This is a genomic window from Streptomyces sp. P3 (assembly GCF_003032475.1).
In the GTDB taxonomy this organism is placed as follows: Bacteria; Actinomycetota; Actinomycetes; order Streptomycetales; family Streptomycetaceae; genus Streptomyces.
In genome coordinates this window covers 5,723,990-6,185,362 of sequence record NZ_CP028369.1, presented here as the reverse complement: position 1 = coordinate 6,185,362, position 461,373 = coordinate 5,723,990, and the positions used below count along the sequence as shown (strand labels likewise).

The following is a 461,373-nucleotide window of genomic DNA, read 5'->3' as shown; positions in this document are numbered from 1 at the left end:
TGACGGAATGCCGGTTGGCGCGCAGCTGCGCGAAGGACTCGTCCGCGGCCTGGACCGTGACCGCGCCAACCGCAGTGCCGCCCAGCACGACGACTGTCCACACCCCGAGCATGATCCAAGCCTCGATGACGTCGTCGCGCCGCCGCAGCGGGTTGCTCCGCAACCGCCACAGCAACCACCTCGTACGCTTTGCCTTGCGCATGGCACCCGCACCTCCTCGAAGTGACAACAGGACGGTGACACCTGGGAACCGGGCCCGGCAGGGGCCGACCAGACGGCATCACAGGGCCGGTCGGTGCCCACTCGGACACGTCGGTGGGCCGTTCAGCCCTCCTCCAGGGCAGTCGGCAGGGCGCGCCCAGCACGTCCGGCCCGTCCGGACCACGCCGAGGGACCACCGGCCCCTCCCCTTCGCCGCCAGGAAGGTCTCACCCTCGGTGGAAAGCACCATCTGCGCGGTCTTCGCGCGAGCACGGGACGGGCGAGGAGGAACCCCATGCGATCCGCCACTGTTGACGCCTCAACACTCAAACCCTGCCTCGCGGCCGCGGCCGCCGCGCCCTCGATCTTCAACACCCAGCCATGGCGCTTCCGCCTGGCTCCCGAGACCGTCACACTCGAGGTCCGCGCTGCTCCGGAGCGAGGTCTGCGGCATGTCGATCCCGCGGGCCGTGCCCTGCACCTGTCAGTGGGCGCGTCCGTGTTCAACCTCCGTGTCGCGGTGGGCCACTTCGGCTGGCGCCCGGTCACCCGCCTGCTGCCCGCACCGGAGGACCCTGAGCTCCTCGCCACCGTGCGCTTCACAGGGCCCGCCTCTCGGCCCGCCACCGAGCATCGTGCGGACCTGTACGAGGCGATCGGGCGCCGGCACAGCAGCCGGTTCGCCTTCTCGGGCAGGTCTCTGCCACCCCAGCTGCGCGCGGAACTCGCCGAGGCCGCCCGCGCCGAGGGTGCCTTGCTCACCTTCCCCGATACTGCCGAGACAGAGCGTTTGCTCCGGGTGACCGCCGAGGCCGAGCACCGCAACCGGACGGATCCGGACCGGGGAACCGAGAGCCGCCGCTGGATCCACCGCGACCGGGACGCACTCACCGACGTCGGACTCCCGCAGGCCGCCCTCGGCCCTCAGGACTCCCACGAGCGCCTGCCCATGCGCGACTTCACCGCGCAGCGGCACGCCGAACGGCTGACGGCCCAGCCGTTCGAGAAGGACCCGGTCATCGCGCTGCTGACCACCGAACACGACCGCCGGGCCGACTGGCTGCGGGCCGGGCAGGCTCTGCAACACCTCCTGCTGGTCGCCACGGTCCATGGCGTACGGGCCTCCCTGCTGCACCAGCCGATGGAGTGGCCGGACCTGCGCCATGCCCTGAGCCCGGCGCCGGGCCGCATCGGACACGCCCAGATACTGATCCGCCTGGGATACGGCCCCGACGGCCCCACCACCCCGCGCCGCGCCGCACACAGGCTGCTCGATACCGGACCGACAGCCGACATGGTGACTGAGGGTCACGGGTGATCGCACCCCGCGGCGAGACGGGCGAGTATCATGGACATGACCACGGGTCTTCGACACCGGTCGTCACGCCCCGGCCCGGTATCCACTCCCCCTCAAGCACCGCCGCTTCCCGCGCGCCTGGCGCCTCGTCGACAGCGGTGACACCTGCGACGGGTCCGGCCCCCTGCCGACCGGGGAATTTCTGCCGCGGTGCGCCTACGAGAAGCGCTGGCGGACGTCGGTGAGCGACGACAGAAGGGGTGGGCCCTGGGTGTTCCAGGCAGGTCGAGTGCGGCAGGACGGATGACCAACGAGGCCCCTGAGTAGCGTGGTTGAGACGTCAGACATCTCGATCAACTGCCCGAGGGCCTCGCTCGTTGCGCTTCCCGGACCGTCACCCGATCGGTGGCCCGCTCGAAGAAGCTCAACTGACGGATCGGCCGGTCGGCCGATGGCGGCCGATGCCGATCCGGGGTGGTGAGGTCACAGGGTGTGGGCGGTGGGGTGGTGTGGTTCGTACAGCGGGAGTTCGGCGCCGCTGGGGAGTCGGATCGCGGCCAGTCTGCCCCAGCGCTGTTCGCTGACCGGCCGGATGATCTCGACGCCCTGCGCACGGAACCCGCGGAGTTGGGAATCGAGGTCGTCGCACATCAAGAAGAACTCGTGCCGGGGCGGGCCGTCGGTCGGGTGGACGGCCACCTCGGCCGGGGGCAGCTTGAAGATGAGCCAGCCGCCGCCCGCGTCGACGCCGGGCAGGTCGAGGACGTCACGGATGAAAACACGGTCCGCCTCGGCGTCCTGGCTATAGAGGATGACATGCGCACCATTGATCATGGAACTGGCTCCTGCCCGTTGACGTGCCGGCCCTCGCGTCCGCCGACATCCTCGCGCTCCCGGATGCGAGATGCCTTCGACTGCACGCGACGACACGACGGTCGTCCCGCTTCCGGGCGCAGACCCCGCACTGCACCTGCGGCGACGGGCCGGGGAGGGCGACGCCACGGGCGTGCTCCCGGACTGCGGAATCCCCCGCACCGCACCGGTTGCGCCTCGGCCGTCGTCCCGCGAGGTCGAGAACCGGCAGGTGCAGCTCACTCCCGCGGCCCGACTCTGGAACCATCCCGGCCTTATTGACGTGCAGGTATGGGGAGCGCCTGGGACGCCATCCCGGATCGGGGCATGACTGCACAGGCCGACGGATGGATGGGTGTACGGACCACATGGATGCAATCCACGATGACGTGGTGGAGTTCGCCCTACTGCTGACGCGCCTGAAGGAGCGCACGGACCGCAGCTACTCGGCGCTGGCCCGCCGCCTCGGCATGAACGCCTCCACGCTGCACCGCTACTGCTCCGGAGAGGCGGTTCCCCTGGACTTCACCGGGGTCGAGCGGTTCGCCACGCTCTGCGGAGCCTCCCCCGACGAACGTGTGGAGTTGCACCGCCGGTGGATCCTGGCAGCCGCGGCACGGCAGCGATCACGACTTTCCGACGCCCGGCGGACACCGACACGCCGCGGCACCGCCGCCACGCCCGCTCCGGCCGCATCCGTGAGCCACGGAGACCAGGCGGACCAGGCGGACCAGGCGGACCAGGCGGACCAGACGGACCAGGGAGTCGAGCCGTACTCGCCGGCCGACCCGCGCCCGGGACTCGCCCCACCGGCCGACGCGCGCCCGGAGTCGCCCCGCCCTGCCGACCGGCGAGCCCTCGCCGTGCGCCCTCGGCGACGGTTCGCGCGTTCGACGGTGCTGGCGGCCTCGCTCGCCGTCGCGTTCGCCGTCCTCACGGCATCCGCCGGCGGGCCCCCCTTCGGCCGCGGTGAGCCGTCGGACTCCGCCCGCACCACGCCGACGTCCTCGGCGCCGGCCGCGCACAGCGGCGGCAGCCCGCAGAAGAACAAGGAGGGCGGGGTCGCGCCGCCGGCCCCTCTCACCTGGACGGCCGACTCCCAGCTCTGGCAGCTCGATTGCGACCATGACTACGTCATCGCCAAGCCGCCCGGTCAGGTCCCTCCGCCGCCGACTCCGGCCGACGCCTCGGTCTGGGCCACGTCCCAGCGGGCGGTGCACGGGCGCACCACCAATCTGCGGGTCTCGGTGCAGGGACGCGGCGCCGCAGCGGTGGTGCTGCAGGCTATGCATGTGCGCGTGGTCGGCCGCGTCACCCCGGCCGACCGCTCGGGCTCCGCCTATTCCATGTACGAGGGCTGCGGCGCCGTCCTCGTGCCCCGCTACTTCTCCGTGAACCTCGACGCGCGCCGGCCCTTGGTCCGTTCCATGCCCGGCAACGACCCGGACCGACCGGCTCCCGCGATCGACTTCCCCTACCGGGTGTCCCTACGGGAGCCGGAGGTCCTGCTGGTCGCCGCGCGCACCGAGGCCTGCACCTGCGACTGGTACCTCGAGCTCGACTGGTCCTCGCAGGGCCGAACCGGCACTATGCGCATCGACGACCACGGCCGCCCGTTCCGCACCACCAGCATCAAGGGGCTACCGCACTACTGGTACCGCGACCCCCGCGGCTGGGTCCCCATGACCTGACCACCCGCCAGGACAGGACGGTGAGCGCGGCTGACGAAGCGACAGGCCGCACAAGCCCCCGAGAGTCGCGCCGTTGACACAGAGCGCGACCGGGCCCGAAGGGATGCCGCACACAGCCCTCTCCTGACCCGACGGCAGGCGCGGTCACGCACGCGTGCCTGCCGCCGGGGCGGCGGAGCTAGCAGGTGGAGCGGCTGGAGATCTTTATCCCGTTGACGAGCACGGAGTTGACGAACACCGTCGAGGAGTTGGGCGAAAGGCAGATCGAGCCGCCGCCCTGGAGCCGCAGATACACCACGTCGTCATTGCGGGTGTTCATGACCCCGTAGTGCGGCCGGGGCGTGACCGCCTGATAGGCGCTGGTGACGTCCCGGTACTTCGACATCGGCGTGCCCGCGAGCAAGGCGTCGTTGTCCACGTAGAAGCAGACATACGGGTACGGGCAGCCGTGGGTGGGGGCTTCCGCGTGGGCTGCGGACGCGCCGGTCATGGCGATGGCCCCGACGGCCACGCTCACCCCCGCCAGGCCGACGGTCTTCCGGATTGCAGACTTCATTCAAATCCTCCGATTACTAAGGTCGTTGTTCGCATGTGTCCTTGCGTGTCCACGGCAAGGCAAGGCCAGGTGGGCGTTCTGGTGAGCCGCTGGGTGACGGCCCCGGTCGAGGTCCGTCACTTCGACATGATGAAATCCAGAGCGTAACCGGAAGCAGTCGTCCAGTAGGTGACGAGCTGGCCGTCGTCCGCGTACAGCGTCGGGGCCGGCATGGGGACGTCGATCGGCCGGCCCGCGGTGCTGCCGGGCTTGCGGCCCTGGAGGCCGAGGGTGATGCTCCTCGCCTCGTACTCGTCCCGGGCGCCACCGCTGACGAGCAGGGCGGCATAGGCCTCCTCACCCGGAGCGAGGGTCACGGGCGCCCCCGGGTTCGGGTCGCTCTCCTTGATGACGGGAACCGTGGTCCGGGCATCGGCGCCGAGCCGCACCAGCGGGTGACGGTAGAGGTTGCACTTCTTGTCGCCGGCGTTCTGGACGATCAGGAGGAGGTGCCTCGCCTCCTTGCTGTCCGCGGGCTCCTTGACGGCGGACACCCCGAGAACGTCCTGGGAGCAGGCGGCGACGGCGCCCTTTCCGCCGGTGCCGCCCGAGCCGTGCGCCACCGTGTCTTCGGCCTTGCCGCCGGCTGCCCGGGGCCCGGTGGCGGAGGCCTGCACCGACACACCGCATCCAAGAGCCAGGGCGAGACCCGCGGCCACGGCCACACGGCGGCCCCCGAAGGACTTCACGTTCATATGCATGCTCCTCTTCTGGTCGGTACGTGGTCGCACGTGCCCGCGGCGCGGCGCCGCGGATCACGGTGCGTGCCGGGCCGGCGTCTGCCCACCACCCCGTCCGGAGTCGGGGTGTCCTGGGGCAGTCGGGCTGTCCGCCGCTTCAGCCGGTGCGACGACCACAGCCTGGGATGACCTCCGGACCTGGGACAACAGCCGCCGCCGTTCCGCAACGGTGGGACGATCCCACCCCCGACGACCTGCGCGGACCGGGAAGCCTGGGATGCCGGTCCGGGATACGAAATGCGTCTGGATCCGAAGCCCTTGTGGATCCGCCACCGCCGGAGCCGGTGGCCGGACCGGCGGGCCCGACCGCACCCGCCGCCTCGGCAACCCCCGTCGCTCCCTGCCCCGGCCGTCACTCTCCGATGTGGCGCAGTGCCCAGCACGCCCACACGACGGTGACCACGTCCGTCACGGTGACCGACGCGCCGAGGGCGATCCCGAAGGCCGGCCGGGGACGAGGTGTTCCGCCCGGGCTCAGGTACTCGGGTGGGCGTGAGTAGGCCCGGTCAGGGCGAGGTCGTCCCCGGCCCACCCACCTGTGGCGAGCGAACCGTGTTGGTGCGGCCCGTCCGTTGGCGGGTGGTCGGGTGTTCAGCGCGTGGGAGTCAGTTCTGGTGCCTGCTGCGGCTGCTCCTCCACGTCCGCCTCGGATCCCCCGAACCATGCGACCGCGACCGCGCCTGCCACCGCCAGCACGAACCCGAGCATCGCCATCCAGGCGAGACCGGGCCGTGAGGCGTCGCCGAGCCACAGCACACCGATCGCGCCGGGCAGCACGGTCTCGCCGACGACCAGGGCCGCCGTGGCCCCGTTGACCGAACCGATCTGCAACGCGACGGTGTGCAGGTACATCCCCCCTACGCCGGCCGTCACGATCGCGTACAGGGCGGGATCCGTCAGCATGGCGGACGGATCGAAGGGGTCGACGCCGTTCAGGACACGGACGCCCACGCCGAGCGCGCCGAAACCGAGTCCCGACAGCAGGCCGGCGAGGATCGCAGCGCGGGGACCGACGAGGCGTACCGCGAGCGTGCCGCCCACCATCAGAGCAAGCGAGATCGCCAGAAGCCACCAGTGTGTGGCGATCGGGGTGCCGTGTCCGCTGCCCTCCTCCCCCGCCGCCGTCGCGAGCAGGACGAGCGCCGCGCAGACCACGCCGATGGACGTCCATTCGGCGCGAGTCAGCCGGACGCGGAGGAGCCGGACGCTCAGCAAGGCGGTGATGATCAGGTTGGCGCTGATCACGGTCTGCGAGAGAAACAGGGGAAGTAGCCGAGCAGCCAGTGCGCCGAGCGCGAAGCCCACGAAGTCCAGGACGGTGCCGACGACGAACTCCCAGGTCATCGCGGCCTTCGCGGTCGAGGACAGGCTGGGTCCCCCGTACTGGGTGCGGGCGGTGGTGGCCGCGTCGCTGCGCGCGGACCTGCGGGACCCGACGGCTTGCAGGACCGAGCCTGTGCCGTAACAGACGGACGCCGCAACGGCTGTCACCAAGCCGATCAACACGATTCGCTCCGTTCCTGACGGGCACCGACTCGGCGCCATCTCGGTTGACCAGACGGCATATGGGCACGGAGCGTTGCCTCGCCGTCGGCTTCGTCGCCCGCGAACGGACGGAGCGTGCCGCAGTCAGCCCCGACGGGAGGGAGCGCTCATGGTCCAGCCGCCGTTGCCATGGGTCGCGCTCGCCTCCCACCATGGCGCTGTTCACCGTGGGGCTCCGGTGACGCCGGGGTACGCGTGGCCGGATGGAGTGCTGGGCAGTGCGTCGAACGCGGGGCATCGGTGATCCGTGTCGGTCATGACCCGTCACCCCGGATAGGCGGGGGCGACCGCGGAGTTCATCAGACGGCGGGCCCTGCCGCTGCCGTCGGCGGGGACGGTCCACAGGTCCGATCCGTAGTCGCCGGGAAGGGCGTAGACGAGGGTGTCGCCGTCGGCCCACAGGGCCTGGTCGTCGATGTTGCGGCCCTCGGCGGTCGCGGTCTCCCGCATGGTGCGCAGGTTCAGGACGTACAGCCGCCAAGGGGCGTCGGGGGACGCTCCTTCGACGCGCTTCTTGTAGGCGATCCGGGTGCCGTCCGGCGAGAGCGACGGACATTCGACGTTGCGGTGCACGGTGGTGAGGGTGCGTGCGGTGACATCGCCTCGGACGAGGTAGGTCCGGCCTCCGGTCGCCAGCGTCGCGTAGAAGTGTCGGTCGTCGGCGAAGGTGACCCCCCAGATGTTGACGTCCGGCGCGTGGTGGGCGCGGCCGTCCCTGATGACGTCGTACGTCTCCAGGTTGTCGTCGATCTCCCAGGTGCGAGTGTCGACGATGGCCGTGCGGGTGGAGAAGTCGGTCCCGGCGTACGAGTCCCCGCTGACGAACACCGTCCAGGCGACGAGGTGACCGGAGGGCGACACCCGGGCCCGGGTCGGGATGCCGGCCGCCGGGAAGTGGTGCCGCTCGCGCAGGTGCTCGTCGAGCACCACCGCGCGGTAGGTGTCCTCCAGTGGGCCGTGCTCGGCCCGGAGGCAGATGCCGGTGCCGGCCGCCGCGTGGAAGCGCAGGCACTTCACCCCCGACACCGTGCGCGGGCCCTGGGGGTCGTCGGCGGCCACGGTGGCGATCTCGTCGCGGTGCGGCCCCCACGCCAGGTTGCGTACCAGCAGCCGTCGTTCGGACGTCGGCCGCAGCGAGACGGTGCCGGTGCGCACGGTCGGCCCGTCCGCCTGCTGCTCGTCCCGCATGCCCGACCGGTGGGCGGCGTGGAGTACCGCCCCGGTGCCGACCGCGCCGAGCAGGACGACGGCGACCAGCAGGATCACCAGGCGGGTTGTCCGGGTCATGCGGGCACCTCTTCAATGGTGGACGGCGCCTCGTCGGCGGCACGGAGGACGATCGAGGCCACGACGGCGCTGACGGCCAGAGCGGCGGCGGTGCCGGCAAACGCGGTCCGGCCGCCCCACAGGCTCCATGCCGCGCCGAAGGCGAGCGAGCAGACGAACCGGGCCAGCGCCTGTCCGGTGCCCACCAGCGCCTGTCCGGCGCCCTGCTGCTGTGCTGGTACGACCCCCGCGGTGGCGGCGGCGAGCACGCCGTCCGTGGCGGCGTAGAACGTGCCGTGCAGGACGAGGACGCCCACCACGACCGGGACGCCCTGCCACGGGGAGAGCACCAGGCCGTAGCCGAGCAGCAGGACGCCGTGGCCGGCCAGGAAGAGCCGGCGGCGGCTGACGCGGTCGGCGAGCGCGCCGAGCGGCACCGCGAGCAGCAGGAAGAAGGCGGCGGTGCCCAGGGGCAGCAGCGGGAACAGGTGGGCGGGCAGGTTCCCTTCGCGCTGGAGCAGCAGATAGAGGAAGGAGTCGCTGACGGTGGTCAGGCCGAGCAGGGTCGCGCACACCGTGAGCCGGCGCAGTTGCGGGCGGCGCAGCAGCCCGACGGCGTCCCGCAGCGTCGGCGGCCGGGCCGGCCCGGGCTGCCGTACGGCATCGGCGGGGGCCGGGATGCGGCGGGGCACGAAGAGCACCAGCACCAGGACGCCGGACATGGCGATGCAGCCGCTGACCGCGAACACCGCGTCGTATCCGTCGACGGTGGCCCGCAGCACGGCGAAGGCGACGAGCGGCCCGAGGAGCGCGCCGGTGGTGTCCATCGCCCGGTGCACGCCGAACGCCCGCCCCCGGTGCCCGGGTTCGGTGGCCAGCGAGATCATCGCGTCCCGAGGGGCGGTACGCAGGCCTTTGCCGGTGCGGTCGACCGCGAGCACGGCGCTGATCACGGGAAGGGTGTGGGCGAGCAGCAGCAGCGGCTTGCACACGGCCGACAGTCCGTAGCCGAGGCCCGCCACGACCTTGTGCCGTCGGCCGCCCCGGTCGGCGAGGTGGCCGCCGGCCAGCCGGACCAGGGCTCCGACGCCGTTGTTGATGCCGTCGAGCAGACCGAAACCGAGCGGCGACAGGCCGAGGCCCGCGACCACGTACAGCGGGAGCACCGCCGTGACCATCTCCGAGGAGATGTCGGTGACGAGGCTGACCGAGCCCAGGGCCAGCACGGTGGCGGGCACGGCGGCCGGCCGCCGCCCCGGACGGGTGTCCGGGGCGACGGCGGCCTTGGTGCCACCGGAATCCGTACTGCGGGAGTCCGCGAGGTACACGGGCGTCAGTTCCAGATGCCGGTGATGTCGGACGCCGACGCGGCGTTGCCCGCGTGCGTGGACAGACCGGCCAGGTCCTCCAGGGTGCGCAGCATGTTGTAGTGGTTGTAGGTGGTTGCGGTGGAGCTGCCGGCGGTGACGTGCTCGCCGTAGAAGACGGTGGGGATGCGGTTGCCGGACAGCTTGTTGTCCTCGTCGAAGGTGACGGCGAGGATGCTGTTGTGGGCCTTGGCCCAGGTGGTGTAGGCGCCCAGGTTGTTCTTGATCCAGGTGTCGCCCGTGGAGACCGAGCAGTCGTGCATGTCGCTGCACAGGTTCGGGACGACGAAGGAGACCTTGGGGAGGGTCGTGTAGTCGGTGGGGAACTGCCCCATGGTGAGCGCGGTGTTGGTCGGCACGTTGGAGAAGCCGAACCAGGGGTTGTGCTTCTGCGCGTAGTTGCCGCTGCTGCACGTCGTCGAACCCTGGCTGGGCAACGACTCGTTGTAGCTCTGCCACGTCTTGCCCGCGGCGATCAGCTCGGAGCCGAGGTTGGGGGCGGACATGGACCCGACGCTGACACAGCTGTCGTCGGTGCGGCCCTGGTTGGAGCCCGAGAAGAGCATGTAGTAGTTCGGCTCACTGGGGTGGGTGAGGCCGTAGGACTGGGTGAGGTTGGCGCCACCCGCCTTGAGGGTGTTGTTGATGTACGGGGCGCTGGAGCTGCCGATGACCTGCGAGTAGGCGTGGTTCTCCATGACCACGACCACCACGTGGTCGGGGGCCGGGAGAGCGGCGGCCTGCGCGGTGGTGGACGTGACGGTCCACAGTCCGATCGAGGCGGCGGTGAGGGCGACGGCTCCGGCGATTGCGGAGAGGCGACGTCGGTTGCGCTGGGGAGCCTTGACGGCGGCCATGACTGTCCTCCGGACAGAAGCGACGGACGTTCGAGGGGGGCGGCGCCGCAACACTAGGGGCCTACGACCGCCGCCGGGTGAAGGCCAGACGAACCCTGGACCCCGACAGGCAAAGACCACCCCAGGCCCAGGTCACACACAGGAAAAGTCCGACCGGGCACGTCCCGCCGGGTCCTGACCGGTGACCAGGAGGCCGGGGCCCGGCGATGTTGCACTGCCGGGGTGCGTGACTACGTGTTTTCACCGATGTCAGGGAGGTTCACGGCGGAGAGACTTGTTCGTGAGCCGCATGTCGGCGCACGCCGGATGCTGTCGGGCGGGTTCCCGATCGTGTCGGAGCTCGGTTCGGCCGGTTGTCGCCGCACCGGCCGGCGAGCAGCACGAGAGAGCGGTACAGGGAAGGCAACGTGAACCGTCAGCAGCACATGCAATTCCATGCCTCATGCGGGCACTTGATTGCGGCCCCGGCCGACCGCGCCGGGCAGAACGTCCGTTGTCCCCATTGCCACCAGGTGGTTCCGGCGCCGGCCGCCGATGTTCCGTACGCCTCGCCCGTGCTCACGCCCGGCCCTGTTCCGGCGCCGGCCAGGCCGGTGGAGCCGGCCGTGCTGACCGCCCTCTACGTGAGCGCCCTGGTCGTCGGTGTGCTCGGAGCCGTCTGCGTCTACCTGGTCATGTTCGACGAGCTCGACGAGTCCGAGCTGGTCACGATCACACCGCTGTGGTTCTTCCCGATCGTCTTCGGCCTGTACGGTTTCGTCTCCCAGCGGCTGTTGCGGCGTATCGCCGCGGGACACGCGGAGACCCTCAGCCAGGCCGCACGCCTGTCGATCGACGTGGCCGGTTACTGGGCCCTCCCGGCGATCTTCCCGTTCCTGGTGCTGAAATGGCGCAGCTCCCTGCTGGTGTCGCTGGCTGCGGCGGTCTTCTGGGCCGTACTGCTGTGGTTCTTCTTCACGGCGGTCTTCCCGACCCTCTGAGCGCGGTCACCGGGCGAAGGCGGCGACCTGACCAGGAGTGCTCACCGCTCGGACTCCTGTGGTGTGGGGAGGAGCAGGGGCAGCAGATGGCGGATGCGGATGTCGATCTCCGCTGCCGTGCGGACGAATGCGGGGCGGCCTACGGGGCCGGGGCCGGTGGTCGCTGCCGGGTCGGGGATGCTCCAGTGGACCCGGTGGACCAGCCGTGGCCGGTCGTCGACGAAGTCGGGGCAGACCTCGCGGACCTTGTCGCACAGGCTGATCACGTAGTCGAACCGACGGCCGAGGAGTCCGTCCAGGTGTCGCGGACGCTGCTCCGAGACGTCGACGCCGTACTGCTCGCGCAGGACGTGTGCGGCGTCGGCATGGACACGGGATTTGGGGTGGCTGCCGGCGCTGGTCACCTCGACCCGGCCGTGGGCGTGCCGGCGCAGCAGCGCCTCGGCGATGGGTGAGCGGGCGCTGTTGCCGGTGCAGGCGAACAGGACGGCGGGGCGTCTCGCCGCGCCCGCCTGAGCGGGCGGCGGCAGTGGTGGGGCGGGCGCGAGACCCAGCGCCGGGTGCAGGGCGCCACCGGCGCCGGCGAGCGCTTGGGCGCATCGCTCCAGGTCGAGGTGGTAGTAGGTGTCCCGGGCGTCGAAACTGCTGCGACGGGCGGTGACCAGCCCTGCGCCGCGCAGCAGCCGCAGATGGTAGGAGACCAGGTTCTGCGGCCGGCCGACCCTCAGCACCAGTTCGCGGACCCGGTAGTCGCTCACGGCCAGTTCTGCCAGCAGCTTCCACCGCACCGGGTGGGCGGCCAGCCGTACGAACGCCGGGGCGGCAGCGCCAGAGGGCCTCATGGAACGAGAAAATACATCAAACCATGTTGATGTACCTTGCTCTCCGGCAGTTGCGACCCTCCATGCCGGAAGACCGAGGCACGTCATGAACCAGCCCACCGGGCCCGCGTCACCTCAGCTCCAGCGGCGGCTCGGCGTCGCGGACGCCGTGCTCATCGGGCTGGGCTCGATGATCGGCGCGGGCATCTTCGCGGCGCTCGCCCCGGCCGCCCGCGCGGCAGGTTCCGGGCTGCTGGTCGCTCTGGCGGTGGCCGCGGCGGTGGCGTACTGCAACGCCACGTCCTCCGCCCGGCTGGCCGCCCGCTACCCGGCCTCCGGCGGCGCCTATGTCTACGGCCGCGAACGCCTCGGCGACTTCTGGGGCTATCTGGCCGGCTGGGCCTTCGTGATCGGCAAGACCGCCTCCTGTGCGGCGATGGCGCTGACCGTCGGTTCGTACGTGTGGCCCGACCACGCCCACGCGGTGGCGGTCGCCGCGGTGGTGGCGCTCACCGCCGTGAACTACGCCGGGATCCAGAAGTCCGCGTGGCTGACCCGGGCCGTCGTCGCCGTCGTGGTGGCGGTGCTGGCCGCGGTCGTGGTCGCCTGCCTCACCTCGTCGGCGGCGGGCGCGGGCCGGCTGGACGTCGACGCCGACGCCACCCTCACCGGCGTACTCCAGGCTGCGGGCCTGCTGTTCTTCGCCTTCGCCGGGTACGCCCGCATCGCCACGCTCGGCGAGGAGGTCCGCGATCCCGCGCGCACCATCCCCCGCGCCATCCCGCTCGCTCTCGGCATCACGCTGGTCGTCTACGCGGCCGTGGCGGTCGCGGTCCTGACCGTGCTCGGCCCCCGCGGGCTGGGTGAGGCGGCCGCTCCGCTCTCGGACGCGGTGCGAGCCGCCGGGGCGGAACGGCTGGCGCCCGTCGTCCGGGGCGGGGCGGCCGTCGCCGCGCTCGGCTCCCTGCTCGCCCTGATCCTGGGTGTCTCCCGCACCACCCTGGCGATGGCACGGGACCGTCACCTGCCCCATGTCCTGGCCGCCGTTCATCCCCGCTTCCAGGTGCCACACCGCGCCGAACTGCTGGTGGGCGCCGTCGTCGTGATTCTGGCCGCCACCGCCGACGTACGCGGCGCGATCGGCTTCTCCTCCTTCGGCGTCCTCGTCTACTACGCCGTGGCCAACGCCTCAGCCTGGACGCTCACCACGGACGAGAACCGTCCTGCGCGCATCGTCCCCGCGGCCGGCCTGGCAGGCTGCCTGCTGCTGGCCTTCACCCTGCCCGCCGCGTCCATCGCGTGGGGAAGCGCGGTCCTCGCCGCAGGCATCGCCGCCTACGTGACACGCCGGGCCATCACGGCGCGCCGGGCGTCATGAACCGCGCAGCGCGAGGGGCGGGTCTGTGAGACCCGGGAAGGAACTCGTCGACACCCTCGAGTGACACCTCGTCCGGCACCGTCGGCGGGACAGCCATCGTGAGCTGGGCCTCATAGGTTGCGCCGCGATCCCGGAGCCGGCGCCGGGCGCCGACGGTCTGCGGCGACTGCGACGTCGCCCACCACGTCCGGGCAACCGTGATCGGGGCCGCCCTCCCGGTGCGCCCAACAGTGCTCGTGGACTCCGCCCACCAGGCCGGCCGGACCTCGCGCCTTCGATACGCGACCGAGGCGGTGCCCCATCCGGGTGAGGCTTGCTTGACCGGCCGGGTCGTCGACCGCAGAGTCGGAATTGCGGCGCCGCAGCACCGCCACACCCTGCCGACCGGCCCGCCCGTCCACGGGCGCCTGGCGGCCCTGACATCCGGGAGCGGCTGATCCGATGGTCCTCGACCTGGTGGTGATCGGTACCGCCGTCACCCTGGGGCCTCTGCACAACAGCGCCTTCATCCTGCTGCTCTCCTCGCGGCGTGGCGTTCGCCTGGGGCTGGCGTTCCTGTTGTCGTGGCTGGCCAACCTGATCGTGGTGATCACCTGTGTGCTGCTGCTGACCGGCGGTCAGCCCCCGGCCCGTCACAGCGCGCCCTCGACCGCCGTACTCGGCGCGAAGGTCGCCCTCGGCCTGGCACTGGTCCTCTACGGGGAGCACCGGCGCCGCCGGCCGCCACGCCCGCACGGCCCACCACGCTGGACCGCCCGGATCGACAACGCGTCGCCGGCCACGGCAGCCGGCCTGGCTTGGCTGCTGCAGCCCTGGGCACTGGTCGCCGCCGGCGCCGCGACCACCGTCGACGCGGACCTCTCCACCCTGGCCGACTGGCTCGCGCTGACCGCCTATTGCCTGCTCGCCACCCTCAGCCTCATCGTCATGGAGCTGTACGCGGTCTGGGCTCCCACGGTCGCGAACGCCCGGCTGAACGCCCTGCGCACCTGGCTCGCGCAACACCAGGAACAGCTGATCGTCACACTCGCCCTGCTGACGGGCCTGTGGCTGACGGCCCGGAGCATCGCCGAACTGGTCGCCTGACCGGGACAGGCGATGCTCGCTGCGGGGCCGGCCGAGGAAGTCGCCACCCCGCGACGGCTCAGCGACACCGCCGGCGGTGTCCCTGCATCCGTCCCTGGTTCCCGCGAGAACCGTGAAAGACCCAGGCGGACCGGCCGCGTGTTCCTCGATTCGCCGGGCACGACGAGTATCGGAGGTTACTGACGAATCTGGCTGTGCGAACCTGCGGAACGGTTGAGCGTTCGGCGAGGCTGCCGAGCGGACCCGACCGCGGTCAAGGCCCGTCGGGGTGTGACACCGGCAGGAGTCCGTGATCGATCGGTCGGAGTTTCTGTAGCTGCCACGTGCCTCCAGGCGGCGGCCGAAGTACCACCGTCTGCCGGCGGCGAGGCGTTCGGCGACCGACCGTGCAGTTCAAGCCCGGCGACACCGCGCATCAGGTGGAACAACTCGACTGGATGCGGGCGCAGTTCCTCGCCAACCGTCCAGACGACCGCCCGGCGGCGCGTAAACCTACGGGCCGTGCCTCGGCGGCGTCGAAGTGGGCCGACCGCATCAGATGCCTGTGCAACGAGGCCGGCCGTGCCCTTCTCAGGTGTGGCGCGGGCGAGGCAGCAAGGCGAACGCGCTCTCCGCGATCGAGGTCAGGCGGGCGGGACTGTGGCCGAAGGCACCTACGACATCGGTCCCGCGGATGATGGTCAGCAGAAGGTAGGCGAGGTCGTCGGGATCCGCGTCGGGGTCGATGTCGCCGTTGCGCTGCGCCGCTCGCACGCACTCGGCCACCGCCGTCGCGACCACGGAGAAGCAGTCGTCGGCCAGGCGTTTCACCTCGGGGTCGGAGGCGCCGATCTCCAGGGCCATCTTGGCGGCGAAGCAGGCCGCCGCCGTCCGGTCAGAGGCGGGGGGTACGTCGGCGGCGAGTGGCACCCCGTGGACGGCGCGGAGCAAGTACCCGTGCAGTCGTTCCAGGGCGCCCTCGTCCGGTCCGGCGAGCGCCTTCCGCGGACCCTGCCCCAGCCGGGCGAAGTAGCCGGCCATCGCCTGCAGCAGCACGCCGTGCTTGCCGTCGAACGCGCCATAGAGGCTGCCGCGGCCCAGGCCGGTGGCGGCACTGATGTCGTCGACGCTCGTGCCGTTGTAGCCCGAGGCGCGGAACTGCCGCTCGGCGGCATGGAGGACGTGGTCGCGGTCAAAGCTTCGTGGTCTGGCCATACAAAGACGGTAAAGCCGACCCGCCCTTCTTGACAAGTCAGTACAGAACTGCCTAGGTTTCGGACTGTTCAGTAAACAACGTCCTGAGCTTGCCGGACAGGCTTGGTTCGGGCTTGCAGGACCGGTGCGGACCGTCTCGGCCTGAGCACAGGCGACCCCGTACAGCGCCCGACGAAGTCATGACCACAACCGAAGGAACCACCATGCAGACAGGTCCCCCCGTGGCCCTCGTGACGGGCGCCTCCTCCGGGATCGGGCGGGCGGCGGCGCTCGCCCTCGTGGGCGCCGGCTTCGCGGTGGTCGGCACCAGCCGCAACGCGGCGAACGCCGAGCCGCTCTCCGGGGTGACGTTCCTCGATCTCGACGTGGCCGGCGACGAGTCGGTCCGCTCCCTGGTCGGGGAGGTGATCGAGCGGTTCGGCCGGATAGACGTCCTGGTCAACAACGCAGGCGTGGGCGCGGTCGGCGCCGGCGAGGAGAGCTCGATCAGCCAGGCCAAGGAGGTCTTCGACATCAACGTCTTCGGCGTGATGCGGATGACCAACGCGGTGTTGCCCCACATGCGCGCCCAGGGCAGTGGCCGCGTGGTCAACGTCTCCTCGGTAGTCGGTCTGATCCCGGCCCCCTTCATGGCCGTCTACGCCGCCACCAAGCATGCGGTCGAGGGCTACTCCGAGTCCGTCGACCACGAGCTTCGCGAGCACGGCGTCCGGATGCTGCTGGTCGAGCCGGCCTACACGAGCACGGGTTTCGAGGCGAGCAGCATGGCACCCGACTCGCCCCTGCCGGTCTACGCCGCGCAGCGGGAGGTCTCCCGAGACGTGCTGGCCACGGCCGTGCGCAACGCCGACGACCCGGACGTCGTCGCGAAGGTGATCGTCGCGGTCGCCACCGATTCCAGGCCCAAGCTCAGGTACACCGCCGGCCCGATGGCCAGACGCGTCAGCATCCTGCGCCGGATCGTGCCCTCGCGCGCCTTCGACAGACAGATCCGCAACCTCAACCGACTGGCCGGCTGACCCCGCAGTACGGGGCGGCGCCCGAGGAGACGCACATGTCCGAACCAGAGACACCGAAGCCAGCATCAGCATCTCTCGTCCGACCGCTCCTGGACGCTGCACGGACCGTCATCATGACCGTGGACGACGATCCCGGGGTGTCCCGGGCCGTCGCCCGTGATCTGCGGCGGCGCTACGGCGGTTCGTACCGGATCGTGCGCGCGGAGTCCGGCGAGTCCGCGCTGGAGGCGCTGCGGGAGCTGAAGCTGCGCGGCGACCTGGTGGCGGTGATCCTGGCCGACTACCGGATGCCGCGGATGAACGGCATCGAGTTCCTCGAACAGGCCATGGACGTCTATCCGGGCGCCCGCCGCGTGCTGCTGACCGCCTACGCGGACTCGAACGCGGCGATCGACGCGATCAACGTCGTCGACCTCGACCACTACCTGCTCAAGCCGTGGGACCCGCCGGAGGAGAAGCTCTACCCGGTGCTCGACGACCTGCTGGACGCCTGGCGCGCCAGCGACTACCGGCCCGTGCCCGCCACGAAGGTCGTCGGACACCGCTGGTCGGCACGGTCCTCGCAGGTGCGCGAGTTCCTGGCCCGCAACCAGGTGCCGTACCGCTGGTACTCCACCGAGGAACCCGAGGGGCAGCGGCTGCTCGCGGCGGCCGGCGAGGACGGGCAGCGGCTTCCGGTGGTGGTCACGGCGGACGGTACGGCGCTCGTCGAGCCGGAGGTGCCCGAACTGGCCGCGCACGTGGGGCTGGCGACGACACCCACGTCCGACTTCTACGACCTGGTCGTCATCGGCGGCGGGCCGGCCGGGCTGGGCGCGGCCGTGTACGGGGCCTCGGAGGGGCTGCGCACGGTGCTCGTGGAGCGGTCGGCGACCGGCGGGCAGGCCGGGCAGAGTTCGCGGATCGAGAACTATCTGGGCTTCCCGGACGGGGTGTCCGGCGGCCAGCTCACCGACCGGGCGCGACGCCAGGCCACCAAGTTCGGCGCCGAGATCCTCTCCGCGCGGGAGGTGACCGGTCTGGAGAGCAGCGGGGCGGCCCGGCTCGTACGGTTCGCGGACGGGTCGCAGATCGCGGCGCACAGCGTGATCCTGGCGACCGGTGTGTCGTACCGGCAGCTGGAGGCGCCGGGTGCCGACGAGTTGTCGGGCCGCGGGGTGTTCTACGGGTCCGCGCTCACCGAGGCCGCCGCCTGCCAGGGCCACGACGTGTACATCGTCGGCGGCGCCAACTCGGCCGGGCAGGCGGCGATGTACCTGTCCAGGGGCGCCAAGTCGGTCACGCTGCTGGTGCGCGGAGCGGACCTCACCGCGTCGATGTCGCACTATCTCATCCAGCAGATCGCCGAGTCGCCGAACATCTCGGTGCGGGCCCGCACGGTCGTCGAGGCCACACACGGCGACGGCCACCTGGAACAGCTGACGCTGCGCGACACGACGAGCGGTCAGACCGAACTCGTCGACGCGCAGTGGCTGTTCGTGTTCATCGGCGCGGCCCCGCTCACCGACTGGCTGGAGGGCACGGTGTTGCGGGACGAGCGCGGGTTCATCCTCGCCGGGCCCGATCTGACCGCCGACGGGCGGCCACCGGCCAACTGGGAGCTGGACCGGCCGCCGTACCACCTGGAGACCAACATCCCCGGCGTGTTCGTCGCCGGGGACGCGCGCGCGGAGTCCGCGAAGCGGGTCGCGTCCGCCGTCGGAGAGGGAGCCATGGCCGTGATGCTCGTACACCGGTATCTGGAGCAGTCGTGAGCGGGCGGGTGATGCCGTGCAGAGCGGCGGAGATCAGTTCGCTGTTCCTGTTCGAGAAGCTGAGCTCCGAGCAGCTCGGCAGGCTGTGCGGCGAGGGACGGGTCGAACTGTTCGACCCCGGGCCGGTGTTCACCGAAGGTGACCCGGCGACCTGCTTCTACGTGATGATCGAGGGCGCGGTCGTCATGTCGCGCCGGGTGGGCGGCGACGACATCGAGGTGAGCCGCACGTCCCAGCCGGGGGTGTACGCGGGGGCCGTGATGGCGTACGTCGGGGACGGGAAACCGCAGCGGTACATGAACTCGCTGCGGGTGTCGGAGCCGACGCGGTTCTTCGTGCTGCCCGCCGAATCGTTCGCGAACTTCATGCACGAGTGGTTTCCGATGGCGATCCATCTCCTGGAGGGGCTCGTCCTCGGTTCGCAGACCTTTCAGCGTGCCGTCGGGCAGCGCGAACGGCTGCTGGCTCTGGGCTCGTTGTCCGCGGGCCTCACCCATGAGCTCAACAACCCGGCCGCGGCGGCCGTACGGGCCACCGCATCGCTCAGGGACCGGGTCGCGCACATGCGCAACAAGCTCGGCGTCATCGCCTCGGGCCCCTACCACGGCGACGCCCTGAAGGCCCTGGTCGACCTCCAGGAACGTACGGCCGAGCGGGTCCCCAAGGCGCCGCCACTGAGCCCGCTCGAAGCGTCCGACCGGGAGGACGAACTCGCCGACTGGCTGGACGACCACGGTGTCCCAAACGGCTGGCAGATCGCGCCGATCTTCGTGCAGGGCGGTCTCGACGTCGAGTGGCTGGAGCAGATCGCGGCGGCCGTCGACGAGCAGGAAATCCTGCAGAGTGCTATCGGGTGGCTCACCTACACGGTCGAGACCGAGCTGTTGATGTCCGAGATCGAGGACTCCACCGCCCGTATCTCGCACCTCGTCGACGCCGCCAAGCAGTACTCGCAGCTGGACCGCGCGCCCTATCAGGTCGCCGATGTCCACGAACTCCTCGACAGCACGCTGCTGATGCTGTCGGGCAAGATCGGTCCACAGGTCAAGGTCGTTAAGGAGTACGACCGTTCGGTGCCGAGGATTCCGGCCTACCCGGCCGAACTGAACCAGGTGTGGACCAACCTGATCGACAACGCGGTCTCCGCCATCAAGGGCGCGGGCGGCGAAGGGACGTTGACCGTACGCACCGCTCTGGTGCACGACCGGCTCCTGGTGGAGTTCCGCGACACGGGCCCGGGAGTGCCGGCCGAGATCCGCGACCGGATCTTCGACCCGTTCTTCACCACCAAGCCGGTGGGCGAGGGCACCGGGCTGGGGCTCGACATCTCCTGGCGGATCGTCGTCAACAAGCACCACGGTGACCTGAAAGTCGAGTCCGTACCCGGCGACACCCGCTTCCAGGTGCTGCTTCCCCTCACCGCCACCAACCCCGACACCGTCTCCGACCCGGCCCAGGAGCCCTCATGACCAAGGACACCGGCATCGACCCCAGCGTCCCGCCCAGCGGTGCCGGCTGCGTCGAGTGATTTTGACTCCTGGTTGGAGAATGCGCGGTTCTTCATACCGAGTGTCCAAACCCTGATCAACTTCACAGTCCAACGAAATGAGGGTGAATGCCATTATTGCATTCCCCTCACCTGAAAGGACAGAACCATGGAAGGCAACGGGCCTCCCGACGCGACGTACGCGAGAACCTGGAGCAACGGCCGCGGCGAGGTGCGGTTCTTCACCCGGGCCGACGGTTCGCGGCTGCGCTACTACACGGTGGGCACCGGCCCCGCCCTCGTGCTGATGCACACCGTGCGCGGCCAGCTCGACTACTTCCAGCGGGTGATTCCGCAGGCGTGGGACCACTTCACGGTCTACGCGCTGGATCTGCCCGGGATGGGATGGTCCGACATCGTCCCCGGCGCACAGTACGAGGAGCCGCAACTGCGGGCCGCAGTCGTCGAATTCGTCCGCGGACTGGACCTGAACGACGTCACCCTGTCGGGAGAATCGCTCGGGGGCGCCCTGTCCCTGTCGGCGTCGATCGACCTGAAGGACCGCGTCAGCAGGGTCGTGGCGTTCAACAGCTATGACTACCCCCAGGGCGGGGAGCGGGGAAACTGGATCGCCCGCGCCATCATCTCCAGCGTGCGGATGCCCGTGCTGGGCCCCGTCTTCGCCCCCCTCGAGCCGCGGCCCGTCTTTCGGGCAATTCTGCAGGGCGGCTACGTCGACAAGACCCGGCTGCCCGAGGACTTCATCACCGAGCTACTGAGGAGCGGCCGCCGCAAGGGCTACGACAAGGGATTCGACCGGGCCCGCGAGCGCTATCCGCGCGTGTCGGCACCCGTCACCCTCGTCTACAGCGAGAACGACTGGTCCCGGCCCGCCGAGCGAGACCGCGTGGCCGACGCGCTGACGGACGTCCACCGCATCACCGTGCCCCGCACCGGCCACTTCTCCGCCTTGGAGCGCCCCGACGAGATGGCGCGGATCCTGCTCGACGCGGCCTGACCCCAAGCGATCGGCACCCCCCGTACATCCCCGTCCAGACATTCGAGCTCCCCGACGAAGAAAGTTGTGACCGCCTTCAGGGTCGCCACGTCCTCACCCAGCCGACCGTTCCCCGACCGCAGTCGGCGGATCCCCTCGTTCTCCTCGGCGACCCCGGGCGCCTCGCCGCCGCCGGTCTCGGCCTGGGCGACCCAGCGCCACAACGACTTCCGCCTACCTTGACCTGCTTGGACACCGTCAGCACCGCCGCCGCGGTATCCGGTCGGGTACTCGGCACGGTGCTACAGCACCAGCCGGACGGCCCGGGCCCTCAGCTCGGGATCCATTTCTCCGGCACGACACGCATCCTTCCAACTCGGAAAGACGCGGCATCAAACCGGCCCCTACCTGGTCCACGCCGAGTCTCGATCAGAGCGTGACACTGCGGTCTTCTGCTGTTCCCTCGGCGAGGACTTCGCCGGCATCTACGGGCCCGAAACCATCGAGCGGTTCGGGCTGCTGCCCGGCGGCACACTCACGGAACGGGCGTCATGGCGGTGGGTGATGTACGTGAACGCCGCCTTCGCGGCCCCGCCCTGATCGGTGCCCTACTGCTGACCAAGCCCGTGATCGCCCAGAAGTCCAAACTGGATATTCCAGGCATCGTCCTGGCGATCGAGGGTCGGCCTGCCGTACTTGACAACTCAGTACAGAACCGCCTAGGTTTCTTACTGTTCAGTCCATAACGGTCCTGAGCTCACCGGACAGGCCGCGTACACGCCTGGCGCGATCGAGGGCAACCCATGCCTTTGCGCTCCTCCGCGCCGCCCGGCGTTGCGATGCCTTCCAGGCCGGCCCAAGCAGACCGGGGCCGGACTCTCCACAACGCCCACGACGGTCGCCGACCACTTCCTGGGCTTCCTGAACAGCTGCCCCCCTGCAACCACCCAGAACTCGAAGGGTCGACCGAACCATGACTGACAAGGAAAAGCAGGAGGCCATGGCTGTGGCGACTCCTCCGTACGCGAGCGATGCACTGGCCGAGGGGACCGTCGACGCGGTGGTGATCGGCGGGGGCGCCGCGGGGCTGAACGGTGCACTGATCCTCGCCCGCTCCCGCCGCTCCGTCGTCGTGATCGACGGCGGCTCCCCGCGCAACGCGCCCGCCGAGGCCGTGCACGGCCTCCTCGCCCTGGACGGCACCCCGCCGTCCGAGATTCTTCGACGGGGCCGGGAGCAGGTGCGCCAGTACGGCGGACGCGTCGTCCACGGCGAGGTGGTCTCGGCCGAGTCCGCCACCCCGTCGGCGGACGGGGACCTGCGGTTCACCGTCACCCTGGCCGACGGCCGCGGCATCACCGCCCGCCGCATCCTGGTGGCCACCGGCCTCACGGATGTGCTGCCACAGGTGCCCGGGCTCGCCGACCACTGGGGGCACAGTGTGGTGCACTGCCCGTACTGCCACGGCTGGGAGGTGCGCGATGAACCCATCGGCATCCTCGCCACCGGGCCGGCCTCCATCGGCCACGCGTATCTGTTCCGTCAGCTGACCGAGGACCTGACCTACTTCACCCACGGCACCGACCTGGACGAGGACAGCCGCGCCCGCTTCGCCGCCCGCGGCATCCGCGTCGTCGACACCCCGGTCACCGAGGTCGTCAACGACGAGGACGGCACCCTCGCCGGGCTGCGCCTGGCCGACGGCCAGGTCGTGGCCCGCCGCGTCCTGGCCGTCGGCCCGCGGATGCAGGCCCGCACCCAGGCCCTGGAAGGTCTGGGCCTGCCGGTGCAGGACCTGCCGGTGGGCCGCGGTTTCGCCTCCGGCACGGCCGGCGCCACCGAAGTCCCCGGGGTGTGGGTGGCCGGCAACGTCACCGATCCGGTCGCCCAGGTAGGGGCCTCCGCAGCGGCCGGCGCACTGGCCGGCGCCGACATCAACAGGATGCTGGCCATCGCGGACACCGACGCGGCCCTCCAGGGAATCGCCGAGGGAAGCAAAGCGGCCACACGATGATCTCGAAACCCTGATCCCAGCCCGCCGCCCGCTCGCCTCACCTTCATCGGTGAGGAAACCCATCAGTTTCCAGACGGCTTTCAGTCACCCAGCAAGCAAGGGAAGAAAATGAGTACCAGCATCGACCGCGGGGCGCCCGCCGCCGCAAAGAGAGACTCGGGCCTTCGCGGCTCACATGCCGTGCGCTGGTGGGTGCTGGTCGTCATAGGCGTGGCACAGCTCATGGTCATGCTCGACGCGACCGTCGTGAACATCGCGCTGCCCGAGGCGCAGCAGGACCTCGGCTTCAGCGACGGCAGTAGGCAGTGGGTCATCACGGGTTACGCGCTGGCGTTCGGCAGCCTGCTGCTGCTCGGCGGCCGACTCGGTGACCTGTTGGGCCGACGTACCCTCTTCGTGATCGGCTTGGCGGGTTTCGGGGCCGCGTCCGTCGTCGGCGGCGCGGCCGGCAGCTTCGAGATCCTCGTCGCGGGGCGCGTGGCCCAGGGCCTCTTCGCCGCACTGCTCGCACCCGCGGCACTCTCCCTGCTCAGCGTGACCTTCACCGAACCGTCCGAAAGGGCGAAGGCCTTCGGTATCTTCAGTGCGTTGGGTGGTGCGGGCGGCGCGATCGGGCTGCTGCTGGGCGGCATGCTCACCGAATGGGCGTCGTGGCGCTGGGTGATGTACGTGAACGTCGCCTTCGCGGCCCCCGCCCTGATCGGCGCCTTGCTGCTGCTGGCCAAGCCCGCGATCACCAAGAAGCCCAAACTCGATATTCCGGGCATCGTCGTGGTGAGCGCCGCGCTGTTCGCCGTCGTCTACGGGTTCGCGCACGTCGAGTCCACCAGCTGGACCGACCCGGTCGCCCTCGGCTCCATGATCGTCGGCGCGGTGCTGCTCGTGGTGTTCGTATGGCTGGAGTCCAGGGTCGCGCATCCGCTGCTGCCGCTGCGCCTCGTGCTGGACCGGACCCGCGGTGGTTCGTTCCTGGCGGTGTTCGTCCTGGGCATGGGGATGTTCTCGATCTTCCTGTTCCTGACCTACTACTTCGCGGCCAGCCTCGGCTACTCGCCGATCAAGACCGGTCTGGCGTTCCTGCCGATGGTCGCGGCCGTCGTCGCTTCGTCGACCACGATGCCTTCGCTGGTGCTGCCCAAGGTCGGCCCGAAGATCGTCGTCAGCGCCGGCTTCCTGGTCGCCGCAGCCGGTATGGCCCTGCTGACCCGGCTCGAGTTGGACAGCACCTACGCCACCCACATCATGCCCGGCATGATCCTGCTGGGTCTCGGCATCGGCGCGGTGATGACCACCGCGATCCAGGGGGCGACCTCGGGCATTCACCACGAGGACGCGGGTGTCGCCTCGGCGCTGGTCAACACCGGTCAGCAAATCGGCGGCTCCATCAGTACGGCACTGCTGACCACCGTTGCCTCGTCCGCCGCGACCGACTACCTGACTTCGCACAAGCCCAGCGCGCTGGCCGCGGCGCAGGCCGGGGTCGAGGGCTACACGGCCACCCTGGCGTGGGGCTCCGGGTTCTTCGTGGTCGGTGCGGTGATCGCCGCGTTCCTGATTCCGAATCGGGCCCTGGAGCCGTCCGAGGGCGAGCCCGTGATGGCCCACTGAGCCTGGATTTACCCTGGAGATGCCCTGCTACCTGCGATGACTGTTGTTCTCAGGACACGAATCAGCGCAGGAAAGCAGGGCATCTCCCGGATGGTGGACACGCCGCCACTGCCCGCCCGGCACTTCGGGAAGCAGCTGGGCCGGCAGGAGCTGTTGGTCCCGGAGCTCGCACGGCGGCTGGGGGGCGACCCCGACCGGCCGGAGGATCCCAGGCCGACCGCCCTGGTCGCGGCCGCCCTCGCCTGCGCGGATGCAGCTACGACGGGGTGGGTGGCCTGCGAGGGAACTGTCCCCATGGCCGTGCTGCTTGGCCGCGCAATGAGCGCCGTCGCTGAGTAGCCCCGCGCATGCCCTGCTCCGCCGTCAGTGCCGTGCCGGGCGCCCACGCCGCCCGGCGCACTGCCGGCGCCGGTCGGAGGGCCGAGGCCTGTTCGGCTCGCTGTCGGTACGGCGGCTTTTGCTCAGGCTGGCGGCGCTGTTGCGGCCGCGTCGGGAGGGCAGGCCGTAGGCGCCGCATTCTTCTCGCTGACGGCAACACTCCGGGCACTGGGGAGAGTTGGTCGTCGCGCGGTAGCAGGGTGTGGTCCTGCCGCAGGTCGAGCAGACCGCGGTGGGGAAGCGGGTGCAGATGAAGCAGACGCCCGCCATGGCGCCGGTCCGGCGGACCTCCTCCCGGCGGGCGAACCGTTGGTGGCCGCAGGTCCCGCAGATCCGCATCGTCCCCTTGACATACGTCAGCGGCTTCTGCCGGCCACGGCGTCCACACCGGGGCGGCACCACGCGGTCGGCTGCGGCCCGCAGGAGGGCGTCTGGTTCCTCCCGCCCCGTCGGCGTCACCGCACTCCGGTCAGCGTAGGCGGGGCCGTTGTTCGGACGCGTCGGCGGCATCCGTGGCACCCGTTGCGTCCGTGACGTCCGTGCCGTCCGTGACATCCGTGCCGTCCGTGACATCCGTGGCGCCTGTGATGTCCGTGTCGTCGGCACTCGGCTGCGGCGCGACCGTGAGGTGCGGCGCGGCGGGTTCGGGCAGGGAGCGGAAGATCAGCCAGCTCAGCAGGGGCATCAGGACGAGAGGCGCCAGGGCGGTCTGCAGGGACGTGGCGTCGGCGAGGCCGCCGATGACGGGACCGGCCAGGCCGCCGATGCTCACGGTCAGGCCGAGGGTGATCCCGCTGGCCGTGCCGACCCGCGAGGGCAGGTAGTCCTGACCGAGCGTCACCTGCAGCGAGAACGGCACGTACAGGCTCGCCGAAGTCAGCGCCAAGAACAGGTAGACGGCGGCACCCGGCAGCCACACCACGCCCGCGACGGCCGCGACGGCGATCAGGTACGACCGGCGCGAGACCGTCACCCGGTCCCGACGGCTCGCCAGAAATCCACCCAGCACCGAGCCGATCGCACTGCCGAGGTAGAGCACGGTCAGGGCCGCGGTGCCGGCCGCCGTACCGCCGCCCAGGCGCTGGCGGGCGTAGAGCGAGACGAAGGTGCTCAGGCCGACGAACGCGATCGAGCGGAAGACCACGGCCAGGGACAGCTTCACGAAGGAGGCGATGTCGTCGCTTCCGGCCGGACCCGTCGTACCCGGTCCGGGTGCCTTGTCGTGCTGCAGGGCGCGCACCACGGGCAGGCACAGCGCGGCGCCGACGAGGGCCGGCAGCACCAGCAGCGGCGTCCAGCGCAGTCCCCCGGCGGCCACCACGGCGGCGACCAGGAGCGGGGCCGACGCGAAGCCGATGTTGCCACCGGTGGAGAACCAGCCCATGGCCCGGTGACTGCCCCGGCCGGCGATACGGGCGACACGGGCGGACTCCGGGTGGTAGGCGGCCACACCGACCCCCGAGACAGCGACGAACACGAGCGTGAGCGTGTAGGAACCGCTCAGTCCGCTGAGCGCGACGCCGGCACCGCCGAGCAGCGTGCCGACCGGCAGCAGCCAGGGCATCGACCGACGGTCGGTGAGCGCGCCGAACACCGGCTGCGCCACCGAGGACAGCAACGAGGCGGCCAGCACGATGCCCGAGGCGACCGCGTAGGTGTAGGAACGCTCGGCGACGAAGAACGGCACCAGGGACGCCACGGCGCCCTGGTACACGTCGACGCAGGCGTGGCCGACGGACAGCAGAGTGATCGATGTATTCCTTCGCACCCCGCTATCGTCCGGACCCGCTCCCGTGTCGCGCTTCCGATAAACTGCCGGATGATGCCGCGAATCCGCCATGAACCGATCGCACCGACCCGCACCCAGCGGCTGGCCCCGGGCGGCGCGATCGAAGCCCATCGGCACGACGACCACCAGATCGTCTACGCCGGCCGGGGCGTGCTGGTCGTCACGACCGACGCGGGCTCCTGGGTCGCCCCCGGCACCCGCGCCATCTGGGTCCCGGCCGGCGTCGTCCATGCCCACCAGGCCCACGGCGAACTCGAACTGCATCTGATGGGGCTGCCCGCCACCGACAACCCACTCGGCCTCGACACACCGACCGTGCTGGCCGTCGGCCCGCTGCTGCGTGAACTGATCATCGCCTACACCCACGCATCCGACGACGACAGCCCCGAACGGGCCCGGCTGCGCGCGGTACTGATCGACCGGTTGCGGGTCTCCCCCCAGGAGCCGCTGCACCTGCCCACACCGGCCACCCCCCTGCTGCGCACGCTGTGCGACATCCTGCGGGCCGACCCGGCCGACTGCAGCACCCTCGCCGAACTGGGCAGCCGGGTCGGCGCAAGTGACCGCACGCTGTCCCGGCTGTTCCGCAGCGACCTCGGGATGACCTTCCCCCAGTGGCGCACCCAGTTGCGCCTTCAGCGCGCCCTGGTCCTGCTCGCCGAGAAGGAACCGGTGACCGTGGTGGCGCACCGGTGCGGCTGGTCCTCGGCCAGCGCCTTCATCGACGTCTTCCGGCGCACCTTCGGCCACACACCGGGCTCCCATCCGGCAGGCTGACCGACGAGTCGGCCCGCTCGCGGCAGGGCGGCAGGGCGGCAGGGCCCACTCTGCGGCTTGCGGGGGCTCGGGAGGCGGTCTACGAGGGAAGCGTCGGTCCGGTCGGTCCGGTCGGTCCGGCGGAGGCCTCGGTCCCGCCCGCGTGACAGGGGGAGGGCTGTGGTTCACCGGGAGCGTAGCGCCGCCACTCGGCGGTGGTCGGAGTGCCGAACCGGGCGCAGAGCTCCGCCGCGGCCACTCGGGGTAACGGCACGTACCGGACACGGGCGAGGGACTCCTCGTCCACTGTCGTGAAGAACGTTCCGTCGCGGGTGAACGCCAGGGTGACGACGTCCTCCTGATGTCCGGTCAGTGGCTCTCCCAGCTGCCGGCCGGTCGACGGGTCCCAGAGTCTGACGTTCCGGTCCGGATCGGCCAGGACGAGAACGTCGCCTTCCCGGTCGAAGCTCAGGGCGGTAGCTCCCTGACGGCCGTCCGAGCGAAGCCGGACGACGGCCTTGCGGGTACGAACGTCCCAGAGCTCCACGGCATCGGAGGTGCTGGCCACCGCGACGCGGGCGCCGTCCGGGCTGAACGCCACTGACTCGACGGCGTACCGGTAGCCGGTGGCGATCTCCCCCGTCCGCCCGCCCGTCACAGGATCCCAGAACGCCACGGACTTGTCCGCGCCTGCCGTGGCGAGGCGGCTGCCGTCCGGCGTGAACACCACCACGCTCACGAACGGCTCGTGCTTCGTGTGCAGTTCGTGGGTCGGCTCACCGGTCGTCGTGTTCCAGATCCGGACCGTCGCGTCGAAGCCTGCGACGGCCAGCAGCGTGCCGTCGGGGCTGAACGCCATCGTGGAGACGTACTCCCAGTCACCGGTCAGCGGGTTCGTGATCTCCTTCCCGGTGTACGGGTTCCAGAGCCGCACCGTGCCGTCGCCGCCGGCCGTGGCGACGATCCGCGCCTTCGGATCGGCCGCGACCGCGAGGACGTCGCGCGTGTGGCCGCGCAGCGGCACACCGACCGTGCCACCGGTCCTCGGGTCCCGCAGCTGTACCGAGTGAGGGGTTTCCGCGGACGCCACGAGCGTGGACACCGGGGTCATCGCCACCGACAGCAGCCGGCCGCCGCTGCCGTACGCCGGCATCGCGACCGGGCGACCCGTCGCCGGGTCCCACAGGCGCGCGGTCCCGTCGGCGCCCGCGCTGACCAGGACGCCGCCCTCGGGACTGAAGGAGGCGGACCACACCAACGCGTTGTGGTCGGTCATCGGCGACGCCACCGGCTTCCCCGTGGCCTGGTCCCACAGCCGTACGGTCCCGTCCTGTCCGGTGGAGGCCAGCACCTTGCCGTTGGGGTGGAAGGTCACGGAGAGCACCGCTTCCGTGTGTCCGCGCAGCGGTTCTCGGACCGGTGTACGGGTCCGCGGGTTCCACAACTGGATCGTCCCGTCACCGGCGGCCGCGGCCAGCAGACCGCCGTCCGGACGGAACGCCACACTCCTGACCGAGCCGACGTGTGCCCGCAGCGGCGCGCCCACCTGTTTCCCGGTCGCCGGGTCCCACAGCCGGACGGTGCCGTCCCAGCCGCCCGACGCCAGCAGCGCCCCGTCGGGACTGAACGCCACACCGTTGACCTGACTGGTGTGCCCGGTCAGCGGCGCGCCCACCTGTTTCCCGGTCGCCGGGTCCCACAGCCGGACGGTGCCGTCCCAGCTGCCCGACGCCAGCAGCGCCCCGTCTGGACTGAACGAAAGACCGTTGACCCGATCCGTGTGCCCGGTCAGCGGCGCGCCCACCTGCTTCCCGGTCGCCGGGTCCCACAGCCGGACGGCACCGTCCTCGTCCGCCGAGGCCAGCATCCTTCCATCGGGGCGGAAGGCGACGGCGACGGTCTTGCGCCCGCGCGCGGCTCCCGACCGGACGTACACCGACCGGCCGGTGACCGTGTCCCACAACCGTACGGTGCCGTCGTCGCCGGTGGTGGCGATGCGCGCACCGTCGGGACTGAACACGGCCGCGGTGAGCGCCCCGAGATGACCGACCAGAGTCGACTGCTGCTGGCTCAGCAGCGCCGTCATGGCGAGGCCCGCCTCTGTGGTGTGGGCGGTGGCCCACGCCGCCACGGCCAGCCGACGAGCCGTCACCGGCTGCGCCGTCGCGATGCTCCGGCTCTGGGCGGCCAGTTGGCGCGACAGGGCGACGGCCCGCTCCGCTCTCGCCTCGGCCGCGGTGTCGAGGGCGACGCCCGCCATCGCCGCGGCGGCGAGCGTGAGCAGGACCAGGCCGAGCGTGAAGGCCCGGCGGGCCCAGACGGCGCGTCGGGCGGCACGGCGGCTGGCCCGCAGGAAGTCGGCCGTGGCACGGGGCAACCGGTGCCCGGCCGACAGCGAGAGTCCGTCGGCCAGGTCGCTGCCGCGCAGCAGGTCGGCGTTGTCACCGCGATCCTGCCAGCGCCGTCGCTGATCCGCCGCCCGGTCCAGCCACTCCTGGAAGCGATGGTTGTGTTCGACCCAGCCCCGCAGGACGCCCCAGTCACGGATCAACGCGTCATGGACCAGCTCGGCGACGGGCTCGTCGTGTGCGGTCGCCCTGCGGGTCACGATCAGGCGGTGCTCGACCAGCACGGCGAGCACCTGATCCACGGCTCGGGCGCCCGCCTCGGCTCGGGCGCCCGCCTCCCCCGCGTCGGCCCGCCCGCCGATGACATCGCCCGCGTCGGGGGGAGTTGCGCCGTCGCCGGCCAGCTCGCGCAGCTCCGGCAGCGGCACCTGCCGGCGCAGGGCGGGGATGCCGCGCGTGGGGTCGGGAGGCCGGACGAGCGCGGTGAGGAGCCGCTGGGTGGTGTCGCGCACCGCGTCCGTGGCCGGCAGAGAGGCCATGGCGTTGCCGTACCAGGCGTTGATACTGCCGCTGAGCCCACCGATCCGTTCGTAGGCCTCGTGCGTCAGCACACCGTCGCGTGAGCGCTTCCAGAGCTCGCTCATCGCGACCTCGACCAGTGGGAGCACGGTCGTCGGTGTCGGTTGCCGGGCGCCGACCAGATGATCGATGCGCAGGACGTCGGCGATGATCCGCTCGGGGAGGCCTTCCTGACAACGGGCACCGACCTCCTCCGCCGGCTTGACGATGATGTCGTGGAGGTCCTCCGGGCTGAGCGTGGCCAAAACGTTCAGCAGCCCGGGGGTGACGGCCGCCAGCAGGTCCGGGGCCTCGGCGGCCAGCTGCGGGTAGAAGTCGTCACGCATGACGAGCAGGAGGGTGAGACCGGGCGTCCCGATCGCCGCGGTGAGCCGGTCGAGGCCGGTGCGCAGCGCCGTTTCGCCCGCCGTCGGCCCGCCCTCTCCCGTCGGCTCCGCTCCCGTCACCGACTCGCCGGCGTCGCCCGCTGACGGAGCCGGGGGCGTGAGAGGTGCCTCGAACTGGAGGATCTCCTCGAACTGGTCGACCACGAGTACGCGGCGCGTCACGTCGGCCGGGCGCGGATGTCCGACGGCCTCCAGTGCGTCCAGCAGAGCGGGTCCGGGCCGTACGGTGACGACCTCCCAGCGGTCGCTGCCGGGCAGGTCCGAGGCGGCGAGCGCGGCCACCACCCCCGCTTGGACCAGGGACGACTTGCCGGCTCCGGACGGGCCGAGAAGCAGCAGTGCGTCGGGGGCGGCCCACAGCCGGTCGAGAATCCCGTGAACCGCCTCGGTACGGCCGTGGAACCAGCCGGCATGCTCCGTCGTGAACGCCTGGAGCCCCCGGTACGGACAGACTTCGCCGACGGCCAGCTCGGGCCACACTTCACGCAGGCGACCCACGGGCGTGGCATACGCGATGTCCGTGCCCCTCAGATGCGGGTCCGGCCGGGTGATCCGCGTGACCATACCGATCACCGCCTCCACGGTGTCGTCCCAGACCGGCCCGCCGCTGAACCCCTGGGTCAGGTCGTTGGCACGGTTCACCTGCAGCAACGCCCCCGCCCCGGAGTGTGGCGAAAGGATCTCACCGGCGTGCCCGTGGCCGTAGTGGCCGCCGGCCACGGCCTGCGCCGGAAAGCCGAAGGACCGTACCCGGTGCCCCCGGCATCCGTGCGCCCCGGCGAGCGGCAGCGGGGACGTCCCCGGGGGCCTCGCGGCGAGACGGACGACCGCGACGTCCTCTCCGGTCAGTGCGCCGCGGCCCAGGTGGACGACTTCACCGATCGCCCCGGGGGCCCCTTCCGCCTGCGGGAACTCCACTCTCAGGGTCCCCTGCGCCCGGACGCCGGCGGCCTCGACCACATGCGCGCACGTCACCAGGATGTCGTCGGCGACCAGGAATCCCGCGCCTGCCACGGCGTTTCCCGGGCCCATCACCCGTGCCACGGACGCGGCCCAGGTCACCATTCGCCGTCACCACGGGGAAAGGCGCGCCGTGCCACCGGGGCGGTCAGGCCGGTGCGTCGTCCGGGGCGCCGCCCTCGGGCCGCTTCCACACCATCCTCACCTTCACGTTGGTCCCGACCGTGCTCTTGGTGATCACCACACCGGCTTCCGCGGCGAGATCGATCCCGAACTCCACCTCGAATTCCGAGGGATTGGCCCTGCTCAGCCTCTCGACGAGAATGCGCGCGGTTTCGGTCACCGGTTCGATGATCTCGCCCAGTCTCCTGGGCACGTCGTGGACCGCATCGTGAATCCTGCCCGCCATGACCGGCCCGTCGTCGACGTCCGAACTCTCCACCAGAATCACGCCACCGCCGTCGAGCGGTATACGAGCCAACACCGAAATCCGCCCCCTCACCCGCCGGTCATTCCGGCGGTTCATCACTCGGCTCATCGCTGCACTGCTCATTGCCCGCAGCGCACTGCGCACGGCTCACTGATGCAGCACGTACCAGGGCTTGGGAAAGAGAGCCCAGTGTCCGTTCACGTGAACAAGCCCGTTGAAGAACAGGCCACGCTCCGCCCCGGGCCGTGTGTATCTCCAGGTGTACACCGTCAGCCCGGAGTTGAACTCGTCCTTCACGTCCGCGTATCCACCGGGGAAGTTCGACCGCACGGCCGGCGTCCAGTCCCGAATCTCCTCGGTGGTCGCCTTCCACATCTTCAGCTCGGTCTGACCCTGCTGTGCCCACGGACCGGGCGGCACCGGAGAGCCTCCCCAGAACCGCGTGCGATAGAAACGCTCGGCCCGGCCTGCGAAATCGGGTCTGAAGACTGCCCGGTAGTCCGCACTGGTGGGCCGAAGCGACTCCACCAACGCGGAGTCGCCCTTCGTTCCCACCTTCTCCAGCAGTTCCCTGGCACCCGTGTCACCCGCCGGATAGCGTCCCGCGGAGGCGGCGGGTGCCGGCATTCCGGAACCTTCGCCGGACCCACCCCCGCCGTCCGCGGAAACACCGGAGCAGGAGGCCACGGCGGCAAGACAGAAAACCGCTCCCAGCACACGCCGTGAGCGCGGCGGAACGCACCTCGAGATTCCCAATATGATCACCCCCGACTGGAGGACTCAGATTGCCACAGGGAATGCGACCACAAGGCGGTTGACGAGAAATCCTCTCTTTGGCCAGGTAATGACCGATCCCATTCACAATGTGAGCGAGGAGAGCGCGGCGCGTCCGTCAGGTCCCCGTCGGGTGGTGCGGCCGGCGGATGGCGTCGATGATGCGGGTCGTGCTCGGCGCGGAACAGAGCGTCGAGGCGTGCCGCCGCCCTGGCAGACTGTCACCATGCCGGAGGAGGATCTCGAGACGGTGCAACGCGAGCTCGCCACGACTCGTGCGCAACGCGACGAACTGCGACGAGAACTCGGCGACCTGAGAGCCTGGCTGTGCATCAAGCTCGGCATCGGCCGGGACGATCCGAGCCGGGACGAGGTCACCTCACTCTGCGTCGCCACCGACGCCGAGATCCTCGGTGAGGTGCAGCGCCTCCAGGACGAGCTGGCGACCTTCACGTCGACGGAGGAAGCCGAGGAACGGCGTTGGTCGGGCATCGATGCCTTGATCATGGAAAACCGCAGGATTCACGCGATCCAGGCCATCCGCACCGAGTTCGGGACGAGCCTGCGCCTGGCCGTGGACCTGCTCAACGAGCGATACACCCGACTGCGACGCCGGCGCCCCGACCGCTTCAGCGAGAGCGCCGACACCTACTGGGACGGCTTCCACTCCTTCTGACGGCTCCCCGGGATCCAGGCTCGTACCTGGGCCGCGGGTCAGGGGAAGCGAGGCGCGCTGTCAGTGCGGTGGCTGCGAGGGGAGGGAATCGGGGGGCGGGGTGCCGCGTTCGGCCCTGGCCGCGTCGGCGAGGGCCGCGGCAGCTGCTTCCGCGGCCTGTGCCGCGTCGTCGGCGGCCTGGGCGGCCATGTCGTCCCCGGGCTTCTCGCGGGTGGCCGGCGACGGGGGCAGCACCTCGCTGAAGGCGCGGGACACACCCTGGAGCGCGGAGGTGATCTCGCTGGGGATCACCCAGAAGTTGTTGCCCGAACCTTGCGCGAGCTGGGGCAGCGTCTGCAGGTACTGGTAGGCGAGCAGCTTGGGGTCGGGGTCGTTGCGGTGCACGGCCTGGAACACCTCGTCGATGGCCCGGGACTGCCCTTCGGCCTGGAGGATCGCAGCGGTTCGGTTGCCCTCCGCGCGCAGGACTGCGGCCTGTTTGTCGCCTTCGGCGGTCAGTATCTGTGACTGGCGCTGCCCCTCGGCCCCGAGAATCGCGGCCCGCTTGTCCCGCTCGGCCCGCATCTGCTTCTGCATCGCGTCCTTGATGCTCTGCGGGGGGTCGATGGCCTTGATCTCCACCCGGTTGACCCTCAGTCCCCACTTCCCGGTGGCCTCGTCCAGCACGCCTCGGAGCTGGCTGTTGATGGTGTCCCGAGAGGTGAGCGTCTTTTCCAGGTCCATGGATCCCACGACGTTGCGCAGCGTGGTGACGGTGAGCTGCTCGACCGCCTGGAGGAAGTTCGCGATCTCGTAGAAGGCCGCTCGCGGATCCGTGACCTGAAAGTAGAGAACGGTGTCGATCTCGACGACCAGGTTGTCCTCGGTGATGACCGGTTGCGGCTTGAAGGAGACGACCTGTTCCCTCAGGTCGATCACTCCGTGCACGCGGTCGATGTACGGGATGACGAAGTTGAGGCCTGGATTCAGGGTCCGGAGGTAGCGGCCGAGTCGTTCGACGTTGCGGGCGCGCGCCTGGGGCACGATGCGCACCGCCCGCACCACGGTGAAGACCGCGAAGAGGGCGACGAGCAGGCCGGCAATCAAGAACGCCGAGGTTTCCATGGTTTCAGTCCCGGGGGTAGACGATCGCGGTGGCTCCGTTGATCTCTATGACGTCGACGGTTCTTCCGGCAGGGATCACCAGCGTTTCGTCGTAGGCGCGGGCCGTCCATTCGTCGCCGTCGATACGGACCCTGCCGCCCCGGTCCGACACGTCCGCGACCACGAAGGCAGCCTTGCCGATCAGGGCGTCCACGCCGAACCGTGCCGCCCCCGGCCGGAGCACGTGGCGCAGCGCGATGGGGCGTACGAACAACACCGTGGCCGCGGCGACGACGGTGAACACCACGAACTGCAGGGGCAGCGGCAGCCCGACCGCCGCGGAACCCGCCGTGACCAGCGCGGCCGCACTCAGCATCCCGAGCGCCGCGGTCAGCGTGAAGATCTCCACCACAGCCAGAACCGCTGCGATGATCAACCAGATCAGCCATGGATCCATGACGTGCCTCTTCTGACCGGTGTGGGCATGCAAGGGCCGGACTCTCACCATTGGACCCGAAACGGGACAGCCCAGATACCCCTGGGTACGCAATCCCTGCGATCCGTCGGAGGGGATCCGCCCGTGACGCGCCCGGATCGGCTGCTTCACGCCTCTTACATGGGTTCTACCCATCCAGGGAAGATCACTCCATTCGTGACCCCTTTTCGACAGGGACTCGGCCACGGTCAGCCGGTGGCCCGATTCCCTGTGTAGGCACCACGACGGGTGCCCCGTGGCTCGCCGGGCGTTGCACCGGGCCTCGCTCCGGACCGGGCGGGCCGGGGCGGCACGGGACGGGCGGTGGATCACACCGGCGGACTCTTCGATAACGTGAGGTCATGAGCCATCCGCACCCAGAACTCAAAGCCGCCCCGCCGTTGCCCGAAGGCGGGCTGAGGGTCACCGCCTTGGGCGGCTTGGGCGAAATCGGTCGCAACATGACCGTCTTCGAGCATGCCGGCAAGCTGTTGATCGTGGACTGCGGTGTGCTGTTCCCCGAGGAGAACCAGCCCGGGGTGGATGTGATCCTGCCCGACTTCACCTCGATCCGGGACCGCCTGGACGACATCGTGGGCATCGTGCTCACCCACGGCCACGAGGATCACATCGGCGGCGTGCCCTATCTGCTGCGGGAGCGGTCGGACATCCCGGTCGTCGGCTCGAAGCTCACCCTCGCGTTCCTGGAGGCCAAGCTCAAGGAGCACGGCATCCGCCCCCGCACGGTGCGCGTACGCGAGGGCGACCGGCGCCGCTTCGGCCCGTTCGACTGCGAGTTCGTCGCGGTCAACCACTCCATCCCGGACAGTCTCGCGGTCGCGATCCGCACCGGCGCCGGGATGGTGCTGCACACCGGCGACTTCAAGATGGACCAGTTCCCCCTGGACGACCGGATCACGGACCTGCGCGCCTTCGCCCGACTCGGCGAGGAGGGCGTGGACCTGTTCCTCACCGACTCCACCAACGCCGAGGTCCCCGGCTTCACCACCTCCGAACGCGAACTGAACCCCGCGATCGAGCAGGTCATGCGCACCGCGCCACGCCGAGTCATCGTCTCCAGCTTCGCCAGCCATGTGCACCGCATCCAGCAGATCCTGGACGCCGCCCACCAGCACGGCCGCAAGGTGGCCTTCGTGGGCCGTTCGATGGTCCGCAACATGGGCATCGCCCGCGACCTCGGCTACCTCAAGGTCCCGTCCGGGCTGGTCGTGAACGCCAAGGAGCTGGAGAAGCTGCCGGACCACCGGATCACCCTGGTGTGCACGGGCTCCCAGGGCGAACCGATGGCCGCGCTGTCGCGGATGGCCAACCGCGACCACGCGATCCGCATCGGCAAGGGCGACACCGTCCTGCTCGCCAGCTCCCTCATCCCCGGCAACGAGAACGCCATCTACCGGGTGATCAACGGTCTGACCCGATGGGGCGCCAACGTCGTCCACAAGGGCAACGCCAAGGTGCACGTGTCCGGTCACGCCAGCGCCGGGGAACTCGTCTACTGCTACAACATCGTCCGTCCCCGCAACGTCATGCCCGTCCACGGGGAGTTCCGCCACCTGCGGGCCAACGCCGACCTCGCCATCCGCACCGGCGTCGACCCGGACCGCGTCGTCATCGCGGAGGACGGCGTCGTCGTCGACCTCGTCGACGGCCGTGCCTCGATCACCGGCAAGGTGCCCGCCGGGAACGTCTACGTGGACGGTATGGAAGTCGGCGGCGCGACCGAGGCGTCCCTCAAGGACCGGGTCACGCTCGCCCAGGAGGGCGTCATCACGGTCGTCGCCATCGTCGACGCCGACACCGGTGCCCTCGCCGAGGCTCCCGACTTCCTGGCGCGCGGCTTCGTCCACGACGACGCCACCTTCGAGCCGGTCGTTCCCGTCATCGAGAAGACACTGGCCAACGCCGCACAGGAAGGCGTCGGCGACGCCCACCAGCTCGAACAGCTCATCGCCCGCGCCGTGGCCAACTGGGCCTTCCGCACGCACCGTCGCAGGCCGCTGATCATCCCCGTCATCATCGACGCCTGATCGCGCCCGCCGCCCCGGTTCCCCCCGCTCCCCGCCGGAGCGGGGCATCCGTCACCGTACCGGCCGCGGCGCCCCGCAGCCCGTGAACGCTCTCGGGCGGGTCTGCGCCGGTCCGGGCCGCCTCGCCAGAACGTCAGAACGTCACAATCCCGAAAGGTGAACGGATGGGCCTGCGCTTCGAGGAGATCGACTGGCAACCGACGCCCATCGGCGAGATCAGTCTGCGACGCCGTCGCCACCCGGTCTCGGGCGACGACGTGTACGAGGTGAAGCTCGGTGACGAGTTCCTGATGTCCAGTCTCTTCACCACCGGCGAGATCGCGCTCACGGAACTCGGACTGGCCGAGCTGCCGGACACCGACGGACCCGAACTTGACGTGGCGGTCGGTGGACTCGGGCTCGGCTACACCGCCAGGGCGGCCCTGGACGATCCCCGCGTGCGCTCGCTGACCGTGATCGAAGCGCTGCCCGCGGTCATCGACTGGCACCAGCGGCACCTGGTGCCCCTCGGATCCCGGCTCACCTCGGACGCCCGCTGCCGCCTGACACAAGGCGACTTCTTCGCGCTGGCCGCCGACCCCCGCGGCCTGGACCCCGAGGTCCCGGGCCGTCGCTTCGACGCCGTCCTGCTGGACGTCGACCACTCGCCGCGCCACGTGCTCCACCCACGCCATGCGGCCCTCTACCGTCCCGCGGGGCTCCGCGCCCTCGCCGCGCATCTGCGCCCCGGCGGGGTGTTCGCGCTGTGGTCGAACGATCCACCGGACGAGCAGTTCATGTCCGCGCTCTCGGAGGTCTTCGCCCGCACGGCGGCTCGGGTCGTCGACTTCGACAACGCCCGCCAGAACGGCACGTCGACCAACACGGTCTACGTGGCCGGCACGGCGCCCGGCACACCGCCTTCCGGCAAGGCCCCTTCCGCGTAGTCCGCCTCGGCACCAGCCGCCCTACCCGGGCAGGCATGACCGCCATGACGCCCGTCCGCCCACGCTCCGCAGGAGGAGCGCACCCGGATCCGGCTCGCCGAAATTAGTGACATGGACACGACAACGTCAAGGTGGACGGGGTGGCGTGGCGGAGCGACCACTCCCCCCTGGACAGATAGTCGTCGCGCAGATAGTCTATGGACACATCATCTTCGCAGGAGGAAACCATGTGGGAGTACGAACACGCCATCGAGACCGGCGCCACCCCCGACGCGATCTGGCAGCTCTGGGCCGACGTCGACAACTGGGGTGTCTGGAACGCCGAGATCGAGAAGATCGAGATGGACGGCCCGTTCGCGGCGGGCACCCGGATCACGATGACACCGCCCGGGGACGACCCGATCGTGCTCAGCATCGCCGAAACCAGGCAGGACGAACTGTTCGTCGACGAAGCCCGCTTCGGTGACCTGCTGTTCCGAACGACGCACCGGATCGACCCGATCGGCCACGACCGGGTCCGAGTGGTGTACCGCATGGAGATCACCGGCCCCGGGGCCGACGAGGCCGGCGCCCAGATCGGGCCGGGGATCACCGCCGACTGGCCCGACACCATGGCGTCGCTGGTCGAACTGGCGCTGCGCTGATGCCCCTGCGCCCCGAGGACAGCCCGGGACTGCTGCTCTGGCACGCCACACTGCGCTGGCAGCGCGACATCGCCGCAGCGCTGACCCCCCTCGAACTCACCCATGTCCAGTTCGTGTTGCTCGCCTGCACCTGGTGGCTCAACTCCCAGGGCGAACACCCCAACCAGCTGGCTCTGGCCCGACAGGCGGGCACCGACGTCAAGATGACCTCCCAGGTCCTTCGCACCCTGGAGCACAAGGGACTCATCGAGCGCGAGACCGACCCTGCCGACACGCGCGCCAAGCGACTGCGCGTCACCGACGTCGGCGCCGAGCTGGCCCCACGCGCGATCGCGGCCGTCGAGCTGGCCGACGCGCACTTCTTCGAGCCGGTGCCCGTCGAGGAGGCGGTGGCGCTCCTCCGCCGGCTGGCCCGTCCGCACCCCTGAAACCCCGGTGCCGAAACACCGCGGGGCGCCGGACCCGGGCCGGTCTCCGCAGACGGCGGCGTCCGTGCCGACCCGCCGCGCACAGCGTCCGGAGCTGCCCGGCCGCCGTCGGCCGGGGGCGACGTTCCCGGTACGCCGTCAACCTGCTGTCACCTGCTGCCGGGGCCCCGCCCCCAGCAGGGCCAGCACCCGTTCCCGGCTCTCCCCCGTCGGCGCACTCCCCGTGATCGCAGGCGAAGCCGATATTCCCTTGCGCGCGCTCGTCGCACAAGTCAACGTCATCTGACACCTCACGAAGGCGAAGAAGATGACCACGCAGACCCACCCCGTCGACCACGAGCTCATCCAGGCCGCAGCGCAGGTCGCCCGAACCCGCTGTCGGGGCGACAACCACACCGTGGCAGCCGCGGCCCGCGATCGTGACGGTCGGATCATCACCGCGGTGAACGCGTACCACTTCACCGGCGGCCCCTGCGCCGAGCTGGTCCTCATCGGCACGGCAGCCGGTCAGGGGACCTACGAGCTGGACACGATCGTCGCCGTGGGCGACCGCGAGCGCGGAGTGATCCCGCCGTGCGGCCGGTGCCGGCAGGTCCTCCTCGACTACTTCCCCGCTCTCAAGGTCATCGTCGGCGATGGCGACCGCGTCCGCACCGTCCTGGTCACCGACCTGCTGCCCCACACCTACGTCTGGGCCGACCACCAGCTCGACGCGGAGTGAACCGCCGGTTCCGTCGTCGGCCGCCGACCGTTGTGCTGTCGGCCGTGCGGAGGGCACACCGTAGGTGGGGTGGGCGGAGCGCCGGCAGCCGTACTGACGCTCGACGTGCGAGCGGGCGTCCACCGGGTCATCTTGGGGGGAGAGGCGGTATGCCGTCGCCGTCACCTCCCCGTCTGGAGGCACCATGCAGTACGACCCAACGGACGCCCAGAAGAAGGCCTTTGAGGAGAGCGAGGCCGATCCTCGCAGAGTCGGCGAGCACACGGGCCACGTCCGGGAAACCACCCGGGTGAGACTGACGGACAACGGGCTGGGTGGGCCCGACCCGAGTGAGCGCATCCGCTGCCTGTCCTGCCCGTGCCCCGACTTCCAGGCCGGCGGCCCGCTCGGGAGATGCAGACGCAGCAGCTGTCGCCACGCGATCAGCGAGCACGACCTGCCCACCTGAGCACCCGGTGGATCGAGCGGATCGACGTCACTGGGAGCGGCCGCCGCGAGAATGACGCCCGTCTCCCGATCCCCCGATCCACCGACCCTCCTGCGGACGGGCGCGAGGGTGTCCGCGGCTCGTCAGTGGCTCGCGCGACGTACGTGCAGGTGGCCCGGGTGGGGGAAGGAGGGTGGCGCCGCAGGCAGAACGCGGTGGAAGTCGAACCGGCTCTTCTGCGCGACCCGGCACGACGCCCGGTTGTCCACCTGGTGAAGGAGTTCCAGACGCTCCAGCCCGTCGGCTTCGAAGGCGTCGAAGGCCCAGCCGCAGAGTGCTTCGACAGCGCGGGAGGCCACTCCCTTCCCACGGGCGTGGGCAGCGGTCCAGTAGCCCACCTCGGCGGCCGGTTCACCGGGCGCGACGGCCTTGAGGACCACGCTTCCGAGCAACGACCCGCGGTGGCCTTCGGGTTGCTCCTCGAGGACGGCGAAGTTGAACCGGTCCCGCGCCGACCAGCTCTGCTGCTGGGACCGCACCCACCGCGTCCCGTCTGCTTCGTTCTCCACGATGTGGCTCGTCCACCGGCGCAGTTCGGCATCCCGGAACACCTCGACCAGCGGCGCTGCCTCCGCCAGGCTCCAGGGGCGAAGAACGAGAGCGGGAGCAGCCGGCGTCGCGGCGACCCGGAGAACGACAGGACTGATCACCGGCCGATCATATGCGGCAGCGCCCTCACCGGAGCCCGACCTGCTCCGCCCTGTCCTGCCGCTTCGGTTTCCGCTCCCGTGAGTCGGCCCCTTTGAGTGTCACAGTCGGCCGGCGGACGGCGTGAGCCTCGGCGCTCGTGGTGATCCCATGGTGTCGATCACACGCGAGGCCGGTTCAGCAGCCGGGAGAGCACGATGGCGCTCTCGGTCCGTTCGACGGGAGCGGTGGCGCGCACGCGTTGGATGGCCTGTTCCAGATGCGTGATGTCTCTGGCGAGCATGTGGACGACTGCGTCCGCGGCACCGGAGACGGTACAGGCTTCGACGACCTCGGGGATGCCCTCCAGGGCTTGGCACAGTTCGGCGGGGGTGGGATTGCCGGTGCAGTAGATCTCGACGAAAGCCTCGGTGTGCCAGGCCAACGCCTGAGGATCGATGAGAGCGGTGAAGCCGCGGATCGCGCCGGTTGCCACCAGCCGGTCGAGACGCCGCTTGGCGGCGGGCGCGGACAGCCCGGCCGCCCTGCCGATCTGGGCGTACGGGGCGCGTGCGTGGTGCAGCACGTAGCGGATGATCGCTTGATCGATGGCGTCCATGACCTCACTCCAGACGTCGGAGCCCGCGACTCAGCGCAAGAAATGGCCGTGGACCCGCTGACATTGCAAGAAAGCGACAGTAGGCAGCATTAAATGGCGATTGTTTGCGTTGTCCGCCGAACATAGTCTCCGGCTTGTCCTGATGTCACGTGCCGGGAGAAGTGTCGAGATGACAGCGAGTCTGAGCGATGTGGAAGCCTCGGCACTGGCCGCGGTGGACGAGGCGGCCATCGCCCGGTTGCTGCTGGAACTTCTCGCGGTCCCGAGCGTGACGGGTAGCGCCGCGGAGTCCGAGATCCAGCACGTCCTGGCCCGGCGTCTGGAGCGGATGGACCTCGATGTCGACCTGTGGTCCATGAACCTGCCCGAGCTGCGTGCCCATCCCCGGTTTCCCGGCAGCGAGGCCCCGCGCACGGAGGCGTGGGGCCTGGTGGGCGGCACGCGGCCCCGGGGCGACGGGCCGACCCTGGTCCTCCAGGGACACGTCGACGTCGTCCCTTCCGGGGACCTGGCGCGATGGGCGGGTGACCCCTTCCGCCCCCGGGTCGCCGGGGACGTGGTGTACGCACGAGGAGCGTGCGACATGAAGGCGGGGATGGTGGCGATACTCGCCGCCCTGGCCGCGATACGGGAGGCCGGCGCAAGGCTGCGCGGCCAGATGTCCGCGCACTTCGTGGTCAGCGAAGAGGACGGAGGACTCGGAGCGTTCGGCACCCTCGAGCGCGGCCACACCGGTGACGCCTGCATCATCACCGAACCGACCAGCGGTGCGCTCATGACGGCGAACGCCGGTGCCCTGACCTTTCGCATCCAGGTACCCGGCCGGGCCACCCACGGCAGCACCAGATACGTGGGAGTGAGCGCCATCGACGCATACCTGCCCATCCACCGCGCGCTCGCCGACCTGGAAGCCCGCCGCAACGCCGGCTGCGACCCGCTCATGTCCGAATACCCCATCCCCTACCCGCTGTCCGTCGGCACCGTCCATTCCGGCGACTGGGCCAGCAGCGTGCCCGACCTGCTGGTGGCCGAAGGAAGGCTGGGCGTCCGGCTGGGCGAGGATCCGGCCCGGGCACGCAGCGAACTGGAGGCGTGCGTGGCCGAGGCCTGCGCGGCCGACCCCTGGCTGCGCTCCCACCCGGCCACGGTGACGTGGCCCGGCGGACAGTTCGCCAGCGGACGGCTGCCCGCCGGGCATCCGCTCACGGCCCGGGTCGGCAACGCGCACGCCGACGTCACCGGCGGCCCGCGACCGGCTGAGCGAGGCGCCCCATACGGCAGTGACCTGCGACTGTACGCCGGGGCGGGCATCCCCACGCTGCAGTACGGCCCCGGCGACGTACGCCACGCACACGGCCCACAGGAACAGGTCCGCGTGAGCGAAGTCGTCACCGTCACCCGGGCACTGGTGCTCGCCGCACTGCGCACGGTCGGCACGAAGTAGTAGCCCCCGGCGGAGGCGCCGACAGTACGGCAGCGCGGCAGCGCCGAAGTGGCCGACCGCAGTGGTCAATGGCCGACTCAGGCGCTCAGTCACAAGATCACGCAGCCGGGAGCGTCAGCCGACTCTGTGAACCGAGTCGACGGCGCTGGGGGCCGGTGATCAGTGAAGACACGAGGGGACAGGGCCGTGCGGCCAAAATGTTGCGTCACAGCAACACCCGGCCCAGGCGGCATTGTGCATGCCATGGCAGAAGCCTGATCGTGTCAGCGCGCCGCGTTGTTGTGTTCCGGCACGGGTTCAGCCCGAGCTCGGGAGGCCGGCGAGCAGGGCCGCGGCAGCTCTGTCGAAAGGGGCGATGCTGCCGGCGGCGCGACACAGGATGTGGGCGCCTTCGAGTGTGACGATCATGAGTGTGGCCAGATCAGCGGCCTGGGACGAGCTCATTCCGGCGTGGGTGAGTTTTCCGGCGAGTTCGCCGCCCCATCCGGTGAATGCTTCGGCCGCGACAGCACGCAGGCCGCTCTGGTCGGCGATGGCCGCACCGCCGTCGACGGTGACCGCCGCGATGGCGCAGCCGCCGCCCCCGGCGGACGCCTGCACCACGGGGCGGACGCCGCCAAGGAACGCCTCCACGACGTCGCGTGGCGTGCGGGCCGGCAGTTCGTGCAGGTGGCCGCGGACGTCTTCGGCGTTGCGGCGGGCGGCTTCGAGTGCGAGTTGCTGTTTGCCGCCCGGGAAATGGTGATAGATCGCCCCGCGCGCGGCGCCGCTCTCGGCCAGGACGTCGGTGAAGGACATCGCGGCCAGGCCGTGGCGCTGCAGCAGCCCGATTGCTGCGCTGATCATGCGGGCCTTCGTGTCCGCGGCCATCGCGACCTCCTTGACTAGTACGACCATCCTAGTCCATGCTCCCCACTAGGACGCACGTACTAGTGGGGCGGACTGAACAGCCCCCAACCCGGAGGTTCGTGATGGGCAAGACATTTCTCTACACCGAGATCCAGACGGCAGTGCCGTTCGATCAGTTCGACTGGCGCCAGATCAATACCGCGCTGAAGACCGCGCCGGGCCTGATCCGCAAGACGTGGTTGTCCGGCATCGGAACGCACACCCTGGGCGGCTTCTACGAGTTCGACAGCGCCCAGAACGCCCTGGCCTTCGCCCAGGGCCCCTTCGCCGAGGAAGCCCGCCGGGCCGGAGCCCCGGCAACGACACGACTGTTCGACGGCGACATCGTCAAAGACGCCAGCATCGATCTGAACTCGCCCTACTACACCTGACACCGAAGGTTGCCGCCAAATCGGCTCTGAACACCGCCTCGCCCCACCACCGGGGCGAGGCGGCCTGAAGCGAAAGTCACCGCGATGAACATCACGCGGCACCCCGAGAACACCGTGAGCTGGATCGACCTCGGCACCCCCGCCATGGCAACGACGGTGGCCTTCTGCACCGCACTGTTCGGCTGGACCGTCGCCCAACCGGACTCGCCCAGCGGGCCCGACCGCTCGGTGTGACCGGAGTTCACCGAACCGCCAACGAAGACATGGTCGTGCGTGATCCCACCGGAGCCCTGCTCGGCCTTACCCAGCACGCCCGATAGCTGACGGTGGTGAGGCCGGGCAGGGTCGCGCGCACCGAGCGCTCTCGCTGGCGTCGTCAGCAAGCGGCCTCGATCGCAGGCCGCCGTCACCCCCTATCGCAAATGAGACATACAAGCCTAAGATGCTCGGAACCTCTGCCGGAGTCGCGGCGCTGTGGCGCGCCGCGACCATCGCTCGTCCTGCCCTCGGGCGGCTTTGAGAGGTGCACCATGACCCGCTCATGTTGCGAATACCCGGAACCGGACGACTGGCGCGATCGCGCCGCCTGTATCGGAGAGGATCCCGAGATCTTCTTTCCGCTGTCGGACGTCGCAGCTCCCGGCACGGAGGCGTCGCGGGCCCGCGCTGTCTGCCGCCGCTGCGCCGTGCTCCTCGCCTGCCGCGACTGGGCCCTCGAGCACGGCGAAGACGACGGGATCTGGGGCGCCACCACGGCTGCCCAGCGTCGTGCCATCCGAAGAGCGGCCATGGAGCCGGCGCCGCGAGCCAGACGCCACGGGGTCGGGGCGGGATGAGCCGAGGGGCCGGCGGGAGGGAACCGGCCGGCCGCCTGTGCGGCCGGCCCGGCGTCGCCGTTCGGTCAGGCGTAGGTCTCGAACTCGGCCACCTTCGGCGTGGCGCTCGACCCCGTGATCTCGAAGGTGACCTTCTTCAGCGAGGTGGCGGTGAAGGAGATCGCGCCCGCTCCGCTGCCCGAGGACAGCACCGCCCCGGTGTCGCCGTTGAGCACCCGCCAGGAACGGATGCCGCCTGCGGCTCCGGCGGCCTCCCGGAGGGTCACCTTGGAGATGGCGGTCGTCGTCCCCCACTTGATCGAGATGGATCCGGTGGAACCGGCCGGTGACCAGTACGTGCTCGTGTCGCCGTCGCGGACATTGCCGTAGCTGGTGCCGGACGCCTTGCTGGAGCCGTCGGCGGCGGCGCCGAGGCTCAGGTTGGCCCCGGTGGGTGCCGATGTCGCACTGGGAGTCGGCGTCGGCGTGGGATTCGGGGTGGGCGTCGCGGTCGGCGTCGTCGCGGCGCAGTTGCCGTCCGACACCTTGAGGCCGGTGTTCGCGCCCGCCGTCGCGGTCACGATCGACGGCACGCAGGACGCCGCGTCCAGACTGTAGGCGTAGGGAATGGCGACGGTCGTGTTCGACGTCGGGTTCGGTCCTGCGGGGTTGTTGTCCTCGCCCCGCGGCGTCCACGTCACGTTGTCGAAGACGTTCCCGCCGACCTGCCAGTATCCCGGCAGGTCGGTGTAGAAGGTGCCGAGGACGTCCTTGGAGTCCTTGAAGTAGTTGTTGTCGACCTTGGCCTTGCCGCCGGCGCGGGGATTGATGCCCGATTCGTTCAGCCTGACGTAGTAGTTGTTGTAGATGTGCGCGGTCGCGCCACGCAGCAGGGGTGTACGGGAGTCGATGTTCTCGTACCGATTGTGGTGGAAGGTGACCGGACCGTTGCCGAGGTCGCTGTCGCTGGAGCCGACGAGGCCTCCTCGACCGGAGTTGCGCAGGACGCTGTAGGACAGGGTCACGTACCGGGTGTCGTCCTTCATGTCGAACAGAGCGTCGTAACCGGCTGATTCGCCGCCGGAGGCGGTCAGCGTGGCGTGGTCGACCCAGACGTTGTGCACGTCGCTCTCCATGCCGATGGCATCGCCGCCGTTGGAGGTCGGCGAGCCGGACTTCTTCACGTTCTGGACGGTCACGTTCTGCACGATGATGTTGCTCGACTGGCGGAGGTGGATGCCGATCTGATCGAACACGGCTCCACCGCCGACGCCGACGAGGGTGACGTTGCTGATCCCCTTCAGCTCGATCACGCCGGCGGCGGTGTTGCAGCTGGCGCCCGACACCTTCGCGGTGTTGCCGACGGTGACGGTCCCCTCGACCTGGATGACGATCGGGGTGCTGCTGCTGGCCCGGCTGCACAGGGCCTGGTGGATCTGGGTGCCGGTGGTGGCCCTGACCGTCGCCCCTCCGGCGCCGCCGGTGGTGCCGCCGTTCTGGGTGGCGAACCCGGTCGCGCCGGCGCCTGCCGCCGACGCGGCGGGCAGCGACAGGACCATGCCGGTCGCCGCCGCCAGGGTCAGCGTGCCGAGCGCCGCGGAGAGTCGCAGAGCGACTGGCTTTCTCATTCTCGCCTCGTTTTCGTCGTCGAGTACCGGGGGTGGCGAGCACGTCGTGCCCGGCACCGGGGCCCGTCGAGTCCACACAAAAATGGCATGCTCATGACATTGCGCGCCACAGCAGGCCCCTGCCGGCTCGTGCGGATCTCTGCGCCCATCCCGCAAGGACGGTGGTGTCACCGAGGTACGGGCGGACCGTGCTGCTGCGGCACCGGCGGGCGGTGCCGCTGCCGTACCGGCCATGTGCCGCGGTGTCGGCCACGAGAACGCCGCGCGGGCGACTCCTCGGGGCGTGGGTTGACATACGGATGCCACGGCAGCCCGGGCTGGACGCCGCCGGAGGCAGGAACGACCGGGCAAACCGAACTGCGGAACTCCCGGCGATCCACGGTGCACGAGCCCGCCGCCACGGCCACGGCCACGGCGCGAGCGTGACGCATCTACGGTCCGGAGCACAGCCCGGAGTGCGCCCCGGTGTTCCGGCGCGGCGGCATCCCGGTGCGGTCAGCCCGGGTCAACCCCGCGCCGGATCGGTTGCGGCGCGCGGCATGCCCCACGGCTGGTGCCGCGGACCGCTTGCCCGGCAAGGTCAGGAGTACCGGGAAAGCGCTTTCTCCCCGTGAGGATAGGATGGCCGGTCGCGGGTGACAAGTATGTGAACGTCGATCGGTCGACAGGAAATCGCCACCGCTCGCAAGACTTGAGCCGTTCCCCAGATGACGTGACACGCACGAGGAAACAGGGCGCCCCGTCCTGCCAAGCCACCCGTATCTCACGTTCACATGCATGAACGGCGTGTCGATCCGTCGCGGCGGTGGGCGCGCCGGGGGCGTTCCCACAGCCTGGCCGAAGCGCGAGGGTGAGGTGCGGCTCAGGGGCGGCTCAGGCGCGTGTCGCCGGCACCCGTGGTGCAGCGTCCGTCCGAGGCCTGCCGTTCGTGGCCCGCGGCTCGGTGGCGACCGTCACCGTGGCAACGGCCGACCTGGCGGCCGACGACGATCTCGCCGTCTTGACCGCGGCGCCGGGGCACGGCCGTCACTCACACCGAGGACGCCGGGACCGGGCGCCACCCGATGTCAGGGGTGGCGCCCGGTCCGGTCGGGCTATTCGACCTTGGCCCAGTCGAGCGTGCGCTCCACCGCCTTCTTCCAGCCCGCGTACCCTTCCGCGCGCTGGTCCTCGGACCACTGGGGCTCCCAGCGCCTGGACTCCTGCCAGTGGGTGCGCAGTTCGTCGGTGTCGCGCCAGAACCCGGTGGCCAGGCCCGCCGCGTAGGCCGCGCCGAGCGCCGTGGTCTCGGCGACGACCGGACGGCTGACCGGCACTCCGAGGACATCGGCCTGGATCTGCATGCACAGGTCGTTGGCCGTGACGCCGCCGTCCACCTTCAGCACGTCCAGATGGACTCCGGAGTCCTGCTCCATGGCCTCGACGACGTCGCGGCTCTGGTAGCAGATGGACTCCAGGGTCGCCCGGGCCAGGTGACCGTTGTCGTTGTAACGGGCCAGACCGACGATCGCGCCGCGGGCGTCGGAGCGCCAGTACGGAGCGAACAGGCCGGAGAAGGCGGGAACGAAGTACATCCCGCCGTTGTCCTCCACGGTGCGTGCCAGGGCCTCGCTGTCCGCCGCGTCCTTGATGATCTTCATCTGGTCGCGCAGCCACTGCACCGCGGAGCCGGTGACGGCGATGGAGCCCTCCAGGGCGTACACCGCAGGGCTGTCGCCGAACTGGTATGCCACGGTCGTGAGCAGACCGTGCTGCGAACGCACCAGCTCCGTACCGGTGTTGAGGACCAGGAAGTTGCCCGTGCCGTAGGTGTTCTTGGCTTCGCCGGGCGCGTAGCAGACCTGTCCCACGGTGGCCGCCTGCTGGTCGCCGAGCACCCCGGCGATGGGGATGGCGGCGCGGAGCGGCCGGGAGGTGCGGGTCACGCCGAACGCCTCGCGGTGGGAGGACGGGTTGATGGTGGGCAGCATCCGCCGGGGGATGTCGAAGAAGCCCAGCAGTTCGTCGTCCCAGTCGAGGGTCTCCAGGTCCATCAGCATGGTGCGGCTGGCATTGGTCACGTCGGTGGCGTGGACGCCCCCGTCGGGGCCGCCGGTGAGGTTCCACAGGACCCAGGCGTCGGTGTTGCCGAAGAGGGCGTGGCCCGCTTCCGCCGCCTCGCGGACACCGTCGACGTTCTCCAGGATCCACTGGATCTTGCCGCCGGAGAAGTAGGTCGCCGGCGGCAGCCCCGCCTTGCGGCGGATCACGTCACCCCGGCCCGAGCGCTCCAGGGCAGCCGCGATGGAGTCGGTGCGGGTGTCCTGCCAGACGATGGCGTTGTAGTAGGGACGTCCGTTGCGCGGGTCCCACACCACGGTGGTCTCACGCTGGTTGGTGATGCCGATGGCGGCCAGGTCCTCGGGTGAGAGGTTGCCGTGCCGCAGCGCGTTCTGGATCACCGAGTTGGTGCGTTCCCAGATCTCCACCGGATCGTGCTCGACCCAACCCGAGCGCGGGAGGATCTGGGCGTGCTCCAACTGGTGCTTCGCCACCTCGTTGCCGGAGTGGTCGAAGATCATGAAACGGGTGCTGGTGGTGCCTTGGTCCACCGCGCCCACGAAGTCAGCCATGAGTTGCCGCCTCTGCTGTGGGGGTCATTCCTCGGGTGCCGGAACGCGGCCGGGAGGCTCCGGCTCCGCCGTCGGCAGGAACCGGCCGACGAGGCCCTTGTAGAGCCCGGCGCCGAGCAGGCCGCCGATCAGGGGGCCGATGATCGGCACCCAGAAGTAGAGGTTCCCGTACTGATCTCGCCATGCTGTGCCGTAGCCCGTGAAGAAGCTGGCCAGTCGGGGCCCGAAGTCACGTGCCGGGTTGATCGCGTACCCCGCGTTGGTGCCCCACGCCATGCCGATGGCCACGACGATCAGACCGACGATGAACGGGGCCAGGTTGGCACCCGGCGGGGTGTTCAGCAGGTCCGTGACGGCCAGGATCAGCAGGAGCAGGATGGCGGTGCCGATGATCTGGTCGCGGAACGCGCCCCACTCGTGGACCGGCAGGTTCGGGTTGCCGTTGGCGGGGAGCGTGGAGAACACGCCCTGCGTCTTGATGGTGTGTCCGGGGTCGGCCTTCGCCAGTGCCTCGGTGTAGTTCCACCGCACGATGAGGGCCGCCACGAAGGCTCCGGCGGTCTGGGCCAGCGCGTAGGGGGCGACCTTGCGCCACGGGAAGCCCTTGAACGTGGCCAGGGCGACCGTCACCGCGGGATTGAGGTGGGCGCCGCTCAGTCGCGCCGCGACGTAGACGCCGAGGGTGACGCCGAGGCCCCAGGCCCAGGCGATGCTGTCGTGGTTTCCGAGTCCCCCCGGCGGTGTCGTGAGCGCTCCGCCGGCGACCACCTGGGCCACCACGCCACAGCCGAAGAGGATCAGAATCATGGTGCCGACGAATTCGGCCGACAGTTCGCCGACCAATCCGTGCATTTTCAATCGCTCAGCCATGGAAGCCCGCTTCCCGCCGGCTCTGAGCCGGCACGTCGACTGCTCGAGCTCTCCCGCACAACAGCATAGGGCGATCATGGACTAAACGCACAAACTGGTCCCGGCGCGGAATCACGTGCAGCGCTGCGGTCGTCCCGACCGGATCCCGGGCTGTCGCGTCACCCCCGACCCGGTCCCGGAACCCCAGCGTGCCGGACGCCCCGCACATCCAGGACGTCCCGGACATGCAGGCCCCCTGACCGAGTGCTGCAATGGCTGGAAAGCACCGTCCCTCGGACCCGAGCGCGGGCGACCGACACCGTGGCGGAACACGGCCGGGGCCGGACCCACCGCTGAGGAGTGGCCATGCACCAGGACGTCGCGGACATGGGGCCCGTCGACTATCTGATCGTCGAGTTCCCCGAAAGCCGCATGACGGGCGAGGGCATGCCCCTGCTCGTCGAGCTGGTCGAGAACGGCGTCATCCGCATCCTCGACCTCGTCTTCATTCAGAAGGGCGCCGACGGATCGGTCGCCGTGCTGGAATTCAGGGAGCTCGGCGATCGGGCCGAACTGACGGTGTTCGAGGGAGCCTCTTCCGGCCTGCTCGACCAGGGCGACCTTGACGAGGCCGGCGCCGCGCTGGAGCCCGGGAACTCGGCGGCCGTCATCGTGTACGAGAACCTCTGGGCCGCTCCCCTGGCTCGTGCGCTACGGCGTGGTGGCGCCCAGATGGTGGCCGGAGGGCGCATCCCCGTGGACGCCCTGCTGGCGTCGCTGGACGCCACCGAGCCGGCGGCCCCGTGACCGCCCGCTGACACCGCGACCGCCCGCGCCCCCGCGGCGCGTCCTCACGACTTCGCACGGACCAGGGGAGATGAGTGACATGCCAGGACTTCTTCGCGGTGTGGCCCGCACCGCCGTGATCGCGGGAACGGCCACGGCCGTGTCCAACCGGGTCTCGAGGCGGCAGGCAGGCCGGTGGGCCGAGCAGGACAGCGCCCGCCAGGACGTCGGCCAGCAGGCCACCCCGCCCGCCCCCGCCGCCGCGCAGCCGCACGACGACGACATGACAGCCAAGATCGACCAGCTCAGGCAGCTCGCCGACCTCAAGGCTCAAGGGGTCCTCACCGAGGAGGAGTTCGCGGCACAGAAGCGTCGGCTTCTCGGCTGACCCGGTCGAGGGCCGTGGAAGACCGTGGGCCCGACCGGCGGGCACGGTGCCCGCGCTGCCGGTGGGCGACCGCCGGTGGCACGAGTGGGCCGACCGGGACCGGGCACCCGCCTTCCGGCGGGCGAACCTCCTCCCCCGGTCGGCCCAAGACCGCTCTCCACGACGCGCCTCCGAGCGACCGCGGTGTTTCGGTGAGTGTCTGAACCCGGGCCCTTGAGGTGAGCCCCGGAGACCCGGCCGCGCAGTGGAGGAGACAGTCATCGTGAGTCCGACCGAGGGTGCGCCCCGTGACGTGATCCCCGCCCACCTGCTCAGAGGCCAGAAGGCACTCGTCACCGGCGCGAACTCCGGGATCGGCCTGGCGACCGCGGTCGCGCTGGGCCGGGCCGGAGCCGACGTGGTCGTGAACTACGTGGCCGGCCAGGAGGAGGCCGACAAGGTGGCGGAGGAGATCAGGTCCTACGGGGTGCGGGCGGCGGCCTACCAGGCGGACGTCTCCGACGAGGACCAGGTCGTCGCCATGATGAACCGGATGGTCGAGGAGTTCGGCACGATCGACATCCTCGTGGCCAACGCCGGGATGCAGCGGGACGCCGCGTTCACCGAGATGACGCTCGCCCAGTGGCGGAAGGTCCTCGACGTCAACCTGACCGGGCAGTTCCTGTGTGCGCGGGAGGCGACGAAGGAGTTCCTGCGCCGCGGAGTAGTCCCCGAGGTGTCGCGTGCCGCCGGCAAGATCATCTGCATGAGCTCCGTGCACCAGGTCATCCCGTGGGCCGGGCACGTCAACTACGCGGCCTCCAAAGGCGGTGTGCAGATGATGATGGAGACCCTCGCCCAGGAGCTCGCACCGAAGAAGATCCGCGTGAACGCCGTCGCCCCGGGGGCCATCAGGACGCCCATCAACCGCAGCGCCTGGGACACCCCCGAGGCCCGTGAGGACCTTCTGCGGCTGATCCCCTACGACCGCGTCGGCGACCCCGAGGACATCGCCCACGCCGTCGTCGGCCTCGCCTCCGACCTCATGGACTACGTGGTGGGCACCACGCTCTTCGTGGACGGCGGAATGACCCTCTTCCCCGGCTTCGCGACCGGCGGCTGACACTCCACACGCGCGCGCGACGCCTCCCGAACGGAATCAGATGCACAGCACGCTGCAGGCACTGGCGGACGCCCCGGCGCAACTGCTCCCGGCCAGGTCTTTGATGGCCTTCACCCTCGCCTCCCACATCGTCCTCGTCCCGCTGGGCGTGGCGCTGCCGCTGATCACGCTCGTCCTGCACGGCTACGGCCTGCGCCGCGGGGACCGGACCGCGCTGCTGCTCGCCCGCCGGTGGTCGGCGGTGATGGCGGTCCAGTTCGCGATCGGGGTGGTCACCGGCACCGTGCTCTCCTTCGAGTTCGGCCTGCTGTGGCCGGGCCTGATGGGCAGGTGGGGCGACGTCTTCGGGATCGGGTTCGGCGTCGAGGCCTGGGCCTTCTTCCTGGAGGCCGTCCTCATCGCGATCTACCTCTACGGCTGGCGGCGGCTGCCCGCCCGGACCCACTTCCTGCTCGCCCTGCCGCTGCCGGCCGCGGCCCTGCTCGGCGCCTTCGGCATCCTGGCCGCCAACTCCTGGATGAACACCCCGCGCGGCTTCCGCCTCGACTCCGCGGGAGACCCGGTCGACGTGAAGATCTGGAAGGCGATCTTCACTCCTATGTTCGGCCCGCAGTACTGGCACTTCGTGGTGGCGATGCTCGTGACGGCCGGCTACGTCGTGGGCGGCGTCTACGCCGCGGGATGGCTCCGCGGCCGCCGGGACCGGTACCACCGCCTCGGCTTCGGCGTTCCCTTCACGGTCGCCGCGGCGCTCACGCCGGTCCAGTTCGTCCTGGGCGACTCGATCGCCCGGAAGGTCTTCCACGAGCAGCCGGTGAAGTTCGCCGCCATGGAGATCGTCTGGAAGACCGGCACCCACATGCCGGAGTACCTGTTCGGCCGCCTGCACCCGGACGGCAGCATCTCCGGCGGCATCAGAATCCCCCAGCTCGACTCCGTCCTCGCCGGCTTCAGCACCGACACCCGGGTCACCGGACTGACCTCCGTGCCCGCCGACGCGCGGCCGACGGCCACTCAGGCAACCATCGCCCACTGGGCCTTCGACATCATGGTCGGCATCGGCTCCCTGCTCGTGGCACTCTCCCTGTGGTACGCCCTGGTCTGGCTGCGCCGGCGCCGGCTGCCCGCCTCGGCGTGGTTCTACCGGTGCGCGGCGGTGGCGGGCGTCGCCTCCGTCGTCGCGGTCGAGAGTGGCTGGATCACCACCGAGGTGGGCCGCCAGCCGTGGATCGTCTACGAGAACATGCGCGTCGCCGAAGCCGTCACGTCGACCCGTTCCACCAGCCTGTGGATCATGTTCTCCCTGGTCGTCGTGGTGTACGTGTGCGTCTTCGCGTCCTTCCTCGCCGTCCTGCTGAAGATGCGCAACCGCTGGCGGCTCGCCGACGAGGAGGACCGGCGGGCCGGCGGAGCCGCCTCACCGCGACAGACGCCGGAGTCGGGCCTCCCGTACGGGCCGCGCCCCGCGGTGCCGACCGGCGCGCCGCCCCGGTCGGGCGACGCCGCCTCCCCGCCCACGGAGCCCCGGCCGTGACCGCGGACGTCGTCGCCGTCGTCCTGCTCCTCGCGGTGGCTGCCTACGCCTGCGCCGGCGGGACCGACTACGGGGCCGGGTTCTGGGACCTGCTCGCGGGCGGAGTGCGCCGCGGCAGGAGGCCGCGATGGCTGATCGACCATGCGATGGCTCCGGTGTGGGAGGTCAACAACGTGTGGCTGATCTTCGTCCTCGTCGTCATGTGGACGGGCTTCCCCGTCCTGTTCCAGCGTCTCTTCCAGTCGATGTGGCTGCCGCTGGCGCTGGCAGCCGTCGGCATCGTGCTGCGCGGCGCCGGCTTCGCGCTGCGCAAACCCGCGCAGCGGCTGGCCGGACGGCGCCTGTACGGCGCGGTGTTCGCCGTCTCCTCCCTCGTGACGCCGTTCTTCCTCGGCGTCGCGGCCGGCGGGGTGGCGTCGGGCCGGGTGACGGCGGAGGCCGACCCGTCCGCGCACGCCTGGGCCCATCCCACGCCGGTGCTGTTCGGTCTGCTGGCCGTGGCGACCACCGCGCTGCTCGGCGCGGTGTTCCTCGCCGCGGACGCCCGCCGCTTCGACGCGCCCGACCTGGCCGGCTACTTCCGGGGGCGGGCTCTCGCGGCCCTGGGGTGCGTCGCCGTCCTCGCCTTGAGCACCCTCGCGGTCACCCGTGACGACGCCCCGCACGTATGGCACGGGCTGACGCACGGGGTTGGACTGGTCTTCGTGGCGGCCGCGGCCGCGAGCAGCCTGGCCACCGTCTGGCTGCTGGTGCGCGGCGCCCCCGCGGTCGCCTGGTCGCGGGTCTCGGCGGTCGTCGTGGTGGCGTCCGCGGTCATCGCCTGGGGCATGGCGCAGCGCCCGTACCTCGTCCCGACGACCCTGACCGTCTCCGAGGGGGCGGGGGCGGACACCACGCTGCGCTGGCTCGGCCTGGTCACCCTCGTCGCCGTGGTGCTGGTCGTGCCCGCCGTCGCCCTGCTCTACCGGCTCGACACCCGTGGGGAGTTGGAAGGCCTCACCGACGCCGACCTGCGCCGCGGCGGCGCCGGGGACGAGGGCTGAGCCCCGCCGGGTGCCCGGCGCGACGCCGGGGAGGGGTGAGTGAGTGATCGCGGTGACGGTGCCGGGTACGAGCGGGGGTCACGTGCGGTTGAGCGCGGCGTCCAGGGTGATGGCCGCGTCGATGAGGGCGAGATGGGTGAACGCCTGTGGGAAGTTGCCCAGTTGGCGGCCCGTCGGGTCGATCTCCTCCGAGTACAGGCCCAGATGGTTCGCGTACCCCATCATCTTCTCGAACACGAGCCGCGCCTTCTCGGTGCGTCCCGCTCGCGCCAGCGCGTCGACGTACATGAAGGTGCACAGCGAGAACGTGCCCTCGGAGCCGCGCAGACCGTCGGGTGAGGCTTCGGGGTTGTAGCGGTAGACCAGGCTGTCGCTGACCAGTTCCTCTTCCACCGCATCGAGGGTCGTGGCCCACAAGGGGTCTTCGGGGGTGATGAACCCGACCGTCGCCATGCGCAGCAGCGAGGAGTCGAGCACGTCACTGCCGTAGTGCTGGACGAAGGCCCGGCGTCCCTCGTTCCACCCCTTGGCCATGACCTGTTCGTAGCAGTCGTCCCGTGCGCCGCGCCAGCGTTCGACGCCGGCCGGGCGGCCGTTGGACTCCGCGAGCCGCAGGGCGCGGTCGAAGGCCACCCAGGACATCACGCGTCCGTAGGTGAAGTCCTCGCGGCCGCCGCGGGTCTCCCACAGGCCTTCCTCCGCCTGGTCCCAGTGGTCGACCAGCCAGTCGAGGTCGGTGCGCAGCGCCTGCCATCCCCGGTGTCCCACCTGCAGACCGTGCCGGTGCGCGAAATGGATGCTGTCGAGCGCCTCTCCGTAGATGTCCAGCTGGAGTTGCGTGGCGGCGCCGTTGCCGATGCGCACCGGCGCGGAACCCGCATAGCCCTCCCAGTGGTCGAGCGTCGCTTCGGCCAGGTCGGAGGAGCCGTCCACCGCGTACATGATGTTCAGCGGGCCGGTGTCACCGTCCTTGCCGGCGTGTTCCCCGACCCGGTCGGCGAGCCACTGGATGAACGCCCGGGCCTCGTCGGTGAACCCCAGCCCGAGCAGGGCGTACACCGAGAACGAGGCGTCGCGGATCCAGGTGAAGCGGTAGTCCCAGTTGCGCTCGCCCCCGAGTTGCTCCGGGAGCGCTGCCGTCGGTGCGGCCACCACCGCGCCGGTCGGCGCGTAGGTCATCAGCTTCAGCGTGATCGCGGAGCGCTCCACGGTCTCGCGCCAGCGCCCCGTGTAGCGCGACTGGTGCAGCCAGGAGCGCCAGAACGCGACCGTCTCGTCGAAGAGCCGGCTGTACTCGGCGAGGCGCATCTCCCGGGGCGGTCCGCCGGCGGACCGTTCCAGGACCAGCCCCCGCTCCTGGCCCGCCTCCAGCGTCAGGCTGAAGTGCAGGGCGTCCCGCCGGTCGGCGAGCAGATCGAGCAGCCGCTCGTCGTCGGGCTCGCGGACGGGGTGCACGGTGAGCTCCGTGCCGTCCTCCGAGACGAACACCGCCCCGTGCTCGCTGAGGTGCAGCCAGTGGCCCTTGCGCCCGTAGTCGAACCGCGGCTCGACCTCGACGTCGAACGTCATCCTGCCGCGCACGCAGCGGACCATGCGCACGATCCGGTGACTCTCGGTGACCGTCGTACCGGTCACGGGCATGAAGTCGATCACCTCACCGGTACCCGCCTCGGTCATGAACCTGGTGACCAGGATCGCCGTGTCGGGGAGGTACAACTGCTTGGTCGCGTAGGCCCGGTGCTGGGGCCGGATCGTGCAGTGCCCGCCCTTGTCCTTGTCCAGCAGCGCGCCGAACACGCTGGGCGAGTCGAATCTGGGGACGCAGAACCAGTCGACGCTGCCGTCGGTGGTCACCAGTGCCGCGGTCTGCAGGTCACCGATGAGGCCGTGGTTCTCGATCAGCGGGTAGTCGTCCATCAGGGGCGCCTCTCGGTGCGCGATTCACCCGATTGCCCCCTTGCAACAGAGTAGGCCGAGCCTGGGGAATCGGCGCGCGGGTCGTCGGGCGGGCGCGCGGTCCCGCCTGAGCCGACGCCGCCGGACCGGCACGGCGGACCGGCGGCCACCGCCTCCGCGCTACCTGAGGTACGCCGCGAGCGGGAGGTTCTGCCGCCGTACGTCTCCGGCGACCAGTCCGGCGATCTGCTGCGCGCCGTAGGTTTCGAAATGGGTGTGGTCGTTGCAGAAGAACGCCCCCAGAGGACCTGATCCGTAGTCGCCGTTGTTGGGGCAGAAACGGAGACTGTTGTAGCGCGAGACGCTGAGCGTGTGCAGGTCGACGACCGGCGCTCCGGTCGCGGACGCGGCGGCGAGGACCTCGGGGACAAAGCCGCGGTTCTTGGTGGCCGTGCTGCCGGAGCAGGTGATGGCGGCGACCGGGGTGAGCAGCGCGGGGTGCGCGCCCCGGGCCAGGGCGGCCTGCGCCATCATGGTCGTCAACTGCTGGTACCGCGCCCGCCCGACGTGCCGTGGGCAGGCCGAGGAGGAGTCGTTGATGCCGAACTGGATGAACAGGTAGTCGCCGGACTTCATCCCGGTGCTCGCGTTCAGCATCGCCTGCCAGCGTGACGCGTACGTACCGGACGTGAGCCGGCACTCGCCGTCGGAGCCCTTGGCGCCGCTCACGTTCCCCTCGTACAGCCAGGTCTGGATGCTGCGTCCGCCGACCGCCTGGTTCTTCACGGTGACGCCGCCGGTGAACAGGGCGCCGAACCGACTGCCCCAGCCGACCGGACAGCGGGCGGCACTCGGATCGGCCATGGTGGAGTCACCCGCGAGCCACACGGTGACCGGGCCGGCCGCGGCTCGTTCGGCGGGGGCGAGGGAGGCGCCGGTGCAGCCGGCGGTGGCCCTGTCGACGGCCGAGGCGGTGTGGACGCCGAAGCCCGACAGGGCGACCACCAGTGCGGTTGTGACGAGTGTCCGAAGGTTCTTCATCGGGTTCCTCTCCGGGGACGGGCTTTCGCGCGCGTCGGTCAACGCAGGAACGCGGCCAGGGGCAGGCCCTGTTCGCGGATGCTCCGGAGCACCAGCGCCCCGATCCGGGTCGCGCCGTACTGCGAGAAGTGGGTGTTGTCCGTGACACCGTCGGTTGCCGAGCGGAGGAACAGCTGTGCGGAGGCGGACGGGCCGAGGGACTCGAGGAGCGTCCTGCTCCCTGCGGTCAGGTCGATCACCGGCACGTGCTGCGCCGTGCCGACCGCGCGCATCGTGGCGGGCAGGTCCACGCCGACGGCGTTGACGTGCATCGCCGTGGAAGTGAGCCGGTCACCGGTGAACAACCGACGGACCGGTGGTGTCACCAGGACGGGAACGCCGCCCTTGGCGCGGACCTGGGTGACCATGGAGGTGAGGTTGTTCCGGAAGGCGGACGCGGTGGTCTGCTTGTCGTTGTGGCCGAACTGGATGAAGACCGGGTCGTTCGTCCTGACCTTCGCCAGCAGTGCCGGGAAGAGCGCGGAGTTGCTCAGGAAGCTGCCCGAGGTCTCCCCCGAGTCGGCGTAGTTGGCGATCACCGCACCGGAACGCACCGCGCTCGGGATCATCTGGCCCCAGCCGGTGTAGGGGGCCGCCGGCTGGTCGCACACGGTCGAGTCGCCGGCCAGGTAGGCCACGGTCGGCTGCGCCGCGGGGCGCACCGAGACGGCCGACACCTGGGGGGCGGGCCCTGTGAACCGGATGTCCAGACCGGGCGTTCCGGTGCCTCCCTGGCCGGTCGGCTGGCCTTCCGGCTGCCGTACGTCGATCGTGAACGACTGCGTGGCGACGGCGCCGGCGGCCGTCCTCGTCGCCGGCAGCATCAGGCGGCGGGCCTCCGCCCACATCTCGGTCCGGCCGGCGGAGGAGCCGCCGCCGACGGAGACGGTCACGTCGTAGTCGCCCGGCGCCACCGCGTAGTGACAGGTGATCGGCGAGGTGCCGGAGCACCCGGCCGGGAGCGCCCGCGGTGCGGCGTCATCGGCGTGCGCCGGCCCGGAGCCGAGAAGTACGGTCAGGGTCAGCGCTCCCGCAACTGCCAGCCGGGTCTCCCGCCTTCCGCGGTCGCGCAGGGACGTGCTGATTGCCTTCATGGGGTTGCGTCCTCGGTCGTGAGTGGGGTGCGGGTCAGGGTCTGCGACCCGTCGCTCAGGCCTGGGTGAAGCCGTCCATGATGGCGGTGGGCCGCTGGGTGGCGGAGTCCCAGGCGCCCATGGCGTAGCCGGTGAACGGTGACATGCACTCCGGCTCCCAGTAGAAGATGCCCTGCCCGCCGTCGGCCTTCAGCGCCCTGATGTAGGCGACCAGCGCGGCCCCGGTGGCGGAGGCCCGGTCCGCCCGGCCGCCGAACTCGCTCTGCAGGAAAGGCTTCCCGTACGCGGCCGAGATCTTCTTCATGTTTGCCACGATCCCGGGCGCGAGGTCGGCGCTGCCGTAGGAGGAGAACACCGACATGTCCCACTTGCCGCCGCCCGCCGCGAAGCGGCTGAAGAACGTGGTCATCGAGTCGTACTTCTGCGGCTGGGCCAGGTGGATGCACACGATCGAGTTCGGCGACACCGCCTTCACCTGGGTGTACGCGGCGTTGAACAGTGCGGTCATCTGGGCCGGGTTGGAGACGCTGCCGACGGGACGGCAGATGCCGCTGTTGGTCTCGTTGCCGATCTGCACCCACGTGGGCAGCACGTCGTTGTTCTTCATGACGGTCATCGACTGGTTCACGTAGGAGCTCATCGCGCCGACCATCTGAGGGTGGCTCATGTTCTTCCAGGCGGCGGGCGGGTTCTGCACTCCGACGGAGTTCCAGGTGTCGCCGAACATGTAGTCGAGCATGATCGACATTCCGGCGGCCTTGATCCGCCTGGCGAAGGCGGCGACCTCGTTGATGCTGCAGTGTCCGTCGGTCGGACTGCTGGAGGGACTGACGAACGTGCGCAGCCGTACGGCGGTGATGCCGTACCCCTGGAGAACGGTCAGCAGATCCTGCTTCTGCCCGCTCGCGTTCTTCCAGGAGAGGCCGCGCGCTTCCATCTGCGGCGCCCAGCTGATGTCGACGCCCTTGACGAACCCCGCGGCGGCGGCGGCCGGCGTCTCGAGTTCGGCGAGCGCCGCGGCGGTGGCGATCGCCCCGGCGGTGGCGGTGGACGCCTTGAGCAGGGTCCTGCGGCTGATCCGTCCGGGTCCGGAGGTCTCGGTGGAGTGCACGGTGGGTCGGTGCATCGGTGACTCCTTCTCCCGCACGGGCCGACGCCCCGGTCGGGTCGGCCTGCGAGCGGAGTGATCGTGGGGGGGCGGCCCGCGGCAGGCCGTCGTGCGGATTTCTGGCGCGGCTCGTCGTGCGGATCGTCTGGCGCGGCTCGTCGGAAAGCGGGCGCGGAGGTCTCCGATCCGTCGGAGTGCCGGTGCGGAGAGCCGCCCGCCAGGGGGTGCCGTGCAGGGACGTACGCCTTGCGGGAACCCGGGGCCTCGGCGCTGCACCGGAGACGGAGCACGCGATGAGGTGACCGGCGTCGATCGGGCGTGAGCGGGTGGACTGGGAACGTTCCCACACCGTCGTACAACAGAAAGAGTCGCGACCGAGCGCCCGTCTGTCAATCGTTGCGGCCCACATCGCCCCGAACCCGCGGGGCGGATCGGTCAGCCGGGAAGGTGGCCGATTCCGGCGCTCATGCCGGCGATCGTGTGAGCCGTGATGCCGGGATGCGGGTCGTCGGCGAAGCGCGCCGCCACCGAACGGACATGCTCCTGCGCCGTGTGGGCGAGACCGTCGTACACCGCGACGCAGACCTCCCGAGCCCGGGACCGGGGCCAGTCGGCCGGCAGCAGATCGACGGGCAGCAGCGGGTCCAGCACCGGGAAGTGGCGGTAGGCGCCCATCACCTCGGTACGTGCGCGCACCGCGTCGGCCCCGGTGACGTCACCCGCACCGATACGGGGCAGCACGGCACTCCACCGCTCGACGAAGATCTCGTACTGCTCGGCGATGCCGGCCAGATCCCACGCCTCGACGGGATTGCGGTTGGCCTCCGTCTCGAGATCCACCTGACGGGCCCGGAACACGCTCATCGCCCCGAGCGCCAGATCGGCGAGTTCGCCGCGCCCCTTGGGAGTCAGGGGATGCGGCGAAGCCCAGACCGCGTCGTACAGGGGCGCGAATCCCCGCCAGCGCAGCGCGGTGCGCAGCGCGCGGCGTCGCGTGCTCTCCTGCTCCGGCACGGAGAAGGCGACGAGCGTCCACCGTCCGTCCCACGCGTCGGGCTGCGTGGTGAAGGTGGCGATCGAGGCACCGCCGCTCCACAGGTCCACCGCGGCGTCCCGGGTCAGTCGGTACGAGCTGCGGCGCCCCTGCCGGCTGCCCTCCAGCACCCCTCGACGCGCCAGCCTGCTGATCGTGGTGCGGGCCGCGCCGTCGGCGACGTCGAACTCCCCCAGCAACGCCACGATCGCCGCCGCCGGCAGCCGGGCACGGCCCGGAAACGTGTAGTCGGCGATCAGCGTGACCGTCAGAGCCGCCGGTGAGGCGCCCGTCTGCCAGCGGAGTGACCGCGTGGGTCCGGTGCCGTCGCCGGAGAAGATCTCCTCGAGCTGGGACAGGTTCGCCAAGTTCTGCTCCGACGCGTCGAATACGGCGCTCCCACTGCAATGACCCGTCCGTCGCCCGGCGGCCCATTGATCTGACATTCGGATGCCCGACCGGAGCACCGAACGATACATCCCGTGCCCGCCCGGCGCGCCGTCGCGGCCCTGTTCTCCTGCAGCCGCGCCGGGACGACGTGCGGCTCCGCGCGGGAAGCGCCGTCGCGGGCAGGGCGGCGGCGGGGCCGGGAGCCCCCGGCCGCGCAGCCGCCGGGACGGCGTGTCAGAGCGCGGCGAGCCGGCCGACCAGCAGTTCCACCCTTTGCTCGGTCTCGCCCGGCGGCAGCCGTCCCGCCCGGGTCAGGGTCGCGATGCCGTGCAGGGACGCCCAGAACACCTCGGTGAACAGTCCCGGGTGGACGCCGTTCCCGGCGACCTCGTCGAGGCACTCCAGCAGTGCGGCGAAAGCATCCTTGAGGGGTTCGGGGGTGTCCTCCCGCGCGTACGCCAGGCCGCCGTCGAGCTGGAACAGGGCGTCGTAGACCGCCGGGTTGCGTGCGGCGAAGTCGAGGTAGCCGCGGGCGAGGGCGGTGACCCGGGCGCGCGGGCCGTCCGCGGCGGCGGTCGCCGCCCGCAGCGCCACGGCCAGCTCCGTGGCGCCTTCGAGGGCGACGGCACCGATGATCTCGCGTTTGCCGCGGAAGTGGCTGTAGAGGACGGGCTGGCTGTACTCGATGCGCTCGGCGAGCCGGCGGGTGGTGACCGCGTCCCAGCCCTGCTGCTCGGCGAGTTCGCGGGCTGTCGCCACGATGAGGCGCTCGCGCGCCGCCCGTTCCCGCTCCTTGCGTTCCTGTACCGACATACACAGATCCTAGCATCGCTAGACAACCGAGCGGCAGCAGTACTAGCGTTGCCATGTCATCTAGCGCCGCTAGATTCCTGGAGGGATCATCATGCTCAACGCACTCGAAGTGTTCACCACCGTGGTCGTCGGCGTGATGGTGGGGGTGGAGTTCTCCGTCGCCTTCGTCATCAACCCGATCCTCAACGCGCTCCCCGAGGACAGCGCCCAGCTCGGCCACGCCCACGGGGGCCGGATGCTGGGCGCGGTCATGCCGGTCTGGTACATCGGCTCGCTCGTCCTCGTCGCGGTCTGGGCCGTCGCCGGACGGCATCACGCGGGCACCGGTCTCGTCGTCACCGCCGCCGGACTGCTGATCCTCAGCGTGGTCATGTCGATCCTGCTGCTCGTCCCGATCAACAACCGGAACAAGGCGTGGACCCCCGGGAACCGGCCCGCCGACTGGAAAGAACAGCTGAACCGCTGGAACCGCTTCCACTACGTCCGCGTCGCCGTCATCATCGCGGCCTTCGCCCTGCTCGTCGCCGCCCTCGCCTGATGCCGGAGTCGCCCGCCGGCCGGCGACCGAAAGACATCCGGGAACGCGGCCGCGGCTCACGTCCCACGACCGCGTTCCCGACGAAGACCCGCAAAGTGACCCGCAAAGTGACCCGCGACGCGACACCGGTCGTGGTCAACGGCCTGCCGACGGCGCGCGAGACCCGCAGGACCGCGGCCAGTTCGACGCCACCCGCCCCGCAGCCCGCCTGACGCCGCATCGGCCCGCGCCGGTATGCGCCTGTCCGTGCCCACCGGGAAGGCGAGGCGCACGATTTCCGTCCCGTGCGCGGGCGACCTGGTCCGCTCCCGTTGCTCCGGGACGGCGTCGCCCGGTCTCCTGCCCCGAATCGCCGCCCGGAAAAAGGACGAGGGCAAGGAACTCTCTCCTCACCCTTCTCAACGTATAGCGCACCGGGGGGCTTGCGGCAAGGCCCGGGTGATGCCGCAAAATCTTCGGCCAAGGCCACAACCTGCGGAAATGAGGGCACTTACGTGCGTGTGTTGTCGACGTACCGGGGACGCGATGACGTCGGACCAGCGGTGGGGACGGTGTGGCCGCCGAGGGCGTCCGCGCCGACGACGAGATCGGCCGGTGCGATGCGACGGGACACGGCTGTCGCAAAGGCACGGCGATGAACGGGCCGTACGTGTGGGATCTTCACGACGTCGACAACACGCAGGCCGCGGCCGTCGGCGGCAAGGGCGCGAACCTCGGCGAACTGTCGCGGATCGAGGGTGTCCGTGTACCGGCCGGGTTCTGTGTGACGACGGACGCCTTCCGGCGGATCATGGCACAGGCGCCGTCGATGGACGATCGACTGGATCGGCTGGCGCGTCTGGACCCGGAGGACGCGGAGGCGGTCCGCACGCTGAGTGCGGAGATCCGCCGGACCATCGAAGGGATCGCCGTTCCGGGCGAGTTGGCGGAAGCGATCGCCGGGGCGCTCGCCGGGCTGGGTGAGGGGACCGCCTGGGCCGTTCGCTCCAGCGCGACGGCGGAGGACCTTCCGACGGCGTCCTTCGCCGGCCAGCAGGACACGTATCTGAACGTCGTGGGACCGGCGGCGGTTCTCCGCCATGTCAGCCGGTGCTGGGCCTCGCTGTTCACCGAGCGCGCCGTGGTGTACCGCCGGCGCAACGGGATCGACCACCGCACGGTGCACATGGCCGTGGTCGTGCAGCAGATGGTCTTCCCCGAGGCGTCCGGCATCCTGTTCACGGCCGACCCCGTCACCGGCAACCGGAAGGTCGCCACCGTGGACGCCGGCTTCGGCCTCGGCGAGGCCCTCGTCTCCGGCCTGGTGAACCCGGACGTCCTCAGGGTGCGCGACGGCGAGGTCGTCGCGAGGACGATCGCCGCCAAACACCGGGCTCTGCACGCGCTGCCGGGCGGCGGTACGCGAGAGGTGGCCGTCGACCCGCAGCGGCAGGAGCAGCCGGCGCTGACGGATGCGCAGGCCGTGCGGCTCGTCGGGATAGGGCGGCGGATCGAAGCGCACTTCGGCTGCCCGCAGGACATCGAGTGGTGCCTCGTCGACGGCGACTTCCGGATCGTCCAGAGCCGGCCGATCACGACGCTGTTCCCGGTCCCCGTCCGCGAGGCCGGCGACCGGGAGAACCGCGTCTACGTCTCCGTCGGTCATGGGCAGATGATGACCGACCCCATGAAGCCCCTGGGGCTGTCCATGTGGCGGCGGACGGCCATGGTCCCGATGCACGAGGCAGGAGGGCGGCTGTTCGTCGACGTCACCCCGCGCCTGGCCTCGCCGGCGAGCCGCGCCGGCCTCCTGGACGTCATCGGGAGGGGCGATCCGCTGACCAGGGACGCGCTGGAGACCGTCCTCGAGCGCGACGACTTCGTGACGTCGCTGCCCGGCACTGCTCCCGGCGGGCCGCCGGTCGGCGGTGCGTTCGACCCGACCGAGACCGATCCGTCCGTCGTCGGCGAACTGATCGGCCGCAGCCAGGAGTCCGTCGCCGCCCTGGAGCGCGACCTCCGCACCAAGAGCGGACCGGCGCTGTTCGACTTGCTGTCGGCGGCCTTCGAGGAGCACAAGCGCGTCCTCAGCGATCCGTTGAACATCCGGGCGATCATGGTGGCGATGGAGGGCACCTGGTGGCTCAACGACAGGCTGCGGGAGTGGCTGGGCGAGAAGAACGCGGCCGACACGCTCACGCTCTCCGCCCCCGACAACGTCACGTCGGAGATGGGCCTCGCGCTGCTCGACGTCGCGGACGTGATCCGCCCGTATCCGGAGGTGGTGGCGTTCCTGCAGGGCGTCCGGGACGAGGACTTCCTCGACGGACTGGCCGGACTCGCGGGCGGGGCCGAGGCGCGCGACGCCATCGAGGCGTACCTCGACCGGTACGGCATGCGCTGCGTCGGCGAGATCGACATCACACGACCACGTTGGCGCGAGCGGCCCGACACGCTCGTGCCCGTGATCCTCGACAACGTCAGGAACATCGAGCCCGGCACCGCCGAGCGGCGCTTCGAGGAGGGCCGGCAGAAGGCGCGGAAGAAGGCGGCCGAGGTGGTGTCACGCCTGCGGGCCCTGCCGGACGGTGACCGCAAGGCCGACGAGACGCAGCGGATGATCGACCAGGTCCGAGCCTTCATCGGGTACCGGGAGTACCCCAAGTACGGCATCATCAGCCGCTACTTCCTCTACAAGCAGGCCCTGCTGAGGGAGGCCGAACGCCTCGTCCGGGCCGGTGTGCTCGCCGCGGTGGAGGACGTCTTCTACCTCACGTTCCAGGAGTTCCACGACGTCTCGCGCTCGAACCAGTTGGACGAACAGCTCATCCAGCGGCGCAAGGAAGCGTTCCGGTCGTACCACGCGCTGACGCCGCCCCGGGTCCTCACCTCGGACGGCGAGGCCCTCACCGGGGCGTACCGACGCGACGACGTGCCGGCCGGCGCTCTGGTCGGCCTCCCGGTCTCGGCCGGGATCGTCGAGGGAAGGGCCCGCGTCGTCCTGGACATGACGCAGGCCGATCTCGAGACGGGCGACATCCTGGTCACCACGTACACCGACCCCAGCTGGTCGCCGCTCTTCGTCGGGATCACGGGCCTCGTGACGGAGGTGGGCGGGCTGATGACGCACGGCGCGGTGATCGCCCGGGAGTACGGACTGCCGGCCGTCGTGGGCGTGGAACGGGCCACTCGGCTGATCCGGGACGGACAGCGGATCCGCGTGCACGCTACCGACGGGTACGTCGAGATCCTGCCCTGACCGATCGGGCGTCCCTGGTGGCCCCGCGCCCGGCGCTCGGCCGGATCCGCGGCCGGGGCGCGAGGCCGCGGGACCACCGGGGCGTGCCGTCGAGCGGGCTATGACACGCCGTCGAGCGGGCGGAGGAAGCGGCGTTGGTACCGCCTGATGCAGCGCGTACGGCGAGCCAGTTCGAAGGCCTGCTGGCACTCCGGGTCGGACACGCTGTCCGTGCGGTACTGCTCGTAGGCGGCGAGGCTGGGAAACGAGAAGAGGGCGTAGGCGATGTCGCTGTCGCCCTCGCTCGGCAGGAAGTAGCCGTGGTGCGTCCCGCCGAAGCGGTTGACCAGCCCGACCCAGCGGCGGCCGTATTCCTCGAAGTCCTCCAGCCTGTCGGCGTCGATCTCGTAGGTCAGATGAACGGTGATCATGACGCCATCATGCAGCGGAACACGACGTGGCCGAAAGACTGCGCGACGACACCTCGCGTGGCCCCGGCGAGGAATTCGGCTCGACAGGCGCCCCCGGACGGCGCAGGGTTCACCCCATGTCCGACTCTCCCCTTCTCCGGTCGCAGGCCGGCTACCGGAGCCGCCCGGCAACCACGGCCGACGTCCGGGAAATCCACCGCTTGGTCACCGCATGCGAACACCGACTGCACGATGGGGCCACGACCGACGCCGACGGCATCGCCGCCGATCTCGGTCAGCCGGGGCTGGATCTCCCGTACGACACGGTGCTCGTGCACGACGACGGCGGCCAGTTGGCCGGCTGGGCGTGGGTGCGGGGACGACGCTCCACGGTCGACGTCCACCCCGACCACCGAGGCCGGGGACTCGGCCGATCGCTGCTCGACTGGGCCGAGGCAAGGGCCCGCCGGAGAGGCGGCGACCGGCTTGCCCAGACCGTCTCGGACAGTGATCGGACGGCCGTCGCGCTGCTGCGGTCGAGCGGGTACTCCCCACTCGTCACGGAGTGGCTCCTGGAGATCGCGATGCCCGAGGAGCCGGTCGTGCCCGAGCCGCCCGAAGGAGTCGTGGTCCGGCCGTTCCGGCCAGGCGACGGGCACGCGGTGCACCGGCTCACCGAGGACGCGTTCGACGAGTGGCAGCAGCGGCGGCAGTCCTACCAGGAGTGGGCCCGGCACACCGTCGACCGCACGACCTTCGAACCGGCGGCGTCGCCGATCGCCTTCGCGGGCGACCGGATGGTCGGCGCGGTGCTGTCGTTGAACGGCCCGGGCAGGGACGAGGGGTATGTCGAGCGTGTCGCCGTACGGCACGACCACCGCAACCGGGGGATCGCGCGCATGCTGCTGCGGGAGGCGTTCCGCGCCTTCTACGTCCGCGGGATGCGGACCTGCACGCTGTGGACGCATTCGGACACCGGAGCGCTGTCGCTGTACGAGCGGATCGGCATGACGGTCCGGCGCAGTTCCACGGTCTACAGCAAGGATCTCGCCCCGGGGAGAGCGGGAGACGGAGTGGACGACTCTCCCTTCCCGCAAGCGCCTTCGGAGTGAGTCCGCCCGGTGACACGGGACAATGACCGGCGTGAACCCGTTACCCACGCTGTCCGCCACGGAGATCGGCACGGACCGCCTCCGGCTGCGCAAAGCGCACGACGGCGACGTCGACGCCCTCATCGACCTCCAGACCGATCCGCAGGTCCGGGCCCACCTCGGCGGACCTCGGCCGCGGAGCGCCGTCGAGCAGTACTTCGACGCGAACGGCGTCGGCGCCGTCGCCGCCAGGCCCGGCACCTATGTCGTCGCCGACAGGAGGACCGACCGCTGCGTGGGGACACTGGTGCTCGACCGCCGCTCCCCCGGCCTTCCCGGGCACGTCACCGAGGAAGGCGTGGAGTTGGAGCTGAGTTACCTTCTCCGACGCGGCAGTTGGGGCGCGGGGCTGGCATTCGAGGCCGCCACGGCCGCACTGCGCGTCGCGGCCGGTGAACTGCCCGACCAGCCGGTCCTGATCGTGACGCAGACGGCCAACGAGCGTTCGCTGCGGCTCTCCACCCGCCTCGGCTTCCAACGTGTCGGTACCTTCGAGGCGTATGACGCGGAGCAGACCCTCGCCGCCGCCCGCCTGCATGCGTTCAAGGCGCAGCCACCGGGCCGGGGGTAGGGCGTGCGCGGGCATCCGGTGCGTGCTCGGCACTCGTCCCCCGCCCGGCTTTACGACGACGGGCCCGGGGGCCGCCGATTCCGGGAGTACGCCGCAGGTGAAGTGGCGGATACTCGCGGGATGGACGAATCGACGGCCCTCTGGACCAACACCACCCACGACTGGGCCAGTACGGTGGATCTGGACCATCTCGCCCGGATTCGCCGAGAGCCGCAGACCTTCGCCCCCGGCGGACCGGCGCACCTCGTCCTCGAAGTCGTCGCGTACGCGGCCGACGAGGCGTCCCATCGCGCGGGGGGCCGGTGCCTCGTCACGCTGCACCGCGACGGCTCCGTGTCCGTGGCGGACGACGGGCGAGGCACCGACACCCGGGTCGACGCTCATGGTCGGACGGTGAAGAAGCCGGTGATGGCGTCGAAGGATCTGCGGTTCTTCGATCTCCCGGATGCGGAGCGGCTTCCGGACGGCCATCCGCGTCGCGGGATGTCCGTCGTGGCGGCGCTCAGTGAGTGGCTGGTGCACACCAACCGCCGTCACCACGGTGCCTGGACCCAACGTTACGAGCATGGTGTGCCCGTGAGTGACCTGAACCCGCTCGATGCCGACGGCACCACCGGGACGCTCGTCCGTTTCCTGCCGCTCATCTCACTGCGCACACAGGAGCCGCCGTCCGCGGACGATCTCACGCGGTGGTGCGCGCACTGGCCCGACCTGGCGGTACGCCTGAAGGACGAACGCGACCTGGCTCCATGATCCGGGCGCGGTCGGGCACTTCGCGCCCGGACTGACAAGGCACGCGGGATTCGCGGACGGCCCGCCGACGCACTGACGGCGCCGCCGGGCCGGGCCGTTACGTCTGTTCCACCTCGCGACGGTCGTTCGTCGTCGGCCGGTCGACCGGAGTCAGGCGGTTGACACGGTGAACGGCGGGGACGCAGAGGTTGAGTACGGTCGCAGCGGCGATCATCGCGGCGCATGCCAGCAGCACCGTCCGTCCGTCGAAGGAGTGGGCGGCAAGGGCGGTGACGAGGTAGCCGACCGGAATGGCCAGTCGCTCCCCGATACCGTTGAACGCGATCAGCCGGCCCTGTTCCGCCTGCGGCACATGCTGCTGGAACACGGTGGTCCACGCGACGACGGCGACGTCGAGTCCGATTCCGGCCAGCAGGGCGGCCCCCAGCACGACCGGCAGGGGCAGCCCCCAGGCCATGGCTGCCAGGGGGAGCACGAGCGCACCGCCGGCGGCGACCGCGACCATGAGCAGTCGGTACGGCTTCCAGCGCAGGCATACAACGGTTCCCGCCAGCAGTCCGGAGGCGAAGGCCGCCTGGATCAGGCCCCAGTCGCGCGCCCCCGCGTACTGCGACACGGCGACGAGGGGGCCGAGAAGCTGGAAACCCGCCAGCCACGCCGCGACGAGGACGGTGCCGGCGGCCGTGTAGGTCCACAACCAGGTACGCGACCAGAAGCTCGTCCAGCCGGCCCGCAGATCCGCCAGCGCGCTTCCGGATCTGGTGAGCGGGGCGTCCAGGCGCAGACCGAGCAACAGGACGGCCGCCGCGGCGAACGTGAACGCGTCCCAGGCCAGGGCCCAGGCCGCGCCGCTTGCGGCGACGACGAACCCTCCGACGACCGGAGCCAGTACCTTGACCGCGTTGGTCGGCAGTCTGAGCAGCGCGTTGGCCTGTTGCAGATGCTCCGCGGGCACGATCTGCGCTACGGCGCCCTGCGCGGCCGGCCCGGCGAACGAGGCCGCGGTGCCCGCCACGAAGCCGCACGCCGCGATCGAGGCCGTCGTCGCGTGTCCCGTGGCCACCGACAGGGCCAGCACGCCCTGGGCGCCCGCAGCCAGCAGGTTGCCGAGGAAGAGCAGCCGGCTTCGGGACAGACGGTCCGCGAAGACGCCCCCGGCCAGCAGGAAAACGATCATGGGGACGGTGTTGGTGGTGAGTACGAGGCCGAGGGAACCCGGTCCTCCGCCCTGCTCGATGACGGAGTAGGCGAGCGCGAGGGGCGCCATCGCGGAGCCGGTCGCCGAGATGAGCTGGGCCGAGAGGAACCGCCGGAAAGGCGCGATTCCCCACGGCGTGCTGATGGTTGTCGGTGACTCTTCGGCGGACTCCATGATCTCCCTCGTGTTGGGCGCAGCGAGCACCCTAGTCCAGCGTGCACGGGTCGAAGTCCCTTGCGGGCAACGCGGCATGACGCTCCGTCCGAAGGCTGTCGAGTCGCCTGTTACGGTGGGCCGATGGCATCGGTCAAGGAGTTCCAGGTCACCTTCGACTGCGCGGAACCCGAGCGTGTGGCCCGCTTTTGGTGCGAGGTGCTGGGGTACGTCCTGCCCGCGCCGCCGAAGGAGTTCGCCACGTGGGACGACTTCAAGCGCTCACTGCCGCCGGAGGAGCGGGGTGCGTGGTCCGTGTGCAAGGACCCCTCGGGTGTCGGCCCGCGGCTGTACTTCCAGCGTGTTCCCGAGGGCAAGGCCGTGAAGAACCGGGTGCATCTCGACGTGCGCGTCGGCACCGCACTCGTGGGTGAGGAGCGCGTGGCCAGGCTCGAGGCGGAATGCGCACGGCTGGTCGCGCTCGGCGCGGTACGCGTACGACTTCTGCCCGCCGACGAGGACAACGAGTCGTGCCTCCTCATGCAGGACGTCGAGGGCAACGAGTTCTGTCTCGACTGAGCCGCAGGTGCGCGGCTGCGGGGCCGGTGTCCGCGGGTGGGCCTGGACGGCCCTGTGCCCGGGAACGCGTCACTCCATCCGTGCCGAGGCCGTGCCCGCGCCGCTCCGGCGGTGGCGGAACCCGGCCCGGCACCGACACCACCGCGGCGTTGGCGGCGAAGGTGCGGTCGGGCCGTCTTGGCGGGCAGGGCTCCGGTGGGGGCACCTGTGAGCGTGTCAGCTCTCGAAGCCCTGGGCGCGCAGGATCTCGTCGATGCGGTCGCGGTGGGCCGTCTCCCACATGTCGAGGCTCTCGCCTGCCTCCTTGGTGAGCTTGGCGCGGGCCGCGGTGCGCGTGTCCTGCGTGCGGGCGGAGGGGACGACCACTATGCCTTCCTCGTCGGCGACGACGATGTCACCGGGGCGCACGGCGACTCCGGCGCAGCGCACCGGGGCGTTGAGCGGCTCGACCGCCTTCTTGCTGCCGGGGAAGGGGATCACCCCTCGGGCGAACACGGGGAAGCCCATCTCCCTGACCTCGGCCAGATCGCGGAGGAGCCCGTCGGCGACGAAGGCCGCCACACCCCGCCGCTGCGCGACGGCGCACACGTTGCCGCCGGCCAACGCGTAGTCCAGGTCGCCCGACTCGACGACGATGACGGCGCCGCTCTGCGCGCGGTGGATGGCCGCGTGCAGCATGAGGTTGTCGCCCGGCGGGCACCGCACGGTGAACGCCGGCCCCGCCACGCGGGGCACCGGCGACCACAGGGGACGGATGCCCGTGCCCATGACCTGCTCGCGGCCGAGGACGTCCGCAAGGGTCGTGGTCGGGATCTTCGCGAACGCGGCGGCCGCTTCGGTCGTGTCCATCATGTGTCTCCCCCTCGTGGTGAACGGGCCCGCGCTGTCCCGGGCCCGTTCGTTTCTACACGACGGGTGCCTCGTCCGTGCGGACGGGGCACCCGGGAGCTCCCTCTTCAGACCTGTTCCAAGGCCCTGTTCGGCTGCGGTGGCGACGAGGGGCGAAGTCCTCTGCTCAGTCGACCAGCCTGCCCGACAGCCCGCCCGCGGGCTGGGCCGGACAGGGCACGGGGAGGCGGCCGGTTCCGCGTGTGACGTCCGGTCCGCCGGGCGCCGTGCCCCCTCACCCGACCACCGTCGGCCGCACGCACGGCGGAGATCCGGGGGCGGCCGTTTCGAGGGTGGCGATCCCGTTCGCGGCTCGGAGAAAGCGGGTACTCGGAGTCGGCACCCTCATCGGACACGGGCGGGGCGATCGCCATGACACACGACACGACCGGCGGCCTCGGCGCGACGGGTCGCCTCGCCGGCGGCCCGAGCATGTCGGCGGACCGTACAGCGGGCGTGCGCGTCGCCGTCGTCGACGCCCGACTGCCCGACGGGGAGGAGCACCCTGCCCCGGCCGGGGCAGGGTGACGCGGCAGCCGCGCCCCTCCTCCTTCGTCACCCGTCAGAAGGCCTCGTTCGTCTCTCGTCAGAAGTCCCGCCGCTCGTGGCGTGGCAGCCGACCGCTCCCCGAGGGGGAAGCCATGATCATCCTGGGTGTCATTCTGCTCGTCATCGGTCTCGTCGCCGGCATCGCCTTCCTGTGGACCATCGGAGTCATCCTGGTGGCCGTGGGAGCGGTGCTGTGGGTTCTCGGCGCGATGGGACACGCGGTCGCCGGGCGGCGTCACTACTGGTGACCCGGGACCTCGGGAACGCGCCGCTTCAGGCGGCTCCCCTCGGTCCGCCGCGCACGAGAAGAGGCCCGCCGCGGGCATCACCGCGGGCCGGGTCTCTCCTCGGCCGGTCTGCGCCGATTGCCGTGCCAGTCCAGTATCAGCACCGTGGCATCGTCCCTGAGACTGCCGTGACAGGCCTCGAGCACCGCGGCGGTCAGGCTTCGGACGGCTTCCCGCGGGTGCAGGCCGCGGGTCTGGTGAACGATCGAGGCCAGGTCGGCGGCCGCGGCGCCGCGCTCCTGCATGCCGTCGGTGAGCAGAACCAATCGGTCCCCGGGAAGCAGGTGCAGTTCCTGGAGACGGTAGGGGGTGGGCGCCGCCACACCGAACGGCAGGTTGACGGCGAGTTTCAGCTCTTCGACGGTGCCGTCGCGCAACCGCAGCGGCCGGGGATGGCCGGCGTTGACCAGCTCGCACAATCCGGTGTCGAGCTCGACGCACAGCAGTTGTCCGGTGGCCAGACCGCGGCTGTGGCTCAGCAGGGCCTGATGCGCGTGGTCGGCCTGGTTCAGCGCGTCACAGCCGCTGCGGCGCGCCTGTCGCAGCGCCCCGACCAGCAAGGTGGCCAGCAGAGCCGAGTTCGTGTCGTGCCCCATGGCGTCGGTGATGGACAGGTGGAGCTTGTCGCGGTCGAGCGTGTAGTCGTAGGTGTCGCCGCCGATGTCGTCGGCCGGAACCAGCCCTGCGGCGAGGGTGAACTGTTCCGCCTCGCAGCACGGGGCGGAGGGCAGCAGCTGGTGCTGGATCTCCGCGGCCAGGCTCGTCTCGGTGGTGCGCCGGCCCAGGTGGTAGAGATCGGTGAAGCGGCGGTCCGTGACGATGATGTAGGCCAGCGCGTGTGCCGCGTCGCGGACCTGCCGGAGGACGGTGTCGTCGACGGACTGCAGGGTCACCTCCAGGACGCCGATGCAGTCGCCGCGGTTGGTGACCGGCGTGATGACACGCCGTCCGTCCTGCCCGTCCGGTTCCACATGCTGACGTTGGCTCCGCAGAACACTGTCGTAGACGCTGCCCAGCAGGTCCGTCGGCTCGTCGTGGTCCGCGAGGTCTGCGCCGGCCGCGGCGAGGCGCACCAACCGCTGACCGACCAGGTCGACGAACAGGAAGGACACACGCTCCGCCCCGAACCGCTTCTGCAGGTCGTGCGCCACGACATAGACTGATTCACCGGGCGGCGCCGCCTCCGCAGCGGCCAGCAATTCGCCCAGTTCAAGATCTCCACCCTCCACAACAACCTCCCATCGGCTGCCGCTTCTTCTTCCCCGGATCTCCGCAACGTCACGTGATGCGCCTGTTTCCGCCTGGTCAGGACGGCGGGCCGGGACGGTTCGGCAGCCCCCGTGCCACGAATCCTGGCAGGATGGCGGGCATGGAACGTGTGCTGGGCATCGGTGGATATTTCCTGCGGGCCGCGGATCCCGCGGCCTTGGGCGCGTGGTACCGCGAGTGTCTGGGTCTGGACGCCGACGACCACGGTCTGTGGCGTCAGGAGACCGGTCCGACGGTGTTCGCGACGTTCGAGTCCGGGACCGACTACTTCGGGTCCCGCGCCCAGCAGTCCATGCTGAATTTCCGGGTTCGCGACCTCGACGCGATGCTCGCGCAACTGCGCGCCCGGGGTGCGGACGTGGCCGAGGAGACGCAGGACATGGAGGGGGTCGGCCGGTTCGGCTGGGTGGTCGACCCCGAGGGCAATCGCGTCGAGCTGTGGCAGCCCGCCTGACCGGGCTGCGACGCGCGGCGAGACGCCTGAGCAGGGTTCCGCCATGACCGACGACAGCGACCGCGCACGTGCCGTCCAAGCGGCCGTGGACGCCGAACTACGACTGCTCGATCCCGAGGTGCGGGCTTCTTCGGCCCTCGTGTCGGAGCTGCTGGATCCGCAGTTCACCGAGTTCGGCGCTTCGGGACGCCGGTGGGACGCGCACTCCGTTCTCTCGGTCACCAGTGGCGCGACGGTGTCGCCGGAGTACGCGGTGGAGGTCGGCGAGATGGCCGGAGTCGTTCTTGCTCCCGGTGTCGTTCATCTGGCGTACTTCTCCGACAACCAGGGGCGGCGGGCCTGGCGGAGCTCCCTGTGGCGCCTCACCGAGACCGGCTGGCGCATGTACTTCCACCAGGCGACGCCCGTCCCGTCCGAGTCCGGGCAGCACCGCGCCGCGGGCCGGGACAGGTGGGCGGCTGGGGGTACCGGCTCGGCGCGTTGGACGCCGGCGTGCTCGTGCGCGGCGCAGAGCGCCTGGTCGTACGGCTTTCGAAGGGCGGGGAGTCGCCGTGAGCGTGGACGACGCCGAACACGACGCCGCACAGGTGAACTCCTTGCACGCCGGGCAGACCGCCTGAGCGGCCTGCGTCGTCCGCACGAACCTCGGTCGGCCCGGGCTCCCGGCTGCACGCAGGGGTGCGACGCACGCGCCGGGGCGAACGGCCGCGGAGCCCCCGGCGAGCCGTCCCGCCGGGAGCTCCGCGCCGGTCAGGCGGTGCTGAGCATGCCCTCACGCAGGCGGGTCAGGAGACGGGAGATCAGCCGGGAGACGTGCATCTGGGAGACGCCGAGGCGTTCGCCGATCTGGGCCTGGGTGAGTTCCTCGACGAACCGCCAGTGGATGATCCTGCGGTCGCGTTCGTCGAGTTCGGCGATCATCGGTGCGAGCGCGTGGAAGTCCTCGATCAGCCCCAGGGCGGCGTCCTCGTCACCGATGAAGTCCGCCAGCGCCGCCTCACCGTCCTCGCTGCCGTTGATGGCCGCGTCCAGGGAGGCCGACGTGTAGCCGTTGGAGGCCAGTTGGGCCTCGACCACCTCGTTCTCCGGCAGGCTCATCAGCTCGGCGAGCTCCTTGGTGGTGGGCGTACGACCGAGGCGGCTGCGCAGTTCCTCCTTGGCGCGGGCGAGCTGGACACGCGCCTCCTGCAGCCGGCGGGGCACATGCACGGCCCAGGTGGTGTCCCGGAAGAACCGCTTGATCTCCCCCACGATGTACGGCACCGCGAACGAGGTGAACTCGACCTCACGGGTCAGCTCGAACCGGTCGATCGCCTTGATCAGACCGATCATGCCGACCTGGACGATGTCCTCCATCTCCTCCGGCCCCCGACTGCGGAACCGGCCGGCCGCGAACCGCACCAGCGACATGTTCATCTCGATCAGCGTGTTCCGCGCGTACTGGTACTCCGGCGTACCCTCCTCCAGCACCGCGAGCTGGTCGAAGAACAGCTTCGACAACTTCCGCGCGTCCCTCGGCGCGACCTTGGAAGGGTCTGCGATCTCCGGTACGTCCACCGTCTGTCCAGCGGTCTGCACGGTCGTCGTCGCCGGCATGTGCCCTCCCCATCGATCGAGTATCAGGTCGCCGGTCCGTCGTCCGGCACTCACGCGTGTACCCCCGACCTCGACCGGCATTCCTGGAACTTCCGTCAGCTGCCGCCCGGCTCCCCGTGACTTCGTACGACTTCCTTCACCTTGGCGACCGCGAAACCCCAGCCCTGTTCGACCGTCGGCTTGGCGGGCACGGCGATCTCGTCGGGGTTGGTGAGGACGTCCAGCAGGACCGGTCCCGGACTGTGGAAGGCTCGCCGCACGGCGCTGTCCAGGTCGGCCGGGTCGGTCACCCGGACGCCGGTGATGCCCATGGCTTCCGCCACGGCGGCGAAGTCCGGGTTGTCGAGCACCGTGCCGAACTCGGGGAGGCCTGCCTGTTCCTGTTCGAGTTTCACCATGCCCAGCCGGCGGTTGTCGAAGACGACGAGTTTGACGGGAAGGCGATACGTCTTCAGGGTCATCAGATCGCCGAGCAGCATGCTGAGTCCGCCGTCGCCGCAGAACGCCACCACCTGGCGTGCACGGTCCAGGCACTGGGCGCCGAGCGCCTGGGGCATGGCGTTGGCCATCGAGCCGAGGTTGTAGGAGCCGATGAGGCGTCGCCCGCCGCGCATCTCGACGAAGCGCGAAAGCCACACCGTGGCCATGCCGGTGTCGGAGGTGAAGACGGCGTCGTCGGCTGCGATCCGGTCGACCGCGGCGGCCAGCGCCTCGGGGCGGATGTCGTGGGCACGGTTGTCCAGTGCGGACCGGACGCGTCCGATGACACCCTTGTCGTGGGACGGGTCGGCGAGCCGGGCCTGTCCCGTGCGCCACTGGTCGAAGCGCTCGCGTGCCTTCTCCAGATGGGAGCGCCCGCGTGCTCCGTCCGGCCCGGCGGTGAGGTGGTCCAGGAGGTCGCGCACGCCGGCGCCGGTGTCCCCCACGAGTCCGACGTCGACCGGTACGCGGCGTCCGATGTGCGTGGCCTCGGTGTCGATCTGGATGACGGTCCGGTCCTCGGGATACCAGTCCCGGTAGGGGAAGTCCGTGCCGAGCAGCAGGAGGGTGTCCGCGTCCTGGAGGGCCGCTGCGGCGGCGGGGTTGCCGATCAGTCCCGTCTGGCCGACCTGGAAGGGGTTGTCGTCGCCCTCGAAGCCCGCCTTGGCCTTCAGGGTGAGCACCATCGGCGCGGCCAGCCGGTCGGCGAGGGTGAGGACGTCATCGCGGGCGGCCCGGGCGCCCTCACCGACGAGGAGGGTGACTCGTTCGGAGCGGTCGAGGAGTTCGGCGGCACGGCGCACGGCCGCCGCGTCGGGCCGGCTCAGCGGAGCGTTCAGGGAGAAACGGGCCGGCCGGTCGGAGGGCAGTTGCTGCTCGCCCAGGTCGCCCGGCACGGTGAGGACGGCGACGCCCTTGCGGCCGAGTGCGTGGCGCACCGCCGTCTCCAGCATCCGGGGAAGCTGCTCGGGGGAGGTGATGGTCGCGCGGAAGACCGCGACGTCGCTGAAGAGGGCGTCGTTGTCGACTTCCTGGAAGTAGTCGCTGCCGAGTTCGGCGAGCGGCACCTGGCCGGCGATCGCCAGGACCGGCGCGTGGCTCTTCGCCGCGTCGTACAGCCCGTTGAGGAGGTGGACGGAGCCGGGTCCGACCGTACCCATGCACACGCCGAGCGTGCCGGTGAGCTGCGACTGGGCGCTCGCGGCGAACGCCGCCGCCTCCTCGTGGCGGCAGCCTACCCACTCGACGCCGTCAGTGGTGCGGATGGCGTCGGTGAGGGGGTTGAGGGCGTCTCCCACGACGCCGAACACCTGGCGCACGCCGAGTTCGCTCAGCGCGTCGACGATGACACGGGCAACGGTACGGGGCATGGGGGTCTCCGATTCAGACGGTGAAGCGGTCGGGGTCGGCGGCCTGCCAGTCGGCCGCCCAGGAGGCGGGCGGTTCGTCGAGGAGCTGCCCGGGCGCCAGCCACTCGTGCAACTCCTCGTAGGAGCGCTCGGTGCGGGGGTCGACGCGCCGACGCAGCATGTGGGGGCGCAGTTGCGCGGGATCGGTGACACCCATGGACGCCATGATCTGCAGCGCTCCGGCCACGGTCGCCTCCTGGAAGCGCCGTACGCGCGCCGTCTTGTCGGGGACGTCGAGGGCACGGGCACGGCGGGGGTCCTGGGTGGTGACGCCGGTGGGACAGGTGTTGGTGTGGCAGCGCTGGGCCTGGATGCAGCCGACGGCGAACATCATCGCTCGGGCGGCGTTGCCGTAGTCGGCGCCCTGCACCAGGCGTTTGACCAGGTCGGCGCCGGTGGCGATCTTGCCGCCGGCGCCGATCCGCACGTGGTCGCGCAGACCCGCGCCGACGAGGGCGTTGTGCACGGTGAGCAGGCCTTCGGTGAGCGGTGTGCCCAGGTGGTCCGCGAACTCCAGCGGCGCCGCGCCGGTCCCGCCCTCGGCGCCGTCCACCACGATGAAGTCGGGCGCCGTGCCCTCCTCCAGCATGGCCTTGCACACCGCCAGGAACTGCCGGCGCGAGCCCACGCACAGCTTGAAGCCGGCCGGCTTGCCGCCGGACAACTCGCGCATGCGGGCGATGAAGCGCACGAGTTCGCGGGGCGTGGAGAACACCCGGTGGTACGGCGGCGAGACCACGGTCCGCCCTTCGGGCACGTCCCGGACCCGGGCGATCTCGGCGTTCACCTTGGCTCCCGGCAGGACTCCGCCGATGCCGGGCTTCGCGCCCTGCGACAGCTTCAGGGAGACGCACTTGACGTGGTCGTGCGCCGCTTTGTCGGCGAACTCGCCGGCGTCGAAATCGCCCTTCTCGGTTCGGCAGCCGAAGTAGCCGGTGCCGATCTCCCAGACGAGGTCGCCTCCCGGGCGGAGGTGGTGCTCGGAGAGTCCGCCCTCGCCGGTGTCGTGGGCGAAGCCCCCGGCCGCGGCGCCCCCGTTGAGTGCGAGGACCGCGTTCGCGGACAGCGAGCCGAAGCTCATCGCCGAGACGTTCAGCAGTGCCATGTCGTAGGGGCGGCCGCAGTGCGGACCGCCGACCCGCACGCGCGGCGGGGTCTTGGGCACCGGGCACGGAGCCATCGACGGGACCAGGAACTCGTGACCGGGCTGGTACACGTCCCGTTCGGTGCCGAACGGCTCCTCCGCGTCGGTGCCCTTGGCGCGCTCGTAGACGATGCTGCGCACGTCCCGGTCGAAGGGGCGCCCGTCGTAGTTCCGCTCGATGAAGTACTGCTGCAACTCCGGGCGGATGCGCTCCAGGAGGAAGCGGGCGTGGCCGAGGACGGGGTAGTTGCGCAGTACCGAGTGCCGGCGCTGCAGCAGGTCCCAGGCTCCCAGCGCACCCACCAGGGTGAGCGGAAGCGCCGCGAACCACCAGGAGGGCGAGACCCCGACCGCCGCGGCCACGGCCCCGAGGGCGGTCAGCAGGGTCAGAACGACGATTCCCACGCGTATCACACCAGGCGCATTGCCCGGATGTCGCGCGTCATGCTCGACATCCGCACACCGGACGGTGTCCGTGCGGCCGGGACTGGCGGGGAACGGGGGCCGGACATGCGATCAGGTCCCGGAGCGGGAAGCGCTCCGGGACCTGACGGCCGTGCGAGGGTCAGGCGGGAGTGATGTTCTCCGCCTGCGGGCCCTTCTGGCCCTGGGTGATGTCGAAGGTGACCGCCTGGCCTTCCTGGAGCTCACGGAAGCCGGAGGCGTTGATGTTGGAGTAGTGGGCGAAGACGTCCGGTCCGCCGCCGTCCTGGGCGATGAAGCCGAAGCCCTTTTCGGCGTTGAACCACTTCACAGTTCCGCTGGCCATGCTGGTGCCTCCCAGTCAATGTCGGGCACCGCACCGCGCGGCCCCGGAGGTGATCGCCTTGGTCCGGCACTGCACAGCAAAACGCCCGCGCGCAGCGCGGGCAGGTACTGCCAACCACGACATCTGAGAGCGACGCTACACGGTGAGAGTGGCCGCCACCAGAGAGCAACAGCCATGATCCGTCGTCAAGTTCTGCGATTCTTCGACTCCGGACTCCTCGCCGGCCCGGCTCACGGGCCGCGGCGCCCGTGCGCTCACTGCGGTGTGTCCGCACCCGTGACGCATTCGGCGAGTGCCGCGGCGACGGCGGTGAGGTCGGTGCGGATCGTGCGCTCGCGCGGCAGCAGGTCCTGCTGTCTGCCGACGACCGATACGACGGCCCGGATGTGGGCGTTCCCGTCGCGCACGGGTACGGCGTACTCGGTGACGCCGTGTTCGAACTCACCGTGCGCCGCGACGACGCCCCGTCTGCGGTCGCGGTCGTTGGCGGCGGCGACCTCTTCGGCGGAGTGGGCCGCGTTCGGGCCGCCGACGCCGATCAGCTCGTAGTCGTCGAGCAGGGCGGTGATGTCCTCGGCGGTGTGGTCGAGGAGGAGGGCGCGGCCGGCGCCGGTGCACCAGCACGGGGTGACGAGAGCCGATCGGCCCTGCCATTCCTGGTACGCACCGGCGGCGGATTCGGCGCGCAGCAGCCGGACCTGGACGCCGTCGCGGACGGAGAGCCGGGCGCCGGCGCCGTGCTCGACGGCGAGTCGGCGCAGGAGGGGGCGGCTGCGGCGGAGCAGGCCGGGGTGCAGGGACGCGGCGGTGGCGAAGAAGGCGTCCGCGGCGCGCAGGGTCGAGTCGTCGAGGCGTGCGAGGAAGCCCTTGTCGCACAGATCCTGTGTGGTGCGTGAGGCCTTGCTGCGCTCGACGCCGACCTCGTCGGCGAGCCTGCTGACGCTGAAGCCGGTACGGCCGGACGCTTCGCGGTCCAGCACGGTGTTGACCATGCGCAGGGCCATCCGCAGCGAGGCGGCCGTTCCCGGGACCTGCTGTCGGGGTGCGGGGCCGTTCGTCGTCACCTTCGCACCCTACAACCGCTCTCAGCCTTCGTGGTGCAGCGCGAAGACCCTGGCCGGGAAGCCCGAACCGCCCTGCGGCTTGGGCCAGGTGGCGACGATCAGCGCGCCCGCCTCCGGCACCCGGTCGAGGTGGGCCATCAGCTCGATCTGCCACCGGTCCCGTTGCAGGACGTACCGCTCCAGGCCGAAGTCGCCGGCGGAGGTGGCCAGTCCGGGGTCGGTGTCGGTCTGCTCGTGCCCGATCGCGGTGACGCCGGCCTCCTCGAAGAGGTACGTCAGGACCTCGGCGGACCAGCCCGGGCAGTGGCTGACGCCTGCCTCGTCCTTGTTGGCCATGGCGGCCGGGTCCGGCCAGCGGCGGCCCCAGCCGGTGCGCAGCGCGACGAACGCCCCTTCCGGGACGCGGCCGTGACGGGCCTCCCAGGCGGCCACGTCGTCCAGGGTCGGTACGGCGTCCGGGTCCGTCGAGACGCGCTCGGTGATGTCGAGGACGACGAGCGGCAGGATCATCTCGTCGACGGGGATCTCGTCCAGGGTCCGCGCGCCGGCCACGAAGTGCACGGGCGGGTCGACGTGGGTGCCCCACTGTCCGACGATCGTGTACCGGTGCACGGTGAAGCCGTCACCGCGGGACATGTCGAAGGGCATCTCGCGCTGCTCGTCCGGGAAGGCGGGGAAGTGCGGCTGACCGGGGTGGAAGGCATGGGTGAGGTCGGTGCGGACCGTTTTGCCGATCAGTTCCCGGTGCAGGGCCCACAGCGGCGGTTCGACGGCGGCGTCCGTGTTCTGCGTCATGTGTGTCCGTCCTCTTGCTCGGCGATGTTCGACGGTCCGGCCGGCTCGACCGGCCCCCGCGGCTCGGCGGGTCCCACCGACCGGGTGACACCGCATGCCGGGGCGGTGACGATGGCGGTGGCGGTGACGGGTCAGGCGCGGGAGACGAGGTCCAGCGGGCGGAGAGCTCGATCACCGGGATCTCCCAGGGGTGGGCGTCGGTGAGGCGGGCGAGGACGCGCGCCAGGTCGTCGTCGGTCGTCGCGGCGTCGACGTAGGTGGTGACGGCGAGCGTCGGCGACAGGAAGCGGCCGCCGACCGAGCCGAGCGCGGGGCGGGCGCCGGGCCGGACGGTGAAACCCTCGGCGCCGAACGCCACCTCGAAGACGTCGCCATAGGCGCCGAAGTCCCCGAGTTCGGGCGAGGTCTCCAGGATCCGCAGCAGCGCCGCGAAGGACTCGTCGGCCCGCAGCGTCCCGAGGTCGCCCTCCGCGCAGGCGGTCAGAGTCTCCGTCGCGACCGGCCAGTACACCTTGATCGTCCGTACCGTCCGGCGTCGGACCGACGTCCGGGCGGCCTCCCGGTCCGGTCCGGCGCTGTGCGCGGTGATCGTCGTCGTGGCCACGAACGTCCTCCCTCGGCTTCTGCGGCGGCTGACACCAGGATAGTAGGCGTGCATTAATTGCATGACAAGATGCAAATATCGCACAGCATACGATCGGCTGGGGGCGGCGGTACAGTGCGGACCGAAGATCACGGGCAGGACAGCCCCGCGCGGGCATGCGTCGGCAGGGCGGAGGAGGAGCACGTGGACTCGAGCGTGACGAAGGGGCTGGACGCCCTGTCCGCGCTGGCCCGCGCCACGGCCGACGGACGGCGGCACGGCCCCGCCGTGACCGTCTCGGAGCTGGCCCGCCGGATGGACCGCGACCGCAGCCAGCTGTCGCGCATGCTCACCGCCATGACCGCGGAGGAGTTCGCCGTCCGCGACGACGTCTCGGGCGGCGTCGCACCGCATTGGCGGCTCTACGCGACGGCGCGCGACCTCACGGCCCGCCGCCTGCGCACGGACGGCCTCACCGCCCTGGAGGGCATGGCCGCCGAGACCGGCGAGAGCTGCTACCTCGGCGTCCTGGTCGGCGACACCACCGTCACCATCGCCGAGCGGGTGCCGCCCGGCAGCCGGCAGCTCGGCTCGTGGATCGGCCGCCCCTTCCCTGCCTATTGCAGCGACTGCGGCCAGGCCCTGCTGAGCGACGCCGACGACGAGGAGGTGGCCGCGGTCTTCGCCCGCACGGAGTTCGTCCGCCACGGCCCCAACACGCCGACCGGCCTGGACGACTTCCTGGGCAGGCTGGAGACGACGCGCAGACGCGGCTACTCCATCGTCGACGAGGAGGCCGAACCGCTCCTCTACTCCGTCGCCGCACCGGTCCGCGACTTCAGCGACGAGGTCGTCGCCGCCGTCCAGGTCGTCGGACCGCGACGACGCCTTCAGCCGAGGACCGACGAGTGCGCGACGGCGGCCCTGCGCTGGGCCGGCCACCTGGAGACGGCCCTGCGCGGGGCCTGAACGCACCCCCGCCGACGACGTACGTCCCGCACGTGGGCTCCCGCTCGCTCCCGCTCGACCAGGGAGCGCACGCCTGTGCCCGCCGCGTCCGCTGCAGGAGGTGCTCGCCGACGGCCGGCCGCTGACGCCGCAGGCCGGCATCGCCTCGATGAGCCGCTACGCGACCGAGTCCGCCACCGACCTCGCCCGAAGCCGACGGGACGGCACGGCCGGTCGCCCTCCTTTCGACCGGCGGGGCCGTGGCGCTCCCGCTCGCCGGCCCGGGCACAGGCCTCGCCGAGGTGGCGGATGCACCAGGTCGGGCTCGGGCGCCGACCGAGGGGTGCTCCGCATAGAGGTTCGCTGTTCGCAAGGACTGCCCGCCCCGGCGCGTGGGTGTGTGCCGGGGCGGGCGGGCCACTGTGGCTGCGGCGTGCTACTTGATGCCGATCTCGGCCAGTTGCAGGCGGAACCTGGTGCTCTCGTCGGAGGCGGCAGCGCCGAGTCTGGTTGCCGTCAGGCGCAGGTAGCGGCCGGTGGTGGAGGTGAGGGTGTAGGTCTGGGCGGCTCCACTCGGGTTGGCCTGGCCGGTGACGGTACGAGCCGTGGTGTAGGTGCTGGATCCGTCGGCCCGGGTCTGGATCGTGAAGTCCACGGGGAAGCCCGCGGTCCCTCCCCCGGCGGCCGGGGTGTCGGTGCGGGGGTGAAGGGTGACGGAGCCGATGGACCGGTCGGCGCCGAGGTCGACCTCGATCCATACGGGTGTGTCGCCGACGTCGGCGGAGGGGAAGTCGATGCTGGTGAAGCCCTTGGCGCCGGTGACGCTGGTGGTGGTGCCCTCCAGGATCCGGGTCTTGCCCCAGTCGCTGTTCTCCAGCGTGCAGTTGGCCGTGACCGTGGTCGCGGCGGTGGGGACGGTGAGTTCGGCGAGCTGCAGGCGGAACTTGGTGGATTCGTCGGAGGCGGCGGCTCCGAGCTTGGTGGCCTGCAGGCGGACATAACGGGCGGTGGCGGGCTTGAGACCGTACGTCTGCACCAGCCCCTGTGGGTTGGCCTGGCCGGTGACGGTACGAGCCGTGGTGTAGGTGCTGGATCCGTCGGCCCGGGTCTGGATCGTGAAGTCCACGGGGAAGCCCGCGGTCCCTCCCCCGGCGGCCGGGGTGTCGGTGCGGGGGAAGAGGCGTACGGCGTCGAGGTCGGTGTCGGCGCCGAGGTCGACCTCCACCCAGACGGGGTTCGCGCTGACGTCGGCGGAGGTGAACTCGTTGCTGGTGTATCCCCTGGCGCCGCTCACGCTGGTGAGCTTGCCGTCGGTGAGCCGGTTCATGCCCCAGTTACTGTTCTCCAGGCTGTTGTTGCTGGTGACCGGCCGGTTCAGGGCGAGGTTGTCGAGGCGGCCGGTGCCTGTGGCCGTGAACGTCCAACTGCCCGGCTGGGCCTTGAAGTACACATACGAGGAGTCCTTGCCGTCGTAGCTCAGACCGCTGACGCTGCCGGTGGAGGAGCCGCCGGTGAAGACGGTGGTGCCGTTGGCCTTGATGACGGGCTGGGAGCCGCCGTAGGTGGGCACGCCCACTCGGGCGGTCGTCCCGCTCGGCGAGGTGAGCGTGAGGGTCGCCTGGGTTCCGTCGCGGGTGATGCCGAAGCGGATGTCACCCTCGACGGTCGGCGTCACCGTATTGATCTTCGTGAGGGTGCCGGTCTGAGGGATCACCTCGTACGTCTCCCAGCCCGCCGTGGTGGGGCGCACACCCGCGGCGTAGGCGGACAGCGCGTACAGCGGGCCGCCGTTCCAGGCATGGTTGTCGGTGCCTTGCGACTTGACCCACACCTCCCACAGGGTGTGGCAGGCGGGGTCGGCGACCTGGGCGGCGAAGCGGTTGCGCATCCGCTCCTCGGCGACGGTGGCCGCACCCATCAGGTACAGCGCCTCCAGGACGTAGAACTCCATGTAGGGGCTGGCGTTGAGATGGGTGCGCAGCACGTTGGTGATCGCCGGGTAGTGGCTGGGGGCGGCCAGGCCCGCGACGACGGCGAGAGCGTTGCTCCGGTCGTCGGTGTCGCCGGTGTAGCCGGGCGAGCGGTACTCGTTCTTCGTGGAGTTCCACAGCAGCGTGTCGAAGTTGGCCTTGATGCCGGCGCGCTGGGCCTGCCATCCGGCGACGTCGCCGGTGTTGCCGCTGAGGGCCGCCAGCTTGGCGGCGGTGTCCAGGGCAAGGTAGTACCAGCAGTTGTTCAGGACGCGGGTGTCGATGTTGCTGCCCCAGTCCTGCCAGTCCCAGTCCCCGGCGCGGTGGGCCACCAGGCCGTCGCTGCCCAGGCCCCACAGGTCCAGGTACTTCTTCACCGCCGGGTAGGCGCCGGTGACCGTGCTCGTGTCGCCGGTGTAGAGGTGGAACGTCCAGAAGGACCACACCGAGGCGAGCATCTGGTTGGGCAGCTCGGAGGTCCAGATGGTCGAGGGCATCGGGGAGTAGAGCGCCCCGGTGTCCTTCTGCCAGGAGGCCAGCTGGGAGATGGCCTTCTTGCCGAGGGCGTGGGACCTGGCGTCGAAGGTGTAGAAGCCCTCCTTCAGCTGGTTGACCACGTCGCCCCACCACTGGGCGCGTTCACGGGTCGGGCAGTCCATGTAGTTGTCCCGCATGTTGACGTACATGGTGCGGGCGGCCTTGGTCCACACGGTGTCGAAGAAGGCGTCACTGCTGGTGAACGACCCGTCGAAGTCGGTGTCGTAGCCGGACTCCCGGTACTTGAGATCCACGATGGTCACGCCCGCCGGGATGGTGTACCGCACGGCCGTACCGCTCATCCATGACAGCGCCTCGAACTCCTGGACCCCGCCGGTGCAGACGTAGGTGGCGCGGACGTTGAAAATGGTCTTCTGGTCGATGCCGACCAGTCCCTTGCCGTCGTCGTAGTGGTCGGTCTGGACACCGATCACGGTGCCGGCCGGGGCGTCGACCTTCAGGTACGGCGTGACCTGGATGTTGGAGGGCAGGGTGGCCGAGATGGCGGTGGAGCCCTGACCGGCGCTCGGGAGCGAGGCGGCGTTGGTGTAGGACGTCAGGCCGGAGTAGCGGAACTGCGGGATCGGCCGCTCGACGAGGCCGTTCCATGGAGCGACGCCCACGGCGCCGAAGTCGGTGGGCGCGCTCCAGCCGCTGTCGTCGAAGCCGGAGGACTGCCAGTCGGCCATGGCGGCGGCGTTGCGGGCGTCGTAGTAGACGTTCGATTCCGGCAGCCGGAAGTTGACCTGGGTGCCGCTGGTGTTGTTCGAGTAGCCCGGGTGGACCTTGTGCTTCCAGTCGGTGTTGCTGACCAGCCGGGTGGTGGTGGAGCCGGTCGTGATCTCGGACTGGAACAGCAGGCCGCCCTTGCCGCTGCTGCTGTGCGAGAAGCCCTCCTTGCCGAAGTACCGCACCAGCAGTGCCACCGTGTTGGTGCCGTTGGTCAGGTACGGGGCAAGGTCGATCTCGTCGTAGTAGGTGTCGGTACGGTTCGGGCCGCGCTTGAGTCCGCCCTCGAAGACCACGAGTGTGCCGTTGACCCATAGCCAGTACTTGGAGTCGGCCGCGATCTGGGTGATGGCCGTCGAGGGCGCGGAGCCCAGGGTGAACGATCTGCGGAAAGCCACCCACTGGTTCGTCGTGCTGGACGGAGCCCAGATCCACTTCGCGGTCCACGAGACCGCCGCGGACGCCGTCGGCGCGAGCCCGGGCAGCATCACGGAACCCAGAGTGGGGGCCAGGGCCACAGCTATGGCCGAGCGCAGAATGTTGCGGCGCGTCACATCGTGCATCGCGGGCTCCTAGGAGATGTACGGAGAGCGGAGAGGGCGGCAGAGCGCGTCGGCAACCCGGGGGCGAGACGGAGCGGAATTGTTGCTTCCAGGATTTTGAAACGTTTCAATCCTGTGTTTGCAGGCGTGATCTTGGCCCCGGCGCAGGCGTCGTGTCAATGGCCGTGCAACAGGAACTTGCGGGAGCGGCCCGAGTGACGTCGGGAGGTCTGTGCAGTTCAAGGGGATGGAGCTCGGAGGGCTCCACGCGGCGAGCGGTCAGGTGCGGGGGTTCGGGTCACGGCCGAGCAGAGCGAGCAACCGTTCGCCCGGCGGGGCGTCGTCAGGGACGGCGATCCGTCGGCGGGCGGCACCGGCCCCGCGGCCCTCGTCGGGGACCAGGGAAGCGGCGCGCAGCGCGGCGGTGGTGAGTTCGTCGGCGGGCTCCCATGGGGCGCCGATCGTCACCGCGACGTCCCAGGCGTGCGCCACGTAGTCGAGCAGGTGGAAACCGATCGCTTTCCGTCCGGGGACAGCGAAGCCCTCGCCCACCTCCGGCAGCGCGAACCGCCGCTCCAGCACCTCGTCTTCAGCGAACGCCGCGGTGACCTCGCTCACTGACGCTGACGCCTCATACGCTCTGGCCGGGTCATCGCCGAGGTCGCCACCGCGCCACACGGCCCACGGCTCACCCGCACCGCGGGCGGAGGCGGCGAACCCCTCGTTCTGGCTGACCAGATGGCGAACCAGCCCGTACAGGATCAACACCGTCGGCGTCGCCTACGAACGGCTCGTCGCCGAGGGCTACGGGGAAGGAGGGGTCGGTTCCGGCACCTCTGTGCGTATGACGGGCCTGTCCGCGCGCGGGGCCTCGACTGCCACCGACACCACCGGCTCCGGGCTGCGTCCGCGCGCCCTGTGGGCGGGCCTGTCCACGCCGGCGAAGCGCAGCGCTGACGCGGACCGGGCCGACCCGGACGGTCCCGGGCGGCCCCGGACCGGAGGGGAGCTCTGCGCCTGTCGCGCGGTGGGTCAGGCGTCCGAGCGGGCGGGAAGCCGCCAGCCCGGGCGCGGGAAGTGGCAGGTGTAGCCGTCGGGGTAGCGCTCCAGGTAGTCCTGGTGCTCGGGCTCGGCCTCCCAGAAGGGCCCGACGGGCTCCACCTCGGTGACGACCTTGCCCGGCCACAGTCCGGAGGCGTCCACATCGGCGATGGTGTCCTCGGCGATCCGCTTCTGCTCGTCGTCCACGTAGTAGATCGCCGAGCGGTAGCTGAGCCCGATGTCGTTGCCCTGACGGTTCCTGGTGCTCGGGTCGTGGATCTGGAAGAAGAGCTCCAGCACGGTCCGGAAGTCGGTTTTTTCGGGGTCGAAGAGGATCTCGATGGCCTCCGCGTGGGTGCCGTGGTTGCGGTAGGTCGCGTGCGGCACATCACCCCCGGTGTAGCCGACCCGGGTCGCGGTCACGCCCGGGAGCCGACGGATCAAGTCCTGCATTCCCCAGAAGCATCCGCCCGCCAGCACGGCCCTCTGCGTCTGCGCTGCCATGTCGGTTCCCTCTCCTCTCCGCCTCGGCCGCTCGCGCTGCGCGCTCGCACACCGTCGGCGTCCCACCTTGGTGGATAGGACAGCACGTGAGAGGCCCGGATAATTCCACGCCCTCGCCATCCGCCCGCCGAGAAGGCCCCGCTCCCCGGCCGCTCCGCCGCTTCCCCAAGACACGGCAAAACCGTCGAGGAGATCGATGCTTTGACCTTGCCTTGAGTATCCGGTGATCATTCTGTGGCCGGCACCCGCCTAAGGTCACTCCGGGCTCGGCAACCTCGCGGCCCCGCCGACCAGGCCGTAGGCACCTCCGCGCTTCCCGCGCACCCGGTCCCGCTCCCCCACCCAGGTCCGGCGCACCATGCATGTCACTCTCGAGGATTTCGATGCGTCTCCCGTCCCATGCCGCCAAGGTGCTCGCCGTCGCGGCGCTCCCGCTGGTCCTGGCTGCCTGTTCCTCCGCCACGTCCGCGGACTCCGCAGACAGTCCGGCCGCGTCCACCACGCCGTCGAAAGCCGCCGACCCCAACGCCGGTCTGCTGACGGGGACACAGCTGAAGAAGGCGCTGGCGCCCGCCTCGTACTTCCCCGCCGGCTTCGCCGCCGACGTGAGTCTCGCCCGCGACACCGGCGACACCTACCAGGCGCCGGCCACGAAGAGCGCCGCCAAGCCGCACTGCGCCGACCTCGCGGCCACCAGCTGGATCAGCCTCACCGGCGTCGAGGGCGTGTCGTTCGCGCAGAACTCCTACATCAACAAGAACACGTCCGCCGAACTCGACCAGGAGATCGACGTCTACCGCGGCACCACGGGTGCGGACGTGCTCAAGGACCTGGCAGCCGTCGTCACCGCCTGCCCGAGCTACACGGACTCCGACACCCACAGCAAGGTGAAGGTCACCGGCGCCGCCACGGCCGGACTCGGGGACGAGGCGTACACCATCACCCTCACCAGCAGCGCCTGGGAGACCGGCACCACGTTGATCGCCTCCCGCTCCGGCACGGCCGTCGTCAGCGTGCTGTCCACGGACGGCGCGGACAACGGCGCCGCGAGCGCGAAGAAGCTCGCGCAACACGTGCTGGCCGCACTGAAGGCTTAGGACATGTCCCCGTGAACCGCCGCTCCGCTAGGGCCTGTGGCGGGCGGCGGTGGCGTCACCGGGTGGGTCGGCGAGGGCGATACGGGCCGTGATGCGCTTGCCGACCGGCTCCCGCTCGACGAAGAGGTCCGCGGTGACGGCCTTGACGATCTCCAGGCCGTGCTGGCCGATCCTGTCCGGGTCGGCGGGCCGGGCCATGGGAACGGTGGGGTCGTTGTCCCACACCGCGACGTCCACGCTGTCGGCGGTGAGACGCAGCTCCATCAGAACGGGGCCGGGGGCGTACTTGCGGGCGTTGGTGACCAGTTCGCTGACCACCAGCTGGATGATGTCCCTCACCCGGTCGGGTACGCGCAGACGATGGTCGACGCGGGCTCGGTCGAGGAACGCGAGGGCATGGTGGCGGGCGTCGGCGATGCAGCCGTCGGCACCGCCCATCGCGTAGGCGGTGCGCATGAGGTGCTGTCGCGGCCCGGTACAGCCGTCTCCGTCGGCATGCGATTCCACTCGTCTCGCCCTCACTCCCCCGTTCACGTGCGCCGGTACCCGCGATGCCGCTCGGCATGCCTGCCACAGGAGTGTCGTCCGACACACCGGGCCGAGGCGGCCTCGGCGGGCCCGGGCGGCGGAACGCGGTTCCCGGACGCGCGAGTGTGCGACGAGCCGGTCAACGGCATGGATCCGGAAGGCGTGCTCTGGGTACGACGGCTCTTCCGTCGTCTGGCCGCGGAGGGCCGCACGGTGTTTTCCTGTCCAGTCATCTGATGTCCGAGATGGAGAACACGGCCCACCCGGGCGGGCCGGCCTACCACTCGCTCGGTGTCTCCTGGCCGGCCGGGAACTCGTGCTCCCACGGTCGGGGTCCCACGCCGTCCTGCCAGTGCTGGAGTTCTCGGCCGTCCATGCAGACGATGCCGCACTGGTCGGCGTACTCGAGCGCGGGAGCGGTGAAGTCGCCGGTGGTGACGACGACGGCGACATCGGCCCCGTGAACGGTGTAACACGTGCCGCCGAACCGCTGCAGGTCCTGGGAACCGACTCGGTTGGTGTCGCGGTAGCGCTTGCACTGGATGACGACCAGGCGTCCGTCCGGCGTCCTCGCCACGACGTCCGCGCCCAGGTCACCGGCCCCGCCCACGACGTCGACGTCCCGGCAGCCGTCGCGTCGGCACAGGTCGGCTATCGCCTGTTCGAACTCGTCGGGGTCCAGGGCCTCGTAAGCGATCTCCTCGGTGTCGACGGCGACCTGGTCCACGAGGTCTGCGGGATCTACAGGGTCTACGGGATCGACGAGGAGGAGGGTCCGTTGGGTGCCGTCGCGACCGGCGGAGGGCTCGGCCGCACAGCCGGGCGCTGGTGCGGTGCCGGCCGACGGGGCGGGGGACGGGGCGTCGAGGACGTCGACCGCCGTCATCGTGGCCTCGTCCAGGGCTGCCGCGGCGCGGCGCGCGAGCCTCGCCGCCGATACCCTGCGCCCTCGACGGCAACCCGCCACGACGGCGCCGGCTGTCACCAGCGCGAGCGCGAGGGCCCAGGCGGGACGGCGTTCGGCAGCGGCCGCAGCCGTGCGGGCGACCGTGCCCGCCAGGGTCAGCAGCACGGCCAGAAGGACGAAGTACAGTGCCGTCGCCCGGAGTTCGAACCGGCGGGGATGGCGCACGGGACGCGGCGCACGTACGGGAACGGCCATGGTGATGCTTCCTCCCCGAGGACGTCAATGAAGATCGAGACCCGTCTTCCCAGGTACGGACGGTTTACGGATGCTCCTGCCGGGCGTCTGCCACACCTGCCTGCAGTGCCGTGATGCGGTGAGTGCGGTGAGTCCAGTGAAATCCGGTGCGTGCACATGCCGTCGTGGCCGGCCACGCGGTAATCCGTCTCGCCGAACCGCGTTCACTCGTAGGCTGCGACCATGCAGCAATCCGAGATCATGCAGCGCGTCGTCGGCATCCTCACCGAAGCGATCGAGATGCGGCGACAGGCCCGCGAGAACCCGGACGCCAAGGCGGCACTGACGGGCTCCGTCTCCGCGCTCCTCGCGGAGACCCTGCCCGAGATCAAGCTGCCCGCCGACGCCACCCCCCAGGAGACCACGGCCATCATCACGGAGACGCTGGGGCCGGCCATCGTCACTCTCTCCACCTGCTTCTCCTACGCCTTCGTGCACCTGGCCGAGGTCCACGACGAGGGGAACACCGACACCTCGACCGCCGACGTCCTGCGGTCGCTGTCCCTCCAGTTCGCACGGCGGAACGGCGCCTGAACCCGACGCCGTGCAGGCTGTACCCGGGGCGCATGTTCGGCGCCCCGGGCGTCCCCGTCCGGAGAGTCCTCTCGTGATCGAAGCGTCCGTCGCGGCCGTACCCGGGCTGCTCGTCACCTTCCTGGTGCTCGCCGCCGTCGTGGCGGTTCCCACCGCACTGGTGGCGAAGGCCCTCGGCAGGCCCTGGCCGCTGCGCACGGCGCTGGCAGTCCAACTGGCCGGCGTCCTGGCGGTGACACTGCTCCCCGGTGACGCCGGTCTCCAGGGGTGGCAGTGCGACACGGGAGCGCCCTCGCACCTGTTCACGTCGGCGGGGTACCTGCTGAACATCGCCCTTTTCGCACCGGCCGGATTCCTGGCCGTCCAGTTGTTCCGGCGGCCCGTCACGGTGGCTGCCGCGGGCGCCGTCCTGAGTGCGGCGATCGAACTGGCCCAGTCGGCCGCGCCGTTGGGCCGGTCGTGCAGCGTGACCGATCTCGCGGCGAACGCGACGGGGGCCGTGGCCGGCTCCCTGGCCGGGACGCTGTGGCTCTGGCTGCGACACACTCCCCCGCGCCGACCGCTGCGCGATCTCCTGGGAGGCGTCGCCCTCGCCGCGGTCGGCGCCACGGCGGTGACGGCGGTCTTCCACAGCCGTGTCACCGGAGTGGACGTCGTGGCCCTCGACGAACAGAGACGCGACCTCGTCGAGTCCTCCGTCGAGGCCAGCGAGTGGCTCACCGCCGCGGCCGAGGGCATCTACGGCAGCGGCACCGAGGTCACCGGGTCGGCCACGGAGAAGAACGGTGACCGGATGAAGATCACCGTGGACACGAACCGCGGCAGCGTCTCGGGCTGGTGGCCCGACAAGGAACTGGTCAGCGCCTCGTCGTCGAACCGGGGTGGTGGAGCCGGCTCCCTCAGCGAGGAGCAGGTCGCGGATGCGGCCGACACGTTCGCGCGTCGGTGGGTTCCGCAGTACGCCGCAGGACGCGAGCCCACGATCCGGTCCGTCCAGGACGGCCCCACCCGGACCTACCGGGTGACCTACCGGCCCCCTCCGACGGGTGGGACGACGCGCATGCGCCTCGCCCTCACCGTCGACGTCACCGCCGGTGACGGCCCCCGTACCGGCACCGGCACCAGCACCAGGGTCACCGGGTTCTCCGTCGGCAGGGCCGGCGAGCCCGTCCCGTCGGGCCGGCCCTGAGTCAGCAGGCGTCGTACTTCCAGGCGTCGCCCTCCAACGTCCACGGCTGCGCCTGCTGGTCGAACTTCGGCAGCCCCGTCACCTTGTAGCCGGCGCGCCCCGTCTTGCCGGACACCTCGGCCCGCACGTCGCTCACCGCATGGTCCTCGCCGTAGGCGGCCGAGGCCTTCTTCACCACCTCGGTGAACGCGCTCCTGGTGATCTTCTGCGCGCAGCGCGCGGACAGCATGCCGTACGCGGTGTCCGCGTCGCCGGCGAAATAGGACGCGGTGTAGACGGCCACGGCCGCCTTGAGGTCGTCGCCCTCGTGCTCCGCGGGAACGCTGATGGTGGGCTCGGCGACGGGCGTACCCGAGTCGCTCGCCGCCGGGGCGTCGTCGGACGAGGAGCAGGCGGTGAGTGCGGCGAGAAGCAGGGCCGCGGTGACGATGGTGGCGCGGATGCGCATGGTGTCCCCCCTGGACGTGAAGCTTGCGCAGGAATGGTGCCATGGCGGACACGGAGGAGGGCCCCGCCAGGAGGATTTCGCGGTGCCCTGTGACCAGGCTGCTGCCCGGATGTGACAGTCGGGCGGACATCGGCGGCCCTCAGGGCGCGGGTGTCCCGCCTCTGCGTGCGAAGAAGCTCTCGATCGCCTCCGTCGGCCGGCAGCAGCGGGCGAGGAGACGGCTGGTGATCACGAAGTAGTGCACGCCGACCAGGCCGCGTTCCTTGTCCAGGATCTGCGGGGCGCCGTCGCGGTGGACGTGACGGAGGTAGCGGCGCCGGATCGGCGCCCCGGCCAGGAGCAGCACCGGCGAGGAGAGCAGAAGGGCGGCCGCGACCAGGGCCCGCACGACGGTGAGCTTCACTCGGTCCTCATGGCGCATGTGCTCAGTGTGCTGACCCGTGCGTCGTCTGTCAGCCTGTTCGGCCCGGCCGCGACGGCGCCGGCTTCGTCCACGGGGCCGGCCGCTGCGGACGTAGGCTTCGTCCAGCACTGACATGACGGGGGCGGGGCACATGACGGCTGAGACAGCACCGAGGTGGGGGTCGGCCCTCGATTCGGTCGTGGTGTACGCCCAGGGCGCCGTCTGCCGCCGCCTGGCCCGCGGCACGGTGCCGCCGGGCGGCCGGGTCCGCGTGAGCGGTCTCCCGCGCGCGCTGGACGCCGGATCCCTGCGCGTCCGTGTCACCGGCGGCGAGGGGGCACGCGTCATCGAGGCACGTGTGGAGGTCGAGGCGGAGCCGCTCGGCGCCACCGTCCCCGACGCGTTGCACAGCGAGGTGGAGGCGCTGCGTGAGGAGTGCGCGGCGGTGCGGGCCCGCCACGACCGGCAGGTGCGACTGATCGACGAGGTCAGGGCTCTGCGGCCGGTGCCGCCCACCCGCAGGCGGGACGACCCGCACCGCCGCACCCCGGTGGACGCGTGGCTGGAACTCGCCGACTTCGTCGACGAACGGCTCACCGCACTGCACTCCCGTCTCGCCGAGCTGGAGCAGGCGCTGGGCCGGGCCGAACACGCCCTCGCGGTCGCCGCCGACCGGCTGGCACGAGCCTCCGCCGACGCACCGGCCGCCCATGTGCGGACCACGCTCTCCGCGCTGGTGACCTTCGACGGCGCCGGGGACGCGGAAGTGGAGCTGGAGTACGCGGTGCCGGGCGCGGTCTGGGCGCCGGCCTACCGGCTCACGCACCGTCAGGGCGAGAGCAGCGGACGTCTGGTGCTGCGCGCCGCCATCGCCCAGCGCACCGGCGAGGACTGGACGGGCGTCCGGCTCGCCCTGGCCACCGCCGACCTCGGGCGCCGTACCGACCTGCCCAGGCTCCGCTCGCTGCGCATCGGACGCCGCCAGCCGGACCCCACGCCGTCCGGCTGGCGCGAACCGCCGGCGGGTCTGGCCGACCTGTTCGCCGGGTACGACGCGGCCGGTCGCCACCCCGCCACGTCCCGCGCCGACAGGATGGGGGGCCGCCCCGTGCCCGTGGCGGCGGGGGCTCCCGCCCCTGCTCCCCTGCCACCGCCGATGCCGATGTCGATGGCACCGCAGGGTTACGACCAGCCGCTCGCCCCGGCGCCGCCGGGTTACGGCGCGCCGCCCCCGGCCCCGATGCCCGGCGGTGGCCACCCGCAGGCTTTCGGCGGCGGAGGGGAAGGTCCCGCACAGCCGGCCCCCTCCCGCCCGGCCGGCGGGAGCCGCTCTCCCGCTGCGCGGGCCGCCATGGCTCCCCCGGCCATGCCCGCGGCCCCCGGTCAGGCCGCGCCGCCTCGGCCTTCCGCACCCGCGGTCCCCGGTCACGTCGGCCCGCCGCGGCCGAGCGGATCCGAACTCGACTACACGGCTCTCGTCCTGTGCGGACCCGACGAACAGCACGCTCGCCGAGGTCGGCTGTTCCCCGACGTTCCCTTCGACCCGACGGCGGCCGAGTACCGTCGCCGCGCGGAGGGCGTGGCCGCGCTGCCGCTGCCCGCACACGCCGTGCGGCCCCGCGAGTCGGCGGGTTCCTTCGACCACCGTTTCGACGCCGTCGCCCGCGCGGACATCCCGTCCGACGGCACCTGGCACACCGTCACCGTCGGTGAGATCTCGGTCGGTCTGCGCACCGAGTACCTCTGTGTGCCGTCCGTGGAGCAGACCGTGTACGCGACGCTCGCACTCTCCAACGCCACCGGCCAGGCTCTGCTGGCGGGCCCCGTGGAGATCACCGCCGGCGACGACTTCCTGCTGACCGCGGCCCTGCCCACCCTCGCGCCGGGCGGTGTGTGCCGGGTGGGGCTGGGGCAGGCCGAGGGCGTCCGGGTGACCCGCCGCACGAATCTGCACGAGTCGACCTCGGGGCTGCGCAACACCACCACCGTGCTCGACCACCGCGTTCACGTGGAGTTGGCCAACCGGCTCGCCGAGCCCGTCACCGTGGAGGTCCGCGAACGGGTTCCGGTCTCCTCCGACCCGGACGTCCGGGTCGAGGAACGAGCCGACTGGAGCGCGCCGCAGACGGACACCGACGCCGAACACCACGCGCCCGGCACCCGCATCTGGCGGGTCGAGCTGCCCGCCGGCACCACCACCGCCCTCGACGGCGGCTACGAGATCCGCATCCCCTCCGCCAAGACCCTGGCCGGCGGCAACCGCAGGAGCTGACGCACCCATGTCCACGGCACCCGAGCCGATTCCCCTGCCCGTCACGGCCGTCACCTGCCTGGAGGACCGCGCCCACGTCGAGCGCAGCGCCGTCCTCGACCTCGAGGCCGGGGTCCAGCGGCTGCGTCTGGGCCCGGTGAGCGCGTTGGCCGTCGACCGCACGCTGCACGCCGAGCTCACCTCCGACGCCCCGGCGACCGTGCTCGACGCGCGGATCGTCCGGGTCTGGAGCCCGCGCGGCCCCCGGCCCACCGACGACGACACCGCGCTGCGGCACCGCGTGCACGCCCTCGAAGAGGAGTTGCTCGTCCTGGGCCGGCAGCGAGACCGGCTGCACACCCGCCTCGACACACTCGGCCGCCTTGCCGCCGACCTGCTGCGCGAGATCGGCGAGGGCGCCGGCCACGGAGAGGTCGAAGGGCCCCGCTGGAACCGCGAACTGGACCGTCTGGACGCCGAGCGGGACTCCTGCGGAGAGCAACTGCGCACCGTGGAGGCCCGGTTCGCCGCTCGTACCGCCGAACTCGCTTCGGCTCGGGGGGCGATGGACCTGGCCGAGGAAGAGCCGGCCGAGCTGACCGGCCACATCGAACTGACCGTGGAGGCCGCTGCCGCGGGGCCGGCCGAGCTGCGGCTGACCCACCTCACCGCCTGTGCGCTGTGGCGGCCCGTCTACCGGGCCGTGCTCGACGGAGACTGCCTCACGCTGGAGACCGACGCGATGGTCTGGCAGCGCACCGGCGAGGACTGGTCCGACGTGACGCTGACCCTGTCCACGGCCCGTTCGGCGCAGGCCGCCGCCCCGCCACGGCTGCGCGAGGACCGGCTCACCCTGCAGGACCGCTCTCCCGCGGAACGCCGCAGCGTGGACGTCGAACTGCGTGAGGAGGAGATCGCCGACCTCGGCCCGACTCCGGTGGCCGGGCTGCCGGGGGTGGACGACGGCGGCGAGACGCGGGTGCTGTACGCGCCCGCACCGGTCCGCGTCCCCGGGGACGGGCGCGCCCATCGCGTGCCGCTCTCCGCGTTCACCGCGATCCCGAGCGTCGAGCACGCCTGCGCGCCCGAGCTGTCCCCGCTGGTCACCCAGGTGGCCCGGTTCGACAACCTGTCCGGCCACGCCCTGCTCGCGGGCCCGGTGGACCTGGTGCGCCGCAGTGGGTACAGCGGCCGCGGCACAATGGACTTCACCGCTCCCGGAGCCCGCGCCGAACTCGCCTTCGGCAGCCTCGACGACCACCGCGTCGTCCGGCACACCGAAGAGGTCCGCGAAACCTCCGCCCTGACTCAGCGGAGCGTGCTGACCCGTACCGTCCGACTCCACCTGTCCCGCTTCTCCGCCCCTGACGCCCACGACGCCCACGACGCCCACGACGAGGAAGTGATCGTCGTGCGCGAACGGATGCCCGTCTCCGAGATCTCCGCGGTGCAGACGCGTCTGCGCGAAGACGCGTGCTCCCCCGCGCCCGACGCCGTCGACGCCGACGGCATCGTCCGGTGGAACCTCGCCCTCGCACCCGGTGGCCACCGCACGGTCACCCTCGTCTACGAGATGACGGCGAGCAGCAAGGTCAGCGGCCTGTAGCGGCCCGGGACCCTGGTGCCAGGCCGTCGGCGAGACCGTGCGGTTCGGCAACGTCCACCGGCTCTGCCGTTGCGGACCTTCTTCGAACTGCTGGAGCCCCCTGTGCCGGCCAAGGGGTTCGACCTCCGTTTCGACCTCCGTCGGGTCATCGCCGAGGTCGACGACGTGGTCCTCGGCGGGCGCACGGTCTGGGATGCCGGGAAGACGGGCCGGGAGATCGACACCGGCTTCTCCTGCACGCCACGGTCCGCGACGGGTCGATCACCCGCTACCACCTCTACGAGGACACCTACGCCGTCGCCCGGGCCTGTGTCGACGAATGATCGTCGGCGGCAGGCCGGCCGCAGAGCGTGGCCTTCGCGGCCTCATCCCACAACTTGAGCCCCACGCGGAGCAGTTCGCGCACGGCTCCGGTCTCCTCGTCCGTCCAGGCGCCGTCGCCGGCGGTCGGCTCGAGGGCTTCGCCCCCGAAGATCTTCTCGTAGGCGGCGTCCTGGAGCGGTCCCCGGGAGGGCAGGGGCGGGAAGACGTCCAGACTATGGGCGAGGTCGTCGAAGAAGTTCCAGGCCTCCAGCAGCAGTCCCGCCGAAACCCGCCCGTGTGCGGGGTGTGCCACCCACCGGCGTACGACGCCGAGGTCGAGCGTGTCCTCGTCCTCCCGGACGAGGTCCCAGCCGTTGCTGTCGCAGTGGTCCCGGAGGGTGTCGAGGTCGTCGAACACCAGGAGCCTTCCCCGGTCGTCGACCGCGAGCGCGTCGGGGTCGTCCCCCTCTCCGGGCAGCCAGATCAGGATCACCTCCCCTCTCCTGGTGGCGATGCGGTACGGATAGCAGTCGGCCATGCGGGATCTCCCGTGGTGCTCCGGTGTCGTGGCACGGCGGCCACGGGGATCATCCTGCCTGCTCATGTCGTCGGACGGTGACCGGATTCACGCAGGCCCGTGCCAGGAGACGGCGGAGGCGTCGGCGTCGTACGGCTTTGCGCGCGGGCTTCTTCAGGAACTCGAAGGTGTCGGCGGTCGAGAGCCACAGCGCGGCGGTCGACCTCGGTGACCGGCCGGCCCAGGCCCTCCTCCGCGACAACCGACACCCCCGTGCGTCGTGGTCACAGCTGCCACACCACCGGCAGCGAGGCGTCCGCGCCGTCCGCGGAGTAGTCGTGGGCGACGTCGAGCAGGCCGGCCATCCGCGCCTGCCACTCGATGTTGACGGGGAGCTTCTCGAGTTCGGCGATCATCGCCGGGTAGTCCGCGACGTCCAGCAGGTGGAACAGGTCGGTGCCGCTGCGCCAGATGGTCCACTCGCTCACGCCCGCGGCGCGGATGGCGGCGGTCAGCTCCTCGGGTACCTCGCGGTGTGCGGCCTCGTACTCCTCGACGCGGTCGGCGCGGACCTTGGTGTGCAGGGCGACCCTCATGACGGCTCCTTCGACGGCGTGGCTCCCCCGACCGGGGCGGAGTGCCCGGCAGGTGCGGTCCGCCCGCTCGGCGCAGCCGAGGGGACGGGGGCGTCCGGGTGGAGCAGGCCCTCGGCGCGCAGCTCGTCCCACAGGGCGTCCGGGATCGGGCGTCGCAGCTGGCGCACGGTGTCGTGCACCTCCTGCGGCGACCGCGCCCCGGTCAGGACGCTCGCGACCGCGGGATGACCGAACGGGAAGCGCAGCGCGGCGGCCCGCAGCGGCACGCCGTGGCGTTCACAGACCTCCAGCAGCCGCAGCGCCCGGTCGAGCACCGGCCGGGGAGCCGGTGCGTAGTCGTAGGTGGCACCGGGCCGGGGCGCGGTGAGCAGACCGGAGTTGAACACCCCGCCGACGACCACGGCACGGCCGCGGGCGGCCGCCTGCGGAAGCAGTTCGGCGAGCCCTTCCTGGTCGAGCAGCGTGTAACGGCCGGCCAGCAGGACCACGTCGATGTCGGTCTCGCGCACGAACCGGGCGGGCAGCGCCGACTGGTTCATCCCCACTCCGATCGCGCCGATCACGCCTTCGGCGCGCAGCCGCTCCAGTGCCGGGTACGCCTCGCGCAGCGCCTGCTCGGGGTGGGCGTCCGGGTCGTGCAGCAGGGCCACGTCGACGCGGTCGACGCCGAGACGTTCGAGGCTCGTCTCCAGGGAACGCAGCACCCCGTCGGCGCTGAAGTCCCAGACCCGGCGGTGGGTGTCCGGGACGGCGAAGCCGTGAGCGAGGTCGTCGCCGGCACCCGAGTGCGGGACGAGCAGCCGGCCCACTTTGGTGGAGAGGGTGTAGGCGTCCCGGGGGCGGTCGCGCAGGGCGGCGCCGAGCCGTCGTTCCGACAGGCCGAGCCCGTAGTGGGGCGCGGTGTCGAACGTGCGGATGCCGACGTCCCAGGCGGCGTCCACCGTGGCCCGGGCGGCGTCGTCGGAGACCGGCCGGTAGAGGTTTCCGAGGGCGGCGCAGCCCAGCGCCAGCTCCGAGACGGCCACCGCACCGGCGCCCAGCCCGGTGACCCTCACGACCGCCCCGCCGGGCGCAGCCGCAGCCCCTGCATGCCGCCGTCCACCGCCAGCGAGGTGCCGGTGACGGAGGCCGCGGCGGGACTCGCCAGGTAGACGATGGCCGCGGCGACCTCGTCCGCTGTGACCAGGCGTCCCATGGGCTGGCGGGCGTTGAGGGCGGCGCGTTCGCTCTCGGGGTCGTCCGCGGCGTCGAGGAGCCGGGAGACCCATGGCGTGTCGGCGGTGCCCGGGTTCACGCAGTTGACGCGGATGCCCTCGCGGACATGGTCGGCGGCCATGGCGAGAGTGAGCGAGAGAACCGCGCCTTTGCTGGCGCAGTACAGGGCGCGCTGCGGAAGGCCCGCGGTGGCGCCGATGGAGCAGGTGTTGACGACCGCCGCGTGAGCGGAGCGACGCAGATGCGGCAGGGCGGCGCGGGTGACGCGCACGATTCCGAGGACGTTGACGTCCAGGACCCGGTGCCAGTCGTCGTCCGGGTTGTCCTCGATGGTGCCCACCGCGCCGATCCCCGCGTTGTTCACCAGGATGTCCAGGCCGCCGAGCCGCTCGGCGGCCTGCTGCACGGCGGTGCGCACCGAGCCGTCGTTCGTGACGTCGGCCCGCAGGCCGATCAGCGGTTCGCCGACGCCGTCCGGGTCGAGATCGAGGACGGCGACCGCCGCACCTCGCGCCGCCAGCGTGCGGGCGGTCGCGAGGCCGATGCCGGACGCGCCTCCGGTGACGACCGCCCTGAGCCCTGCCAGATCGGTCATGCCGTTCCTCCCTGAGCAGCGCGGTCGGCGGTCCAGAAGGCGCCGTCCGGGTAGTGGTACGCGGCGATGGACTCCTCCCGCATGGTGGCGGAGAACCCGGGGGCGAGCGGTGCGCGGTAGTGGCCGTCGCGCATGACCACGGGCGTGGCGAAGTGCTCGTGGAGGTGGTCGACGAACTCGATGACGCGGTTCTCGGTCGTGCCGGACAGCGCCAGGTAGTCGAACATCGACAGGTGCTGCACCAGCTCGCACAGGCCCACCCCGCCGGCGTGCGGACAGACCGGGACCCCGAACTCGGCGGCGAGCAGCAGGATCGCGAGGTTCTCGTTGACGCCGCCGACCCTGGCCGCGTCGATCTGGAGGACGTCGATGGCGCCGGCCTGCAGGAGCTGTTTGAAGATGATGCGGTTCTGCACGTGCTCGCCGGTGGCGACCTTCACGGGTGCGACCGCCCGGCGCACGGCGGCGTGGCCGAGGACGTCGTCCGGGCTGGTGGGCTCCTCGATCCAGTACGGGTCGAACTCGGCGAGCGCGTCGGTCCATTCGATGGCCTCGTCCACGTTCCACCGCTGGTTGGCGTCGATGGCGATGCGGATCCCGTTGCCGACGGCGGCGCGGGCGGTGCGCAGGCGGCGGATGTCGTCGTCCAGGTCCGCGCCGACCTTCAGCTTGATCTGGGTGAAGCCGTCGGCGACGGCCTGCTTGGCCAGCCGGGTGAGCTTGTCGTCGGAGTAGCCGAGCCAGCCCGGGGAGGTGGTGTAGCCCGGGTAGCCGTTCTCGAGGAGGACCGCCTCACGTTCCGCGATGCCGGTGCGGCCCTCGCGCAGCAGTCTGAGGGCGTCCTCGGGGGTGAGGGCGTCCGCGATGTAGCGGAAGTCGACCTGGGAGACCAGCCATTCGGGGTCGGCGTGGGCGAGCAGCTGCCACAGCGGCTTGTCCTGGCGTTTGGCGGCGAGGTCCCACACGGCGTTGAGCACGGCGCCGATCGCCATGTGCATCACGCCCTTCTCCGGACCGAGCCAGCGCAGCTGGCTGTCGCCGATCAGGTCGCGGCTGAGCGAGCCCGGATCGGCGCACAGTTCCTGGACGGACCGCCCGACGACATGAGGTCTCAGCGCTCCGATCGCCGCGACCTGGACATCGTTGCCGCGCCCGATGGTGAAGGTGAAGCCATGGCCTTCGTGTCCGTCACCGGCATCGGTGCGCAGGACGACATAGGCGGCGGAGTAGTCGGGGTCCGGGTTCATCGCGTCGGAGCCGTCGAGTTCCCGCGAGGTGGGGAAGCGGACGTCGTAGGTGTCGACCGCGGTGATCCGGGCGGAGGTTGCAGTCAAGGCGGTGCCTTTCACGCTTGGGCGAAGGTCTGGCGCTGGCAGCCGAGACCGTCGACGGCGAGCTCGACGGTGTCGCCGGGGCGCAGGAAGGGAGTGCCGGGGAGCCCCAGGGCCACACCCGCGGGCGTACCGGTGTTGATCACGTCGCCCGGTTCCAGGACCATGTACCGGCTCAGGTAGGACACGAGGTGGTCGACCGCGAAGATCATGTCGCCGGTGTGGCCCTGCTGCCGTTTCACTCCGTTGACGCTCAGGTGCAGGGCGAGGTTCTGCGGGTCGCCGGCCTCGTCGGCGGTGACCAGCCAGGGGCCGAGCGGGTTGAAGGTCTCGCAGGACTTGCCGAGGTCCCACTGGGAGGAGTACTCGAGCTGGAACTCGCGCTCGGATACGTCGTGGCTGACCGCGTATCCCGCGATCACGGCCCGCGCGGCCCCGGGGCCGTCGAGGTAGCGGGCCCGTCGTCCGATGACGACCGCGAGTTCGACCTCCCAGTCGGTCCTGGTCGAGCCTCGCGGGATCAGCACCTCGTCGTACGGGCCGACGACCGTGCCGGGGTCCTTCATGAAGACCACCGGGCGCGGAGGGATCGCCGCGCCGGTCTCGGCGGCGTGGTCGCGGTAGTTGAGACCGACACAGACGATCTTGCCGGGGCGGGCGACGGGAGCGCCGACGCGCAGGCCGGCCGGGTCGAGCTCGGGCAGTTCTCCCGCCGCGACGGCCGCGCGGGCCCGGTCGACTCCGCCCGAGGCCAGGAAGGCGCCGTCGATGTCCGGCGTCACGGACGACAGGTCGAGCAGCCGGCCGTCGTCGGTGCGGACGGCGGGGCGCTCCTGTCCGGGGGCGCCGACTCGAAGCAGTTTCACCGGGGCAACTCCTCTGCCATGCGGGTTTCGTCTGAGGGCCGGCCGTGGGGCGGGCCGGTGGGGGTCGTCCGGGCCTGGGCCATTCCGCGGTACTCACTCGTCCGTCTCATCCGCGCACACAGTCATCGGATGTATGGCGGCAGAGTGACCATAGATGCGGAATCCGCGCCTGACAATGGATTCCTCGGATGTATTTCCGCACCCTTGTCGACACGGCACCTTTCGGTCCCTCTTTGCCATGGCCATGCCCTGAAGTGAGGGGCGCCACACGCCCCACCCTCCGATGAATCCCGTACCACGCCCGCGACCATCCGGCCCTACGAGGGGCGGGATGAGCCGACATGTCACTGATTGCCACGAAGAAGGCACCGACTCCCAGGTGGCCGGCTCCGCCCCGACCCCGCCCTCCCGGTGCCGCCGTTGCCGAATCGTGAGCCTGCGGCAACCCCTCATCCGACGCCCACGATTCCTTGAAATCCCAGTTCGACAGGGGTGAGGTCCGGCACTTCCGGGCGCCGGAGCGGCGCCTGGGCGGCTCCCCGCACGTTGTGCCGCAAATCGTCGACCGCGAACTCTTGTCAAGCTCGGCAACGCCGTCGTAACGTCCTGGTCGTCCGAGATACATCGGAGGAATGGTCCGCATCGTCCGGTGCGCCGTTCGGGCCGCACCCGTGTGGCCGCCCGTTGCCGTCACCTCGGTCACCGGCTGACCCTCGATTCCCTTCTCCTCGGGCACGATCCGCGCATTCGACAGCAAGATCGGCACCTGCCCGGCCGGCGCGTCCGCCCCTCCCGACAGGCGGGTACGCCCTCCCCTCCCACCGTCGCCCTGCGGCCCTGCGCCCCTGGCTTAGGAGAGAACACGGCCATGAAGCTCGCTCACACCCGCTCCACCGCCGCAGCCGTCACCGCCGTCGTCGCGGTCCTGGCACTCGCCACCGCGTGCAACCGCGAGAGCACGGGCTCGACGGCCTCGGGCGGCGACAAGCCCGCCGTCGGCATCGACCTGCCGCGCTCCGACTCCGACTTCTGGAACTCCTACGCGCAGTACCTCAAGAGCGACATCAAGACGGACGGCGTCAACGCCCTGCCCCTGAGCAACTCACAGAACGACGTCACCAAACTGGTCGCCAACGTCCAGGTGTTCCAGAACACCGGCGCCAAGGCCGTCGTCATGGCCCCCCAGGACACCGGCGCCGTCGCGTCGACCCTCGACACCCTCGCGTCGAAGAAGATCCCCGTGGTCAGTGTGGACACCAGACCCGACAAGGGCGACGTCTACATGGTCGTCCGCGCGGACAACCGCGCGTACGGCACCAAGGCCTGCGAGTTCCTCGGCAAGCAGCTGGGCGGCACGGGCAAGGTCGCCGAACTCCAGGGGGCCCTGGACTCGATCAACGGGCGCGACCGCTCCGAGGCGTTCGCGGACTGCATGAAGACGAAGTTCCCGAAGATCAAGGTGTTCGAGCTGCCCACCGACTGGAAGGGTGACGTGGCCTCCGCCAAGCTGCAGAGCCTGCTCGCCCAGCACCCCGACCTGAACGGCGTGTACATGCAGGCCGGCGGTGTCTTCCTGCAGCCGACCCTGGCCCTGCTGGAGCAGAAGGGCCTGCTCAAGCCCGCCGGCCAGAAGGGCCACATCTCCATCGTCTCCAACGACGGCATCCCGCAGGAGTTCGACGCGATCCGCAAGGGCCAGATCGACGCCACCGTCTCCCAGCCCGCGGACCTCTACGCCAAGTACGCGCTGTACTACGCCGAGGCCGCGGCCGAGGGCAAGACCTTCAAGCCGGGCGCCACCGACCACGACTCCACCATCATCAAGATCCCCAACGGCCTCGAGGACCAGCTGCCGGCGCCGCTGGTCACCAAGGAAAACGTGGACGACAAGACCCTGTGGGGCAACAACGTCGGCTGACGGCCGGCAGTCCCAGCACACCGCGCCGGGGGGGGACGGACCACGCCCGACGTCCGCCCCCCGCCGGCCCGGGTGCGCACCCGCCCCCAGCCCCCGTACACGAAGGACGGTATCCACCATGGCGGACACCGCGACCGCCCCTGCGGCCGGCCCCGGCACCCCGGCCCCGGTGGCCGAGGCGGCCGGCATCAGCAAACGATTCGGCGCGACCGTCGCGCTGCGCGACGCCCGTATCGCCGTCGCCCCGGGCGAGTCGCACGCCCTGGTCGGACGCAACGGCGCCGGCAAGTCGACGCTCGTGTCCGTCCTCACCGGTCTCCAGCAGCCCGACACCGGCAGTCTGCACTTCTCCGGCGAGCCCGCCCCCGCCGTCGGCGACATCGACGCCTGGCGCTCCCGGGTCGCCTGTGTCTACCAGCGTTCCACGATCATCGGTGAGCTGACCGTCGCGGAGAACCTCTTCCTGAACCGGCAGAGCGGTGGCGCGGTCCGGCCCATCCGCTGGAAGCGGCTGCGCCGACGTGCCGAGGAACTGCTCGGCGAGTACGGCGTGGCCGTCGACCCCACCGCGCGGGCCAGGGACCTCACCGTCGAACAGCGACAGTTCGTCGAGATCGCCCGGGCCCTGTCCTTCGGCGCGCGCTTCATCATCCTCGACGAGCCGACGGCCAAGCTCGACGCCCGCGGCATCGAGCGACTGTTCGACAAGCTCCGGGACCTCCGACGCCAGGGCGTCGCGTTCCTCTTCATCTCGCACCACCTGCAAGAGGTGTACGACCTCTGCGCCACGGTCACCGTCTACCGCGACGCGGCCCACATCCTCACCGCGCCCGTCGCGGAGCTCGGGCACCAGGCCCTGGTGGAGGCCATGACCGGCGAGTCGGCCGGTGCGGCGAACGCCGCGGGCCGGCCCCGGGTCGCACGGGCGAACGCCGCGGAAGTGCTGTCGCTCGACGCGCTGACGCTGCCCGGCGCCTGCGAGGACATCTCCCTGACGGTCCGTTCCGGCGAGGTCGTCGGACTCGCCGGGGCGACGGCCAGCGGAAACGTGCAGGTGGGTGAGGCGATCGCCGGACTGCACCGGGCCAGGACGGGCCGGATCTCGGTCCGCGGCAGGGCCGTGCGCACCGGCAGCGTGCCGTCCGCGCTCGCCGCCGGGGTCGGTTTCGTCCCCGAGGACCGCCACCTCCAGGGACTGGTCGGCAACCGCAGCGTGGCGGAGAACGCGACCCTGACCGTCACCGACCAGCTCGGCCCGTTCGGCACGGTGCTCCCCGCCCGGACCAGGGCGTTCGCCCGGAACATGATCCGCGACCTCGACATCAAGACCCCCGGGGCCGCCACCGCGGTCTCCGCCCTCTCCGGCGGCAACCAGCAGAAGGTCGTCGTCGCCCGAGCCCTGGCCACCGTCCCCGACCTGCTGGTGGCCATCCGGCCCACCAACGGCGTGGACGTCAGGTCCAAGGAGTTCCTGCTCGCCAGGATCCGACAGGTCGCGGACGACGACAGGGCCGCGCTGATCGTCTCCGACGAACTGGACGACCTCAAGGCCTGCGACCGGGTCGTCGTCATGTTCCACGGGCGGGTCGTCGCCGAGTTCGACCGCGGCTGGAAGGACGAGGACGTCGTCGCCGCCATCGAGGGCGTCTCCGGCGGCACGGCCCGGCCCATCGCGTCACCCCTGTCCGCCTCATCCGGCGCAGACGAGCACGGAAGGTAGTCATGTCCGCCACCACAGATCTCACCGAGCCCACCGCGAGCAAGGCCGGGCCGGCCGGCGGCGACACCGTCCGCCGCCGGGTCGACATCGGACGCTTCCGTGAGCTGTCCCTGGTCCCGGCCATCCTCGTCCTGGGACTCATCGGGTTCATCGTCTCGCCGGCCTTCCTCACCGCCGACAACCTGATCGGTGTGGCCCAGCAGTCCACCGAGCTGAGTCTGCTGGTGCTCGCCACGACGTTCATCCTGATCGCCGGACGGATGGACCTGTCGCTGGAGTCCACCATCGGCGTGGCCCCCGTCATCGCCGTCTGGCTCGTACTGCCCTCGAGCGGCGGCCGCTTCAACGGGCTCGGCCTCCTTCCCGAGTGGACGGCCGTCCCGCTCTGCCTGCTGGTCGGCGCGCTGATCGGGGCCGTCAACGGCTTCCTCATCCTCAAGCTGCGCCTCAACGGCTTCATCGTCACGCTCGGCGCCCTGACCATGCTCCGCGGTCTGCAGGTCGCCCTCTCCGAGGGCCAGTCCATCGTCGAGTTGCCCTCGTCCTTCACCTACCTGGGCAAGGCGTCCTGGCTGGGCATGCCCGCCGCCATCTGGGTGTGCGCGCTGCTCTTCGCCCTCGGGGGCAGTGCACTGGCCTGGCTCCGGCACGGCCGGGCGCTCTACGCGATCGGCGGCAACGCGGAGGCGGCCCGTACCGCGGGCATCCGCGTCGACCGCATCGTGTGGATCGTCCTCATCCTCGGCAGCGTCCTCGCCGCGTTCGCCGGCATCCTCTACAGCGGCCACTACGGCTCCATCTCCGCCACCCAGGGCAGCGGCTGGATCTTCCAGGTCTTCGCCGCGACCGTCATCGGCGGGGTCAGCCTCAACGGCGGCAAGGGCTCCGTGTTCGGCGCCCTCACCGGCGTCCTCACCCTGCAGTTGGTCGTGAACGTCATGACGCTGGCGGGCGTGCCTCCGCTGTGGAACCAGTTCCTCAACGGCGCCATCATCATCGTCGCCCTGATCATCTCCCGCTTCGCCTCCGGCGAGAAGCAGGAGTAACCGCCTCCCACCTGCGGCTCGGCCGGCGCCGTCCCAGGCCCGGCAGAGTCGCCGCACCACACACCCCCAGCACGGAGAGGCACGTTCGTGGCCCTGACGGACGACGCGATCGACAAGATCAAGGCGATGATCGTCGCCGGTGAGCTCGCGCCCGGTTCCCGGCTGCCCAAGGAGGAGATCCTCGCCGAACAGCTGGGGCTGTCCCGGAGTTCGCTGCGCGAGGCCGTCCGTGCGCTGGCCGCCATGCGCATCCTGATCACCCGCCAGGGCGACGGCACCTACGTCTCCAGCCTGGAGCCCCACCTGCTGCTGGAGACGCTCTCCTTCGCCGCCGACGTCTCCCAGGGCCGCGCGGCTCTGCAGCTGCTCCAGGTGCGGCGGCTGCTCGAACCGCAGGCGACGGGGCTGGCCGCCGCCCTGCTGACGTCGGAGGACCTCCGGGAACTGCGCGACATCCTCGACCGGTCCCGGACCGTCGCCACCGTGGAGGAGTTCGTCGCCCACGACACGGCCTTCCATCTCAAGATCGTCGAAGTCGTCGGCAACCCCGTGCTGTCGATGCTGCTGCAGGTCGTCTCCACCCGGACACAGCGCGTCCGCATCGTCCGCGGCAGCCGGACCCGTCATGCCCTGGACCACGCCCATCGGGACCACGAGCAGATCCTCGCCGCGCTCACGTCACGCGATGCCCTGCTCGCCGCCTCCGCCGCGACCGTCCACATCACCGCCGTCGAACAGTGGCTGGCCGCCAGCCTGACCGACGCCTCGGACGAACCGGCGGCGCCCGGCACCTCCGGCCCTTTCTCCGTCCCCGGGGGCGTCCGCTCCGCCTCTCCTGAGGCCCCTGCCCAGCCCGGCCCGGGCGGCGCCTTCGGTACGGCGGCACCGGCGGCCCGACCGGTCTCCGGCCGGCACCAGGGCGCGGGAGCCACGCCGACCCTCTGAGAGCCGCCCGGGCGACGCCATGTCCACGCGCGCGGCGCTCGCACGGGGGATCGGTGACGTCGCAGGACCATCAGGCGGGCAGGCCCCTCCCCCCGCGGGCGCGCCGCTACTTCGCGGACCCCCTGGCCGCTACTTCGCGGACTCCCTCGATTGCGCCCTCCTTCTTCCCCGCCCCTCGGTCTTCACGGCCGCCCTGCGGGTCCTCTCCGGCGGCCCGGCATGATCGACCCCGCCCTGCGCCCCCGCTTCTCGGCGGTCGGCGTCCCGGCCCTCGTCCTGTGGGGCGAGAGCGACCGCGTCGCGACGCCGGCCCACGGCGTGGCGTAGGCCGCGTCGTTCGCGAACGCCCGCTTCGAACCGGTCGCCGAGGCGGGCCGTCCGCCCCACCTCGAACAGCCCGCACGCACCTTCGTCGTCCTCGACGCCTCCGCCGCACGGACCGGCCGCCGCTGACGTACGTCCGCCGGGCCCTGCCGCAGGACGCGGCGCCCCGTGTCGCAGGAGCGTCCGGCGGGCCACGACGCGGGGACGAGGCAGGCAGGCGGGCGGGCGGCATGGACTCGGCGCGCCGGGCGCGGGACGCGACGCCGCATTCCGGCCACCCGGTTCGCGAATATGTCTACGCAGTCAGACGAGGGACGTCAAGCCGCGCGACCGATGCCACGCCCGCTTTTCCCGCAGGACGCCCGGCGAACCCGCCCCTCGGGTTTCGAGGGTGTCACGAATGTATTCCGGACACTTGACGGCTTCCGTCTGACTGCGTAGACATGGCAGCGCAGTCAGACGGAATCGGCCGGGCAGAGCCCCACCGGTGCCGCTGGAACCATCACGACGTCCGGGAGACACCATGACGCGAGGGGCAAGGCGGGGCGGAAGTTCCGGCGCACCGCGCAGTGTGGACGTGGCCCGGGTCGCGGGCGTCTCCCAGAAGACGGTGTCCCGGGTCTTCAACGACGAGCCGTACGTCTCCGCCGATGTGCGCCGACGCGTCCTCGAGGCCGCCGACGAACTCGGCTACCGACTGAACAACGCCGCCCGGGCGCTCGCCTCCGGACGGACGCGGTCGATCGGGGTCGTGACACTGGGAACCGCCCTGTACGGACCCGCCTCGCTGATCATGGGCGTGGAGCGCGCCGTACGGGACACGGGCTACGCCCTGCGTGTGGTCAACACCGTGGAGGGCGACCCCGCCGGCGTCGCCCCCGCCGTCGATTCACTCCTCGACCAGGGTGTGGACGGCATCGTCATCTCCGAGCCGATCGACGACGGGCGGGACGGAGATCTCTCGGCCCGCCTCGACGTGGACGTACCCGTCCTCGTCCTCGGCGCGCCGCCGTTCTCGGCGCCGAGGTCGCTGGTGGCCGGTGTCGGCGCCGACGTCATGGCGCGGACGGCCACCGAATTCCTGCTGGACCTGGGACATCTGACGGTCCATCACTTGGCTGGACCGCAGCGGTGGTTCGCGGCCCGCGACCGTGCCGAGGGCTGGCGCTCCGCGCTGGTCGGGAACGGCAGGGCGGTACCGCCGGTCATCGAAGGCGACTGGTCGGCGGCCTCCGGTTACGCGGCCGGCCGCCGGCTGGCTGCCGACGCCGGCGTCACCGCGGTGTTCACCGCCAACGACGACATGGCCATCGGCCTCATCCGGGCCCTGACCGAAGCCGGCCGACGCGTACCGAAGGACGTCAGCGTGGTCGGCTTCGACGACATCCCCGTCGCGGCCTACGTGACTCCTCCGCTCACCACGATCCGGCAGCCTTTCGACGTCGTGGCGCAGGAGGGGATCAAACGCCTCGTGCACATCATCGAGAACCCTCAGGCGGATCCCTTGCCGGCGAGCGAGCCGCCGGTCGACCTCGTCCTCCGTGCCTCCACCGCGCCGCCTCCCACCCGGCCACCCCGGGATCACGGTCACCGCGTCGCCCACCGTCCGAGCACGGGCGGGCCCGCCCCGCCCGCGAAGGCGACCGTCCCAGCCCAGGACTGACCGGGGCACGCAGCCCGGGCAACAGCCCCACCGCCGGGCGCACGAACGCGGGGCCCGGCCCGCGCGCCGGTCACGGCGCCTGCCGTCCCCGGCCCGACGCCCCCGTAGCCCGCGGAAACCCCGCGGCAGCAAGGGCGCCTGTGCCTTCCTCACCCGCGGCCGCCGAACTCCAGGCACGCCGCAGCACCTCTCCGTCCCTCCTCTCCCTCCCCCGGCCACCGGATTTCCGCCGCAGCGGCGGCAAGCCCGCCGGGTGAGGCCACCAGGACGTACCCCGGCCCGTCGCACCCGTGTCCCGGCCGCCACGTCCGATCCCTGTCTCTCCCTCGTCACCCCTTGTTCCGCATGCCCTTGTCCGGCGTGCCCTTCCTCAGCCATCGGCGGGAGTTCACCATGTACAGACTCCGCTCCACCCCCAGCCCGTCCCAGATGAGCCGCCGGCTCTTCCTCACCGCCGCGGGAGCGGTGTCACTGGGCGCCGCCCTCACCGCCTGCGGCGACAGCGGCGGCGGTTCCTCGGCCTCCGCGAAGCCGATCAGCCAGGCCGACATCGACAAGGCGATGAAGACGCCGACCGAGCTGACGTTCTGGACGTGGGTCCCGGACATCGCCAAGGAGGTCGCCCTCTTCGAGAAGAAGTACCCGGCGATCAAGGTCAAGGTCGTCAACGCCGGTCAGGGCACCCCGCAGTACACCAAGCTGCGCACCGCGCTGAAGGCCGGCAGCGGCGCCCCCGACATGGTCCAGATCGAGTACCAGGCGATCCCGACGTTCACGATCACCAACAGCCTGCTGGACCTGCGGCCCTACGGCGCCGCCGCGCTCAAGAACACGTTCGTCGACTGGACCTGGGGGCAGGTCAGCGGAACGAACGGCGAGGTGTGGGCGATCCCGCAGGACACCGGCCCGATGGGCATGCTCTACCGGCAGGACATCTTCGACAAGCACGGCATCGAAGTCCCCACCACCTGGGACGAGTTCGCCGCGGCGGCCCGCAAGCTCCACAAGGCCGACCCGGACGTCTACCTCACCAACCTCGCCGCCAGCCAGGTCGCCGCCTGGCACGGTCTGCTGTGGCAGGCGGGCGCCAAGCCGTACGTGACCTCCGGCAAGAGCGACATCACCATCAGCGTCGACGACGCCGTCTCGCAGAAGCTCGCCACGTACTGGGGCGGCCTGGCGAAGGAAGGGGTCATCGGCGTCGAACCCGACTTCACCGACTCCTGGTACTCCGCGCTCAACAAGGGCAAGTACGCCACCTGGATCACCGCGGCCTGGGGCCCCGTGTTCCTCTCCGGCTCCGCCAAGGCCACCGCGGGCAAGTGGCGAGCGGCCCCGCTCCCGCAGTGGGACGCCTCGAAGCCGAGCTCGGGCAACTGGGGCGGCTCGACCACCGCGGTCATCCGGTCCACCAAGAACCCCATCGCGGCCGCGCAGTTCGCACAGTTCCTCAACAGCGACCCGGCCAGCGCGAAGATGTTCGCCACCGAGCAGTTCTTCTTCCCCGCCACCAAGGCCCTGCTCACCGACGCCTCGTTCGTGGGCGACGCGCCGGCCTTCTACGGCGGCCAGAAGGTCAACAAGGTCTTCGCCGACATCAGCTCCACGGTCAGCTCCTCCTTCCAGTGGCCGCCGTTCCTCGACCAGGCGGCCACCGACTGGACCGAGACCGTCGGCAAGTCACTGGCCGACGGCTCCGACACCGCCCGCGCGCTCGGGACCTGGCAGTCGAGGCTCACGACGTACGCCAAGAAGCAGGGCTTCACCGTCAACTCCTGACGGCCCGTCGGGTCCCGCGCCACGGCGCGGGACCCGCCCCCGCTCCCCCACCAGCCACCCCTCCCCAGAAAGGGCCGATGATGACCGCCACAACCGCGGCCTCTCCCAAGGGCCGGCGCCGAGACGGGCCGACACGGCCCGGTCGCGGCGGCGCGAGCCGGCGACGGTCGGCAGGACCCCTGTTCGTCGCACCGTTCATGGTGCTCTTCCTCCTGCTCTTCCTCGCGCCGCTCGGCTACGCCGCCTACCTCAGCCTCTTCCAGGAGCGTCTGATCGGCGGCACGGCGTTCGTCGGCCTCGACAACTACACACAGGCCCTCACCGATCCGCAGTTCCTCCACGGCGTCGGCCGCGTGGCACTGTTCTTCGTGATCCAGGTGCCTCTCATGCTGCTGCTGGCGCTGCTGTTCGCGCTCGCCCTCGACAGCGGCCTTCTGCGCCTCGCCCGGGTGATCCGGCTGGGCATCTTCGTGCCGTACGCCGTGCCGAGCGTGGTGGCCTCGCTCATGTGGGGCTATCTGTACGGCCCGGACTTCGGCCCGTTCGCCCAGATCGCCCGGAAGGTGAGTCTGCCCGTCCCCGACTTCCTCAGCGACGGCTGGATGCTCGGCAGCCTGGCCAACATCGTGACCTGGGAGTTCGTCGGCTACAACATGATCATCCTGTACGCCGCGCTGCGCACGATCCCCACCGAGCTGTACGAGGCAGCGTCCATGGACGGCGCCGGCGCCTGGCGCATCGCCTGGTCGATCAAGATTCCCGCCCTGCGCCCGGCGCTCCTGCTCACCCTGCTGTTCTCCGTGATCGGCAGCTTCCAGCTGTTCAACGAGCCCAAGCTGCTCATGAACATCGCCCCGGACGTCATCACCAGTTCCTACACCGCCAACCTCTACGCGTACACGCTCGCCTTCACCGGCCAACAGGTCAACTACGCGGCCACGGTCTCCTTCCTCCTCGGCCTCGTCATCGTGATCGCCTCCTACGCCGTCCTGCTCACCGCGAACCGCAGGAGGACTCCGTGACCTCCCTCACCCCCGAAGCCACCGTCGCACCGGCCGCCGGGCCCACCGCCGGCACGAGCGGCCGCAAGCAGCGCCGGCCGTCGGCCCGCCGCCGCAGTACCCCGCTGACCATCGCGATGCTGGCCGCCCTCGCCTATTTCCTCCTTCCGCTGCTCTGGCTCCTGATCGCCTCGACCAAGAGCACGCAGGACCTGTTCAACAGCTTCGGCCTGTGGTTCTCGCACGCCCCGCAACTGCTGACCAACATCCAGGACACCTTCACCCAGGACGACGGCGTCTTCGTCCGCTGGCTGCTCAACACGGTCGTGTACGCGGGCGTCAGCGCCGTCGGCGCCGCACTCCTCGCCGCCGCCGGCGGTTACGGCTTCTCCAAGTTCCGCTTCCGCGGCGACCGCACCGCCTTCAACCTGGTTCTCGGGGCCGTCATGGTGCCGACCACCGCCCTGGCCATCCCGACCTACCTGCTCTTCGCGAAGGCGGGCCTGGTCAACACCCCGTGGGCGATCATCCTGCCCTCCCTCGTCAACCCGTTCGGCCTCTACCTGATGCGCGTCTACGCCGAGGACGCCGTCCCGGACAGCCTCCTGGAGGCCGCCCGCATCGATGGTGCCGGCGAGGCCCGGATCTTCTTCGGCATCGTCCTGCGGCTGCTGAGCCCCGGCCTGGTGACCGTCCTGCTGTTCACGCTGGTCGCGACCTGGAACAACTACTTCCTGCCGCTGATCATGCTGAACGACCCGGATCTGTACCCGGTCACCGTAGGCCTCTCCTCGTGGGCCGCCCAGGCCCAGAACGGCGGAGCGGGCGCCAGCAGCGACATGTTCGCGCTGGTCGTGACCGGTTCCCTCATCTCGATCGTCCCGCTCGTCGTGGCGTTCCTGATGCTGCAGCGGTACTGGCAGAGCGGACTGGCCTCCGGCGGCGTCAAGCAGTAACGCGCACCACCCGTACCTCTCCCCGTCTTCTCGGAGGTTTCCCCTCATGGCGGCTCTGCCTGCCCGTGTCCTCTTCGGCGCCGCGTACTACCACGAGTACACGCCCGCCTACGACCCTGAACTTCGGCCCGACGAACGGCTGAAGACCGACCTCGACCTGATGGTCGAGGCGAACTTCACCGTGATCCGGGTCGGCGAGTCGGTCTGGTCGACCTGGGAACCGGAGAACGGACGCTTCGACCTCGACTGGCTCCAGCCGGTCCTCGACGGCGCCCACGAACGCGGCATCTCCGTCGTCCTCGGCACGCCGACCTACGCCGCGCCGATGTGGCTGGCCCGCCAGTACCCGGAGATCGCCGGCGAGCGGCGCACCGGCGAGCGCATCGGGTTCGGCGCCCGCCAGGAGGTCGACTTCACCCACCCGGCGTTCCGCTTCCACGCCGAACGGGTCATCCGGAAGATCGCCGCCCGGTACGCCGACCACCCCGCGGTCATCGGCTGGCAGGTGGACAACGAGCCGGGGCTGCACCTCCTCCACAACCACGGCGTCTTCCAGCGCTTCGTCGACCACCTGCGCACCACGTACGGCGACGTGGAGACCCTCAACCGCGAGTGGGGCCTGGTCTACTGGTCGCACCGCCTCTCCACCTGGGCGGACCTGTGGACGCCCGACGGCAACGAGCAGCCCCAGTACGACGTCGCCTGGCGCGCGTTCCAGGCCCGCCAGGTCACCGAGTTCATCGGCTGGCAGGCCGACCTCGTCCGGGAGTACGCCCGGCCCGGGCAGTTCGTCACCACCTGCATCTCCTACACCCGTCAGGGGGTGGAGGACGACGAGATGAGCGACCGCCTCGACATCGCCTCCGGCAACCCGTACTACGACATGCAGGACGGCCTGCTGCTCCCCGATCCCACACCGGACACGCACGAGCAGGTCTGGAAGACCACCGGTGTGTGGGCGATGTACCAGACCGCCGACTGGATGTTCTCCTCCCGCCAGGCGCCGTTCCTGGTCACCGAGACCAACGCGAACTCCATCGGCTTCCCCTGGGACAACCGTCCCGGCTACGACGGTCAGTGGCGCCAGACCGCATGGGCGCACGTCGCCCGCGGCGCCCGGATGATCGAGTACTGGCAGTGGCAGACCCTGCGCTTCGGCGCGGAGACCTACTGGGGCGGCGTCCTCCCGCACAACGGACAACCGGGCCGTACGTATGCCGAAGTGGCCCGCCTGGGAGCCGAGTTCGACAAGGCCGGGCCGCTCGTCGCCGGCCTGGAGCCGGACAGCGACATCGCCATGGTCTACTCGATGCCGAGCAAGTGGCTGATGCAGAAGTACCCGCCGCTGTCGAAGTCGGACGGCACGCCGGACCCCGCCGCCTACCACCGTGTCTTCGACCCCTTCTACCGCGGCGTCTTCGAGGCGGGCCGTCAGGTGCGGATCGTCCACGCCCGGCAGCTGCACGACCCCAGCGGACAGCGGGAGGGAATGACCCCCGAGGACGCCGTGCGGCGCCATCCGGTGCTCGTCGCGCCCGCCCTGTACGTCGTCGACGACGCGACGATCGACTGGCTCGCGGCCTACGCCCACGCGGGCGGTCACCTCGTGCTCGGCCCGCGCACCGGCTATGCCGACCACGAGGCGCGTGCCCGCCTCGAAGCGGCCCCCGGACGCCTCACGGAGGCGGCGGGCGTCCGCTACGACGAGTTCAGCAACCTCCTGCACGACGTGCCGGTCCGCGGCGTACCCGGCGGCACGCTCGACGTGCCCGGCGACGCGACGGCGATCCACTGGGCGGAGAGTCTCACCGTCACCGACGCCGAGGTCCTGGCCTCGTACGAGCACCCGCACTTCGGACGCTGGCCGGCCGTCACCACCCGTCGGCACGGTGCGGGCCGGGTGACCTGCGTGGGCACGGTTCCCGGCCGCGGTCTCGCCCGTAGCCTGGCCGCCTGGCTGGCTCCGGCCCCGCGCAGCGGGTGGCAGGGGCTCCCCGTCTCCGTGACCGCGACGACCGGCGCCTCTCCCGACGGACGCCGCGTGCACATCGTGCACAACTGGAGCTGGGAACCCACGAGCGTCGACGTCCCGGGCGACCTGACCGACGTCCTCGACGACCGGCCCGTACCGGCCGGCGCCGCGCTGCGCCTGGGCCCGTGGGACGTGCGCGTGCTCGTCTGTGACACCGGCGCGGACGGCAACTGAACCGGCATCCCTTCCTGACCACCCAGAAGAAGGAACCATGCAGAGAACAAGCCTGGGAAAAGCACTGGGAACCTTCGCCGCCGCGTGCGCGCTGCTGGCCGTGCCCGCGTTCGCCGCGCAGGCGTACAACCCGACGGGCGGCACCCTCTACCAGCTCGGGAACGAGCCGTGCCTCAAGGGCCGTGGCAACTGCGCGGTCTACCCGAAGTCGGCGCAGCTGGCGAACGGACGTCTCGTCGCGTCCTTCGAGAAGTCCACCGTGGTGTCGGCGACGGGCAGCGCGGACGGGCAGACCCTCCCGGTCTACAAGAGTGACGACGACGGCACCTCGTGGCAGCCGCTGTCCGAGGTCAGGGCTCCGGCGTACCTCTCCAAGGACCCCCGCTACGCGAAGTACACGAGCAACTGGACCAACCCCTACCTCTACGTGCTCCCGCAGAAGGTCGGCGCCCTCAAGAAGGGCACGCTGCTGCTCGCCAGTGTCGTGTCGGGGGACGACTACTACTACAAGGAGCACAAGGCGGCCGACCCCGGCTGGACGCCGGACAACGACGGGGACCGCAAGGACCTGGCCATAGCCCTGTACTCCAGCACCGACGACGGCAGGACCTGGAAGGTCGTCAACGTCATCGCAACCGGCGGCTGGCAGGGCGGCAGCGCCGGCGCGGTCGGCCACAACGTCGCGGACGCCAACACGAAGAAGCAGGTCGATCCCCTCTGGGAGCCGTACCTGATGGTCTACCAGGGCAAACTCGTCTGCTACTACTCGGACGAGAACGACTACACGGGCTTCGACCCGGTGACCGGCGTCCCCACCCCCGACCCCGCCGACGACACCGCCGCGGACTCGCACGGCCAGATCCTCGTCCACCGGACCTGGAACGGGAGCAGCGGCGCCTGGAGCGCTCCCGTCGTCGACATCGCGGGCTCGGACCAGGACATGGGCGGCGGGAAGAAGGAGATCGGCGGCGGCCGACCGGGCATGACGAACGTCGTGCGCACGGCGGACGGACGGTGGCTGCTCACCTTCGAGTACTGGGGCGGCGGAGCCAACACGCGGTACGTCGTCGCGGACGACCCGCTGAAGTTCTTCCGCGGCTCCCCCACCGGCATGGCCGTCACCTCGCTGCCGGTCGTCGCCGGCTCCCGGCCTCTCGCGACCGGCGGCAGCCCGGTCGTCATCCGGCTTCCCGACGGACGTCTGGTCTACAACGCGGCGGGCAGCGGCGACGTGTGGGTCAACGACAGCGGGCGCAGCGACGGCGTGTGGACGGAGTACCAGACCACCTCGCCGGCCGGCTACAGCCGCAACCTGCAGTACGTCGACGGGACCGGCCGCGTCGCGATACTCAACAACCAGGGCACCTCGACGATCGCGCACGCCGAGGTCGACCTCGGCGGCTCGGCGGGCGCCTACTACCGGTTGGTCAACCGCCGGACCGGCCAGGTGATCGGCACCGGCAACAAGACCAACGACGCGAACCTCGGCAACGGGGACGTGCCCGACGTCGTCCTCGAGGACTTCGGCGCGGCGGCGATCACGGACACCCAGTACTGGCACGTGGTGACCGAACCCAAGGGCGGTGTCACCCTGCTCAACAGGTCGGGCGGCAGGGCGGCAGCCGTCTGGACGGGCAACGCGACGGCCGGTCAGAAGATCGGGCAGTGGGTGGACAACAGCGCCACCGGCGCATGGACCCTCGTCAGGACGAGCGACGGACACTACCGACTGCGGTCGGCGCAGAACCCGGGCCTCTATCTGACAGGAGCCTCCGCCGGATCCCCGCTGACCTTGCAGAACGCGACCACGGACGGCTCACAGGACTGGACGTTCAGCCGGTAGTTCGTCCCGTCCGCAGAACCTGACAGCAAGCGCGGTCGGGGCTCCGGCACCGTTCCGGAGCCCCGGCCGTCGCGCGACAGCCCCCTGGCGGTGGTCGTCCGGCGGGGTCACGCCGGTGCCGCGATGCCCCGGGCGTGGGCCGTTGCCGGCGGGAACCGTCAGGACGCGGTGCGGCCACCGGTGCCGGCGTATGTCGCGGGGGCGCAGCCGTTCGGGTCAGGACCTGCCGTAGCCGGCCGTGTTGTCGGCCCCGCACTCGCGGTGGGCGTCACCGCCGCGCTGCTGACATCATTCTCGACCCCGGCCTCGGCCACGACCCAGGCGACGTACTACGTCGCCCTCAACGGTGACGACGCCCATGCCGGGACGATCGCGGCGCCGTTCAGGACCCTGCAGCACGCCCGGGACGTCGTGCGCACGGTCGACAGCGACATGACCGGGGCCATCAACGTCAATCTCCGGGGCGGGACCTACCCGGTGAGCAGCACCATCAACTTCACCTCGGTCGACTCCGGCACGAACGGGCACAGCGTCGTGGACGCCGCCTACCCGGACGAGAAGCCGATCCTGGACGGAGGCGTTCAGGTGACCGGCTGGGCACAGCACAGCGGGAACATCTGGAAGGCCACCCTCAACCGCGACAACAAGCTCCGCGCCCTCTACGTCAACGGCAAGCGCGCCCAAATGGCCTCGAAGACGATCAACTCGGCGGGCTGTTACGGGACTTACACCGTCACGCAGAACCAGGCTCCCTGGGCCCAGGAGTCGGGCAACGAGCGCGACGGGGCCAAGTACGGCCTCTCCGACCTGCCCGCCGTCGTGTCCGACCAGGACGACGTCGAGATTGATCCGGCTCCGGTCGACCGCCCGGAGGCGGACGGCGGAACGAGACAGGGAAGCTGCGGGACGGGACCGCCGGCGCCGACCGGCACGGCACCGTCCCGCAGACGTGTCGCTCCCTGATCCACCGCTCCTCAGTCCCGGTCGGCGCTCCGGTTGATGCGGTCGACGATCCGCGCGGCGTCCTCCGGGTGCGCGTCCAGCCAGGTGCCGACATGATCCCGGACGGCCTCGCGGACGCAGGCACGCACCTCCGTGCCGCCCAGGAGAGTGCGCGTGGCACCGAGGAATTCGGGATGGTCCAGCTTCACCGACACGACGGCCGTGACGCCGTCCCAGATGCCGTCGGCTCCGACGTCGGCGGCGACCGCCGTCAGCAGCCCGCGAGCGCGCCCGTACGCCGTGACCGCGGTCGCCAGCCCGTCCCGGAAGCCGTCGAGATGCGCGCCGCCCTCGAAAGTGGGCCGGCTGTTGGCGAAGCCGCGCACCCGGTCCTCGCCGGAACCCTGCCACACCAGGGCCACCTCCATGGCCCCCGCCATCCGCGGGTCCTCCCGCTCGAAGGCGACGACGTCCGCGGCGACGGCCCCGCCGGTCTCCGCGTGGAGGGCGGCCACGAAGTCCCGTACCCCGTCCGGGAAGCAGAACCGCACTTTCCGCGCTCCTCCGTCCGGACGCCGGTCGGCCAGCGAGATCTCCAGGCCGCGGGAGAGGAAGGCCACCTGCCGCAGGCGCTCCGCCAGGACGGCGAACGAGCACCGGGTCGTCTCGAAGATCTCGGTGTCGGGCCAGAAGGCGATGGTCGTGCCGGTCGTGGTCGTGGATCCCACGGCGACGGGCGGAGTGAGGGCGACACCACGGGCGTACTCCTGGGCTCGGCGCACCCCCTCACACCGCACTTCGGCAGTGAGCCGGCTCGACAGGGCGTTGGCGACCATCAGGCCCACGTGGAAATACCCCACGTCCGCGACGTGGCGGCCGGCGGGCCCCGGCCCGGCCGGAAAACCGGTCAGTAGCGCTTCCAGGCCCGGGCCGTCGGCATCCGCGTCGCCCTCGAAGGGAACACCCGGCCCGTCGTCCGCCACGAGCACACCCCCGTCGGGAGTGAGGGTGACATCGACGCGGCCGCCGCCGGTGGCAAGGACCGCGTTCACGGCCCGGCCCACCACCTCGAACACCATCTGGTGCAGGCCGCGTTCGGCGGTCGAGCCCACGTACATGCCGGGCCGCTTCCGCACGGCCTCCACCCCCTCGAGCACCTTGATGCAGGCAGCGTCGTACCTCAGGTCTTTCCCACTCATCAGGGCCCCCTCCGCGACTGTCCGACAGACGTCCCCAGCCTACGAGATCTCCGGAGAAACACCAGGTCGGAGCCACTTTCACCAAGCCGCAGGCGGCCGGACGGAGCCCTGTCAGAAGGTGAGCGACCCGGACAGAGCGCAGCGCGCCCAAAACGTGTCCCGGAACCCGTGGAAGGCCCTCAGGACCCTTTCCCGATCCCGGCCGAGGGCACCGATTCCACCAGTGGCCGGCCGTCCAGCGGCAGAGAACCCGAAACGCCGGTCATGACTGCCAACGAGCAGCCGGGGCAGGCGACTTCACATCCGGACGACCCCGTCCGCCGCGTCCTGCGTCGCGCGAGAGGCCGTCCGCTCGCGACCCCGGACGGCCAGTGGCCGGAGTGCGTCGTTGAGGCGTCTGCCGTCCTCGGTCAGTGAGTACTCGACGCGGGGCGGCACCTCGTCGTGGGAGACGCGCTGAAAAGCGGCGGCGCGTGCCCGCCCGCGCCGCGTCCGGAGCTAAATCGGCTGTTCACCGGCCCTCCCTTCGCGTGACAATCAGGGATCAGCAAGGGGAGGAACACCATGAGCCAGGTCAACCTGACTCTTCACGAGCTGCTGCCACCGCAGGAGTTGGCGGCCGCGCTCGACGCGGGGCACGTCACGCGCAAGCCGCACCCGGAACTGCCGCTGTCCATCTACACGTACACGCGGGTGTGCCAGTACGAGCGGGTGTGGAACCGGGTGACGACCCGCTGTCGCGGTCTGGTCGCCGACGACGTCACCGGTGAGATCGTGGCGCTGCCGCTGCCCAAGTTCTTCAACGTGGGTGAGCACGAGGCCCGTCAGCCGTATGCGCCCGAGCTCCCGGACGAGCCGTTCGAGGTGTACGAGAAGGTCGACGGCAGTCTGGCGGTGGTCTTCCACTACGCCGGCCGGTGGCGGGTCGCGTCCAAGGGCTCGTTCATCAGCACCCAGGCGACGTGGGCACAGCGTCTGCTCGACGGGAAGGACACCTGCGGCCTGGTCCCCGGGGTGACCTACCTGGCCGAGATCCTCTACCCGCAGAACCGGATCGTCGTCGACTACGGCGAGCGCCGTGACCTGGTGCTGTTGGCCGCTTACGCCAAGGACGGCACGGAAGTCGCGCTGTCCGAGGCCGCGACGCACTGGGGTGACATAGGTTCGGTGGTCACCGTGTGGCCCGCCATGCCGCTCGACGAACTGCTGGCCCTGACCGAGGGCAACCGGCTCCCCGGCGGCCGGGCGGCCACCGGCACCGAGGCCGAGGGGTTCGTGCTGCGCTTCGCCTCCGGTGTACGGGCCAAGGCCAAGCTGACCGAGTACGTCCGGCTCCACAAGGTGCTCACCGGCGTGACCGAACGGGACGTCTGGCGTGGTCACGGCGTCCAGCGGTTCGCGGGGCTGCCCGCCAAGCAGGTGGCGCAGGCGCTCGGCTGTTCGGCCGAGGACGTCACCGCGTCCGGGGGCCGGCCGCTGGACGCGCTGCTGGAGCAGGTGCCCGACGAGTTCGACGCCTGGGTGCGCGGTGTCATCGCGGGAATCGAGAAGCAGGTGGCCGACCGCGAGCAGGCGATCGAGGAGGCGTTCCGGTCCCTCGCCCCGCTCGCCGGCGACCGGGGGGCCTTCGCCCGCGCGGTGAGCGCACTGCCCGACGCGGCGCTGCGCCCCGCGATGTTCCTGCGCCTGGACGGGCGCCCGACCGAGCTCGTGACGTACCGTTCCACCCGGCCGGAGGCATCCGACCCGTTCAAGACCGACGAGGAGAACTGACCGTGCCCGTAGTACACGTCATGACGGGGCTTCCGGCCTCGGGGAAGACGACCGCCGCGCGCCGGATGCAGGCGGAGACCGAGGGCCGGATGCGTCGCGTCAACCTCGACGATCTGCGGATGATGCTCGACGTCCCGGCGCCCGAGCGCGGCCGGTCGCACGCGCATGAGCAGACGGTGCTGGCGATCCAGGACGCGGCGGTGCGCGCGGCCGTCGACGGCGGTTTCGACGTCGTGGTGGACAACACGCACATGACGCCGCACATACCGAAGCGGCTGAAGGCGGCCGTGGCGGGACAGGCCACCTTCGTCGTGCACGACTTCACCGACGTGCCGGTGGAGGAGTGCATCCGGCGCGACGCCGAGCGGGAGCGGGCGGTCGGCGAGGAGATCATCCGCCTCCTCGCCCACAAGCACGGCGTGGCCAGGCGGGGCGGCTGGCGGCTCACCGCGGAGTGGCTCAACGACGAGCCGTCCGTCGAGCCGTACATCGCGGACCCGGCCCTCCCCTCGGCCGTCATGTGCGACATCGACGGCACGCTCGCCCTGCGGGGCGCGCGGGGTCCGTTCGACTTCACCCGCTGCGAGGAAGACCTGCTCAACGTGTCGGTGCGCGATGCGCTGCGCTCCTTCCGGGGCGCCGACGGCGATGTCGTCGTCCTGCTCTCGGGGCGCGGTGAGGAGCACCGTGAGCGGACGCAGGCGTGGCTGCGGACGCACGAGGTCCCGTACGACGAGCTGTGGATGCGGGCCGCGGGTGACGGCCGCCGCGACGACGTGGTGAAGGCGGAGCTGTTCAACCGGCACGTGCGTCACCGCTTCGCGGTGCGGATCTCGCTCGACGACCGGGATCGCGTCGTCGCGGTGTGGCGCCGGATGGGCCTGCCGACCTGGCAGGTCAACTACGGCAGCTTCTGACCGTCGGCGGGTGGTCGTCCGCAGCACCACCTGCGGCTCTGCGCGGCCCTCGCGTGCGCCGGGATGCACGGCGGCCTCCGTCGTGCACGGCGGCAACTGCTCCGCATGACCGCGGTGTTGTGCCTGGTGGCGTCCGCCTCGCACGGCGACCTCCGCGCCGGATCAGCCGCCCCCGTGTGTGTGGGGGGCGGCTGATCGACACGTCAGCGCCGGGCCGGGGATCGGGGGCCGCTGCGAGGAGTTCGTCGGGGCCGCGCCTTGTGGGCGTCAGGCGTACGGGGCGAAGGGGATCCCGGACGGCTTGGCCTTGTTGAGCGTGTCGTTGAACTTGGAGTCCTGGAGGGGGAGGTTGGCGTCCCCCCAGTCCGAGCCGTTCAGGGTGTTGCGCAGGTTGGGCGCCAGGTTGTCCCAGGTGAGCAGGTTCTCCTGGTGCCAGGCGCCGGTGTCGTTCTCGGCCGTCTCGCCCCACTGGGCGAAGCGGAAGGCGTGGGTGCTGGCGCCGTCCTTGTGGTAGACGGCCATGACGCGCTGGCCGCTCATCGGGACGTCGGCGATCGGATGGGTGCTGAACCCGCCGTGCCGGGAGGCTGACAGGTACGACGGCGTGTTCGCGCCCTGGACGACCCAGACGACCATGCACTCCCAGTCGTGGCGGTGGCCGATGCCGGGCGACGCCTCGTCCTTCTCGAAGTAGCTGGCGTAGATGATCCCGCACCAGCCGTTGTTGCACTTGGCCCGCGAGTAGGTGTTGGCATGGTCGAGGTGACCGCCGCGGCACTGGCCGGTGATGGAGCCGGTCGGCTTCAGGCCGCCGTTGAGGTTGCCGGCCGGGTCGATGGCGGCGGCCGGGTAGCAGGAGTCCGTGTCGTAGTCGTACACGGGCTCGAAGTACGTCTGGAACGCCGTGGCGTTCTCGGGCAGGTTCTGCAGCACGCCGGCGGAGGCGCTGCCCGACAGGGTGACGGTGAGCGCGAGGGCGCTGCCCGCGACGGTCGTGGTTCTGACGAGCCGGGAGGTCCTGCTGGTTCGAGGCATGGGGGATCCCATCGGCGGTTCGGTGGTTGCGGACATGACATCCGCGGTGTGCAGGAAGAGAGTGGCAAGCCGAAAGGGAGAGGGAAGGGCTTTCCCGGAAACTCGTGGGGGCCGTTCGACGAACTGATCAACGCCCACCGGACGTTCCGAGGCGGGTTGCCCGCCCGCGGTCGTGCCCGGTCGTCCTCGGCCGTCCTCGGCCGCTTGCGGTCTCGGTCGCCATCGCTGCCGCCGGGACCACGTCCGCGTCGCTGCGGCCGGGACCCGTCCGCGGGACCGCGCGCCTCGACCCGCGGATCGCGTCCTGGGATCCACCCAGGTGAACGGGCCCGCCCGATCCGCCGTATACGTCGAGGTGAACGCACGTGCCGGCCGCAGGGTCGCCGACGACGGACGACCGACCGCCCCACATCCGCTGCGGGTCATGGTCGGCGTGCGGTGCGCGCTGCGGCGCGCGGCCCGGATCTCCGGCGGCGACCACGACCACGCGCCCGGTCGTCGGAGGATGATGGGCGACCGTGCCGGCTGATCACGTGATGGGAGACCACCGACGCGCCGGAGCGGAGCGGGCCGGCCGCGCGGGGACCTGCGCGCGGGCCGCACTGTTCGCAGCGCTCGGCACCCTCGTCGCGGCCTTCGGCCACCACGCGATCGCCGAAGGCACGGTGCCCTGGCGGCTGGTGACCGTTTTGACCGTGGCGCAGTTCTCGGCGGTCTGGCCGCTCGCGCGACGCCGCTGCACCCCGGTCGCCACCGTCGCCGTCACGCTGGCGACGCAGGGCGTGCTGCACTTCGCGTTGTCCCGCGCGGACGGCGACGTGCCGATGGCCCGGACCCGGCATGCCTCGCACGCCGGGCACATGACCGCGGTCGGTGAGGGCCACTCCTGGCATCACGCCGGAGCGGCGATGACCGTGCTGCACACGACTGCCGCTCTGGTCGTGGCATGGCTGCTGCATCGGGCGGACAGCCGGATGAGGGCGGCGCTCGACACGCTCCGCACCCTCGCCGGGGCTGCCGCGGCGACGCTGGCCCCGGTGTGGCCGCGGGCCGTCACCGATCCCGACCGGCCGGATCCCCGGCTGCCCCGTCGACGGTCCGGCGTGTTCTTCGAAGCGACTTCACAGGCACGGGAGTTGGTACTGGAGCACGCGGTGGTGCGCAGGGGACCACCAGGGCTGGGACGCCTTCCGGTTCCCCACCGGCCCCGGGTCTCTACGGGGCCGCACCCACCCGTGTCACCAAGGAGTTCCCTGTGCCCCTCCCCACCCGTCCGCCGGCGTGTGCCGGCCGTCGTCTCGTCCTCGCCGGCGCCATCGCGCTGACGGCCACCCTCGCCCTGGCCGCCCCGGCCGCCGCGCACGCGGAGGTCGAGGCCGACAAGCCCCAGGCCCTGGCGGAGAACGTCACCCTGAGTTTCGTCTCCGAGGCCGAGTCCGCCTCAGCGGGCTTCACGAACCTGCGTGTCGTCCTGCCCGAGGGAATCGCCCCCGCAGACATCGCCCTCGACGAGGGTCCCAAGGGCTGGAAGCTGACCGCGGCCGCGGACGGCTACACCCTCGCGGGCCCGGCGCTGAAAACCGGTGTCGACGCCGAGTACAGGATCAGGGTCCGGCAGTTGCCGGACGTGAAGGAGCTCGTGTTCAAGACCGTCGAGACCTACAGCGACGGTGAGGTCTCCCGCTGGATCGAGCTGCCCACCGGCGGCAAGGAGCCCGAGCAGCCCGCGCCGGTCCTGAAACTCAAGGCCGCGGCCCCGGGCGCCAAGCCGGTCGCCGCGAGCCCGACGGCGACGCCGAGCCCGACTCCCAGTACGGCCGCCCCCACTTCCTCCACCACGGCCGGTGTGCCGGACGCCACGCCGACCGGCGACGCCGCGGCCGGCGACGAGGACGACGGCATGTCCACCAGCGCCCTCGTCGCGGTGATCGTGGCCGCCCTCCTCGTGGTGGGCGGCGGCGGGGCCTGGTGGCTGGTCAAGCGCGGCTCCTCCGGCTCCTCCGGTCCCACCGACTCCTCCGATCCCTCCGACTCCGCGGACTCTTCCCGCGCCTCCGGCTCCTCCGGCTCCTCCGGCTCCTCCAGCGAGAGCTGACGCTGCATCGTCGGCGGCGGGGTGGAGCGCTGACCGCCTCACCCCGCCGCCCGCTGCGTGATGCGTGCGAGGCGGCACGCGGCGCGGACGGCCACCGAGGTTCCCCTCGTGGTCGACGAGGCCGTCCCGTCATCCGCGGGCCCCTGTCCGTCAGGCCCTGTCCATCAGGCCCCGTCCGTCGGTATCTGCGCCGGCACCGCTAGCATCGCCGTGATGAACAGCCGGACCCAGCACAGACGTTGTGGCGCCTGGGCGACCTCACCCGTCGCGGCGCTCTGCGTCGCCGTGCTGGGGATGCTGCTCATCGCGGTGGCCATGTGCCCGGGCTCCACCACCCACACCCCCGCCGGCCCGCAGGCAGTCACCGCAGCCACCGCCGTGACCGCCGCGCGCCCTGTCACCGCCACGACCACCGAGCAGGCACCGGCGGACGGCCGGTCCGCCACGCACCACGCGATCACGTCGGCGCATCCGGGAGACTGCCACTCCGGCGACGGATGCTGCGCCCGCTCAGCGCACGGCGGGCCCGCCGTGGTCCCCGCGGCGCCCCAGCCGTTGCCGGTCGTCCTGCCGTGCTCGCCGGCTCCCGTCCGTCCGACGGTCACCGCCCACGCCTGCGGTCTGCCGCCTGCCCGGAGCGCCCCCGATCTCCACGTCCTCAAAGTGCAGCGGATCTAGACGGACGACGCCCGCGCCCCTCAGCGCACCGGCGTCCATTTCTGTCCATCCCTTCCCTGCACCCACCGCCGCACGGCGGAGACGAGGACGACCCAGTCATGAGCAAGACCAGCAAGAAGGCCGCCGCCGCATCCCGCAAGGACCGCATCGAGGAGATGCGCCGCACCGAGAGAGCCCGCGAGCGCCGCAACCGCATCCTCACCGTCACCCTCAGCAGCGTCGTCGTCGCCGCTCTCGTCGGCTGGGGCGCGTATGCCATCGACGACGCGAACGATCGGGAGGAGCAGAAGGCCGCCGCCGCGGAGAAGCCGGTGCCCGGTGAGAAGACCTGGGACACCAAGAAGCTCGGCCGCAACCACGTCGCCAACGCCGTCAGGTACCCGATGCAGCCTCCCGTGGGCGGCGACCACCACCAGGCGTGGATGACGTGCGACGGCACGGTCTACACCCGGGCCGTAGCGAACGAGAACGCCGTCCACTCACTCGAACACGGCGCCGTCTGGGTCACGTACAACGAGAAAGCCGCCGACGCCGACGTCAAGGCCCTTGCCGACAGGGTCGACAGGACGCCGTACACGCTCATGAGCCCCGACAAGAACCAGACCGGGACGATCACCCTGTCCGCCTGGGGCCGTCAACTCACCGTCGAGAAGGCCTCCGACGCCCGGGTCGAGCAGTTCCTCGTCAAGTACGTCCAGGGCGCGCAGACCCCCGAGCCCGGGGCCGCCTGCACCGGCGGGCTCACCGCCTCCTGACCGACCCTCTCGCCGAGTTCGCCACCGTGTCCGCGCTCCCCGGGCTCTCCGGGCAGCGCGGCGCGGGCGCAGTGCGGCAGTTGTCGCGTCACGGCCCGCGTGGCGGGCGGCCGTCCGGTCCGCGGCGAACTCCTTCGAAGCCGGCCAGCAGCACGAGGCAGTGGACAGCGCGCAGTCGCAACGTCATCGGAAGAGAACCCTGCACAGGCTCGGCCGTCCCGGACGGGTGCCCCCGTGCTCGCGGATCCTACCCTCGGCTCACCGCACAGGCCGGCTCACCGTACAGGTCCGCCGGGGCGGCCGGCGGACGAGCAGCCGCTCCTACCGTGCGGGAAGTCCTGACCCCCACCACGGGACCCGGTCGCCGACGTCGTTCGCGGCGAAGAAGTCCGTGACGGCGGCCCTCTCCGCGTCGTCGGGCCGTACGTTGACGCAGTCCGATCCCGCCCAGCCGCCCGACATCACCTTGGAGCAGGGGCTGCCCGGGCCCAGGTCGGGAAGCGACAGGATGTGTCCCAGCTCGTGGACGACGATGCGCGAGGGCTTGTACAACTGGGCGTCCCCCACCTCCAGGTACACCCAACCCCGTCCCGCGCCCTTGATGTTGACGTGGGACTGGACGCCCCTGGCCGTCTTGTACTCCATGACGCGCAGTGCCGCCGGAGTGTCCTGCTCGACGAACCTGATCGTCGGGACGGCCGTGTTCCAGATCGCGATTGCCTCGCGGGCCGCGTCGGTGTACGAGCCGGCGAGCAGCAGGTCGATCGGAATGACCTCCGGCGCCGGGTCGGCCGCGGCGGCCGGTGTGCTGACACCCAGCAGGGCACCGCAGGCCAGGGCTGCGGTCGGTAACAGGTTCCGTACTCGGGCCACAGAAGACGCCTCCATCGCATTGACGAAAATCAGTGCAGGCTAATGGCTTCGCCTGGCGCCATCAACGTCGCTTTCCGGCCCATTCCTCGAGTCACCGCCGTCGCGTCGCGGACGGCGTTCACAGCCGGCCGCCTGCACGGCGCGCCTGAACCGGGCAAGACAGGCCGACTCGACAGCGCTATCCGTGGCCGGCTCCGCCGGTGTCGGGTGCGTGCGCGGGCGCGCGGGTGTGGGCAGTGTGCAGCTACGGGCAGTGCACGGCTGCGGGTGCGCGGGCGCGGGCGGCAGGGATCCTGCCGCTCCGGCACCACTCTTCTGCCCCCTACCGGGTGGCTCCGCCCGACCGTGCCGGGCACGATGAAGCCGCGTGACCGAAAGGCGTGAACGGCAGGAAACCTTGACGAAGGGTCCGACCTGATGAACGACGGTGCGTCCGGCGTGAGGGCAAGACCGCTGCGGAGGCGCCTCGCTTCCACCGTCGCCGGTCTGCTGGTGACGGCGGCCGGTGCGACGACGTTGGTGTCGTGCGGCAGCGGCGACGGTGACGACGGTGGCGCTTCCTTCACTCCGCGCCCCTCCGCTCCTGACACTGCGTCCTTCTCCGGTGCCGCGCCGTCCGCACTCGGCTCGCTCGGCGCGTCCGTCAAGGAGTCAGCCCGCTCTGCCGCCTCCGCCGCCGCCTCCTCCGCCTCGGCGCGCGCCTCGGAGTTCGAGGCGTCGGTGTCCGCGGAGGTCGCGCGCGCGAACCAGGCCGCCGAGAAGAAACTGAAGAACCTCGAAGGCCGGGGCAACGCGACTGCGGACGTCTCCCTCACCGGAAAGCCGCGCGCCGAGGCGGGCGGCCTGCTCGCCGTCATCGTGAACATCGCCAACAGCACGGACGAGGCGGCGTCCTACGCCGTCCAGATCGATTTCCGCGACGCCGACGGCAAGGTCGTCGAAACGCGCTTCGTCGGCGCGGACGACCTCGCGCCAGGCGCCCGGGCCCATCCCCTCGCCATCAGCCGCAAGCCGCCCCAGCCGCCACTGACCGCCGAGGTCGCCAAGGCGCAGCGCTACTGAGCACCCCGGGCGCTCCGGCCCCGGCGCTCGCCGTTCGGCCCTTCTGCGCTCAATGCCGCGTGCTGCGCGTCGGCGCGCTCGGCGACGAGGGTGAGGACACGGCCGGCCGCGGCCAGATCCTCGGCGGGTATCCCGCCCCAGATCCGGGCCGTGAGGGGGGCGGTCTCCGACCCGATCACGGTGAGGAGGTCGCGCCCCTCGGCCGTGGGACGAAGGTGCGCACCGTCCACGACGAGCAGCTGGCCGGCCAGCAACTCGCCGAGAGCGGCCCGGATGTCGGCCGGATCGGCCTTGAGAGAGGCACAGACCTGGGCCACGAGATCGTCGGGGCTCCGCGGGGTGTCGGCGGTGACCGCCGCGCGCAGGACGATCTGCTGGAACGTGATGCCGTGGCGGGACAGGACGTGCTCCAGGACACCGCGCGCGGCGTAGTGGGCCAGCCCGAGAGCGCGGGCGTCGGCGACCGGGCCGGTGGCGCCGGATTCGGCGGTGGTCATGGTTGTTCTCCCCTGGATGCTGTCGTCGGTCGGTCGGGAACGGAGCGCCTCCACAGCAAAAGAGTACATGGCATCTATATCCATGGCTACTATCTGCCTCACTTCGCCGATCCGCCCGCGTCCTTCGTCCGCGTCCGGGGAGCGCCGAAGCGCGCCAGGCAGTGCCACACCTTCTTGACCGCCTGAGGATCGTGGCGGCCGTCGCGTGCCGCGTCTCCCACGATGCGCGGGTCGAGCACGCCGTCGACGGCGATCCGCGCGCCCAGGTCGACATACTCCTGACCGCGGTAGCCGGGGTGCCGCCGCAGTTCCTCGACCTGGAGACGGAATCCGGAGTGCCACTCGACGGGGCAGCCGAGGCGCATGGCCGCGGCCTCGACGGCCGTGCCCCGATAGCACGCGTCCAGGACCAGAGCCTCCACATCGCGGTCCAGCCGGACCGGTCCGTGCACCTGGGCCTCGATGTAGTCGTCGAGGTCGTCCTGACGGTCGGCCAGGGCGAGTGCGATCAGCTTCATTCGGGCGGAGACACCGAAGTCCGACGGTTCGAAGAAGCTGTCCGGATAGCAGAACGTGGTGCGCGTCGCCGTCCGGCCCGTCAGCCGGAAGTGCGCGGAGCCGAAGCGCGGCGCCCCGCCGACCGGCTTCCGGCGGAAGTTCAACGCCCCGTAGACGGGCCTGTCATGAGCAGGCGCCGCGTCGTACGCTCCGTCGAAGATCCGGCTCTCCCAGGCCCACCTGTCGCCGCCGGGGTGCGCGGTCAGCCCGCCGTTTCCGGTCCCCGTGACGAACTGCGAGCGGTACAGGCCGTCCTCGGCCAGCGCCTCCATCGTCAGCCTGTCGTGGAAGAGACGGTCGGGATGGAAGTTCAGCGTCACTCGTAGCGTCGGGTCCATCGGCGGGCCGGACGCCAGTGCGGCGACATGACACAGAGCCCGCTCCTGAGGGGTCTGCGAGACTTCGGAGATCATCCGCGCAGTGTCTCCTGGGCCGGTCCACGTGCGCACATGGATTCCGCCGCGGGGCAGGCGCCGCTCGCGAGGGGCCGCTCGCCACGCGCCGACACGGCACGCATTCCCTCCGGCGGACCGGAGGGGCCTCCTCCGGTGCCGTGGCACAGAAGTGCCCGATTCGCTGAACCAGCGCGCAGGCTGGGCTAGCCTCGTGTTCCACGGGGGCGAACTAGCGTTCATCGAAAGAAACTTCGGGGGAATTCTTGTCGGGACAGCGACCGGGACCTGCTGACGATGCGGCGGCCACGCTGCGGCAGACCGGTGCCTCACCACTGCGGCTCGGCGATCCCGGGCGCGTCGGCCCGTACACGCCGGTGGCACTGTTAGGCAGTGGCGGCATGGGACGGGTCTACCTGGCCCGCCCCAGGGACGAGAGTCCTGGACTGGTCGCGCTGAAGGTGATCAGGCCGGAGTACGCGGAGGACCCGAGCTTTCGGCGCCGGTTCGAACGGGAGGCGTCGGTGCACGCCCGGCTTCGGACGCGGTATACGCCGCGGCTGTGCGGTACCGGCTTCGAGGACGAACTTCTGTGGATGGCCACGGAGTACCTTCCCGGCTTCGACCTGGCGGAAGCCGTACGGGAGGACGGCACCCTGGAGACGGCCGCGGTCTGGCGTCTGGTGGGGGACCTGGGCCGGGCACTCGCCGGGCTCGCCGTCGAGGGGATCGTGCACCGGGACCTCAAGCCGTCCAACGTGCTGCTGTCCGTCCGGGGCGCGCACGTGATCGACTTCGGCATCTCCAAGGCCGCCGACGCGAGTGCGATCACCGGTACGGGCAACCGCGTGGGCACACCGGCCTACATGTCGCCGGAGCACCTGAGGGAGGGCCGCTCCGACACGGCTTCGGACGTGTTCTCGCTCGCCGGGACGCTGGCCTACGCGGTGACGGGCCGGGCCCCGTTCGGCGACGGCACCGGCGTCGACGTGATGCACCGGGTGGCGTTCGAGGAACCCCACCCCGAGGTGATCGGTGAGATCTCCGCGGCGGACCCGGAGCTCGGCGCGCTGCTGACCGCCTGTCTGGCCAAGGAGCCCGTGCAGCGGCCCACCCCGCAGCAGCTGATCGCCGCGGCCGAGAGCCACGCCGTGCCGTCCGCCGTGCCGTCCGACTGGCCGGAGCCGCTGAACGCCAAGGTGCAGGCCCGGCAGCGGGCGTACGAGACGCTGCTCCGCCTGCCGGTCGCCGGCACGCCCCGGCTCCGGTCGGCAGGTGACCCGCCCGCGGTCCTCGCCGCACGGACGCCCGAGCCCGTGCCGCCCGTCGTGTCCCCGCGGGCGGCCGAGAGCGAGCCGGCCGAGACACCGTCGGGGCGGTCGGGACGGGCACAGATCCCCGCCCGGAACCGGCGCAAGCCGCTGCTGATCGCCGCCGCGGCCCTCTCGACCTGTGCCGTGGGCGCTGCGGCCTTGATGCTCACCGGTCAGGACCCTCCCACCACCGCCGCTCCGGAACCCGGTGTCACGAGGGCCGTCGACGCCGGATCCGGTGACGTCTCCACGGTGCCGGTCTCCCCGAGCGCGAGCGTTCACGCCCGCCCCGACGTGGACGGCGCAGCCGTCGAGAACCGCGGCGGCTCGACCGGAACCACCGCCCCCGGCGTCGGGCCGTCGGCCTCCCCCGCCGGCCGGCCCGTCAACGCCTCCGCTCCCGGAACGGCACCGGACGGTTCCCCCTCCGCCACGCCACCCACCGCCGACCCGTCCGCCGTGACCGACACGGCGCCCTGGCTCTCCGAGTGCACGTACTACTCCGGCAAGGCACGCACCCGCCTCGGCGACACGGGCAAACGCGTGCAACAGGTTCAGTGCATGCTGTCCAAGCGCGGGTACAGCGAGGGAGGCACCGACGCGGACGGCGAGTTCGGGGACGGTACGCGGGCCGCGGTCCAGAGCTTCCAGAGCGACCGGGGGCTCAAGGCCAACGGCGTCGTGCGACCCGACACCTGGACCGCGCTGCGCACCACCGAGTGACGGAGCCCCGCCGAAGCGGCCGGGAGCAGCCAGGCCCGACGTCCGTCCGCCACGGCGGAGCGACTCGTCCTCATGTGGCGGGCGGCACACAGTGCGACGCGACCACGTACCACAGCCGGCCCTCTCCTCCGTGAACGGCGACACCAGCAGTCTCGCCGCCCGGGGTTCTCCCCGGCCGGGGTTCCCCCCGGCCGGGAGACCCTCAGGTGCGGCCCACAGGCCGCGACGCGGTGCGGTGCGCTGCGACGCGGTGCGCTGCGACGTTGGGGTGGTGGGGTGGTGGTCGGGATGTGGTGGGGCGGACGGGTGGACGGGTCTAGCCGGTCATCGCGTCGCGGACGAGCGCGGTGTCGACGAACTGCTCGAAGCGGACGATGAGTCCGCCGCGCACGACGAAGTGGTGCGCCACCCGGACGTCGATCGGCTTGCCGGTGGCGTTGTTGACGGCGGTGTAGCGGGCCAGGACGACCACGTTCTCGCCGTCGACGACGTAGGTGTCGTCGTGGGCGGTCCAGCCCGTCCAGTCCTTGCCGAGCTGTTCCATCACGTTGGCGGTGACGCCGTCGGGAGTGCGGTAGGTGCCGGCGAGGGGGAAGCCGGCCATCTCCGTCCACTCGACGTCCGGCGCGAGGGTGGCCCGAAGTGCTGTGAGGTCACCTGCCGCGGAGGCCAGGTACTGGCGTCGTACGACGTCGCCGGGGGCCGCGGAGGTCGCGAACTCGCTCATGTCAGCCCCACTTCATTTCGCCCTTGGCGACCTTCGCGCCGATCTGCGCGGCAATCAGCATCCCGTTGTCCGGGTAGCGCTTGACCAGCGCCTCGGTCAGGGCGGCGCCGTCGGCGGCCTTGCCGAGCTCCTCCTCGAAGGCGAGCAGGTAGTCGCGGGTCGCGGTGATGGCGGTCGCGTCCGCCGCCGCGCCGGGCAGGCGGTGACCGGGGACGACCAGTTCCGGGTTCAGGGCGGCCATCTCGCCGAGCAGGTCGATCCACGCGGCGCGGTCTTCGGGGGTGGGAGTGTCGGCGACCCAGACGTGCTCCTGCTGGAAGAGCAGGACGCCGCCGAGCAGGGCACGGTGCTCGGCCTGCCACAGGTAGTGGCGGTCCGGCAACGCGGCCGGGCCGCCCTTGAGTTCGAAGGTGTGGCCTTCCAGGGTGAGGTCCCCGGTGAGGGGCTCGAGGTCCACCAGGCGGGTGGGCAGGTTGGGGCCGAGCGCCGCCCACGCCTTGAGCTTGCCCTCGTAGGAGTGCTGGATGTGCTCGATGACGAGCGGGGTGGCGACGAACGTCGCGTCCGGGAAGGCGTCGGCAAGAACCTCTGCGCCGAAGTAGAAGTCGGGGTCGGCGTGGCTGACGAAGACGGTGGTCAACTGCTTGCCGGAGTCGAGGATCCCGGCGGCCAGGCGGTGCCCGTCGGCGCGGGTGAAGGCGGCGTCGACCAGCAGCGCCTCGGTCTCGCCTGTGACGAGGGTGGCGGTCTTGTTCTTGCTGCCGGCGGGGAAGTCCAGGTCGAGGATCTTGAAGTTGAGCGTGCTCATGGCGGTTCCTTCGGGGGGGGTGATCAGGGACGGGGCAGTCGTCGGGGAAGGGGAAGGGACGGCCGTCGAGGACGGGAGGACGGTCGAGGAGGGACGGTCAGGAGGGGCGGGCGGCGGAGAACGCCGCGAGGCGTCGCTCCACGTCGTCGGCGGTGGCTCGGCCTCGGGCCAGCGCGGTCGTGCGCTCCCCGTCGACGGCGAGGAGAGTGGGGAAGCCGTCGACGCCCAGCCCGGCGGCGCGTACGAAGTCCGTTTCGGCCGCCGTCCGCGTCCCGGGCGCTTCGAAGGCGGCGGCGGCATCCGCCGCATTCAGGCCTGCCTGCTCGGCGACCATGCGGTAGGTCTCCGGCTCGGAGAGGCTGAGGCCGTCGACGTAGAAGGCGTGCTGCAGCGCCATGGCCAGTTCCGCCGCCCGCGTGGGAGCGGCCTGCCGCAGGGCGGCGAGCCCTCGGGCGGCGGCCTCGGAGTCCATCACGAACGAGCCGTCGGCGATCAGCTTCTCGTACGCCTCACCGAACACGACACCGGTCAGCTCGGCGATCGTGGCGTTGGCGCCCTGGACGTACCCGAACTCACGGATCGGTACCCGGCGCGAACCGGTGAACAGGCCTCCGGAGACCACCTCGACGGCGAGCTCCGGATGCCGGGAGGCCACCTCGCGGAGCGTCGGGGAAAAGCCGTGCGACCAACCGCAGTAGGCGTCGAAAACGTAGATCAGCTTCATCGAGGACCTCGACAGAAAGGTGTGGCGCCCGCCTGGTGCGAGCGGTTCACCCGATCAACAATACCTGACTCGTCAGATATTCCGGGGATCACACGAGCATCTCGCCCCACCCTTCCGCCACCCACCCGCCCACTGGCCGCCACCCAGGACCTCACCAGGAGCTTCGGGTCAAACGGCCGCCGAACATACGCCCGTCCGGACGCCTGTCGAGAGGTTCACCCGACCGCCACCATGCGGCAAGCCACAGCCCGCCCCATGGACCAGACCACGCGGTCAAGTTTTGATCTCCCTCGACAGAGGCGACGACAGAAGCGGGTTACCAGCGGTAAGTTCCCGCTGCCCCTCCCCACTCACAGGAGTTCCACTTCATGCGCCGTCTTCTCACCTGCCTCACGGCCGCGGCCATCACCTGCGGCGGATTCGCCGCGACCGCGACCCCCGCCGCCGCTGCGGATCCGGCATCCGGCTCCTTCAGCACCCTCACCTATAACGTCGCGGGCCTGCCGGCGATCATCTCCAGCGCCTCCACGCCCCGCGACACCAGCACCACGGCCATCGGACAGCGCATCGCGCCCTACGACATCGTGCACGTCGAGGAGGACTTCAACTACCACTCCTACCTCTACGCAGCCGACACCGCGCACGCCTACCGCACCCCCACCAGCGGCGGCGCCGGCATCGGCAGCGGCCTCAACACTCTCTCCAAACTCCCCTACGACACCGACGACTTCGAGCGGGTGCGCTGGAACTCCTGCCAGGTCGACTCCGGTGACTGCCTGACCCCGAAGGGCTTCACCTTCGTACGCGAACGGCTCGCCGAGGGCGTCTACGTCGACTTCTACAACCTGCACACCAACGCCGGGACCAACGACGGCGACCTCGCCTCACGCGCCGACAACCTCGCCCAGCTGACGGCCTTCATCAAGACCCACTCCGCCGGCAACGCCGTCGTCGTCATGGGCGACACCAACACCCGCTACACCCGATCCGGCGACACCATCGCCGAGTTCGCCGCCGAAAACGGACTCACCGACGCCTGGGTGAAACTGGTCCGCGGCGGCACCCCGCCCGCCAAGGGCAGCGACGCCCTGGTCTGCGACCAGAGCGGCCCCACCGTGCCCAACACCTGCGAGGTCGTCGACAAGGTCCTCTACCGCGGCAGCGGACTGGTCACGCTCAACGCCACGTCCTACAACAACGAGCACACCAAGTTCCTCACCGGCGACGGACTCATGCTGTCCGACCACGACCCCGTCGCCGTCGGCTTCTCCTGGTCGCGCAACCCGGACTTCCAGCTCAGCGACCAGTTCGGCGGACCGCACGGCGACTACTACAACGACATCGACGCCGTACCGGCCGGCGCGAGCCCCGTCAGCCTCTCGCTGCGCAGCGGCTCCCGCGTCGACGGCGTCGCTCTCACCCTCGCGGGCGGCAAGGTGCTCGCCCACGGCGGCACTGGCGGCACGGTGTCGACCCTGACTCTGGGCAGCGGTGAGTACGTCACCTCCGCCCAGCTGTGCCAGGGCCGGAAGGACGGTCTCACGCGCGTCTTCTCCGCCAAGTTCATCACCAACCTCGGCCGCAGCCTGTCCGGCGGTACCACCACGTCCGACTGCGTGACGCGCACCGCGCCGTCGGGATGGCAGCTCGCCGGGTTCCACGGCCGCGCCGGGGGCGAGATCGACAAGCTCGGCTTCATCTACACCAAGCGCTGACCCGCTCCTGCGCACCGGACACGCGGCGGCGGCCTCAGGGCCGTCGCCGCCTGCCGTCTCGGCGGCCTCGGGGCCGTCGCCGCGCGCCACCCCGGCCCCGGCCCCGGAGCGGACCGGCTCACTGCCGGTGCTGGTGCGCCTGCCGGAAAGCGCCGGGCGTGACGCCGGTGTGGCGGGTGAAGAACTTGCCGAAGTCGGTGGGTTCGGGGAAGCCGAGGCGGCGGGCGATCCTCGCCACCGGTTCGTCGGTGTGGGCGAGCAGGCGTTGCGCCTCCAGCGCGACGCGGCCGTCGATGACCTGTTTGACGGGCTGTCCGGTGGCTGCGGTGCAGGCACGGGTGAGGGTCTTGACGGTGTAGCACCAGCGTCCGGGCCGTCCGCCCGGGCAGCCGCCCGCGCCGCATCGCCGCACTCCCCGCCGACGGCCTGCCCAACGGCTTCGCCCTCACCCAGCGAGGCGGCATGCTCTACGTGACCGACTCGGTGCACGGCGGCATCCGCCGCGTGCCCGCACGCGGCGTCCAGGCCACCGTCCGGGCCGCCGGCGAGGCACTCGAGCCCAGCACCCAGCCGGCCCTGGGAACGCTCCCGGCGTTCCCTGGGCCGGTGACGCGTCCCTGTGCGACGGGGAGAGCCGCTCCGCGCGGCGGCTTCGTTTCGAGCTGCCGGGGCAGTCGGGAATCGGATGCCGTCGAGCGGGCGTGCCGGCAGTGAGCTGAGGAGATCTGGGCATGGCAGCAGAACCGGAGCAGGAGGAGAGCCGCGCGAGGGGGCCCCTGGCCGCGCCTGCCACCGCGCCGGCCGGGGGACTCGACGCCATCGGGACCGGTGCCTACGTCGTCGACGAGCAGGGCCGCATCCTCGCCGTCAACGCACTCACCGAGGAGCTGCTGAAGCGGCCCGCCGCGGATCTGGTCGGCCACGACGCGCACGACCTGCTGCACCGGGACGCCCACGGCCAACCCCTGCCGCGAAGCCAGTGCAACATGCGCCAGGCGTTCCACGCCGGTCGCACCGAGCAGGCCCCGGAGGACTACTTCGCACGCGGGGACGGCTCCCTGCTGGCCATCTCGTGGCTGATAACCCCGTACGACTTCGCAGGCCACGAGAACACCACGCTCGTCCTCTTCCACGCCCCTCATCCCGGGGAGGCCGCCCGGCCCGAGCAGGCGCCCACGCTGCTGCCGGAGATCGAACGCCTCGCGCTGCTGGCCGCGACGACCACGCAGCTGACGTCCACCCTCGACGTCGAGGAGGCACTGCGCCGGCTGGTTTCCCTGGTGCTGCCGCGGCTGGCGGACTGGGCCGTCGTCGACCTCATCACCGAGCGCGACGAGGTGTGGCGCACCGTCGTCGTTGAGGCGGACGGCGGTGAGCTGGTGCGCCACGAGGAACTCCAGGGACCGATGCCACCGGTCCCCGAGGAGTCCCCGATGCCCCTGTCCCGGGCGCTGCGCGGGGTCGCAGCGACGCTGGCCGGCCCGCAGACCTACCAGGAGCCGCCGGATTCCGGCATCGCAGTCGAGCAGCGCCGTCTATTCGAGGCCACCGGCGTGCACTCCGTGGCCATCGCACCCATCCGCAGCACACGCGCGGTCCTCGGAGCGCTGACCCTGGGCCGCGCCAAGCAGCCCGGGGAATTCCACACCACGGATCTCCCACTGCTCGAGGACATCGCCCGCCGTACCGGCCTCGCCCTGGACAACGCGCGCCTCTACCAGCGCCAGCGCAAGGTCGCCGAGACCATGCAGAACCACCTGCTGCCCCAGATGCCGCGCGTGCCGGGCCTGCAGATGACGGTCCGCTACCTGCCCGCGCCCGACGCCTCGCAGGTGGGGGGCGACTGGTACGACGCCTTCTCCCTCTCCGACGGCGCCACCGCGCTGGCCGTCGGCGACGTCGTCGGTCACGACCTGGAGGCGGCGGCGGGCATGGCGCAGGTGCGCAACATGCTCCGCGCCTACGCGTGGGCTCTGCACGAGCCCCCCAGCCAGATCGTGGCCCGACTCGACGAGGCGGTCATGCACATCACCGACGTCGCGATGGCCACCCTGATCCTCGCCCGGGTCGAAGCTGCCGACGACGGTCACTGGCGACTGACCTGGACCAACGCCGGCCACCCGCCACCTCTGTTGATCAGCCACGACGGCCTGGCCGCATACCTCACGGGTGGACACGGCATCCTCCTGGGCACCGGCGTCAGCAGGCCCCGTGCCGATGCCGGCGCCCTGCTGCCGCCCGGGTCCACCCTGCTCCTCTACACCGACGGCCTGATCGAGGAACCCGGCCACACCCTCGACGAGGGCCTGCACCGGTTGCGCCGGCACGCCGCCGCCCTCGCCCACCGCCCTCTGGCCTCCTTCACCGACCTGCTGCTCCGCCGGGTCCGCCCCGCCGCGAACGACGACGACGTGGCCCTCCTCGCCCTGCGGGCCCCCACCCGGACATGACACGCCTCCGGCCGGGCGACCGCAGACGGGGTCGTGATGACGCGACCGCCGTCGCGCAGCAACGCAGGGCGCACCGGACGCTGCGGCGAGGGGCGCGCACGTTCCTTGCCGGGCGCCACTCCCGGGGCGGCAACTCGCCTTTGTGAGCGTGCCGTTAGTGTGCTCACGTGACAGCATTCACCCTCCTTGACGACAGCGCGCAATGGCAGTCCGACTTCGAGCGGCGGCGACACGCCTCGTACACGGCGTCCGGTCTCGGAGCCGCCGCGGCGGACCGCATGCTGGCGGACGCCGGCGCCGATGCCGGTGACTGGACCGTCGCCGGGATCACTGACGCCGGGATCCGGGTGGGGCACGTCGCCGTGGTCGTGACCGACGCCGGCAACACGCGCGTGGGCCGTATCTGCGATCTCCACGTCGACACGCCTCATGTGGGCAGGGGGCACGAACGGGTTGCCCGGGAATGGGCCGAGGAGTGGTGCGCGCGGCGCGGCGCGAGCAGGGTGGAGGTGCGGCTCACCGAGCCCGCCGGCGACCTGTTCGGCGGTTACCGCCTCCGCGGCCAGCTCCGGGCGCGGCGCGTCGACTCCCCGCCGACACCGCTGGACGGCGTCACCGCACGGCCGATGACACCGGCCGAATATCCCGGGTGGCTCGACGCCGAGAAATCCGCCTACGTCTCCGACATCGTCCGCGCGGGAGCCCTGAGCCCCGAGGAGGCCGTGCACAAGTCGGACGGTGACTTCGCCGAGCTGGTTCCCGAGGGCCTGGCGACGCCCGGTCACGCCTTCCTGGTGCTCGAGGCAGCCGGAGAGCGGATCGGCACCGGCTGGCTGAGGCACGGACACCTGCCGGGCGTCACCTACGGCTACTCGCTGCACGTCCAGGAGCGGCACCGCGGCAAGGGGTTCGGGCGGGCCGCGATGGCGGCAGGCGAACAAGCCGCCTTCGCGGCCGGTGACGGCGCGCTGATGTTCACCGTGTGGGGCGGCAACGACGTGGCCATGAGCCTGTACACGAGCGCCGGTTACCGCGTCGTGGAGGAAAGCCGCTCGATCGGCGTTCCGCGTCCCACGGCCTGAGGCGCGGCAGCGCTCCCCCGCCCCGCATCGGTGGCGCATTCCCCTGCGGCGACCTTGGGTCCGGTATTTCTGGGCAGACGGGACACCGACGACGGCTCGTTCGGTTGGCGCAAGGAGGGACAGTGGCGAAGGACTCATCGCTGAGGGCTGTGGGGTGGGCGCGCTCGCTGCCGCTGAACAGCGGGGCGAAGGCCGCCCGGGACTGGACGCGGGCGCACCTGGAGACGCTGGCCTGGTCGAGGACCGCGCCCGACCTGGTGGATTCCGTGGTGCTGGCCGTTTCCGAGCTGGTCACCAACGCCCATGTGCACGCCCACAGCGCGGCGCAGCTGATCCTCACCTGGGACGAGGAATGCCTGCACGTGACCGTGCACGACTCCTCCCCCCGGCTTCCCGAGCCGCGCGACCCCGGCACGGCGGCTCCCGGGGGGCGCGGTCTGCTGCTGGTCGACGCTCTCGCCGACGACTGGCTCGCCTATCACTGCCCCCGCGGCAAGAAGGTCACCGCCTGCTTTCAGCCGCCGCCTCAGCCGGCTCCGCGGTGAACGGCGTGGCGTGAGGCCCGGCGGAAACCCGGGAACGGGCCGTCATGCGGCGCACGGGCCCACGGCGCCTCATGAACGGGAGGTCAGCGGGTATCCGCATCACACGACCGCAACGACCCCTGCCGAATCGACGAGGACGACCCCCGGGAAGAGTTCTATGGCCACCCCCCTTGAAGCTCGGGCATCGCACGCACGCAAGCCCTGGACGCCCCTGCTGTTCAGCGCCGCCTGGGACACGACTGGTGCGTCCATCGCCGACGCCCGCGCGGCGGTGCGCACACTGCTGGCCCGGGCCGGTCACCACCCCGACCAGCGGCCGAGCCAGGACGCCCAACTCGTCGTCAGCGAACTGGTCACGAACGCACTGCGCCACGCGCCGGGACCGGGCGGCCTGGCGCTGGAAGTGACATCGGACGCCGCCGTGCTGCGCGTCACCGTGAGCGACAGCTCTCCCCGCCCGCCCGAACTGCGCGCCCACGACGCCGGCCGGATCGGCGGACACGGCCTGCGTCTGGTGACCCGGCTGTGCGACCAGTTGCAGACCGTCGCCCTGGAAACCGGCAAACGCGTCGTCGCCCACCTACGTCTGTACGCACCCGCCCGCTAGAGCCTGTTTCGGAGTGGGTCAGCGGTGACCGACCCCCGGCCTTCCCGTTGGCTGCGTGGTGCGAGCCTGGGTGTGGCCGTCAGGTCGTCGACGTTGGTCAATGGGGTGTCCACACCGACGCGGTCCCGATGGTCGATGCCGGGTCTCAGTTGTCACCGGGGCATTGCAGGAGCCTGGGACTCGAGGCTTCCGGTGTAGAGCATGGTCTTCAGCGTCAGTGGCTTGCAGTTGTGGTAGGCCTTGATGTCCTTGCCGGCGGCGCGGGTCATTCCGCGGGACTCGTAGAAGCCGTAGGAGGACTTGTCGTCGGTGTACAGCAGGTAGTCGTTGCGGCCGTGCTCGCGCAGGTAGCCGCAGAAACGTCAGCGCGTGGGGCGGCATCGAGATCGACCGCGCCGCCCCCGCCACAGGCGAGCGCGCCAGCACCACCGCGCCTCCGACCGCACACCATCGCCGACGACATCCTCGTCTGGATCAGCAGCCGCCGGCCCGTTCCGAAACAGGCCCTGGCCGACCCACTGTTCTCCGTGGTCTGCCGAGTGTTCGCGGTGGCCCCCAGCGGTTCAGCGCTCGGTGAGCATGCCGTCCCGCAGCCGGGCGAGGGTGCGCGTCAGCAGTCGGGAGACGTGCATCTGGGAGACGCCGAGACGTTCGCCGACCTCGGACTGGGTGAGCTCCTCCACGAACCGCATGTGGATGATCTGCCGGTCCCGTTCGTCGAGTCCGGCGATCAGCGGGGCCAGAGTGTGGAAGTCCTCGACCAGCTCCAGCGCCCGGTCCTCGGCTCCGATGAAGTCCTGCAGCGCCGCTTCGCCGTCCTCGTTGCCGCTGACGGCGGCGTCCAGGGAGGAGGAGTGGTAGCCGTTGGCGGCGAGGCGGGCCTCGCGCACCTCGTCCTCCCCGAGGCTCATCAGCTCGGCGAGCTCCTTGGTGGTGGGCGTACGGCCGAGGCGGCTGCGCAGTTCCTCCGTGGCGCGGGCGAGCTGGACACGCGCCTCCTGCAGCCGGCGGGGCACATGCACGGCCCAGGTGGTGTCCCGGAAGAACCGCTTGATCTCCCCCACGATGTACGGCACCGCGAACGAGGTGAACTCGACCTCACGGGTCAGCTCGAACCGGTCGATCGCCTTGATCAGACCGATCATGCCGACCTGGACGATGTCCTCCATCTCCTCCGGCCCCCGACTGCGGAACCGGCCGGCCGCGAACCGCACCAGCGACATGTTCATCTCGATCAGCGTGTTCCGCGCGTACTGGTACTCCGACGTACCCTCCTCCAGCACCGCGAGCTGGTCGAAGAAGACCCGGGACAGCTCGCGAGCGTCCCTGGGCGCCACCTGCGAGGGGCAGGCGATGTGCGGCAGTTCGTGCGCCTGCCCGTCCGTCGCCGTCGCGCTCCTGAGCGTCATGACCTGTCCCTCCCGCATCGTCGAAGCCCCCCGCGGCACCGGCCGAACGCGGTCGGCGCCGTCCCGCGAATACCCCTTTATTCTGCCTCCATGCCTGCGCTCTCACGAAATGTGGGGTGCCCTCGGGGATCAGCGCCGTGAACCATCAGGGCACCCCGACGAGTGGCAGGCGGCAAGCGGCAGGCGGCTGTGTCACAGGAAACGGCGGATGGGCACGACGGCCGCCTCTCGCGCCCTCTGCAGCACGGAGCGCCGCTTCCACCGCCCCTCCCGGATCAGCGTGGCGGCCCGCACGTCGTCGTCGAAGTGGCTGTCGAGGGTGCCGGTGAAGCTCTCGTCCAGCACGGCGAGCATGATCTCCTCGTCGTGATCCAGGGAGCGGCGGTTGAAGTTGGTGGAGCCGACCAGGGCGGCGACGCCGTCCACGGTGATGACCTTCGCGTGCATCATCGTCGGCTGGTACTGGTAGATCTTCACCCCGCAGGCGGTGAGCGCCTGGTAGTGGTGCTGGCCGGCCAGCTGGCAGACCCGCTTGTCGGTGTGCGGTCCGGGCAGCAGGATCTCCACCTCGACGCCCCGCCGGGCGGTGGCGCAGAGCAGGTCGACGAAGTACTCGTCGGGTGCGAAGTAGGCGGTGGCCAGGCGGAAGCGGTGCTCCGCCGACTCCAGCACGACCCGGATCAGCGTCTGCATGTCCTGCCAGCCGAAGCTGGCCGAGCCGCGCACCACCTGAACCACCGCTTCGCCCTGTGGACGGTGCTGGACGAACCGGTCGCGCTCGTCGAAGAGTTCCTCGTGGCATTCGGCCCAGTTCTGCGCGAAGGCGGCGGCTATGCCGTCCACGGCCGGCCCGCGGACCTCGACGTGGGTGTCACGCCATTCGTGTTCGTTGCGGGCGTCCCCGCACCATTCCTCGGCGATGCCGACCCCGCCGGTGAAGGCCGTCTGCTCGTCGACGACGAGGACCTTGCGGTGGCACCGGTGATTCTGCTTCAGCGGTGACAGGAGCAACGGTCTGCGGAACCAGGCCACTTGTACGCCGGCCTGCTCCATCTCCGCCAGCAGTTCCTTCTCGATCAGTCTGCTTCCGAAGCCGTCCAGCAGCAGTCGTACCCGCACACCGGCGCGGGCCCGGTCGGCCAGTGCCCGCGCGAAGTCCCGGGCGATGTCCCCCTTCCAGTACACGAACGTCATCATGTCCACCGTGTGCTCGGCGGACCGGATGCCCGCCAGCATCGCCGGGAAGATCTCGTCACCGTTGCGCAGGGCGGTGAGCGCGTTGCCCTCGGTCGCCGCGACGCCGATCAGCCGCTCCAGTCGACGGCGTATACGTGCGGCGCGCTCCTGCGGCGTCCCCCGGGCGGGGATGCCGGCACGGGGGGCAGCGGACTCGGGCCGTTCCTGCGTACTGGTCATGGGTCATCACCTTGCCGGCGCTCATGGGAGACGGAAGCCGCACTGCCCGGACCGGCTCGGGACGCGGCGAGCAGCAGGTACCCCCAAGTGCCCGCGGCACCCGTCGGTCGGGGCGAGTCGTCCCTCACTGCTGCGGCGCGTGGCCGGACGCCGAAAGGGGTAGCCGGTCCCCGGGGTGTGTGGCCTGCGGAGGCGGGAGAACCGGCATGACGACGAGAAGAGGCCGCGCGAGGAGCGGGCGTCCGGCACGCGGGCAGCCGTCGAGCCGATGAGCCGTATCCTCCGCGGAACCGGCACCGGAACCGGAACCCGCACCGGAGCCCGAACCACGACCGGAACCGGGCGGAGTCGTCGGCTGTGCTTCGACGGCTGGATCGCGGGCCTGGGCACGTCCCGCGGAACGCGCCTCGTGCTGGGGCACTGGCCGCGGTCGCCGTTCGGGGCGTTCAGCGACGTCATGATGGAGCGTCCCGGCGGAGAACGGCTGCTGTTCGCCCCCACCCGGGAGACGGCGGACTTCGTCAGCGGGACCTATGTCTTCGACACCGTGTGCGTCGTCCCGGTCGACGTGAGCGTCGACGGTGACACCTGGACCGTCGCGGCCGGCCCGCTCCGGCTGCGCTTCACCACCGGCCGGCGGGGGCTCCTGGGTCTCCTGGGTCTCCTGCTGCGCGTCGTGCCCGGCCCGCTCGCCCGTCGTCCGGCGTGGGCCACGCTGACGGACGTCCCCGCCCGCGTGCTGCTGCCGGGCGTGCGCACCCGTGGCAGTGCCGGCGGGGTCCGCAGGGAGTGGTACGGAGCCCGTGACCTGCGGCCGGTCCGCACGGTGTCGGCGACGTTCGAGGGAAGCGACCTCGGTGTCGTCTCCCCGGTCGATCCGCCCGTGCGGTTCGGGTTCGGCTCGGTGCCGCGCGCTCCCGCCCTCACCCGGGTCACGACCACCGTGCGACTCGGCCCGGGGGAACCCGGCCCGTCGTGCGAGGGCCCCGGCGGACCGCGGCACGAGACCGACCCCCCGGGGTGAGTGCCCGGCGAGGGGCGGGCGGGGCTCGGGCGCGGTGCGGCGGCGGAACGCACAACCGGGAGCTGCACGACGTCGGCCTCGGTGGCACCCGCGCGCCGAGGACCTCCTGAGGCGCCCGGACCTGCGGGAGACCGAACGCTCCGAGAACGGCGCCCTGAACGTCCGCCGCGGGGGCGCCACCAAGGCACCGGCCGTCTCACGCATCCGTGCGCTGGTGGCCGCCCGAGCGCCCTGGCTGCGCATCCGCCGCGCGACCTGAGCCGCGCCGCGCATTCCGAGCGCCGCGCCGCGCGTCGTGAGCCGGCCCGGCGGTGAACGCTGACGGGCCGGCGACCGTACCCACGGCTGACACCGTCGACGAGTCCGCCGCAGCGTTTCACCTAGGATGATCCCGATGACGACCCCGAAGCAGCGCCTCGCGCCGACGCCTGTACGGCGGTGGTATGCGCTGCTGGTGTTCGGTCTGCTGGCGGGTCTCCTGGCCATGCACGCCCTGGCGCCCGGGGGCGCCGTCCGCGAGCATGCCGCGCCGCAGCACACGCGGGCCGTCGTGGTCAGCGCGCACGAGCACTGCACCGCAGACCACGGAGGGTGCGACGGGGGGCACCTTCATCACGCCGATCCCACCTGCGCGGCGGCTTCGGTGAGCGGTGCGCCGACTCTCGCCCCTCTCGTTCCCGACCCGGTGGCCGTGCCCGTGCGCACCGACGCCCCACGCTCGTGCGCGACCCGGGGCCCGGGCGAGGCACGCGCGCCGCCCTCTCTGGCGGAACTGCAACTCCTGCGGATCTAGACAGCACGCACCACGTCGCCGGCACGGCGAACCTCCGTGCCGCGGCATGTCCGGATCCACTTTTTCGCACGACCCACAGGAGTTTCAGCATGCGCAGCACTCGTACCCTGACCCGTCGCGTCGCCGTCTCGGCCGCCTCCGCGGTCGCCGCACTCGTCCTCGCCGCCTGCGGGGGCGACGGCGACAGCAGCGGCAGCGACAGCGGCTCCACGGCCGCTGCCGGCTCCGCGTCGGCGTCGGCGTCGGCCGGCGCCGCGGCCGGCGCGCACAACGCGCAGGACGTGTCCTTCGCGCAGGGCATGATCCCGCACCACCGGCAGGCCCTGGAGATGGCGCGACTGGCCACCGGCCGGGCGTCTTCCGCCCAGGTCGAGGCCCTCGCCGCGCGTGTCGAGAAGGCGCAGGAACCGGAGATCAGGACGATGAGCGGCTGGCTGACGTCCTGGGGTGAGGACGTCCCCACCTCCTCCGGCAGCATGGCGGAGTCCATGCCCGGCATGGATCACTCGGGCTCCGGGATGCCCGGCATGATGGCCGCCTCGGACATGGCCGCCCTCAAGAAGGCGTCCGGCAAGGACTTCGACGCCATGTTCCTCACGATGATGGTCGACCATCACAAGGGTGCCGTGGACATGGCCACCGCCGAGAAGAAGAAGGGCGCGTACGCGCCCGCGACGTCCCTGGCCGACGACATCGTCGCCGCGCAGACCGCCGAGATCACCGACATGAACAAACTTCTCGGCAACGGCTGACCGTGAAGGAGGGGAGGGGGCGGTTGCGGTACGCCCCCTCCCTTCCCCCCGGTTCAGGCCGCCCGGGTGAGTTCGGCGCGGCCGAACAACAGGGCGTAGCCCGACGGGAGCCGGGCGAGGACACGGCCGAGCAACTCCTCGCCGGCGAGCTGGGCCACGACCCGCAGGACGGTGCCGGCGTCCCAGCGGGTGGTGGCCGCCGTGCCGCCGGTACGGGACGCCAGGTCCTCGACGAAGCCCCAGCCGGTGAGGCGTTCGGCGTCGGGAATCCCGGATGTGAAGGCGGCGGCCGCCTCGTGGGGCAGCGCGGCCGCGAGCGCCACGCGCTCGTCGCCCGTGAGTTGACGCCCGAGCGCGGCCAGTACGGCGCACGCGGACTCCTCGGCCTGGGCGCGGGTCGGATACGCGCCTTCGTACCGCACTCTTTCCAGCATCTGCTCGAACGTCATGCCCGCGGTGGACCGGCATGACTCCTGCAGGGAGATCATCGGTGCCGCGGATGCCTTTCTCGTCTGGGGTGATCGGGGTGCTCGGGCATCGGTGGCCGTCGGCTCGCCCGCCGGCCACCGATGCCGCCCGGCAGCGGAGGCTCAGCCGCTGATCTGCGGGTGCGAGGAGCCGCGGCCGATGGCGACCTTGCGGGGCTTGGCGCGCTCGGCGATGGGGATGCGCAGGGTCAGCACACCCGAGTCGTAGTCCGCCTCGATGCGCTCGGTGTCGAGGGTGTCCGCCAGTACGAGCTGGCGGGAGAAGACTCCCAGGGGGCGCTCGCTGAGTTCCATCTGCACGTCGTCCGCCTTGGCGACGGGCCGTCGCTCGGCCTTGACGGTCAGCATGTTCCGCTCGACGTCGATGTCGATCGCGTCCGGGGAGACACCGGGCAGGTCGAGGGCGATCACGTACTCCTCGCCCTCACGGTAGGCGTCCATCGGCATCGCCGACGGGCGCGACCACGTTCCCGTGGTGTTCAGGAGCTGCTGGGTGAGCCGGTCGAGCTCGCGGAACGGGTCGGTGCGCATCAACATCGGGAAACACCTCCAGTGTTCGGGTCAGGCACTTGCTGCCAATGCGGGGTGACCTGCCACCGTTGTAACATGTCATCTAAACGATGACAAGCAAGATGTCGTCCATACGATGACGACATCCTCGGAGGCGGCATGACCGACGATCACCACCACCCGCACACCGTCACGCCCGCGTCCTTCCTCGCGGCCGCGGCCCTCGACACGATCAACGAGGCGCTGCGCACGGCCGGGGCGCCGCCCGGGGACGGGCCGTCCGCGTCCGCCCGGCCCAGCTCGGAACAGGCGCTCGCCGCACTCCTGTTGCTCCGCGAAGTGCGCGACCGGCTCGCCGGATGGGAACCGGGCCTGATCGAGGAGGCCCGGGAGGCGGGCGCCAGCTGGGCGGACCTCGCGCACCCCCTCGGCGTCTCCAGTCGCCAGGCCGCCGAACGCCGCTACCTGCGCGTTCGCCCCGGCAACCCCGGCTCGACGGGCGAGCAACGCGTCCAGGCGACCCGCGACCGCCGCGCCGCCGACCGCACCGTCACCGCCTGGGCGCGGGCCAACGCCGCCGATCTGCGCCGGCTCGCCGGGCAGATCACCGCGCTCGGCGACCTGCCCGCCGCCGCGGGCACCCCCCTCGTCGAGCTCGCCGCCGCCCTCGCATCGGACGACGCGGCCGCCCTCGTCGATCCGCTGACCGGCGCGCGCTCGTATCTGGCTCCGGACCACCCCGAACTCGCCGCGCGCGTCGACGACGTGGCCCGCCACGCCGACCGGCTGCGCCGCAGCAGCGGCGACCAGCGCCGGGGGACTCGCACACCGCCGGGGCCCTGAGCGGACGGGCCGACGACACGCTCGCGGGCCCGGTGCCGCGAGGAACTGCGCCGTGCCGTTGCCCCTCCGGCCTCTCGCCTCCGATACCTCACCTCCGGAGCCTCCGGAGCCTCCGGCATGGTCGACGTGGAGCCCGGCGACCTCCGCCGACCGGCTCTCAACTCCCGGGACGTGCGACGTGGGCGTGGGGCGGACGGGGCTTGAAGAGGACCAGCACCTCGACGTCGTGACCGCCGCCCGGTGCCTGGGCCAGTGTGGGCAGCGCCGTCATCAGCGCCGCGTGACCTTGGGCGACGCCCTTCTGGCACGGGCCCCGACCGGCCGCCTCGGCGAGGTCCATCGCGGTCGCGGCGAAGACGTCCCGGTTCCCGAACAGGAAGAAGGTGCCGGCGTGGGTGGCGTGCCGCACCCGGCCGCTGAAGTCGGCCCGCCTCACGCGTTCCGCCCACCGTGCGGCGTCCCTGGCGGTTCGGCTTTCGTCGGTGTCGGCGGTCAGGGGCGTGCCGCGCACCAACTTGCGCCGCAGCGCGGGCCACTTGGCGGCGCGCAGACCGAGCGTGTGATGGACCAGGACGAGGTCGACCGGCGTGCCGAAACCCTCGTCGGGCTGAGGGGAGTCGCGCAGCGGCAGGTGGACGATCGTGTGCCGGGAGCAGGCGGCGAAGGAGAACAGCCCCGAGAGCCGGCTCAGCCCTTCCTGGTCGCCGAACAGGGCGCCGATGGGCTCGGGTGCGCTCAGCGAGATGCGGCGCGAAGGCTCCCACGGCTGGACGACACGGTGCTCGTGCGGACCCGTGCGGAGCCTGAACTGCCGCAGCCTCAGCCGCATACGACGTACCTCATGGCCTCAGGATCGCGGCCCGCACCGCTTGTCGGCAACGGGGATTACCCACTACGCACGCGCCGATCCGCCGTCCTCGCCTCGCCACCGCGCACTCCGAGCGACGGTCGGTCCCGCCCGACGGCCCCTCGGTCCCCCGCCCGAAGGCCCGCCGATCCGCCGATCCGACGGTCCGCTCGCCGGTCCGCCGCCGGCGCCGTCAGGCCAACGGATCGAGGAAGGTCAGCACGGAGGCGGTCTCCTCGATCAGCGGAGTGAGCGCGGCGTTGAAGGGGCCGCCGTACGGGGCGTTCAGATGGGCCCGGAAGGCGTCCTCGTCCCGGTACACCTCGAAGATCCAGAAGGCGCGCGGCTCGGCCGCCTTGGTGTAGACGTCGAAGGCGATGTTGCCCTCTTCCTCGCGCACCGCGAGGGCGTAGTCGCCGATCAGGCGGGCGACCTCGTCCTGCGCTCCTTCGCGGGCGGTGAACTCGGCGAGCAGGGTCTTCTTCACGGTCTCGTGTCCTTGTCCCTCATGGGCGGTGCGGTGCGGCGGGCTGCATGCGCCGGCCGTTCCACGGCGTCGCGACGTGTGTCATCGATGACATCGGGTGGCCCGATGATGAGCGCGGCCCGCCCCGCACGTCAACGGCTCGGCATGGTCCGCGCCCGGCCGGTAGGCCGGAACGCTCAGGCTCCGCCGGTGGGCGAAAGCTCCGGCAACTGCTCCAGCCACGGCGGATTGGGGCCGGCGACCGAGCAGGTCAGGGCGGCGACCCGAGCGCCGAACCGGCAGGCTTCCGCGACCTCGTCGAGACCGACACCGGTCAGCCGGCCGCCGAGGAGTCCGCGGGCGCCGAGATGGTGCAGAAGTCCGGCGGTGAAGGAGTCCCCGGCGCCGACGGTGTCGACCACCGGGGTGGTCACCGCGGGCACCCGCAGCCGTTCACCGTCGAGTGAGGCCAGCGCGCCGTCGGCGCCGAGCGTGATCACCACGAGCCGCACCCCCGCGGCATGCCAGGTGTCGCAGGCCTGCTCCGGCCCGGCGCCCGGCATCAGCAGCTCCAGGTCGTCCTCGCTCAGCCGCAGGATGTCTGCGAGGGAGCACCAGTGCGGCAGCCGGGCGCGGTAGACCTCGGGGCGCACGAGCAACGGCCGGACGTTGGGATCGATGCTGATGGTGGCGTGTGGAGCCGCTGCCGCCAGGAACTCCTCCACGACCGCTCCGCCGGGTTCGCGGACCAGCGCCAGCGACCCGGTGTGCACACACGCCGCCCCGGACAGGTCCACCGCCGCAAGTTCGCCGGGCGTCCACTGCCAGTCGGCCGTGTTCTGCGCGTGGAACGAGTAGGCGGCCTGACCGGCGGCGTCCAGCTCCGCGACCGCCAGCGTGCTGGGCTCGGCGGCGGAGACGGCGTACGACAGATCCACGCCGGACTCCTCCAGACGGGCCCGGAACAGACGGCCGAACACGTCGCCGGACAGCCGCGCGAGGAAGCGGGCGGGGGTGCCGAGCCGGGCCAGCGCCACTGCCGTGTTCGCGGGTCCGCCGCCCGGCAGCACCCGCAGAGCGAGTTCGGGCGAGGCGTTGACCGGTTCCGCGAAGGCGTCTGCGACGCACTCTCCCAGAACGGTGATCTGACGCGGGCTCATGGGCTGCTCTCTCTCGGGAAAGGCGGGGAAAGGCTCGGAATCGACTCGGAGAACGGTACGGAAATCGGGTCGTGACGGCGGTGGGCGGCTCGGGCGGGCGGGAGGTAGGGGCGACCCGGCGTCACCGCGACCGAGCGACTGCGCGGAGACGGCGGCTGGGGACGTTGCCGATTTGTGACGGGTGGAAGGCATTGACGTTGCCGGGATCCGGAGTCCATCATCCTCGCCAGGAAGTGTCAACGATGACATAAGTCAACGATGACACCCCCCGGGCGGCACGCTCTGATCCCTACCCGGTGCCACCCGCTATCCCACAGGAGTCGATCATGTCTCGCACCACTCGCCTGTCCTCCTCCCTCCTCAGAGTCGCCGCGGTCACGGGCGTCGCGGCCCTCACCCTGACGGCCTGCGGGTCCGGCTCCGGCTCGGGCTCCTCGAGCTCCGGCTCGGGCGAGGTCAAGGTCGGGCTGATCACCAAGACCGACACCAACCCCTTCTTCGTGAAGATGAAGGAGGGCGCGCAGAAGGCGGCCAAGGAGAACGGTGCCGAACTGTCCACCGCTGCGGGCAAGTTCGACGGGGACAACGCCGGACAGGTCACCGCCATCGAGAATATGGTCGCCGCCGGGGTCAAGGGCATCCTGATCACGCCGAGCGACTCCAAGGCGATCGTGCCCGCGATCGCGAAGGCCCGCGCCAAGGGTGTTCTGGTCATCGCCCTGGACACGCCGACCGATCCGCAGAGCGCGGTCGACGCCCTCTTCGCCACCGACAACCTGAAGGCCGGCCAGCTGATCGGCGAGTACGCCAAGGCCGCCATGAAGGGCAAGACCGCGAAGATAGCCGCCCTGGACCTGGCGCCGGGCGTCTCCGTGGGCGTCCAGCGGCACGACGGTTTCCTGAAGGGCTTCGGCGCCACCGACAAGGACGTCGTGTGCGCCCAGGACACCGGGGGCGACCAGGCCAAGGGCCAGACCGCGATGGAGAACTGCCTGCAGAAGTCCCCCGACATCAACGTCGTCTACACGATCAACGAACCGGCGGCGCTGGGCGCGTACACCGCGCTGAAGGCGAAGGGCCGGGAGAAGGACGTCCTGATCGTCTCCGTCGACGGCGGCTGCACCGGCACCCAGGCGGTCAAGGACGGCAAGATCGCCGCGACGTCGCAGCAGTACCCGCTGAAGATGGCGGCCGAGGGCGTCAAGGCCGTCGTGACGTACGCCAAGGACGGCAAGAAGGCGTCCGGTTACACCGACACCGGAGTCACGCTGATCAGCGACAAGGCACAGGACGGGGTCGCGTCGAAGGACACCGCCTACGGCCTGGAGAACTGCTGGGGCTGAGCCGCCCCGTAGGACCGTACGACACGTCACTCCCTTCAGCGGGGCGGCCGGCCCACCTCCCCGGACGACCGCCCCCCTTGTCCCGGCGGCGGGGGCTTCGCCCCCGTCCTCCGACAAGGACATCTGTCTTCCGACAAGGACTTCGCATGACAGCCACGACCACGCCGTACTCGGAGCTCAAAGCACCGACCACGGTCCGCAGACTGCTCACGGCGCCGACCACCGGACCCCTGGCAGCCCTCCTCCTGGCCTGCGCCTTCTTCTCCTTCTCGACCGACCAGTTCCTGACCGGCGGGAACTTCTCGCTGATCGTGCAGCAGGTCATGGTCGTCGGCACCCTCGCCATCGGGCAGACCCTGATCATCCTCACGGCGGGGATCGACCTGTCGTGCGGCGCGGTGATGGCCTTCGGCAGCATCGTGATCGCCAAGATGGCCGCCGAGGGCTCCGTCCCGCCGCTCGTCGCGATCGCGCTGGGCCTCGCCGTCTGCGGCGGCTTCGGGCTGCTCAACGGACTGCTCGTGCAGAAGATCCCGCTGCCGCCGTTCATCGTCACCCTCGGCATGCTCAACGTGGCGTTCGCGCTGACCCACATCTACTCCGAGGAGCAGACGGTCACCAGCCTGCCGGGCCCGCTGACCGCCCTCGGTGAGACCTTCCCGCTCGGTCACACGGACATCACCTACGGCTCCCTGGTCACCATCGCCCTGTTCCTGCTCCTCGCCTACGCGCTGAGCAGCACCGGCTGGGGCCGGCACGTGTACGCGCTGGGCAACAGCGCCGAGGCCGCCCGTCTGAACGGCATCCGCACCTCGCGCCTGACCATCGGCATCTACACCGTGGCCGGACTGCTGTACGGCATCGCCGCCCTGCTGCTCATCTCCCGCACCGGGGTGGGCGACCCGCAGGCCGGACAGACCGACAACCTCGACAGCATCACCGCCGTGGTCCTCGGCGGCACCAGCCTCTTCGGCGGACGCGGCTCGGTGCTCGGCACCTTCATCGGTGTCCTCATCGTCGGCGTGTTCCGCAACGGACTGCAGCTGATGGGCGTCGCCTCCATCTACCAGACCCTGATCACCGGCGTCCTGGTGATCCTCGCGGTGACCGTCGACCAGATCTCCCGGAAGAAGGCCCGATGAGCGCCACCTCCTCCCCCACGCCCGTGCTGCAGGCCCGCGGTCTGGTCAAGCGCTACGGCCAGGTCACCGCCATCGACGGCGCCGACTTCGACCTCCTGCCCGGCGAGGTCCTCGCCGTCATCGGCGACAACGGAGCCGGCAAGACCAGCCTGATCAAGGCCCTCACCGGCGCAGTCGTCCCGGACGCGGGCGAAGTCCGGCTGAACGGCAGCCCCATCACGTTCTCCGGTCCGCAGAGCGCCCAGGCCCACGGCATCGAGACGGTCTATCAGGACCTCGCCGTGGCCGCCTCCATGGACATCGCCTCCAACATGTTCCTCGGACGCGAACTGCGCCGCCCCGGCGTCCTCGGCAGCGCCCTGCGCATGCTGGACAAGAAGCGCATGCGCCAGGAGGCGGCCGAGCACATGGCCGATCTGAAGATCGGACTGCGCTCGCTCACCCAGGCCGTGGAGACCCTCTCCGGCGGACAGCGCCAGGCCGTGGCCGTCGCCCGCGCCGTCGCCTGGGCCCGCTCGGTCGTCGTCATGGACGAACCCACCGCCGCCCTCGGTGTGAAGGAGTCCGGCCAGGTCCTCGACCTGATCCGCCGCGTCCGCGACAAGGGCATGCCGGTCGTCCTCATCAGCCACAACATGCCGCACGTCTTCGAGATCGCCGACCGGATCCACGTCCACCGCCTCGGCCGGCGCGCCGCCCTGATCAAGCCCTCCGACTACTCCATGGCCGAGGTCGTCGCCATCATGACCGGCGCACTCACCGTCGACGAGGCCGGAGATACTGTCGTAGCGGATTCGGAGGCCGCCAAGGCCGCCGGTGTCCAGGCCACCTGACAGCACAACCCGCTCTCGCAGTTCCGGCCGAGGCCGCGGCCGGAACCGAGAGCCCTCAGGAGACTGTTTCCTCCATGGCAGCCAATCGCCGCCCCACCCTGGCCGACGTCGCGCGAGAAGTCGGCGTCAGCGCCAAGACGGTCTCCCGGGTCCTCAACGAGGACGGGCCCGCCTCCGCACAGACCAGGGAACAGGTACTGGCCGCGGTGGCCAGGCTCGGCTTCCAGCCGAACCTGATGGCCCGCAACATCCGCGTCGGAGGCCCGGACACCACCATCGGCCTGGTCATCCCCGACCTCGCCAACCCGTTCTTCGGAGCCGTGGCCCGCGCCATCGAGGACACCGTCCGCGACCGCGGACTGACCCTGCTCATGGGCTCCTCCGCGGACGACCCCGACCGCGAACGCGCCCTGACCGACAAGTTCCTGGCCCGCCGGGTCAGCATCCTGATGGTCGTTCCGTCGGTCGGCGCCGACCACTCCCACCTGAAGCCCCACCGCACGGCGGGCCTCCCCGTCATCTTCCTCGACCGTCCCGGCGTCGGGCTGGCCACGGACAGCATCGTCAGCTCCAACCGTGCCGGAGCCCACGACGGCGTCGCCCACCTCATCGCCCACGGACACCGGCGCATCGGCTTCGTCGGCGACCTCCCCGTCAAGCTCTACACGCGCCGCGAGCGTCTGGCCGGCTACCGCTCCGCACTGGCAGAGGCCGACATCGCCCACGACCGCTCGCTCGTCGCCAACGCCCATGACCAGCAGGGCGCCGAGGAGGCGACCGCCCGGCTCCTCGCTCTGGCCGACCCGCCCACCGCGCTGTTCGCCGGCAACAACATCATGGCACTGGGCATAGTGGCCGAACTCGCCCGCAGCAGACGCAAGGACGTCGCCGTGGTCGCCTTCGACGACGTGGCACTGGCCGAGGCCCTCGAACCGGCTCTGACGGTGGTCGCCCAGGACGCGGAGGAACTCGGCAGAGCGGCGGCCACCACCGCGCTGACCCGGCTCGACAGCGACCGCACCCGCGCCCACACCATCACCGTCCCCACCCGGCTCATCGTCCGCGGCTCGGGGGAGCAGCCCGCGCCACGAACGTAGGACCCGTCCCGGGCGGCGCGCGGGCCGCGGTGCAGGAGCCGCGCGGCGGCCACGGCCCCGCGAGGCGCGTGGCGGCCCGGGTCAGCTCCCGCGCGGCGCGTACATCAGGACGGCCATGCCGGCCAGGCAGACGAGAGCGCCGACGACGTCGTACCGGTCGGGTCGATAGCCGTCGGCGATCATGCCCCAGGCGATCGACCCGGCGACGAAGACGCCGCCGTAGGCGGCCAGTACACGGCCGAAGTGGGCGTCGTGCTGCAAGGTGGCGACGAACCCGTACAGGCCGAGCGCGACGACGCCCGCGCCGGCCCAGATCCAGCCCTTGTTCTCGCGCACCCCCTGCCACACCAGCCACGCCCCGCCGATCTCGAACAGGGCGGCGACGAGGAACAGGACCAGGGAACGCGCGACCGTCATGGGCGGCACTCTACGCAGCTCACCGTCGGGCTCCGGCTCCCCCTGCGCGATGCGGCCGAACCCCTGGTTTTGCGACGCCTCCGCCCGAGCAAGATCCAGAAGGTGTGTCCGGCTCGGCCAGGCCAGGAAGGAACGTCGTCGACCATCCCCCGCCCGCGCCCAGTTCGTCGACCACTCCCCCCGCGCCTCCAGGAGAAACCCATGGCTGTCATACCCTGCGCAGAGATCGACATGTTCGCGTCCTCGGCCCGGAGCATCCGCTACGAGCAGTACCGGCAGTTGCGGGAACTGGGCGGCGTCGTCCGGCTGCGCGAACCGGACGTCTACGCGCTCACGCGGTACGACGAGGTGAAGGCCGCGCTGGCCGACCACGACACGTTCCTCTCCGGCGAGGGCGTGGGCTTCGATCCCGACGTCAACCGGATCATGCGGGGCGTCACCCTGGTCAGCGATCCGCCGGAGCACGACGTGCTGCGCTCCGTCGTGGGGGCCGGACTGCGGCCGGGCTCCGTTCAGGGCCGCGGCGAGGAGATAGCCCGCAAGGCACAGGGCCTGGTCGCCGAGGTGGTCGCCCGGGGCGCGATCGACGGCGTCGCCGAACTCGCCCAGGCGATGCCCATGTTGGTCATACCCGACTACCTCGGGCTGCCCGACCGCAACCGTGAGCACCTCTACCAGTGGGGCCAGGTCGGCAACGACCTGCTGGGCCCGGTCACGGAACGCACCCCGCACAACATGGAGATGACGCAGCGTCTCTTCGCGTTCGCCCACGAGCTCGCGGCGAGCGGCGAACTCGCGCCCGGGAGTCCCGGGGCCGCCATGATCGAGGCCGCTGAGCAGGGTGTCATTCCCCACGAGAAGTGCCCGCTCCTCCTCGTCGACTTCATCGGCCCGTCGCTGGAGACCACGGCTGCCGCGATCGGCCATCTGCTCGTCGTCTTCGCCGAGCGCCCGGACCAGTGGGCGGCCCTTCGCGCCGAGCCCGGGCTCGTGGCCTCGACGATCAACGAACTCCTGCGGTTCGAGACTCCCGTGCGGGGCCTCACCCGTGTCGCCGCGCGCGACACGCAGCTCGGCGGGGTGACGATCCCGCAGGGCGCCCGGGTGTGGGCCCTGTTCGCCTCCGCGAACCGTGACGAGCGCAAGTGGGAGCGCGCGGACGAGTTCGACCTGCGCCGCAATCCGCGCGACCACCTCGCGTTCGGCTACGGCGCGCACGGCTGCGTCGGTCACGGCGTCGCCCGCCTGGAGCTGCACGCCCTGATCCACGCGCTGCTCGACTCCGTCGAGCGGATCGAACTCACCGGCGACCCGGTGATCGCGGAGAACACGATCCTGAACACCTACGCCGAGGTGCCCGTCCGGCTCGTCGCACGGAAGGCCCCCTGACCACCCCACGTCCACGGCGGGTGAGCGCCGCCGCACGCAGGGCGCGAGAAGGCGCCGGTTCCCGCGCCGCAGGGCTCAGCGCAGCGTGGGGACCGCTCCTGCGTCGACGTGCGCCACCTCCACGCCCGACAGGCCGGCGGCCCACCGGCCTGCGATGTCCGCCAGCCGCTCCGCGCCGGGTGGCGTGCGCCCGAGCCCGATGACGTAGCGGGCGCCCGTGGGTTCCCCGGCGGACACCGGCACCGGGGGCAACTGCCTCGGCCAGGCGTGCGCGTCCGCCACACCCGCCTCCTCCAGCGCCGTGAGCAGCGCGCGCAGCCGTCCGCGCACCCGCCCGTTCAGCTCGTCGAAGTCCCGCGTCCGCCGCCCTCGCACCGTCACCACGGCCCATGCCGCGTGCCGCCGGTGCAGGGGCGGCGGGGACAGCAGGGCGGGCCAGGGATCGGTGCCGGACCCGGCGGCGTCCTCCACCGTCTCCCAGGCCCGGTAGAGCTCCCGGCTCACCAGGTCCCGCCCGTGCGGGCCGACCTGCTCGGTGCAGGACCGCACGGGTGCGCCGGGCGTCAGCACGGTCAGGGCGTGGTGGGTCGGATGCGCCTGTGGTGTGTGGTGGTTCCGGTGGTGGTGCGTCTCGCCGGTCCCGAGCCCGTCCCCGGTGAGGCCGACCGGCTCGCGCCAGTCCCATGCCGCCCAGGTCCCGAAGAACCGTCGCAGCAGTTCGTCGGGGTCCGACACGTCGGGCGACCGGCAGACCGTGTGCGCCGCGAGCACCGCCCACGCCACGCCGGGCAGACCGCCGAACGGCGCCCCGTCCAGTCCGCGGGCCCGCGCCCACGCCTTGACGCCCCTCGCCAGCTCCACGAAATGCGGCAGGCCGTGTGCGCCCACGGCCGCCAGGACCGCCTCCGCGTCGGAGACCGAGCTCAACGCGACCGCCGCGGCCTCACCCAACTCGGCCCGCCGGTCCAGGGCTTCCGCCGCCGGCACCGCCCCCGTGGCGACGACCACCAGGTCCACGTCGAGCCCTTCGGCGTGGAACCGCAGTCCCGGCACGCGCGCTCCGACGACCTCGCGCATCCGAGTGGTCTCCGGCAGCGCGGCCGTCACCCGCTCCCGTACCGCGGCGAGTTCGACGGCGCCGGGCAGCGCCGTGACGATGTCCAGGTCGGCTCCGGCGAGGGCGCAGCCCATGCGCCGCGAGCCCGCGAGATGGACCACGCCCTCGCCGAGCGCGTCCGCGAGCCGCCGCACGACGTGCCCGGCCGCCGCTTCGTCGGCGTCCGGCCGGACCTTCGCGTCGGCCGGGGGCGAAACCCAGTCCTCCCGTCCGCGGTCGGGCCGGCCGAGGTCGGGCTCGGGAAGCCACCGCACCTCGCCGGTGCCGAGGGCGACCGTGGCGCGTGGCCGCATCGGTTCGTCGCCCCGCCGGGACAGCAGGACGAGTTCGCCGACGCGGGCGGTCGTCGGGGCGAGCCGGGCCGTGCAGTCGGCGGCGACGGCCTGCGGATCGCCGGTCCGGCCGAGGCTGAGGTGCGGGGTGAATCCGTCGTGGCGCCCACGGCAGCGGGGGAATCGCCGTACGAGCGCCTGCCACAGCTCCGCCCACGGCGTCGCGTCGTCCGCCGCCGGGTCCAGCCACACGGTGGCGTCGCGCCCGTGGGCGAAGGTGTGCACTCCCTCGAGCCGTGCCGTGAACGGCTCGACCTGTGCGGCGGCCGTGGCGAGCAGTGGGGCCGCCCGCTCGAAGTCGGCCTCGGGGACGAACCCGAAGAGCACGTTGACGTGCGGCGGCCAGCGCCGGATCTGCACGTCGTGGTCCCGGCGCACGTCCTGGAGCGCCGGCCACAGCTCGCCCGGCGGCACCCACGCCAGGGCAGTCCGGGGCGTCGGCGCGATGTCGAGGACGTCGACGGGAGTGCCGACGCCGCAGTGCAGGTCGGCGGCGATCCCGTAGTGGTCGGAGGGATACAGCCCCTGCGGGGTGGGCGTGGTGCCGAGCAGCGCGGCCCCGGTCACGCGCGGGCCGTCGGCGGGGCGGACCAGGACGCGGTCGAGCCGGGAGACGCGGCCCGACAGGGAGGAGACGGCGGCGAGCGGGTTGTTGTCCGGGTCGAAGGTGGGCGAGTCGTCGTGCGGGCCGTACGTCTCGGTCCAGGCGTCGAGCATGCCGAGCGTGCGAGCCGGGCCGGGGCCGCCGTCGTTGAAGTCGCCGACCAGGACCAGGCCGCCCGACACGCCCGCCGATCCCTCGGCGAGCCGGGTGAGTTCGGCGCCGCGCCGGGCCGGGCCGTCCTCCGAGTGGTCGCTCGTCAGATGGGTGGCGGCCACCGTCAGCGGTCCGGCCGCGGTGTCCACGACGACGGCGGCGACGGCCTTGTGGCGGCCGAGGGCGTGCAGGGCGGCCTCCCGCACCGGTAGCCGGCTGAGCAGCAGCAGACCGCAGTCGTCGACGTCCTTGCCGTAGGGGTCGGCGCCGACGGTGTAGTGGGCCCGTACCCAGCGCGCCTCCAGGAGCATGGTCAGCAGCCCCGCCTCGACCTCCTGCAGCGCGATGACGTCGGCGTCGGCACGCTCGAGCGCGTCCAGCAGCAGCGGGCGGCGCAGGGCGGTGTCGATGCGGTCGCTGTCGTAGCGGTCCCAGAGCGTGTTCCAGGTCAGCACCCGGATCCGGTCCCGGACCGGCTCCCCCTGGGTGTGCGCTGCGGGACGCCACCGCCCGGCGGGCGCGTCCCACGCGTGCGGCGTGCGCGCCGTGAAAAAGGGCGCACGCAGCCGACGTGCGTCGCGGACCCGGCCGGCGCCGGAGGCGTCGACGCGGTCCACTCCCGTGGCGCGGTCCCACACGACCTCGCCGTCCGCCTCGACGAACAGCACCCGGTGCCAGGGGATCTCGCCTCCCGGCACGAACGTCGCCAGCGGCACGCGCTCGGGCGCGGCGCCCCGCTGGTGGATGCCGAACACGAACCGCGCGGCGTCGAACCGCGCGTCCCAGCGCACCTGGTGGTAGATCTCCTCGCTGGTACGCATCACACGTCCTCCCCCTCCAGTGTGCCGTCGCGGTCCTGCACGGTCCCGTCCGCGCCCACGTACCAGGTGCGGTGCGCCTCGCCGGGATAGGGCGGCACGAACCGGCGCAGTTGCCCCGCCAGCACGTCCGACGGCACCGGATGCGCGCGGGTGGCGTTGCGCCGTCCCAGCTCGTCCTCGTCGGCGAGGACGACGACATGGGTGACCAGCGCGTCGCGTCGCCGCGCCACGCCATGGACCAGGGAACGCTGCCGTGGGTTGAGGGACGTCGCGTCCCACACGACCGTGCCGCCGGCCGCGAGCGCCCCGTCCAGCCGGTGCAGGCCGTCCCGCAGTACTTCCCCGTTGGCCTTCTGATCGGCCCGCGAGCCGCGCGCCGCACGCAGCGCGTCCAGCTCCACCCGCGCCGAAACGCCGTCGAGCCGCGCCGCGAAGGCGCTCTTGCCGCTGCCGGACGGGCCCACGAGGTGCACCAGCCGGGGGAAGTCCCCGCCACGCCACCGCCAGGTCGCCGCGACGGCCTCCTCGACGGTGCGGACCCGCCCCCGAGCGTAGGTCTCCCGGGTCTGCGCCCAGCAGCGGTCCGCGGCCTCGCCGCAGATCCCGCCTTGCGCCAGCGCCGCCCGCAGCCCGGACCTCAGGGGCGCGAGCGGAGCGTCGGCGAGCAGCCCCGCCTCCTCCGCGTGCAGCGCGGACCACTCCGCCTGCTCGCGCGCCGCCCTCTCGTCCCCCGCGACCGCCGCCGCGACGGTGTGCAGCACAGCCAGGTCGGCCGCGAACGACATCCGTACGAGCCCGGCCCGCCGCTCCGCGTCGGGGTAGGGCCGGTGCAGCGCGGCGTGCAGACCCACCAGGTCGGCGACGCGTCTCGCCAGCGGCACCCCCAGGGGTCCGGCGGCCCGGCGCATCAGCGTCGCCCGCGGAGTGCGGTGCAGCAGCGCGGCCAACACCCCCGCGAGACGTGCCTCCCCGCCGCGTCCCAGCGCGGCCAGCCGCGCGCCCGTCTCGGCGGCCGCCTCCGCGTTCGCGTGCGTAGGGGCGTGGGCGTTCGCGTGCGTAGGGGCGTGGGCGTTCGCGCCGTCGTCCCCCTCGCCGTGGGCCGTCCCCCCTCCCACGTACCCCGCCAGTGCCCTCGCGTCCGGGTCCGCCCCGGATCGCACGGCCCACAGCGCGGCGCGTGGACCGAGCCCGTTCTCCACGACGGCCGCGTGCATCCAGTGGGTGCCCGTGGTGACGTGTCCCGGCCGTACCCACTTGGCGATCCGTCCGGCGAAGTCGTCGCGCGCGAAGCCCTCGACGGTCCGTACGACGTACCCCTCCTGCCGCCCGGTCTCCACCCGCAGGCGGCGCAGCGCGCGTTCGTCGAACACGCCCCGCCACAGCACGGGCGGCGTCGGCACGCCGAGCGCCCGCAGGAACCGCACGGTGTCGTCCCAGCCCAGACACCGGTCGTGCTCGTCCCACACGGAGAACCCGTAGAAGTAACCGTCCAGTTCGTCGTACGGGATCGAGTGCCGCGCGTACATGTTCTCCCCGCACACCCGCCACCCCGTCGGAATCCGCGCTCCCACCCGCCCCTGGAGCGCCTTGACCCACGTTCTCGACGGATGGTGCGCCGAGTCCACGGACCGCGCGTGCAGCCCGTCCGCGTACAGCGTCGTGTTCTCCCCGTCGAGCTTCTCGGTGACGACGACCTCCCGCCCGGCGAGCCCGCTCAGCCCAACGGTCCGCACATCGTCTGCGGACATACCCGGTGACCAGGGCAAATGAGGGGTTCGGGGATAGGAGGCGCGCATGCGGGCCACTATAGGAGCGCCGGAACGCCGCCCTCCATCGGATTTGCCCGGCGCCCCGAGCCACGTGACGACCGTAGGCCCGTCGAAGGTCGTCCCTTCCGCCCTGCCTACGCCGACGACCCCCAGCTGTCTCCGCTCACCGAGCTGCGCCGGCCTCCTCGTCCGCCCGCCCGGGAAGGCCCTGCGGGCGGGCGGACCACGGCACACCGGTGGTCGCCCCGGCCGTCCCGTCAGCGGTGTTCACACGGCGAACAGGCGGGCCGCGTTGTCGTGGCAGACCGCCCGCAGCCAGTCGTCGCCCAGGCCCAGGCGTTCCAGGGAGTGCAGTTGGTGGAGGTACCGGTAGGGGATGCTGGGGAAGTCGGTCCCCAGCAGGATCCGGTCGCCGAGCGCGGCCAGCCGGGGCAGGGCCCGGCGGGGGAACGGGCTGAGCTCCTCGGTGAAGTCGGTGAACGTCATCGTCGTGTCGAGCCGCACCTCCTCGTACCGCTCCGCGAGGTCCAGGAAGTCCTCGTACTCGGGCATGCCCATGTGGGCGACGATCAGCCGCAGTCGGGGGTGCCTCGCCAGCACCCGCGCGATCGGCTCCGGTCCGGTGTGCTTGCCCTGCGCCGGTCCGGAGCCGCAGTGGATCACCACGGGGATCCCGGCCTCGGCCAGCAACTCCCAGGCCGGCCTGAGGAGTTCGTCCGCCGGGTCGTACGCCCCGACCTGTACGTGCGCCTTGAAGACGCGTGTCCCCGCCTCGACGGCCTCCCGGACGTAGGCCTCGACGCCCGGCTCCGGATAGAGCGTGGACGTGTGCAGGCAGTCGGGGGTGCGGCGGGCGAAGTCGGCCGCCCATCCGTTGAGCCACGGGGCCATGCCGGGCTTGTGGGGGTAGAGCATCGCGGTGAAGGCCCGCACGCCGAACTGCCGGAGCAGGGCCGTCCGTTCCGTCTCGTCCCGCCGGTAGATGATGGGCCACTCGAGCCCGCCCGTCAGAGGTCCGGCCCCGTCGAAGTAGTCCCACACCTTGCGCAGGACGCGCTCGGGCATGAAGTGCGTGTGCACGTCGACCAGTCCGGGAAGGCCGAGCCGTCCCCAGAAGCGGCGGATCTCGTCGGCCTCGCCGCCCGGCGGCACGTCACTCACAGCACCTCGATGATCGTTCATGTCACCCACGATCGACCCCGGTGAGGCAACCGGTCCACTCCTTCACGCCGGCGGCCCTTGAGACGTCCGTCACCTGCGGCTCATCCGGGGCGGCCACTCACACGGCGCGCTCCATGCACACCAGCCGGTCCCGCCCGTCCCACGACTCGGTGACGGCGAAGCCGAACCGCTCGTACAGGGCGACGGCCCCGGTCCGCCAGGCCCACACCGACAGCCGCAGGACGCCCACGCCGTGCTCGGCGGCATGCGCGAGCGCCGCGCGGAGCAGGCCGGACGCGACGCCCCGGCCCCGGGCCGCCGGGTCCGTCCAGAGTCTCTTGATCTCGGACCGCCCGTCGGCGGGGGCGGTCACCACCAGGCAGCCCACCGCGGTGTCCTCGATCAGCGCCACGAGCACGACGTCGGCGGCGAACACCGTCCGCGGGTCCGCTATCTCCCTTCGGTAGCGCTCCGGCAGCGCGTCCACATCGGCGACGGCCGCGCCCTTCTCCGCCTCCGTCCGCAGGTGGTAGGCGGCGAGCAGCGCGGCCGGCCCGTCGCCCGCGGCAGGCGCCGGACCGGGCCAGCGGACGACAGAAACCTCGCCTCGATCAGTCATGGGGCCAGCATCACACGACGGCGGACGGGCACTCCCCCGACCCCCACGACCCGCGCTCAAGCCCGTCCGCCGCCGGACCGCTCAGACGTCGTCCGCCGCGGAGGGGTGCACGTAGCCGCTGTCGGCAGGGCTCTCGTCGAAGGGGGTGAACCACGACCCGAACGCCAGCGGCGCGGCCCTCGGGCCGGCGGCGCTCCCTTCTCCGACGCCCAGGGCGTCGTCGTAGAGCCACTGGTCGTCCGTGCCCTCGTACACCCGGTCGGCGAACGTGTCGAGAGCGGCCGACACGTCGTCGTCCAGGAGCCCGTACAGCTCCAGCGTCGAGGTCGTCTCGTTCAGGAGCAGTCGCAGGGCGAGTCCCTCGGCCACGCAGCCGAGCCGCTGGAAGGAGCCGTCGGTGAAGCGGGTGGTCATGGCGATCACGGTCACCAGGAAGCGGCGTGCGAAGCGGGCGTCGTACTGGAGAGCGTAACGGTCGGGAAGGTGCTCGAGGTGCCACAACGGACCTTCGCATTCGGCGACGGCCACGTCCTCCCGGGTCAGGACCTGGAGGTCTTCGAACAGTTCGTCCACCAGGATGTCGGTCGCGTAGAGAAGGGCGCCGGCGGCGAGTGCGGCTGCTCCCCCCTCGCCCGCGCCGGTCGCCCCGAACGTCGCGGGAGAAAACGACCGCAGCGCTTCGGCCAGCCGGAGCATCTGCGTCCGGACGGCCGCGGTCTGCGTCGTCGCGTCGTCGCCGTTCGCCGGGCCTTCGCCCGACGGGCCGGCGGTGTGCCGGGCCTTTCGGGCGGCCAGGTCGTCGGGCGGGGCATCGGGGCCCTCCGCCGCGTCGAGGCTCTCCTTGGCGAGATCCTGGTGGAGTTCGACCTCGCACCGCTCGATCGTCCAGTCGGCCAGCAGCGCGGAGCGCTCCAGCAACTCGTCCACGAGCGCCTGCACGGTGTCCTCGGCGAACTCCAGGGCCGGAGCGTCCACGATCACTTTCAGCAGGGCGCCGCCGGGGTGGACGGCCACGATGGTGTCGAGCAGGGCGACTTCCACTCCCTCCGGCCCCTTGACGGACCGTACTGAGTCGAATCCGTCCTCGATGAGCGCCACGGCGCCGGCGCGTTGCAGCGGGTCCATCTCCGGAGTGCCCTCCGGGATGCAGGTGTCCACGGTCACTACGTACGTCACGGGCCCGAGCCTGTCAGAGAGCCGCGCCGCGCGGGGCACGGGCCGCCCCGAAGACCCGGGCCGCTGTCGGACGCCGGTCAGTAGCGGCTTCTGAACAGCGCCCGGTCGCCGCCGGACCGACCGGTCATGGCCGCCGCGGCGAGCCGGTCGGCGAAGCGCCAATAGGCCGCGTACTGCTCCTCGGACAGGTCGATGCGTGGGCTCGTCGTGCCCGGCGCGAGGGCTTCGGCGAGCACGTCGGTGTCGTCGTCGGGAGCGAGGGACAAAACCGCGACGGTGCGGTCCACCGTGCCCCGGTAGTCGCCCGGTGAGGCGATCCGGTGGACGTCGGTCGAACCGTCGGGATGCCTCGTCACCACCAGCGAGGGCATCGCCCTGGCCCCGGCGCGTATCGCACGTCGTACGCGTCCGAGGGCTCGCAGGTCGTCCTCGGCGACGGTGACGGCGTGGAGCGGGACGAGCGGTCTGCCGTCGGGGGCGCGCAGAGGGCTGCGGCGAGTGGGGTCCGCCCGGTCGTCGTGCAGGAGTGCGCGGTCGCGCAAGGACGGTGGGAGCGCGTGGTGGACGCGGGCCCAGGCGTCGATACCGGCCGGGGCGTCCAGCCCGGTCAGGTTCTCCAGTCCGGGCGGCCAGGCGGGCGCGATGTCCTCGCCCACGCCGTGCCTGCGGGAGGCCCACGCCGCGTGGTGGGGCGCGAGCAGCAGGTCGTGCGTCATGAAGAAGTCCCACAGCCACTCGGGGTCCTGCGGAATCAGACGGATCGTCGTGGCGCCGTCTTCGGACCGGGCGGGCGGGCGGAGTGCGGCGGGCATGGTGGTCCTCCCTGAGGACGGAGGGGACGGCGAGGACGACGACCCCCGCACGATATCGTCACTTCGACGATATTGCCACCACGGCCTGCACCGGACGCACATGCCATCCGCATCGGCCCTCGCGGCAGCTCATGCGAAGCGACAGGTGATTTTCTCCTGGCATCTGCGGCAGAATCATCAACGGCGCATGGAAACACCCATCGAGCCGGACGTAAAGGAAGTGCACCGTGACGACCCGTATCGAGCACCGGACCCGCCGGACCATGCGGGCGGCCGCCGTGGGCGCCGTGGCGCTGCTGGCCCTGAGCGCCTGCTCGTCGTCGGACGACTCCTCATCGACGACGGCGGATTCCACCGCGTCCGGCGCCGCCGCGGGCTCTTCCGGCACGCCGGGCCAGGTGTCCGGCGCGGTGACGGTGTTCGCCGCCGCCTCGCTCAAGGAGAGCTTCACGACGCTCGGCGCGAGGTTCGAGAAGGAGCATCCGGGCACGAAGGTCACGTTCAGTTTCGGCGGCAGCGACTCCCTCGCCGCCGGCATCACCGGCGGCGCCCCGGCCGACGTGTTCGCCTCGGCCAGTCCCAAGACGATGAAGATCGTGACGGACGCCGGGGACGCGTCCGGCACACCCACGGTGTTCGTCCGCAACCAGTTGGAGATCGCCACCCTGCCGGGCAACCCCGACAAGATCTCCTCGCTGGGGGACCTCACCCGGCCGGGCCTCAAGGTCGTACTGTGCGACAAGGAGGTGCCGTGCGGCGCCGCCGCGCAGAAGGCCCTCGCCGCCGGCGGACTGAAACTCACGCCCGTCTCCTACGAACAGGACGTCAAGGCCGCCCTGACCAAGGTCGAGCTGAAGGAGGCCGACGCCGCCGTCGTCTACAGGACGGACGTGCACGCGGCCGGTGACAAGGTCGAGGGCGTGCCGTTCCCCGAGTCCGCGAACGCCGTCAACGACTACCCGATCGTCCAGCTCAAGGACGCCGGGAACGTCGGCGCCGCCAAGGCGTTCATCGCGCTGGTGCGGTCCGCCGAGGGCCAGAAGGTCCTCACCGGGGCAGGGTTCCTCGCGCCGTGACCTCACCGGTCGGCAAGCACGACGCCCCAGCCGAGCGCGACGCCCCGTCCGTCGCACCCGGCGACCGGCCGCGCCGACGGGTCCGAAGGGGCACCGGCCGGGTCGCGCCGCTGCCGTTGCTGGCGCCCGCGCTGATCGGCGTGGCCTTCCTGGTGCTGCCGCTGGCCGCGCTGCTCGTCCGCGCTCCGTGGCGCAGCCTTCCCGCACTGCTGACCAGCGCCGAGGTGTGGCAGGCGCTCCAGCTGTCGCTGGTGTGCGCCACGGCGGCGACCGCGGTGAGCCTGGTCGTCGGCGTGCCGCTGGCCTGGCTGCTGGCCCGGGTCGACTTCCCCGGACGCGGCCTCCTGCGCGCCCTCGTCACCCTGCCGCTCGTCCTGCCGCCGGTCGTCGGCGGTGTGGCGCTGCTGATGGCGCTCGGCCGCAACGGCGTCGTCGGCAGGTGGCTGGACTCCTGGTTCGGGGTCACCCTCCCCTTCACCACCGCCGGCGTGGTGGTCGCCGAGGCGTTCGTCGCCCTGCCCTTCCTCGTCATCAGCGTGGAGGGCACCCTGCGGGCCGCCGATCCGCGCTACGAGGAGGCCGCCGCGACCCTCGGCGCCTCCCGCTTCACCGCCTTCCGCCGGGTGACGCTCCCGCTGATCGCGCCGGGCATCGCGGCCGGCGCGGTCCTGGCCTGGGCGCGGGCACTCGGCGAGTTCGGCGCCACGATCACCTTCGCGGGCAACTTCCCGGGCCGTACCCAGACCATGCCGCTGGCCGTCTATCTGGCCCTGCAGAGCGACCCGGAGGCCGCCATCGCCCTCAGTCTGGTGCTGCTTGCCGTCTCCGTCGCGGTGCTCGCGGGCCTGCGCGACCGCTGGACGGGGGCACGGTGACCGAGATCCGCGAGGCCACCCGCGAAGTGCGCGCCCAAGGCTCCGAGCAGGGCCTCGACGCCCATCTCGTCGTCGAGCGCGGCTCCTTCCGGCTCGACGTCACGCTGAGCGTCGCGCCCGGCGAGGTCGTCGCCCTGCTCGGTCCGAACGGCGCCGGAAAGACCACCGCCCTGCGCGCCCTGGCCGGCCTCACCCCGCTCACCGGCGGCCGGCTGCGGCTGGACGGTGAGGCGCTGGAGCGTACGCCGCCCGAGTCCCGCCCGGTCGGCGTCGTCTTCCAGGACTATCTGCTCTTCCCGCACCTCAACGCGCTGGACAACGTGGCCTTCGGACCGCGGTGCCAGGGAGCCACCAGGGCCCAGGCGCGGGCGCGGGCGGCCGTGTGGCTCGACCGCCTGGGTCTCGCGGACCACGCCGGCGTCAAGCCGCGCAGGCTGTCCGGCGGACAGGCGCAGCGGGTCGCCCTGGCCCGGGCGCTGGCCACCCGTCCCCGCCTGCTGCTCCTGGACGAGCCGCTGGCCGCGCTGGACGCCCGCACCCGACTGGAGGTGCGCACCCGACTGCGCCGCCATCTCGCCGAGTTCGAGGCCGTCGCCGTCCTGGTCACCCACGACCCGCTGGACGCCATGGTGCTGGCCGACCGTCTGGTCGTCGTCGAGGACGGCCGCGTCGTCCAGGAGGGCCTCCCCTCCCACATCGCCCGCCACCCACGTACGGACTACATCGCCCAACTGGTCGGCCTGAACCTCTTCCGGGGCGAGGCCGACGGGCATGTCGTCCGCCTCGACGCCGGACCGCGGATCACCACGACGGAGGCGCTGGCCGGCCCGGTCTTCGTGGCGTTCCCGCCGAGCGCGGTCACCCTGCACCGCGTCCGCCCCGCCGGCACCAGCGCCCGCAACCTCTGGCGCTGCGAGGTGGCGACCCTGGAGACCCACGGCGACCAGATCCGCGCCGCCCTCGCCGGAGAGCTGCCGCTCGCCGCGGACCTGACCACGGTCGCCGCCGCCGAACTCGATCTGCACCCCGGCGCCGAGGTGTGGGCGGCGGTGAAGGCGGCGCAGACCCACGCCTACCCCGTCTGACCGGGACGGGGTGCCCGGCGGGGTCGCGTCCGGCCACGGTGCACGCGAGCGCACCTCTTCCCCGAATGTTCCGGATATGGTGTTTTCGTATAATTCATGCCGATGGGGAGGTGCCGCGGTGGAAGCCCCTGACCGGGCGGGCGCGGCGCCCGAGCAGCCTCGGGGAGCTGTCGGGTACGCGGGCGTACTGCGGGAGCTGCTTCCGATCGCGCTGTGGCGGGAGGACGCTGACGGTCGCGTCGTGGAGTGGTCGCTGGCCGCCCAGGATCTGCTCGGGTACCGGCCGCAGGACGTCCTCGACCGGCCCGCGTCGGCCCTTCTGGTGCCCGAGGGCAACCGTGAGCTGGCCGACCAACTCACCCACCGCGTCCAGGGCGGGGAAACCGTGGTCGGCACGCTGTCGGTGCGCCACCGCGACGGGCACCAGGTCACCATGGAGATGTGGATCGTCCCGGCCGCGGATGCCCGGGGCCGGGCCGGAGCTCTGCTGATCGCCGTGGAGACCTCCCAGGTCCTGCGCATGCGCGATTCCCTCGCGGCCCTGGAAAGCCTCTTCAGCCAGTCGCCCATCGGCCTGGCCACCCTCGGCGTCGACCTGCGCTTCCTCCGGGTCAACGACGCCCTCGCCCGGATGAACGGCGCCTCCGCCGCCGAGCACCTCGGCAGGCGGCCGACCGAGGTCGTGCCCGGCGTCAACGCCGTGGCGCTGGAGGCGACCATGCGGGAGGTCCTGGAGCGGGGCACGGCCGTCGTCGACGTCCGCCGCACCGGGCGGACCCCCGCGGACCCCGACCGCGAACACACCTGGTCGTGCTCCTACGCCCCGCTGCTCGACGGCGGCGGCCGGACCCTGGGCGTGATCGCCTCCCTCATCGACATCACCGAGCGCCAGCAGGCGGAACGCGACGCCGAACGGGCCCGACACCGCTTCGCGCTGCTGGCGGAGGTCGGCACCCGCATCGGCACCACCCTGGACCTGCGGCAGACCTCCGAGGAGATCGTGCAGATGCTGGTGCCCCAGCTCGCCGACTCCGCCGACGTGCAGCTCCTCGAAGAGGTCCTGGCCCCCGACGAGTCCACCGCCCTCACCCGTGGCGTGGTCCGGCGGATGGCCGCTCGCTTCCCCGATCCCGCCGCCCCGACCGCGAAGCTCCGCCCGGGCATGACCTCCCGGATCGCGGCCGGCTCCCTCTACGAACGGGTCATCGCCGACGGCCGCGCCACCGACCTCTACCGGTCCGACGTTCCCGCACTGGTCACCGATCCCCGCGCCGACGAGCTGCGCGCCTACCTCATGAGCCTCGGGTCCGCGCGGCTGATCCCGCTGGTGGCCCGGGACAAGGTCCTCGGGGCGATCGTGGTGACGCGGCTGCGCAGCCGTGAGCCCTTCGACGACCAGGACTGCGTGCTCGTCGACGAGCTGGCGGCGCGCGCCGCTCTCAACATCGACAACGCGCTCATGTACACCCGGCAGCGGGCGGCGGCCCTGACCCTGCGGCGCAGTCTGACCAACAGCGCGCTGCCCGTCGTCCCCGGCCTCGAGCTCACGGGCCGGTACCGGCCGGCGAGCGAGCACGACGTCGGCGGCGACTGGTACGACGTCATCGCGCTGCCCGACGGCCGGACGGGGCTTGTCATCGGGGACGTCATGGGGCACGGCATCCATGCCGCGGCGGTGATGGGCCAGCTCCGCACGGCGGTGCGCACGCTCGCCCGGCACGACGTCGACCCGGCCCGCATGCTGCGCTCGCTGGACGCCGTCGTGGCCGACATGGGCGAGGACCAGATGGCCACCTGCGTCTACGCCGTCCACGACCCCGGCGCCGGCGGATGCCTCGTCGCCAGGGCCGGTCACCCCCCGCCGGCCGTGGTGACGGACGACGGCACGGTCGCCTTCCTCGAGGGCTCGCCCGGCACCCCGCTCGGAACCGGCGGGCAGCAGTTCGAGGCCGAAGAGGTTTCGCTGCCGTCCGGCACCCTGCTCGTCCTGTACACCGACGGCCTGATCGAAGCCCGGGACCGGGACCTCGACCAGGGGCTCGACCGGCTCGCCCGGGCACTGCGGCGCACCGGACGGCCCCTCCCCGCGCTCTGCGACGACGTCCTCGGGCAGATGCTCCCGCATCCCGCCGAGGACGACGTCGCGATACTGCTGGCGCGCCCGCTGTGACCGGCCGGGACCCGCCGGCCCCGGCGCCGCCCGTCATCTCTCCCCCGCCGCCGGCCGGCGGGGACATCCACGACGCGAAGCCGGGTACCCGCACCTGCGGAGGTTGCTCATGTTCGAAGCCAGCGACATCCGAGACTGGCGCGGTCACGACGTGGTCGATCCGGACGGCAGAAGGATCGGCGTCCTGGAGTCCGTCTATGTGGACACCGGCACCGACATGCCCAGTTTCGCCACGGTGACCGTCGGTCTTCCCACCCGTCGCCGCCTGGTGTTCGTCCCGCTCGCCGGGGCGACGGTCGGCCCCGGGCACCTCAAAGTGGCCTACGGCAGGAACGCGGTGAGGAAGGCCCCGTCGATCGACGTCGACGGCGAGCTGCTCGCACCGGACGAGCCGAAGGTCTTCGCCCACTACGAACTGGACTACCTGCCGGGCGCCGGCGGCGAACGCCGTCTCGCCCGTCGCTGAGGGGCGGGGCCGGCGAAGCCCACCGGAGACCGCCGGATCCCGCCATGGGGAGAAACGATGAGCCTGTTCCTGTTCCTGATCCTCGTGGCCCTGGTCCTGGGCATCATCGGATTCGCGGCCCACGGGTTGTTCTACCTGCTCGTCATCGGCGCGGTCGTGCTCCTCGCCGATCTCGCCTACGCCGCCGTCCGGTTCCGCCGCGGCGGACGAAGGCACCGCATCGTGCGCTGACCGCCTCGCCCCCGACCGCGGCGCTCCCTCCCGGAAGCCCGTGGGAGCGCGCCGCGGTCACGGCAGGCGACGTCCGACGCAGCCGCGCAGGGCGCGGAGAGGAACACCCGATGGGGAACACCTGATGAGGACCAGCCGTCTCGGACGCAGCGCGGTGGAGGTCACGGAGCTGGGCTTCGGCGGCGGACCGCTCGGCGGGCTCTTCGCCCCGCTCGACGACGAGAGCGCGGCCGCGACGCTGAGCGCCGCGTGGGAGTGCGGCATCCGCTACTTCGACACCTCCCCGCACTACGGCATCGGCCATTCCGAGCGCCGCACCGGTGACTTCCTCCGCGGGATGCCTCGCGACACCTTCACCCTCTCCACCAAGGTGGGCCGCCTCCTCGTCCCGCAGCGTCACGGGGGCCGCAGCGACGGGAGGTTCCGGGTGCCCGCGACACACCGCCGGGTGTGGGACTTCTCCCGGGACGGCGTGCTGCGCAGCCTGGACGACTCCCTCACCCGCATGGGCGTCGACCGGGTCGACGTGCTCCTTCTGCACGACGCCGAGGAGCACTTCGGCACGGCGCTGCGCGAAGGCTTCCCCGCCCTCGCGGAACTGCGCTCCCAGGGCGTGGTCGGGGCGATCGGCGCGGGCATGTACGACCCCGGGATGCTGGCCCGGCTGGTGCGGGAGACCGACGCCGACGTGGTGATGCTCTCCGGGCGGTACACGCTCCTCGATCACAGCGCCCTGGACGACCTGCTGCCGGCCTGCGTCGAGCGCGGGGTGTCGGTCCTCGCGGCCTCGGTCTTCAACTCCGGGCTGCTCGCCACGCCGCGGCCCGCGGACGGAGCGGCCTTCGACTACGCGCCCGCTCCGCCGGACGTCCTGCGGCGGGCGCGCGAACTCGCCGACGTCTGCGAGGCGCACGGCGTGCTGCTTCCCGCCGCGGCGATGGCGTTTGCGCTGCGGCATCCGGCGGTCGCGGGCATCGTGCTCGGCATGCGTTCCCCGGAGGAAGTGCGGCTCGACGCAACGGCGTTCGACGCCCGGATCCCCGACGGCCTCTGGTCCGACCTGCGCGAGGCGGGGCTCCTCGACGCACGGGCGCCGGTCGGCACGTGACGGGCAACCGGGCGGGCCGCCCGGCCGGCCGTGCGCGTCCAGGGTGCGCGGCGCGTCGGCGGTCAGTACGGTGGCGTCCTGGTGTTCGATCTCGGTACGGGTGAGAACGCGGGAGGCGTCGGCGTTGGGGTCACGGGCGGTGGAGGCGGCATGTCCGGCAAGAAGGCGGCGGCACTGCCGCGCAAGGCGTACGAGAAGGAACTGCTGCGGCTGCAGACGGAGTTGGTGAAGCTGCAGGAGTGGGTGCGGGCGTCGGGCACCCGGCTGGTGATCGTGTTCGAGGGCCGGGACGCGGCGGGCAAGGGCGGCACGATCAAGCGGGTCGCCGAGCACCTCAACCCGCGCGTGGCGCGCATCGCGGCACTCCCGAAGCCCACCGAACGCGAACGCACCCAGTGGTACTTCCAGCGATACGTGGAGCATCTGCCGGCGGCCGGGGAGATCGTGCTGTTCGACCGGTCCTGGTACAACCGTGCCGGCGTGGAGCACGTGATGGGCTTCTGCACGAAGGAGGAACACCAGCTCTTCCTCCGTCAGTGCCCGATCTTCGAACGCATGCTGGCCGAGGACGGCGTACTGCTGCGCAAGTACTGGTTCTCGGTGAGCGACACCGAGCAGCAGGAGCGTTTCCGGCGTCGGCTGGAGGACCCCCTGCGGCGGTGGAAGCTCTCCCCGATGGACCTGGAGTCGATCACCAACTGGGAGGCGTACTCCAGGGCCAAGGACGAGATGATGGTGCACACCGACATCACCGAGGCGCCCTGGTACGTCGTCGAGAGCGACGACAAGCGCCGTGCACGGCTGAACATGATCGCCCACCTGCTGTCGTCCTTGCCGTACCACGAGGTGCCGCCACCCGTGCTGGAGCTCCCCGAGCGGCCCGCCTCGACCGGCTACCAGCGCCCGCCGCGCGATCTCCGCACCTACGTCGCCGACCACGCGGCGAGCCTGGGATCGCGCGAGCGGTGAGAGGCGTCCTGCTCGGCACCGTCTTCGGGGGCCTGACCGCGGTGGTGTCCGTCGTGGCTGTCGGGAGGGCATGGGCCTCCTGCGACGTAGGTGTCAACGCCGGCGCCGACCTGGGGACCCTGCTCTTCCTCGCGCCGGTCGTCTGGCTGGCCGCCGCCGCTCCGTGGCCGGTCCTGCGCGGCACCCTCGGACGAACCCACCCGCGGGCGGCACTGGTCACCGGGTTGCTCTTCACCCTGTGGTTCACGTGGTTCCTCGTGACGTGGCTCGGCATGCCGGCCTCGTATCCCGATCCCGTGTGCCCGGGGAACGTCCCGCCCTGGTGGCCTGGCTTCCTCCCCACCTGACGGCACCGGGCGGGGAGGAAGCTAGGCGCGAGGCGCCGCGAGCAGGACGGCGAACAGGCTCCGCTCGCGGGTCCCGGCCGGTGTGAGCCAGGGACCGGCGACGTGGCCGGTCGCACCGGGCGGGAGGAGGTGCGCGTCGTCCGGGACAGGGGCCAGCAGCCTCTGCAGGCGGAGCGTCGTGCCGTTCGGTGCGGGCAGTTCGGTGCCGTCCCGGTCGTCGGCGGCGGAGGCGGTGGGGGGCGCGACGAGGGGCGCGACGCCGGTGTAGGAGCGGGTGACCTCCCGGTCGGGCGCGTCACTGGTGCTCTGCGCCTGCGCCTGCACCCGGCCCTCGATCAGCGCCAGCAGTTGGGCGACCAGCACCGGATCCTGACAGCCGTCGTAGACCCAGCGCCGGCCCAGCACCCCGTGCTCCATCGTGCCGACCAGGGCGTGTTCCGCCTCCACGAGAGGGGCTCCGCGGTAGGTGAGCGGGACCAGATAGGCGGCCGGGTGCGGGCCGGCGGTGTCGGTGACGACCATGAACTCGATCCCGACCTCGCCCTGCGGGTCGTCCAGCCGGAAGCCGCCGGCCTTGGCGGGCTCCGGCCGGCCCCCGCCGCCGACGTACCACGGCCGGGTGGGCAGCCAGGAAGTGAGCAGTTCCAGCTTGGTCGGCTTCAGGACGGTGTGGTGAATGACGGCCATGCCGAGGTTTCCCCTCCGTGAACGGATGCGACGCTCTCACCTTCCCATCCCCCCGGAGCTCAGTTCTTGACGGCCTCCGCGATCCGCAGCGCGGCTTGGCCGGGCGTGAGGTGAGTGGTGTCGACGACTTCCGCCTCCGCGTGCAGCCACGTGCGGGCCGCTTCGGCGTAGGGCTCCAGATACCTCAGGCGGAACGCGGAGGGTCCGAGGACGGTGTCCCCCTCGATGCGTCCGCGCAGGGTGTCCTGGTCCGCGTGGAGGACGAAGTGCCGCACCGGGATGGCGTGTCGCGCGAGGCCCGCGCCGATCTCGCGCCAGTACCCCTCGACCAGGACGGTCATGGGCATCACCAGGGTGCCGCCGGTGTAGTCGAGTACGTGGCGGGCGGTCTCGACGACGAGCGGGCGCCATGGCGGCCAGTGCTGGAAGTTGTCCGTGCCGGGCAGCCCCGGTGTGATGTCCATGAGCGTCTCGCCGACCTTCTCGGCGTCGAACACGCGGGAATCCGGCAGCAGTTGCTGAACGAGTGCGGCGGTTGTCGTCTTGCCGGCACCGTGGGTTCCGTTGAGCCATACGATCATGGGACACGAGCCTAGGCCGCTGCGACCGGCACGACGGGCCATTGCCGCGGAGCGTGGGCAGGGACACGGCCGGGGGCGGCCCGGGCGCGGTCGAGGGTGTCGACCGATGCCGAAGAGTCGAAGACCTGACCCGCGACCGTATCCGACCGCACGCGAGCCGACCTTCCGCAGGAGGCTCGCCCGCGCCCCCGGCGTGGCCGGCGCGGTCGGTGCGTCATCGCTCGCCGGACGCCGCTGTCACCGCCGCGGGATCCACTCCGGTCAGTTCCACGACGCGGTGGGGCGGCACACCCGCGGCCAGTGCACGTCCGATCAGACCGTCCCGGCCGTCGGTGCAGTCGCGGTAGGCGAGGAGATCCTCCTCCACCTGCGCGAGCGACGCCGGCGCCAGCCCGTGCCGCACCCGGCTCAGCTCCTCGTCGCTCAACGGCACCGGCAGCCGTTCCGCTCCCTTCGGGACGGCCCCCCGCTCCTCCGGCGGCAGCAGGCGCAGCCGCGGGGACGCCGCCGGGATTCCCTGCGCGTCCAGCCACGCCTGTACCGCGGGAGTGGCCATGCACGCGAGGTCGCCGACGGCGGACGGCGCGACGCCGAGCGCCGCGGACGCGTCGTCCAGCAGGAACAGGTAGGCCTCGTCGGTCATCCTCGACTCCTTCTCTGCGGGGAGGCGCCGGCCCCGTCGGGGCGGCCGGTCGACGTCCCTCTACCCCGCCGACGCGCGATTACCGTCGTCCGCCGTCGTCCGACCGGCCGGAGTGTCCGCGCGTGTCAGGATGCCGCGCCGACGTAGACCCGAGCGGAGCAGCCGAGTCACGCGCTGAGCCCACGCCCCGAGCCATGCGCCCAGGGCGATTTCCGATGCCGGACGCGGACTCGTCGGCACCCGCGGCCGCGGAAGCCCCCCGTCCCGCCGTGCACGCCTGCGGTCCGGTGCGGGACCCCGCGGCGAGGGACTCATGCCGCCGCCGCGGAGGCAAAGGAACCGCTCAGCGGGGCCGCCCGGCGGTGGCCGCCGGTTGGGGTTTTCCGTGCTGGGCACTCGGCCGGGGACCTGTCCTGGTGCTCCGGAGGTGTGGCGTGGCGGTACGGCATCGGCTGATCAAGGTGAGTCCGCGGACCGTGTGGGCCGTCCTCGCGGACGGCGGTCGGTATGCGGAGTGGGTGGTGGGGACGGCGTCCTCCGAACCGGTGCGGGGACAGTGGCCGCAGGTCGGCTCCGCGATCGGCTACGAGGTGCGGCTCGGCCCCTTCCGGCTCACCGACGAGACCGTCGTGCGGCATTGCGAGGAGGGCTCCGAGCTGGAGCTCGAGGCGCACGCGGGCGTGCTGGGATCGGCGCGCATCGCCATCGAGCTGCGCCCCTGGGGCGAGCACTGCCTGGTGATCGTGGACGAGCATCCGCTGCAGGGAGCGAGCGGGCGGCTTCACAACGTGGGTTTCGAGGGACTGATCCAGCTGCGCCACCGCGCGATGCTGGCCCGGCTCGCCCGGGTGTGCGAGGAGCAGGGCCGGTCCGAACGGCTGTCGGGGTCGCGGGGGCGCAGGGAGGCAGCGCACGGCGTCGGCGGCGGTCATGCCTGATGCGGTGGTGATCGGCGCCGGGCCCAACGGGCTGGTGGCGGCCAACCTGCTCGCCGACGAGGGCTGGAGCGTGGAGGTCCTGGAGGAGCAGCCGGAGCCGGGTGGAGCGGTGCGTCACGACCGGGAGGTCGACCCGGAGTTCGTGAACGACCTCTTCAGCTCGTTCTATCCGCTCGCCGCCGCGTCGCCCGTGCTGCGGCGGCTGCGTCTCGGCGATCACGGGCTGCGCTGGAGTCACGCACCCCGCGTGCTGGCCCATCCGCTCGCCGACGGCAGGTGCGCGGTACTCGCCCGGGACCTCGACGCCACCGCCGACTCCCTCGACGCCTTCCACCCCGGCGACGGGGACGCGTGGAGGCGCCTGCACAACGCGTGGGAGCGCCTCGGCCCGGACATTCTGGACGCCCTGTTCACCCCGTTCCCGCCGCTGCGCGCCACCGCCCGGCTCGCCGCGAGGCTCAGGGGGGCCGGCGGCCTGCGGATGGCCCGGACGCTGATCCTGCCGGTGCGCCGCATGGGGACAGAGGAGTTCGGGGGCGAGGGCGGCAGGCTGCTGCTGGCCGGGAACGCGCTGCACGCCGACCTGGCTCCGGAGGCCGCGGGGAGCGGCGGCTTCGGCTGGCTGATGTCCATGCTCGGGCAGAGCTTCGGCTTTCCCGTGCCGGTCGGCGGCGCCGGGGCGCTGACCGAAGCACTCGTGCGCCGGCTGCGATCGCGTGGCGGCGTCCTGCGCTGCGGACGGCGCGTGCGGCGCGTGATCGTGCGGGACGGGCGGGCCGTCGGCGTGCGCACCGCCGAGGGTGAGGCGGTGGCCGCCCGGCGCGCCGTCCTCGCGGACGTGTCGGCCTCGGCGCTGTACGGCGGGCTCGTCGAAGCCGAGCACCTGCCGTCCCAGGTGCTCGACGACCTCAGGCGCTTCGAGTGGGACTTCGCGACCTTCAAGGTGGACTGGGCGTGCGACGGTCCCGTGCCCTGGCGGGCCGCGTCGGCCGCGCAGGCCGGCACCGTCCATCTGGCGGACGGCGTGGACGAGCTCACCCGCTTCGCGGCCCAGATCGCCATGGGCCAGGCGCCCGACCGGCCGTTCGCCCTGTTCGGCCAGATGACCACGGCGGACGCGTCACGTTCGCCCCGGGGGACCGAGGCCGCCTGGGCGTACACCCATCTCCCGCAGGTCATCACGTCGGACGCGGGCGACGAGGGGCTGACGGGTTCCTGGAGCCCCCGGGAGCAGGAGATCATGGCCGACCGGATCGAACGCCAGGTCGAACGATTCGCTCCCGGATTCCGCTCCCTCGTCCGGGCCCGGCGCATCCTGGCCCCGCCCACGCTCCAGGCGCTGGACAGCAATCTGTACCGGGGCGCGATCAACGGCGGCACGGCGGCCATGCACCAGCAGCTCGTCTTCCGCCCCGTGCCCGGAACGGGCCGCCCGGAGACTCCCGTCAAGGGGCTCTACCTCGCTTCGGCCTCCGCGCACCCGGGCGGAGGCGTCCACGGGGCCCCGGGAGCCAACGCCGCCCGTGCCGCACTGCACCGGCAGCGGCTCTCGGGGCTCACCCGCGCCCAGCGTGTCCTCACCCGCCGGGACCGCACCGGACGGAAGACACCGCACGCGCCGTGACACCCCGAACCGCCCCCTTCCCCTCGGCCCGCGAGCCGCTTGGTACATGGAACGGACATCACCATGGACATCCCTGAGGACGGCACCGACCACACCCTTGCGCCCGACGGTCCCGACCGCGCCCACCGGCGCCCGGAAGGCGTCAGCGACGAGACCGTGGAAGCGCTCGGAGCGCTGTCCAAGGCGCTGGAGACCACCGAACGCGCACGAGGCCACCTCTACAGCTTCCACCAGCTGACGGGCACCGCGGACCTGCAGCTGGACCAGGCCGTCGACCTGCTGCGCAAGGCCGGCCACCCCGAATGGGCCGACACGGTGGACACGGAGATCCTGGGCCGCAACGTCATCCCGGGGCGCTGGACCTTCCAGATCGTCGAGGCGTACGACGCGACCTACCACCAGCCGTTCACGCGCCTCGCCCGGGAGGCCGTGAACCAGCTGGCTCAGGGCCGCGACCACTTGTACGAGGCCGAGATGAAGGAGGCGCGCCGCACCGCCGGTCACCCCGCCCACACGGCCCGCCCGGCCGACGGCGGCGACCGTCCGGGCTGAGGCCGGCCCGGCAGGGGCGACACGCGGCCGGAACGGAGCCCGGCCGCGTCCCTCTCCCCCGGCCCGAACCCCGGAAACCAGAAGGGAACCGCCGTGGACGACAGCCCTCTCAAGGACCGCACCGTCGTGATCACCGGAGCAGCACGCGGCGTGGGAGCGGCACTCGCGGCCGCGCTCGCCGGGCGGGGTGCGCGGCTGGCCCTGCTCGACCACGACGGGGCGGCGCTGCGGGCGACGGCCGCAGCGCTGCCGGGGACCACGCTGGCCCTGCGGGTGGACGTCACCGACAGCGAGGCCCTCCACGACGCCGCGGAAGCCGTCCGCGGGCGCCTGGGCCCGCCGTCGGCGGTCGTGGCCAACGCGGGCGTCGCCGAAGCCGGGCTCTTCGCCCGTACCGATGCCGGGACGTGGCGCCGCGTGATCGAGGTCAACCTCGTCGGCAGCGCTCAGACCGCCCGGGCCTTCCTGCCCGACCTGATGCGGACCGCCGGCTATCACCTGCAGATCGCCTCGCTGGCATCCTTCGGTGCCGCCCCGCTGATGAGCGCGTACTGCGCGTCGAAATCCGGCGTGGAGGCCTTCGCCCACGCCCTGCGGGCCGAGGTCGCGCACCGTGACGTGGCCGTGGGCCTCGCCTACCTCAGCTGGATCGACACGGACATGATCCGTGACGGCGACCGGTACGCCGCCCTGCGGGAGTTGCGGGCCCACATGCCGTTTCCCGCACGGCGTGTGCACCCCCCGGAGGCCGTCGCGGCCCGCCTGGTGCGCGCCGTGGAACAGCGGCGCACCGCTGTCTACATCCCCTCGTGGCTGCGTCTCGCCCAGGTGGGCCGGGCGGCGATCCCACCCCTCGTGCTGCGCGCGACGCGGCGGACCCTGCCCCGACTCGAGGCCGAGGAGCCGTTGCGCCCCACGGGCCTGCTGGGCGCCGGCGGCCACGCCGACAGGGCCGCCACCCGCATCGAATAGCGCAGCGCGCGGCCCGGGCAGCGCGGACTGCCCGCACGGCGCAGGCGGCCCGCCGCCGCGCGGGCGACCTCCGCAGGCACGGCTTCAACCGGCCGCCCGCGCTCCGCCCCTCCGGCGAACGCTCACCCGCGGACGGTCTCTGGTAGGAATGCCGGTGGGTGGGATCGGGGAGGGGGACCGGTGGCGATGCGTGCCCGCACCACGGGCCGGGGAGACGTCCGCAGCAGGAAGCCGGCCCGGGCCGCCCCGCATTCCGCGACGCTCTCCCTCTGCGTGGTCCTCACGGCCCTCGCCACGGGGTGCCGAACGGGCACGGCCGACGCGCCGAGCGCCGTGAGTTCGAGTGTCACCGTCCGCTACGAGCAACCGTCGGGTGCGGACAGGGGCGACGCGGCGTTCCTCCGCACCCGCAAGCTGCCCGAGGCGGCTGCTGCGGGCGTCGGCGCTCTCGTCGCACTGGATCCGCCGGTGGTGATGGTCCTCCGGTCCTGCGGCGGCGAAGGGTCCGCGTACGACCCCGGCGCTCGACGCATGGAGATCTGTTACGAGGAGATCTCCGAAACCCGTGATCTCTACCGGGCTGCCGGGCAACGGGCGTCCGACGACGTGCTGTCCGCCGTCATGCTGGAGACGCTGTTCCACGAGAGCGCGCACGCGGTGCTCGACGTTCTCGACCTCCCGCTGAGCGCTCGTGAGGAGGATCGCGCGGACCAGTTCGCCGCGCTCATGCTGCTCCGTGAGGGAGCCGAGGGGCAACGGCGGCTGCTTTCCGCCGCGCGGACCTGGCGGTTGTCCGCGATCATCTACGAGAACGCCGACGACGGCCGGCAGGACGACCACTCCACGGACGAGCAGCGCGCCGTCAACCACCTCTGCTACCTCTACGGGGCCGACCCCGCGCGGCACACGGACCTCGTCGGCCCGCGGTCGCTCCCCGCACGCCGTGCACGCGGCTGCGAACGGGAGTGGAAGCGCGTGCAGACCGCGTGGACGGACGCCCTGGGTGCCGAGACGGACCCCACATCCCACGCCGGGTCGTGACGCTCCGGTCGGGCTGATCCACACACTCCGCACCGCCCGCCCGGGCGGCGGGACGTGGGGGCGGCTGGGCGCGGGGCGGGCGGGGACGTGGGCGACCGGACCCGCCGACGGCAGGGCGCCGCTCCCCCGCCCGGCCCCGGGCCGTCGCCCTGATCGTGGTGCTACTCGCGTGCCAAGCTGGGTATGCGGGCAGTTGCAGGCAGGCGGGAGAATGGAGCGCGGCGTGGACTGGGGCCGGTTTGCGGAACAAATGGCGTCGATGGCGCGGGATCTCCTCGCGCAGGATTCGGTCGGCGCCACCCTCGAGCGGATCACCACATCGGCCACCGAGCTGGTGGCCGGTTGTGACGCCGCCGGCATCCTCGTGCTGCACGACTCGCAGGTGGAGTCGCTCGCTCCCACGGATCGCCTGGTCGTCGACAGCGACCGCCTGCAGGCGCGGCTCGGCGAGGGACCGTGCTTCGACGCCGCCCGCAGCGGCTCCGGAGAGCGGGTCTACCGCATCGCCGACCTCACGGTCGAGCATCAGCGCTGGCCGGCCTACGCCCCGCAGGCCCACGCACTCGGCCTGGGCAGCATGATGGGCTTCCTGCTCTTCACCGAGGACGAGGATCTCGGCGCGCTGAACCTCTACTCGCGCAAGCCCGGCGCGTTCGGCGAGGCCAGTGAGCTGGCCGGCTGGCTGCTCGCCTCGCATGCCGCGGTCGCCTTCTCGAGCGCCCGCACCCACGCCCAGATGGAGCAGGCCGTCGCCACCCGGCACGCCATCGGCGAGGCCATGGGCATCCTCATGGGAAGCCACCACCTCAACGAGGAGCAGGCCTTCGACGTGCTGCGCCGCTACTCGCAGGAGAACAACGTCAAGCTCCGCGAGGTCGCGCGCCTGGTCTGCGAGAAGGGCGGACTCTGACCCCGCGGGGGCGGCTCCCCCGGCACGCTGTCTGAACCGAAAGAGCCTGGGCCGGGCCAGCCCCATGGGAACGCCGCTGGACCCTGCCTGCACTCCAAGTCCCCTCTCGGGGCTCCCTCACACCCGATTTCCGGGCCGCCGCGCGGCGGCCCGCGCTCAGTTCCGCCGCCCGAGCCCGGGTGGCCGCGCCGACGTCGCGCCGCCTGTGCACCACCTTGGACACGGTGCTGACCGACACCCCCGCCTCGGCGGCGATGCCCGTCAGCAGCCCGTATCGGGTCTCCAGCCGACCGTTGCCCGCGTCTGTAAACCCGATGGCCGTTCGCTCGCCCAACCCCGGAGCGCGAAAAAGCGCGCCGCCTGCCTGACCGGGAACTCGCCGCACGGTGACGAGGGCCGACACGCGGGGCGAGAGCGGCGCGCTATCCCTCCGCGAGGTTCTTGACGTAGACGATCGCGTCGCCGTCGGCGAGATGGGCGGGGTCGAGGGGCGCGTAGCCGAACCAGGGGGACAGGCGTGGGGAGGGGCGCGGGTCGCCGAGCGCTGCGGCGAGGCGCGGGACGTCGATGACACAGCGGTCGTGCGGCAGGGCGTACAGGAGTCCTTCGACGGTGTCCGGTGTCGGGGCGTCCACTCCGCGGCCGTGGATCGTGCCGACCGCGGTGGCCAGGAAGGCGAACTCGTCGCCCAGGCGGGCGTGCACCAGCGCGCCGGCACTCCACCACCGCACCTCCCGTCCACCCATCCGCATCGAGCTCTCCTCCCGCTGGAGATGCGCGTTGTGTGCGTGCGCCAGGACCGGCCCTCGCTCGGCGAGGGCGAGCAGGTTGTCGGCCATCATCGCGCCCCGCAGGCCGACCAGACGGGTCATGCGGCCCGGTGAGGTGTCGGCCGTCCAGTGGTGGTAGCGCAGCAGACCGACGGCGGTGCGTCCGTACAGGCGGGCGCGGTCCTGCTCGTCGCGCGAGGTCGTGGCGGTCAGGTGCGGGGTCTGCGCGTCGAGCAGCGCCACCAGGTCGTCGGCGATCAGCCGCAGTTCGCCGGCTTCGCGCGACCGCCCGACGGACCGCGAGGGGTCCGTCATCGCGGCCGGGTCCGGCCACCGGTCGTCGGCCCCGAGGAGTCGGTCCAGCGTCTCCTCGGTGCAGGGCAGCAGGTCCCCGTCCACCCGGGCGGCGAGGTGGGCGTGCAACGCGGTGAGAGCCTGCCGGGGGCTCGCGCCGCCGGTGATCTCCAGCGGGCCGTCGAAGCCTGCGAAGCGCAGCCGGTCCGCGGCGGGCCGGCCCTCGTTGAAGGCGCGCATCCAGCGCACGAGTTCGCGGTTGGCCGCAGAGGCGCCGAATCCGTGGCTGAACCCGCGCTCCAAGACGTCGTCCAGGGTCCCGGCGCCGAAGGCGACATGATCGTCCACGACCAGGCCCGCCAGACAGTCGCTCTCCAACGCGATCGTGCGGTAGCCCTCCTCTTCGACGAGCTGCCGGAACAGCTCGTTGCGCACGTCGAGCAGGGTGTCCTCGCCATGGGTGGGTTCGCCCAGGGAGAGCAGCCGGGGCCGCCGTGCGAGCAGTTTCATGACGGCGGCCGCTTCGACGGCATGGGCGGTGTCCGTGAGGTCAGTTGCCATGCCTTCAACGCTATCGTTGAAGCTTCGGTGGAGACTTCTTCCGCCTTGTGCCCGGATAGCATGGAGGTCGTGGGACGAAACCTTCAAAGCAACGGACAGCTCAGGCCGATCGACCTGGCGCGCGGTCACGGCCTGTCCACGCAGGCCGTCAGGAACTACGAGGAGGCCGGCATCCTTCCGGCCGCCGACCGCACGGCCCACGGCTACCGCACCTACACGCCGTTGCACGCGCGGGCCCTGGCCGCGTTCCTGGCCCTCGTGCCCGGTCACGGCCACCCGACGGCGACGGCGATCATGCGGGCCGTGAACGCGGGCGCGCTCGACGAGGCCTTCCGCTGTGTCGACGAGAGCCACGCCCGGCTGCTGGAGGACCGAAGGACGCTCCAGGCCGTGGAACGCGCCCTGCGCGACCTGACGCCCGCCACGGCATCCGCACCCGGCACCACGCGCCCGCGGGCCGTCGGCCTGTTCATCGGGCCCCTGGCGAGAGGGCTCGGCATCCGGCCCGCGACCCTGCGCGCATGGGAGCGCGCCGGTCTGGTGCGCCCGCGCCGCGACCCGGTGACCGGATACCGGGTCTACGACGAGGCCGATGTGCGGGATGTGCGAATGGCGCACCACCTCAGGCGGGGCGGATACCTGTTGGAACAGATAGCCCCGTTGATCACCCAGGTGCGGGCGGCCGGCGGCCTGGAGCCGCTGGAGGGCGCGCTGGGCGACTGGCACCGTCGGCTGTCCGCGCGCGGGCGGGCCCTGCTGAGCGGGGCCGCCGAGTTGGAGGCGTATCTGCGCGAGCGCGGATGACCCCTCGGGAATCGGTACCTCGACGTGCCGGTCCCGGAGGGTACCGCCACGGGTCCGTCGCCGGTGGCGGGTCTCTCGTCGTAGACCCGGTTTCCGGTCACCGGGTCGCGGCGCGGGGGCTATCGGGGCGGTGTGCCGGTGGGGCGGTCGCCGGTGGCCGAGCGCGCGTCGGGGTGGAGCAGGAAGACCTGGTCGAGTCCGACGATCCGCAGGACGCGCAGCGTGTTGGCGGGCACGCCGGCCAGGGCGACGTCGGCCCCGGCGGCGGCCGCGTGGTTGCGGGCCGCGATCAGGGCGGTGATGCCACTGGAGTCGCAGAACTCCAGCCGCGCCAGGTCGAGGACCACGCACTGGCCGGGACGCAGGACGGTCCCGGCGACGAAGTCGCGCAGCTCGTGCGCGGTGGCGTAGTCGAGGTCGCCGACAACCTCGATCACGGGACCGGTGGCCGCGTCACGAGCGGCGATCTTCACTGTGTTCATCTCGGGTGATCCATTGCCGGTAGGGGTGCCGGACCAATGCCCGGGACACCGATGGCGAGCAGCGCGGTGTCGTCGTCGACTCCGTCGCCGAGGCCCTCCAGCAGCCCGGTCAGGGCCTTGACGATGCCGTGCGGTGACGCGCCGGCGTGCGCGGCGACGAAGTCGCGCAGGGCGTGATCGCCGTACAGGTCGGCGCGGTCGGGTCCGGTGCGCGCCTCGGTCAGACCGTCGGTGTACAGCAGGAGCGTGTCGCCGGGTCCGAGGGTGGTGGCGGCGGGCGTGAAGGTGGCCTGGGGCAGCACGCCGACCAGGAGCCCTCCGGGAGTGGGCAGGAAGTCGGTCTCCCCGTCGCCGCGGATGACGAGGGCGGGCGGATGGCCGCCGGACGCCAGGCTGACGGTGACGCGACCGGTGTCCGGGGCGCGGGTGAGGATGCCGAAGATCGCCGTGCAGTAGCGCGGGTCGCCGCCGGTGTAGCGCTCGTGCAGCACCGTGTTCAAGGTGGTGAGCGCGGTGACGGGGTCGGGGTCGTGCAGGGCCGCCGCGCGCAGGGTGTAGCGGGTCAGCGAGGTGACCGCGGCGGCTTTGGGGCCCTTGCCGCACACGTCGCCGAGGAAGAACGCCCAGCGGCTGCCGTCCAGGGCGAAGAGGTCGTAGAAGTCGCCGCCGAGCCGGTCCGGCGCCGCGGTGTGGTAGTACACGGCCGTCTCCACGCCCGGCACCTTCGGCAGGGTCGCGGGGAGCAGGGACTGCTGCAGCGCGGCCAGGGCCTCCTTGAGCCGGGCCCGGTCGGCCTCCGCCTGCCGGTGCGCCTGCTCGGCCTCCCGCTTGCGGCGCAGCAGTTCCTCTTCGTAGGAGCGGCGGTCGGAGGCGTCGAAGACGGTGGTGCGGATCAGCAGCGGCTCGCCCTCGCCGCCGTGCTTGACGACGGAGGAGACCAGGACCGGTATGCGTCCGCCGTCGGCCTTCTTCATCTCCAGGGCGATGCCGCTGATCTCGCCCTTCATCTGCAGCAGCGGCGCGAAGTGCGTCTCGTGGTACAGCTTGCCGCCCACGGCGAGCAGGTCGGTGAACCGCATGCGGCCCACCACCGCCCGGCGCTCCAGGCCGAGCCAGCCCAGCAGTGTCGTGTTGATCTTGGCGATGGTGCCGTCCATCAGCGTCGAGAGGTATCCGCAGGGCGCGGACTCGTACAGGTCCTCGGCGCTGTCCTCGAGCAGCGCGGTGAACGCGGCGTCGGTCGACGCGGCGTCCGCCCCGTAGGGCTCCGGTCCTTCTCCGGCGGGGCACATCACCTCAGGCCGCGCAGGAAGTCGAGGACGGCCGCGTTGGTGGCCTGCGGGGCGGACAGCTGCGGGCAGTGGCCGGTGGCGGGCAGCGTCACCAGGGTGGAGCCGGGGATCTCGGCGTGCACGTAGGCGCCGACCTCGCGCGGGGCGATGACGTCCTGGACGCATTCGAGGACCAGGGTCGGCACCGCCACGGTCTTGAGGTCGTCGCGGGAGTCGGACAGGAACGTGGTGCGGGCGAAGACGCGGGCGATGTCGGGGTCGGTGGCGCAGAAGCTGTGCGTCAGCTCCTCGCCCAGCTCCGGCCGCTCGGGGTTGCCCATGACGACCGGGGCCATGGCCGCGGACCAGCCCAGGTAGTTCGACTCCAGGGACGCCAGCAGTTCGTCGATGTCCTCGGCGCTGAACCCGCCGCGGTAGCCGTCGGTGTCGATGTAGCAGGGCGACGGGGCCACCATCACCAACGATCCGATCCGGTCCGGCGCGGCCCGCGCGGCGAGGACGCCGACCATCGCGCTGACCGAGTGGCCGACGAAGGCGGCGTCCCGCAGGTCCAGTTCCTCGCAGACGTCGACGACGTCCTGTGCGTAGCCCTGGAGGGTCGAGTACCGCTTCTCGTCCCAGGCGGTCAGGTCCGAGCGGCCCGAGCCGACGTAGTCGAACAGGACGACCCGGTGGTGCTCGGCGAGGGCGGGGACCGTCAGTCGCCACATGTTCTGGTCGCAGCCGAACCCGTGGGCCAGTACGACCACCGGTCCGTCCGGCCGACCGGTGATCACGACGTTGTTCCTGCGACGAATGTCCATACCAACCATCCTGCCATCACCGCCGTCGGCTCCCGCCCGGCACGGTCCGCGCCACCGGCGTGCGGCAGCGGGCCTCCCGCCCGGCGACAGCGGGGGCAGGCCCCGCCCGGGGAAAGCAAGGCAGGAAGCGGCGCTCGACCTCCCCAGGCATCGCGCCGCTTCCTGCCGACTCGCTTCGACTACCCCGCGTCCGCCGCTCTACGCACACCGGGTCCGGGGAACGTTCACACCCGCCGGGAGACGTTCACAGCAGGAGGTGGCGCTCCATCCAGTCGGCGGCGGCCCGGCGGAACAGCCGCCGGTTGTCCGCGCGCAGGAAGTCGTGGCCCTCGTCGCGCAGCGTGAGCAGTTCGGCGGCGAGACCCCGTTCGCGGGCGGCCCGTACGAACCGGCGCGACTCCTCCGGCGGCACGTTGGTGTCGTGTTCGCCGTGGACGGCCAGCACCGGGACGCGCAGCGCGTCGACGCGGGTCATCGGCGACAGGGAGCGCAGCAGCTCCCGGTCACGGTCGGGGTGACCGTACTTGTGCGCGGCGGACTCGGCGAGCCAGGGTTCCGTCGCCGCGAAGAAGGTCAGGAGGTCGGACATGCCGCAGACGGCCACTCCGGTGCGGAAAAGTTCGGGGTGCCACACCAGGGAGGCGAACGTCAGGTAGCCGCCGTAGGAGCGGCCCATGACGGCCAGCCGTGTCGGGTCGGCGAGCCCCGTCGTGACGACGTGGGCCGCGCAGTCGGCGACGTCGTCCAGGGCGGCGAAGCGGCCCGCCCCGAGGTCGGCGTCGACGAAGGAGCGGCCATGGCCGGAGGATCCGCGCACGTCCGGGGCGAAGACGTCCAGGCCGCGCCCGGTCAGTTCGTGGTAGAGCGGGTGGAGGACGGGGCGTTCCTGTTCCTCGGGGCCGCCGTGCAGATGGATCACGCAGGGCGCGGGCACGCTCGAGGGACGGCCCGGCGCACGGTAGTACCAGCCGCTCAGCGACAGCCCGTCGCGCGCCGTCAGCCGCAGCGGGACGGGGCGCACGGGCGGACGGCCCGGCGGGACGGCGTCCTCGTCCTTCGAGGACCAGGGGGTGCGCAACAGGGACACGCCTTCGTGGGCCCACCACACGCCGGGGCGGCGTTGCGAGCCCGACAGCGCGAGCAGCAGGCGGCCCGCTCCGGCCGCCGTGACACGGGTGACGACCTCGTGCGGCAGGGGGACGGGCCGTGCCGGGCCCGTGCGGTCGGGAGCCGGAGCTGCGGGTACACCCTGGAGGGCCGGGAAGGTCTCGACCAGTTCGAGTGCGCTCGCCCCCCGGCTGTTCCAGGCCAGGGCGGCGGTGCGGCCGTCGTGGGCCATCGCCAGCAGTTCGAGGTCGCAGCCCTCGCGTTCCGCGACGACCCACGTGTGGTGCGGCGCTTCGAGGAGGTCGTGGGAGGCGCCCTCGGGCCGGCCGTCCGCGTCGAGGACCACGGCGAGGAGCGCCGCGTACTCCCGGTCCGCGTTGCTGCGCAGCCACAGCGTCCGGGCGTCGGGTGAGAACCTGCCGATCCACGGGTCTCCGTCGGCGACCGGCAGGGCGAAGGTGGCCCTCGCGTCGTCCGTCCGCCGCACGACGGCCTCCCGCCGGCCTCGCGGTCCCCGGCGCAGCAGCACGAGGGAGCCGTCCCGGCTGAGGTCGCAGGCCCGCAGGGTGGCCGCGTGGGTCTCCGTGGTCAGCAGGGCGGGCGACGTCATACCGTCGGGGTCGAGCAGGTAGACCGACAGGCCGCCGTCGGGGCGCACGGTCGTCGCCGCAGCAGCGGTGTCCTCGAGCGGCGCGCCGCTCGTCGCCCCGGTCACCGTCCCCGTGGCGGCCGCCGGACCGTGCCACGTTCCGGCGTCGTAGGAGGAGGCGCCCAGGAGCGTGGCGTGTCCGCCGCGGTCGGCCCACCCGGCGGGCGGCGGGGAGCCGTCGAGCGGGCTGCCGGCCGGGCCGCGGTCCGCCGGCTTCCGGCCCCGGGGGTCGCCGGGGGCGCGGGCGGGCGGCGCGGTGACCGTGACGGCGAGGCAGGCGCCGTCGTGCGACCAGCAGCCCAGGTAGGCGGTGCTGCCCGGGTCGGCGCCGGCCAGTACGCGCCGGCCGGTGCCGTCGGGGCGCACGCACAGCACCCGGGAGTGCTCGCCGCCACCCGGCGCGGTGGTGTAGGCGATCCAGCGGCCGTCCGGTGACCAGGACACCTCGGTGACGGGATCCGGCGAGGAGTCCAGCAGCCGCACCTCCGCGCTGTTCACGGGCCCGGCCCAGAGCTGGGGCACCCCGCCGCGGTCGCAGATGAAGGCCACCTCGGCCCCGTCGGCGCCCGCGGAGGGGTACCAGCAGCCGTGCGCGCGCAGCCGGCTCACGGCCTCGCGCGGTCCGGCCGCCTCGGGCAGCAGCACCAGGGCCGGGGCGGCCGCGCACACCTCGCCGGACGCGTCCCCGTCCGCGGGGCGGGGGTCCGCGGGCGGGTCCGCGGGCGGGTCCGCGGGCGGAGCGCCCGCGTGCCATGCGGGCGCTCCGAACGTCGCGAGGCCGGCGTCGACCCGCCGCAGGGCGGGCGCCGGGCCTTGTGCGGCCCGCCCGCTCCGGTCGCCGTCGGTCACGTGATTCCGTGCGTCTGCAGCCATATCTCCAGCAAAGCTACCTGCCACAGGGCGTTCGCTCCGCGCCTGGTCCGGCACTCGTCGGGCGCCGCGAGGAGCTCGGCCACGTACGACTCCCGGAACAGCCCGCGTTCCGTCGCCTCGGGCGCCTTCAGCGCCTCCCGCACGCGCTGCAGGACGGGACCCGCCATATGGCGGACCGCGGGGACGGGGAAGTAGCCCTTGGGGCGGTCGACGACCTCGCGCGGCAGGAGCTTGCGGCCCGCCTCCTTCAGCACGCCCTTTCCGCCGTCGGCGAGTTTGAGCTCCGGCGGGCAGGCCGCGGCCAGCTCCACCAGCTCGTGGTCGAGGAACGGCACCCGGGCCTCGAGGCCCCAGGCCATCGTCATGTTGTCGACCCGCTTGACGGGGTCGTCGACCAGCATGACGTGGGTGTCGAGGCGCAGTGCCGCGTCCAGGGCGCTCTGCGCCCCCGGCACCGCCATGTGCGCGCGGACGAAGTCGCCCGAGACGTCGCGGTGCGGCAGCATGTGCGGCTGGAGAATCCGGGCGAGGTCGGCGTGCGGCCGGTCGAAGTACGTGTCGGCGTACCGCTCGGGCTCGTCCTCCCGGGCGGCCTCGGCCAGCTGCGGGTACCAGTGGTAGCCGGCGAACACCTCGTCGGCGCCCTGCCCGCTCTGCACGACCTTCACCTCCTTCGACACCTGCTCGGACAGCAGGTAGAAGGCGACCACGTCATGGCTGACCATGGGCTCGCTCATGGCCGCGATCGCGCCGTCCAGGGCCGTCGACACCCGGTCGGAGGGCACCAGCAGGCGGCGGTGGTCGGTGGCGAACTCCCGGGACACCAGGTCCGAGTAGCGGAACTCGTCGCCCTCCTCGCCGCCCTCCGACTCGAAGCCGACGCTGAACGTCATCAGGTCCCGCTGCCCCTCGTCGGCCAGCAGGGCGACGATGAGGCTGGAGTCGAGGCCGCCGGAGAGCAGCACGCCGACCTGGACGTCGGACACCATCCGGCGTCGTACGGCGGTGCGCAGCGCCTCCAGGACCGCGTCGCGCCATTCGTTCGCGCCCATGCCCGCGTAGTCGGGCCGGCGCGTGTAGGACGGCTGCCAGTAGCGGTGGTCGCGGTGCGTGCCGTCCGGCTCGACGACCCGCACGGTGGCCGGGGGAAGCTTGCGCACCCCGTTCAGGACCGTGCGGGGCGACGCCACCGTGGCGTGCCAGCTGAGGTACTGGTGGACGGCCGTCGGGTCGAGCGAGGTGTCCACGTCCCCGGCGGCGAGGAGGGCGGGCAGCGACGAGGCGAAGCGCAGCCGGCCGGGCGTCCGGGACAGGTAGAGGGGCTTGATGCCGAGCCGGTCGCGGGCCAGCACCACGCGGCCGGTGCGGTGTTCGACGAGGGCGAAGGCGAACATGCCGTGGAAGTGCTCGACGCAGGCGGTCCCCCACTGCCGGTAGGCCTTGAGCACCACCTCGGTGTCGGACGTCGACGTGAAACGGTGGCCGAGGCCGCGCAGTTCGTCGCGCAGTTCCCGGTAGTTGTACACGCAGCCGTTGAATACGCCGGTGAGCTCGCCGCGGGCGTCCGTCATCGGCTGGGCCCCGAGGTCCGACAGGTCGATGATCTTCAGCCGCCGGTGCCCCAGCGCCACCGCGCCTCGCGTCCAGAAGCCCTGGCCGTCGGGTCCGCGGGCGGCGAGCCGGTCGCTCATGCGCCCGACGGCCGCCGGATCGGGTCGCCGTCCGTCGAAGCGGATCTCTCCGCTCAGACCGCACATGGCGTACCACCTCCGTTCCGCTCGTCGGCGTCCGCGGACCGGTTCCGGAGAACCGGACCGCCCTCGCCGATCACGACCTCAGCCGTGCTGCTGGACATGACAAAACCTTTCTGAACGGATCGGATGCCCGAGGGGCGGAGCATGGGGAACCGTCGGGCACGCCCCGTGCGCTGCGAGGTGGCCGCTCCCGCGGCTGCCCGCACTGCCGCCGCCCACCGCCGGTGCGAGGCGACCGACGGTGCTGCCGGACCGGGGTACCCGGTGTCCATGGCGTTCACGAGCACGTCAGCGGCCGATGGCCTCCGGCAGTGCTCGGCGCAGGACGGAGGAGCGCGAGCCGCCCACGGCGGACGGCCCGGAGGGGCCGCGCAGTCCGCGGGCGCGTTCGCCGCGGGTCTCGGCTATGAGCATGTCGACGCAGGCCAGCAGGTCCTCGTCCTGTGCCGTACGGCGCATGCGGCGCGCCGCGCTGCCGTCGGCGAGCGCCGACCGGGCCAGCGAGCGGACGGTGTCCCAGTCGCCGTGTGCCTCGAGCGCGGGACGGAGTCGGACGAGCAGCTTGCGCAGGACCTGCGGCGCCGGCGCCTCGCGGTGCGTCTCGGGGTCCACGAGCGTCCCTTCGAGGCCGCAGCGGGCCGCGCGCCAGGTGGCGCCGCGCAGCCACTCGTGCCGTCCGGTGCAGACCGGCCCGTCCTGTGTGCGCAGCCGCTCGCGGGCCACCGTCACCAGGGCGCGGAAGAGGCCGGCGATGAGGACGACGGTCTCCGCGCGCGGGCAGGCGTCGCAGACGCGCAGTTCGAGCGTGCGCAGGTGGGAGGACGGGCGCACGTCGTAATAGACCATCCCCGGGTCGCTGATGATCCCGGCGCGGACGAAGTCGTCCACCGCGGCGTCGTACTCGGCCGCGTCGGCGAAGCATCCGGCGGGACCCGCGGTGGGCCAGCGCTGCCACACCAGAGTGCGCCAGCTCGCGTACCCCGTGTCGGCCCCCTGCCAGAACGGGGAGCTCGCGGAGAGCGCCAGGAGCACGGGCAGCCAGGGCGACACTGCGCACATGGCGCGTACGGCCGTGTCACGGTCGGGCACGTCCACGTGGACCTGGGCGCCGCAGATGAGCTGCTCGTCGGCGATCCTGCGGTATTCCTCGGCCATGTGCAGGTAGCGGGCGTCGGCGGTGGGGTGTGCGGAGGCGGCGGGCGCGAGGGGCGCGGTGCCCGCGGCCATCACCGCCAGCCCCGACGAGGCGGCAGCCTCGTCGAGTCGGCGTCTCGTCTCGGTGAGATCGGCGTAGAGGTCGTCCAGCGACGTGTGCACACCGCTGTTCGACTCGACCGTCGACTGATGCAGTTCGGTCGTGAAGGTCCGTTTGGGCAGGTGTTCCAGCACGGCCTGGGCGCGTGGCACCAGGAGCCCGCTCTCCACCTCCAGGACGTGGAACTCTTCCTCCACTCCGATACGCATACTCACGTTCACTCCTCGGGGTATGCCCGGACGCCCACGTGGAGGGCTGATCCTCCGGGTCGGTGCCGGCGGCTGGTCGCGGAGACCAAGTTCCCCACAGACCGGCACATAAGCCCAGTAGCGCACATCTGTTGCATATTATACTCAGATGAGCATAGTCTCGCAGGGCCGGGACTCCGCAGGCCGCCATGGCCGAACCGGTTCCGGCCCGCGCGTACCCCTTCCGCACTCTCGCGCCACGACGCAGCCGCACGCGCCGCGCTGCCGGGTACCCGAATTCACACGGGTCCACCGTCGGGGTTTCACCGGCTCATCACGACGGTGACACGGGCTCAGGGCGGCGGCGACTCGTGGCCACCGCGGCGCCGCTGTGCCGGGGCCCGGTCCGGCCTGACGATTACCTCGGCGCCGACCGGGGTGAAGCCGGCGGCGAGGAACGCCCGCATCGAGCGCGCGTTGCCCGGGGCGACGGCGGCGAAGACCGGTTCGCCCGCCTGCACCAGCGTGAGCGCGTCGCCGAGCAGCGACCTGCCGTGCCCACTGCGGCCGCCGTGGTCGGGTGTGTGCAGTTCGATGCTCAGTTCCGTCCGGCCGGCGAGTCCCGCCGCCAGGGTGACCAGCCCCCGCTCGTCGCCGAAGACCCGCACTCCGGCGCGCAGCCGGCGTGCGTACCGCACCCGCGGATGGCCGTCGGCCCCGGAGAGCGGTTGCAGTCGGGCGGCCCCGCCGAAACCGCGGCGGACCAGGACGGCGTCGACCGACCCGATCCAGCCCGTGGGTCCGGCGAGGGCGCGCAGGAAGTCCGGACCCATCGAGCCGCCGAACCCGTCGGGGCGCAGGGCGTGGATCTTCGGCGCGGCCAGCGCGGTTGCGAGGACGGCGTGACCGGTGAAGGCGACCGACGCCTCCAGCGCGCCGGGCGGTGTGGGCAGTGCGGGCAGCACCGTGACGGCGCCGTCGGCCGGCGGGAAACAGCCGTCGGCGGCGTCGAGGAAGTACGCGAGCAACGGATGCGGCGCCGCGGGCACCGACCCGGAGCCGGACTCAGAACCGGGTTCGGGTTCGGGTTCGGGAGCCGGGGGCGGGGCCGGCCTGCGGGTCGTCACGCGGAGCGCCTCTCTTCCGACGAGGGGGGTCCGGCGATTCGACCACGGTGGCGGCCGGCGACCGGCGGCCGGCTACGCCCTGGGCGCGTCCCGGTGCGCGGAGGGGGACGCGTCACGACCGCGGACGCGGCTGCCGTCGTGCAGCCCGGCGCGGCTCGGACGTCGTCCCCGGAGGGAGCGCCCGGTCGGTCGAGCATCAGATCGCCTGTCGTCCGCGGGAGTTGAGCGACCGGGACCCGGAACCGGCGCATGGAGCGGTGGCGGCCGGGGTGCACGGCCCTCCTGCCGCGAGGCCGGGCCGGGGTCCGTCGAGGGCCGGAACGGACGCCTCCGCCGGAGTGGCGCCGGGGCCCTGCTGAAGCGCCGGTGGCGCGCCGCCGGGCCGGCCCGCCGCCCGGTCCGGAGCCCGTCTTCGCGCCGTCGGCCGGCGTCGGCCGTCCTGCCTGGTCAGGCCCGGTCCGAGCCGCTTCGCGGAGTCGAGTCCCGGTGGAGCGGGGCACGTCACAGCCGTGGCGAGGGAAAGGTCACAGCGATGCCCTCTGCTGCTCCTTCGTGTCTTGGGCCTAGCATCCGAGCATGACGGTCCTGCCTGACGACGGGCTCCAGCTGGCCGGCGAGTTCCCTGACGCCACCCACGAGCAGTGGCAGCGCCTCATCGCAGGCGTGCTGCGCAAGTCGGGCAAGGATGTCGAGGGTGCTCAGGCCGAGGAAGCCCTGTCCACCGCCCTCGAGGACGGGTTGCGCACCCGCCCCCTCTACACCGCGCGCGACGCCGCGCCCGAGCACGGTCACCCCGGTTTCGCGCCCTTCGTGCGCGGCAGCCGGCCCGAAGGGAACGCCGTCGGCGGCTGGGACGTACGGCAGCGGCACACCGCCGACGACAACCGCGCCGTGCTCGCGGACCTGGAGAACGGCGTCACCTCCCTGTGGCTGGTGGCCGGCGAGGGCGGCATCCCGGTGCCGTCCCTCGGCCGGGTCCTGGACGGCGTGCTTCTCGACCTGGCGCCGGTCGTCCTCGACGCGGGGGACCAGGTCGAGCCCGCCGCACGGGAGTTGCTGCGGCTGTTCGAGGAGCGGGGCGTCGCGAAGGACGCGGCGCGCGGCAACCTCGGCGCCGATCCCCTGGGCCACGAGACCCGCACCGGACAACCGGTCGCGTTCGCCGCGTCCGCCGAACTGGCGCGGCTGTGCGCGCGGGAGTATCCGCGACTGCGGGCGCTGACCGTGGACGCGCTGCCCTACCACGAGGCCGGCGGTTCCGCCGCGCAGGAACTGGGCGCCTCGCTGGCCACCGGCGTCGGCTATCTGCGGGAGCTGACCGAGGCCGGGCTGAGCGTCGAACAGGCCTGCGGGCAACTGGAGTTCCGCTACGCGGCGACCGCCGACCAGTTCCTCACGATCGCCAAACTGCGGGCCGCCCGCCGGCTGTGGGCCCGGGTCGCCGAGGTGTCCGGGGCGCCCGGCGCCGGCGCGCAGATCCAGCACGTGGTGACCTCGCCGGTGATGATGTCGCGCCGCGACCCGTGGGTGAACATGCTGCGGACCACCATCGCCACGCTGGCCGCGGGGGCGGGCGGAGCGGACTCCGTCACCGTGCTGTCCTTCGACGACGCGCTCGGCCTGCCCGACGCGTTCGCGCGGCGCATCGCCCGCAACACGTCCACGATCCTCATCGAGGAGTCGCATCTGTCCCGGGTCATCGACCCGGCGGGCGGCTCCTGGTACGTGGAACGCCTGACGGACGAACTGGCCCACGCGGGCTGGGAGTTCTTCCAGGGGATCGAGCGCAGCGGCGGTCAGGCGGCCGCCCTGCGCTCGGGCCGCCTCGCGAAGGACCTCGCCGACACGTGGCAGGCGCGCAGCGGCCGGCTCGCCAAGCGGCGCGAACCCATCACCGGGGTCAGTGAGTTCCCGTTCCTCGCGGAGAAGCCGGTGGTGCGCGAGAGCGCGCCCGAACCGCGCTCCGGCGGTCTGCCGCGGGTGCGCCGCGACGAGGCGTACGAGGCGCTGCGGGCGCGTTCGGACGCCCACCTCGCGGCGACCGGCTCCCGGCCGCGGATCTATCTGGCGGCGCTCGGTCCGGCCGCCGCGCACACCGCCCGGCTGACCTTCGCCGCGAACCTGTTCCAGGCCGGCGGCGTCGAGCCCGTCACCGAGGGCTCGTTCGAGGACAGCGGCGCCACGGAGGTCTGCCTGTGCTCGAGTGACGCCCTGTACGAAGAGCAGGCGCAGACGGAGGCGGCCCGGCTGCGAGCCGCCGGCGCCTCGCACGTGTTCCTCGCCGGACGCCCTGGGCAGTACCCCGGGGTCGACGCGTACGTCTTCGCGGGCTGCGACGCCGTCGCCGTGCTGTCCGCCACCCTTGACCGCATGGGAGCTGTGTCCTGATGGCAATCCCCGACTTCTCCGGGATCGAACTGGGGACCCCGGCCGCCGACGCCGGCGCCGACGAGTGGCGCACGGCGGTGAAGAGGGCGGCGGGCGGGGACGACCTGCTGTGGGAGACCCCCGAGGGCATCAACGTCAAGCCGCTGTACACCGGTCAGGACCTGGAGGGTCTGGACTTCCTGGGCACCTATCCGGGTGCCGCGCCGTACCTGCGCGGCCCGTACCCGACGATGTACGTCAACCAGCCGTGGACGATCCGTCAGTACGCCGGCTTCTCCACCGCCGAGGAGTCCAACGCCTTCTACCGCCGCAACCTCGCGGCCGGCCAGAAGGGCCTCTCGGTCGCCTTCGACCTGCCGACGCACCGCGGGTACGACAGCGACCACCCGCGGGTGACCGGCGACGTCGGCATGGCCGGTGTGGCGATCGACTCGATCTACGACATGCGCCAGCTGTTCGACGGCATCCCGCTGGACAGGATGACCGTGTCGATGACGATGAACGGCGCGGTGCTGCCGGTGCTCGCGCTCTACATCGTCGCCGCCGAGGAACAGGGCGTGCCGGCCGAGAAGCTGGCCGGGACCATCCAGAACGACATCCTCAAGGAGTTCATGGTCCGCAACACCTACATCTATCCGCCGAAGCCGTCGATGCGGATCATCTCCGACATCTTCGCCTACACCTCGCAGCGGATGCCCCGCTACAACTCCATCTCCATCTCCGGCTACCACATCCAGGAAGCGGGCGCGACGGCCGACCTGGAGCTGGCGTACACGCTCGCGGACGGCGTGGAGTACATCCGGGCGGGGCGTGAAGCGGGCCTGGACGTCGACGCGTTCGCGCCGCGGCTGTCCTTCTTCTGGGCGATCGGCATGAACTTCTTCATGGAGGTCGCCAAGCTGCGGGCGGCGCGCCTGCTGTGGGCGAAGCTGGTCAAGCAGTTCGACCCGCAGAACAGCAAGTCGCTGTCGCTGCGCACCCATTCGCAGACCTCGGGCTGGTCGCTGACCGCGCAGGACGTCTTCAACAACGTGACGCGCACCTGCGTCGAGGCGATGGCGGCGACCCAGGGCCACACGCAGTCGCTGCACACCAACGCCCTCGACGAGGCGCTCGCGCTGCCGACCGACTTCTCCGCGCGCATCGCCCGCAACACACAGCTGCTGATCCAGCAGGAGTCCGGCACCACGCGGGTGATCGACCCGTGGGGCGGCAGCGCCTACGTGGAGCGGTTGACGTACGACCTCGCGCGGCGCGCCTGGCAGCACATCGAGGAGGTCGAGGCCGCGGGCGGCATGGCCAGGGCCATCGACGCCGGCATCCCCAAGCTGCGCATCGAGGAGGCAGCCGCCCGCACGCAGGCCCGCATCGACTCCGGGCGCCAGCCGGTGATCGGCGTCAACAAGTACCGCGTCGACAGCGACGAGCAGATCGACGTCCTCAAGGTCGACAACTCCTCCGTGCGCACCCAGCAGATCGAGAAGCTGCGCCGGCTGCGCGAGGAGCGGGACGACGACGCGTGCCGGGCCGCCCTGGACGCGCTGACCCGGGCCGCGGGCGGCGAGGGCAACCTGCTGGAGCTGGCCGTGCACGCGGCCCGCGCGAAGGCCACCGTCGGTGAGATCTCCGACGCCCTGGAGAAGGTGTACGGCCGGCACGCGAGCCAGATCCGTACGATCTCCGGCGTGTACCGCAACGAAGCAGGGGAGTCGCCCTCCGTGGACCGCACCCGCGGCCTCGTGTCCGCGTTCGAGGAGGCCGAGGGCCGGCGGCCGCGCATCCTGGTCGCCAAGATGGGCCAGGACGGACACGACCGCGGCCAGAAGGTGATCGCCACCGCCTTCGCCGACCTCGGCTTCGACGTCGACGTCGGCCCGCTGTTCCAGACCCCGGGCGAAGTGGCGCGTCAGGCCGTCGAGGCCGACGTGCACATCGTCGGGGTGTCGTCGTTGGCCGCCGGACACCTCACCCTGGTGCCGGCGCTGCGCGAGCAGCTCGCCGAGGAAGGACGCGAGGACATCATGATCGTCGTCGGCGGAGTCATCCCGCCGCAGGACGTGCCCACACTCCTGGAGATGGGCGCGGCCGCCGTCTTCCCGCCCGGCACGGTCATCCCGGACGCCGCGTACGACCTGGTGAAGCGGTTGTCGGACGACCTCGGGCACGGCCTCTGACGCCCATGGCCATCGACCTGGACACGTATGTGAAGGGTGTACTCGACGGGAAGCGCGCGATCGTCGCGCGCGCCATCACCCTCGTCGAGTCCACCCGGCCCCAGCACCGGGCGCTGGCGCAGGAGCTGCTGACCGAGCTGCTCCCGCACAGCGGCAGGGCGCGCAGGATCGGCGTCAGCGGAGTGCCCGGCGTGGGCAAGTCGACGTTCATCGACGCGTTCGGCACGCTGCTGACCTCGCGGGGCCACCGGGTGGCGGTGCTCGCCGTCGACCCGTCGTCCAGCCGCACCGGGGGCTCGATCCTGGGTGACAAGACCCGGATGGAACGTCTCGCGGTGGATCCGGCGGCGTTCATCCGCCCCTCCCCCACCGCGGGCACCCTCGGCGGGGTCGCCAAGGCGACGCGGGAGTCGATCGTGGTGATGGAGGCGGCCGGCTACGACGTGGTCCTCGTCGAGACGGTCGGCGTCGGCCAGTCCGAGACCGCGGTCGCGGGCATGGTCGACTCCTTCCTGCTGCTCACCCTCGCCCGCACCGGCGACCAGCTGCAGGGCATCAAGAAGGGCGTCCTGGAGCTGGCCGACGTCATCGCCGTCAACAAGGCGGACGGCCCGCACGAGCTCGACGCCCGCGCCGCCGCCCGCGAACTGGCGGGCGCGCTGCGGCTGATGCACGGCAAGGACGCCGCGTGGGCGCCGCCCGTGCTGAGCTGCAGCGCCCGGGAGTCGTCCGGGCTGGACACCGTCTGGGAGCGCCTGGAACAGCACCGCACGGTGCTCGACTCCACCGGGCGCCTGGCCGCCAAACGGCGCGACCAGCAGGTCGACTGGACCTGGACCATGGTCCGCGACGAACTCCTCGGCCGGCTGCACGCCGACCCGGCGGTGCGCACCCTCGCCCCGCTCCTCGAACAACAGGTCAGGGACGGCGGGCTGACGGCGACGCTGGCGGCCGAGCGCATCCTCGCGACGTTCGCGGAAGGGGGCGGCGGGGCGCGCGGCGGCTGAGTTCAGCCCCGGGCCTGCGGGCCGGCGTCGGCGGTGGCCCGGTAGCCCGCGACCGACGGCCAGCGAACCGTCAGGACGACGGACTCCTCCTCCGCGTACCAGGAATGGTCGACGCCCTTGCCCCACACGATGTAGTCGCCCTGCTCCGCCAGCACGACGCTGCGCCCGGGCAGCTCGACCCGGAAGCGCCCGCTGATGAGCACCAGCAGGGCGGTGCGCACTTCACCGCTCACCCACTGCACCCGCTCGTCGCCGGGCGGGTGGACGCCCCACTTGATCTCCACGTCCGCGCTGTGCCGGGGGTCGTCGGCGTCCTTGAAGTGGCCCAGCAGCCAGCCGTGGTCCAGCGCCGCGTCCTTGCCGGCGTTGCCCACGTACACGTTGTCGCTCATGCGTCCGCAACGTAGCAGCCGGGACCGCACCCCATCGAGTCGCCCCGGACCGCCCGGCGGCGGCCCGGGCACCGGCCCCGGCGGCGGACACGAGAGGGGCCGCCGCCCCTCCGGAAACCGGCACCGTCGCTCCCCGGAGGGCGGGTCGGCTTCCGTGAGGCCCGCGCAGCGCGCACCGGGTCGGGACTCGGCTGCGACGCCACCGGCTCCGCTCGGCAGCCGTCACCGCTTCACGGGTCGCGGCCGGCCGCGCCGCGCCGGCGGTCCCCGGTGGCAGGTCCGTGACGGTGGCAGGTCCGTGACGCGAGCCGGTCCGTGACGGAAGCCGGTCCGTGGTGCCGGCCCGCCCCCAGGTGGCGAGCGCCGCCTCAGAGGGCGGTGTCCCACCGCAGGAGCACCGCGGTGTCGGGGCGGGGCAGGCGGACGGTGAGGATCCCCGCGTCGGCGTCCCACCGGACGGTGGCGTCGGAGGTGCCCGGGTACAGCACCTCCGGTACCGGGCCGACGCCCCGCAGGTGCGGCAGGCACAGTGCGCGCCGCTCACCGCCGGGGCCCCGGCGCCACACCGTCAGGAACGTGGACTCGGGGCCACGCAGCCCGTGCGCGAGCCAGGCGTCCTCCCAGGCGGGCAGCCCGAGCGGCCAGAAGGGGTGGGCGCCGGCGATCCGGGGGCGGATGTCCTTGTACACCCCGATCGCCGAGCGCACGAGGGCGAACCGGTCGTCGTCCATATGGTCGAGGAACCCCGAGAGGTGGACCCGGCCGAGGAGTGCGCCGGTGAGGGTGAAGGCGATCTCGTCGAGGCTGTGCGCCGGCTGGGGGTAGGCCCAGACGGCCGCCTGCTCGGGCGCGACGGCGGTCGCGGCCGCGGCGGCGATCGGCGGATAGCGCAGGAAGTCCTGCTGGTCGCTGGTGGACTGCAGTTGCGTCACCGCCAGCTGCGCGTAGTCCATGCGCAGGCCGCCCGACCCGCAGTTCTCCAGGACGAGACGGGGGTGCCGGTCGAGCAGTGAGGCCATCCAGTCGAGGTGGGCGCGGTGGTGTCCGAGCAGTCCGGCGCCCGGGCTCTCGGGGCCCTCGCCGGTGCCGCTCTCCGTGCCGGGGCCGATGTTGATGTTGTAGTCGAGCTTGAGGTAGCCGACGCCCCAGTCGCCGACGAGCCGGTCGGCGACCCGGTCGAGATGGGCGCGGGCGGCCGGGTGGCGCAGGTCCAGCTGGTGCCGTCCGTGTTCGGTGACGCGCAGCCCGCCGCGCTGGAAGAACGCCTCGGGCGGCAGCGTCCGGGCCAGTGGGCTGCGCACGCCGACGACCTCGGGCTCCAGCCACAGCCCCGGCGTCATACCGCACTGCCGGATGGCGTCCAGGACCTGTTCGATGCCGCCGGGGAAGCGGTTCGGGGCGGCTTCCCAGGCGCCCACGGCGTCCCACCAGCCCTGGGCGTCGTCGTCGTACCAGCCCGCGTCGATGACGAAGACCTCCGCGCCGGCGGCGGCCGCGGACTCGATCAGGGGCAGCAGTTTCTCCGTGGTGGGGTCGCCCATGAGGGTGTTCATGTAGTCGTTGTAGATCACCGGGAGCGCGCGGTGGTCGGGGTGGTCGCGGCGGATGCCGCGGCGGTGGTCCGTGAGGATCCCGAAAGCGGCGTCCAGGCCGCCGCTCTCCGTGCGGACGAGGACGGCGGGCACGGTGTGGAACTCCTGGCCCGGCGCGAGGGTGTGCTGCCACTGGTGGTGGGCGTCGTCGGGGCCGAACAGCGCGACGTAGGCGGATCCTTCGCGCTCACCTGTCTCGAAGCGCCAGCCCGCGCTGGACTCGATCTGCCACAGCCACGCCCCGCCGTCCCGGTCGGTGAGGCCCGCGACGGGGAGGTGGCGGCCGGTGGACCAGCTGCCCTGCGAGTACCGCTCGAAGCAGCCGCGGCCGTCGTGGCCGTGGGCGGACCGGCTCAGCGCGACGGCCCGGTCGCGGTAGGGGGCCTGCCGCCAGCGGCATTCGGCGAGCCAGTCGTTGTCGGCCCAGTGCAGGGTGAGACCGTCGAGCGATCCGTCGGCGTCGGCGATACCGCCGAGGGTCAGCGTGGTCACGCTCTCCAGCCGGATCGGGGCCGCGCCCTCGTTGACCAGGCGCACCCGGGCCCGCAGGAAGCCGGTGCCGGGAACCGCTCCGCCGCCCGCCTCGAGGGTGACGTGGGCGGCGAGTCCGGTCACGGGGTCCGCCAGCCGGATCGTGGTGCGCTCCCGGCCGCCCTCGTGGACCGTCTCGTGGCCGCGATAGGCGAGGCGTTCGCCCACGGACGTCTCGATGAAACGTTCGCCCGACCACCGGCGTCCGTGGCCGGTGGCGGTCACCTCGACGAGGGGGACCAGGCAGGCCCGGTCCTGGTCGGGTCTGCCCAGTCGCACCGATCCCCCGGCGTCCACCACGGCGTGCAGTCCGAGTTCCGGGCGGGACCAGACACGGGACCTCTCGTCTGTCGCGACGGCAGTGGCCAAGGCAGTTTCCCCTTCCGGGACGGTTCGGTCCTGCGGTGCTTCTCGTAGGCGCTCTGAACTGGAGATTCGCGCTCGGGAGGCGGTGGGTCCGCCGCGCCGGCCGGGGTGACCGAGGAGTGAGTCCCTGGTCCCAAGTCTCTTGGCGCCCAAGTTGTGACCGCTCACAATCCTCGCAGGTCAGCGACCGGTCACACAAGCTTCGGCGGCCGGGGCGACCGCCCCCGGGCAGCGGGAGGCCGCCGGCATTCGCGACGTCGCCCGGCGGCGGACCTCCCCTCCCAGACCGTCACGAGGGTCGCCGACGGCCACCCGAGCGTGCGGAACGAGGCACGTCAGTCGGGCGGCCCCGCCACCCGGAGCCTCACGGTGGACGGCGACTCCGCCGGGACCGCGGACGTCTCCGGCAACGCCCGACCCTCGGGCGGGCGAGCACGTCGGCCACATCGGCGCGGGCGCCGCGAACGCCCTCACCTGCCAGGCGAAGGCCCCGGCGGCCGGGTGTCACGTGACGAACGCGCGCCGTGCGAGTTCGCGGGTTCCGGGAACCGCCACACCAGCGGCCTCTCCGGGGCGGCGGACCTTTACGCGAACGGCACCACGAACACGGTCGCGTTCAGCAAATCCTCCAGCCGGCCCGACTTCCGCGATCTGCCGGTCCCGGTCACCCGGAAGGCCGACATAAAAGCCGTCACCTTCGCAAACTCCACCAGGTGAGCGCCCGACATCGGCAAGGTGGCGGCCGCGCCGCCGACCGGCCGACTTCGCCCCGGCCGGGGTCTTCACGGGCCCCGGCCTTCCCCATCCTCCACACCACCGGTTACCTTTCCCCTATCCGCAATACCGAACGTTGATTGTCATACCGAACAGAAGGGCGGTCCGGTGGTGAACGCCGAGATCCTGGACGAGCGCGGGGAAGAGTCCCGTCCCGACACCTATGTCATCGGAGTCGACTACGGCACGCTGTCCGGGCGGGCCGTGGTGGTCCGGGTCTCCGACGGCGCCGAGCTGGCGTCGGCCGAGCACCCGTACACCCATGCCGTGCTCGACCGGGAGCTGCCGGACGGGACCGCGCTGCCGCCGGACTGGGCGCTGCAGGTGCCCTCCGACTACATCGACGTCCTGCGCATCGCCGTACCTGAGGCGCTGGCCCGCTCGGGGGTGCGCCCGGAGCAGGTCGTGGGAATCGGCACGGACTTCACCGCCTGCACGATGGTGCCGACGCTGGCCGACGGCACGCCGCTGTGCGAGCTGCCGGACCTCACCGGCCGTCCGCACGCCTACGTCAAGCTGTGGCGTCACCACGCGGCCCAGGCCCAGGCCGACCGCATCACGGCGCTGGCCGAGCAGCGCAAGGAGCCGTGGATCAAGCGCTACGGCGGCAAGATCTCCTCGGAGTGGGAGTTCGCCAAGGCGCTGCAGCTCCTCGAGGAGGACCCGGAGATCTACGCCCGGACCGAGCGCTGGGTGGAGGCCGCGGACTGGATCGTGTGGCGGCTGTCGGGGAACTACGTCCGCAACGCCTGCACCGCCGGCTACAAGGGCCAGCTGCAGGACGGCGTCTACCCGTCGCCGGAGTACCTCGCCGCGCTGAACCCCGACTTCGCCGACTTCGTGAGCACCAAGCTGGAGCACCCGATCGGGCAGCTCGGCGATCTGGCGGGCGGCCTGACGGCCGAGGCGGCGGCCTGGACGGGCCTGCCGGAAGGCATCGCCGTGTGCGTCGGCAACGTCGACGCCCATGTGACGGCGCCCGCCGCGACAGCGGTGGAGCCGGGCCGGATGGTGGCCATCATGGGCACCTCCACCTGCCACGTCATGAGCTCCGACCAGTGGGCCGAGGTGCCGGGCATGTGCGGCGTCGTCGACGGCGGCATCCTGCCGGGCCTGTGGGGCTACGAGGCCGGGCAGAGCGGCGTCGGCGACATCTTCGGCTGGTTCGTGCGCACCGGCTTCCCCGCCGCGTACGCCGAGGAGGCGGCCGCCCTCGGACGCGACGCGCACCAGCACCTCACCGCGCTCGCGGCCGAGCAGAAGATCGGCGAGCACGGGCTGATCGCGCTGGACTGGCAGAGCGGCAACCGCTCCGTCCTGGTCGACCACGACCTCAGCGGCGTGATCGTGGGCCTGACGCTGTCCACCCGCCCCGAGGACGTCTACCGGGCGCTGCTGGAGGCCACCGCCTTCGGCACCCGCACCATCATCGAGGCCTTCGAGAACTCCGGCGTGCCGGTGCGCGAGCTGATCATCGCGGGCGGTCTGACGAAGAACGAGCTGCTGATGCAGATCTACGCCGACGTCACCCGTCTGCCCCTCGGCGTCATCGACTCGGCCCAGGGACCGGCCCTCGGCGCCGCGATGCACGCGGCGGTCGCGGCCGGCTCGTACCCGGACATCAGGGCCGCCGCCCACGCCATGGGCAAGGCCCGCCCGGCGGTCTACCAGCCCGACCCCGAGCGGGCTGCGGCCTACGACCGCCTGTTCGCCGAGTACCGGCTGCTGCACGACTACTTCGGCCGCGGCGCCAACGAGGTCATGCACCGCCTGCGCCGTATCCGCGCCGAGGCATCCGCCTGAGAACGCCGTACCCCCGCGCGGTGAACGTCACCGCCATCTGCTCTGTGGTCATCATTCCCGAAAGGAAACGTCCGACATGGAAGCCAACGCCACGCCCTACCCCGACCACGAGGTCTGGTTTCTCACCGGCAGCCAGGGCCTGTACGGCGACGACGTGCTGCAGCAGGTGGCCGAGCAGTCCCGGAGCATCTCCGAGACGCTGGGTCACCCGGGCGAGATCCCGGTCAAAATCGTGTGGAAGCCGGTCCTGACCGACGCCGACGCGATCCGGCGGATGTGCCAGGAGGCCTCGGCCTCCGACACCTGCGTGGGCGTGATCGTGTGGATGCACACCTTCTCCCCCGCCAAGATGTGGATCGCCGGACTCAGCGCCCTCGACCGGCCGCTGCTGCACCTGCACACCCAGTACAACCTGTCGCTGCCCTGGCCCAGCATCGACATGGACTTCATGAACCTCAACCAGGCCGCCCACGGCGACCGCGAGTTCGGCCACATCGAGTCCCGCGTCGGCGTCGACCGCAAGATCGTCGCCGGTCACGCCACCGACCCCCGCGTCGTGCGCCGCGTCGCCGCCTGGGCCCGCGCCGCCGTCGGCCGCCACACGGCCCGCACCCTGCGCCTGGCCCGCTTCGGCGACAACATGCGCGACGTCGCCGTGACCGAGGGCGACAAGGTCGAGGCCCAGCTGCGTTTCGGGTTCTCCGTCAACACCTACGGCGTCAACGACCTCGTCGCCGTCGTCGACGCCGTGCCGGACAAGGACGTCGCCGAACTCGCCGCCGAGTACACCGACTCCTACGACGTCGCCGAGGCCCTGCGCCCCGGCGGCGACCAGCACGACTCCCTGCTGTACGCGGCCCGCATCGAGGCCGGTCTGCGCGTCTTCCTCACCGAGGGCGGCTTCACCGCCTTCACCACCAACTTCGAGGACCTCGGCGGCCTGCGGCAGCTGCCCGGCATCGCCGTCCAGCGCCTCATGGCCGACGGCTACGGCTTCGGCGGCGAGGGCGACTGGAAGACCTCGGCCCTGCTGCGCACGATGAAGGTCATGGGCGTCGGCAGCCCCGGCGGCACCAGCTTCATGGAGGACTACACCTACCACCTCGGCCCCGGCAAGCCGTGCGTCCTCGGCGCCCACATGCTCGAGGTCTGCCCCTCCATCGCCGCCGGCCGCCCCAGCGCCGAGATCCACCCCCTCTCCATCGGCGGCCGCGAGGACCCCGTCCGCCTGGTCTTCAACGCCGCCGAGGGCCCCGCCGTCGTCGTCGGTCTCTCCGACCTCGGCGACCGCTTCCGGCTGACCGCGAACGTCGTCGACGTCATCTCCCCGAGCGAGCCGCTGCGCCGTCTGCCGGTGGCCCGCGCCGTGTGGGAGCCCCGCCCCTCGCTGGCCGAGTCCGCGGAGAGCTGGCTGCTCGCCGGCGCCCCGCACCACACCGTGCTCAGCTCGGCCGTGAGCGTGGAGACGCTCACCGACTACGCCGCCATGACCGGCGTCGAGCTCCTCACCATCGACGAGAACACCCGCACCGAGCAGTTCGCCAAGGAAGTCCGCTGGAACGCGGCCTACCACCGTCTCGCCCAGGCGCTGTGAGGGCGGACACCATGGCTCTGATCCGTGTGCAAGGAGGAAGCCGATGACCGTACGAGTACGCGACGGTCTGCGGCAGGAGGTGCTGGACGCCAACCTGACCATCCCTCAGGTCGGCCTGGCGACGCTGACCTGGGGCAACGTCAGCGGCGTCGACCGCGAGGCGGGCGTCTTCGTCATCAAGCCCTCCGGGGTCCCCTACGAGGACCTCGGTCTCGACGACCTGGTGACCGTCCGCCTGTCGGACGGCACGGTCGTCGACGGGCACCTGCGGCCCTCCACCGACACCGAGACCCACCGCTGCCTCTACCTCGCCTTCCCCTCCATCGGCGGCGTCACCCACACCCACTCCACCCGCGCCGTAGCCTTCGCCCAGGCCCGCCGCGACATCCCCGTGCTCGGCACCACCCACGCCGACACCTTCAACGGCCCGATCCCGGTCACCCCGGACCTCACGGCCGAGCAGTGCGCGAAGGACTACGAGTACAACACCGGGCGGGTCATCGTGGACCTCCTGGAGGAGGACGACCAGCGGGCGGTCGAGGTGCCCGCCGCCCTGGTGGCCAACCACGGCCCGTTCACCTGGGGGCCGACCGCCCGCAAGTCGCTCGAGCACGCCATCATCTGCGAAGCCGTCGCCGACATCGCCCTGCACACCTTCGCGCTGTCCCCGACCGCACCGCCCCCGCCCCACCTCCTCAACCGCCACTACACCCGCAAGCACGGCCCCGACGCCTACTACGGCAACCCGGCGCCCACGCCTTCCTGACCGACTCCACGACCCGAGGGCTCAAGGGCTCAAGGACTCAAGGAGTCAGAACAACTGAACGACTCGTCGGCCGGCCGGACGGTCGGCCGACCGTCCGGTCACCGCGAGCCGGCCGGTCATCCCGCGCCTGCCGGGGTCGACCCGGTCGGCTCGGGTGTACCCCGGCCGACCGGTCGGCCGACGCGTTCCCTGATATACCTGTCGCACGGAGACCGACTCCGGTCATTCCCGTCACTTGACGCGCGGCATTGCGGCCGCTCACACTCACAGGATGAATGTGACCGGTCACACGACCCCCGACCACCCCTCGGGCGCCGGGCGGGAACAGCGCAAAGCCGCCAGCATTCGCGATGTCGCTCGGGCCGCAGGCGTGTCGTACCAGACCGTCTCCCGGGTGATCAACGGTCACCCGAACGTCCGCGAGGAGACGCGCCGCCGCGTCGAGGCGGCCGTCCAGAGTCTGGGATTCCGCCGCAACCCGACCGCGTTCGCCCTCGCCAGCGGCGTGACCCGGTCCCTCACCGTCCTGACCTCGAACACGACCCTCCACGGCTACGCGGCCACTTTGCAGGGCCTGGAGGAAGCGGCCCGCGCCGCGGGATACGCGCTGGGCGTGAAGGTGCTGACGCCCGAGGACGACCTCGACCGCACGATGTCCGCGGCAGCGGCCGAGGGCGGCGGGCTGCTGGTCATCGGCTTCGACCCGCTCGGCGCCGCCGCACTGGAACGGGCCCCGGCCGACGTGCCGTGCGCCGCCGTCGTCGAGGCCCCGCCGCCCGGCGGGACCCCTCCCCGTCCCGCCGTGTGGGCCGACGACCGCGAGGCCGCCCGGGCCGCCACCGCGTACCTGCTGGAACTCGGGCACCGGACCGTCCACTACCTCGCCATCCCGTCGTCCGTGGGCGCCCGGCGTCCCGAAGGCCCCCGCGCCCAGGGCTGGCGCGCCGCTCTGGAGGCGGCCGGCATCACCCCGCCCGACCCGCGCGGCGGCACGGGCTGGGGCGCGCAGGTCGGCTACGACGAGGGGCGCGGGCTCGCGGACGACCCGGAGATCACCGCGATCCTGTGCGGCAACGACGACCTGGCACTGGGCGTGCTGCGCGCCCTGCACCACGCCGGACGCGATGTGCCGGGCGACGTCAGCGTCATCGGCTTCGACGACGCCCCGCACTCGGCGTTCCTCACGCCCGCCCTCACCACCGTGCGGATGGATTTCCAGGGTCTGGGCCGCGACGCCTTCGCCCTGCTGCGCGGCCAGTTGGAGAGCGGCCACCGGTCTCCCGAGCCGACGTTCGCCGGCACCGACCTGATCGTCCGCGAGAGCTCCGGCCCCGTCGGCGGCTGACCCGCCGGGTGCGGCCGGGCATCGCGGAACCCGCGGTTCCGCGCTTGCACGGCACGGCACCGCGGGTGACGAGTTCGCCGAAGCCCGGCGTTCTGGGGTGATGGCGGGTACGAGCCGGGGTTAGATGGGGCTATGGATCGACGGCTCGGACGTCTGCGGTCCTGGCAGGGGCTACGGACCGTCGCCGGCCAGGTGTTCGTTCTCCAGGTCTTCGTCATTCTGGTGCTGGTGGCGGCCGCGGTGGCCGCCCTGCTGCTGCAGGCCCGGACAGACGCCGAGCGTGAGGCCCGTAACCGCACCCTCGCGGTGGCCTCCGCCGTCGCCTCCTCGCCCTCGGTGGTCCAGGCCCTGAGCGAGCCGAAGCCCACCGCGGTGCTGCAGCGCCAGGCCGAGCAGACGCGCGTGCGCTCCGGCGTGGACTTCGTCGTGGTGATGAGCGTCGAAGGCATCCGCTACACCCATCCCAACCCCGCGCGGATCGGCCAGCATTACATCGGCAGCATCACCAAGGCCCAGCACGGCGGAGTCGTCACCGAGACGACCACCGGGACGCTGGGCCGGTCGGTACGGACCGTCGTCGCCGTCAGGGACCCGGCCGGGAAGATCGTCGGGCTGGTCTCCGCGGGCATCACGGTCAAGCGGGTGAGTGTGGCGGCCGACCGGCAGGCGCCGCTCGTCCTGGCGGCGACGGCGCTGGTGCTCGCGGCGGCCACCGCGGGGAGTGCGCTGATCAGCCGGCGGCTGCGCCGCCAGACGCACGGGCTCGGTCCGGCGCAGATGACCCGGATGTACGAGCACCACGACGCCGTCCTGCACGCGGTGCGCGAAGGGGTCCTCATCATCGACCAGCAGGACCGGCTGGTCCTGGCCAACGACGAGGCGCGGCGGCTGCTGGAATTCGGCGCCGACGTGGAGGGGCGGCCCGTCAGCAGCCTCGGGCTGGAACCGAGCGCCGAACGGCTCCTGCTGTCGGGCACGACGTCCACCGACCGGGTGATCAAGGTCGGCACCCGCCTGCTGGCGGTCAGTCAGCGCCCCATGGAGCAGCTGCCCGGCCCCGGCGGCTCGGTCACCACCCTGCGGGACACGACGGAACTCAGTGCTCTGGTCGGGCGCGTGGAGGTCGTCCAGGAGCGGCTGAGCCTGCTGTACGAAGCCGGACTGCGCATCGGAACCACCCTGAACGTGACGCGCACCGCGGAGGAACTGGCCGAACTGGCCGTGCCCAGGTTCGCCGACTACGTCACCGTCGACCTGGCCGACGCCGTGCTGCGCGGAGAGGAACCGAACCTGGCGAACATCGCGGAGCTGCGTCGGGTCGCGCTGCACGGCGTGCGCACGGGCACACCGCTGTATCCGACCGGTCGACTCATCCACTTCGCCCCCTCGACGCCGCAGGCCACCGGGTTCGGTTCGGGGCGGATGGTGCTGGAGGCCGACATGGCGGCGTTCTCCGGCTGGCAGGCACAGGCCCCCGACCGCGCTCGCGCCCTGGTGGCCTCCGGCATCCACTCGATGATCGCGGCTCCCCTGCGGGCGCGCGGTGTGATCCTCGGTGTGGCGACCTTCTGGCGCTCGCGGGAACCCACGCCGTTCGACCAGGAGGACCTCTCGGTCGCGGAGGAGCTGGTGGCCCGTGCGGCGGTGAGCATCGACAACGCCCGCCGCTTCACCCGCGAGCACGCCACGGCCGTCACCCTGCAGCGGAGCCTGCTCCCGCAGGCGCTCCCCGAGCACAGCGCCGTCGAGGTGGCGCACCGCTACCTGCCGGCCGAGGCGGGCCTCGGCGGCGTCGGCGGTGACTGGTTCGACGTCATCCCACTGCCCGGGGCGCGGGTCGCCATCGTGGTGGGCGACGTCGTGGGACACGGTCTGCACGCCGCCGCCACCATGGGTCGACTGCGCACCGCCGTCCACAACTTCTCGACGCTCGATCTGCCTCCCGACGAACTGCTCTGGCATCTGGACGAACTCGTCACGCGTATCGACCAGGACCGTGACGACGACAACGCCGACACTCCGACGCTGACCGGCGCCACCTGCCTGTACGCGGTCTACGACCCGGTGTCCGGCCGGTGCTCCATGGCCCGCGCCGGTCACCTGGAGCCCCTTGTCGTCCACCCGGACGGCAGGGCCCGCCTGGCCGGCGTGCCGGCCGGACCGCCGCTGGGACTGGGCGGGCTGCCCTACGAGAAGGCGGAGATCCAACTACCCCCGAGCAGCAGCATCGTGCTGTACACCGACGGTCTGCTCGAGGAACGGCAGCGGGACATCGACGAGGGGATCGAACGGCTGCGCGGCGTCGTCGCACACGCCGGACGCACACCTGAACAGATGTGCCAGGCCGTGATGGACACCCTGTTGCCCACCGCCCCGCGCGACGACGTCGCCCTGCTCGTCGCCCGCACCCGGCTGCTCGACGGTGACCGGATGGCGGTCTGGCAGGTGGAGTCCGATCCCGCGGCCGTCTCCGGTGTGCGGGCCTGCGTCAGCGGCCTGCTGCACGACTGGGGACTGGACGAGGAGGCGTTCACCCTGGAACTCATCCTCAGCGAACTGGTCACCAACGCCATCCGGTACGCGACCGGGCCCATCACCGTGCGCGTGATCCGTGACCGCAGCCTGATCTGCGAAGTGTCCGACGGGAGCAGCGTCTCACCGCATCTGCGCCGCGCCGCCGGCATGGACGAGGGCGGCCGCGGGCTCTTCCTCGTGGCCCAGTTCGCCGACCGCTGGGGCACGCGTTACACACCCGAAGGCAAGGTCATCTGGACCGAGCAGCAACTGTCCGTGGGCCAGTGACGGTTCACTCGGTCTCCGCGGCTGCGGGCCGAACGGTCACGTGTGGTGGGTTCGCGGGGTGCGGGGTCGCGGGGTACCGGGCGGAGGGAGATTGTGCACATGCGCGACGCGGTCATGAGGGCGGTGAGTACTATTCGGCAAAACCACGGCACATCACTCCAAGGAGGGCCCTCGTGGCCGACAACCATGACGAGACGACCAGCCTCAGGCCGCTGTACGCCGCCCGGTTGGCTGACGACCTGAAGCACAACACCGAGGAGCAGGAGCGTCTCGGCAACGAAGTGACCGCGCTGCAGGAGAAGTTGGAGTCACTGCGCCACGACCACGCGCTGCTGGTCAACATGCAGCAGGCGCTCGGCGGGGCCGAGGCGGCGGCCGAGGCGGCTTCCACGAGCGCGCCCACGGCTTCCGTTCCCCGCCAGGCCGCGCCTGCCGCCGCGCAGGGCGGTGGGCAGAAGAAGGCGCGCTCCAGGAAGGCGGCGTCCCCCAAGGCCGTGTCAACGCCGAAGACCGCCGCGTCACCGGCGAAGCCCGCGTCGTCACCGAAGGCCGCGAAGTCACCGAAGGCCGTGTCGGCGCCCGCGCCCAAGGCCGACGCGGTGTCGAAGGCGGCCCCGGCGGCCAAGCAGGCGTCTGCCGCCAAGCAGGCGTCGAAGGCCGCCGACGGTCCGACGCTGCGTGAACTCGTCGTCGGTCACCTGACCGGCGAGGGTGCGCCCCGCTCGGCCCTCGAAGTCACCGAAGCGCTGACCGGCACCCACCCGGAACGCGGCGTCAAGATCACGGTGGTGCGCAGCACCCTGGAGGCCCTGGTGGCCAAGGGGCAGGTCCGTCGCAGCAAGCAGGGCAAGTCCGTCTTCTACTCGACGGAGTCCGTTCCCGCCGCCGCGGACGAGAAGCAGCCGGCGACCGTCTGACGCGTCCGGCTCACCGCCGCTCAGGCTGTCGACGGGGGCGGCAGCGGAGCGGGGCCGCGGCGGTGAACCTGCCGCCATGCGGAGCAGTCACCGGTGTGCCGCGGCTGCGCGCAGCAGGCTGGACGTCCTGCCCGGGCCGTGTGACAAAAGTCGAGCCCGGTCTGCCTGCCCTGGCGGACCGCATGGAGACGAGCATGAGCCGCAGGGCGGCGCTGACCGGCGGCCCCGACCCGGGCGAACGGTTCGTCACCGCCGTCTTCGCGGAGATCCGCGCCGACGACGGCGTCGTCCGGATCGTCAACTGCGGTCACCCGCCCCGCTGCTCATCGGGCCGAACGGGGTCCGCGAACTCGCCCGGGGGGCGGTCGGCTCCGCCGCTGAACCTCGGCATGCTCGTCGGCGATCCGTATCACGTCGAGGCCTACGCCTTCCGGCCCGGCGACCAACTCCCGCTGTACACGGACGGAGTCACCGAGACCCGCGAGCCCGACGGCTCGTTCCATCCCCGACACCGGCGACTGCGCTCCTGGGGGAAACCGCCGCCCGACGAGCTGCTGCGCCGGCCGCGCACCGACCTGCTGGCCCACAGCCACGACCGTCTGCAGGACGACATCGCGGCGCTCACCGCCTGTCTGCTCGCCGACGAGGAGTGTGCGCAGCGGGGCGGGGCGGCCCTCGACCGACTCTCGCGGACGACCGACTCTTACGGAGTCGTGACGTGACGGGCGCGGAGCAGGGTGTCGGCGGGTGCGCCGCCCTAACGTGGAGCCATGCGTGTACTGGTCACCGGCGGCGCCGGGTTCATCGGGTCCCATGTGGTCGAGGCGCTCCGGGCGCGCGGGCACGAAGCCGTCGTGTTCGACGTGCGGGCCGACCCCGCCGCGGACGTGCGCGACGAGCAGGCCGTGGCCCGCGCCCTGGCCGGGGTGGACGCGGTGTGCCATCAGGCCGCCATGGTCGGGCTGGGCGCCGGGTTCGCCGATGCCGTGGAGTACGTCTCCCGCAACGACCTGGGCACCGCCGTCCTGCTGACGGCCATGGCCGCGCAGGGCGTACGGCGGCTCGTGCTGGCCGGGTCGATGGTCGTCTACGGGGAGGGCCGGTACACGTGTGCGCGGCACGGCGTGGTGCGGCCGGGGCCCCGGGTCGTCGCCGACCTGGCGGCCGGGCGTTTCGAGCCGCGGTGTCCGGTGTGCGGCCGGGAGCCGTCCGCCGGGCTGGTCGGCGAGGACGCGGCGGCGGACCCGCGCAACGTGTACGCCACCACCAAGCTCGCCCAGGAGCATCTGGCCGCCGCCTGGGCGCGGTCGACGGGCGGGTCGGCGGTGTCGTTGCGCTACCACAACGTCTACGGCCCCGGGATGCCCAGGGACACCCCGTACGCCGGGGTCGCCTCCTTCTTCCGTTCGGCGCTCGCCCGGGGCGAGGCGCCGCGCGTGTTCGAGGACGGGCTGCAGCGACGGGACTTCGTGCACGTACGGGACGTGGCGGCGGCCAACGCGGCCGCGCTGGAGGCGGATCCGGCCGCCGGCGCGCTCACCGCGTACAACACCGGCAGCGGCGAGCCGCACACCGTCGCCGAGATGGCGAGGGCGTTGGCCGCCGCCCACGGCGGACCCGAGCCGGTGGTGACCGGCGAGTACCGGCTGGGGGACGTCCGGCACATCACGGCGGACTCGTCCCGGCTGCGGGCGGAGCTGGGCTGGAAGCCGCTGGTCGGCTTCACGGAAGGCATGCGGGAGTTCGCGTCGGCGGGGATGCGCGGCGCGTAGGACCGCACAGGGCCGGTGGTGCTGCCCGCGTCATGAAGCTGCCGTGGGCAGCACCACCTCGAAACGGCAGCCGCCGGGGATGTTGTGCACGGTGGCCCGGCCCCGGTGCGCCTCCACGATGCCTCGGACGATCGCCAGACCCAGTCCGGCTCCCGCCGGCGGCGTCCGGGCGTGGGTGCCGCGCCAGCCGGTGTCGAAGACGCGGGCGAGGTCCTCCTCGGGGATGCCGCCGCAGCTGTCCGACACGGACAGCACCACGCCGTCGGGCGAGCGTTCGGCGGCCACCATGACGGTGCCGTCGGCGGGCGTCCGGCGGATCGCGTTGACCAGCAGGTTGCCGAGTACCCGGCTCATCTCCTTGCCGTCCACCTCCACCGGCAGGGGCTCCACCCGGTCCCCCACCAGTCGCACCCCGTGCTCGTACGCCAGCGGATACGCCCCGGCGAGTGCGTCGCCGACCAGGTCGTAGACCGACATCCGGGCAGGCGACAGGGCCAGGGCGCCCGCGTGGATGCGGGAGAGTTCGAAGAGGTCGCCGACCATGCCGTTGAGACGTTCGACCTCGGTGCGGATCTGGCGCAGATAGCGGCCGGGGTCGACGGCGACGCCGTCCTCCAGCGCCTCGGACATCGCGCGCAGGCCCGCGAGCGGGGTGCGCAGGTCGTGCGAGATCCAGGCGACGAGTTCCCGCCGGGACGACTCCAGCGCCCGCTCCCGCTCCCGGGACTCGGCGAGTTTCGCGCTGGTGGTCTGCAACTCGCGGCTCAGCGCGGCGAGTTCGGCGGTGGCCGGTCCGTCGGGTGCGGTGAAGTCGCCGCCGTCGCCGAAGGAGCGGGCCGCGAGGGCGAGTTCGCGGCTGCGGGCGACCACCCAGCGGCCTAGCGCCAGCGCGGTGGCCAGCGAGACGACGGCCGCCATCGCGACCACCGTGGTGACCACGCTCAGATCGTGCGGGGACAGGAACATCGCCTGCGCCACGGCGAGGGTGCCCGCGAGCATGGCGGTCACCGCGACGGCCGCCACCACGGTGAGCGAGCCGGTCAGCGACCGGCGGCGCAGCAGCCACAGGGCGCCCGCGCCGAGCAGCCCGGCCGCGCCGGCGCCGAGCAGGGCGTACAGGGCGATGAGAAGGGTGTCGCGCACGGTCACTCCTCACCGGGGCCGGCGGGGGCCGCCGGATCGAAACGGTAACCGACGCCCCACACCGTCTGGATCAGACGGGGCCGGGCCGGATCGTCCTCGACCTTGTTGCGCAGCCGCCGGACGTGGACGGTGACGGTCGACAGGTCGCCGAAGTCCCAGCCCCACACCTCCCGCATCAGGTCCTCGCGGCTGAACGCCCTGCCGGGATGCCGCAGGAAGAACGCCAGGAGGTCGAACTCGCGCAGGGTGAGCGCCAGTTCGGCGCCGGCCCGGGTGGCGCGGCGGGCCGCCGGGTCGAGGGTGATTCCGGCCGCGCCGAGGGACCGGGCGCCCGCCCCGGGCCGGGTGCGGCGCAGCACGGACTCCACCCTGAGCACCAGTTCCCGGGGGCTGAACGGCTTGGTGACGTAGTCGTCCGCGCCGACCTCCAGGCCGAGGATACGGTCGTCCTCGTCGCCGCGGGCGGTGAGCATGATGACCGGGACGGGCCCCCGGCCGCGCAACCGCCGGCACACCTCGAGGCCGTCCATGCCGGGCAGCATCAGATCGAGGACCACCAGGTCGGGCCAGTGGGCGGCGGCGCCGGCGAGGGCGGACGGCCCGTCACCCGCCCGGTCCACCAGGTATCCGGCGCGGTCGAGGTAGCCCGCGACGACCTCGGCGACGGTCGGGTCGTCGTCGACGACGAGGACCCGGGCCCCGGTGGTCCGGGCCCCCGGGCTCGCGGGGGCGTCCGCGGCCTGCTCGTACGGCTGCTGTTCCATACGGCCAGCCTCGCACCGTCGGCCGCCCCGCGTCGCCCCGCGGCCCCCGTCCCGCGTCGACGTCCGTGTTTCGTAAGGAGCCACAGTCCGAAATGCCCGATTCCCGTTCGTAGGGTGAGAGACGTGATGACCCCTCCCCCGCTCGAGGACGTCGACGTCGTCCTCCCCTGTCTGAACGAGGCCGAGGCGCTCCCCTGGGTGCTCTCCCGCATTCCCTCCGGCTGGCGCGCGCTCGTCGTCGACAACGGTTCCTCCGACGGCTCGGCGGACATCGCCCGGCGACTCGGCGCCGTCGTCGTCGACGAGCCGCGCCGTGGCTTCGGCGCCGCCTGCCACGCCGGGCTGAGCGCCGCGACCGCCGGCACCGTGTGTTTCTGCGACTGCGACGCCTCGCTCGACCCGGCTCTGCTCGTTCCGTTCGTACGTGAGGTCCAGGGCGGCCGGGCCGACCTGGTGCTCGGGCGCAGACGCCCGCAGGGCCGCGGCGTCTGGCCCGTGCACGCCCGGGCCGGCAACATCGCGCTCGCCCGGATGCTGCGCCGCCGCACCGGCCTGTGTCTGCACGACCTCGGTCCGCTGCGCGCCGCCCGCCGTGAGGCGCTGCTCGGGCTCGGCCTGACCGACCGGCGCAGCGGTTATCCCCTGCAGATGGTCGTACGGGCCGCCGACGCGGGCTGGCGCGTGGCCGAGCACGACGTCCCGTATCTGCCGCGGTCCGGCGCGTCCAAGGTGACGGGCACCTGGCGCGGCACCTGGCAGGCGGTGCGCGACATGAGCCGCGTCCTGGCCGAACCCCCGACACCGGCGCCGACGCCCGCGGCGGGCCCGGCTCCCGCTCCGGCTCCCGTGCCCGCCGAGGAAGGCGTCCGCCGATGACCACTTTGCTCGTCGTCGCCAAGGAACCGCGTCCGGGCCGGGTGAAGACCCGCCTGACCCCGCCGTTCACACCCGCCGAGGCCGCCTCGCTCGCCGAGGCGGCCCTCGAGGACACCCTGCGCGCGGTCGCCGCGACACCCGCCCGGCGTCGGGTGCTCGTGCTGGACGGGGAGATCGGCCCGTGGCTGCCGCCCGGTTTCGACGTCGTGCCGCAGTGCGCGGGCGGTCTCGACGAGCGGCTCGCCGCGGCCTTCGCCGGATGCGACGGTCCCGCCCTGCTGATCGGGATGGACACCCCCCAGGTGACACCGGAGCTGCTCACCGTGGACTTCGACGGGTACGACGCCTGCTTCGGCCCCGCCGAGGACGGCGGCTTCTGGGCCCTCGGGCTGGCCCACCCCGACCCGGACCTGCTGCGCGGCGTGCCGATGTCGACGTCCGTCACCGGCGCGGTGCAGCGTGCCCGGCTCGTCGCCGCCGGACTGCGGGTACGCGACCTGCCGCGCCTGCGGGACGTGGACACGTCCGCCGACGCGGAGGCGGTCGCCGCCTGCGCCGCGCACGGCCGCTTCGCCACCGCCCTGACCCGGCTCCGCGCGGTCGGCAGCCGATGAGCACGACGCACGAGGTGATGACGAAAGGCGCGATGACGCACGAGGTGACGACGAACGACGCGGTGACGAACGAGGCGGTGACGCGCGAGGGCGCGGAACACGGCTGGTCCCGCGCCGACCCGTACGCCGACGCCCTCCGGGCCGGCCGCGGACCGCTCTTCCTGCGCCGTGGGGACGGCTGGCTGCTGCCCCTGGACGTGGAGCGCTGGTGCGGGCGCGCCGACGCCGTGGACCGGCAGGTACTGGACCGCTGCGAGGGCGCCGTGCTCGACGTCGGCTGCGGTCCCGGACGGCTGGTCGCCGAGCTCGCCTCCCGGGGCCGGACCGCTCTGGGCATCGACGTCAGCGAGGCCGCCGTCCGGCACACGGTCCGGCTCGGCGGCCCCGCGCTGCGGCGCTCGGTCTTCGAGCCGCTCCCCGGGGAAGGCCGCTGGGGCACCGCCCTGCTCGTCGACGGCAACCTCGGCATCGGCGGCGACGCGGCGGCCCTGCTCGAAAGGCTGGCGGGGACCCTGGTCCCCGGCGGTCTGCTGATCGCCGAGACGGCTCCCGTGGACGTCGACGAACGCATCGACGTCCGTCTCGTCGACGTCCGGGGCGGGGCCGGCGTCCCGTTCCCGTGGGCCCGGCTCGGTACCCGGGCACTGCTCCGGCGCACCGGCCCGACGGGCTGGCGGGCCGCCGATCAGTGGTCGGCGGGCGGCCGTTGCTTCGTCGCCCTGCGCAGCCCCGGCCGCCGGCGCAGCGCGAGCAGCAGCGCCGAGGCACCGAAGAGCGCGGCCGTGATCAGCAGCCAGCGGGCGAGGAACCCGTCCGCGGACATCCCGGTCGCCGACCGGTAACGCTCCTCCACGCGCCCGCTGATCAGCGGGAACCACACCAGCAGGAGCAGCCCGGACAGAACGGCCGGCACCCGCACGTACAGGGCCCACGCGCGGTGGCCGGCCGCCTCCAGCGACCTCACGGACGCACGGTCGGCCGTCGCGTACAGCGGCAACAGCACCAGGTCGTGGAGGAGTGCGGCGCCCACGAACCACAGGGCCACCGCGAACCAGTCGTCCGCCAGCAGCCGCACCCCCGCATAACCGGCCAGCGCGAACGAGCAGGCCAGAAGCAGCAGGGGGAACGGGCTGCCGGCGTGCGTCCCGGGCAGGGCGCCGGTCGCCTTCGCACCGGGCGGCCGGGCCGCCGTCGCGCCGTGCCGCCTCACAGGTCGCCTCACAGGTGTCTCCTCACCGGGGTGTTCACAGCTGGCCGTACCGCTCGTCCCGCCGGCGCCGTCACAGCTCGCCGAACGTCAGCCGGGCGACCCATTTGGTGTTCAGCACGCCGGGCGCGGCGGGCACGATGATCCGGGCCGGGAATCCGTGGTCGGGGGTCAGCGGCTCACCGTTGACGTCCAGGGCCAGCAGGGAGCGCGGATCGCGCACCTGGTTCGCGCGCAGCGCCGCCCGGCGGAAGGCCCCGCTCCGCTGGAGCGACTCGACCAGGACGTCGGGCGCCGCGTCCGCGTCGTGGCCGACCAGGGCGGCGAGATCACGCAGCCGCACGCCCCGCCACCACTGGTCGGAGGTGGACCAGCCCTCCACGCACGCGATGGGCAGCGCCGCGCTGTGCAGGGGGAGTTCGAGCAGCTGGGCCCGGCTCAGCCGGACGGTCCCGGCGGGCCCGGTGACGGTCAGCCGCCACGCGTCCGCGCTCGTCTCGGCCGCGACGATCCCCCGGGAGACGGCCGTCTTGTTGATCTGGAAGCCGCCGGGGCCGCTGCCCGGCTCCGCACCCCCGTGCGGCGCGAGGAAGGCAGTCCGCCGGGCGAGCCCGTCGAAGCTCCGCCCCGCCGACGTGACGAACAGCAGCAGGCAACCGCCTCCGACCAGCCAGAGCGCGCCCCGCCGCGTCACGGTGGGCTCCGCGGGACGCGGCGCGGTCAGCGAGACCTCCGCGCCGCGGGCGGCCTCCTCCCGGGCGGGCTCCGGCTCGTCCCGCAGTCGGCGCAGGTTGCGTACGGCGGCCGGCGCGCGCAGTACCGCGTGGGCGGTGAACGCGGCGAAGAACACCCACGCCCCGTAGAAGTGCAGCGGATAGAAGGAGCCGGGGAAGACGTAGTCGAGCTGGACGTTGAGCACGCCGGTGACGAATTCGAACAGCGCGCCGCCGACCAGCAGGAGCAGTGACAGGCGCTCCAGCGCGTGGGTGAGCGACCGCGCGGGCGGCAGCGCGAACAGCCGGGGGATCACCGACCACAGTTTCGCCAGCAGGACGGGGATCAGGGTGATCCCGAGGGTGACGTGGACGCCCTGGGTGAGCCGGTAGAGCCAGGGCGGGTCCGTCGGCCACGCGAAGAGGTAGAAGCCGAGCAGCCCCTTGTCCGGGGTCTTGTCGTTCACCGGCGAGAGATCCGGGTTGTAGGCGGCGTACGACAGCAGCCCCGTCACGAACAGCACGGTGATCCCGCCGAGCAGCACGACACCGAGGACGGAGGTGAACCACGGACCGCGCAGCGGGCTGCGCCAGAACCGGGGAGAGGTCGGCAGGCGGGGGGAGGCGGACAGGGACGGCAGGGTGGGCAACCGTGACATGCGCCGACCGTAGGCCGAGGCGGCCCGGCGACGGGGCCTTCGACACATGACGAAACGCTGACGTCCGCGGGCTAAGCGGCGTCGACGGGCCCGCGGCGGCCTAGCGTTCCCCTGTGAATCGTGATCATCTCCGTGACCTGGGTGCGACGGTGGCAGCTGCTCTGCTCGTCGCGGCCGCCGTGCTGGTCGGTACCGCGATCGAGCGGGACCACGGCACCCTGCGGGTGAACTGGCCCCCGCTGCTGGCCACCTGGCAGCCGCATGTCGGACCGGGCACCCCGGCGGCGATCGTCGTCGCGGTCGCCGTCGTCGCCTGCGGACCGGCCGTCGCGGCCCGGTTGCGGTGGCGGACGCTGCTCTGGTCGTCCTGGGGCACCGCCACGGCCTGGATCTTTGCCCTGGCGCTCGTCGACGGCTGGCAGCGCGGGGTCGCCGGCCGGCTCACGACCCGGCACGAGTACCTGCGGGTCATCGACCGCTTCCAGGACATCCCGGCCACCCTGCGGGACTTCACCCACCACATCCTGCTCCAGTCCCCCGACAACTGGCCCGCCCACGTGGCGGGCCATCCGCCCGCGGCGCCGCTCACCTTCGTCCTGCTCGACCGGGTGGGACTCGGCGGCGGAGGCTGGGCCGGGGTCTGGTGCATCACCGTGGGCGGGTCGGCGTGCGCGGCGGTCCTCGTCGCCGTGCGGACGCTCGTGGGCGAGGGCCACGCCCGCCGGGCGGCGCCGTTCCTGGTGCTGGCGCCGGCCGCGGTGTGGACGGGCACCTCCGCCGACGGCTACTTCACCGCGGTCGCCGCCTGGACGGTCGCCTTCCTCGCCCTCGCGGTCACCGGACACCGGCCGCGCCGGGCCGGCCTCGCCGCGGGGCTCCTCTTCGGGCTCACCTGCTATCTGTCGTACGGCCTCACCCTGTTCGCGGTGATCGGGGCCGCCGTCCTGCTGCTCGGCGGGCCGCAGCGACTGCGGCCGCTGCCGTACGTCGTCGCTGGAGCCGCCGTCGTCCCGCTCGCGTTCACCGTGGCGGGCTTCGACTGGTGGGAGGCGTACCGACTGCTGGTCGACCGCTACCACCAGGGCGCCGGCGGCGTCCGGCCCTACGGCTACTGGGTGTGGGCCAACCTCGCCTGCACGGTCCTGATCGTGGGTCCGGCCACGGTGGCCGCGCTGCGACGCGCCGGCGGCGCGTTCCCCCGCTCTCCCGCACGGCTCGCGGACGTGCGGGGCGCCTCCCCCGAATCCCGTCTCGCCCTGCTGGTCGCCGCCGTGTTCGCCGCGCTGCTGATCGCCGACCTGTCCGGGATGAGCAAGGCGGAGACCGAGCGGATCTGGCTGCCGTTCGCCCAGTGGCTGCTCGCCGCGTGCGCGCTGCTGCCCCGGCCCCGGCCGTGGCTCGCCGCACAGGTGGTGCTCGCGCTGCTCCTCAACCACCTGCTGCTGACGGGCTGGTGACACCGTGGCGCGGTTCCTGCTCCGCGGGCCGCCGGGCGGCCGGCGCCTGCCGGGGTGGCGGTGACCGCCCTTCCCCCGCCCTGTCACCGCGACGGGTCACCGCCCCGGCCGCCCGGAGGATCTCCGCCGTGAGGGAGACCCGTGCGCGCCCGCAGGGTGACCGCGCCGCACCGCGCGGCGCGGGCGTCACGCGCGTTCGGCGCGGACCACCACCAGTTCCTCGTGGTTCTCGCCGTCCTCCAGCAGGCCCTGCTGGAGGAGCCACCGGTGGCGGGAGCGCAGGACCGGGCCGTGCGGCACGGTGGCCCGGTCGGTGACCACGGCGCGCAGTCCGACGTCCGCCAGACGCCGCAGGGTGGCCTGGGTGTCGCACAGACTCGAGTGCACGAGCAGCAGGGCACCGCCGGGATTCAGGACGGCGGGCGCCTCGGAGCAGATCCGGTCGATGAACACGCGCCCGTCCCGGCCCGCGTCCCAGGCCCGCGCCAGGCCCCGGTGCGGCAGCGCCGTGGCGGGCGACGGCACGTAGGGCGGGTTGCTCACGACCAGGTCGTACGACCGCCCCGGCACGGCCGCGGTGAGGTCGCCCCGACGGCATCGGACCCGCTGGCCGGCGAGCAGCGCGTTGAACCTCGCGGTCAGCACCGCCAGCCGCGAGATGTCGACCGCCGTCACCCGGGCGCCCAGCCGTGCGGCCTGAACGGCGAGGGCCCCGGAGCCGGTGCCCAGGTCCAGCACCTCCGTGGCGGAGCCGATGTCCTCACGGGACAGGGCACGCGTCAGCAGCCGGGTGTCCCACTGGGGGGTGTACACACCCGGCGGGATACAGGCCCGGGCCGGCGCCTGTGGCGCCCATGCTTGCGCCGTCATCGCGTTCTCCGTTCGGCAGGGCGCTCCAGGTGCGGGGCGCGTCGTTCCGCCCCACTGAGTGCCCACTGGCCGCTGCCCCACACACGCCCCTCGCGCCCCTCACAGCCGACGCCGCCGGGTTCGCCGCGGTCGCCCGGAGCCGCGGGGCCCGGCGTCCCACGGGCGCGGGCAGGATCGGCGTCATGGGCTGACATCGACGTCACGGACAGGTGAGGACCTGTGGCGAGAGGTTCTTGATCAGGGTGTTGGTCCACCGCATCTGGCGCAGCGTCTGCGGGTGACACGAGGAGACGACGGCGAGCAGCTCGTCGTCCTTCGTGGCCTGTGCGGCCTGCGCCAGCATCTCCCAGTACAGGGAGTTCTCCGCGGCGCTCAGATGCAGTTCCCGCAGATCACGCAGGAGCAGCAGCCCGGGCTCGGGGCGGCGGCCCACCGCCTCGGCGGTCTTCTCCCGGAGCGTCGACAGCACACCGGTCGCACCGGTCGCGGGAGCCCCGGGCGATCCGTCGAGGTCGAGGCCGTGGGCGCGGGCGGCCTCGGCCAGGGAGGCGACATGGGCCCGGGACCAGGCGGCGAGGTCGCGGGCCACATGGTGGACCTCGTGCTCGGTGCGGTGGCGTTCGGCGACGGCGATCAGCTGACCGGCGAGGTGTCGCTCGCCGTGGTGCAGCGCGCGCAGGGTGAAAGCGATGCCGTTCACGGTGCCTCCTGCGCTCGGCGGTCCCGGGCAGGGACGGACGACTCGGTGACGAGGGCGGTCGGGCCGCCGACCGTGGCCGGCGCGGCGTCGGCGCGGGAGGGCGCCGACGCCGTGGTGGTCGGTGCGGGGGCGACGCGTCCGTCCCCGCGTTCCACGAGCCGCAGCGCCGCAGCGGCGGTCTTGAACAGCGGCTGCTTGGAGGCGGGGTCCCAGTCGGTGACGGTCGTCTCGTTGGCGGCGCGTCCCGGCATGCCGCCGCCCGGCCCGTGTCCGCCCTCGGTGTCCCAGTAGCCGTAGTGGAAAGGCAGGAAGAGCAGTCCGGGGCGGATGTCGGTCACGCGCAGCCGCCCCCGCACGGCGCCGCGGCGGGTGCCGACCTCGACCAGGTCGCCCTCGTGGAGCCCGAGGGCGGCGGCGTCGGACGCGGAGGCCTCCACCCACACGTCGGGGGCGGCGGCGTTCAGCTGGGGCGCCCGCGCGGTCTTGGTGCGGGTGTGGAAGTGGTAGAGGGTGCGGCCGGTGGTCAGCTGGAAGGGATGGTCCTCGTCGGGTGCCTCGTGCGGCGGCAGGTAGTCGGCCGCCCTGATCACGGCCTTGCCGTCCGGGTTGAGGGAGCGGTACTCGACGACGTCGTCGGCGGCGCCCGTCACCAGGTCCTTGCCGTAGCTCTCGCAGACGTCGGGATGCGCCCAGGCGACGCCGTCGGCGTAGAGGCGCGGCGTGCCGTCGGGGGCCTGTTCGTTGCACGGCCACTGGACGCCGCTCGCGCCGCGCAGTTTGGCGTAGGTGAGGCCGGTGTAGTCGCACGGCCGCCCCGCGCTGCAGCGTTTCCACGCCTCGAAGGCGGACTCCGGGTCGTGCCAGGTGATCAGCGGGCCGCCGTCCTTGTCGCGGAAGTCCATGCGGGCGGCGTAGTCGAGGAAGACGTCGAGGTCGGGCCTGGCCTCGCCGGGCGGTTCGACCGCCTTCTCCGACAGGTGCACGGTGCGGTCGGCGTTGGTGGCCGTGCCGGTCTTCTCGCCCCACGTCGCGGCGGGCAGCACCACGTCGGCCAGCCGGGCGGTCTCGGTGAGGAACAGGTCCTGCACCACCACGAACAGACGCTCCTGCTGCAGGATCGAGCGCACCCGGGCCAGCTCGGGCAGTGACACCGCCGGGTTGGTGCCGCTGATCCACAGCATGCGGATCGAGCCCTGCTCGGCGTACCGGAACATCTGCATCGCATGGGTGGGCGGGGTGTGGTGCGGGATGGTGGAGGGCTCGACGTTCCACACCCGGGCGAGGTCGGCGACGTGGTCGTCGTTCTGCCAGTTGCGAAAGCCCGGCAGGTCGCCGTCGGCGCCGCACTCGCGGGTGTTCTGCGCGGTGGGCTGCCCGTTCATCTGCAGCACGCCGGCGCCCGGCCGGCCGAGCATGCCGCGGACCAGGTGCAGGTTGTTGATCTGCACGGCGGCGGCGGTGGCCTGGTGGGACTGGTAGACGCCCTGCAGGACCGTGGACAGGAGCCGGTCGGCCGCGCCGAGGAGGTCGGCGGCCGCACGGATCGACGCGGCCGGCACGTCGCAGATCCGCGCCGCCCACTCGGGAGTGCACTCCTCGACCCGGGACGCCAGCTCCTCGAAGCCGACGGTGTGCGTACGGACGTAGTCGTGGTCGACGCGGCCGGCGCGGATGATCTCGTGCAGGAGCGCGTTCAGCAGCGCCACGTTGGTGCCGACGCGCGGGGCGAGGTGGACGGCCGCCCTGCGTGCCACCCGGGTGGGACGCGGGTCGACGCACACCAGGCGGGGCGGGTCACCGCCCTCCAGCCGGTCGAGGATGCGCATCCACTGCACGGGCTGCGTCTCGGCGATGTTGTGCCCGAACAGCGCGATCACGTCCGCGTGGTCGATGTCGTCGTAGCTGCCGGGCTGTCCGTCGCAGCCGAAGGACTCCTTCAGCGCCTCGCCGGCGGTGGCCGTGCACAGGCGGGTGTTGCCGTCCAGGTGGCTCGTGCCGATGCCGGCCCGGGCCAGCACCGCGAGGGTGTAGTACTCCTCCAGGTACAGCTGCCCCGAGGTGTAGAAGCCGATCGATCCGGGGCCGCGCCGAGTCAGCAGCTCGCGCGAGCGGGAGGTGACGCGCTCCATCGCGGTGTCCCAGTCGCACTCCACCAGACGTCCGTCCTCGCGGACCAACGGCCTGGTCAGGCGGCCGGAGGAGGAGTTCGCCTGCCAGCCGAAGGCGTCCTTCGGACCGAGGCGTCCGCGGTTGACGCGGTCGTCCACCCGGCCGCGCACCCCGGCCGTGCGCCCGTCGACGACGGCGATGTCCATGGCGTCGCCGTCGGAGTGCAGGATCGAGGCGGCCCGCACCCAGCGCTGCACCTGCTCCGGTGCGACGCCCGCCTCGAGGTGGGTGTCCACGCGGGCGGGCCAGGACGCGTGCCGGTCGTACGGGGTGCGGCTGCCCCACGGTCGGGCGATCCGGTCGACCGATGAGTCCATGCCAACCTCCAGACGCCGTGGTTCGGCGCGCTCACGCCGCCCGTCTCCCGGTACCCCTCGACTCGATCACGTAACGCCGACGCCGGCACGGCGACCGGGGCAGGCGGGCGGCGGTGGCCCCTGTTCCCGGCGTTGCGGCCGCTGCGGCGCTCCCGCGCCGATCGCTTGCGGACGTTTCCCGCCGAGCGGTGGGGAAACTCGGTGACGGATACGCACCAAAAGGCATGAACCTGTCCGGAACGTAACGGACCGGACGAAGAAGGAAGATGACGGGAAGATGACCGCCGTACCTGTGGAGACCGAGAAGACCCTCGCCGTACGCCGACCGGAGACGGGCTGGGCGACGGCACGCCGGCTGCGCGGGCAGCGCATCCGCACCTGTGTCCGCGCGACGATCGACGGCGACGTGGGCCGCAGCCGCCGGGGGAACGACTGGAACGTGGTGCGGGGTGTCGACTGACCACCCGTCACCGGCCCCCGGCTCCTCGCCCTCCCGGTCTGCCCGCCGCGTCCGCGCGGCGGGCAGGCGCCCTCCCGCACCGCCCGTGGTCGCCCCGGTCGACGCGCCCCCCGTCACCGGCCCGGTCACCGGTTCGCACGATGGGCCGGCCGGCCGAAGGCGCGGTGCCGCGGCCGCCTCACCGGGGAACGCTGCGGTGTACTGCCCAGGGAGGTGAGCGCATGGCCGCACGAGGGTACGGCGTCGCGCTGGCCGTGGTGCTGGCCGTCTGCGTGGTCAGCGGGTGCGGTGCGGTGGCGGAACGGCAGGACGACGTCCGGGACGCTGCGGCACGGTTCCAGTCGGCGCTGCGCGACGACGCCTACGACCGCGCCTGTGCGCTGCTCGCGCCGGAGACCGAGCAGGAGCTGGAACAGTCCGCCGCGCTTCCGTGCCCGAAGGCGCTGGGCCAGGAGTCGTTGCCGGCCGGCGGCGCGGTGCGGCACACGGACGTCTACGGCAACCAGGCGCGGGCCGTGCTCGCCTCGGACACCCTGTTCCTCTCCCGCTTCACCGGCGGCTGGAAGATCGTGGCCGCGGGGTGCGAGCCGCGACCGGGCCGGCCCTACCAGTGCACGGTCAAGGGCGGGTGAGCACATGCGCGTCATGTTCGTCCTGGTCGTCGCGATCATCGCGGTCGGCCTCGTCTATCTCGCGGTGTTGGGACTGATGCACCGATGACCGGCCGCACCTCCGGCGCCGGGCCCCGACAGCGCCGGGGCCTGCGGGGCTTCGTGCACGACAACGGGCTCGGGCTGTTCTTCCTCGGCGCGTTCCTGCTGAGCCTGATCGGCCAGGCGATCGCGGGGCACGCCGACTTCAACGACCAGATGGCCGTGGAGGGACTCCAGCAGGTCTCACTCGGCGCGTACGTCACCTCGTCCGACTTCGCCGTGGACGTCTCGGAGAACTGGCAGTCGGAGTACCTGCAGTTCTTCCTCTACGTCGGGGCCACGGTATGGCTCCTGCAACGCGGTTCGCCGGAGTCCAAGGAGCTGCACAAGGCCGGTGCCGAGTCGGACGAGGACCAGATGGTCGGCGCGTACGCCAAGGACGGCTCGCCGCGCTGGGCCAGGAGCCGCGGCTGGCGGCGCGCGCTGTACTCGCACTCCCTGCTGCTGGTCATGGGGACGATCTTCGTGCTGTCCTGGCTGGTCCAGTCGATCACCGGCATGGCCGCCTCCAACGAGCAGCGACTGCGGCAACTGCAGGCGCCCCTGAGCTGGTCGGACTACCTGGGCGCGGCGGAGTTCTGGAACCGCACCCTGCAGAACTGGCAGTCCGAGCTGCTCGCGGTCGCCTCCATGGCGGTGCTCTCCATCTACCTGCGGCAACGCGGCTCCCCGGAGTCGAAGCCGGTCGGAGCGGCCCACGACGCCACCGGTGTGGAGGGCTGAGCGAGCGGATCAGCGGACGTGCGGCTCGTCCTCCGGGTCCGGGCCGGTCGGGACCGCGGACGCGAGACGACGGTAGGCGGCCCGGGCATGGCCGATCCGGGCGGCCGCCGTGCCGACGAGGGTCGCGGCGCACAGACAGCTGAGCCAGAAGGTGTCACGGTGGCCGGTCCAGGTGAGGGTCCCGGCAGGCGGAACGGCGAAGCCGTTGAGGGTCAGCCAGCACAGCAGGGCCGTGCCGGGTGCCGCCGTGAAGCGGGCGCACAGTCCCAGCAGGCCGGCCAGCAGGGACAGCGCGGCCAGTGCGAGCCCGGGCCGGTCGGAGCCCACGAGCATGTTGTGCACCGTCACCAGCGTCAGCGCGCCGACGCAGGCGGTGGCCCACACCAGTGGAGTCGCGACGGGCTGGGGTACGGGCCTGGTGCCCTGTCTGAGGGACACCCACTCGATCATTCTCCACGCCTCCTTCCGGCCCCCGTGCCGAAGGGACGCCGGGCCGGGAGCGCCGGCCCCACGGCAGTGTGGTCCTGAACACGAAGTCTCCCACCCCGTCGCCGGGGCGCACGAGCCCGGCTTCGGTCACCCGCCGGGCACGGCCCGGTGCCGTGACCGCGAAGGCGAGCCGGTGAACTCTCCGGTCACGGCACTAGGGTGGACCGACAACGTTCGCAGCACGCTCGATCCGGACTGGGGGCAGTCGTGGGGGCTCCGCGCCTGAGCAGTACGCCGTTGCCGGGCATCGGCGTCCGCTATGACCTGACCACACGGGAGCAGCGTCGCGTCTCGGTGGTCGCGCACCGCGACGGAGCGCGGACGCTGAACGCCTACCAGGAGGACGATCCGGACGCCTGCGCGCTGTCGGTGCGGCTGACCTCCGGGGAGGCGGCGGCGCTCATCGACGCGATGACGCCGACGCACCACAGTCCCAGCCTGCTGTCGACCACCGAGCTGGGTCTGGTGGCGGAGCGCGTCGAGCTGACGGCCACATCGCACTGGAACGGGCGGCTGCTCGGGGAGACCCGCATGCGGACCGAGACCGGTGTCTCGATCGTGGCCGTGCTGCGCCGCGCCGAGGCCATCCCGTCGCCGACTCCCCGGTTCCGGCTGACCGGCGGGGACACCCTCATCGTGATCGGCACCCGGGAGGGCGTGGACGCGGCCGCCGCGATCCTCGAACGGGAGTGACCCCCCTGCCCTCCCGCGCGGCGCCCTCAGGCAGGCCCGTCGGTCGGATGCAGGCGTCTGGCCGGCCAGTCGAGCAGACGGGCGCCGATGACCGCGGTCTGCAGCGTGTACCGGTGGCCGGGGTCGGCCGGGTCGGCGCCGGTCAGTTGGTGGACGCGCTCCAGCCGGTAGGTGAGGGCACGCACACTCAGCGAGAGCTGCCGGGCGGCGGCCGCCGCCACGCAGCCGGAGTCGAAGTACGCCGTCAGGGTCGTGAGCAGCGGCTGCGCACCGCCGCGGGCCCGTTCGAGCGGCCCGAGGACGCTGTGGACGAGATCGACCAGGGCCTGCCTGTCCCGGGCGAGGACGGGGAAGACGAGCAGGTCGGCGGCGCGCAGCAGCGGCTCGTCCAGGCCCATGCGCTGGGCCACCTCGAGGGCGTTGAGCGCTTCCTGGTAGCTGTGGCCGATGCCGACCGGCCCCGGTCTGGGTCTGCCGACGGCGACCTGGACCTGCCCCACGGCTGCGGCGTGGGCCTGCTCGGCGAAGTGTGTGAGGACCTCGTCCTGGCCGCCCGGGGCGATGCACACCATCCGGCCGTGCTTGGTGGTGAACAGGATGCGGCGGTCCTCGAAGCGGCCGAACAGCTCGCCCGCCACCCGGCGCGGTACGGGGTCCGTCTCGTCGAACTCGGCGGGTCCCCCGGCCACCGCGACCGCGTGGGCGCGGGACAGGCGCAGGCCGAACCGCTCGGAGCGCGCGGCGAGTTGGCCCGGGTCCCCGCGCCCGTGCAGCAGGTCGTCGATGAACTCGCGGCGGGCGGCCTCCTCCTTGCGGATCACGAGGCGCTGCGCGCTCTCGTAGCCGTCGGCGAAGGCGTCCAGGGCCTGTTCGACGACGGTGAGGACACCGGCCGGGTCGGCCCCCCGCGGCCAGCCCTCCCGGCCGGCGGCGAGGTGGGCCCTTACGAGGCTGCGCCAGTCGTGTCCGCCTTCGGCGGCCCGGGCGCCGTGTGCCCGCCGGGACTGGATCTCCTCGCGGGTCAGACGGCGGCCGGTGGCGGCCGCGTCCGCGAGCATGCGCTGGAAGCCGTCCAGGAACTGCTCGGACGTGCTGCGGTCGGTCATGGCCTCCCCGTTCGGCTCGGACGCTCGCCCACGGATTATCTCCCCTTCCCGAAGGGGCGCCGACGTCCGGGCGTCGTAACCGCGCCGCGGCACGTTGTTCCTCAACGGCTCGCGGGCACGGCCCCGGCGCCTCCCGCGGTCCCGGCGGATTCCACGGCGTCGACCGCGCCCACGGCCTCGGCCGCCCCCGCCGGTGCCACGCGTACCGCGGTGAGACGGTTGGCGAGGGGCTCGGTCCAGCGGGCGGCGAGCGGCCCGAGGATGACCAGGATCAGCACGTACGCGGTCGCCAGCGGTCCGATGCGCGGTTCGACGCCGACCGCGAGCCCGGCGATGACGATGGAGAACTCACCGCGCGCGACCAGGGTTCCGCCCGCCCTCCACCGGCCCTTGACCGAGATCCGGGCGCGTCGTGCCGCCCAGTATCCGGTGGCGATCTTCGTCAGGGTGGTGACGGTGGCCAGAGCCAGGGCGGGGAAGAGGACGGGCGGGATGGCCGCGGGGTCGGTGTGCAGTCCGAAGAAGACGAAGAAGACCGCGGCGAACAGGTCCCGCAGCGGGGTGAGAAGACTGCTGGCGCCCTCGGCCACCTCGCCGGACAGGGCGATGCCGACCAGGAAGGCGCCGACGGCCGCGGAGACCTGGAGGCGCTGTGCGATGCCGGCGACCACCAGGGTCAGGCCGAGGACGACGAGCAGCAGCATCTCGGCGCTGTCGGAGGAGACCGCGCGGCTGATCAGCCGGCCGTGCCGCAACGCCACGTACAGGACCGCCCCCACGGTGCCCAGGGCGATCAGCAGGGTGAGCGCGCCGCCCGCGAGGCTCACGCCGGCGAGCAGGGCGGTGAGGATCGGCAGGTAGACGGCCATGGAGAGGTCCTCCATGACCAGGATGCCGAGGACGACCGGGGTTTCCCGGTTACCCAGCCGGCGCAGGTCTCCGAGGACCTTGGCGATCACGCCGGAGGAGGAGATCCAGGTGACGCCGGCCAGCGCCACCGCGGCCACCGGACCCCAGCCGAGCAGCAGGGCCGCGGCCGCGCCGGGCACGGCGTTGAGCACGAAGTCGACCGCGCCGGAGGGGTATTGGGTCTTCAGGCTGGTGACGAGTTCGGAGGCGCTGTACTCCAGGCCGAGCAGGAGCAGCAGGAGGATGACCCCTATCTCGGCGCCGGTGGCGATGAACTCCGCACTCGCCTCCAGGGGCAGCATGCCGCCCTGGCCGAAGGCGAGCCCGGCGAGCAGGTAGAGGGGTATGGGCGAGAAGCCCACCCGTCCCGCCAGGCGTCCCAGCAGGCCCAGGGCGAGGATGATCGCCCCGAGTTCGATGAGCAGGGCGGTGGTGTCGTGCACGGGCGTCTTCCTCCGTCGGTCGGGATCGGTGGTGGCGCGTCGGTCGAGGTCGGCGGGGTGCGTCTGTGCTTTCGCGGAGCCGGCGGTGTCGCCCCCGCGCGGGCGCCGGGGTGCGGGGGCGGGGCGGACCGCCGTACGTGTGTGGAACGCGGACTTTCCCGAGCGGCCGGTCGCTGCCCGGGGTACCGCACGGAGCAGGCGGGCTGACGCCGCGGGCGGCAGAGCCGTTCGTTCCCCGGACACCGACCGGGGCGGCCGACGAGCGGGACCGAGGCGCGGTCCGCCGGATCGGCCCGGGGCGTGCCGGCGGCAGCGGGGTCGCGTGCGCGGCAGTACCGGCCGCAGGGGCGGGGCTCCCACCGTGCGGGGGGGAGCTACGCGTCAGCGCTGCGGGGAGTCGCTCGGGCCGGTACCGCCGATATCCGGAACGCGGTCGCGGGCGGCGTTGTCGACGCGCACGGGGATGACTCGACCCATGGCACGCCCTCCCTCACGTCGGTGACCGGACCGCCGGCCGTCGCTCCACGGCTGAGCGCGTCGACGCCCGGCGAAACGTAAGTACTCGGTAAAGATTATCAGCGCAGGCGGGCTCTCCGTCTCACCGGAGAGGAAGGTGACGGCGGCCCCCTCGCGCCCGGTGCGCGTCGAGAAGCTGCACGCCGATGCCGGTGACGACCAGCCCCGCCGCGATCAGCAGTCCGTGCGACAGGAGGACGCCGCCGGTCAGCCCGGCCAGGCCCGCCGCCAGCGTCCAGCGGGCCCAGGTGCGGCGGTACTCGCGGGGCCGGGCGGGGCGTCCGGTGCGCGGCGCCCGGGCGAAGCGGGGGCCGTCATGCTCGAGGCGCGCCGCGAGCGCGACGAGAGGCTCTTCTTCGGACTGCGGCACGGGCGCTCCTCTCCTGGCAGCGGACACGAAGGCCCAACTGCCTTATGTCCGGGAGGGACAGGCGCACAAACGCCGTCGTCCACGCCTGTGAAGCCCACGCGCCGACGGCCACACCGCACTGGGAGGCCGGCCACCCGTCACCCGAGTCGACAACCCTGCGGGTCAATACACCTGGTCGCCCTGCTGTTCCACCGGTGTCTGCGGTCCCTTGGACGTCGAGGCGTGCCCGGGTGGGGCCGCCAGCCGGGGCAGGACGAAGGTCCACAGCTGCGTCACGCGTTCCACCGAGAGCACCTCGCGGTCCGCCGCCCCCATCACCTCGAAGCCCGCGGTCGCGGCAACGATCACGGTCGTCGCGACGTCGGCGGGGACGTCCCGCGCGAGCTCCCCGTCGCGCTGCGCCTGTACGACGAGCTCCTGCACCCACGCCTGCCACCAGCGCAGCAGCCGCGTACCGTCCTTGCGCGAGGGATCACCGCTGAGCCGGAACCCCGCCCGGATCACGGGGTCGGCGACCACCGCGAGCAGCAGTGCGCAGGCCGTGTGCACGAGGGACTGCAGCAGCGTGTCGGCCCGGCTGCGGCATCGTTCGGCGAGGCGCTGCGCGCCGTCCGCCGCCGCCCTCTCCACCTCCGCCGCCAGGTCGTGCTTGCTGGCGAAGTGGAAGTGCAGGGCGCCGTTGCTCACCCCCGCCCGTTCGCTGATGGCCGGAAGGGACGCCCCGGCGTACCCCTCGGCGGCGAACACCTCGGCCGCCGCCCGGACAAGGGCCCGGCGGGTGCGGACCGCCCGTGCCTGCTTGACCATCAGGTCTTCCTCCCCAGCCTGCGCGGACGGCGGAGAGCCGCGTCCCGCGTCCGGCGGAACGGGGAGAGCATCCCATCGCGACCGTGCCGAAGTAAACCGCGTGTGCGGTATCTTCGGTCCGTGCTCCCCGGCCCTCGGTCTTCGACGGCGCAGGCACGATGTCCGGTTCAGGCCTGGACGGGAACGAGCCGGACGGGAAGCGACCGGTAACTGTTCATCAGGAAACTGGGCAACGGCAGGAGTTCCTCCGGCGCACAGGCGAGTTCCATGCGGGGGAAGCGCTCGAAGAGCGCGGCGAAGGCGCTCTCCGCCTCCACTCCGGCCAACGGCGCCCCCAGGCAGCGGTGCGGCCCGTGGCCGAAGCCGAGGCCGTCACGGTCCTTGCGCAGCACGTCGAACCGCTCGGCGTGCGGCCCGTAGCGTTCCGGATCCCGGCCCCCCGCCGCGAAGTTGACGAGGATGGCCTCGCCCCTGCGGATCAGCACGCCGTCCAGATCGATGTCCTCGACGGCGAACCTCATGGGCGAGTAGGCCCCGGGGGTGTGCACCCGCATCGTCTCGGCAGCGACGTCCTGCCAGGTCGCCCGGCCGGCCCTGACGTGTTCCAGCTGCTCGGGCGACCGCAGCAGCGCGCCGACCGCGTTGGTGATCAGGGCGGCCGTGGTGTCCTGCCCTCCGGCGATCATGAGGAACAGGGTGCCCAGGAGTTCCTCCTCGGTGAGCCGGTCCTCCTGGTCACGTGCCTGGATCAGCAGCGACGTGAGGTCGTCGCCCGGCTCGGCCCGCTTGGCCTTCACCAGGTCCGACAGCCGGACGAAGGCCTCCAGCCGGGCCGCCTCGATCTCCCGGCCGCTGATCGTCGTGCCGAACACCGTGTGCAGGGCCGCGCACAGGGCGTCGGTGGCCTCGCCCTGTGGCACCCCGAACAGTTCGCAGATCACCCGCATCGGCAGCAGTTCCGCGAACGCGGCCCGCAGGTCCACCGGCTCCCTGGGCCGGCTCGCCGCGAGCCCGTCGACGAGCTCTGCCGCGATCTGTGCCACTCGTGTCCGCATCGCCTCCGAACGCCGCGCGGTGAACGCTCCCGCCACCAGCCTGCGCAGCCGGGTGTGCGAGTCGCCGTAGGCGAACAGCATGTTCTCGTTGATCACCCAGGGGTACAGCGGCCACTCCTCACTGATGCGCCCCTCGATCAGCTCCGGCCAGTGCCGGCGCGCGTCCTTCGACACCCGGGGATCGGTCAGCAGCCGCTCCACCTCGCGCTGACGCAGCACCGCCCACGCGACCACTCCCCCCGGCAACTCCACCCGCACGGCGGGGCCTTGGGCCCTGAGCATGGCTGCCTCGCCCGCGAGATCGCGCCCCGTCACGTCCAGGGCGTAGGGGCAGGCTGTCGTATCCATCGTCGAACTCCCGGGGTCGGTCCAGCAGGGTCGGCATGCGCACCGGTCGGGAGGCAGGGGGTCGCCCGCCTCTCAGCCGAGGACGCGGAACCACGCCCCCGGACAACCGTTGGTGCCCGACCCCTCCCCCTGTCGCCCCACCCTCAACCACCGACCCACACGCGCCCGACGACCCGCACGCGCCTCACGACCCGGACACCCCTGCCGACCCGCACGTGCCCGCCGACTCGCAGGCACCTGCCGCCTCACGCCGACCGCCGGAAACCACCCGTGCCCGGTCGCCGGTCCCACACGCCGCCGGACGGGCCGGGGCCGCCGGTCGCTCGGCGACCCGCGTGCGCCGTCGCACAGCCCCCTGCGGACGAGGCCGCGGCGGTCATCCGGCGGCCCGCGGCTGTCCCGTCGGCCAACTGGCCTTCACGGCCTCCTCGTACACCCTGGCGCCCCGGTCGGCGGCGGTGTCCAGCTGCAACAGCACGGCGGGCACCGCGACCCCGGCCAGCAGATGCCGCTGAAGGTCCGCCACCCGCTCCGGCAGGTCCGCGTGCCCCGTCATGATCTTGGACAGCACCTGGACCCCGGTGAACGCGCCCACGAACATCCGCGCGGCGGCGGCCACATCGACATGCGGCAGCAGCTCGCCGCGCTCCTTCGCCCGCCCCAGCAGGTCCGCGTTGTGCGCGATCCACCCGCTCATCGGCGCGCGCCGGTCCAGCCCGTCCGTCGGCGCCCCCTGGTCCACGGTCAGTCTGATGCTTCCCTGGACCAACGGATCGCCCACCGACAGCAGATGGGCCAGGACGAAGGCCTCGTCCAGCCCCTGCTGCAGCAGCAACTCCCTTGCGGGCACGGCCGGGACGGTCTCCAGCTGGCCGGCCAGCACGGCCTGCGCCAGCTCTTCCTTGGAGGAGAAGTGGAAGTAGAGCGCCCCCTTGGTCACGCCGGCCCGGGCGAGGATCTCCGCGATCGTCGCGGCCTCGTACCCCACCTCGGCGAACACCGCCGCGGCCGCGACGAGGACGGCCCGCCTCGTCCGGACGGCCCGTTCCTGCAGCGCCACGCCCCACCTCCGAGGTAGCTCCGGCGAATCCGGCTCGAAAATATACCGACAGGTCTGACTCCTGCCACCTCGCCGCTCACGTCCACCGACACCGCGGCCACCGGCCCATCGGAGGTTGGCCGCGGCGTGCGGCACCGCAACGCCCGGACCTCGGCGGTGAGTTCGCCATATCCGCTCCAGGCGCGCTCCTGCGGCCCGGGAACCCCTCAAAACACGCCACCGACGACCGGCCGGATTGCCGGTTTCCGACTTGATGAGAAAACCGGTAGGTCCGTATCTTTTGGCGGACGGCGCAACCAGACGTACCGGTGTGCGAATCCGCGACAACGGGGAGTGGTCATGGCCCTTCTGGCATTCCACGGCGCGGAGCGCCCCGCCGGACCGGACCGCAGCGGTCCCCGCCCCTTCGCGGACACGGCCGAGGGCGAGGCGCGGGACGACGCGGCGACCGTCCGCGAGCTGACCCGGCTGCTCTTCGACCAGGACGGCGAACGGGAACGCGTCCACGCCCCGTGGCGCCGCCTCATAGCCCGGGACGACTTCCGTCACCGGCCGGGTCTCACTCCCGAGGAGCGGGCCGCGCAGTCCTACACCTGGCTGCGTCTGGTCAACGACCTGCTGGCCGACCCCGCGTCGCTCGCGACCGACCCGGCCCTCCTCACGGCGCTGCACGAGTGGGCCGCCATCGTGGACGGCGGCGGCGGCCTCACCACCGTCGCCAGCATCCACTACAACCTCTTCCTCGGCAGCCTCCTCGACCACGACGCCGAGCCCTCGAGGGACCTGACCGAGTTCACCGCGCTGCGACGCACCGGAACGTTCCTGTGCACCGAGGTCGACCACGGCAACGACGCCTTCGCGCTGGAGACCACCGCCCGTCTCGACCCCGCGACGGGCGGGTTCCTCCTGCACACCCCCCACCCCGGCGCCGCCAAGTTCATGCCCAACACCAGCACGCTGGGCGGCCCCAAGAGCGCCGTCGTGGCGGCCCGCCTGCTCGTCGGCGACCGGGACCACGGCGTGTTCCTCTTCCTGACCCCGCTCACCGACCACGACGGACCGCTTCCCCACGTCACCGTCACACCCCTCCCGCTGCGTCCGAACGCCCCCGTCGACCACTGCCTCACCTCCTTCGACCACCTGCCCCTGCCGCGCCGGGCCCTTCTTCAGGGCGAGCACGGGCGACTGGGTCCCGACGGCGTCCTCACCAGCAGCCTCGGCAACCGCCGCAAACGCTTCCTCACCTCGATCTCCCGGGTCACCGTCGGCAAGCTGTGCATGAGCGCCGCGGCCGTCGGAGCCTCACGCGCGGCGCTCGCCATCGCCGTCCGCTACGGCGACCACCGGCACGTCAGCGGAGCCCGGCCCGGTCAGCGGCTGCCCATCAACACCCACCGCACCCACCACAGCCGACTGCTCCAGGGCGTCGCGACCACCTACGCGATGACGTTCCTGCACCGCTCGCTCACCGCGCGGTGGAGCAGCCCCGACGCCTCGGACCGTGCCGGTCTCGAACGCCTCGTCGCGCTCGCCAAGGCCTGGATCACCTGGGAGGCACGCACCATCGCGCTGGAGGCACGGGAGCGCTGCGGCGCGCAGGGACTTCTCCCCGCGAACCACCTCGCAGGCTTCTCCGAGTACATCGAGGGGACCATCACGGCGGAGGGCGACAACCTCCTCGTCACCACCAAGGCGGCCGCGGAACTGCTCCACCACCCGCCGTCCCCGCCCGTCCCGGACGCCGGGCCGCCCGTCCTCACCAATCCCCACCACCTGCGCAACCTGCTCGCCCGCACCGAGCACGCCTTCCACGAGCAGGCACACCGAGCCCTGCGCCAGGGCCCCTCGCACGACCCGCAGGCCCGCTGGAACACGGCATCCGCTCCCGCGCTGCAGAAGGCTCAGGCCCACATCAGGCTGCAGGCCGCGGACGCCCTCCTGGCCACCTCGGCCCGCACGGCCCATGAACCGGCCCGCCGCCTCCTCACCGAGGTCACCGCCCTCTACCTGCTCACCCACCTCACCCCGCACACCGGCCTGCTCCTCGCCGACGGCCACATCACCCCGCGCCACGTGCACGAGCTCCCGGCCGCCGTCGATGCCCTCACCCACAGCCTCCAGCCCCATCTCGCCTCCCTGACCCGGGCCTTCGACCACCCGCCCGAGTACCTGGACGCCCTGCCCCTCATACGGCAGCCCGGGCCGCCGCCGGGTGACGCGGACGGCGACACGTAGCGAGACCGGGGGCGGCGTCGGCGGACGGCCGTCAGGTGGCGGTGTAGCCGAGCTGGCGGCGCATGTACGGGGTCATGAGGGTCTTCGCCTTGGCCAGGACGGAGGTGCGGCCGCCGAGCACCGCGCTCTCGCCGCCCGGCACGGGCAGCAACGTCAGCCCGTCGGTCGGACCGAAGGGCACGATCAGCGGCGTGCGCTGGAGCGGCCGGTAGAGGCGCGGCTCCCTGCGATGCCTGCCGGGACTCTGCAGGTAGCCGCGGATGTTGTGGGCTGCGAGGTCGGCCTGGGCCAGCGCGGCGGGGGTGATCTTGAGTTCGGTCGCGTCGTTGACGTCGCCGACGGCGAACACGTCCGGCCACCCCTCGACCCGGAGCCGGCGGTCGACCCTGACGTGTCCGGCCGGGTTCAGCCAGTCGCCGAGCCCGGCCAGACGCAGCCACAGTGTGTTGGGCGTGGTGCCGGTCGCCCAGAAGGAGAGGTCGGCTTCGAGAACTCCGCCGTGCCCGTCGCGGTAGGTGCCGAAGTCGTTGCCGCGGGACATGAACGAGTCCAGCCGGACCTCGACGTCGTGGGACTCCAGCCAGGCCTGCGCCTTGCGGCCGGCCCGCTCGCTGCCCGTGGAGTGCAGCAGCGCGGGACCGGAGTGCGCGAGAGTGACCCGGGCGTCCGGCCGGGCCAGGCGTATCTCGGCGCTGAGCTCGACGCCGGAGGGACCGCCGCCCACCACGAGGACGTGGTCGGCGGCGGCGACGTCGCGCTGGTGACCGGCGAACGTCTTGAGGGTCTCCTCGGCGGTGGTCCCGGTGAAGCGGGCCGGTTCGGGGTAGTCGGCGCCGGTGGCGATCACCACCACGTCGTAGGGCAGCCGCTCGCCGGTGGCCAGGACGACGTGGCGTTCGGCGGTGTCGATGCGGACCGCCTTGCCGACGACCATCCGGCCGTCGCGCAGCAGCCGGTCGTACGGGATGAACGGGGTGACCGACCACTCCGGACGCACACCGGCGCGGAGGGAGGCGATACGGTGGAAGAACACGTCCTTGCGGTCGACCAGCGTGACCCGGGCCGTCGCGTCCAGCCGTTTCGCCAGGCGGACGCCCGCATAGCCGCCGCCGATCACCACTACGTCGCCGTCGCGCACGCGAGTCTCCTGAGCATGGGGGGATACGAGCGGCACGGCGTGGGGGCGGCCCGCCCGGACTGCCGACGAGCGTAGCGCTTGAAACCTAAAGTTCACGGCGGCAGTTGTGCACGTTCCGTGAAGCCGAGGGCACAGCGGATACGACCGTGGCTCGAGGGGCGGGCCACCCCTCGAGCCACGGTCGTGCGATCGGCCGGTCCGCCGTCGCGGACATACCCGCCCGTCAGTCCGTCAGTCCGTCAGTCCGTCAGCCGAACATGCCGGGCCGGTAGCCGCCGGCGGGCTGCCGGACGATGACGTTCAGACGGTTGTAGGCATTGATGAGCGCGATGAGCGCCACCAAGGCCGTGAGCTGCTCCTCGTCGTAGTGCTTCAGGGCGTTCGCCCAGACCTCGTCGGGCACGCCGCCCGCCGCGTCGGCGATGCGCGTGCCCTGCTCGGTCAGCTCCAGCGCGGCGCGCTCGGCGTCGCTGAACACCGTGGCCTCCCGCCACACCGCGACCAGGTGCAGGCGCTGATCGGACTCGCCCGCGTGCACGGCGTCCTTGGTGTGCATGTCGGTGCAGAATCCGCAGCCGTTGATCTGGCTGGCCCGCAGCATCACCAGTTGCTGGACCGTGCCGGGCAGCGTGGACCGCGCGACGGCCTTGCCCGCCGTGTTGAAGTGCTTCATCAGAGTGCCGGCGAACGGGGTGCCGAGCAGGTCGAGACGCGCTTCCATGATGATCTCCTTGCCGTGTCGGGGCTTACACGGCAATGACGGCTCGCGCCGCCGACGTGTGACGGACGGCGGCGGAGGCCGCATGTGACGTGCGTCTCCCCGGGTGCAGGCGGCTGTGCCGTCAGCGGCGCAGGTTCGCGGCGGTGGCGGCGGCGACGACGCGGTCCCGTTCGGCGGCCGTGAACCTCCCGTCGGCCCGCCAGGCGTCGGCCAGGGCGCGTACCGCGGCCAGAAAAGCGGCGGAGGTCGCGAAAGGCGCCTGCTGCCACAGGACGTCGAGGAAGGTCAGGCCGTCGCCGCGGGAGCGGTTCGGCACACCCGAGTCGGACCTGCCGAAGACGACGACCGGCTCCACGCGCCGGAAGTAGGCGTGGTAGCGGGCGTCGTCCGCCACATGGAACGGGGCCAGGGTCAGACCGTGTGTGGTGAAGTACTGCGGACGGCCCTCGGGACGGATCGCGTCGGCCAGGTCGCCGCGCAGGGTGAAGTCCTTGTAGAACGAGAACTGCCGGAAATCCGTCGCCTGGCTCCGCGCGACCAGCAGCACCGGCCCGTGGAAGAGGGACTGCACGGACGGGTCGTCCGACGCCCGCTCCACGCGCAGGCGGTAGGGCGCGGAGACGGTGACCCGGTCGCCGCGCCGCCAGTTCCTGCGCAGGGTGAGGTAACTGCCGGGGGAGGCCGACGCCTGCTGCTGGACCCCGTTCACGGCGACGGTGAAGCCGGCCGTGGCCCAGGACGGGACCCTGAGCTTCAGGTCGAGGCTGCCATCGCCCTCGCGGAACGTCAGCGTGCGGACGCCCTCCGCCGGGTAGGCGCTCGTCTGCTCCAGGACGAGCCCCCGCTCCGGCCACCGCAGGGTCGAGGCGAGGTACAGGTTGACGTACAGCGCGTCGCCGGCGGCCGAGCGGAAGTACACCGAGTCCTGGTACTTGGTGTGGTTCTCCATGCCCGTCCCGCCGCAGCAGGTACCGGTGTTGTCGTACTGGCGCACCGTCCCCGGGCCCATGCCGACGAAGTAGGTGACCTCCGGGCTGGTCGTGCTGCTCGCGTCCCGGCGGGAGGCCAGGATGTGGTTGGTCAGGCCGCGCTCGTAGTAGTCCATGTAGGCGGCGTCCGGCGCGTGGAAGAACAGCTGACGGCTCAGTTTGAGCATGTTGTACGTCGCGCAGGTCTCGGCGTTGTCGTCGCCGAGGGTGGCCGCGATCGCCCCCCGGGCCCGGAAGATCTCCCCCTTGCCGGCGCCTCCCTGGCTGTAGGTGCGCGGACCCACGACCATGCCCCAGAAGTTGCGGGCCGCGGCCGCGTACTCCTCCTCACCGGTGTGGTCGAAGAGCCGTACGTACCCGGTGAACTGGGGGATGTGCTGGTTGGCGTGCCGGCCGTCCAGGACGTCCCGGCCGTCGGCGCAGGCGTCCAGGAGCGCGGTGTTGTCGAAGCAGCGGGCGGCTGCGAGGTGCTCGGCCCGCCCGGTGAGCGCGTACAGGTCCGCCATCACCTCGTTCATCCCGCCGTACTCGCCTGCTATGTAGATCGACCACATGCGCTCCAACTGCGCCTTCGGCAGCCGGCCGAGGCGGCTGTGCACCCAGTCGCCCATCTTCGAGGCGATGGTCAGCGCCTGCGCGTTCCCGCCCAGGGTGTGCGCGTCGAGCAGCCCGCGCATGATCTTGTGGCAGGTGTAGTAGGGGGCCCAGATGGTGGGGTAGGTCGTGTAGCTCTCGAGCAGGATGAACTGGGTCTCCGGGTAGGCCGCCAGATAGCCGGGGTGACTCGGCTTCGGCGAGCCGTGGTCGGCCAGCGCCGTCTGGCACTCGCCCAGTGCGGTCACCAGGTGATCGAGCTTGGTCTTCAGCGCGCTCTCGCGGGTGTCGGCGTACGCCTGGGCGACGAGCGTGAGGAAGTGGCCGCCGTAGTGGCCGCGCAGATTGCCGTCGGAGGTCTCCCAGCCGCCCGGCGGCCGGGCGCCGCGGGTGTCGAGCCCGGCGTTGGCCCGGAAGACGGCGAGGATCCGGTCGGCGGGGTAGGACCTGGCGTAGCCGAGCATCAGGTCGCGCTTGCGACGGAAGACGCCGTCGCCGAGCGTCACCCGGTCCAGGGCGAAGGGCTGGACCGCCCAGGTCGGCGGGACGGGCGCGGCGACCGCAGCGGGAGCCGCAGGGACGGCGGACGCCCGGGACGCCGCTGTCGCCGTGGCCGGCTCGGCGGCGGCACGGGACGCCGCGGGCGTCGCGTGCAGCAGCGGCACTGCGGCCGCGGTCCCGGCGGCCAGTCTCAGCAGACCGCGGCGAGAGGGGGGTTGGGACATGGTCGGACTCCCATCGTGGGGGCGTGGGTGGTCGGGTCGGACAGTGGGGATGTCACGGTCGGAGGGATGTCGCCGAAGGCCGGGCGCGGCACGCCGGCGCGGGCGCCCGTTCCGTGCGCCCGGGTCCATGCGCCGGCCCGGCGCTTCCCGCGGCGCACGGCTGCGCCCGGCCGGTGCACGGCTATCTGCCGGGGGGTTCGGTCGGCGGTCGCGTCGTCGGCAGCCACACGCGCATCGTCGAGGGGCCGCGGTTCGCCCAGGAGTGATAGGGCACGAGGACGATGTCGGCACGCTCACCGTCCGGCACGGCGGCCTCGTCGAGCGGCGCGTACGGCCACCGTGTGTCGGCGTCCGGTACCGCCCGGCCGTCGCCCTCCGCGTCCACGCCTGCTGCTGCGTCCGTGTCGGCGGCTGCGCGTGTGTCTGTGTCTGCGGCGGAATCGGCCGGCTCGCCGGACCTTCCGCCCTGCGCCCCTGGTGGTGCGTCCGGGGCCGCGACCAGTGCGCCGGCCGCCACGACGGTGCCGTCCGGCCCGTCCTGCGGCGGGACGGAGGGGTTCACCCGGACGGCGTCCACCTCGTGGCCCGGCGGGAGGTCGACGGACTCGGCGCAGTAGACGAGCGGCCCGCGCTGCACGGCGGCGGTGCCGCGTACCGCGTCGATGCGGGGGTCGGGTGCGATCCAGCGCGGGGCCACGGGCAGCTCCAGCCGTATCTCGTCGCCGGGCCGGAAGCGCCGGGTGACGGCGGCCGTACCCGGCGTCACGGCACGGCGCACCCCGTCCGGGTCGACCAGTCGGGCGGCGTCGCCCGTCGCCCATGCCGGCACCCGCAGCGACAGGGTCCAGGGGTGCTCCGGCGAGCGGTCGATCCGTACGGTGACGCTGCCGTCGGACGGGTAGTCGGTGCGCACGTGCAGGGCGACGTCCCGGCCCTCGGAGAGGGAGGTGGCGAGCTCGGCGTCGGCGTACTGGTGCAGTTGCACCCCGTCGTCGTCGGCCGTCGCCAGATAGGCGGGCAGCAGGGCGAGGGTCCGCGCCACGTTGGTCGGACAGCACGACACCGCGAACCAGGGGGCGCGCAGGCCCGATTCGGCGCGCGGGCTCTGCGCGTCGGCGGCGGGTGTCGTGCCGCGGCGGCGCCGGTGCAGGGTGTTGGCGTAGAAGAAGGTCCTGCCGTCCTGTGACGGCGAGGTCGCCACCACGTTGAACAGGGTCCGCTCGGCGAGGTCGGCGTAGCGCGGTTCGCCGGTGGCCAGCAGCAGCCGCCAGTTGAGCATCACGGAGGCGACGGCCGCGCAGGTCTCCGAGTAGGCGCGGTCAGGGGGCAGGACGAAGTCGTCGCCGAAGGACTCGTCCCGGTGGTGGGAGCCCATGCCGCCGGTCAGGTAGGTGCGCCGGGCGACCGCGGCCTCCCACTGCCGGACGACCGAGTCGAGCAGGGCGTCGTCCCCGGTCTCCACCGCCACGTCGACGGCGCCGGCCGCGAGGTAGAGGGCACGTACGGCGTGGCCGCGCAGCGCGGTCGCCTCCCGGACGGGCACGTCGTCCTGGTAGTAGGCGCGGCCGAACTCGGGCTCGGCGAGGGTGTGCCGGCCGCGACGGTCGACGAAGAGCGCGGCCTGGTCGAGGTAGCGCTGTTCGCCGGTCGCCCGGGCCAGTTCCACCAGGGCCGTCTCGATCTCCGGGTGTCCGCAGACGCGTTCGATGCCGCCGGGGCCGAAGGCCGCGCACACGTGGTCGGCGGCGCGCCGGGCGATCTTCGCCAGCTCGCCCTCACCGCGGGCCCGGGTCTGGGCCACGCCGGCCTGGATCAGATGCCCGTAGCAGTACAGCTCGTGGCCCCACTCGAGGTCGCTGTACCGGGGCTGTTGACCGGGGCGGCCGAAGGCGGTGTTGAGGTAGCCGTCCGGTTCCTGGGCGGGTGCGATGGTGTCGGTGAGTGCGGCGATCTGCGCGTCGAGGGCGGCGCCGGAGCCGTGGGCGGCCTCCCAGGCCATGGCCTCGATCAGCTTGTAGACGTCGGAGTCGGCGAACTCGCGGCCACGCCGGTCCCGGTGGATCCGGCCTTCCACCGCGGCGCGGAAATTGCCGGTCCAGCCGACGCGTTCCATCCAGTCGCGGCAGTGGTCGATTGTCGCGGTCGCGTTGACCTGTCGGCGCCGGGCCCAGAAGCCCCCGGTGATCCTGACCTCGTCGAGACCCAGCGGTCGCAGCCGCCCCCGGCTCGGCGCCACCGGCAGGACGGCTGACCGCGTCGTGTTCTCCCTCACCAGTTCATGCCTTCGGTTCGTCCTCTCGGTTGCCCGTCAAGGGTGTCCAGGTGGTCGTCGGTCCGAATGGGTCCGGGTCGGTCGGGGTCGGTCGGGGTCGGTCGGCCGTCCGGGTCGGTCCCCGCGGTCCCGCCGGTCGGGGCCGGTCCGGCCTCCGCGGCGGTCCGGGCGGTCGGGCGGGCGCCTCAGCCCTTGAGCGCGCCCGACATGAAGCCCCGCACGTAGTGCCGTTGGAGCAGCAGGAAGAGGAGCAGGCAGGGCACGGCGAGGACCACCACCCCGGCCTCGGTGGCGCCGTAGTCGACGGCGCCCATGCTCTGCTGCCGCAGGTTCGCGACGGCGAGCGGCAGCGGGGCCTTCTGGCTGTCGGAAATGAGGATCAGCGGTGCGATGAAGTCGTTCCAGGCCGCGAGGAAGGCGAAGAGACCCACGGTGATCAGTCCCGGCCGCACCGCCGGGAGCAGGACCCGGCGCAGCGCGCCCGCGGTGCCGCAGCCGTCGACGAGGGCGGACTCCTCCAGTTCTCGCGGCACCGCTTCGAAGGAGATCCGCATCATGAAGGTGGCGAAAGGCAGTTGGAACATCGCCAGCACCAGGCTCAGTCCGAGCAGCGAGTTCTGCAGATGGAGCCTGCCGAGCAGCACGTAGAGCGGGATGAGCAGGGTGGCGTACGGGACCATGAGGATCGCCAGCGTCAGCAGGAACAGCAGGTTCTTGCCCGGGAACTCGAAGCGTGCGAAGGCGTAGCCGCCGAGCAGCGAGACCCCGAGCGTCAGGGCGACGGTGAGCACGGAGACGACGGCGCTGTTGCCGAGGTAGCGCCACAGTCCGGCGTCGTAGTCGAGCAGCGTGCGGTAGTTGCCGAGGCCGTAGCCGGACTCCTGCGCGGTGCCGGGCTGGGCGCTGACCGACGCCCAGGCGTTCCACACCAGCGGGAAGAGGAAGATGACGGCCAGTCCTGCGGAGACGACGTAGTGGGGCGTCCGGCCGAGGGCTCGGGTGAGCACCGTGGGGTCCCTTCTCCAGGAGGCGGGGGTCATGACTCGTCGGAGCGGCGCAGACCGCGGAACTGCAGGGCGTTCAGCAGGAGCAGCGCGCCCAGCACGAGGATGGACAGGGCGGCCGCGGTGCCGAGGTTCAGCCGCTGGAACGCCTCGCGGTAGATGAGCTGCACGACGGTGACGGTGCTGTTGTCGGGTCCGCCCTTGGTGAGGACGAAGAACTGGTCGAAGGCCAGCAGTGAGCCGGTGACGCAGAGCAGCAGGGACAGGGCGAGCGACGGACGCAGCAGCGGCAGGGTGATGGAACGGAAGATCTGGCCGCGGCTCGCGCCGTCCATCCGGGCGGCCTCGTACACCTCGTGCGGGATGCGCTGGAGACCCACGAGGAGGATCAGCATGTAGAAGCCGGCGAACTTCCAGACGACGAGGAAGACCGTCGACAGCAGCGCGGAGGTGGGGGTGCCGAGGAAGGACACCGGGTCGTCGACGAGGCCGAGGTGCTCGAGGATGCTGCTGAGCGGTCCGGTGGTGGGGCTGTACAGGCCCCAGAACAGCAGCGAGGCCGAGGCCAGGCCGACTGCGCCCGGCAGGAAGTAGACCGTGCGGAAGAAGCCGGCGCCGGGGCGGGACTCCTGGACGAGCAGGGCGAGCAGCAGGGCAAGACCCAGGAGGACGACGGTGACGACCGCCGTGTAGAGGAGGGTGAAGCGCACTGCGGGCCAGAACAGCGGGCTGTCCATGACGTCGGTGTAGTTCTCGGGGGCGTTGGCGCCCTGGTCCCCCGCGAGCAGCGGCCATTCGTCGAGGGACATCTGTCCGACGAGCACCAGGGGCAGCAGGAAGAAGACGGTGACGAAGACGGCCGTGGGGGCGGCGTAACCGAGCCCCTGGATCCTTCGGGAATGCCGGCGCGGGGCGGCGGGGCGGGGGCTGCGGGCTGGGCGCCGTGTCGGGGGCGGGTGCTCGGCGGTCGCCCGGTCGGGCGCCTTGACCTGCATGGCTCTCCTCTGCCGTGTGCGGTGGGAGGGGTCGTGCGGGAGCACGGCGTCCGGCCGCGTGTCCGTGCCGTGCATCCGTGCCGTGCGCCCGCGTCGTTCGTCCGTGCCGTGCGCCCGCGTCGTACCGCGTCGGGCGAGGTCGTGCGGATCAGTCGGCCAGGGAGGCGGTGACGGCCTTGTTGTCCTTGTCGAGCGACGCCCCGTCACCGAAGACCGCGTCGCGCATCATGGACAGCCAGGGCCCGTTGGGGTCGTTGAAGGTCTGTCCGAACTTCAGGGCGTACGGGGTGCGGCCGTCCGCGACCAACTGGTTGATGGCGACCAGACGGGGGTCGGCGGCGGAGTACTTGTTGGCGGCGAGGTCGGTGCGGGCCACGACGTCCTTGTGCGCGGCGACCACGTTCACCTGGGCCTCGTCTCCCAGTGACCAGGCGAGGAAGTTCCAGGCCTGGTCGACCTTCTTGCTGGTGGCCGAGACGCCGACGGCGTCGCCGCCGACGAAGGTGGACTTGCCGCCGTCGGGCCCGGGGATGGGTGCGACGCCGAGGTCGAGGTTCTTGGGCATCAGGCCCAGCGTGGTCGACGGCATGGGCATGACCCCGACCTTGCCCTTGGGGAAGACACCGGTCCAGGTGGCGCCGGTCTCGTCGCGCGCGCCGGGGGCCACGATGTCGTCCTTCACCCATCCGCGGTAGGTGTCGTAGACCTTCTTCGCGGTGGCGGAGTCGAGGTTCGCCCCGGTGCCCTCCTTGTTCAGCACATCCTCTCCCCCGGCCCAGATGGACGGCCACCAGGTGAAGACGCCGCAGCCGCCGCAGTTGCCGCCGAAGAAGGTGCCGTCGACTCCGCCGCCGAGCGCGTCCACGGCCCGGGCCTGGCGGTCCCAGTCGGCGAGGGTGGCGGGCGGCTTCTCCGGGTCGAGCCCGGCCTTGCGGTAGAGGTCCTTGTTGTAGAAGAGCACCGACAGGTCCAGCGTGTGCGGGACGACGTACTTCCTGCCCTCGTACGTGCCGGCCTTGATGTGTGACTGGGCCAGGCTCGCGGCGAACGGCAGGGCGTCGATGCGCTCGGTGAGGTCGGCGTAGAGCTTGCTGGTGGTGTAGTTCGGCACGAACACCACGTCGGAGGCGAAGAGGTCGGGGAGGTCGTGGGAGCCGGCCGCCGCACCCACCTTGGCCTGGTAGTCGTCGGTGGGGACGACGGTCAGCTCGATCTTGTTCTTGTGACTGGCGTTGTAGGCCTTGACCAGGGCCTCGCTCTGCGGCCGGGTCGCCGCCCGTGTCCACATGGTCAGCGTGGCGCCGTCGTCGACGCCCTTGGCGTCGGCACTCCGGTCGGACCCGCCGGCGGAGTCGCCGTCCCCCGATCCGCAGGCCGTGATCAGGCTCGCGGTGGCGAGGAACGCGACGACGCCGACGGTGAGTCTGCGGACGGGTCCACGTGGTCCGGTCGTGCTCCCCATGACGATCCCCCTAGTGTGGGCTCTTCGAACGGAAAGGAACCGAAAAGGCTTTCTGAAAACTAGGACCCGACTGACAGCCCGTCAATCCCCCTGCAGCAAGCGGTATTGCGGGCTCCACCGAAACCTGTGAAACCGTCCCGGCCGGGCCCCGGCCGAAACAACTCGCGTACGGTTTACTCACGCGCCGCGCGACAGGAGACCCTCATGACACCGGCCCCCGGCACCTCTCGTTCGCACCCCGCCACGCTCAGTGACGTCGCCCGGCTGGCCGGCGTGTCCATCGCCACCGCGTCCAAGGCGCTCAACGGCCGCAGCCAGGTGCGCGCCGAGACCCGGCAGCGGGTGATCGAGGCCGCCGAGCGGCTGGCCTTCCGGCCGAACCAGCTGGCCCGCGGACTGCTCGTGGGACGGTCGGGCACCGTGGGGCTGCTCACCAGCGACCTCGAGGGCCGTTTCAGCATCCCGATCCTGATGGGCGCGGAGGACGCGTTCGGGGCGGGCGAGGTCGCCGTGTTCCTGTGTGACGCCCGGGGCGACGCCATCCGTGAACAGCACCATGTCCGGGCGCTCCTGGGACGCCGCGTCGACGGACTCATCGTGGTGGGCAGCCGGACCGACCCCCGCCCGTCCCTGGGGCGCGAGCTGCCCGTGCCCGTGGTCTACGCCTACGCGCCGTCGGACGATCCGGCGGATCTGTCCATCGTCCCCGACAGCGTCGACGCCGGCCGGACCGCGGTGGAACACCTGCTGGCCTGCGGGCGCACCCGGATCGCGCACATCACCGGCGACCCCGGGTACGTCGCGGCGCGGGAGCGGGCCGAGGGCGCCGGGGCCGCGCTGGCCGACGCCGGTCTCGCGCCGGTCGGCGAACCACGGTTCGGCGCCTGGACGGAGGGCTGGGGGCGGGCGGCCACCGCGCTGCTGCTGGACCGGCATCCGGATCTCGACGCCGTGCTGTGCGGCAGCGACCAGATAGCCCGCGGCGTCATGGACGTCCTGCGGGAGCGCGGTCACCGGGTGCCGGAGGACGTGGCGGTGATGGGCTTCGACAACTGGCAGGTCCTGACCGCCTCTTCGCGCCCGCCGCTGACCAGCGTCGACATGAACCTGGAACAGGTGGGGCGGGCGGCCGCGCACGCCCTCTTCCTCGCGATCGGCGGCGCGCGGCGCTCGGGGATCGAGACGGTGCGCGGCCGGGTGGTCATCCGGGAGTCGACAGCGCCGCTGTCCTGAACCGCGCTCCCCGGGGCTCCGGTGCGGCCGGTGAACTCGTGCTCAAGCGCTTTCCCTTGACACGGCATCAGCTCGCTCCTACGTTGCGAAAACCTTTTAGGTGAGTTTCCTCGCACGTATGTCAGGCGCATGACACCCCGATACCGCCAACCGGAGAGGGAGCCCATGAAGCGCCTCCTCGTCGCCCTCGTGCTCATCCTGTGTTCCGTCTGTTCCGTCAGCCCGGCCTCCGCCGCGCAGACCATCGGGTTCCCCGTCTTCAGCGGGCCCGCGATCCCGGCACCGCCCGTCGCCTACACGCCCGGTGACATGATGCGCAGCATCTACGACGCCGAGAGTTCCGGCACCGATTTCTGGATGGACCGTCTGCTCGCCCGCTCCGGCGACGACCCGGCCGGACCCTGGCTGATGAGCCGGGGGCGTGCGCTCTTCATGAAGACCCACGACCCGGCGGTTCTCGGTTTCGGCGGCCATGTCGCCTACTGGGAGAGCATCAACGACAACAACGCCTACACCGTCGCGATCACCCCGGGTACCTTCACCGAGCAGGTCTCCCAGCGCCGGCAGGTTCCGAGCCACTGGAGGAGCGTCCACACCAGCGGCTCGATCGCGGTCACCCAGACCAAGTTCATCACCGAGAACAACGTCGCCGTCACCAACCTGTCGATCAAGAACAACGGCAGCAGCTCCACCACCTTGCAGCTGCGGGCGACGTCGCCGTACGCCACGTCGGGAAGCGGCAGCGAACTGACCGGCCAGGTGAACGCCTACAACAACCTCACCACCATCCGGCCGCGGCTCACCGGCGACGGTTTCAGCGTCTCCGGCGGCGGCCTGAACCGGTCCGTCACCGTCGGCGCCGGCGCCACGGTGACCACGAAGGTCGTGATGGGCTTCGTCACCGACGAGCTCCCCGACTCGCTCACCGAGTACAACGCGTACGCGGGCTACAGCGACGCCACCGCCTTCGCCACCCACGTCAAGGCCTACAACCTGTGGTGGGCGAAGAACGTGCCCTACATCGACGTGCCCGAGCCCGCGATCAAGAAGAACATCTACTACCGCTGGTGGCTGATGCGCTTCAACAACCTCGACGCCGACATCCCCGGGCAGACCTTCCAGTTCCCGACGTCGACCGAGGGCGTCCTCGGGTACAACAACGCGATCGCGCTGACCCAGCCCATGCACATCGACGACCTCAAGTACCTGCGCGACCCGTCCTACGCCTACGGGGACTGGCTCAGCGTCGGGCAGACCTCCAAGGGCGGCCGCTTCCTCGACAACCCCGGCGACCCGGAGAACTGGTCCAACAGCTACACCCAGTACATCGCCGAAGCAGCCTGGAAGAGCTACCAGATCCACGGCGGGCAGCCGGCCATCGCCGGCAACCTCGCCCGCTACGCCGAGGGCGACGTCAAGGGGCAGCTCGCCTACTACGACCACGACAACAACAAGCTGATCGAGTACGACTGGGGCGCGCTGACCGGCAACGACGCCGACGCGGTGTCCTTCCACTGGAAGCCGGGCAACATGGACCGAGCCGAGTCCGCCTACCAGTACAGCGGCGCGCTCGCCGCCGCGCAGGCCTACGAGGCGACCGGCAACACCGCCAAGGCCGCCGAGATGCGCACCCTCGCGACGCAGATCAAGGACGCCATCGTCAACGTCCTGTGGAACCCGAACCGGCAGCTCTTCGAGCACCGGCTGAAGTCGACCAACGAGTGGGTCCCCTGGAAGGAGATCAACAACTACTACCCGTTCTCGGTCGGCGCCGTCCCCAACACGGTGACGTACAAGCAGGCCCTGCGCCTCTACGACGACCCCGCGCAGTACCCGGTCTTCCCCTTCTACACCGCCAACCAGGCCGACAAGAAGGCAGCGGCGGACGCCGGCAACCCCGGCTCCAACAACTTCTCCACCATCAACTCCACCGTGCAGTTCCGGCTGTACTCCTCCGTGCTGCGCAACTACCCCAACTCGTGGATGAACGCCACGGACTACAAGAAGCTCCTCTACTGGAACACCTGGGCGCAGTACGTCGGCGGCAACACCCAGTGGCCCGACGCCAACGAGTTCTGGGCCGACTGGAACGGCAGCAACATCGACTACCGCTCATGGATCCACCACAACATCCTGGGCAGCAGCAACTGGACGGTGATCGAGGACGTCGCCGGGCTCCGGCCGCGCAACGACGCCAAGGTGGAGGTCTCCCCCATCAACATCGGCTGGAGCCACTTCACCGTCAACAACCTCCGCTACCGCAACGCCGACCTGTCGATCGTCTGGGACGACCCGGCCGACGGGGTGGTGCGCTATCCCGGCGTCCCGGAGGGTTACTCGATCTACGTCAACGGCACCCGGGCCGCCACCGTCAACTCACTCGTGCCCTTCACCTGGGACCCCGCCACCGGCGATGTCACCACGAGCGGCACGGTCACCCACCACACGGCCGTGTCCGGACTGCAGGCACCCCAGCAGGTGGTGCAGAACAGCCCCCGGATGGTCGACATGCTCGCCAAGGCCGGTGTCGACCTCACCGCCGACCTGACCAACCTCGCCACCGGGGCGACGACCAGCGCCTCGTACACCGGCTCCGGCAGCAGCACCTCCGGCGCGGTGGACGGCTATCCCACCAACGAGCCCTTCTGGGGAGCCGGCGGGTCCCCCAACGGCCAGGACTGGTACGAACTGAACTTCGGCACGGCGCGCACCCTGAACGAGATGCGCCTGTACTTCAAGGACAGCCGCCCGGCCTCGGGGACCTACCGGGCGCCGTCCGCCTACGCCGTCCAGTACCACAACGGCAGTGCGTGGGTGGACGTGCCTGGCCAGACCAAGAGCCCTTCGGCGCCACGGGCCAACTACAACCTGGTGCGCTTCCCCGCGGTCACCGCCCAGCGCGTGCGGATCCTGGCCACCAACGCCTCCGGCGCCAAGACCGGTCTCACCGAGGTCAAGGCGTACAACCGGGGCGGTGTCCAGCCGCCTCAGCCACCGGCCAACCTGGCCACGTCCGCGACGGCGACGGCGTCCTACACCTCCCCCTGGGAGAGCGTCGCCGCGGTCAACGACGGGATCGACCCGCCGTCGTCCAACGACACGGTCAACCCGCGCTGGGGCACCTGGCCGGAGACCGGGCAGCAGTGGGCCGAACTGACCTGGCCGTCCGCGAAGACCGTCAACAAGGCCGACGTGTACTTCTTCGACGACGACGAGGGCATCGACATGCCGGCCTCCTGGAAGCTCCAGTACTGGAACGGCAGCGCCTACGCCGACGTGCCCGGCGCGAGCGGCTACCCGCTGGCCAAGAACCAGTACGACACCGTCTCCTTCACCGCCGTGAGCACCACCCGGCTACGGGTGCTGCTCACCGGCAACGGCTCCAACTCCGTCGGCCTCCTCGAAGCAAAGGTGTACGGACCGTGACCCGTTCCAGATGCCTGTCCGCGCTTTTCGCGGCGCTCCTTGTGGCGGTCGCCTTCCTGGTGGCTCCGCCCACCGCCTCCGCCGCCGTCGCGTTCACCTCGACGGGGGTCAACCTCAACGGCGGCAACTGCCTCGACCTGCCCGGTGGTTCGACGACGGCGGGGGCCCAGCTACGGGCCTTCTCCTGCGCCTCGGGCGCCAACCAGAACTTCGGGTACACCCTGGTCTCCGGCACCGCCGACACCTACACGATCACCGGGCAGTCCGGCCAGTGCGTCGACGTCTACGGGGCGTCCACGGCGGACAACGCGGCGATCATCCAGTGGCCCTGCCACGGCGGGACCAACCAGCAGTGGCGGCTCGTGCCGGTGGCGGTGAGCGGAACCGACAAGACCTTCAATCTGGTCTCCGTGAGCTCGGGCAAGTGCGTGACGCCGGGCGGCGGTTCGTCGGCCTCCGACACCAACCTGGTGCAGCTGCCCTGCGCCACGGCGAACGGCCGGGTGTGGCGGCTGCCCGCCTTCGCCGGCGGCGGCACCGGGACCAAGACCTTCACCAACCCGCTGTCCCAGCACGGGCCCGACCCCTGGCTGACGTACTACAACGGTTACTACTATCTCGCGACCACGACCTGGAACTCGACCGTCACCATGCGCAAGGCCAGCACCCTCGCCGGCCTCGCCTCCGCCTCCGACCAGGTGATCTTCAACCTCACCCGGCCCAACGGCGCCGGCACCATGTGGGCTCCCGAGTTCCATCTGCTCGACGGTCCGAACGGCAAGCGGTGGTACTTCTACTACACCGCCGGACGGGAGCCCTACGACCTGGGCACCCAGCGGATCCACGTGCTGGAGAGCGCGGGCCTCGATCCGATGGGCCCCTACAGCTTCAAGGCCGACCTGCTCGACCCGACCCAGGACAACACCTGGGAGCTCGACCCGGGCATCCTCCAACTGGACGGCCGGCTCTACCTGCTGGGCACCTTCTACAACGGCTCGCAGCCCATGTTCATCCGGCCGCTGTCCAACCCGTGGACGGCGAGCGGCACCCGGCGCGTGCTCTCCACGCCGACCTACAGCTGGGAGACGGTGGGCGGCGCGGTCAACGAGGGCGCCGAGGTCCTCCAGCGGGGCGGGAAGACGTTCATCGTCTACTCGGCCAGTCACTGCTCCACGCCCGACTACAAGCTGGGCATGCTCACCTACAACGGCGGCGACCCGCTCAGTTCCTCCTCCTGGGTCAAGTCGCCTAACCCGGTCTTCCAGCGGTCCAACGCCAACGGCGTGTACGCCCCCGGGCACAACGGCTTCTTCAAGTCGCCGGACGGCACCGAGGACTGGATCGTCTACCACGCCAACAACTCGACGAGCGGCGGTTGCGACATGAACAGGAGCACCAGAGCGCAGAAGTTCACCTGGAACGCCGACGGCACGCCGAACTTCGGCACACCCGTGGCCCTCGGCACCACCCTGCCCGCACCCTCGGGGGAGTAGCCGGATGACCCGATCCCGATTCCTGCCCCTGTGGGCGCTGGTGCTCACGCTGATGTTCGGCGCGGTGACGGGAGCCGTGGCGATCGCGCCGCCCGTTCACGCCGCCACGGCGTTCAGCTCCACCGCGGTGAACCGCAGCGGCGGCAACTGCCTGGACGTGCCGGGCAGTTCCACCGCCGACGGCCTCCAGCTCATCCAGTGGACCTGCCACGGCGAGCCCAACCAGAACTTCACCTTCACCCCGGTCGGCGGGACCACCGACCAGTACACCGTCGGCACGACCGGCGGGCGGTGCGTGGACGTCAACGGGGCGTCCGGCGCCGACAACGCCACGATCGTCCAGCGGGCCTGCGGCACGGGCGCGAGCCAGAAGTTCCGTCTGGTGCCCGTGACCGTCAGCGGCACGACCAACGTCTTCGGCCTGCAGTCGGTGTCCTCCGGCAAGTGCGTCACCCCGGCGGGAGACTCCTCGGCCTCCGGCACCGGCCTCGTCCAACTGCCCTGCACCGGAACGGGGGCCCGGACCTGGCGGCTGGCCGGCTTCACCGGCAGCGGCGGCGGCTCGACCCCGCCACCCACGAAGACCGTCCGGGTGTACTGGCTGAAGCCGTCCGACGTTCCCTTCGACCAGCGGTATCCCGACGGCATCGCCAAGGTGATGCGCGAGGCGCAGCGCTACTACCAGCAGGAGCTCGGCAAGACCTTCAAGCTGAACACCACCGTCGTGGAGGTCGTCAACGGCGACCAGCCGCGCAGCTGGTACGAGAACACACCCAACGGCGGTGACCGCTACTGGTGGGCCGTCACCAACATGCAGAACGAACTCGCCAGGAAGTTCGGCCTGAACAACCCCGACAGCCGTTGGCTCAACGTGGGCGAGATCAGCGCCGAGGGAGAAGGCGCGGGCGGGGGCGCGAGCCCCGGCTGGGTCGTCCTGAGCGGGCATGACGCCGACGGCGCCGCCGGCACCAGCGGACAGTCGATGAACCGCTGGTACGGCGGGATGGTGCACGAGCTCGGGCACGCGTTCGGCCTGCCCGACTCGTCCTCGACCGACGGCACACCGATGTCCGCGTCCTTCTACGACTACCCGAACACCCACTTCAGCCAGAGCCAGAAGAACCAGATCCTGGGCGGCCCCTACGGGAGCTTCCTGTCCTGACCCGGCAGCCCCCAAGGGCCCGACGGACTTCGGCGGGGCGTCGCACCGACGCCCCGCCGACGCGTGTCTCACACGGTGCCGTCAGGCGCATCCGCCGACGCGCCGGGTGCTGAGCGCCACGTCGTCCATGCGGACGTCGTACGACGACGGCGTCGGGCCGGACTGGTACAGCTGCCAGCCCAGCTTGAGGGTGTCGAAGCGCGGGAAGACGAAGTCGTCCGCGCTGCCGCCGTGCTCCTTGGTGGAGACGGTCAGATCGGAGCGCTCCACGCCGTCCTGGTACACGGTGACGCGGTTGTCGGTGGCGTCGAGGTGGAACTCCACGCAGCTCCAGGTCCCGGCCGTGGCGGGGGCGGAGGTGCGCCACGCGGTCCAGTCGCCGGTGGGGCCGAGGTCGGAGCCGACGCCCCAGAAGTTCGCCTGCGAGGTGGGAACGTACTGGCCGCCCAACGGGCGTACCAGCGTGGGGGCGTCGGACCCGGACGCCTCGGCGACGGTCCAGTGCGCCCAGTCGGGCGCGATCGGGAACCGGTCGACACGCAGCCGCAGCCGGGCCCAGAGGCTGTTCCCGGCGGGCGCGAGGTCGGACAGGACGAGGAAGGCGCGTCCGTTGCCCTCCGTGTGCAGCCGCAGTTCGCGGCCGTGGCCGGTCGCGCTGGGCTCGACGGTCAGGGAACCGTCCTTGGCGTCGGTGGTCCAGCCGTGGCCCGCGGTGACCGGACCGAGCGGGAGTCGGTCGAAGTTCTCGCGGACGAAGGTCCTGCGGGAGAGGGTGCCGTCCGCCGCGCGTGTGGGGCTGAGCGCGGAGGCGGCGGGGCCGGCAGAGGCGGTGGGGGGTAGCGCGAGCAGTGCGCCCGATGCGGCCAGCAGGGCGGCCGCGATCTTCCTCATGCGTGTCATGAGCACAGTCTGCGACACCGGGCAGGGCGATCACAGAGGTCGCCCGGGTCACCGAGGTCACACCGCGCTCTCCCCCAACGCCAGTCCTTCCAGGGCCGGTTGGGCGACGTCGGCGTCGGTCGCGCCTGCCGTCGGCTTGCGGATCAGCAGCAGCGCCGCGTCGTCGTGCAGTCGTCCGCCGACGTGCGTCAGCAGTTCCTCGTGGATCGAGTCGAGCGTGCGCGCCGGCTCGTCGCAGAGGTGGCGGGACAGTCCTTCGGCGAGCGGGTAGAACTCCCGGTGGCGGTCGCGGGCCTCGATGACGCCGTCCGTGTAGAGCAGCAGTTGGTCCCCGTCGGCGAACGGCAGCACCTGGAGGTCGGGCCGCTGGTCGGTGAGGGCGCGCAGACCGAGGGGCGGCGCCGGGTGGGGGCTCTCGACGGCCACGACGTCCTCGGACGAACGCACCAGCAGCGGCGGCGCGTGTCCGCAGTTGACCACTTCCAGCTCCCCCGGCCGCGGGTGCCCGGCGACGACGGCGGTGACGAAGTCGTCGGCGCCGAGGTTGCGCGCCAGGCTTCGCTCGATCCTGTCGACGACGGCGAGGAGATCGGGCTCGTCGTAGGCGGCTTCGCGGAAGACGCCGACCACGAGGGCGGCGGTCCCCACGGCGGGCAGCCCCTTGCCCCGCACATCGCCGACGATCAGCCTGACGCCGTAGGGGGTGGGCACCAGCGCGTAGAGGTCTCCGCCGATCCTCGCCTCCGCGGCGGCCGCGCTGTAGCGGACGGCGACCTCGAAGGGGCCGACCGTGGCGGGGACCGGCTTCAGCAGCGCGTGCTGCGCAGCCTCCGCGACGGAGCGGACGTCGGCGAGTACCTGCTCCCGGCGTGAGCGCAGCGCGCCGGCGAGGGCGCTCGCCAGGGTGACGGCCAGCAGGGCGGCCAGCACGGCCGTCAGCTCCGTGCCGGGCGCCCCGTCCCGGGTGCCGAGGGTCGCGCCGAGCACGGCGGCCAGGAGTCCGACGCAGAGAACACCGCGCGGCCCGTTCGTGGTGGCGGCCAGCGCGGGGCCGGCCGCCAGCAGGGGCAGCCAGGTCATCCCCGCTCCGCCGACGAGATCGACGAGCACGACGACGAAGACGATCAGGACGGGCAGGAGGGGACCTGCCGGCCGGCTTCCGAACAGCCGCGTCGGGATGGGGTCGCCACCATGCTTCCGGGCCTGACTCATGCTGGTTATGCAGTCCTCACCGTGCCCCGCGGCACATCGCATATGTCCGTTTCCTCTAGGAAAAGGGAGGGCTGCCGTCACTCACAAGGCGCAGCTTTTCAGATAATGAACGATCAGGCGCCCAGAGAAAGAGTCCTGGTCACGCGGTTCGCGGTGGGGATCAGCCGGTCCCGTACCTGCTCGATCCGGGACAGCCGGTCGGCGGGCAGGGAGACGCCGAGCGAGCCGATGACGTCGCCGCTGTAGACGGGGACGGCGACGCAGACCGTGCCGAGGGCGTACTCCTCGAGGTCGGTGACGGCCGGGGCCACGGGCGAGTCGTCCAGTCGCCGGATCAGTTCCGGAGCGCTGGTGATGGTCCTCGGGGTGAGGTCGGCGAGCTGGTGGCGCGAGAGGTAGTCCTGCCGGGCGTCGTCGTTCATCTCCCGCAGGACGGACTTGCCGAGGGCGGTGGCGTGCCCCGCGTCCTCGAAACCGACCCACAGGTCCACACGGGGCGTCCGCGGACCGTCCACGATCTCGGCGACCCGGATCTCGCCCTCCTCGTAGAACGTGAGGTAGGCGGCGGTCGTCAGCTCGTCCCGCAGCGCGGCGAGCGTCGGACGGACCCGGCCGAGCAGCGCCTGGCCGCGGCCCGCGGTGTGCAGCGTACGCAGCCGGTCACCGAGGATGAACCCGCCGTCCTCGAGTTTTTGCAGGTAGCCGTCGTGAACCAGGGTTCGCAGCAGGTGGTAGGCGGTGGCCAGGGGCAGCCCGGCCTCCCGTGCCAGCTGTTTCGCCGGCGCGCCGTTGTCGTGCTCGCTCACCGCCTCCAGCAGACGGAATGCCCGCTGCACGGAGTTGATGAGCGTGGGGCCGTCCCGCGCACTCATAGGACCAGCGTGCGCCCGGCGGACCGGGCAGGCAAGACACGGGCCGCCGGCCCCCTGGTGACGCCGCCGTTCCCGTTCCCTTTCCCGTGGTGGCGGCGTCGGTTTCGACGCACGCGCCGGCCGTCGCCGTCACCCGGCGAACGCCGACGCCGGGAACTGCGCCGACTCGCTCAGTCCGGCCCAGACCGTCTTGCCGCGGCGGGCGTGGCGGGTGCCCCAGTGCTCCGCCAGCTGGGCGACCAGCAGCAGGCCACGTCCGCCCTCGTCGAAGACCCGGGCCCGGCGCAGGTGCGGGGTGGTGTGGCTGCCGTCGGAGACCTCGCACAGCAGCCCGCGGTCGTGGATGAGGCGCAGCCTGATCGGGGGCCGGCCGTAGCGGATGGCGTTGGTGGCCAGTTCGCTGACCACCAGCTCGGCGGTGAAGGCGAGGTCCGCAAGGCCCCACTCGCCCAGTTGCCGGGAGACGTACGAACGGGCCCGGGCGACGGCGGCCGGGTCCGCGTCCAGATCCCAGGTGGCGACCTGGCGTGCGCCGAGGGCGTGGGTGCGGGCGAGGAGGAGGGCGACGTCGTCGTCCGGACGGTCGGGCAGCATGGTTTCCAGGACGGTGTCGCAGATCGCCTCCAGGGAGGCCTCCGGGCGGGCGAGGGCGTGGCGCAGCCGTGTCAGGCCCGCGTCGACGTCGTGGTCGCGGGCCTCGATCAGGCCGTCGGTGAACAGGGCGATCAGGCTGCCCTCGGGCAGTTCCACCTCCATCGCCTCGAAGGGCAGGCCACCCAGGCCCAGCGGCGGCCCGGGCGGCAGTTCCAGCAGCTCGACCGTGCCGTCCCGGCTGGTCAGGGCCGGTGGGACGTGGCCGGCGCGGGCCAGGGTGCACCGGCGGGAGACGGGGTCGTAGACGGCGTACAGGCAGGTGGCCCCCGTCTCGCCGAGGTGTTCGTCCGGGTCGTCGGAGGCCTCGCCGGAGGGGCGCAGCACCACGTCGTCCAGGTGCGTGAGGAGTTCGTCGGGCGGCAGGTCGATGTCGGCGAGAGTGCGCACCGCGGTCCGCAGCCGGCCCATGGTGGCGGCGGCGTGGATGCCGTGGCCGACCACGTCGCCGACCACCAGGGCCACCCGGGCCCCGGACAGCGGGATGACGTCGTACCAGTCGCCGCCCACGCCGGCCTGACCGCCGGCCGGCAGATACCGGTGGGCGACCTCCACTGCCGACTGCCGGGGGGCGTGCCGCGGGAGCAGACTGCGCTGCAGGGTGAGCGCGGTGGCCCGGGCGTGCGTGTAGCGGCGGGCGTTGTCGACGGCGATCGCCGCCCGGGCGGCGATCTCCTGGGCGAGCAGCAGGTCATCGTCGTCGTAGAGGTCGGGGTTGCGGTGCCGGCAGAACTCGGCGACGCCCAGCGTGCTGCCGCGGGCGCGCAGCGGCACCACCAGGGTGGAGTGGATGCGGTGCCCGTCCAGGCTTTGGTGGCCGTGGTGCCGGGAGGGCCGTCCGGTGGCCAGGGCGCGTGCGGTCGGTGATCCGTCGACGCAGGTGGTCAGCTGCCGCGCGGCGACGGCGGGGGGCTGCGCTTCGCGTGCGGCCGCGGGCGCCCGCGCGACCCGGCGCACGGCGAGCCGGTCCTGACCCGGGGTGTCGTCGCCGTGCAGCGCGGAGTCCAGCAGGTCGACGGTGACGAGGTCCGCGAACCGCTCCGCGGCGAGGTCGGCGAGCTCCTGGGTGGTGCGGGCGACGTCCAGAGTGGTCCCGATGCGCACGCCCGCCTCGTTCACCATCTCCAGCCGCCACTGCCGTCGGCGGTCGCGCTCCTCCTGGAAGGCGCTGACCTCCTGTTCCGAGGTGCGGTCGATGTACCCGGTCGTCGACGCGACCACATACCGGGTCGCCCTGCTGACCAGGGGCGCGTCGGCGGTGAACCGCGGCAGCTCCGCGATCAGCCGGTCGAGGACGACGCCCTGCGCCAGCCGGAAGGCCCGCAGCATCGCGTCCAGGGTCATGCCGTACCGGGCCAGGCGTCGAGCGCGCTCCAGGGCGCCCGGCGGTGCCTCGATCAGCTCCGGCTCGACAGAGCGCGCCAGGCCGGACAGCCCGGTCACGATGTACTCGGCGACGTTCTTCGACACCGTGCGGCCCATCTCCGGGGTCTCCCAGAGCGCGGGAAGGTCCCGTCGCAGAGCCTTCTCCACGTCGGCGGTCACCTCGTCCGCCCGCGCGCCCAGCTCGCGCGCGACGCGGGACACGAGACGGTCGACCTGGTCGTCCACACTTCCGACGGTACGCCGGATGCGGGCGCGCGCCCCGCCGGGCGGGCGGGTGGCGACTCCGCCCCGCCGCGCGGCACGGTCCCACGGCGGGTCCGCGAACCGCCGAACCGGTGGGGTGGCCGCCGGCCGGTGCGCCCGCGGGGGCAGGATGGGGGGATGAGCGTAGTCAAGATCAACGTACTGACCGTCCCGGCGGAGCAGCGGGAGACCCTCGAGAAGCGCTTCGCCGCACGCGGACACGCCGTCGAGGGTTCCGACGGCTTCGAGTGGTTCGAGCTGCTCCGCCCGGTGGAGGGCACCGACACCTACCTCGTCTACACGCGCTGGCGTGACGAGGAGTCGTTCCGGGCGTGGGCCGAGGGCCCGATGCGGGCGGCGCACCGGGGCGGCGCGGAGGGCGAGCGTCCCAAGCCCGCCGCCTCGGCCTCCACCCTCTGGTCGTTCGAGGTCGTCCAGCAGGTGCCGCCCAAGGGCGCGTAACGCACCGCGCGACCGGGCGGACACGACGGCGCGCACGGGCGGCCGACTCCGGCCGCCGGCCTCGGCCCGCGCCCGCGCCATGGTGGACGGCTCTCCGTGTGGGCGTCGCGCCGGTGCGCCCGGCCCGGTCGCGACGTAAGCCCCCGCGGCCCCTCGCCCACCTAGCGGGTGCGGTCCCCGCCCGGCACGCTGCTACGCCCTGCGCGAGGGCACAGCGGCGGGTGCGGGTGCAGGTCCAGGTGCGAGAGGGTCATCGAGGCGGAGGTGGGGGAGCCGGTCGTCGGGTGCGGCCGGCTCCGGCGCGGACGCGCTCACCACGGGAGGGTGCGCAGATACGCGCTCACGCGCTCGCGGTCCCAGACGCCGTCGGCGACGACCACCCGGTAGCGGTAGGCGAAGGACTCGCCCGGCGGCAGTGCGAACTCCTCGAAGAACGCCCAGGAGAACGCGACCGTCGGGATCGGTTCGGAGCGTACGAACCAGTGCGACTCGTGGATGGCGCTCCGCCCGTCGAGGTTCTCGGGCGCATGCGCGAAGACGAGGGTGGAGTGGGCGTCGACGTCGTCGTGCTCGGCGGTGAAGGCGAGCCACGGCCCCTGGGCGCCCATCAGCTTGTCGGCGTCCGCGCCGGCGCCCGCCCCGGTGTCCGGGACGAACACGGCGCCGCCGGTGAAGTCGCGGGGGCCGCGCCACTGCAGACCGGTGTAGCCGGCCGGTTCGCGCCCGGCGGTGGTCGGGGAGCCGAAGACGAGCGGTGCGTCACGCATGTTGGTGAGCCGGATCGACCAGTCCAGCGCCCACGCTCCGGCCGCTTCGTCGACGGAGTGGACCGTGAGGCCCCGCTGCTCGCGCGCCCATTCCTCGCCGCCGTGCGTGACCCAGGTGAGCTGCTCGGTGACGGCGAGCCTGTCGTCGGTCACCGTGAACGCCGGGAAGCCGTCGTGCCGCATCGAACCGACGCGTTCGGGCAGCGCCAGGTAGCCCCGACCGTGGACGTAGGAGTTGCCGCCCCAGAAGTTCTGGCCGGAGAGGTGACTCGCCGTCATCTGCAGGCCTTTGTGCCAGCGGTGGTCACTGGGCCGGTAGCCGGTCACGGTGCGGCCGGCGAGGGTGCGCACCGGGTGCGCGTAGGGCTTGGGCGACTCGAACGCGTCGGGGTCGGGGCGGTAGACGTACCGGAGGATCTCCGTCCCGTCCGCCGCCGCGACCGCGATGTGCTCGCCGTACGCGTGACTGACTCGGATGCTCATGCGCGCTCCTCGGGGCCCTTGCAGTCGCCGTGTGGGTGACGGAGCGGAGAAAGCGCTTGCTCCCGTGAGGCGACCCTAAGGGCGCGGCGAATGTCAGGACAACCCCTGTGTCCGAATGCGACGAGAGCCTTCACGGAATCGTTCCCGCCCTCGCATGTTCCCGCGTCGGAGCCCGGGACGGTTCGCGGGGTCACCGTCCCGGGCGGTGGACGGGCCGGTACGGCGCGGTCACCGGCCCGCCGACCACCGGCGCGGCCCCCAGGGCCGGCCGGAGCCCGCTCACGCCGACCGCCGGCTCGATCCTCTTTGTCGACCGGATCCCGGTGACCCCGACCACCGGCTCGATTCCCTCCGTCGGCCGAGTACCATCGACGTCACCCTCGGGAAGGGAGGAGCTCGCGTTGTCTCTGACGGACAGGGCCATCGAGCAGATCCGTGAGCTCATCCGCACCGGCGCTCTGCCCCCGGGGTCGAAGCTCCCGCCGGAACCGGACCTGGCCGCCCAGCTCGGACTCTCCCGCAACCTGGCCCGCGAGGCGGTCAAGGCGCTGGCCGTGGCCCGGATCCTGGAGGTCCGGCGCGGCGACGGCACCTATGTGACCAGCCTGCAGCCCAGTCTGCTCCTGGAAGGGCTCGGCGGGGCGGTGGAGCTGCTGCAGGGCGACTCGGCCGCACTGCAGGACCTCATGGAGGTGCGACGGCTTCTCGAACCGATGGCCACCGCGCTGGCCGCGACCCGGATCTCCGACGACCAACTGGCCGAGGTCGAGCGGCACTTGGACGCCATGCGGGCGGCCCGCGACGACGTCGAACTGCTCAACGCGCATGACGCGGCGTTCCACCGCGCCGTCGTGGCCGCCACCGGCAACGAGTCACTGCTCGCCCTGCTCGAGGGCGTCTCCGGTCGCACGCTGCGCGCCCGCATCTGGCGCGGTCTGGTCGACGACCAGGCCGGGGGCCGCACCCTTGCCGAGCACGAGGCGATCTTCATGGCGCTGACCGCCCGCGACGCCGCCCTCAGCCAGGCCGCCGCCCTGATGCACGTGAGCACCACCGAGGGGTGGCTCAGAGAGCACCTGCGCACCGAGGGCGTCCCCGGTCCGGGCGGTACGGCCGCCTGAGGTCCCGGCTCAGCCGCCGGTCGGGGTGAGCACCACGAAGTCCGCGTTCGACGGGTCGAGACAGACGGCCAGCCGGCCGACGCCCGGCGCGTCCTGCGGGCCCATCTGCACACTGCCGCCGTTCCCGGTGACGGCGGCGACCGCGGCGTCGCAGTCGGCGACGGCGAAGACCGGGTGCCAGTAGGGCCGTCCGTCCGTCAGGGCGAGGTCCTGCGCACGCAACTGCATGACACCGCCCTGCATGCGCTCCTCGGGCAGGCCCTCCGGCGTGATGAGGGAGTACTCGCCACCCCCGCCCCCCGGCAGCTCCATCGGGCTGAAACGCCAGCCGAACACACTGCCGTAGAACTCCTTCGCCGCCGGGGCGTCGGTCGTGTACAGCTCGGTCCAGCACAGCGAGCCCGGCTCGTCCACGAGCTCGAAGCCGGCGTTCTTCCCCGGCTGCCAGACCGCGAACTGGCCGCCCAGCGGGTCGCTGTACTGCGCCATCCGGCCCCAGTCGCCGAGATCCCTGGTCGCCAGCCGCACGGTGCCTCCGGCACTCTCGACGGCCCGGGTCGTGGCGTCCGCGTCGGTGACCGTGTAGTAGATCATCCAGGCGGAGCGGGCCCCCTCCTCGGTCAGCCGGCCGAGCCCGGCGACGGTCTTGCCGTCCTTCTGGAACATCCCGCCCTCCGCGCCCTGTCCCTCCATGGGCTCGTACCGCCAGCCCAGCACGGCGCCGTAGAAGGCCGCGGCGGCCGGGACGTCGGGGGCGCCGAGGTCGAGCCAGCAGGGGGCCCCGGGGGTGGGGTCGGTGGTCATCACGGCGTTGCCCTTTCGCAGATCCGTCAACGTCCTCAGCCTGGCACCGGGCTCAGGTGCCCGCGCGTCGGCCGCCGCGCGCCGCGGGCCGAAAGAGTGGTGGTCCCGTCGGCCTCAGGTGACGGGCAGTCCGTAGACCCGGTCGAAGTGCAGGGCCACCAGGTGTCCGGCGCCGTCGCAGGAGAGCTGCCACCGGTTGACGCCGGTCTCCCGGCCGTCGGTGAAGTTCCACAGCAGACGCCCCGAGGCGGTGTCGATCGCGTAGAAGCCGTCCTTGTTCTCGAAGGCCGTCACGTACACGGCGTTTGCGCCCACCGCGACCGGGCTGTCCACGTCGAGGCGGGGAGTCTCGCAGAACCAGCGCCGGGAGCCGTTGCGCGCGTCGAACGCGTACACGCCGCAGGGGTCCGTGCCGGTGACGTAGACGGTGTTGCCGACGGCTCCGAGCGAGGCGTACATGCCCCGTTGCGCCTTCGCGTTCCACCGGAGCCTCCCGGTGCCCAGGTCGAGGGCGATGAGCTCGGAGCCGATCGCGAAGACGGTCTGCCCGAGCACGGCCACGCCCGGCCTGAGGTCGTATCCCACCGGGTGCCGCCAGCGCAGGCTGCCGCCGTCACGGGTGCCGCGGACGGCGACGTTGCGCAGTCCGTCGGCGTAGACGAAGTACTCGTCGGTGATGACGGGCTGCAGCGCGATGCCGACGTCCTGCGGATCGATCGGTATGACGAGGGCCTGACGCGCCTCGATGTCGACGCTGAACACGGAGTCGGTGGAGGTCGCCACGCCCTGCTCCCCCGGCCGGCGCTGCAGCTTGGCACCGAGCACCGAGACGCTGTGATCGTCGTAGCCGCCGAGCAACTGGTCGAAGCGGTAGTCCTCTCCGAAGTCGAGGGTGAACTGCTCCGCGCCGCCGATCACCGTCGCGCCCGTGCCCAGCGCGACCGCGGCGCCGTGGATCAGCAGGACGGGCCCGGGTGAGAGGCTGACGCCCTGGTACACCCAACGGGGCCGGGAGCCGTTCTCCACGTCCAGGCCGATCATGTCACCCGGGCGGGTCTTCAGCAGGGCTGTGCCGTCGTGGAAGACCGCCGGGGCCTGCAGCAGCGGTCCGCCCCGGTAGACCCACGCCGGCTCGGGGGCCCGGCCGAGCGGACGCGCCGTTTCCGTGTCCGGCGTTTTGCGGAGGGCCAGTGCCCCACCCGCGACCAGTGCCGCGCCGGCGGTCGCCGCCAGGACCGTGCGCCGGGCGACTCCGGTGCGCACCGGGGCCCGGTGGTGCGTCGGCGTGGCGGAACGTTTCGACGCCGATTGCGGCAACGGCGTCGAACCCGGCGCCTGCGACCGCACCTGCGCCGGCTCCGGCGCCTGTGCTCGCGCCCTGGGCCGGTCTTCGGCCTCGCCCTGCGACGGGGCTTCGGACAGGTCCGCGGCCGGGGCTTCGGATCGCTCTGCGGCCCGGACTGCGGCCTGGGCTCGGGCTTCTGCCCGAGAGCCGACCCGCGTGAGCGCCTGCGCCTGGGTCGGCGCCTGGGACTGGAATGGGGATCGGGCCCGGGCCGGCTCGTCCGGCGAGACGAACGACTCGGCTCCCGGCAGCACCGTGGAGAATTCCGCACCGCCGACCGCCCCGGCGCCCTCGCCGCGGCCCTTTCCGTTTCTGGTCTCGGTACTGTTTCCGTTCCGGTTTCCGCCCCTGCTGTCGTCTGCACCTTCGCCTGCGCACTCGCTCGCGGGAACGCCGTACGCCGACCGGTCGACGGCGGCGCGGGCCGCCCTCCGCCGGTAGGGCTCGACAGGCTCTGCGACGGGCTCGCCGTCCGGCGCAGGCGGCGCGAAGGCTCCGGGACGCGGGACCTCGTCCACCGCCAGGCGGTCCAGGTCCCGCACGGCCGCCCGGTGGGCGGTGACCATGGCAGCCACCGGCCGGGGCAACCAGCCCTGTGTCAGCACCTGTTCGGCACCGCCCGGGGCGCAGGCCGCGGAGAGCCGGTCGGGGTGGATCCGCAGGGCCGGGTCCTTGGCGTGACAGAGACTGATGATCTTGTCCAGTGGTTCGGGCACCAGGCTCAGGTCGGGCGACCCGTGGGCCACCTGGTAGAGCAGAGCCGCGCCCACCGCCCCGCCGAACGGCGAGCGGCCCGACGCGGCGAAGGCGAGCACCGAGCCGAGGCAGAAGACGTCGCCCTCCGGGCCCATCGGATCCCCGGTGGCCTGCTCCGGGCACATGTAGTCGAGCGAGCCGAACAGCGTGCCGGAACCGGTGAGTTCATAACCGTCGCGGGCGCGCACGATGCCGAAGTCGATGACCCGCGGGCCGTCCGCCGCGAGAAGCACGTTGGACGGTTTGAGGTCACGGTGCACAAGCCCTTCGGCGTGCACCGCCATCAGCGCCTCGGCGACACCCGCGCCCAGTGCGAGGACCGTCTCCACCGGCAGCGGCCCGTGCGCGGCGACCGCTTCGGCCAGGGTGGGGCCGGGTACGTGGTCGGTGGCGAGCCAGGGCGTCACGTCGTCCGGGGCGGCGTCCACGACGTGCGCCGTGTAGGCGCCGCCGACCGCCGCCGCGGCCGCCACCTCCCGCCGGAAGCGGATGCGGAAGTTGTCGTCGTCGGCCATCTCGGGACGGATCACCTTGACCGCGACGACGCGGCCGGCCGACGACCGGGCCAGATAGACCCGGCCCATGCCGCCGGCGCCGAGTCGGGCCACGAGCCGATAGGGCCCGAGCTGCTCGGGGTCTTCTGGGCGCAGTGGCTGCATGCCCTCGGCCGCCTGTTCTCGGTGGTGACGGGCGGAGATCCCGCCCACGCTGCGGGGGAAGGCCCGGTGGGGTCCGGACCACAGACTAGGCGCTGGAACGGCGGCCCGGAGCGCGTCCTCCCACGCGAATCAACGCACCTGAAAGTAAGTGCCCGGCCGTTCTCCGGTTCTCCCATGCCCATGTGACGCTCCGTCAGAGATCGGGTGACACGTGCTTTCCCTGCGGGAACAGTGCGTGATGAGCAACAGGTGCACGATGAAAGCACTTGTCGGGCCGGATACCTCCGATGTGCCGAAGGTCACCCCCGCCAGAGGCCCCGAAGCCTGTGGTAGCTTGCCGAGGCCAGTCGTACTCGTGCGCGCCCCGGGCGCGCAGGGGTCAGGGAATCCGGTGGAACTCCGGAGCTGACGCGCAGCGGTAAGGGCGACGGGCGGGGCTTTCGGCCACTGGAACGCGTGCGCGCTCCGGGAAGGCGCCTCGCCCGGATGACCCCGAGTCCGAAGACCTGCTGGCGGCCTCCGGTGTCGCAGACCGGCCGGAGGAGCGCACCGTACGACCGGGCTTCGCGCTTGAGCCCTCGACGCCGAAGGAATCTCCGTGCCGTTCGCACGTCCCGTCCGCTCTGCCGTCCTGTTCCTGGCGGGCGCGCTCCTGTCGACCGGCTGCGGCGGCTCCGCCGCCTCCTCTGCGTCCTCCGCCGGCAGCGAGGCGGCCGGCCGGCCGGTCACGCTCGACAACTGCGGACGGCGGGTGCGGATCGACACGCCCCCTCGGCGGGCGGTCTCCCTCAACCAGGGAACGACGGAGATCATGCTCTCCCTCGGGCTCGCCGACCGGTTGGCGGGCACCGCCACCTGGACCGACCCGCTGCCCAGGAGCCTCGAGAAGGCCGGCGCCGGGGTGACGCGGCTGGCCGACAACGCGCCTTCCTTCGAGAAGGTCCTGGACGTCGAACCCGACTTCGTGGCCGCCTCGTTCGCCTCCACGCTCGGCAAGGGCGGGGTGGCGACCCGCGACCGGTTCGAGAAGCTCGGGGTCCCGACCTATCTCTCCCCCTCCGACTGCGCGGGCAAGGACAACAGCGGCGGCGGCGACGGCGTCCGTACCGAGCCGCTGACCATGGACGCGGTCTACGGCGAAGTACGCGACCTGGCCCGCGTCTTCGGGGTCGTGAAGCGGGGCGAGACCCTGGTGGCCGCACTGAAGTCCCGGGTGAGCAGGGCCGCTTCCGGACTCGACGCCGAGAACGTCACCCTCCTGTACTGGTTCGCCGACTCCCGGTCCCCCTACCTGGCAGGCTGCTGCGGCGCCCCCGGTGCCATCACCCGCGAACTCGGCGCGAGGAACGTCTTCGACGACACCGAGGAGGAGTGGCCGCAGGTCAACTGGGAGTCGGTCGCCGACCGCGACCCGGACGTCCTCGTCATCGGCGATCTGAGCCGCAGGCAGCAGACGGCCGAGACCGCGGCCAAGAAGATCGCGTTCCTGGAGTCCGATCCGGTCACCAGGAACATGACCGCGGTGCGGAAGAAGCGGTACGTGCTGCTGTCCGGGCAGGCGCTGAACCCGACCGTGCGCACGGTCGAGGGTGTGGAGAAAGTGGCGTCGGCACTGCGCGCGTACGGTCTCGCGGGATGAGCGCCGCGCGCCCGGCGGCAGCCGCGCCCGCGGTGGCGGCCGTGGCGGCGCGAGGGCTGCGCCACGTACTGCTGTGGGCGGCCGGTCTCGCGCTGCTGTGCGCGTCCGTCGCCGTGGCCATCACCATCGGTCCGGCGGACATCGCGGTCGGGGACGTGTGGTCCACGGTGGCCGCCCGTCTCGGCTTCGGCGAAGCCGGGTTGACACCGTTGAGAGAGGGCATCGTGTGGAATCTGCGGCTGCCGCGGACCCTGCTCGCCGCGGTGTGCGGCGCGGGACTCGCCGTGTGCGGCGCGGTGATGCAGTCCCTGCTGCGCAACCCGCTCGCCGACCCGTTCGTCCTCGGGATCTCCTCCGGCGCCTCGACGGGCGCGGTCGTGGTGGTCGTGCTCGGGGCGGGCGGCGGAGTCCTGTCGGTGTCCGGGGGCGCCTTCCTGGGCGCGGCGGTGTCCTTCGCGCTGGTGCTGCTGCTCAGTCACACCCTGGGCGGCGCCACGGACCGCGTGGTGCTCGCCGGGGTGGCGGCGATGCAGCTGTTCTCGGCACTCACCTCGTTCGTCGTTATGACGACCGCCGACGCGGAGACCACCCGGGGGGTGCTGTTCTGGCTGCTCGGCTCGCTCAGCGGGGCCGACTGGGCGGACGTGGGCCCGGCTCTGGCGGTGCTGGTCGCGGTGCTGCTGGTGTGCGCGGGGTACGCGACGACGCTGGACGCCTTCGCGTTCGGCCAGGACGCGGCCGCCTCGCTGGGGGTGCACGTGGCCCGCACCCGGCTGGTCCTGCTGTGCGCCACCGCCCTGCTGACGGCCACTCTGGTCAGTTCGTCGGGGGCGATCGGCTTCGTCGGCCTCGTGCTCCCGCACGCGGCCCGCGCCCTGACCGGTCCCGGACACACCCGGCTGCTGCCGGCCACCGCTCTGGCGGGGGCCGTGTTCCTGGTGTGGGTGGACACCCTCGCCCGCACCGCCTTGGACCCGCAGGAGGTTCCGGTGGGCGTGGTGACCTCGCTGATCGGCGTGCCCGCGTTCGTCCTCGTCCTGTACCGGACCAGGAGCGCGAAATGACCGGGACCGCCGACGACGCCGGCCTGCGCGGCGACCGCCTCGCCTACGCGGCGGGCGGCTCGCCGATCCTGGACGGCGTCGGCCTCACGCTGCGCCCGGGGACCGTCACCGGCCTGCTCGGTCCGAACGGTTCCGGCAAGTCCACGCTGCTGCGTCTGCTCGCCGGCGTCCTCGCCCCCGCCTCGGGCGTCGTCACCCTCGACGGCCGTCCGCTGGCGCAGCTCGGGCGGCGGGCGGTGGCCCGACGGATCGCCGTCGTGGAGCAACAGGCCGACACGCAGGTCGCGTTGAGCGTCCTGGACGTCGTGCGTCTGGGCCGTGTCCCGCATCGCCGGGCCTGGGGCGCCGCGTCGGCCGAGGACGAGGCGGCGGTCCGTTCCGCGCTGGAGCGGACCGGTCTCGGCGACCGGGCCGGCCGTCTGTGGCACACCCTCTCCGGCGGGGAGCGCCAGCGTGTCCAGGTCGCCCGCGCGCTCGCCCAGCAGCCGCGGGAGCTGCTGCTGGACGAACCCACCAACCACCTCGACATCCAGCACCAGCTCGCGCTGCTGGACCTGATCACCGAGCTCGGAGTGACCACTGTCGTCGCGCTGCACGATCTGAACCTGGCGGCGATGTACTGCGACCGGGTCGTCGTCCTCAAACAGGGCCGGGCGGTGGCCGGCGGCACACCGCAGGACGTACTCACCGAGGCGCTGATCGCCGACGTCTACGGAGTGCGGGCCCGCCTCACCCGCGACGGCCCCGACGGCCGCCCGCACATACGCTTCCTGGGCGCCCTGCCCGCCGAGCGGAACTGGGAGCGTCAGGACGGCGGGCGCCAGGACCGGGCGCGGTGGAGCGGGAAGCCTGGGGACGAGGATCAGCGGCACGAGGGACGGCCGGGCGGCGTGCGGCCGTCGGCGGGCTGACCGTCCGTCGCGGGGGCGGGTGGCGCCGCCGTCCCCCCGCGACCACGTTCTGCGCGCCACGTCCTGGGCGCTCCGTGTCCTGCAGGCCCCACGTCCTCCGCGCGACCGCGGCGGGGGCGCTCCGCGCCGCCAGACCCGTACCTTCGTCGACCGCTTCAGAAGGAGCCGCCATATGACCATCCGGGTCGTTTTCGTCTCGCCCGCGACGAGTTCGTCGCTGCGGCAGGCCCGATTCGACGACGGGGCCCCGATCGACGCCGCCGGGGCGGCACTCGCCCGCGCCGCGGCCGGGACCCTGCCCGCAGCCTCGCGGGTCCTCGTCTCGCCCGGTGTGCGGTGCGGTGAGACGGCGGCGGCCCTCGGACTCGACGCGCCGGAGGTGAGGGAGTTGGCGGGGCTGGAGGTGGGCCGGTGGCGGGGCCTGACGCTCGGCGAGGTCGGTGCCGCCGAGCCGGAGGCGGTGGCCCGCTGGCTCGCGGATCCCACGTCGGCGCCGCACGGCGGCGAGTCCGTGCGGGATCTGTGCGAACGGGTGGCCCGCTGGCTGGAGACGGCTGCCGAAGGCGAGGGACGCATCCTGGCCGTCGTCGAACCGGAGATCGTACGGGCCGCGGTGGTGCATGTGCTGGGGGCGTCCGCCGCGGCCTTCTGGCGGCTGGACGTGCCGCCGCTGACGGCCACCACCGTCAGCGGGCGCGGCGGCCGCTGGAACCTGCGGCTGGGGCTCCCGCTGGATCGGGCGGAGACGGCCTGAGGCCGCGTCCGCCCGATCGTCGTCGGTCTCCGGGACCGCGAGTCCGCGACCTGGCTAGCGCGAGGCGGTCACCGCCGTTCCCGCGGGGATCGCGGCGGGCTTCGGGTTCAGCAGCCGTTCGGCCAGTTCCCCGAAGACGAGGCCGAAGCCCGCCCACATCGTGATCTGCAGGGCGAGCGAGGAGAGCCGGAACCGCCACAGCAGGGTCGCCGGGAAGTCCGCCGGCACCTCGTTGACGGCGGGCAGGAACGCGTAGGCCAGCCCGATCACGACGGTGAAGCCGAGGACGGCGACGACCGTCGCGTACCAGGCGCCCAGTCCCGGTGCGAGCCGTTTGCCCGCGATCACGGCGGCGAGTGCGAGGAGCACGCCGAGCACCATCATCAGGAAGTAGAGGGTGGTCCGCTTGGCGATGGTGTCGTGGTCACCGACCGCCGGCGGATTGGCCGGGTACTTGAGGAACGGGACGACGTACACGGTGAGCAGCGCCGCTCCCGAGAGCAGGAGCGCCGTGGCCCGGGGGGTGAAGGGGCCGACGCGGCCGAGCGCGAAGCAGTAGGCGAGGGCGGCGATGCCGCCGAAGGCGACCCCGTACACCAGCACGCCGGTGGCGAGGCCCGCGGTGGACTGGAGGCCGCGGGAGACGAGTTCGACCTCGTGCTCGTGGGCGGGCGCGTGGGACTCCTCGAAGCCGATCGCACCGTCGACGTTCGGCTCACCGAGGAAGTAGGCGACGACCAGGGCGAGCACGCCGGCCGCGAGGCCGGCGAGCATGCCGCGGACGAGCAGGTTTCTTACCGTTGCGGAGTTCATCGGGTGTGCGGCGTCCCTCGTCAGTGGCAGGGGAAGCCGAGAAGGTGGCGTGCGTCGTGCACCCACTCGTGGACTCCCTCGCCGGAGACGACGGAGGTGGCGCCCTGTTCGGCGCCGACGAAGTACAGCAGGACCAGCATCAGGACGCCGAAGAAGACCGCCCAGGGGGCGATGTCCTTCAGCGGCAGCTTTGCGGGGACCGCAGGGGTGGTGGGGGTCGGCTGGGCGACATGCTGCGCCATGGCAGGGCCTCCTCTGGGAGTTCGCGTCCCATCTCGGTGGTGCACAGGACGACGGCTCCGGGTCTGACTCTTGATGTGCCCCTCGAGGAGGGACGCATCGTTCACAGTGGCGCGACCGTGCCGGATTTTCACCGGCTTCCGTGCTGACGTCGTCGATATCAGAGCGACGGTACCGCGTGTCGCGCGCCCGGCCAATACCGCACCACCTGGCGTGACGTCGCTCTCCGCCGCCAAGTGGTGCGGATCACCGGCCGGATCGGGCGCCGATCGTCGGCCCGGGAGCGGTGGACGGCTGCCGTCGTGGCCGTCACGCCGACGGCCGGGCGCCGGCGTCCGGGTCGAGGAGATCGGCGACCAGAGCGGCGAACTCGTCGGGCGCGGCGAGGCGGACGCCGAGGGTCTCGGCCTTGGCGCGCTTGGATCCGGCGCCCTCCCCGGCCACCACGAGAGAGGTCCTCCCGGAGACGCTGGAGGAGGAGCGGCCGCCGGCCCGTTCGATGAGCTCGTTCATCTGATTGCGGCTCAGCTTCTCCAGCGCTCCGGTCATCGCGCCGGTGACGACCACGGTCATCCCGGCCAGCGGCCCGGGGCCGGCCGCCGCGTCGGCGCCTTCCGTGCTCTTCGCGCCTTCCGTGCCTTCGCCTTCCGTGCCTTCGCCTTCGTTTCCGTCGGCCGCCGCGGCTGTCCGGGGCAGGGGCGGGGTGGCACCCGGCTCGGTCATGTTCACCCCGGCCCCGACGAGTTTGTCGATGAGCGGGGCCAGTTCGGCGAGTTCGGCGACGATCGACGGGGCCTTCTCGGCACCGATGCCCTCGACCTGCCGGATGGCCTCGGCGTCGGCGGCCCGCAGGTGGTCCATGGTGGCGAAGTGCCGGGCGATGCGCCGCGACATCGAACGGCCGGTGCCGCGGACGCCTAGCGCGCACAGCACCCTGGACAGCGGCTGCGACCTGGCGGCGGCCAGCGCCGCCAGCAGGTTGTCCGTGCTGGTCTCCCCCATCCGCTCCAGGCCCAGCAACCGGTCCCGGGTCAGGGTGAAGAGGTCGGCGAGGTCCGCGACCAGTCCGGCGTCGACGAGCTGGACGACCCGGGTGTGGCCGAGTCCCTCGATGTCCAGCTGGTCGCGCCCTGCGGCGTAGGACAGGGAGGCGACGAGATGGCAGTTGCGGCCGTTCTCGCAGCGCCAGCGCTGCTCGCTGGTGTCGATGTCCGACCCGCACCGCGGACAGGTCTCGGGGAAGACGATGGGCTGTTCCTCGCCGGTGCGCAGATGGGCGACGGGGGCCTCGACGCGCGGGATGACGTCACCGGCCCGGTGGACCATCACCCGGTCGCCGAGGCGCAGATCGCGGCGGGTGATGTCGGACGGGTTGTGCAGGGTGGCGTAGGTGATGGTGGACCCCTCGATCTCCACCGGCTCCAGGACGGCACGCGGGGCGATGACGCCGGTGCGGCCCACGTTCCACTCCACCGCCAGCAGCCGTGTGATCTTCTCCACGGCCCGCAGTTTGAAGGCGATCGCCCAGCGCGGGGCGCGTGAACCGGATCCGGCGGCCGCCTGGTCGGCGGCCAGGTCGGCCTTGACGACGATCCCGTCGATCCCGAAGGGCAGCGCCGCGCGCAGCGCTGCCGTCTCCGCCACCCGGGCCAGGACCTCCTCGACGGTGGCCGCGGTGATGCCGGGCACGGCCGTGGTGGCCGTGGTGTTCACGCCGAGCGCGGCGGCCTCGGTCATGAGGTCGCTGTGCGCGCTCTCCCGCAGCCGCTCGGCGAGAGCCGGGTCGGAGTCGGCGAGGGGCAGCAGGCCGTAGCCGAAGAACGTCATCGGGACGGTGTAGGCGCGTTCCCTGGCGCGCAGCGTGCCCGCGGCGGCGTTGCGGGGGTTGGCGAACGGTGCTCCGCCGTGCGCGGTGCGCACCTCGTTGGCGTGCTCGAACTGGGCGTTCGTCATCAGGACTTCGCCGCGCACCTCCACCGTGACCGGCTCCGCCAGTTCGGCCGGCAGACCCTCCACGGTGCCGATCGCGTGCGAGACGTCCTCCCCGGCCGTCCCGTCGCCCCGGGTGACGAGCTGTGTCAGCCGGCCCTGCCGGTAGCGGGCCGCGATCGCCAGGCCGTCGAGCTTCGGCTCCACACTGAACCGGGTGACCTCGCGGCCGACGCGTCTGGTCAGCGAGACGGTCCACGCCGTGAACTCCTCGGGCGAGAACACGTTGTCCAGGCTCAGCATGGCCACCGTGTGCGGGACGTCGCCGACCACGGCCCCGCCGGCGACCTTCCCCGTCGGGGAGTCGGCGAGCGTCTGCTCCGGATGCTCGGCCTCCCAGGCCGCGATGGACCGCACCAGCCGGTCGTAGTCGTCGTCGTCCAGCCCCGACGTGCCGGACGCGTAGTACGCCGCCGACGCCTTCACCGCGTCCTCGACCGCCTGCGCGTAGGCGGCGGCGTCCCCGATCACTGCACCACGTGTTGTCATGCCGGTCATCCTGCCCGCCACCACTGACAACGCTCTGGAGCGCCGCTGGCGGGGGCTCCCCCGGGCGGCTCGGACGTGCTGCCGCCGACGGCCGGGCCCTTGGTGGTGATCTTCACAACTAGCCTTCTGGCCAGTGAATTTGACGCGTCATCATATAGTGAGCGAGGGTGCGCGGCGGCTCCCCCTCACCCCGTCGCACGGCCGGAGCCCCCACTGGAAAGGCACGACCCTGCGGAACGAACCGCACAGCGCCGCCCCCGCCCCGTCCGCGGCCCTGCCCTCCCCACGCCGGTCGGCGTTCTCGCCCGCCGCCGACGTCATCGGCACGGAACTCGACCTGCGGATGACCGCCGACCATCTCGTGCACGCGCTGACCCCCGGGTTCTGCGACGCGGCCTCCGTGTACCTGCTGGAGCGCTGGCGTCTCGAGGAGAACGCGCGCGTGCGCGCGGACGACCTCCGGGTCGAGGTGCGCCGGACGGCGCTGCGTGTCGGGCCGGGCGCGCATGCGGACTGGGAGGACGCGCTGCCGGTCGGCGAGGTGGTCGCCCACTCCCGCCGGACGCCCTATGCCCGCGCTCTCGCCGACGGACAGCCACGGGTGCTCGACGCGGTGGACCCGCACACCCGCGGACGGCTCGTCGGTCCGCGCGACGGCGACGCACGCGCCGGCGACCTGCAGCGCGTGACGTCCTTCCTGGTCGTCCCGCTGCGGCTGCGGGACAAGGCGATCGGCTTCGTCAACTGCACGAGGGGACCGGGCCGGCCGCCGTTCGGCACGGCCGACGTGGCCGCCGCGGAGGCGCTGGCCGCGCGGACCGCCGTCGCCCTGGACAACGCGCGCCGGTACGAGCGCGAGCGGCGCACCGCGCTGGCCATCCGCAACAGCCTGCCGTCCGGCGCCGCCGAGGAGTTCGGAGGCTGCCGCGCCGCCCACGGCTGTCTGCCGGCCGGGCACGGCAATCTCGTCGGCGGCGACTGGTCCGACATACTGAAGCGGCCCGGCGACCGGGTCAGTCTGATCGTCGGGGACGCGATGGGGCACGGGCCCGAGTCCGCCGTCGCGATGATTCAGCTCCGCACCGCCGTCCGGACCCTGGCGGCGCTGGACATACCCGCGGCCGACCTCGTCGGACGACTCGACGCCCTCGCCGGGGACTCCCCCGGCGTCTCCTTCGCCACCTGCATCTACGCCGAGTGGGACGCCCGCCGACGCACCTGCACCCTGGTGGGGGCGGGCCACCCTCCCCCGCTGCTGCGCGGTCCGCGGGGCCGGACCGCGCCCGTCGCGCTGGCCGGGGCGGGTCTGCCCCTGGGACTGGGCGCGGGCGACTACGAGGAGACCGTGCTGAGCGTGCCCGACCCCGCCCTGCTGGTCCTCTACAGCGACGGTCTGGTCGAGTCCCGCGACGCCGACATCGACCACGAGATCGCCCGCCTCGCGCGCACCGTGGACGCGGCCGCCGCCGAAGCCGTGGACGGCGACCCGCGGGACGCGCTGCCGTCCCTGTGCCGACGGCTCCTGCACGCCGCGTCCGGTACGGCCGGAGCCGACGACCGCACCCTGCTGCTCGCCGAACTGACGCCCGCGGACCGCTGACGCCGGCGGGCCGCTGACGCCCGGGCGGGGAGCGGACACCCCGCCCGGGGTGCCTGCGCTCAGTCCGCCAGGGTCGCCCACACCGCGTTGCCGCCGGTGAGTCTGGACCGGTCCACGCCCCAGTCCTGGGAGAGCTGCTCCACGAGGAGCAGCCCGCGGCCGCCCTCGTCGTCCGGGCCGGGTTCGCAGCGCGGCAGGCCGCGACCGGTGCGGTCGTGGTCGTGCACCTCCAGGCGCAGGCATCCCTCGGTGACGAGTCCGACCCCGCACAGGAACCGGGTGCCGAGGGTGTGCCGTACAGCGTTGGTGGCCAGTTCCGAGACGAGCAGGACGGCGTCCGCGCACAGCTCGCCCGGCAGCCGCCACGCGGTCAGCCACATGGTCATGGAGCGACGGGCGATCGACACGCTGGAGCGGTGCGCGGGGAGTTCGAGCCAGTGCGTCCGGTCCGGGCTCCAGGTGTCTAAGAACTGGGGAGAGGTCGCGTGGGGGGACACGGTGGTCGCCTTCCGTGGGGGGCGGGAGCAGCCAGAGGCCGGGGAAGGTGAGCAAGAGGCCCAGGAGGAGGGGGTGTTCCGGGCGGGCCCTGCGCCGGTGAACTCCCGAACGATCCGACTCACGCGGGGATGGCGGAGCTTGACGGGGGAACGCGCGGGTTCGGCGGCGTGGTTCACGCAAGTAACTATGCTCGTAAGGAAGTTCAAGCTGCAACCGACGGCCTGATAATTTCAACAAGCCGATATCCGCCCGGCCGCTCCGGCGTGCCGCTGCCGGACTCTCGGCGGTGTCTCTCCCCAGGAGGTAGGCGTGAGCGAAGGCCGTTCGGGCGCGGGCACCAGTGCGCCCACCGTGCTGCGCATGATCCTCGGCCGGCGCCTGCAGGAGCGGCGCCGGAACGCGGGCGTCTCGCTGGAGGACGCGGCCAGGGCGCTGCGGGTCAAACCGCTGACCGTACGACGCCTGGAGAAGGCTGAGGTCGGACTGCGGCCGCTCTACGTGGAGATCCTGCTGGAGACGTACGGGGCGGGCCGGCAGGAGATCGAGGAGTTCGTCGGTCTCGCCGAGCGGGCCAACGAGCCGGGCTGGTGGCACCCCTACCGCGACGTGCTGCCGAGCTGGTTCAGCGCCTACGTCAGCCTGGAGACCGCGGCCCGGACGCTGCGCGCCTACGAGCCCCACTACGTCACCGGGCTGCTGCAGACCGCGCGTTACGCGCGCGAAGTCCTGGGCGGTGGTTTTCCAGATGACCGGGACGACGATCTGCGGCGCCGCGTCGACCTGCGGCTGCGCCGCCAGAGCCTGCTGGAGAGAGCCGACGCGCCCACGCTGTGGGTGGTGCTGGAGGAGACCGTACTGCACCGGGTGGTGGGCGGGGCCGAGGTGATGCGGGAGCAGATCGACCGGCTGCTGGAGGTGTCGGAACTGGAGCATGTCAGCGTGGACGTCGTGCCGTTCGCGGCAGGCGCCCACGTCGGCGCCTGCGCCCCGTTCACCTACTTCCGGTTCGAGGAGCCGGAGCTGCCCGACATCGTCTACACCGAGATCCTCTCCGGCGCCGTCTATCTGGACCAGCGCTCCGACGTCGCGGCCCATCTGGAGGCGCACAACCGCATGTCCCTGCTGACCTCGGACAACGACAGCAGGGCACTCCTGAACCGGATGCGCAAGGAGTACTCATGACCGGTGTACAAGGCGTCGACGGCCGCGCCCACCACCACGTCTACAACGGGATGCCCGCCTCCGATCTCGGCGAGCACGGCTGGGAGTCGCCCTGGAGCGGCCCCAACGGCGGCCAGTGCGTGCAGACGAAGCAGCTGGCCGACGGGCGCGTGGCGATGCGGCAGTCGACCGATCCCGCAGGCCCGGCGCTGATCTACACCCCCGAGGAGATCGCCGCGTTCGTCGCGGGCGTCAAACGGGGCCTCGCCGACCATCTCACGGCCGGCTGAGACCCGGGCACGGACGGCGCAAGGCGTCCGCCCACCGGCGCGATCCGCCGGACACCCCCCACGCACACCACCGAAAGGCACAGGATGACCACCTCGAACGCCGCGCGGGACATCGACACCAGCAGGCCGCACTCCGCCCGGATGTACGACTACTACCTCGGCGGCAAGGACCACTTCGACGTGGACGAGCGGGCCGCGGAGACCGTGGCGTCGGTCTACCCGGGCATCTTCGTGTGCGCCCGGGAGAACCGCGCGTTCATGCACCGGGCGACCCGGGTCCTCGCGCGCGAGCACGGCATCCGCCAGTGGCTGGACATCGGCACCGGCATTCCCACCGAGCCCAACCTGCACCAGGTCGCCCAGTCCGTGGTCCCCGACGCTCGCGTCGTCTACGCCGACAACGACCCGCTCGTCCTCAAGTACGCGGAGCGGCTGATGCGCAGCACGCCCCAGGGCCGCACGGCCTACGTCCACGGTGACGTGAACGACCCCGGGGCGCTGCTCGACGCGCCCGCCCTGGCCGACGTGCTCGACCTGGACCGGCCGGTGGCCCTGTCCCTCAACGCGCTCATGCACTTCGTCACCGACGCGCAGGACCCGTACGGCATCGTGGGACGGCTGCTGGACGCCCTGCCGTCGGGCAGCGCGCTGGCCCTCAGCCACTGCACGCCCGACTTCGACCCGGGCACCTGGCAGAAGGTCACCGACATCTACACGAGCGCGGGCACGCCCGTGCAGTTCCGCTCGCGGCAGGACGTCACCCGCTTCTTCGACGGGCTCGACCTCCTCGACCCCGGTGTCACGGTCGGCCACCGCTGGCGTCCGGACGGCGCCGTCGAGGCCACGGACGCCACGGTCAGCCTCTGGACGGGCGTCGGCATCAAGCCGTGACCGGTCCGCCACACCGACACCGACACCGACCGTTCGACGGGAGTCGCACATGCACGGCACGGGCGCCATGGCTGACGTCGTCGCGGACGCGTACGCGCTGGGCTCCGGTGACTGGGCCATGGAACCGGTCGCCCGTGGCGCGCTCGGACAGATCTGGAAGCTGACGCGGACGCACACGACCGACGGCCCGGCGGGCGGCCCGCCGGGCGGGACGGCATGGGCGGTGAAGGAGCTGCTCTTCGACGGTGACGAAGAGCAGGTTCTGCGGGAGTCCGCGCTGCGCGACGCCGCGGAGAGGCTGGGCATCGCCTCTCCGCGGCTCTTCCCCGACCGTGCCGGCGCCTACCTCACCCGGCTCGGCGGTTCGCCCGACGGGCCCCGCGTGAAGCTGTACGAGTGGGTCGACGGAGCCCGGGCGGACTCCCGCGACCCGGAGATCCTCCACTGGTGCGGCCGGACGCTCGCCGCCCTGCACCGGGTGGGGGCGCGGGAGACCGGGACGCCCGATCCCTGGTACGAGCGCTGCCCTTCGCCCGAGGACTGGGCGAGGCTCCACTCGCGGGTGCGGCGGGCCGGTGTGCCCTGGGCCGACGCCCTGGGCCGGTTCGTCTCCTCGTCGGCCGGGGAGCTCGCCCGCCATGTCACTCCGTCCGTCGCCGACGGCGTTCCGGCCGCCGGTGAGGAGGTGGTGACGTCGCATCTCGACGTGCAGCCCCAGAACGTGCTGGTGGGGCCGCACGGGCCGGTTCTCCTCGACTGGGACAACGCCGGGCCGACGTCGGCGGGGCGTGAACTCGCGCAGGCCGTGTTCGTGTGGTCCGGCGGCAACCACTTCGACGCCGGGTCCGCCCGGCGGCTGGTGCGCGCGTACCGGGAAGCCGGGGGCCGCCCCGTCCTTGGGGGCCCGGACTCGTTCTCGATGCTCTTCGCGACGTCCCTGAACTACGTCCGCGTGCAGGCCGAGTCCGCGATCGATCCGGCGGTGACGCCCACGCAACGGGAGTTCGCGAGCGGTCAGGTCCTCGCCTCGCTGCGGGATCTGCCGGATCCGAACTCCGTCGCACGGCTGGCGGAGTGCCTGGAGTCCGTGTGGTGAGGGCAGTCGACCGGCACAGCACGCGGGACGCCGGTCAGCGGTCCGTCGGCGGCAGGCGGTCCAGGCCCGTGTCGCGCAGAATGCGCTCGACGGTGTCGCCGAGGGTGCTGTCCGCCCCGATGACGGCCTCGGCCCCGCCCGGCAGCAGATCCAGGGGGCGGTACCAGTCGCGCAGGTCCTCCTCGCCCACCTCGTGCGCGATCGGCTTGGTGGCGTGGCGCACCAGGGTCTCGGCGAACGGCACGTCGAGGTAGTAGGCGTGGGTGGGGCCGCGGTGGTCGGCGCGCAGCCGGGCGAGCATCGCGCCGTAGTGGTCGGCGTACAGGAGTCCCTCGAGGACGACGTGGTAGCCGGCGTCCAGGGCGTAGCGGGCGACGGCGTCGATCAGCCCGATGTTCGCCGCCCCCGGCCGGTCACGCTCGCGCAGCACGGCGCGGCGGAGGTTGTCCTGCCCCACGAGGGCCAGGCCTCGGCCGAACCGGTCGCGCAGGCCCGCCGCCACCGAGGACTTGCCCGAGGCGCTGTTGCCGCGCAGCACGACCAGCCGGGTCTCCCGGGTGCCTGTCTTCACGGCGGCCACGGTACCGGTCCAACGCCCCCGGCCGTCCGGGCGTCGGCCCGTGCGCCCCTCCGGTAGTTCGCCCGGTCGTCGGCCCGGTCGTCGACGACTTCCGGGCGCGCTTCCGCGCCACACCAGGCAATTGTGCCGAAAGGCTGCTGGAACCGAACGAAAATGTTAACTGGTGTCCGTAACATGGCCGTTGGGACGTAAGTTGTGGCTCGACCTGCTCACGCCACGGCTGAAAGACGGACGCCCCTCATGACCGACCATGTCACCACGCCCGGACCGGCGGCCCCTCAGAAGATCGACACGACGGTGCCGCACTCGGCCCGCATCTGGAACTACTGGCTGGGCGGGAAGGACAACTACCCCGTCGACGAGGAGGCCGGCGACGCGTACACCGCCGTCTTCCCCGGCATCGTGACCATCGCCCGCAGCAGTCGTGCCTTCCTGCGCCGCAACATCACGTTCCTCGTGGCAGAGGCCGGCATTCGCCAGTTCCTCGACGTGGGGACCGGCCTGCCGACCGCCGAGAACACCCACGAGGTCGCCCAGCGCCTCGCCGCCGAGACCCGGATCGTCTACGTCGACAACGATCCGCTGGTCCTCGCCCACGCCCGCGCCCTGCTCACCTCCACCCCGGAGGGCGCGACCGCCTACGTCGACGCCAACGTGCTGGAGCCCGAGCGCATCCTGGCCGCCGCCGCCGAGACGCTGGACCTCACCCGCCCCACGGCGCTCATCCTCAGCAACATCCTGGGCCACGTCGCCGACTACGACGAGGCCCGCTCCGTCGTCACCCGGCTGATGGCCGCACTGCCCTCCGGGAGCTACCTGTCCGTCAACGACGGGTCGCGGGGCGTGGACCCGGTCTTCGAGCAGGCCCAGGACGCCTACAACGAGAGCGGCGCGGTCCCGTACAACCTGCGTACGGTCGACGAGATCACCGCCTACTTCGACGGTCTGGAGCTGCTGGAGCCCGGGGTCGTCTCGGTCCCGCTGTGGCGTCCGGAGGCCGCCTCCCCGGCCCCGGCCGTGATCGGCGAGCACGGCGGCCTCGCCCGCAAGCCGTAGCCGACGGCCGGACGCCGCCCGCAGCGCCGCGCGGGCGAACGGACCTCGCCTCCGCCGTGACAGCCCGCCAGGGGCGTCGTGGCGGGGGCGACGTGCCGTCACCCCCCGCCGGAGCGCGAACGCGCCCCGGCGGCGGCCCGCTCACAACAGGCGTCGGATGTCACCGCGGACCCGGTAGAAGCCGCCGGCCGCCGAGTGCAGGGCGTCCACGACGTACCGCGCCCCGGGCTCGCGTATCTCGCGCGGGAACTGCACGTTCCACGAGGTGTCGTAGCCGTCGGAGACCACGTGCACGCGGACCCGGCCGCCTTCCCGGACGCACTCGACGACGACGGCGCCGACGGGGGCCTGGGCGACCGTCGCCACCGCGCTCACGGCGGTGGCCGGGGCGTAGGTCGGCAGCACCGCGGCGAGCTTCACGTCCCGCGCCACCGGCACGGTGCCCTGCTGCGCCGCGGAGACGGCCGTCTCGCTCGCGTCCACGCAGACCAGCGAGCCGTCCGTGGTCACCAGGTACAGCCGTTCGTCGTGGTATTGCATCGACAGGGCCGAGCCGCCGCCGGTGCCGAGCTTCCACAGGCGGGTGCCGTCCCGGTCGAAGCAGTAGACGGACGACGACGCGTCACCCGCGAACACGAACCGGCCGCCCGGCGAGGTGGCACAGGAGTACACCGCGCTGTCACAGCCGTACGTGGCCTCGATCGCGCCGGTCGCCTTCGACAGCCGCTGGACCACCCGGTGCGCGGTGCCCGCGTACACGGCGTCGTCCTCCTGCCAGCCGAAGAGGACGCCGCCACGGGTGGGGGTGTGCCAGAGTTCGCCGCCGCCGTCGGGCGCGTAGGCGGTGACGCCCCGGTGGTGGCCGTGGTAGACGCCGCGGTCGTCGGCGCGGACCATCCAGGCGTGCTCGCCCTGGCTGCGGCGGGCCCACTGGTGCTCGTCCTCGTGGTCGATGACGGTGAGCCTGCCGCCCCGGTCGGAGACGTTCAGCACGCCCTCGTGGATGTCCAGCCAGAAGATGTCGACGTCCGCGGTGATGTCGTACGCCGCGAACGGCAGCTTCGAGGACAGGTCGTACACCTTGCCGTCGTCGCATCCGGCGTAGATCCAGAAGTCGTCGGCGACCAGGCACTTCACGCCGTCCGGCAGGTTGAACCGGGCGAGGACACCGCCTTCGTGGTCGAGGGTGTAGACGTCGCCCCCCTGGTTGCCGACCCAGCAGTGGTCGTCGTCCACGTGGATGCCGAAGGCGGAGGAGCCGGTGCGGAACCGCCACAGCACCGGTGCCACCGCACGCGCCGTGGACGGCGCCGAAGCGACCTGACGGCGCGTGACCGCGCGGGGGGCGCGCTGCCCGGCGACGGCCGGCGCATAGCCCTTGCGGACCTTCTCCCCGACCTTCTTCGCGGCGGCGGCGCGCGCCTTCTCGACGGTGGGGAAGGCGGTCGTCTGCACCTGGCCCGTGGCGCCGATCCGCCCGTACCGCACCGTCACCACCGTGCCGTCGACGGTGACTTCGTAGAACTTGTGCGCGCCGCCGTCGTCCTGCGACAGCTCCAGATACGTCGTGGACAGCGTGCTGGACCCGGTAGACATGACACACCTCTCCCCAGGCGGGCCCGCGGCCGTTCCGGCGAGTCCCACACACCGAACCGTAGGCGCAGGCACTGACATCGCCGGTGACACGCACGTCCCGGTGGTGACCCGGCGCCTGCGGCGCCGTCAGTCCCCGGCGTCCTTCGGGGGGCGGCCGGGCGGGGCCTCGCCCGCGGTGAGGTGTTCCAGGACCTCGACCAGTTCCTGGCAGGCGCGTTCCACGGAGCGGCGGGTGTTGCGCTGCTCGGCGATCACCGCGGAGAGGAGCAGGGCGGTCAGGGCCATCGTGCCGTTGAAGGCCTGGAGTTTGATCATCACCTCGATCCGGGTCAGATCCTCGAAGGGTCCGACGGCGTCCGTCGCGGCGACGGTGGCCAGCACCGAGGTGAACAGGGCGCACAGCATGCTGCCGGCGAGCTGGAAGCGCAACGCCGCCCAGATCAGCAGCGGGTAGACCAGGAACAGCAGGCTCACGGAACTCCGGGTGGCCGGCGGGACCAGGACGCAGGCGCTGAGGGCCAGTCCCGTGGCCTCCTTCCAGCGCGACAGGTCCAGGGGCAGGCGCACCGCGGACAGCAGCAGCAGCACCGGGGTGACGAGCAGCACGCCCATCGCGTCGCCCACCCACCAGGCGAGCCACACGGGCCAGAAGCTGTGCGCGCCGAGGCGGTCGGTGAGCAGCAGCAGCCCTACGCCCACGGTCGCGCTCACCAGCATCGCGGTGAGCGCCCCCAGGAACACCAGTGCGAGGCCGTCGCGCAGTCGGGCCAGATCGGTGCGGAAGCCCACTCTGCGCAGCAGGAGGTACGCGCATACCGGGGCGGCGGTGTTGCCCAGCAGGTTGCCGATCACCACGGGGCGCAGCGAGGTCAGGGACATGATGACGAGCAAGGCCCCGAGGGCGATGCCCGGCGCGCAGCGGAGCCCGAAGAGCAGCAGACAGGCCACCGCGACGCCGGTGGGCGGCCAGATGGGGGTGAACACGGCGCCCTCGACGACGAGCTCCCGCATGAGGCCCAGCCGCCCCGCCGCGTAGTAGCAGAGGGCGACGGCCAGCGTCAGCACGACGAAGCCGGCCGGCCTGCGCAGAACCTCGAAACCCACCACAGCAGCCATCAGACACCGGCCCCGCGCTGTCGGCGAGGCGAGCGGCACCGCCTCCCTTCCTCCGGCTGAGTCCTGCCCGCCGTCCGGCCCTACGGCTGGACGCGGGGCACTTCCGGCGCCACCAGCCCGTCGTGTCCCACCACCAGCACCGCCGCGTCGTCCTCGTGGCCGACCCGCTCGGCGCCCTTGATCACCGCGGCGGCGAGCGCACCCGCCTCCATCTGCGCGACGGCGGCTATGCCCGCGAGCCGTACGACCTGGTCGAGGCCCTCCTCGACGCTCAGCGTCGGCCCTTCGACCACACCGTCCGTGAGCAGGACGAACACTCCGCCCTTGGTGAGCCGGTAGCGCGTGACGGGATAGTCCGAGCCCTCCTGGACACCCAGCGGCGGTCCGCCCTCGTCCTCGGCGACGCCGGACTTGCCGTCCGCGGTGGCCCACACGCACGGGATGTGGCCCGCCCTGGCGCTCTCGAGCACACCGGTGGCGGGATCGAGCCGCATGAACGTGCAGGTGGCGAAGAGTTCGCTGCCGAGGGAGAGGAGCAGGTCGTTGGTCCGCGCGAGCAGTTCGCCCGGCTCCCCGGTCACGGAGGCCAGGGCGCGCAGTCCGGCCCGGACCTGGCCCATGAAGGCGGTCGCCTCTATGTTGTGGCCCTGCACGTCGCCGATGGACAGGCCGACGCGCCCGTCCGGCATGGCGAAGGCGTCGTACCAGTCGCCGCCCACGTTGAGCCCGTGGCAGGCAGGCGCGTACTGCACGGCCAGCCGGAAACCGGGGCCGGACGGCAGGTCGCGGGGCAGCATGCCGCGCTGCAGGGCGAGGGCCAGCTCGACGCGGGAGCGCTGCTGCTCCGCGCGCTCACGCGCCTGGGCGGTCAGCGATCCGAGTCTGGCCAGCAGCTCGTCGCCGTCGTCCGTGGTGCGCTTGCGGGACATGATCACTCCGGCGGGACGGCAGCTCGTCGGGAGGACGCCCTTTTCGGGCAAACCTCACATTTTACCTTGAGAGGATCATAGCGGCCGTGCCCCCGGGCCCGACAGACACACCGCACAGGGGTGCGCCCGCGGAGCCCGGCAGCACCCGGCCGCCGCCGCGGAACACCGGCGGGAGCGGCGGCGGCAGCGCCGGACGCCGCCCCGCGCCCCCGCAGGCGCTCAGCCGCCCAGCGCCGCGTCGACCACGTCCCTGGCCTCGTCCTGGACCCGGCGCAGGTGGTCGGGGCCGAGGAAGGACTCGGCGTAGATCTTGTAGACGTCCTCGGTGCCCGACGGGCGGGCCGCGAACCAGGCGTTCTCGGTGGTCACCTTGATGCCCCCGATGGACGCGCCGTTGCCGGGCGCCTCGGTGAGCACGCCGGTGACCGCCTCGCCGGCCAGGGTGTCGGCCGTGACCTGCGCGGGCGACAGCCTCGCCAGCAGCGCCTTCTCCTCCCGGGTGGCCGGGGCGTCGATGCGGGCGTAGGCGGGAGCGCCGAAGCGGTCGGTGAGCGCGGCGTAGTGCTCGGAGGGGGTTCTCCCGGTGACCGCCGTGATCTCTGAGGCCAGCAGCGCGAGGATGATGCCGTCCTTGTCGGTCGTCCAGACGGACCCGTCGCGGCGCAGGAAGGAGGCGCCCGCGGACTCCTCGCCGCCGAAGCCGAGCGAGCCGTCCACCAGTCCGTCCACGAACCACTTGAAGCCGACGGGTACCTCGACCAGCCGGCGTCCGAGGTCGCCCGCGACGCGGTCGATCATGGAGGACGACACCAGCGTCTTGCCGACGCCCGCGCCCGCGGGCCACTGCTCGCGGTGCGCGTAGAGGTAGGCGATGGCCGCGGCCAGGTAGTGGTTGGGGTTCATCAGGCCAGCGTCGGGGGTGACGATGCCGTGCCGGTCGGCGTCGGCGTCGTTGCCCGTGGCGATGTCGAACCGGTCGCGCCGGCCGATCAGGGAGGCCATCGCGTACGGCGACGAGCAGTCCATGCGGATCTTGCCGTCCCAGTCCAGCGTCATGAACCGCCAGGTGGGGTCGGTCAGCGGGTTGACCACGGTCAGGTCGAGGCGGTGCTGCTCGGCGATCCTGCCCCAGTAGGCGACCGAGGCCCCGCCCAGCGGGTCGGCGCCGATGCGCACCCCGGCGGCGCGGATCGCGTCCAGGTCGAGGACGCCGGGCAGGTCGGCGACGTACGCGCCGAGGAAGTCGTACCGCTTGGTCGTGGGTGCGGCGAGAGCCCGTGCCTGGGGGACGCGCCGGACGTCCTTCAGGCCGGACGCGATGATCTCGTTGGCCCTGTCCTGGATCCAGGAGGTGGCGTCGGAGCCCGCGGGCCCGCCGCTCGGCGGGTTGTACTTGAAGCCGCCGTCGGCGGGCGGATTGTGCGAGGGGGTGACCACGACGCCGTCGGCGAGTGCGGCGGCGCGCCCGCGGTTGTGGGTCAGGATCGCGTGCGAGACGGCGGGCGTGGGCGTGTAGCCGTCGGCGCTGTCGATGAGCACGGTCACCCCGTTGGCAGCGAACACCTCGAGGGCGGTGACCCGGGCCGGCTCGGACAGTGCGTGGCTGTCGGCGCCGAGGAAGAGGGGTCCGTCGGTGCCCTGCGCGGCCCGGTACTCGCAGATGGCCTGGCTGGTGGCCGCGATGTGGTCCTCGTTGAACGCGGTGTTCAGCGACGATCCGCGGTGCCCGGAGGTGCCGAACGCCACGCGCTGCGCCGGGTCGTCCGGGTCGGGGTGCAGCGCGTAGTACGCGGTGACCAGCCGGGCGACGTCGACGAGATCCTCGGGGCCGGCCTTCCGGCCCGCTCGCTCGTGCTGCATGTGCCCGCTCCTCCACATCAGTTGACCATTGCCGTGCGGTCCCATCTTCCCTCGTGGGAGCGGCTGTCCGCGAGTACGGGCCGGCTTTTCGCGCGGGTCGCCGGCCGTGTGCTCAGCGCCGGCGGCCACGCACCGGCCAGCCGCTGCCGACGCCCGCGACGTGCAGGGCGAGCGCGGTCAGGCCGAGGAGCATGAGGTTGGTGGAGGTGAAGGTGTCGTTGGTGGAGATGTCCGCCGCGTTGATCAGGAAGGCGATGAAGAACAGCACTGCCGAGACGATGGCGACCACGGGGTCCGTCCTTTCGGGGTGGGGCTCCTTCCGAGGAGCCGCTGCTTTTTGCGCATGCCCCCGACGGGGCGGTGAACACCGCTGCTTCCGGGCGGTGTTCGGCGGCGGATCTGAGTAGCGGTACTCAGGCGCGGCCGGGCCGGACCCCTGACACTGAGGCTCCGACCGCCCTTACGGAGAGGCATCCTCGTGTTCAGCCGTGCTGTCATCGCCCTGACGCCGCTCTTCGGGCGGCTCACCGTCACCAGTGAGATCAAGCTGCGGCTGCCCGCGGGCAGCATCTTCGTGGCCAACCACGACTCCCTGGCCGACCCCGCCGTCGTCATGGCCGCCCTTCGGCGGTTCGAGCTGGACCCGGTGGTCATGGCGACCGCGGGGCTGTGGCGCATACCGCTGCTCGGCCGGGCGCTGACCCGGGAGGGACACATCCCGGTCCACCGCCGCACGACGCACGCGGCGCTGGCCCTCGACGCCGCCGCCGAGGCGCTGGCCGGCGGTCGGCACGTGCTGCTGTACGGCGAGGGCGGGCTGCCGCGCCGCAGGGACGCGGCGGCGACCGCGCCCGAACCGTTCCGCACCGGGCTGGCCCGCCTGGCGCAGGCGACCGGCGCGCTGGTGGTGCCGGTGGGCCATGCGGGCGCCCGGCGCATCACCTCCGGCTCGGCCGTGAAGCAGCTGGCGGGCACGTTGACCGCGCCGGTGCGGCGCCCGCACTGCCACGTCCACCTGGGCGCGCCGCTGCGGCTGCCCGCGGAGACGGAGCGCGGGACGACGGCCGCGCGGCTCGCGGTCACCACGGCCTGGCGTACGGCGGCCCGGGCCGTGGGCGAACACCCGAGGTGAGCGGTCGCTCCCGGAAGCCGGCCCGCCCCGAGTCGCCTTGCTCGCCGTGCCGTCGTCGAGCAGCCGGGCCTGGCGCGGGCGGCCCCGGGCGGCGCTCGACGAGGGCGCCCCGCGCCGACGCCGCCGCCCGGGACGGGGCGGCCTGCGCGGCCCGGCGTCAGTCCACCCCGGGCGGCGGGGCCGTGCTCTGCCTCAGGACGAGCCGTGTCGGCACCAGCGTGGTCCCGTGCTCGGCGCCGTCCGGGCGCATCTTGCGCAGCACGGCCCGGACACAGAGCCGGCCCACCTCGGCGAAGTCCTGGTACAGGGTGGTGAGCGGGGGCAGGAAGGAACTCGCCTCGGGAATGTCGTCGAAGCCGATGACGCTGACGTCCTCGGGCACCCGGCGGCCGCCTTCGTGCAGGGCCCGGAGCAGCCCCAGTGCCATCTGGTCGTTGGCCACGAAGACGGCCGTGCACTCCTCGTGGGCCGCGAGTTCGAGGCCTGCCCGGTAGCCGGACTCCGCCGACCAGTCGCCGCGGACGAGGGGCGGGGCCGGCCGGCCCGCCTCGGCGAGGGCGGCACGCCACGCGTCCGCGCGACGCTGGGCGGCGAACGAGTCCGCGGGTCCGCCCAGGTGCCAGACGGTGCGGTGGCCGAGGTCGAGGAGGTGCTGGACGGCGGTGCGGGTGCCGCCGGCCTGGTCGGTGTCGACGACGGTGTAGTGGTCGCCGGCGTCGGAGTCCACCACGACGACCTGGACGTGCGGCGGGAGTTTGACGGTCGCCGCGTCGAGCAGGTGCACCTCCATGATGACGATGACCGCGTCGACGGCCAGTTCCTCCAGCCGGGAGAACGCGCCGCGCACCTCGTCGGAGGTGGGGACGGCCACCGGGAGCAGCGTCACCGCGTAGCCCTCTTCCGCCGCCGAGGTGGCGATCGCCTCCAGGGTGCGCACATTGCCGGTGGTGGACAGCGTGAAGGTGATGACGCCGATCGTGCGGAACTCGCCGCGCTTGAGGGCCCGGGCGGCACTGTTGGGCCGGTAGCCGAGTTCCTTCATGGCTTCGAGCACCTGCCGACGGGTCTCCTCGTTCACCCCGGCGTAACCGTTGGAGACCCGGGACACCGTCTGCGAGGACACCCCCGCGAGCCGTGCGACGTCGGCCATGGAGGCCGTGGCCCGCGGCCGCCGCGACCCTCTCGCCGGTGTTCTTTCGGCCATGTCCACCCCGTGTGCCCACCTTTCCGTCGGCTCCGCTGTCACAGTCTCCCCGGAGGGCCCTTGACCTTCGTTATCGGGGCAGTGTAGACATGCCGCCATCAGATGTTTACGTAAACATAACAGCTTGTACAGCCCTCTTGCGTGGCTGATGTTTACGCAAACATCATGGTGGCGGTGGGGCGCCCGGAAATCTCCGCGCAACACCGCCGGTTCCAGGACTGGACGAGCGAGGAACTACATGACGACGCTGCAACCGCCGGTGGCCGCCGAGCCGCGGCCGGCACCGCCTCCGGCGAAACGGGACCGCCGCTCCTGGACCGGGTGGGGTTTCCTCGGCCCGTTCGTGGCCGTGTTCGCGCTGGTCTTCCTGGCCCCGATCGTGTATTCGATCTACCTCAGCCTCTTCCGGAACCAGCTCATCGGCGGAAACCAGTTCGTCGGCCTGGACAACTACACCCGGGCCCTGCAGGACGAAGCCTTCTGGGGCGCCGTCGGCCGGGTGGCGCTCTTCCTGGCGGTCCAGGTGCCGCTCATGCTCGGCATCGCCCTGCTGGTGGCGCTGGCACTGGACAGCGGCCGGCTCTACGGCAAGAGCTTCTTCCGCATCACGATCTTCCTGCCGTACGCCGTGCCCGCCGTGGTCGCCACCCTGATGTGGGGCTTCATGTACGGCACCAAGTACGGCCTGGTGGGCGACATCAACTCCGCGTTCGGTGTCACGCTGCCCGACCTGCTCTCCCCCGGTTGGGTGCTCGCCTCCATCGGCAACATCGTGACCTGGGAGTTCGTCGGGTACAACATGCTGATCTTCTACTCGGCACTGCGCGTCGTCCCGACCTCGTTGTATGAGGCGGCGGAGATCGACGGCGCGGGCCAGTGGCGGATCATCCGCTCGATCAAGCTGCCCGCGATCCGGGGAGCCATCGTCATCGCCACGATCTTCTCGATCATCGGCAGCTTCCAGCTCTTCAACGAGCCGAGCATCCTGCGCCCGCTGGCGCTGAACTCCATCACCACGGACTTCACGCCGAACTTCTACACGTACTCGCTGTCCTTCAACGGCCAGCAGCACAACTACTCCGCGACGGTGGCCATCATCATGGGCGTCATCACGATGATCGTCGCCTACGCCGTCCAGCTGCGCGGCATGCGCAAGGAAGCGTGACCCGATGAGCACCTCTGTCACCGCCTCCCCCGCGAAGAGCGCCGCGCCCCGACTGCGGACCCCCCGAAAGAAGCACACCCCCGGCAAGCCGAAGCGCAACGTGCTGCTGACGGTGCTGATGGCCCTGATGGTCCTCTACACCGTGGTGCCGCTGATCTGGCTGATCATCAACTCGACGAAGACCCAGGCCGGCCTGGCCGACTCCAACGGCCTCTGGTTCGCCCACGACTTCGCCCTGTGGGACAACGTCCGGGACACCTTCACCTACCACGACGGTATCTTCGGCCGCTGGCTGCTGAACACCCTGCTGTACGTGGGGCTCGGCGCGGGCGGCGCGACGCTGCTGGCCGTGCTCGGCGGGTACGCGCTGGCGAAGTTCCAGTTCCCCGGCAGGCGCGCCGTGTTCGCCGTGGTGATCGGCGCGGTGGCCGTGCCGGGTACGGCGCTGGCGGTGCCCACCTTCCTGATGTTCAGCAAGATGGGGCTGACCGACACCCCCTGGGCGGTCATCATCCCGTCGCTGGTGTCGCCGTTCGGCCTCTACCTGATGTGGGTGTTCGCCGCGGAGGCGATCCCGACCGAGCTGCTGGAGGCGGCCCGGATGGACGGGGCGAGCGAGGTGCGGACCTTCTTCCAGGTCGCGCTGCCGCTGCTGGCCCCCGGGATCGTGACCGTGCTGCTGTTCACCACGGTCGCCACCTGGAACAACTACTTCCTCCCCCTGATCATGCTGAAGGACCCGGACTGGTACCCGCTGACGCTGGGTCTGAGCGCCTGGAGCTCCCAGGCGCAGACCATCGGCGGTGACGTGATCTTCAACCTGGTGATCACGGGGTCCCTGCTGACGATCCTTCCGCTGATCGCCGCCTTCCTGTTCCTCCAGAAGTACTGGCAGTCCGGCCTCGCCGCCGGAAGCGTCAAGGAGTGACGTGGAAGACACCCCCAAGCCCCACATTTAGGCCTTACCAGCATCACCCCCACCCTCACCCGTCCCACCCACGAAGAAGTGGAAGCCCCATGCGCAGAACAACGAGCCGCATCCTGCGCGGCATCGCCCTCGTCTCCACCCTGGCCCTGGGCGTCACCGCCTGCGGCGGCTCGGACGGCGACTCCGACACCAAGGCGGTCTCGGCCGGCGACCTCCAGGCAGCCCTGGACAAGGGCGGCGACATCACGGTCTGGGCCTGGGAGCCCACCCTGAAGACCGTGGCCGCCGACTTCCAGAAGAAGTACCCGAAGGTCAAGGTCAACCTGGTCAGCGAGCGCTCCGGCGACAAGCACTACACCGCGCTGTCCAACGCGATCTCGGCCGGCAAGGGCGTCCCGGACGTCGCCCAGGTCGAGTACTTCGCCCTCGGCCAGTACTCCCTCACCAAGGGCCTGACCGACCTGGCCCCCTACGGCGCCGACAAGCTGGCGTCGAAGTACACGCCGGGCCCGTGGAACGCGGTCAGCGACGGCGACAAGGTCTACGGCCTGCCGATGGACTCGGGTCCGATGGCGCTGTTCTACAACAAGACGGTCTTCGACAAGTACAAGATCGCCGTCCCCACCACCTGGGACGAGTACCTGGACGCGGCCCGCAAGCTCCACAAGGCCGACCCGAAGGCCTACATCACCAGCGACCTCGGTGACGCGGGCCTCACCACCTCCCTGCTGTGGCAGGCCGGTTCGCGCCCCTACAAGGTCGACGGCACCAAGCTCGGCGTCAACTTCGACGACGCGGGCGCCAAGAAGTACGAGACGGTCTGGCAGCAGCTGATCAGCGAGAAGCTGCTCGCCCCGGTCAACGGCTGGACCGACGACTGGTACAAGGGCCTGGGCGACGGCACCATAGCCACCCTGGCCACCGGCGCCTGGATGCCCGCCAACTTCGCCACCGGCGTCCCGAACGCCAAGGGCCAGTGGCGCGCCGCGCCCATGCCGGCCTGGACCAAGGGCGACAAGGCGAGCGCGGAGAACGGCGGCAGCTCGCTGGCCGTCCCGACGCTGGCCAAGAACAAGGAACTCGCCTACGCCTTCACCGAGTACGCCAACTCCGGCGCCGGTGTCGCCACCCGCATCAGCGAGGGCGCCTTCCCCGCCACCAAGGCGGAGCTCGAGTCGCCCGCGTTCCAGAGCAAGAAGTTCGACTACTTCGACGGCCAGGAGGCGAACAAGATCTTCGCCGACTCCGCCGCGAACGTGGCGAGCGACTGGTCGTACCTCCCGTTCCAGCCGTACGCCAACTCGATCTTCAACGACACGGTCGGCAAGGCGTACGTCTCCGGGACCAAGCTGGCGGACGGCCTGAAGGCCTGGCAGGACGCCTCGGTCAAGTACGGCGAGGAGCAGGGCTTCACCATCCAGAAGTAGCGGGGAAGCAGTCGACCGCGCAGCGGTCGGCACGAGCACCAGCACAGCAGTAAACGCCGGGCGGCGCGGCACCCGGGCCGCGCCGCCCCCGTGCACCACCTTCGGAAGGACCGCCATGATCTCCACCCTCCAGTCCCGCATGCTGAGCGGGGCGGACGGTGACCCCGCTCCGCGTCTGGCCTACGGCGCCGACTACAACCCCGAGCAGTGGCCCAGGGACGTGTGGGAGCAGGACGTCCGGCTGATGCAGGAGGCCGGCGTCACCATCGTCTCCGTGGGGATCTTCTCCTGGGCCCGCATCCAGCCGGGCCCGGACACCTGGGACTTCGGCTGGCTCGACGAGGTCATGGACCTGCTGCACGCCGGCGGGATCGGCGTGGACCTGGCCACCGCCACCGCCTCCCCGCCCCCGTGGCTGACCACCGCGCACCCCGAGATCCTGCCGGTCACGGCGAACGGCGAGACCCTGTGGCCGGGGGCGCGCCAGCACTGGCGGCCCACCTCGCCCGTCTTCCGCGAGCACGCCCTGCGGCTGGTCCGGGAGATCGCCGGCCGCTACAAGGACCACCCGGCCCTCGTCGCCTGGCACGTCTCCAACGAGCTGGGCTGCCACAACGTCTACGACCACTCGGACGACGCCGCCCGCGCCTTCCGGGTCTGGCTGCGCGCCCGCTACGGCAGCCTCGACGCACTCAACCACGCCTGGGGAACGGCGTTCTGGTCGCAGCGCTACAGCGACTGGGAGCAGATCCTGCCGCCCCGGCTGGCCGCCTCGCACCCCAACCCGACCCAGCAGCTGGACTTCAAGCGGTTCTCCTCGGACGCCCTCAAGGACCACCTGGTCGCCGAGCGGGAGATCCTGCGGGAGATCACCCCCGCGATCCCGGTCACCACCAACTTCATGGTGATGGGCGGCACCAAGGGCATGAACTACGCGGACTGGGCGAGCGAGATCGACTTCGTCTCCAACGACCACTACGTGCACCCCGGCCCGCAGGACCGCGACGAGCTGTCGTTCTCCGCGAACCTCGTCAGCGGCATCGCGGGGGGCCGGCCGTGGTTCCTGATGGAGCACTCCACCAGCGCGGTCAACTGGCAGCCCGTCAACGTGGCCAAGCGGCCCGGCGACCTGGCCCGCGACTCGCTGCTGCACGTGGCGCACGGCGCGGACGCGGTGTGCTTCTTCCAGTGGCGGCAGTCCGCGGCGGGCGCCGAGAAGTACCACTCGGCGATGGTTCCGCACGCCGGCCCCGACAGCGACCTCTTCCGTGCGGTAGCCGACCTCGGCGCCCAGCTCAAGACCCTCGCCCCGGTGGCGGGTTCGGAGCGCGAACCGGCCTTGGTCGGCATCCTCTACGACTGGGAGTCGTGGTGGGCCGGCGAGCAGGACTCCCACCCCACCGCCCTGCTGGACTACCGGCAGGAGGCGCTCGACTGGTACTCGGCGCTGCTCGCCCTCGGCGTCCGCGCCGACCTCGTCACCACCCGCGCCGACCTCTCCCGGCACCAGGTGCTCGTCGCGCCCGTGCTGCACGTCGTCCCCGCCGAGCTCGCCAAGGAGCTCACCCGGTACGTCGAGCAGGGCGGCCACCTCGTCACCACGTACTTCTCCGGGATCGTCGACGAGAACGACCACGTGTGGCTCGGCGGCTACCCGGGCGCCCTGCGCGACCTGCTCGGCGTCCGCATCGAGGAGTTCGGCCCGCTGCTCGCCGGGGAGAGCGTGGAGCTCGACGACTCCACCTGGGGCACGCTGTGGACGGACCGGATCGACGTGACCGGCGACGACACCGAGGTGCTGGCGCGCTACCGCACCGGAGTGCACGCCGGCCGCCCCGCAGTCACCCGGCGGCCCACCGGGGCCGGCTCCGCCTCCTACGTCTCCACCCGGCTCGGCGTCGACGGCCTCCGCTCTCTGCTGCCCCGGCTGCTGGAGCCGGCCGGCGTCAGCAGTGAACTCCCCGCCGACGTGCGGGGCAAGGTGGAGCTGACCGTCCGCCGCGGCGCCGGGGAACGGTTCCTGTTCCTCGTCAACCGGACCGACGCGACGGTGCCGGTGGCCGGGCTGGAGGCAGACATCCTGATCGGCTCCAGGGGCACGGACGGCGCCCTGATGCTCGGTCCACGGGAGGTCGCCGTCCTGCGACAGCCCGCGCGCCAGGGCGCGTTTCGACAGTAGCGTCGTCTGCCGGGAGGGCAGACGGGACTTTCGAAGCACGCGCCGGCGGAAGCCGCACAGCACCTCGTCGTCACCGCACCCCCCACGACTCCCCGGCACGGCATGCGCCCGCGGCCGGGGGCCATCCCCTGCCGCCCGCGCGGCCGCAGGGGCCCACCACAGCGACCGCACCGCAGTTGGGAGCACAGATGGCACGCCGCAACCGCAGCAGACGGACCCTCGGGGCCGCCGCACTCACCGCCCTGGCCACCGGGGCCGCGCTTCTCAGCGTCCCCGTACAGGCACACGCCGAGGCCGCCGTCACCGTGACGCCGGACCCGTCGTACCGGCAGGAGAAGTTCGAGGGCTGGGGCACCAGCCTGGTCTGGTTCGCGAACGCCACCGGCGACTACCCGCCGGCGGTCCGCGAGAAGCTCGCCGAACTGCTCTTCGGCGACGACGGCCTCGCGCTGAACATCGCCCGCTACAACATCGGCGGCGGCAACGCGCCGGACGTGAAGGACTACCTGCGCGCGGGCGGCGCCGTCGAGGGCTGGTGGAAGGCGCCCGCGGGCACCACCCGCGAGGACACCGACTGGTGGAGCGCGGACGACCCGGCGGACTGGAACAAGAACGCCGACGCCACCCAGCGCTGGTGGGTCGACCGCATCAAGAAGGACATCACCCACTGGGAGACCTTCAGCAACTCCCCGCCGTGGTTCATGACGGAGAGCGGCTACGTCTCGGGCGGGTTCAACTCCAACACCGACCAGCTGAAGGCCGACTCGGTCGACGACTTCGCCGCCTACATCGCGGGCGCGACCAAGCGGCTGGAGAAGGCCGAGGGCATCAAGGTCGACACCGTCGACCCGTTCAACGAGCCCAACACCGGCTACTGGGGCACCCGGCTCGACGCCGGCGGCCAACCGGTCGGCGGCCGACAGGAGGGCGCCCACATCGGTCCCGCGCTCCAGCAGAAGGTGCTCGCCGCGCTGGCGCCCGCGCTGAAGAAGGCGAAGACCAAGGCGAAGATATCGGCGATGGACGAGACCAACCCGTCCATCTTCGCGACGAACTGGAACTCCTACTCGCAGGCCTCCAGGGATCTCGTGGACCAGATGAACGTCCACACCTACGGCACCGGCCAGCGCACCACCGTCCGCGACCTCGCCAAGGCCGCCGACAAGCCGCTGTGGATGAGCGAGGTGGAGGGCGACTGGGGCGACGGGCAGAGCTTCACCGACATGCGTCCGGGCCTCGGGCTCGCCCAGCAGATGGTGAACGACCTGCGTGAACTGGAGCCCAGCGCCTGGGTGTTCTGGCAGCCGGTCGAGGACTACGACAACATGAAGCCGGGCGGCGAGTCCGCCAAGGGCGGCAACTGGGGCGAGATCCAGCTCCCGTTCAGCTGCACGAAGTCGGACACCCTGAAGTCGTGCCCGATCTACACGAACACCAAGTTCGACACGGCCCGCAACTTCACGCACTTCATCAAGCCCGGCGACAAGCTCATCAAGGTGGACGACACCTCCAGCGCCGCCGCCGTGACGAAGGGCGGCAAGGGCGTCTCCCTCGTCCACGTCAACTCCACCACCGCGGCCCGCACGGTCACCATCGACCTGTCGAAGTTCCGCACCGTCAAGCGCAACGCCACCGTCACACCGACCGTGACCAGCGCCGACGGCAAGCTGAAGCAGCAGGCCCCGGTCAAGGTCGTCGACGGCAAGGCCACCTACACCGTCCCGGCACAGTCGGTGACCTCTTTCGCCGTCAAGGGCGTCTCGGGCGTCGCGAAGAACGCGGGCCTGTTCAGCAAGGGCCACTCCTACACGCTGACCGGCGTGCAGAGCGGCAAGGCGGTGACCGTCGCGGCCGACGGCAGGAGCCTGGTGATCGGCTCGGCCAACGGCAGCACCGCGCAGCGGTGGCAGCTCGACGCACGGCACGGCGAGAAGGGCGCACGCCAGCGGTACGTCTTCGCCAACCCGGCCGAGGGCAAGCGCCTCGCCGTCCGCGACAACGTGCCGGTGGTCGAGCCCGACACGGGCGAGCGGGACCCCGCCACCGAGTGGATCATGTCGACCACCGGTGACAGCACGTGGACCCTGGTCAACGTGGCGACCGGACGTCTCCTCGAGGTCGGCGGCCAGGCGACCAACGAGGGCGCGGCCGTCACCACCTGGCTGGCCAACTCCGGTTCCAACCAGCGCTGGAGGGTCACGGACGTGACGCCGTAACACCTGCGCATCCGCACACCCGTCAGTCCGTCGTCCCCGCCCGCGTCGCGATCCTCGTGACGCGGGCGGGGTGCTGTGCGGGGACCGGGTGCCGTGGCGGGGCCGGGTGCCGCGCGGGAGCGGCCGCCGGAATGCGCTCCAGGACGCCGCCGGCGAAGACGTCGTACAGCGGCAGCGTCTCCAGGTGGACGTAGCCGATGTGGCAGTCGCAGACGGCGAGCGGACACGCCCGCGGGCGCAGGGCGGCGCGATAGGAGCCGTCGTAGAGGTTGCCCAGTTCGGCGCGGACGAAGTGGCAGCGCCGCACGGTGCCCTCCCCGTCGACCGAGATCACCGACTCCCCCGTGCGGCAGGGCAGGCCGGCGCTGGTGTGCGGGTGGCGGCTGTACGGGAAGAGCGGGTCGAGCGAGGTCCAGTCGTCGGCCTCGGCGTCCGTGTAGGTGTGCCCCTCGGCCGCGTTGATCCACAGGTAGACGTGGGCGGGCAGGTCGGCGCGCAGCCGGCGGGCCGCTTCCCGGTGTCCGGGCAGACCGACCACGCCGACGCTGAAGCGGACACCCCGGTCGGCCAGGTCACGGCACTTGGCGAGGAAACGGTCGTAGGGCGTCTGGCCCGGGTGGTAGGTGCACCACAGCGCCAGGGTGTCCGTGTCGGCCTCGGCCAGCCAGTCGGTGCGGCAGCTGAGATTCGTCTGGATCGCGACCCGGCGGATGTGCGGCAGGCGGGAGAGGTCGGCGAGGGCGCGCCGGTACCAGGAACGGACCAGGCCCTCGCCCCAGGGGGTGAACAGGAGGGAGAGCCGGTCGTCGGTGCGCTCCGCCGCCCACGCGGCGAACCGCTCCAGGGCGGCGCGGTCGGCCCGCAGCTCGGCGGTGGAGTCCCGGCGCTTGGCGAACGGGCAGTAGGGGCAGTCGTAGTCGCAGGAGGCGAGCGGGCCCCGGTAGAGCAGGGTCAGATCCATGACGGCCGGGTCACTTCCGCTCGTAGGCGGCCATGGCGGTCCGCACGGCCGGGGAGAAGAGCTCGGGGCCGACGGCGTCGGAGTGGGCGAGGCCCTCGGGGGTGAGTCGCAGGGCGGTCGGATCGGCGTCGGTCAGCCAGCCCCGGTCGGCGAACCGCTCGAGCTCGGGGCCGAAGTCGTCGGCGGGGGCGCCGCCGAAGCGGTCCCGGTAGTCGTCCAGGCGCAGCCCGTCGGCCTGGAGGAGCGACTGCAGGAGGTACCGGCGACGCGCCTCCGCCGGGCTCATCCGGTGGCCGACCTGGGCGCGGGCGAAGCCGGCCGCGTCGCCGGCGACGTAGTCGTCGATGATGCCCCGGATCTGGTGCATGTCCACGGCGTAGTCGAAGGAGTAGTGCAGCCCCGACGTGTAGGAGCGGGCGCCGCAGCCGAGGCCGATCATGCCGTCGGTCTGGCAGGCGTAGTCGTCGGCACCCTGCGGCGGGGCGTCGGCGCGGCGGAACATGCGCATGGACTGCTGGGTGTAGCCGTGCGCGAGGAGGTGGTCGCGCCCCGCCCGGTACAGGGTCAGGCGCTGCTCGTCCCAGGCCGCATCAAAGCCGGCCCTCGGGCCGCCGGCCGGGTGGCGCCGGCCGAGACCGGTCAGCGGGCGCACGTAGAGGGGATAGAGGTAGAGCTCCTCTGGCCGCCAGGCGAGCGCCGCGTCCAGCGAGTGCAGCCAGCTCTGCTCGGTCTGGCCGTCGATGCCGTAGATCAGGTCGATGTTGAGGACCGGGATGCGGGCCTCGCGCACGCGCCCGAGCGCCGCCTCCACGTCGGCGCGGCGCTGCGGGCGTACGGCGGCCCGGGCCTCCCCGTCGACGAAGCTCTGCACGCCCAGGCTGAGCCGGGTGGCGCCGCGGTCGGCGAGGACGGCGAGCCGGTCGGCGGTGGCCGTCGCGGGCGAGGCCTCGACGGAGAGCGGGACGGCGCGCAGGTCGGCGCCCATGCGGTGCTCGGCGATGTCGCACAGGCGCTCCATCTCGGCGGCGGTGAGGAAGGTGGGCGTGCCGCCGCCGAAGGCGGCCGTGGCGAACCGGGCCCCCTCCCCCAGTGCGCCGCGCACGGCGGCGGCCTGCCGCTCCAGCGCGTCCAGATAGGCGCCCGTGAGGCCGTCGGGGGCGCCGATGCGGGTGAAGAGGTTGCAGAACCCGCAGCGGACCTCGCAGAACGGGATGTGCAGATAGAGGGAGAGGGCGTCCTTGGGTTCACTCGCCCAGAGCTCCGCGAGGAGGGGTCGGTCGGGAAGCGGCCGGTAGGCCGTCTTGTGCGGGTAGGCGTAGACGTAGTGCTGGTACGGGCTGGTGCGGGTGACCGGCTCGGTGGTGCTCATCGGGCGGTCTCCGTCGGACGGGCTGCGGGATCACGGGGTGCGGGGTCGAGGGGTACGGGGTCCGCGGGTGAGGGGTCGAGGAAGAAGTGGGCGTACGGCACCGTCCACACGGACTCGTGGCCCAGGCGGTGACCGGTGTAGCCGTCGTCGCCGTAGGCGGTGCCGTGGTCGGAGCAGACGATCGCGAAGCAGCGGCGTCTGCTGCTCGCGGCGGTGAACAGCCGCGGGATGTGCCGGTCCACGTACTCCAGCGCGGCGGCGTGCGTCTCACGGCTGTCGCCTGCCGCGCGGGTCGCACCGGGCAGGTGGAACCAGTTCGGCTGATGCAGCGCGGAGACGTTCACGAAGAGGAACAGCCTTTTTTCGGGCGGGAGTTCGCGGAGCGTCTGCTCGGCGCGGGCGATCTGGTTCTCGAAGGACTCCGGCGAGGTGACGCCGAACTCCGGTGCCCAGTGGGACTCGTGGAACAGACCGGGCAGTACCGAGCCCAGCGGACCCTGCTTGTTGAAGAAGCCCACGCCCCCCACGCAGACGGTGTGGTAGCCCGCCTTCGCGAGACCGGAGACCAGATCGGGCGTGTCGTAGACGAAAGTGCCGCCGGCGGTGGTCTCGCTGCCGGCGAAACTCGCCGCGAACAGGCGCGGATGCGGTCCCGGGGCTGCCGGAGTGGGCAGGAATCCGGCGAAGACGGCCTGGTGGGAGGCGTAGGTGAAGCTGCCCGGGGCGTGCCGGCGCTCCCAGCGGCCGTCCGGGAGGTGGCGCGCGAGGTGCGGGATACGGCCCGCCTCCGCCAGCTCGGCGGCCACGTCGTACCGCAGGGTGTCCAGGGTGACCAGGAGGATGTCGTGGCTGCCGACGACGTCGTTCATGTCGGGCTCAGGCATGCGGTGTTCCTGTTCCGTGCGGGAGGCGACCGCGCGACACGGCCGCCACCTGGGCCGCGTACGTGTCCCGGCCCTCCGCCCCGCCGCCGGGCAGACCGGTGAGCCCGGGCAACAGGTCGCCGAAGGCGTTGACCTCGCCGATCGCGGCCCTGCGCCAGCCGACGGCGGGCAGCAGGTCGACGCCGACGCACAGGGTGCGCGGGAAGCAGGCCGCGGCCTGCTCGCACACGCCGAGGACGTCTGCCCAGCGGGCGCCCGCGGCCTCGACGGCCTCGCGGGCGGTGTCCAGATCACCGCGGCGGCCCCCGAGGTGCAGGTTGGTCAGGGGCGAGCGGCTGGTGCGGACGACGGCGTGGGTGGCGCGGCCGGCCACCACCACGACCCGGAGGTCGGCGGCCCGGCCGCTCTGGGAGGCCTTCGGCAGCCATCGCTCCAGGTGCAGTCCGTCCGGGGCGAGCGCGTCGACGACGGCCGCGACGTCCCGCTCGCGTTCGTAGCGGCGCACCCGCAGGGAGTTGTACAGGCCGCCGCCGACGGTCAGTTCGACGGAGGTGGTGGCCCTGATCCGGCCGCCGCCGCCCGCTTCGACGGCGAGGACCCCCGACGCGGACGACCCGTGCGCCGGCTTCACGAAGAGCCGGGGCATCCGGTGCTCGCGCATCGCGGCGCGCACGTCGTCCCAGCCGCGCACCGGCAGGCCGTCCGGACCCGAGGTGGGCGAGGCGGGCACCGGGACGCCCGCAGCGCGCAGGACGCCGTGGCAGAGCCGTTTGTCGAACAGCACGGCCAGGTCGTCCGGGTCGGTGAGGCGGACGCCGCCGCGCAGGCTGCGCACGGCGGCGAGGAATCCGGCGTACCAGCGGGCCGAACCCTCGACCCGGGTGGGGTCCTGGGCGCCCCGCAGCATCCGGTCGACCTCGCGGTTCTCCCCCGGCGAGTCGATCCGGACGATCTCGTCGACGGCGAAGTCGGCCCCCCGGGCGCGCAGGACGTCCGCCCAGGGGACGACCCGCGGGGCGGGCAGCCCGGCCGTCCGCACGGCCTCCTCGAAGAGGGCGACCCGGCGGTTCTCGGGGTTGGCGACCACCGCGAGTCGCGGCACGGGATCACTCACCGGCGCAGGCGTGCGGTCCATGGTTTCGTCGCTCACTCCCCGACGGCGACGTAACGCCACACCGTGCCGTCGCCGTCCGCGTCCTCCTCGGCGTCGCCGCGGTCGAGGTCCACCTCGACGCCCGCGGCCTCCAGGGTCTGCCGGACGCGCTCCTGGAGCGGCTCGCCGAGGTAGTGGTGGTGCAGGTCCAGCTTCTTGAGATGGGTGAGCGGCTGTCCGCCGAGCAGGGCGGTCGCGCCCTCGTCCGTCAGCACGCCCATGGAGAGGTCCAGCACCTCCAGCCGGGCCACCACCGGGGCCGCCGCGACCGCGACGGCCACCGCGTCCTGCATCTCGCTGTTACGCAGGGCCAGGTGCCGCAGGCTGGGCAGCCGGGCGCCGGACAGGATCGGCTCGAGGTCGGCCGCCTCGCTGTCGCCGCCGTATTCGGGCGTGCCGAGCCACAGGTCCAGGTGCTCCAGCGCGGGCAGGTCGCTGCCGGCCACTCCGCGCACGACCTCGGCGGGCAGTCCGCCCGTCTCGATGACCAGCCGGCGCAGTGCGCCGTGACTCAGGGCGGGGAAACGCAGCCCGGACCCGCCGCGCACCCCGAACTCCTCCAGCGCCGGGAACGCCGTCAGGAGCGGGGTGACGTCGGTCTGGTTGATCCAGGAGATCTCGCACTCCTCCATCACCATGTCGCCGAAGAACAGCGCGCGCAGGGCCGGGAACCTGTCCCGGGCCGCGGTCAGCGCCTCGACGACGGGGGCCGGGTCGTCCTCGTAGGCCTCCTCCCACGCTCCGACGATCAGTGCCTTCACGCGCGTGGTGTCGACGGCCGCGCAGAAGCGGGCGAACGCGTCCGTCCACTTCTCGTCGGCGTCGTAGACGTCGCTGGTGACGCGCCAGGCCACGGCGTCCGGCTCGACCGGCCGCGGCTGGTGCTCGGCGCCGGGAAACGTGTAGGCGGGCAGCCCGTGGAGCGCCTTGAGGTGTTCACCGATGGTCATACGGCTGCTCCCGAGGGGAAATGGTGTGCGATCCGTGATGTGTCCGCAGTTCTACCAACAGCCACTGACATCGCCTCTCCCGGGGGCCGGGTTCGAGGCCGGTTCGGGGGCGCGGGGGTCCGGTGCCCGGGCCGCCACGCCACGCGGCCGCCCGCCCCGTTCCGCCTCTCCGACGGGCGCGCGGCAGACGGACGGGGGCGGACGGGCGCGCGGCAGACGGACGGACCCGCGAACGGTCCGGCGGCGGGCGTGCGTCCCGGCCGACGGCTCTGAGCTCCGCCCCGGCGGCACCGGTCTCGCGCGCGCCGCCCGCTCCTCAGCCGGCGGTGCGGGCGAGCACCTCGACGACCTGGGCGTGCACGGCGTCCCGGGCGCCGGCGGGCAACTCACCGAGCTCCGTGCCCTCCAGGGCGCGCAGCATCTCCTCTGCGCCGGTGCCGGGCTCGTACGGGGCGCTCCCGCTGAGCACGTCGTAGCCGTCGCGGACGGCCACCCGCAGGTGGGCACGGCCGTCGTCCCCGCGGTGCAGCGCGGCGGCGACGACCAGGGGCGGCGCGCCGCCCGCCTCGCCCTCCAGCTTGCGGTAGCCGCTGACCAGCGGTGTGCGCCAGCGCAGGGCGAGCAGCACGAGGCGTTTGGCCAGCAGTTCGGCCAGGTCGGTCTCGTAGACGCCGTCGGCGGTCAGGACCGTGGCCCGGGCGTCGAGTACGAGGGCGGCGGGAAGCAGACAACGCAGGGTGCTGCCGACGATGTTGCCGCCGACCGTGGCCGCCCGGCGTACGGCGCCCGTGCCCACTCCGCCGGCCGCCCGGTGCAGCACCTCGGGCACGGTCGCGTCGACGCGGTGCAGCAGGACGGCCCCGCCGAGTTCCTCGGGTCCGACCGCGTTGGCCTCGGGCAGCCTGCGCAGCGACACGGCCTGCTCGGGAAAGCCGTCCCGCTGCCATCCCGCCCACACCAGGGTGGCGCCGCCGACGGGCACCGCGCCCTCGGCGAGACACCGCTGTGCTTCGGATATGGAGGAGGGAAGACGCAACTGCACGACAACCGACCCGCCTTCCCGTGGAGTTCGTGGGGCGACCGCGCGTCGTCCCCGGCGTGATCAAATGGCAGAACGGATTCTGCCCGGACTCGCGGGGGCGCATGCAGGGCTCATGGCCGCACCTGCGCCTCGGGAAATCGTGTTGCGGCCCCGCTCCGGTCGCTTGGACCCTGGGAGGCATGTTCTCCCTCCTGCGCCCCGCCGCCCTCGCCGACGCTCCGGCGGTCGCCGGGCTCCTCAACGAGATCGACCTCGTCGAGATCGGCCGCCCCGAGACGGACGTGCACTCCGTCGAGGCGGACCTGAGGCATCCCGACGTCGATCTTCGACGCGACTCCTGGCTCGCCTTCGACGGGGACCGGCCGGTGGTCTACGGCCTGTTGTGGGACGAGTCGGGCGGCGAGCGGGTGGATATCGACCACTACGTCCTGCCCGACCGACAGGAGGAGGGTCTGCTCGTCCTGGCCGCGATGGAGGCACGGGCGCTGGAGAAGGCCCGGGAGAACGGCGCGGAGCGGGCCGTGGTGCACCTGAACCTCAACGCACGGCCCACGACGGACGTCTCGCTGCTGCGGGAGCGGGGGTGGTCCGCGGTACGGCGCCATCACGTGCTGCGCCGGGGCCTGGACCGGGCCGCCGACCGGCCACCACGGCTGCCCGACGGGGTGCGGCTGCGGCCCTGTGCCGAGGAGGCGGACCGGCGGCGCGTCCACGAGCTGTTCCAGGCCGCGTTCGCCGAGCACTTCGACTTCCAGCCGCGGCGCTACGAGCGGTGGCTGCACGACCTGGACGCCGCCGGGCTCGACTGGTCCCTCGTGTGGATCGCCGCCACCGACGACGCCGGGGACTGCGGGTTCCTGATGGCCCGTGACGACCGTGCGGCCATGGGGTGGATCCCGGCCCTCGGCGTCCTGCGCGAGGCCCGGGGGCGCGGTCTCGCCGGGCTGCTGCTGCGGCACGCGTTCGCGGCGTTCGCCGCCCGGGGGCGGGACACCGTGGGGCTGGGCGTGGACACCTCCAACGCGACCGGCGCGCCCGCACTGTACGCCCGCCACGGCATGACCCTGCACTACGCCGTGGACACCTGGGAGGTCGTCCTGCGGTGACCGCGAGGCCGCCGCACCGGACGGCGAGGCGGTACGCGGTCGCCGGTGGGTGAGCGCCGGCGACGGCCCCGTCAGCCGACGACCACGAGCAGGTCGCCGCCCTCCACCTGCTGGATGCGGTTGATGGCGAGCCTGCTCACCCGGCCTGCCTTCGGCGCGGTGATCGTGGCCTCCATCTTCATCGCCTCGATGGTGGCGACGGTCGCGCCCGCCTCCACCTCGTCGCCCTCGGCGACCGCCAGGGTGACCACGCCCGCGAACGGGGCGGCGACGTGCCCGGGGTCGGTGCGGTCGGCCTTCTCGGTCACGGGGACGTCGGAGGCCGCCGCCTTGTCGCGGACCTGGATGGGCCGCAGCTGGCCGTTCAGGGTGGACATGACGGTGCGCATACCGCGTTCGTCGGCCTCGCCGACGGCCTGCAGCTCGATCAGCAGACGCACGCCCGGCTCGAGGTCGACCGCGTACTCCTTGGCCTGGCGCAGACCGTAGAAGAAGTCCTTGCTGTCGAGGACGCTGGTGTCGCCGTAGGCCTGCCGGTGGGTCTCGAAATCACGCGTCGGGCCGGGGAAGAGCAGCCGGTTGAGGGTGGCGCGGCGGGTCTTCTCCAGGCCTTCGCGGTCCTCGGCGCTCAGCTCCTGGACCGGCTTGGCCTCGCCGCGGCCCTGCAGGGCCTTGCTGCGGAACGGCTCGGGCCAGCCGCCGGGCGGCGTGCCGAGCTCGCCCCGCAGGAAGCCGATGACGGAGTCGGGGATGTCGTACCGGTCGGGCGTGGCCTCGAAGTCCTGCGGGGAGACACCGGCACCGACCAGATGCAGGGCGAGGTCGCCGACGACCTTGGACGAGGGGGTGACCTTGACCAGGTGGCCGAGAATGCGGTCGGCGGCGGCGTACATCGCCTCGATGTCCTCGAAGCGGTCGCCGAGGCCGAGCGCGACGGCCTGGGTGCGCAGGTTGGAGAGCTGACCGCCGGGGATCTCGTGGTGGTAGACGCGCCCCGTCGGGGAGGCGAGGCCGGCCTCGAAGGGTGCGTAGATCCTGCGGACACCCTCCCAGTACGGCTCGAGGTCGCCGACGGCCTGGAGGTCGAGGCCGGTGGGCCGCTCGGAGTGGTCGGTCGCGGCGACGATCGCCGACAGCGAGGGCTGCGAGGTGGTGCCCGCCATGGAGGCGACGGCGCCGTCCACGGCGTCCGCGCCGGCCTGGATCGCGGCCAGGTAGGTGGCGAGCTGGCCGCCCGCGGTGTCGTGGGTGTGCAGGTGCACCGGCAGGTCGAACTCGCGGCGCAGCGCCGAGACGAGCTTGGCGGCGGCCGGGGCGCGCAGCAGGCCGGCCATGTCCTTGACGGCCAGGACATGGGCGCCGGCCTCGACGATCTGCTCGGCGAGACGGAGGTAGTAGTCGAGGGTGTACAGGCGCTCGTTCGGGTCGGACAGGTCCGAGGTGTAGCACAGGGCGACCTCGGCGACCGCCGTGCCCGTCTCCCGTACGGCGTCGATGGCGGGCCGCATCTGGCCGACGTCGTTGAGGGCGTCGAAGATGCGGAAGACGTCGATGCCGGTGGCGGCGGCCTCCTGCACGAACGCGTCGGTGACCTCCGTCGGGTACGGGGTGTAGCCGACGGTGTTGCGGCCGCGCAGCAGCATCTGGAGGCAGATGTTCGGGACGGCCTCGCGCAGGGCCGCCAGCCGCTCCCAGGGGTCCTCGGCGAGGAAGCGCAGCGCGACGTCGTAGGTGGCGCCGCCCCAGCACTCCAGGGAGAGCAGGTTCGGCAGGGTGCGGGCGACCAGCGGGGCGGAGGCGAGGAGGTCCTTGGTGCGCACCCGGGTGGCCAGCAGGGACTGGTGGGCGTCGCGGAAGGTGGTGTCGGTGACGCCGATGGTCGGCGACTCGCGCAGCCAGCGGGCGAAGCCCTCGGGGCCGAGGTGGACCAGCCGTTGGCGGGAGCCCGCGGGCGGCTCACCGTCGGGCGTCGCCGGCAGCTTGGCGACCGGGTCGATCAGGTCGGGCCGCTCACCGTGCGGCTTGTTCACGGTGACGTCGGCGAGGTAGGTCAGCAGTTTGGTGCCGCGGTCGGCCGAGTGGCGCGCGGTGAGCAGGTGTGGACGCTGTTCGATGAAGGACGTGGTGACGCGTCCGGCCTGGAAGTCGGCGTCGTCCAGGACGGCCTGCAGGAACGGGATGTTGGTGGCGACGCCGCGGATGCGGAACTCGGCGACGGCGCGCCGGGCGCGTCCGATCGCGGTCGGGAAGTCCCGTCCGCGGCAGGTGAGCTTGACCAGCATGGAGTCGAAGTGCGCGCTGATCTCGGTGCCCGCGTGGGTGGTGCCGCCGTCGAGGCGGATGCCGGAGCCGCCCGGCGAGCGGTAGGCGCTGATGCGGCCGGTGTCGGGGCGGAAGCCGTTGGCGGGATCCTCGGTGGTGATACGGCACTGCAGGGCCGCGCCGTGCAGGGTGACGGTCTCCTGTGACAGGCCGAGGTCGGCGAGGGTCTCGCCGGCGGCGATGCGCAGCTGGGCCTGGACCAGGTCGACGTCGGTGACCTCCTCGGTCACCGTGTGCTCGACCTGGATGCGGGGGTTCATCTCGATGAAGACGTGGTTGCCGGCGGGGTCGAGGAGGAACTCGACGGTGCCGGCGTTGCGGTAGCCGATCTGCCGGGCGAAGCGGACCGCGTCGGCGCAGATCCGGTCGCGCAGCTCCGGGGCGAGATTCGGCGCGGGGGCCATCTCGATGACCTTCTGGTGGCGGCGCTGGAGGGAGCAGTCGCGCTCGAAGAGGTGGATGACGTTGCCCTCGCCGTCGGCGAGGATCTGCACCTCGATGTGGCGGGGGTCGACGACGGCCTTCTCCAGGAAGACGGTGGGGTCGCCGAACGCGGAGGCCGCCTCGCGGGACGCCGCCTCGATGGACTCGCGCAGGGCGGCCGGGTTCTCCACCCGGCGCATGCCGCGTCCGCCGCCGCCGGCGACCGCCTTCACGAACACCGGGAAGCCGATCTCCTCGGCGGCCCGGACGAGTTCGTCGACGTCGTTGGAGGGTGCGGACGAGCCGAGCACGGGGACGCCCGCGGCGCGCGCCGCGGCCACCGCGCTCGCCTTGTTGCCGGTCAGCTCGAGGGTGCGGGCGTCGGGGCCCACGAAGGTGATGCCCGCCTCCTCGCAGGCGCGGGCGAGTTCGGGGTTCTCCGAGAGGAACCCGTAGCCCGGGTAGACGGCGTCGGCGCCTGCCCGGCGCGCTGCGCCGACGACCTCCTCCACGGAGAGGTAGGCGCGCACCGGGTGTCCCGGCTCGCCGATCTCGTACGCCTCGTCGGCTTTCAGCCGGTGCAGCGAGTTGCGGTCCTCGTGCGGGAAGACGGCGACCGTGCGTGCGCCCAGCTCGTAGCCGGCGCGGAATGCACGAATCGCGATCTCGCCGCGGTTGGCGACCAGCACCTTGCGGAACATCCTGGACCCCTTCAGCCGACGGTGACGGGACCCATCGTGGCGGTGGGTGACCTTGTTGGCCATGTGAGCCGGGCCACTCACCACATGTGTCGCTCGATTGGACCGTGTTTGCCCCGGGATGCCGCAGGGCCGGCTCAGGCGGCCGTGGCCATCGCGGCCCGCCGCGGCCACCACTGCGGCCCGGCCCTCCAGGCGGTCCGGGAACCGGCGGCCATGACACCGTCCCCACACCCCTGCACTTCCGCCGCCGGCTCGGCGTGCTCCGGCGGATCATCCCCGTCTCCCCGGCCGGGCCGCGCCGGTGGTAACACTCGGCGGGCGGCCGGAGTTGGCGCGTCGGCACCGCGCGCGAGGCCTTGGACGCCACCCAGATTGTTCGACCTGTCGGACATCGTTCGGCAAGTCTTGACGCGGCCATGCACACCGTTTGACACTCCAGCAACATCACGTCACACGTTTGAAACGGCGGTCCGCCCATGGCGCACAGACATAGACTCCGAGGACGGGCAGGGCGCGGGGCGGGACGACTGGCCGCACTGACCGCCGTGGCCCTGATCGCGGGCCTGGCCGTGGCCACGACTCCGGTCCAGGCGACGGAGGCCGCCGACGTCACCGAGGGCCTGGCCCTCTGGTACAAGTTCGACGGCGCCTCGGGCACCACGGTCGCCGACGCCTCCGGCCACGGACTGAACGGCACGGTCAACGGGACCGCCGACTGGTCCTCGTCCGGCCAGGGCCTCTCCTTCAACGGCACGGACACCTACGTCAAAGTGCCGAACGACGTGATGAAGGGCATGACGTCGATCAGCGTCGCGATGGACGTGAAGATGGACGCCGCGCAGGCCACCCCGTACTTCCTCTACGGTTTCGGCAACACCAGCGCGGGCAACGGCAACGGATACCTGTTCACCACGGGCAACTCCCTGCGCACCTCGATCGCGACCGGCAACTGGTCGACCGAGCAGAACACCAAGCCGGCCGACTCCCACAACCTGACCCGCGCGGTGTGGAAGCACCTCACCTACACGCAGTCGGGCACCACGGGCGTGCTGTACGAGGACGGCGTCGAGGTCGCCCGCAACACGTCGGTGACCATCACCCCCGGCGCGATCGGTTCGGGCACGACCACCGCCAACGCCATCGGCAAGTCCGTCTACTCGGGCGACCGGCTGTTCAAGGGCAGCATGCGCGACTTCCGCGTGTACAACCGCGCACTGGACGCCGGCGAGGTCGGGCAGCTCTCGCTGCCCGTGGCCACCCAGGGCGTCGCGGACGACAAGGCCGCCCTGACCCTGGGCGACACGAGCGCCGTCACCGCCGATCTGACCCTGCCGAAGACCGGCCCGGCCGGCGGCTCCACGATCACCTGGTCCAGCGACAACACCGACGTGGTGTCCGACGCGGGCAAGGTGACCCGGCCGGCCGCGGGCGAACCCGACGGCCACGCCACGCTCACCGCGACCCTGAAGAAGGGCTCCGTCTCCGCCACCCGGACCTTCGACGTCACGGTCCTGCCGGACCTCGACGACAAGGCCGCCACCGAGCAGGCCGCCAAGGCCCTCACCGTCCACAACCTGGACGACGTCCGCGGCAACCTCACCCTCCCCGCGACGGGCGCCTACGGCACCACCGTGACCTGGTCCTCCGCGAGCGAGGACGTCGTCTCCTCCGACGGTGTGGTCCACCGTCCCGCGCACGGCGCCGGCGCCACCACGGTCGACCTGACCGCGACCGTCGCCAAGGGGGACGCGAAGACGACCCGCACGTTCACCGCGAAGGTCCCCGAACTCCCCGAGAAGGAAGCCCTCAAGGGCTACATGTTCAGCTACTTCACCGGCGAGGGCACCGCGGACGGCGAACAGCTCTACGCGGCGCTCAGCAAGGGCAACGACCCGCTGAAGTGGCGTGAGCTGAACGACGGCAAGCCCGTCCTGACCTCCACGCTCGGCGAGAAGGGTCTGCGCGACCCGTTCATCATCCGCTCCCCCGAGGGCGACAAGTTCTACCAGATCGCCACCGACCTCAGGATCTACGGCAACGGCGACTGGGACCGCTCGCAGCGCAGCGGCAGCAAGTCCATCATGGTGTGGGAGTCCACCGACCTCGTCCACTGGACGAACCAGCGCCTCGTGAAGGTCTCCCCGGACAGCGCGGGCAACACCTGGGCGCCCGAGGCGTACTACGACTCCCAGCTCGGCCAGTACGTGGTGTTCTGGGCGTCGAAGCTGTACGACAACGCCTCGCACTCCGGCGACACCTACAACCGGATGATGTACGCCACCACCCGCGACTTCTACACCTTCAGCGAGCCCAAGGTCTGGATCGACCGCGGCTACTCGGTCATCGACTCCACGGTGATCCAGCACGACGGCACGTACTTCCGCCTGTCGAAGGACGAGCGCAACAACACCTCCTCCACGCCCAACAGCAAGTTCGTCTTCGAGGAGAAGAGCAACTCGCTGCTGAACCTCTCCTGGACCGCGGTCGCCGAGGGCATCGGCAAGGGCGCGATGAACGCGGCCGAGGGGCCGCTGGTGTTCAAGTCCAACACCGAGGAGAAGTGGTACGCCTTCCTCGACGAGTTCGGCGGCCGCGGCTACATCCCCTTCGAGACCACGGACCTCGCCGGCGGCGCCTGGACCCCGTCCACCGGCTACGACCTGCCGTCGAAGCCGCGCCACGGTACCGTCCTGCCGGTCACCCAGGCCGAGTACGACCGGCTGTTGCGCGCCTACCAGCCGGACCAGATCGTCACCGGCGTCGAGGACGTGTCGGTGAAGACGCGGATCGGTGAGGCCCCGGTTCTGCCGGCCACCGTGATCGCCGAGTACGCCGACGGCGCGAAGCGGCCCGTCACCGTCACCTGGGCGGACGTGGACGCGTCGCAGTACGCGCAGGCCGGCTCCTTCAAGGTGAAGGGCGACCTGCCGGGCGACGCGGCGATCGAGGTCCACGCCGACGTCACGGTCTCCGCCGAGGGCCCGGACGTCCCGGCCGACCTGCTCCTGCACTACGGCTTCGACGAGAGCGGCGGCAACATCGTCCGTGACTCCAGCGGCCACGGCTTCCACGGCACCTACGTCCGTACGCCCGCCTTCGGAACCGGCGTCGACGGCGGCTCGTTCAAGATGTCCGGCGGCTCCAGCACCTCCGACTCGCCGTACGTGAAGATCCCGGGCGGAGTGCTCAAGAACGTCGACAGCGTCACCGTCTCCACGTACGTCAAGTGGAAGGGCGGCGGCAACTTCCAGTGGCTGTTCGGGCTCGGCCCGGACAGCAACAAGTACCTCTTCGCCACCCCCTCCAACGGCGGCGGCAAGCTGTTCTCCGCGATCACCAAGGCCACCTGGTCCGGTGAGAAGCAGATGATCGGCGGCTCGCAGCTCACCCCGGGCGAGTGGAAGCACCTCACCGTCACCCTGGACGGAGCCACCCAGACGGCGGTCCTCTACGTGGACGGCGCCGAAGTCGCCCGCGTGAACGGTGTCACCGTCAAGCCGTCCGAGCTGTACGACGCGGCGAAGGACGCCTCGGGCTACATCGGCAAGTCCCTGTACTCCCCGGACCCGTACTTCGCGGGCGAGGTCGACGACTTCCGGATCTACAACCGGGCCCTGACGCCCGCCGAGGTCCTGGAGCTCGCCGGCAACACCACCGGCATCGCCGCGGCGACCCACCCGGCGCTCAAGGTCGACGCGCTGATCAACGACAAGAACAGCACGGTCGTCCTGCCGCTGGCCGAGGGCAGCGACGTCACCGCCCTGGCGCCGCAGTTCACCCTGGCGCACGGCGCGGGCATCAGCCCGGCCTCCGGCACGCTGCGCGACTTCAGCAAGCCGCAGACCTACGAGGTGACCGGCTCCGACGGCAAGAAGCGCACCTGGACAGTGTCCGCGCTCATCATGAAGAGCCCGGTCCTGCCGGGGCTGAACGCCGACCCGAACATCGTCCGCTTCGGCGACACCTTCTACCTCTACCCGACGACCGACGGCTTCGAGGGCTGGAGCGGCACGCAGTTCAAGGCCTACTCCTCCACCGACCTGGTGCACTGGACGGACCACGGCGTCATCCTGGACCTCGGTCCCGACGTGAGCTGGGCCGACAGCAGGGCCTGGGCGCCCACCATCGCCGAGAAGAACGGTAAGTACTACTTCTACTTCTGCGCCGACGCCAACATCGGCGTCGCCGTCTCCGACTCCCCCACCGGCCCCTTCAAGGACGCCCTCGGCAAGCCGCTGCTGAAGGCGGGCCAGTTCCCCGGCCAGATGATCGACCCGGCGGCCTTCACCGACGAAGACGGCCAGTCGTATCTGTACTTCGGCAACGGCCACGGGTACGTCGTCCCGCTGAACGACGACATGACCTCGATCGACACCGCGAAGGTCGAGGACATCACGCCGAGCGGCTACAACGAGGGCGCGTTCGTCGTCAAGCGCAAGGGCGTCTACTACTTCATGTGGTCGGAGAACGACACCCGGGACGAGAACTACCGGGTCGCCTACGCCACCGGAGACTCGCCCACCGGCCCCTGGACCAAGCAGGGCGTGATCCTGGAGAAGGACGCCGCACAGGGCATCCTCGGCACCGGCCACCACTCGGTCGTGAACGTGCCCGGCACCGACGACTGGTACATCGCCTACCACCGGTTCGCGATCCCCGGCGGCGACGGCATGCACCGCGAGACCACCGTCGACAAGCTGGAGTTCGACGCCGACGGGCTGATCAAGAAGGTCGTGCCCACGCTCACGAGCATCGACCCGGTCGGCGTCGTGCACGCCGGTCCGGACGCCAAGGGCGTGGAGGGCGACCGGATCGCCCTGAACGGCACGCTCTCCGGGGCGGGCAGCCCGAAGTGGACGGTCGAGCAGGGCGCGCCCTGCACGGTCGCCGAGCCGACGGCCACCCGCACGACGGTCACCTGCACCGACGACGGCACGTTCACCCTCACCCTGACCGCCGGACGCAGCACCGACACGGCCGTGGTCACCGTGACGAACGCGGCTCCCTCGATCACCTCCGCCACCGGCCCCAAGTCCCCGGTGTCGGTCGGCCGGCCGGCGGTCGTCACCGTCCGGTTCGCCGACGCGGGCTCCCGTGACACGCACACCTGCGTGATCGACTGGAAGGACGGCAGCAGGCCGGCGAAGGGCACCGTCACGGCGTCCGTCTGCCGGGCCGAGCACACCTACACCTCGGCCGGTCTGCGCCGCCCGGTGGTCACCGTCACCGACGACGACGGCGGCAAGGCCACCACGACCCTGCCCCAGCTGGTCGTGTACGACCGGGCCGCCGGCCCGGTGCTGGGCGCGGGCCTGTCCGCGTCCCGCGGCAAGCCGAAGTTCTCCCTGTCGGCCGGCTATCTGCCGGGAGCCTCGGCCCCGGCCGGCGTGGTCACCCTCGACCTGCGGTCGCCTCTCACCAAGTTCCGGTCCGCTCACCTCGACTGGCTCGTGGTGACCGGCAACCGGGCCGTCCTGGAAGGCTCCGGTACGGTCAACGGCAAGAGCGGCTACCGCTTCCGCGTCACCGTGACCGACGGCCCGGACACCTTCCACATCAGGATCTGGAAGACGTCGGACGGGAAGGTCGTCCACGACACCGGCATCATGACGAAGGTCGCCGGCGTCATCACGGTCGGACTGCGGCACCGCTAGGGATTCGGACTGCGGCACCGCTGGAGAAACGCCTGGCACGTCGTCGTGCCGGACGGTTAGGGTCATGGGCCCCCTGCCACCGCAGGGGGCCCATGCCTTTGCGGGGGGACCCCACATGCGCACGCCCGACAGCATCTGGTCCGAGGCCGACCTGCCGACCCGGCGGCTGGCCGGACTCGCGCTCAACCCGTCCACGCCGGTCGACGTGCTGCTGCGGCTGCTGGCGGACGGGCCGCTCGCGGTGCGGATGGTGCTGTGCCGGGACCGGACCCTGCCCGACGCCGTCGTGGACGCCGTCGTCGGGCATCCCGACGCCCACACGCGCAGCTTCCTCGCCCGCAACCCCCATGTCGGCCCCCGCACCCGGGCACGGCTGCTGACGGACCCGGACTGGATCGTCCGCGGTCACCTCGCCGAGGGGCCTCGGGTGACCGGTCCCGACGACGTCGCACCACTGCCCGACGACGCAGTCGTGCACATGATCACCACCTACGAGGACGAACTCCTCGGCGGCTCCTTCTACCGGCAGATATCCGCCGGGCTGCGACGGGCGATGGCCACGCATCCGGTGGCGAAGGTCCGTCTCTGGGGCACCGGCCCATGGAACTCTCTTGCCGCCGGGACGCGGGCCGCCCTGCTGGCCGACCCCGACGACGAGGTGCGGGAGAGAGCCGAGCGCAACGCGCGGGAGGAGGATCCGGCGTGGGTGGAGAGCGTCCTGCCTGCGCACTCCTGCCACGGACGCACCGACGCCCTGCTCCACCGCGCGCTCAGCAGAGCCGTGGTGGACAGTGTCCTCACCGCCCCGGCCGGCCCCCAGGACCGGAAGATGATCGCAAGGAACCCCGGTCTTCCGCCCGACGTCGTGGCCCTGCTGTCCGGCGACGCGGATGCCGAGGTCCGGAAGGAGATCGCGCACCGACGGGACCTCGGGCCGGCCGAACGCCGCGCCCTGGTCGCGGATCCCGACCCCGGGGTACGCCGGACGATCGCCCGGCACCCCGACCTCGGCCCCGGCGAACGCGCCGCCCTCGCCGCGGACCCCGATCCCCAGGTGCGCCTGTCCGTCTCCGTACACCCCGCCTGGAGCGAGCGGGAACGGTCCGCCGTCGACTACCAGGTCTCCCAGGACGGCGACTTCGGCCTCCACCACTGCTCCGCGACACCACGGGACGCGGCGGCCGTCCGCCGGGACGCGCTCTCCGGTCATCCGCTGCTGCGGCGGGAAGCCGCGAAGGAGCGTGCGCTGCCTTCGGACCTGGTGGCCCGGCTGGCCGCCGACGACGACCTCGGCGTCCGGGTGCTGCTGGCCCAGAACCACCCCCGTCCCCCGGCCGACCTGCTGCTGCGCTGCTTCCTCGAGTACACCGGATGCGAACGCGAGCGTCTCCTTACGCGGCCGGGCTTCCCGAGCGAGGGCCTCGCCGTCCACGCCGACGACGCGGACCCGGCCGTCCGCCGACTGGCCGCCCGCGATCCCCGGACCGCCGCGCACACCGTGGACCGGCTCACCCGGGACCCCGACCCCGCCGTACGGGCCGCCTTCGCCCGTCACCCGAACCTCCCCCCGCCCCGGCTGACGCAGCTCCTCGACGACGAGGAGCTGGTCCACCATGCCGCCGCCAACCCGGCGTTGGCCGCAGACTCGATCCGGCGCCTGGTGACGTCGTCCCTGCCTCTCAGGTGACGGCCAGCAACGCCTCCAGCGCGGCGGCGGTGGCCGGGTGGCGCCCGAGGAGGACCGCTCCGGACGGGACGGGCCCCCCGGTCTCCCACGCCCCGTCACAGCCCAGCAGATCCGCCAGGGCGTCACAGGTCGCCGGGTGGGCGGCCAGGAGCGGCACGCCGCCGCCTCCGGCCCCCTCGCCGGCCCGCGGCAGCAAGCCGGGCGGTTCCTGCGGCAGCCGCCACGGCGGCACCCAGGCGTCCAGCTCCGGCAGCCGGGCGGGGAAGACCCGGCCGGCCTCGCGGATCAGCAGCGGCGCCAGCTCGGCTCCCCCGGCGCGCAACGTGGTGATCAGCGTCGGCAGCCAGGGCAGCAGCACCCGGTCGGGGAGACGCGCGAACGCGTTCGACACGGCCTCGACGACGAAGTCGGCCAGGCCCGGCACCGGTTCCAGGGCGTGCACGAACCCGCTGAGGTAACGGGGGTAGGCGGGGACCACCAGCGGGTTGCCGAGCAGCTCGTCGCAGCGCGCCCGCAGTTGCGCCCTCGGCAGTGTGCCCAGGTGGGTCTGCGCCGCCCACAGCAGTGCGGTGCGCGCGGGCTCCGCCGGGTGGGACTGGGCGAGGGCCAGTTCCAGCTGCGCCCGGTCGCAGCCGAGGGACAGCGCGAGGCTCTCCATGCCGAACAGGAAGCCCAGCATGGCGGCGACCTGGCGGACGGTCGCGTCCTCGTCGGTGAACGCCGTCGGCAGCAGGGTGCAGTAGTGCGCGAAGCCCGTCTTGACGAACGACTCGATCCAGGGCGGCAGGACCGGCTCTGCGGTGCGGTAGTAGGCCAGCAGCCGGCGCACCCGGCGCAGCACCTCCGGCGCCCCGTCGACGGAGCGCTCGTGGGCCAGCACCTCCAGGGCGCGGGTGCCCAGCTCGTCGGCCAGACGGCGGCTGCGCAGGTAGAGCGTGGCGTCCTCGACGGCCTCGAGGACCTGGGCCGCGGTGGCCTGCGGGGCGTACGCGGCGCGGCGCAGCCGCTGTTCGAGGACCTGCTCGATGCTGACGCCCTCGTAGCCGAGTTCGATGAGGGCGCGCTGGTGGGTGCCCAGCGCCAGGTCCCAGGACTCCTGCAGGGAGCGCTCGCCGAGCCGTCGTTCGCCCATGATCGGGCGGGCGGCCCCCTGCGGCAGCAGCCGGCGCAGCATCCACAGCAGGTCGGAGCAGTGGGCCAGCTCCGGCCGCGAGGCGATGTCCAGCAGGGCGCGCTGCACTCCGCGCTGCTCGAGCCTGAGGGCGAGCGGGGCGAGCCGGTCGTGCACGTCGCGGGCGAGCGGTGGCAGCGCGTCGTAGCCGACCTGGCCGAGGCGGTCGCCGCCCATCATGATCTCGACGAGCCGGCCGACGTCCCGCCGGCCGGGCACGGCGTCCTTCTCGATGCAGGTGACCGCCGCGTCCTGGAAGTCGTACGGGGTGGGCTTGGCGCGGTCGCGCATCCCGGCGAGCAGGATGGACGTCTCGAAGACGGCGATGGCGTCGGCGGTGGAGGCGAGGTAGCCGTTGCGGCGGGCGGCCCGCACGATCTCCACCGACCAGCCGAGCAGTTCGGCCTCGTCGAGGGCGTCGAGGGCGGGCGGTCGCCGGAGGAAGCCGGTGAGCCGGTCGGCGGGCGGGGCCGCCGGCGCCGGGACGGCGGCGGGCAGGGCCTTCCTCGGCCTCGTGGTCTTCTTCGTGCCCGCCTGGCCGTCCAGGCGGTAGGGGCGGACGCCGGTGCGCCGGACGTTCTTCGCCCACTCCGCCGCGGCGATGGACACCGACCCGGCCGCCAGGCCGAACTGCGCCTCGATCGCCGCGTGGCTGGAGGGGATGAGGCCGTGCCGCCATCGGGTGCCGCTCGGCGGGCTGACGACGAAGCCGTCGCTGCCGTGCACGCCGAACTCCGCGACGCGGCTGGCCGCGTGGAAGGCGCCGCACACGTAGAGGCAGTCGGCGGGGTCGGCGCCGGTGGCGGCCAGGTGCTCGCGCATCCTCGTCCACATGTACCGTTCGCGGTCCTCGTCGACGCGCACCTTGCCGGGGTCGCCGGGGGCGAGGCGCCGGAAGAGGCTGCCGATGAGCAGCATCACCTGGCGGTAGGTGTCGTGGTCGCTGTCGCCGAGGGGCAGTTCCACGTACTGGTGCCACCACTCCGACCAGTGCCGCACCCGGCCGTGCCGCAGCAGGTGCTCCTCCAGTTCGGCGAAGCGCGGGCGCAGGTCGCCGATCTCCACGCCGACGGCGTCGCCGTGCAGGGCGGTCTGCTCCGGTGTCTCGGGCACGTCGGCGCCGCCCTCGGCCAGGGCGTCGGCGCCGGAGCCGGAGCCGGTCTCCCACTGGAAGACGTGGTCCGATGAGCGGTCGACGAGGACCAGTTCGACACCCGGCGTGTCGAGCGCGTAGGCGATGGCCTGGTACTCGGCCGAGGCCTCGGTGACCGGTGCGACCACCGACAGCGGCGACCAGTCGGCGGGGAACCCCTCGATCTCGGTGGCGAACGACTGCACCGCCACCGGCAGCCGGCAGTTGCGCAGCTCGGTGAGGAGCGGTGCCATGTCCTCGCACAGCTCGAGGTAGACGACCTTCGGCTGCTTCTCGCGCAGCCGGCGCGCCATGGCGATCGCCGAGGCCGGCGAGTGGTGACAGACCGGGAAGATCTCCAGCGGCTCGTGCACGGCGCGCTCGACGTCGTCGACGATGCCCCGCAGGATGCCCTCCAGGGCTCCGGGTCCGTCGGCGAACGCCGTGGCGGCCTCGTGCAGTTGACCGCGCAACGCGTCGAAGGCGCCGCTCATGACAGGGTCGCGATGGCGTCGCGGCCGCCCTCGAGGAACTCCGGCCAGGAGCCGCCCTGCTCCTTGCTGCGCGGTTCGACGACGCCGTGCAGGTACTTGTTGAGGATGGCGAGGTCCTCGGGTGCGCGCCGGGCCAGCGAACCGACGAGGGAGGAGGCGAGGGTGCGGGCGGTGAGGGCGCGCTCGCCGAAGAAGTTGCTGTGCAGGACGGCGTCCTCGAGGACGCCGATCTGTTCGGCGGTGGACAGGGCGGACTCCAGCTTCTCGTCGTCGCTGCCGGCGGCCGCCGAGGAGGCGCGCAGGTCGGCGAAGCTCTGCAGCAGCACGTCGAGCAGGGTCGGCGGGACGTCCAGCTCGATGCGGTGGCGGCGCAGCAGTTCCTCGGTGCGGAAGCGGACGATCTCCGCCTCGCTCTTCTTGTTGGTGACGACGGGGATGCGGACGAAGTTGAAGCGGCGCTTGAGCGCCGAGGAGAGGTCGTTGACGCCGCGGTCGCGGCTGTTGGCGGTGGCGATGACGGAGAAGCCCGGCTTGGCGAACACGATGTTGTCGCTGTCCCCGTCGCTGCCCAGCTCCGGGACGGAGATGTACTTCTCGGAGAGAATCGAGATCAGAGCGTCCTGGACGTCGCTGGTGGAGCGGGTGAGTTCCTCGAAGCGGCCGATGGCTCCGGTCTCCATGGCGGTCATGATCGGCGAGGGGATCATCGACTCCCTCGACTGGCCCTTGGCGATGACCATGGAGACGTTCCACGAGTACTTGATGTGGTCCTCGGTGGTGCCCGCGGTGCCCTGCACGACCAGGGTGGAGTTGCGGGAGATCGCGGCCGACAGCAGTTCGGCCAGCCAGCTCTTCCCGGTGCCCGGGTCGCCGATGAGCAGCAGGCCGCGGTCGGAGGCGAGGGTGACGATGGAGCGCTCGACGAAGCTGCGGTCGCCGAACCACTTCTGGGCGATCTCCCGGTCGAGGCCGTCGGCGCGCTCGGAGCCGAGGACGAACAGCCGGACCATCTTCGGCGAGAGCCGCCAGGAGAACGGCTTGGGGTTGTCGTCGATCGACTCCAGCCAGTCGAGTTCCTCGGCGTACTTGAGTTCGGCGGGGGCGCGCAGCAGGTCGGTCATCGAAGGGGCCTTTCGGAAGGAAGGGTGCGGATCAGGTGAGGAACGTCTTGAGTTCGTGGACGAGCTTGTCGATACGGCCGGAGATCACGGGTGTGCCGAGCGCCTTGAACCGCTCCCGGAACCAGGGGTTGACCTCCTGCCTGCCGAAGCTGGTGACCGAGCCGACGGGGATGAACTTGACGCCGGAGCGGTGGACTTCCTCGATGCCCTCGAACAAGGGCTGGGAGCGGTCGAACTCGTAGAAGTCCGAGATCCACACCATGACGGTGTTCTTGGGCTCGGCGATCTTCGGACGGGCCATGGCCATGGCGACCGGGCCGTCGTTGCCGCCGCCGAGCTTGGTGCGCAGCAGCACCTCGAACGGCTCGCGGACCCAGGGAGTGAGGTCGATCGCCCGGGTGTCGTACGCGATCAGGTGCACGTCGACCTTGGGCAGCCCGGCGAAGATCGACGCCAGGATGGTGCAGTTGACCATGGAGTCGAGCATCGAGCCCGACTGGTCCACGACCACGACGAGCCGCTGCGGCGTCGTTCTGCGGGCGGTGTGCCGGTAGTAGAGGCGGTCGACGTAGAGGCGTTCCTCTTCGGGGCTGTAGTTGGTGAGGTTCTTCCAGACGGTTCGGTCGAGGTCGAGGTTGCGGTACACGCGCTTGGGCGGCACCGAGCGGTCGATCGCGCCGGCCGTGGACTTCTCCACCTGGGTGCGCAGCACGTCGGCGACCTCGTCGACGAAACGGCGGATGAGCGCCTTGGCGTTCGCCAGAGCGACCCCGGAGAGGTTGTTCTTGTCCCGGAGCAGTTGCTCGATGAGTGACATGCTCGGGGTGAGCCGCGCGGCCAGGGCGGGGTCGGCGAGCACTTCGCGCAGGTGCATGCGGTGCACCAGGTCGGCTTCCACCTCGGCCAGTTCCGGGCCGATCCCGGGGACGAGGCCGCCCGCGCCGGCGGCCGGGCCCCGGCCGCCGCGCAGTTCGCCCGGGCGGCATCCGAGGGCGCGCTCCAGCCAGCCGGCGTCACTCTGCCAGCGGGACAGCTGCTCGGCGCTGACGGCTCCGGAGCCCGTCGCGAAGACGTTCAGCAGCACCTTGGACACGAGCGCGGCCCGCCGCACCTCGTCGGCACGGACGCGGCCGTCGCCGAGTGCTTCGGCTTCTGCTTCGGCTTCGGCTTCGGGAACCATCAAGCCGTCGAACTCCGACGCGAGTTCCGGGTGACGCTGCACGAGGGAGTCCACGGAGGACTGCGGGTCCAGCAGGGCGGCCGGCAGGCCGATGTCCTCGACGACGGCGAGGCTCGCGGACTCCAGGGCGATCTGCTCCTCGGAATCGAAGAGCCGGGCCAGCAGCCGCCAGTAGAGCACCTGTCGGCGGTTGTCGTCGGGGGTCGCGCAGACCTCGCGGCTCTCGGGGACCGCAGTGACCGGTTCCAGCATCTCGTCGCTCATTTCCGCAGCAGCCTTCCCGCCCGTTCACGCAGAACGGTCACGGCGTCGGTGGCGGCCTTCTCGGCCCGGGCGCCGGTCTTGTCGGCGGTGCCGCCGGCCCACCCGCCCGCGTGCAGGGCGACGGCCTTCCTGCGCACGGTGGTCTCGACGGCAAGCGGCTGAAGACGCAAGTCCCCGTCGTCCCAGCGGAGCAGGCCCACGCAGGCGCGGGAGCCGGCCACGGCCTCGGGGGTGAGCGGTCCCGCGGCCGGAATGCGGTCGGTGTCGACGGGAAGGTCGCGGCCTGCCACGGTGAAGACGAGGACGTCGCCCTCCTGCCGCCGGTCGTAGCCCTCCAGGAACACCGGCTCGGCGATACGCGCGGGATGGCGGTTCAAAGGCCCGGTGGGCGGTGCGGTGGCGGTCGGCAGGACGACTCGTGCGGTGGCGAGGGCGTCGGCCGGATCGCCCGGGCGGGCCCGGGCGTCGTCCCAGAGGAGGTCGCCCTCGTCGGAGAGGGGCATGGCGTCCAGTTCCATCGACCGGCCCTCGCCGAGGGCGGTGAGCAGCGAGAGGTGCGGCCGCAGCAGCTGCCAGACTCCGGCCGCGACGACGGTGTCCGGCTTCGGTGCCGAGACGCTCGCGCGGACCAGTCGCGGCGCGCCGCCGTCGGCCGGTTCGAAGACCGCGTGGACCTGGGCCTGCGCGGCGGTGGAGTGTTCGTGGAGATCGACGCCGAGCGGCAGGAGGCGGCCGGTGGCGGTGCCGGTCACGGGGGTGTCGGCCGCGCCGGGGACGGTGAGCAGCAGGGCGCGGGACCACAGGTCGGCCCAGCGGCGCTCCGGGACGCGTTCGAGGGCGGCGCCGGGGCAGGAGGCGGCGAGTTCGGCGGCGAATCCGTCGAGCAGTGTGGCCAGTCGGCGCAGTCCGGGGTCCGGCAGCATGGCCGAGACGATCGGGGCGGCTCCGCCGGCCAGTTCGTGGTCGAGGCCCTGCCAGCCGGTGCGGGCCAGATCCGCGAGCCAGGTGCGCGCCGCCGCCAGCAGGTTCACCGTGGTGCGCGGGCCGGCGGCCGCGGGCGCCGGCTCCTCGCGCAGGCGGCCGCTCAGCTCGTCGGCGCTCACGACGAGGGCGTCGTGCACGGCGCCGAGCAAGGCGGTGCGGGCCGCGGCGAGGGCGACGAGGTGGTCCTCGCTCGCGGAGCCCGCGGCGGCCTTCTCCGCCGCCTCCGCCACCCGGGCGGCCAGCGGGCTGCCGGCGACCGCGCGGGCGAGGTCGCCGAGTCCGCCGACCCGGTCGGGGCGGGGGCGCAGCAGACCGGCGGCGAGGGCGTGGTCGAAGGCGTCGACCGCGGCCAGCGCCTCGTCGAGTCCCTCGACGGGTGCGGCGGTACGGCCGGTTCGGGCCCCCTGCGCGGCGTGGGCGCCGTGCCCGGTCGCTGCCGGGGCGGCGTCCGCGCGGGTCGGCGGGAACCACTGCAGCTCCGGCAGCGGCACGGTGACGGGGGCGAGTTCGAGATAGGCCAGATGGCGCAGGAACCGGCTGAAGACGGCGGCGGCCGTCGCCTTGCCGTCCGCCTGGGGCGGGCGGGCGCCGGTCATCGCGACGGTGAGGGCGCCGGCGTCGGCCTCCGGGTCGACGGGCTCCACGCGCAGGTAGCGGGCGACGCGGTCGGGGCCGTACTGCAGCACGGCCTCGGTGATCAGGGCGCGGATGTGGTTGCAGAACGATCCGCGCGCGCCGCCGCAGGGGCGGTTGTTGTTCGTGCTGCACGCGAAGGCGTAGGTGCCGACGGCGACCGACGAGACGTACACCCGCTCGATGTCCGAGCCGCTGGAGACGACGCCCTGCAGGCGTCCGTCGGCCAGTTCGACGAAGGGGACCTTGGCGAGCTTGCGCGGCCGCGCGGGCGGCACCACCCGGGCCGTGCTCGCCCTCTCCCAGTTCTCCCGGTCCGAGAACACACCATCTCCTTTGCGGCACGCGGCTGCACACGCCGACTCGGCGCAGCACAAGGGGGGTCGTCGCACCCGAGCGGCACGACACCGACGAACTTAGCGGCGGCCACTGACAACGCCGTGCGCGACCGGAGGCGGGCCGCGGCCCGGATGCCGTCAGGCGCGGGCTCTGGGCGTCCCGCACCTTCCGGGACGTCGCGATCACACCCGGGGGTCCGCGCGGTGAAGGGGACCGGGCGCGACGACGCCGCGGCCGCAGGGGCGGGAACCTCGGGGGTCCGGCACCGGGGCTTCGGCCGGGGTCTGCGGGCCGTTCGCAGGCGGTTCCGCGCGCATGGCGCGGATCGCGCAGAACCTCAGGCCACCGGACGGCTCACGAAACGGGGCGGGTGCGGCCGTACTTCCATGTGCAGGCCACCAGCGTCAGCCCGGCGATCGTCGCCGCCGCGGCCACCGTCCCGCGCGAACCGCGGGCGAGCACCGAACCGGTGGAACGGGCGCTCAGCACCGAACCCGCGCTGAGCCAGGATCCGGCGGAGGCGACGGACAGGGCGGAGCCGACGGACCCCACGGACAGGAATCCGCCGACAGAGGCGACGGACAGGGAACTGCCCACCGAGCCGACGGAGAGGAAGGAGTTGACGGAGCCGATCGACAACGCCGAGTTCCTCGACCACAGCGAACACCAGGAGCCGTCGGCCCCGCGGCCCTTCGTCACCCGTCTCGTCATGAGCCGATCATACGGGCGTACCGGTCAGGACGGCGGCCGGTCGCGGTAGGCGACCCGCGCCAGGTCGTGGATCTCGCCGACGGTGCCCCACTCGTTGCCGCCCAGCCTCGAGAGGGGCCGCAGCCTGCGGATGTCGGGGCGGCCGTCGACGACGACGTCCTCGTGTACGGCGGCGTGCACGACCTCGCCGAGGACCAGGGTGCAGCCGGCGAGGACGACGGTGGAATGCAGGCGGCACTCCAGGGCCACGGGCGAGTCCGCCACACGGGGCGGCCGCACTCGCAGGGAGGCCTCCTGCTCGATGCCGACCGCGTCGAACTCGCCCTCGTGCGCGGGGAAGTCGGTGGCGGTGGCGTTGATCTGCTCGAGAAGCGTCTCGGGTGCGAAATTGACGACGAACTCGCCGGTGGCCTCGACGTTGCGCAACGAGTCCTTCCGTCCGACGGACGTGAACTGGACGATGGGCGGGTCGGTGCAGGCCACCGTGAAGAACGAGTGCGGGGCGAGGTTGGCGGTGCCGTCGGCCGCGAGGGTCGACACCCAGGCGATCGGCCGGGGTACGACGACGGCGGTGAGCAGCCGGTAGAAGGCGCCCGCGCCCAGGGCTTGGGGATCATGGTCGACACGCATGTCAGTCAGTTCTACCCGAGAACTCCCCGGACGGCGGAACCGGCCGCCGCGCGGCGACGGCCGCGGCGACCGCCGTGCGCGCGCCCTTCCCCTACGACCTGACTTCGGCCACCGCCGCGGTCACCGCTTCCGGCAGGGCGCCCGGCGACGGTCTTTCCTGGGCGGCGCCGACCAGGTCCCGGGCGAGGCCCCCTACCGTGCCGTCGGTGTTCCGGGCGGCCAGGACGAGGACCCGCCAGGCTTCGTCGGCGCTCAGACCGAAGGACGCCATGAGGACGCCGCGGGCCAGGTCGATCAGCGGGCGGGTCCGCACCGCGCGCCGCAGTCGCACGAGCTCGATGCGCGGGTGCGGCGGCGGGCTCCCGTCGAACGCCTGGCCCGGCGGGCCGGCCGAGCGCGCGCCGCCCGGAGCCCGGTCGGCCCCGGGTGCCCTGGCGCCTTCGTCGGTGCCCTCGGCGGGGCCATGGGGGGCGCCGCCGCGACCGGCGGCGGCCCCGAACAGGGACCCCGTGCCGGTCAGCGTCAACAGCCGTTCCACCGCCGGGCCGACCGAGCGCAGGACGACCGTCCTGCCCTGCCGCAGGCCTTCCTCGCGCACACCGAGCAGCACGTTCAGGGCGGAGCAGTCACAGAACACGACCCCGTCCAGCTCCAGGTCGATCCCGTCCGCCGACGCGTCGAGCGCGGCGCGCAGGGCGCGTCCGAGGAGCCCGGCCGAGTCGAGGTCGAGCTCACCCCGTACCGTCACGACGACCCGCTCCCCGTCGGTACGGACCGTGATGTCAGGCCCGGGCGTCGCCCGGACGAAGCGCGCGTCGCGGGACTCCGCATCCGCGTTCGCATCCCCGCCTGCGGCGTCCGCGTCGTATACCGGTTCCGGCATGACCGCCTCCCTCGGTCACTTCACCTGTCACGTCAAGACTCACCCCGCGACCCGTCATACGTCAACAGATACACGAAATGAAGTTCCGGCCTTTGTTTTCATGAAAGCTCGGGCATAACATGGCCCCATGGAGGGAGTGCCCGAGCCACACAGCGGATGGACGTTTCTGACCAACCACGCCCGCGTCCTCGCGGTCATCGCGGACAACCACAGTGCTCGCATCCGGGACATCGCCGCGCACTGCCGGCTCACCGAGCGGGCGGTCCAGAAGATCATCGCCGACCTGGAACAGGACGGTTACCTGTCCCACACGAAGGAAGGGCGCAGCAACATCTACCGGATCGAGCCCGGCCGGGTGCTGCGCCACCCCGCCGAAGCGGGACTGAGCGTGGCGTCCCTGCTGTCGCTACTGGCCCACGACGAGGCGGGCCGCACCCCGCGTCCGTGAGCCCGAGCGGGGATCGGTCCGCCACTCGTGACCGACAGGCGCCGGCCGCACACAGTCGGACACCAGGATGGACCATGACGTCGACACGATGACGGGGACGCGCGGGCAGGAGACGAAGGTCACGAATACGTATCGGACATTTAACACCTCAATCTTCACACCAGACACACAAGTTGGCTAAGTTGACGCCCAGGCCGTTCGACTGCCTTTCGGGGCAGGGGGCTTGGGTCACCCGCAACAGGGGTCGCCCGGATTCCGCCGGGAACACACCGGCGGAGCACGGAAGGAGAACGTCTTCCATGGCGACGGATCGCAGCCCTCGGTCCCCAGGCGGCAACGAGCCGAGCCGGGCGGAGATCCAGCAGCGTGTCAGCTCGCTGTACGACCGGGCCGAGACCGACACGGGCACTTACAACGCCACGCGCGCCATGTCGAACCTCTCGCGGCGCAAGGTCGGCTCCGTCGCGAACAGCGGCCGCGGATCGGCCGATCCGTCGCTCGAGGCGGTGACCAGGCAGTGGTTCGACGTCGCCCGCGACAAGATCGGCCCGACCACTCCCGCCGTCCTGCCGGCCGATCGCCGTCCGCCCCGTCCGGCCACGCCCGGGCCCTCCGCGGACAGTGCGACGATCCGCGAGCTCGAAGCGGCCGCCAGACGGATTCCGGAACTCACCGCACCCCCCGCGGCCGCGCCGCCCGCAGCGATCGAGGCGCGTCGCAGCGAGCCCAGGGCCCTGGAGGCCGCCGCACCGGCCGCGCTCACCGCACCCCTGGCCGCACTCCCCGCCCCTGCCGCGCTCCCCGCCGCTCCCGCCTCCGCTGCCTCGCCCGCCGCCGCCCCCGCGGACCGGCAGGCCTCGCTCAGGAGCACCAAGGAACGGATCGGACGCAAACTCGCCACGGCCCGTGAGGTATTGGCCCGGGCCGTCACCCAGCCCGCGCCCTCCCGGCAGCCCGCGCTCACCGCGTTCATCCCCGCGCAGTCCACATCCTCCCCGTCGACGCAGTCCGTGCCCACGGCGGCCACGCCGACGGGCTACCCGGCCGCCGTCGGACGACCGCAGCAGCCGGCCGACCCGCTGCCGGTCCAGCAGCCCTGGGACACCGCGGAGCAGCAGGCGTTCCGTGCGGAGATCACCGCCGCGTGGGCGGGAAAGCCCGCCGTCGCTCCCACCGCCACTCCCGCCATGGCTCCAGCCGTCGCACCGTCGGCCGGGCCTGAGAGCCTCCTCGACACCGGCGGGTTCTCGTTCCCCGCAGCGGCGCCGGCGTTCTCGGCATCCGACATCGCCCTGGTGGAACCGGCACCCGACCTCGGCGTCACGGAACTCGGCATCGGCACACCGTCGTTCGGCCACCCGATACCCGGCCTCGGCGCCGCCGCCCCGGAATCGGGCCGCGCGGCCTTCCCGACGGATGCGGTCGCGCCGGGTTACCTCATGGACGAACTGGGGCCGGTCACACCTCCCGCCGGATACGCCTACCCTGAACCTCCTTTCACAGCACCCGAGTTCGGCTACGCCGCAGCCGACACCGCGCCCGCGCCCGCCTATCCCACGTCCGGACTCGGCCTCCCGGCGCCCATCCCGGACGCACTGACCGGCGACCACGGCTACCAGACCGCCACCGCCCTCGCCGCGCCCGTGGCCCCGCTTCCCGAGCCCGTCCGGACGGCCGCCCCCGCCGACGTCACGGTCAGCGCCACCGGGACGGCCTACCTGGGGAAGGCGGACAAGGCGCTCGCCTTCGCCCGTGCCCAGACCGGACGGCCCTGCGTGTGGGGAGCCACCGGACCGGAGTCCTACGACTGCTCCAGCCTCACCCAGGCCGCCTGGAAGGCCGCCGGGGTGAGTCTGCCGCGGGCCGCCATCGACCAGGCCAAGGCCTTCACCCGGATCAGCCTGGCCGACCTGCGCGCCGGCGATCTCGTCTTCTTCTTCGACGACCTCAGCCATGTCGGCCTGTGCACGGGGAACGGCATGATGATCCACGCCCCGGGTCCGGGCGCCGCCATCCGCGAAGAGGCGATCCTTCCCTACGGGGAGGGCGCGCTGCGCGGCGCCGTCCGCCCCGCCTGAGGCCGGCCTCCGAGCGAGCCCGCCGGCACGCGTCGCATGACCGGGAGGCACGGAGACCGGCCGCCGCGAGGTGAGCCGACGACTCCTCAGCGCATGGCGGGACGGGTGCGCACCTGTGCCCGTCTGGCGTTGTTGTGTGCGCGCAGAAGGAGTTTGGAGACGGCGCACGGGGCTCCGTCGTAGTGACACTGACGGCACGTACGGGCATGCTCCTCGTACGCGGCGCGGGTCTCCTGCAGGGCGTCCTCGGGTGAGGTCATGGGGGTCCTCCGAACGAAACGACGGTCCGCGGCAGCCACGGCTACTCGCCAGTAGGTTCCGCATCAAGAGGATTGGAACATGTTACTTACGGTAGTGGAAAACATGATTCCGGCCCGTTTCGGGAAGTCTTTCCGCTCACCTGGCGTGAACCCATCCGTGCGTGGCTCCTGACGGCCCGCACACCACGAGGAGGAGCCGACGTGACGAGCGAGGACGACGGACAGCGCGCCGCGCGGGTGTTCGACGCGCTGGGGCCCGCGTACGAGAAGGCGTTCGCGCACTCGCAGGCGCACCGCAGATCCCTGGACTGGCTGCTCGGACGGCTCACACCGGGCAGCGACGTGCTGGACGTAGGCAGCGGAACCGGACGGCCCACGGCGGCGGCCCTGGCGGCCGCCGGCCATCGCGTGCTCGGCGTAGACGTCTCCCCCGTCATGGTCGACCTCGCCGCGCGCCAGGTGCCGAACGCCACATTCCGGTGCGTGGACGTACGCCGACTCCCGCTGCGGGAGCACTCCTTGAACGCCGTCTGCGCGTACTTCTCCCTGCTGCAGATGGAACGCGCGCAACAGGCCGAGCTCATCGGCAGGCTGGCGCGGGCACTGCTGCCGGGCGGCAGCCTCGCCCTGGCCACCGTGCCGGTGGACGTGGAGGGGGTCGACGCCGTGTTCATGGGGCAGCCGGTGCGGGTGACCAGCTACGCCCGGGACGGCCTCGTCGACGTCGTCACCGCCGCCGGCCTCACGGTGCTGGACGAGGAGAGCGTCCTGTTCACCCCCGACCACCCCGAGGCCGGCCCCGAGCCCCATCTGTTCCTGCACTGCGGCAGGCCGTAGGGGCCGTAGGCCGTCCGCCGCCGGCGTTCAGTCCCTGACGCGGGCGGCGAGGGCGAGGACCAGTGCGGCCGCACCCGTGCCGAGGACCGCGCCGGCCACCACATCGCCCGGATAGTGCACACCGGTATGGATCCTCGAGTAGCCCACCGCACAGGCCAGCGCGCCGAGCGGGACGGCCGAGACCGGCAGCGTCGGGCCGACGGCGGCGGCGAAGGCGACGGCCGAGGCGGTGTGTCCGGACGGGAACGACGCCGACTGCGGCATCGGCACATGCCGGCCCGGGTACGGCGAGTCCTCCGCACGATGCGGCCGGGGACGGCGCACGAGCTGCTTGCCGAGCAGGTTGGCACTGGCCGAGGCGACGCCGATGGCCGCGACGCCGAGCACCGCGGCGCGGCGCGGGCGGCCACCGCGCAGGGCGAGCGCGGCGGCGACCGCGAAGGAGAGCTTGGAATGGTCGGCGGCCGCGGACAACCGGCGCAACGCGGTGTCCAGGGTGGGCGTCCTGGTCACGGTGACCGCCTCGTACAGGGCCTGGTCCAGGGTGGCGAGGTCGCCGACCAGTCGCCGGGCGGTCAGTTTCGCTGGGCGGTCAGACATCGTAGGCCTCCTTGATGGTGCGGGGGTCGGGATGGCCGAGTGCGAGACGGGCGACGCGCCGCCAGTCGACCGTGGGGGGCGCGTAGGCCGCGCCCGGGCGGTGCCGCGGCACCCGGACCCGCAGTGCGGCGGGCCGTACCGTGCACACCACGGGAATGTCGAGTTCGAGGGCCTCGCCGTCGACGGCCACCGCGATGCGCTCGCGGTCGGCCTCGACGACGACGCGCTTGGAGGTCAGCGAGGTGATGCTGCCCGCGCGCTCGCCGAGCAGGGCGAGTTCCGCGGCCTGCGCCGCGCTCTCCACCCGCACGCCGATCACCCCCAGGAGCCCGGAGTCCAGCCGGGGGCGACGGCCGCCGCCCAGCGGGTCGGCGCGGGCGTACGCGTTGTTGCTGACCAGCAGCGCCTGCGGCGCGTGGACCGCGGTGTCGTCCGTGCGTACGGTCAGAACCGGGCCGGAGGCGCCCTGCAGCAGGTCCGGCAGGTGGTCGAGGGCGGTGGCGGCCTTGGCGTCACGGTAGTCGGGACTCTGCACTATCTCCGCGTACGCCCCGAAGGAGACGGTGTTGACGAAGGGCCGTCCGCTGACGTCTCCGAGGTCCACGCGCAGTTCGACGCCGCTCGTGAGGGCGTCGAGGCTGCGCACCGGGTCGGTGCGGTCGAGGCCGAGGTCCATGGCGAAGTGGTTGCGGGTGCCGGCGGCGACCACCAGGAAGGGCACGTCGAGTTCGGCGGCCACGCCCGCGACCAGCGCCTGGGTGCCGTCGCCGCCCGCGACGCCGAGCAGGTCCGCACCCTCGGCGACGGCCCGACGGGCCTCGGCCGCCGGGTCGACGTACCCGTCGTCGACGCCGAGCAGGATCACCCGGGCGCCGAGCGCCTCGGCGCGCGCCGCGAGGTCGTGCTTGACGACCTTGCCGCCACCCGAGCGCACGTTCATGATCAGGACGGGTCGACGCGGCGGCGGGGTCCTGCGGCCATGGGTGCCCTTGGGGCGGCGCACGCTGCGCAAGGCGGCCCGGGCCGAGGCGAGCGCCCCCGCCCACAGCCCGAGCGCGCCCACCGCCACCGGCCACAGCCCCGACGTCGCGTACAGCACCAGCACGCCCACGGGCGCGGTCACCGCCAGCAGACCGCCGAGCAGCCGGAGCCCGCCCCGGTGCGCCAGCATCCACCACACGCCCGCCGCGGCCAGCGCGAGCAGGGCGAACCCGGCGAGCAGCACCAGCCAGCCGCCGGAACCCGCACCGGCCATGACGACCGCCACGCATGCGGCCACCAGCACCAGGGCGAGCCGCGCCCAGCTTCGCGCACGGGCCACGGCGTCCTGCTGCGCCGGGCCGACGTGCGGCAGCGCCCACTTCGATCTGCCTGTTCCGTTCACCGTGCGCCCGCCATGCTCCGAGGCTCCTTGTCGTGCGTCGACAGCACCAACGATCTCGATCAATTGTCCATGGCGCCGTGCCCCACGGTGACCGCGACCCCGGGATGCACCCGGACGCGGGACGCCGGGACGCGGAACACCCGGACGGCTCACGTGGCCGGGGCGGTGCTCGCCGCCGAGGCGGCTGCCGCGAACCGGCGGTGCCGGAAGGAGTTGTGCTGTCGGCGGGCGGGCCGCCTCACCGGCTTCGCTCCGGGAGACGCACGGCCAGGGGCCCGTCGCTTGGGCGACGGACCCCTGGCCGTGCCGACCGGACTCAGCAGCTCAGTTACGCCCGGCGTTGCGGCGCAGGACGACGAAACCGCCGATCACCAGGAGGGCGCCGAGCGCACCGGGCCACAGGTTGGCACCGGTCTCGGCGAGGCCGCCTTGGACCGCCTGCTGCTCGGTGCCGCCGGTGACGGCGCCCGTGTCGGCGGGAGGCCGCGCCTGCGCCGGGGCGGACGCGGTCGGCGGAGCTGTCGCGGGGGCGCCGATCTCGCCGCCCGAACCCGCCGGAGGCGCCGAGGTGGCCGCCTTCGCCGCCGGCTTCGCGTCGACGCGGGGCTGGTTCTTGGCCGACGCCTCGGTAGCGGGCTTGCCGACGGGCGGCTGTGTGCCCTGACCGACCGCGTCGTCGTTCACCGAACCGTTGCCCTCGGCGTTTCCGTTGTCCCCGTTACCGGAGCCGTCCCCTCCGGCGTTACCGGAACCGTTGTCGCCGGCGTTTCCGTTGTCCCCGTTACCGGAACCGCTGTCGTCGCCGTTTCCGTCGCCGTTTCCGTTGCCGCCGTTGTTCTCGCCGTTGCCGGCGTTTCCGTTGCCGCCGTTGTCGTCGCCGTTGCCTGCATTTCCGTTACCGCCGTTGCCGGCGTTTCCGTTACCGCCGTTGTTCTGGCCGGCGCCGCACTGGCGGCCACCGTTGATGCAGTCGACCATCTCCCGCATCAGGGACTCGTCGAAGACGTTGATGAAGTCGCCGTGGTCGGTGACCGCCTTGTGCAGCTGCTCCGGGAAGGAGTCCACCGCGAACAGCGGAGTCGTCCTGCCGCCGTCCTGCAGGCTCGGCGCGTCGACGTCGTACACGATGCGCTGCACCAGCTGCGGCACGGCCTCGAAGCCGGCCGGGCAGGAGCCGTCCGCGCCGGCGAACGCCACATGGGTGCGGTGGTTGGCGCTGTCGGTGTTGGAACCGTCCCAGCAGCTCTGGAAACGGAAGGTGCGCACCACGTCGCTGCCGGCCGGGCAGAGCGGGTACTTGTCCTTGAGCTGCCGGTCCTCGAACCCGGTGCAGCTCCACGACGCGTTGGCGTTGGCCGTGCCGTTGACGAAGGCCTTCGCGTCACCGGTGATGATGCGCAGCAGCAGCGGCATGGCCGTGACCTTGGAGCGCGGGTTGCCGACGAAGGTCAGTGTGACGTCCTTCGGGGTGATGATCTTGCCGGCGTTGCCCTCGACGCCACCACCGGGGCTCTGCGCGTCCTGCTCCTGGGCGCCGTTCTGCAGGCGCAGCACGGGCCAGTAGTAGGTCGACTTGTCGCCCTGGTCGACGCAGCTCGTCTCGGCCTTCGCCAGGTCGTCGTCGGAGGCGAAGGCGTTGTTCGACTGGTTGCCGACGTAGTCGTGGAAGTGGTGGGCGCCGTTGCTGACGCCCGGCGCGACGATCACGTTGTCCGAGTTGAACAGGCCGCCCGCGTTGACGCCGCAGCTGGTGACGAAGACGCCGCGGGAGGGGCCGGAGCGGGGGTCGGGGGTCTGCTGAGCCGGCTGGACGGAGGTGATGTCCGCGAAGTCGGCGGCGACCGGACCGTTCCCGGCCTGTCCGCCGTTGCCCTGCCCGGCGTTGCCCTGCCCGCCCTGCTGGCCACCGTCCTGGTCCTGGCCGTCCTGGCCCTTGTCGCCCTGGTCCTGGCCGTCCTGCCGGCCGTCGCCCCGGTTCTCGTCGCCCTTGCCGTCGGCACCCTCGTCAGCCTGGTCGTCGGAGGCGCGCAGGGCGCAGGAGGCGAGGGACTCGAGGCCTTCCGGGCGGTCCCCGACCCGGTCGATGGCGACCGCGATCCGTTCGATCGTCGCGCCGCGCTTCTCCTTGAGCGGGTTCATCACCGCGTTGTCGACGAAGCCCGCGTCCTGACGCACCGACTGCGCCGACTGCTGGAGTTGCCGGTAGGCCGCGGCGACCTGCTCGTCGAGCACGGCGAGTTCGCGGTCGACCTCCGCCAAGGCCTGGTCCGGGACGGTCGTCAGCTTGGCGCCCACGTCCGGGCAGTCGATGGTGACGGCGCTGTTGCCACCCTTGCGTACGGAGTTGCCCTCGGTGCCGTCCTCGGTCGCCGAGGCATAGACGTTCGCCGCCATCAACCCGCCGCCGCCGAGAATGAGCGCCATCGCGGCGAAACTGGCCCGCCGTCCGCCCGTCGGTCGTCTGCGCCTGCTCTGTGCCAAGGAGTGCTCCTACGCGTCGTCGGCGGCCACGGACAAGAAATCCCCCGACCTCATACGCTGCCGGACGCGGAAGTGTTCAATCGCACGGCGCATTCACAGCAAGATCTCAGACGAGCCGCGTCTCCGACACCTCACCGCACAGGGCGCGGGTCGGCCGTCATCCCGCCGGGGCATCCACGAGGCCGGGCCGCCGAGCCTGCCGCCTGCGGTCCGCGCGCAGCTGCAGCAGACCCATGACGAGGGCGGCGGCCACGGCGATCAGGTGCTCGCGGCCGGCGAGGTTGGGCCTGGCTATCGACTCCCACACCATCGAACCGCCGGTGAGCGTGAACACGATGGGCGCGCGGCGCACGACGGACAGATAGGTGAAGAGCCCGACGACCGCGGCGGACGGGCCGGTGTCGAGCACCTGACCGGCCTCCGCCGGCAGTCCGAGGCCCCACGTGCCGGGTCCGATCGCCAGCATCACCCGCACGGTGAGGGTGCCGGCCAGGGTGGAGGCGTAGGCGATCAGCAGGGTCCGGCGACGTCCGAGGGCGAGCTCCGCCAAGGCGAAGGCGAGGAACAGCTGGGTGATGCCGGCCCACACCGGCAGGTCGAGGGCCGGGACGTACAAAGAGACCGGCGTGCGCAGCAGGGCCAGCCACCAAGGCAGGTCACCCTGGACGCCGCCGAGCAGACGCACCGCCGCCGCGCCCGCGGGGTGCTGGGCGATGCCGTGGAAGAAGATCACGCCCACGCAGGCGACGACCGCCAGCAGCAGTGCGGCGGGCCCGCGCCGGACGAGCTGCCGCACGGGGTCGACGACGATGCCGTACCACTCGCCCCGCAACGTGCGGCCGGCGAATGCGGCGGCGCGCCGGAACGGGTTGCCGGGCGGCTTCGTCGCGGCGCGGTCGGCGCGAGGCTCGCCACCGTTGCGGCCCTCGTGAGGCCGCTCCACTTCCGGGCGCAGGCGCAGCATGCTCATGGTCTCCCCAACCACTCGTCGCACGGGGTGTGTGCGAGTCCCGCCCTGGGAGACGCTGAGATCGGGCGGCAGGATTACTCGGCGGGCCGGTCTTGACTCCCGGTCACCCCTCCGTCACCCACCCCCGTGTGACGGGGGTGGGTTAGTGTCACCGCTGTGGAACGCACTGACCAGCGGAACATGACCCCAGCCGAGTTACCCGACACGGCGGGCCCCGGGGGGCTCCGGCGGGCCCGACGCCCCGGGCCCCCTGCCACTCCCGGTGACCGTCGCGCGAACTGCCGCACGCCCGCCGGGAACCGGGCCGCCGCCGAACCCGCCCCGGTTCTGCTCGCCGACGGCCTCCTCACCGAAGGGCTCGCGCTGACCGCGCCGGAGGGCACCAGGGTGGTGGTCGCCGACTACGAGATTCCGCCGGGCGGCTCGCTGCCCTGGCACTACCACGACGGCCGGGTCGTCGCCGTCGTGACGACCGGGGTGCTGACCCGGACCCTGGCCGACGGCTCCGAGTGCGTGACGCCCGCGGGGGACTGCATCGTGGAGCCGGTGGGGCCTCAGGGCGTTCACATGGCGGAGAACCGGGAGCCCGGGCCACTGCGCATCTGTGCCTTGTTCTTCCTCCCCCGGGACTGCGCGCTGTCTACGCGCGCAGACCCCCCGGCCGCGGCCGCGCGCGACTGACCGGGATCACGGCTCGCGCCACGGACGGGGAAACGGACCGGGACCACGCTCGCTCAACGGACGGGACACGGCTCGGGCGGCCGGGTCGTCGGACGCCGCCCCGGCCGACGCGTCAGCGCTGCGGGCGACGGCCCCTCTCCTGGACGGGGAAGGCCTGGTGGGCGCCCGGCAGGGTGGGCCTGGGCAGGGTGGCGACGTCCGTCTGTGCCTTCGTCAGTTGTTCCTCCGTGTCGTCGGGCAGCGCGGGCACGGGCGAGCTGCCGTCCGTGAAGCAGAACGCCGAGGTGAGATCGCCGAAGGCGCCGCGCCGCCAGTCGCTGATGTTGGGTTCCAGGACCCCGGTGAGTCGTTCCAGCAGCCGCAGCGTGGACGTGTGGTCGAAGGTCTCACCGGCCACCCAGCCGCCCACGGTCCACGGCGAGACGATGATCGCCGGGACCCGGAAGCCGCCGCCGATCGGGAGGCCGCCGACGAACTCGCCCGGCGTGCCGGCAGGCGGCGTGGGGGGCGGCACATGGTCGAAGAGGCCGTCGTTCTCGTCGTAGTTGAGGATGAACGCGGTCTTGGCCCAGACCTGTGGGTCGGCCGCGATGGCCTCGATCTTCGAGGCGACGAAGGCCGCGCCGGCCGCCGGCAGATGGTCCGGATGCTCGGACTGGTGGCCCGGGGGCACGATCCAGGACACCGTCGGCAGGCGGTCGTTGCGGGCGTCGTCCTCGAAGGCGCCCTCCGGCTGCGGTCGTACGCCCCGCTCGTACAGGTCGGTGCCGGGCAGCGCGTCGCGGAAGGCGGCGAACTGCTCCAGCACGTTGCACCCGTAGTCGTCCTCCTGCTGGTACACCTTCCAGCTGACGCCGGCTTCCTGGAGGCGCTCGGCGTACGTGGTCCAGCGCAACGGTGTCGGCGCGGAGTTGCGGGTCACCGGGCCGCCGTGGAGCGCCTCCGGGTCGATGGAACCGGTCATCCACATCAGGCGGTTCGGCCAGGTAGGGCCCAGCACCGAGCTGAAGTAGTGGTCGCAGACGGTGAAGGTCTCGGCGAGGGCGAACTGGAACGGGATGTCCTCGCGCGTGTAGTAGCCCATGACGTAGGGGCCGTTGGCGCCGTCGGCCTTGCGGTGGGCAGGCAGCCAGCGGTCCATCCGGCCGGCGTTCCAGGCGTCGTGCTGCACCGACCAGGAGTGGCTGGTCGAGGGGATGGCCTGGGCGCTGGAGGTGCGGGTGTCGAGGTGGAAGGGCAGCAGGTATCCCCTGGGGTTCTCGTCGTCGGGCTGGTGGAAGACCGACCGTCCGGTGTCGAGGGTGAGCGCGTCGGGGTCGGCGAAGCCGCGCACGCCGGAGAGCGTGCCGAAGTAGTGGTCGAACGAGCGGTTCTCCTGCATCAGCAGGACGACGTGCTCGATGTCGGCGAGCGAGCCCCGGCTGGGCTGTCCGGCCGCGACGGCCTTCCGGACGCTCGGCGGAAGCAGGGAGAGGGCCGCTGCGGCGCCCAGCGCGCCGGCGGCCGAGCCCAACAGTCTGCGTCGGGTCAGCTCTGCCATGTCTGATGTGCCCCTTGGTGGTGGGAGGAACCGGTGGAAGGGCCGGCCCGTGCCCAGCGGGAGCGGTTTTCTGCTCGTCTCCGCCCGGGCCGGGACGTGGAGGGTAGCGGCAGCCGGCGGTGGTGCCGCGCCGGCCGACGGTGGTGTGGCCGGCCATCCGTGCCGCGCCGGCGGACGTTGGTGTCAGCCGCCGTGCCGGGCCGGGCCGTTCAGTTCCACAGCTCGTCGCTGTCGCACACCCGGGCGCCCATGTTGCGCCGCATCATGCTGAGCGCGGCGTCCGCCAGGCCGGCGTGGATGTGGGCGACGGCGTCCCGGGGGACGGTCACCTCGAGATGGCGGATGTGGGCGTCGAGGGCCGAATAGAGCACGCACTGTTCCGTGACCTGCCCGCAGAGCACGACGTGGTCGATTCCCTCCTGGTGGAGGAGGTACGACAGCGGGGTCTCGAAGAAGATCGAGTGCCGTGCCTTGACGACGAAGAGGGACTCCTCGTCCGGCGCCAGCGGTTCGACGAGTGCGGCGTGCCGGCCGGCGAGCGCCGTGTCGAGGAGTTCGCCGTGATGGGAGCGCCACTGACCGAAGTTGTCGTTGACGTAGACGACGGGCACGCCGGCGTCGCGGGCCCGTTGGAGGAGACCGGCGATCACCGGGACCACCCTCTCGGCGGACGACAGCAGCAGCTCCGCATCCGGATGGTCGTAGGTGTTGATCATGTCAATGACGATCAGTGCGGTCTTGCTCATGCGGCTATGGGTTCCCGTTCGCCCCATACGGACGCCGATATGACGGCACGTCACTCGTCCGCCTCACGGCCTGCGGCCCGGTGGTGCGAATTTCGGTGGCGAGGGCGGCGCACCTCTCGGTTACAGTGCTCCGCCGGCAACGCGCCGGTCCGGAGAGGAGACACAGCGGTGCGCTTTGGGGTGGGGAACGCGGGGAGCACGGGAAACGCGGGAAGGGTGCGGCGGGGGGTGTCGCTGGCTGCCCTGGCGACCGGACTCGTGACGGGGTTGGTGACGGGGTGCACGGCCGACCGGGAGGGCCCGGACGCCGCGTCCGGGGCGTCCGCGAAGGGGAGCGCGAAGGTCGCGAAGCGCGGGGGGTCGGTCGGGGCCGCCGGGTCGGCCTGCGAGCTTCCGGTCGCCTTCGACATCGCGGAGTTCTGGAAGGCCAAGGCCGTCGACGGCGCGGACGCGTCCGGCGCCGGCGGCGACCTGGCCGAGCTCCTGGACGCGTTCGCGCACCAGGGCCCGGTCACCCTGGCCTGCGAGATCGACGCGAAGCCCGCCGGCAAGATCGGGTTCCTCCGGGTGTGGACGGGCGCGGCCGGCAAGGCCGACGCGCGGACCGTGCTCAAGGAGTTCGTGGCCGCCGAGCCGCAGGCGAGCGGAGCGGTGTACCGCGAGGTGAAGGCGGGTGACGTCACGGGCGTCGAGGTCGCGTACACCACCACGAGCAAGCTCCTCGAGGAGAGCAAGCAGGAGCACGCCTTCGCCGTCACCACGTCCGAGGGCCCCGTCGTCCTGCATCTCGGGGGACTGGACACCGGCGAGCACGACGCGATGCTCCCCGCCTACGAGCTCGCCAAGAGCACCCTGCGCACCACCGCCGCCTGACGCCCGCCTGCCCGAACCCGCCCGGCTGACGCCCGCCCGTCCGCCCCACACCCGCCGTCCGGGCCGGTCAGCCGCCGAGCAGGGCGCGCATGCGCGCGGCGGCCCGGACGGCGGCGTCTCCGCAGCAGTTGTTGAAGAGCACATGCACCTGCTCGGTCCGCCGGGCGAGCGCGCGGATCCTAGGCACCCACTCATCGAGCTCACCGGGGCCGTACTCGTGGCGGAAGCGGTCCTCCTTGCCGCCCGTGCCCCAGTGCCGGCTTCGACCGTGGAGACGGACGACCGCCAGACGCTCGCAGGTGACCGGTGTGACGGGTGGGACGGCCGAGGGCAGCGACTGCTCCATGTCGACGGCGACGGCGACGAAGCCGTGGGCCCTCAGCAGGTCGGCCGTCGTCTGCTCCTGCTCGCCCCGCCACCAGTGCGGATGCCGGAACTCGACGCACACGGGCCACCCGGCGGTGCGCTCCGCGCACCGGGCGAGGAACGCGTGGGCCCGCGCACCGGGGCGAAACCAGGGCGGGAACTGGAAGAGGACGGCGCCCAGTCGGCCGGCGTCCCGCAGCGGACGGATGCCGTCCGCGAACCTGCGCCACACCTCGTCCAGGGCCCGCGGCCCGCGGGAGCCCGCGGGCAGGCCGGGCGGCATCGCGGCGGGCCGGGTGGGGTGGCCGGTCAGCAGCGAGAACGCCTTCACATCGAACACGAACCCGTCGGGCGTCCGCTCCGTCCACAGCCGGCTGGTGCGTTCGCCGGGCAGCCCGTAGTACGTCGCGTCGACCTCGACGACCGGGAACCGCTCGGCGTAGTGCAGCAACCTGCCCGCCGCGTCGCGCCGCCCCGGCGGATACCAGCCGCTGGAGACCAGCGCCCGGTCCGTCCACGAGCAGGCGCCCACCAGAATCTCACCCATGGGCGGCCGGTTACCCCGTCCGGCGCTCATTTCTCCCCCGCGCGCGGATGCACAACCGGTCACATGTGGCGCATTCTTACTGTGTCGCCCCACGCGGCGGCGCACGGACGAGGTAGGGCCGATGACTGGGAGCGTCAGGGACGAGCGGAAGCCGTCCGGACCGCCGCCCGCGCTGCTGACCGGGACCGTCGCGGACGCGCTGCGGACGACGGCCGGGCGCGCGGCGGGCGTCTACCTGCGCTCGCGGAGCTCCGGGCTGCTGCGCCTCGCGGTCCTGTCCGGGCTGCCCGGTCAGCTGTTCCGCCCCTGGTGGCGGGTGAACGTGGACCGGCCGTTCCCGGTGGCCGACGTGCACCGGACGGGCGTCCCCGTGGTGCTGGCGAACGCCACCGAGGTGATGCGCCGCTATCCGCAGTTCGCGGCCGGGCTGCCCTTCCAGTTCGGTTCGCTGCATGTGCCCGTCGTGGCGGGGGACCGGGCCTTCGGGGTGCTGACCGTGCTGCGGCCGGCGGCGGCCGACGTGGCGGAGGTGCAGGCGGAGGGCGAGCGGCTGTCGGCCGTGGCGGACGCCCTGGGCGCGGACCTGCTGCGGCTGGGCGCGAACGGCGGGACCGTCACCTGGGACGACACACCGCTGTGCGTGCGGCCGCCGGCCGCCGGACCGGCGCCGGGGCGCGTCGGGCGGCTCTCCTGGACCCCGGCGACCGGCGCCCTGACCGTGGACGCGCGGGCCTGTGCCCTGCTCGGTCTGCCGCCGGGCGACTTCCCCGGCACGCTGGACGCGCTGGCCCGGGTCGTCGACCCGGCGGACGCCCACCGGCTGCCCGACCTGCTGCACCGGACGGCCCGGGGCCGGCCCCCGCCGCTGCCCATCCAGGTGCGGACCGCCGCGGGCGGTCTGCGGCTGCTGGATCTGTGGCCGGCGACGAACGCGGAAGCCGCGAGCATCGGCCCGGCCGCCGAACCCCGGCGGCCCGCCGCGCGCACCCGGGAGGCACGGGAGCAGGAGCCGCCGCCCCTGCCGCCCCAGCAACCAGAGCAGGGCCGGGCGAACGGGGAAACCCGGGAGGCGCGGGAATCCGGCGGGTCCGCCACGGTCGGCGGCGGAGCCTGCGCCTCTCCCGGCGCACCGCGCCCCGTCGCCGGGGTCCTCCTGGACCCGGGACCGGGCGCGCTCGCCGACGGGGCCGCCGATCTGCTCCCGGAGGGCGTGTTCTGCCTCGACCGGACGGGCCTCGTCGTGTATGCCAATCCCCGGGCCGGCCACCTGCTGGGGGTGCCGCGGGAGCAGCTGGTCGGCCGGCAGCTGTGGGAGGCCGTGCCGTGGCTGAACCAGCCCACGTACGAGGAGCACCTGCGGGGCGTCCTGCTGTCGCCGGAGCCCGCCCACTTCGACGTGCGGCTGCCTGCCACTCCCGAAGGGCCCTCGCCCCGGCCGTACGAGGGCGACTGGCTGCGTATGTCGCTCTACCCGGGCGCGGACCTGGTCACCTGCAGGGCCGTCCCCGCCGACCGTGTGCCGCACGACGACGTCCCCGAGGCCGTCGGCCCGGACGCTTCCGCGCCGGACGCCGCGGCCTCGACCGCCCCGCTGTACCGGCCGATCGTGCTGGCCATCGCGCTGACGGAGGCGGTGACCGCCCGGCAGGTGTCGGCGGTGGTCATGCAGGAGCTGCTGCCCGCGTTCGGCGGCCGGCGGCTTGCCATCTATCTGCTTCAGGAGCGGCATCTGTACCTGGCCTGGGAGTCCGGGTTCCCGGAGGGCTTCCTGGCGCCCTTCGAGGGGGTGGCCCTGGACGCCCGGCTGCCCGGCGTGGAGACGCTCACCACGGGCCGGCCGCTGTTCTTCGACTCGATGCAGCAGCTGGCCGACGCCTACCCGGGCATCGAGCTCGACGCGGAGGAGGGCGCCCGCGCGTTCCTCCCGCTGATCGCCTCGGGCCGCCCGGTGGGCTCGTGCATCCTCGGCTTCGACCGTCCGCGCAGTTTCGGCTCCAAGGAACGCACGGTGCTGACCGCGCTGGCCGGGCTGATCGCCCATGCGATGGAGAAGGCCCAGCGCTACGACACCGAGGCGGCCCTCGCGCGCGGCCTGCAGCAGGCCCTGCTCCCCCGCCGGCTGTCGCAGCACGCGCGCGTGGAGACCGCGGGGCGCTATCTGCCGGGCACCGAGGGCATGGACGTGGGCGGCGACTGGTACGACGTGGTGGAGGCCGGGGACGGGCTCGCCCTGGTCATCGGCGACGTCCAGGGCCACGGGGTGCAGGCCGCGGCGACCATGGGGCAACTGCGCAGCGCGGTGCGTGCGTTCGCGCTCGGGGACCGGCCGCCCGAGGAGGTCATGGGCGGCACGAACCACCTTCTCATCGGCCTGGACCCCGGCCAGTTCGCGAGCTGTTGCTACATCCGGCTGGATCCGTCCACGGGCCGCGCCCGGGCGGCCCGCGCCGGGCATCTCCCCCCGCTGCTGCGCCATCCCGACGGACGGACCGAGGTCCTGGACCTGCCCGGCGGGGTCGTCCTGGGGGTGGATCCGCGCGCGCACTATCCGGTGACCGAACTGCTTCTGGAGCCGGGCGCGATCCTCGCCCTCTACACGGACGGCCTGGTGGAGCGGCCCGGCCACGACATCGACGACGGCATCGCGGCGCTGCGCACGGCGTTGGCCGAGGCCGGCGGAGCAGCGGGTCGCGGGGCTGACGGGGACCCCCGCACCTCGGCCGAAGCCCCCGATCCCACCGGCCCGACCGGTGGCGCCGGTGGCGCCGTCCGCTCGCTCGCCGACGTGGCGGACCGGCTGACCGCGGCGGCCCGCCGGTCGGCGGACCGCTCCGACGACATCGCGCTGCTGCTGGCCACCCGGCGTGACCGGGCAGGGTCCGGGCCGAAGCCGCCGCGGCGGGGGTGAGCGGCGCGGTCCGTCACCGTGGGTGACGACTCTCGCCTCAGGGGGCCGGGCAGTGTAGACATGGGCACATGGTCCGACTCCTGGGGCGCTCGGATGCCCGTCAGGCCCGTGGTCCCCGGGGCCCGCGGGATCGGCGTGCTCCCGAGACCACGTTGGGCGGGCGCAGCCTCGCCGCACAGGTGTTCGTGTTGCAGGTGGTCATCGTGCTGCTGCTGGTCGTGGCGGCCGTGGTGGCGCTGCTGCTGCAGGTGCGGCACGACAGCGCACAGGAGGCCCGCAACCGCTCGCTGGCCGTCGCGGAGACATTCGCCAACTCGCCGGGCATGGTGGCGGCGCTGAACAGCCCGAATCCGACGGCCGTGCTGCAGCCCAAGGCCGAGGCCGCCCGCAAGGCCTCGGACATGGACTTCATCGTCGTCATGAACACCGACGGCATCCGCTACACACATCCCAAGCCGGACCGCATCGGCAAGAAGTTCGTCGGGACCCTCCAACCGGCGCTGGACGGCGGCGTCGTGGTCGAGGAGGTCAACGGGACCATCGGCCGGCTGGTCCAGGCCGTCGTCCCCGTGCGGGCGTCCGGCGGGCAGGTGGTCGGGCTGGTGTCGTCCGGCATCACGACCGAGCACGTGGGCGGCAACGCCGACCGGCAGCTGCCGCTCGTCCTCGGCAGCGCCGCTCTCGCCCTGGTGCTGGCCACGGCGAGCACCGCGCTGGTCAGCCGTCGGCTGCAGCGCCAGACACACGGCCTCGGACCGCGCGAGATGACCCGGATGTACGAGCACCACGACGCCGTGCTGCACGCCGTGCGGGAGGGCGTGATCATCGTCGGCGGCGAGGGCGACCTGCTGCTCGCCAACGACGAGGCGCAGCGGCTGCTCGATCTGCCCCCGGACGCCGAGCGGCGGCAGGTCCTCGACCTGGGACTGGACCGGGAGACCGCCCAGCTGCTGGCCTCCGGGCGGATGGTGACGGACGAGGTGCACCTGGTCGGGGAACGACTGCTGGCGATCAACCAGCGGCCCACCCACCTGGCGGGCGGTCCGGCCGGCAGCGTCGCGACGCTTCGCGACTCCACCGAACTGCGCGCCCTGTCGGGGCGTGCGGAGGCGGCCCGTGAGCGTCTCGACATGCTGTACGCGGCGGGGGTCGGCATCGGGACGAGCCTGGACGTGACCCGGACGGCGGAGGAGCTGACGGCGCTGGCCGTGCCGAGGTTCGCGGACTTCGCGACCGTCGACCTGTTCGACGCCGTCCTGGACGGCGAGGAGCCCGAGACGAAGGGCACGCTACGGCGCACGGCGGTCGGCGGGATCCGCAAGGGCGCTCCGCTGTACGCCGTGGGCGATCGGATCCGGTTCGTCGACTCCGCGCCGCAGGCCCGCAGCCTGGGGACCGCGCGGGCCGTGCTGGAGGCCCGGCTGTCCCGGGCGCCGGGCTGGCGTGCCCAGGACCTGGAACGGACCGAACAGGTCGTGGAGTTCGGCATCCACTCGCTGATCACGGTGCCGGTACGGGCCGGCACGCTGATTCTGGGCGTGGTCAGTTTCTGGCGTTCGGAGCGGCCCGACCCGTTCGATCCGGACGAGGTGGCGCTCGCCGAGGAGTTGGTGGCGCGGGCGGCCATCTCCATCGACAACGCGCGCCGTTTCACCCGCGAGCACGGCATGGCCGTCACGCTGCAGCGGAGCCTGCTGCCCCGTACGCTGCCGGAGCAGAACGCCCTGGACATCGCCTACCGGTATCTGCCCGCGCAGGCCGGTGTGGGGGGCGACTGGTTCGACGTGCTGCCCCTGTCGGGTGCCCGGGTCGCTCTGGTCGTCGGGGACGTGGTGGGACACGGGCTGCACGCGGCGGCCACCATGGGGCGACTGCGCACCGCGGTGCACAACTTCTCCGCGCTGGATCTTCCCCCCGAGGAACTGCTGGGTCTGCTCGACGAGTTGGTGGCGCGCATCGACCAGGACGAGGCGGGCGACCGGGGCAACGCGGCCGTCTCCGGGGCGACCTGTCTGTACGCCATCTACGACCCGGTGTCCCGGCGCTGCACGATCGCCCGCGCCGGCCATCCGCCGCCGGCGGTGGTGCGTCCGGACGGCCGGGTCGAGTACGCCGAAGTGCCGGCGGGGCTCCCGCTCGGGCTGGGCGGTCTGCCGTTCGAGACGGTCGAACTGGAGTTGGCCGAGGGCAGCCGGCTGGCGTTGTACACGGACGGGCTGGTGGAGGACCGGGAGCGGGACATCGACACCGGTCTGGAGATGCTGCGCACGGCGCTGGAGCGCAGCGCCGCGGGTTCGCCGGAGGAGACCTGCCAGGCGGTCGTGGAAGCGCTGCTGCCGGCCCGGCAGGGCGACGACATCGCTCTGATCGTCGCGCGCACCCGGGCCCTGGGCGCCGACCGGGTCGCCGAGTGGGAGGTGCCGGTGGACCCGGCGGCGGTCGGCGAGGTGCGGTCGGCGGCGGTGCGGCAGCTGGCGCGCTGGGACCTCGACGAGCTGTCCTTCGCGACGGAGCTGATCCTGAGCGAGCTGGTCACCAACGCGATCCGCTACGGCAGCGGGCCCGTGCGGGTGCGGCTGCTGCGGGACCGCACGCTGATCTGCGAGGTCTCGGACGGCAGCAGCACCTCGCCGCATCTGCGGTACGCGGCGATGACCGACGAGGGCGGGCGCGGGCTGTTCCTGGTGGCGCAGCTCACCGAGCGCTGGGGCACTCGGTACACCCCCAAGGGCAAGGTGATCTGGGCCGAACAGCCGCTGCCCTGAGGGAGTGTGGGCCGCAGGCGGGCGTGCGGGTGATCCGCCGCGGCGGGACTCAGGGCGCGACGCCCGCTCATAAATGGTGTTTATGAGCTCATAGAGTGGACCCGTGTACCGAGTTAGGTTTGCCTTAGTTTAGGCTTCCCCGGAGTCGATCTGTCGCCGCTCGAAGGGAACCTGATCATGCCCCGCCCCCTGCGGGTAGCCATTGTCGGAGCCGGCCCCGCCGGGATCTACGCCGCCGACGCGCTGCTCAAGTCCGCCGTGGCCGCCGACCCGGGTGTCTCCATCGACCTCTTCGAGCGCATGCCGGCCCCGTTCGGCCTGATCCGCTACGGCGTCGCCCCGGACCACCCGCGCATCAAGGGCATCGTCACCGCCCTGCACCAGGTCCTCGACAAGCCGCAGATTCGTCTCTTCGGCAACGTCGACTACCCGACCGACATCAGCCTGGACGACCTGCGCGCCTTCTACGACGGCGTGATCTTCTCCACCGGCGCCATGGCCGACCGGGAGATGTCGATCCCGGGGATCGAGCTCGACGGCTCCTACGGCGCCGCCGACTTCGTCTCCTGGTACGACGGTCACCCGGACGTGCCGCGCACCTGGCCGCTCCAGGCCGAGAAGGTAGCGGTCCTGGGCGTCGGCAACGTCGCCCTCGACGTGGCGCGCGTGCTGGCCAAGACGGCGGACGAGCTGCTGCCCACGGAGATCCCGGCCAACGTCCACGAGGGCCTCAAGGCCAACAGGGCGCGGGAGATCCACGTCTTCGGCCGGCGCGGGCCCGCACAGGCGAAGTTCTCGCCGATGGAGCTGCGGGAGCTGGACCACTCCCCCACCATCGAGGTCATCGTCGACCCCGAGGACATCGACTACGACGAGGGCTCGATCGCGACGCGGCGCGGCAACAAGCAGGCCGACATGGTCGCCAAGACGCTGGAGAACTGGGCCATACGCGATGTGGGCGACCGCCCGCACAAATTGTTCCTGCACTTCTTCGAGTCGCCGACGGAGATCCTCGGCGAGGACGGCAGCGTCGTCGGCCTGCGCACCGAGCGCACCGCTCTCGACGGCACCGGCAACGTCAAGGGCACCGGCGAGTTCAAGGACTGGGACGTCCAGGCGGTCTACCGCGCCGTCGGCTACCTCTCCGAGAAGCTGCCGAAGCTGCCCTGGGACCTCGACTCGGGCACCGTTCCGGACGAGGGCGGCCGTGTCATCGAGGAGTCGGGCGCGCACCTGCAGTCCACGTACGTCACCGGCTGGATCCGACGCGGACCGGTCGGCCTGATCGGCCACACCAAGGGCGACGCCAACGAGACGGTGTCGAACCTGCTGGACGACCACGCGAACGGCCGTCTGCACACGCCGGACGCACCCGAACCGGAGGCCGTGGACGCGTTCCTCGCCGAGCGCGAGGTCCGCTTCACCACCTGGGAGGGCTGGCACCGGCTGGACGCCGCCGAGAAGGCGCTCGGCGAGCCGCAGGGCCGCGAGCGCGTGAAGATCGTCGAGCGTGAGGACATGCTGCGGGAGAGCGGCGCGTAGGCACATGACGGGACCCGGGGGCGGACGCCTCCGGGCCCTTCGCCCCGGCGTGCCCGCCCGGCGCACACCCACGGCGAATCCGATGGTCCGCAAGATCGCCGACTGTTAGCGTCCGGGGGTGTTCTCCCTCCAGGAACCTCCTCTCTTCACCCGGCTGCGCGACGCGCGCCGGGTGCTCGTCGCCGGCGCGGGCGGCGGTTTCGACGTGTACGCGGGGCTTCCGCTGGCGTTCGCCCTGCGGGCGGCGGGCAAGGACGTCCACCTGGCGAACCTCTCGTTCGCCGATCTGTACGGGCTGCCCTCGGACGTGTGGCTGCAGCCCGACGTCGCGGCCGTCGGCCCCGACCTCGCCGTGCGCGGCGACTACTTCCCCGAACGCACCCTGGCCCGCTGGCTCGACCGACAGGGGCTGCCCTCCACCGTGTACGCCTTCCCGCGCACCGGCGTGCAGCCGCTGCGCGCCGCCTACCGGGCGCTGGTGGACCACCTGGGCGGGGTGGACGCCGTGGTCCTGGTGGACGGCGGCACCGACATCCTGATGCGCGGCGACGAGCACGGACTGGGCACGCCCGAGGAGGACATGGCGAGCCTGGCCGCCGTGCAGGCTCTCGACGACGTCCCCCAGCGTCTGGTGGCCTGTCTGGGCTTCGGTGTGGACGCGTATCACGGGATCAGCCACTCCCTGGTGCTGGAGAACCTGGCCGGACTCGACCGGGCGGGCTCCTACCTCGGCGCGTTCTCCCTGCCGCGGCACAGCCCCGAGGGCGCCCTCTACCTCGACGCGGTGGCCGACGCCCAGGCGTGCACGCCGGGCCATCCCAGCATCGTCAACGGGTCCGTCGCGGCCGCCGTGCGCGGCGACTTCGGCGACGTCCGGTTCACCGAGCGCACGAAGGACGGCGAGCTGTTCGTCAACCCCCTCATGACCCTGTACTTCTGCGTCGACGCGCCCGGTCTGGCCCGTCGCAACCTCTACCTGGACCGGCTGGCCGACACCGTCCTGATGCGGCAGATCAGCTCCCGCATAGAGGAGTTCCGTGACGAGTTGCCCCGGCTGCGGCAGCCGCGCGCCTTCCCGCACTGAGTCGCCGCACGCCGTCCGGGCGTTCGGCGGGGTCGCGGCACGCCGTCCGGTCAGCGGGCCGCGACGTCACGGCCTCCGACGACCGCGAGGGCGGCGGTCAGGAGCAGCAGGGCGGCCGCCTGGACGGCGAATCCGGCCACCATGGCCGTGGGCAGCGGCATGGACACATCCAGCCAGGTGTACGCGGCGGCCACGCGCAGGGTGAGGATCAGCAGTCCGAGCCCGGCAAGGGCGAGCGCGCCCTCTCCGCCCGCGGTCCGGCCCCGGCGGCCGCGGCGCACCAGCCAGCCGAGCGCGCCGAGGACGAAGCAGGTGGTCGGCGCCCACACGGAGTCGGCCACGCCGGGCAGCACGACGACGGAGGCGCCCATCACGACGCAGCAGCCGAGGTAGACCGTGCCCGGCGTGCCGACGGACAGCGCCGCCGGGGGCGCGTCGCGGTGCCAGGAGGTGCACAGGGCCAGGGCCGGCAGCCAGGCGAAGGCCGCCGTGGCGGTGGCGTAGGCCGGCGCCGGCGGGGGAAAGTCGGCCACGAAGGGCGCGAGAAAGGGCCAGAGGGTGGGCAGGGCGGCGAGCAGCACGCTGATCCGCGCGGTCCTTCGGCGGTCGTGCAGCAGGGCGAAACAGCCGACCGTCCACAGCAGGGGCAGCACCCAGGCGGCGACGGCGGCCGAGGCGACGACCGGCCCCTGCCCGGTGAACCCCGACATGAACACGTCCCGCCCGAAGGAACCGTGGGTGGACGTCCAGGTCAGCTCCAGTGCCCGGTCGGCGACCGCGGCGGCCGCCTGGAGCAGCACGGCGCAGAGTGCGAAGAGCCGGACCGTCGAGCCGAGCACCGCGTAGCGGCGCGGCGCGGTGGCGGTGCCCAGTCGGGTGCGCACAGCGAGGGCTGCGACGCTGGCGGCCTCGCCGAGGGTCGGCCGGCTCTCGTCCTGGAGATCGCGGTCGGTCTCCCCGAGGAAGACCTCGACCATCTCCTCCTCCCGCTCCTGGCGGTAGTACATGGGCAGCAGCCGCAGCACCGCGCGGTAGCGCGCTTCGAGGAGGGTCGTCGCGCCGGTCATGCCAGACCTCCGGCGAGTCCGGGCCCGGGGGCCGGCGGAATGACGGTCCCGGGGGCGCGGCGTCCCTCGGCGATGCGGCGTCTGGCCGCGCCGGCGCCGGCCGCCATACGGTCGGCCTCCGCCGCGAGGGCCCGGACACCGTCGTCGGTGACACGGTAGTAGCGCCTGAGTCTGCCCTGCTGGACCTCCTCGCGGTCCAGGGCGATGAGCCCGTCGGCGGTGAGCCGGTCGAGCACGCCGTACAGCGTGCCCACCCTCAACTGCACCTCACCGGCCGAGAGTTCCTCTATCTCCCGCAGGATGCCGTAGCCGTGCCGCGGCTGATCGGCGAGGGCCGTCAGCACGAAGAAGGCGGCCTGGGTCATACTCCTCGATGCCATGGGACTGAATATATCGGGAGCCGATATATTCCGCACGGCGAAACACTACTTCGACACGCACGGCCGTGCCCGGCCGTGCGCGGCCGTCAGCCGTCGTCGCGCGGATACGTCGCGATCACCCGTCCCTTGACGTCGGCCCGGAGGTACCCGCTGCCGTAGTCGTCGGACAGGTAGACGCTCATCGACGGTCCGGTGTCGAAGACCGTGGACCCCGGGTCGACCAGCAGGTAGCGGCTGGTGGGGCGGGGGACGCCGAGGGTCTTCGCGGCCCGCGCCAGCAGCCCGGGCACCTTGTCCCAGTCGTAGACGTCCAGGTCGACGGGGACCTTGCCGCTCATCACGGTGCCGCCCGGGCCGTCCTTCACCGCCACGTCCCCACCGCGGTACGTGTACCGGTCGTAGAGCTTCGGGCGGCCCTTCACGGAGACCTCGGCGATGGCGTACTCCTCGTACACCGCGAGGCTCGTCACCTTCGCCCCGCCCGTGGCCGCCGACAGCTTCGCCACGACGTTCTTGACGCCGTCCCCGCTGAGCAGGTCGACCTTCTGGGTGTCGGACGCGCCGCCGGAAGCCGCCTCGGAGGGGTCGTCGGAAGCACCCCCGGACGCTCCGGAGGCGGCCTGCCGGGCGCTCTGCGACGCGGACACGCCGGGCAGGGGTGAGGCGCCTCCGCTTCCGCCGCTGTCGCCGCCGTCGTGGAGGTACGGAAACAGCGTCCACGCCAGGACGCCGGCCAGAGCGCCGGCCAGCACGGCGACGGCGGTGGTACGGCCGCGGCGGGCGGGGGGCCGGGCGCCGGCCGGCGGGACGACCGTGACGACGCCGGGCGGGGCCGCGGGCGGAGTGAGCGGGTACGAGGTCGTCGAAGGCTGCGGAGCCTGGACCGCCGACGGGACCGGAGCCGGCGGAAGGGCAGCGCCCGGCGGCGGGAGCGGAGCAGAGGGGAAGACCACGCCCGGCGCCGGCGCGGCGGCGGTCGCGGCCGCCAGCATCAGGTCGACCCGGGCCGCGTCGGGGCGGGCCTGCGGGTCGCGCACGAGCAGCGCCGTGAGAACGGCCGTCAGCGGGCCTGCGCCGCGCGGCGCGGGCACGTCCTCGCTCAGCACGGCGGCCAGGGTGGCGAGTGTGCTGCCCCTGCGCAGCGGATGGTGCCCCTCCACGGCGACGTACATGAGCATCCCGAGGGACCACAGGTCGGCGGCGGAGCCGCCCTCCTTCCCACTGACCCGTTCCGGAGCCATGTAGTCCGGCGAGCCGATGACCGAGCCGGTGGCGGTGAGGCCGGCGGACTCCCGGACCGCGGCGATGCCGAAGTCGGTGAGCACCGGCCGTCCGTCGGGGCGCAGCAGGACGTTGGCGGGCTTCACGTCACGGTGCTCGATGCCGACGGCATGCGCGGCACGCAGCGCGGCCAGCACCTCGCGGCCCATCCGGGCGGCCTCGACCGGCGGCATCACGCCCCGTTCCAGCCGGTCCTGCAGGGAGCCGCCCTCGACGAGCTCCATCACGATCCACGGATACGTGTGCTCGCCGCCGTCGACGATGTGATGGATGGTGACGACGTTGGGATGGTGGACGCGTGCCAGCGCGCGGGCCTCCCGCAGCACGCGCTCCCGCAGCACGCCGGCGGCCGCCGGGTCGTGCTCGGCGAGGTCCGGGTCCGCGTGCCGCACCTCCTTCACCGCCACCGCGCGCTGCAGGACCAGGTCGTGGGCCCGCCACACCAGGCCCATCCCTCCCCCGCCGAGTCGCTCCACCAGCTCGAAGCGTCCGTCGACGACGCGTCTGTGGGTTCCCCCTGTGCTCATGGAGGGAGCTTAGAGGCAGCGACCGACACGCGGTGTGTCGGCCGGAGGGGGCACGGCGCGAATGGTCCGGTCGCCCACGGGCATGCTGTGAACGAGGTCACTTCCGCCGGGCCGTGCCGCAACCGCTCCCGGTCCGCTTCCTCTCCCCTCCTCCCTCCCTCTCCACGAAGGACGTGTGCTTTGGCTCTCATGCACCCTGACGCCCCCTCGGCCCGCCGTCCGGGTCGCTGCTGGACGATCCGTGTGGTGGGGCACCGGGACCGCACCGCGTCGGTCACCTGCTCCTCCGCGTGCGCGATGCCGTCGCGCTCCCGGGACCTCGCGGCCCTGCGCCGTTTCGCCGAGGCCCATGCGGCCGCGCACGCCCGGGCGGCGGCGGTGCATCACGACGCCGCCTGCTGGTGCCGCCGTCAGCGGTGCGCGCCGCACGAGGACGTCCGGGTCTCCTGCGCGGGCACGGTCGTCCTCGTCCTGCGGCACGACCCGTCGGTGGGTCAGGTGTGGACGCTCAGCGAAGTGTGCTCCGCGTGCGCCCCGTTGATGCCCCACACGCGCGTGCTGAGCCGGGCGGCTCCGCCGCGGCCCCGCGTGCCGGACCCGGAGGCGGATCCCCGTGCGACCGGCGGCCCGGCGGCGGCTCCCGCCGCCGGTGTGGGGCAGGAGGCGCACGGCAGGCCCGCGCCGTCGGGACCCACGATGCCCGCCGTCGGACCGGCGCGGCTCGTCCCCGGCGGCTTCAGCGCGCCTTCCACAGGCGCCGACCCGGAGCAAAGGGGTGCGCGGCGGCGCCCTGTCGCGGGTCCGCGTGGGCGCTCGGGAGCGGGTGGCGGCGCGGGGTGACGTGCGCCGTCCGCCGACGCCGCCTCCAGGCCCGGTGGCGGGACTGCGATCCGTGATCAGGGCCGGTGGCGGGACTGAGGCGGGATACGCAGCGGGAGTGCGCCCTGGATCCGGCCGCCGACCTGTGGTGGAGGCAATCGTCCGCCCCCCGCGCCGAAAGGCCGCTCGCCCGCGGACCGGGCGGCCACGAGCTCGGCGATGCGTGCGCCGCAGCGCCGCCCCTCCAGGTGCAGTCGGCCGACGTTGACCCGGTCGTCGGCGAGCAGGGTCAGCACGGCGGCCGGCCCGGCCGCGTAGGTCGCGAGGTAGCCGTCGGCGCCGCGCACCAGGAGTTCTCGGAAGTCGCCGCGGGCCGCCAGGTCGACCATGCGGCGTCCGACGCCGAGCGCCGCCGCGGTGAGCGCCGCCAGTCCCTCCGGTTGGACGTCCGGCATGTCCTGGGCCAGAACGAGACCGTCGGCGCCGGCCGCCAACGCCCCCGTCAGCTGCGGCATACGGGCGCGCAGGCGGTGCAGTTCGTTCGCGACCTCGACCTCGACGGCCATGACCGGTGTCCCTTCGGCGCGTTGGCGACTGTTGCGGAGCAGGTGCGGTGCGGCGCGGGATGGTTCGGGTGCCCCAGAGGTTACGGAACACGGCAGCCGAAGGCGACGGCTTTGGCACATTCCTTTGGCATGCCCGGTGTTCGCCCGGCGGCACCGGCCGGACCGTCCGCGGAGCCGCACGCCGAGGCGGCCCGGCGAGCGGACGGGCCGACAACAGCGGCAAGCACGGGAGCGGCTGCCGCCTCGGGGCGGGGGCACGGGGCCGGCCGGTTCGCCCGGCGGTATCGACGCCCGGCAGAGATGGACGGCCGGGGGGCGGGCGCGCGCGGACGGGGCCCGCCCCGAAGCGGATGGTGGACGGTCCCCGTCCGCCGTCCCATTCTCCCGTCCCGGACCCGAAGAGCCCACGGGTGCGGGACGTCCGCCGTGGTGCACGGCGCACACCCCGGGCGGGCAGGCCACACACTGCGCGCGTGTTCTCCGGCGGATGCGGCGGATGCGGCGGATGCGGCCAACCGGGCGGATCCGGACGCGTGACGGGTGTCGTGCCGGGGAAGGGGCTCCTGAACGGAGGCGTCCTCGGGCGCCCTCGCCCGCCGCCCGTCGGACCGCCCACCCCCTGTGGCGAGCGATACTGGCCTTCGCGCGCCGTCGCCCTGTCGTCGCCGCGCCGCCGCCAGGCCGCCCGCCCTCACGAATGGACTCACGCACATCGCCGCGACCGATTCGCCCATGACGCCCTCCACGGTGTGGCAGGCCCGTGGCCGCCACACCGGACCGACCGCGCCGGACGTCCTGCGCAAGAACCTCCAGGCCCTCAAGGACGCCGGCGCCGTGCAGGACTTCGCGGAGCTGCCCGAGGCCGACACCCCCGACGGGGAGACGGCCTTCGAGGCCCGGTGGCAGCCCGAGGAGGACGTGACGGTCCGCGCCCGGCTCACCCTCGCCGAGTGGTCGGGCCGGGGCCAGGAGTGGACGCTCACGGCGGAGGCGGACCGCCCCTGGGACCAGCGCTGGCCGTCGCCCGCCGGCATCTTCTGGCCCTGGGACGCGGACGCACCGTGGGGCCACGAGACCGTCACGGGCGAACGTTTCCTCGACGTCAACCCGCTGCCCGCGGACGACAAGGAACTGCGTCGCACGCTCCGGGCCGCGCTGCGCGACACCTGGGCCGTGCACGTCGTCGTCCACGAGGCCATGACGCCCGACGAGCAGGGCCGCCGCTCGCTCGTCCCGCTGCTCCCGCCCGGCCTGCATCACCGGGTCGTCGAGCACCGGGCCGCCCCGCACCAGCTGCGCACGGTCAACTGGGCCCTCAAGGAGTCGGGGGCGGAGGTGCCGCGCGGCGGTGCGCTGGTGCTGCCCGGCGTGCCCGCTCCCGCCGACTACGACCCCGTCGCGTTCTCGGTGCGCAGCGTGTTCCTGGACGGCACGCATCCCACCGAGCTGCTGGACGCCGTGCGGCGTTTCGCCGCTCTGCCCCGGCCGCTGCCGGAAGGCGGCGACGCCGCGCTCGCCGTGCTGCGGGAGGAGTGGCAGCTGCTGACCCTGGAGGAGGAACTCGCCCGCGAGCGCGCGCTGGTGACGATGTACAAGGACGCGCTGGAGGCGATGACGGAGTCCCGGGACCTGTACCGGGAGGCCGCCGAGCACGCCCACGAGGCGCTGGCCGCGTACCGGGAGGCGGCGGCCGAGGCCGACGCGGCCGGAGTGCCGCGGCAGGCGCCGGTCAAACGACCCGGCTCGCCCTTCCAGCAGTTGGGCCGGACCCTGGAGCGGTTCAGGGAGTCCACCAAGAGCCTGCGGCCGGTCCCGGCCAGCACGCCCGCCGAAGGGCCGGAACAGGACCGCGCACCCGGGCCCGGCGGCGGAGAGGCCGGCTCGGGGCACTCGTAGGCGCGGGCCGGGGTTTCGCGCGCCCCGGAGCGTCCCGCGCGCCTGGCCCTCCCCCTCCCGGGCGTCTGCTCCTCCCCCTGGCGGGGGCCCTCCCGCCGGTCCCGTCCCTCGTACGCGGCACCCGTGTGGAGGCGTCCGATGCGGTAATCCTGCCGGAAGCGGGCATTCGAGCACCCGAAGCGGGGAAACCGACAGACAGGGACCGCGACCCGGGGTCCGGACGGGAAGTGCAGAGCACGGCCGGACGTAGCGCGACGGACCACAGGGGAGGACCCGTGGATGCGCCAACCACGCTCGTCGTCGTCGTGGCGGTGGCCGCCGTCGCGCTGTTCGCCGCGGCCGCAGCGGTGCTGACCCGGCTGATCCGTACCCGCCGGGGCCTCAGACGGGCCGGACTGCCCACCGGCCCGCGCTGGGTGTTCTGGGGGGCGGTCCTGTACTTCGTGTTTCCGGCCGATCTGCTGCCGGATCCGGTCTATCTCGACGACATCGGCATGCTCCTGCTGGCCCTTCGTTCGCTGCGTCGCGCGCCCGACCGCACCGCCGGGCACCTTTCCGAGCGGGTCCCCGACTGACCGCTGCGGAAGACGTTTTCACCACCGCTCGACCCGATCTCCCCTGCTCCACGCCCTGCTCGGCGCCCAACTCCCCGACGATCACGGAGAGTAAGGAAACCAACCACCCGTTCGATTCGTATAAGTGACTGAAGGGCGCACCAATCCAGCACCAAGCAGCGGGCCCGAGTGACGTCGCACAGCGGCACCGCTTGATCGAGGCAGTACCGACGAGGGAGAGACGATGCAACCGTTCACGCTCAACTACGCACGCCCCGCAGCTGAGTTGGAGTTTGCCACTCCGTATGCCTACGACCCCGGAATGCAGTTGAACGTACTTTTCGACGGCCGGATCGCCGCTCGCGACCACGCCCTCCTGAGAGAACTGGCGACCACCACCTCGACAGCGGGCTCCAAGACCCACTTCGACGACTGAACACAGGCCGACGAAAATGACCGTGCTCATCCTGACCTGTGAAGAGGACGTCACGGCGGACATGGTGGTCGTGCACCTGAACGCCGCGGGCGTCCCCGTCGTCCGGCTCGATCCGGCCGACCTGACCCATACCGTCGCGCTCTCCGGCGAGTACGTGCACGGAGCCTTCCGTGGCCATCTGTCCTCCGCCGGACGGCTGGTGAGCCTCGAGGGGCTGCGATCGGTGTGGGTCCGCCGGCCCGGCACCCCCGCGGCCCGGGCGGCCCAGCCGTCCGCGTGGCTGACGGAGGAGGCGTCGCAGGCGCTCTACGGCATGCTCCGGGCGACCGGCGCGCGCTGGATGAACCACCCGGACGCCTCCGTCCGGGCCCGGCACAAGCCCTGGCAACTGCGTCTCGCACAACGCAGTGGCCTGCCCGTGCCAGCCACCATCGTCACGACGTTCCCGCAGGCGGCCCGTGAGTTCGCGGACCGCTATCCCGACCTGGTGGTCAAGCCGGTGTCCGGCGCCCATCCGCAGGATCCGCCCCGCGCGGTGCCCACCACCCGGGTCCCGCCGGACGCCGACTTCGCAGCCGTCGCCTACGGCCCGACGCTGCTGCAGCGCCGGGTGGCCAAACGGGCCGACATCCGGCTGACCGCGGTCGGCGACCGTCTCTTCGCCGCCCGCAAGGACACCGTCCCCGGCGGCGACCCCGACGTGGTGGACGTGCGCTACTCGCCCTCAGCAACGCCCTGGCGTCCCGCCGACGTCCCGCCGCGCCTGGCCGAGGCGGTGCGGACGTATCTGCGGGAGGCGGAACTCGCCTACGGCGCCTTCGACTTCGCGGAGGACGCCGACGGCACCTGGTGGTTCCTGGAGTGCAACCAGTCGGGTCAGTTCGGCTTCGTGGAGGTGGACACCGGTCAGCCCGTCGCCCGCACCATCGCCGAGTGGCTGGCCGGGCCGCCGACGGAGCACGACGTCCGGCGCGCCGACCGGTGCGGCTTCGCGGCCCCGTGAGGCGCCCGGGCGCGGCGGGAGCCCGAGGAAGCTCCGCCGCGCCGGGCCCGTCCACCCGGCGTCGGGCACCGGGCCCCCGGCGCCGGTGAACAGGATGTCCACGGGCCCGGGGCCGCGTGCCGGACTGCCTGGGTGACCGGACGCCGCACGGCGGGTCCGGCCGTTGCACTTCCTCAGACGGCCAGCGACAGTCCGTCCGAGCCCTCAGCGGGCGCGCTCGTCACCGGAGCGGCCTCCAGCAGGGCGTCCGCCGCGGCGACCGCCTCGCGGACGTCGGCGGTGCCCATGAGCACGCACAGGGTGTACATCACGTCCTGGAGTTCACGTGCCGCCTGCGGCGTCTCCCTCTCCGCCTGTGCGATCTTCAGTGTCGCGTAGCGGGTCAGCAAGGTCCTGGCGATTTTCGGGTCCGGAACGATCACTAGCGCCCCTCTCTCTGTTGTGCGCTGCGTGTGCCCGGTCACCGGCGAATCATGCATGACACACGGACTTCTCACTCCCCAGGAGCATGATCCGGCCACGAACGGTCATACGTTCCGGGCGCTGGACAGGTGGCTGAACGCGTCGGCGAGGCGCAGGAGCCGAACAGCGGGTCGGCGCGCCGGCCCGCTGTTCGGCGGTCTGCCGCGCGTTCCGATGCCCGCCCCGGTCGCGGCGGTCGAGCGGTCTGTCGAGCGGTCTGTCGAGCGGTCTTCCGCACGACGACACCATGGACGTGTCCTCCCGGTGGTCGTGTCGGACGGCGGCGTCCGGTTCCGCGGGTTCACCGGCGGTCCGGGTGAGTTCCGTCGCGGCGAGGGTCGAGAAGCGAACGCGTTCAGCGGCCGGAACGCTGAATCGTGCCTTCCGGCCCGCTGAGCCGTCCGGTGGCCGGGTGCAGGCCGGTTCAGGGGGCGAGCACACGCCCGGCGCGGGGAAGACCGTCCACAGGTGGTAACAGGGACGGCGGGGAGGAACACCCCGACCCACCCGCCGCCCGGCCCCGCCCGACCCCCTCCAGACCGCCCCGCCCGAAGGAGACCGCAGACGTGCCGAGGCCCACCGAGAACCAGCAGACCGACGTCACCTCCGTCGCGCTCACCGTCCGCCGGGCCGTCGTGGACGGGCTGATCGGCGAGGGCCGGCCGGTCGCCGGCTTCGTGGACGTGCGGGGTGTGCGGAGCAGCGTCGCCGCGCTGCACGAGGCGTTCGCCCGCACGCCGGACGTCCTGCACACCTTCGCCGCCAAGGCCTGCCCGCTGGTGCCGGTGCTGCGCCTGCTGGCCGACGCGGGCATGGGCTGCGAGGTGGCCAGTCCGGGCGAGCTGCGGCTCGCCCTGGACGCGGGGTTCGCGCCGGGGCGCATCGTGCTGGACTCGCCCGCCAAGACACGCGAGGAGATCCGCGAGGCCCTCTCCCTGGGCGTCGCGCTGAACGCGGACAACCTCGACGAACTCGGCCGGATCGACGCCCTGCGCCCCGCCGACTGTCCGTCCGTGCTGGGCCTGCGGGTCAATCCGCAGGTCGGCGGCGGGTCCATCGGCGCGATGAGCACGGCGACCGCGACCTCGAAGTTCGGCGTGGCGCTGCGCGACCCCGGGGCGCGGGCCAGGGTCGTCGAGGCGTTCGCGCGGCGACCCTGGCTGACCCGGCTGCACGCGCACGTGGGCTCGCAGGGCTGCCCGCTGCCGTTGATCGCCGAAGGTCTCGCCGAGACGCACCGGCTCGCCGAGGAGATCGACGACCGCGTCGGCCGCCTCCAGGTGACCAGTGTCGACCTGGGCGGCGGGCTGCCGGTGAACTTCGCCGACGACACGGTCACCCCCACCTACGCCGACTACGTGGCCGCGCTCACCGCCGCGGAGCCGGCGCTGCTGGACGGCCGCTACCAGGTGGTCACGGAGTTCGGCCGGTCCCTGATCGCCAAGAACGGGTTCACCGCGGCCGTCGTGGAGTACGTCAAGGAGGCCGGCGGGCGCCGGGTCGCGCTCACCCACGCGGGCGGCCAGGTCGCCACCAGGACCGTCCTGATGCCGGACGCCTGGCCGCTGCGGATCTCCGCGTTCGGCCCGGACGGCCTGCCCAAACGGACGCCGCTCGTGCGACAGGACGTCGCCGGGCCGCTCTGCTTCGCGGGGGACGTGGTGGCGCACGACCGGCCGCTGCCCGCGCTCGCCGAGGGGGACGTGGTGGTGCTCCACGACACCGGCGGCTACTACTTCTCGGCGCACTGGGCGTACAACAGCCTGCCGCGGCCCGCGGTGTACGGCGCCCTGATCGACGGGGGCCGTGTCACGTTCGCCGTGATCCGGCCGGTGCAGTCGCTGCGGGAGATCTCCGCGGAGAGCGGCCTGGCGCAGGTGGACGCCCTGCTCACGGGTTTCGACGCGCGGTTTCGCCACTGACGGCGTCCCGGCACGCATCAGCGGCCCGAATCGGAGCACTCGCCAGGTTGTCGCCTGCCGAGGAGGGAACCGTGCTCTGGGTCGCCGTACTGCTCCTGCCGCTGCTGTCCGTCCTGCTTGCGGTGATGGACCGGGTCGAGACACGCCTGCTCGCCCCGGCTCCGGCCCACCGGCGTCACGCCTCGCCCCGACGCCGGCTGCGCCTGATCCGCGGCGGCGCGTCCGACGCCCCGGCGGCCGCTGCCCCGGCACCCGGCACCCCCTCGCCCGAGGTCCCGGTGTCCGACGTCCCGAACTCCGACACCGCCGCTGCCGCTGCCGAACACGTCCGGCCGTCGGAGGCCCGGGCCGCCTGACCTGGCAGGGCGCTCCCCCGGGCCGCGGTCGCCCTGCTCGGCGCGGCCCGCGACGCGCGCCCCGACCCCTGCGACGCCGCCCACGACCTGCGCGTCACCGAGATCCTCGCGGACGCCGAGACCCTGCCGGCGGGCGCGGCACGCCCACTCACGTCCCCTCGAACGGTTCGCCGGACCAACGGAACCACGCCTCGCCCGCGCCGGCGTCCAGCGGATTTCCCGGCGTGCGCCGGCCGGGGCCGAGGGGGAGCGTGGGGGGTGTGGGAGCACACGAGGGCGAACGGCGGGGCTGGCTTCGGGGCGCGCCACCGCCTCGCTGGGTGCGGGCGCTGCCGCTACTGCTCGTGGCGGGCGTCTGCGTCGCCACACTGGTCAGTCCCAGCCCGCTGGACATCGGCTTCCTGCTGGGCGCGATCCCGCCGCTGGCGGTCTTGTCCTACGGTCCGGCGGTGACCGCGGTGCTCGGCGCGGTCGTGGTCGTCATGCTCGACGTGCCCGCGTTCCAGCTCGACCGGCCTGGGCAGACCGACGTGCTGACGGTGTTCTCGGTCGCGGCCCTGAGCGTGTTCGTGGCGTTCGTTCGCCGCCGCCGGGACGTCCAGCTGGACACCGAGCGCACCATCGCGCAGGCGGCTCAGCGCGCCGTGGCGCCGCCGGTGCCCGAACGGGTCGGGCCGGTGCGCTGCGCCGGTCTGTACCGGGCGGCGCAACGCGGAACACTGGTGGGCGGGGACTTCTTCGACGTGCGCGAGAGCGCCCACGGGGTGCGGGCGGTCCTGGGGGACGTGCAGGGGCACGGGCTGGCGGCGGTGGCGACGGTGTCCTCGCTCCTCGGGGCGTTCCGGGAGGCGGTGCTCGACCAGCCGGACCTGGAGTCGGTGGCGGCCCGTCTGGACCGCAGGCTGGTGGTGGACTCGGCGCGGGTCGCGCACGCCGAACTGTTCGCGACGGCGGTGCTGGTGGAGTTCACCCCGGACGTGGACGCCGTGCGTGTCGTCGCCTGCGGGCATCCGCCGCCCCTGCTGCTGCGCGACGGCACGGTCACCGAGGTGGACGTCGTGCCGTGGACGCCGCTGGGGCTGGGCCTGCCGGAGGGCGCCCCGGTCACCGCCTGCGCCCTGCCGCTGCGCCCCGGCGACCGGCTCTTCCTCGCCTCCGACGGCGTCTCGGAGGCGAGGGACTCCGCCGGGGTGTTCTACCCGCTCCTGGACCGGCTGCCCGTGCTCGCGTCCGGCGCCGACCCGGCGACGACGGCCGGCCGGGTCTGGACGGACGTGCTGCGCCACTGCCCCGACGTCCGCGACGACGTCACGATGCTGGTCCTCGCCCCGACGGCGGCGGCGCGCTGAGGGTCTCCGCGTCGCCCTCGGCGTCGATGTGCGGCAGGATCCGGTCCAGCCACCGCGGCGTCCACCAGGCGTGCGACCCCAGCAGGGTCATCACGGCGGGAACCATGAGCAGCCGCACCACGGTCGCGTCGATCAGCACGCTGACGGCGAGTCCCAGGCCCAGCATCTTGACGACGATGTTGTCGCTGATGATGAACGCCGCGAACACGCTCACCATGATCAGAGCCGCGCAGGTGATGACGCGGGCGGTGATCTCCAGGGCGTGGGCGACGGAGTCCTTGGCGTTCCCGGTGCGCAGCCAGGCCTCGTGCACCCGGGACAGCAGGAAGATCTCGTAGTCCATGCTGAGCCCGAAGATGATCGCGAACATCATCATCGGCACATAGCTCTCGATGGGCACGTCCCCGTTGACGCCCAGCGCGGGCCCGCCCCAGCCCCACTGGAAGACGGCGACGACGACGCCGTAGGAGGCCGTGATGGACAGGACGTTGAGGACGGCGGCCTTGACGGCGACGAGCAGTCCGCGGAACACGGCGAGGATGATCAGGAAGGCGAGGCCGACGACCACGCAGATGATCAGCGGGAGGCGGCTGGCGACGATGTCACGGAAGTCGACCTGGGCGGCTGTGGTGCCGGTGACATAGCCCTTGGCGTCGTAGCCGGAGACCGCGTCGGGCAGGGTGGTGTCCTTGAGCCGGTTGGTCAGGCCGGTGGTGACGGCGTCCTGCGGCGCCCGGGTCGAGTAGACGGTGCCGATCAGGACGTCGCCGTCCTGGGTGGGCGTCAGCGGGGTGACGGTGGCCGCGTCCGGTACGGCGTTCAGCGTCTTCTGCGCCTGGGACTGCAGGTCGGAGCGCTTGTCGGAGGGGACGGATGTCTGGTCCACGACGATCGTCAGGGGACCGTTGGAGCCGGGCCCGAAGGCGTCGGTCATCAGGTCGTAGGCGCGCCGGTCGGTGAAGGACGTCGGGTCGGCGCCGTCGCCGATGTGGCCCAGCTGGATGGAGAAGACGGGGATGGCGAGGATCGCGATGACGGCTACCCCTCCCCCGAGGTACTGCCAGGGCCTGCGCTCGACACGTTTGGCGTACCGGTGCCAGGTGCCGTGCGGGGTGGCGCCGGGTTCGGCGTCGGTCTCGGCGACGGGTCTGCGCACATGCCATCGGTCGATGTGCCGGCCGATGAGCCCGAGCATGGCGGGCACGAGCGTGAGGGCCCCGATCACGGCGGAGACGACGGTGACGGCCGCGGCGACGCCGAGTTTGCCGATGAAGGACACCCCGGACGCGTACAGGCCGGCCAGCGCGATGATCACGGTGGTGCCGGAGACGAGGACGGCGCGGCCGCTGGTGGCGGCGGCGTGTCCGGCGGCCTCGGCCGGATCGGCGCCGTCGATCAGGCTCTGCCGGTGCCGGGTGATCAGGAACAGCGCGTAGTCGATCCCCACGCCCAGCCCGATCATGGTGGCGAGGGTCGGGGAGACGGTGGCGAAGGTGAACGCGGCGGCCAGCAGCCCGAGGACGGCGAGTCCGCCCACCACGGCGATCAGCGCGGTGATCAGGGGAAGTCCGGCCGCGAGGACGCTGCCGAAGCCGACGAGCAGGACCACGACGGCCACCGCGAAGCCGATCGCCTCGCTGACGAAGTCGTTGGCCTTGGGACGGGCCAGTTCGCCGAGCGAGCCGCCGTACTCGACGTCGGCGCCGGCGGCCCGCAGCGGCTGAACGGCCTGGTCCACGCCGTTCAGGTAGGCGTCGCCGAGGGTGTTGGGCTGCTGGTCGAAGCGGATGGTGATGTAGCCCGTCTTCCCGTCGCTCGACACCGGGCCGACCTTGGTGGGGCTCTGCGAGAGGGGGTTCTGCACCGACAGGACATGGGGCAGCTTCTGCAGGTCGCCGACCGTGGTGGACATCTGCGAGCTCAGCGCGCTCAGCGCCTGCCCGTCGTCGTGCATCACGATCTGCGCGCTGTACCCGCCGGCCTGCGGATCGTGCTCCTGGAGGACGTCGAGGCCCTTCTGGGACTGTGTGTCCGAGAGCGCGAAGTTGTCCTCGAAGGTGCCTCCGACGGCTCGGTCGATCACCTGGAGGGTGACCAGGGCCACCAGCCAGGCGATGATCACGACGAGGTAGTGACGGGCGCACCAGGCGCCGAGTCTGCGCAGTCCCCCCCGTTGGGGTTTCCCGGCAGTGGTGGGTTCCATGAGCTGGGCCTTCCATGCCGTGCGGCATCACCGCACAGTGGTTGGGTCGCCCCGACACCGCCCATTAGACGCCAGCCCGATCACCGCGGCATCTCGGACGGGGATGATCGGGATTGCGGGGCGCGGCCACAGGATGAATGGTGTTAGTACATTCCTTCGGACGCGAGGAGCAGACATCATGCCGACGTCACAGCCCGGCGCCGCCCGGCCCTCGCCGGACCGCACCACCCCGGACAGCCTGCTCCACACCCGCACCGGCACCGAGGTCTCGCCGGAGGACATGGTCCTCGCCACCGGCCGCGACCTCACCCCGCGCAACCTCGCGTGGGCCCGGCGCAAGCTCGACGAGGAGGGCCCCGGCGCGATCGAGAAGGTGCTCCCCTAGAACTCCCCTAGAACCCCCGCCGACGCCTGCGCCGCACCTCTTGCGCCGCCCCTTCCCCGGGGGCAGACGGTGACGGGCTGCTGCGGGACCGTGGACCATCCGGTCGACGCGGTGTTCAACCACCCGACGCCGGCGGAGTCGTGGAAGGTCGCCACCCTCGACGCCTCCAACCGGCTGCGGCAGTTGGAGCGGACGGACGACTGACCGGGGGCCGCGCTCCCCGCTCCCCCGGCGGGCCGGCCTACTCCTCCACGATGTGGACGGCGGCCTCCTCGGCGGCCGCCGCCCCGCCGTCGATGCCCACGTCCTCGGCGATCTCCTCCTTGACGGCGTCCGGGTGGGCGCCCTCGTCGGGGGCCACGAGACGGCCCGCGCGACGGTCGCCCGCCTCGGGGTCGACCGGCTCGCCCTCTCCGTCGGGCAGGTCGCCGACGCCGTCCCCGGCCGGCGCGGACACGTCCGGGACCTCCTGGGCGAGGCGCTGGTCGAGACTCTCTCCGTCGTGCTGCTCGGCCGCGGTGGTGCCGTACTTGGTGACGCCGAGCGGTTTCTCCGGCGGGGAGTAACCCTCGTCGAGTGCGTCGTCGTAGGTGCGTTCGTCGACGGCGTCCTGAAGGTCGAGCGGAGCCCCGTCCTCCTGCTCCTCGCCGGATCCGGTGGGCTGGTAGACGTCGTCGCCCCTCGCCTCGGACTCCGTGCTCATGGGGTGCCTCCTCACTGGCCGGCCTGCTGTTCTCCCCGTCCGCGTTTCCCGTGCGGCCCGGTCCAATCGCGACACATGCCACCTGCACGGGCGGCCGCGAAGATTACCCACCCGTCAATCTTGAAAGCTCAAGAGTTGCGGCTATAGTCACTCGCACACTCGGTGTAACCGTCCGCCGACGCAGTGCTGAAACAGTGTCCTTGCGCGCCCCTCCCCGCCGACGTTCCCGAGGCCATCCCTCTCGCGCGGCGGTGCTCCACACAGCTCCACGGTCCCACCCTCACCCCCCATTCACCGCCGGACCCTTCCCTCCTCCGGCGTGCACGACGAAAGCAGCGCCAACCATGAGCAACAGCACCGGCAGAGGGCTTCAGGCGAATGTGCTGAGCACCTTCGACACGGTGGTGATGGCGGTCGCGGGCAGTGCTCCCGCCTACTCCATCGCCGCCACCACGGCGGTCCTGGCGGGCGCCGTGGGCCTGGCCGGCCCGGCGGCCCTGCTGTACTGCGCGATACCCATGCTGGGCATCGCGCTCGCGTTCAGCCGGCTCAGCCGGATCGACGTCAACGCGGGCGCCAGTTACTCCTGGGTGGGGCGCACGCTCCACCCCTTCCTCGGCTTCATCAGCGGCTGGGCGCTGGTGATCTCGGCGACCATCTTCATGGTGGCGGGGTCACTGCCGGCCGGGTCGATGACGCTCGCCCTGTTCGACGAGGACCTCGCCGCGAACACCGCGCTGTCGACCGTGGTGGGCGCCGCCTGGTTCCTGGTGATGCTGGCGGTGGTGCTGGGCGGGGCCCGGCTCACCGTGCGCGCACAGCTGATCATGTCAGGGGTCGAGCTGACGATCCTGGCGCTGTTCGCGGTGCTCTGCCTGTTCCACTCGGACAACTCCCTGCCGTTCGACTGGTCCTGGTTCGGCTTCGGCCACTTCGACGGGGTCTCCGGCTTCGCCGCCGGCGCGCTGGTCGCCGCGTTCTACTACTGGGGCTGGGACGTCACCAGCAACCTCAGCGAGGAGACCCGCAACAGCCGCCGTACGACAGGTCTGGCGGGACTGATCGGCGTGGGCGTCGTCTTCCTCCTCTTCGAGGTCTTCACCGTGGCGGTGAACATCGTCCTGAGCTCGCAGCAGATCGACGACAACGGCGCGAACGTGCTGGCCGCGCTGGGGGAAGAGGTGTGGCCGGGCTGGGGCGGCAAGCTGCTGATCGTGGCCGTGATGCTGTCCACGGTCGCCACGTTGGAGACGACCCTCATCCAGGTGACGCGCTCACTGTTCGCGATGGGCCGCGACCGCACGATGCCGTCGGCGCTGGGCCGGGTGCACCGCACCTGGAACACGCCCTGGGTGGCGATCGTGGTGGTGGGCGCGGTGGCGCTGGTGCTGTTCGTCGCCTCCAACGCGCTGGGCTCGGTGGGCGACATCCTCGCCGACGCGATCTCGGCGATCGGCCTGCAGATCGCCGTCTACTACGGCCTCGCGGGTCTGGCGGCCGTCGTCGCGTACCGCAAGACCCTGCTGAGTTCGCCGTCCGACTTCGTCCTCGGCGGGCTGTGGCCGCTGCTCGGTTCCGTGTTCATGTTCTGGGTGTTCGTGGAGTCGCTCGGCGAACTGGCGCCCACCGCCATCGTCATCGGCATCGGCGGCCTCGCCGTGGGTCTCGTGCCGATGCTCTGGTACTGGCGGCAGGGCAGTGAGTACTACCGGCCCGCCCGGCTGGACGCCGCGCGGACCGTCGAGACCGACTATGTGCCCGACGGGCGCCCGGACGGGCGAGCGGTCGTCCACGAGGGCCTCTCCACCGACTTCTGAGAAGGAACGTGATGGCGCGGGACCGCTTCGCTCCCGATTTCGACCCCGACTGCGGGGACGCCCCTCTTTCCTCCGTCAAGCACGACATCGTCATCGGACGCTGGCAGGGTGTGCGGGAACTGCTGCGGTCGACCGGGCCCGACTGGCTCGCCCGCGGTCACCGGATGCGGACGCTCGCGCAGGCCTGCGCGAGCAGTTCCACGGTGGAGACCTGGCTGGCCGCCGAGCCGCACAGTGCCGACGCGCTGGTGCTGCGCGCGGCCACGGAGACGGCCCGGGCGTTCAGCCTGGCCATCTCCGCGGGCCGGGGCGCGCCGATCGACCAGACCCGGGTCGACGCCGCGGTCCTGGCGTGTCTGGCCGCGACCGAGGCCTATCTGGACGACCCGACGCCGTGGACCTCACTGATCTCGGTCGCCCGCCTCTACCCGGCCGGGGTTCGACGGCAGGAACTGGCGCGCTGGTGGGACGAGTTGCACCAGCGCGACCCTTACAGCATGGAGGGGCACCTCCAGGTCCTGCACTACTACTCCGCCCGCTGGCACGGCTCGCACGGGCTGATGTACGACTTCGCCCGGGACGCTGCGGGGGTGGCTCCGCCGGGCTGCCCGCTGCCGGTGCTGGTGCAGTACGCGCGCGTGGAGGAGTTCCGCCACTCCCTCGACACCGCGCACGGCCCTTCCGCCTCGGTGGCCCTCGCCCAGCACTGGAACAACGACGGTGCGGTCAGCGACGTCCGCCGCACCTGGGAACGCTGGTTCGCCGGCCGCGGGGAGGGCGCCGTCGCCCCGGGTGAGCTGCGCGACGTCAACCACCTGGCCCACGCGGCGTGCGCGGCGCGGGTCCGCGATGTGGCGGCCCCGCTCCTGGCCGGACTCGGCCGCCGGGCGACGCGCACACCGTGGTCCTGCACGGGCGACCCGGCACAGCAGATCGTCAAGTACCGCAAGGACCACGGAGTGCGCGACTGAGGGTGGGGCGCGGGTCCCCGTCGCCTGCGGAAGCGTACTGCCGTCAGCGGAAGTTGGGGCCCCGGTGCGTCGGCTGGCGGGGCGTCGGACGGGCCGGGACCGGCGGCGCGGGGCGCACGACGGGACCGTCTCCGTTCACGTGGACGGGCTCCCCGTGGTGGCGGATCGTCAGCGGCGCCCCGGACAGCAGGGTGTACGCGGTCTTCTCCGGTCCGATCTCCACCCGCAGGCAGCGGCCGAGCACCTGCACGCTGAAGGCGAGGCGGCTGAACCGCTCCGGCAGCCGGGGCGCGAACCGCAGGCTGTCCGCGTCCCTGCGCAGCCCGCCGAACCCGGCGACCAGGGCCGTCCAGGTGCCGGCCAGGGACGCGATGTGCAGTCCGTCCCGGGTGTTGTGCTCGAGGTCGGCCAGGTCCATCAGCGCGGCCTCCGCCGTGTACTCGTAGGCCAGCCGCAGATGTCCGGCCCGGGCGGCGACGACCGCCTGGCAGCAGGCGGACAGCGAGGAGTCGCGGACGGTCAGCGGCTCGTAGTAGGCGAAGTTGCGGGCGAGCTGTTCGTCGTCGAAGTGGCCGTCGCAGGTGTACATCGCCAGGACGAGGTCCGCCTGCTTGACCACCTGCTTGCGGTAGAGGTCGAAGTAGGGGAAGTGCAGGAGCAGGGGGTACTGGTCGGGGCGGGTGCCGTCGAAGTCCCAGTGCTGGTAGCGGGTGAAGCCGGCGTGCTGTTCGTGGACGCCGAGATCGTGGTTGTAGGGCACGGACATCGCCTCGGCCGCGTCCCGCCAGGCCGCGCTCTCCTCGTCGTCGACGCCCAGCCGGGCGGCCTCCTGCGGATGGCGTTCGACGGCCTCCGCGGCGGCGAGGAGGTTCGCCCTGGCCATGAGGTTGGTGTACACGTTGTCGTCGGCGACCGCGCTGTACTCGTCGGGGCCGGTCACCCCGTCGATGTGAAAGTGGCCGTGCGCGTCGTGGTGGCCGAGCGCCCGCCACAGCCGGGCCGTCTCGGTCAGCAGCTCGACGCCGGTGCTCCGTTCGAAGTCGCGGTCGCCGGTGGCCTCCACGTACCGCACCACGGCGTCGGCGATGTCGGCGTTGACGTGGAAGGCCGCCGTCCCGGCCGGCCAGTAGGCCGAGCCCTCGGACCCCTCGATGGTCCGCCAGGGGAAGGCCGCGCCGCGCAGACCGAGCTGGGCCGCGCGCTCCCGGGCCGCGGGGAGGGTGTTCTGCCGCCAGCGCAGGGCCTCGGCGACCGCCACGGGCGCGGTATAGGTGAGCAGGGGCAGCACGAACGTCTCGGTGTCCCAGAAGGCGTGGCCGTCGTAGCCGGAGCCGGTCAGCCCCTTGGCGGGGATGGCGCGCTGCTCGGCGCGGGCGCCGGCCTGCAGGACGTGGAAGAGGGCGAAGCGGACGGCCTGCTGGATCTCCTCGTCGCCGTCCACCTCGACGTCCGCGCGGGTCCAGAAGTCGTCCAGGTAGGCGCGCTGTTCTTCGAGGAGGCCCTCCCATCCGCTGTGCCCGGCCGCGGCGAGGGCGGCCTCCACCTGATCGCTCATCGCGGGCCGGGAGCGGACCCCGGACCAGCCGTGGGCGACGAGCTTCTCCACCCGCAGCCGCTGGCCGGGCTCCAGCACGGAGGTGATGGTCAGCCGGGCCACGTCGACGTTGCTCTCGCTGCTGAGGGTGGTCCGCTCGGGGCCGCTCACCTCGTGGTCGGCGGCCACGGCGACGCGCAGCCCGCTGCGCTTCGTGCGGTGGACCAGCCGCAGCCGGCGGCCCACCGCGACGTCCTCCTCGGGTTCCAGCGGCGACTTCAGGGCGCGGGCCGTGCGCGGGTCGCCGTCGGGGTCGGGCAGGCTCTCGTTGGTGACCAGCTCGGACTGGATCACCACCCGGGAGCGGCTGCCGACGGCCTCCACCTCGTAGGCGACGGCGGCGACGGCCCGCTGGGCGAGCGACACCAGCCGGGTCGAGCGCACCCTGACCGTGGAGCCGGCCGGCGAGGTCCACTCGCAGGTGCGCTCCAGCACGCCGCGCCGCAGGTCGAGCACGCGCTCGTGCGCGACGAGCCGGCCGTAGCGCAGGTCGAAGGGCTCGTCGTCGACCAGCAGCCGCAGGATCTTGCCGTTGGTGATGTTGATGACCGTCTGCCCGGATTCGGGGTAGCCGTAGCCCGCCTCGGCGTAGGGCAGGGGGTGCAGTTCGTGCACGCCGTTCAGGTAGGCGCCGGGCAGGCCGTGCGGCTCGCCCTCGTCGAGGTTGCCGCGCCAGCCGACGTGGCCGTTGGAGAGCGCGAACACGGACTCGCTCTGGGCCAGGACGTCCAGGTTGAGCTGCGTCTCGCGCACGCACCACGGCTCGACGGTGTAGGACCGGTCGGTGATCACGCGTCCCCTTCCTGCCCGATGAGGTCGTCCAGATCCTTGACGACGACGTCGGCGCCGTGCGCGTACAGCGCGTCGGTCTGTCCGACCCGGTCAACGCCGACGACGTGCCCGAAGTTCCCGGCGCGGCCCGCGTCCATGCCGGCCAGCGCGTCCTCGAAGACGGCCGCGTGGGCGGGCTCGACGCCCAGGTCGCGGGCGGCTGCCAGGAAGGTGTCGGGGCGCGGCTTGCCGGGCAGGCCCCGCTCAGCCGCCACGACGCCGTCGACGCGGACGTCGAAGAGGTGCTCGGCGTGGATGGAGCGCAGCACGTCGCGGGTGTTGGCGCTGGAGGAGACGATCGCCGTGCGCAGGCCACGCGCGCGTACCGCCTCGACATAGCGCACAGTGCCGTCGTACGGCTCGACGCCCTCGGTGCGGATCCGCTCGAGGAGCAGCTCGTTCTTGCGGTTGCCGAGTCCGTGGACGGTCTGCGCGTCGGGCGGGTCGGCGGGGTCGCCCTCGGGCAGTTCGATGCCCCGGGAGGCGAGGAAGGTGCGGACGCCGTCGGCGCGGGGCCGGCCGTCGACGTACTCGTCGTAGTCGCCGGCGGAGTCGAACGGCCGGTAGTCCGTGCCCTCGCGCGCGTGCAGGAACGCGTCGAAGGTCTCCTTCCAGGCGGCCGCGTGCACCACCGCCGTACGGGTGACGACCCCGTCGAGGTCGAAGAGGCAGGCCTGGATGTCGTCGGGAAGACCGAGCGTCGTCGTCATACAAGCCCGGTTCCCCCACAACGCCTCTCCCAACGGTGTGGCGCGCGCCACATCCTCTCGCCACATGATTCCGTGACGCCGCCCGGTCGGTCAGTCATGGGGGAAGGAGTGGTGCTCGTGCGCGATCAGCCAGCGGCCGCGCTCCTTGCGCAGTCCGAAGGTGAGCCGCAACCGCAGGCCGGGGAAGTCCGCGAGCTCCTCGGGCGTGCCGCAGCGCAGCAGCGCGTGGGCGTAGGCGACGTCGTGACCGGCGGTGACGTCGAGGGTGTCGATGTCGAAGCGGGCGCCCTGGGCCTGCCAGGCGAAGAACGGCGGCTAGGCGGCCCGGTAGGCGGCAAGACCCCGGATGCCCTCGTGGGGCGCGGGCACGTCGTACATCACCAGGTCCTCCGCGTGGTGGTCGACGACCGTGTCGAGGTCGCCCCGGTGGACGGCGTCGGCCCAGCGGGTGATCAGGGTGCGGATCTGCGTCTCGTCGTCGGACACGGGCGTCCTCCTCTCCTTGCGGGTCTCCTGCCAGGAGACTGCGACACTCTGCTGTGTGCTCACTTTCGACGATCTGGTCCGGCGGGCCCGCTCCCTCGCCGGGGACGGCGGCCGGCGCACCCTGCTCGGCATCGCCGGCAGTCCAGGCGCGGGCAAGACGACTCTCGCCGAGCGCCTGGTACGGGAGCTGAACGGCGCGGGGGAGCCGTGGGCCGCACAGGTCCCGATGGACGGCTTCCACCTCGCCGACGTCGAGCTGGACCGCCTCGGCCGACGGGACCGCAAGGGTGCGCCGGACACCTTCGACGCGGCCGGTTACGCGGCTCTGCTGCGTCGGCTGCGGGAGGAGACGGACGGCGGGGACGTCGTGTACGCGCCGGGCTTCGAGCGGGTGCTGGAGCAGCCGATCGCGGGGTCCGTGCCCGTCCCGCCGCAGGTGCGGCTGGTCGTCACCGAGGGGAACTACCTGCTCCTCGGCACGGGGGCGTGGGCACGGGTGCGGGCCGCGCTGGACGAGGTGTGGTTCTGCGAGACGGACGAGGACGAACGCGTCCGCCGGCTGGTCGCCCGGCACGAGGAGTTCGGCAAGGGGCACGAGGAGGCGGTGGCCTGGGTGCGCCGGAGCGACCGGCTCAACGCCGAGCTGGTGGCGACGACGCGGGACCGGGCCGACCTGGTGGTGCGGGTGGGAGGGCCGGATGGGGCTTGACCTCACCGTGCTCGCGCTGGACTGGGATCGGCTGGAGCGGACCCCGGCGGCCGGGCGGCAGGAGCTGCTCGCCGAGGCTGCGTGCCCCCAGGGGCCGGACCCGGACGGCGCGCCCGAGGTCGGCTGGGTGTTCCCCGCCTCGCCGAAGGTGCCCTGGTGCGGCCGCTACGAGTTCCACAGCACCACCGGGTCCTACGCACCGCACTTCTGGGCGGGCGAGGGCTGGGACGCCGCCCGCGGGTTCGCCGACCCGGCGCTGCGGGACGCCCTGGACGGCTTCCTCCTCCCCCTGGTCCGGGACGAGGACGACATGCCGGGGGCCGGCCTCCTCCCCTCGGACGGCACTGCGTGGGGCATGCGCCTGCTCCTCGTCGGCCCGCCCGTCCGGGTGGCCGGGCTCGCCGCCCACTGGGCCCGCGCACAGCCCCTGCTGGAGGGTCTGCGCACGGAGTACGGCCGGCACGCGGCACGCCCCGGCGGGTCGATCGCGGACTTCGACGCGTTCACGGTGCTGCTGCGCGAGTGGGCGGTGGTGGTCGACGAGGCGGCGCGGCGCGGCTGGGGACTGCTCGGGCTGCCTGTCTGAGGACCGGACCCGGTTGCCTGCCGCGCCCGGCGTAGGCGTCAGCGCACCGGGGGCGCGCCGTGGGACGTCGTCCGGTCCTCGGACGAGCGGCGAGGGCAGGCGTCCCGTCACACGGCCGGTGCGGGCCGGCCGGCGCGCAGTGCGAGGGTCAGGGTGTGCGGGCCGAGTCCACCGAGGCAGACGCGGTTCCCGGTCGTCGCGTCGGTGCCGCCCACCACGGTGTGGTCCTGGCCGGGGTCGTACCGCAGGACGTCGCTCCGGTCCGGCCCGGCGAGCGGCTCGCCCGCCTCGACCACGGCCTCGACCCGGATCTCGTCGTCCCCGACCCGGTAGGTGATCGGCTCCGTGGTCAGGCACCGGCGTCCGTCACCGATCGGTTGGCCGCCCTGCGTCACGCCGCCCGGCCGGAAGGTCAGTTCGAGCGCCCAGGGCACCCGCGGTCCGCTGATGTCGATGCGCAGGTCGGCGCCGTCCTCCCGCAGGTCGGCCTCGACGCGGGTCGTGTGCGAGACCTCGTCCCGGGGCCGGTCCGCGAAGGACATGGCGGCCGAGAAGCGGCCCTCGTCCGCCATCCGGTAGGCGCCGTCGTCGCGCCGCCGGTCCTTCGGGAGCGGCTGGTAGTAGGCGGCCGTGAGGGTTTCGGTGAGCAGGTAACGGTTGTCGGCGAGCTTTCGCATGTCGGCGGCGCGGAACGGGCCCAGGTCGAAGAAGCCGCGCGAGAGGCGGACCGCGTCGAGGACGGCGTCGCCGGCGAACAGCCGCAGGAAGGTGGGATTGCAGGCGAGGCCCGAGCGGATGCGCCGGTGTTCCGGCACGTCGGAGCCGCCGTACACCACCGTGTGCGCGGTGGCCGAGGCGTGTGTGGCCAGGCGCGCGGTGGTGACGTACCGGTCGCGGGGCAGCTTCTCCGCGGCCGGTGCGGGCAGTGCGCGGCACAGGTCCGGGGTGAGGAGGGTCTCGGCGAGCAGGTCGGGGTCGTCGATGCCGCCGGCGGCCGCCTGCCGCGCCGCGCGGGCGAAGTCGCCGCGGCCGGTGCGGACCGCGAGCAGCCGGTAGTGGGGCAGGTAGGGCGCCAGCGGGAACGGATGGTACTGGTCCTGCCGTCTCGAGTGGACGGTCTCCACCGTGCCGTCCGGCCTGATGAGGTCCAGGGTGGCGGTGAGATTGCGTTCGACGGCGTCCAGCAGGTCGGCGCGGCCGAGGACGCCGGCCAGCAGCAGCAGCGACGGGTTGGACACATGGGCCGCGTAGTTGGCGCTCCGTTCCGAGTACAGGCCCTCCGCGTCGATGTCGACGCCCTCGGCGAGCCATTCCTCGACGCGGTCGAGCAGCCGGCCGTCGGGGAACGAGCGGTGCAGTCTGGCCAGTGCCGCGCACAGCTCCCAGCGGTGGTTCGGGGTGTGGATCCCGCCGGTCAGGAGACTGCCGCAGGCCGCGCCGGCGATCTCGGCGAGCACGGCCGCGACCTCGCCCAGTTCGGGCCCCGCGTCGGCGGCGAGGACGTGCGCGTCGCATACGTCGTTGACGGTGAAGGCGGAGTCCGGCGGTGACTGCACGTTGTCGCCGCCGGCGAAGAGGCCGGTGGATGTCTGCGCGGCCCGCAGGGCGCGCAGATGGGTCGTCGCGGCGGCGACGGCCCGGCCACTGCCGTGCAGGGCCGAGTCCGGGGAACGGTATGCCGCGATCAGGGTCTTCACCCGGCGGGCCAGCGCGCGGTGGGGCAGGCCGGCGGGTTCCTCGTCGGGGCGGGCCGCCACCGGGGCGGCCTCCCGGTCGGCGGCGCGGGCCACCGCGCGGACGAACTCGTGGTCGAGCGGGGTGGGCACGGTCAGTCCTTCAGTCCGGCGTTGATGTCGGCGCCCATGACGTAGCGCTGGAAGACGAGGAAGACGAGGATCAGGGGGATCATGGAGATCACCGAGGCACCGAGCAGCACCGACCAGTTGATGTTCTGCGCGCCGACGATGCTCTGGATGCCGATCTGCACGGTGAACTTGTTGGGGTCGTTCAGCATCAGCAGCGGCCAGATGTAGTCGTTCCACCGCCACTGGAACGACAGGATGGCGAGGGTCAGCATGATGGGCCGGGAGAGCGGCATCATGATCCGCAGGAAGATCGACAGTTCGCGCGCGCCGTCGATGCGTGCGGCTTCCACGAGTTCGTCGGGAACCGTCAGGAAGAACTGGCGGAACATGAAGCATCCGGTCGCGGTGAGCACGGCCGGGAGGATGATGCCGGCGAAGGAGTTGTAGAGGCCGAGGTTGCGGACCACCAGGAACTCGGGGGCGAGCATGACCTCCGACGGCAGCATCGTGGTGGCCAGGATGCAGAGGAAGAACGCCTTGAGCCACCGGTTGTCGTACTTGGCCAGCGCGTACCCGGTGCAACAGCTGACGCCCACCGTGAGGATCGTCGTGATCACGCACACGATGGCCGTGTTGATGAAGTACTGGGAGAAGTTGGCGCTCTCCCACGCCGCCTTGAACCCCGACAGGGTGGGGTTGTGCGGAACCAGCGTCAGCGGATAGGAGAAGAGGTCGCTGGCCGGCTTGAGGGAGCTGAGGATGAACCACAGCACCGGCAGCCCGTACAGGCACGCCAGGATCCACAGCAGTGTCGTCGCGGGCACCGCCCGCCGGAGTCCGCCGCCGCCCGCGTCGCGGGACCGCTTCTTGGAGACGGTCCGTCCGGAACCGGCGTCGACCGGGCGTGGGATGTCTGTGGTTGTCATCGGTTCTCCACCCGCCGGTTGACGATCAGCTGGATGATCGCGACGGCCATCAGGATGAGCATGAGCACGAACGACGCGGCGCTCGCGTAGCCGATCTGGCCCCGTTTGAAGCCGGTCTCGTAGATGTACTGGACGAGCAGGTTGTTCGAGGTGCCGGGGCCGCCGTTGTTGAGGGCGACGAACACCGGGTATTCCTTCATCGCGTTGATCGTGTTGAGCAGGATGACGATGAACGAGGTGGGCGCGATGCTCGGCAGCGTGATGCTGATGAACTGGCGCCACGGACCGGCGCCGTCGAGCGCGGCCGCCTCGTAGTACGACACCGGCACGTTCTTGATCGCCGCGATGAACAGCAGCATCGAGAAGCCCGTCCAGGCCCAGGACGCCGCCATGACCACCACGATGAGCGACAGGTCCGCGTTCGACTGCCACGGGACGGCACTGCCGCCGAGCTGCTCGATGACGTAGTTGACGAGTCCGAAGTTCTCGCCGAACAGCCACCGCCACAGGACGCCCACGACGATGGGAGACAGCAGCCACGGGATGAAGAAGATGACGCGGGCCACCGACGCGCCCTTGGCGTGTTTGTTCACCACCAGGTTGGCGGCGAGCAGCGAGAGCCCGAAGTTCAGCGGGACGAAGAGCACGGCGTACAGCAGCGTCCGGGTCAGCGCGTCGTAGAAGGTGGAGTCCCCTACCAGGTTGTGGTAGTTGTCCAGCCCGACGAACTGGAACGCCCCCACGCCCGTGTAGTTCGTGAACGAGTAGACGAGCCCGATCACCGCCGGCCACACGAAGAACAGCGAGAAGAGCACGACATTGGCCGCGATGAGGACGAGCGGCGCGAGGACGTAGGTGCTGCGTCTCCTGGGCGGGCTCACGGACACGTCCGAGGCGCGTTTTGTCATCTTCCTGACTCCGTGCTGGTGGATGGGATTGCCGTGGGCTCACCCCGTGAGCCCGGCATCACGTGCGCGTGCGGGGCCGGGCGGCGGTGTCGGGACACCGCCGCCCGGCCCTGTGGCCTACGATCCGCCGCCGACCTGCTGGTTGTAGCCGGCCACGATGTTCTCGAGGGCCTTGTCCGCCGACTGCTGCCCGTTGATCGCCTTGCCGAGCTCCGTCTTGGTCGGGTCCTCGGTCAGGCTCTTGCCCTTCAGCACCCAGTTCGTCTGCGCGCCGTTGAAGTAGCCGGAGATCGGGGCGTAGAGCGGGATCTCCTCGTTGTACAGCTTGAACGCCGCCTGCGCCGCCTCGGAGGTGAAGGGGTACTTGGGGTTCAGACCGCTCTCGACCGGCAGGAACCCGGAGGTCTCGCACAGCGTGCGGTAGTGGTCCGGCTCGTACAGCCAGGACATGAACTTCGTCGCGGCGGTGGCCGCGGCGCCGTTGTTGTTGAAGCCCACCATCAGGCCGCCGCTGTTGACGTCGGAGGCCTGAACCGGCTGGGCGGGGGTCGGGACGCTCGCCCACTCGAACTTCTTGATGCTCTCCGCGAAGGAGGCGACCTGCCACACGCCGGACCAGTAGGCGACCACGTCACCGCTCTGGAACATGGCCGACGGGTCGGCGCCGCTGGTCCACACCGACTTCGGCATGGTCTTGTCGTCGTTCAGTCCGACGAAGTAGTTCACGGCCTTCTTGGTGGCCTCGTCCGCCGAGAACTTCCCGGAGTCGTCCGCGTGGACGTACTTCCCGCCCATCTCGTACACCATGGCGCGGAGCCGGGACGGCGACTGGTCGAAGGTCAGGGAGTACTTGGCGTTGGTCTTCTCGCGGACCGTGTTCGCCGCCTTGATGAAGTCGTCCCAGGTCCAGGTCTTCTGCGGCGAGGTCGGGAAGGCGACGCCGGCCCTCTCGAACAGCGACTTGTTGATGTACAGGCCGGACGCGGTGACGTCCGAGGGGATGGCCAGCACCTTCCCCGACGAGTCCTTGGCGATGAAGTTGGCGTTGATCTTGTTGGTCTTGTTGTTGGCGATGGAGCCGAGGTCGATCAGCTTGCCCGACCAGATCGGGTCCAGCGCCGGCACGGCCGCCACGTCGGGCAGGGAGTTCGCCTGCGCGGCGTTCTTCAGCTTCGTCGCGTAGCCGTCGTAGGGGATGTTGACGAGCTTGACGTCGACGCCGGCTTCCTTCTTGTACTGCGCCACCAGCTTCTTCCAGCCGGCGTCCTGCCCCGGAACGGTGGAGATCCAGAACGTCAGCGACTTGGAGTTCCCGCCCGAGTCGCCGTCCGACCCGCAGGCGGAGAGCAACAGGGCACCTGCCGTGGCCACGGCAGCGAGGGGAACCAGACGGCGTATGCCGCCGAGGCCGAGTCGGCGGGAGCGCCGCACACCCACACTGGTCATCTTCGATCCCTTTTCGTCGTAGGGGACGGAGCACGGCGCCGAACGAGGCGGCACGGGTGCAGTTTGCAGGAAAGTTGCTTTCCGAGGGTGCGGCCTCGCCCGGCCGCATCGCCTTGACGGGTGGGATCCCCGGCCATGAGGGCCGTCGTCGCACAAGCGCGCCCTCGTGCGGCTGCCGTACTTCGCGTACCGGCGGGATGCTCAACCCAAGCCGACGTCCCGGCCGACTTAGAAAGCGCTTGTCCGGACATTGGCAGACCGAGTCCGAAGCCGTCAATCCTTGGGCCGCGCGGCCTGGGTCACGGTTTGGACTCCCCGGGCGACCGCGAGCCGTGCGGCGCCCGCGACGGTGCCGGAATCGCCGACCGTGCTGCTGACCACCTCGGTGGGCCAGCTCAGCCGCGCCAGCTCGGCCCGCACACCGGGCAGGAGCTGCGGATCCGCACCGGTGCTGCCGCCGAGCACGATGAGTCCGGGGTCCAGTACGGCGGTCACCGCGGCGGCGAGCCGGCCCACGTCCGCTGCGTGCCGGCCGACGATCTCGCCCGCCGTGGCCGTGCCCGCCCCGGCGAGGGCGAAGAGTCGCTCGGTGGTGCGCGGACAGGGCCCGTCCGCGGCCTCCCAGGCCTCCCTGGCCCGGCGCAGCAGCGAGCGTGCGCCGATGTACTCCTCCAGGGCCTCCTGGCGCGGCTCGCGGCCGTCGTCCCAGGGGTAGGGCAGCCGCGCGAGCTCTCCCGCGGCCCCGTTCGAGCCGCGCAGCACCTGTCCCCCGACCACGATGCCGAGACCGATGCCCACGCCGATCCGCAGATAGCCGAAGGTGTGCCGGCCCCGGGCGGCTCCCTCGTGCAGTTCCGCGAGCGCCGCGCAGTTGACGTTGTTCTCCAGCTGGACGGGCACGCCCGGGGGCAGCGCGACCGCCATGGCGTCGAAGGCGGGGCCGGCCTTGGCGGTCGCGGGGCGCATGCCGCTGCCCAGCCGGTCCCGCGCGGCCACGTCGCCGACGGCGACCACGATGGAACGCAGCGGCACGCCGTCGGGCAGCACGTCGAGCGCCTCGCGCACGGCGTCGGCGGCGTCCTTGCGGGAGGCGGTGGCCTCGGCGAGCAGCGCGCCGTCCAGGGCGCAGCCCCTGACGCGGGTGACGGCCGGGCCGAGATCGACGGCCAGCACCGCGCCCGCGGCCGGACCGAGGCAGTAGACGGCGGCGGAGCGGCCGGTGCCGCTGGAGGCGGTGCCGGAGTGCGCGGCGAGCCGGGCGGCCTCGAGCTCCGCCACGGCGGAGGACACCGTCGGCTTGGACAGTCCCGCGAGACTCGCGAGCTGCGGCCGGGTCGCACTGCCCGCCTGGGCCAGCACGGCGAATACGGCGCTGGCGCTCTCGGTCAGGCGGGGGGCTTCCACCACGTCGAGTTCCACAGTTTCCCCCACACGGGTACAGGGCCGCGCGCACCGGACGCGATCGTCCTGGCGGGCTGCGGCGATGGGATGCACCGACGTCGCGCGTGCCCGCCCCGCGTGGCCGGCCGGGCCACGCGGTGGTCGAGTGCGCGATTCCTCTTGACGCACTGTACTTCGTTAGTTAACTTCCTAACGAACTTCACGGTACTCGCCTGCCGTGCTTCGTCAGAGGCCCGTCCCGGGGCTTCCCTAGTTTCTCCATGCCTGTTCCCTCGGTCACGGTTCGCCCGCCGTCGCAGCACGTCAAGCGCATCGACGAAAGAGGATCCGTGCAGGACTCCCCCCCTTCGAGCCCCCTCGTGGTCGGCGTCGACGTGGGCGGCACCAAGACGCATCTGCGCGCGCTCGCGGGCGACCACGTCGTGGTCGACCACGTGCGCGCCAGCAGCGGCTGGCAGCCGCACGACCCGGCGGCCGCCGCGCACTGGCTGGTCTCCCTCCTCCGTGAGGCGCTGCCGGCGGGCACGCGTCCCGCCGCGCTGGCCGTGGGGGCGCACGCCTGTGAGACCCCCCTCCAGTGCGCGCGGATCCGCGTCGCGCTCCAGGAACTTCTCGGCGCGCCCGCGCACCTCGTGGGCGACGCCGAGTTGCTCGTTGCGGCCGCCGGTCTGGACAAGGGCGTCGGCCTCGTGGCCGGCACCGGCTCGGTCGCGGTGGGACGGCTTCCCGACGGGGCCCCGGTCCAGGTGGGCGGCTGGGGTGCGGTCCTCGGCGACGAGGGCGGCGCCGCCGGGCTCGTCCGGGAGGCCGCCCGGGCCGTCTGGGCCGCCCACGACCGGGGTGACGCCCCCGACGCCCTCGCACTCGGCCTGATCTCCTCCTTCGGCGTGCCGGAGGTCCCGGCGCTCGGTGCCGCGCTGGAGAGCGCGGTCGACGTCTCCGCCGAGTGGGGGCGGCACGCTCCCGTCGTCTTCGCGGCCGCCGCCGACGGCTCCGCCCTCGCCCGGTCGGTGATCGCCCGGGCGGGCGAGGACCTCGCGTCGCTCGTCGCACGGCTCGCGGCACGCGGGGTCGCGGTCGACGACGTGGTCGTGGCGGGCGGCACGGTACTCGGACAGCCCGCCCTGTACGAGGCGTTCGCCGACGCGCTGGGCGCGGCCGTGCCGGGAGCGCGGCCGCAGCCGCTCACCGTGCCGCCGGTCGAGGGCGCGGTGGCACTGGCGCGCTCGCTGCTGTGAGCCGCCGCCGGCACGTTCACCCGCAGGACACGCACCGGTCGCCGGGGCCTCGCGAAAGCGACACGACCCGGCCGTAGATCTTCGCTCAGACGCGTCACCCGGCTCACGGGGCGTCGCAAGACCCTCGGACCGCAGTCGCGACCCCTTCCCTCGGGCCCTTCGGCCGAGGCCACTCCAGGAAGGCACATCCATGCCGTCACCCGCCGGGCTCAGCTCTCCGTCGGCCGTGAACAGAAGGCGTTTCCTCAAGTTCTCCGTGGGCGGGTCGGCGGCCCTGGTGGCCGCCCCGACGCTGGCCTCGTGGCTGGCCCCCGCGGACGCCAAGGCCGCGACCGCTCCGCTCCCGTTCGTCGACGACTACAAGACGAACGTCATGGCCAACCTCACCCCCGAGACCAACGCGGTGATCCGCGCCCTCGGCGGCTTCGCGCAGGTGTGGAAGACCGGCGGCGCCTGGAACACCGGCACGCCCCTGCGGCCCGACATCCTGCGCGCCAACGTGCGCTACTGCGTCGCGGTCACCCGGGCGCGCACGGAGGCGCAGGGCAAGGAGGCCTTCGTCTACGACCGCCAGCACCAGAGCTACTCGACGATCGCCGGCCTGGGCCCCCTGACGGATCTGTACAGGGCCGGAGCCAAGGCCGTCACGTCGATCACCGCCGCCCCGGACGGCATCCCCGCCACCAAGATCGACGACGCCGTGCCCGCCGGCGCGCCCGCCGGCTCCGCGCTCGGCGCCGGTTCGTACGCCTCCGAGCTCGGGCTGGTCGCCAAGCTCGTCGACACGGTGCGCGGCAACTACGCCTCGGGCAACCCGAGCAAGTACGCCTTCCAGTACCCGCGGCCGTGGCGCATGAACGAGAACAGCGAGGTCGTCGACACCGGGAAGACCGACGCGCTCGGCTTCCCGGTCTACGACTCCGAGGTCGTCGTCGTGCCGCAGCTGCTGCGCCAGCGCAGCAGCTCGCCCACGGACGACGGCGGATTCCCGAGCGGTCACACCAACGCCTTCCACCTGGCGTCGCTGGCGTACGCGTACGCCGTCCCCGAGCGGTTCCAGGAGCTGGTGACACGCGCCCTGTATCTGAGCCACACCCGGATCGTGTCCGGCATGCACTCCACCGTCGACGTCATCGGCGGCCGCATCATGGCCACCGCGCTCGCCGCCGCCACGCTCGCCGACCCGGCCAACGCCGAGCTCAAGGCGGCCGCCCGCGCCCAGGCTCTGGCCTACTTCACCGAGAAGACCGGCACGACCGCCGACACCCTGTTCGCCTACGCGCACTCCGACGCCGACGACGAGTACGCCGACCGCGAGGCCAACGCCCGCGCCGTCGGGCCCCGGCTGACCTACGTCCTCACCAGGGAGGGCCGCAAGGAGCCCCTGACCGTGCCCAAGGGCGCGGAGGTGCTGCTGGAGACCCGGCAGCCGTACCTCACCGCGGCCCAGCGCCGGGAGGTGCTGCGCACGACCGCGTTGCCCTCCGGGTACGTGCTGCTGGACGGCTTCGAGCAGTGGGGCCGGCTCAACCTGTTCGCGGCCGCGGACGGTTACGGCGCCTTCGACGACGACGTCACGGTCACCCTGGACGCCTCCAAGGGCGGCTTCCAGGCGGCCGACGCCTGGCGCAACGACATCGCGGGCGAGGGCGGTCTGACCAAGCGCGGTTCCGGCACGCTCACCCTGACCGGGCACAACCGCTACCACGGCGGCACCGTCGTCGAGGCGGGCGTGCTCGTGGCCGGGCACGCCGGCGCCCTCGGCCAGGGAGACGTGCGGCTGACCGGCGGCACGCTGCGCGCGGGCGAGCCGGTGCGGGTGCGCGGCGCGTGGGCCCAGGGGGCCGGCGCGGTGCTCGATCTGACGCTGCGCGGGCATCACGGGCCGGCCCTGACGGTGTCCGGGCGGGTGCGGCTCGACCGGGGCTCGGTGCTGTCGCTGCGCTTCGACGCCGACCGGCCGCCGGCCGCGGGGACGACCGTGCCGGTGATCGCGGCGTCGGTGCTGCGCGGCCAGTTCGACCGCGTCGAGCTGGACTGCGGTCACCTTCGGGCCGTACCGGTGTACACCGCGCACGGCCTGTCGGTACGTCTGCTGAAGCGGTAACACCCGTCGTGGCGGGAGCCGACCCGGTGCGAGCCCGCGCACCTGCCGGCCCGCTCCCGCCACCACCCGGCCGGTGTCGACCCCGGGCCTGTGTCGACCCCGGGCCGATGTCGACCCCGGGCCGATGTCGACCCCGGGCCGATGTCACCCCCCTCGGGCCGGGTCGGCTTCCGGGCCGACGTCACCCTCGGGATCGATGAGGGCGCACCTCGGAACGCCGGCAGGCGGTCCGGCCAGGGCTCCGCGCGACGGAGGTGACGCCGGGCCCCTGGCAGCCGCCGATGCCACCGAACCCCTCGCGGCCGATAACCACTCCCCCGGACGACCCGAGACGACGCCGAGCCCGGGCGGCCGGAGACGACGCCGGGCCCCGCGCGGCCGGAGACGACGTCGGGGCTCCGGGCAGCCGGTGACCGGCATCGGGCCCAGGACCGCGTCGTACCGGCGGTAATCCGCGATCACCGAGGGTGCGCGGAGGCGTCCTCGCCCGCTCTCGGCCCTCCCTTGCCGGGCGGGCCCCTGAGCTATGTTGAGCCTCGTGGAAGACAAGGGAGGCGCACCGGCGCCATCGCCGCAGCAGGCACGCGCACAGGCATCCGCGATCACCTCGGGCAGAACCGGGCCGGAGACGGAGGTGTCGCCGACCTCCCGGCTGCGGGCGCTCTTCGACGGGCCTCAACTCTCCCCGGGACAACGGCGTATCGCCCAGTATCTGATCGAGCACATCACCGAGGCGGCATTCCTGTCGATCACCGACCTCGCGGACCGGGTCGGCGTCAGTCAGCCCTCGGTGACCCGGTTCGCCGCGGCGGTGGGCTTCAGCGGGTATCCCGCGCTGCGGGAGAGGCTCCAGTCGATCGCGCTCGGCGCGCTGGCCGGTGGCCCGGCGGCGGAGGTGAACCGCAGCAACGAGCTGCAGGCGGCGGTCGACGCGGAGATCGAGAACCTGGAGAACCTGCGGCGCGACTTCGCCGACCCCGACCATGTCATCGACGTCGGCCGGCAGCTCTCCCAGTCGACGCCGCTGACCATCCTCGGGCTGCGCATCTCCGCCTCGCTGGCCGAGTACTTCGCCTACGCCGCCCGCCGCGTCCACCCGGACGTGCGGCTGGTGACCCGGGGCGGCAGCGTCGCGTACGACGCTCTGCTGCAGTCCCGGGAGGCGGGCGGGACCTGGGTGCTGGCCTTCTCGATGCCCCGGCACGCGCAGGAGACCCTGACCGCCGTGCGGGTCGCGCGCAGCGCCGGCCTCAAGGTCGCACTGATCACCGACCTCGCGCTGGGGCCGGTGGCCGACGAGGCCGACGCCACCTTCGCCACCGGCACGGGCTCCCGCCTGGTCTTCGACTCGTACGCCGCCCCGGGCGTGATGGCCGCGGCGCTGCTCCAGGCGATGACCGACGCCGGCCCCGAGCGCACCCAGGCCCGGCTCGAGGAATACGAGCAGATCGCCGAGCAGCACCAGTTCTTCCTCCGGGAATGACCGTTTGATCCAGGACCACCCCCCTCCCACAGAGGAGACCAAAGGAACCATTACGGGCATTTCACGCATGAATGTTTTCATACGTCTTGCAAAGCCGTCGGCATATATAAATACTGCTCACGGCCGCACCCGCCCGCGAAGGGCTCCTGTACGGGCACCCGGAAGACCGCCGTCCCTACCCACGTCGGCGCTCGGGGTGCTCGGGGCATCGCTTGCGCGAGCGCCCTAGGCGGCCCCGGTCATCCCCTGGACCGGGGCCGCCCCGAACCGTCGGACCACCGTCACGACGCCACATACCGGAAGCGATGATCATGACTCTGACGACGACGCGCATCAGCTCGGACTGGCCGTGCCAGGTCAAGACGCCCGGCAGCTACGACTGGGAGCGCTCGGCCGCCAAGTGGCTGCGTGAGCTGGTGCCCGCGCGGTACGCGAGTTACCCCGCCCTGCTGCGCCACCCGGTGCTGCTCGCCCGGCACGCGCAGATCCAGGTCCAGAACGAGGTCCGGGTCGCCCGTACGGCTCTGCAGACCGCTCGCGCCGACCTCCCCCGGCTCGGACTGGCCGAGTCCGTCATCGAGCACACCATCAAGATGTACGCGGCCGAGGTCATGCAGCTCCAGCACATCGCCCGCAGCGTCCGCGCCGTCACCCAGGCCCTGACGGAGCACAACGCCGGGCGCTGAGCGGGGTGTCGCAACGATGTCCTCGCAGGCCATAGCACCTGGCGGGAGGGTTGTCGCAAGACCTCGATCTGATCCGCGCCCATGTGCCATGCTCGAGGCGTGACGAGCGAACCCGCCCTGCCCGCGGAGTCCGGCGGCGTCCCCGACATGGCCGCGCTGACCCGCGTCGTGGCTCGCCAGCGCGCCGAGATGGACAGACTGCAGGACCTCGCGGCCACCGCGGCCGTGCTGGAGCGCGCCAAGGGCGCACTGATGGCACAGCGTGGCTGCACCCCCGACGCCGCCCAGGAGGAACTGCGCCGAAGGGCGCAGGCCGCGCGGCGGACACTGCTGGAGGAGTGCTGGATCACCCTCGGCGCCCTCGCCGCACCGCCGCACACCGAGCCCGCGGCTCCCTCCGCCGACGCCCCGGAGCAGAGCACGCCGCAGCCGGCCGGCGACGAGATCGACGCCACCGCCCTCGGCCGGCTCAGCCGGACCCTGGTCCGGGTGGGCGGCTCGCAGGATCTCGCCCGCAGGCTCCTCGACCACCTCGCCCCGGACGTGGGCGCCGACGCCGTCATGATCTACGCGCGGCTGCCGGGCGGCGGGCTCGAACTCGTGGGGCACGCCGGGATCGACGAGACACTGGCCGACCAGTGGGGCCGGATTCCGCCGGTGAGCGGGATCGCCGCCCGCGACGCACTCGAGTCCGGCCGGCCGTGCTGGCTGGAGGACCTCGACAAGGACGCGCAGCGGCATCTGCTGATCGGCGATCCGCCCCGGCGCTGGCCGACCCGGGCCTGGCTGCCGGTGGTCACCGGCGCGTCGGCCGACGTCGCGCTGGGCATCCTCCGCCGCCGTGAGGGTCCGTTCACCCCGCGCGTGCGGGAACATCTGCTGGCCGTCGCCCAGCTCTGCGCGGGCCCGCTGCGCACGTTCGACGCCCGTCGGCCCGCCGCGGCGTTCGGCGCGGACGCCGTACAGACGATGTTCGACCGACTGCCGGTCTCCGCGGTGCTCCTCTCGCCCCTGCGGTCCGCGTCGGGGCACGTCGAGGACTTCCGCGTCGACGCCGCCACCCGGATGGCCTGCGACGCCAGGGGCCGCAGCGGGCGCGAGCTGGTCGGTCTGCGCTTCCTGGAGTGCTGGCCGGAGATGGCCGGCGAACCCCTGTGGCAGGGCTGCCTGCGGACACTGGCGGGCGACGAGCCGTTCGAGGGCGAGCCGTTCGCCCTGCAGCAGATGATCGCCGGCTTCAGCGAGCTGTCCACCTACTCGGCGAGGGCGGCGCGGCTGGGCGACGGACTGGTCGTCAGCTGGGTCCGCCACGATCCCTCGGACCGGCAGGAGCAGCGGCTGGCGGACGTGCAGCGGCTGGGCAACCTGGGCTGGGTCACCTGGAACCTGGTGACGGGCGAGGGGGACTGGTCCTCCCAGGTCTTCGCCATCCTCGAACGCGACCCCGCCCTGGGCGTCGTCCCGCTTCCGAGTCTGCCGCGGCTGGCCCTGCCGGAGGACGTGCCGGTGCTGGCCCGCTCCGTCGGGGAGCTGGTGCGCCGCGGGCAGCCGTGCGACGTGCCGTTCCGGTTGGTCACCCGGGACGACGTCCGTCATCTGCGGGTGGTCGCGGAGGCCGTGCCGGATGCCGAGGGCACGCCCGTCGAGGTGCACGGCTTCGTGCAGGACCTCACCGCGCAGCGCAGTGCCGAACTCGCGCTCGTCGCCAGCGAGCGGGCGATGCTCACCCAGCACGGTGTGCTGCAGGCCGAACGCACGGCCGCCGCCCGTCTTCAGGACGCGCTGCTCCCGCTGCCGAAGCAGCCCGTCCGGCTGGCCGGACTGCGGGTGGACGTCGCGTACCTGCCCGCGCAGTCGGATCTCAGCGTCGGCGGGGACTGGTTCAGCGCCATCGAACTACCCGACGGGGAAGCCCTGTTCGTGGTCGGCGACGTGGCGGGGCACGGTCTGGGCGCAGTCGCGGCGATGGCGCTGCTGCGGTTCACCGCCAAGGGCATGATCATCACGGGGTCGTCGCTGACCGGGGCGCTCAGCCGGCTCAACGCGCTGCTGCTGCACTCCCGCGATCCGCACGGCTCGGCGACCATGATGCTGGCCCGCTACAACCCGCGCGAGCACCGGCTCGTCTGGGCGCAGGCCGGCCATCCCCCGCCGCTGCTGCTGCGGGACGGCGAAGCGCGCTACCTCGAGCGCCCGTACGGGATGCTCCTCGGCGCGACGGACGCGCCCCGCTACGAGGAGACGGACGTCCTGCTGGAACCCGGCGACCGGCTGCTGCTGTACACCGACGGTCTGGTCGAACGGCCCACGGAGAGCATCGACCGGGGCCTGGAACGGCTCGCCCGGGCCGCCGCCCGACGCGGGCCGGCCGGTCCGGCGCCGCTGGAGCGGCTGCTCGGCGCGGTGCTGGAGCCCGACGGCCGCGACGACGTGTGCGTCCTCGACATCCGGCTGCCGAGGGACGGCGAGCCGTAGGGCCTGCCCCTTCCCGCCCCGCCCGGCACGCACCCGGCCGTCGCCCGGTCATCCGGCGGCGGCCGACCCGGTGCGGGACTCCAGGTCGCGGCGGGTGTCGTCGCCGTACACGCCGGACTCGTCGCCGCGGATTCCGTACCAGAGCTGGAACCGGGCCACGGCCTCGGTGAGCACGCTGCCGTAGCGGCCGTCGGTGGGGCCGTTGTCGTACACGTTCGGGATCCTCAGCAGACGCCGCTGGAGCTCGGTCACCTCGGGGCCGCCGTCCCCCTGCCGGAGGGTGCCCGCGCCGTCGGGATCGGCGGACGCGCTCGCGGCGGCGGTCGGCGTGGGAGCGGGTGCGGGGGGTTGTGCCCCGGCGGCGGCTCCGCCGTCGCGGCCGGGCAGGAACAGCGCGCCGGCGAAGCCGAGGAGCGCGGCCGCGAGCACGGCGACGGCGGCGACCGCGACGCGGGGCGGCCCGTCGGCCCCGCGGGGCGCGGGCCGGGCGGCGCGGGCGGGGGCCGTGCGCGGAACCGGCCGGACCCCGCGCCCGGGTGCGCGCCGGGCTCGCGCGCCGACGGCCGGCGCCGGGGGCAGTTCCCGGGTCTCGGCCTCGTCGCCCGGGGTCCTCCCCGGGAGCGGAACGGCCTCGTAGCCGTCGGCGGGGTCCTCGGTCATCTCGCGGAACAGTTCCGCGAGGGCGTCGGTGTTGCGCGGCCTCAGGACCCGGATGGGCTCCAGGACCTGGCGGTCGTGCGGCTGTCCGGGTTCCTCCGGTGTCGGCACCTGGTCTCCCTCCCGTGGGTCCCCCGGATGGGATACGGGCGCGCGGGCCGCCGGGTTCAACGGCCCCCGCCCGACGCGGCCCGCGGACCGGGCCGCTCCCGCGAGGAAGGGCGGGGCTACTGTGCGAGGAAGTGGCGCAGGGAGCGGGTCGTCGCGGCGACGAAGGCGTCCCGCGCCTCCTCGTCGAGGGCGTCCAGTGAGAGGTAGGGGTTGAGGTCCTCCAGCTCCACCAGCAGCAGTTCGCCGTCCCGGGTACGGCAGGCGTCGACGCGCTGGATGCCGTGCGCGAGACCGTTCCAGTCGACGAAGCGGTGGGCGAACTCCAGGTCCCGCACGGTGGGCCGGTACGGCTGGAGCTCCCAGCGGCGGTCGGGGCGCGGAGCGTACAGGGCGTACTGGAAGTCGTGGTCGACGTAGTAGAAGGAGACCTCGTGGACGAAGTCGACGCACGGCTGCACCAGGAGCGAGCCGTCGGCGGCAGCCGGCAGGGCGTCGGGCGCGACGACCCGCAGGCCTGTCGAGTCGGCGCCGAGTTTGGGCTTGACGACGTACCGCTCGGCCTCGGGCAGCCGGTGCAGGTCCTCGGCGCGGTCGACGGTGGGGATCACCGGGAATCCCTCGGCACCGAGGTCGAGGAGGTACTGCTTGCCCGCCATGTCCGCGCGGCCGGTGAGCGGGTTGTAGACGCGTACGCCGTCGCGCAGCGCGCGCTCCCGGAAGGCCTCGTACTGCGCCCGGTAGCCCAGGACCGGTCCGCTGTTGCGGACGACAACGCCGTCGAAGGCAGGCATCAGTGCGGTCGCGTCCAGCGGATGGCACAGGGCGAGGTCGAAGTCCGCCCGCAGGCGGGAGGAGAGGAAGACGTCCTCGTCGCCGTAACGGCGCCCACGGGCCGGGTAGGCCAGGTCGGTGACGTAGAGGAGACGGGGGCGGGCGGCGGGCATGCGAGGTCTCCCGGTGGGCGGCGAAGCGGTGCGCAAAGGTTACGTCAGCGGCAACGCCGCCGACCTGGCGGTACGGCTGCGGCGGGCGGGACTCGTGGGCGTCGGCGGACGAAGGGGTCGTACGATGACAGGACCGTCGTTCTTATCTCCTGAAGGGCTCGCCGATCCCGTGACCACCGCAACACTTCTCGACGGCAAGGCCGCCGCGGCCGACATCAAGAGCGAACTCGCCCTGCGCGTACAGGCGTTGAAGGAGCGCGGCGTCACCCCCGGGCTGGGCACGATCCTCGTCGGCGACGACGCGGGCAGCCGTTCCTACGTGGGCGGCAAGCACCGCGACTGCGCCCAGGTCGGCATCGCCTCGATCCGGGTGGAGCTGCCCGCCGACGCCTCCCAGGCCGACGTGGAGGCCGCCGTGCTCCGGCTGAACGCCGATCCGGCGTGCACCGGGTTCATCGTGCAGCTCCCGCTCCCCGCCCACATCGACACCCACGCGGTGCTGGAGCTGATCGACCCGGTCAAGGACGCCGACGGCCTGCACCCGACGAACCTGGGCCGACTGGTGCTGGGCATCCCGGGCCCGCTGCCCTGCACCCCGCGCGGCATCATCGACCTGCTGCGCCGCAACCACGTGGAGATCACCGGGCAGCAGTTCTGCGTGATCGGCTGCGGCGTCACCGTGGGCCGTCCGCTGGGCCTGATGCTGACCCGCGCCACCGAGCACGCCACCGTGACCCTGTGCCACGAGGCCACGCAGGACACGGCCGCGCACGCCCGCGAGGCGGACGTGGTGGTGGCCGCGGCCGGAGTGGCCCACATGGTCCGCCCCGACTGGATCAAGCCGGGTGCGACCGTGCTGTCCGTGGGCCTCACGCGCACGGTCGAGGGCATCCTCGGCGACGTCCACCCGGACGTGAGCGACGTCGCCGGCTCCTTCGCGCCGCCGATCGGCGGCGTCGGACCGATGACACGGGCGATGCTGCTCACCAACGTGGTCGAGGCGGCGGAGCGGCTCTGACCCGACGCCGGTCCGGCACTCGGTTCCCCGGATGAGGGAACCGAGTGCCATCGGTGTCGTTCAGGTGTTACGTTCCCGTCCATGAGCGCGACTGACAAGGCGCCGGCCAAGCCGCCCATGCGGGACGCCCTGGTCGCGGCGGCCTTCCGGCTGTTCCTGGAGCGCGGCTACGAACAGACCACCGTCGACGACATCGTGGCGCTCGCGGGAGTCGGCCGTCGGTCCTTCTTCCGCTACTTCCCCTCCAAGGAGGACGTGGTCTTCCCCGACCACGAGCGGTGCCTGGCCGACATGACCGCCTTCCTCGCCGCGAGCGACGAGCGGCACGAGCCGGTGCGGCGCGTCTGCGACGCCGCCCGGCTCGTCCTGCTGATGTACGCGGAGAACCCCTCCTTCTCCGTACAGCGCTACCGGCTCACCAAGCGGGTCCCCGGGCTGCGCGCGTACGAGCTGTCGGTGGTCTGGCGCTACGAGCGCGCCCTGGCCGAGTACCTTCGCGGCCGCTTCACCGGCCGCGCGCACGGCACCCTGCACGCCGACGTCATCGCGGCCGCGGTGGTGGCCGCGCACAACAACGCCCTGCGCTCCTGGCTGCGTTCGGACGGCCGGGGGGACGCGACCGCGACCGTGGACCACGCCCTCGGGTTCGTGCAGTCGGCCTTCGGTGTTCCCCCGGCTCCCGCCACCGCCCCCACTCCCGCCGCGGTGCCGTCCACCGCCGAGCACCCGGAGGACGTCGTGGTGGTGGTCACCCGGCGCGGAACGCCGCTGTGGCGTGTGCTCCGGGAGATCGAGACGACGCTCGAGCCGGACCGGACCCCGGGAGATCAGGGTACGCAGTGCCTTTACCTGTGACACTCAGTGCCATACGCTGTGGCCGTGCACGGCGGCACGGTCGACCGGGCACGTGCGTGCACGGGTGAACCGCGCACGTGGATTCCGGCCGAGTGCAGGGAGTTGACCCGCGTGTACCACCACTCAGGAACCGCCGTACAGCAGACCGTCCGCTCCGCGGCGGGCGTCCTCGACCGCCCGCATGCCGACGGCGACACGATCCTCTTCCAACGCTGCACCTGGTGCGCCACCACGATGTACCACCGGCTGCTGTGTCCGGTGTGCCAGGGCAGCGACCTGCGCACCGAGCGCAGCGAGGGCGCCGGAACGGTCCGCCATGCCACGGTCGTGCACCGCAACACCCCGGCGGCGCGCAATGTGTCACTGGTGGAGATGACCGAAGGGTTCGTCGTGCGCGGCAGGGTCATGGGGCCGCTCATCGGCATCCACAGCGGCGCCCGCGTCCGGCTGTCCACGGCGCAGGACCCGGTGCGCGGGGAGCCGGTCTTCCAGCTGCTCGACGAGCCGTACCGCGCCTGGCACTGAGCGCCGCACCTCACCCCACTCCCGCGTGACCGGTTTCGTTCGCTCCTCGGGCGGTCTGCGACCGCACAGGCAACCCAAGGATCCGGTTTCGCTTCCTCCGTGACGCGAGGAGCTCCCGGGACGGACGGGGCTCCCGCGCTCCGGAGTTGAGGAGTGGACCTTGATCCGTGTCCGGCGAACAGGTGTCACCGCCGTGGCCGCGCTCGCGGCCCTGGCGGGAACACCGGGACTGGCACTTGCCCGACAGCCTTCCGAGACGAGACCCCCCGCCGCTTCCGCCGACCGCGCACTGCCCCAGGGCTGGCAGGTGGGCGGCACGGGCGCCGCACGCGAGCTGGTGTGGCGCTCGCCGAGGCCCGTGCCCGTCGGCGACGCCCGCGTGGAGTTCCACGCCGGTGGCCGGCTGCTCGGCGTACCGAGGCAGTCCGCGGACGGCCGCACCTTCCGGCTCCCGCTCGACGAGGCCGGCGCCGCCCCCCTGAAGGATCTGCGGGTACTGGCGAGCGGACGCCGCCTGGACGCTCCCGCCGCCGACTCCCCCGCCGGCAGGCGCAGTTCGCCCGCCGTCCGGCAGCCCCCGTCCGCGGCGCCCCTGCCGGCGAACTCCGTCGACCCGGGCAGGCCGGGCTCGTACCGCACGGTCACCGGCGAGTACCGCCTGGACCCGGTGAGGTTCCCGGGGTACGCCGAGCCGGTCGAGATGCGGGCCGTCGTGGTCGCACCGGCCGGGGCCGCCGGCAAGCGGCCGCTCGCGCTGTTCCTGCACGGCCGGCACAGCACCTGCTACACGCCGGGCGCCGAGGACGACGTGAGCGGTGAGTGGCCCTGCCCGGCCGGCACCAAGGAGATCCCCAGCTACCGGGGCTACCTGAGGGACCAGCAACTGCTGGCCTCCCAGGGCTATGTCACCGTCTCCGTCTCGGCCAACGGCGTCAACGGGCAGGACGGGCAGGCCGAGGACGGCGGCGCGCAGGCGCGCTCCTCGCTGGTGCGACAGCACCTCGCCCGGTGGGCGGACTGGGCCGCCCACCCGGGCGACGCCCCGGCCGGCGTGCCCGGCGCGGCGAAGGCCGACCTCTCCAAGGTGCTCCTCGTCGGTCACTCGCGCGGCGGCGAAGGCGTCAACCGGGCCGCCATGGACAGCCTCTACCCGCCGCCGGCCGCCCAGGAGGGCTACCCCGGCAAGGTCCGCTGGAGGATCCGCGGGACCGTCCTCGTCGGGCCGACGATCTTCGGCCAGAATCCGGTGGCCGACGTCCCCTCCGCGACGATCCTGCCCGGCTGCGACGGAGACGTCGCCGACCTCGAGGGCGAGACGTACCTCGACGGGACGCGCGGCATCGGCAAGGGCGCCGCCCTGCACAGCGCCGTCTACGTCGTCGGCGCCAACCACAACTTCTTCAACAGCGAGTGGACGCCGGGCACGTCCGAGGCGCCGTCCTCGGACGACTTCGGGGACGACCCCGAGGAGGGGCGGCGCGACCCGGTGTGCTCCACCGCCGCGCCCACCCGGCTGACCGCCGACCAGCAGCACCGGGCCGGCGCCTCCTACATAGCCGCCGCGGCCCGGCTGTTCGTCGCGGGCGACGACCGGGTGCGCCCGCTGCTCGACGGCTCCGGCAGGCGCGCTCCGTCCGCGGACCCCGCCCGCGTTCTCACGCACGCCGTCGGCGCCCGTCGCACGGGCGGTTTCGTGCCCGACGGCGGGGTCGCGGTGACCGGCGGCCGGGTCTGCCGGGCCGACCCCGATCCGGCGCAGGCCTGTCTGGGTGACAACGCTCTGGGGATGTCCCCGCACTTCGGGTGGTGGGAGCTGCCGAAGGACTCCGGCAAGAGCGCGGTCGCGCTGAAGTGGTCCGCACCGGGCTCCCCCGCCAAGATCACCTCCACCGCCCCGGTCTCCCTGTCGGGCGCCCGGAGCCTGGCCCTGCGCGTGTTCGTACCGCCCAACACGACCGGCACGGAACTCGACGTGACCGTCGCCGACTCCGCCGGCCGGCGCGCGAAGCTCGGCAGGGTCCGGGTCGACGGGCTGCCCGGCTCCGACCGCACCTCCTCCTACTGGGCCCGCGAACTGCGCCTGCCGCTGACCGCCGCCGCCCGTGCCCGACTCGACCTCCGGCATGTCAAGTCCCTCGAACTGACGCCGCGTTCGGGGTCCGGCGAGGCCTGGTTCATGGACGCCTGGGGTTGGGCGCCCGGCACGCCCGCGGTCACGCCCGCGGTCACGCCCGCGGCACTGCCGCGCGTCGACATCGGCCGGCTCACGGTCGAGGAGGGCGACTCCGGGACCCGCACCTACCACGTTCCGGTCCAGGTGTCCGGACACGGCACCGGCACGGCCCGCTTCTACGTCGTCGACACGCAGAGCGGTGAGGCGACGGAGAAGGTGCTCGCGGTCCGGCCCGGCGCCGACCCGATCGACCTCTCGGTCGAGGTGAAGGGCGACACCCTCTTCGGCGACGACGAGGCGCAGGACCTTCTTGTGAAGGCCGTGCGGGGCGCGGTCGTCGGCTCCTACCGGGGCGGGGTCACGGCGCACAACGACGACCCGGCGCCGCGGGTGTCCCTGGCGCCCGTCGTGCGGGCGACCGAGGGCGAGACGCTGACCTGGCGGGTCTCGCTCTCCCGGGCCGCCGAGGTGCCGCTGTGGTACCTGCTGCGGTTGGCGCCGGTCACCGACGGGGCCGAGTTGTCCACCAAGGACGTCGACCCGCAGTGGCTGTCCGATGTCTCGGGCCAGGAGCCCGACCCCGAACTCCCGCTGTCGCAGGTGGACATGTACACCGGGCCGCAGTTCCCGGCCGGGGCCACCAGTGCCGAGTTCGCCATCCCGACGGTGCGGGACCGGCTGGCCGAACCCGAGGAGTCGGTGCGCTTCACGCTGAGCGACGACCGGGACCGGCCGATGCCGGACGCCCCGGCCTCGACCGGAACGGTCGTGGACGCGCCGTAGCGCGACCCCGACGACAGGAGGGGGCGCGGACCGTCCGGCGGTCCGCGCCCCCTCCCGCGCTCACAGCGTGATGCGGATGCCCACCGTCCCGTCCAGCCCCCGGCGCAGCCGGCTGCCCAGCAGGGTGAGCCTGCCGACGACGCCGTACTTGCGGGCGAGCAGCGTGCGGTAGCGGGCGGTGGTCTGCGCGTCACAGATCTCGGCGGTGGCCGGGATCTGGTCGCCCGTCGGGTTGCCCCGCACGTCGCACGGGCCGACGAGGACGTCCCCGCGCGCTCTGATGCGCTTCACCTTCCAGGCGTCGGCGGCCGACCAGGCCCCGAGCGCGTCACCGTCGCGCACCACCCACACGGGGGTGGCGACCGGCGTCCCGTTCTTGCGGAAGCTGGTGATCAGCAGATACTTTCCCGCCGCCAGCCGGTCGAGCGACTTGTCGTCCATGGCCGCAGTCTAGTGCCGTGGCCAAAAAGGTTTGCCGGTGAACCTTTCCGGTCACGGCGCCAGCCAGGCACCCCGGACGCGCTCATCACCCCGGCGGGTCCCGCGCGACGGTCCGTCGCCGGCGGCGGTGAGCGGCCTCAGTGCACGGCAAGGGCCATCCGCCGCACTCCTTCGGTGAGGATCTCGGGCGAGGTGGCCAGATTCAGCCGCACGTGTCCGGCTCCGCCCGTGCCGAAGTCCGGTCCGGGGCTGAGAGCCACCCGGCCGCGCTCCAGGAAGACCGCGGCCGGATCGTCCCCGAGGCCCAGGTCCCGGCAGTCGAGCCAGGCCAGGTAGGTCGCTCCGCCCGGCCGGTACCCGACGCCGGGCAGGTGTTCGGCGAGGAGGGCGGTGAGCAGACGGCGGTTGTCGTCGAGCCCGGCGAGCAGGGCGTCCAGCCAGGCCGTGCCTTCGGACAGGGCGGCGGTGTGGGCGAGGACGCCGACATGGCTGGGCCCGTGGCCGACCTCCTCGGGCATGCGGGCGAGGTCGGCCGCCGCGTCGGGGCCCGCGATCGCCAAGGCCGCCTTGAGCCCGGCCAGGTTCCAGCCCTTCGAGGCCGACATCAGCGACAGACCGCTCTGTGCGCCCGGGACGGCGAGGTAGGGGATGAAGTCGCCGTCCGGGGCCGCGAGCGGTGCGTGGATCTCGTCGGCGACCACCCGCACGCCGTACCGGTCGGCGAGGGCCGCGACGGCGGCCAGTTCCCGTGCCGTGTGCACGGTGCCGGTCGGATTGTGCGGGCTGCACAGCAGGTGGGCGGCGCGCCGACCGCCCGCGACGGCCCGCCGGTAGACCTGTTCCAGCACGTCGAGGTCGAGCCGGCCGTCCGCGCCGAGGGGCGCCTCGGCGATACGCCGGTCCATGTGCGCGACGAACGCGAAGAACGGCGGATACACCGGCGGGTTGACCACCACCGCGTCACCGGAGGCGGTCACCAGCTTCAGCATCTCGACGACGCCCAGCATCACGTCCGGCACGATCGCCGTCCGCTCGACCGCGAGCCCGTCCCAGCCCCAGCGCTTGGCGACGAACTCGGCCAGCGCCTGCGCGTAGGCCGTGCCCGACGGATATCCGGTGTCGCCGAGCGTGAGGGCCCGCGTCACCGCGCGGACGACCGGCTCGGCGAGCGGCACGTCCATCTCGGCGACCCACAGCGGCAGGACGTCGGCCGGATGGGCGCGCCACTTCACGCTCGTGCGGCGGCGCAGCAGATCGAGAGTGAGGGCGTTCAGCGGATTCGGTTCACCTGGCGTCTCGTGCGGGATGCTGGTCATGGGCACAAGATAGGGGGCCGTGTTGTGACCTGGGATCACGTGAACGGGACAGTCGCGGCGGACGCCGCCGGCATCCGGGAGATCGCCTGCGACGAATCGGGCTCGGACGGCGAGAACCTCACCGGCGGCAACACGGATGTGTTCGCCCACGCCAGTGTGCTGCTGCCGGCCGAGTCCGCCGCCGGGCACGTACAGGAGATCCGGAACCGGATCCGTTCGCCCGCGGAGGAGTACAAGGCGAACCATCTGCTCCGGGAGAAGCACCGGACCGTCCTCGAGTGGCTTCTCTCGCCGTCGGGGCCGCTGCACGGGCGCGCACATGTGCATCTGGTGGAGAAGCCCTTCTACGTCGTGGACCGGGCCGTCGACCTGCTGCTGGACGATCCCGGGGCGGCCGTCTCCCTGTTCGGGGAAGGACGGCGGACGTTCACCGCGGAGGAATGGACGACCTTCCTGGAGGCGGCGAACCACCTGCTGTGGGTGCGCCACGACGACGTGCCGGACGCTCCCGTGCCGCGCTTCTTCCACGTGGTCGACGTCCTGCGGCGCCGGTATCCGGGGACACCGGCGGCGGACGTTCTCGCGCGGATGTCGGAGGAACGCCCGCGCGCCCTGGCCTATCGCGCCGGAATCCAGGACGGTCCGTTCGTGCTCGCCCCGGTCCTCAATCCGCTGCTCCCCTCGATCCTGCACACCGCGGCCCACTGGAGCGACGGCGGGCGTCCGGTCCGGCTCGCGCACGACCGCCAGAACATGCTCACCCCGGAGCGGATCGCCTGGATCGAGGGCGAGGCTCGGCGACGCGGCATCCGGCTCGCGGGGCTCCGGCTGGTCGTCTCGCGGTTCGACGCCCGGGTGCAGCTCGCGGACTTCCTGGCCGGCATCGCCCGCCGGATCGCCTCGGACGAGCTCAACGGCCGCGGTGACCCGACGCTCTCCGCGCTGCTGCGGCCATACACCGGCGCGGCGGCCGTGTGGGGCGACGCCCGGAGCTGGGCGCGGCTGGGGCCCGCACGGGAACCGGGGGGACCGTCCGCTCCTGTCGACTCCCGCGCCCAGGGCCTTTCATAGGCGGACCCCCCAGGTCGACGTCGCCCCCGGAATACCCGGATGACCGGCCGGACCGGATGTCCGGCGGTGCGGCGGTCCGGCGGTGCGAAGGGCGCTGCGGCCCGGTGTGACGCGCCGCTCCCGCCGGTGTGCGCGAGGCCGGGCAGAGGGCGCGAACGCACGATGCCGCGGGTCTTCGCTCCGTTGGCGCGCGGATGCCGGCCGCGGGTCACTTCCGGCGACCCGCGGCTGAACACTCCGGGGTTTTCGCGCGTATGGAGGTGAGGGTGCTCAACGACCGGAGGGCCCCGCGGTGTTGAGTCCGCGCGTTCAGGGTTTCGGGAGCCAGGCATGAGGCACGTACGACGACGGACCGTCCGGCGAGTGACACGGCTGGCGGCGGTCGGCGGACTGCTCCTGGGAGGAGCCATGGTCACGCAGGCCGCCATGGCGAGCGAGCCGCCCGGCACGGCGGCGGTTCCGCGCAGCGCGGCGGAGTCCGTCGTCACGAACCCGGGGGCGGCGCTCGTCGAGAAGTTCGGCACCGCGCGCACGGCCGGCACCTGGCTCGACTCCGAGGGGCGACCCGTCGTCGGCGTCACCGACGAGAGGACGGCCGAGGCCGTGCGGTCGGCGGGCGCCGTCGCGAAGGTCGTGTCGCACAGCATGAACGAGCTCAAGTCGGCGACGGCGGCGCTGCGTTCGGCTCCGCGGGTGGCCGGTACGGCGTGGGTGGCGGACTACCGGTCCAACCAGATCGTCGTACAGGGCGACAGCACCGTGTCGTCCTCGGACTGGTCGAAGCTGACGCGGACGGCCGGCGGCATCGGCAGCTTCGTGCGCATGGAGCGCACCACCGGCACGTTCACCACCCGGATCAACGGGGCACAGCCCATCCTGTCGACCGGCGGGCGCTGTTCGGCCGGCTTCAACGTGACCAACGGGACCAGCGACTTCATCCTCACGGCCGGGCACTGCGGCCCCACCGGGTCGACCTGGTTCGCCGACAACCAGGCCAAGCAGCAGGTGGGCCAGACGGTCAACTCCGCCTTCCCCGGCAACGACTTCTCACTGGTTCAGTACGCGAGCGGCAAGGCGGGAGCCAACGCCGACGTGGTCGCCATCGGCAACGGCAACGGGGTGCGGATCACGGGCACCGGCGATGCGGCCGTGGGTCAGCGGGTGTTCCGCAGCGGCAGCACCAGCGGGCTGCGCGACGGCGAGGTGACCGGCCTGGACGCGACGGTGAACTACCCGGAGGGCACGGTCGGCGGGCTCATCGAGACGAACGTGTGCGCCGAGCCGGGTGACAGCGGCGGCCCGATGTTCTCCGAGGGCATCGCCCTCGGCATCACCTCGGGTGGCAGCGGCGACTGCAAGACCGGCGGGACGACGTTCTTCCAGCCGGTGGACGACGCGCTGAAGCAGTTGGGCGTCCAGCTGATCGTGGCGGCGCCGTCCGGCAACGGCCAGGGCGGTACGCCCCCCTCGTCCCCCGCGCCCGCGCCGGGCGCCACCAACACCCAGGCGGCGGTCTCCCCGGGTTCGGCCTCGCCGGGCTCGACCACTCCGGTGACCGGTGTCGGCGACAGTGTGACCCTCGCCTCCCGGCTCACCGACCCGAAGAACATCGGTCCGGGTCTGCTGGTCCTGGCGGGCAGCATGGTCGCTCTGGTCGCGACCCGGTACATTCGCGCCGAACAGGACCGCAAGGCCTATCAGCGGTACTACTCGGCGACCTGGGGATGAGCCGTCCGGGCGCCGCTGGAGGCTCCCGGGCCGGACACGGCGGCGCCCCCGGGCTCGGACGAAGTCCTGAGCCCGGGGGCGGTGAGAACCGGGAGGCGTGGGTGCGTCAGGGGGTGAAGAGCGCCGATGCGTGGACGGAAGCCGGGCGCCGAGAGGGCGGCCCCGTGGCCGGGAGGCGGTCAGGCCGCTTCGACGGGCTGCGGTGCGGCGGCCCACTCGAGGACGAGCCGCTGGTACTCCTCACGCTGCTCGACGCTCAGTGTCCCGCCGGACCGGAGCCACAGGGCCCTGATCTCCTCGTTGACCTCCGCGGCCGATCGCTCGGAGAGGGTTCCAACAGTGGTGGACATGGTGTGAATCTTACGGCGTCCGAGGTGAAGGCCACGTGAGTCATCACGAATGAATCGGACATATCGGACGTGTTACTGATCACGTCCATCTGTCAACCCCCAGGGCACGGTTCAGCCCTCCGCGGAGCCCGGCGCCGACGGAGCCGGACGCCGGTCCGGCCGCGCCGCGTGACGCGGCGCGGCCCACGACTCAGGTGCCCGGCTTGCGCCCGTACACGAAGACGTCGTCGCCGTTCTTCAGCAGCGACCAGTACTTCTTGGCGGTCGTGCTCGTCATGTTCACACAGCCGTGCGAGCCCGGCGGGTTCCACATGCTGACGCCGACCGAGTGGAAGGCCTGACCGCCGTCGAAGAACTGGCTGTAGGGCATGGGCACGTTGTAGATGGTCGACACATGGTCGATGTGCCGCCAGTAGATCTTCTTCAGCCCCGTGCGGGTCTCGTAGCCGTTGCGGCCGGTGCGGACCGGGACCGGCCCGTAGACCAGCCTGCTGCCGTCCTGGATCCAGCTGATCTGGAGGGTGAGGTTGACGCAGGCGATGCGGCCCTTGTTGGTGGGGCACTTGCCCGCCTTGTTGGGCTTGTTGCCCACGGCCTTCTGCTTGTTCATGAGGTCCATCACGCCCCAGGTGACGGGCCCCGCGTAGCCGATGTTCGGCGTGATGCCGTGCTTGTTCTGGAACGCCCGGATCGCCGAGCAGTCGGCGCCCGACTGCCTGCCGTCCACGGGCCGGCCGAGGAACTTCTCCACCTGCTTCTGGTACGGCCCGGCCGACGTCGTGCAACTCGCGGCCTGGGCCGGCGCCGCGCCCAACGCGAGCGTCAACGGCGCGACCAGCCCGGTGATCCCGAGCACGACCGCCCCTCGTCTGCGTATGTCCCCCATGACCTGCCCTCTCCCTGACACTGTTCTCGCGTATTCGTCAACGTAGACCGGCCGACGGGGGCGGTGGTTGTGGTAAGCACCGGTCTGTGACGAAACAGTGAACTTCCGGACCGTCAGATGAAGTGAAATGATCCGACCGTCCGTTGAGCGTCATCATGCCGTCAGGAAGGGTTCCGTGCGGGTATGTCCGCGTTCCTCCAGCAGCTTCCCGCCCTCCTGGGCGTCGTCGTCGGCGCCCTCGGCTCGTATCTCGCGCTCGTGCGCAGCGACCGGGCCAGGTTCGCGCGTGAGCGGTCGGCACGGTGGGAGGAGCGGCGGCTGTCGGTGTACGCCGACTACGCGCGGGCGGTGAAGAGGTCGGTCAACCTGATGTACCGCGTCGCCGCGCACCTGGGCAACGACCCGCACCCCTATCCGCTGTCGCCGCAGGAAGCGGAGCCGCAACTGGCGCAGGCCACCGACGGACGCGATCCGGCCGGTGAGGCGCTGGTCATGCTGGGCAGCCGCGACGTGGTGGAACGGGCGCGGACGTGGGTGACCGTGGTGATGGACATGGAGCGCTTCCTGCGCGAGGGAACCCACGATCCGCGGGCCTGGCAGGCACTGCTGGAGCGCCAGCGCGCCGGCCGCGAGGGCTACTACGCGGCCGTGCGCGAGGACCTCGACCTGCCGCCCGGTCACCCGGCGCGCTGGCCGACGATGCCCTCGCCCTCGCCCTCGCCCTCGCCCTCGCCCTCGCCCTCGCCCTCGCCGTGAACGCTCAGCGGTAGCCGGTGGTGTCGGCCGGCTTTCCCGCGTCCTGTACCTCGACGAGGTAGCGCCAGGCGTCCGGACGGCTGCCGTCGAGGTCGGTGAAGCCGTATTCCGGGGCGAGGCCGCCACTGGAGAGCGACTGTCCGTTGCGGCGGGCGACGTCCGGGTCGGCGGCGAGCGCGGCGACGGCCCGGCCGACGTAGCGGGGCGTCTCCGAGATGGCGAAGTGCGGGACCCGCTCGAGGGCGTCGCGCCAGTTGTCCTCGCGGACGCCGAACTGCTCCAGCATCAGCTCCGAGCGCAGCCAGCCTGGGGTGAGCGCCACGGCGGTGGCCCCCCGGGGCCCGAGCTCGTGGGCGAGAGCGAAGGCCATGCGCAGGACGGAGGCCTTGGCGAGGTCGTAGAAGAAGTTCACGCGGTAGGTGTCGCGGTTGTACTCGGCGGTGCCGTCGGTCATCTCGACGACCAGTCCGCCCGGCGTGCGCAGCAGCAGCGGCAGGGCGTGGTGGCTGGTGACGGCGTGGGTCTCGACCGCGAGCCGAAGCAGCCGCAGTCCTTTGTCGAGGTCGTGCTCCCAGACGGGGGTGTCCCACTCGAAGAGGTTCTCGCCGCCCCAGATGTCGTTGACCAGGACGTCGAGGCGGCCCTGCTCGTCGGTGATGCGCTCGACGAGGGCCCGCACCTGCGCCGGGTCGAGGTGATCGGTGGGCACGGCGACGCCCCGGCCGCCGGCCTCGGTGACCAGGTCGGCGGTGTCCTCGACGGTCTCGGGGCGGTCGTACTCGGAGCGCTGTTCGCGGGTGGTGCGCCCGGTCACGTAGACGGTGGCGCCTGCCGCGCCCAGCTCCACGGCGATGCCCCGGCCGGCGCCCCGGGTCGCTCCCGCGACCAGAGCGACCCGGCCTTCCAGCGGTCCTGACATGTCCTGCCTCCCGGCTCCTCGGTGTGGGGTGTCACCACGAGGATCGCGGGAAATCCGGACGTCTTCTGTCGCCTTTCTCCAGACCTCACCCGACCGGTCCCGGCCGGCGGGTGGTTTGCGGCGGTCACGCCCGGCCGGTGACCGGGTTAGGCCCGCGGCCGGGTTCGGCAGGCGACCGTGCTCAGCCGGTGGCCGGGTTCAGCCGGTCGTCCAACGCGCCGTCGTCGGCCAGGAACCACAGCTGGCTGCCGCGGTTCGCCTCGCGCACGAAGTCCCGCAGCGCGGAGCTCTCGGCCAACCGGCGGGAGACGTCTCCGACGACGGCCAGCCGTATCCGGTAGTTCACGAACTTCTGCACGACCTCGCCGGCGACCCCGGACCGCAGCCGGAAGAAGTCCTCCCCGATGCGTTCCGCGGGCACGGCCACGAGCTGCGCGTCCTGGCCGAACGCGTCGCCGATCAGGTCGAGTGCGGCGCGCTCCCCGTCGAGCGGTGGGCCGTCGGGGGCGCACTGCAGGACGCGGGTGCCGTACAGGGTCACAAGAGTGCCGGTCATGCCCGTGAGGGTACGGCCCTCCAGTTCGGCGGCGCTCCGCCTTTTCGCGTCAGTGGCCCCGGGCGATCCACTCCTGGAGGTGGGGCGCCTCGGCGCCGATGGTGGTCGCGTCGCCGTGTCCGGTCAGCACCTTCGTCTCCGGCGGGAGGGCGAGCAGCCGGTCCCTGATGGAGGCGATGATCGTCGGGAAGTGGGAGTAGGAGCGGCCGGTGGCGCCGGGGCCGCCGTGGAAGAGGGTGTCGCCGGTGAACAGCACGCCCAGTCCGGGCTCGTGGAGGCACACGGCGCCGGGTGCGTGCCCGGGGGTGTGCAGCACGGTGAGATCGGCGCCGGCGGCCTCGATGACCTGGCCGTCGACCAGGTGGGCGTCCGGCTCGCGGTCCGGGTGGGTGAGCTTCCACAGCGGCAGGTCGTCGGGGTGCAGCCAGATCGTGGCACCGGTCGCGTCGGCGAGGGCGGGCGCGGCGGAGACGTGGTCGTTGTGGGCGTGGGTGCACACGATGCCGGTCAGCCGTCGCCCGCCGAGGGCGGCGAGGATCGCGTCGGCGTCGTGCGCGGCGTCGATGACGATCGCCTCGTGGTCGTCGCCGACGATCCACACGTTGTTGTCGACGTCCCAGGTGCCGCCGTCGAGGCTGAACTGCCCCGAGGTGACGAGGTGTTCGATGCGCGCGGCCATCACAGCACCACCACCGAACGCAGAACGTCTCCGTGGTGCATCCGCTCGAACGCCTTCTCCACCTCGTCCAGAGCGATGGTCTCGGTGACGAACGCGCCCAGGTCCAGGCGGCCCTGCAGATGGAGGTCGATCAGCACGGGGAAGTCACGCGAGGGCAGACAGTCGCCGTACCAGGACGACTTCAGCGCCCCGCCGCGGCCGAACACGTCCAGCAGCGGGAGTTCGAGCTTCATCTCGGGGGTGGGGACGCCGACGAGGACGACGGTGCCCGCGAGGTCGCGGGCGTAGAAGGCCTGCCGGTACGTCTCCGGGCGGCCGACCGCCTCGATGACGACGTCGGCGCCGAAGCCGCCGGTCAGCTCCCGGATCGCCTCGACCGGGTCGGTCTCCTTGGAGTTCACGGTGTGCGTGGCGCCCATCTCGCGGGCCTTGGCCAGTTTGCGGTCGTCGATGTCCACGGCGATGATCTTCGCCGCGCCGGCCAGCCGTGACCCGGCGACCGCCGCGTCACCGACCCCGCCGCAGCCGATGACGGCCACGCTGTCGCCGCGCCCGACGTTGCCGGTGTTGATCGCGGCGCCGATGCCGGCCATCACCCCGCACCCGAGCAACCCCGCCACGGAGGCCGACACCGAGGCGTCCACCTTGGTGCACTGACCCGCCGCCACCAGCGTCTTCTCCGCGAAGGCGCCGATGCCGAGGGCCGGCGAGAGCTCCGTGCCGTCCAGCAGGGTCATCCGCTGCTTCGCGTTGTGCGTGTCGAAGCAGTACCACGGCCTGCCCCGCAGGCAGGCCCGGCACTGGCCGCACACCGCCCGCCAGTTCAGGATCACGAAGTCACCGGGCGTGACGTCCGTGACGCCCTCGCCGACCGACTCGACCACGCCCGCCGCCTCGTGCCCGAGCAGGAACGGGAACTCGTCGTTGATGCCGCCCTGCTTGTAGTGCAGATCGGTGTGACACACCCCGCAGGCCTGGATCTGCACCACCGCCTCGCCCGGACCGGGATCCGGGATCACGATCGTCTCCACCCGCACCGGCTCGTCCCGGCCCGGTGCGATCACTGCGCGTACTTCCTGCGGCATGGCGCTGCCCTTTCCTCGGCGGTCATCCGTCCCTGTGCCGACCCTACGCTCGACTGATCGTCCGAGGGCACCTGCACCGGCGCCGGACGGGCCGCGTCCGCGTCCTGAACACGCCCTTTCCCGGCCGGCCGTCCCGGTGGCCGACGTAGCCTGAGGGCTCCGACCGAGCCCGAGGAGCCCCGTGACCATCGCCCAGCCGGCCGACGACGACCGGCCCACGTGGCGCCTGCTGCTCGGCTACGTGCGTCCTCATCGCCGGGCCCTGCTCACCGGGGCGGCGCTCTCGCTCGTCACCGGCGCCACCGGTCTGCTGCTGCCGCTGGTGGCACGGAAACTGATCGACGACCTCGGCCACGACCGCGCGATATCGGGTGCGTTGCTCGCCCTGACGGCGCTGGTCGTCGCCAACTCCGTGGTGGGTGCGCTGGGCTCGTACGTGCTGCAGCGCACCGCGGAGTCGGTGGTGCTCGGGGCTCGGCGGGCGCTGTCCTCGTATCTGCTGCGGCTGCGCGTCACGGCCGTGGACAGAACCGAGCCCGGCGACCTGATGGCCCGCATCACCTCCGACACGACCCTGCTGCGGGAGGTCACCACCGACTCGCTGGTGGGTTTCGGTACCGGCGGGCTCACGCTGGTCGCCACGGTCGTGATGATGGGTCTGGTGGACCCGGTGCTGCTGGGCGTCACGCTGGCGGTGATCCTGTGCGCGGGCACGGTTCTCGGCGTGATCGTGCCCCGCATCAACCGGGCCAGCCGCCGGGCCCAGGACGCGGTGGGCGTGATGGGCGCCTCCCTGGAGCGGGTCCTCGGCGCGCTGCGCACCGTGAAGGCCTCGGGTGCCGAGGCCCGTGAGGAGGCGACGCTGCACGCGGCCGCCGAGGAGTCCTGGCGGCAGAGCGTGCGTGCCGCGAAGTGGTCGGCGGCGGCCGGCAACACGGCCGGCCTCGCCATGCAGACCGCCTTCATCACCGTCCTCGCGGTGGGCGGCGCGCGGGTGGCGACCGGCGCCATCGAGATCGGCACGCTGGTGGCGTTCCTGCTGTACGTCTTCTACCTGATGTCGCCGATCCAGCAGGTCGTCGGCGCGATCACCCAGTACCAGACGGGTTCCGCGGCGTTGAGCCGGATCCAGGAGGCCCTGCGCCTGCCCGCCGAGCCGGTGTCGCCCTGGGCCGTGCCGCTGCCGGCCTCCGCCGCCGAACCGGCCGCCGTCGCCTTCACCGATGTCCGTTTCCGCTACGCCGACGACCTGCCGTACGTCCACCACGGAGTGACGTTCGCGGTACCGGCCCGGGGCATGACCGCGTTCGTCGGACCCTCGGGCGCGGGCAAGACCACGGTGTTCTCGCTCATCGAGCGGTTCTACGACCCCGAGTCCGGGGTGATCGCCCTCGACGGCATCGACGTGGCCGACTGGGAGCTGTCGCGGCTGCGTTGCGCGATCGGTTACGTGGAGCAGGACGCGCCCGTCCTGTCGGGCTCGCTCCGCGACAACCTGCTGCTGGGCAACGCGGAGGCGGACGAGGACGCCGTGCGCGGGGTGCTGAAGACGACCCGGCTCGAGGAGCTGGTCGCCCGGCTGCCGCAGGGACTCGAGACGCTGGTCGGACACCGGGGGACGAAGCTGTCCGGCGGTGAGCGGCAGCGGGTGGCCGTCGCCCGCGCCCTGCTGCGCCGGCCTCGGCTGCTTCTGCTCGACGAGGCCACCTCCCAGCTGGACGCGGTGAACGAGGCCGCGCTGCGCGACACCGTGGCCGAGGTCGCCCGGACGACGACGGTGCTCGTCGTCGCCCACCGGCTGTCGACGGTCACGATGGCCGACCGGATCGTGGTGATGGACGCGGGCCGGGTCCGGGCGGTGGGCACGCACCGTGAGCTGGTGGCGGGCGATCCGCTCTACGCCGAGCTCGCGGCGACCCAGTTCCTCGCGACGGTCGAGTGACCGGATCGCGGGGCCCGTTCGTCCTGCCCCGCGCGTCCGACCGGTGGAGCGGGCCGCTGCGCTTGCCGAGCCCGGCCTACCGGAGGAGCCTCGAAGGTGAGGGCCCGGCGGCGTCTCTCCCCTCGGCCGCTGCCCTCCGAGGAGGTCAACATGGGCACCGCGGCAGGCTCCGCATTCACCACCGAGACGCTGCGCCGGGGCGTGGAAGGACAGACCCCGGCGACGCTGCTGTCGCTCTACGCCGACGACGCGGAACTGCGGCTCGTCGACCACAACACCCAGCCGAGCAAACCCCGGGTGCTGCACGGCCGGGACGAGATCGCCCAGCTGCTCGACGACGTCTACAGCCGGGACATGACCCACAAGCTGGAGGAGTGCATCGTCCAGGGCGACCGTGCCGCCTACAGCGAATCCTGCCGGTACCCGGACGGCGTGCGCGTGCTCGCCGAGTCGATGATCACCCTGCGCGACGGCAAGATCGTCGAGCAGACGATGATCCAGGCGTGGGACGAGTAGGGAGGAAAACCGCCGGGGTCCAGGTCACCTCCCGGTTGACCTGGACCTTCTCCGTCCGGCCGGCCTGGGCCGGTCGCGGGCGTCCCGGCCCGCGCTGTCGGCGCCGGTCCTCGCGGTGGGGCGACGCGCCTCCGTCGTCCTGCTGCGCACGGCGCTGAGGGCGACTCGGCGGCGTCCGCTCCCGCCGACGCCCGCCACCGCCCGCCGACGCCACGGCCGACGCCGGTGAGCGGGGGTGGGCCCGGTGCGGTCCCGCTGGGACCGCGGGCCTGAGCCGGTGCGCCGCCGGCGGGGCGTCCGGGGCACAGGCGGCCGGTGCGGGCGGGCGGTGCGGGCGGGCGGCCGTTGCCGCGCCCGGGGGCACGGGCGGCCGGGGCACGACGGGAGGTGTCCGAAGGCCACGCGCCCCAACCGCACGAGGATCTCCGTCGCTCCGACGGCGGACCCGGAGCGTCCGGCCCACGTCCCGCCGCGCCTGACGCCACGTCAGACTCTGTTGACCGTCAGGTCAGTTCAGGGTCCACTTCTGGTTGTCGGCGCCGCCGCACGTCCACAGCACGATCGGGGTGCGGTTGCCCGTGGCCGCCCCGTACGCGTCGAGGCACAGACCCGCGTTGACGTTGGTGATCGTCCCGTCGCTGTTGACGTTCCACTTCTGGTTGTTCTGGCCGGTGCAGTCCCAGATCACGACCTTGGTGCCGTTGGAAGTGCCGTGGTCGTAGGCGTCCAGGCACTTGTTGCCGTACACCACGAGTTCCTTGCGGGAGGTGTACGTCCAGGCCTGGTTGGAGCCGCCGTTGCAGTCCCAGAGCTCCGCCTGCGTGCCGTTGGTGATGGTGGTGTCGAACATGTCCAGGCAGCGGCCGGACTGCTTGCCGACGACGAGGCTGCCGTTCGCGCCGGGCAGGGGCCTGACCGTGATGTCCGCGAGGGCCGGCGCGCCCGTGAAGGCGAGCGTGTTGGCGGAGCCCTTCGACAGGGCGACCTGAAGGGTGATCGTGCCCTGTGTGGAGCCCGTCGGCGGGAAGGAGACGGTCGTCGTGGTCTGGCCGTTGACCTTGAGGGTCGCGGTGCGGGCGGTCGAGGCGGTGTTGGTGTAGGCGACGTCGACGACCTTCAGGCCGGTGTTGCCGGCGGTCACGCCGGAGAAGCTCGACGTGCCGGTGTACGTGCTGCCCGCCGCCTCGGTGCCACCGCTGACGGTGAGCATGACCGAGCCGCCCGCCGGGACGTTCGCCGTGTAGCCGGTGGCGAAGGCGCCGAGGTCGGCGCGGGCCCACGGGTCGCGCACGGTCGCGGAGGCGCCGGTCAGGCCCAGGTCGGCCCAGCGGGCGGTGATGTTCGCTGCGGCGGAGGTCCGGTTGAGCAGGACGACGGCGCGCTTGCCGCTGCCGGCGAGGACCTTGCCGTACACCTGCAGCCCGCTGCTGTCCTCGGCGACCTTGACGCCCTGCAGTCCCCGCGCGTCCTGGTCGACGGCGACGACCTCGGGGTTCTTGAGGATGTTCGCCGTCTCCGTCGTCATCGTGGCCAGGTTGTTGCCGGCGAGGAGCGGTGCGCCGGAGACGGCCCACAGGTTCATGTGGGTGCGGTTCTGGGCCGCGGTGAAGCCGTCCATGCCGACCATCAGCATGTCCGCGTCGTTGTAGTAGCCGGTGTGCTGGGCCGTGGGGTGCACGTTGCGGTCGTAGTTGGTCAACAGGTTGGCCATGGACGGCTTGTTGCCGAACAGGATGATGTCGTCGTTGGTCCGCCACATCGCCCCCTGGCCCGGAGCCCAGTTCCACGGGTTCTGCCGGCCCCAGTTGCACAGCGACAGGGTCATCGGGCGGCCGGTCGTCGCCGTGGCCGTGGCGATCGCGTTGCTGATGGCCTGGTACGTCGTCTTCGCGTCGAGGCCCTCCTTGTCACCGCCGCACCAGTCGACCTTGACGAAGTCGAAGCCCCACCGGGAGAACTGGAGCATGTCCTGGTCGTAGTGGCCCTCGCTGCCGCTGCCCGGGGCGGCGGGGCGGCCGGTCGGGAAGTAGTAGCCGCAGCCGTCCTTGCCGGCGTCGGTGTAGATACCGGCCTTGAGGCCCTTGCCGTGGATGTAGTCGGCGATGGCCTTCATGCCGCCGGGCCACTCCGACTCGTCCACGGTGATGTTGCCCGCGCTGTCACGGGTGCCCTGCCACCAGCCCTCGTCGATGTTGATGTACTGGTATCCGGCCGCCGGCAGGCCCGCGGCCACGAACGCGTCGACCTGCTGCTTGATGACGTTGTAGTCGATCTTGGCCGCGAAGCTGTTCCAGGAGGCCCAGCCCATCGGGGCGGCCGGCACCGCGATCTGGCGCGAGGTCGCGGCCCCGGCCGTGCCGGGCTGGGCGAACAACAGGGCGGCGACGACCGTCAGCAGCAGGGCGAGCATCCGTGCGGCGGCGGACCTCCCGTGCCGGACGAGGTGCGCGGGGGGTGGAGGGAACATGGGGCGGCTCCAGCTTCGGAAGTTCGAGATATCGAATGAAGGTCGGCAAACCGAACGTGTTGCGCGCCGAAAGTAGAACCGCCGGGAGGCTAAGTCAACGGCTGCGACCGAAGCGATTGTGACCGCTCTCAAAATGCAACCGACCGCCCGTGCGGGGGCCTTCACCCCCGGCCCGGTGCCGCGCGCCATACTGTCCGTCGTGCGAGTGGCGATCATGACGGCGGGTTCCCGGGGCGACGTGGCCCCCTTCACGGGTGTGGGCCGCGCGCTCGTACGTGCGGGACACCAGGTCACCCTGGTCACCCACGCGCGGTTCGCGCCGCTGGTGGCGGGCTCGGGCGTCGCCTTCCACGCACTGCCGTTGGACCCGCGGGCGGAGCTGGAGTCCGCGCGGGGCCGCGGACTGCACCGCAGCGCCACCGGCCCCGGCAAGCTGCTGCGGGTGACCCGGATGGCACGGACGCTGGTCGGGCAGATCGCCGACGATCTGCTGGCCGCAGCCCGCGAGGCCGACGCCCTGCTGCTGTCGGCCTCGGTCGCGCCCCTCGGCCACACGATCGCCGAGGGGCTGTCCCTGCCGAGCCTCGGGCTCTACCTGCAACCCGTCGCCCCCACCGGCGAGTTCGCCCCGCCGATGCTGGGCGGCGGCTCCTGGGGGGCGGTCGGCAACCGACTCGCCGGGCACGGCGTCGAGGCCGCCGTCGAACGGATCTTCACCCCGGTGCTGCCGACGGTGCGGGCCCGGCTGGGGCTGCCCGCCGTCCGCCGCGGCGTCGGCGCCGCACGACAGCGGCCGCGGCACGGCTGGCCGGTCCTGCACGGCTTCAGTCCGCTGGTGGTGCCGCGGCCCCGGGACTGGCGCGCGGAGCTGGACGTCGCCGGCTACTGGTGGCCCCACGACCGCGACACCCGGCTGCCGTCCCGCCTGCGGGAGTTCCTGGACGCGGGGCCGCCGCCGGTCTTCGTCGGCCTGGGCAGCGCGACGGTGCCCGACCCTCGGCGGCTCGGCGCCGAGATCGCCGGGGCGCTGCGGCGGGCGGGACTGCGCGGGGTGATCCAGCGCGGCTGGGCGGGCCTCACGGCAGACGGCGACGACATGGTGACGGTGGACGAAGTTCCCCACTCACTGCTCTTCCCGCGGATGGCCGCGGTCGTCCACCACTGCGGTGCGGGCACGACGGCGGCCGGCGTACGGGCGGGCGTGCCGGCCGTGCCGGTGCCGATCCAGTTCGACGAGGGTTTCTGGGGCGAGCGCCTGGTCGCGCTGGGGGTGGCCCCGGGTACGGTCCCGCTGCGCCGGCTGACCGCCGACACGCTGGCGACTGCCCTCGCACGGGTCACCCGCGAGCCCGGTTACGCCCGCCGGGCGACTCGGCTCGGGATACGGGTGCGCGGCGAGGACGGCGTGGGGCGGGTGGTGGAGGCGGTGACGCGGCTGGGGTGAAGCCGTCCGGCCGCGTCAAGGGCACACCCCCTCCCCTACCGTGCGCTCCGCGGCCCGCCGGGCTCCCCTTCCGTCGGCCGCAGGATGGCCAGCAGTTGCCGGACCAGTTCGTCGACCACCTCGTCCAGCGTCGCGTCCACCCAGCCCGCGCTCCAGTCGTGCAGGAGGCCGTTGACGCTGCCGATGAAGGCCGTGGCCGCGAGGCGGTAGTCGCGCGGGGCGCCCTCTCCGCGGGCGGCGGCCGCCGTCGCCTCGGCGCAGATCAGGTCGATCCAGCGGGCCCGGCGGGCCAGCCGCTGCTCGTCCAGACGGGGGCTGACGCCGACGATCTCGACGAAGGTGATCCGGATGCGACAGGGGTCGGAGGTGACGTTGGCGGCGTAGGCACGGAAGATCGCGGCGGCGCGTTCGGCGAGCGGCCTGCCCTCGGCGGCGACGGCGGCGGCCACGACCGCCTCCTCGGCCCAGGCGTTCACCTGGAGGTGCAGCTCCGCCAGGACGTCCTCGAGGGTGCGGAACTCCTCGTAGAACTGGCGGGTCGAGAGGCCGGCCGCCTCACTGAGCGAGGCGACGGTGGTGCCCCGGTAGCCGGGCGGGCCGCCGAACGACCGCAGCGCCGCGTCCAGGAACCTGCCGCGTCGCTCGGCCTGCCGCTGCTCGGCGGACTTGCCGCCGTAGCGGCCGGTCGGCGCCTTGAGTCTGCCCGCCATGACCCTCCCTCGTCCTCCGGTGTTCCCTCAGGGCCAATTTTGTCGTGTACGAGTCTTGTGGCGAAGGGCACCCCTTCCTTACTTTCCAGTAAGCACATTCTGAACGGGCCCGTGTTCAGATTCCGGCGGGGTTTCCCCTGCCTTCACACCCCTGCCCCTGACCTTCCGCCCCCCCCAGAGAAGAGAGCAGTCATGCCTGCCTTCACCTCCAGGCACCTTTGCTCCATCGCCGCCGCCGTCGCCCTGACCTTCACCGCTCCCGCCGCCGTCGCGACCGCCGACTCGGCGGCCTCGGACTCCTCGACCGCAGCCGCACTGCGCGAGGTGCTCTTCGTCGGCAACAACTGGGAGGGCACCGCGGACGTCATCAAGTCCAGCGGCGACTTCGCGAAGGTCGGCCGGATCAACGTGATCCCGGACAAGGACGCCCGGATGGCGGAGATCAACGGCGACCTGATCAAGTGGATCTACTTCATGGCCATCCGCAACGGCGTCGGCGAGGGGCACGACCAGTTCGTCGACGACATGTACACCACGCCGGACGGCGCGTCCGTGGTCGTCTCCCGGCCGAGCTTCGCCGACGTCGTCTCCATCGACCTGTCCACCGGAAAGATCAACTGGCGCTTCCCGGTGTCGGGTTACCGCTCGGACCACATGGCCGTCTCCCCCGACGGCAAGCGGGTCGCGGTCTCGGCGTCGATCTCGAACACGGTGCACGTCCTGGACATCGTCACCGGAAAGCAGGTGGGTTCGTTCAAGACCGGCGACAAGCCGCACGAGAACATCTTCACCAAGGACGGCAAGTACATCTACAACATGGCGATCGGAGACGTGAACACGTCCCAGGACGCGCCGTGGCAGGACTTCACGAAGGGCGACCGGCGCATCACCGTCGTCGACGCGAACACGTACCAGCAGGTCAAGATCATCGACATGCGCCAGCGGCTGGACGCGATCGGGCTCAAGGACTACTCGGACGCGGTGCGCCCCGCGGTCTTCTCGCCCGACGAGTCGAAGCTGTACTTCCAGGTGTCGTTCTTCAACGGCTTCTTCGAGTACGACCTCGCCACGGACAAGATCACCCGGACGAAGACCCTGCCGAAGAACTCCACGACCAGCGACGACCGCACCACGTACGTCAACGACTCGCGCCATCACGGCCTGTCGATGAGTCCGGACGGCGGCAAGCTGTGCGTGGCCGGCACGATGGACGACTACGCGACGATCGTCAACCGCGCCACCCTCCAGGAGGGCCCGCTGGTCACCGCCTCCAAGCCCTACTGGGCCACGGTCAGCGGCGACGGCAAGGACTGCGTCATCTCCGAGAGCGGCGCCGACCAGGTGACCGCGATCGACTTCGCCACCGGGCAGAAGGTCGTGTCGGTCCCCGTGGGCGACCATCCGCAACGGGTCCGGCTCGGCCACGTGGCGGCGGGCTGGACCGGTACCGGCAGCTGACGGCGGGCCCCCGGCACAAGGGGTGGGTGGCGGCGACCGCCACCCACCCCTTCGTCGTGCCGGTGCCGCTACCCCACCTTCTGGGCCACCCACGCCGACAGTTCGGTACGGGCCGCGGCCAGCTGGGTCGCGGACGGCGCACTCGCGCCGTTGGTGACCAGTGCGTAGTGCACCGCGCCCGAGTCGGACGTGCTGAGCAGCAGACGCCGGCTGCCCGTGCCGCCCGGTTCGACGGCCGCCGCGATCTTCGTGGTGGCCGGGTAGGCCGGGGGTGCGTACACGGCGCCGAGGTCGGAGACGACGGTGGTCGTGGCGGTCGGGAAGGAGGCGGGCAGGTGCAGTTCGGTGGGCGCCGCACCGCCGGCCGAGCGCCACACGAGCAGCGCGTACTGGCCGGAGCCGACGAGCTGCTTCGTGGCGGGCAGGGAACCGGGGACCGGGTTCCAGGTGAGGGTGGTGGAGCCGTCGCGGGAGCGGTCCTCATAGGTGAAGGCGACGGTCGTGCCGGAGGTGGCGCTCGGGTAGACACGGTCGAGGAGCCGGGCATCCTGACGGAGCGTGGCGTTGCCGGCGTCGTCGAGGCGGACGGCCGACAGATCCTCGTCGTTCCAGGCGTCGCCGCCGGTGAGCACCTTGTCGGGGTTGCCGTTCATCAGCTCGTGATGGCGGCCCCAGTAGATGTCCCACTGCCACTGGCTGCCGGACAGGACCGGGCCGGAGACGGCCGGGGTGGTCCACCAACCCGCGCCCTTCACCCGGGAGTCGAGGGCCTGGTACATGGCCTTGAGGACGGTCGGCGCCTTGTCGGAGACATTGCCGGCCAGCGGATGGCCGAACTCGCTGACGACGGCCGTGGTCCCGGTCGCCGCGGCCCGGTCGCGGACGGTGCCGAAGTCGGTGACGTACTGGCCGTCCGCCGCCTTGCCCCACATCAGGATCCCGGAGATGGCCTTCTGGTCGTAGAAGTGGGTGTTGAAGACGTAGCGCGAGCCGAGCGTGCCCACGTCGAGGAGTCCGCCCTCCTGCCGCTGGGAGTCGATGTTGCCGTTCCAGAACATGTTCGGCTCGACGAAGGCGGGCTTGTCCTGCCAGCCTGCCGCGTCCATCCGGGCCCGGAACTTCACGTAGAAGGGCCACAGGAGGTCGCGTTCCCAGGTGCGGCTGGTCTGGCCGGAGTCGTAGGTCCCGGCGTAGGGCTCGTTGTAGGGGTCGAAGCCGAGGACGCCGGCGAACTCCTCGGTGCTCAGGTGCTGCCTGACGTACGCCATGGTCTGCTGGGCGGTGGCGAGGAAGTTGTCCTGGACGCCGTGGGCGTTGTGCCAGAAGTCGTACTGGGCGGCCTTCACCGCCCCGTTCTGGGTGATGTTCTGGCCCCAGAAGAAGCAGATGCCGCAGGACTCGGCGGGGTAACCACCGAGGTCCACCGCCCACTTGGGGGCGCCGTCGCCGGTGTACCAGCTGCCCTGGTTGAACAGGTGGCGGGAGTAGAGATCCTGGTGGAAGTCGGAGTAGACGCGGATGCCGGCGTCGAGGAAGGCACGCATCTGCTCGGTGGCGGCGGCGAGGTAGACGGTGTCGACCTGGCCGCGCACGGGCTCGGCGTAGGCCCAGGAGAGCAGGAAACGCACGGAGTTGCCGCCGCCGAGGGCGCGCAGCGCGGTCGCCGACTTCCTGGCGTCGGCGACCGAGGCGAAGGGCAGGCCCTTGTTCTCGTCGAGCTTGGTCTCGCCGGAGACGTTGTAACCGCGCAGCACGACCTCGCGGCCGTTGCCGTCGACGAAGCGGCCGTTCGACACGGTGAGCGCCGTGCCGTCGAAGGGGAGCGAGCCGGGGAGCGTGGCGTCCGCGGCTGCGGGCGAGGCGCCCGCAGCCGTCAGGAAGCCGCAGAGTCCGCAGAGGACCACCAGAACAGCGAGCAGACGTGCCCGGATATTCGGCATGTCCACTACAGTCCGGTGATTTCCGGACACCGTCAATACCTACTGACCCATGAGTAAGTTCCTGCACAGTCAGTCCAGTTGGCCACCCGGCCGGTCATGAGCACCAGGTACTCCCGGCGGTTCGGCGGTTTGCCGTCCGTGCGGAGGCACTCGGGGCGCGCCGGGGATGCGTCGTCGCCCTCCCGGCGGTCGGCCGGCCGAACGGCGGGCGGGGCGGCGACGGATTACCGTGCAATCGTGCGTGAGATTCTGCCGGTGCTGAACGGGTGGTACGCGGCCGGTGAGCCGTTCGGGCTCGCCACCGTGGTCGCCGTCCGCGGCAGCGCGCCGCGCGCTCCGGGCGCCGCCATGGCGGTGGGCCCGGGCGGCGCGGTCGTGGGCAGTGTGTCCGGGGGCTGTGTGGAGGGCGCGGTGTGCGAGCTGGCCCAGGAGGTCCTGGCCGACGCGACGGCCCGGCGGGCGACCTTCGGATACGGCGACGACGACGCCTTCGCCGTCGGGTTGACCTGCGGCGGCGAGCTCACCGTGCTGGTGCGTGCGGTGACGCGGGACCTCGACCCCTCGTTCGGGGCGGTCGCCCGGTCGGTCGCCGCGGGCGAACCGGTGATCGTGGCCACGGTCATCGACGGCCTCGCCCCCCACGGGGCCGTGCTCGCCGTCTGGCCGGACCGGACCGCCGGCACCCTGGGCTCCGCGGGACTGGACGCGGCCGTCACCTCCGACGCGCGCGGAGAACTGGCGTCGGGCGCCACCGGACTGCGCCACTACGGACCGCACGGCCGGCGGCGGGAGGACGACGTCCCGGTGTTCCTGCAGTCCTTCGCCCCGCCGCCGCGCATGCTGGTGTTCGGCGCGATCGACCACGCGGCCGCCGTGGCCCGCATCGGCGACTTCCTCGGCTACCGGGTCACCGTCTGCGACGCCCGGCCGGCGTTCGCCACGCCGGAACGCTTCCCGGCGGGCGTCGAGGTGGTCGTGGACTGGCCGCACCGCTACCTGGACGGCACGGGCACGGACGACCGCACGGTGATCTGCGTGCTGACCCACGACCCGAAGTTCGACGTGCCGCTGCTGGCGGCCGCCCTGCGCCGGCCGGCCGCGTACATCGGGGCGATGGGCAGCCGGCGCACCCACGACGAACGCCGTGCGCTCCTGCTGGAGGCCGGGGTCACCGACGCCGAGCTGGCGCGGCTGCGCTCGCCGGTGGGGCTGGATCTGGGAGCCCGTACGCCCGAAGAGGTCGCCGTGTCGGTGGCGGCCGAGATCGTCGCGCTGCGGTGGGGCGGCAGCGGCGCCCCGCTGACGGCGACCACCGGCGCCGTCCACCCCCCGGCGGGCGGTCGGGCCCGGCCCGCCCGGTAGCACCGCCCCGTCGGGACGCGTCCCGGAATTCACCGGACCGGCGGTGTGTAGCGAGGCACGCAACGGGGTACGCGCCCAGAACGGACACGCATGCATGTCCCTCCGTCGTCTCACGGTGGAAGGAGGCCCGTTGACGCAACGCACACTCGCAAGTTCCGGGCCGCCTCCGACCGCATCGGCCGGAAGCGGCCCGGTTCGTCCGTCGTGACACCGCCTCCCCCGCTCCCTCTCCGGCCGCGCGAGTGCGCTCAGCGCGGCGGCAGCCGGTGCAGGACGACGTCCGTGAGCCGGCCCCCGTCGGCGGTGGCCGTCAGGTACGTGCAGTAGGGCCGGCGGCGGCGGTCCGTCGGGGAGCCCGGGTTGAGCAGACGCAGGCCGCCGGGGGCCGTGGTGTCCCAGGGAATATGGCTGTGTCCGAAGACCAGGACGTCCAGGTCGGGGAAGCGGGCCGCGCACCGGGCCTCCCGGCCCTGGGCCGGACCCGTCTCGTGGATCACGCCGAACCGCAGTCTGCCGAGTTCCGCGCGGGCGATCTCGGGCAGCCGGGCGCGCAGCTCGGGCCCGTCGTTGTTGCCGTGGACGGCGAGCAGCCGACGGCTGCGGTCCTCCAGCAGGTCGAGCGTGGCCGCGTCGACCCAGTCCCCCGCGTGGACGACGAGGTCCGCGTCCGGGATCTCGTCGAGCAGCGGGGCGGGAAGCGCCTTGGCGCGCTTGGGCAGGTGGGTGTCGGACATCAGCAGGAGGCGCACGGCGTCAGACTACAAAATCCGGATCAGGACGAATCAGGACAGGTGGGGCGCCGGGTGCCGGGTTAGCATCGGGCTGCACGCACCCGCCGTCCGCACGGCAGGCGATCCGACGAGGGAGCCAGAAGCCCGATGCCGGTCAAGGTCAGCGTCATCGTCCCGGTCTACAACCCCGGCCGCTACATCGAGGACTGCATCGCCTCGCTGCTCGGGCAGTCGCTCCCGCCGGAGGCCTACGAGATCGTCTTCGTCGACGACGGCTGCACGGACGCCACCCCTGCGCTCCTCGACGCCCTCGCCGCGAAGGACCCCCGGGTCCGCGTCGTCCACCAGGAGAACTCCGGCTGGCCCGGCAAGCCGCGCAACGTCGGCATCGACGCCGCCCGGGGCGAGTACGTGATGTTCGTGGACGCCGACGACCACCTCGGCGCGGAAGCCCTGGAGCGGATGTACGACTACGGCGTCGCGAACGACGCGGACGTCGTCGTGGGCAAGATGGCCGGCCGGGGGCGCGCGGTGCCGGTGGAACTGTTCCGCACGAACCGCCCGCGGGCCACCGTCGAGAACGCGCCGCTCATCGACAGTCTCACCCCGCACAAGATGATCCGCCGGGCCTTCCTCGAGCGCACCGGCCTGCGCTTCCCGGAGGGGCGACGCCGCCTCGAGGACCACGTCTTCGTCACCGAGGCCTATCTGCGTGCGGACAACGTCGCCGTGCTCGGCGACTACGTCTGCTACTACCACGTGCGGCGCGACGACGCCGCGAACGTGAGCTTCCGGCGGTTCGACCCGGTGTGCTACTTCAAGAACCTCCGCGAAGCCCTCGACGTCGTCGAGCGGTACACCGAGCCGGGCGCCCTGCGCGACCGGCTGTTCCGGCGGTGGCTGCGGGTGGAGATGGTCGAGCGGCTGCGTGGCCGGCGCTTCCTGAACCTGCCCGAGGACTACCGCAAGGAGCTGTTCGAGGAGATCCACGCGGTCGTCGTGGAGCGGTTCGGGCCGGGCGTGGCGGCTCCGCTGCAGCCCACCCAGCGGGTCGTCGCGGCGCTGGCCGCCGACGGGCGTTACGACGACGTCGTCGCGTTCGCGCGGTGGGAGGCGGGCGTCGGGCTCGCCGTCGAGCCGCGGGGCGTCGAGTGGCGGGGCGGGCTGCTGCGGATCGTCTTCGCGGCGGAGCTGACGCACGAGGGCCGGCCGATGGTCTTCCCGGCCGCCGCGGAGCGTGCGCAGTGGCCGCCGCGGGACGTCGCCGAGGCGGTGCGCTGGCTCGGCCTGGACACCGCGGAACGCTTCGACCGGGCCTCGCCCGATCTGTTGCTGCGGGAGCGGGCCGGCGCGGCGCAGTACTTCCAGCCGGTGCGCACGGACCGGGAGCGGATGGCGGCGGCCGACGGCAACGGGGTGCGTCTGGTGCTGCAGGGCACGGCCGTCGTCGACCCCGTCACCGCGGTCAGCGGCAGCCCGCCCCGCGAGGGCCTGTGGGACGTGTGGGTGAGGGTGGGCCTCGGCGGCTGGACGAAGGAGCTGCGGCTGGGACCGGCGCCCCGCCACGGCCGGCCGGCCCCGCCCGCCGCCGTCGTCGCGGACCGGGTGGTGCTGCCCTACTGGACCGACCGGCACGCCGGCCTCGCACTGGACGTCGGTCACGCGAGTGAGCGGCTGGGCCTGGGCCGGGTGGCGGCGGGCGACGTCACCCTCGCCGGGGATCATGGGGAGCGGTTCCATGTGCTCCTGCCGCTGCACGTGCCCGAGGCCGCGCCGGTGCTGCTGCGGCTGACGGGGGCGAAGTCGGGGAACTCCCACGAGATCTTCGGGACGCTCGCCCCGGGCGGCCGGCTGGACGCCGTCCTGCCGGTGGGCGACCTGGCGGACCGGACCTGGCTCACGACGGTGTGCCTCACGCCGGACACGGAGGGGGCGCGTTTCCATCCGCTGCCCTTCGCGCTGCACGTCGACCCGGACGGCGTCCTCGTGGTGCCGGCGCCGCAGCCGGGCGGCATACGCCGTACCGCCCGCCGGGTGCGACGGGTGGCGTACCGGGCGCTCGGCCGGCTCACCGCGGGCACACGCGTGACGACGGGGCCGACGCGTCGACGACGCCGGTAGGCGTCGGCGCGGGTCACCGCGCGGGCCGCGGGCCCTGCCGGAGGGCGGGACGGGAAGCGAGGGCGTGGTTCACCGGTGGGCGTGGCGCGGGTCGGGGAACGCCGTGGGCGGCGCTCCGGGTCGTGCGCGAGGGGCGGTCAGTCGTCGCCCCTGACGATGTTGCCCTCCGGCCCGGACTGCGTCCCGGGCGCGGCCACCGCCGGCAGGCAGGTGCGCGGTGCGGCGGAGCCGCGGCGTGTGCGGCGCGCCCTGGCCCAGCCCGTCTCGGGCCGACGGATCACGGGTTTGTCCTCGAGCTGCGAGGTCACGACAATTCATCACCTTTCTCGGTCACGATGCACTTGAGGCGCGGGTCAGCGGGCACCCGGGCCGCCGCTGCCGAACGAGCCGCCCGTACCCCGGTCCCGGCGGGGGCCGACGGCGTCGGAGCTGTCCCGGCTGCCGGTGGGCCGCAGCTCGTGCGGGGTGAGGCGCTCGCCGTCGGCCGCACGGGGCATCTCGTTGGGTTCACGCGAACGGCTCTCGTGGGTCGGGCCCGACGCGGGCATCCGGGGCTGTTCGTGCGGCTGCGGAGGCGCCGGCTCCCGGCGGCGGATCTTGAACCCGAGCCGGAAGGCGAAGATCAGCCCGCCGACCAGGACGAGACCGACGACGACGAACGCTACGGAGGCCAGTGCGGACCTTCCGGATGCCGCGAGGTATGCGGAGGCGAAGGTGTCCATGTGCGGCGGGTACCCGGTCCACCGCCCGGGACACGTGGGCGTACGGCCGTTCAGAACCGCAGCAGCAGCTCGCTCCAGACCTGTTTGCCGCCGCTGACCGGCACCGTCCCCCAGCTGTCGGAGACGGCCTCCACCAGGAGGATGCCGCGCCCGCCGGTGGCCTCCCAGCCGGGGTCGGTCGGTTTGACCGGCGTGCGGGGCGAGGCGTCGGTGACGGCGACGCGGAGCCGGCGGTCGATGAGGGTGAAGTCGAGGCGGACCGGCCCGCCGGTGTGCACCAGAGCGTTGGTGACGAGCTCGGAGACGACGAGCAGGGCCGCGTCCATGGCGGTGTCGGCCACGCCCCAGCCCCGCAGGCTGCGCCGGGTGAAGCGGCGGGCGTGCCGGGCCGCCTCGGGCACCCGCCACACCGTCCAGCCCTCGCGCCGGGGTTTGACCGCCATGCCGTCGTAGCGCAGCAGGAGCAGGGCGACGTCGTCGCCGCGGTGTGCGCCGCCGAGCAGCGCGTCGGCGACGGCGCCGAGCTGGGCGGGGTCGGCGCCGGAGAGTTCGCCGGCGAGGCGGTCCAGACCGGTCCCGATGTCGAGGTCGGCGGACTCCACGAGGCCGTCCGTGGTGAGGGCGATGACGGCGCCCGGCGTCAGCCGCAGCGGGGCCATCGGGAACTCGGCCTGCGTCAGGATGCCGAGGGGTGGGCCGCCGTCCGTCCCGGCGACCTCGGCCGAGCCGTCCGGGTGACGCAGGACGGGCGGCGGATGCCCGGCCCGTACGCACCAGGCGGTGCCGTCCTCCATGTCGACGTCGACATAGCAGCAGGTGACGAAGAGGTCGGTCTCCAGCTCCAACAACAGCCGGTTGGCGTGCGAAACGACCACGTCCGGCGGGTGGCCCTCGGCCGCGTAGGCACGCAGGGCCGTGCGCATCTGCCCCATGAGGGTGGCGGCTGCGGCGCTGTGGCCCTGGACGTCGCCGATGACGAGGGCGACGTGGTGGTCGGGCATCCGGATCACGTCGTACCAGTCGCCGCCGACCTCCAGGCCCGCGGTGGCGGGGAGGTAGCGCGCGACCGCGAACCCGCCGGGGAGGTCGGGCAGCCGGCGCGGAAGCAGCTGGCGCTGGAGCATGCCGACGAGTTCGTGTTCGGCGTCGAAGGCGTGGGCGCGCATCAGGGCCTGTCCGGCGAGGCCGGCGGAGGCGGTGAGCAGGGCGCGCTCGTCGGGGCCGAAGTCGTGCGGCGCGTCCCAGCCGATGAGGCAGGCGCCGGCCATCCGGCCGCCGGCGGACAGCGGCAGGACGGCGAGGCCGCCGGGGCCGACCTCGGCGAGCGCCGGTTCCAGGGCGGTGCCGGCGGGCCAGATCCGGGCCCGGCCCTCGCGCAGCGCGGCGGCGAGCGTGGGCATGGCGCGCACGGGCGCGTCGGGCCATTCACCGCGCCACTCCAGCTGCCACAGCTCGGGCCAGGAGTCGGGCTCGGGCGGGTCGAGGACGGTGACCACGAGCCGCTCGTTCTCCAGCTCGGCGAGGGCGATCCGGTCGGCACGCAGCGGCTTGCGCAAGGCGGCGACGACGGCCTGGCTGACGTCGCGGACCGTGCCGGCGGTGGCGAGCGCGGCGGCCAGGCGCTGGACACGGGCGACGTCGGTGATCTCGGCGCGCAGCGTGGAGGCGTCGGCGACGGTGCCCTCCAGCCGGGCGGGGCGTCCGTCGCCGCCGGGCACCAGGCGGCCGTTCAGTCTGAGCCACTTCGGCGGCCCGGCGGGCTGCAGCACCCGGAACTCCAGCTCGCGGTCGCCGATCGACATGTGGTCGGCCTCGACGACGGACATCAGCGAGGGCAGGTCCTCGGGGACGGTGAGCCCGAGCAGGGTCTCCACCCGGCCGTCGAACGCGGCCCGGTCCATCGCGAACAGCTCCAGGATCGCGTCGCCCACCTCGACCCGCCCGGTGTCCATGGCCAGGCTGAAGCCGCCCGCGAGGAGCTTGTCGCCCTCGGCCCGGGCGGTCGGGGCGGGCAGGGCGACGGCGTCGGCGACGAGTTCCAGGCAGGCGCGGTCCTGGGCGTCGAATCCACCGGGGCGCTCGCTGACGGCGAGCAGACAGCCGCCCGCGCCGTCACGGACGGGCAGTGCGGCCAGATGGACGTCGCGGGCGGGCATCCGCCGGGCGTCCGCGCACTCGGCGACCTCGTGCGGGCCGAGCCACACCGGCCGCCCGGTGCGGTGGGCGTCGGCGGCCGGCGAGCCGCCGTCGAGGGGATAGCTCTCGCGCAGTCCGTACAGGGTCCTCGGCACGCCCGCCGACTCGGCCAGGCACAGCAGGCCGGCCTCCGGCGCGGGCGTGTAGACGGCGGCGAGCGCCGCACCGGCGAACACGAGCGCCTGTTCGAGGGTGCGGCGCACACGGTGGGGTGAGACGGGGTCGGCGGTGACCGCATGGAGAGCCGTCTCGACACCCAGAGGTCCCTTTCTGCGTTCCGCGGCACCCTCACTGACCACGTCCGCAATTACAGCGCTAATGCGGCCCGGGCGCAGCCCCTGGAACCGTTTGGCGGACCCCGCCGGGGGCATCGCGAGGGCCGCGCGCCCGGCTGCGCTCGAAACAGACAGCCGGAACTGCGCGAGCGGGCGGCCGAGGCCGCCGACATCGTCGTACGGCGGCTCGCCGAACCGGTGCCGGACACGGCCGGGCGGCGTCGGGCCGGACTGCTGCGGGGCGCGAGCGGGGCCGCCCTGTTCCTGCTCCGCCAGTACGAGGGCAGCGGCGACCGGGAGCAGCTGGCGGCGGGCGCCGCGCTGCGCCGGGACCTGGCGTGCTGCGCGGAGCGCGAGTCAGGCGCGGTGGAGGTCGACGAGGGGTGGCGCACCCTGCCCCACCTGGGCGACGGCAGCGCGGGGGTGGGCATGGTGCTCGACGACCTCGTGTCCCATGTCCCGGACGCCGGCGCGGAGTTCGCGCGGGCCCGGGCCGGCATCCGCACCGCGGCCGCCTCCCGCTTCTACGCGCAGCCCGGTCTCTTCCAGGGCCGCGCCGGCATGATCCTGTACCTCGCCCGCACCACCGAACCCGGCGCGACCCGGGCTCGGCTCGACGAGCAGATCGCCGCGCTGGGCTGGCTCGCGATGCCCTACCAGGGCCGGCTCGCCTTTCCCGGGCACCAGGGACGGCGGCTCCCGGCGGGGCCGTTCGCCGTGCGCGTCGGGCCGGCACAGGGCAGATTTGGAGCCGGACACCCGCGCGGCACCGGGGCGAGGAGGTGGTCGCCGTGCCCGAGCAGACGTCCGGCCAGGCCCCGGCGACTGTATGGGCGCCGGTCGGGCAGCCGCTGCTCTCCCTCGCGCTGACCTCGATGATGGACGCCGTCGGCGCGCACTCCGGCGCCGTGTACCTGCGTCCCGGCGACGGGACGGTCCTGGAGATGGCGGTGATGGCGGGGCTGCCCCGGTCCTTCGCCGCGCCCTGGGAACGCGTGGGGCTGAGCGCGCCGATCCCGGTCGCCGAAGCGGTGCGCGAACGCCGGCTGGTGTGGGTGGGCGGGGAGGAGGAGATGGCCCGGCGGTATCCGCGCATCGCGGTCGTCCTGCCGTATCCCTTCGCCCTGGCCGCGCTGCCCGTGGCCACCGGGACCCGGGCGTACGGCGCGGTCTTCGTCACCTGGCCCGGTTCCCACCCGCCGGAGCTGTCCGAGCGGGAGCGGCGGGAGCTGACGTCGGCCTGCGAGCGGCTCGCCCTGCGGCTGGAGCGCGCGGCGGCGCAGAACCGCACGGTACGGCCCGAGGCCGACGTGCTGGACTCCGGCCCGGTGGGCGGCGTCTCCGACACGCTGGGCACCGTGGAGGCGGCGCGGATGGTGGCCCGGCTGCCGTACGGGATGTGCTCGCTGGATCTGAGGGGGCGGGTGGGGTTCGCGAACGGCGCCGCGGCCGAGATGCTCGGTGTGCCGGTGAGCGGGCTGCTGGGCTCACAGTTGTGGGCGGCCGTGCCGTGGCTCAACGATCCCCTGTACGAGGAGCGCTACCGGGCCGCGCTGCTCGGTCAGGACGCCACCTCCTTCGTCGCGCTGCGCCCGCCCTCCGAGTGGCTGTCGTTCCGGCTGTACCCGAGCACCACCGGCATCAGCGTGCGGATCAGCCGCGCCCGGTCCGTGTCGCAGATGGGCCCGGCCGAGGCCCGCTCCGGGGACGCGCCGACCCGGCTGGTGTCGATGTCGCAGGCGCTGAGCCTGGCCGGGGCGCTCACCGAGACGGTGAGCGTGCAGGACGTGGTGGGGATGGTGGCGGACGAGATCGCGCCGGCGGTGGGCAGCCGGGCCCTGGCGCTGCTCGGCGCGCGGGCCGGCCGGCTGCGTGTGCTCGGGCACCAGGGATATCCCGACCCGACCACGGTGGAACAGTTCGACGGGATGTCGCTGACCGCCCCGACGCCGGGCGCGCGCGCCGTGTCCCACGGGGTGCCGGCCTTCTTCGACTCCCCGCAGCAGTTGCAGCGCCTGTACCCGGCCGGTCCCGACGCCCCCGACGGCTTCGGCTCCTGGGCCTACCTGCCGTTGATCGCCTCCGGCCGCCCGGTGGGCGTCTGTGCGCTGGCCTACGCCGAGCCGCACCCGTTCTCCACGCACGAGCGCGCGGTGCTCACCAGCCTGGCCGGACTGATCGCGCAGGCCCTCGACCGTGCCCTGCTGTACGACACCAAGCACCGGCTGGCGCACGGACTGCAGGCGGCGCTGTTGCCGCCCTCACTGCCGCGGCTGGCCGGCATCGAGGCGACCGCCCGCTATCTGCCCGCCACACGGGGCATGGAGATCGGCGGGGACTTCTACGACCTGGTGCCCTCGCCGCCGCTCGCGGCGGCCGTGATCGGCGACGTGCAGGGACACAACGTGACGGCGGCCGGTCTGATGGGCCAGCTCCGCACCGCCGTCCGCGCCTACACGACGGTGGGCCAGGAGCCGGCCGAGGTCATGCGCAGCACCAACCGGCTGCTGATCGACCTGGGCTCCGACCTGCTCGCGAGCTGTCTGTACCTGCGGCTCGACCCGGCCGGCGGCCGGGCGGTGATGGCCCGGGCCGGTCATCCCCCGCCGCTGCTGCGCCGGGCGGACGGGCGTGTCCGGGTCCTTGACCTCGCGGGCGGGCCGCTGCTGGGCATCGACGCCTCGGCGACGTACCCGACGACGGAGGTGGAGCTCTCCCCCGGCTGTGTTCTCGCCCTCTACACGGACGGGCTCGTCGAGAAGCCCGGTGTGGACATCGAGGAGGCGGTGGCCGAGCTGGGGCGGCGGCTCGCCGAACACGGGGACCGTCCGCTGGAGAAGCTGGCCGACGAACTGGTGGGGCGCTACGCGGAGACCGAGGACCGTATCGACGACGTGGCCCTGCTGCTGCTGCGGGCCCGAGAAGGTGGCAGAGGGCGCGGCTGAGGTGCATCACCGGGGGGACGCGGACGGTCCGGCCCTCGCTGGAGGACCGGACCGTTCGGATGCCGCTGGGTCAGTGCGATTCGTTCACACCCGAGCCGTCCTGGCCGTTCTGGTTCTGGTTCTGGTCCTTGCCCTGACGGCCGTCCTGCTTGCCGCCGTTCTGGTTCTGGTCGCCGCCGTTCTGGTTCGCGCCGCCGTTCTGGTTCGCGCCGCCGTCGGCCGCCGCGTCGCCGCCGCCCTGGATCGCCTCGCCGGTGTTGTCGTCGATGCCGTCACCGTTGGCGTCGACCGCGCCCGCGCCCGCCTGGCCGCCACCCTGGATGGCCTCGCCGGTGTTGTCGTCGATGCCGTCACCGTTGGCGTCGACCGCGCCCGCGCCCGCCTGGCCACCGCCCTGGATGGCCTCACCGGTGTTGTCGTCGATGCCGTCACCGTTGGCGTCGACCGCACCCGCGCCCGCCTGGCCACCGCCGGCGTCACCTGCACCTGCACCTGCACCTGCACCGGCGTCGCCGAGCGTCGCGCCGACCGCCGCCAGGGCGGTGGTCACCGGCTGGAAGAAGGTCTCGCCGCCGACCCTGCAGTCACCGCTGCCGCCGGACGTCAGACCGATCGCCTGGCCGTCCTGGGTGAAGAGCGAGCCGCCGCTGTCGCCGGGCTCGGCACAGACGTCGGTCTGGATGAGGCCGGTGACCGTGCCCTCGGGGTAGTTCACCGTGGCGTCGAGGCCGAGCACCTGACCGTCCTTGAGGCCGGTGGTGCTGCCCATGCGGAAGACCTGCGTGCCGACGGTCGCCTCGGCAGCCTGGCTGATCGCGACCTTCTGCTGACCGGTGTTGACCTCGCTGGGCGCCTGGGTGTTCGCGTCGTCGTACTTCACAAGCGCGAAGTCACCGTCGCCGGGGAAGGTCGCCTTGTCGACAGTGGCGATCGGCTGGCCGTTCTCGGAGTCGGACCACTGCTTGGCCGCGACACCGCAGTGACCTGCCGTCAGGAACGCCGGGGAGCCGTCGCCCGCCGTCACGTTGAAGCCGAGGGAGCAGCGCGCTCCGCCGCCGAATATCGCGTCCCCGCCGGACACGAGCGGCTTGAGGGTGCCGGCCGACTTCCTGATGGTCGCCATGCTCGCGCCGAGGGACTTCACCGTCGAGTCGACGCGGTCCCACTTGCGGCCGGTGACCGTGGAGTCGGCGGTGACGAGGATCTTGTTCGTCCTCGGGTCGACGGCCCAGGAGGTGCCCGGGACGGTCGCCTTCGTCTTCAGCGTCTTCGCCGCCGCCTCGAGTTCGGCCTTGCTGTTCTCCACCTCGCGGACCTTGGCACCCGCCCGCTCGGCCTGCACGACGACGTTGTTCTTGTCGCCGGAGACGTTCGTGACGTTGACGACCAGCTGCTTGGCGGCGTCGTCGTAGTACGAGCCGGCGAAGGCGTCACCGAGCAGCTTCTCGAGCTGGGACGCGAGGTTCGAGGCGTCGCCCGACTTCAGGGTCTTCACCGAGGCGGCTCCGTTGGCGCCGTTGTCCTGGGAGGCGTTGGCCTGGGGAAGCAGGATGGCCGCCGCTCCGAGGGCCGCCACACCGCCTGCCGCGATGATGGCCTTGCGCTTCGTAACTCGCTTGTGACTCAAAAAACTCGACCTCCTGGGGGGACGGGGTCTGACTGCCGGTGTCGGCAGCTCCGTACATCCGTACAGCGGCGCCTGGTTGGCCATGGGTACGCAGGCGGCACGCGGCGCGTTCAATCGCGATTGCCAACTTCCTTTGCGAAACGCTGAATCGACCGTGACCCGCGGCCGACTCCGCCGGCCGCAGAGCAGTCACCCATATCGCGATGACGACCGCCGAAGCCGACAAGATCCTTTCGAGTGGTTTTCGCCCCCTCGGCGCACACGCCGGCCCCTGCGCCCCGCCCTCGGAGAGGGACCCTCCCGTTCCGCGTCCTCACTGGTCAACGGCGCTCACGCCGGACGCCGGGACGCCGCGACGGCGGGCGTTCACGGGCGCCGCGCATCCGGGGCGCCGAGCGGCGCCGCGACCTTCGGGGAGGCCGGGCGGAGGCCGGGCGGTGAAGGCGGTCCGGTGACCGACGGCGCGTCAGACACTGCGGGATGTCGGCCGGATCCGTACCCGGTGGCTGAATCCGATCCCTGGCCGAAGCCCCCGGATCCACACGTTCCGCAGTCGTCCGGCGACTCTTCGTCGACGAGGCGCGTCGGAATCCCCGCTCCAGGAAATCTGCACAGCGCATGCCCAAGCGGGGCACCGTCGGGGCGGGTTCTGCACATCCGCGCGGCCCCGGCCGGGCCATTGGGTGCGCAGTGTCGGATTCGCCGCGAGAATGCCGGGCGCTCATCCGAGCGAAGCCTGCCCAAGGTGTGAAGAAGTCGATCCCAAGCCGTGGCCGCACCTGCACGGTTTGACGCTCCTGTGACGCAAGTGCCCAGGTGAGAGCGGTGATTGATTGGATGTCCGAGCCTTGGACCTGCTTTAGTCCAACGCACCGCAGGCCGCCGCGGTCTCCTCAGACGGGGGCCCGGCGCCGGCGTTCGCGGCCGTCGTCTGTCCCCCAGAGGGGGCCGCTCCCCCCTTATGAATACCCATGTGAAGGGAAGTCCCCCCATGAACTCCACCCCCCAGGTTGAGACCGTCGAGATCTCCGACGCCGAGCTGGACAACGTCTCCGGCGGTCTGGCCCTGAACGCCCTCGGCACCGTCACCGGCCTGGTGGACGGCATCGCCCCGGTCTCGTCCGTGGTCGACACGGCCGTCGGCACCGTCGAGGGCGTCACCGGCCTGAGCACCGCCCCGGTCACCAACCTGGTCGCCGGTCTCTGATCGCGCCCTTGTGACCCTTTGAGTCCCGGAGCCGTCACCCGGCTCCGGGACTCGTCGGTGCGCCGAGACCCCCAGGGAAGCCCTGTGCAGTTCCGTCAACAGGCCCTCGCCAAGCTCCAGTCACCGGAGGAACTCGACCTGCCGGTGCGTTTCGCGCGCCCGCAGGGATGGCTGGTGCTGTCCGTGACGGTGGTGGTCCTGGCGGCCGCGTCCGTGTGGGCGGTGACCGGGTCGGTCACGTCCACCGTGGACGCACCCGCCGTCCTGACCCACGGCGAGGGCAGCTACCTCCTGCAGAGCCCCGCCGCCGGCCAGGTCACCGCCGTCCTCGCGAAGGAGGGTGAACGACTGCCCGCCGACGCCCCCGTGCTGAAGGTGCGCACGACCGAGGGCGTCACCGTGGTACGGACGGTCGCCGCGGGCCGGATCACCGCGCTCGCCGCCTCGATCGGACAGATCATCTCCACCGGCGCGAACGTGGCCGCCGTCGAGAAGATCGCCGACGCCGACGATCCGCTGTACGCCACGGTGTACGTCCCGGCGGAGAGCGCGGCCTCGATCCCGCGGGACGCGGCCGTCGACCTCACCGTGCAGACCGTGCCGTCCCAGCGGTACGGCGTGCTGCGCGGCCGGGTGAAGTCGGTGGACCGCGAGGCCCAGTCGGCGCAGCAGATCGCCGCGTTCCTGGGCGACAGCCAACTGGGCGAGCAGTTCAGCGAGGAGGGCCGCCCGGTGGCGGTCCTGGTCCGCCTCGAGAAGTCCTCGGCGACCAAAAGCGGATACCGGTGGTCGTCCGCGGGCGGACCGCCGTACGCGCTCGCCTCCATGACCATGGCCACGGGCTCGATCCGGCTGGCCGACCAGCATCCCGTCGACTGGCTGCTCCCGTGACCGCCGCCGGGCAGACCCGCGGCCGACGGCGGGCCGCACCGCCCCGGCGCCCGGTCCCCAAGAGCCGGGTGAAGACCGTCCGCACGCCCACGGTGCTGCAGATGGAGGCCGTGGAGTGCGGGGCCGCCTCCCTCGCCATGGTCCTCGCCCACTACGGCCGGCACGTCCCGCTGGAGGAGCTGCGCATCGCGTGCGGCGTCTCCCGCGACGGTTCGCGCGCGAGCAACCTGTTGAAGGCGGCCCGCAGTTACGGACTGACGGCCAAGGGCATGCAGATGGACCTGGCCGCGCTCGCCGGGGTCGGTACGCCGGCGATCCTCTTCTGGGAGTTCAACCACTACGTCGTCTACGAGGGCCTGGGCCGGCGCTTCGGCCGGCGCGGCGTGTTCGTCAACGACCCGGGCAAGGGCCGGCGGTTCGTGCCCATGGAGGACTTCGACGGCAGCTTCACGGGTGTCGTGCTGGTGCTGGAGCCGGGTGAGGACTTCGAGCGGGGCGGACGCAGACCCGGTGTGCTGGGCGCCATGCCGGCCCGGCTGCGCGGTACCGCGGGCACCCTGCCGGCCGCCGTGCTGGCGAGCCTGCTGCTGGTTCTGGTGGGCGCGGCGGTACCGGCGCTGAGCCGGACCTGGATCGACACGTTCCTGATCGAGGGTCAGACCTCTTTGCTGGGCGTGCTGTTCGCGTCGATGGGGACCTGCGTGGCGCTCACGGTCGCGCTGACCTGGCTGCAGCAGGCCAACCTCCATCACGGCCGGATCATCTCCTCGACGCTGTCCAGCGCCCGCTTCCTTCGGCATCTGCTGCGGCTGCCGGTGACCTTCTTCTCCCAGCGCAGTCCGGCCGACCTGGTCCAGCGTCTGCAGTCGAACGACGCCGTCGCCGAGACCCTGGCCCGCGACCTGGCGTCGGCGGGCGTGGACGCGGTGGTGGTCGTCCTGTACGCCTTCCTCCTCTACACCTACGACCCGCAGTTGACGTACGTCGGCGTCGGAGTGGCGCTGCTGAACATCGTCGCCATGCGGATCGTCGTGCGGATGCGGGCGACCCGGACGGCGAAGCTGCGCGCGGACACCGCGCGGCTCACCAACACGGCCTACACCGGGCTGCAGTTGATCGAGACGATGAAGGCCACCGGCGGCGAGGACGGCTACTTCCGCAAGTGGGCCGGGCAGCACGCGACCACCCTGGAGGAGCAGCAGCGGCTCGGGGTGCCGAGCGCCTGGCTGGGCGTGGTGGCGCCGACGCTCGCGACGCTCAACAGCGCGCTGATCCTGTGGATCGGCGGGACGCGCGCGATCGAGGGCCATGTCTCGGTGGGTCTGCTGGTCGCCTTCCAGGCTCTGGTCGCCCGCTTCACCGCGCCGCTGACCCGGCTCAACGGCGTGGCCGGCCGTATCCAGGACTTCGCCGCCGACGTGGCCCGGCTGAAGGACGTGGAGAACTTCCGCGCCGACCCGCTCTACGACCGTCGCGATGGCGCCGACTCCACACGCCGGCTGCGCGGCCACGTCGAGCTGGAGAACGTCTCGTTCGGCTACAGCCCGCTGGACAAGCCGCTGCTGACCGGCTTCGACCTGACCGTCGGGCCCGGGCAGCAGGTCGCGCTGGTGGGCGGCTCCGGCAGCGGCAAGTCGACGGTGTCGCGGCTGATCTCGGGCCTGTACGCGCCCTGGGAGGGCGTCATCCGGATCGACGGGCAGCGGCTGGAGGACATTCCGCGGGGGGCGCTGGCCTCCTCCGTCTCCTTCGTCGACCAGGAGGTGTTCCTGTTCGAGGGGTCGGTCCGCGACAACGTGGCGCTGTGGGACCCGTCGATCCCCGACGACGCCGTCGAGGACGCGCTGCGCGACGCGGCGCTCCTCGACGTGGTCCTGCGCAGGCCCGGCGGCATCCGCAGCGGTGTGGAGCAGGACGGGCGCAACTTCTCCGGCGGGCAGCGGCAGCGCCTCGAGATCGCGCGGGCGCTGGTGCGCCGGCCGAGCGTCCTCGTGCTGGACGAGGTGACCAGCGCGCTGGACGCGGAGACCGAGCAGACGGTGATGGACAACCTGCGCCGACGCGGCTGCGCGTGCGTGGTGATCGCACACCGGCTGAGCACGGTGCGCGACAGCGACGAGATCGTCGTGCTCCGGCACGGCACGGTCGTGGAACGCGGCCGGCACGAGGAACTGGTGGCGCGCGGCGGCTCGTACGCGGCCCTGGTCAGGGAGCGATGAGATGACTGCCGTGTCCGAGGGCGAGCTCGACGTCGTGCTCGCAGCGCTGGGCCGGACGGGTTCGCGGATCGACTGCGCCGGCTCGGGCCGCGTCGACCTCGAGGGCCCGCAGGTGCTGTGGCTGGTCGCGTCCGGCGCGCTGGACCTGTTCGCGGTGGACGCCGGACAGCAGGGGCACTGGCACCATCTGGGGCGGCTGGAGGCGGGCGCGCTGCTGCTCGGTCCGGTCGCCGGGCCCCGGCACACGCTCGTCGCACGGCCGTCGCGGGACTGCGTGGTGCACCGTGTCGCGCTGCGCGAGCTGTACCAGCCGGCGCACACCCGGACCTGGTCGTACGACGAGTACGGCAACCCCCGTTACGTGCCGCCGACTTCGAGTCCGCTGGAGTACGCGCTCGCCCTCGGCGTCGGCCGCGGTCTGTCGGTCCTCTTCCAGGCGCCGATGGCCACGGAGGGGTCGGTGGAGGTCCAGGACGACGACGTGTTCTGGATGCAGGTCCCGCCGGGCAGTGTGCAGTACGGCTCGCTGTACGGCGAGGAGGCCGCCGCCGACCTGCTGATGGACCCGGCGGTGTGGCAGTCCATGGTCGACCAGCAGTACCGGCTGCTGACCACGCTGGACCGCTGGATCGAGCAGCTGGAACGTACCCACGAGACCCGTACGGCCGCCGGGATCAAGGCCGGCGAGGCGGTGCGCGCCCAGGCCGACCGGACGCTCCTCGCGTCGATCGGCAAGAAGTCCGGGCAGCGCGCGACGGCCGCCGACGCCGACGCGACCTTCGCCGCCTGCCGGCTGGTCGCGCGGGCCGCGGGGATCGCTCTCGTCGAGCCCGCCCGGACGGGGTCCGACGGCGACCGGCTGGACCCGGTCGAGCGGATCGCTCTCGCCTCGCGGGTGCGGGCCCGGGCGGTCCGCCTCGACGGCCGGTGGTGGCGCGACGACGTGGGGCCGCTGGTCGGGCACCGGGCGCTGTCCGGGGCGCCCGTCGCGTTGCTGTGGCGGCGCGGCGGCTATGTCGCCGTGCATCCGGCGACCGGACGGGAGACGCCGGTCGAGAAGGCCAACGCGCAGGAGTTCGAACCGCGGGCCGTCATGTTCTACCGGCCGTTGCCGGAGCGGCGGCTCGGCCCGCTCGGCCTGCTGCGGTTCTGTATGCGGGGCACCGCCGGCGACCTGACGAACCTGCTGCTCAGCGGGTTGGTGACGGTGGCGATCGGGGCGCTGGTGCCGATCGCCACCGGCAAGGTGCTGGGCGAGTACGTGCCGAAGGCCCAGCAGGGTCTGATCGCGCAGGTGTGCCTGTCCGTGATGGTCGCCGGCGTGGTCGCGGCGGCGTTCACACTGCTGCAGAACCTGACCATCCTGCGGCTGGAGGGCCGGGTCGAGGCGACGCTCCAGCCTGCGGTGTGGGACCGGCTGCTCAGACTCCCGACGACGTTCTTCGCCGAGCGGTCCACGGGCGAGCTGGCCAGTGCCGCGATGGGCGTCAGCACGATCCGCAGGCTGCTGGCGGGGCTCGGCCCCTCGGTCGCGCAGTCCGTCACGATCGGCGCGATGAACCTGGGGCTGCTGCTCTGGTACAGCGTGCCGATGGCGCTGGCGGCGATCGGCATGCTGGTCGTGATCGCGTCCGTGTTCCTGGCGCTCGGCCTGTGGCAGGTGCGCTGGCAGCGGCGGCTCGTCGTGCTGTCCAACAAGCTGAACAACCAGGCGTTCCAGACGTTGCGCGGGCTGCCGAAACTGCGGGTGGCGGCGGCCGAGAACTACGCGTACGCGGCCTGGGCGGCGCAGTTCGCGCGCAGCCGCGAGCTGCAGCAGCGGCTCGGCCGGATCAAGAACCTCAGCACGGTGCTGGGCTCGGTGTACCTGCCGCTGTGCTCGCTGCTGATGTTCATGCTGCTTGCGGGCCCCGCCCGGGGGGCGCTGTCGGCGGCGGACTTCCTCGCCTTCAACACCTCCATGACGATGCTGCTCACCTCGGTCACCTCGTTGACCGGCGCGTTCGTGTCGTCCGTTGCCGCGTTGCCGTTGTTCGAGGAGATCCGGCCGGTGCTGGAGGCCACCCCCGAAGTGCGCACCGCGAGCACCCGTCCCGGCCCGCTGACCGGCGCGCTCGAGGCCCGCCGGCTCTCCTTCCGCTATTCCGACGACGGCCCTCTCGTCCTCGACGACGTCTCCTTCGAGGTGCGGCCGGGCGAGTTCGTGGCGGTCGTCGGCCCGAGCGGCTGCGGCAAGTCGACCCTGTTGCGGTTGCTCATCGGCTTCGACAGCCCCCTGTCGGGCAGTGTGCTCTACGACGGCCAGGACCTGGCGGCGCTGGACCAGGCGGCGGTGCGCCGGCAGTGCGGGGTGGTGCTCCAGCACGCCCAGCCGTTCACCGGCTCACTGCTGGACGTCATCTGCGGTACCGGGGCCTACACGCCGGAGGAGGCGATGGCGGCCGCGGAGCTGGCGGGTCTCGCGGAGGACATCAGGCGTATGCCGATGGGTCTGCACACGATCGTCTCCGGCAGCGGGTCCGTCTCGGGAGGTCAGCGTCAGCGGCTGATGATCGCGCAGGCGCTGATCCGGCAGCCGCGCATCCTGTTCTTCGACGAGGCGACCAGCGCCCTCGACAACGAGACGCAGCGCACGGTCATCGAGAGCACCCGCAAGCTCAACGCGACGCGCGTGGTCATCGCGCACCGGCTCTCCACGGTGATGGACGCCGACCGGGTGGTCGTGATGGAGAACGGCAGGATCGCCCAGCAGGGCCCGCCGGCGCAGCTCCTCGCGGACACCGGCGGCCGGCTGCACGAGCTGGTGCGACGACAGCTGGCGTAGAGCCCGCGGACGCGCCTCGGCCGGGCGGTAGTCGTCCCCCGCCCACCCGGCACCGGCGGCCGGCGCCCGAGACCCCGGACCTCCGACTCCGGGGCCCGCTAGCGAAACTTTGCCGTTTCGCAGAATCTGGTCTAGCCTCCACGTGTACGAAACGGTTTCGTTTATCTGCTCTCTGCCGACGTCCCTGGAGTGGTTCCCCATGTCCTCCAAAACCCTGACGGAAGACGCCCGCGCGGGCGCCGAACAGAATCCGTCCACGGACTCCGCCAAGAAGTGGTGGATCCTGGCGGTGGTCGCCCTCGCCCAGCTGATGGTGGTGCTGGACGCCACCATCGTGAACATCGCGCTGCCCTCCGCCCAGGCAGACCTCGGCTTCTCCGACGGCAGCCGGCAGTGGATCGTCACCGCGTACGCCCTGGCGTTCGCCTCCCTGCTGCTGCTCGGCGGACGCATAGCCGACCTCTTCGGCCGCAAGACGGCCTTCCTGATCGGCGTGGTCGGCTTCGCCGCCGTCTCGGCGCTCGGCGGCGCCGCCAGCAACTTCGAGATGCTGGTCACCGCCCGCGCGCTGCAGGGCGCGTTCGGCGCGCTCCTCGCCCCGGCGGCGCTCTCCCTGCTCAACACCACGTTCACCGACGCCAAGGAGCGGGCCAAGGCGTTCAGCGTCTACGGTGCCATCGCCGGCGCGGGCGGCGCGGTGGGCCTGCTGCTCGGCGGCATCCTGACCGACGCGCTCGACTGGCGCTGGACGCTGTACGTCAACGTGGCCATCGCCGTCCTCGCCTTCGCGGGTGGCTGGCTCCTGCTCGCCAACCACCGCGACGCCGCGAACTCGAAGCTCGACGTGCCCGGCACCGTCCTGGTCGCCGCCGGCCTGTTCGCCCTGGTCTACGGCTTCTCCAACGCGGAGACACACGACTGGGACTCCCCGCTGACCTGGGGCTTCCTGATCGCCGGCGGCCTGCTGCTGGCCGCCTTCACCTGGTGGCAGACCCGCGCCGCGCACCCGCTGCTGCCGCTGCGCATCCTGCTCGACCGCAACCGCGCGGCCTCCTTCTTCGCCGTGCTCGTCTCCGGCGCCGGCATGTTCGGCGTGTTCCTCTTCCTCACCTACTACCTGCAGCTGAACCTCGGCTTCAGCCCGACGAAGACGGGCGTGGCCTTCCTGCCGATGGTCGGCGCGCTCATGGTCGCGGCACAGCTCGGCACGACGGTCCTGGTGCCGCGACTGGGCCCGAAGACGGTCATCCCGCTGGGCTTCGCCGTCGCCGCGGCCGGCATGGCCTGGCTGACCGGGATCGGCGTCGGCTCGCACTATCCGAGCGCCGTCCTGCCGCAGCTGGTCGTCACCGGCATGGGCCTCGGTCTGGTCATGCCGCCCGCCATGCAGCTCGCCACCGGCGGGGTCGCCGCCGAGGACGCGGGCGTGGCCTCGGCCACCGTCAACGCGATGCAGCAGGTGGGCGGCTCGATCGGCACGGCCCTGCTGAACACCCTCGCCGCGAGCGCCGCCACGGACTACCTGGCCGGCAAGAACCCGGCGGACAAGCTGGTCCAGGCGCAGGCCACCATCGAGAGCTACACCACGGCCTTCTGGTGGTCGGCCGGGTTCTTCGTCGCGGGCGCGGTCATCGCCTTCGCTCTCTTCCGCCGCGGAGTGCCGGAGCAGGACGCGGACGCCGCGCCGGTCATCCACATGTGACGGACCGGGCGCAGGAGCCGCCCACCGGGGAGAGGGGCCGCCGTCCGCACCGGACGGCGGCCCCCGCTGCCGTCCGGGCCGTCGGCACACCCGCCTTCGCCCTCCTGCCTCCCGTTATGCTCCGTTTCGGCTCGGTGGCGCATGGAGGTTTGGGCCTGGGTACTCGCGGTCCATGAGAATCAGCGTTCTGGACGTGGGGTCGAACACCGTACGGCTCGTGGTCGCTGACGCGGCGGGCGGAGTTCCGCTGCCGGTGCACACCGCGAAGTGGCGGCTGCGGCTGTCCGAGCAGGTCAAGCCCGGCGACCCCATCCCCGAGGAGGCCGTGGAACGGCTCGTCCGGGCGGTTTTTGCCGCGGCCCGGACCGCGGACCGCTGGGGGGCCGCCGGGCCCCTCGCCTTCGCCACCGCCGTGGTGCGCGCCGCCCCCAACCGGCAGGAGGTGCTGCGCACGGTCCGGGCGCGCAGCGGCGTCGCGCTGTCCACCCTGCCGGGCGAGGTGGAGGCGGAACTGACGTTTCTCGGGGCCCGGCGCTGGATGGGCTGGCGGTCCGGACCGCTCGCCCTGCTGGACATCGGCGGCGGGTCCTTCGAGGTGGCCTTCGGGCGGGGCCGGCTGCCGGACTTCGTCGTGTCACTGCCGTTGGGTGCGGCCCGCCTCACCCACGACTTCTTCGCGGACCACGACCCGCCCTCCCCCGAGCTCGTACGCGCGGCACGCCGCCGGATCCGGCATCAGCTCAGGGACGTGGCCGCCCGGATCCGCTGGGAGGGTCCGCGTACGGCGGTGGCGACCTCCCGGACCTTCCAGCAGCTCGGGCGGCTGTGCGGGGCGGCGCCCGGGCGGCACGGCCCGTTCATGGACCGCACCCTGCACCGCGGCGACCTGCGGAAAGCCATCGACACGCTGGCCGCCCTGCCCTCGGCCGAACGCGCCCGGCTGCCCGGCATCTCCGCGCCGCGCGCCGCGCAGAGCCTGGCCGGCGCGGTGCTCGGGCACACGGCGATGAAGCTGACCGGGCTCTCCACGCTCACCGTCTGCCCCTGGGCGATCCGTGAGGGCGTGATGCTGCGCCACCTGGAGGACGGTCCCGCCTGGTGGGCGGAGGTCACCCGGCTCACCGACGACGGGCAGGCACCCCCGGAGCCGGTCCCGCTGCGCCTCGCGAAACACTGAGACCGATCCGAACCCGGCGGAAGGAAGCCACCGTGCCCGACGACGACCAGCGCCCCGACACCGGCCAGGACCGCCCCCGGACCGCGCTGGAGGAGGTCATCCAGGAGATAGAGGAGGCCGAGACCCGCGTCGACGACCCGCAGGGCGAGCGCTCCCGGCGCAGGGCGGAGGCCGCCGACGCGCTCACCGCCGACCGGCGCGCCCAGGAGGAGTCCCGGGGCGACTGAAACCCGCGAGCCGCGGCCGGAAGGGGCGCCGGCATCCCCGCCGGACACCCCCTGCCGTCGCACCGCGGGCCGAGGGGTGTCCCGCCGCCCGCGGGGTACCCGGCCCGCATGGCACACGACCTTGCAGGACCGCCGCTGCCGGCTCCCCGAGGCCCGGTCTCCACGGCCGTCCGCGCGTACCTGGAGGACGCGGGCCCCCTCCCGGCGAGCGAGGCGGCGGTGTCCGCGCCCCCGTACGGCGACGACCTCCAGCTGGCCCTGTACCTCTGCTATGAACTGCACTACCGCGGTTTCGCCGGGGTGTCCCCGGACCGCGAGTGGGACCCGGCGCTGCTGGGGGTCCGGGCCGCGCTGGAACACCGCTTCCTGACCGCCCTGCGCGCGGACACACCGGTCCACGCCTCCCTCGACGAGGCGCTGGCGGAGATCCTCGTGGAGCCCGTCGAGGGCACGGGCGTCAGCCACTTCCTGGCCGCCGAGGGCGAGGCCTGGCAGCTGCGCGAGTACGCGGCCCAGCGCTCCCTGTACCACCTCAAGGAGGCGGACCCGCACGCGTGGGTGCTGCCGCGGCTGTGGGGCCGGGCCAAGGCGGCCATGGCCGCGGTGGAGTTCGACGAGTACGGCGGCGGCCGGCCCGAGCGTGTGCACGCCCGGCTCTTCGCGGACCTGATGGCGGACCTCGGGCTGGACACCGGCTACGGCCGCTACCTCGACGCGGCGTGCGCGCAGGCGCTGGCCGTGGTCAACATGATGTCCCTGTTCGGCCTGCACCGGTCCCTGCGGGGAGCGCTCGTCGGCCACTTCGCGGCGGTGGAGATCACCTCCTCCCCCGGTTCGCGGCGGCTCGCGGCGGCGATGCGCCACGCGGACGCCGGCCCCGCCGCCGTGCGCTTCTACGACGAGCACGTCGAGGCGGACGCCGTCCACGAGCAGGTCGTGCGCCACGAGGTCATCGCCGGTCTGCTCGAGGAGGAGCCCCACCTGGCGGCCGACATCGCTTTCGGCGTCGACGCGACCGGGATATTGGAGGACCGCCTCGGCGATCGGCTGCTGGCCGCCTGGCGCTCGGGCGGATCCTCCCTGCGGATCCCGCTGTCCGAGCCGGAGACCGTCCGCCTCTCCTGACCTGCCCCGCTGCACGGCGAGGGGAGTCAGGAGAACGAGAGGCGTCAAGAGAAGACGACGAGAACCACGAGAAACGACGAGAACGAGGAACCGGTGGTCGCCCGTGTCGAACTCCCCCGCCGACAAGCCCTGCCGGATCAGCGTCCGCCGCCGGGGGCCCCTGCTCGTCGAAGGTCCGGTGGAGGTGGAACTGGAGGACGGCACGACCGTCTCCTCCGACCGTTTCCGGGTCGCCCTGTGCACCTGCCGGCGCAGCCGGCGCTACCCCTGGTGCGACACCAGCCACCGGGACCGGGAGCGTTCCTGACGGCCCCGGCCGTCCGAAGGGCCGCACCCGCGCAGGCGGGTGCGGCCGGGTCGCGCGCGGAGCCGGTCGCGCGCGACGGACGACCCGGCCGCCGGCGGCCGGGTCGTACACGAAAAGCCCGGAGGCCGGCGGCAGCCCCACACCACCGGTCCGGCCTCCGGGTACGAGATCACGGCGGTCCCGCGTCAGGGGCTCGCACTCCCCACTTCACGAGCCTGCCCTCGGTGTCCACGGGGACCACCTGATCCCGGTCCTCAGAACGCGAAGAGGCTGCTCTCGGCAGCGTTCTTCACGCACTCGTTGGCGAAGGTGTGCGCGAAGGCCACCCGCCTGCCCTGCCACACGCCGTCCACGGTGACGACCACCGGGTCGTACTGCCGGGTGCACACGGCGTGCCCCGGGCCCGCCAGGAGCTCCGGGTCGCCGCCGGCGGCGCGCAGTTCGGCGCAGGCCGCGGCGGCGGCCGGGTGTGTGCCGGAGGGCGTCGGCGCGCAGCTCAGGGTGACGGCCCGGGCCGCGTTGACGGTCGCGGCGGTCTCTCCGTGGCCCACGGTCAGCACGAATGCCGACGGGGCGTACAGGGAGGTCGGCGCTGCGGCCGGGGCGGCGAGCGCGGATCCGGTGAGGGATCCGCAGACGGTTGCGGCCGTGAGGCCGAGGGTCGCTGCCCAGCGCGCGGTGTTCCGCATTGTGTGCATCCTTCCGCTCGATTCGGGGGTGTGCCGGTCCGACTCGGTCGGTGCCGAACGCGGCGAGCGCGAGTCTGCCGAGTCCGCCGCCGAATCTCACATCGACCCCACGCGTTTCGGTAACCTTGCGTATTGAATCAGTGGCGCGAAGTCACCAAGTTCGAACGTTCCAACGCCGAAAGCAAGCGCTTCATGATCCCTTAGGTCGGATCGATGACCGGTTCTCGTAGCTTCGTTAATCGGCCTGAAACATTCCGCTAGCGCCCGCGCGTCCCCGCCGATCTCCTCGGAAGCCGGCCGCGACGACCGCGCACCGCACCCCCGAAAGGCCCTCGAAGACCCCGGGGGTGCGCGCCCGGAGAACCGGCTCGGACCGGGAGCACGGCACCGACCCGCCGGTATGGTCGCCCCTTGCGACACCACGCGCGAGCGACAGCGCGACGGGCGACCGGACGACGAGAGACGGGACGAGCGGATGGCCAAGCACTGGGGGGACTTCCAGTACGAGATCTACCTCAACGGGATGACCGGCGCGGTCCCCCGGCTACCCACCGACCTGACCCGGCTGGAGGAGCTCACCGAACGACGGCTCGGACCGGGTCCGGTCGGCTACGTCGCGGGCGGCGCCGGCGACGGCAGCACGGCGCGAGCCAACCGGGCGGCCCTGGAGCGCCGCCGGATCGTGCCGCGCATGCTGCGCGACGTGCACGAGCGGGACCTGTCGGTCGAGGTGCTGGGCCGCGCGCTGCCCGCGCCGCTGGCGCTGGCTCCGGTCGGGGTGCTGTCGATCATGCATCCGGAGGCGGAGTCCGCGGCGGCCCGGGCGGCGGCGGCACACGGGGTCCCGTACATCCTGTCGTCGGCCTCCAGCACACCGATCGAGCAGGTGGCCGCGGCGATGGGGGACGCCGAGCGCTGGTTCCAGCTGTACTGGTCCAAGGACCGTGAGGTCACCCGCAGCCTGCTGGGCCGGGCGAGGGCGAGCGGCTTCACGGTGCTGGTCGTCACCCTCGACACCCCGATGCTGGCCTGGCGGCCCCGCGACCTCGACCAGGCCTACCTTCCGTTCCTGCACGGCGTGGGCACGGCCAACTACTTCACCGACCCGGCCTTCACGGCAGGTCTGGCCAAGCCCGTGCTCGAGGACCCGAACGCGGCCGTGCTGCACTTCGTGAACCTGTTCGCGGACCCCGGCAAGACCTGGCCGGACCTGGCGTTCCTGCGGGAGAACTGGGACGGCCCGATCGTCCTCAAGGGCGTGCTGCACCCCGACGACGCCCGCCTGGCGGCGGACGCCGGGACGGACGGCGTGGTGGTCTCCAACCACGGCGGCCGGCAGGTCGCCGGTTCGGTCGCGGCCGCCGACGCGCTGCCCCGGGTGGCGCGGGCGGTCGGCGACCGGCTGACGGTGCTGTTCGACAGTGGGGTACGCACCGGCGACGACGTCTTCAAGGCCCTCGCCCTCGGCGCACGGGCGGTCCTGCTCGGCCGGCCCTACGTCTACGGGCTGGGCCTGGACGGACAGTCCGGCGTCGAGCACGTGATCCGCTGCCTGCTCGCCGAGCTCGACCTCACGCTGGCCCTCAGCGGTCATCGAGTCCCGTCGACCGTCGGCCCCGAGGACCTCGAGGACGCCGGCTGACGGCCCGCCGGGTCCCGGAAGGGCCAGGCGTCAGACGGCTCCGTCCGCCAGGTCGACGGGCTGGGCCGAGGGCGGCGCGTCGGTGCCGGTGACGGCGAGGGAGCCCGGGCTCGCCGAGGGGGCGTCGGTGAGCCAGCGCTGGCTCGCCGAGTGGTCGCGCACCTTCACCACCACATCGCTGCCCTCGTTCTCGCCGGCCGGGGCGAGCGCGAGTGCGTCGTCCCAGCGGGGCAGCAACTCGCCCTGCACGGTGAGGTCGTAGCGGACGTCGTCGCCGCGGGCGTCGGTGGCGTCCGCGCACCCCCCGAGGATGACCACGCCGGCGTCCACGTGCGAGTCCACGCACAGATCGGGCCGGGCCACGCTGCGCACCTGTCCGTCGTCGTCGTACGACCACCGCTGGGTCGCCTCGGACGAGCAGCCCGCCAGCTCGACGGAAGCACCCGCCTTCGCCTTGCCTCTGACGTCCAGGCACAGGTCGGCGGCGGCGTTGCGCAGCCTGGTCTGCCGGGGCGTGGCGGGCAGGCGGGCGGTGCCGGGAGCGGTCGGCGAGGCTGTGGTGGCCTGCGAGTCGGTGCCGGGGACGCCGGTGCTGGAGGAGGCGGGGTCGGCGCCGCCGCCGTCCGTCCACATGCCGGCCGCGAGCAGGGTGGTCACCAGGCCGGCCGAGGCCAGGCCGACGCCGGCGAACAGCCTGCGCGCCGAACGCGGGTTGTCGGGCGACGTGCGCAGGCGCGGCGTGGGGATTTTCGAGAGCAGGGCGCCGCGCCGGCCCCGGGTACCGCCGCCGCGGTGCCGCGCCGAGCCCTTGAGGCGCACGGCCGGCTGACGGCTCCGGCCGGGCCGGGTGTCGTGGTAGCGGCGGGCGCCCCAGCCGAGCACCGCCTCGGCGAGCAGCAGGCCGAGGCCGCTCTCGAACCCGCCGAGCTGTTCGGCGGCGGAGCGGCAGTAGCGGCACTCGTCCAGGTGCTTGCGCACGTCCGGCAGGAGTTCGCCGCCACGCCGGATGGGCACGTCCAGCAGTCGGTTGTAGAAGCGGCAGTCCTTGCTCGGCGCGAGTTCCCGGTGGGCGCGCACCACGCCCTCGCGGAGCTTGTCACGGGCCTGTTCGAGGGCCGCGGACACGGTCTCGGTGTCCATGCCGAGCAGGCCGGCCGCGACGGTGATCTGCTCGGCCTCGACCTCCACGTGCCACAGAACGCAGCGGGCGACCGCGGGGAGCCCGTGGAACGAGCGTTCCGCCAGCACCCGGTTCTCCGGCGTCATGGACTTCGCGGTGCGCATGCCCCGGGCCCCGGCCGGTTTGCGCAGCACGGGCAGGACGCCCGACAGCTGCTCGTCGGCGGACCACAGCCGGGCCGTGTCCCGGACGGTCACCAGCAGTCGGGGGCGCAGCGCGGTGCCCGGCTCGCCCAGCTTGAGCCGGTCGAAGACCTGGTGGAAGGCGGCGGCGGTGATCATCGAGGCGACGCTTCCCGAGGAGGCGAGGCAGATGACCGCGTACTCGTGCACCGGCCGCCAGTGCCGGGCGATCAGCAGCGCCGTGGACTGGGCGACCTCGCTGTCCGCGCCGCCACGGATTCCGGCGGCGAGTGACTCGTCGGATTCTCCGGGGCCCTCGCCCGGCGGGGGGTAGGGCGGAAGCGGAGGCTGAGGGGTGGGCACTGAGCGAATTCCTTTGGTACGTACCTGTTCGGTGCGGTCAGGGAGCGCCAATTCGCCTCCGCCGACGAACGCAGGGGGCCCGGCCACGACCCCCCGCACGGGTGGTTCACCTTTGCACAACTAAGTCGCGCGCAACAAGGCGAGAGCCGAAGGCGCCCTTTGTTGATGAAAAGTCGATAAGCGAAAAGCGGCTCCCACCTCGTACGGCGCCTTTCCGCGGGGCCGGGCGCCGCGATCAAAATCCGTTCCCGCGCCCCGTGTGAAACACGCGCACGCGACGGGGCTCCGCGCACGCTCCCGCCGCACCGGCCACGGTAGTTGTCTGGAAGCGGCCACTTCCTCGAAAGGCCCCGCGCAGGACGGCGGCTCTCCTGCGCGAAACGGCCGCCGGCCCTGTTCCTCCCGCCCTCGGCCGGCGGCCCGGAAGGTTCCCTCAGACGCCCGTGGCGCGACCCGCGCTATATCTGCCAGGAGCGCAGCCGGTCCGCCGCGCCGTACACGTCGGTCTTCCCGTCGAGGAGGTCCCGGGCGAGGTCGACGAGCGCGCCGTACGGCGGATCGATGCCGACACCGCTGGTGAACATGTACGCCACCGCCGTCGCACAGGCGAAGCGGGCGTTGGCCGAGGGCAGTGGCCTGAGCAGGGTGAGCGTGTGCAGCAGTGCGGCCGCCCGCCAGGCCGGGTCGGAGTCCACACCCAGTTTGGGCGGGTCGACCCGGTGCCGGGCGACGGCCGCGACCAGGGCCGAGAAGTCGTTGACGGTGGGCTGCTCGGGCAGGACCTCTTCATGGCGCTGGAGCAGCCAGGGCACGTCGATGTGGATGACGGCTGTCATCGGTCAGGCGACCCGCCCCTCGCTCCTGGCGGAGCGCTCGTCGTCGGGGAAGGCGGCCGCGAACTCGTCGGCATGGGACGCGAAGAACCTGCGGAATTCCTCCGCGCCCTCCTGCAGCGCCCGGTGCCGCGCGATGTCGGCCGCGGCCGCCTCCCGCACGAGTGCCTTCATCGACGTACCGCGTTCCTTGGCGATCTGCCGCAGGTCCTCCAGCTCGCGATCGCTGAACTCCACATTGAGGGCTGGCATGCCCTTCACGGTACCGCGCGGGTACTTACGCGTAAATCTCCCCAGGTCATACTGATGACCGCGCGGTACCAGAAGGTGTTCGTCCGTGCTCGCTGCCGGGCCGGTCGCGTCCTATCGCTGATCCGCCACGAAGGACGCCATCCGGGCCAGCGCCGCATTCCAGTTGATCGCCGTCTCGTTCGTCGACCAGGACTGAATGTCGTCGATGTAGCAGAACTGCCCGACGCACCCCTGGAGCTTGCTCTGCGCGAAGGGGTCCTGGATGCTCGAGTTCGGCCCGCCCGCGAGCGTCCCGGCCGGCGGGTCCGGCAGGTTCGGGTCGAGCTGGTGGGCGTACCAACGGCTGTGCTGGCGGTGCGAGTTCACCTCGCCGTAGCCGGTGACGTACGACATGTTGAGGGCGTTGCGGCCGAGGACGTAGTCCATGCTCTCGACGGCCCCGTCACGGTACTTCGAGGCGCCGGTCAGGTCGTAGGCGGTGGCGATCACCACGGCGTTGTTCAGGACCTGGTGACTGGAACCCCAGTCGTAGCGGTTGCCGTCGGGCGCGTAGGGCATGCCGTACGGCTGTGCCGCCAGGGCGGCCAGGTAGGTGTCCGCGCCGCGCACCACCGACCGGCGCACTCCGTCCCGTCCCGGCAGCCGGCTGGGCACGAGGGCGAGGTCGAGCCGGCCCGCGGCGGCCGTGCGCGACCAGTCGAACCCATAGGGGACGAACACGTCGGCGGTGTGCACGGGCGAGCCGGCGACGAAGTCGGCGTACGGCTTCTCCCCCGTGGTCAGGTACAGCTCGGCCGCCGCCCAGTAGAACTCGTCGGTCGCGTCGTCGTCGTTGTAGGCTCCGCCGCCGGTGGCGTCGGCCGGGTCGGCGTACACCTTCGGGTGCGCCACGGCGGCCGCCCAGGCGGTGCGCGCCGCCTTCAGCGCCTTCGCCGCGAACGCCTTGTCATAGGGCTTGTAGAGCCGGGCGGCCTGGGCGGCGGTGGCGGCCAGGTTGAGGGTCGCGGTGGTCGTCGGCGGGTGCAGCTCGCGCTTTTGCGGGTCGTCGTCCGGCAGCAGCGGCAGGCCCGTCCACTGCTCGTCGTGGACCTTGTGGTGGGCCATGCCCGCCAGCGGCTGTCCGTCCGGCACCTGCATCCGCAGCAGGAAGTCCAGCTCCCAGCGGGCCTCGTCGAGGATGTCCGGCGTCCTGTTGCCGCTCTCGGGCAGGGCGAGCGTGCCGTCGCCGAGCGCGGCCGGGTGCCCGGTGCGGGCATGCAGGGAGCGTTCGTAGGTGCTCATCAGCTCCCAGACCGCGATGCCCCCGTTGACGACGTACTTGCCGTGGTCCCCGGCGTCGTACCAGCCGCCGGAGACGTCGAGGGTGTAGTCGCACACCCCGGACCGGCAGGGAACCTTCGTGTCGCCCTGGTTGGGCGCGACGCCCACGTGTCCGGCGGCGCGTCCGTACCCGGGCCGCAGGTCGTCGCGGATCGCGATGCCGCTGCGCTGGGTGTAGTAGTACTTCGCCGCGTCGGCGCGCAGCCGCCGGTAGGCGTCCGTGCCGATGTCGAACGGGCGGCTGGTCTCGCCGTCGGCGACCAGGGTGAATCCGGAGCCGCCCTTGCGGAAGGCGCCGAAGTCGATGGTGTGCACGCGCTGCCCGGAGGAGGCGTCGAGGCCGCGCGGCACGCTCCAGCCCTTCGCGACCGTCGTCCCGGCGGCGTTCCGCAGCCGCCAGGGCAGCTTGCCGGCGGCGTCCGTCACCAGCGTGGCGTTCTTCGGCCCGCCGGGCAGGTAGGCGACCTGGTTGACGCGCACCCGCGGTCCGGTGTCGGGCTCGTACACCTCGGGCGGCACCCCGCCCAGCAGCGACACGTCGTCCAGGCAGAACCGCCAGGGTTCGGCGCTGCCGCCGACCTGGAAGGCGACCTGCCCCTGGGCGCTGTCCACGGGCGCGGTGAAGGTGTACGTGTACGACTCCCCCGACGCGCTCAGCACCGGCGTCGCCTCCTGCCAGGTGTCGTAGGGCGCTGCCCCGAGGCCCACGACGGCGCGCACCACGTGCCCCTCGGGCACCCCGGAGGCACTGAAGGAGAACCGGTACGTCGACCCCTTCTGCAGGGTGATGTCGTTCTGGCCGACCGCGGAGTCCCAGCGGTTGACGGTGCCGCCCGGCACGTCGGCGCAGAGCCGGCCGTCGGTGAGGCCGGCGGTGACGTTGCTGGTCCACCACGGGTCGGCGGTCGTGTCGAAGGTGCCGTTCCTGACCTGTTCACTCTCGTCGGCACCGGCCTGCTGGGCGGGCAGCGCGGTGAGCGCCGCGCCCAGCAGGGCCGCGAGGGACAGCAGGGCGGTTCTGCGTCGTTTCACGTCCGGGCTCCTCGGAAGACGCGGGATGCTCCGCACGGGACCGGGCGGCCGATGGGAGCGCTCCCAGGGAGGGTCGAAGGACATGCTTGTTGCAGTCATGACACCCCGTCAACGGTGCGGACGAAATGACCTCGGGGGTGTTGCCGGCGGGGCCATGTCGACGAGGCTCTGTTGTGCAGCCCCGTCGGAGGGGCCCGCGCGGCAGCCCCGCGGGTGGGGCCCTGCCGCGGGAGCCTCATCGGTGGGACGGTGTCGGTGGGGCGGTGTCGGTGGGGCGGTGTCGGTGGGGCGGTGTCGGTGGGGCGGTGTCGGTGGGGCGGTGTCGGTGGGGCGGTGTCGGTGGGGCGTTGTCAGTGGGGCGTCCTAGGGTGGACAGTCCGCGCAGCACTCCGAGAACGGGGAGCCTTAATGACCACCCTGCCCGACCGGCCGCGTACGGCCCTGCTCGTCATCGACGTCCAGAAGGGCGTCGTGGCGGGCGCCCTCCGGCGCGACGAGGTGATCGCCAACATACGCACCCTGATCGACACCGCCCGTGCGCAGGGGGCGCCCGTCGTCTGGGTGCAGCACTCGGACGGCGAACTGGTGCGCGGCAGCGAGGACTGGCACTACGTCGAGGAGTTGGTCCGCCTCGACCCGGAGCCGCTCGTGCACAAGAGCTACCTCGACTCCTTCGAGGACACGGAGCTGGAGTCGGTGCTCGCCGAACACGGGGTGGGGCGGGTCGTCGTCACGGGCGCGCAGACGGACGCGTGCATCCGCTCGACCCTGCACGGCGCCTTCGTCCGGGGGTACGACGTGACACTGATCGGCGACGCGCACACCACGGAGGACCTGAGCGAGTACGGCGCACCGGCCCCGGAGCAGGTCGTCGCCCACACCAACCTGTACTGGTCGTGGCAGAGCGCGCCCGGCCGCACCGCGGGCACGGTGGACACGGCGAAGGTGACGTTCGAGGGGGCCGAAGCGCTCTGAGGGCCTTCGCCGGGGCGGCGCGGGCGCGAGGGCGCGCGCGGTGGCGCCCGGGCCGGTGATCCCGGCCGGGAACCCCGCACGCGCCTGCGTACGGGGTTCCCGTCAGGCCGTCACGCCTCCCACCTCGTGATGCGCACCGCGCCGCGGGGCGTGCCGGGCGCGCCGCTGGTGAGACTCAGCCGGAGCTTCGAGCCGCGCACGGGGTCGAAGGTGAGCGCCGTGGGCGTGTTCGAGGCGGTGGCCCAGTCGATGACCGCCCCGGTGACCGGCACGTACCGCCGACCGTCCCAGACCTCGGCCGTCACCGAGGCGGGCAGGCTGTGCGCGGCGTCGACGGTGAAGGACACCTCCACCCGGTCGAAGTCCCTGGTGCGTCCGTAGTCCACCGACACCCAGTCCTTCGTCCGGGCCCCGCTGAAGGCGGGCAGCAGCGCGGTGGCCGCCTTGACGAACGCGTTGGACCACCCGGTGGCCGGGTCGCCGTCCAGCATCGCGGCCGGCAGGGTGTCCGGGCGGCCCGAGTGACTGGCGTCCGGCCGGGGGTGGTCGACCGGCGCGGGGAGGTCCGCGGCGAAGACGGCGGCCGGGGTGGCCGCGACCTGGCGGGCGGGCGTGGCGCGCACCGTGACCGTGCCCCTGCGCAGTCCGTCGGCCCGCGCCGTCACCTTCAGGGCGCCTGCCTCGACGCCGGAGCGCACGACGGCGAGCGCCTTGCCGTGGAAGGCGGTGCGGGTGGTGGCCTGATAGCGCTCGGCGCTCTCCTGCCGGCCGTTGTCGAGGCCCGCGAGGGAGCCGCCGCGCACCTCGAAGGAGATGAGGTGCTCGGCGTCGGGCACCACGGTCCCGCGTGCGTCGACGACATCGGCGGTCACGAAGACCAGCGACCGCCCGTCCGCCGGGAGGGACCTGCGGTCGGCGGTGAGGCGCACGGCGTGCGGGGCGCCCGCCGTGCGCAGCACGTCGGTGGCGACCGTCCTGCCCTTCCTGCGGGCCACCGCCTTCAGCTCGCCCGGCGCGTACGGCACCCGCCACGTCAGGTGCAGCTTGCCCGCGCTGCCGCCCGGGCTCGTGTAGCTGCCGGGGTAGGGCCCGGTGGTGAAGGTCTTGTCGTCGCCGGTCGCCTCGGTGGTCTCCAGATAGGCACGTCCGTCGACGGTCTTCTTCCTGTCGAACGTGCGCACGCCCAGGGACTTCCCGTCGAGGTACAGCTCGACGGTGTCCACGTTGGAGTACGCCCACACCTCGACCGTGTCGCCCGGCTCGTGGTTCCAGGTCATGGGCAGCAGGTGGACCATCGGCTCGTCGACCCACTGGCTGCGGAACAGGTGGTACATGTCCTTGGGGAAGCCGGCCGTGTCGACCGCGCCGAAGAAGGACGCCTTGACCGGGAACACGTCGTACGGCGTGGGCTCGCCGATGTAGTCGATGCCGGACCACAGGAACTGCCCGGTGAACCATTTCCGGTCCCGGTCCTTCTTGTGCCCGTACTCGCCGCTCATCGTCCAGGAGGCGAGGTTGTTGTCGTAGGACGAGGTGGCCCGCCCGCCCGGGGTGTGGTTCTCGCCCGTGTTGAGGTGCTCGGGCTCCTGGTAGGCGCCGCGGGTCGAGGTCTCCGAGGACGACTCGGACTCGAAGAGGAACAGGTGCGGATAGGCCGCGTGCAGGGCGTCCACGGACTGGGCGGTGTTGTAGTTGAGGCCGAGGCCGTCCAGTTTCGCCAGCATCAGATCGGCGGCGGTGCCCCTGGCGGGCGGCCTGCGGTACTTGTCGGAGCCGATGACGAGCGGGCGGGTGTCGTCCGCCGCCCTGATCGCGGCGATGATCCGGTCGGCCATGGCGAGACCGGCGGTGGAGGTGGAGTCGGGTATCTCGTTGCCGATGGACCACAGCACGACGGCCGGCGAGTTGCGGGCCGCGAGCACCATCTCGGCGGCGTCCCGCTCGCACCACTCGTCGAAGAACCGCCCGTAGTCGTACCGCGTCTTGCCGGTCTTCCAGCAGTCGAACGCCTCCACCAGCATCACGATGCCGAGTTCCTCGCAGACCCGGACCATCTCCGGCGAGGGCGGGTTGTGCGAGGTGCGGAACGCGTTGACGCCCATCGACTTCATGATCGTCATCTGACGGCGGATCGCGTCGATGTTGACCGCGGCGCCGAGCGCGCCCAGGTCGTGGTGGAGGTCGACGCCCTTGATCTTGGCGTGCACGCCGTTGAGGTGGAACCCCTCGTCCGGGTCGAAGCGGACCGTGCGGATGCCGAACGGGGTGCGGTGGGAGTCGACCGCCCGGCCGCCGACGCGCAGTTCGGTCTCCAGGGTGTAGCGGTGGTGCGGGGTCGCGAAGTCCCACCGCCGGGGACCGGCCACGGAGAGCTCGTGGGTCTCGGTGGCCTGCTCGGTCACGGCCACCGTGGAGGACGTGCGGGCGACCGTGCGGCCGTTCGGCGCGCGGACCCGGGAGACGATCTCGACGTCCGCGCCCGCGCCGGAGGCGTTCGCCACGGTCGTGGCGACCCGGACCACGGCCCGCTTCCCGGTGACCTCCGGGGTGGTGACGTACGTGCCCCAGCGGGTCACGTGCACCGGCTCCGTGACGACCAGACGGGCCTCGCGGTAGATGCCGCTGCCGGAGTACCAGCGGCTGCTCGGAAGCCGGTTCTGGACCCTCACCGCGATCACGTTGCCGGTGACGCCGTCGGTGTGCAGCAGGTCGGTGAGATCGAAGGCGAAACCGGTGTAGCCGTAGGGGTGGCGGCCGACCTCGGTCCCGTTGCAGTAGACGGTGGAGTCCATGTGGACGCCGTCGAACTCGACCGAGATCCGCTTGCCCGCGTGCGCGGGCGACAGCGTGAAGGCGAGCCGGTACCAGCCCAGGCCGCCCGGGAAGAAGCCGGTGCCGCTGGTCGTGCCGTTCTGCGTGGTGGGGGCCTGTTCGATGCTCCAGTCGTGCGGGACGGCCACCGCACGCCAGGTCGAGTCATCGTGGCCGGGGTCGGCGGCGTCCGCGTATTGGCCGGTGGGGTCGGAGAGCCCGCCGGCGTCGACCAGCGCGAATCGCCAGCCGTCGCGCAGCGGGACCGTACGGCGCCCCGGCGTGCTCGCGGCGGGAGCGACGACCCGGGCCGGCGTGCCCCCGAGGACTGCTCCTGCGGCCGGTGCGGCCGCAGAAGCGGCAAGGACCGATCTGCGCGTGACCGTCATGGGCGGCTCTCCCTCATCTGGACATCAGAAACCAGAAGTACTCACAACTCACCGTTTACTCACAGAATCTGACGACGCGCCACTCCTGCCCGTCAAGGGTGCGAAAGCCCCTCGTCCACTGGACCCGTCGCGGCGTCCCGGGGAAGATCGGCCGGTTCTGCCTCTTGACCCCGGCGCGGATCCGCTGCGCAGCCGCCCCGCAGGGGTTGCGGTCCGCCCGCGGGCCGAACGCACTAGGCTGGAACGGAAGTGCCTGTTCACTGTGAGTGCCCGCGTTGGAGTGGCGAGATGAGCCCGGAGTATCCGTTCGACGAGGCCGCGACAGCCCGGGCCGTCGTCGACGACGTCGGCACGCTCATCGGGTGGAACGAGGGCGCTCGCGCCCTTCTCGGCTGGTCCCCGGACGAGGTCGTGGGCCGGCCCGCGGTGGAACTCCTGACCGGACGGCCGCCCCTCCTCACCGGCTCCCGCTGGGACGGAACCGTGACTCTGCGCCACCGCGACGGCCGTACGGTACCCACCTGGCTGCTCGCCCACCACAGCCGGTCCGAGGACGGCCGGCCCGGGCAGTGGCTCGTCGTCACCCCGCTCACCCGGAGCGGCCCCGCCCCCGCGGACGAGCCGCTCGCCATGGCGGGGCTGGCCCAGTCCCCCTGTGCCGTGGCGGTCTACGACGAACAGCTGCGGCTGTGCCGGATCAACGACGCGATGAGCGCCGTCATCGGGCTCCCCGAGGAGCGCGTCAAGGGACTGCGGCCCTCCGAGATCGGCGGGCGGTCGCAGAGCGCCGAACTCGAACGGCACATGCTGCAGGTGCTCCACAGCGGCCGGGCCCGGGACGTGGAGACGTACCTGCGGGCCGGCGGGGAGGACCGCGCGCACGCCTGGCTGGCCCGGATGGCGCCGGTGACCGACCCGGCAGGCCGGATCCGGGGCGTGTGCCTGGCCGCCCACGACTTCACCGAGCACCACCGCTCCCGTGAGCGGCTCCAGCTGGTCAACGAGGCGAGCGTGCGCATCGGCAGCACCCTCGACGTGATCCGCACCGCCCAGGAGCTGGCCGAGGTGTGCGTCCCCGCGCTCGCCGACTTCGTCAGCGTCGACCTGCTCGACCCGCAGGACGGCGAACCCCCGGCCCGGTTCGCCCCGCCGGTGAGCCTGCGGCGCGCGGCACACCACTCGGTGAACCCCGGCAACCCCGAGGCGGTGGCCAGGCCCGGCGAGGCGCAGGACTACCCGGCCGGGTCCCCGCAGGCCGACTCGCTGGCCGCGGGCCGCACCATCGTCGCCACGGTGGCCGGCGGCGGACTGGACGCCTGGCTGGCCCGGGACCCGGCCCGCGCCGCCCGGGTGCGGGAACTCGGCGTCCACTCCACGATGTGCGTGCCGATCCGGGCCCGGGGCGTCACCCTCGGCGTCGCCGTCCTCACCCGGTTCCGGCGGCCCGAGCCCTTCTCCCCGGACGACGCGCTGCTGGCGGAGGAGGTCACGACCCGCGCCGCCGTCTGTATCGACAACGCCCGCCGGTACTCCCGCGAACGGGACACGGCCCTCGCCCTGCAGCGCAGCCTGCTGCCGCGGACCCTGCCGCGCACGGCCGCCGTCGAGGCCGCCTCCCGCTACCTCCCGGCCGCCCGGGCCGGGGTCGGCGGCGACTGGTTCGACGTCATCCCGCTGTCCGGGATGCGCGTGGCCCTGGTCGTCGGGGACGTCGTCGGGCACGGCGTCCAGGCCTCGGCCACCATGGGCCGGCTGCGCACCGCCGTGCGCACCCTCGCCGACATCGACCTGGCCCCCGACGAGCTGCTCACCCACCTGGACGACCTGGTCGTCCGGCTGTCGGAGGAGGCCGGCGGTGAGGGCAGCCCCGGTGAGGTCGGCGCGACCTGCCTGTACGCGGTGTACGACCCCGTGTCGCGCCGCTGCATCCTGGCCCGCGCCGGGCACCCCCCGCCGGTCCTGCTGCGGCCCGACGGCGCGCCCCGGCGGATCGAGCTGCCCGTCGGCCCCCCGCTGGGCGTGGGCGGGCTGCCGTTCGAGTCGGCCGAGCTGGAGGTGGCCGAGGGCAGTGTGCTCGCCTTCTACACCGACGGCCTGGTCGAGTCCCGCGAGCGGGACGCGGAGGCCGGGCACCGGCTGCTCCGGGACGCCCTGGCCGACCCGTCGGGCTCCCTGGACGAGACCTGCGACCGGATCCTGCACACCCTGCTGCCCCCCGGCGGGGCCTCCGACGACGTGGCCCTGCTGCTCGCACGCACCCGGGGCCTGCCCGCCTCCCAGGTCGCGACCTGGGACATCCCCGCCGATCCCGCACTGGTCGCGCCGATCCGCAAACAGGCCGTCCAACAGCTGGCGCGCTGGGATCTGGGCGACGCGTCGTTCACCACCGAGCTGGTGGTGAGCGAGCTCGTCACCAACGCGATCCGGTACGGCTCCCGCCCCATCCGGCTGCGGCTCATCCATGACGCGACGACGCTGATCTGCGAGGTCTCCGACCACAGCCACACGGCCCCGCACCTGCGCCGGGCGAAGACCTGGGACGAGGGCGGCCGCGGCCTGCTCCTGGTCGCCCAGCTCACCCAGCGCTGGGGAAGCCGGCACACCGCCGAGGGCAAGACGATCTGGGCGGAGCTGGCCCTCCTCGGGGAGGAGTGAGGCGGCCCCCCGGCCGACCCGGCCGGACGGGGCTCCTTGACCGGCCGGACCGGGCTCTTACCCGAACATGTTTTCATGGACGGGCTCCCGGACCTCCTCGATGGGGCGGGCAGCGTCCCGACCCCGTCCCGGAGAACCGCACTGAACGCCCCGCTCGCCGAAACTCTGTCCGTCCTCCTGCTCGCCGCCGCTCTCGGCTGGGCGGTCCTGCGCCCGGCCGGGCGGTCGGAGGCCCTGGTCGCAGTCCCCGCGGCGGCGGTGGTGACCGCCCTGGGCGCGGTGTCGCCCGAGCACGCCCTGACCGAGGCCGAGCGGCTCGGCCCGGTCGTCGGCTTCCTCGCCGCGGTACTGGTGCTGGCCCACCTGTGCGACGTCGAGGGACTGTTCACCGCGTGCGGCGCATGGATGGCCCGCCGGGCGGCCGGCCGGCCCCGGCGCCTGCTGGTCTCGGTGTTCGTGCTGGCGTCGGCCGTCACGGCCGCGCTCAGCCTGGACGCCACGGTCGTGCTGCTGACGCCGGTCGTGTTCGCCACCGCGGCCCGCATGGGAGTGCGCTCGAGGCCGCACGTCTACGCGTGTGCGCACCTGTCGAACACCGCCTCGCTCCTGCTGCCGGTCTCCAACCTCACCAACCTGCTGGCGTTCACCGCGAGCGGGCTGAGCTTCACCCGCTTCGCCGCCCTGATGGCGCTGCCGTGGGTGGTCGCGATCGGCGCCGAGTACCTGGTCGTACGACGCTTCTTCGCCGCCGACGTGCCCGCCGCCGAACCCACCGCGGACGACGGTCCGGAGCCCGAGCTGCCGCTGTTCGCGCTGGTCACCGTGGCCTGCACGCTGGCGGGGTTCGTGGTGGCCTCCGCCGTCGGGGTCGAACCGGCCTGGGCCGCGCTGGCCGGCGCCCTCGTCATGGCCGGGCGCGCGCTGGCACGACGACGTGTGACGCCCCTCGTCGTGGTGCGGGCCGCCGCACCGGGGTTCCTCGCGTTCGTGCTGGCGCTCGGGATCGTGGTGCGCGCGGTGGTCGACAACGGTCTCGCCGGCGCGTTGCGGCACGTGCTGCCCGGCGGCTCGGGTCTCCTCGCGCTGCTGGGCGTCGCCGCGGTGGCCGCCGTCCTCGCAAACCTGATCAACAACCTGCCCGCGGTGCTGGTCCTGGTGCCGCTCGCCGCCCCGGCCGGAGCCGGGGCGGTACTCGCGGTGCTGCTGGGCGTGAACATCGGCCCGAACCTGACCTACGCGGGATCCCTCGCGACGCTGCTGTGGCGGCGTGTGGTGCGGGAGCGCGACGAGCGCGTGGAGGTCGGCGAGTTCACCCGGCTCGGCCTGCTCACGGTACCGGCCGCGCTGATCCCGGCCGTGGTGGCGCTGTGGGCCTCGCTCCAGGTGATCGGCGCCTGACCAGCCGGTTCAGCGCCCGCCGCCGTATCCTCCGTAGCCGCCGTAACCCCCGTAGCCGTAGCCGTAGCCGCCGTAACCCCCGTAGCCGTAGTCCCCGTATCCGCCGGGGCCTTGTCCGTAGCCGCCGGAGGAGCCGGGCCCGCCGCCGGAGCAGGGGTTCCCGTACCAGCAGGAATTGCCGCCCTGGCCCGGGGACGCGCCGGCCGAAGGCGTCGGGGCGGCGGACGGCGTCGGTGTGGGCGCGGGCTTCGCGGGCTTCGCGGCCTTCGGCGTGGGGGACGGGGCGGGCGCGTCGGAGGGTTCGCTGTCGGCGCCCCAGTTGACGAACTGCATCTGCGGGTCGGGCCGCGAGGTGTCGATCACCCACCGCTGGGCGGCGCTGTCCACCCGGTTCTTCAGGACGAGCGCGCCCGAGCCGTCGGTGGCGGCCGGCGCCAGCGCGAGGTTCTGACCCGAGCGTGGGACGAGCGTGCCCTGCAGCGTGAAGTCGTACTGGACGTTCCTGGCGTCCGGCTGGGCGGCGCCCGTGCACGGCGCGAGCCGCACCGAGTAGCCGAGCCGGGAGTCGAGGCAGAGGTCGGGGGCTGCGGCGCTGCGCAGCTGTCCGCTCGGGTCGTACGCCCACTGCTGGCCGGCGGCGGAGGTGCAGGCGGCGAGTTTGGCCTCGGCGCCGCTGACCGGCTTGGCCCCCTCGACGCCGATGCACAGCCCGGAGGCGACGTTGTGCAGACGGCCGCGCACGGTGCCCTGGGCGGCGGTGTCGGCGCCGGTCCAGGACGGGCCGCCGGTGGCCTTGTCCGTGCCCGGGACATCGGGCTCCGCCGCACCGCTGCCGGCCGTCGGGGCGGCTCTGTCGCCGGAGTCGATCACGGCCCACACCATGAGCGGCAGGACGACGAGCCCGCTCACGGTCAGCACCGCGGCGGCGAGGTTGCGCCGACGGGCGGCGCGACGGGCCGCCTTCTGCGCCGAACGGCTCGCGCAGGGGCGGGAGTCGGCGTCCGTCACGGGGCCGGGCGCGGATCCGCCGCCGCCGGGACCGGCCGGAGCGGTTGCCGTCGCGGTCGTGGTCGACGGGAGGTCCCCGAAGCGGGCACCGATCCGGGAGGCCAGGCCGGACCGCAGCCGGCCCCGGCTCGCGGGCCGGGCCCCGGCCTCGGCCGAGGCGGTCGCGAAGGACCCGTCCGTGAAGGCCTCGCCCGCGTAGCCGCGCGTCTTCTCTGCGGCCGGGTCGGTGGAATCACCGCGGCCCGCGACCCTGATCTCCACATAGGCCGCGGCGGCCCAGCCCAGGATGCCGTCGGCCAGGGCGGTGCCGAGCAGCCCTTCGAACTGCAGCAACTGGTCGGCGGTGTGGGTGCAGTGCCGGCAGCCGTCCAGGTGGGTGCGCAGGTCGGGGTCGAGGTCGCCACCGCCGCGTCGGCAGGTGACGTCCAGCAGCCGGTGGTAGCGGTGGCACTCGTCGTCGGTGGCGAGTTCGCGGTGCACCTGGAGGCACTCCTCCCGCAGCCGCTCGCGGGACCGGCTCAACTCGCCGCGGGCTCCGTCCTCCTCGAGACCCAGCAGGCCGGCCGGGACCGCCAGCGGCTCCGCCTCGACCTCGACGTGCCAGAGCAGGCAGCGAGCCGCCTCGGGCAGCCGTTGGAACGCGCGGGACAGCATGCGCCGGTTCACGGGCGGCAGCATGAGGGCGGCCGCGCGCTCGGCGATCACGCCGTCGCCGTCGGATCGCAGTGTGGGATGCAGCAGGTCACGACGGCCGTCGGTGTCCCACTCGGTGGCGATGCGGCGAACGGTGACCAGCAGGTGAGGGCGCCAGGCGGCCGTCGGACCGTTCTGCCGCAGGGTCTCGCCGAACAGCCGGGTGAAGGCGGCCGTGGTGAGCATGCCGGCCGCGCGCTCGTCGTCGGTGCACAGCCGGGCGTAGGCGAACGCGGCCTCCCAGTGCCGGTCGAGCAGTTCACCGACGGGATGCAGCGCGGGCGACGCCCCCGTCCACTTCTTCAGCTCCGCGCTGAGCTGTTCGTCCGTCGCGTCGAAGCGGCGCGCCGAAGGGGAATTCGACAGGCCTGCGTCATTCACGGGCTGCATTCCTTCCGGGGGCATGCGGCATAAAGTCCATACCATCGGGTTTGCGGTTCCGCCCGGGCGGCGGGACGACTCGCACAGGGTTCGGCGCCTCTGACGTCCGCGGGGGGACAGCTCTCGTGAAGCGTGGGGAGTGTGACGAGAGGCGCCTCGTGCGCGCGATGGGAGATCGTTGTTTGCGCGCCGACAAGGCACACCTTCGCACAACCGGACCAGGACGAACAAGAGATCACACGGTTTCGTGCGCGGGCCGGCGACCCCCAGCTATTGACGAAACGTCAATGCCGGATCGCCCTGTGGGGTGGTCACGGTATTGCTGTCCCCTTTTGAAGCCTCTTTCTGTGCATCTTTCCGGACGCAATTGCCGGACGTTTCCCTCACCCGGGCGCCGCCGTCCGTGGCCCTTCTTTCGCATCGACCGGCCCGGGGTTACGGTGCCGGTTCCGCGGCAGGCGGACCGAGGAGGCCACACATGACGGTCACGGACGACGGCGCCACCGGGACTCCCCGTCCGGGCGAGGCGGATCTGAGGCAGTACCGGCAGGACGGATTCACCGTCGTGCGCGGGCTGTTCACGCGGGACGAGGTCGACAGGCTGTGTGCCGAGTTCCAGGCGCTGCACGCGGCGGGGCGGCCGGTGCCCGGGCATTTCGAGCCGCGCCCCGGCGCCGCGGACCCGCTCGCCGCGTATCCGAGGGTGCTGCACCCGCACGAGATCAGCCCGCTCGCCCGCCGGGTGCTGCTCGACGCCCGACTACGGGACGTGCTGGAGCAGTTGCTCGAGGAGGAGGTGCTGGCCGCGCAGAGCATGTTCTACTTCAAGCCGCCGGGCGCCCGGGGCCAGGCGCTGCACCAGGACAACTTCTATCTGCGGGTCGAACCGGGCACGTGCGTGGCCGCCTGGCTGGCCTGCGACGAGATCGACCGCGACAACGGCGGTCTGGAAGTCGTGCCCGGCACACACCGGATGGACCTGTTCTGCCCGGAGACGGCCGACGAGCAGGTGTCGTTCGCGCGGGAGTACGTGGCGCCGCCGCCCGGGCTCGCTGCGACGCCGGTCGACATGGCCCCGGGCGACGTGCTGTTCTTCAACGGCAGTCTGGTGCACGGATCGCAGCCCAACCGCAGCGGCGACCGGTTCCGCCGGTCGTTCATCGGGCACTACGTCGGGCGCTCGGCGGAGCGGATCGGCGCGTACTACCGGACGCTGACGATGGACGGCGAGCGACTGGCCCTGCCGGTGAGCGAGGGGGCGGGGCCCTGCGGCACGGAGTTCGCTCCGCCGAGCCCGCACTGACCCGCAGGACCCCTCGCCGGCCCGGGTGACCCGCGAAGGCCTCGTTCGCACGGCAGGACGCCTGTCGGGACGCCGGGACCGACGGCCTCGCACAGGGGCCCTGGGCGAGGGTGTCCGCGACGCCTTCGGCCCACTTGTTCAGCGTGCCGAAGGCGGCCGGGACGGGAGCCAGGGCAGCGGGCCGGGCGGGCCGGAGCACGACGAATCGTCCGGGGCGGGGCGGACGCGTGAAATCCGGTTGCCCCCGGGCGCTCCTCACCCGCAGGATCCGGCCATGCTCATCTTCGATGCCTGTCTGCCGCTGACGTCCGCCGCCGCTCCCACGACGCCGGTCCAGCAGCAGCCCGCCCGTCTCCGGAGGCGCGACGCCGCACGACGGTGACGGCCGCGCTCGTCGCGGGCCTGGTCGCGGGTTACGGCATCGCCGTGCCCGTCGGCGCGGTCGCGACCTACCTCGTCTCGCTCACCGCCCGCACCTCCCTGCGCACCGGGGTGTGCGCCGCGCTCGGCGTCGCCACCGCGGACGGCCTCTACGCCCTGGTCGCGACCGTGGGCGGCTCCGCCGTCGCGGCCGTGCTGCGACCCGTGCTGACGCCGCTGCGCTGGGCCTCGGCTCTGGTCCTGCTGGCGCTGGCGGCCCGGGGCGCGCTGAGCGCCCTGCGCCGGTACCGGGCGCACCGGCTCGCCACCCGGGCCGGGCCGCCTCCGCCCGGCCCGGCCCGGGCCTATCTGAGCCTGCTCGGCATCACCCTCCTCAACCCGACGACCGTGGTCTACTTCGCGGCGCTGGTCCTGGGCGCCGGCACCGCCGACCCGCTACGGCCCCTGGAGCAGGGCGTGTTCGTGCTGGCGGCCTTCGTCGCCTCGGCGAGCTGGCAGGTGCTGCTCGCCGGAGGCGGCGCCCTGCTGGGCCGCGCGCTCACCGGCCACCGGGGACGCCTGGTCACCGCACTCGTGTCGAGCGGGGTGATGACCGTGCTCGCCGTCCGGATGGTGACGTAGGGACCGGACGGGCGGATGAAACACGCGGCCGTCGGTGTTGCAGCACTGTGCGGGCCGGACGTGCGCGACGCGAACCACGCGAACCACGCGGACGGAGCGACGACATGACAGCACAGCGGTGCAGCGGCACCGGTGACATGACGAAGGGGACGAAGACCATGCCTCTCGAAGGCGAGTACGAACCCAGCCCGACACAGTGGGTGCGCGAGCAGGTGGAACTCTACGAAAGCTCCGGCGGCACCGAGGGCACGACCCTGTTGGAGACGGGACTGCCCGTCGTCCTGCTGACGACGCTCGGCGTGAAGAGCGGCCGGATTCGCAAGACCCCGCTGATGCGCGTCGAGCACGACGGCCGGTACGCCCTGGTCGCGTCCCAGGGCGGGGCGCCGAAGCACCCCGTCTGGTACCACAACATCAAGGCCCTCCCCGAGGTCGAGCTCCAGGACGGGCCGCTCAAGCAGGACATGACGGCCCGTGAGGTCACCGGCGCGGAGAAGGCCGAATGGTGGGACCGGGCCGTCGCCGCCTTTCCTCCGTACGCCGAGTACCAGACGAAGACGGACCGGGAGATCCCGGTGTTCGTCGTGGAGCCGGCCGCGAGCCGCTGACCCTCCGGGGTCGCGCGGGCGGCGTCCTCGCGGACGCCGCGCACGGGAAGTCCGCGGTGGGAACGCATCGAGGCGCTCCCACCGGGCACCCGGCGGTCAGGCCCCGCCGCGCTCCCCCGTCGCGGCGGGGCTTTGCGCCGTCTCTTTGGCGGGCCGGTCGGTGACGTCGAGGAAGACCTGGTCCGCCTCGGAGATCGTCGAGGCGATCGACCGCTTGATGCGCACGGCGACCTCCTCGACCCGCTCGCTGTCCAGGCCCGGCATGAGGTCCACGCGGGCCGCCACCAGAACCGAGTTCAGGCCCATCTGCATCGTGAACACCGCTTCCACGCTGTCGATCTCCGGCTGGGCGTCGAGGAGCGCGTGGATGCGCGCGCCGGTCTCGGGGGCCGCGGCCTCGCCGATGAGCTGGTCGCGGGCGTCGCGGCCGAGCCGGAAGGCCACGTAGACGAGCAGCGCGCCGATCGCCAGCGACGCGGAGGCCTCCCAGACGACCTGACCGGTGACCATGTGCAGGGCCATGCCGATCGCGGCCAGGGTGACACCGAGCACGGCCGTGCCGTCCTCCGCGACGACCGTGCGCAGGGCGGGGTCCCGCAGGCCCGCGCTGCCGCCCTGCCGGCGCACCTGGTGCAGGGCCCGCGCCAGTGAGGCGCCCTCGGCGAGGAACGAGACACCCAGCACGATCAGGCCCGCGACGTAGCCGCTGAGCTTCTCGTCGGCTCCCGTCCGCAGCGCCTCGACGCCCTGGAAGAAGGAGAAGCAGCCGCCCATCACGAAGATCCCGACGGCGGCGAGGAGCGACCAGAAAAAGCGTTCCTTGCCGTAGCCGAAGGGGTGCCGGCGGTCGGCCGGGCGCCGGCTGCGGCGCAGGGCGGCGAGCAGGAACACCTCGTTCAGGCTGTCGGCCACGGAGTGCGCGGCCTCCGACAGCAGCGCCGGCGACCCGGCGAGCACGCCGCCCAGTCCCTTGGCGACGGCGATGACCAGGTTGGCGGCAAGCGCCACGAGCACGGTGACGCGTGTCCGCCGATCGGCTGCTCCGTCGTCCCCGCCACGCGTGCTCCGTGCGTCGGGCGCGCCCGACGCTCCGGGCGGGCCGGCTGTTCCGGGCGGGCCGGACGTGTTCGGCCGGTCCGCGCGTCCGCCCGCCGTTGCGGCCGTCCGGCCGATGCTGCGATCGTCCACCCCCTGACTCTCTCGGGCCTTCGTGTCGGCCTGGTGATCGGCGTTGCGTTCTGAAGGTGTCGCGCTCACCTTCGCCGAATTCCCCGGCCGGTCGCGATCACACCGTGCCGTCGGCCGAAAACGGGGAACGCGTGGAACAGGAGACGCGACACCATCGGGAGGACGTCATGAGCGACGGGGGCGGCGACGGCAACAGCGCGTACGGGCACACGGCCTTCCGGCGCGCCAGGAGTCACTTCACCGACCGCATCACCGCGGACGGCCGGGACGGCTGGCCCGTCGCGGCGGACCGCTACCGTCTGGTGGTGAGCCGCGCGTGCCCGTGGGCGAGCCGCGCCGTGATCTCGCGACGGCTCCTCGGCCTGGAGGGCAGTCTGTCCATGGCGATCACCGATCCGGTCCAGGACGACCGCAGCTGGCGGTTCGGCCTCGATCCCGGCGGTCGCGATCCCGTCCTCGGCATCCGGTACCTCGCCGAGGCGTACGAGCGACGGGAGCCCGGTCACCCGGGCGGAGTCAGCGTGCCGGCGGTCGTCGACGTGCCGAGCGGGAACCTGGTGACGAACGACTACCAGCAGCTCACCCTCGACCTCGCCACCGAGTGGACGGCGCTGCATCGCCCCGGCGCGCCCGACCTCTACCCGCAACGGCTCCGCGACGAGATCGACGCGGTCATGGCCGACGTGTACGAGGACGTCAACAACGGGGTGTACCGGGCGGGTTTCGCCGACGGCCAGGACGCGTACGAGGAGGCGTGCGCGGGTGTCTTCCGGCGGCTGGAACTGCTGACGCCGCGGCTGGCACGGCAGCGGTACCTGGTGGGCGGCGCCCTCACCGAGGCGGACATCCGGTTGTTCACCACGCTGGTGCGTTTCGACGCCGTCTATCACGGTCACTTCAAGTGCAACCGCTGGAAGTTGACGGAGAACGAGGTGCTGTGGGCCTACGCCCGCGATCTCTTCCAGACGCCCGGTTTCGGCGACACCGTCGACTTCGACCACATCAAACGGCACTACTACCGGGTGCACACCGGCATCAACCCGACGAGGATCGTGCCCCTCGGACCGGACCTGGCCGGCTGGCATTCCGCGCACCGCCGGGAGGAGCTCGGCGGCCGCCCGTTCGGCGACGGCACTCCGCCCGGCCCGGTGCCGGCCGGTGAAGAGGTACCGGCAGCCGGCCGGGCCCGTCGTCCCTCCCCCATGACAGAGAAGGAGTGAGGAGATCCATGGCCAAGAAGAGGAAACTCCCCCTCGTCTACCAGCCCGTCGGATTCGCGCTGGGCTGGGCGAGCGGCGCCCTGGCGGGGCTCGCGTTCCGCAAGGCGTGGAAGGCGATCAGGCACGAGGACGACGCACCGGACGCCCTCGACCGGGACCGTGGCTGGGGCGAGGTCCTGCTGGCCGCGGCGGTGCAGGGCGCGATCTTCGCGGCCGCCCGCAGCGCCGCGGACCGCACCGGTGCCAAGGCGATCGAGCGCTCCACCGGCGTCTGGCCCGCCAAGGAGAAGGGCGGCCGCGACTGACGCCCGTCCGCCGTCGTCACATGCCCGGGGCACGGTGGTGCGGGGCGGCACGGTGGTGCGGGACGCGGTGACGCAGAAGGCCTGGACGGCTTCCTCGCCGGGGAAGCCCGCGGAGCGTCGGGCGCCTGCCGAAGGGCGGGGCCCGCCGCTCCGCGTACGCCGGGCTCAGCCCTGCTTCGGGGCGGTCGAAGGCGCCAGGCGCAGGGTGAAGGAGTGGCCCGACGGATCGGCGTAGCCCCGCTCCTCGTGGGGGCCGGGGGCGCCCTTGGTCTCCAGGGGGCGGCCGCCCAGGCCGACCACCCTGCGTTCCACCTCGTCGAGGTCGTCGACCAGGAAGTCCAGGTGGGCCTGGAGGGAGTTCTCGGGGCGGGGCCAGCTCGGCGGGGTCGCGTTCACGTCGCGCCGGAAGGCCAGGCGGGTGCCGTCGCCGCTCCTGATCTCCACGCGGTTCGCGGTCCGGTCGGTCTCCTCGGCGTCCAGCAGCCCCTTGTAGAACTCGGCGAG

383 protein-coding genes, 11 pseudogenes and 2 riboswitches (2 of these 396 only partly in view) are annotated in these 461,373 nt (G+C 72.3%); of the genes and pseudogenes, 203 read left to right on the top strand and 191 right to left on the bottom strand.

Annotated features, from left to right (window positions below; translation table 11 throughout):
• Positions 1-202, bottom strand: the 5' portion of a protein-coding gene (locus tag C6376_RS27400; protein ID WP_107445884.1) for a hypothetical protein. 383 nt of this gene lie to the left of the window's left edge; only the first 202 of its 585 coding nucleotides appear in the window; it begins with the start codon at positions 200-202; its stop codon lies off the left edge, out of view.
• 294 nt (positions 203-496) lie between these two features.
• On the opposite strand from C6376_RS27400, the gene C6376_RS27395 reads away from it, so the two are divergent.
• Positions 497-1,519, top strand: coding sequence for a nitroreductase family protein (locus tag C6376_RS27395; RefSeq protein ID WP_107445883.1), 1,023 nt, complete (start codon positions 497-499; stop codon positions 1,517-1,519).
• 462 nt (positions 1,520-1,981) lie between these two features.
• Here the strand turns inward: C6376_RS27395 and C6376_RS27390 are convergent, their stop codons facing one another.
• Positions 1,982-2,332: a VOC family protein gene (locus tag C6376_RS27390; RefSeq protein ID WP_107445882.1), complete on the bottom strand. Its 351-nt coding sequence runs from the start codon at positions 2,330-2,332 to the stop codon at positions 1,982-1,984.
• A 386-nt stretch (positions 2,333-2,718) separates the two neighbouring features.
• Between C6376_RS27390 and C6376_RS27385 the strand changes: the two genes are divergently transcribed.
• On the top strand, positions 2,719-4,041 hold the full coding sequence (locus C6376_RS27385) for a helix-turn-helix transcriptional regulator (protein WP_107445881.1): 1,323 nt from the start codon (positions 2,719-2,721) through the stop codon (positions 4,039-4,041).
• 178 nt (positions 4,042-4,219) lie between these two features.
• Here the strand turns inward: C6376_RS27385 and C6376_RS27380 are convergent, their stop codons facing one another.
• The 6 genes from C6376_RS27380 to C6376_RS27355 all read right to left on the bottom strand — a co-directional run bounded on the left by C6376_RS27380 (position 4,220) and on the right by C6376_RS27355 (position 10,411).
• Positions 4,220-4,597: a hypothetical protein gene (locus tag C6376_RS27380; protein ID WP_107445880.1), complete on the bottom strand. Its 378-nt coding sequence runs from the start codon at positions 4,595-4,597 to the stop codon at positions 4,220-4,222.
• Positions 4,598-4,713: 116 nt separating this feature from the next.
• Positions 4,714-5,331: a DUF4232 domain-containing protein gene (locus C6376_RS27375; RefSeq protein WP_107445879.1), complete on the bottom strand. Its 618-nt coding sequence runs from the start codon at positions 5,329-5,331 to the stop codon at positions 4,714-4,716.
• A 636-nt stretch (positions 5,332-5,967) separates the two neighbouring features.
• A complete protein-coding gene (locus tag C6376_RS27370) occupies positions 5,968-6,882 on the bottom strand; it encodes a hypothetical protein (protein ID WP_107445878.1) in 915 nt (304 codons plus the stop codon).
• Between the two features lie 303 nt (positions 6,883-7,185).
• Positions 7,186-8,208, bottom strand: a complete 1,023-nt coding sequence (locus C6376_RS27365; protein WP_107445877.1) for a TolB-like translocation protein — start codon at positions 8,206-8,208, stop codon at positions 7,186-7,188.
• Positions 8,205-9,515, bottom strand: coding sequence for an MFS transporter (locus C6376_RS27360; protein WP_107445876.1), 1,311 nt, complete (start codon positions 9,513-9,515; stop codon positions 8,205-8,207). Before C6376_RS27360 ends, C6376_RS27365 begins: the two co-directional genes overlap by 4 nt.
• A gap of 5 nt (positions 9,516-9,520) precedes the next feature.
• Positions 9,521-10,411, bottom strand: coding sequence for an alkaline phosphatase family protein (locus tag C6376_RS27355; RefSeq protein ID WP_107445875.1), 891 nt, complete (start codon positions 10,409-10,411; stop codon positions 9,521-9,523).
• A gap of 605 nt (positions 10,412-11,016) precedes the next feature.
• Between C6376_RS27355 and C6376_RS27350 the strand changes: the two genes are divergently transcribed.
• A complete protein-coding gene (locus tag C6376_RS27350) occupies positions 11,017-11,391 on the top strand; it encodes a hypothetical protein (RefSeq protein ID WP_254076070.1) in 375 nt (124 codons plus the stop codon).
• A gap of 41 nt (positions 11,392-11,432) precedes the next feature.
• On the opposite strand, the gene C6376_RS27345 is transcribed toward C6376_RS27350, so the two are convergent.
• Positions 11,433-12,233: an ArsR family transcriptional regulator gene (locus C6376_RS27345; protein ID WP_107445873.1), complete on the bottom strand. Its 801-nt coding sequence runs from the start codon at positions 12,231-12,233 to the stop codon at positions 11,433-11,435.
• A gap of 85 nt (positions 12,234-12,318) precedes the next feature.
• Here C6376_RS27345 and C6376_RS27340 point away from each other — a divergent pair, with 85 nt between their 5' ends.
• Positions 12,319-13,590 (top strand): APC family permease, encoded by a 1,272-nt coding sequence (locus C6376_RS27340; protein ID WP_107445872.1) that lies wholly within the window; start codon positions 12,319-12,321, stop codon positions 13,588-13,590.
• A gap of 441 nt (positions 13,591-14,031) precedes the next feature.
• On the top strand, positions 14,032-14,676 hold the full coding sequence (locus tag C6376_RS27335; protein ID WP_107445871.1) for a GAP family protein: 645 nt from the start codon (positions 14,032-14,034) through the stop codon (positions 14,674-14,676).
• 570 nt (positions 14,677-15,246) lie between these two features.
• Here the strand turns inward: C6376_RS27335 and C6376_RS27330 are convergent.
• The gene (locus C6376_RS27330) at positions 15,247-15,870 is read right to left on the bottom strand and encodes a TetR/AcrR family transcriptional regulator (protein WP_107445870.1); all 624 of its coding nucleotides are present in this window, start codon (positions 15,868-15,870) and stop codon (positions 15,247-15,249) included.
• A 203-nt stretch (positions 15,871-16,073) separates the two neighbouring features.
• Here C6376_RS27330 and C6376_RS27325 point away from each other — a divergent pair, with 203 nt between their 5' ends.
• From C6376_RS27325 to C6376_RS27290, 7 genes are all read left to right on the top strand, one after another.
• Positions 16,074-16,889: an oxidoreductase gene (locus C6376_RS27325; RefSeq protein WP_107445869.1), complete on the top strand. Its 816-nt coding sequence runs from the start codon at positions 16,074-16,076 to the stop codon at positions 16,887-16,889.
• A 113-nt stretch (positions 16,890-17,002) separates the two neighbouring features.
• Complete coding sequence (locus C6376_RS27320; RefSeq protein ID WP_107445868.1) at positions 17,003-18,643, top strand: FAD-dependent oxidoreductase; 1,641 nt, start codon at positions 17,003-17,005, stop codon at positions 18,641-18,643.
• Positions 18,640-20,112: an ATP-binding protein gene (locus C6376_RS27315; protein WP_107445867.1), complete on the top strand. Its 1,473-nt coding sequence runs from the start codon at positions 18,640-18,642 to the stop codon at positions 20,110-20,112. Before C6376_RS27320 ends, C6376_RS27315 begins: the two co-directional genes overlap by 4 nt.
• A 186-nt stretch (positions 20,113-20,298) precedes the next feature.
• Entirely contained in the window at positions 20,299-21,147 is an 849-nt protein-coding gene (locus tag C6376_RS27310) for an alpha/beta fold hydrolase (protein WP_107445866.1), read from the top strand.
• 979 nt (positions 21,148-22,126) lie between these two features.
• Positions 22,127-23,140 carry an NAD(P)/FAD-dependent oxidoreductase gene (locus tag C6376_RS27300; RefSeq protein WP_107445865.1) on the top strand — a complete coding sequence of 338 codons (1,014 nt, stop codon included), beginning with the start codon at positions 22,127-22,129 and terminating at the stop codon, positions 23,138-23,140.
• A 108-nt stretch (positions 23,141-23,248) separates the two neighbouring features.
• Positions 23,249-24,748, top strand: a complete 1,500-nt coding sequence (locus C6376_RS27295; RefSeq protein ID WP_107445864.1) for an MFS transporter — start codon at positions 23,249-23,251, stop codon at positions 24,746-24,748.
• 36 nt (positions 24,749-24,784) lie between these two features.
• On the top strand, positions 24,785-25,087 hold the full coding sequence (locus C6376_RS27290; RefSeq protein ID WP_159083260.1) for a hypothetical protein: 303 nt from the start codon (positions 24,785-24,787) through the stop codon (positions 25,085-25,087).
• Between the two features lie 508 nt (positions 25,088-25,595).
• Here C6376_RS27290 and C6376_RS27285 read toward each other — a convergent pair.
• The gene (locus C6376_RS27285; RefSeq protein WP_107445862.1) at positions 25,596-26,894 is read right to left on the bottom strand and encodes an MFS transporter; all 1,299 of its coding nucleotides are present in this window, start codon (positions 26,892-26,894) and stop codon (positions 25,596-25,598) included.
• A 54-nt stretch (positions 26,895-26,948) separates the two neighbouring features.
• On the opposite strand from C6376_RS27285, the gene C6376_RS27280 reads away from it, so the two are divergent.
• Positions 26,949-27,692, top strand: a complete 744-nt coding sequence (locus C6376_RS27280; RefSeq protein ID WP_107449218.1) for a helix-turn-helix transcriptional regulator — start codon at positions 26,949-26,951, stop codon at positions 27,690-27,692.
• 79 nt (positions 27,693-27,771) lie between these two features.
• Here the strand turns inward: C6376_RS27280 and C6376_RS27275 are convergent, their stop codons facing one another.
• The 3 genes from C6376_RS27275 to C6376_RS27265 all read right to left on the bottom strand — a co-directional run bounded on the left by C6376_RS27275 (position 27,772) and on the right by C6376_RS27265 (position 33,001).
• Positions 27,772-31,998 carry a trypsin-like peptidase domain-containing protein gene (locus C6376_RS27275; RefSeq protein WP_254076069.1) on the bottom strand — a complete coding sequence of 1,409 codons (4,227 nt, stop codon included), beginning with the start codon at positions 31,996-31,998 and terminating at the stop codon, positions 27,772-27,774.
• 94 nt (positions 31,999-32,092) lie between these two features.
• Positions 32,093-32,497, bottom strand: coding sequence for a CU044_2847 family protein (locus C6376_RS27270; protein WP_254076068.1), 405 nt, complete (start codon positions 32,495-32,497; stop codon positions 32,093-32,095).
• A gap of 24 nt (positions 32,498-32,521) precedes the next feature.
• The gene (locus C6376_RS27265; RefSeq protein WP_107445860.1) at positions 32,522-33,001 is read right to left on the bottom strand and encodes a hypothetical protein; all 480 of its coding nucleotides are present in this window, start codon (positions 32,999-33,001) and stop codon (positions 32,522-32,524) included.
• Positions 33,002-33,374: 373 nt separating this feature from the next.
• Here C6376_RS27265 and C6376_RS27260 point away from each other — a divergent pair, with 373 nt between their 5' ends.
• Entirely contained in the window at positions 33,375-33,824 is a 450-nt protein-coding gene (locus tag C6376_RS27260; protein WP_159083259.1) for a hypothetical protein, read from the top strand.
• A gap of 60 nt (positions 33,825-33,884) precedes the next feature.
• Here the strand turns inward: C6376_RS27260 and C6376_RS27255 are convergent, their stop codons facing one another.
• Entirely contained in the window at positions 33,885-34,928 is a 1,044-nt protein-coding gene (locus C6376_RS27255; RefSeq protein WP_107445858.1) for an SPFH domain-containing protein, read from the bottom strand.
• A gap of 4 nt (positions 34,929-34,932) precedes the next feature.
• The gene (locus C6376_RS27250) at positions 34,933-35,364 is read right to left on the bottom strand and encodes an NfeD family protein (protein ID WP_107445857.1); all 432 of its coding nucleotides are present in this window, start codon (positions 35,362-35,364) and stop codon (positions 34,933-34,935) included.
• Positions 35,365-35,744: 380 nt separating this feature from the next.
• On the opposite strand from C6376_RS27250, the gene C6376_RS27245 reads away from it, so the two are divergent.
• The 6 genes from C6376_RS27245 to C6376_RS27220 all read left to right on the top strand — a co-directional run bounded on the left by C6376_RS27245 (position 35,745) and on the right by C6376_RS27220 (position 40,597).
• Entirely contained in the window at positions 35,745-37,430 is a 1,686-nt protein-coding gene (locus tag C6376_RS27245) for a ribonuclease J (protein WP_107445856.1), read from the top strand.
• A 164-nt stretch (positions 37,431-37,594) separates the two neighbouring features.
• Positions 37,595-38,356: a spermidine synthase gene (locus C6376_RS27240; RefSeq protein ID WP_107445855.1), complete on the top strand. Its 762-nt coding sequence runs from the start codon at positions 37,595-37,597 to the stop codon at positions 38,354-38,356.
• A gap of 227 nt (positions 38,357-38,583) precedes the next feature.
• Positions 38,584-39,000, top strand: a complete 417-nt coding sequence (locus C6376_RS27235) for an SRPBCC family protein (protein WP_107445854.1) — start codon at positions 38,584-38,586, stop codon at positions 38,998-39,000.
• The gene (locus tag C6376_RS27230) at positions 39,000-39,428 is read left to right on the top strand and encodes a MarR family winged helix-turn-helix transcriptional regulator (protein WP_107445853.1); all 429 of its coding nucleotides are present in this window, start codon (positions 39,000-39,002) and stop codon (positions 39,426-39,428) included. Before C6376_RS27235 ends, C6376_RS27230 begins: the two co-directional genes overlap by 1 nt.
• 307 nt (positions 39,429-39,735) lie before the next feature.
• Positions 39,736-40,149 (top strand): cytidine deaminase, encoded by a 414-nt coding sequence (locus C6376_RS27225; protein ID WP_107445852.1) that lies wholly within the window; start codon positions 39,736-39,738, stop codon positions 40,147-40,149.
• A gap of 184 nt (positions 40,150-40,333) precedes the next feature.
• Positions 40,334-40,597, top strand: a complete 264-nt coding sequence (locus tag C6376_RS27220; RefSeq protein ID WP_107445851.1) for a hypothetical protein — start codon at positions 40,334-40,336, stop codon at positions 40,595-40,597.
• 122 nt (positions 40,598-40,719) lie between these two features.
• On the opposite strand, the gene C6376_RS27215 is transcribed toward C6376_RS27220, so the two are convergent.
• Both C6376_RS27215 and C6376_RS27210 read right to left on the bottom strand, forming a co-directional pair.
• Positions 40,720-41,286 (bottom strand): GNAT family N-acetyltransferase, encoded by a 567-nt coding sequence (locus tag C6376_RS27215; RefSeq protein WP_107445850.1) that lies wholly within the window; start codon positions 41,284-41,286, stop codon positions 40,720-40,722.
• A 158-nt stretch (positions 41,287-41,444) separates the two neighbouring features.
• Positions 41,445-41,882 carry an Lrp/AsnC family transcriptional regulator gene (locus C6376_RS27210; protein WP_107445849.1) on the bottom strand — a complete coding sequence of 146 codons (438 nt, stop codon included), beginning with the start codon at positions 41,880-41,882 and terminating at the stop codon, positions 41,445-41,447.
• A gap of 169 nt (positions 41,883-42,051) precedes the next feature.
• Here C6376_RS27210 and C6376_RS27205 point away from each other — a divergent pair, with 169 nt between their 5' ends.
• Positions 42,052-43,326 (top strand): ArgE/DapE family deacylase, encoded by a 1,275-nt coding sequence (locus C6376_RS27205; protein ID WP_254076067.1) that lies wholly within the window; start codon positions 42,052-42,054, stop codon positions 43,324-43,326.
• A gap of 297 nt (positions 43,327-43,623) precedes the next feature.
• Here C6376_RS27205 and C6376_RS27200 read toward each other — a convergent pair whose 3' ends face one another.
• Complete coding sequence (locus C6376_RS27200) at positions 43,624-44,196, bottom strand: TetR/AcrR family transcriptional regulator (RefSeq protein WP_107445847.1); 573 nt, start codon at positions 44,194-44,196, stop codon at positions 43,624-43,626.
• 101 nt (positions 44,197-44,297) lie between these two features.
• Here C6376_RS27200 and C6376_RS27195 point away from each other — a divergent pair, with 101 nt between their 5' ends.
• The 3 genes from C6376_RS27195 to C6376_RS27185 all read left to right on the top strand — a co-directional run bounded on the left by C6376_RS27195 (position 44,298) and on the right by C6376_RS27185 (position 45,442).
• Positions 44,298-44,606: a hypothetical protein gene (locus tag C6376_RS27195; protein WP_107445846.1), complete on the top strand. Its 309-nt coding sequence runs from the start codon at positions 44,298-44,300 to the stop codon at positions 44,604-44,606.
• Positions 44,607-44,690: 84 nt separating this feature from the next.
• Complete coding sequence (locus C6376_RS27190; RefSeq protein ID WP_216825610.1) at positions 44,691-44,840, top strand: VOC family protein; 150 nt, start codon at positions 44,691-44,693, stop codon at positions 44,838-44,840.
• A 188-nt stretch (positions 44,841-45,028) separates the two neighbouring features.
• Positions 45,029-45,442 (top strand): WhiB family transcriptional regulator, encoded by a 414-nt coding sequence (locus C6376_RS27185; RefSeq protein WP_367881054.1) that lies wholly within the window; start codon positions 45,029-45,031, stop codon positions 45,440-45,442.
• Positions 45,443-45,507: 65 nt separating this feature from the next.
• Here the strand turns inward: C6376_RS27185 and C6376_RS27180 are convergent, their stop codons facing one another.
• From C6376_RS27180 to C6376_RS27170, 3 genes are all read right to left on the bottom strand, one after another.
• Positions 45,508-47,049, bottom strand: coding sequence for a polysaccharide lyase family 1 protein (locus C6376_RS27180; protein WP_107445844.1), 1,542 nt, complete (start codon positions 47,047-47,049; stop codon positions 45,508-45,510).
• A gap of 1,094 nt (positions 47,050-48,143) precedes the next feature.
• A complete protein-coding gene (gene glpK, locus C6376_RS27175; RefSeq protein ID WP_107445843.1) occupies positions 48,144-49,661 on the bottom strand; it encodes a glycerol kinase GlpK in 1,518 nt (505 codons plus the stop codon).
• Between the two features lie 24 nt (positions 49,662-49,685).
• Entirely contained in the window at positions 49,686-50,531 is an 846-nt protein-coding gene (locus tag C6376_RS27170) for an MIP/aquaporin family protein (RefSeq protein WP_107445842.1), read from the bottom strand.
• A gap of 345 nt (positions 50,532-50,876) precedes the next feature.
• Between C6376_RS27170 and C6376_RS27165 the strand changes: the two genes are divergently transcribed.
• From C6376_RS27165 to C6376_RS27145, 5 genes are all read left to right on the top strand, one after another.
• Positions 50,877-51,317 carry a DUF6325 family protein gene (locus C6376_RS27165; protein WP_254076066.1) on the top strand — a complete coding sequence of 147 codons (441 nt, stop codon included), beginning with the start codon at positions 50,877-50,879 and terminating at the stop codon, positions 51,315-51,317.
• A 79-nt stretch (positions 51,318-51,396) separates the two neighbouring features.
• Entirely contained in the window at positions 51,397-51,684 is a 288-nt protein-coding gene (locus tag C6376_RS27160) for an SHOCT domain-containing protein (protein ID WP_107445841.1), read from the top strand.
• Between the two features lie 262 nt (positions 51,685-51,946).
• Positions 51,947-52,786: an SDR family oxidoreductase gene (locus C6376_RS27155; protein WP_254076065.1), complete on the top strand. Its 840-nt coding sequence runs from the start codon at positions 51,947-51,949 to the stop codon at positions 52,784-52,786.
• 40 nt (positions 52,787-52,826) lie between these two features.
• A complete protein-coding gene (locus C6376_RS27150) occupies positions 52,827-54,320 on the top strand; it encodes a cytochrome ubiquinol oxidase subunit I (protein ID WP_107445840.1) in 1,494 nt (497 codons plus the stop codon).
• Entirely contained in the window at positions 54,317-55,363 is a 1,047-nt protein-coding gene (locus C6376_RS27145) for a cytochrome d ubiquinol oxidase subunit II (RefSeq protein WP_107445839.1), read from the top strand. The genes C6376_RS27150 and C6376_RS27145 overlap by 4 nt, the downstream gene beginning before the upstream one ends.
• Positions 55,364-55,441: 78 nt before the next feature.
• On the opposite strand, the gene C6376_RS27140 is transcribed toward C6376_RS27145, so the two are convergent.
• From C6376_RS27140 to C6376_RS27115, 6 genes are all read right to left on the bottom strand, one after another.
• Complete coding sequence (locus C6376_RS27140) at positions 55,442-57,280, bottom strand: glycoside hydrolase family 15 protein (protein ID WP_107445838.1); 1,839 nt, start codon at positions 57,278-57,280, stop codon at positions 55,442-55,444.
• Positions 57,281-57,439: 159 nt separating this feature from the next.
• Positions 57,440-58,300: a GDSL-type esterase/lipase family protein gene (locus C6376_RS27135; RefSeq protein WP_107445837.1), complete on the bottom strand. Its 861-nt coding sequence runs from the start codon at positions 58,298-58,300 to the stop codon at positions 57,440-57,442.
• 38 nt (positions 58,301-58,338) lie between these two features.
• Entirely contained in the window at positions 58,339-59,433 is a 1,095-nt protein-coding gene (locus C6376_RS27130; protein ID WP_107445836.1) for a rhamnogalacturonan acetylesterase, read from the bottom strand.
• A gap of 55 nt (positions 59,434-59,488) precedes the next feature.
• Positions 59,489-60,559 (bottom strand): glycosyl hydrolase 53 family protein, encoded by a 1,071-nt coding sequence (locus tag C6376_RS27125; protein ID WP_107445835.1) that lies wholly within the window; start codon positions 60,557-60,559, stop codon positions 59,489-59,491.
• Positions 60,560-60,976: 417 nt separating this feature from the next.
• A complete protein-coding gene (locus C6376_RS27120) occupies positions 60,977-61,942 on the bottom strand; it encodes a PaaX family transcriptional regulator C-terminal domain-containing protein (protein ID WP_107445834.1) in 966 nt (321 codons plus the stop codon).
• Positions 61,943-62,198: 256 nt separating this feature from the next.
• Positions 62,199-62,777 carry a TetR/AcrR family transcriptional regulator gene (locus C6376_RS27115; RefSeq protein WP_107445833.1) on the bottom strand — a complete coding sequence of 193 codons (579 nt, stop codon included), beginning with the start codon at positions 62,775-62,777 and terminating at the stop codon, positions 62,199-62,201.
• Positions 62,778-62,868: 91 nt separating this feature from the next.
• Here C6376_RS27115 and C6376_RS27110 point away from each other — a divergent pair, with 91 nt between their 5' ends.
• Positions 62,869-63,315 (top strand): DUF1772 domain-containing protein, encoded by a 447-nt coding sequence (locus tag C6376_RS27110; RefSeq protein ID WP_107445832.1) that lies wholly within the window; start codon positions 62,869-62,871, stop codon positions 63,313-63,315.
• A 634-nt stretch (positions 63,316-63,949) separates the two neighbouring features.
• The gene (gene rph, locus C6376_RS27105) at positions 63,950-66,553 is read left to right on the top strand and encodes a rifamycin-inactivating phosphotransferase (RefSeq protein ID WP_107449214.1); all 2,604 of its coding nucleotides are present in this window, start codon (positions 63,950-63,952) and stop codon (positions 66,551-66,553) included.
• 98 nt (positions 66,554-66,651) lie between these two features.
• Here the strand turns inward: rph and C6376_RS27100 are convergent, their stop codons facing one another.
• Positions 66,652-66,963: an NIPSNAP family protein gene (locus C6376_RS27100; protein WP_107445831.1), complete on the bottom strand. Its 312-nt coding sequence runs from the start codon at positions 66,961-66,963 to the stop codon at positions 66,652-66,654.
• A 116-nt stretch (positions 66,964-67,079) separates the two neighbouring features.
• On the opposite strand from C6376_RS27100, the gene C6376_RS27095 reads away from it, so the two are divergent.
• From C6376_RS27095 to C6376_RS27085, 3 genes are all read left to right on the top strand, one after another.
• Positions 67,080-68,054, top strand: coding sequence for a GNAT family N-acetyltransferase (locus C6376_RS27095; protein ID WP_107445830.1), 975 nt, complete (start codon positions 67,080-67,082; stop codon positions 68,052-68,054).
• 31 nt (positions 68,055-68,085) lie between these two features.
• Positions 68,086-68,664, top strand: coding sequence for a GNAT family N-acetyltransferase (locus C6376_RS27090; RefSeq protein ID WP_216825609.1), 579 nt, complete (start codon positions 68,086-68,088; stop codon positions 68,662-68,664).
• A gap of 120 nt (positions 68,665-68,784) precedes the next feature.
• Positions 68,785-69,417 (top strand): ATP-binding protein, encoded by a 633-nt coding sequence (locus tag C6376_RS27085; protein ID WP_107445828.1) that lies wholly within the window; start codon positions 68,785-68,787, stop codon positions 69,415-69,417.
• A gap of 97 nt (positions 69,418-69,514) precedes the next feature.
• Here the strand turns inward: C6376_RS27085 and C6376_RS27080 are convergent, their stop codons facing one another.
• Positions 69,515-70,789: an MFS transporter gene (locus tag C6376_RS27080; protein WP_107445827.1), complete on the bottom strand. Its 1,275-nt coding sequence runs from the start codon at positions 70,787-70,789 to the stop codon at positions 69,515-69,517.
• 123 nt (positions 70,790-70,912) lie between these two features.
• On the opposite strand from C6376_RS27080, the gene C6376_RS27075 reads away from it, so the two are divergent.
• The gene (locus C6376_RS27075; RefSeq protein WP_107445826.1) at positions 70,913-71,347 is read left to right on the top strand and encodes a VOC family protein; all 435 of its coding nucleotides are present in this window, start codon (positions 70,913-70,915) and stop codon (positions 71,345-71,347) included.
• Positions 71,348-71,563: 216 nt separating this feature from the next.
• On the opposite strand, the gene C6376_RS27070 is transcribed toward C6376_RS27075, so the two are convergent.
• Positions 71,564-72,199, bottom strand: a complete 636-nt coding sequence (locus C6376_RS27070) for an RraA family protein (RefSeq protein ID WP_107445825.1) — start codon at positions 72,197-72,199, stop codon at positions 71,564-71,566.
• Between the two features lie 408 nt (positions 72,200-72,607).
• On the opposite strand from C6376_RS27070, the gene C6376_RS43915 reads away from it, so the two are divergent.
• The gene (locus tag C6376_RS43915) at positions 72,608-72,763 is read left to right on the top strand and encodes a hypothetical protein (RefSeq protein ID WP_159083258.1); all 156 of its coding nucleotides are present in this window, start codon (positions 72,608-72,610) and stop codon (positions 72,761-72,763) included.
• Positions 72,764-72,876: 113 nt separating this feature from the next.
• On the top strand, positions 72,877-73,032 hold the full coding sequence (locus tag C6376_RS44520) for a DUF6131 family protein (RefSeq protein WP_173985739.1): 156 nt from the start codon (positions 72,877-72,879) through the stop codon (positions 73,030-73,032).
• A gap of 77 nt (positions 73,033-73,109) precedes the next feature.
• Here the strand turns inward: C6376_RS44520 and C6376_RS27060 are convergent, their stop codons facing one another.
• Positions 73,110-74,300 (bottom strand): PP2C family protein-serine/threonine phosphatase, encoded by a 1,191-nt coding sequence (locus C6376_RS27060; protein ID WP_107445823.1) that lies wholly within the window; start codon positions 74,298-74,300, stop codon positions 73,110-73,112.
• A gap of 140 nt (positions 74,301-74,440) precedes the next feature.
• On the opposite strand from C6376_RS27060, the gene C6376_RS27055 reads away from it, so the two are divergent.
• Positions 74,441-74,794 (top strand): VOC family protein, encoded by a 354-nt coding sequence (locus C6376_RS27055; protein WP_107449213.1) that lies wholly within the window; start codon positions 74,441-74,443, stop codon positions 74,792-74,794.
• 43 nt (positions 74,795-74,837) lie between these two features.
• Positions 74,838-75,167: pseudogene (locus tag C6376_RS27050) on the top strand (DUF4440 domain-containing protein); the annotation flags it as partial.
• A gap of 377 nt (positions 75,168-75,544) precedes the next feature.
• On the opposite strand, the gene C6376_RS27045 reads toward C6376_RS27050, so the two are convergent.
• From C6376_RS27045 to C6376_RS27020, 6 genes are all read right to left on the bottom strand, one after another.
• On the bottom strand, positions 75,545-76,390 hold the full coding sequence (locus C6376_RS27045; RefSeq protein WP_107445822.1) for an RNA polymerase sigma factor SigF: 846 nt from the start codon (positions 76,388-76,390) through the stop codon (positions 75,545-75,547).
• A gap of 95 nt (positions 76,391-76,485) precedes the next feature.
• The gene (locus C6376_RS27040; protein ID WP_107445821.1) at positions 76,486-78,240 is read right to left on the bottom strand and encodes a thiamine pyrophosphate-dependent enzyme; all 1,755 of its coding nucleotides are present in this window, start codon (positions 78,238-78,240) and stop codon (positions 76,486-76,488) included.
• Positions 78,241-78,253: 13 nt separating this feature from the next.
• On the bottom strand, positions 78,254-79,837 hold the full coding sequence (locus C6376_RS27035; RefSeq protein ID WP_107445820.1) for an FMN-binding glutamate synthase family protein: 1,584 nt from the start codon (positions 79,835-79,837) through the stop codon (positions 78,254-78,256).
• Positions 79,838-79,988: 151 nt separating this feature from the next.
• Positions 79,989-80,192 carry a cold-shock protein gene (locus C6376_RS27030; RefSeq protein WP_037751662.1) on the bottom strand — a complete coding sequence of 68 codons (204 nt, stop codon included), beginning with the start codon at positions 80,190-80,192 and terminating at the stop codon, positions 79,989-79,991.
• 254 nt (positions 80,193-80,446) lie between these two features.
• Positions 80,447-81,256 (bottom strand): IclR family transcriptional regulator C-terminal domain-containing protein, encoded by an 810-nt coding sequence (locus C6376_RS27025; protein ID WP_107445819.1) that lies wholly within the window; start codon positions 81,254-81,256, stop codon positions 80,447-80,449.
• Between the two features lie 21 nt (positions 81,257-81,277).
• The gene (locus C6376_RS27020) at positions 81,278-82,051 is read right to left on the bottom strand and encodes a cyclase family protein (RefSeq protein ID WP_107445818.1); all 774 of its coding nucleotides are present in this window, start codon (positions 82,049-82,051) and stop codon (positions 81,278-81,280) included.
• Positions 82,052-82,838: 787 nt separating this feature from the next.
• Here C6376_RS27020 and C6376_RS27010 point away from each other — a divergent pair.
• Positions 82,839-83,603 carry an IclR family transcriptional regulator gene (locus C6376_RS27010; RefSeq protein WP_254076064.1) on the top strand — a complete coding sequence of 255 codons (765 nt, stop codon included), beginning with the start codon at positions 82,839-82,841 and terminating at the stop codon, positions 83,601-83,603.
• A gap of 415 nt (positions 83,604-84,018) precedes the next feature.
• Here the strand turns inward: C6376_RS27010 and C6376_RS27005 are convergent, their stop codons facing one another.
• The 3 genes from C6376_RS27005 to msrA form a co-directional block, all read right to left on the bottom strand.
• Entirely contained in the window at positions 84,019-87,381 is a 3,363-nt protein-coding gene (locus C6376_RS27005) for a discoidin domain-containing protein (protein ID WP_254076063.1), read from the bottom strand.
• 258 nt (positions 87,382-87,639) lie between these two features.
• The gene (locus tag C6376_RS27000; RefSeq protein ID WP_107445816.1) at positions 87,640-88,128 is read right to left on the bottom strand and encodes a TIGR03086 family metal-binding protein; all 489 of its coding nucleotides are present in this window, start codon (positions 88,126-88,128) and stop codon (positions 87,640-87,642) included.
• Positions 88,129-88,392: 264 nt separating this feature from the next.
• A complete protein-coding gene (msrA, locus tag C6376_RS26990; RefSeq protein ID WP_107445815.1) occupies positions 88,393-88,905 on the bottom strand; it encodes a peptide-methionine (S)-S-oxide reductase MsrA in 513 nt (170 codons plus the stop codon).
• A 383-nt stretch (positions 88,906-89,288) separates the two neighbouring features.
• On the opposite strand from msrA, the gene C6376_RS26985 reads away from it, so the two are divergent.
• Positions 89,289-90,002, top strand: coding sequence for a hypothetical protein (locus tag C6376_RS26985; RefSeq protein WP_107445814.1), 714 nt, complete (start codon positions 89,289-89,291; stop codon positions 90,000-90,002).
• Between the two features lie 27 nt (positions 90,003-90,029).
• On the opposite strand, the gene C6376_RS26980 is transcribed toward C6376_RS26985, so the two are convergent.
• Positions 90,030-90,458 carry an ATP-binding protein gene (locus C6376_RS26980; RefSeq protein ID WP_173985738.1) on the bottom strand — a complete coding sequence of 143 codons (429 nt, stop codon included), beginning with the start codon at positions 90,456-90,458 and terminating at the stop codon, positions 90,030-90,032.
• 195 nt (positions 90,459-90,653) lie between these two features.
• Here C6376_RS26980 and C6376_RS45465 point away from each other — a divergent pair.
• A pseudogene (locus C6376_RS45465) lies at positions 90,654-90,790 on the top strand (ABC transporter ATP-binding protein); the annotation flags it as partial.
• Positions 90,791-90,807: 17 nt separating this feature from the next.
• Here C6376_RS45465 and C6376_RS26970 read toward each other — a convergent pair.
• On the bottom strand, positions 90,808-91,692 hold the full coding sequence (locus C6376_RS26970; RefSeq protein WP_107445812.1) for a restriction endonuclease: 885 nt from the start codon (positions 91,690-91,692) through the stop codon (positions 90,808-90,810).
• A 222-nt stretch (positions 91,693-91,914) separates the two neighbouring features.
• On the opposite strand from C6376_RS26970, the gene C6376_RS26965 reads away from it, so the two are divergent.
• Positions 91,915-92,265, top strand: coding sequence for a hypothetical protein (locus C6376_RS26965; protein WP_107445811.1), 351 nt, complete (start codon positions 91,915-91,917; stop codon positions 92,263-92,265).
• A gap of 73 nt (positions 92,266-92,338) precedes the next feature.
• Positions 92,339-93,454, top strand: coding sequence for a VanZ family protein (locus C6376_RS26960; RefSeq protein ID WP_159083257.1), 1,116 nt, complete (start codon positions 92,339-92,341; stop codon positions 93,452-93,454).
• A 1-nt stretch (position 93,455) separates the two neighbouring features.
• Here the strand turns inward: C6376_RS26960 and C6376_RS26955 are convergent, their stop codons facing one another.
• Together C6376_RS26955 and C6376_RS26950 are read right to left on the bottom strand one after the other, a co-directional pair.
• Positions 93,456-93,902: a hypothetical protein gene (locus C6376_RS26955; RefSeq protein WP_107445810.1), complete on the bottom strand. Its 447-nt coding sequence runs from the start codon at positions 93,900-93,902 to the stop codon at positions 93,456-93,458.
• Between the two features lie 139 nt (positions 93,903-94,041).
• Positions 94,042-94,323 (bottom strand): hypothetical protein, encoded by a 282-nt coding sequence (locus tag C6376_RS26950; RefSeq protein ID WP_107445809.1) that lies wholly within the window; start codon positions 94,321-94,323, stop codon positions 94,042-94,044.
• 133 nt (positions 94,324-94,456) lie between these two features.
• Here C6376_RS26950 and C6376_RS26945 point away from each other — a divergent pair, with 133 nt between their 5' ends.
• The gene (locus tag C6376_RS26945) at positions 94,457-96,577 is read left to right on the top strand and encodes a DUF4139 domain-containing protein (RefSeq protein ID WP_107445808.1); all 2,121 of its coding nucleotides are present in this window, start codon (positions 94,457-94,459) and stop codon (positions 96,575-96,577) included.
• 7 nt (positions 96,578-96,584) lie between these two features.
• Entirely contained in the window at positions 96,585-98,162 is a 1,578-nt protein-coding gene (locus C6376_RS26940; RefSeq protein WP_107445807.1) for a mucoidy inhibitor MuiA family protein, read from the top strand.
• Positions 98,163-98,451: 289 nt separating this feature from the next.
• Here the strand turns inward: C6376_RS26940 and C6376_RS26935 are convergent, their stop codons facing one another.
• The 6 genes from C6376_RS26935 to C6376_RS26910 form a co-directional block, all read right to left on the bottom strand.
• Positions 98,452-99,003, bottom strand: a complete 552-nt coding sequence (locus C6376_RS26935) for a hypothetical protein (RefSeq protein ID WP_107445806.1) — start codon at positions 99,001-99,003, stop codon at positions 98,452-98,454.
• A 263-nt stretch (positions 99,004-99,266) separates the two neighbouring features.
• A complete protein-coding gene (locus C6376_RS26930; RefSeq protein WP_107445805.1) occupies positions 99,267-99,578 on the bottom strand; it encodes an L-rhamnose mutarotase in 312 nt (103 codons plus the stop codon).
• Positions 99,575-100,633 carry an aldo/keto reductase gene (locus C6376_RS26925; protein ID WP_107445804.1) on the bottom strand — a complete coding sequence of 353 codons (1,059 nt, stop codon included), beginning with the start codon at positions 100,631-100,633 and terminating at the stop codon, positions 99,575-99,577. The genes C6376_RS26930 and C6376_RS26925 overlap by 4 nt, the downstream gene beginning before the upstream one ends.
• Complete coding sequence (locus C6376_RS26920) at positions 100,630-101,388, bottom strand: SDR family NAD(P)-dependent oxidoreductase (protein WP_107445803.1); 759 nt, start codon at positions 101,386-101,388, stop codon at positions 100,630-100,632. Before C6376_RS26920 ends, C6376_RS26925 begins: the two co-directional genes overlap by 4 nt.
• Entirely contained in the window at positions 101,385-102,722 is a 1,338-nt protein-coding gene (locus tag C6376_RS26915) for an L-fuconate dehydratase (protein ID WP_107445802.1), read from the bottom strand. The genes C6376_RS26920 and C6376_RS26915 overlap by 4 nt, the downstream gene beginning before the upstream one ends.
• Positions 102,723-102,733: 11 nt before the next feature.
• On the bottom strand, positions 102,734-103,585 hold the full coding sequence (locus C6376_RS26910) for a fumarylacetoacetate hydrolase family protein (protein WP_107445801.1): 852 nt from the start codon (positions 103,583-103,585) through the stop codon (positions 102,734-102,736).
• 868 nt (positions 103,586-104,453) lie between these two features.
• Between C6376_RS26910 and C6376_RS26905 the strand changes: the two genes are divergently transcribed.
• From C6376_RS26905 to C6376_RS26850, 11 genes and pseudogenes are all read left to right on the top strand, one after another.
• Positions 104,454-105,503, top strand: coding sequence for a sugar ABC transporter substrate-binding protein (locus tag C6376_RS26905; RefSeq protein ID WP_107445800.1), 1,050 nt, complete (start codon positions 104,454-104,456; stop codon positions 105,501-105,503).
• 118 nt (positions 105,504-105,621) lie between these two features.
• On the top strand, positions 105,622-107,223 hold the full coding sequence (locus C6376_RS26900; protein ID WP_107445799.1) for a sugar ABC transporter ATP-binding protein: 1,602 nt from the start codon (positions 105,622-105,624) through the stop codon (positions 107,221-107,223).
• Positions 107,224-107,225: 2 nt separating this feature from the next.
• Positions 107,226-108,269, top strand: a complete 1,044-nt coding sequence (locus C6376_RS26895) for an ABC transporter permease (RefSeq protein WP_107445798.1) — start codon at positions 107,226-107,228, stop codon at positions 108,267-108,269.
• Between the two features lie 87 nt (positions 108,270-108,356).
• A pseudogene (locus tag C6376_RS26890) lies at positions 108,357-109,025 on the top strand (FadR/GntR family transcriptional regulator); the annotation flags it as partial.
• Positions 109,026-110,109: 1,084 nt separating this feature from the next.
• Positions 110,110-111,201, top strand: a complete 1,092-nt coding sequence (locus tag C6376_RS26880) for a LacI family DNA-binding transcriptional regulator (RefSeq protein ID WP_216825691.1) — start codon at positions 110,110-110,112, stop codon at positions 111,199-111,201.
• Between the two features lie 393 nt (positions 111,202-111,594).
• Positions 111,595-112,980 (top strand): ABC transporter substrate-binding protein, encoded by a 1,386-nt coding sequence (locus tag C6376_RS26875; RefSeq protein WP_107445795.1) that lies wholly within the window; start codon positions 111,595-111,597, stop codon positions 112,978-112,980.
• An 80-nt stretch (positions 112,981-113,060) separates the two neighbouring features.
• A complete protein-coding gene (locus C6376_RS26870; protein WP_216825690.1) occupies positions 113,061-114,002 on the top strand; it encodes a carbohydrate ABC transporter permease in 942 nt (313 codons plus the stop codon).
• Positions 113,999-114,937 carry a carbohydrate ABC transporter permease gene (locus C6376_RS26865; protein ID WP_107445793.1) on the top strand — a complete coding sequence of 313 codons (939 nt, stop codon included), beginning with the start codon at positions 113,999-114,001 and terminating at the stop codon, positions 114,935-114,937. Before C6376_RS26870 ends, C6376_RS26865 begins: the two co-directional genes overlap by 4 nt.
• A gap of 46 nt (positions 114,938-114,983) precedes the next feature.
• A complete protein-coding gene (locus tag C6376_RS26860; RefSeq protein ID WP_107445792.1) occupies positions 114,984-117,143 on the top strand; it encodes a beta-galactosidase in 2,160 nt (719 codons plus the stop codon).
• A 37-nt stretch (positions 117,144-117,180) separates the two neighbouring features.
• A complete protein-coding gene (locus tag C6376_RS26855; RefSeq protein ID WP_107445791.1) occupies positions 117,181-118,986 on the top strand; it encodes an RICIN domain-containing protein in 1,806 nt (601 codons plus the stop codon).
• A 261-nt stretch (positions 118,987-119,247) separates the two neighbouring features.
• Positions 119,248-119,949 (top strand): hypothetical protein, encoded by a 702-nt coding sequence (locus tag C6376_RS26850; protein ID WP_254076062.1) that lies wholly within the window; start codon positions 119,248-119,250, stop codon positions 119,947-119,949.
• A gap of 11 nt (positions 119,950-119,960) precedes the next feature.
• Here C6376_RS26850 and C6376_RS26845 read toward each other — a convergent pair whose 3' ends face one another.
• Both C6376_RS26845 and C6376_RS26840 read right to left on the bottom strand, forming a co-directional pair.
• Complete coding sequence (locus tag C6376_RS26845) at positions 119,961-121,127, bottom strand: ATP-binding protein (protein WP_107445790.1); 1,167 nt, start codon at positions 121,125-121,127, stop codon at positions 119,961-119,963.
• 297 nt (positions 121,128-121,424) lie between these two features.
• Positions 121,425-121,586: pseudogene (locus C6376_RS26840) on the bottom strand (winged helix-turn-helix transcriptional regulator); the annotation flags it as partial.
• Positions 121,587-121,691: 105 nt separating this feature from the next.
• Here C6376_RS26840 and C6376_RS26835 point away from each other — a divergent pair.
• Positions 121,692-122,900 carry a T4 RnlA family RNA ligase gene (locus C6376_RS26835; RefSeq protein ID WP_107445788.1) on the top strand — a complete coding sequence of 403 codons (1,209 nt, stop codon included), beginning with the start codon at positions 121,692-121,694 and terminating at the stop codon, positions 122,898-122,900.
• A 2-nt stretch (positions 122,901-122,902) separates the two neighbouring features.
• Positions 122,903-123,817, top strand: coding sequence for an AAA family ATPase (locus C6376_RS26830; protein WP_107445787.1), 915 nt, complete (start codon positions 122,903-122,905; stop codon positions 123,815-123,817).
• 267 nt (positions 123,818-124,084) lie between these two features.
• On the opposite strand, the gene C6376_RS26825 is transcribed toward C6376_RS26830, so the two are convergent.
• Positions 124,085-124,852 (bottom strand): NPP1 family protein, encoded by a 768-nt coding sequence (locus C6376_RS26825; RefSeq protein ID WP_107449210.1) that lies wholly within the window; start codon positions 124,850-124,852, stop codon positions 124,085-124,087.
• A 355-nt stretch (positions 124,853-125,207) separates the two neighbouring features.
• Here C6376_RS26825 and C6376_RS26820 point away from each other — a divergent pair, with 355 nt between their 5' ends.
• The 5 genes from C6376_RS26820 to C6376_RS26800 all read left to right on the top strand — a co-directional run bounded on the left by C6376_RS26820 (position 125,208) and on the right by C6376_RS26800 (position 128,380).
• Entirely contained in the window at positions 125,208-125,381 is a 174-nt protein-coding gene (locus tag C6376_RS26820; protein WP_159083256.1) for a hypothetical protein, read from the top strand.
• A 7-nt stretch (positions 125,382-125,388) separates the two neighbouring features.
• Positions 125,389-126,177 (top strand): hypothetical protein, encoded by a 789-nt coding sequence (locus C6376_RS45460; RefSeq protein ID WP_254076061.1) that lies wholly within the window; start codon positions 125,389-125,391, stop codon positions 126,175-126,177.
• Complete coding sequence (locus C6376_RS26810) at positions 126,108-126,947, top strand: DUF1775 domain-containing protein (protein WP_254076060.1); 840 nt, start codon at positions 126,108-126,110, stop codon at positions 126,945-126,947. Before C6376_RS45460 ends, C6376_RS26810 begins: the two co-directional genes overlap by 70 nt.
• A gap of 213 nt (positions 126,948-127,160) precedes the next feature.
• Positions 127,161-127,625, top strand: a complete 465-nt coding sequence (locus C6376_RS26805) for a hypothetical protein (RefSeq protein WP_159083255.1) — start codon at positions 127,161-127,163, stop codon at positions 127,623-127,625.
• Positions 127,626-127,723: 98 nt separating this feature from the next.
• Positions 127,724-128,380: a DUF3105 domain-containing protein gene (locus C6376_RS26800; protein WP_107445782.1), complete on the top strand. Its 657-nt coding sequence runs from the start codon at positions 127,724-127,726 to the stop codon at positions 128,378-128,380.
• Positions 128,381-128,701: 321 nt separating this feature from the next.
• Here C6376_RS26800 and C6376_RS26795 read toward each other — a convergent pair whose 3' ends face one another.
• Entirely contained in the window at positions 128,702-129,253 is a 552-nt protein-coding gene (locus tag C6376_RS26795) for a snapalysin family zinc-dependent metalloprotease (RefSeq protein ID WP_254076059.1), read from the bottom strand.
• A 417-nt stretch (positions 129,254-129,670) separates the two neighbouring features.
• Between C6376_RS26795 and C6376_RS26790 the strand changes: the two genes are divergently transcribed.
• Positions 129,671-130,315 (top strand): hypothetical protein, encoded by a 645-nt coding sequence (locus tag C6376_RS26790; RefSeq protein ID WP_107445780.1) that lies wholly within the window; start codon positions 129,671-129,673, stop codon positions 130,313-130,315.
• Here C6376_RS26790 and C6376_RS26785 read toward each other — a convergent pair.
• Positions 130,309-130,812, bottom strand: coding sequence for a MarR family transcriptional regulator (locus C6376_RS26785; protein WP_107445779.1), 504 nt, complete (start codon positions 130,810-130,812; stop codon positions 130,309-130,311). The genes C6376_RS26790 and C6376_RS26785 overlap by 7 nt on opposite strands.
• Before the next feature lie 98 nt (positions 130,813-130,910).
• Entirely contained in the window at positions 130,911-131,783 is an 873-nt protein-coding gene (locus tag C6376_RS26780; protein ID WP_107445778.1) for a DUF3626 domain-containing protein, read from the bottom strand.
• Between the two features lie 245 nt (positions 131,784-132,028).
• On the opposite strand from C6376_RS26780, the gene C6376_RS26775 reads away from it, so the two are divergent.
• Positions 132,029-133,798 carry a protein kinase gene (locus tag C6376_RS26775; protein WP_301554705.1) on the top strand — a complete coding sequence of 590 codons (1,770 nt, stop codon included), beginning with the start codon at positions 132,029-132,031 and terminating at the stop codon, positions 133,796-133,798.
• Between the two features lie 316 nt (positions 133,799-134,114).
• Here C6376_RS26775 and C6376_RS26770 read toward each other — a convergent pair whose 3' ends face one another.
• The 3 genes from C6376_RS26770 to C6376_RS26760 all read right to left on the bottom strand — a co-directional run bounded on the left by C6376_RS26770 (position 134,115) and on the right by C6376_RS26760 (position 136,057).
• Positions 134,115-134,525: a nuclear transport factor 2 family protein gene (locus C6376_RS26770; protein WP_107445777.1), complete on the bottom strand. Its 411-nt coding sequence runs from the start codon at positions 134,523-134,525 to the stop codon at positions 134,115-134,117.
• Position 134,526: 1 nt separating this feature from the next.
• Positions 134,527-135,333, bottom strand: a complete 807-nt coding sequence (locus C6376_RS26765; RefSeq protein WP_107445776.1) for an MBL fold metallo-hydrolase — start codon at positions 135,331-135,333, stop codon at positions 134,527-134,529.
• Between the two features lie 97 nt (positions 135,334-135,430).
• Positions 135,431-136,057: a DsbA family protein gene (locus C6376_RS26760; protein ID WP_107445775.1), complete on the bottom strand. Its 627-nt coding sequence runs from the start codon at positions 136,055-136,057 to the stop codon at positions 135,431-135,433.
• Between the two features lie 368 nt (positions 136,058-136,425).
• Here C6376_RS26760 and C6376_RS26755 point away from each other — a divergent pair, with 368 nt between their 5' ends.
• The gene (locus tag C6376_RS26755) at positions 136,426-137,772 is read left to right on the top strand and encodes an endonuclease/exonuclease/phosphatase family protein (RefSeq protein WP_107445774.1); all 1,347 of its coding nucleotides are present in this window, start codon (positions 136,426-136,428) and stop codon (positions 137,770-137,772) included.
• A gap of 118 nt (positions 137,773-137,890) precedes the next feature.
• Here C6376_RS26755 and C6376_RS26750 read toward each other — a convergent pair.
• Positions 137,891-138,130: pseudogene (locus tag C6376_RS26750) on the bottom strand (helix-turn-helix transcriptional regulator); the annotation flags it as partial.
• 373 nt (positions 138,131-138,503) lie between these two features.
• Between C6376_RS26750 and C6376_RS26745 the strand changes: the two are divergent.
• The 4 genes from C6376_RS26745 (at position 138,504) to C6376_RS26730 (ending at position 142,456) form a co-directional block, all read left to right on the top strand.
• Positions 138,504-140,222 carry a SpoIIE family protein phosphatase gene (locus C6376_RS26745; RefSeq protein WP_107445773.1) on the top strand — a complete coding sequence of 573 codons (1,719 nt, stop codon included), beginning with the start codon at positions 138,504-138,506 and terminating at the stop codon, positions 140,220-140,222.
• A gap of 167 nt (positions 140,223-140,389) precedes the next feature.
• Positions 140,390-141,304: a GNAT family N-acetyltransferase gene (locus tag C6376_RS26740; RefSeq protein WP_107445772.1), complete on the top strand. Its 915-nt coding sequence runs from the start codon at positions 140,390-140,392 to the stop codon at positions 141,302-141,304.
• Between the two features lie 122 nt (positions 141,305-141,426).
• Positions 141,427-141,849 carry an ATP-binding protein gene (locus C6376_RS26735; RefSeq protein ID WP_107445771.1) on the top strand — a complete coding sequence of 141 codons (423 nt, stop codon included), beginning with the start codon at positions 141,427-141,429 and terminating at the stop codon, positions 141,847-141,849.
• Between the two features lie 157 nt (positions 141,850-142,006).
• Positions 142,007-142,456 (top strand): ATP-binding protein, encoded by a 450-nt coding sequence (locus tag C6376_RS26730; RefSeq protein WP_107445770.1) that lies wholly within the window; start codon positions 142,007-142,009, stop codon positions 142,454-142,456.
• A 563-nt stretch (positions 142,457-143,019) separates the two neighbouring features.
• Here the strand turns inward: C6376_RS26730 and C6376_RS26725 are convergent.
• The gene (locus tag C6376_RS26725; protein ID WP_107445769.1) at positions 143,020-143,865 is read right to left on the bottom strand and encodes an RNA polymerase sigma factor SigF; all 846 of its coding nucleotides are present in this window, start codon (positions 143,863-143,865) and stop codon (positions 143,020-143,022) included.
• Positions 143,866-144,057: 192 nt separating this feature from the next.
• Entirely contained in the window at positions 144,058-145,281 is a 1,224-nt protein-coding gene (locus C6376_RS26720) for a phosphatidylserine/phosphatidylglycerophosphate/cardiolipin synthase family protein (RefSeq protein ID WP_107445768.1), read from the bottom strand.
• A gap of 268 nt (positions 145,282-145,549) precedes the next feature.
• Between C6376_RS26720 and C6376_RS26715 the strand changes: the two genes are divergently transcribed.
• The 3 genes from C6376_RS26715 to C6376_RS26700 all read left to right on the top strand — a co-directional run bounded on the left by C6376_RS26715 (position 145,550) and on the right by C6376_RS26700 (position 147,850).
• A complete protein-coding gene (locus tag C6376_RS26715) occupies positions 145,550-146,305 on the top strand; it encodes a hypothetical protein (RefSeq protein ID WP_254076057.1) in 756 nt (251 codons plus the stop codon).
• A gap of 394 nt (positions 146,306-146,699) precedes the next feature.
• On the top strand, positions 146,700-147,098 hold the full coding sequence (locus C6376_RS26705) for a DUF6153 family protein (protein WP_173985737.1): 399 nt from the start codon (positions 146,700-146,702) through the stop codon (positions 147,096-147,098).
• 89 nt (positions 147,099-147,187) lie between these two features.
• A complete protein-coding gene (locus C6376_RS26700) occupies positions 147,188-147,850 on the top strand; it encodes a DUF305 domain-containing protein (protein WP_107445767.1) in 663 nt (220 codons plus the stop codon).
• 53 nt (positions 147,851-147,903) lie between these two features.
• On the opposite strand, the gene C6376_RS26695 is transcribed toward C6376_RS26700, so the two are convergent.
• Both C6376_RS26695 and C6376_RS26690 read right to left on the bottom strand, forming a co-directional pair.
• Positions 147,904-148,338 (bottom strand): DUF2267 domain-containing protein, encoded by a 435-nt coding sequence (locus tag C6376_RS26695; RefSeq protein WP_107445766.1) that lies wholly within the window; start codon positions 148,336-148,338, stop codon positions 147,904-147,906.
• Between the two features lie 102 nt (positions 148,339-148,440).
• Positions 148,441-148,875: an Hsp20/alpha crystallin family protein gene (locus C6376_RS26690; protein ID WP_107445765.1), complete on the bottom strand. Its 435-nt coding sequence runs from the start codon at positions 148,873-148,875 to the stop codon at positions 148,441-148,443.
• A gap of 132 nt (positions 148,876-149,007) precedes the next feature.
• Between C6376_RS26690 and C6376_RS26685 the strand changes: the two genes are divergently transcribed.
• Entirely contained in the window at positions 149,008-149,691 is a 684-nt protein-coding gene (locus C6376_RS26685; protein WP_107445764.1) for a type III effector protein, read from the top strand.
• A gap of 157 nt (positions 149,692-149,848) precedes the next feature.
• Here C6376_RS26685 and C6376_RS26680 read toward each other — a convergent pair whose 3' ends face one another.
• The 3 genes from C6376_RS26680 to C6376_RS26670 form a co-directional block, all read right to left on the bottom strand.
• Positions 149,849-150,520: a hypothetical protein gene (locus tag C6376_RS26680; protein ID WP_107445763.1), complete on the bottom strand. Its 672-nt coding sequence runs from the start codon at positions 150,518-150,520 to the stop codon at positions 149,849-149,851.
• A gap of 211 nt (positions 150,521-150,731) precedes the next feature.
• Positions 150,732-151,025 carry a putative quinol monooxygenase gene (locus tag C6376_RS26675; RefSeq protein WP_107445762.1) on the bottom strand — a complete coding sequence of 98 codons (294 nt, stop codon included), beginning with the start codon at positions 151,023-151,025 and terminating at the stop codon, positions 150,732-150,734.
• A 176-nt stretch (positions 151,026-151,201) separates the two neighbouring features.
• On the bottom strand, positions 151,202-152,164 hold the full coding sequence (locus C6376_RS26670) for a carbohydrate kinase (protein ID WP_107445761.1): 963 nt from the start codon (positions 152,162-152,164) through the stop codon (positions 151,202-151,204).
• Positions 152,165-152,490: 326 nt separating this feature from the next.
• Here C6376_RS26670 and C6376_RS26665 point away from each other — a divergent pair, with 326 nt between their 5' ends.
• From C6376_RS26665 to C6376_RS26650, 4 genes are all read left to right on the top strand, one after another.
• Positions 152,491-153,507 (top strand): sugar ABC transporter substrate-binding protein, encoded by a 1,017-nt coding sequence (locus C6376_RS26665; RefSeq protein ID WP_107445760.1) that lies wholly within the window; start codon positions 152,491-152,493, stop codon positions 153,505-153,507.
• A 146-nt stretch (positions 153,508-153,653) separates the two neighbouring features.
• Complete coding sequence (locus tag C6376_RS26660) at positions 153,654-154,649, top strand: ABC transporter permease (RefSeq protein WP_107445759.1); 996 nt, start codon at positions 153,654-153,656, stop codon at positions 154,647-154,649.
• Positions 154,646-155,482: an ATP-binding cassette domain-containing protein gene (locus C6376_RS26655; RefSeq protein ID WP_107445758.1), complete on the top strand. Its 837-nt coding sequence runs from the start codon at positions 154,646-154,648 to the stop codon at positions 155,480-155,482. The genes C6376_RS26660 and C6376_RS26655 overlap by 4 nt, the downstream gene beginning before the upstream one ends.
• A 74-nt stretch (positions 155,483-155,556) precedes the next feature.
• Complete coding sequence (locus C6376_RS26650) at positions 155,557-156,579, top strand: LacI family DNA-binding transcriptional regulator (protein WP_107445757.1); 1,023 nt, start codon at positions 155,557-155,559, stop codon at positions 156,577-156,579.
• 81 nt (positions 156,580-156,660) lie between these two features.
• Here C6376_RS26650 and C6376_RS26645 read toward each other — a convergent pair whose 3' ends face one another.
• Entirely contained in the window at positions 156,661-156,996 is a 336-nt protein-coding gene (locus tag C6376_RS26645; RefSeq protein WP_107445756.1) for a YnfA family protein, read from the bottom strand.
• Between the two features lie 201 nt (positions 156,997-157,197).
• On the opposite strand from C6376_RS26645, the gene C6376_RS26640 reads away from it, so the two are divergent.
• Complete coding sequence (locus C6376_RS26640; protein WP_107445755.1) at positions 157,198-158,385, top strand: cytochrome P450; 1,188 nt, start codon at positions 157,198-157,200, stop codon at positions 158,383-158,385.
• A 75-nt stretch (positions 158,386-158,460) separates the two neighbouring features.
• Here the strand turns inward: C6376_RS26640 and C6376_RS26635 are convergent, their stop codons facing one another.
• From C6376_RS26635 to C6376_RS26610, 6 genes are all read right to left on the bottom strand, one after another.
• Positions 158,461-161,412, bottom strand: coding sequence for a poly(A) polymerase (locus tag C6376_RS26635; protein WP_107445754.1), 2,952 nt, complete (start codon positions 161,410-161,412; stop codon positions 158,461-158,463).
• Entirely contained in the window at positions 161,412-163,208 is a 1,797-nt protein-coding gene (locus C6376_RS26630) for an RNA ligase family protein (protein WP_107445753.1), read from the bottom strand. The genes C6376_RS26635 and C6376_RS26630 overlap by 1 nt, the downstream gene beginning before the upstream one ends.
• 240 nt (positions 163,209-163,448) lie before the next feature.
• Positions 163,449-164,363: an amidohydrolase family protein gene (locus tag C6376_RS26625; RefSeq protein WP_107449206.1), complete on the bottom strand. Its 915-nt coding sequence runs from the start codon at positions 164,361-164,363 to the stop codon at positions 163,449-163,451.
• Positions 164,364-164,460: 97 nt separating this feature from the next.
• Positions 164,461-164,961, bottom strand: a complete 501-nt coding sequence (locus C6376_RS26620; RefSeq protein WP_107445752.1) for a GNAT family N-acetyltransferase — start codon at positions 164,959-164,961, stop codon at positions 164,461-164,463.
• A gap of 81 nt (positions 164,962-165,042) precedes the next feature.
• On the bottom strand, positions 165,043-166,137 hold the full coding sequence (locus C6376_RS26615) for a hypothetical protein (RefSeq protein ID WP_107445751.1): 1,095 nt from the start codon (positions 166,135-166,137) through the stop codon (positions 165,043-165,045).
• Positions 166,138-166,214: 77 nt separating this feature from the next.
• Positions 166,215-166,949: a hypothetical protein gene (locus C6376_RS26610; RefSeq protein ID WP_107445750.1), complete on the bottom strand. Its 735-nt coding sequence runs from the start codon at positions 166,947-166,949 to the stop codon at positions 166,215-166,217.
• Between the two features lie 263 nt (positions 166,950-167,212).
• Here C6376_RS26610 and modA point away from each other — a divergent pair, with 263 nt between their 5' ends.
• The 9 genes from modA (at position 167,213) to C6376_RS26570 (ending at position 175,276) form a co-directional block, all read left to right on the top strand.
• Positions 167,213-168,025: a molybdate ABC transporter substrate-binding protein gene (gene modA, locus C6376_RS26605; RefSeq protein WP_107449205.1), complete on the top strand. Its 813-nt coding sequence runs from the start codon at positions 167,213-167,215 to the stop codon at positions 168,023-168,025.
• Complete coding sequence (gene modB / locus C6376_RS26600; RefSeq protein ID WP_107445749.1) at positions 168,022-168,900, top strand: molybdate ABC transporter permease subunit; 879 nt, start codon at positions 168,022-168,024, stop codon at positions 168,898-168,900. Before modA ends, modB begins: the two co-directional genes overlap by 4 nt.
• Entirely contained in the window at positions 168,897-169,985 is a 1,089-nt protein-coding gene (locus tag C6376_RS26595; RefSeq protein WP_107445748.1) for an ABC transporter ATP-binding protein, read from the top strand. The genes modB and C6376_RS26595 overlap by 4 nt, the downstream gene beginning before the upstream one ends.
• Positions 169,986-170,103: 118 nt before the next feature.
• Positions 170,104-172,155 (top strand): SpoIIE family protein phosphatase, encoded by a 2,052-nt coding sequence (locus C6376_RS26590; RefSeq protein WP_254076056.1) that lies wholly within the window; start codon positions 170,104-170,106, stop codon positions 172,153-172,155.
• 109 nt (positions 172,156-172,264) lie between these two features.
• Positions 172,265-172,621 (top strand): PRC-barrel domain-containing protein, encoded by a 357-nt coding sequence (locus tag C6376_RS26585; RefSeq protein WP_107445746.1) that lies wholly within the window; start codon positions 172,265-172,267, stop codon positions 172,619-172,621.
• A 57-nt stretch (positions 172,622-172,678) separates the two neighbouring features.
• Entirely contained in the window at positions 172,679-172,852 is a 174-nt protein-coding gene (locus tag C6376_RS44515) for a hypothetical protein (RefSeq protein WP_173985736.1), read from the top strand.
• A gap of 124 nt (positions 172,853-172,976) precedes the next feature.
• Positions 172,977-173,960 (top strand): aldo/keto reductase, encoded by a 984-nt coding sequence (locus tag C6376_RS26580; RefSeq protein ID WP_107445745.1) that lies wholly within the window; start codon positions 172,977-172,979, stop codon positions 173,958-173,960.
• Between the two features lie 150 nt (positions 173,961-174,110).
• A complete protein-coding gene (gene ppk2 / locus C6376_RS26575; RefSeq protein WP_107449204.1) occupies positions 174,111-174,929 on the top strand; it encodes a polyphosphate kinase 2 in 819 nt (272 codons plus the stop codon).
• Positions 174,926-175,276: a hypothetical protein gene (locus C6376_RS26570; RefSeq protein ID WP_107445744.1), complete on the top strand. Its 351-nt coding sequence runs from the start codon at positions 174,926-174,928 to the stop codon at positions 175,274-175,276. Before ppk2 ends, C6376_RS26570 begins: the two co-directional genes overlap by 4 nt.
• A 21-nt stretch (positions 175,277-175,297) precedes the next feature.
• Here the strand turns inward: C6376_RS26570 and C6376_RS26565 are convergent, their stop codons facing one another.
• The 3 genes from C6376_RS26565 to C6376_RS26555 form a co-directional block, all read right to left on the bottom strand.
• Positions 175,298-175,963: a 1,4-alpha-glucan branching protein gene (locus tag C6376_RS26565; protein ID WP_107445743.1), complete on the bottom strand. Its 666-nt coding sequence runs from the start codon at positions 175,961-175,963 to the stop codon at positions 175,298-175,300.
• Between the two features lie 59 nt (positions 175,964-176,022).
• On the bottom strand, positions 176,023-176,544 hold the full coding sequence (locus C6376_RS26560; RefSeq protein ID WP_107445742.1) for an ATP-binding protein: 522 nt from the start codon (positions 176,542-176,544) through the stop codon (positions 176,023-176,025).
• A gap of 214 nt (positions 176,545-176,758) precedes the next feature.
• Positions 176,759-177,187 (bottom strand): DUF6003 family protein, encoded by a 429-nt coding sequence (locus C6376_RS26555; RefSeq protein WP_107445741.1) that lies wholly within the window; start codon positions 177,185-177,187, stop codon positions 176,759-176,761.
• A gap of 434 nt (positions 177,188-177,621) precedes the next feature.
• Here C6376_RS26555 and C6376_RS26550 point away from each other — a divergent pair, with 434 nt between their 5' ends.
• The 6 genes from C6376_RS26550 to C6376_RS26525 all read left to right on the top strand — a co-directional run bounded on the left by C6376_RS26550 (position 177,622) and on the right by C6376_RS26525 (position 183,224).
• Positions 177,622-178,125 (top strand): SRPBCC family protein, encoded by a 504-nt coding sequence (locus tag C6376_RS26550; protein ID WP_107445740.1) that lies wholly within the window; start codon positions 177,622-177,624, stop codon positions 178,123-178,125.
• Complete coding sequence (locus tag C6376_RS26545) at positions 178,118-179,749, top strand: NAD(P)/FAD-dependent oxidoreductase (protein WP_107445739.1); 1,632 nt, start codon at positions 178,118-178,120, stop codon at positions 179,747-179,749. The genes C6376_RS26550 and C6376_RS26545 overlap by 8 nt, the downstream gene beginning before the upstream one ends.
• 63 nt (positions 179,750-179,812) lie before the next feature.
• Positions 179,813-180,301, top strand: coding sequence for a hypothetical protein (locus tag C6376_RS26540; protein WP_107445738.1), 489 nt, complete (start codon positions 179,813-179,815; stop codon positions 180,299-180,301).
• A gap of 93 nt (positions 180,302-180,394) precedes the next feature.
• The gene (locus C6376_RS26535) at positions 180,395-181,273 is read left to right on the top strand and encodes a short-chain dehydrogenase/reductase (protein ID WP_107445737.1); all 879 of its coding nucleotides are present in this window, start codon (positions 180,395-180,397) and stop codon (positions 181,271-181,273) included.
• Positions 181,274-181,459: 186 nt separating this feature from the next.
• The gene (locus tag C6376_RS26530) at positions 181,460-182,314 is read left to right on the top strand and encodes a DUF4344 domain-containing metallopeptidase (RefSeq protein ID WP_254076405.1); all 855 of its coding nucleotides are present in this window, start codon (positions 181,460-181,462) and stop codon (positions 182,312-182,314) included.
• A 211-nt stretch (positions 182,315-182,525) separates the two neighbouring features.
• Complete coding sequence (locus C6376_RS26525) at positions 182,526-183,224, top strand: GAF and ANTAR domain-containing protein (protein WP_107445735.1); 699 nt, start codon at positions 182,526-182,528, stop codon at positions 183,222-183,224.
• Between the two features lie 422 nt (positions 183,225-183,646).
• Here C6376_RS26525 and C6376_RS26515 read toward each other — a convergent pair whose 3' ends face one another.
• Positions 183,647-184,849: an erythromycin esterase family protein gene (locus tag C6376_RS26515; RefSeq protein WP_107445734.1), complete on the bottom strand. Its 1,203-nt coding sequence runs from the start codon at positions 184,847-184,849 to the stop codon at positions 183,647-183,649.
• 69 nt (positions 184,850-184,918) lie between these two features.
• Here C6376_RS26515 and C6376_RS26510 point away from each other — a divergent pair, with 69 nt between their 5' ends.
• On the top strand, positions 184,919-185,653 hold the full coding sequence (locus C6376_RS26510) for a TioE family transcriptional regulator (protein WP_107449203.1): 735 nt from the start codon (positions 184,919-184,921) through the stop codon (positions 185,651-185,653).
• Positions 185,654-185,772: 119 nt separating this feature from the next.
• Here C6376_RS26510 and C6376_RS26505 read toward each other — a convergent pair whose 3' ends face one another.
• The 7 genes from C6376_RS26505 to C6376_RS26475 form a co-directional block, all read right to left on the bottom strand.
• Positions 185,773-186,135, bottom strand: a complete 363-nt coding sequence (locus C6376_RS26505; RefSeq protein ID WP_107445733.1) for an STAS domain-containing protein — start codon at positions 186,133-186,135, stop codon at positions 185,773-185,775.
• Complete coding sequence (locus tag C6376_RS26500) at positions 186,132-187,427, bottom strand: PP2C family protein-serine/threonine phosphatase (protein ID WP_107445732.1); 1,296 nt, start codon at positions 187,425-187,427, stop codon at positions 186,132-186,134. Before C6376_RS26500 ends, C6376_RS26505 begins: the two co-directional genes overlap by 4 nt.
• Positions 187,427-188,230, bottom strand: coding sequence for an alpha/beta fold hydrolase (locus C6376_RS26495; RefSeq protein WP_107445731.1), 804 nt, complete (start codon positions 188,228-188,230; stop codon positions 187,427-187,429). Before C6376_RS26495 ends, C6376_RS26500 begins: the two co-directional genes overlap by 1 nt.
• Before the next feature lie 244 nt (positions 188,231-188,474).
• Positions 188,475-190,859, bottom strand: a complete 2,385-nt coding sequence (locus tag C6376_RS26490; RefSeq protein WP_254076055.1) for a prolyl oligopeptidase family serine peptidase — start codon at positions 190,857-190,859, stop codon at positions 188,475-188,477.
• Positions 190,832-192,616, bottom strand: coding sequence for an N-acetylglutaminylglutamine amidotransferase (locus C6376_RS26485; protein WP_107445729.1), 1,785 nt, complete (start codon positions 192,614-192,616; stop codon positions 190,832-190,834). The genes C6376_RS26490 and C6376_RS26485 overlap by 28 nt, the downstream gene beginning before the upstream one ends.
• Positions 192,617-192,901: 285 nt before the next feature.
• Positions 192,902-194,077: a glutamate--cysteine ligase gene (locus tag C6376_RS26480; RefSeq protein WP_107445728.1), complete on the bottom strand. Its 1,176-nt coding sequence runs from the start codon at positions 194,075-194,077 to the stop codon at positions 192,902-192,904.
• A 332-nt stretch (positions 194,078-194,409) separates the two neighbouring features.
• The gene (locus tag C6376_RS26475; RefSeq protein ID WP_254076054.1) at positions 194,410-195,183 is read right to left on the bottom strand and encodes a hypothetical protein; all 774 of its coding nucleotides are present in this window, start codon (positions 195,181-195,183) and stop codon (positions 194,410-194,412) included.
• Between the two features lie 576 nt (positions 195,184-195,759).
• Here C6376_RS26475 and C6376_RS26470 point away from each other — a divergent pair.
• Genes C6376_RS26470 through meaB form a run of 3 tightly spaced genes read left to right on the top strand, consistent with a single transcriptional unit; the run spans position 195,760 to position 200,752 of the window.
• On the top strand, positions 195,760-197,571 hold the full coding sequence (locus C6376_RS26470; RefSeq protein ID WP_107445727.1) for a methylmalonyl-CoA mutase family protein: 1,812 nt from the start codon (positions 195,760-195,762) through the stop codon (positions 197,569-197,571).
• Positions 197,571-199,745 carry a methylmalonyl-CoA mutase gene (gene scpA / locus C6376_RS26465; RefSeq protein ID WP_107445726.1) on the top strand — a complete coding sequence of 725 codons (2,175 nt, stop codon included), beginning with the start codon at positions 197,571-197,573 and terminating at the stop codon, positions 199,743-199,745. Before C6376_RS26470 ends, scpA begins: the two co-directional genes overlap by 1 nt.
• Positions 199,746-199,750: 5 nt before the next feature.
• Positions 199,751-200,752 carry a methylmalonyl Co-A mutase-associated GTPase MeaB gene (meaB, locus tag C6376_RS26460; protein WP_107445725.1) on the top strand — a complete coding sequence of 334 codons (1,002 nt, stop codon included), beginning with the start codon at positions 199,751-199,753 and terminating at the stop codon, positions 200,750-200,752.
• A 2-nt stretch (positions 200,753-200,754) separates the two neighbouring features.
• Here meaB and C6376_RS26455 read toward each other — a convergent pair whose 3' ends face one another.
• Together C6376_RS26455 and C6376_RS26450 are read right to left on the bottom strand one after the other, a co-directional pair.
• Positions 200,755-201,144: a signal peptidase I gene (locus C6376_RS26455; RefSeq protein WP_107445724.1), complete on the bottom strand. Its 390-nt coding sequence runs from the start codon at positions 201,142-201,144 to the stop codon at positions 200,755-200,757.
• A 368-nt stretch (positions 201,145-201,512) separates the two neighbouring features.
• Positions 201,513-203,636, bottom strand: a complete 2,124-nt coding sequence (locus C6376_RS26450; RefSeq protein ID WP_107445723.1) for a glycoside hydrolase family 36 protein — start codon at positions 203,634-203,636, stop codon at positions 201,513-201,515.
• Positions 203,637-204,518: 882 nt separating this feature from the next.
• Here C6376_RS26450 and araB point away from each other — a divergent pair.
• The 8 genes from araB (at position 204,519) to C6376_RS26405 (ending at position 215,406) form a co-directional block, all read left to right on the top strand.
• Positions 204,519-206,210, top strand: coding sequence for a ribulokinase (gene araB / locus C6376_RS26440; protein WP_254076053.1), 1,692 nt, complete (start codon positions 204,519-204,521; stop codon positions 206,208-206,210).
• Positions 206,211-206,286: 76 nt separating this feature from the next.
• The gene (gene araA, locus C6376_RS26435) at positions 206,287-207,804 is read left to right on the top strand and encodes an L-arabinose isomerase (RefSeq protein WP_107445720.1); all 1,518 of its coding nucleotides are present in this window, start codon (positions 206,287-206,289) and stop codon (positions 207,802-207,804) included.
• Between the two features lie 43 nt (positions 207,805-207,847).
• Positions 207,848-208,570: an L-ribulose-5-phosphate 4-epimerase AraD gene (gene araD / locus C6376_RS26430; RefSeq protein ID WP_107445719.1), complete on the top strand. Its 723-nt coding sequence runs from the start codon at positions 207,848-207,850 to the stop codon at positions 208,568-208,570.
• A gap of 271 nt (positions 208,571-208,841) precedes the next feature.
• Positions 208,842-209,915, top strand: coding sequence for a LacI family DNA-binding transcriptional regulator (locus tag C6376_RS26425; RefSeq protein WP_107445718.1), 1,074 nt, complete (start codon positions 208,842-208,844; stop codon positions 209,913-209,915).
• 132 nt (positions 209,916-210,047) lie between these two features.
• A complete protein-coding gene (locus tag C6376_RS26420; protein ID WP_107445717.1) occupies positions 210,048-212,717 on the top strand; it encodes a SpoIIE family protein phosphatase in 2,670 nt (889 codons plus the stop codon).
• 173 nt (positions 212,718-212,890) lie between these two features.
• Positions 212,891-213,634 (top strand): hypothetical protein, encoded by a 744-nt coding sequence (locus tag C6376_RS26415; RefSeq protein ID WP_107445716.1) that lies wholly within the window; start codon positions 212,891-212,893, stop codon positions 213,632-213,634.
• A 62-nt stretch (positions 213,635-213,696) separates the two neighbouring features.
• On the top strand, positions 213,697-214,356 hold the full coding sequence (locus C6376_RS26410) for a PP2C family protein-serine/threonine phosphatase (RefSeq protein ID WP_367881053.1): 660 nt from the start codon (positions 213,697-213,699) through the stop codon (positions 214,354-214,356).
• Positions 214,357-214,404: 48 nt separating this feature from the next.
• Positions 214,405-215,406, top strand: a complete 1,002-nt coding sequence (locus C6376_RS26405; RefSeq protein WP_107445714.1) for an NAD(P)-dependent oxidoreductase — start codon at positions 214,405-214,407, stop codon at positions 215,404-215,406.
• 30 nt (positions 215,407-215,436) lie between these two features.
• Here the strand turns inward: C6376_RS26405 and C6376_RS26400 are convergent, their stop codons facing one another.
• On the bottom strand, positions 215,437-216,549 hold the full coding sequence (locus C6376_RS26400) for a sensor histidine kinase KdpD (RefSeq protein WP_107445713.1): 1,113 nt from the start codon (positions 216,547-216,549) through the stop codon (positions 215,437-215,439).
• 2 nt (positions 216,550-216,551) lie between these two features.
• The gene (locus tag C6376_RS26395) at positions 216,552-217,313 is read right to left on the bottom strand and encodes a response regulator (RefSeq protein ID WP_107445712.1); all 762 of its coding nucleotides are present in this window, start codon (positions 217,311-217,313) and stop codon (positions 216,552-216,554) included.
• Between the two features lie 126 nt (positions 217,314-217,439).
• Here C6376_RS26395 and C6376_RS26390 point away from each other — a divergent pair, with 126 nt between their 5' ends.
• The 3 genes from C6376_RS26390 to C6376_RS26380 are packed head-to-tail and all read left to right on the top strand — an operon-like array spanning position 217,440 to position 219,645.
• The gene (locus tag C6376_RS26390; protein WP_107445711.1) at positions 217,440-218,189 is read left to right on the top strand and encodes a glycosyltransferase family 2 protein; all 750 of its coding nucleotides are present in this window, start codon (positions 217,440-217,442) and stop codon (positions 218,187-218,189) included.
• Positions 218,186-218,803 carry a DUF2064 domain-containing protein gene (locus tag C6376_RS26385; protein ID WP_107445710.1) on the top strand — a complete coding sequence of 206 codons (618 nt, stop codon included), beginning with the start codon at positions 218,186-218,188 and terminating at the stop codon, positions 218,801-218,803. Before C6376_RS26390 ends, C6376_RS26385 begins: the two co-directional genes overlap by 4 nt.
• On the top strand, positions 218,800-219,645 hold the full coding sequence (locus C6376_RS26380) for a bifunctional 2-polyprenyl-6-hydroxyphenol methylase/3-demethylubiquinol 3-O-methyltransferase UbiG (RefSeq protein ID WP_254076051.1): 846 nt from the start codon (positions 218,800-218,802) through the stop codon (positions 219,643-219,645). Before C6376_RS26385 ends, C6376_RS26380 begins: the two co-directional genes overlap by 4 nt.
• Positions 219,646-220,083: 438 nt before the next feature.
• Here the strand turns inward: C6376_RS26380 and C6376_RS26370 are convergent, their stop codons facing one another.
• Complete coding sequence (locus C6376_RS26370; protein WP_107445709.1) at positions 220,084-221,382, bottom strand: molybdopterin-dependent oxidoreductase; 1,299 nt, start codon at positions 221,380-221,382, stop codon at positions 220,084-220,086.
• A 113-nt stretch (positions 221,383-221,495) separates the two neighbouring features.
• Here C6376_RS26370 and C6376_RS26365 point away from each other — a divergent pair, with 113 nt between their 5' ends.
• Positions 221,496-222,839, top strand: coding sequence for a hypothetical protein (locus C6376_RS26365; protein ID WP_107445708.1), 1,344 nt, complete (start codon positions 221,496-221,498; stop codon positions 222,837-222,839).
• A 186-nt stretch (positions 222,840-223,025) separates the two neighbouring features.
• On the opposite strand, the gene C6376_RS26360 is transcribed toward C6376_RS26365, so the two are convergent.
• The 3 genes from C6376_RS26360 to C6376_RS26350 all read right to left on the bottom strand — a co-directional run bounded on the left by C6376_RS26360 (position 223,026) and on the right by C6376_RS26350 (position 226,895).
• A complete protein-coding gene (locus tag C6376_RS26360; protein ID WP_107445707.1) occupies positions 223,026-223,709 on the bottom strand; it encodes a HemK2/MTQ2 family protein methyltransferase in 684 nt (227 codons plus the stop codon).
• Positions 223,710-223,908: 199 nt separating this feature from the next.
• A complete protein-coding gene (locus C6376_RS26355) occupies positions 223,909-224,409 on the bottom strand; it encodes a hypothetical protein (protein ID WP_107445706.1) in 501 nt (166 codons plus the stop codon).
• A complete protein-coding gene (locus C6376_RS26350) occupies positions 224,406-226,895 on the bottom strand; it encodes a molybdopterin oxidoreductase family protein (RefSeq protein WP_107445705.1) in 2,490 nt (829 codons plus the stop codon). Before C6376_RS26350 ends, C6376_RS26355 begins: the two co-directional genes overlap by 4 nt.
• Before the next feature lie 277 nt (positions 226,896-227,172).
• On the opposite strand from C6376_RS26350, the gene C6376_RS26345 reads away from it, so the two are divergent.
• From C6376_RS26345 to C6376_RS26335, 3 genes are all read left to right on the top strand, one after another.
• Entirely contained in the window at positions 227,173-227,355 is a 183-nt protein-coding gene (locus C6376_RS26345; protein ID WP_107445704.1) for a hypothetical protein, read from the top strand.
• Between the two features lie 221 nt (positions 227,356-227,576).
• Positions 227,577-227,987 (top strand): hypothetical protein, encoded by a 411-nt coding sequence (locus C6376_RS26340; protein WP_107445703.1) that lies wholly within the window; start codon positions 227,577-227,579, stop codon positions 227,985-227,987.
• 84 nt (positions 227,988-228,071) lie between these two features.
• A complete protein-coding gene (locus tag C6376_RS26335) occupies positions 228,072-228,791 on the top strand; it encodes a DUF6766 family protein (protein WP_107445702.1) in 720 nt (239 codons plus the stop codon).
• 9 nt (positions 228,792-228,800) lie between these two features.
• Here C6376_RS26335 and C6376_RS26330 read toward each other — a convergent pair whose 3' ends face one another.
• The gene (locus tag C6376_RS26330) at positions 228,801-229,241 is read right to left on the bottom strand and encodes a hypothetical protein (RefSeq protein WP_107445701.1); all 441 of its coding nucleotides are present in this window, start codon (positions 229,239-229,241) and stop codon (positions 228,801-228,803) included.
• Between the two features lie 246 nt (positions 229,242-229,487).
• Between C6376_RS26330 and C6376_RS26325 the strand changes: the two genes are divergently transcribed.
• The gene (locus tag C6376_RS26325) at positions 229,488-229,973 is read left to right on the top strand and encodes a cation:proton antiporter regulatory subunit (RefSeq protein WP_254076050.1); all 486 of its coding nucleotides are present in this window, start codon (positions 229,488-229,490) and stop codon (positions 229,971-229,973) included.
• A 26-nt stretch (positions 229,974-229,999) separates the two neighbouring features.
• Here C6376_RS26325 and C6376_RS26320 read toward each other — a convergent pair whose 3' ends face one another.
• The 6 genes from C6376_RS26320 to C6376_RS26295 all read right to left on the bottom strand — a co-directional run bounded on the left by C6376_RS26320 (position 230,000) and on the right by C6376_RS26295 (position 236,587).
• Entirely contained in the window at positions 230,000-231,079 is a 1,080-nt protein-coding gene (locus C6376_RS26320; protein WP_107445700.1) for a CdaR family transcriptional regulator, read from the bottom strand.
• A 101-nt stretch (positions 231,080-231,180) separates the two neighbouring features.
• Complete coding sequence (locus tag C6376_RS26315; protein WP_254076049.1) at positions 231,181-232,431, bottom strand: cation:proton antiporter; 1,251 nt, start codon at positions 232,429-232,431, stop codon at positions 231,181-231,183.
• Between the two features lie 598 nt (positions 232,432-233,029).
• Positions 233,030-233,317, bottom strand: coding sequence for a DUF3040 domain-containing protein (locus C6376_RS26310; RefSeq protein WP_107445699.1), 288 nt, complete (start codon positions 233,315-233,317; stop codon positions 233,030-233,032).
• A gap of 162 nt (positions 233,318-233,479) precedes the next feature.
• Positions 233,480-234,124 (bottom strand): ScbR family autoregulator-binding transcription factor, encoded by a 645-nt coding sequence (locus C6376_RS26305; protein WP_107445698.1) that lies wholly within the window; start codon positions 234,122-234,124, stop codon positions 233,480-233,482.
• 167 nt (positions 234,125-234,291) lie between these two features.
• Positions 234,292-235,527, bottom strand: coding sequence for a cytochrome P450 (locus tag C6376_RS26300; protein ID WP_107445697.1), 1,236 nt, complete (start codon positions 235,525-235,527; stop codon positions 234,292-234,294).
• 376 nt (positions 235,528-235,903) lie between these two features.
• Positions 235,904-236,587 carry a ScbR family autoregulator-binding transcription factor gene (locus tag C6376_RS26295; protein WP_107445696.1) on the bottom strand — a complete coding sequence of 228 codons (684 nt, stop codon included), beginning with the start codon at positions 236,585-236,587 and terminating at the stop codon, positions 235,904-235,906.
• Positions 236,588-236,926: 339 nt separating this feature from the next.
• Between C6376_RS26295 and C6376_RS26290 the strand changes: the two genes are divergently transcribed.
• Positions 236,927-238,822, top strand: coding sequence for an acyl-CoA dehydrogenase (locus C6376_RS26290; protein ID WP_107445695.1), 1,896 nt, complete (start codon positions 236,927-236,929; stop codon positions 238,820-238,822).
• A 31-nt stretch (positions 238,823-238,853) separates the two neighbouring features.
• Here the strand turns inward: C6376_RS26290 and C6376_RS26285 are convergent, their stop codons facing one another.
• From C6376_RS26285 to C6376_RS26255, 7 genes are all read right to left on the bottom strand, one after another.
• A complete protein-coding gene (locus tag C6376_RS26285) occupies positions 238,854-239,960 on the bottom strand; it encodes an NAD(P)/FAD-dependent oxidoreductase (RefSeq protein WP_107445694.1) in 1,107 nt (368 codons plus the stop codon).
• Between the two features lie 247 nt (positions 239,961-240,207).
• Positions 240,208-240,681 carry a carboxymuconolactone decarboxylase family protein gene (locus C6376_RS26280; RefSeq protein WP_107445693.1) on the bottom strand — a complete coding sequence of 158 codons (474 nt, stop codon included), beginning with the start codon at positions 240,679-240,681 and terminating at the stop codon, positions 240,208-240,210.
• 121 nt (positions 240,682-240,802) lie between these two features.
• Entirely contained in the window at positions 240,803-242,989 is a 2,187-nt protein-coding gene (locus tag C6376_RS26275; RefSeq protein ID WP_173985734.1) for a glycoside hydrolase family 127 protein, read from the bottom strand.
• 181 nt (positions 242,990-243,170) lie between these two features.
• On the bottom strand, positions 243,171-245,261 hold the full coding sequence (locus tag C6376_RS26270; RefSeq protein ID WP_216825608.1) for a glycoside hydrolase family 127 protein: 2,091 nt from the start codon (positions 245,259-245,261) through the stop codon (positions 243,171-243,173).
• A 185-nt stretch (positions 245,262-245,446) separates the two neighbouring features.
• Positions 245,447-246,268 (bottom strand): carbohydrate ABC transporter permease, encoded by an 822-nt coding sequence (locus tag C6376_RS26265; RefSeq protein WP_107445692.1) that lies wholly within the window; start codon positions 246,266-246,268, stop codon positions 245,447-245,449.
• A 29-nt stretch (positions 246,269-246,297) separates the two neighbouring features.
• Complete coding sequence (locus tag C6376_RS26260; RefSeq protein WP_107449197.1) at positions 246,298-247,260, bottom strand: carbohydrate ABC transporter permease; 963 nt, start codon at positions 247,258-247,260, stop codon at positions 246,298-246,300.
• Between the two features lie 148 nt (positions 247,261-247,408).
• Positions 247,409-248,722 (bottom strand): sugar ABC transporter substrate-binding protein, encoded by a 1,314-nt coding sequence (locus C6376_RS26255; protein ID WP_107445691.1) that lies wholly within the window; start codon positions 248,720-248,722, stop codon positions 247,409-247,411.
• A 204-nt stretch (positions 248,723-248,926) separates the two neighbouring features.
• On the opposite strand from C6376_RS26255, the gene C6376_RS26250 reads away from it, so the two are divergent.
• The 4 genes from C6376_RS26250 (at position 248,927) to C6376_RS45450 (ending at position 256,036) form a co-directional block, all read left to right on the top strand.
• Positions 248,927-249,955, top strand: coding sequence for a LacI family DNA-binding transcriptional regulator (locus C6376_RS26250; RefSeq protein ID WP_107445690.1), 1,029 nt, complete (start codon positions 248,927-248,929; stop codon positions 249,953-249,955).
• Between the two features lie 165 nt (positions 249,956-250,120).
• Positions 250,121-253,381 carry a discoidin domain-containing protein gene (locus tag C6376_RS26245; RefSeq protein WP_173985733.1) on the top strand — a complete coding sequence of 1,087 codons (3,261 nt, stop codon included), beginning with the start codon at positions 250,121-250,123 and terminating at the stop codon, positions 253,379-253,381.
• A complete protein-coding gene (locus C6376_RS26240; RefSeq protein WP_107445688.1) occupies positions 253,378-254,874 on the top strand; it encodes a family 43 glycosylhydrolase in 1,497 nt (498 codons plus the stop codon). Before C6376_RS26245 ends, C6376_RS26240 begins: the two co-directional genes overlap by 4 nt.
• A gap of 4 nt (positions 254,875-254,878) precedes the next feature.
• Positions 254,879-256,036, top strand: a complete 1,158-nt coding sequence (locus tag C6376_RS45450; RefSeq protein ID WP_107445687.1) for an RICIN domain-containing protein — start codon at positions 254,879-254,881, stop codon at positions 256,034-256,036.
• Positions 256,037-256,117: 81 nt separating this feature from the next.
• Here the strand turns inward: C6376_RS45450 and C6376_RS26230 are convergent, their stop codons facing one another.
• From C6376_RS26230 to C6376_RS26215, 4 genes are all read right to left on the bottom strand, one after another.
• Positions 256,118-256,936 (bottom strand): hypothetical protein, encoded by an 819-nt coding sequence (locus C6376_RS26230; RefSeq protein ID WP_107445686.1) that lies wholly within the window; start codon positions 256,934-256,936, stop codon positions 256,118-256,120.
• Between the two features lie 57 nt (positions 256,937-256,993).
• Positions 256,994-258,148: a PP2C family protein-serine/threonine phosphatase gene (locus C6376_RS26225; protein WP_107445685.1), complete on the bottom strand. Its 1,155-nt coding sequence runs from the start codon at positions 258,146-258,148 to the stop codon at positions 256,994-256,996.
• A 113-nt stretch (positions 258,149-258,261) separates the two neighbouring features.
• Complete coding sequence (locus C6376_RS26220) at positions 258,262-259,020, bottom strand: IclR family transcriptional regulator (protein ID WP_107445684.1); 759 nt, start codon at positions 259,018-259,020, stop codon at positions 258,262-258,264.
• 129 nt (positions 259,021-259,149) lie between these two features.
• On the bottom strand, positions 259,150-261,282 hold the full coding sequence (locus tag C6376_RS26215; RefSeq protein WP_107445683.1) for a SpoIIE family protein phosphatase: 2,133 nt from the start codon (positions 261,280-261,282) through the stop codon (positions 259,150-259,152).
• A gap of 156 nt (positions 261,283-261,438) precedes the next feature.
• On the opposite strand from C6376_RS26215, the gene C6376_RS26210 reads away from it, so the two are divergent.
• On the top strand, positions 261,439-261,762 hold the full coding sequence (locus C6376_RS26210; protein WP_107445682.1) for an antibiotic biosynthesis monooxygenase: 324 nt from the start codon (positions 261,439-261,441) through the stop codon (positions 261,760-261,762).
• 311 nt (positions 261,763-262,073) lie between these two features.
• On the opposite strand, the gene C6376_RS26205 is transcribed toward C6376_RS26210, so the two are convergent.
• Positions 262,074-263,012: a PmoA family protein gene (locus C6376_RS26205; protein ID WP_107445681.1), complete on the bottom strand. Its 939-nt coding sequence runs from the start codon at positions 263,010-263,012 to the stop codon at positions 262,074-262,076.
• 401 nt (positions 263,013-263,413) lie between these two features.
• Here C6376_RS26205 and C6376_RS26200 point away from each other — a divergent pair, with 401 nt between their 5' ends.
• On the top strand, positions 263,414-264,133 hold the full coding sequence (locus C6376_RS26200) for a FadR/GntR family transcriptional regulator (protein WP_107445680.1): 720 nt from the start codon (positions 263,414-263,416) through the stop codon (positions 264,131-264,133).
• 9 nt (positions 264,134-264,142) lie between these two features.
• Here C6376_RS26200 and C6376_RS26195 read toward each other — a convergent pair whose 3' ends face one another.
• Both C6376_RS26195 and C6376_RS26190 read right to left on the bottom strand, forming a co-directional pair.
• Positions 264,143-264,940 carry a VOC family protein gene (locus C6376_RS26195; protein ID WP_107449196.1) on the bottom strand — a complete coding sequence of 266 codons (798 nt, stop codon included), beginning with the start codon at positions 264,938-264,940 and terminating at the stop codon, positions 264,143-264,145.
• A gap of 111 nt (positions 264,941-265,051) precedes the next feature.
• A complete protein-coding gene (locus tag C6376_RS26190; protein ID WP_254076048.1) occupies positions 265,052-267,697 on the bottom strand; it encodes a PQQ-binding-like beta-propeller repeat protein in 2,646 nt (881 codons plus the stop codon).
• Positions 267,698-268,078: 381 nt separating this feature from the next.
• A riboswitch (cobalamin riboswitch) is annotated at positions 268,079-268,205 on the top strand.
• Between the two features lie 90 nt (positions 268,206-268,295).
• Here C6376_RS26190 and C6376_RS26180 point away from each other — a divergent pair.
• The 4 genes and pseudogenes from C6376_RS26180 to C6376_RS26165 all read left to right on the top strand — a co-directional run bounded on the left by C6376_RS26180 (position 268,296) and on the right by C6376_RS26165 (position 272,065).
• On the top strand, positions 268,296-269,336 hold the full coding sequence (locus tag C6376_RS26180) for an ABC transporter substrate-binding protein (RefSeq protein ID WP_107445679.1): 1,041 nt from the start codon (positions 268,296-268,298) through the stop codon (positions 269,334-269,336).
• Positions 269,333-270,400 carry an iron ABC transporter permease gene (locus C6376_RS26175; RefSeq protein WP_107445678.1) on the top strand — a complete coding sequence of 356 codons (1,068 nt, stop codon included), beginning with the start codon at positions 269,333-269,335 and terminating at the stop codon, positions 270,398-270,400. The genes C6376_RS26180 and C6376_RS26175 overlap by 4 nt, the downstream gene beginning before the upstream one ends.
• Positions 270,397-271,182 (top strand): annotated as a pseudogene (locus tag C6376_RS26170) (ABC transporter ATP-binding protein); the annotation flags it as partial. The gene C6376_RS26175 and the pseudogene C6376_RS26170, both read left to right, overlap by 4 nt.
• A 301-nt stretch (positions 271,183-271,483) precedes the next feature.
• Complete coding sequence (locus C6376_RS26165) at positions 271,484-272,065, top strand: histidine phosphatase family protein (RefSeq protein WP_107445676.1); 582 nt, start codon at positions 271,484-271,486, stop codon at positions 272,063-272,065.
• Between the two features lie 54 nt (positions 272,066-272,119).
• On the opposite strand, the gene C6376_RS26160 is transcribed toward C6376_RS26165, so the two are convergent.
• From C6376_RS26160 to ligA, 3 genes are all read right to left on the bottom strand, one after another.
• Positions 272,120-272,878, bottom strand: coding sequence for a CbtA family protein (locus C6376_RS26160; RefSeq protein ID WP_107445675.1), 759 nt, complete (start codon positions 272,876-272,878; stop codon positions 272,120-272,122).
• A 20-nt stretch (positions 272,879-272,898) separates the two neighbouring features.
• Positions 272,899-273,120 carry a CbtB-domain containing protein gene (locus C6376_RS26155; protein ID WP_107445674.1) on the bottom strand — a complete coding sequence of 74 codons (222 nt, stop codon included), beginning with the start codon at positions 273,118-273,120 and terminating at the stop codon, positions 272,899-272,901.
• Between the two features lie 61 nt (positions 273,121-273,181).
• Positions 273,182-273,260, bottom strand: a riboswitch (cobalamin riboswitch).
• 167 nt (positions 273,261-273,427) lie between these two features.
• Positions 273,428-275,605 (bottom strand): NAD-dependent DNA ligase LigA, encoded by a 2,178-nt coding sequence (gene ligA, locus C6376_RS26150; protein WP_107449194.1) that lies wholly within the window; start codon positions 275,603-275,605, stop codon positions 273,428-273,430.
• Positions 275,606-275,939: 334 nt separating this feature from the next.
• On the opposite strand from ligA, the gene C6376_RS26145 reads away from it, so the two are divergent.
• The gene (locus tag C6376_RS26145) at positions 275,940-277,196 is read left to right on the top strand and encodes a PP2C family protein-serine/threonine phosphatase (RefSeq protein ID WP_107449193.1); all 1,257 of its coding nucleotides are present in this window, start codon (positions 275,940-275,942) and stop codon (positions 277,194-277,196) included.
• A gap of 59 nt (positions 277,197-277,255) precedes the next feature.
• On the opposite strand, the gene C6376_RS26140 is transcribed toward C6376_RS26145, so the two are convergent.
• On the bottom strand, positions 277,256-277,693 hold the full coding sequence (locus tag C6376_RS26140) for an ATP-binding protein (RefSeq protein ID WP_107445673.1): 438 nt from the start codon (positions 277,691-277,693) through the stop codon (positions 277,256-277,258).
• A gap of 310 nt (positions 277,694-278,003) precedes the next feature.
• Between C6376_RS26140 and C6376_RS26130 the strand changes: the two genes are divergently transcribed.
• From C6376_RS26130 to C6376_RS26115, 4 genes are all read left to right on the top strand, one after another.
• Positions 278,004-278,876 carry a helix-turn-helix transcriptional regulator gene (locus C6376_RS26130; RefSeq protein ID WP_107445671.1) on the top strand — a complete coding sequence of 291 codons (873 nt, stop codon included), beginning with the start codon at positions 278,004-278,006 and terminating at the stop codon, positions 278,874-278,876.
• Entirely contained in the window at positions 278,873-279,145 is a 273-nt protein-coding gene (locus C6376_RS26125) for a DUF397 domain-containing protein (protein ID WP_107445670.1), read from the top strand. The genes C6376_RS26130 and C6376_RS26125 overlap by 4 nt, the downstream gene beginning before the upstream one ends.
• Before the next feature lie 84 nt (positions 279,146-279,229).
• Positions 279,230-280,036 carry an SAM-dependent methyltransferase gene (locus C6376_RS26120; protein WP_107445669.1) on the top strand — a complete coding sequence of 269 codons (807 nt, stop codon included), beginning with the start codon at positions 279,230-279,232 and terminating at the stop codon, positions 280,034-280,036.
• Positions 280,037-280,085: 49 nt separating this feature from the next.
• Positions 280,086-281,132: a phosphotransferase enzyme family protein gene (locus tag C6376_RS26115; RefSeq protein WP_107445668.1), complete on the top strand. Its 1,047-nt coding sequence runs from the start codon at positions 280,086-280,088 to the stop codon at positions 281,130-281,132.
• Positions 281,133-281,166: 34 nt separating this feature from the next.
• On the opposite strand, the gene C6376_RS26110 is transcribed toward C6376_RS26115, so the two are convergent.
• Complete coding sequence (locus tag C6376_RS26110; RefSeq protein WP_107445667.1) at positions 281,167-281,712, bottom strand: AAA family ATPase; 546 nt, start codon at positions 281,710-281,712, stop codon at positions 281,167-281,169.
• Positions 281,713-281,952: 240 nt separating this feature from the next.
• Here C6376_RS26110 and C6376_RS26105 point away from each other — a divergent pair, with 240 nt between their 5' ends.
• Positions 281,953-282,768 carry an SAM-dependent methyltransferase gene (locus C6376_RS26105; protein WP_107445666.1) on the top strand — a complete coding sequence of 272 codons (816 nt, stop codon included), beginning with the start codon at positions 281,953-281,955 and terminating at the stop codon, positions 282,766-282,768.
• Between the two features lie 141 nt (positions 282,769-282,909).
• Here C6376_RS26105 and C6376_RS26100 read toward each other — a convergent pair whose 3' ends face one another.
• The 5 genes from C6376_RS26100 to C6376_RS44510 all read right to left on the bottom strand — a co-directional run bounded on the left by C6376_RS26100 (position 282,910) and on the right by C6376_RS44510 (position 288,558).
• Entirely contained in the window at positions 282,910-284,364 is a 1,455-nt protein-coding gene (locus C6376_RS26100) for a WGR domain-containing protein (protein WP_107445665.1), read from the bottom strand.
• Between the two features lie 126 nt (positions 284,365-284,490).
• Entirely contained in the window at positions 284,491-285,480 is a 990-nt protein-coding gene (locus C6376_RS26095; protein WP_173985732.1) for an MASE1 domain-containing protein, read from the bottom strand.
• A gap of 80 nt (positions 285,481-285,560) precedes the next feature.
• Positions 285,561-286,409, bottom strand: a complete 849-nt coding sequence (locus C6376_RS26090; RefSeq protein WP_107449192.1) for a PP2C family protein-serine/threonine phosphatase — start codon at positions 286,407-286,409, stop codon at positions 285,561-285,563.
• A gap of 219 nt (positions 286,410-286,628) precedes the next feature.
• Positions 286,629-288,269 (bottom strand): phosphoglucomutase (alpha-D-glucose-1,6-bisphosphate-dependent), encoded by a 1,641-nt coding sequence (gene pgm, locus C6376_RS26085; RefSeq protein WP_107445663.1) that lies wholly within the window; start codon positions 288,267-288,269, stop codon positions 286,629-286,631.
• A 112-nt stretch (positions 288,270-288,381) separates the two neighbouring features.
• Positions 288,382-288,558, bottom strand: a complete 177-nt coding sequence (locus tag C6376_RS44510; protein WP_173985731.1) for a hypothetical protein — start codon at positions 288,556-288,558, stop codon at positions 288,382-288,384.
• A gap of 189 nt (positions 288,559-288,747) precedes the next feature.
• Between C6376_RS44510 and C6376_RS26080 the strand changes: the two genes are divergently transcribed.
• A complete protein-coding gene (locus C6376_RS26080; RefSeq protein ID WP_107445662.1) occupies positions 288,748-289,401 on the top strand; it encodes a lysophospholipid acyltransferase family protein in 654 nt (217 codons plus the stop codon).
• Between the two features lie 157 nt (positions 289,402-289,558).
• Here C6376_RS26080 and C6376_RS26075 read toward each other — a convergent pair whose 3' ends face one another.
• On the bottom strand, positions 289,559-290,605 hold the full coding sequence (locus C6376_RS26075; RefSeq protein ID WP_254076047.1) for a LacI family DNA-binding transcriptional regulator: 1,047 nt from the start codon (positions 290,603-290,605) through the stop codon (positions 289,559-289,561).
• A gap of 238 nt (positions 290,606-290,843) precedes the next feature.
• Here C6376_RS26075 and C6376_RS26070 point away from each other — a divergent pair, with 238 nt between their 5' ends.
• The 5 genes from C6376_RS26070 to C6376_RS26050 all read left to right on the top strand — a co-directional run bounded on the left by C6376_RS26070 (position 290,844) and on the right by C6376_RS26050 (position 298,520).
• Positions 290,844-291,770 carry a carbohydrate ABC transporter permease gene (locus C6376_RS26070; protein ID WP_107445660.1) on the top strand — a complete coding sequence of 309 codons (927 nt, stop codon included), beginning with the start codon at positions 290,844-290,846 and terminating at the stop codon, positions 291,768-291,770.
• Positions 291,771-291,774: 4 nt separating this feature from the next.
• Positions 291,775-292,698, top strand: coding sequence for a carbohydrate ABC transporter permease (locus tag C6376_RS26065; protein ID WP_107445659.1), 924 nt, complete (start codon positions 291,775-291,777; stop codon positions 292,696-292,698).
• A gap of 89 nt (positions 292,699-292,787) precedes the next feature.
• Positions 292,788-294,125, top strand: coding sequence for an ABC transporter substrate-binding protein (locus C6376_RS26060; RefSeq protein WP_107445658.1), 1,338 nt, complete (start codon positions 292,788-292,790; stop codon positions 294,123-294,125).
• 115 nt (positions 294,126-294,240) lie between these two features.
• A complete protein-coding gene (locus C6376_RS26055; protein ID WP_107445657.1) occupies positions 294,241-296,304 on the top strand; it encodes a beta-galactosidase in 2,064 nt (687 codons plus the stop codon).
• Positions 296,305-296,492: 188 nt separating this feature from the next.
• Entirely contained in the window at positions 296,493-298,520 is a 2,028-nt protein-coding gene (locus C6376_RS26050; protein WP_107445656.1) for a glycoside hydrolase, read from the top strand.
• 22 nt (positions 298,521-298,542) lie between these two features.
• Here the strand turns inward: C6376_RS26050 and C6376_RS26045 are convergent, their stop codons facing one another.
• The 6 genes from C6376_RS26045 to C6376_RS26020 all read right to left on the bottom strand — a co-directional run bounded on the left by C6376_RS26045 (position 298,543) and on the right by C6376_RS26020 (position 304,879).
• Positions 298,543-299,481, bottom strand: a complete 939-nt coding sequence (locus C6376_RS26045; protein WP_107445655.1) for an STM4011 family radical SAM protein — start codon at positions 299,479-299,481, stop codon at positions 298,543-298,545.
• A gap of 10 nt (positions 299,482-299,491) precedes the next feature.
• Positions 299,492-300,850, bottom strand: coding sequence for an STM4012 family radical SAM protein (locus C6376_RS26040; protein WP_107445654.1), 1,359 nt, complete (start codon positions 300,848-300,850; stop codon positions 299,492-299,494).
• Complete coding sequence (locus C6376_RS26035; RefSeq protein ID WP_107449191.1) at positions 300,847-301,719, bottom strand: STM4013/SEN3800 family hydrolase; 873 nt, start codon at positions 301,717-301,719, stop codon at positions 300,847-300,849. The genes C6376_RS26040 and C6376_RS26035 overlap by 4 nt, the downstream gene beginning before the upstream one ends.
• Before the next feature lie 7 nt (positions 301,720-301,726).
• Positions 301,727-302,869: an STM4014 family protein gene (locus tag C6376_RS26030; RefSeq protein ID WP_107445653.1), complete on the bottom strand. Its 1,143-nt coding sequence runs from the start codon at positions 302,867-302,869 to the stop codon at positions 301,727-301,729.
• An 11-nt stretch (positions 302,870-302,880) separates the two neighbouring features.
• Entirely contained in the window at positions 302,881-303,837 is a 957-nt protein-coding gene (locus C6376_RS26025) for an STM4015 family protein (protein WP_107445652.1), read from the bottom strand.
• A gap of 316 nt (positions 303,838-304,153) precedes the next feature.
• A complete protein-coding gene (locus C6376_RS26020) occupies positions 304,154-304,879 on the bottom strand; it encodes an FAD binding domain-containing protein (protein WP_107445651.1) in 726 nt (241 codons plus the stop codon).
• A 179-nt stretch (positions 304,880-305,058) separates the two neighbouring features.
• Between C6376_RS26020 and C6376_RS26015 the strand changes: the two genes are divergently transcribed.
• Entirely contained in the window at positions 305,059-305,985 is a 927-nt protein-coding gene (locus C6376_RS26015; RefSeq protein ID WP_107445650.1) for a GNAT family N-acetyltransferase, read from the top strand.
• A 71-nt stretch (positions 305,986-306,056) separates the two neighbouring features.
• On the opposite strand, the gene C6376_RS26010 is transcribed toward C6376_RS26015, so the two are convergent.
• Positions 306,057-309,431, bottom strand: coding sequence for a pyruvate carboxylase (locus tag C6376_RS26010; RefSeq protein WP_107449190.1), 3,375 nt, complete (start codon positions 309,429-309,431; stop codon positions 306,057-306,059).
• Positions 309,432-309,907: 476 nt separating this feature from the next.
• On the opposite strand from C6376_RS26010, the gene C6376_RS26005 reads away from it, so the two are divergent.
• Together C6376_RS26005 and C6376_RS26000 are read left to right on the top strand one after the other, a co-directional pair.
• Positions 309,908-315,085, top strand: a complete 5,178-nt coding sequence (locus tag C6376_RS26005) for a family 43 glycosylhydrolase (RefSeq protein ID WP_107445649.1) — start codon at positions 309,908-309,910, stop codon at positions 315,083-315,085.
• Positions 315,086-315,200: 115 nt separating this feature from the next.
• The gene (locus C6376_RS26000) at positions 315,201-316,772 is read left to right on the top strand and encodes a hypothetical protein (protein WP_107445648.1); all 1,572 of its coding nucleotides are present in this window, start codon (positions 315,201-315,203) and stop codon (positions 316,770-316,772) included.
• Here the strand turns inward: C6376_RS26000 and C6376_RS25995 are convergent.
• The 8 genes and pseudogenes from C6376_RS25995 to C6376_RS25960 all read right to left on the bottom strand — a co-directional run bounded on the left by C6376_RS25995 (position 316,765) and on the right by C6376_RS25960 (position 326,314).
• Positions 316,765-319,569 (bottom strand): DUF5682 family protein, encoded by a 2,805-nt coding sequence (locus tag C6376_RS25995; protein ID WP_107445647.1) that lies wholly within the window; start codon positions 319,567-319,569, stop codon positions 316,765-316,767. The two genes, C6376_RS26000 and C6376_RS25995, sit on opposite strands and share 8 nt — an antisense overlap.
• Positions 319,566-320,690, bottom strand: coding sequence for an AAA family ATPase (locus C6376_RS25990; RefSeq protein ID WP_107445646.1), 1,125 nt, complete (start codon positions 320,688-320,690; stop codon positions 319,566-319,568). Before C6376_RS25990 ends, C6376_RS25995 begins: the two co-directional genes overlap by 4 nt.
• A 31-nt stretch (positions 320,691-320,721) precedes the next feature.
• Positions 320,722-322,122, bottom strand: coding sequence for a VWA domain-containing protein (locus C6376_RS25985; RefSeq protein WP_107449189.1), 1,401 nt, complete (start codon positions 322,120-322,122; stop codon positions 320,722-320,724).
• 8 nt (positions 322,123-322,130) lie between these two features.
• The gene (locus C6376_RS25980; RefSeq protein ID WP_107449188.1) at positions 322,131-323,471 is read right to left on the bottom strand and encodes a hypothetical protein; all 1,341 of its coding nucleotides are present in this window, start codon (positions 323,469-323,471) and stop codon (positions 322,131-322,133) included.
• Between the two features lie 90 nt (positions 323,472-323,561).
• A pseudogene (locus tag C6376_RS45445) lies at positions 323,562-324,077 on the bottom strand (hypothetical protein); the annotation flags it as partial.
• 367 nt (positions 324,078-324,444) lie between these two features.
• Positions 324,445-324,801 (bottom strand): hypothetical protein, encoded by a 357-nt coding sequence (locus C6376_RS25970; RefSeq protein WP_254076046.1) that lies wholly within the window; start codon positions 324,799-324,801, stop codon positions 324,445-324,447.
• 24 nt (positions 324,802-324,825) lie between these two features.
• Positions 324,826-325,431: a flavin reductase family protein gene (locus C6376_RS25965; protein ID WP_107445645.1), complete on the bottom strand. Its 606-nt coding sequence runs from the start codon at positions 325,429-325,431 to the stop codon at positions 324,826-324,828.
• Between the two features lie 91 nt (positions 325,432-325,522).
• Entirely contained in the window at positions 325,523-326,314 is a 792-nt protein-coding gene (locus C6376_RS25960) for an STAS domain-containing protein (RefSeq protein ID WP_107445644.1), read from the bottom strand.
• Positions 326,315-326,441: 127 nt separating this feature from the next.
• Here C6376_RS25960 and C6376_RS25955 point away from each other — a divergent pair, with 127 nt between their 5' ends.
• Complete coding sequence (locus tag C6376_RS25955; RefSeq protein ID WP_107445643.1) at positions 326,442-326,762, top strand: helix-turn-helix domain-containing protein; 321 nt, start codon at positions 326,442-326,444, stop codon at positions 326,760-326,762.
• Positions 326,763-327,061: 299 nt separating this feature from the next.
• A complete protein-coding gene (locus tag C6376_RS46465; protein WP_367881052.1) occupies positions 327,062-328,840 on the top strand; it encodes an NlpC/P60 family protein in 1,779 nt (592 codons plus the stop codon).
• An 86-nt stretch (positions 328,841-328,926) separates the two neighbouring features.
• Here C6376_RS46465 and C6376_RS44505 read toward each other — a convergent pair whose 3' ends face one another.
• Positions 328,927-329,100: a hypothetical protein gene (locus C6376_RS44505; protein ID WP_173985729.1), complete on the bottom strand. Its 174-nt coding sequence runs from the start codon at positions 329,098-329,100 to the stop codon at positions 328,927-328,929.
• Positions 329,101-329,301: 201 nt separating this feature from the next.
• Here C6376_RS44505 and C6376_RS25945 point away from each other — a divergent pair, with 201 nt between their 5' ends.
• Positions 329,302-329,937: a class I SAM-dependent methyltransferase gene (locus C6376_RS25945; RefSeq protein WP_107445642.1), complete on the top strand. Its 636-nt coding sequence runs from the start codon at positions 329,302-329,304 to the stop codon at positions 329,935-329,937.
• 27 nt (positions 329,938-329,964) lie between these two features.
• Here C6376_RS25945 and C6376_RS25940 read toward each other — a convergent pair whose 3' ends face one another.
• The 4 genes from C6376_RS25940 to C6376_RS25925 all read right to left on the bottom strand — a co-directional run bounded on the left by C6376_RS25940 (position 329,965) and on the right by C6376_RS25925 (position 335,366).
• A complete protein-coding gene (locus tag C6376_RS25940; RefSeq protein ID WP_107445641.1) occupies positions 329,965-330,537 on the bottom strand; it encodes a phosphatase PAP2 family protein in 573 nt (190 codons plus the stop codon).
• Positions 330,530-331,792, bottom strand: coding sequence for a diacylglycerol kinase family protein (locus C6376_RS25935; RefSeq protein ID WP_173985916.1), 1,263 nt, complete (start codon positions 331,790-331,792; stop codon positions 330,530-330,532). Before C6376_RS25935 ends, C6376_RS25940 begins: the two co-directional genes overlap by 8 nt.
• Before the next feature lie 453 nt (positions 331,793-332,245).
• Positions 332,246-334,345, bottom strand: coding sequence for a DUF1996 domain-containing protein (locus C6376_RS25930; protein WP_107445639.1), 2,100 nt, complete (start codon positions 334,343-334,345; stop codon positions 332,246-332,248).
• A 214-nt stretch (positions 334,346-334,559) separates the two neighbouring features.
• Positions 334,560-335,366 carry a hypothetical protein gene (locus C6376_RS25925; protein ID WP_254076404.1) on the bottom strand — a complete coding sequence of 269 codons (807 nt, stop codon included), beginning with the start codon at positions 335,364-335,366 and terminating at the stop codon, positions 334,560-334,562.
• 162 nt (positions 335,367-335,528) lie between these two features.
• On the opposite strand from C6376_RS25925, the gene C6376_RS25920 reads away from it, so the two are divergent.
• Complete coding sequence (locus C6376_RS25920) at positions 335,529-336,053, top strand: cupin domain-containing protein (protein ID WP_254076045.1); 525 nt, start codon at positions 335,529-335,531, stop codon at positions 336,051-336,053.
• A gap of 112 nt (positions 336,054-336,165) precedes the next feature.
• Here C6376_RS25920 and C6376_RS25915 read toward each other — a convergent pair whose 3' ends face one another.
• On the bottom strand, positions 336,166-337,593 hold the full coding sequence (locus tag C6376_RS25915; RefSeq protein WP_107445638.1) for an alkaline phosphatase family protein: 1,428 nt from the start codon (positions 337,591-337,593) through the stop codon (positions 336,166-336,168).
• A gap of 209 nt (positions 337,594-337,802) precedes the next feature.
• On the bottom strand, positions 337,803-338,339 hold the full coding sequence (locus C6376_RS25910; protein WP_107445637.1) for a cysteine hydrolase family protein: 537 nt from the start codon (positions 338,337-338,339) through the stop codon (positions 337,803-337,805).
• 228 nt (positions 338,340-338,567) lie between these two features.
• On the opposite strand from C6376_RS25910, the gene C6376_RS25905 reads away from it, so the two are divergent.
• Positions 338,568-339,212 (top strand): lipoprotein, encoded by a 645-nt coding sequence (locus C6376_RS25905; RefSeq protein ID WP_254076044.1) that lies wholly within the window; start codon positions 338,568-338,570, stop codon positions 339,210-339,212.
• A 67-nt stretch (positions 339,213-339,279) separates the two neighbouring features.
• Here C6376_RS25905 and C6376_RS25900 read toward each other — a convergent pair whose 3' ends face one another.
• Positions 339,280-340,125 carry a DUF72 domain-containing protein gene (locus C6376_RS25900; protein WP_107445636.1) on the bottom strand — a complete coding sequence of 282 codons (846 nt, stop codon included), beginning with the start codon at positions 340,123-340,125 and terminating at the stop codon, positions 339,280-339,282.
• Positions 340,126-340,246: 121 nt separating this feature from the next.
• Between C6376_RS25900 and C6376_RS25895 the strand changes: the two genes are divergently transcribed.
• The 4 genes from C6376_RS25895 (at position 340,247) to C6376_RS25880 (ending at position 348,424) form a co-directional block, all read left to right on the top strand.
• Positions 340,247-343,033, top strand: coding sequence for a SpoIIE family protein phosphatase (locus tag C6376_RS25895; protein ID WP_107445635.1), 2,787 nt, complete (start codon positions 340,247-340,249; stop codon positions 343,031-343,033).
• A 68-nt stretch (positions 343,034-343,101) separates the two neighbouring features.
• On the top strand, positions 343,102-345,798 hold the full coding sequence (locus C6376_RS25890) for a SpoIIE family protein phosphatase/ATP-binding protein (RefSeq protein WP_254076043.1): 2,697 nt from the start codon (positions 343,102-343,104) through the stop codon (positions 345,796-345,798).
• A gap of 177 nt (positions 345,799-345,975) precedes the next feature.
• A complete protein-coding gene (locus C6376_RS25885; protein WP_107445634.1) occupies positions 345,976-347,340 on the top strand; it encodes an FAD-dependent oxidoreductase in 1,365 nt (454 codons plus the stop codon).
• Between the two features lie 118 nt (positions 347,341-347,458).
• Positions 347,459-348,424 (top strand): DUF1152 domain-containing protein, encoded by a 966-nt coding sequence (locus C6376_RS25880; RefSeq protein ID WP_107445633.1) that lies wholly within the window; start codon positions 347,459-347,461, stop codon positions 348,422-348,424.
• 50 nt (positions 348,425-348,474) lie between these two features.
• Here C6376_RS25880 and C6376_RS25875 read toward each other — a convergent pair whose 3' ends face one another.
• The 3 genes from C6376_RS25875 to C6376_RS25865 form a co-directional block, all read right to left on the bottom strand.
• Entirely contained in the window at positions 348,475-349,491 is a 1,017-nt protein-coding gene (locus tag C6376_RS25875; RefSeq protein ID WP_107445632.1) for a hypothetical protein, read from the bottom strand.
• Entirely contained in the window at positions 349,488-349,856 is a 369-nt protein-coding gene (locus C6376_RS25870) for a PadR family transcriptional regulator (protein ID WP_107445631.1), read from the bottom strand. The genes C6376_RS25875 and C6376_RS25870 overlap by 4 nt, the downstream gene beginning before the upstream one ends.
• Positions 349,857-349,957: 101 nt before the next feature.
• Positions 349,958-351,679 (bottom strand): serine/threonine-protein kinase, encoded by a 1,722-nt coding sequence (locus tag C6376_RS25865; protein ID WP_107445630.1) that lies wholly within the window; start codon positions 351,677-351,679, stop codon positions 349,958-349,960.
• Positions 351,680-351,925: 246 nt separating this feature from the next.
• Between C6376_RS25865 and C6376_RS25860 the strand changes: the two genes are divergently transcribed.
• Positions 351,926-352,519, top strand: a complete 594-nt coding sequence (locus C6376_RS25860) for a hypothetical protein (protein WP_254076042.1) — start codon at positions 351,926-351,928, stop codon at positions 352,517-352,519.
• A gap of 56 nt (positions 352,520-352,575) precedes the next feature.
• On the opposite strand, the gene C6376_RS25855 is transcribed toward C6376_RS25860, so the two are convergent.
• Positions 352,576-353,064 (bottom strand): roadblock/LC7 domain-containing protein, encoded by a 489-nt coding sequence (locus tag C6376_RS25855; RefSeq protein WP_107445629.1) that lies wholly within the window; start codon positions 353,062-353,064, stop codon positions 352,576-352,578.
• Between the two features lie 732 nt (positions 353,065-353,796).
• Between C6376_RS25855 and C6376_RS25850 the strand changes: the two genes are divergently transcribed.
• The 4 genes from C6376_RS25850 to tgmB all read left to right on the top strand — a co-directional run bounded on the left by C6376_RS25850 (position 353,797) and on the right by tgmB (position 356,953).
• Positions 353,797-354,960 (top strand): hypothetical protein, encoded by a 1,164-nt coding sequence (locus tag C6376_RS25850; RefSeq protein ID WP_107445628.1) that lies wholly within the window; start codon positions 353,797-353,799, stop codon positions 354,958-354,960.
• A 275-nt stretch (positions 354,961-355,235) separates the two neighbouring features.
• A complete protein-coding gene (locus tag C6376_RS25845; RefSeq protein ID WP_107445627.1) occupies positions 355,236-355,535 on the top strand; it encodes a YkvA family protein in 300 nt (99 codons plus the stop codon).
• Positions 355,536-355,758: 223 nt separating this feature from the next.
• Complete coding sequence (gene tgmA, locus C6376_RS25840) at positions 355,759-355,950, top strand: putative ATP-grasp-modified RiPP (RefSeq protein WP_107445626.1); 192 nt, start codon at positions 355,759-355,761, stop codon at positions 355,948-355,950.
• A 16-nt stretch (positions 355,951-355,966) separates the two neighbouring features.
• Positions 355,967-356,953, top strand: coding sequence for an ATP-grasp ribosomal peptide maturase (gene tgmB, locus C6376_RS25835; protein ID WP_107445625.1), 987 nt, complete (start codon positions 355,967-355,969; stop codon positions 356,951-356,953).
• A 173-nt stretch (positions 356,954-357,126) separates the two neighbouring features.
• Here tgmB and C6376_RS25830 read toward each other — a convergent pair whose 3' ends face one another.
• Complete coding sequence (locus C6376_RS25830; protein ID WP_107445624.1) at positions 357,127-357,375, bottom strand: DUF5133 domain-containing protein; 249 nt, start codon at positions 357,373-357,375, stop codon at positions 357,127-357,129.
• A gap of 606 nt (positions 357,376-357,981) precedes the next feature.
• Between C6376_RS25830 and C6376_RS25825 the strand changes: the two genes are divergently transcribed.
• The 4 genes and pseudogenes from C6376_RS25825 to C6376_RS25810 all read left to right on the top strand — a co-directional run bounded on the left by C6376_RS25825 (position 357,982) and on the right by C6376_RS25810 (position 361,042).
• Positions 357,982-359,337, top strand: a complete 1,356-nt coding sequence (locus C6376_RS25825; protein ID WP_107445623.1) for a diaminopimelate decarboxylase — start codon at positions 357,982-357,984, stop codon at positions 359,335-359,337.
• Positions 359,338-359,408: 71 nt separating this feature from the next.
• Positions 359,409-359,693: a hypothetical protein gene (locus C6376_RS25820; protein WP_107445622.1), complete on the top strand. Its 285-nt coding sequence runs from the start codon at positions 359,409-359,411 to the stop codon at positions 359,691-359,693.
• A gap of 9 nt (positions 359,694-359,702) precedes the next feature.
• Positions 359,703-359,819 (top strand): annotated as a pseudogene (locus C6376_RS45435) (gfo/Idh/MocA family oxidoreductase); the annotation flags it as partial.
• Positions 359,820-359,953: 134 nt separating this feature from the next.
• A complete protein-coding gene (locus tag C6376_RS25810) occupies positions 359,954-361,042 on the top strand; it encodes a PP2C family protein-serine/threonine phosphatase (RefSeq protein ID WP_107445621.1) in 1,089 nt (362 codons plus the stop codon).
• Here C6376_RS25810 and C6376_RS25805 read toward each other — a convergent pair.
• Positions 361,002-363,245 (bottom strand): MMPL family transporter, encoded by a 2,244-nt coding sequence (locus C6376_RS25805; protein ID WP_107445620.1) that lies wholly within the window; start codon positions 363,243-363,245, stop codon positions 361,002-361,004. The genes C6376_RS25810 and C6376_RS25805 overlap by 41 nt on opposite strands.
• Before the next feature lie 178 nt (positions 363,246-363,423).
• On the opposite strand from C6376_RS25805, the gene C6376_RS25800 reads away from it, so the two are divergent.
• Positions 363,424-363,630: a hypothetical protein gene (locus tag C6376_RS25800; RefSeq protein ID WP_057581840.1), complete on the top strand. Its 207-nt coding sequence runs from the start codon at positions 363,424-363,426 to the stop codon at positions 363,628-363,630.
• A gap of 60 nt (positions 363,631-363,690) precedes the next feature.
• Positions 363,691-363,834 (top strand): annotated as a pseudogene (locus C6376_RS25795) (Si-specific NAD(P)(+) transhydrogenase); the annotation flags it as partial.
• Between the two features lie 37 nt (positions 363,835-363,871).
• On the opposite strand, the gene C6376_RS25790 reads toward C6376_RS25795, so the two are convergent.
• Positions 363,872-364,333 (bottom strand): DUF5709 domain-containing protein, encoded by a 462-nt coding sequence (locus C6376_RS25790; protein WP_107445619.1) that lies wholly within the window; start codon positions 364,331-364,333, stop codon positions 363,872-363,874.
• Between the two features lie 344 nt (positions 364,334-364,677).
• Between C6376_RS25790 and C6376_RS25785 the strand changes: the two genes are divergently transcribed.
• Together C6376_RS25785 and C6376_RS25780 are read left to right on the top strand one after the other, a co-directional pair.
• A complete protein-coding gene (locus C6376_RS25785; RefSeq protein WP_107445618.1) occupies positions 364,678-366,150 on the top strand; it encodes an APC family permease in 1,473 nt (490 codons plus the stop codon).
• 11 nt (positions 366,151-366,161) lie between these two features.
• Entirely contained in the window at positions 366,162-367,121 is a 960-nt protein-coding gene (locus C6376_RS25780) for a hypothetical protein (RefSeq protein ID WP_107445617.1), read from the top strand.
• Between the two features lie 43 nt (positions 367,122-367,164).
• Here the strand turns inward: C6376_RS25780 and C6376_RS25775 are convergent, their stop codons facing one another.
• The 3 genes and pseudogenes from C6376_RS25775 to C6376_RS25765 form a co-directional block, all read right to left on the bottom strand.
• Complete coding sequence (locus tag C6376_RS25775) at positions 367,165-369,507, bottom strand: glycoside hydrolase family 65 protein (RefSeq protein WP_107445616.1); 2,343 nt, start codon at positions 369,505-369,507, stop codon at positions 367,165-367,167.
• Complete coding sequence (locus C6376_RS25770) at positions 369,504-370,256, bottom strand: HAD family phosphatase (protein WP_107445615.1); 753 nt, start codon at positions 370,254-370,256, stop codon at positions 369,504-369,506. The genes C6376_RS25775 and C6376_RS25770 overlap by 4 nt, the downstream gene beginning before the upstream one ends.
• A 90-nt stretch (positions 370,257-370,346) precedes the next feature.
• A pseudogene (locus C6376_RS25765) lies at positions 370,347-370,742 on the bottom strand (nuclear transport factor 2 family protein).
• A gap of 55 nt (positions 370,743-370,797) precedes the next feature.
• On the opposite strand from C6376_RS25765, the gene C6376_RS25760 reads away from it, so the two are divergent.
• Entirely contained in the window at positions 370,798-371,451 is a 654-nt protein-coding gene (locus C6376_RS25760) for a nucleoside/nucleotide kinase family protein (protein WP_107445614.1), read from the top strand.
• A complete protein-coding gene (locus C6376_RS25755; RefSeq protein ID WP_107445613.1) occupies positions 371,441-372,037 on the top strand; it encodes a hypothetical protein in 597 nt (198 codons plus the stop codon). Before C6376_RS25760 ends, C6376_RS25755 begins: the two co-directional genes overlap by 11 nt.
• Before the next feature lie 107 nt (positions 372,038-372,144).
• Here C6376_RS25755 and C6376_RS25750 read toward each other — a convergent pair whose 3' ends face one another.
• The 5 genes from C6376_RS25750 to C6376_RS25730 form a co-directional block, all read right to left on the bottom strand.
• Entirely contained in the window at positions 372,145-373,863 is a 1,719-nt protein-coding gene (locus tag C6376_RS25750) for a hypothetical protein (protein ID WP_107445612.1), read from the bottom strand.
• Positions 373,864-373,865: 2 nt separating this feature from the next.
• Positions 373,866-374,768, bottom strand: a complete 903-nt coding sequence (locus C6376_RS25745) for a carbohydrate ABC transporter permease (RefSeq protein ID WP_107445611.1) — start codon at positions 374,766-374,768, stop codon at positions 373,866-373,868.
• A complete protein-coding gene (locus C6376_RS25740; protein WP_107445610.1) occupies positions 374,765-375,676 on the bottom strand; it encodes a carbohydrate ABC transporter permease in 912 nt (303 codons plus the stop codon). The genes C6376_RS25745 and C6376_RS25740 overlap by 4 nt, the downstream gene beginning before the upstream one ends.
• A 117-nt stretch (positions 375,677-375,793) precedes the next feature.
• A complete protein-coding gene (locus C6376_RS25735; RefSeq protein WP_107445609.1) occupies positions 375,794-377,122 on the bottom strand; it encodes an ABC transporter substrate-binding protein in 1,329 nt (442 codons plus the stop codon).
• Between the two features lie 273 nt (positions 377,123-377,395).
• Positions 377,396-378,541: an ROK family protein gene (locus C6376_RS25730; protein ID WP_107445608.1), complete on the bottom strand. Its 1,146-nt coding sequence runs from the start codon at positions 378,539-378,541 to the stop codon at positions 377,396-377,398.
• Between the two features lie 311 nt (positions 378,542-378,852).
• Here C6376_RS25730 and C6376_RS25725 point away from each other — a divergent pair, with 311 nt between their 5' ends.
• The 5 genes from C6376_RS25725 (at position 378,853) to C6376_RS25705 (ending at position 386,512) form a co-directional block, all read left to right on the top strand.
• Positions 378,853-379,761: an N-acetylglucosamine kinase gene (locus C6376_RS25725; protein WP_107445607.1), complete on the top strand. Its 909-nt coding sequence runs from the start codon at positions 378,853-378,855 to the stop codon at positions 379,759-379,761.
• Between the two features lie 190 nt (positions 379,762-379,951).
• A complete protein-coding gene (locus tag C6376_RS25720) occupies positions 379,952-381,868 on the top strand; it encodes a phosphatase PAP2 family protein (protein WP_107445606.1) in 1,917 nt (638 codons plus the stop codon).
• 538 nt (positions 381,869-382,406) lie between these two features.
• Positions 382,407-383,351 carry a MurR/RpiR family transcriptional regulator gene (locus C6376_RS25715; RefSeq protein ID WP_107449181.1) on the top strand — a complete coding sequence of 315 codons (945 nt, stop codon included), beginning with the start codon at positions 382,407-382,409 and terminating at the stop codon, positions 383,349-383,351.
• Between the two features lie 305 nt (positions 383,352-383,656).
• A complete protein-coding gene (locus C6376_RS25710; protein ID WP_173985727.1) occupies positions 383,657-384,037 on the top strand; it encodes a hypothetical protein in 381 nt (126 codons plus the stop codon).
• Positions 384,038-384,184: 147 nt separating this feature from the next.
• Complete coding sequence (locus C6376_RS25705; RefSeq protein WP_107449179.1) at positions 384,185-386,512, top strand: SpoIIE family protein phosphatase; 2,328 nt, start codon at positions 384,185-384,187, stop codon at positions 386,510-386,512.
• 48 nt (positions 386,513-386,560) lie between these two features.
• Here C6376_RS25705 and C6376_RS25700 read toward each other — a convergent pair whose 3' ends face one another.
• Both C6376_RS25700 and C6376_RS25695 read right to left on the bottom strand, forming a co-directional pair.
• A complete protein-coding gene (locus C6376_RS25700) occupies positions 386,561-387,280 on the bottom strand; it encodes a peptidoglycan-binding protein (protein WP_107445605.1) in 720 nt (239 codons plus the stop codon).
• A 116-nt stretch (positions 387,281-387,396) separates the two neighbouring features.
• Positions 387,397-388,224 (bottom strand): hypothetical protein, encoded by an 828-nt coding sequence (locus tag C6376_RS25695; protein WP_107445604.1) that lies wholly within the window; start codon positions 388,222-388,224, stop codon positions 387,397-387,399.
• A gap of 169 nt (positions 388,225-388,393) precedes the next feature.
• Between C6376_RS25695 and C6376_RS25690 the strand changes: the two genes are divergently transcribed.
• The 4 genes from C6376_RS25690 to C6376_RS25675 all read left to right on the top strand — a co-directional run bounded on the left by C6376_RS25690 (position 388,394) and on the right by C6376_RS25675 (position 393,578).
• On the top strand, positions 388,394-389,242 hold the full coding sequence (locus C6376_RS25690; protein WP_107445603.1) for a bifunctional methylenetetrahydrofolate dehydrogenase/methenyltetrahydrofolate cyclohydrolase: 849 nt from the start codon (positions 388,394-388,396) through the stop codon (positions 389,240-389,242).
• Positions 389,243-389,323: 81 nt separating this feature from the next.
• Positions 389,324-390,097, top strand: a complete 774-nt coding sequence (locus tag C6376_RS25685; RefSeq protein WP_107445602.1) for a TetR family transcriptional regulator — start codon at positions 389,324-389,326, stop codon at positions 390,095-390,097.
• Between the two features lie 111 nt (positions 390,098-390,208).
• Complete coding sequence (locus C6376_RS25680; RefSeq protein ID WP_107445601.1) at positions 390,209-390,622, top strand: Zn-ribbon domain-containing OB-fold protein; 414 nt, start codon at positions 390,209-390,211, stop codon at positions 390,620-390,622.
• 160 nt (positions 390,623-390,782) lie between these two features.
• Positions 390,783-393,578 (top strand): hypothetical protein, encoded by a 2,796-nt coding sequence (locus tag C6376_RS25675; protein WP_107445600.1) that lies wholly within the window; start codon positions 390,783-390,785, stop codon positions 393,576-393,578.
• A 60-nt stretch (positions 393,579-393,638) separates the two neighbouring features.
• On the opposite strand, the gene C6376_RS25670 is transcribed toward C6376_RS25675, so the two are convergent.
• Together C6376_RS25670 and C6376_RS25665 are read right to left on the bottom strand one after the other, a co-directional pair.
• Positions 393,639-394,019, bottom strand: coding sequence for a PPOX class F420-dependent oxidoreductase (locus C6376_RS25670; protein ID WP_107445599.1), 381 nt, complete (start codon positions 394,017-394,019; stop codon positions 393,639-393,641).
• 137 nt (positions 394,020-394,156) lie between these two features.
• Complete coding sequence (locus C6376_RS25665; RefSeq protein WP_107445598.1) at positions 394,157-395,335, bottom strand: MalY/PatB family protein; 1,179 nt, start codon at positions 395,333-395,335, stop codon at positions 394,157-394,159.
• 39 nt (positions 395,336-395,374) lie between these two features.
• On the opposite strand from C6376_RS25665, the gene C6376_RS25660 reads away from it, so the two are divergent.
• Positions 395,375-396,406, top strand: a complete 1,032-nt coding sequence (locus C6376_RS25660; protein WP_107449178.1) for a hypothetical protein — start codon at positions 395,375-395,377, stop codon at positions 396,404-396,406.
• A 330-nt stretch (positions 396,407-396,736) separates the two neighbouring features.
• Positions 396,737-398,134 (top strand): S1 family peptidase, encoded by a 1,398-nt coding sequence (locus C6376_RS25655; RefSeq protein ID WP_107445597.1) that lies wholly within the window; start codon positions 396,737-396,739, stop codon positions 398,132-398,134.
• Between the two features lie 179 nt (positions 398,135-398,313).
• On the opposite strand, the gene C6376_RS25650 is transcribed toward C6376_RS25655, so the two are convergent.
• On the bottom strand, positions 398,314-398,484 hold the full coding sequence (locus C6376_RS25650; protein ID WP_107445596.1) for a hypothetical protein: 171 nt from the start codon (positions 398,482-398,484) through the stop codon (positions 398,314-398,316).
• Positions 398,485-398,674: 190 nt separating this feature from the next.
• Positions 398,675-399,370, bottom strand: a complete 696-nt coding sequence (locus tag C6376_RS25645) for a L,D-transpeptidase (protein ID WP_107445595.1) — start codon at positions 399,368-399,370, stop codon at positions 398,675-398,677.
• Between the two features lie 183 nt (positions 399,371-399,553).
• Between C6376_RS25645 and C6376_RS25640 the strand changes: the two genes are divergently transcribed.
• Positions 399,554-400,126 (top strand): hypothetical protein, encoded by a 573-nt coding sequence (locus C6376_RS25640; protein WP_107445594.1) that lies wholly within the window; start codon positions 399,554-399,556, stop codon positions 400,124-400,126.
• 4 nt (positions 400,127-400,130) lie between these two features.
• Here C6376_RS25640 and C6376_RS25635 read toward each other — a convergent pair whose 3' ends face one another.
• The 4 genes from C6376_RS25635 to C6376_RS25620 form a co-directional block, all read right to left on the bottom strand.
• Positions 400,131-401,045 carry an SDR family oxidoreductase gene (locus tag C6376_RS25635; RefSeq protein ID WP_107445593.1) on the bottom strand — a complete coding sequence of 305 codons (915 nt, stop codon included), beginning with the start codon at positions 401,043-401,045 and terminating at the stop codon, positions 400,131-400,133.
• A gap of 181 nt (positions 401,046-401,226) precedes the next feature.
• The gene (locus C6376_RS25630; protein ID WP_107445592.1) at positions 401,227-401,601 is read right to left on the bottom strand and encodes a DUF4180 domain-containing protein; all 375 of its coding nucleotides are present in this window, start codon (positions 401,599-401,601) and stop codon (positions 401,227-401,229) included.
• 49 nt (positions 401,602-401,650) lie between these two features.
• Positions 401,651-402,280, bottom strand: a complete 630-nt coding sequence (locus C6376_RS25625; protein WP_107445591.1) for an MBL fold metallo-hydrolase — start codon at positions 402,278-402,280, stop codon at positions 401,651-401,653.
• Positions 402,280-403,365, bottom strand: a complete 1,086-nt coding sequence (locus tag C6376_RS25620) for an S-(hydroxymethyl)mycothiol dehydrogenase (protein WP_107445590.1) — start codon at positions 403,363-403,365, stop codon at positions 402,280-402,282. Before C6376_RS25620 ends, C6376_RS25625 begins: the two co-directional genes overlap by 1 nt.
• Positions 403,366-403,546: 181 nt before the next feature.
• Between C6376_RS25620 and C6376_RS25615 the strand changes: the two genes are divergently transcribed.
• Together C6376_RS25615 and C6376_RS25610 are read left to right on the top strand one after the other, a co-directional pair.
• Positions 403,547-405,307 carry an ABC transporter ATP-binding protein gene (locus tag C6376_RS25615; protein WP_107445589.1) on the top strand — a complete coding sequence of 587 codons (1,761 nt, stop codon included), beginning with the start codon at positions 403,547-403,549 and terminating at the stop codon, positions 405,305-405,307.
• Positions 405,308-405,457: 150 nt separating this feature from the next.
• Positions 405,458-405,823 carry a nuclear transport factor 2 family protein gene (locus tag C6376_RS25610; RefSeq protein WP_107445588.1) on the top strand — a complete coding sequence of 122 codons (366 nt, stop codon included), beginning with the start codon at positions 405,458-405,460 and terminating at the stop codon, positions 405,821-405,823.
• Positions 405,824-406,331: 508 nt separating this feature from the next.
• On the opposite strand, the gene C6376_RS25605 is transcribed toward C6376_RS25610, so the two are convergent.
• Positions 406,332-408,290, bottom strand: coding sequence for a ricin-type beta-trefoil lectin domain protein (locus C6376_RS25605; RefSeq protein WP_173985725.1), 1,959 nt, complete (start codon positions 408,288-408,290; stop codon positions 406,332-406,334).
• A gap of 214 nt (positions 408,291-408,504) precedes the next feature.
• On the opposite strand from C6376_RS25605, the gene C6376_RS25600 reads away from it, so the two are divergent.
• Positions 408,505-409,734 (top strand): glycosyltransferase, encoded by a 1,230-nt coding sequence (locus C6376_RS25600; RefSeq protein WP_107449177.1) that lies wholly within the window; start codon positions 408,505-408,507, stop codon positions 409,732-409,734.
• A 35-nt stretch (positions 409,735-409,769) separates the two neighbouring features.
• Here C6376_RS25600 and C6376_RS25595 read toward each other — a convergent pair whose 3' ends face one another.
• The gene (locus C6376_RS25595; RefSeq protein ID WP_107445586.1) at positions 409,770-410,444 is read right to left on the bottom strand and encodes a TetR/AcrR family transcriptional regulator; all 675 of its coding nucleotides are present in this window, start codon (positions 410,442-410,444) and stop codon (positions 409,770-409,772) included.
• Between the two features lie 192 nt (positions 410,445-410,636).
• Between C6376_RS25595 and C6376_RS25590 the strand changes: the two genes are divergently transcribed.
• Positions 410,637-411,902 (top strand): YncE family protein, encoded by a 1,266-nt coding sequence (locus C6376_RS25590; protein WP_107445585.1) that lies wholly within the window; start codon positions 410,637-410,639, stop codon positions 411,900-411,902.
• Positions 411,903-411,970: 68 nt separating this feature from the next.
• On the opposite strand, the gene C6376_RS25585 is transcribed toward C6376_RS25590, so the two are convergent.
• Complete coding sequence (locus C6376_RS25585) at positions 411,971-413,842, bottom strand: endoglycosylceramidase (protein ID WP_107449176.1); 1,872 nt, start codon at positions 413,840-413,842, stop codon at positions 411,971-411,973.
• Between the two features lie 237 nt (positions 413,843-414,079).
• Between C6376_RS25585 and C6376_RS25580 the strand changes: the two genes are divergently transcribed.
• Entirely contained in the window at positions 414,080-415,204 is a 1,125-nt protein-coding gene (locus C6376_RS25580; RefSeq protein WP_107445584.1) for an XdhC/CoxI family protein, read from the top strand.
• Positions 415,205-415,452: 248 nt separating this feature from the next.
• On the opposite strand, the gene C6376_RS25575 is transcribed toward C6376_RS25580, so the two are convergent.
• Complete coding sequence (locus C6376_RS25575; protein WP_107445583.1) at positions 415,453-415,953, bottom strand: metallophosphoesterase; 501 nt, start codon at positions 415,951-415,953, stop codon at positions 415,453-415,455.
• Between the two features lie 129 nt (positions 415,954-416,082).
• Here C6376_RS25575 and C6376_RS25570 point away from each other — a divergent pair, with 129 nt between their 5' ends.
• Complete coding sequence (locus C6376_RS25570) at positions 416,083-418,056, top strand: glycosyltransferase (RefSeq protein ID WP_107445582.1); 1,974 nt, start codon at positions 416,083-416,085, stop codon at positions 418,054-418,056.
• 137 nt (positions 418,057-418,193) lie between these two features.
• On the opposite strand, the gene C6376_RS44500 is transcribed toward C6376_RS25570, so the two are convergent.
• The 3 genes from C6376_RS44500 to C6376_RS25560 are packed head-to-tail and all read right to left on the bottom strand — an operon-like array spanning position 418,194 to position 421,177.
• Positions 418,194-418,364, bottom strand: coding sequence for a hypothetical protein (locus C6376_RS44500; RefSeq protein ID WP_173985724.1), 171 nt, complete (start codon positions 418,362-418,364; stop codon positions 418,194-418,196).
• A 45-nt stretch (positions 418,365-418,409) separates the two neighbouring features.
• Entirely contained in the window at positions 418,410-418,778 is a 369-nt protein-coding gene (locus C6376_RS25565) for a DUF6479 family protein (protein WP_173985723.1), read from the bottom strand.
• 50 nt (positions 418,779-418,828) lie between these two features.
• The gene (locus tag C6376_RS25560) at positions 418,829-421,177 is read right to left on the bottom strand and encodes a SpoIIE family protein phosphatase (protein ID WP_254076041.1); all 2,349 of its coding nucleotides are present in this window, start codon (positions 421,175-421,177) and stop codon (positions 418,829-418,831) included.
• A 204-nt stretch (positions 421,178-421,381) separates the two neighbouring features.
• Between C6376_RS25560 and C6376_RS25555 the strand changes: the two are divergent.
• Both C6376_RS25555 and C6376_RS25550 read left to right on the top strand, forming a co-directional pair.
• Positions 421,382-421,948: pseudogene (locus tag C6376_RS25555) on the top strand (lanthionine synthetase C family protein); the annotation flags it as partial.
• 83 nt (positions 421,949-422,031) lie between these two features.
• The gene (locus tag C6376_RS25550) at positions 422,032-424,194 is read left to right on the top strand and encodes a SpoIIE family protein phosphatase (protein ID WP_107445580.1); all 2,163 of its coding nucleotides are present in this window, start codon (positions 422,032-422,034) and stop codon (positions 424,192-424,194) included.
• Between the two features lie 70 nt (positions 424,195-424,264).
• On the opposite strand, the gene C6376_RS25545 is transcribed toward C6376_RS25550, so the two are convergent.
• Positions 424,265-425,821 (bottom strand): S1 family peptidase, encoded by a 1,557-nt coding sequence (locus tag C6376_RS25545; protein ID WP_107445579.1) that lies wholly within the window; start codon positions 425,819-425,821, stop codon positions 424,265-424,267.
• Positions 425,822-426,812: 991 nt separating this feature from the next.
• Here C6376_RS25545 and C6376_RS25540 point away from each other — a divergent pair.
• From C6376_RS25540 to C6376_RS25500, 9 genes are all read left to right on the top strand, one after another.
• A complete protein-coding gene (locus C6376_RS25540; protein WP_107445578.1) occupies positions 426,813-427,028 on the top strand; it encodes a type A2 lantipeptide in 216 nt (71 codons plus the stop codon).
• An 84-nt stretch (positions 427,029-427,112) separates the two neighbouring features.
• Positions 427,113-427,919 carry an HlyD family efflux transporter periplasmic adaptor subunit gene (locus tag C6376_RS25535; RefSeq protein WP_107445577.1) on the top strand — a complete coding sequence of 269 codons (807 nt, stop codon included), beginning with the start codon at positions 427,113-427,115 and terminating at the stop codon, positions 427,917-427,919.
• Positions 427,916-430,138 (top strand): NHLP family bacteriocin export ABC transporter peptidase/permease/ATPase subunit, encoded by a 2,223-nt coding sequence (locus tag C6376_RS25530; RefSeq protein WP_107445576.1) that lies wholly within the window; start codon positions 427,916-427,918, stop codon positions 430,136-430,138. Before C6376_RS25535 ends, C6376_RS25530 begins: the two co-directional genes overlap by 4 nt.
• A 1-nt stretch (position 430,139) precedes the next feature.
• Complete coding sequence (locus C6376_RS25525) at positions 430,140-432,962, top strand: NHLP bacteriocin export ABC transporter permease/ATPase subunit (protein WP_107445575.1); 2,823 nt, start codon at positions 430,140-430,142, stop codon at positions 432,960-432,962.
• A gap of 199 nt (positions 432,963-433,161) precedes the next feature.
• Positions 433,162-434,664: an MFS transporter gene (locus C6376_RS25520; protein WP_107445574.1), complete on the top strand. Its 1,503-nt coding sequence runs from the start codon at positions 433,162-433,164 to the stop codon at positions 434,662-434,664.
• Between the two features lie 172 nt (positions 434,665-434,836).
• Entirely contained in the window at positions 434,837-435,841 is a 1,005-nt protein-coding gene (locus C6376_RS25515; protein ID WP_107445573.1) for a hypothetical protein, read from the top strand.
• Between the two features lie 32 nt (positions 435,842-435,873).
• Positions 435,874-436,068, top strand: coding sequence for a hypothetical protein (locus C6376_RS25510; RefSeq protein ID WP_107445572.1), 195 nt, complete (start codon positions 435,874-435,876; stop codon positions 436,066-436,068).
• Between the two features lie 108 nt (positions 436,069-436,176).
• Positions 436,177-437,193 carry an iron-containing redox enzyme family protein gene (locus tag C6376_RS25505; RefSeq protein WP_107445571.1) on the top strand — a complete coding sequence of 339 codons (1,017 nt, stop codon included), beginning with the start codon at positions 436,177-436,179 and terminating at the stop codon, positions 437,191-437,193.
• Between the two features lie 103 nt (positions 437,194-437,296).
• Positions 437,297-437,500 carry a CDGSH iron-sulfur domain-containing protein gene (locus C6376_RS25500; RefSeq protein ID WP_107445570.1) on the top strand — a complete coding sequence of 68 codons (204 nt, stop codon included), beginning with the start codon at positions 437,297-437,299 and terminating at the stop codon, positions 437,498-437,500.
• 254 nt (positions 437,501-437,754) lie between these two features.
• On the opposite strand, the gene C6376_RS25495 is transcribed toward C6376_RS25500, so the two are convergent.
• A complete protein-coding gene (locus C6376_RS25495; RefSeq protein WP_107445569.1) occupies positions 437,755-438,189 on the bottom strand; it encodes a subtilase-type protease inhibitor in 435 nt (144 codons plus the stop codon).
• Between the two features lie 475 nt (positions 438,190-438,664).
• On the opposite strand from C6376_RS25495, the gene C6376_RS25490 reads away from it, so the two are divergent.
• Entirely contained in the window at positions 438,665-439,831 is a 1,167-nt protein-coding gene (locus C6376_RS25490) for a lactate 2-monooxygenase (RefSeq protein ID WP_107449174.1), read from the top strand.
• A gap of 30 nt (positions 439,832-439,861) precedes the next feature.
• Here C6376_RS25490 and C6376_RS25485 read toward each other — a convergent pair whose 3' ends face one another.
• The 4 genes from C6376_RS25485 to C6376_RS25470 form a co-directional block, all read right to left on the bottom strand.
• Positions 439,862-441,496: an RICIN domain-containing protein gene (locus tag C6376_RS25485; RefSeq protein ID WP_107445568.1), complete on the bottom strand. Its 1,635-nt coding sequence runs from the start codon at positions 441,494-441,496 to the stop codon at positions 439,862-439,864.
• Between the two features lie 458 nt (positions 441,497-441,954).
• The gene (locus C6376_RS25480) at positions 441,955-442,332 is read right to left on the bottom strand and encodes a hypothetical protein (protein WP_057577480.1); all 378 of its coding nucleotides are present in this window, start codon (positions 442,330-442,332) and stop codon (positions 441,955-441,957) included.
• Between the two features lie 3 nt (positions 442,333-442,335).
• Complete coding sequence (locus C6376_RS25475) at positions 442,336-442,581, bottom strand: hypothetical protein (RefSeq protein ID WP_057577667.1); 246 nt, start codon at positions 442,579-442,581, stop codon at positions 442,336-442,338.
• 111 nt (positions 442,582-442,692) lie between these two features.
• A complete protein-coding gene (locus C6376_RS25470; protein ID WP_107445567.1) occupies positions 442,693-444,933 on the bottom strand; it encodes a glycoside hydrolase family 9 protein in 2,241 nt (746 codons plus the stop codon).
• A 408-nt stretch (positions 444,934-445,341) separates the two neighbouring features.
• On the opposite strand from C6376_RS25470, the gene C6376_RS25465 reads away from it, so the two are divergent.
• Positions 445,342-445,908, top strand: a complete 567-nt coding sequence (locus tag C6376_RS25465) for a cysteine hydrolase family protein (protein WP_107445566.1) — start codon at positions 445,342-445,344, stop codon at positions 445,906-445,908.
• A gap of 110 nt (positions 445,909-446,018) precedes the next feature.
• Here the strand turns inward: C6376_RS25465 and C6376_RS25460 are convergent, their stop codons facing one another.
• Positions 446,019-449,108 carry a glycoside hydrolase family 2 TIM barrel-domain containing protein gene (locus tag C6376_RS25460; RefSeq protein ID WP_107445565.1) on the bottom strand — a complete coding sequence of 1,030 codons (3,090 nt, stop codon included), beginning with the start codon at positions 449,106-449,108 and terminating at the stop codon, positions 446,019-446,021.
• A 288-nt stretch (positions 449,109-449,396) separates the two neighbouring features.
• Here C6376_RS25460 and C6376_RS25455 point away from each other — a divergent pair, with 288 nt between their 5' ends.
• Both C6376_RS25455 and C6376_RS25450 read left to right on the top strand, forming a co-directional pair.
• Positions 449,397-451,763 carry a SpoIIE family protein phosphatase gene (locus C6376_RS25455; protein WP_107445564.1) on the top strand — a complete coding sequence of 789 codons (2,367 nt, stop codon included), beginning with the start codon at positions 449,397-449,399 and terminating at the stop codon, positions 451,761-451,763.
• 75 nt (positions 451,764-451,838) lie between these two features.
• Complete coding sequence (locus C6376_RS25450) at positions 451,839-453,161, top strand: SLC13 family permease (protein WP_254076040.1); 1,323 nt, start codon at positions 451,839-451,841, stop codon at positions 453,159-453,161.
• Between the two features lie 9 nt (positions 453,162-453,170).
• Here C6376_RS25450 and C6376_RS25445 read toward each other — a convergent pair whose 3' ends face one another.
• Positions 453,171-455,252: a ricin-type beta-trefoil lectin domain protein gene (locus C6376_RS25445; RefSeq protein WP_107445563.1), complete on the bottom strand. Its 2,082-nt coding sequence runs from the start codon at positions 455,250-455,252 to the stop codon at positions 453,171-453,173.
• A 469-nt stretch (positions 455,253-455,721) separates the two neighbouring features.
• On the opposite strand from C6376_RS25445, the gene C6376_RS25440 reads away from it, so the two are divergent.
• The 3 genes from C6376_RS25440 to C6376_RS25430 all read left to right on the top strand — a co-directional run bounded on the left by C6376_RS25440 (position 455,722) and on the right by C6376_RS25430 (position 458,156).
• Positions 455,722-456,546 carry a phytanoyl-CoA dioxygenase family protein gene (locus C6376_RS25440; RefSeq protein WP_107445562.1) on the top strand — a complete coding sequence of 275 codons (825 nt, stop codon included), beginning with the start codon at positions 455,722-455,724 and terminating at the stop codon, positions 456,544-456,546.
• Positions 456,547-456,924: 378 nt separating this feature from the next.
• The gene (locus C6376_RS25435; RefSeq protein WP_107445561.1) at positions 456,925-457,548 is read left to right on the top strand and encodes a LysE family transporter; all 624 of its coding nucleotides are present in this window, start codon (positions 456,925-456,927) and stop codon (positions 457,546-457,548) included.
• A gap of 158 nt (positions 457,549-457,706) precedes the next feature.
• Positions 457,707-458,156: a nitroreductase family deazaflavin-dependent oxidoreductase gene (locus C6376_RS25430; RefSeq protein WP_107449172.1), complete on the top strand. Its 450-nt coding sequence runs from the start codon at positions 457,707-457,709 to the stop codon at positions 458,154-458,156.
• Between the two features lie 96 nt (positions 458,157-458,252).
• Here C6376_RS25430 and C6376_RS25425 read toward each other — a convergent pair whose 3' ends face one another.
• Entirely contained in the window at positions 458,253-459,170 is a 918-nt protein-coding gene (locus C6376_RS25425; protein WP_254076039.1) for a cation diffusion facilitator family transporter, read from the bottom strand.
• Between the two features lie 341 nt (positions 459,171-459,511).
• Between C6376_RS25425 and C6376_RS25420 the strand changes: the two genes are divergently transcribed.
• Positions 459,512-460,564, top strand: a complete 1,053-nt coding sequence (locus C6376_RS25420; RefSeq protein WP_107449170.1) for a glutathione S-transferase family protein — start codon at positions 459,512-459,514, stop codon at positions 460,562-460,564.
• Between the two features lie 8 nt (positions 460,565-460,572).
• The gene (locus C6376_RS25415) at positions 460,573-460,869 is read left to right on the top strand and encodes a DUF4235 domain-containing protein (RefSeq protein ID WP_057577503.1); all 297 of its coding nucleotides are present in this window, start codon (positions 460,573-460,575) and stop codon (positions 460,867-460,869) included.
• A gap of 165 nt (positions 460,870-461,034) precedes the next feature.
• On the opposite strand, the gene C6376_RS25410 is transcribed toward C6376_RS25415, so the two are convergent.
• Positions 461,035-461,373, bottom strand: the 3' portion of a protein-coding gene (locus C6376_RS25410; RefSeq protein ID WP_107445560.1) for a VOC family protein. 54 nt of this gene lie beyond the right edge of the window; 339 of the gene's 393 nt are visible here — the last part of the coding sequence; the start codon falls outside the window, past its right edge; the stop codon is at positions 461,035-461,037.

Bases quoted from the DNA above. Each gene is read 5' to 3' on its own strand.
- C6376_RS27395 (WP_107445883.1), top strand. From the start codon at position 497: ATGCGATCCGCCACTGTTGACGCCTCAACACTCAAACCCTGCCTCGCG.
- C6376_RS27390 (WP_107445882.1), bottom strand. From the start codon at position 2,332: ATGATCAATGGTGCGCATGTCATCCTCTATAGCCAGGACGCCGAGGCG.
- C6376_RS27385 (WP_107445881.1), top strand. From the start codon at position 2,719: ATGGATGCAATCCACGATGACGTGGTGGAGTTCGCCCTACTGCTGACG.
- C6376_RS27380 (WP_107445880.1), bottom strand. From the start codon at position 4,597: ATGAAGTCTGCAATCCGGAAGACCGTCGGCCTGGCGGGGGTGAGCGTG.
- C6376_RS27375 (WP_107445879.1), bottom strand. From the start codon at position 5,331: ATGAACGTGAAGTCCTTCGGGGGCCGCCGTGTGGCCGTGGCCGCGGGT.
- C6376_RS27365 (WP_107445877.1), bottom strand. From the start codon at position 8,208: ATGACCCGGACAACCCGCCTGGTGATCCTGCTGGTCGCCGTCGTCCTG.
- C6376_RS27355 (WP_107445875.1), bottom strand. From the start codon at position 10,411: ATGGCCGCCGTCAAGGCTCCCCAGCGCAACCGACGTCGCCTCTCCGCA.
- C6376_RS27345 (WP_107445873.1), bottom strand. From the start codon at position 12,233: ATGAGGCCCTCTGGCGCTGCCGCCCCGGCGTTCGTACGGCTGGCCGCC.
- C6376_RS27340 (WP_107445872.1), top strand. From the start codon at position 12,319: ATGAACCAGCCCACCGGGCCCGCGTCACCTCAGCTCCAGCGGCGGCTC.
- C6376_RS27335 (WP_107445871.1), top strand. From the start codon at position 14,032: ATGGTCCTCGACCTGGTGGTGATCGGTACCGCCGTCACCCTGGGGCCT.
- C6376_RS27330 (WP_107445870.1), bottom strand. From the start codon at position 15,870: ATGGCCAGACCACGAAGCTTTGACCGCGACCACGTCCTCCATGCCGCC.
- C6376_RS27325 (WP_107445869.1), top strand. From the start codon at position 16,074: ATGCAGACAGGTCCCCCCGTGGCCCTCGTGACGGGCGCCTCCTCCGGG.
- C6376_RS27320 (WP_107445868.1), top strand. From the start codon at position 17,003: ATGACCGTGGACGACGATCCCGGGGTGTCCCGGGCCGTCGCCCGTGAT.
- C6376_RS27310 (WP_107445866.1), top strand. From the start codon at position 20,299: ATGGAAGGCAACGGGCCTCCCGACGCGACGTACGCGAGAACCTGGAGC.
- C6376_RS27300 (WP_107445865.1), top strand. From the start codon at position 22,127: ATGGCTGTGGCGACTCCTCCGTACGCGAGCGATGCACTGGCCGAGGGG.
- C6376_RS27295 (WP_107445864.1), top strand. From the start codon at position 23,249: ATGAGTACCAGCATCGACCGCGGGGCGCCCGCCGCCGCAAAGAGAGAC.
- C6376_RS27290 (WP_159083260.1), top strand. From the start codon at position 24,785: ATGACTGTTGTTCTCAGGACACGAATCAGCGCAGGAAAGCAGGGCATC.
- C6376_RS27280 (WP_107449218.1), top strand. From the start codon at position 26,949: ATGCCGCGAATCCGCCATGAACCGATCGCACCGACCCGCACCCAGCGG.
- C6376_RS27270 (WP_254076068.1), bottom strand. From the start codon at position 32,497: ATGAGCAGTGCAGCGATGAGCCGAGTGATGAACCGCCGGAATGACCGG.
- C6376_RS27265 (WP_107445860.1), bottom strand. From the start codon at position 33,001: ATGCCGGCACCCGCCGCCTCCGCGGGACGCTATCCGGCGGGTGACACG.
- C6376_RS27260 (WP_159083259.1), top strand. From the start codon at position 33,375: ATGCCGGAGGAGGATCTCGAGACGGTGCAACGCGAGCTCGCCACGACT.
- C6376_RS27255 (WP_107445858.1), bottom strand. From the start codon at position 34,928: ATGGAAACCTCGGCGTTCTTGATTGCCGGCCTGCTCGTCGCCCTCTTC.
- C6376_RS27250 (WP_107445857.1), bottom strand. From the start codon at position 35,364: ATGGATCCATGGCTGATCTGGTTGATCATCGCAGCGGTTCTGGCTGTG.
- C6376_RS27245 (WP_107445856.1), top strand. From the start codon at position 35,745: ATGAGCCATCCGCACCCAGAACTCAAAGCCGCCCCGCCGTTGCCCGAA.
- C6376_RS27240 (WP_107445855.1), top strand. From the start codon at position 37,595: ATGGGCCTGCGCTTCGAGGAGATCGACTGGCAACCGACGCCCATCGGC.
- C6376_RS27235 (WP_107445854.1), top strand. From the start codon at position 38,584: ATGTGGGAGTACGAACACGCCATCGAGACCGGCGCCACCCCCGACGCG.
- C6376_RS27230 (WP_107445853.1), top strand. From the start codon at position 39,000: ATGCCCCTGCGCCCCGAGGACAGCCCGGGACTGCTGCTCTGGCACGCC.
- C6376_RS27225 (WP_107445852.1), top strand. From the start codon at position 39,736: ATGACCACGCAGACCCACCCCGTCGACCACGAGCTCATCCAGGCCGCA.
- C6376_RS27220 (WP_107445851.1), top strand. From the start codon at position 40,334: ATGCAGTACGACCCAACGGACGCCCAGAAGAAGGCCTTTGAGGAGAGC.
- C6376_RS27210 (WP_107445849.1), bottom strand. From the start codon at position 41,882: ATGGACGCCATCGATCAAGCGATCATCCGCTACGTGCTGCACCACGCA.
- C6376_RS27205 (WP_254076067.1), top strand. From the start codon at position 42,052: ATGACAGCGAGTCTGAGCGATGTGGAAGCCTCGGCACTGGCCGCGGTG.
- C6376_RS27200 (WP_107445847.1), bottom strand. From the start codon at position 44,196: ATGGCCGCGGACACGAAGGCCCGCATGATCAGCGCAGCAATCGGGCTG.
- C6376_RS27195 (WP_107445846.1), top strand. From the start codon at position 44,298: ATGGGCAAGACATTTCTCTACACCGAGATCCAGACGGCAGTGCCGTTC.
- C6376_RS27190 (WP_216825610.1), top strand. From the start codon at position 44,691: ATGAACATCACGCGGCACCCCGAGAACACCGTGAGCTGGATCGACCTC.
- C6376_RS27185 (WP_367881054.1), top strand. From the start codon at position 45,029: ATGAGACATACAAGCCTAAGATGCTCGGAACCTCTGCCGGAGTCGCGG.
- C6376_RS27180 (WP_107445844.1), bottom strand. From the start codon at position 47,049: ATGAGAAAGCCAGTCGCTCTGCGACTCTCCGCGGCGCTCGGCACGCTG.
- glpK (WP_107445843.1), bottom strand. From the start codon at position 49,661: ATGGCTGACTTCGTGGGCGCGGTGGACCAAGGCACCACCAGCACCCGT.
- C6376_RS27170 (WP_107445842.1), bottom strand. From the start codon at position 50,531: ATGGCTGAGCGATTGAAAATGCACGGATTGGTCGGCGAACTGTCGGCC.
- C6376_RS27165 (WP_254076066.1), top strand. From the start codon at position 50,877: ATGCACCAGGACGTCGCGGACATGGGGCCCGTCGACTATCTGATCGTC.
- C6376_RS27160 (WP_107445841.1), top strand. From the start codon at position 51,397: ATGCCAGGACTTCTTCGCGGTGTGGCCCGCACCGCCGTGATCGCGGGA.
- C6376_RS27150 (WP_107445840.1), top strand. From the start codon at position 52,827: ATGCACAGCACGCTGCAGGCACTGGCGGACGCCCCGGCGCAACTGCTC.
- C6376_RS27140 (WP_107445838.1), bottom strand. From the start codon at position 57,280: ATGGACGACTACCCGCTGATCGAGAACCACGGCCTCATCGGTGACCTG.
- C6376_RS27135 (WP_107445837.1), bottom strand. From the start codon at position 58,300: ATGAAGAACCTTCGGACACTCGTCACAACCGCACTGGTGGTCGCCCTG.
- C6376_RS27130 (WP_107445836.1), bottom strand. From the start codon at position 59,433: ATGAAGGCAATCAGCACGTCCCTGCGCGACCGCGGAAGGCGGGAGACC.
- C6376_RS27125 (WP_107445835.1), bottom strand. From the start codon at position 60,559: ATGCACCGACCCACCGTGCACTCCACCGAGACCTCCGGACCCGGACGG.
- C6376_RS27115 (WP_107445833.1), bottom strand. From the start codon at position 62,777: ATGTCGGTACAGGAACGCAAGGAGCGGGAACGGGCGGCGCGCGAGCGC.
- C6376_RS27110 (WP_107445832.1), top strand. From the start codon at position 62,869: ATGCTCAACGCACTCGAAGTGTTCACCACCGTGGTCGTCGGCGTGATG.
- rph (WP_107449214.1), top strand. From the start codon at position 63,950: ATGAACGGGCCGTACGTGTGGGATCTTCACGACGTCGACAACACGCAG.
- C6376_RS27100 (WP_107445831.1), bottom strand. From the start codon at position 66,963: ATGATCACCGTTCATCTGACCTACGAGATCGACGCCGACAGGCTGGAG.
- C6376_RS27095 (WP_107445830.1), top strand. From the start codon at position 67,080: ATGTCCGACTCTCCCCTTCTCCGGTCGCAGGCCGGCTACCGGAGCCGC.
- C6376_RS27085 (WP_107445828.1), top strand. From the start codon at position 68,785: ATGGACGAATCGACGGCCCTCTGGACCAACACCACCCACGACTGGGCC.
- C6376_RS27080 (WP_107445827.1), bottom strand. From the start codon at position 70,789: ATGGAGTCCGCCGAAGAGTCACCGACAACCATCAGCACGCCGTGGGGA.
- C6376_RS27075 (WP_107445826.1), top strand. From the start codon at position 70,913: ATGGCATCGGTCAAGGAGTTCCAGGTCACCTTCGACTGCGCGGAACCC.
- C6376_RS27070 (WP_107445825.1), bottom strand. From the start codon at position 72,199: ATGATGGACACGACCGAAGCGGCCGCCGCGTTCGCGAAGATCCCGACC.
- C6376_RS43915 (WP_159083258.1), top strand. From the start codon at position 72,608: ATGACACACGACACGACCGGCGGCCTCGGCGCGACGGGTCGCCTCGCC.
- C6376_RS44520 (WP_173985739.1), top strand. From the start codon at position 72,877: ATGATCATCCTGGGTGTCATTCTGCTCGTCATCGGTCTCGTCGCCGGC.
- C6376_RS27055 (WP_107449213.1), top strand. From the start codon at position 74,441: ATGGAACGTGTGCTGGGCATCGGTGGATATTTCCTGCGGGCCGCGGAT.
- C6376_RS27045 (WP_107445822.1), bottom strand. From the start codon at position 76,390: ATGCCGGCGACGACGACCGTGCAGACCGCTGGACAGACGGTGGACGTA.
- C6376_RS27040 (WP_107445821.1), bottom strand. From the start codon at position 78,240: ATGCCCCGTACCGTTGCCCGTGTCATCGTCGACGCGCTGAGCGAACTC.
- C6376_RS27030 (WP_037751662.1), bottom strand. From the start codon at position 80,192: ATGGCCAGCGGAACTGTGAAGTGGTTCAACGCCGAAAAGGGCTTCGGC.
- C6376_RS27020 (WP_107445818.1), bottom strand. From the start codon at position 82,051: ATGACGCAGAACACGGACGCCGCCGTCGAACCGCCGCTGTGGGCCCTG.
- C6376_RS27005 (WP_254076063.1), bottom strand. From the start codon at position 87,381: ATGCACGATGTGACGCGCCGCAACATTCTGCGCTCGGCCATAGCTGTG.
- msrA (WP_107445815.1), bottom strand. From the start codon at position 88,905: ATGGCAGCGCAGACGCAGAGGGCCGTGCTGGCGGGCGGATGCTTCTGG.
- C6376_RS26985 (WP_107445814.1), top strand. From the start codon at position 89,289: ATGCGTCTCCCGTCCCATGCCGCCAAGGTGCTCGCCGTCGCGGCGCTC.
- C6376_RS26980 (WP_173985738.1), bottom strand. From the start codon at position 90,458: ATGCGCACCGCCTACGCGATGGGCGGTGCCGACGGCTGCATCGCCGAC.
- C6376_RS26970 (WP_107445812.1), bottom strand. From the start codon at position 91,692: ATGGCCGTTCCCGTACGTGCGCCGCGTCCCGTGCGCCATCCCCGCCGG.
- C6376_RS26965 (WP_107445811.1), top strand. From the start codon at position 91,915: ATGCAGCAATCCGAGATCATGCAGCGCGTCGTCGGCATCCTCACCGAA.
- C6376_RS26955 (WP_107445810.1), bottom strand. From the start codon at position 93,902: ATGCGCATCCGCGCCACCATCGTCACCGCGGCCCTGCTTCTCGCCGCA.
- C6376_RS26950 (WP_107445809.1), bottom strand. From the start codon at position 94,323: ATGCGCCATGAGGACCGAGTGAAGCTCACCGTCGTGCGGGCCCTGGTC.
- C6376_RS26945 (WP_107445808.1), top strand. From the start codon at position 94,457: ATGACGGCTGAGACAGCACCGAGGTGGGGGTCGGCCCTCGATTCGGTC.
- C6376_RS26940 (WP_107445807.1), top strand. From the start codon at position 96,585: ATGTCCACGGCACCCGAGCCGATTCCCCTGCCCGTCACGGCCGTCACC.
- C6376_RS26935 (WP_107445806.1), bottom strand. From the start codon at position 99,003: ATGGCCGACTGCTATCCGTACCGCATCGCCACCAGGAGAGGGGAGGTG.
- C6376_RS26930 (WP_107445805.1), bottom strand. From the start codon at position 99,578: ATGAGGGTCGCCCTGCACACCAAGGTCCGCGCCGACCGCGTCGAGGAG.
- C6376_RS26920 (WP_107445803.1), bottom strand. From the start codon at position 101,388: ATGACCGATCTGGCAGGGCTCAGGGCGGTCGTCACCGGAGGCGCGTCC.
- C6376_RS26905 (WP_107445800.1), top strand. From the start codon at position 104,454: ATGAAGCTCGCTCACACCCGCTCCACCGCCGCAGCCGTCACCGCCGTC.
- C6376_RS26900 (WP_107445799.1), top strand. From the start codon at position 105,622: ATGGCGGACACCGCGACCGCCCCTGCGGCCGGCCCCGGCACCCCGGCC.
- C6376_RS26895 (WP_107445798.1), top strand. From the start codon at position 107,226: ATGTCCGCCACCACAGATCTCACCGAGCCCACCGCGAGCAAGGCCGGG.
- C6376_RS26875 (WP_107445795.1), top strand. From the start codon at position 111,595: ATGTACAGACTCCGCTCCACCCCCAGCCCGTCCCAGATGAGCCGCCGG.
- C6376_RS26870 (WP_216825690.1), top strand. From the start codon at position 113,061: ATGACCGCCACAACCGCGGCCTCTCCCAAGGGCCGGCGCCGAGACGGG.
- C6376_RS26860 (WP_107445792.1), top strand. From the start codon at position 114,984: ATGGCGGCTCTGCCTGCCCGTGTCCTCTTCGGCGCCGCGTACTACCAC.
- C6376_RS26855 (WP_107445791.1), top strand. From the start codon at position 117,181: ATGCAGAGAACAAGCCTGGGAAAAGCACTGGGAACCTTCGCCGCCGCG.
- C6376_RS26845 (WP_107445790.1), bottom strand. From the start codon at position 121,127: ATGAGTGGGAAAGACCTGAGGTACGACGCTGCCTGCATCAAGGTGCTC.
- C6376_RS26835 (WP_107445788.1), top strand. From the start codon at position 121,692: ATGAGCCAGGTCAACCTGACTCTTCACGAGCTGCTGCCACCGCAGGAG.
- C6376_RS26825 (WP_107449210.1), bottom strand. From the start codon at position 124,852: ATGCCTCGAACCAGCAGGACCTCCCGGCTCGTCAGAACCACGACCGTC.
- C6376_RS45460 (WP_254076061.1), top strand. From the start codon at position 125,389: ATGGGAGACCACCGACGCGCCGGAGCGGAGCGGGCCGGCCGCGCGGGG.
- C6376_RS26805 (WP_159083255.1), top strand. From the start codon at position 127,161: ATGAACAGCCGGACCCAGCACAGACGTTGTGGCGCCTGGGCGACCTCA.
- C6376_RS26800 (WP_107445782.1), top strand. From the start codon at position 127,724: ATGAGCAAGACCAGCAAGAAGGCCGCCGCCGCATCCCGCAAGGACCGC.
- C6376_RS26790 (WP_107445780.1), top strand. From the start codon at position 129,671: ATGAACGACGGTGCGTCCGGCGTGAGGGCAAGACCGCTGCGGAGGCGC.
- C6376_RS26785 (WP_107445779.1), bottom strand. From the start codon at position 130,812: ATGACCACCGCCGAATCCGGCGCCACCGGCCCGGTCGCCGACGCCCGC.
- C6376_RS26780 (WP_107445778.1), bottom strand. From the start codon at position 131,783: ATGATCTCCGAAGTCTCGCAGACCCCTCAGGAGCGGGCTCTGTGTCAT.
- C6376_RS26770 (WP_107445777.1), bottom strand. From the start codon at position 134,525: ATGAGCGAGTTCGCGACCTCCGCGGCCCCCGGCGACGTCGTACGACGC.
- C6376_RS26765 (WP_107445776.1), bottom strand. From the start codon at position 135,333: ATGAGCACGCTCAACTTCAAGATCCTCGACCTGGACTTCCCCGCCGGC.
- C6376_RS26760 (WP_107445775.1), bottom strand. From the start codon at position 136,057: ATGAAGCTGATCTACGTTTTCGACGCCTACTGCGGTTGGTCGCACGGC.
- C6376_RS26755 (WP_107445774.1), top strand. From the start codon at position 136,426: ATGCGCCGTCTTCTCACCTGCCTCACGGCCGCGGCCATCACCTGCGGC.
- C6376_RS26745 (WP_107445773.1), top strand. From the start codon at position 138,504: ATGGCAGCAGAACCGGAGCAGGAGGAGAGCCGCGCGAGGGGGCCCCTG.
- C6376_RS26730 (WP_107445770.1), top strand. From the start codon at position 142,007: ATGGCCACCCCCCTTGAAGCTCGGGCATCGCACGCACGCAAGCCCTGG.
- C6376_RS26725 (WP_107445769.1), bottom strand. From the start codon at position 143,865: ATGACGCTCAGGAGCGCGACGGCGACGGACGGGCAGGCGCACGAACTG.
- C6376_RS26720 (WP_107445768.1), bottom strand. From the start codon at position 145,281: ATGACCAGTACGCAGGAACGGCCCGAGTCCGCTGCCCCCCGTGCCGGC.
- C6376_RS26715 (WP_254076057.1), top strand. From the start codon at position 145,550: ATGAGCCGTATCCTCCGCGGAACCGGCACCGGAACCGGAACCCGCACC.
- C6376_RS26705 (WP_173985737.1), top strand. From the start codon at position 146,700: ATGACGACCCCGAAGCAGCGCCTCGCGCCGACGCCTGTACGGCGGTGG.
- C6376_RS26700 (WP_107445767.1), top strand. From the start codon at position 147,188: ATGCGCAGCACTCGTACCCTGACCCGTCGCGTCGCCGTCTCGGCCGCC.
- C6376_RS26695 (WP_107445766.1), bottom strand. From the start codon at position 148,338: ATGATCTCCCTGCAGGAGTCATGCCGGTCCACCGCGGGCATGACGTTC.
- C6376_RS26690 (WP_107445765.1), bottom strand. From the start codon at position 148,875: ATGTTGATGCGCACCGACCCGTTCCGCGAGCTCGACCGGCTCACCCAG.
- C6376_RS26685 (WP_107445764.1), top strand. From the start codon at position 149,008: ATGACCGACGATCACCACCACCCGCACACCGTCACGCCCGCGTCCTTC.
- C6376_RS26680 (WP_107445763.1), bottom strand. From the start codon at position 150,520: ATGCGGCTGAGGCTGCGGCAGTTCAGGCTCCGCACGGGTCCGCACGAG.
- C6376_RS26670 (WP_107445761.1), bottom strand. From the start codon at position 152,164: ATGAGCCCGCGTCAGATCACCGTTCTGGGAGAGTGCGTCGCAGACGCC.
- C6376_RS26665 (WP_107445760.1), top strand. From the start codon at position 152,491: ATGTCTCGCACCACTCGCCTGTCCTCCTCCCTCCTCAGAGTCGCCGCG.
- C6376_RS26660 (WP_107445759.1), top strand. From the start codon at position 153,654: ATGACAGCCACGACCACGCCGTACTCGGAGCTCAAAGCACCGACCACG.
- C6376_RS26655 (WP_107445758.1), top strand. From the start codon at position 154,646: ATGAGCGCCACCTCCTCCCCCACGCCCGTGCTGCAGGCCCGCGGTCTG.
- C6376_RS26650 (WP_107445757.1), top strand. From the start codon at position 155,557: ATGGCAGCCAATCGCCGCCCCACCCTGGCCGACGTCGCGCGAGAAGTC.
- C6376_RS26645 (WP_107445756.1), bottom strand. From the start codon at position 156,996: ATGACGGTCGCGCGTTCCCTGGTCCTGTTCCTCGTCGCCGCCCTGTTC.
- C6376_RS26640 (WP_107445755.1), top strand. From the start codon at position 157,198: ATGGCTGTCATACCCTGCGCAGAGATCGACATGTTCGCGTCCTCGGCC.
- C6376_RS26635 (WP_107445754.1), bottom strand. From the start codon at position 161,412: ATGCGTACCAGCGAGGAGATCTACCACCAGGTGCGCTGGGACGCGCGG.
- C6376_RS26630 (WP_107445753.1), bottom strand. From the start codon at position 163,208: ATGCGCGCCTCCTATCCCCGAACCCCTCATTTGCCCTGGTCACCGGGT.
- C6376_RS26625 (WP_107449206.1), bottom strand. From the start codon at position 164,363: ATGAACGATCATCGAGGTGCTGTGAGTGACGTGCCGCCGGGCGGCGAG.
- C6376_RS26620 (WP_107445752.1), bottom strand. From the start codon at position 164,961: ATGACTGATCGAGGCGAGGTTTCTGTCGTCCGCTGGCCCGGTCCGGCG.
- C6376_RS26610 (WP_107445750.1), bottom strand. From the start codon at position 166,949: ATGCCCGCCGCACTCCGCCCGCCCGCCCGGTCCGAAGACGGCGCCACG.
- modA (WP_107449205.1), top strand. From the start codon at position 167,213: ATGCGGGCGGCCGCCGTGGGCGCCGTGGCGCTGCTGGCCCTGAGCGCC.
- C6376_RS26585 (WP_107445746.1), top strand. From the start codon at position 172,265: ATGTTCGAAGCCAGCGACATCCGAGACTGGCGCGGTCACGACGTGGTC.
- C6376_RS44515 (WP_173985736.1), top strand. From the start codon at position 172,679: ATGAGCCTGTTCCTGTTCCTGATCCTCGTGGCCCTGGTCCTGGGCATC.
- C6376_RS26580 (WP_107445745.1), top strand. From the start codon at position 172,977: ATGAGGACCAGCCGTCTCGGACGCAGCGCGGTGGAGGTCACGGAGCTG.
- ppk2 (WP_107449204.1), top strand. From the start codon at position 174,111: ATGTCCGGCAAGAAGGCGGCGGCACTGCCGCGCAAGGCGTACGAGAAG.
- C6376_RS26565 (WP_107445743.1), bottom strand. From the start codon at position 175,963: ATGGCCGTCATTCACCACACCGTCCTGAAGCCGACCAAGCTGGAACTG.
- C6376_RS26560 (WP_107445742.1), bottom strand. From the start codon at position 176,544: ATGATCGTATGGCTCAACGGAACCCACGGTGCCGGCAAGACGACAACC.
- C6376_RS26555 (WP_107445741.1), bottom strand. From the start codon at position 177,187: ATGACCGACGAGGCCTACCTGTTCCTGCTGGACGACGCGTCCGCGGCG.
- C6376_RS26545 (WP_107445739.1), top strand. From the start codon at position 178,118: ATGCCTGATGCGGTGGTGATCGGCGCCGGGCCCAACGGGCTGGTGGCG.
- C6376_RS26540 (WP_107445738.1), top strand. From the start codon at position 179,813: ATGGACATCCCTGAGGACGGCACCGACCACACCCTTGCGCCCGACGGT.
- C6376_RS26530 (WP_254076405.1), top strand. From the start codon at position 181,460: ATGCGTGCCCGCACCACGGGCCGGGGAGACGTCCGCAGCAGGAAGCCG.
- C6376_RS26525 (WP_107445735.1), top strand. From the start codon at position 182,526: ATGGAGCGCGGCGTGGACTGGGGCCGGTTTGCGGAACAAATGGCGTCG.
- C6376_RS26515 (WP_107445734.1), bottom strand. From the start codon at position 184,849: ATGGCAACTGACCTCACGGACACCGCCCATGCCGTCGAAGCGGCCGCC.
- C6376_RS26505 (WP_107445733.1), bottom strand. From the start codon at position 186,135: ATGAACACAGTGAAGATCGCCGCTCGTGACGCGGCCACCGGTCCCGTG.
- C6376_RS26500 (WP_107445732.1), bottom strand. From the start codon at position 187,427: ATGTGCCCCGCCGGAGAAGGACCGGAGCCCTACGGGGCGGACGCCGCG.
- C6376_RS26495 (WP_107445731.1), bottom strand. From the start codon at position 188,230: ATGGACATTCGTCGCAGGAACAACGTCGTGATCACCGGTCGGCCGGAC.
- C6376_RS26490 (WP_254076055.1), bottom strand. From the start codon at position 190,859: ATGGCTGCAGACGCACGGAATCACGTGACCGACGGCGACCGGAGCGGG.
- C6376_RS26485 (WP_107445729.1), bottom strand. From the start codon at position 192,616: ATGTGCGGTCTGAGCGGAGAGATCCGCTTCGACGGACGGCGACCCGAT.
- C6376_RS26480 (WP_107445728.1), bottom strand. From the start codon at position 194,077: ATGCGTATCGGAGTGGAGGAAGAGTTCCACGTCCTGGAGGTGGAGAGC.
- C6376_RS26470 (WP_107445727.1), top strand. From the start codon at position 195,760: ATGACGGTCCTGCCTGACGACGGGCTCCAGCTGGCCGGCGAGTTCCCT.
- scpA (WP_107445726.1), top strand. From the start codon at position 197,571: ATGGCAATCCCCGACTTCTCCGGGATCGAACTGGGGACCCCGGCCGCC.
- meaB (WP_107445725.1), top strand. From the start codon at position 199,751: ATGGCCATCGACCTGGACACGTATGTGAAGGGTGTACTCGACGGGAAG.
- C6376_RS26455 (WP_107445724.1), bottom strand. From the start codon at position 201,144: ATGAGCGACAACGTGTACGTGGGCAACGCCGGCAAGGACGCGGCGCTG.
- araA (WP_107445720.1), top strand. From the start codon at position 206,287: ATGGAAGCCAACGCCACGCCCTACCCCGACCACGAGGTCTGGTTTCTC.
- araD (WP_107445719.1), top strand. From the start codon at position 207,848: ATGACCGTACGAGTACGCGACGGTCTGCGGCAGGAGGTGCTGGACGCC.
- C6376_RS26425 (WP_107445718.1), top strand. From the start codon at position 208,842: ATGAATGTGACCGGTCACACGACCCCCGACCACCCCTCGGGCGCCGGG.
- C6376_RS26420 (WP_107445717.1), top strand. From the start codon at position 210,048: ATGGATCGACGGCTCGGACGTCTGCGGTCCTGGCAGGGGCTACGGACC.
- C6376_RS26405 (WP_107445714.1), top strand. From the start codon at position 214,405: ATGCGTGTACTGGTCACCGGCGGCGCCGGGTTCATCGGGTCCCATGTG.
- C6376_RS26395 (WP_107445712.1), bottom strand. From the start codon at position 217,313: ATGGAACAGCAGCCGTACGAGCAGGCCGCGGACGCCCCCGCGAGCCCG.
- C6376_RS26390 (WP_107445711.1), top strand. From the start codon at position 217,440: ATGACCCCTCCCCCGCTCGAGGACGTCGACGTCGTCCTCCCCTGTCTG.
- C6376_RS26385 (WP_107445710.1), top strand. From the start codon at position 218,186: ATGACCACTTTGCTCGTCGTCGCCAAGGAACCGCGTCCGGGCCGGGTG.
- C6376_RS26380 (WP_254076051.1), top strand. From the start codon at position 218,800: ATGAGCACGACGCACGAGGTGATGACGAAAGGCGCGATGACGCACGAG.
- C6376_RS26370 (WP_107445709.1), bottom strand. From the start codon at position 221,382: ATGTCACGGTTGCCCACCCTGCCGTCCCTGTCCGCCTCCCCCCGCCTG.
- C6376_RS26360 (WP_107445707.1), bottom strand. From the start codon at position 223,709: ATGACGGCGCAAGCATGGGCGCCACAGGCGCCGGCCCGGGCCTGTATC.
- C6376_RS26350 (WP_107445705.1), bottom strand. From the start codon at position 226,895: ATGGACTCATCGGTCGACCGGATCGCCCGACCGTGGGGCAGCCGCACC.
- C6376_RS26345 (WP_107445704.1), top strand. From the start codon at position 227,173: ATGACCGCCGTACCTGTGGAGACCGAGAAGACCCTCGCCGTACGCCGA.
- C6376_RS26340 (WP_107445703.1), top strand. From the start codon at position 227,577: ATGGCCGCACGAGGGTACGGCGTCGCGCTGGCCGTGGTGCTGGCCGTC.
- C6376_RS26335 (WP_107445702.1), top strand. From the start codon at position 228,072: ATGACCGGCCGCACCTCCGGCGCCGGGCCCCGACAGCGCCGGGGCCTG.
- C6376_RS26330 (WP_107445701.1), bottom strand. From the start codon at position 229,241: ATGATCGAGTGGGTGTCCCTCAGACAGGGCACCAGGCCCGTACCCCAG.
- C6376_RS26320 (WP_107445700.1), bottom strand. From the start codon at position 231,079: ATGACCGACCGCAGCACGTCCGAGCAGTTCCTGGACGGCTTCCAGCGC.
- C6376_RS26305 (WP_107445698.1), bottom strand. From the start codon at position 234,124: ATGGTCAAGCAGGCACGGGCGGTCCGCACCCGCCGGGCCCTTGTCCGG.
- C6376_RS26300 (WP_107445697.1), bottom strand. From the start codon at position 235,527: ATGGATACGACAGCCTGCCCCTACGCCCTGGACGTGACGGGGCGCGAT.
- C6376_RS26290 (WP_107445695.1), top strand. From the start codon at position 236,927: ATGGCCCTTCTGGCATTCCACGGCGCGGAGCGCCCCGCCGGACCGGAC.
- C6376_RS26280 (WP_107445693.1), bottom strand. From the start codon at position 240,681: ATGGAAGCGCGTCTCGACCTGCTCGGCACCCCGTTCGCCGGCACTCTG.
- C6376_RS26275 (WP_173985734.1), bottom strand. From the start codon at position 242,989: ATGTCCCAACCCCCCTCTCGCCGCGGTCTGCTGAGACTGGCCGCCGGG.
- C6376_RS26260 (WP_107449197.1), bottom strand. From the start codon at position 247,260: ATGCAGGTCAAGGCGCCCGACCGGGCGACCGCCGAGCACCCGCCCCCG.
- C6376_RS26255 (WP_107445691.1), bottom strand. From the start codon at position 248,722: ATGGGGAGCACGACCGGACCACGTGGACCCGTCCGCAGACTCACCGTC.
- C6376_RS26250 (WP_107445690.1), top strand. From the start codon at position 248,927: ATGACACCGGCCCCCGGCACCTCTCGTTCGCACCCCGCCACGCTCAGT.
- C6376_RS26245 (WP_173985733.1), top strand. From the start codon at position 250,121: ATGAAGCGCCTCCTCGTCGCCCTCGTGCTCATCCTGTGTTCCGTCTGT.
- C6376_RS45450 (WP_107445687.1), top strand. From the start codon at position 254,879: ATGACCCGATCCCGATTCCTGCCCCTGTGGGCGCTGGTGCTCACGCTG.
- C6376_RS26230 (WP_107445686.1), bottom strand. From the start codon at position 256,936: ATGACACGCATGAGGAAGATCGCGGCCGCCCTGCTGGCCGCATCGGGC.
- C6376_RS26225 (WP_107445685.1), bottom strand. From the start codon at position 258,148: ATGAGTCAGGCCCGGAAGCATGGTGGCGACCCCATCCCGACGCGGCTG.
- C6376_RS26220 (WP_107445684.1), bottom strand. From the start codon at position 259,020: ATGAGTGCGCGGGACGGCCCCACGCTCATCAACTCCGTGCAGCGGGCA.
- C6376_RS26210 (WP_107445682.1), top strand. From the start codon at position 261,439: ATGAGCGTAGTCAAGATCAACGTACTGACCGTCCCGGCGGAGCAGCGG.
- C6376_RS26205 (WP_107445681.1), bottom strand. From the start codon at position 263,012: ATGAGCATCCGAGTCAGTCACGCGTACGGCGAGCACATCGCGGTCGCG.
- C6376_RS26190 (WP_254076048.1), bottom strand. From the start codon at position 267,697: ATGCAGCCACTGCGCCCAGAAGACCCCGAGCAGCTCGGGCCCTATCGG.
- C6376_RS26175 (WP_107445678.1), top strand. From the start codon at position 269,333: ATGAGCGCCGCGCGCCCGGCGGCAGCCGCGCCCGCGGTGGCGGCCGTG.
- C6376_RS26165 (WP_107445676.1), top strand. From the start codon at position 271,484: ATGACCATCCGGGTCGTTTTCGTCTCGCCCGCGACGAGTTCGTCGCTG.
- C6376_RS26160 (WP_107445675.1), bottom strand. From the start codon at position 272,878: ATGAACTCCGCAACGGTAAGAAACCTGCTCGTCCGCGGCATGCTCGCC.
- C6376_RS26155 (WP_107445674.1), bottom strand. From the start codon at position 273,120: ATGGCGCAGCATGTCGCCCAGCCGACCCCCACCACCCCTGCGGTCCCC.
- ligA (WP_107449194.1), bottom strand. From the start codon at position 275,605: ATGACCGGCATGACAACACGTGGTGCAGTGATCGGGGACGCCGCCGCC.
- C6376_RS26145 (WP_107449193.1), top strand. From the start codon at position 275,940: ATGACCGCCGACCATCTCGTGCACGCGCTGACCCCCGGGTTCTGCGAC.
- C6376_RS26125 (WP_107445670.1), top strand. From the start codon at position 278,873: ATGACCGGTGTACAAGGCGTCGACGGCCGCGCCCACCACCACGTCTAC.
- C6376_RS26120 (WP_107445669.1), top strand. From the start codon at position 279,230: ATGACCACCTCGAACGCCGCGCGGGACATCGACACCAGCAGGCCGCAC.
- C6376_RS26115 (WP_107445668.1), top strand. From the start codon at position 280,086: ATGCACGGCACGGGCGCCATGGCTGACGTCGTCGCGGACGCGTACGCG.
- C6376_RS26105 (WP_107445666.1), top strand. From the start codon at position 281,953: ATGACCGACCATGTCACCACGCCCGGACCGGCGGCCCCTCAGAAGATC.
- C6376_RS26100 (WP_107445665.1), bottom strand. From the start codon at position 284,364: ATGTCTACCGGGTCCAGCACGCTGTCCACGACGTATCTGGAGCTGTCG.
- C6376_RS26095 (WP_173985732.1), bottom strand. From the start codon at position 285,480: ATGGCTGCTGTGGTGGGTTTCGAGGTTCTGCGCAGGCCGGCCGGCTTC.
- C6376_RS26090 (WP_107449192.1), bottom strand. From the start codon at position 286,409: ATGTCCCGCAAGCGCACCACGGACGACGGCGACGAGCTGCTGGCCAGA.
- pgm (WP_107445663.1), bottom strand. From the start codon at position 288,269: ATGCAGCACGAGCGAGCGGGCCGGAAGGCCGGCCCCGAGGATCTCGTC.
- C6376_RS26075 (WP_254076047.1), bottom strand. From the start codon at position 290,605: ATGGCCGAAAGAACACCGGCGAGAGGGTCGCGGCGGCCGCGGGCCACG.
- C6376_RS26070 (WP_107445660.1), top strand. From the start codon at position 290,844: ATGACGACGCTGCAACCGCCGGTGGCCGCCGAGCCGCGGCCGGCACCG.
- C6376_RS26065 (WP_107445659.1), top strand. From the start codon at position 291,775: ATGAGCACCTCTGTCACCGCCTCCCCCGCGAAGAGCGCCGCGCCCCGA.
- C6376_RS26060 (WP_107445658.1), top strand. From the start codon at position 292,788: ATGCGCAGAACAACGAGCCGCATCCTGCGCGGCATCGCCCTCGTCTCC.
- C6376_RS26055 (WP_107445657.1), top strand. From the start codon at position 294,241: ATGATCTCCACCCTCCAGTCCCGCATGCTGAGCGGGGCGGACGGTGAC.
- C6376_RS26050 (WP_107445656.1), top strand. From the start codon at position 296,493: ATGGCACGCCGCAACCGCAGCAGACGGACCCTCGGGGCCGCCGCACTC.
- C6376_RS26045 (WP_107445655.1), bottom strand. From the start codon at position 299,481: ATGGATCTGACCCTGCTCTACCGGGGCCCGCTCGCCTCCTGCGACTAC.
- C6376_RS26040 (WP_107445654.1), bottom strand. From the start codon at position 300,850: ATGAGCACCACCGAGCCGGTCACCCGCACCAGCCCGTACCAGCACTAC.
- C6376_RS26035 (WP_107449191.1), bottom strand. From the start codon at position 301,719: ATGAACGACGTCGTCGGCAGCCACGACATCCTCCTGGTCACCCTGGAC.
- C6376_RS26030 (WP_107445653.1), bottom strand. From the start codon at position 302,869: ATGGACCGCACGCCTGCGCCGGTGAGTGATCCCGTGCCGCGACTCGCG.
- C6376_RS26025 (WP_107445652.1), bottom strand. From the start codon at position 303,837: ATGACCATCGGTGAACACCTCAAGGCGCTCCACGGGCTGCCCGCCTAC.
- C6376_RS26015 (WP_107445650.1), top strand. From the start codon at position 305,059: ATGTTCTCCCTCCTGCGCCCCGCCGCCCTCGCCGACGCTCCGGCGGTC.
- C6376_RS26010 (WP_107449190.1), bottom strand. From the start codon at position 309,431: ATGTTCCGCAAGGTGCTGGTCGCCAACCGCGGCGAGATCGCGATTCGT.
- C6376_RS26005 (WP_107445649.1), top strand. From the start codon at position 309,908: ATGGCGCACAGACATAGACTCCGAGGACGGGCAGGGCGCGGGGCGGGA.
- C6376_RS26000 (WP_107445648.1), top strand. From the start codon at position 315,201: ATGCGCACGCCCGACAGCATCTGGTCCGAGGCCGACCTGCCGACCCGG.
- C6376_RS25995 (WP_107445647.1), bottom strand. From the start codon at position 319,569: ATGAGCGGCGCCTTCGACGCGTTGCGCGGTCAACTGCACGAGGCCGCC.
- C6376_RS25990 (WP_107445646.1), bottom strand. From the start codon at position 320,690: ATGACCGACCTGCTGCGCGCCCCCGCCGAACTCAAGTACGCCGAGGAA.
- C6376_RS25985 (WP_107449189.1), bottom strand. From the start codon at position 322,122: ATGCTGGAACCGGTCACTGCGGTCCCCGAGAGCCGCGAGGTCTGCGCG.
- C6376_RS25970 (WP_254076046.1), bottom strand. From the start codon at position 324,801: ATGACGAGACGGGTGACGAAGGGCCGCGGGGCCGACGGCTCCTGGTGT.
- C6376_RS25965 (WP_107445645.1), bottom strand. From the start codon at position 325,431: ATGCGTGTCGACCATGATCCCCAAGCCCTGGGCGCGGGCGCCTTCTAC.
- C6376_RS25960 (WP_107445644.1), bottom strand. From the start codon at position 326,314: ATGCCGGAACCGGTATACGACGCGGACGCCGCAGGCGGGGATGCGAAC.
- C6376_RS25955 (WP_107445643.1), top strand. From the start codon at position 326,442: ATGGAGGGAGTGCCCGAGCCACACAGCGGATGGACGTTTCTGACCAAC.
- C6376_RS46465 (WP_367881052.1), top strand. From the start codon at position 327,062: ATGGCGACGGATCGCAGCCCTCGGTCCCCAGGCGGCAACGAGCCGAGC.
- C6376_RS44505 (WP_173985729.1), bottom strand. From the start codon at position 329,100: ATGACCTCACCCGAGGACGCCCTGCAGGAGACCCGCGCCGCGTACGAG.
- C6376_RS25940 (WP_107445641.1), bottom strand. From the start codon at position 330,537: ATGTCTGACCGCCCAGCGAAACTGACCGCCCGGCGACTGGTCGGCGAC.
- C6376_RS25935 (WP_173985916.1), bottom strand. From the start codon at position 331,792: ATGGCCGGTGCGGGTTCCGGCGGCTGGCTGGTGCTGCTCGCCGGGTTC.
- C6376_RS25930 (WP_107445639.1), bottom strand. From the start codon at position 334,345: ATGGCGCTCATTCTCGGCGGCGGCGGGTTGATGGCGGCGAACGTCTAT.
- C6376_RS25925 (WP_254076404.1), bottom strand. From the start codon at position 335,366: ATGCTGCGCCTGCGCCCGGAAGTGGAGCGGCCTCACGAGGGCCGCAAC.
- C6376_RS25915 (WP_107445638.1), bottom strand. From the start codon at position 337,593: ATGGCAGAGCTGACCCGACGCAGACTGTTGGGCTCGGCCGCCGGCGCG.
- C6376_RS25910 (WP_107445637.1), bottom strand. From the start codon at position 338,339: ATGAGCAAGACCGCACTGATCGTCATTGACATGATCAACACCTACGAC.
- C6376_RS25900 (WP_107445636.1), bottom strand. From the start codon at position 340,125: ATGGGTGAGATTCTGGTGGGCGCCTGCTCGTGGACGGACCGGGCGCTG.
- C6376_RS25895 (WP_107445635.1), top strand. From the start codon at position 340,247: ATGACTGGGAGCGTCAGGGACGAGCGGAAGCCGTCCGGACCGCCGCCC.
- C6376_RS25890 (WP_254076043.1), top strand. From the start codon at position 343,102: ATGGTCCGACTCCTGGGGCGCTCGGATGCCCGTCAGGCCCGTGGTCCC.
- C6376_RS25885 (WP_107445634.1), top strand. From the start codon at position 345,976: ATGCCCCGCCCCCTGCGGGTAGCCATTGTCGGAGCCGGCCCCGCCGGG.
- C6376_RS25875 (WP_107445632.1), bottom strand. From the start codon at position 349,491: ATGACCGGCGCGACGACCCTCCTCGAAGCGCGCTACCGCGCGGTGCTG.
- C6376_RS25870 (WP_107445631.1), bottom strand. From the start codon at position 349,856: ATGACCCAGGCCGCCTTCTTCGTGCTGACGGCCCTCGCCGATCAGCCG.
- C6376_RS25865 (WP_107445630.1), bottom strand. From the start codon at position 351,679: ATGAGCACAGGGGGAACCCACAGACGCGTCGTCGACGGACGCTTCGAG.
- C6376_RS25855 (WP_107445629.1), bottom strand. From the start codon at position 353,064: ATGGCCGTCGAGGTCGAGGTCGCGAACGAACTGCACCGCCTGCGCGCC.
- C6376_RS25850 (WP_107445628.1), top strand. From the start codon at position 353,797: ATGACGCCCTCCACGGTGTGGCAGGCCCGTGGCCGCCACACCGGACCG.
- tgmA (WP_107445626.1), top strand. From the start codon at position 355,759: ATGCAACCGTTCACGCTCAACTACGCACGCCCCGCAGCTGAGTTGGAG.
- tgmB (WP_107445625.1), top strand. From the start codon at position 355,967: ATGACCGTGCTCATCCTGACCTGTGAAGAGGACGTCACGGCGGACATG.
- C6376_RS25805 (WP_107445620.1), bottom strand. From the start codon at position 363,245: ATGGAACCCACCACTGCCGGGAAACCCCAACGGGGGGGACTGCGCAGA.
- C6376_RS25800 (WP_057581840.1), top strand. From the start codon at position 363,424: ATGCCGACGTCACAGCCCGGCGCCGCCCGGCCCTCGCCGGACCGCACC.
- C6376_RS25790 (WP_107445619.1), bottom strand. From the start codon at position 364,333: ATGAGCACGGAGTCCGAGGCGAGGGGCGACGACGTCTACCAGCCCACC.
- C6376_RS25785 (WP_107445618.1), top strand. From the start codon at position 364,678: ATGAGCAACAGCACCGGCAGAGGGCTTCAGGCGAATGTGCTGAGCACC.
- C6376_RS25780 (WP_107445617.1), top strand. From the start codon at position 366,162: ATGGCGCGGGACCGCTTCGCTCCCGATTTCGACCCCGACTGCGGGGAC.
- C6376_RS25770 (WP_107445615.1), bottom strand. From the start codon at position 370,256: ATGACGACGACGCTCGGTCTTCCCGACGACATCCAGGCCTGCCTCTTC.
- C6376_RS25755 (WP_107445613.1), top strand. From the start codon at position 371,441: ATGGGGCTTGACCTCACCGTGCTCGCGCTGGACTGGGATCGGCTGGAG.
- C6376_RS25745 (WP_107445611.1), bottom strand. From the start codon at position 374,768: ATGACAACCACAGACATCCCACGCCCGGTCGACGCCGGTTCCGGACGG.
- C6376_RS25740 (WP_107445610.1), bottom strand. From the start codon at position 375,676: ATGACAAAACGCGCCTCGGACGTGTCCGTGAGCCCGCCCAGGAGACGC.
- C6376_RS25735 (WP_107445609.1), bottom strand. From the start codon at position 377,122: ATGACCAGTGTGGGTGTGCGGCGCTCCCGCCGACTCGGCCTCGGCGGC.
- C6376_RS25720 (WP_107445606.1), top strand. From the start codon at position 379,952: ATGCCGTCACCCGCCGGGCTCAGCTCTCCGTCGGCCGTGAACAGAAGG.
- C6376_RS25710 (WP_173985727.1), top strand. From the start codon at position 383,657: ATGATCATGACTCTGACGACGACGCGCATCAGCTCGGACTGGCCGTGC.
- C6376_RS25705 (WP_107449179.1), top strand. From the start codon at position 384,185: ATGGCCGCGCTGACCCGCGTCGTGGCTCGCCAGCGCGCCGAGATGGAC.
- C6376_RS25695 (WP_107445604.1), bottom strand. From the start codon at position 388,224: ATGCCCGCCGCCCGCCCCCGTCTCCTCTACGTCACCGACCTGGCCTAC.
- C6376_RS25685 (WP_107445602.1), top strand. From the start codon at position 389,324: ATGAGCGCGACTGACAAGGCGCCGGCCAAGCCGCCCATGCGGGACGCC.
- C6376_RS25670 (WP_107445599.1), bottom strand. From the start codon at position 394,019: ATGGACGACAAGTCGCTCGACCGGCTGGCGGCGGGAAAGTATCTGCTG.
- C6376_RS25665 (WP_107445598.1), bottom strand. From the start codon at position 395,335: ATGACCAGCATCCCGCACGAGACGCCAGGTGAACCGAATCCGCTGAAC.
- C6376_RS25655 (WP_107445597.1), top strand. From the start codon at position 396,737: ATGAGGCACGTACGACGACGGACCGTCCGGCGAGTGACACGGCTGGCG.
- C6376_RS25650 (WP_107445596.1), bottom strand. From the start codon at position 398,484: ATGTCCACCACTGTTGGAACCCTCTCCGAGCGATCGGCCGCGGAGGTC.
- C6376_RS25645 (WP_107445595.1), bottom strand. From the start codon at position 399,370: ATGGGGGACATACGCAGACGAGGGGCGGTCGTGCTCGGGATCACCGGG.
- C6376_RS25640 (WP_107445594.1), top strand. From the start codon at position 399,554: ATGTCCGCGTTCCTCCAGCAGCTTCCCGCCCTCCTGGGCGTCGTCGTC.
- C6376_RS25635 (WP_107445593.1), bottom strand. From the start codon at position 401,045: ATGTCAGGACCGCTGGAAGGCCGGGTCGCTCTGGTCGCGGGAGCGACC.
- C6376_RS25630 (WP_107445592.1), bottom strand. From the start codon at position 401,601: ATGACCGGCACTCTTGTGACCCTGTACGGCACCCGCGTCCTGCAGTGC.
- C6376_RS25625 (WP_107445591.1), bottom strand. From the start codon at position 402,280: ATGGCCGCGCGCATCGAACACCTCGTCACCTCGGGGCAGTTCAGCCTC.
- C6376_RS25620 (WP_107445590.1), bottom strand. From the start codon at position 403,365: ATGCCGCAGGAAGTACGCGCAGTGATCGCACCGGGCCGGGACGAGCCG.
- C6376_RS25610 (WP_107445588.1), top strand. From the start codon at position 405,458: ATGGGCACCGCGGCAGGCTCCGCATTCACCACCGAGACGCTGCGCCGG.
- C6376_RS25605 (WP_173985725.1), bottom strand. From the start codon at position 408,290: ATGTTCCCTCCACCCCCCGCGCACCTCGTCCGGCACGGGAGGTCCGCC.
- C6376_RS25600 (WP_107449177.1), top strand. From the start codon at position 408,505: ATGACGGCGGGTTCCCGGGGCGACGTGGCCCCCTTCACGGGTGTGGGC.
- C6376_RS25595 (WP_107445586.1), bottom strand. From the start codon at position 410,444: ATGGCGGGCAGACTCAAGGCGCCGACCGGCCGCTACGGCGGCAAGTCC.
- C6376_RS25590 (WP_107445585.1), top strand. From the start codon at position 410,637: ATGCCTGCCTTCACCTCCAGGCACCTTTGCTCCATCGCCGCCGCCGTC.
- C6376_RS25585 (WP_107449176.1), bottom strand. From the start codon at position 413,842: ATGCCGAATATCCGGGCACGTCTGCTCGCTGTTCTGGTGGTCCTCTGC.
- C6376_RS25570 (WP_107445582.1), top strand. From the start codon at position 416,083: ATGCCGGTCAAGGTCAGCGTCATCGTCCCGGTCTACAACCCCGGCCGC.
- C6376_RS25565 (WP_173985723.1), bottom strand. From the start codon at position 418,778: ATGGACACCTTCGCCTCCGCATACCTCGCGGCATCCGGAAGGTCCGCA.
- C6376_RS25540 (WP_107445578.1), top strand. From the start codon at position 426,813: ATGAACTCCACCCCCCAGGTTGAGACCGTCGAGATCTCCGACGCCGAG.
- C6376_RS25525 (WP_107445575.1), top strand. From the start codon at position 430,140: ATGACTGCCGTGTCCGAGGGCGAGCTCGACGTCGTGCTCGCAGCGCTG.
- C6376_RS25520 (WP_107445574.1), top strand. From the start codon at position 433,162: ATGTCCTCCAAAACCCTGACGGAAGACGCCCGCGCGGGCGCCGAACAG.
- C6376_RS25515 (WP_107445573.1), top strand. From the start codon at position 434,837: ATGAGAATCAGCGTTCTGGACGTGGGGTCGAACACCGTACGGCTCGTG.
- C6376_RS25505 (WP_107445571.1), top strand. From the start codon at position 436,177: ATGGCACACGACCTTGCAGGACCGCCGCTGCCGGCTCCCCGAGGCCCG.
- C6376_RS25495 (WP_107445569.1), bottom strand. From the start codon at position 438,189: ATGCGGAACACCGCGCGCTGGGCAGCGACCCTCGGCCTCACGGCCGCA.
- C6376_RS25490 (WP_107449174.1), top strand. From the start codon at position 438,665: ATGGCCAAGCACTGGGGGGACTTCCAGTACGAGATCTACCTCAACGGG.
- C6376_RS25480 (WP_057577480.1), bottom strand. From the start codon at position 442,332: ATGACAGCCGTCATCCACATCGACGTGCCCTGGCTGCTCCAGCGCCAT.
- C6376_RS25475 (WP_057577667.1), bottom strand. From the start codon at position 442,581: ATGCCAGCCCTCAATGTGGAGTTCAGCGATCGCGAGCTGGAGGACCTG.
- C6376_RS25465 (WP_107445566.1), top strand. From the start codon at position 445,342: ATGACCACCCTGCCCGACCGGCCGCGTACGGCCCTGCTCGTCATCGAC.
- C6376_RS25460 (WP_107445565.1), bottom strand. From the start codon at position 449,108: ATGACGGTCACGCGCAGATCGGTCCTTGCCGCTTCTGCGGCCGCACCG.
- C6376_RS25455 (WP_107445564.1), top strand. From the start codon at position 449,397: ATGAGCCCGGAGTATCCGTTCGACGAGGCCGCGACAGCCCGGGCCGTC.
- C6376_RS25450 (WP_254076040.1), top strand. From the start codon at position 451,839: ATGGACGGGCTCCCGGACCTCCTCGATGGGGCGGGCAGCGTCCCGACC.
- C6376_RS25445 (WP_107445563.1), bottom strand. From the start codon at position 455,252: ATGCAGCCCGTGAATGACGCAGGCCTGTCGAATTCCCCTTCGGCGCGC.
- C6376_RS25440 (WP_107445562.1), top strand. From the start codon at position 455,722: ATGACGGTCACGGACGACGGCGCCACCGGGACTCCCCGTCCGGGCGAG.
- C6376_RS25430 (WP_107449172.1), top strand. From the start codon at position 457,707: ATGCCTCTCGAAGGCGAGTACGAACCCAGCCCGACACAGTGGGTGCGC.
- C6376_RS25420 (WP_107449170.1), top strand. From the start codon at position 459,512: ATGAGCGACGGGGGCGGCGACGGCAACAGCGCGTACGGGCACACGGCC.
- C6376_RS25415 (WP_057577503.1), top strand. From the start codon at position 460,573: ATGGCCAAGAAGAGGAAACTCCCCCTCGTCTACCAGCCCGTCGGATTC.